Source organism: Roseibium sp. (assembly GCF_965216085.1).
GTDB lineage: Bacteria > Pseudomonadota > Alphaproteobacteria > Rhizobiales > Stappiaceae > Roseibium.
Window position 1 is genome coordinate 745,353 of the sequence record NZ_OZ244138.1, and the last position, 461,373, is coordinate 1,206,725.

At 54.8% G+C, this 461,373-nt stretch carries 408 protein-coding genes (2 of these 408 running past the window's edge); 227 read left to right on the plus strand and 181 right to left on the minus strand.

What is annotated here, in order from left to right; all coding sequences use genetic code 11:
- The 6 genes from ACOOFE_RS03505 to ACOOFE_RS03530 form a co-directional block, all read right to left on the minus strand.
- Positions 1 to 864: the 5' portion of a LacI family DNA-binding transcriptional regulator gene (locus tag ACOOFE_RS03505; RefSeq protein WP_420413667.1), read on the minus strand. It extends 123 nt beyond the left edge of the window; the window shows 864 of its 987 coding nt (coding positions 1-864); it begins with the start codon at positions 862 to 864; its stop codon lies beyond the left edge, outside the window.
- Between the two features lie 78 nt (positions 865 to 942).
- Entirely contained in the window at positions 943 to 1,869 is a 927-nt protein-coding gene (gene rbsK, locus ACOOFE_RS03510) for a ribokinase (RefSeq protein ID WP_420413668.1), read from the minus strand.
- A 95-nt stretch (positions 1,870 to 1,964) separates the two neighbouring features.
- Positions 1,965 to 2,963 carry an ABC transporter permease gene (locus tag ACOOFE_RS03515; RefSeq protein WP_420413669.1) on the minus strand — a complete coding sequence of 333 codons (999 nt, stop codon included), beginning with the start codon at positions 2,961 to 2,963 and terminating at the stop codon, positions 1,965 to 1,967.
- Positions 2,960 to 4,528, minus strand: coding sequence for a sugar ABC transporter ATP-binding protein (locus ACOOFE_RS03520; RefSeq protein ID WP_420413670.1), 1,569 nt, complete (start codon positions 4,526 to 4,528; stop codon positions 2,960 to 2,962). Before ACOOFE_RS03520 ends, ACOOFE_RS03515 begins: the two co-directional genes overlap by 4 nt.
- Before the next feature lie 87 nt (positions 4,529 to 4,615).
- Positions 4,616 to 5,536 carry a sugar ABC transporter substrate-binding protein gene (locus ACOOFE_RS03525; RefSeq protein WP_420413671.1) on the minus strand — a complete coding sequence of 307 codons (921 nt, stop codon included), beginning with the start codon at positions 5,534 to 5,536 and terminating at the stop codon, positions 4,616 to 4,618.
- Positions 5,537 to 5,874: 338 nt separating this feature from the next.
- Positions 5,875 to 6,771: a LysR substrate-binding domain-containing protein gene (locus tag ACOOFE_RS03530; RefSeq protein ID WP_420413672.1), complete on the minus strand. Its 897-nt coding sequence runs from the start codon at positions 6,769 to 6,771 to the stop codon at positions 5,875 to 5,877.
- An 85-nt stretch (positions 6,772 to 6,856) separates the two neighbouring features.
- Here ACOOFE_RS03530 and ACOOFE_RS03535 point away from each other — a divergent pair, with 85 nt between their 5' ends.
- The 3 genes from ACOOFE_RS03535 (at position 6,857) to ACOOFE_RS03545 (ending at position 9,695) form a co-directional block, all read left to right on the plus strand.
- The gene (locus ACOOFE_RS03535) at positions 6,857 to 7,585 is read left to right on the plus strand and encodes a TSUP family transporter (protein WP_420413673.1); all 729 of its coding nucleotides are present in this window, start codon (positions 6,857 to 6,859) and stop codon (positions 7,583 to 7,585) included.
- Positions 7,586 to 7,590: 5 nt separating this feature from the next.
- The gene (locus tag ACOOFE_RS03540) at positions 7,591 to 8,613 is read left to right on the plus strand and encodes a D-cysteine desulfhydrase family protein (protein ID WP_420413674.1); all 1,023 of its coding nucleotides are present in this window, start codon (positions 7,591 to 7,593) and stop codon (positions 8,611 to 8,613) included.
- Between the two features lie 122 nt (positions 8,614 to 8,735).
- Positions 8,736 to 9,695: a TAXI family TRAP transporter solute-binding subunit gene (locus ACOOFE_RS03545; protein WP_420413675.1), complete on the plus strand. Its 960-nt coding sequence runs from the start codon at positions 8,736 to 8,738 to the stop codon at positions 9,693 to 9,695.
- A 279-nt stretch (positions 9,696 to 9,974) separates the two neighbouring features.
- On the opposite strand, the gene ACOOFE_RS03550 is transcribed toward ACOOFE_RS03545, so the two are convergent.
- The 4 genes from ACOOFE_RS03550 to ACOOFE_RS03565 are packed head-to-tail and all read right to left on the minus strand — an operon-like array spanning position 9,975 to position 13,671.
- On the minus strand, positions 9,975 to 10,742 hold the full coding sequence (locus ACOOFE_RS03550) for an SDR family oxidoreductase (RefSeq protein WP_420413676.1): 768 nt from the start codon (positions 10,740 to 10,742) through the stop codon (positions 9,975 to 9,977).
- Between the two features lie 21 nt (positions 10,743 to 10,763).
- The gene (locus ACOOFE_RS03555; RefSeq protein ID WP_420413677.1) at positions 10,764 to 12,041 is read right to left on the minus strand and encodes a TRAP transporter large permease; all 1,278 of its coding nucleotides are present in this window, start codon (positions 12,039 to 12,041) and stop codon (positions 10,764 to 10,766) included.
- Between the two features lie 16 nt (positions 12,042 to 12,057).
- Complete coding sequence (locus ACOOFE_RS03560; protein WP_420413678.1) at positions 12,058 to 12,678, minus strand: TRAP transporter small permease; 621 nt, start codon at positions 12,676 to 12,678, stop codon at positions 12,058 to 12,060.
- Between the two features lie 24 nt (positions 12,679 to 12,702).
- Positions 12,703 to 13,671, minus strand: a complete 969-nt coding sequence (locus tag ACOOFE_RS03565) for a sialic acid TRAP transporter substrate-binding protein SiaP (RefSeq protein WP_420413679.1) — start codon at positions 13,669 to 13,671, stop codon at positions 12,703 to 12,705.
- 148 nt (positions 13,672 to 13,819) lie between these two features.
- Between ACOOFE_RS03565 and ACOOFE_RS03570 the strand changes: the two genes are divergently transcribed.
- Together ACOOFE_RS03570 and kduI are read left to right on the plus strand one after the other, a co-directional pair.
- Positions 13,820 to 14,626, plus strand: a complete 807-nt coding sequence (locus ACOOFE_RS03570) for a GntR family transcriptional regulator (protein ID WP_420413680.1) — start codon at positions 13,820 to 13,822, stop codon at positions 14,624 to 14,626.
- A 47-nt stretch (positions 14,627 to 14,673) separates the two neighbouring features.
- Positions 14,674 to 15,504, plus strand: coding sequence for a 5-dehydro-4-deoxy-D-glucuronate isomerase (gene kduI, locus ACOOFE_RS03575; RefSeq protein ID WP_420413681.1), 831 nt, complete (start codon positions 14,674 to 14,676; stop codon positions 15,502 to 15,504).
- Here kduI and ACOOFE_RS03580 read toward each other — a convergent pair.
- Positions 15,464 to 17,098, minus strand: coding sequence for an alpha/beta fold hydrolase (locus tag ACOOFE_RS03580; protein WP_420413682.1), 1,635 nt, complete (start codon positions 17,096 to 17,098; stop codon positions 15,464 to 15,466). The genes kduI and ACOOFE_RS03580 overlap by 41 nt on opposite strands.
- A gap of 137 nt (positions 17,099 to 17,235) precedes the next feature.
- Here ACOOFE_RS03580 and ACOOFE_RS03585 point away from each other — a divergent pair, with 137 nt between their 5' ends.
- The 9 genes from ACOOFE_RS03585 (at position 17,236) to ACOOFE_RS03625 (ending at position 27,786) form a co-directional block, all read left to right on the plus strand.
- On the plus strand, positions 17,236 to 18,051 hold the full coding sequence (locus tag ACOOFE_RS03585; protein ID WP_420413683.1) for a hypothetical protein: 816 nt from the start codon (positions 17,236 to 17,238) through the stop codon (positions 18,049 to 18,051).
- A 132-nt stretch (positions 18,052 to 18,183) separates the two neighbouring features.
- The gene (locus ACOOFE_RS03590; protein WP_420413684.1) at positions 18,184 to 19,644 is read left to right on the plus strand and encodes a VWA domain-containing protein; all 1,461 of its coding nucleotides are present in this window, start codon (positions 18,184 to 18,186) and stop codon (positions 19,642 to 19,644) included.
- A gap of 154 nt (positions 19,645 to 19,798) precedes the next feature.
- Positions 19,799 to 20,740, plus strand: coding sequence for a hypothetical protein (locus ACOOFE_RS03595; RefSeq protein WP_420413685.1), 942 nt, complete (start codon positions 19,799 to 19,801; stop codon positions 20,738 to 20,740).
- A 223-nt stretch (positions 20,741 to 20,963) separates the two neighbouring features.
- Positions 20,964 to 21,971, plus strand: a complete 1,008-nt coding sequence (locus ACOOFE_RS03600) for a BMP family protein (RefSeq protein WP_420413686.1) — start codon at positions 20,964 to 20,966, stop codon at positions 21,969 to 21,971.
- 103 nt (positions 21,972 to 22,074) lie between these two features.
- Complete coding sequence (locus ACOOFE_RS03605) at positions 22,075 to 23,622, plus strand: ABC transporter ATP-binding protein (RefSeq protein WP_420413687.1); 1,548 nt, start codon at positions 22,075 to 22,077, stop codon at positions 23,620 to 23,622.
- Complete coding sequence (locus ACOOFE_RS03610; RefSeq protein WP_420413688.1) at positions 23,619 to 24,701, plus strand: ABC transporter permease; 1,083 nt, start codon at positions 23,619 to 23,621, stop codon at positions 24,699 to 24,701. The genes ACOOFE_RS03605 and ACOOFE_RS03610 overlap by 4 nt, the downstream gene beginning before the upstream one ends.
- A complete protein-coding gene (locus ACOOFE_RS03615; protein WP_420413689.1) occupies positions 24,698 to 25,642 on the plus strand; it encodes an ABC transporter permease in 945 nt (314 codons plus the stop codon). The genes ACOOFE_RS03610 and ACOOFE_RS03615 overlap by 4 nt, the downstream gene beginning before the upstream one ends.
- A 13-nt stretch (positions 25,643 to 25,655) precedes the next feature.
- Positions 25,656 to 26,948, plus strand: coding sequence for an amidohydrolase family protein (locus ACOOFE_RS03620; RefSeq protein WP_420413690.1), 1,293 nt, complete (start codon positions 25,656 to 25,658; stop codon positions 26,946 to 26,948).
- Positions 26,949 to 27,060: 112 nt separating this feature from the next.
- Complete coding sequence (locus ACOOFE_RS03625) at positions 27,061 to 27,786, plus strand: uridine monophosphate kinase (RefSeq protein WP_420413691.1); 726 nt, start codon at positions 27,061 to 27,063, stop codon at positions 27,784 to 27,786.
- A gap of 34 nt (positions 27,787 to 27,820) precedes the next feature.
- Here the strand turns inward: ACOOFE_RS03625 and ACOOFE_RS03630 are convergent, their stop codons facing one another.
- Entirely contained in the window at positions 27,821 to 28,735 is a 915-nt protein-coding gene (locus ACOOFE_RS03630; protein WP_420413692.1) for a LysR substrate-binding domain-containing protein, read from the minus strand.
- Between the two features lie 120 nt (positions 28,736 to 28,855).
- Between ACOOFE_RS03630 and ACOOFE_RS03635 the strand changes: the two genes are divergently transcribed.
- The 9 genes from ACOOFE_RS03635 (at position 28,856) to ACOOFE_RS03675 (ending at position 36,792) form a co-directional block, all read left to right on the plus strand.
- Positions 28,856 to 29,887 carry an ABC transporter substrate-binding protein gene (locus ACOOFE_RS03635; protein WP_420413693.1) on the plus strand — a complete coding sequence of 344 codons (1,032 nt, stop codon included), beginning with the start codon at positions 28,856 to 28,858 and terminating at the stop codon, positions 29,885 to 29,887.
- Between the two features lie 60 nt (positions 29,888 to 29,947).
- Entirely contained in the window at positions 29,948 to 30,991 is a 1,044-nt protein-coding gene (locus ACOOFE_RS03640) for an ABC transporter ATP-binding protein (RefSeq protein ID WP_420413694.1), read from the plus strand.
- Positions 30,988 to 31,848 (plus strand): ABC transporter permease, encoded by an 861-nt coding sequence (locus ACOOFE_RS03645; RefSeq protein WP_247653811.1) that lies wholly within the window; start codon positions 30,988 to 30,990, stop codon positions 31,846 to 31,848. Before ACOOFE_RS03640 ends, ACOOFE_RS03645 begins: the two co-directional genes overlap by 4 nt.
- A 9-nt stretch (positions 31,849 to 31,857) precedes the next feature.
- Positions 31,858 to 32,652: an ABC transporter permease gene (locus ACOOFE_RS03650; RefSeq protein ID WP_420413695.1), complete on the plus strand. Its 795-nt coding sequence runs from the start codon at positions 31,858 to 31,860 to the stop codon at positions 32,650 to 32,652.
- Positions 32,653 to 32,655: 3 nt separating this feature from the next.
- Positions 32,656 to 33,744: an NAD(P)/FAD-dependent oxidoreductase gene (locus tag ACOOFE_RS03655; RefSeq protein WP_420413696.1), complete on the plus strand. Its 1,089-nt coding sequence runs from the start codon at positions 32,656 to 32,658 to the stop codon at positions 33,742 to 33,744.
- On the plus strand, positions 33,744 to 34,082 hold the full coding sequence (locus ACOOFE_RS03660) for a (2Fe-2S)-binding protein (RefSeq protein WP_420413697.1): 339 nt from the start codon (positions 33,744 to 33,746) through the stop codon (positions 34,080 to 34,082). The genes ACOOFE_RS03655 and ACOOFE_RS03660 overlap by 1 nt, the downstream gene beginning before the upstream one ends.
- Positions 34,072 to 35,454, plus strand: coding sequence for an FAD-dependent oxidoreductase (locus tag ACOOFE_RS03665; protein WP_420413698.1), 1,383 nt, complete (start codon positions 34,072 to 34,074; stop codon positions 35,452 to 35,454). The genes ACOOFE_RS03660 and ACOOFE_RS03665 overlap by 11 nt, the downstream gene beginning before the upstream one ends.
- 17 nt (positions 35,455 to 35,471) lie before the next feature.
- Positions 35,472 to 35,813 carry a RidA family protein gene (locus ACOOFE_RS03670; RefSeq protein ID WP_420413699.1) on the plus strand — a complete coding sequence of 114 codons (342 nt, stop codon included), beginning with the start codon at positions 35,472 to 35,474 and terminating at the stop codon, positions 35,811 to 35,813.
- A 76-nt stretch (positions 35,814 to 35,889) separates the two neighbouring features.
- On the plus strand, positions 35,890 to 36,792 hold the full coding sequence (locus tag ACOOFE_RS03675) for a heparin lyase I family protein (protein ID WP_420413700.1): 903 nt from the start codon (positions 35,890 to 35,892) through the stop codon (positions 36,790 to 36,792).
- A gap of 49 nt (positions 36,793 to 36,841) precedes the next feature.
- On the opposite strand, the gene bhcR is transcribed toward ACOOFE_RS03675, so the two are convergent.
- On the minus strand, positions 36,842 to 37,684 hold the full coding sequence (bhcR, locus tag ACOOFE_RS03680) for an HTH-type transcriptional regulator BhcR (protein ID WP_420413701.1): 843 nt from the start codon (positions 37,682 to 37,684) through the stop codon (positions 36,842 to 36,844).
- Positions 37,685 to 37,854: 170 nt separating this feature from the next.
- Between bhcR and bhcA the strand changes: the two genes are divergently transcribed.
- The 4 genes from bhcA to bhcD all read left to right on the plus strand — a co-directional run bounded on the left by bhcA (position 37,855) and on the right by bhcD (position 42,228).
- Entirely contained in the window at positions 37,855 to 39,045 is a 1,191-nt protein-coding gene (gene bhcA / locus ACOOFE_RS03685) for an L-aspartate--glyoxylate aminotransferase BhcA (protein ID WP_420413702.1), read from the plus strand.
- A gap of 41 nt (positions 39,046 to 39,086) precedes the next feature.
- A complete protein-coding gene (bhcB, locus tag ACOOFE_RS03690) occupies positions 39,087 to 40,013 on the plus strand; it encodes a beta-hydroxyaspartate dehydratase BhcB (protein WP_420415538.1) in 927 nt (308 codons plus the stop codon).
- 22 nt (positions 40,014 to 40,035) lie between these two features.
- Complete coding sequence (gene bhcC, locus ACOOFE_RS03695) at positions 40,036 to 41,199, plus strand: 3-hydroxy-D-aspartate aldolase BhcC (RefSeq protein ID WP_420413703.1); 1,164 nt, start codon at positions 40,036 to 40,038, stop codon at positions 41,197 to 41,199.
- Between the two features lie 63 nt (positions 41,200 to 41,262).
- Positions 41,263 to 42,228: an iminosuccinate reductase BhcD gene (gene bhcD / locus ACOOFE_RS03700; RefSeq protein ID WP_420413704.1), complete on the plus strand. Its 966-nt coding sequence runs from the start codon at positions 41,263 to 41,265 to the stop codon at positions 42,226 to 42,228.
- A 476-nt stretch (positions 42,229 to 42,704) separates the two neighbouring features.
- Here the strand turns inward: bhcD and ACOOFE_RS03705 are convergent, their stop codons facing one another.
- Positions 42,705 to 44,132, minus strand: coding sequence for a uracil-xanthine permease family protein (locus ACOOFE_RS03705; RefSeq protein WP_420413705.1), 1,428 nt, complete (start codon positions 44,130 to 44,132; stop codon positions 42,705 to 42,707).
- Between the two features lie 508 nt (positions 44,133 to 44,640).
- Between ACOOFE_RS03705 and uraH the strand changes: the two genes are divergently transcribed.
- Entirely contained in the window at positions 44,641 to 44,994 is a 354-nt protein-coding gene (uraH, locus tag ACOOFE_RS03710) for a hydroxyisourate hydrolase (protein WP_420413706.1), read from the plus strand.
- Between the two features lie 56 nt (positions 44,995 to 45,050).
- Here uraH and ACOOFE_RS03715 read toward each other — a convergent pair whose 3' ends face one another.
- Positions 45,051 to 45,959, minus strand: coding sequence for a LysR substrate-binding domain-containing protein (locus ACOOFE_RS03715; RefSeq protein ID WP_420413707.1), 909 nt, complete (start codon positions 45,957 to 45,959; stop codon positions 45,051 to 45,053).
- A gap of 200 nt (positions 45,960 to 46,159) precedes the next feature.
- Here ACOOFE_RS03715 and xdhA point away from each other — a divergent pair, with 200 nt between their 5' ends.
- From xdhA to guaD, 5 genes are all read left to right on the plus strand, one after another.
- The gene (gene xdhA / locus ACOOFE_RS03720) at positions 46,160 to 47,623 is read left to right on the plus strand and encodes a xanthine dehydrogenase small subunit (RefSeq protein ID WP_420413708.1); all 1,464 of its coding nucleotides are present in this window, start codon (positions 46,160 to 46,162) and stop codon (positions 47,621 to 47,623) included.
- 13 nt (positions 47,624 to 47,636) lie between these two features.
- Positions 47,637 to 49,979 (plus strand): xanthine dehydrogenase molybdopterin binding subunit, encoded by a 2,343-nt coding sequence (gene xdhB / locus ACOOFE_RS03725; RefSeq protein ID WP_420413709.1) that lies wholly within the window; start codon positions 47,637 to 47,639, stop codon positions 49,977 to 49,979.
- Between the two features lie 4 nt (positions 49,980 to 49,983).
- Complete coding sequence (xdhC, locus tag ACOOFE_RS03730) at positions 49,984 to 50,838, plus strand: xanthine dehydrogenase accessory protein XdhC (protein WP_420413710.1); 855 nt, start codon at positions 49,984 to 49,986, stop codon at positions 50,836 to 50,838.
- A gap of 65 nt (positions 50,839 to 50,903) precedes the next feature.
- A complete protein-coding gene (locus tag ACOOFE_RS03735) occupies positions 50,904 to 52,487 on the plus strand; it encodes a xanthine/uracil/vitamin C permease (protein ID WP_420413711.1) in 1,584 nt (527 codons plus the stop codon).
- A gap of 71 nt (positions 52,488 to 52,558) precedes the next feature.
- On the plus strand, positions 52,559 to 53,908 hold the full coding sequence (guaD, locus tag ACOOFE_RS03740; protein WP_420413712.1) for a guanine deaminase: 1,350 nt from the start codon (positions 52,559 to 52,561) through the stop codon (positions 53,906 to 53,908).
- Positions 53,909 to 53,928: 20 nt separating this feature from the next.
- Here guaD and ACOOFE_RS03745 read toward each other — a convergent pair whose 3' ends face one another.
- The 5 genes from ACOOFE_RS03745 to ACOOFE_RS03765 form a co-directional block, all read right to left on the minus strand.
- Positions 53,929 to 54,714 (minus strand): ABC transporter ATP-binding protein, encoded by a 786-nt coding sequence (locus ACOOFE_RS03745; RefSeq protein ID WP_420415539.1) that lies wholly within the window; start codon positions 54,712 to 54,714, stop codon positions 53,929 to 53,931.
- A complete protein-coding gene (locus ACOOFE_RS03750; RefSeq protein WP_420413713.1) occupies positions 54,705 to 55,613 on the minus strand; it encodes an ABC transporter ATP-binding protein in 909 nt (302 codons plus the stop codon). The genes ACOOFE_RS03745 and ACOOFE_RS03750 overlap by 10 nt, the downstream gene beginning before the upstream one ends.
- A 2-nt stretch (positions 55,614 to 55,615) precedes the next feature.
- The gene (locus ACOOFE_RS03755; protein WP_420413714.1) at positions 55,616 to 56,545 is read right to left on the minus strand and encodes an ABC transporter permease; all 930 of its coding nucleotides are present in this window, start codon (positions 56,543 to 56,545) and stop codon (positions 55,616 to 55,618) included.
- On the minus strand, positions 56,545 to 57,606 hold the full coding sequence (locus ACOOFE_RS03760) for an ABC transporter permease (RefSeq protein ID WP_420413715.1): 1,062 nt from the start codon (positions 57,604 to 57,606) through the stop codon (positions 56,545 to 56,547). The genes ACOOFE_RS03755 and ACOOFE_RS03760 overlap by 1 nt, the downstream gene beginning before the upstream one ends.
- Positions 57,607 to 57,801: 195 nt before the next feature.
- Complete coding sequence (locus ACOOFE_RS03765) at positions 57,802 to 59,403, minus strand: ABC transporter substrate-binding protein (protein ID WP_420413716.1); 1,602 nt, start codon at positions 59,401 to 59,403, stop codon at positions 57,802 to 57,804.
- Between the two features lie 221 nt (positions 59,404 to 59,624).
- On the opposite strand from ACOOFE_RS03765, the gene ACOOFE_RS03770 reads away from it, so the two are divergent.
- The gene (locus ACOOFE_RS03770) at positions 59,625 to 60,572 is read left to right on the plus strand and encodes a LysR family transcriptional regulator (RefSeq protein ID WP_420413717.1); all 948 of its coding nucleotides are present in this window, start codon (positions 59,625 to 59,627) and stop codon (positions 60,570 to 60,572) included.
- Here the strand turns inward: ACOOFE_RS03770 and ACOOFE_RS03775 are convergent.
- The 6 genes from ACOOFE_RS03775 to ACOOFE_RS03800 form a co-directional block, all read right to left on the minus strand.
- Positions 60,569 to 61,582, minus strand: coding sequence for a HupE/UreJ family protein (locus ACOOFE_RS03775; protein WP_420413718.1), 1,014 nt, complete (start codon positions 61,580 to 61,582; stop codon positions 60,569 to 60,571). The two genes, ACOOFE_RS03770 and ACOOFE_RS03775, sit on opposite strands and share 4 nt — an antisense overlap.
- Positions 61,575 to 62,453: a peptidyl-prolyl cis-trans isomerase gene (locus tag ACOOFE_RS03780; protein ID WP_420413719.1), complete on the minus strand. Its 879-nt coding sequence runs from the start codon at positions 62,451 to 62,453 to the stop codon at positions 61,575 to 61,577. Before ACOOFE_RS03780 ends, ACOOFE_RS03775 begins: the two co-directional genes overlap by 8 nt.
- Before the next feature lie 69 nt (positions 62,454 to 62,522).
- The gene (locus ACOOFE_RS03785; protein WP_420413720.1) at positions 62,523 to 63,131 is read right to left on the minus strand and encodes a hypothetical protein; all 609 of its coding nucleotides are present in this window, start codon (positions 63,129 to 63,131) and stop codon (positions 62,523 to 62,525) included.
- A 2-nt stretch (positions 63,132 to 63,133) separates the two neighbouring features.
- The gene (locus tag ACOOFE_RS03790; RefSeq protein WP_420413721.1) at positions 63,134 to 63,730 is read right to left on the minus strand and encodes a HupE/UreJ family protein; all 597 of its coding nucleotides are present in this window, start codon (positions 63,728 to 63,730) and stop codon (positions 63,134 to 63,136) included.
- A gap of 119 nt (positions 63,731 to 63,849) precedes the next feature.
- Positions 63,850 to 64,680 carry a hypothetical protein gene (locus tag ACOOFE_RS03795; protein WP_420413722.1) on the minus strand — a complete coding sequence of 277 codons (831 nt, stop codon included), beginning with the start codon at positions 64,678 to 64,680 and terminating at the stop codon, positions 63,850 to 63,852.
- A 118-nt stretch (positions 64,681 to 64,798) separates the two neighbouring features.
- Positions 64,799 to 66,082, minus strand: a complete 1,284-nt coding sequence (locus ACOOFE_RS03800) for an arginase family protein (protein ID WP_420413723.1) — start codon at positions 66,080 to 66,082, stop codon at positions 64,799 to 64,801.
- Between the two features lie 228 nt (positions 66,083 to 66,310).
- Between ACOOFE_RS03800 and ACOOFE_RS03805 the strand changes: the two genes are divergently transcribed.
- Positions 66,311 to 67,255 carry a helix-turn-helix domain-containing protein gene (locus ACOOFE_RS03805; RefSeq protein WP_420413724.1) on the plus strand — a complete coding sequence of 315 codons (945 nt, stop codon included), beginning with the start codon at positions 66,311 to 66,313 and terminating at the stop codon, positions 67,253 to 67,255.
- Positions 67,256 to 67,479: 224 nt separating this feature from the next.
- Complete coding sequence (locus tag ACOOFE_RS03810) at positions 67,480 to 67,827, plus strand: cupin domain-containing protein (protein ID WP_141185196.1); 348 nt, start codon at positions 67,480 to 67,482, stop codon at positions 67,825 to 67,827.
- A 77-nt stretch (positions 67,828 to 67,904) separates the two neighbouring features.
- On the opposite strand, the gene ACOOFE_RS03815 is transcribed toward ACOOFE_RS03810, so the two are convergent.
- The gene (locus ACOOFE_RS03815) at positions 67,905 to 68,636 is read right to left on the minus strand and encodes a FadR/GntR family transcriptional regulator (RefSeq protein ID WP_420413725.1); all 732 of its coding nucleotides are present in this window, start codon (positions 68,634 to 68,636) and stop codon (positions 67,905 to 67,907) included.
- Positions 68,612 to 69,328 (minus strand): ribonuclease activity regulator RraA, encoded by a 717-nt coding sequence (locus ACOOFE_RS03820; RefSeq protein ID WP_420413726.1) that lies wholly within the window; start codon positions 69,326 to 69,328, stop codon positions 68,612 to 68,614. Before ACOOFE_RS03820 ends, ACOOFE_RS03815 begins: the two co-directional genes overlap by 25 nt.
- A 613-nt stretch (positions 69,329 to 69,941) precedes the next feature.
- Between ACOOFE_RS03820 and ACOOFE_RS03825 the strand changes: the two genes are divergently transcribed.
- The 5 genes from ACOOFE_RS03825 (at position 69,942) to ACOOFE_RS03845 (ending at position 74,757) form a co-directional block, all read left to right on the plus strand.
- A complete protein-coding gene (locus ACOOFE_RS03825) occupies positions 69,942 to 70,688 on the plus strand; it encodes an SDR family NAD(P)-dependent oxidoreductase (protein ID WP_420413727.1) in 747 nt (248 codons plus the stop codon).
- A gap of 221 nt (positions 70,689 to 70,909) precedes the next feature.
- Positions 70,910 to 71,908, plus strand: coding sequence for a TRAP transporter substrate-binding protein (locus ACOOFE_RS03830; RefSeq protein ID WP_420413728.1), 999 nt, complete (start codon positions 70,910 to 70,912; stop codon positions 71,906 to 71,908).
- 61 nt (positions 71,909 to 71,969) lie between these two features.
- The gene (locus ACOOFE_RS03835; RefSeq protein WP_420413729.1) at positions 71,970 to 72,500 is read left to right on the plus strand and encodes a TRAP transporter small permease; all 531 of its coding nucleotides are present in this window, start codon (positions 71,970 to 71,972) and stop codon (positions 72,498 to 72,500) included.
- Positions 72,500 to 73,780: a TRAP transporter large permease gene (locus ACOOFE_RS03840; RefSeq protein WP_420413730.1), complete on the plus strand. Its 1,281-nt coding sequence runs from the start codon at positions 72,500 to 72,502 to the stop codon at positions 73,778 to 73,780. The genes ACOOFE_RS03835 and ACOOFE_RS03840 overlap by 1 nt, the downstream gene beginning before the upstream one ends.
- Positions 73,781 to 73,818: 38 nt before the next feature.
- Positions 73,819 to 74,757 (plus strand): sugar kinase, encoded by a 939-nt coding sequence (locus ACOOFE_RS03845; protein ID WP_420413731.1) that lies wholly within the window; start codon positions 73,819 to 73,821, stop codon positions 74,755 to 74,757.
- A 6-nt stretch (positions 74,758 to 74,763) separates the two neighbouring features.
- Here ACOOFE_RS03845 and ACOOFE_RS03850 read toward each other — a convergent pair whose 3' ends face one another.
- On the minus strand, positions 74,764 to 75,795 hold the full coding sequence (locus ACOOFE_RS03850) for a LacI family DNA-binding transcriptional regulator (RefSeq protein ID WP_420413732.1): 1,032 nt from the start codon (positions 75,793 to 75,795) through the stop codon (positions 74,764 to 74,766).
- Positions 75,796 to 75,998: 203 nt separating this feature from the next.
- Between ACOOFE_RS03850 and ACOOFE_RS03855 the strand changes: the two genes are divergently transcribed.
- The 5 genes from ACOOFE_RS03855 (at position 75,999) to ACOOFE_RS03875 (ending at position 81,901) form a co-directional block, all read left to right on the plus strand.
- Entirely contained in the window at positions 75,999 to 77,522 is a 1,524-nt protein-coding gene (locus ACOOFE_RS03855) for a sugar ABC transporter ATP-binding protein (protein WP_420413733.1), read from the plus strand.
- 2 nt (positions 77,523 to 77,524) lie between these two features.
- On the plus strand, positions 77,525 to 78,547 hold the full coding sequence (locus tag ACOOFE_RS03860) for an ABC transporter permease (RefSeq protein WP_420415540.1): 1,023 nt from the start codon (positions 77,525 to 77,527) through the stop codon (positions 78,545 to 78,547).
- A 97-nt stretch (positions 78,548 to 78,644) separates the two neighbouring features.
- The gene (locus ACOOFE_RS03865) at positions 78,645 to 79,601 is read left to right on the plus strand and encodes a substrate-binding domain-containing protein (RefSeq protein ID WP_420413734.1); all 957 of its coding nucleotides are present in this window, start codon (positions 78,645 to 78,647) and stop codon (positions 79,599 to 79,601) included.
- 77 nt (positions 79,602 to 79,678) lie between these two features.
- Positions 79,679 to 80,734, plus strand: a complete 1,056-nt coding sequence (locus tag ACOOFE_RS03870; protein WP_420413735.1) for a sugar phosphate isomerase/epimerase family protein — start codon at positions 79,679 to 79,681, stop codon at positions 80,732 to 80,734.
- Between the two features lie 9 nt (positions 80,735 to 80,743).
- Positions 80,744 to 81,901, plus strand: a complete 1,158-nt coding sequence (locus tag ACOOFE_RS03875) for a Gfo/Idh/MocA family protein (RefSeq protein WP_420413736.1) — start codon at positions 80,744 to 80,746, stop codon at positions 81,899 to 81,901.
- 79 nt (positions 81,902 to 81,980) lie between these two features.
- Here ACOOFE_RS03875 and ACOOFE_RS03880 read toward each other — a convergent pair whose 3' ends face one another.
- From ACOOFE_RS03880 to ACOOFE_RS03925, 10 genes are all read right to left on the minus strand, one after another.
- Positions 81,981 to 83,006 (minus strand): trans-3-hydroxy-L-proline dehydratase, encoded by a 1,026-nt coding sequence (locus tag ACOOFE_RS03880; protein WP_420413737.1) that lies wholly within the window; start codon positions 83,004 to 83,006, stop codon positions 81,981 to 81,983.
- A 10-nt stretch (positions 83,007 to 83,016) separates the two neighbouring features.
- Positions 83,017 to 84,120 (minus strand): cis-3-hydroxy-L-proline dehydratase, encoded by a 1,104-nt coding sequence (locus ACOOFE_RS03885; RefSeq protein ID WP_420413738.1) that lies wholly within the window; start codon positions 84,118 to 84,120, stop codon positions 83,017 to 83,019.
- 23 nt (positions 84,121 to 84,143) lie between these two features.
- Positions 84,144 to 85,394: an NAD(P)/FAD-dependent oxidoreductase gene (locus tag ACOOFE_RS03890; RefSeq protein WP_420413739.1), complete on the minus strand. Its 1,251-nt coding sequence runs from the start codon at positions 85,392 to 85,394 to the stop codon at positions 84,144 to 84,146.
- 58 nt (positions 85,395 to 85,452) lie between these two features.
- Positions 85,453 to 86,883, minus strand: coding sequence for an aldehyde dehydrogenase family protein (locus ACOOFE_RS03895; RefSeq protein WP_420413740.1), 1,431 nt, complete (start codon positions 86,881 to 86,883; stop codon positions 85,453 to 85,455).
- Between the two features lie 14 nt (positions 86,884 to 86,897).
- A complete protein-coding gene (locus ACOOFE_RS03900) occupies positions 86,898 to 87,830 on the minus strand; it encodes a proline racemase family protein (RefSeq protein WP_420413741.1) in 933 nt (310 codons plus the stop codon).
- Positions 87,821 to 88,780 (minus strand): dihydrodipicolinate synthase family protein, encoded by a 960-nt coding sequence (locus ACOOFE_RS03905; RefSeq protein ID WP_420413742.1) that lies wholly within the window; start codon positions 88,778 to 88,780, stop codon positions 87,821 to 87,823. The genes ACOOFE_RS03900 and ACOOFE_RS03905 overlap by 10 nt, the downstream gene beginning before the upstream one ends.
- Before the next feature lie 84 nt (positions 88,781 to 88,864).
- Complete coding sequence (locus tag ACOOFE_RS03910) at positions 88,865 to 89,587, minus strand: amino acid ABC transporter ATP-binding protein (protein WP_420413743.1); 723 nt, start codon at positions 89,585 to 89,587, stop codon at positions 88,865 to 88,867.
- Entirely contained in the window at positions 89,584 to 90,246 is a 663-nt protein-coding gene (locus ACOOFE_RS03915) for an amino acid ABC transporter permease (protein ID WP_420413744.1), read from the minus strand. The genes ACOOFE_RS03910 and ACOOFE_RS03915 overlap by 4 nt, the downstream gene beginning before the upstream one ends.
- A 10-nt stretch (positions 90,247 to 90,256) precedes the next feature.
- The gene (locus ACOOFE_RS03920) at positions 90,257 to 90,919 is read right to left on the minus strand and encodes an amino acid ABC transporter permease (RefSeq protein ID WP_420413745.1); all 663 of its coding nucleotides are present in this window, start codon (positions 90,917 to 90,919) and stop codon (positions 90,257 to 90,259) included.
- A gap of 150 nt (positions 90,920 to 91,069) precedes the next feature.
- Positions 91,070 to 91,870, minus strand: a complete 801-nt coding sequence (locus ACOOFE_RS03925) for a transporter substrate-binding domain-containing protein (RefSeq protein ID WP_420413746.1) — start codon at positions 91,868 to 91,870, stop codon at positions 91,070 to 91,072.
- A 152-nt stretch (positions 91,871 to 92,022) separates the two neighbouring features.
- Between ACOOFE_RS03925 and ACOOFE_RS03930 the strand changes: the two genes are divergently transcribed.
- The 13 genes from ACOOFE_RS03930 to ACOOFE_RS03990 all read left to right on the plus strand — a co-directional run bounded on the left by ACOOFE_RS03930 (position 92,023) and on the right by ACOOFE_RS03990 (position 103,955).
- Positions 92,023 to 92,682, plus strand: coding sequence for a GntR family transcriptional regulator (locus ACOOFE_RS03930; protein WP_420413747.1), 660 nt, complete (start codon positions 92,023 to 92,025; stop codon positions 92,680 to 92,682).
- Between the two features lie 500 nt (positions 92,683 to 93,182).
- A complete protein-coding gene (locus ACOOFE_RS03935; protein WP_420413748.1) occupies positions 93,183 to 93,839 on the plus strand; it encodes an RNA polymerase sigma factor in 657 nt (218 codons plus the stop codon).
- A 135-nt stretch (positions 93,840 to 93,974) separates the two neighbouring features.
- A complete protein-coding gene (locus ACOOFE_RS03940) occupies positions 93,975 to 95,150 on the plus strand; it encodes a flagellin (RefSeq protein WP_420413749.1) in 1,176 nt (391 codons plus the stop codon).
- 124 nt (positions 95,151 to 95,274) lie between these two features.
- Positions 95,275 to 96,999, plus strand: a complete 1,725-nt coding sequence (fliD, locus tag ACOOFE_RS03945) for a flagellar filament capping protein FliD (protein ID WP_420413750.1) — start codon at positions 95,275 to 95,277, stop codon at positions 96,997 to 96,999.
- A 17-nt stretch (positions 97,000 to 97,016) separates the two neighbouring features.
- On the plus strand, positions 97,017 to 97,466 hold the full coding sequence (fliS, locus tag ACOOFE_RS03950) for a flagellar export chaperone FliS (RefSeq protein WP_420413751.1): 450 nt from the start codon (positions 97,017 to 97,019) through the stop codon (positions 97,464 to 97,466).
- Positions 97,467 to 97,597: 131 nt separating this feature from the next.
- Positions 97,598 to 97,759: a hypothetical protein gene (locus tag ACOOFE_RS03955; protein WP_420413752.1), complete on the plus strand. Its 162-nt coding sequence runs from the start codon at positions 97,598 to 97,600 to the stop codon at positions 97,757 to 97,759.
- A gap of 403 nt (positions 97,760 to 98,162) precedes the next feature.
- Positions 98,163 to 98,831: a flagellar hook assembly protein FlgD gene (locus ACOOFE_RS03960; RefSeq protein WP_420413753.1), complete on the plus strand. Its 669-nt coding sequence runs from the start codon at positions 98,163 to 98,165 to the stop codon at positions 98,829 to 98,831.
- Positions 98,832 to 98,841: 10 nt separating this feature from the next.
- Entirely contained in the window at positions 98,842 to 100,104 is a 1,263-nt protein-coding gene (gene flgE / locus ACOOFE_RS03965; protein ID WP_420413754.1) for a flagellar hook protein FlgE, read from the plus strand.
- A 5-nt stretch (positions 100,105 to 100,109) separates the two neighbouring features.
- Positions 100,110 to 100,355 (plus strand): hypothetical protein, encoded by a 246-nt coding sequence (locus ACOOFE_RS03970; RefSeq protein ID WP_420413755.1) that lies wholly within the window; start codon positions 100,110 to 100,112, stop codon positions 100,353 to 100,355.
- A 3-nt stretch (positions 100,356 to 100,358) separates the two neighbouring features.
- Entirely contained in the window at positions 100,359 to 100,838 is a 480-nt protein-coding gene (flgN, locus tag ACOOFE_RS03975; RefSeq protein ID WP_420413756.1) for a flagellar export chaperone FlgN, read from the plus strand.
- A gap of 28 nt (positions 100,839 to 100,866) precedes the next feature.
- Positions 100,867 to 102,210 carry a flagellar hook-associated protein FlgK gene (gene flgK / locus ACOOFE_RS03980; RefSeq protein ID WP_420413757.1) on the plus strand — a complete coding sequence of 448 codons (1,344 nt, stop codon included), beginning with the start codon at positions 100,867 to 100,869 and terminating at the stop codon, positions 102,208 to 102,210.
- An 11-nt stretch (positions 102,211 to 102,221) separates the two neighbouring features.
- Complete coding sequence (locus ACOOFE_RS03985) at positions 102,222 to 103,112, plus strand: flagellin (RefSeq protein ID WP_420413758.1); 891 nt, start codon at positions 102,222 to 102,224, stop codon at positions 103,110 to 103,112.
- Between the two features lie 192 nt (positions 103,113 to 103,304).
- Entirely contained in the window at positions 103,305 to 103,955 is a 651-nt protein-coding gene (locus ACOOFE_RS03990) for a peroxiredoxin (protein ID WP_141185230.1), read from the plus strand.
- A gap of 108 nt (positions 103,956 to 104,063) precedes the next feature.
- Here ACOOFE_RS03990 and ACOOFE_RS03995 read toward each other — a convergent pair whose 3' ends face one another.
- Positions 104,064 to 104,585: a CBS domain-containing protein gene (locus ACOOFE_RS03995; RefSeq protein WP_141185231.1), complete on the minus strand. Its 522-nt coding sequence runs from the start codon at positions 104,583 to 104,585 to the stop codon at positions 104,064 to 104,066.
- 85 nt (positions 104,586 to 104,670) lie between these two features.
- Between ACOOFE_RS03995 and ACOOFE_RS04000 the strand changes: the two genes are divergently transcribed.
- On the plus strand, positions 104,671 to 104,847 hold the full coding sequence (locus ACOOFE_RS04000) for a hypothetical protein (RefSeq protein ID WP_420413759.1): 177 nt from the start codon (positions 104,671 to 104,673) through the stop codon (positions 104,845 to 104,847).
- A gap of 23 nt (positions 104,848 to 104,870) precedes the next feature.
- On the opposite strand, the gene nqrM is transcribed toward ACOOFE_RS04000, so the two are convergent.
- Entirely contained in the window at positions 104,871 to 105,101 is a 231-nt protein-coding gene (gene nqrM, locus ACOOFE_RS04005) for a (Na+)-NQR maturation NqrM (RefSeq protein ID WP_420413760.1), read from the minus strand.
- A gap of 23 nt (positions 105,102 to 105,124) precedes the next feature.
- Complete coding sequence (locus ACOOFE_RS04010) at positions 105,125 to 106,159, minus strand: FAD:protein FMN transferase (protein ID WP_420413761.1); 1,035 nt, start codon at positions 106,157 to 106,159, stop codon at positions 105,125 to 105,127.
- Between the two features lie 172 nt (positions 106,160 to 106,331).
- On the opposite strand from ACOOFE_RS04010, the gene ACOOFE_RS04015 reads away from it, so the two are divergent.
- The 15 genes from ACOOFE_RS04015 (at position 106,332) to ACOOFE_RS04085 (ending at position 128,187) form a co-directional block, all read left to right on the plus strand.
- A complete protein-coding gene (locus ACOOFE_RS04015; RefSeq protein ID WP_420413762.1) occupies positions 106,332 to 107,675 on the plus strand; it encodes a Na(+)-translocating NADH-quinone reductase subunit A in 1,344 nt (447 codons plus the stop codon).
- A 3-nt stretch (positions 107,676 to 107,678) separates the two neighbouring features.
- Complete coding sequence (locus ACOOFE_RS04020) at positions 107,679 to 108,878, plus strand: NADH:ubiquinone reductase (Na(+)-transporting) subunit B (RefSeq protein ID WP_141185234.1); 1,200 nt, start codon at positions 107,679 to 107,681, stop codon at positions 108,876 to 108,878.
- Positions 108,871 to 109,686, plus strand: a complete 816-nt coding sequence (locus ACOOFE_RS04025; protein WP_420413763.1) for a Na(+)-translocating NADH-quinone reductase subunit C — start codon at positions 108,871 to 108,873, stop codon at positions 109,684 to 109,686. The genes ACOOFE_RS04020 and ACOOFE_RS04025 overlap by 8 nt, the downstream gene beginning before the upstream one ends.
- The gene (locus ACOOFE_RS04030) at positions 109,686 to 110,339 is read left to right on the plus strand and encodes an NADH:ubiquinone reductase (Na(+)-transporting) subunit D (protein ID WP_141185236.1); all 654 of its coding nucleotides are present in this window, start codon (positions 109,686 to 109,688) and stop codon (positions 110,337 to 110,339) included. The genes ACOOFE_RS04025 and ACOOFE_RS04030 overlap by 1 nt, the downstream gene beginning before the upstream one ends.
- Complete coding sequence (gene nqrE, locus ACOOFE_RS04035) at positions 110,339 to 110,947, plus strand: NADH:ubiquinone reductase (Na(+)-transporting) subunit E (RefSeq protein WP_420413764.1); 609 nt, start codon at positions 110,339 to 110,341, stop codon at positions 110,945 to 110,947. Before ACOOFE_RS04030 ends, nqrE begins: the two co-directional genes overlap by 1 nt.
- A gap of 12 nt (positions 110,948 to 110,959) precedes the next feature.
- Positions 110,960 to 112,180, plus strand: a complete 1,221-nt coding sequence (gene nqrF, locus ACOOFE_RS04040; RefSeq protein ID WP_420413765.1) for an NADH:ubiquinone reductase (Na(+)-transporting) subunit F — start codon at positions 110,960 to 110,962, stop codon at positions 112,178 to 112,180.
- 392 nt (positions 112,181 to 112,572) lie between these two features.
- A complete protein-coding gene (locus ACOOFE_RS04045; RefSeq protein WP_420413766.1) occupies positions 112,573 to 115,677 on the plus strand; it encodes a S8 family serine peptidase in 3,105 nt (1,034 codons plus the stop codon).
- 135 nt (positions 115,678 to 115,812) lie between these two features.
- Complete coding sequence (locus tag ACOOFE_RS04050; RefSeq protein ID WP_420413767.1) at positions 115,813 to 116,295, plus strand: hypothetical protein; 483 nt, start codon at positions 115,813 to 115,815, stop codon at positions 116,293 to 116,295.
- Between the two features lie 102 nt (positions 116,296 to 116,397).
- Positions 116,398 to 117,876, plus strand: a complete 1,479-nt coding sequence (locus ACOOFE_RS04055; protein WP_420413768.1) for a PLP-dependent aminotransferase family protein — start codon at positions 116,398 to 116,400, stop codon at positions 117,874 to 117,876.
- Between the two features lie 137 nt (positions 117,877 to 118,013).
- Complete coding sequence (xsc, locus tag ACOOFE_RS04060; protein WP_420413769.1) at positions 118,014 to 119,783, plus strand: sulfoacetaldehyde acetyltransferase; 1,770 nt, start codon at positions 118,014 to 118,016, stop codon at positions 119,781 to 119,783.
- A 20-nt stretch (positions 119,784 to 119,803) separates the two neighbouring features.
- The gene (locus tag ACOOFE_RS04065; protein WP_420413770.1) at positions 119,804 to 120,961 is read left to right on the plus strand and encodes an acetate/propionate family kinase; all 1,158 of its coding nucleotides are present in this window, start codon (positions 119,804 to 119,806) and stop codon (positions 120,959 to 120,961) included.
- Positions 120,962 to 121,085: 124 nt separating this feature from the next.
- Positions 121,086 to 121,634: a helix-turn-helix domain-containing protein gene (locus tag ACOOFE_RS04070; RefSeq protein ID WP_420413771.1), complete on the plus strand. Its 549-nt coding sequence runs from the start codon at positions 121,086 to 121,088 to the stop codon at positions 121,632 to 121,634.
- A gap of 24 nt (positions 121,635 to 121,658) precedes the next feature.
- Positions 121,659 to 124,106, plus strand: a complete 2,448-nt coding sequence (locus ACOOFE_RS04075; RefSeq protein ID WP_420413772.1) for a GcvT family protein — start codon at positions 121,659 to 121,661, stop codon at positions 124,104 to 124,106.
- A gap of 54 nt (positions 124,107 to 124,160) precedes the next feature.
- Positions 124,161 to 126,602, plus strand: a complete 2,442-nt coding sequence (locus tag ACOOFE_RS04080; RefSeq protein ID WP_420413773.1) for a GcvT family protein — start codon at positions 124,161 to 124,163, stop codon at positions 126,600 to 126,602.
- Between the two features lie 31 nt (positions 126,603 to 126,633).
- On the plus strand, positions 126,634 to 128,187 hold the full coding sequence (locus tag ACOOFE_RS04085; RefSeq protein WP_420413774.1) for a trimethylamine methyltransferase family protein: 1,554 nt from the start codon (positions 126,634 to 126,636) through the stop codon (positions 128,185 to 128,187).
- A 138-nt stretch (positions 128,188 to 128,325) separates the two neighbouring features.
- Here ACOOFE_RS04085 and ACOOFE_RS04090 read toward each other — a convergent pair whose 3' ends face one another.
- The gene (locus ACOOFE_RS04090; RefSeq protein WP_420413775.1) at positions 128,326 to 129,708 is read right to left on the minus strand and encodes an aspartate aminotransferase family protein; all 1,383 of its coding nucleotides are present in this window, start codon (positions 129,706 to 129,708) and stop codon (positions 128,326 to 128,328) included.
- Between the two features lie 342 nt (positions 129,709 to 130,050).
- On the opposite strand from ACOOFE_RS04090, the gene ACOOFE_RS04095 reads away from it, so the two are divergent.
- The 3 genes from ACOOFE_RS04095 to ACOOFE_RS04105 all read left to right on the plus strand — a co-directional run bounded on the left by ACOOFE_RS04095 (position 130,051) and on the right by ACOOFE_RS04105 (position 133,189).
- A complete protein-coding gene (locus ACOOFE_RS04095) occupies positions 130,051 to 131,049 on the plus strand; it encodes an ABC transporter substrate-binding protein (RefSeq protein WP_420413776.1) in 999 nt (332 codons plus the stop codon).
- Between the two features lie 101 nt (positions 131,050 to 131,150).
- Entirely contained in the window at positions 131,151 to 131,927 is a 777-nt protein-coding gene (locus ACOOFE_RS04100; protein ID WP_247653858.1) for an ABC transporter ATP-binding protein, read from the plus strand.
- Positions 131,924 to 133,189 carry an ABC transporter permease gene (locus ACOOFE_RS04105; protein WP_420413777.1) on the plus strand — a complete coding sequence of 422 codons (1,266 nt, stop codon included), beginning with the start codon at positions 131,924 to 131,926 and terminating at the stop codon, positions 133,187 to 133,189. Before ACOOFE_RS04100 ends, ACOOFE_RS04105 begins: the two co-directional genes overlap by 4 nt.
- Before the next feature lie 30 nt (positions 133,190 to 133,219).
- Here the strand turns inward: ACOOFE_RS04105 and ACOOFE_RS04110 are convergent, their stop codons facing one another.
- The 8 genes from ACOOFE_RS04110 to ACOOFE_RS04145 form a co-directional block, all read right to left on the minus strand.
- Entirely contained in the window at positions 133,220 to 134,326 is a 1,107-nt protein-coding gene (locus ACOOFE_RS04110) for an isocitrate/isopropylmalate dehydrogenase family protein (RefSeq protein WP_420413778.1), read from the minus strand.
- A 9-nt stretch (positions 134,327 to 134,335) separates the two neighbouring features.
- Entirely contained in the window at positions 134,336 to 134,983 is a 648-nt protein-coding gene (gene otnC / locus ACOOFE_RS04115) for a 3-oxo-tetronate 4-phosphate decarboxylase (protein WP_420413779.1), read from the minus strand.
- Positions 134,980 to 136,212, minus strand: a complete 1,233-nt coding sequence (gene otnK, locus ACOOFE_RS04120) for a 3-oxo-tetronate kinase (protein ID WP_420413780.1) — start codon at positions 136,210 to 136,212, stop codon at positions 134,980 to 134,982. Before otnK ends, otnC begins: the two co-directional genes overlap by 4 nt.
- Positions 136,209 to 137,006: an N-acyl homoserine lactonase family protein gene (locus ACOOFE_RS04125; RefSeq protein WP_141185254.1), complete on the minus strand. Its 798-nt coding sequence runs from the start codon at positions 137,004 to 137,006 to the stop codon at positions 136,209 to 136,211. The genes otnK and ACOOFE_RS04125 overlap by 4 nt, the downstream gene beginning before the upstream one ends.
- Positions 137,003 to 137,293 (minus strand): putative quinol monooxygenase, encoded by a 291-nt coding sequence (locus ACOOFE_RS04130; protein ID WP_420413781.1) that lies wholly within the window; start codon positions 137,291 to 137,293, stop codon positions 137,003 to 137,005. Before ACOOFE_RS04130 ends, ACOOFE_RS04125 begins: the two co-directional genes overlap by 4 nt.
- Before the next feature lie 14 nt (positions 137,294 to 137,307).
- The gene (locus ACOOFE_RS04135; RefSeq protein WP_420413782.1) at positions 137,308 to 138,591 is read right to left on the minus strand and encodes a TRAP transporter large permease; all 1,284 of its coding nucleotides are present in this window, start codon (positions 138,589 to 138,591) and stop codon (positions 137,308 to 137,310) included.
- Entirely contained in the window at positions 138,588 to 139,118 is a 531-nt protein-coding gene (locus ACOOFE_RS04140; protein ID WP_420413783.1) for a TRAP transporter small permease, read from the minus strand. The genes ACOOFE_RS04135 and ACOOFE_RS04140 overlap by 4 nt, the downstream gene beginning before the upstream one ends.
- An 81-nt stretch (positions 139,119 to 139,199) precedes the next feature.
- The gene (locus tag ACOOFE_RS04145) at positions 139,200 to 140,213 is read right to left on the minus strand and encodes a TRAP transporter substrate-binding protein (RefSeq protein ID WP_141185258.1); all 1,014 of its coding nucleotides are present in this window, start codon (positions 140,211 to 140,213) and stop codon (positions 139,200 to 139,202) included.
- Positions 140,214 to 140,390: 177 nt separating this feature from the next.
- Between ACOOFE_RS04145 and ACOOFE_RS04150 the strand changes: the two genes are divergently transcribed.
- Positions 140,391 to 141,428 (plus strand): Gfo/Idh/MocA family protein, encoded by a 1,038-nt coding sequence (locus ACOOFE_RS04150; RefSeq protein ID WP_420413784.1) that lies wholly within the window; start codon positions 140,391 to 140,393, stop codon positions 141,426 to 141,428.
- Positions 141,421 to 142,095 carry a GntR family transcriptional regulator gene (locus tag ACOOFE_RS04155; protein ID WP_420413785.1) on the plus strand — a complete coding sequence of 225 codons (675 nt, stop codon included), beginning with the start codon at positions 141,421 to 141,423 and terminating at the stop codon, positions 142,093 to 142,095. Before ACOOFE_RS04150 ends, ACOOFE_RS04155 begins: the two co-directional genes overlap by 8 nt.
- Positions 142,096 to 142,097: 2 nt before the next feature.
- On the opposite strand, the gene ACOOFE_RS04160 is transcribed toward ACOOFE_RS04155, so the two are convergent.
- The 8 genes from ACOOFE_RS04160 to ACOOFE_RS04195 all read right to left on the minus strand — a co-directional run bounded on the left by ACOOFE_RS04160 (position 142,098) and on the right by ACOOFE_RS04195 (position 152,123).
- Positions 142,098 to 142,688 carry a hypothetical protein gene (locus ACOOFE_RS04160; RefSeq protein WP_420413786.1) on the minus strand — a complete coding sequence of 197 codons (591 nt, stop codon included), beginning with the start codon at positions 142,686 to 142,688 and terminating at the stop codon, positions 142,098 to 142,100.
- 164 nt (positions 142,689 to 142,852) lie between these two features.
- A complete protein-coding gene (locus ACOOFE_RS04165; RefSeq protein WP_420413787.1) occupies positions 142,853 to 144,019 on the minus strand; it encodes a hypothetical protein in 1,167 nt (388 codons plus the stop codon).
- A 122-nt stretch (positions 144,020 to 144,141) separates the two neighbouring features.
- Entirely contained in the window at positions 144,142 to 145,296 is a 1,155-nt protein-coding gene (locus ACOOFE_RS04170) for a lipid II:glycine glycyltransferase FemX (protein ID WP_420413788.1), read from the minus strand.
- Positions 145,296 to 146,528, minus strand: coding sequence for a hypothetical protein (locus tag ACOOFE_RS04175; RefSeq protein ID WP_420413789.1), 1,233 nt, complete (start codon positions 146,526 to 146,528; stop codon positions 145,296 to 145,298). Before ACOOFE_RS04175 ends, ACOOFE_RS04170 begins: the two co-directional genes overlap by 1 nt.
- Positions 146,529 to 146,742: 214 nt before the next feature.
- The gene (locus ACOOFE_RS04180; protein WP_420413790.1) at positions 146,743 to 147,858 is read right to left on the minus strand and encodes a GNAT family N-acetyltransferase; all 1,116 of its coding nucleotides are present in this window, start codon (positions 147,856 to 147,858) and stop codon (positions 146,743 to 146,745) included.
- Positions 147,859 to 147,870: 12 nt separating this feature from the next.
- Positions 147,871 to 149,058: a glycoside hydrolase family 5 protein gene (locus tag ACOOFE_RS04185; RefSeq protein ID WP_420413791.1), complete on the minus strand. Its 1,188-nt coding sequence runs from the start codon at positions 149,056 to 149,058 to the stop codon at positions 147,871 to 147,873.
- 5 nt (positions 149,059 to 149,063) lie between these two features.
- Entirely contained in the window at positions 149,064 to 149,897 is an 834-nt protein-coding gene (locus ACOOFE_RS04190) for a WecB/TagA/CpsF family glycosyltransferase (protein ID WP_420413792.1), read from the minus strand.
- Positions 149,898 to 149,990: 93 nt separating this feature from the next.
- On the minus strand, positions 149,991 to 152,123 hold the full coding sequence (locus tag ACOOFE_RS04195; RefSeq protein ID WP_420413793.1) for a GumC family protein: 2,133 nt from the start codon (positions 152,121 to 152,123) through the stop codon (positions 149,991 to 149,993).
- 185 nt (positions 152,124 to 152,308) lie between these two features.
- Here ACOOFE_RS04195 and ACOOFE_RS04200 point away from each other — a divergent pair, with 185 nt between their 5' ends.
- The 4 genes from ACOOFE_RS04200 to ACOOFE_RS04215 are packed head-to-tail and all read left to right on the plus strand — an operon-like array spanning position 152,309 to position 157,825.
- Positions 152,309 to 153,823, plus strand: coding sequence for a hypothetical protein (locus tag ACOOFE_RS04200; protein ID WP_420413794.1), 1,515 nt, complete (start codon positions 152,309 to 152,311; stop codon positions 153,821 to 153,823).
- Positions 153,824 to 153,825: 2 nt separating this feature from the next.
- Positions 153,826 to 155,172 carry a lipopolysaccharide biosynthesis protein gene (locus tag ACOOFE_RS04205; RefSeq protein ID WP_420413795.1) on the plus strand — a complete coding sequence of 449 codons (1,347 nt, stop codon included), beginning with the start codon at positions 153,826 to 153,828 and terminating at the stop codon, positions 155,170 to 155,172.
- Positions 155,173 to 155,174: 2 nt separating this feature from the next.
- A complete protein-coding gene (locus ACOOFE_RS04210; RefSeq protein WP_420413796.1) occupies positions 155,175 to 156,308 on the plus strand; it encodes a glycosyltransferase family 4 protein in 1,134 nt (377 codons plus the stop codon).
- Entirely contained in the window at positions 156,308 to 157,825 is a 1,518-nt protein-coding gene (locus tag ACOOFE_RS04215) for a glucosamine inositolphosphorylceramide transferase family protein (protein WP_420413797.1), read from the plus strand. Before ACOOFE_RS04210 ends, ACOOFE_RS04215 begins: the two co-directional genes overlap by 1 nt.
- Positions 157,826 to 157,841: 16 nt before the next feature.
- Here ACOOFE_RS04215 and ACOOFE_RS04220 read toward each other — a convergent pair whose 3' ends face one another.
- The 7 genes from ACOOFE_RS04220 to ACOOFE_RS04250 form a co-directional block, all read right to left on the minus strand.
- Positions 157,842 to 159,212 carry a diguanylate cyclase gene (locus tag ACOOFE_RS04220; protein ID WP_420413798.1) on the minus strand — a complete coding sequence of 457 codons (1,371 nt, stop codon included), beginning with the start codon at positions 159,210 to 159,212 and terminating at the stop codon, positions 157,842 to 157,844.
- A gap of 59 nt (positions 159,213 to 159,271) precedes the next feature.
- The gene (locus tag ACOOFE_RS04225) at positions 159,272 to 160,267 is read right to left on the minus strand and encodes an ABC transporter ATP-binding protein (protein ID WP_420413799.1); all 996 of its coding nucleotides are present in this window, start codon (positions 160,265 to 160,267) and stop codon (positions 159,272 to 159,274) included.
- Positions 160,264 to 161,292 carry a Gfo/Idh/MocA family protein gene (locus ACOOFE_RS04230; RefSeq protein ID WP_420413800.1) on the minus strand — a complete coding sequence of 343 codons (1,029 nt, stop codon included), beginning with the start codon at positions 161,290 to 161,292 and terminating at the stop codon, positions 160,264 to 160,266. Before ACOOFE_RS04230 ends, ACOOFE_RS04225 begins: the two co-directional genes overlap by 4 nt.
- Positions 161,289 to 162,128: a carbohydrate ABC transporter permease gene (locus tag ACOOFE_RS04235; protein WP_420413801.1), complete on the minus strand. Its 840-nt coding sequence runs from the start codon at positions 162,126 to 162,128 to the stop codon at positions 161,289 to 161,291. Before ACOOFE_RS04235 ends, ACOOFE_RS04230 begins: the two co-directional genes overlap by 4 nt.
- Positions 162,129 to 162,138: 10 nt before the next feature.
- Positions 162,139 to 163,053 carry a carbohydrate ABC transporter permease gene (locus ACOOFE_RS04240; protein ID WP_420413802.1) on the minus strand — a complete coding sequence of 305 codons (915 nt, stop codon included), beginning with the start codon at positions 163,051 to 163,053 and terminating at the stop codon, positions 162,139 to 162,141.
- Between the two features lie 65 nt (positions 163,054 to 163,118).
- Positions 163,119 to 164,372 carry an ABC transporter substrate-binding protein gene (locus ACOOFE_RS04245; RefSeq protein WP_420413803.1) on the minus strand — a complete coding sequence of 418 codons (1,254 nt, stop codon included), beginning with the start codon at positions 164,370 to 164,372 and terminating at the stop codon, positions 163,119 to 163,121.
- On the minus strand, positions 164,369 to 165,307 hold the full coding sequence (locus ACOOFE_RS04250) for an N-acetylmuramic acid 6-phosphate etherase (RefSeq protein ID WP_420413804.1): 939 nt from the start codon (positions 165,305 to 165,307) through the stop codon (positions 164,369 to 164,371). The genes ACOOFE_RS04245 and ACOOFE_RS04250 overlap by 4 nt, the downstream gene beginning before the upstream one ends.
- Positions 165,308 to 165,550: 243 nt before the next feature.
- On the opposite strand from ACOOFE_RS04250, the gene ACOOFE_RS04255 reads away from it, so the two are divergent.
- The 9 genes from ACOOFE_RS04255 to ACOOFE_RS04295 all read left to right on the plus strand — a co-directional run bounded on the left by ACOOFE_RS04255 (position 165,551) and on the right by ACOOFE_RS04295 (position 173,381).
- The gene (locus tag ACOOFE_RS04255; RefSeq protein ID WP_420413805.1) at positions 165,551 to 166,342 is read left to right on the plus strand and encodes a BadF/BadG/BcrA/BcrD ATPase family protein; all 792 of its coding nucleotides are present in this window, start codon (positions 165,551 to 165,553) and stop codon (positions 166,340 to 166,342) included.
- A complete protein-coding gene (locus tag ACOOFE_RS04260) occupies positions 166,336 to 167,088 on the plus strand; it encodes a GntR family transcriptional regulator (RefSeq protein ID WP_420413806.1) in 753 nt (250 codons plus the stop codon). Before ACOOFE_RS04255 ends, ACOOFE_RS04260 begins: the two co-directional genes overlap by 7 nt.
- A 13-nt stretch (positions 167,089 to 167,101) precedes the next feature.
- On the plus strand, positions 167,102 to 168,127 hold the full coding sequence (locus ACOOFE_RS04265; RefSeq protein ID WP_420413807.1) for an SIS domain-containing protein: 1,026 nt from the start codon (positions 167,102 to 167,104) through the stop codon (positions 168,125 to 168,127).
- On the plus strand, positions 168,124 to 169,260 hold the full coding sequence (nagA, locus tag ACOOFE_RS04270) for an N-acetylglucosamine-6-phosphate deacetylase (RefSeq protein WP_420413808.1): 1,137 nt from the start codon (positions 168,124 to 168,126) through the stop codon (positions 169,258 to 169,260). The genes ACOOFE_RS04265 and nagA overlap by 4 nt, the downstream gene beginning before the upstream one ends.
- 20 nt (positions 169,261 to 169,280) lie before the next feature.
- Positions 169,281 to 170,000 carry a copper homeostasis protein CutC gene (locus ACOOFE_RS04275; protein ID WP_420413809.1) on the plus strand — a complete coding sequence of 240 codons (720 nt, stop codon included), beginning with the start codon at positions 169,281 to 169,283 and terminating at the stop codon, positions 169,998 to 170,000.
- Between the two features lie 397 nt (positions 170,001 to 170,397).
- Positions 170,398 to 170,886 (plus strand): GNAT family N-acetyltransferase, encoded by a 489-nt coding sequence (locus tag ACOOFE_RS04280; RefSeq protein ID WP_420413810.1) that lies wholly within the window; start codon positions 170,398 to 170,400, stop codon positions 170,884 to 170,886.
- On the plus strand, positions 170,883 to 171,905 hold the full coding sequence (locus ACOOFE_RS04285) for a histone deacetylase family protein (protein WP_420413811.1): 1,023 nt from the start codon (positions 170,883 to 170,885) through the stop codon (positions 171,903 to 171,905). The genes ACOOFE_RS04280 and ACOOFE_RS04285 overlap by 4 nt, the downstream gene beginning before the upstream one ends.
- A complete protein-coding gene (locus ACOOFE_RS04290) occupies positions 171,902 to 173,002 on the plus strand; it encodes an NAD(P)/FAD-dependent oxidoreductase (RefSeq protein WP_420413812.1) in 1,101 nt (366 codons plus the stop codon). The genes ACOOFE_RS04285 and ACOOFE_RS04290 overlap by 4 nt, the downstream gene beginning before the upstream one ends.
- Positions 173,003 to 173,030: 28 nt before the next feature.
- The gene (locus ACOOFE_RS04295) at positions 173,031 to 173,381 is read left to right on the plus strand and encodes a RidA family protein (RefSeq protein ID WP_420413813.1); all 351 of its coding nucleotides are present in this window, start codon (positions 173,031 to 173,033) and stop codon (positions 173,379 to 173,381) included.
- Positions 173,382 to 173,498: 117 nt separating this feature from the next.
- On the opposite strand, the gene ACOOFE_RS04300 is transcribed toward ACOOFE_RS04295, so the two are convergent.
- The 6 genes from ACOOFE_RS04300 to ACOOFE_RS04325 form a co-directional block, all read right to left on the minus strand.
- Positions 173,499 to 175,454, minus strand: a complete 1,956-nt coding sequence (locus ACOOFE_RS04300) for a tripartite tricarboxylate transporter permease (protein ID WP_420413814.1) — start codon at positions 175,452 to 175,454, stop codon at positions 173,499 to 173,501.
- A gap of 87 nt (positions 175,455 to 175,541) precedes the next feature.
- Complete coding sequence (locus ACOOFE_RS04305) at positions 175,542 to 176,492, minus strand: tripartite tricarboxylate transporter substrate binding protein (protein WP_420413815.1); 951 nt, start codon at positions 176,490 to 176,492, stop codon at positions 175,542 to 175,544.
- 65 nt (positions 176,493 to 176,557) lie between these two features.
- Positions 176,558 to 177,571 (minus strand): Ldh family oxidoreductase, encoded by a 1,014-nt coding sequence (locus ACOOFE_RS04310; RefSeq protein ID WP_420413816.1) that lies wholly within the window; start codon positions 177,569 to 177,571, stop codon positions 176,558 to 176,560.
- Positions 177,564 to 178,493, minus strand: a complete 930-nt coding sequence (locus tag ACOOFE_RS04315; RefSeq protein ID WP_420413817.1) for a hydroxyacid dehydrogenase — start codon at positions 178,491 to 178,493, stop codon at positions 177,564 to 177,566. The genes ACOOFE_RS04310 and ACOOFE_RS04315 overlap by 8 nt, the downstream gene beginning before the upstream one ends.
- Positions 178,494 to 178,498: 5 nt before the next feature.
- Positions 178,499 to 179,680, minus strand: coding sequence for a UxaA family hydrolase (locus ACOOFE_RS04320; RefSeq protein WP_141185294.1), 1,182 nt, complete (start codon positions 179,678 to 179,680; stop codon positions 178,499 to 178,501).
- 11 nt (positions 179,681 to 179,691) lie between these two features.
- Positions 179,692 to 179,982 carry a UxaA family hydrolase gene (locus ACOOFE_RS04325; protein ID WP_420415541.1) on the minus strand — a complete coding sequence of 97 codons (291 nt, stop codon included), beginning with the start codon at positions 179,980 to 179,982 and terminating at the stop codon, positions 179,692 to 179,694.
- Between the two features lie 108 nt (positions 179,983 to 180,090).
- Between ACOOFE_RS04325 and ACOOFE_RS04330 the strand changes: the two genes are divergently transcribed.
- From ACOOFE_RS04330 to ACOOFE_RS04375, 10 genes are all read left to right on the plus strand, one after another.
- The gene (locus tag ACOOFE_RS04330) at positions 180,091 to 180,807 is read left to right on the plus strand and encodes a GntR family transcriptional regulator (protein WP_141185295.1); all 717 of its coding nucleotides are present in this window, start codon (positions 180,091 to 180,093) and stop codon (positions 180,805 to 180,807) included.
- Between the two features lie 77 nt (positions 180,808 to 180,884).
- A complete protein-coding gene (locus tag ACOOFE_RS04335) occupies positions 180,885 to 181,688 on the plus strand; it encodes a DeoR/GlpR family DNA-binding transcription regulator (protein ID WP_420413818.1) in 804 nt (267 codons plus the stop codon).
- A gap of 89 nt (positions 181,689 to 181,777) precedes the next feature.
- On the plus strand, positions 181,778 to 182,380 hold the full coding sequence (locus ACOOFE_RS04340; RefSeq protein ID WP_420413819.1) for a TRAP transporter small permease: 603 nt from the start codon (positions 181,778 to 181,780) through the stop codon (positions 182,378 to 182,380).
- Complete coding sequence (locus tag ACOOFE_RS04345) at positions 182,380 to 183,669, plus strand: TRAP transporter large permease (protein ID WP_420411133.1); 1,290 nt, start codon at positions 182,380 to 182,382, stop codon at positions 183,667 to 183,669. The genes ACOOFE_RS04340 and ACOOFE_RS04345 overlap by 1 nt, the downstream gene beginning before the upstream one ends.
- Before the next feature lie 25 nt (positions 183,670 to 183,694).
- Positions 183,695 to 184,753 (plus strand): TRAP transporter substrate-binding protein DctP, encoded by a 1,059-nt coding sequence (gene dctP, locus ACOOFE_RS04350; protein ID WP_420411134.1) that lies wholly within the window; start codon positions 183,695 to 183,697, stop codon positions 184,751 to 184,753.
- Positions 184,754 to 184,879: 126 nt separating this feature from the next.
- Positions 184,880 to 185,797, plus strand: a complete 918-nt coding sequence (locus ACOOFE_RS04355; RefSeq protein WP_420413820.1) for a PfkB family carbohydrate kinase — start codon at positions 184,880 to 184,882, stop codon at positions 185,795 to 185,797.
- Positions 185,794 to 186,825, plus strand: coding sequence for a tagatose 1,6-diphosphate aldolase (locus ACOOFE_RS04360; protein ID WP_420413821.1), 1,032 nt, complete (start codon positions 185,794 to 185,796; stop codon positions 186,823 to 186,825). Before ACOOFE_RS04355 ends, ACOOFE_RS04360 begins: the two co-directional genes overlap by 4 nt.
- A 2-nt stretch (positions 186,826 to 186,827) precedes the next feature.
- A complete protein-coding gene (locus ACOOFE_RS04365; RefSeq protein WP_420413822.1) occupies positions 186,828 to 188,210 on the plus strand; it encodes an L-fucose/L-arabinose isomerase family protein in 1,383 nt (460 codons plus the stop codon).
- 147 nt (positions 188,211 to 188,357) lie between these two features.
- Positions 188,358 to 189,359: an aldose epimerase family protein gene (locus ACOOFE_RS04370; protein WP_420413823.1), complete on the plus strand. Its 1,002-nt coding sequence runs from the start codon at positions 188,358 to 188,360 to the stop codon at positions 189,357 to 189,359.
- The gene (locus ACOOFE_RS04375) at positions 189,356 to 190,804 is read left to right on the plus strand and encodes an NAD-dependent succinate-semialdehyde dehydrogenase (protein ID WP_420413824.1); all 1,449 of its coding nucleotides are present in this window, start codon (positions 189,356 to 189,358) and stop codon (positions 190,802 to 190,804) included. The genes ACOOFE_RS04370 and ACOOFE_RS04375 overlap by 4 nt, the downstream gene beginning before the upstream one ends.
- Before the next feature lie 49 nt (positions 190,805 to 190,853).
- On the opposite strand, the gene ACOOFE_RS04380 is transcribed toward ACOOFE_RS04375, so the two are convergent.
- Both ACOOFE_RS04380 and ACOOFE_RS04385 read right to left on the minus strand, forming a co-directional pair.
- The gene (locus ACOOFE_RS04380) at positions 190,854 to 191,759 is read right to left on the minus strand and encodes a crotonase/enoyl-CoA hydratase family protein (RefSeq protein ID WP_420413825.1); all 906 of its coding nucleotides are present in this window, start codon (positions 191,757 to 191,759) and stop codon (positions 190,854 to 190,856) included.
- A gap of 118 nt (positions 191,760 to 191,877) precedes the next feature.
- Entirely contained in the window at positions 191,878 to 192,432 is a 555-nt protein-coding gene (locus ACOOFE_RS04385; protein ID WP_420415542.1) for a TetR family transcriptional regulator, read from the minus strand.
- 356 nt (positions 192,433 to 192,788) lie between these two features.
- Here ACOOFE_RS04385 and ACOOFE_RS04390 point away from each other — a divergent pair, with 356 nt between their 5' ends.
- The 20 genes from ACOOFE_RS04390 (at position 192,789) to ACOOFE_RS04485 (ending at position 217,651) form a co-directional block, all read left to right on the plus strand.
- On the plus strand, positions 192,789 to 194,582 hold the full coding sequence (locus ACOOFE_RS04390; RefSeq protein WP_420413826.1) for an FAD-dependent oxidoreductase: 1,794 nt from the start codon (positions 192,789 to 192,791) through the stop codon (positions 194,580 to 194,582).
- On the plus strand, positions 194,579 to 196,459 hold the full coding sequence (locus ACOOFE_RS04395) for a 2-oxoacid:acceptor oxidoreductase subunit alpha (protein ID WP_420413827.1): 1,881 nt from the start codon (positions 194,579 to 194,581) through the stop codon (positions 196,457 to 196,459). The genes ACOOFE_RS04390 and ACOOFE_RS04395 overlap by 4 nt, the downstream gene beginning before the upstream one ends.
- Positions 196,459 to 197,508 carry a 2-oxoacid:ferredoxin oxidoreductase subunit beta gene (locus ACOOFE_RS04400; RefSeq protein WP_420413828.1) on the plus strand — a complete coding sequence of 350 codons (1,050 nt, stop codon included), beginning with the start codon at positions 196,459 to 196,461 and terminating at the stop codon, positions 197,506 to 197,508. Before ACOOFE_RS04395 ends, ACOOFE_RS04400 begins: the two co-directional genes overlap by 1 nt.
- Positions 197,509 to 197,926: 418 nt before the next feature.
- On the plus strand, positions 197,927 to 198,943 hold the full coding sequence (locus ACOOFE_RS04405) for a substrate-binding domain-containing protein (protein WP_420413829.1): 1,017 nt from the start codon (positions 197,927 to 197,929) through the stop codon (positions 198,941 to 198,943).
- A gap of 107 nt (positions 198,944 to 199,050) precedes the next feature.
- Complete coding sequence (locus ACOOFE_RS04410; RefSeq protein ID WP_420413830.1) at positions 199,051 to 200,583, plus strand: sugar ABC transporter ATP-binding protein; 1,533 nt, start codon at positions 199,051 to 199,053, stop codon at positions 200,581 to 200,583.
- Between the two features lie 79 nt (positions 200,584 to 200,662).
- On the plus strand, positions 200,663 to 201,586 hold the full coding sequence (locus ACOOFE_RS04415) for an ABC transporter permease (protein WP_420415543.1): 924 nt from the start codon (positions 200,663 to 200,665) through the stop codon (positions 201,584 to 201,586).
- A gap of 28 nt (positions 201,587 to 201,614) precedes the next feature.
- Positions 201,615 to 202,595 (plus strand): sugar-binding transcriptional regulator, encoded by a 981-nt coding sequence (locus tag ACOOFE_RS04420; RefSeq protein WP_420413831.1) that lies wholly within the window; start codon positions 201,615 to 201,617, stop codon positions 202,593 to 202,595.
- Positions 202,585 to 203,580: an aldo/keto reductase gene (locus tag ACOOFE_RS04425; protein ID WP_420413832.1), complete on the plus strand. Its 996-nt coding sequence runs from the start codon at positions 202,585 to 202,587 to the stop codon at positions 203,578 to 203,580. The genes ACOOFE_RS04420 and ACOOFE_RS04425 overlap by 11 nt, the downstream gene beginning before the upstream one ends.
- Before the next feature lie 74 nt (positions 203,581 to 203,654).
- Positions 203,655 to 205,400, plus strand: coding sequence for a glycerol-3-phosphate dehydrogenase/oxidase (locus ACOOFE_RS04430; protein ID WP_420413833.1), 1,746 nt, complete (start codon positions 203,655 to 203,657; stop codon positions 205,398 to 205,400).
- Positions 205,373 to 206,215 carry a class I fructose-bisphosphate aldolase gene (locus ACOOFE_RS04435; RefSeq protein WP_420413834.1) on the plus strand — a complete coding sequence of 281 codons (843 nt, stop codon included), beginning with the start codon at positions 205,373 to 205,375 and terminating at the stop codon, positions 206,213 to 206,215. The genes ACOOFE_RS04430 and ACOOFE_RS04435 overlap by 28 nt, the downstream gene beginning before the upstream one ends.
- Positions 206,208 to 207,716, plus strand: coding sequence for an FGGY-family carbohydrate kinase (locus ACOOFE_RS04440; RefSeq protein WP_420413835.1), 1,509 nt, complete (start codon positions 206,208 to 206,210; stop codon positions 207,714 to 207,716). Before ACOOFE_RS04435 ends, ACOOFE_RS04440 begins: the two co-directional genes overlap by 8 nt.
- A 16-nt stretch (positions 207,717 to 207,732) precedes the next feature.
- The gene (locus tag ACOOFE_RS04445) at positions 207,733 to 208,743 is read left to right on the plus strand and encodes a zinc-binding alcohol dehydrogenase family protein (protein ID WP_420413836.1); all 1,011 of its coding nucleotides are present in this window, start codon (positions 207,733 to 207,735) and stop codon (positions 208,741 to 208,743) included.
- 433 nt (positions 208,744 to 209,176) lie between these two features.
- Positions 209,177 to 210,205, plus strand: a complete 1,029-nt coding sequence (locus ACOOFE_RS04450; protein ID WP_420413837.1) for a LacI family DNA-binding transcriptional regulator — start codon at positions 209,177 to 209,179, stop codon at positions 210,203 to 210,205.
- A gap of 201 nt (positions 210,206 to 210,406) precedes the next feature.
- Positions 210,407 to 211,729 (plus strand): ABC transporter substrate-binding protein, encoded by a 1,323-nt coding sequence (locus tag ACOOFE_RS04455; protein WP_420413838.1) that lies wholly within the window; start codon positions 210,407 to 210,409, stop codon positions 211,727 to 211,729.
- Between the two features lie 116 nt (positions 211,730 to 211,845).
- Positions 211,846 to 212,793 (plus strand): carbohydrate ABC transporter permease, encoded by a 948-nt coding sequence (locus ACOOFE_RS04460; RefSeq protein WP_141185320.1) that lies wholly within the window; start codon positions 211,846 to 211,848, stop codon positions 212,791 to 212,793.
- A complete protein-coding gene (locus tag ACOOFE_RS04465) occupies positions 212,790 to 213,728 on the plus strand; it encodes a carbohydrate ABC transporter permease (protein WP_420413839.1) in 939 nt (312 codons plus the stop codon). Before ACOOFE_RS04460 ends, ACOOFE_RS04465 begins: the two co-directional genes overlap by 4 nt.
- Positions 213,725 to 213,913: a hypothetical protein gene (locus ACOOFE_RS04470; RefSeq protein ID WP_420413840.1), complete on the plus strand. Its 189-nt coding sequence runs from the start codon at positions 213,725 to 213,727 to the stop codon at positions 213,911 to 213,913. Before ACOOFE_RS04465 ends, ACOOFE_RS04470 begins: the two co-directional genes overlap by 4 nt.
- A gap of 3 nt (positions 213,914 to 213,916) precedes the next feature.
- Positions 213,917 to 215,014, plus strand: coding sequence for an ABC transporter ATP-binding protein (locus tag ACOOFE_RS04475; protein ID WP_420413841.1), 1,098 nt, complete (start codon positions 213,917 to 213,919; stop codon positions 215,012 to 215,014).
- Positions 215,007 to 216,002 carry an ABC transporter ATP-binding protein gene (locus ACOOFE_RS04480; protein ID WP_420413842.1) on the plus strand — a complete coding sequence of 332 codons (996 nt, stop codon included), beginning with the start codon at positions 215,007 to 215,009 and terminating at the stop codon, positions 216,000 to 216,002. The genes ACOOFE_RS04475 and ACOOFE_RS04480 overlap by 8 nt, the downstream gene beginning before the upstream one ends.
- Positions 216,003 to 216,013: 11 nt before the next feature.
- Positions 216,014 to 217,651 carry a dihydroxyacetone kinase subunit DhaK gene (locus ACOOFE_RS04485; RefSeq protein ID WP_420413843.1) on the plus strand — a complete coding sequence of 546 codons (1,638 nt, stop codon included), beginning with the start codon at positions 216,014 to 216,016 and terminating at the stop codon, positions 217,649 to 217,651.
- A 74-nt stretch (positions 217,652 to 217,725) separates the two neighbouring features.
- Here the strand turns inward: ACOOFE_RS04485 and ACOOFE_RS04490 are convergent, their stop codons facing one another.
- The gene (locus ACOOFE_RS04490; RefSeq protein WP_420413844.1) at positions 217,726 to 218,520 is read right to left on the minus strand and encodes a GntR family transcriptional regulator; all 795 of its coding nucleotides are present in this window, start codon (positions 218,518 to 218,520) and stop codon (positions 217,726 to 217,728) included.
- Positions 218,521 to 218,738: 218 nt separating this feature from the next.
- Here ACOOFE_RS04490 and ACOOFE_RS04495 point away from each other — a divergent pair, with 218 nt between their 5' ends.
- Genes ACOOFE_RS04495 through ACOOFE_RS04530 form a run of 8 tightly spaced genes read left to right on the plus strand, consistent with a single transcriptional unit; the run spans position 218,739 to position 227,099 of the window.
- Positions 218,739 to 219,752 carry an ABC transporter permease gene (locus ACOOFE_RS04495; RefSeq protein ID WP_420413845.1) on the plus strand — a complete coding sequence of 338 codons (1,014 nt, stop codon included), beginning with the start codon at positions 218,739 to 218,741 and terminating at the stop codon, positions 219,750 to 219,752.
- Positions 219,752 to 221,233: a sugar ABC transporter ATP-binding protein gene (locus ACOOFE_RS04500; protein WP_420413846.1), complete on the plus strand. Its 1,482-nt coding sequence runs from the start codon at positions 219,752 to 219,754 to the stop codon at positions 221,231 to 221,233. Before ACOOFE_RS04495 ends, ACOOFE_RS04500 begins: the two co-directional genes overlap by 1 nt.
- A gap of 11 nt (positions 221,234 to 221,244) precedes the next feature.
- Positions 221,245 to 222,270 (plus strand): ABC transporter permease, encoded by a 1,026-nt coding sequence (locus tag ACOOFE_RS04505; protein ID WP_420413847.1) that lies wholly within the window; start codon positions 221,245 to 221,247, stop codon positions 222,268 to 222,270.
- A 2-nt stretch (positions 222,271 to 222,272) separates the two neighbouring features.
- A complete protein-coding gene (locus ACOOFE_RS04510; protein ID WP_141185330.1) occupies positions 222,273 to 223,259 on the plus strand; it encodes a substrate-binding domain-containing protein in 987 nt (328 codons plus the stop codon).
- A 51-nt stretch (positions 223,260 to 223,310) separates the two neighbouring features.
- Positions 223,311 to 224,033: an SDR family NAD(P)-dependent oxidoreductase gene (locus ACOOFE_RS04515; RefSeq protein ID WP_420413848.1), complete on the plus strand. Its 723-nt coding sequence runs from the start codon at positions 223,311 to 223,313 to the stop codon at positions 224,031 to 224,033.
- Between the two features lie 29 nt (positions 224,034 to 224,062).
- Positions 224,063 to 224,908, plus strand: coding sequence for an amidohydrolase family protein (locus ACOOFE_RS04520; RefSeq protein ID WP_420413849.1), 846 nt, complete (start codon positions 224,063 to 224,065; stop codon positions 224,906 to 224,908).
- Between the two features lie 47 nt (positions 224,909 to 224,955).
- The gene (gene uxuA, locus ACOOFE_RS04525) at positions 224,956 to 226,119 is read left to right on the plus strand and encodes a mannonate dehydratase (protein WP_420413850.1); all 1,164 of its coding nucleotides are present in this window, start codon (positions 224,956 to 224,958) and stop codon (positions 226,117 to 226,119) included.
- A complete protein-coding gene (locus tag ACOOFE_RS04530) occupies positions 226,119 to 227,099 on the plus strand; it encodes an aldo/keto reductase (protein WP_420415544.1) in 981 nt (326 codons plus the stop codon). Before uxuA ends, ACOOFE_RS04530 begins: the two co-directional genes overlap by 1 nt.
- A gap of 54 nt (positions 227,100 to 227,153) precedes the next feature.
- Here the strand turns inward: ACOOFE_RS04530 and ACOOFE_RS04535 are convergent, their stop codons facing one another.
- Positions 227,154 to 227,615, minus strand: coding sequence for an Lrp/AsnC family transcriptional regulator (locus tag ACOOFE_RS04535; protein WP_420413851.1), 462 nt, complete (start codon positions 227,613 to 227,615; stop codon positions 227,154 to 227,156).
- A gap of 129 nt (positions 227,616 to 227,744) precedes the next feature.
- Here ACOOFE_RS04535 and ACOOFE_RS04540 point away from each other — a divergent pair, with 129 nt between their 5' ends.
- Genes ACOOFE_RS04540 through lpdA (ACOOFE_RS04560) form a run of 5 tightly spaced genes read left to right on the plus strand, consistent with a single transcriptional unit; the run spans position 227,745 to position 233,728 of the window.
- Positions 227,745 to 228,815 (plus strand): Leu/Phe/Val dehydrogenase, encoded by a 1,071-nt coding sequence (locus ACOOFE_RS04540; protein WP_420413852.1) that lies wholly within the window; start codon positions 227,745 to 227,747, stop codon positions 228,813 to 228,815.
- On the plus strand, positions 228,812 to 230,047 hold the full coding sequence (locus tag ACOOFE_RS04545; protein ID WP_420413853.1) for a 3-methyl-2-oxobutanoate dehydrogenase (2-methylpropanoyl-transferring) subunit alpha: 1,236 nt from the start codon (positions 228,812 to 228,814) through the stop codon (positions 230,045 to 230,047). Before ACOOFE_RS04540 ends, ACOOFE_RS04545 begins: the two co-directional genes overlap by 4 nt.
- A 2-nt stretch (positions 230,048 to 230,049) precedes the next feature.
- On the plus strand, positions 230,050 to 231,063 hold the full coding sequence (locus ACOOFE_RS04550) for an alpha-ketoacid dehydrogenase subunit beta (RefSeq protein ID WP_420413854.1): 1,014 nt from the start codon (positions 230,050 to 230,052) through the stop codon (positions 231,061 to 231,063).
- A 4-nt stretch (positions 231,064 to 231,067) separates the two neighbouring features.
- Positions 231,068 to 232,369, plus strand: coding sequence for a dihydrolipoamide acetyltransferase family protein (locus tag ACOOFE_RS04555; RefSeq protein WP_420413855.1), 1,302 nt, complete (start codon positions 231,068 to 231,070; stop codon positions 232,367 to 232,369).
- Entirely contained in the window at positions 232,370 to 233,728 is a 1,359-nt protein-coding gene (gene lpdA, locus ACOOFE_RS04560; protein ID WP_420413856.1) for a dihydrolipoyl dehydrogenase, read from the plus strand.
- A gap of 94 nt (positions 233,729 to 233,822) precedes the next feature.
- Here the strand turns inward: lpdA (ACOOFE_RS04560) and dld are convergent, their stop codons facing one another.
- Both dld and ACOOFE_RS04570 read right to left on the minus strand, forming a co-directional pair.
- Entirely contained in the window at positions 233,823 to 235,529 is a 1,707-nt protein-coding gene (gene dld / locus ACOOFE_RS04565) for a D-lactate dehydrogenase (RefSeq protein WP_420413857.1), read from the minus strand.
- Positions 235,530 to 235,917: 388 nt separating this feature from the next.
- Complete coding sequence (locus ACOOFE_RS04570; protein ID WP_420413858.1) at positions 235,918 to 236,580, minus strand: lipoyl protein ligase domain-containing protein; 663 nt, start codon at positions 236,578 to 236,580, stop codon at positions 235,918 to 235,920.
- Positions 236,581 to 236,829: 249 nt separating this feature from the next.
- Between ACOOFE_RS04570 and ACOOFE_RS04575 the strand changes: the two genes are divergently transcribed.
- Positions 236,830 to 237,405, plus strand: coding sequence for a GNAT family N-acetyltransferase (locus ACOOFE_RS04575; RefSeq protein WP_420413859.1), 576 nt, complete (start codon positions 236,830 to 236,832; stop codon positions 237,403 to 237,405).
- Between the two features lie 265 nt (positions 237,406 to 237,670).
- Here ACOOFE_RS04575 and ACOOFE_RS04580 read toward each other — a convergent pair whose 3' ends face one another.
- The 8 genes from ACOOFE_RS04580 to ACOOFE_RS04615 all read right to left on the minus strand — a co-directional run bounded on the left by ACOOFE_RS04580 (position 237,671) and on the right by ACOOFE_RS04615 (position 246,386).
- Positions 237,671 to 239,173 (minus strand): mannitol dehydrogenase family protein, encoded by a 1,503-nt coding sequence (locus ACOOFE_RS04580; RefSeq protein WP_420413860.1) that lies wholly within the window; start codon positions 239,171 to 239,173, stop codon positions 237,671 to 237,673.
- Entirely contained in the window at positions 239,161 to 239,934 is a 774-nt protein-coding gene (locus tag ACOOFE_RS04585) for an L-iditol 2-dehydrogenase (RefSeq protein WP_420413861.1), read from the minus strand. The genes ACOOFE_RS04580 and ACOOFE_RS04585 overlap by 13 nt, the downstream gene beginning before the upstream one ends.
- The gene (locus tag ACOOFE_RS04590; protein WP_420413862.1) at positions 239,931 to 240,935 is read right to left on the minus strand and encodes an ABC transporter ATP-binding protein; all 1,005 of its coding nucleotides are present in this window, start codon (positions 240,933 to 240,935) and stop codon (positions 239,931 to 239,933) included. Before ACOOFE_RS04590 ends, ACOOFE_RS04585 begins: the two co-directional genes overlap by 4 nt.
- Before the next feature lie 11 nt (positions 240,936 to 240,946).
- On the minus strand, positions 240,947 to 241,777 hold the full coding sequence (locus tag ACOOFE_RS04595) for a carbohydrate ABC transporter permease (protein ID WP_420413863.1): 831 nt from the start codon (positions 241,775 to 241,777) through the stop codon (positions 240,947 to 240,949).
- Between the two features lie 13 nt (positions 241,778 to 241,790).
- Complete coding sequence (locus ACOOFE_RS04600) at positions 241,791 to 242,669, minus strand: carbohydrate ABC transporter permease (RefSeq protein ID WP_420413864.1); 879 nt, start codon at positions 242,667 to 242,669, stop codon at positions 241,791 to 241,793.
- A 116-nt stretch (positions 242,670 to 242,785) separates the two neighbouring features.
- The gene (locus ACOOFE_RS04605; protein ID WP_420413865.1) at positions 242,786 to 244,090 is read right to left on the minus strand and encodes an ABC transporter substrate-binding protein; all 1,305 of its coding nucleotides are present in this window, start codon (positions 244,088 to 244,090) and stop codon (positions 242,786 to 242,788) included.
- A gap of 93 nt (positions 244,091 to 244,183) precedes the next feature.
- The gene (locus tag ACOOFE_RS04610; protein ID WP_141185349.1) at positions 244,184 to 245,215 is read right to left on the minus strand and encodes a LacI family DNA-binding transcriptional regulator; all 1,032 of its coding nucleotides are present in this window, start codon (positions 245,213 to 245,215) and stop codon (positions 244,184 to 244,186) included.
- A gap of 244 nt (positions 245,216 to 245,459) precedes the next feature.
- Positions 245,460 to 246,386, minus strand: coding sequence for a LysR family transcriptional regulator (locus tag ACOOFE_RS04615; RefSeq protein WP_420413866.1), 927 nt, complete (start codon positions 246,384 to 246,386; stop codon positions 245,460 to 245,462).
- A gap of 195 nt (positions 246,387 to 246,581) precedes the next feature.
- Between ACOOFE_RS04615 and ACOOFE_RS04620 the strand changes: the two genes are divergently transcribed.
- Positions 246,582 to 248,258, plus strand: coding sequence for a GMC family oxidoreductase (locus ACOOFE_RS04620; protein ID WP_420413867.1), 1,677 nt, complete (start codon positions 246,582 to 246,584; stop codon positions 248,256 to 248,258).
- Between the two features lie 74 nt (positions 248,259 to 248,332).
- Here ACOOFE_RS04620 and ACOOFE_RS04625 read toward each other — a convergent pair whose 3' ends face one another.
- Genes ACOOFE_RS04625 through ACOOFE_RS04645 form a run of 5 tightly spaced genes read right to left on the minus strand, consistent with a single transcriptional unit; the run spans position 248,333 to position 253,120 of the window.
- The gene (locus tag ACOOFE_RS04625) at positions 248,333 to 249,802 is read right to left on the minus strand and encodes an aldehyde dehydrogenase (protein WP_420413868.1); all 1,470 of its coding nucleotides are present in this window, start codon (positions 249,800 to 249,802) and stop codon (positions 248,333 to 248,335) included.
- 9 nt (positions 249,803 to 249,811) lie between these two features.
- Positions 249,812 to 250,846, minus strand: a complete 1,035-nt coding sequence (locus ACOOFE_RS04630; protein WP_420413869.1) for an LLM class flavin-dependent oxidoreductase — start codon at positions 250,844 to 250,846, stop codon at positions 249,812 to 249,814.
- Between the two features lie 3 nt (positions 250,847 to 250,849).
- Entirely contained in the window at positions 250,850 to 251,773 is a 924-nt protein-coding gene (locus ACOOFE_RS04635; protein ID WP_420413870.1) for a flavin reductase family protein, read from the minus strand.
- A complete protein-coding gene (locus tag ACOOFE_RS04640) occupies positions 251,770 to 252,549 on the minus strand; it encodes an alpha/beta fold hydrolase (RefSeq protein WP_420413871.1) in 780 nt (259 codons plus the stop codon). Before ACOOFE_RS04640 ends, ACOOFE_RS04635 begins: the two co-directional genes overlap by 4 nt.
- On the minus strand, positions 252,521 to 253,120 hold the full coding sequence (locus ACOOFE_RS04645) for an amino acid synthesis family protein (RefSeq protein ID WP_420413872.1): 600 nt from the start codon (positions 253,118 to 253,120) through the stop codon (positions 252,521 to 252,523). Before ACOOFE_RS04645 ends, ACOOFE_RS04640 begins: the two co-directional genes overlap by 29 nt.
- A 118-nt stretch (positions 253,121 to 253,238) precedes the next feature.
- Here ACOOFE_RS04645 and ACOOFE_RS04650 point away from each other — a divergent pair, with 118 nt between their 5' ends.
- Positions 253,239 to 254,114, plus strand: coding sequence for a LysR family transcriptional regulator (locus tag ACOOFE_RS04650; protein ID WP_420413873.1), 876 nt, complete (start codon positions 253,239 to 253,241; stop codon positions 254,112 to 254,114).
- On the opposite strand, the gene ACOOFE_RS04655 is transcribed toward ACOOFE_RS04650, so the two are convergent.
- The 7 genes from ACOOFE_RS04655 to ACOOFE_RS04685 form a co-directional block, all read right to left on the minus strand.
- Positions 254,006 to 254,470, minus strand: a complete 465-nt coding sequence (locus ACOOFE_RS04655; protein ID WP_420413874.1) for a MerR family transcriptional regulator — start codon at positions 254,468 to 254,470, stop codon at positions 254,006 to 254,008. The genes ACOOFE_RS04650 and ACOOFE_RS04655 overlap by 109 nt on opposite strands.
- Before the next feature lie 100 nt (positions 254,471 to 254,570).
- Positions 254,571 to 255,335, minus strand: coding sequence for an SDR family NAD(P)-dependent oxidoreductase (locus tag ACOOFE_RS04660; RefSeq protein WP_420413875.1), 765 nt, complete (start codon positions 255,333 to 255,335; stop codon positions 254,571 to 254,573).
- A 201-nt stretch (positions 255,336 to 255,536) separates the two neighbouring features.
- Entirely contained in the window at positions 255,537 to 256,526 is a 990-nt protein-coding gene (gene doeB / locus ACOOFE_RS04665; protein ID WP_420413876.1) for a N(2)-acetyl-L-2,4-diaminobutanoate deacetylase DoeB, read from the minus strand.
- A gap of 3 nt (positions 256,527 to 256,529) precedes the next feature.
- Entirely contained in the window at positions 256,530 to 257,714 is a 1,185-nt protein-coding gene (gene doeA, locus ACOOFE_RS04670) for an ectoine hydrolase DoeA (RefSeq protein WP_420415545.1), read from the minus strand.
- A gap of 19 nt (positions 257,715 to 257,733) precedes the next feature.
- On the minus strand, positions 257,734 to 258,726 hold the full coding sequence (gene eutC, locus ACOOFE_RS04675) for an ectoine utilization protein EutC (protein WP_420413877.1): 993 nt from the start codon (positions 258,724 to 258,726) through the stop codon (positions 257,734 to 257,736).
- Positions 258,727 to 258,729: 3 nt separating this feature from the next.
- The gene (gene eutB / locus ACOOFE_RS04680) at positions 258,730 to 259,734 is read right to left on the minus strand and encodes a hydroxyectoine utilization dehydratase EutB (RefSeq protein WP_420413878.1); all 1,005 of its coding nucleotides are present in this window, start codon (positions 259,732 to 259,734) and stop codon (positions 258,730 to 258,732) included.
- A 140-nt stretch (positions 259,735 to 259,874) separates the two neighbouring features.
- The gene (locus tag ACOOFE_RS04685; RefSeq protein ID WP_420413879.1) at positions 259,875 to 261,263 is read right to left on the minus strand and encodes a PLP-dependent aminotransferase family protein; all 1,389 of its coding nucleotides are present in this window, start codon (positions 261,261 to 261,263) and stop codon (positions 259,875 to 259,877) included.
- Between the two features lie 63 nt (positions 261,264 to 261,326).
- Here ACOOFE_RS04685 and ACOOFE_RS04690 point away from each other — a divergent pair, with 63 nt between their 5' ends.
- From ACOOFE_RS04690 to ACOOFE_RS04700, 3 genes are all read left to right on the plus strand, one after another.
- Positions 261,327 to 261,848 carry an Lrp/AsnC family transcriptional regulator gene (locus ACOOFE_RS04690; protein ID WP_420413880.1) on the plus strand — a complete coding sequence of 174 codons (522 nt, stop codon included), beginning with the start codon at positions 261,327 to 261,329 and terminating at the stop codon, positions 261,846 to 261,848.
- A 90-nt stretch (positions 261,849 to 261,938) separates the two neighbouring features.
- Entirely contained in the window at positions 261,939 to 263,420 is a 1,482-nt protein-coding gene (locus ACOOFE_RS04695) for an NAD-dependent succinate-semialdehyde dehydrogenase (protein WP_420413881.1), read from the plus strand.
- A gap of 23 nt (positions 263,421 to 263,443) precedes the next feature.
- Positions 263,444 to 264,814: an aspartate aminotransferase family protein gene (locus tag ACOOFE_RS04700; protein ID WP_420413882.1), complete on the plus strand. Its 1,371-nt coding sequence runs from the start codon at positions 263,444 to 263,446 to the stop codon at positions 264,812 to 264,814.
- A gap of 99 nt (positions 264,815 to 264,913) precedes the next feature.
- On the opposite strand, the gene ACOOFE_RS04705 is transcribed toward ACOOFE_RS04700, so the two are convergent.
- The 3 genes from ACOOFE_RS04705 to ACOOFE_RS04715 form a co-directional block, all read right to left on the minus strand.
- The gene (locus tag ACOOFE_RS04705) at positions 264,914 to 266,158 is read right to left on the minus strand and encodes an NAD(P)/FAD-dependent oxidoreductase (protein WP_420413883.1); all 1,245 of its coding nucleotides are present in this window, start codon (positions 266,156 to 266,158) and stop codon (positions 264,914 to 264,916) included.
- 6 nt (positions 266,159 to 266,164) lie between these two features.
- Entirely contained in the window at positions 266,165 to 268,396 is a 2,232-nt protein-coding gene (locus ACOOFE_RS04710; RefSeq protein ID WP_420413884.1) for a TRAP transporter permease, read from the minus strand.
- A gap of 94 nt (positions 268,397 to 268,490) precedes the next feature.
- On the minus strand, positions 268,491 to 269,495 hold the full coding sequence (locus ACOOFE_RS04715; protein ID WP_420413885.1) for a TAXI family TRAP transporter solute-binding subunit: 1,005 nt from the start codon (positions 269,493 to 269,495) through the stop codon (positions 268,491 to 268,493).
- Between the two features lie 167 nt (positions 269,496 to 269,662).
- Here ACOOFE_RS04715 and ACOOFE_RS04720 point away from each other — a divergent pair, with 167 nt between their 5' ends.
- Complete coding sequence (locus ACOOFE_RS04720) at positions 269,663 to 270,604, plus strand: LysR family transcriptional regulator (protein WP_420413886.1); 942 nt, start codon at positions 269,663 to 269,665, stop codon at positions 270,602 to 270,604.
- Between the two features lie 42 nt (positions 270,605 to 270,646).
- Here the strand turns inward: ACOOFE_RS04720 and ACOOFE_RS04725 are convergent, their stop codons facing one another.
- A complete protein-coding gene (locus ACOOFE_RS04725; RefSeq protein WP_420413887.1) occupies positions 270,647 to 271,570 on the minus strand; it encodes a LysR family transcriptional regulator in 924 nt (307 codons plus the stop codon).
- A gap of 106 nt (positions 271,571 to 271,676) precedes the next feature.
- Between ACOOFE_RS04725 and ACOOFE_RS04730 the strand changes: the two genes are divergently transcribed.
- The 7 genes from ACOOFE_RS04730 (at position 271,677) to ACOOFE_RS04760 (ending at position 279,163) form a co-directional block, all read left to right on the plus strand.
- The gene (locus tag ACOOFE_RS04730) at positions 271,677 to 273,320 is read left to right on the plus strand and encodes an ABC transporter substrate-binding protein (protein ID WP_420413888.1); all 1,644 of its coding nucleotides are present in this window, start codon (positions 271,677 to 271,679) and stop codon (positions 273,318 to 273,320) included.
- A gap of 89 nt (positions 273,321 to 273,409) precedes the next feature.
- Complete coding sequence (locus ACOOFE_RS04735) at positions 273,410 to 274,390, plus strand: ABC transporter permease (protein WP_420413889.1); 981 nt, start codon at positions 273,410 to 273,412, stop codon at positions 274,388 to 274,390.
- Positions 274,391 to 274,393: 3 nt separating this feature from the next.
- Positions 274,394 to 275,524: a mandelate racemase/muconate lactonizing enzyme family protein gene (locus ACOOFE_RS04740; RefSeq protein WP_420413890.1), complete on the plus strand. Its 1,131-nt coding sequence runs from the start codon at positions 274,394 to 274,396 to the stop codon at positions 275,522 to 275,524.
- A complete protein-coding gene (locus ACOOFE_RS04745; protein ID WP_420413891.1) occupies positions 275,505 to 276,425 on the plus strand; it encodes an ABC transporter permease in 921 nt (306 codons plus the stop codon). Before ACOOFE_RS04740 ends, ACOOFE_RS04745 begins: the two co-directional genes overlap by 20 nt.
- 1 nt (position 276,426) lies before the next feature.
- Positions 276,427 to 277,458: an ABC transporter ATP-binding protein gene (locus tag ACOOFE_RS04750; RefSeq protein ID WP_420413892.1), complete on the plus strand. Its 1,032-nt coding sequence runs from the start codon at positions 276,427 to 276,429 to the stop codon at positions 277,456 to 277,458.
- Positions 277,431 to 278,429 carry an ABC transporter ATP-binding protein gene (locus tag ACOOFE_RS04755; protein ID WP_420413893.1) on the plus strand — a complete coding sequence of 333 codons (999 nt, stop codon included), beginning with the start codon at positions 277,431 to 277,433 and terminating at the stop codon, positions 278,427 to 278,429. Before ACOOFE_RS04750 ends, ACOOFE_RS04755 begins: the two co-directional genes overlap by 28 nt.
- A gap of 17 nt (positions 278,430 to 278,446) precedes the next feature.
- Positions 278,447 to 279,163 carry an aspartate/glutamate racemase family protein gene (locus tag ACOOFE_RS04760; protein ID WP_420413894.1) on the plus strand — a complete coding sequence of 239 codons (717 nt, stop codon included), beginning with the start codon at positions 278,447 to 278,449 and terminating at the stop codon, positions 279,161 to 279,163.
- A gap of 53 nt (positions 279,164 to 279,216) precedes the next feature.
- On the opposite strand, the gene phnE (ACOOFE_RS04765) is transcribed toward ACOOFE_RS04760, so the two are convergent.
- From phnE (ACOOFE_RS04765) to phnD, 4 genes are all read right to left on the minus strand, one after another.
- Positions 279,217 to 280,017 carry a phosphonate ABC transporter, permease protein PhnE gene (gene phnE / locus ACOOFE_RS04765; protein ID WP_420413895.1) on the minus strand — a complete coding sequence of 267 codons (801 nt, stop codon included), beginning with the start codon at positions 280,015 to 280,017 and terminating at the stop codon, positions 279,217 to 279,219.
- Entirely contained in the window at positions 280,014 to 280,808 is a 795-nt protein-coding gene (gene phnE, locus ACOOFE_RS04770) for a phosphonate ABC transporter, permease protein PhnE (RefSeq protein ID WP_420413896.1), read from the minus strand. Before phnE (ACOOFE_RS04770) ends, phnE (ACOOFE_RS04765) begins: the two co-directional genes overlap by 4 nt.
- Entirely contained in the window at positions 280,805 to 281,578 is a 774-nt protein-coding gene (gene phnC, locus ACOOFE_RS04775; protein WP_420413897.1) for a phosphonate ABC transporter ATP-binding protein, read from the minus strand. The genes phnE (ACOOFE_RS04770) and phnC overlap by 4 nt, the downstream gene beginning before the upstream one ends.
- A gap of 66 nt (positions 281,579 to 281,644) precedes the next feature.
- A complete protein-coding gene (gene phnD / locus ACOOFE_RS04780; protein WP_420413898.1) occupies positions 281,645 to 282,628 on the minus strand; it encodes a phosphate/phosphite/phosphonate ABC transporter substrate-binding protein in 984 nt (327 codons plus the stop codon).
- A gap of 253 nt (positions 282,629 to 282,881) precedes the next feature.
- Between phnD and ACOOFE_RS04785 the strand changes: the two genes are divergently transcribed.
- Together ACOOFE_RS04785 and ACOOFE_RS04790 are read left to right on the plus strand one after the other, a co-directional pair.
- Positions 282,882 to 283,604 (plus strand): response regulator transcription factor, encoded by a 723-nt coding sequence (locus ACOOFE_RS04785; protein WP_420413899.1) that lies wholly within the window; start codon positions 282,882 to 282,884, stop codon positions 283,602 to 283,604.
- Positions 283,594 to 286,113, plus strand: a complete 2,520-nt coding sequence (locus tag ACOOFE_RS04790; RefSeq protein ID WP_420413900.1) for an ATP-binding protein — start codon at positions 283,594 to 283,596, stop codon at positions 286,111 to 286,113. The genes ACOOFE_RS04785 and ACOOFE_RS04790 overlap by 11 nt, the downstream gene beginning before the upstream one ends.
- Positions 286,114 to 286,179: 66 nt before the next feature.
- Here ACOOFE_RS04790 and ACOOFE_RS04795 read toward each other — a convergent pair whose 3' ends face one another.
- The 5 genes from ACOOFE_RS04795 to ACOOFE_RS04815 all read right to left on the minus strand — a co-directional run bounded on the left by ACOOFE_RS04795 (position 286,180) and on the right by ACOOFE_RS04815 (position 293,037).
- Positions 286,180 to 289,305, minus strand: coding sequence for an efflux RND transporter permease subunit (locus ACOOFE_RS04795; RefSeq protein WP_420413901.1), 3,126 nt, complete (start codon positions 289,303 to 289,305; stop codon positions 286,180 to 286,182).
- Positions 289,302 to 290,438 carry an efflux RND transporter periplasmic adaptor subunit gene (locus ACOOFE_RS04800; protein ID WP_420413902.1) on the minus strand — a complete coding sequence of 379 codons (1,137 nt, stop codon included), beginning with the start codon at positions 290,436 to 290,438 and terminating at the stop codon, positions 289,302 to 289,304. Before ACOOFE_RS04800 ends, ACOOFE_RS04795 begins: the two co-directional genes overlap by 4 nt.
- A gap of 56 nt (positions 290,439 to 290,494) precedes the next feature.
- Entirely contained in the window at positions 290,495 to 290,953 is a 459-nt protein-coding gene (locus ACOOFE_RS04805) for a DUF2147 domain-containing protein (protein ID WP_420413903.1), read from the minus strand.
- Complete coding sequence (locus ACOOFE_RS04810; RefSeq protein ID WP_420413904.1) at positions 290,946 to 291,806, minus strand: ABC transporter six-transmembrane domain-containing protein; 861 nt, start codon at positions 291,804 to 291,806, stop codon at positions 290,946 to 290,948. Before ACOOFE_RS04810 ends, ACOOFE_RS04805 begins: the two co-directional genes overlap by 8 nt.
- Positions 291,807 to 292,074: 268 nt before the next feature.
- Positions 292,075 to 293,037, minus strand: coding sequence for a MurR/RpiR family transcriptional regulator (locus ACOOFE_RS04815; RefSeq protein ID WP_420413905.1), 963 nt, complete (start codon positions 293,035 to 293,037; stop codon positions 292,075 to 292,077).
- A gap of 159 nt (positions 293,038 to 293,196) precedes the next feature.
- Between ACOOFE_RS04815 and ACOOFE_RS04820 the strand changes: the two genes are divergently transcribed.
- The 6 genes from ACOOFE_RS04820 to ACOOFE_RS04845 all read left to right on the plus strand — a co-directional run bounded on the left by ACOOFE_RS04820 (position 293,197) and on the right by ACOOFE_RS04845 (position 299,130).
- Complete coding sequence (locus tag ACOOFE_RS04820) at positions 293,197 to 293,724, plus strand: TRAP transporter small permease (protein WP_420413906.1); 528 nt, start codon at positions 293,197 to 293,199, stop codon at positions 293,722 to 293,724.
- On the plus strand, positions 293,721 to 295,004 hold the full coding sequence (locus tag ACOOFE_RS04825) for a TRAP transporter large permease (protein WP_420413907.1): 1,284 nt from the start codon (positions 293,721 to 293,723) through the stop codon (positions 295,002 to 295,004). The genes ACOOFE_RS04820 and ACOOFE_RS04825 overlap by 4 nt, the downstream gene beginning before the upstream one ends.
- A gap of 30 nt (positions 295,005 to 295,034) precedes the next feature.
- On the plus strand, positions 295,035 to 296,075 hold the full coding sequence (locus ACOOFE_RS04830) for a DctP family TRAP transporter solute-binding subunit (protein ID WP_141185381.1): 1,041 nt from the start codon (positions 295,035 to 295,037) through the stop codon (positions 296,073 to 296,075).
- A gap of 89 nt (positions 296,076 to 296,164) precedes the next feature.
- The gene (locus ACOOFE_RS04835; protein ID WP_420413908.1) at positions 296,165 to 297,631 is read left to right on the plus strand and encodes a M81 family metallopeptidase; all 1,467 of its coding nucleotides are present in this window, start codon (positions 296,165 to 296,167) and stop codon (positions 297,629 to 297,631) included.
- Positions 297,628 to 298,683 (plus strand): D-TA family PLP-dependent enzyme, encoded by a 1,056-nt coding sequence (locus ACOOFE_RS04840; protein WP_420413909.1) that lies wholly within the window; start codon positions 297,628 to 297,630, stop codon positions 298,681 to 298,683. The genes ACOOFE_RS04835 and ACOOFE_RS04840 overlap by 4 nt, the downstream gene beginning before the upstream one ends.
- 48 nt (positions 298,684 to 298,731) lie before the next feature.
- Entirely contained in the window at positions 298,732 to 299,130 is a 399-nt protein-coding gene (locus tag ACOOFE_RS04845) for a RidA family protein (protein ID WP_420413910.1), read from the plus strand.
- A 46-nt stretch (positions 299,131 to 299,176) separates the two neighbouring features.
- Here ACOOFE_RS04845 and ACOOFE_RS04850 read toward each other — a convergent pair whose 3' ends face one another.
- Together ACOOFE_RS04850 and ACOOFE_RS04855 are read right to left on the minus strand one after the other, a co-directional pair.
- Positions 299,177 to 301,015 carry an ATP-binding protein gene (locus ACOOFE_RS04850; protein ID WP_420413911.1) on the minus strand — a complete coding sequence of 613 codons (1,839 nt, stop codon included), beginning with the start codon at positions 301,013 to 301,015 and terminating at the stop codon, positions 299,177 to 299,179.
- Positions 301,016 to 301,023: 8 nt separating this feature from the next.
- Positions 301,024 to 301,656 carry a response regulator gene (locus ACOOFE_RS04855; protein WP_420413912.1) on the minus strand — a complete coding sequence of 211 codons (633 nt, stop codon included), beginning with the start codon at positions 301,654 to 301,656 and terminating at the stop codon, positions 301,024 to 301,026.
- 380 nt (positions 301,657 to 302,036) lie between these two features.
- Here ACOOFE_RS04855 and ACOOFE_RS04860 point away from each other — a divergent pair, with 380 nt between their 5' ends.
- Entirely contained in the window at positions 302,037 to 302,792 is a 756-nt protein-coding gene (locus tag ACOOFE_RS04860; RefSeq protein WP_420413913.1) for a helix-turn-helix transcriptional regulator, read from the plus strand.
- Positions 302,793 to 303,228: 436 nt separating this feature from the next.
- Positions 303,229 to 309,126 (plus strand): cadherin domain-containing protein, encoded by a 5,898-nt coding sequence (locus ACOOFE_RS04865; protein WP_420413914.1) that lies wholly within the window; start codon positions 303,229 to 303,231, stop codon positions 309,124 to 309,126.
- Between the two features lie 117 nt (positions 309,127 to 309,243).
- Here the strand turns inward: ACOOFE_RS04865 and ACOOFE_RS04870 are convergent, their stop codons facing one another.
- The 8 genes from ACOOFE_RS04870 to glyA form a co-directional block, all read right to left on the minus strand.
- Entirely contained in the window at positions 309,244 to 310,659 is a 1,416-nt protein-coding gene (locus ACOOFE_RS04870; protein ID WP_420413915.1) for an L-serine ammonia-lyase, read from the minus strand.
- A 59-nt stretch (positions 310,660 to 310,718) separates the two neighbouring features.
- The gene (gene gcvP, locus ACOOFE_RS04875; RefSeq protein ID WP_420413916.1) at positions 310,719 to 313,574 is read right to left on the minus strand and encodes an aminomethyl-transferring glycine dehydrogenase; all 2,856 of its coding nucleotides are present in this window, start codon (positions 313,572 to 313,574) and stop codon (positions 310,719 to 310,721) included.
- A gap of 12 nt (positions 313,575 to 313,586) precedes the next feature.
- Positions 313,587 to 313,952 carry a glycine cleavage system protein GcvH gene (gene gcvH / locus ACOOFE_RS04880; protein ID WP_141185391.1) on the minus strand — a complete coding sequence of 122 codons (366 nt, stop codon included), beginning with the start codon at positions 313,950 to 313,952 and terminating at the stop codon, positions 313,587 to 313,589.
- Positions 313,953 to 313,968: 16 nt separating this feature from the next.
- Positions 313,969 to 315,066 (minus strand): glycine cleavage system aminomethyltransferase GcvT, encoded by a 1,098-nt coding sequence (gene gcvT, locus ACOOFE_RS04885; RefSeq protein ID WP_420413917.1) that lies wholly within the window; start codon positions 315,064 to 315,066, stop codon positions 313,969 to 313,971.
- A gap of 29 nt (positions 315,067 to 315,095) precedes the next feature.
- Complete coding sequence (locus ACOOFE_RS04890) at positions 315,096 to 315,509, minus strand: universal stress protein (protein ID WP_141185393.1); 414 nt, start codon at positions 315,507 to 315,509, stop codon at positions 315,096 to 315,098.
- Between the two features lie 64 nt (positions 315,510 to 315,573).
- A complete protein-coding gene (locus ACOOFE_RS04895) occupies positions 315,574 to 316,947 on the minus strand; it encodes an alanine/glycine:cation symporter family protein (protein ID WP_420413918.1) in 1,374 nt (457 codons plus the stop codon).
- Between the two features lie 233 nt (positions 316,948 to 317,180).
- The gene (lpdA, locus tag ACOOFE_RS04900) at positions 317,181 to 318,575 is read right to left on the minus strand and encodes a dihydrolipoyl dehydrogenase (RefSeq protein ID WP_420413919.1); all 1,395 of its coding nucleotides are present in this window, start codon (positions 318,573 to 318,575) and stop codon (positions 317,181 to 317,183) included.
- A gap of 9 nt (positions 318,576 to 318,584) precedes the next feature.
- Positions 318,585 to 319,844: a serine hydroxymethyltransferase gene (gene glyA / locus ACOOFE_RS04905; RefSeq protein ID WP_420413920.1), complete on the minus strand. Its 1,260-nt coding sequence runs from the start codon at positions 319,842 to 319,844 to the stop codon at positions 318,585 to 318,587.
- Between the two features lie 166 nt (positions 319,845 to 320,010).
- Here glyA and ACOOFE_RS04910 point away from each other — a divergent pair, with 166 nt between their 5' ends.
- Positions 320,011 to 320,613, plus strand: a complete 603-nt coding sequence (locus ACOOFE_RS04910) for a helix-turn-helix domain-containing protein (RefSeq protein WP_141185397.1) — start codon at positions 320,011 to 320,013, stop codon at positions 320,611 to 320,613.
- 92 nt (positions 320,614 to 320,705) lie between these two features.
- On the opposite strand, the gene ACOOFE_RS04915 is transcribed toward ACOOFE_RS04910, so the two are convergent.
- From ACOOFE_RS04915 to ACOOFE_RS04940, 6 genes are read right to left on the minus strand one after another with little or no spacing between them, the layout of a single operon-like run.
- Positions 320,706 to 321,737 carry an SIS domain-containing protein gene (locus ACOOFE_RS04915; protein WP_420413921.1) on the minus strand — a complete coding sequence of 344 codons (1,032 nt, stop codon included), beginning with the start codon at positions 321,735 to 321,737 and terminating at the stop codon, positions 320,706 to 320,708.
- A gap of 59 nt (positions 321,738 to 321,796) precedes the next feature.
- Positions 321,797 to 322,753 (minus strand): glucokinase, encoded by a 957-nt coding sequence (locus ACOOFE_RS04920; protein WP_420413922.1) that lies wholly within the window; start codon positions 322,751 to 322,753, stop codon positions 321,797 to 321,799.
- Positions 322,750 to 323,865, minus strand: a complete 1,116-nt coding sequence (locus ACOOFE_RS04925; protein ID WP_420413923.1) for an ABC transporter ATP-binding protein — start codon at positions 323,863 to 323,865, stop codon at positions 322,750 to 322,752. Before ACOOFE_RS04925 ends, ACOOFE_RS04920 begins: the two co-directional genes overlap by 4 nt.
- Positions 323,866 to 323,903: 38 nt before the next feature.
- On the minus strand, positions 323,904 to 324,743 hold the full coding sequence (locus ACOOFE_RS04930) for a carbohydrate ABC transporter permease (RefSeq protein ID WP_420413924.1): 840 nt from the start codon (positions 324,741 to 324,743) through the stop codon (positions 323,904 to 323,906).
- On the minus strand, positions 324,740 to 325,633 hold the full coding sequence (locus ACOOFE_RS04935) for a carbohydrate ABC transporter permease (protein WP_420413925.1): 894 nt from the start codon (positions 325,631 to 325,633) through the stop codon (positions 324,740 to 324,742). The genes ACOOFE_RS04930 and ACOOFE_RS04935 overlap by 4 nt, the downstream gene beginning before the upstream one ends.
- A 30-nt stretch (positions 325,634 to 325,663) precedes the next feature.
- Positions 325,664 to 326,908 (minus strand): extracellular solute-binding protein, encoded by a 1,245-nt coding sequence (locus ACOOFE_RS04940; RefSeq protein ID WP_420413926.1) that lies wholly within the window; start codon positions 326,906 to 326,908, stop codon positions 325,664 to 325,666.
- A 95-nt stretch (positions 326,909 to 327,003) separates the two neighbouring features.
- On the opposite strand from ACOOFE_RS04940, the gene ACOOFE_RS04945 reads away from it, so the two are divergent.
- From ACOOFE_RS04945 to ACOOFE_RS04955, 3 genes are all read left to right on the plus strand, one after another.
- The gene (locus ACOOFE_RS04945; RefSeq protein ID WP_420413927.1) at positions 327,004 to 328,230 is read left to right on the plus strand and encodes an ROK family transcriptional regulator; all 1,227 of its coding nucleotides are present in this window, start codon (positions 327,004 to 327,006) and stop codon (positions 328,228 to 328,230) included.
- A 187-nt stretch (positions 328,231 to 328,417) separates the two neighbouring features.
- Entirely contained in the window at positions 328,418 to 328,867 is a 450-nt protein-coding gene (locus tag ACOOFE_RS04950) for a MarR family winged helix-turn-helix transcriptional regulator (RefSeq protein WP_420413928.1), read from the plus strand.
- An 89-nt stretch (positions 328,868 to 328,956) separates the two neighbouring features.
- Complete coding sequence (locus ACOOFE_RS04955) at positions 328,957 to 332,169, plus strand: 2Fe-2S iron-sulfur cluster-binding protein (protein ID WP_420413929.1); 3,213 nt, start codon at positions 328,957 to 328,959, stop codon at positions 332,167 to 332,169.
- A gap of 89 nt (positions 332,170 to 332,258) precedes the next feature.
- Here the strand turns inward: ACOOFE_RS04955 and ACOOFE_RS04960 are convergent, their stop codons facing one another.
- The 4 genes from ACOOFE_RS04960 to ACOOFE_RS04975 all read right to left on the minus strand — a co-directional run bounded on the left by ACOOFE_RS04960 (position 332,259) and on the right by ACOOFE_RS04975 (position 336,981).
- Positions 332,259 to 333,563 carry a TRAP transporter large permease gene (locus ACOOFE_RS04960; RefSeq protein WP_420413930.1) on the minus strand — a complete coding sequence of 435 codons (1,305 nt, stop codon included), beginning with the start codon at positions 333,561 to 333,563 and terminating at the stop codon, positions 332,259 to 332,261.
- Positions 333,557 to 334,207 (minus strand): TRAP transporter small permease, encoded by a 651-nt coding sequence (locus ACOOFE_RS04965; protein WP_420413931.1) that lies wholly within the window; start codon positions 334,205 to 334,207, stop codon positions 333,557 to 333,559. Before ACOOFE_RS04965 ends, ACOOFE_RS04960 begins: the two co-directional genes overlap by 7 nt.
- Before the next feature lie 55 nt (positions 334,208 to 334,262).
- Positions 334,263 to 335,285: a TRAP transporter substrate-binding protein DctP gene (gene dctP, locus ACOOFE_RS04970; protein WP_420413932.1), complete on the minus strand. Its 1,023-nt coding sequence runs from the start codon at positions 335,283 to 335,285 to the stop codon at positions 334,263 to 334,265.
- Positions 335,286 to 335,664: 379 nt separating this feature from the next.
- Complete coding sequence (locus tag ACOOFE_RS04975; protein ID WP_420413933.1) at positions 335,665 to 336,981, minus strand: aspartate aminotransferase family protein; 1,317 nt, start codon at positions 336,979 to 336,981, stop codon at positions 335,665 to 335,667.
- Between the two features lie 135 nt (positions 336,982 to 337,116).
- Between ACOOFE_RS04975 and ACOOFE_RS04980 the strand changes: the two genes are divergently transcribed.
- Positions 337,117 to 337,686 carry a cupin domain-containing protein gene (locus tag ACOOFE_RS04980; RefSeq protein WP_420413934.1) on the plus strand — a complete coding sequence of 190 codons (570 nt, stop codon included), beginning with the start codon at positions 337,117 to 337,119 and terminating at the stop codon, positions 337,684 to 337,686.
- A 311-nt stretch (positions 337,687 to 337,997) separates the two neighbouring features.
- On the opposite strand, the gene ACOOFE_RS04985 is transcribed toward ACOOFE_RS04980, so the two are convergent.
- The 13 genes from ACOOFE_RS04985 to ACOOFE_RS05045 form a co-directional block, all read right to left on the minus strand.
- Positions 337,998 to 338,993 (minus strand): ABC transporter ATP-binding protein, encoded by a 996-nt coding sequence (locus ACOOFE_RS04985; protein WP_420413935.1) that lies wholly within the window; start codon positions 338,991 to 338,993, stop codon positions 337,998 to 338,000.
- Complete coding sequence (locus ACOOFE_RS04990) at positions 338,990 to 340,000, minus strand: ABC transporter ATP-binding protein (RefSeq protein ID WP_420413936.1); 1,011 nt, start codon at positions 339,998 to 340,000, stop codon at positions 338,990 to 338,992. The genes ACOOFE_RS04985 and ACOOFE_RS04990 overlap by 4 nt, the downstream gene beginning before the upstream one ends.
- A 4-nt stretch (positions 340,001 to 340,004) precedes the next feature.
- The gene (locus ACOOFE_RS04995) at positions 340,005 to 340,979 is read right to left on the minus strand and encodes an ABC transporter permease (protein ID WP_209010999.1); all 975 of its coding nucleotides are present in this window, start codon (positions 340,977 to 340,979) and stop codon (positions 340,005 to 340,007) included.
- Between the two features lie 14 nt (positions 340,980 to 340,993).
- A complete protein-coding gene (locus tag ACOOFE_RS05000) occupies positions 340,994 to 341,965 on the minus strand; it encodes an ABC transporter permease (RefSeq protein ID WP_141185413.1) in 972 nt (323 codons plus the stop codon).
- 220 nt (positions 341,966 to 342,185) lie between these two features.
- Positions 342,186 to 343,769, minus strand: coding sequence for an ABC transporter substrate-binding protein (locus tag ACOOFE_RS05005; RefSeq protein WP_420413937.1), 1,584 nt, complete (start codon positions 343,767 to 343,769; stop codon positions 342,186 to 342,188).
- A gap of 756 nt (positions 343,770 to 344,525) precedes the next feature.
- Positions 344,526 to 346,025 carry an aldehyde dehydrogenase (NADP(+)) gene (locus ACOOFE_RS05010; RefSeq protein WP_420413938.1) on the minus strand — a complete coding sequence of 500 codons (1,500 nt, stop codon included), beginning with the start codon at positions 346,023 to 346,025 and terminating at the stop codon, positions 344,526 to 344,528.
- Positions 346,026 to 346,058: 33 nt separating this feature from the next.
- Positions 346,059 to 346,688, minus strand: a complete 630-nt coding sequence (locus ACOOFE_RS05015; protein ID WP_420413939.1) for a glutathione S-transferase family protein — start codon at positions 346,686 to 346,688, stop codon at positions 346,059 to 346,061.
- Positions 346,689 to 346,726: 38 nt separating this feature from the next.
- Positions 346,727 to 347,080 carry an NIPSNAP family protein gene (locus ACOOFE_RS05020; RefSeq protein WP_420413940.1) on the minus strand — a complete coding sequence of 118 codons (354 nt, stop codon included), beginning with the start codon at positions 347,078 to 347,080 and terminating at the stop codon, positions 346,727 to 346,729.
- A gap of 36 nt (positions 347,081 to 347,116) precedes the next feature.
- Positions 347,117 to 348,841, minus strand: coding sequence for a thiamine pyrophosphate-binding protein (locus tag ACOOFE_RS05025; protein ID WP_420413941.1), 1,725 nt, complete (start codon positions 348,839 to 348,841; stop codon positions 347,117 to 347,119).
- A gap of 17 nt (positions 348,842 to 348,858) precedes the next feature.
- Complete coding sequence (locus ACOOFE_RS05030) at positions 348,859 to 349,644, minus strand: SDR family oxidoreductase (RefSeq protein ID WP_141185418.1); 786 nt, start codon at positions 349,642 to 349,644, stop codon at positions 348,859 to 348,861.
- Between the two features lie 22 nt (positions 349,645 to 349,666).
- Complete coding sequence (locus ACOOFE_RS05035; protein ID WP_420413942.1) at positions 349,667 to 351,346, minus strand: tripartite tricarboxylate transporter permease; 1,680 nt, start codon at positions 351,344 to 351,346, stop codon at positions 349,667 to 349,669.
- Between the two features lie 4 nt (positions 351,347 to 351,350).
- Positions 351,351 to 351,836: a tripartite tricarboxylate transporter TctB family protein gene (locus tag ACOOFE_RS05040; protein WP_420413943.1), complete on the minus strand. Its 486-nt coding sequence runs from the start codon at positions 351,834 to 351,836 to the stop codon at positions 351,351 to 351,353.
- Positions 351,837 to 351,951: 115 nt separating this feature from the next.
- Positions 351,952 to 352,935 carry a Bug family tripartite tricarboxylate transporter substrate binding protein gene (locus tag ACOOFE_RS05045; RefSeq protein ID WP_420413944.1) on the minus strand — a complete coding sequence of 328 codons (984 nt, stop codon included), beginning with the start codon at positions 352,933 to 352,935 and terminating at the stop codon, positions 351,952 to 351,954.
- 173 nt (positions 352,936 to 353,108) lie between these two features.
- Between ACOOFE_RS05045 and ACOOFE_RS05050 the strand changes: the two genes are divergently transcribed.
- From ACOOFE_RS05050 to ACOOFE_RS05120, 15 genes are all read left to right on the plus strand, one after another.
- Positions 353,109 to 354,062 carry a LysR family transcriptional regulator gene (locus ACOOFE_RS05050; RefSeq protein WP_420413945.1) on the plus strand — a complete coding sequence of 318 codons (954 nt, stop codon included), beginning with the start codon at positions 353,109 to 353,111 and terminating at the stop codon, positions 354,060 to 354,062.
- Positions 354,063 to 354,552: 490 nt separating this feature from the next.
- Positions 354,553 to 355,575 (plus strand): TRAP transporter substrate-binding protein, encoded by a 1,023-nt coding sequence (locus ACOOFE_RS05055; RefSeq protein WP_420413946.1) that lies wholly within the window; start codon positions 354,553 to 354,555, stop codon positions 355,573 to 355,575.
- Positions 355,576 to 355,635: 60 nt separating this feature from the next.
- The gene (locus tag ACOOFE_RS05060) at positions 355,636 to 356,139 is read left to right on the plus strand and encodes a TRAP transporter small permease (protein WP_420413947.1); all 504 of its coding nucleotides are present in this window, start codon (positions 355,636 to 355,638) and stop codon (positions 356,137 to 356,139) included.
- The gene (locus tag ACOOFE_RS05065; RefSeq protein ID WP_420413948.1) at positions 356,136 to 357,449 is read left to right on the plus strand and encodes a TRAP transporter large permease; all 1,314 of its coding nucleotides are present in this window, start codon (positions 356,136 to 356,138) and stop codon (positions 357,447 to 357,449) included. The genes ACOOFE_RS05060 and ACOOFE_RS05065 overlap by 4 nt, the downstream gene beginning before the upstream one ends.
- 91 nt (positions 357,450 to 357,540) lie before the next feature.
- Positions 357,541 to 358,017, plus strand: coding sequence for a MarR family winged helix-turn-helix transcriptional regulator (locus ACOOFE_RS05070; RefSeq protein ID WP_420413949.1), 477 nt, complete (start codon positions 357,541 to 357,543; stop codon positions 358,015 to 358,017).
- A gap of 76 nt (positions 358,018 to 358,093) precedes the next feature.
- Positions 358,094 to 360,259: a thiamine pyrophosphate-dependent enzyme gene (locus tag ACOOFE_RS05075; RefSeq protein WP_420413950.1), complete on the plus strand. Its 2,166-nt coding sequence runs from the start codon at positions 358,094 to 358,096 to the stop codon at positions 360,257 to 360,259.
- The gene (locus ACOOFE_RS05080; protein ID WP_420413951.1) at positions 360,256 to 361,797 is read left to right on the plus strand and encodes an indolepyruvate oxidoreductase subunit beta family protein; all 1,542 of its coding nucleotides are present in this window, start codon (positions 360,256 to 360,258) and stop codon (positions 361,795 to 361,797) included. The genes ACOOFE_RS05075 and ACOOFE_RS05080 overlap by 4 nt, the downstream gene beginning before the upstream one ends.
- A 30-nt stretch (positions 361,798 to 361,827) precedes the next feature.
- On the plus strand, positions 361,828 to 362,769 hold the full coding sequence (locus ACOOFE_RS05085) for a PDR/VanB family oxidoreductase (protein WP_420413952.1): 942 nt from the start codon (positions 361,828 to 361,830) through the stop codon (positions 362,767 to 362,769).
- Positions 362,770 to 362,780: 11 nt separating this feature from the next.
- Positions 362,781 to 364,127 carry an aromatic ring-hydroxylating dioxygenase subunit alpha gene (locus ACOOFE_RS05090; protein WP_420413953.1) on the plus strand — a complete coding sequence of 449 codons (1,347 nt, stop codon included), beginning with the start codon at positions 362,781 to 362,783 and terminating at the stop codon, positions 364,125 to 364,127.
- Positions 364,124 to 364,600 (plus strand): aromatic-ring-hydroxylating dioxygenase subunit beta, encoded by a 477-nt coding sequence (locus ACOOFE_RS05095; protein ID WP_420413954.1) that lies wholly within the window; start codon positions 364,124 to 364,126, stop codon positions 364,598 to 364,600. Before ACOOFE_RS05090 ends, ACOOFE_RS05095 begins: the two co-directional genes overlap by 4 nt.
- Positions 364,597 to 366,222, plus strand: a complete 1,626-nt coding sequence (locus tag ACOOFE_RS05100; protein WP_420413955.1) for an AMP-binding protein — start codon at positions 364,597 to 364,599, stop codon at positions 366,220 to 366,222. The genes ACOOFE_RS05095 and ACOOFE_RS05100 overlap by 4 nt, the downstream gene beginning before the upstream one ends.
- Entirely contained in the window at positions 366,219 to 367,394 is a 1,176-nt protein-coding gene (locus ACOOFE_RS05105) for a thiolase family protein (protein WP_420413956.1), read from the plus strand. Before ACOOFE_RS05100 ends, ACOOFE_RS05105 begins: the two co-directional genes overlap by 4 nt.
- Positions 367,391 to 368,644 (plus strand): SDR family NAD(P)-dependent oxidoreductase, encoded by a 1,254-nt coding sequence (locus ACOOFE_RS05110; RefSeq protein WP_420413957.1) that lies wholly within the window; start codon positions 367,391 to 367,393, stop codon positions 368,642 to 368,644. Before ACOOFE_RS05105 ends, ACOOFE_RS05110 begins: the two co-directional genes overlap by 4 nt.
- Positions 368,644 to 369,423 carry a cyclase family protein gene (locus ACOOFE_RS05115; protein WP_420413958.1) on the plus strand — a complete coding sequence of 260 codons (780 nt, stop codon included), beginning with the start codon at positions 368,644 to 368,646 and terminating at the stop codon, positions 369,421 to 369,423. Before ACOOFE_RS05110 ends, ACOOFE_RS05115 begins: the two co-directional genes overlap by 1 nt.
- Entirely contained in the window at positions 369,420 to 370,145 is a 726-nt protein-coding gene (locus tag ACOOFE_RS05120; protein ID WP_420413959.1) for an SDR family oxidoreductase, read from the plus strand. The genes ACOOFE_RS05115 and ACOOFE_RS05120 overlap by 4 nt, the downstream gene beginning before the upstream one ends.
- 48 nt (positions 370,146 to 370,193) lie before the next feature.
- On the opposite strand, the gene ACOOFE_RS05125 is transcribed toward ACOOFE_RS05120, so the two are convergent.
- The gene (locus tag ACOOFE_RS05125; protein WP_420413960.1) at positions 370,194 to 370,490 is read right to left on the minus strand and encodes a hypothetical protein; all 297 of its coding nucleotides are present in this window, start codon (positions 370,488 to 370,490) and stop codon (positions 370,194 to 370,196) included.
- 115 nt (positions 370,491 to 370,605) lie between these two features.
- Between ACOOFE_RS05125 and ACOOFE_RS05130 the strand changes: the two genes are divergently transcribed.
- Positions 370,606 to 371,508: a LysR family transcriptional regulator gene (locus ACOOFE_RS05130; RefSeq protein WP_420413961.1), complete on the plus strand. Its 903-nt coding sequence runs from the start codon at positions 370,606 to 370,608 to the stop codon at positions 371,506 to 371,508.
- Between the two features lie 113 nt (positions 371,509 to 371,621).
- On the opposite strand, the gene ACOOFE_RS05135 is transcribed toward ACOOFE_RS05130, so the two are convergent.
- The 6 genes from ACOOFE_RS05135 to ACOOFE_RS05160 form a co-directional block, all read right to left on the minus strand.
- Entirely contained in the window at positions 371,622 to 372,395 is a 774-nt protein-coding gene (locus ACOOFE_RS05135) for an inositol monophosphatase family protein (RefSeq protein WP_420413962.1), read from the minus strand.
- Between the two features lie 45 nt (positions 372,396 to 372,440).
- The gene (locus ACOOFE_RS05140; protein ID WP_420413963.1) at positions 372,441 to 374,888 is read right to left on the minus strand and encodes a GcvT family protein; all 2,448 of its coding nucleotides are present in this window, start codon (positions 374,886 to 374,888) and stop codon (positions 372,441 to 372,443) included.
- Positions 374,889 to 374,896: 8 nt separating this feature from the next.
- On the minus strand, positions 374,897 to 375,778 hold the full coding sequence (locus tag ACOOFE_RS05145) for a phosphotransferase (RefSeq protein ID WP_420413964.1): 882 nt from the start codon (positions 375,776 to 375,778) through the stop codon (positions 374,897 to 374,899).
- A gap of 3 nt (positions 375,779 to 375,781) precedes the next feature.
- Positions 375,782 to 377,776 carry an ABC transporter permease gene (locus tag ACOOFE_RS05150; RefSeq protein WP_420413965.1) on the minus strand — a complete coding sequence of 665 codons (1,995 nt, stop codon included), beginning with the start codon at positions 377,774 to 377,776 and terminating at the stop codon, positions 375,782 to 375,784.
- Positions 377,773 to 378,795 (minus strand): quaternary amine ABC transporter ATP-binding protein, encoded by a 1,023-nt coding sequence (locus ACOOFE_RS05155; RefSeq protein ID WP_420413966.1) that lies wholly within the window; start codon positions 378,793 to 378,795, stop codon positions 377,773 to 377,775. Before ACOOFE_RS05155 ends, ACOOFE_RS05150 begins: the two co-directional genes overlap by 4 nt.
- 106 nt (positions 378,796 to 378,901) lie before the next feature.
- Complete coding sequence (locus ACOOFE_RS05160) at positions 378,902 to 379,849, minus strand: ABC transporter substrate-binding protein (RefSeq protein WP_141185443.1); 948 nt, start codon at positions 379,847 to 379,849, stop codon at positions 378,902 to 378,904.
- Between the two features lie 223 nt (positions 379,850 to 380,072).
- Between ACOOFE_RS05160 and ACOOFE_RS05165 the strand changes: the two genes are divergently transcribed.
- Positions 380,073 to 380,852, plus strand: coding sequence for a DeoR/GlpR family DNA-binding transcription regulator (locus tag ACOOFE_RS05165; RefSeq protein WP_420413967.1), 780 nt, complete (start codon positions 380,073 to 380,075; stop codon positions 380,850 to 380,852).
- A gap of 378 nt (positions 380,853 to 381,230) precedes the next feature.
- On the opposite strand, the gene ACOOFE_RS05170 is transcribed toward ACOOFE_RS05165, so the two are convergent.
- The 4 genes from ACOOFE_RS05170 to ACOOFE_RS05185 are packed head-to-tail and all read right to left on the minus strand — an operon-like array spanning position 381,231 to position 386,146.
- Positions 381,231 to 382,277 carry a CaiB/BaiF CoA transferase family protein gene (locus ACOOFE_RS05170; protein ID WP_420413968.1) on the minus strand — a complete coding sequence of 349 codons (1,047 nt, stop codon included), beginning with the start codon at positions 382,275 to 382,277 and terminating at the stop codon, positions 381,231 to 381,233.
- Positions 382,274 to 382,606: a MaoC/PaaZ C-terminal domain-containing protein gene (locus ACOOFE_RS05175; protein ID WP_420413969.1), complete on the minus strand. Its 333-nt coding sequence runs from the start codon at positions 382,604 to 382,606 to the stop codon at positions 382,274 to 382,276. The genes ACOOFE_RS05170 and ACOOFE_RS05175 overlap by 4 nt, the downstream gene beginning before the upstream one ends.
- A gap of 3 nt (positions 382,607 to 382,609) precedes the next feature.
- Positions 382,610 to 384,592, minus strand: coding sequence for an acetyl/propionyl/methylcrotonyl-CoA carboxylase subunit alpha (locus tag ACOOFE_RS05180; protein WP_420413970.1), 1,983 nt, complete (start codon positions 384,590 to 384,592; stop codon positions 382,610 to 382,612).
- A gap of 9 nt (positions 384,593 to 384,601) precedes the next feature.
- Positions 384,602 to 386,146: an acyl-CoA carboxylase subunit beta gene (locus ACOOFE_RS05185; protein WP_420413971.1), complete on the minus strand. Its 1,545-nt coding sequence runs from the start codon at positions 386,144 to 386,146 to the stop codon at positions 384,602 to 384,604.
- Positions 386,147 to 386,233: 87 nt separating this feature from the next.
- Here ACOOFE_RS05185 and ACOOFE_RS05190 point away from each other — a divergent pair, with 87 nt between their 5' ends.
- From ACOOFE_RS05190 to ACOOFE_RS05200, 3 genes are read left to right on the plus strand one after another with little or no spacing between them, the layout of a single operon-like run.
- Positions 386,234 to 387,406 (plus strand): acyl-CoA dehydrogenase family protein, encoded by a 1,173-nt coding sequence (locus ACOOFE_RS05190; protein WP_420413972.1) that lies wholly within the window; start codon positions 386,234 to 386,236, stop codon positions 387,404 to 387,406.
- Between the two features lie 3 nt (positions 387,407 to 387,409).
- Positions 387,410 to 388,438, plus strand: a complete 1,029-nt coding sequence (locus ACOOFE_RS05195; RefSeq protein WP_420413973.1) for a zinc-dependent alcohol dehydrogenase family protein — start codon at positions 387,410 to 387,412, stop codon at positions 388,436 to 388,438.
- Positions 388,435 to 389,049, plus strand: a complete 615-nt coding sequence (locus tag ACOOFE_RS05200) for a TetR/AcrR family transcriptional regulator (RefSeq protein ID WP_420413974.1) — start codon at positions 388,435 to 388,437, stop codon at positions 389,047 to 389,049. Before ACOOFE_RS05195 ends, ACOOFE_RS05200 begins: the two co-directional genes overlap by 4 nt.
- A 125-nt stretch (positions 389,050 to 389,174) precedes the next feature.
- Here the strand turns inward: ACOOFE_RS05200 and ACOOFE_RS05205 are convergent, their stop codons facing one another.
- The 7 genes from ACOOFE_RS05205 to ACOOFE_RS05235 all read right to left on the minus strand — a co-directional run bounded on the left by ACOOFE_RS05205 (position 389,175) and on the right by ACOOFE_RS05235 (position 395,714).
- Positions 389,175 to 389,408 carry a hypothetical protein gene (locus tag ACOOFE_RS05205; protein ID WP_420413975.1) on the minus strand — a complete coding sequence of 78 codons (234 nt, stop codon included), beginning with the start codon at positions 389,406 to 389,408 and terminating at the stop codon, positions 389,175 to 389,177.
- Between the two features lie 183 nt (positions 389,409 to 389,591).
- Positions 389,592 to 390,590, minus strand: coding sequence for an aldo/keto reductase (locus ACOOFE_RS05210; RefSeq protein WP_420413976.1), 999 nt, complete (start codon positions 390,588 to 390,590; stop codon positions 389,592 to 389,594).
- 126 nt (positions 390,591 to 390,716) lie between these two features.
- Complete coding sequence (gene hydA / locus ACOOFE_RS05215; protein ID WP_420413977.1) at positions 390,717 to 392,123, minus strand: dihydropyrimidinase; 1,407 nt, start codon at positions 392,121 to 392,123, stop codon at positions 390,717 to 390,719.
- Positions 392,120 to 393,403, minus strand: a complete 1,284-nt coding sequence (locus ACOOFE_RS05220; RefSeq protein ID WP_420413978.1) for a cysteine desulfurase-like protein — start codon at positions 393,401 to 393,403, stop codon at positions 392,120 to 392,122. The genes hydA (ACOOFE_RS05215) and ACOOFE_RS05220 overlap by 4 nt, the downstream gene beginning before the upstream one ends.
- A 28-nt stretch (positions 393,404 to 393,431) precedes the next feature.
- Positions 393,432 to 394,169 carry an amino acid ABC transporter ATP-binding protein gene (locus tag ACOOFE_RS05225; protein ID WP_420413979.1) on the minus strand — a complete coding sequence of 246 codons (738 nt, stop codon included), beginning with the start codon at positions 394,167 to 394,169 and terminating at the stop codon, positions 393,432 to 393,434.
- Positions 394,169 to 394,840, minus strand: a complete 672-nt coding sequence (locus tag ACOOFE_RS05230; RefSeq protein ID WP_420413980.1) for an amino acid ABC transporter permease — start codon at positions 394,838 to 394,840, stop codon at positions 394,169 to 394,171. The genes ACOOFE_RS05225 and ACOOFE_RS05230 overlap by 1 nt, the downstream gene beginning before the upstream one ends.
- 79 nt (positions 394,841 to 394,919) lie before the next feature.
- Positions 394,920 to 395,714, minus strand: a complete 795-nt coding sequence (locus ACOOFE_RS05235) for an ABC transporter substrate-binding protein (protein ID WP_420413981.1) — start codon at positions 395,712 to 395,714, stop codon at positions 394,920 to 394,922.
- A gap of 180 nt (positions 395,715 to 395,894) precedes the next feature.
- On the opposite strand from ACOOFE_RS05235, the gene ACOOFE_RS05240 reads away from it, so the two are divergent.
- Positions 395,895 to 396,581, plus strand: a complete 687-nt coding sequence (locus ACOOFE_RS05240) for a FadR/GntR family transcriptional regulator (protein WP_420413982.1) — start codon at positions 395,895 to 395,897, stop codon at positions 396,579 to 396,581.
- A 40-nt stretch (positions 396,582 to 396,621) separates the two neighbouring features.
- On the opposite strand, the gene hydA (ACOOFE_RS05245) is transcribed toward ACOOFE_RS05240, so the two are convergent.
- Complete coding sequence (gene hydA, locus ACOOFE_RS05245; RefSeq protein ID WP_420413983.1) at positions 396,622 to 398,004, minus strand: dihydropyrimidinase; 1,383 nt, start codon at positions 398,002 to 398,004, stop codon at positions 396,622 to 396,624.
- A 92-nt stretch (positions 398,005 to 398,096) separates the two neighbouring features.
- On the opposite strand from hydA (ACOOFE_RS05245), the gene ACOOFE_RS05250 reads away from it, so the two are divergent.
- From ACOOFE_RS05250 to ACOOFE_RS05315, 14 genes are all read left to right on the plus strand, one after another.
- The gene (locus ACOOFE_RS05250; protein WP_420413984.1) at positions 398,097 to 398,753 is read left to right on the plus strand and encodes a GntR family transcriptional regulator; all 657 of its coding nucleotides are present in this window, start codon (positions 398,097 to 398,099) and stop codon (positions 398,751 to 398,753) included.
- 113 nt (positions 398,754 to 398,866) lie between these two features.
- A complete protein-coding gene (locus tag ACOOFE_RS05255; protein WP_420413985.1) occupies positions 398,867 to 399,268 on the plus strand; it encodes a VOC family protein in 402 nt (133 codons plus the stop codon).
- Positions 399,269 to 399,322: 54 nt separating this feature from the next.
- Positions 399,323 to 400,876 carry an ABC transporter substrate-binding protein gene (locus ACOOFE_RS05260; protein ID WP_420413986.1) on the plus strand — a complete coding sequence of 518 codons (1,554 nt, stop codon included), beginning with the start codon at positions 399,323 to 399,325 and terminating at the stop codon, positions 400,874 to 400,876.
- 66 nt (positions 400,877 to 400,942) lie between these two features.
- Entirely contained in the window at positions 400,943 to 401,908 is a 966-nt protein-coding gene (locus tag ACOOFE_RS05265; protein WP_395173000.1) for an ABC transporter permease, read from the plus strand.
- 1 nt (position 401,909) lies between these two features.
- The gene (locus tag ACOOFE_RS05270) at positions 401,910 to 402,785 is read left to right on the plus strand and encodes an ABC transporter permease (protein WP_420413987.1); all 876 of its coding nucleotides are present in this window, start codon (positions 401,910 to 401,912) and stop codon (positions 402,783 to 402,785) included.
- The gene (locus ACOOFE_RS05275; protein ID WP_420413988.1) at positions 402,785 to 403,774 is read left to right on the plus strand and encodes an ABC transporter ATP-binding protein; all 990 of its coding nucleotides are present in this window, start codon (positions 402,785 to 402,787) and stop codon (positions 403,772 to 403,774) included. The genes ACOOFE_RS05270 and ACOOFE_RS05275 overlap by 1 nt, the downstream gene beginning before the upstream one ends.
- A complete protein-coding gene (locus tag ACOOFE_RS05280; RefSeq protein WP_420413989.1) occupies positions 403,771 to 404,784 on the plus strand; it encodes an ABC transporter ATP-binding protein in 1,014 nt (337 codons plus the stop codon). Before ACOOFE_RS05275 ends, ACOOFE_RS05280 begins: the two co-directional genes overlap by 4 nt.
- Positions 404,781 to 406,217 (plus strand): ABC transporter substrate-binding protein, encoded by a 1,437-nt coding sequence (locus tag ACOOFE_RS05285; RefSeq protein WP_420413990.1) that lies wholly within the window; start codon positions 404,781 to 404,783, stop codon positions 406,215 to 406,217. The genes ACOOFE_RS05280 and ACOOFE_RS05285 overlap by 4 nt, the downstream gene beginning before the upstream one ends.
- Complete coding sequence (locus tag ACOOFE_RS05290) at positions 406,210 to 407,649, plus strand: amidohydrolase family protein (protein WP_420413991.1); 1,440 nt, start codon at positions 406,210 to 406,212, stop codon at positions 407,647 to 407,649. The genes ACOOFE_RS05285 and ACOOFE_RS05290 overlap by 8 nt, the downstream gene beginning before the upstream one ends.
- A complete protein-coding gene (locus ACOOFE_RS05295; protein WP_420413992.1) occupies positions 407,646 to 409,070 on the plus strand; it encodes an amidohydrolase family protein in 1,425 nt (474 codons plus the stop codon). The genes ACOOFE_RS05290 and ACOOFE_RS05295 overlap by 4 nt, the downstream gene beginning before the upstream one ends.
- Positions 409,067 to 409,726, plus strand: coding sequence for an aspartate/glutamate racemase family protein (locus ACOOFE_RS05300; protein WP_420413993.1), 660 nt, complete (start codon positions 409,067 to 409,069; stop codon positions 409,724 to 409,726). The genes ACOOFE_RS05295 and ACOOFE_RS05300 overlap by 4 nt, the downstream gene beginning before the upstream one ends.
- A gap of 17 nt (positions 409,727 to 409,743) precedes the next feature.
- Positions 409,744 to 410,667 carry a dihydrodipicolinate synthase family protein gene (locus ACOOFE_RS05305; protein WP_420413994.1) on the plus strand — a complete coding sequence of 308 codons (924 nt, stop codon included), beginning with the start codon at positions 409,744 to 409,746 and terminating at the stop codon, positions 410,665 to 410,667.
- Complete coding sequence (locus tag ACOOFE_RS05310; RefSeq protein WP_420413995.1) at positions 410,667 to 411,440, plus strand: SDR family oxidoreductase; 774 nt, start codon at positions 410,667 to 410,669, stop codon at positions 411,438 to 411,440. The genes ACOOFE_RS05305 and ACOOFE_RS05310 overlap by 1 nt, the downstream gene beginning before the upstream one ends.
- Before the next feature lie 222 nt (positions 411,441 to 411,662).
- Positions 411,663 to 412,859, plus strand: coding sequence for a hydantoinase/carbamoylase family amidase (locus tag ACOOFE_RS05315; RefSeq protein ID WP_420413996.1), 1,197 nt, complete (start codon positions 411,663 to 411,665; stop codon positions 412,857 to 412,859).
- Between the two features lie 242 nt (positions 412,860 to 413,101).
- On the opposite strand, the gene ACOOFE_RS05320 is transcribed toward ACOOFE_RS05315, so the two are convergent.
- Positions 413,102 to 413,899 (minus strand): TIGR03084 family metal-binding protein, encoded by a 798-nt coding sequence (locus ACOOFE_RS05320; RefSeq protein WP_420413997.1) that lies wholly within the window; start codon positions 413,897 to 413,899, stop codon positions 413,102 to 413,104.
- A gap of 184 nt (positions 413,900 to 414,083) precedes the next feature.
- Positions 414,084 to 414,857 (minus strand): IclR family transcriptional regulator, encoded by a 774-nt coding sequence (locus tag ACOOFE_RS05325; RefSeq protein ID WP_420413998.1) that lies wholly within the window; start codon positions 414,855 to 414,857, stop codon positions 414,084 to 414,086.
- 140 nt (positions 414,858 to 414,997) lie between these two features.
- On the opposite strand from ACOOFE_RS05325, the gene ACOOFE_RS05330 reads away from it, so the two are divergent.
- The 6 genes from ACOOFE_RS05330 to ACOOFE_RS05355 all read left to right on the plus strand — a co-directional run bounded on the left by ACOOFE_RS05330 (position 414,998) and on the right by ACOOFE_RS05355 (position 423,179).
- Positions 414,998 to 416,533 carry an ABC transporter substrate-binding protein gene (locus tag ACOOFE_RS05330; protein WP_420413999.1) on the plus strand — a complete coding sequence of 512 codons (1,536 nt, stop codon included), beginning with the start codon at positions 414,998 to 415,000 and terminating at the stop codon, positions 416,531 to 416,533.
- A gap of 124 nt (positions 416,534 to 416,657) precedes the next feature.
- Positions 416,658 to 417,575 (plus strand): ABC transporter permease, encoded by a 918-nt coding sequence (locus ACOOFE_RS05335; protein WP_420414000.1) that lies wholly within the window; start codon positions 416,658 to 416,660, stop codon positions 417,573 to 417,575.
- A 1-nt stretch (position 417,576) separates the two neighbouring features.
- Entirely contained in the window at positions 417,577 to 418,473 is an 897-nt protein-coding gene (locus tag ACOOFE_RS05340) for an ABC transporter permease (protein WP_420414001.1), read from the plus strand.
- Positions 418,474 to 418,500: 27 nt separating this feature from the next.
- A complete protein-coding gene (locus ACOOFE_RS05345; protein ID WP_420414002.1) occupies positions 418,501 to 420,153 on the plus strand; it encodes an ABC transporter ATP-binding protein in 1,653 nt (550 codons plus the stop codon).
- Positions 420,154 to 420,220: 67 nt separating this feature from the next.
- On the plus strand, positions 420,221 to 421,798 hold the full coding sequence (locus ACOOFE_RS05350; protein WP_420414003.1) for a gamma-glutamyltransferase: 1,578 nt from the start codon (positions 420,221 to 420,223) through the stop codon (positions 421,796 to 421,798).
- A gap of 4 nt (positions 421,799 to 421,802) precedes the next feature.
- The gene (locus ACOOFE_RS05355) at positions 421,803 to 423,179 is read left to right on the plus strand and encodes a M20 family metallopeptidase (RefSeq protein ID WP_420414004.1); all 1,377 of its coding nucleotides are present in this window, start codon (positions 421,803 to 421,805) and stop codon (positions 423,177 to 423,179) included.
- A 369-nt stretch (positions 423,180 to 423,548) separates the two neighbouring features.
- On the opposite strand, the gene ACOOFE_RS05360 is transcribed toward ACOOFE_RS05355, so the two are convergent.
- Positions 423,549 to 423,938, minus strand: coding sequence for a nuclear transport factor 2 family protein (locus ACOOFE_RS05360; RefSeq protein WP_420414005.1), 390 nt, complete (start codon positions 423,936 to 423,938; stop codon positions 423,549 to 423,551).
- 102 nt (positions 423,939 to 424,040) lie between these two features.
- On the minus strand, positions 424,041 to 424,493 hold the full coding sequence (locus ACOOFE_RS05365; RefSeq protein ID WP_168206319.1) for an ester cyclase: 453 nt from the start codon (positions 424,491 to 424,493) through the stop codon (positions 424,041 to 424,043).
- Positions 424,494 to 424,791: 298 nt separating this feature from the next.
- Between ACOOFE_RS05365 and ACOOFE_RS05370 the strand changes: the two genes are divergently transcribed.
- From ACOOFE_RS05370 to ACOOFE_RS05395, 6 genes are all read left to right on the plus strand, one after another.
- Positions 424,792 to 425,691 (plus strand): LysR family transcriptional regulator, encoded by a 900-nt coding sequence (locus ACOOFE_RS05370; protein ID WP_420414006.1) that lies wholly within the window; start codon positions 424,792 to 424,794, stop codon positions 425,689 to 425,691.
- A gap of 76 nt (positions 425,692 to 425,767) precedes the next feature.
- On the plus strand, positions 425,768 to 426,583 hold the full coding sequence (locus ACOOFE_RS05375) for a putative hydro-lyase (protein WP_420414007.1): 816 nt from the start codon (positions 425,768 to 425,770) through the stop codon (positions 426,581 to 426,583).
- A 24-nt stretch (positions 426,584 to 426,607) separates the two neighbouring features.
- Entirely contained in the window at positions 426,608 to 427,642 is a 1,035-nt protein-coding gene (locus tag ACOOFE_RS05380) for a TRAP transporter substrate-binding protein (protein WP_420414008.1), read from the plus strand.
- 21 nt (positions 427,643 to 427,663) lie between these two features.
- The gene (locus ACOOFE_RS05385; RefSeq protein ID WP_420414009.1) at positions 427,664 to 428,212 is read left to right on the plus strand and encodes a TRAP transporter small permease subunit; all 549 of its coding nucleotides are present in this window, start codon (positions 427,664 to 427,666) and stop codon (positions 428,210 to 428,212) included.
- A 38-nt stretch (positions 428,213 to 428,250) separates the two neighbouring features.
- Complete coding sequence (locus ACOOFE_RS05390) at positions 428,251 to 429,495, plus strand: TRAP transporter large permease (protein ID WP_420415546.1); 1,245 nt, start codon at positions 428,251 to 428,253, stop codon at positions 429,493 to 429,495.
- A gap of 3 nt (positions 429,496 to 429,498) precedes the next feature.
- Positions 429,499 to 430,152, plus strand: coding sequence for a DUF2848 domain-containing protein (locus ACOOFE_RS05395; protein ID WP_420414010.1), 654 nt, complete (start codon positions 429,499 to 429,501; stop codon positions 430,150 to 430,152).
- 349 nt (positions 430,153 to 430,501) lie between these two features.
- Here ACOOFE_RS05395 and ACOOFE_RS05400 read toward each other — a convergent pair whose 3' ends face one another.
- From ACOOFE_RS05400 to ACOOFE_RS05420, 5 genes are all read right to left on the minus strand, one after another.
- Positions 430,502 to 431,326, minus strand: coding sequence for a phosphodiesterase (locus ACOOFE_RS05400; protein ID WP_420414011.1), 825 nt, complete (start codon positions 431,324 to 431,326; stop codon positions 430,502 to 430,504).
- A 74-nt stretch (positions 431,327 to 431,400) separates the two neighbouring features.
- Positions 431,401 to 432,660 carry an extracellular solute-binding protein gene (locus ACOOFE_RS05405; RefSeq protein WP_420414012.1) on the minus strand — a complete coding sequence of 420 codons (1,260 nt, stop codon included), beginning with the start codon at positions 432,658 to 432,660 and terminating at the stop codon, positions 431,401 to 431,403.
- A gap of 128 nt (positions 432,661 to 432,788) precedes the next feature.
- Positions 432,789 to 433,724 (minus strand): carbohydrate ABC transporter permease, encoded by a 936-nt coding sequence (locus tag ACOOFE_RS05410; protein WP_420414013.1) that lies wholly within the window; start codon positions 433,722 to 433,724, stop codon positions 432,789 to 432,791.
- Entirely contained in the window at positions 433,721 to 434,641 is a 921-nt protein-coding gene (locus ACOOFE_RS05415; RefSeq protein WP_420414014.1) for a carbohydrate ABC transporter permease, read from the minus strand. Before ACOOFE_RS05415 ends, ACOOFE_RS05410 begins: the two co-directional genes overlap by 4 nt.
- Positions 434,641 to 435,795: an ABC transporter ATP-binding protein gene (locus tag ACOOFE_RS05420; RefSeq protein ID WP_420414015.1), complete on the minus strand. Its 1,155-nt coding sequence runs from the start codon at positions 435,793 to 435,795 to the stop codon at positions 434,641 to 434,643. Before ACOOFE_RS05420 ends, ACOOFE_RS05415 begins: the two co-directional genes overlap by 1 nt.
- Before the next feature lie 115 nt (positions 435,796 to 435,910).
- On the opposite strand from ACOOFE_RS05420, the gene ACOOFE_RS05425 reads away from it, so the two are divergent.
- Positions 435,911 to 436,801 carry a LysR substrate-binding domain-containing protein gene (locus ACOOFE_RS05425; protein WP_420414016.1) on the plus strand — a complete coding sequence of 297 codons (891 nt, stop codon included), beginning with the start codon at positions 435,911 to 435,913 and terminating at the stop codon, positions 436,799 to 436,801.
- A 174-nt stretch (positions 436,802 to 436,975) separates the two neighbouring features.
- Here ACOOFE_RS05425 and phnF read toward each other — a convergent pair whose 3' ends face one another.
- The gene (gene phnF / locus ACOOFE_RS05430) at positions 436,976 to 437,749 is read right to left on the minus strand and encodes a phosphonate metabolism transcriptional regulator PhnF (protein ID WP_420414017.1); all 774 of its coding nucleotides are present in this window, start codon (positions 437,747 to 437,749) and stop codon (positions 436,976 to 436,978) included.
- 25 nt (positions 437,750 to 437,774) lie between these two features.
- Positions 437,775 to 438,896, minus strand: coding sequence for an alpha-D-ribose 1-methylphosphonate 5-triphosphate diphosphatase (locus ACOOFE_RS05435; RefSeq protein WP_420414018.1), 1,122 nt, complete (start codon positions 438,894 to 438,896; stop codon positions 437,775 to 437,777).
- A 123-nt stretch (positions 438,897 to 439,019) separates the two neighbouring features.
- Between ACOOFE_RS05435 and ACOOFE_RS05440 the strand changes: the two genes are divergently transcribed.
- From ACOOFE_RS05440 to ACOOFE_RS05455, 4 genes are all read left to right on the plus strand, one after another.
- The gene (locus ACOOFE_RS05440) at positions 439,020 to 439,871 is read left to right on the plus strand and encodes a PhnD/SsuA/transferrin family substrate-binding protein (protein WP_420414019.1); all 852 of its coding nucleotides are present in this window, start codon (positions 439,020 to 439,022) and stop codon (positions 439,869 to 439,871) included.
- Between the two features lie 103 nt (positions 439,872 to 439,974).
- Positions 439,975 to 440,751, plus strand: a complete 777-nt coding sequence (locus ACOOFE_RS05445; RefSeq protein WP_420414020.1) for a phosphonate ABC transporter ATP-binding protein — start codon at positions 439,975 to 439,977, stop codon at positions 440,749 to 440,751.
- Positions 440,748 to 441,548, plus strand: a complete 801-nt coding sequence (gene phnE / locus ACOOFE_RS05450) for a phosphonate ABC transporter, permease protein PhnE (protein ID WP_420414021.1) — start codon at positions 440,748 to 440,750, stop codon at positions 441,546 to 441,548. Before ACOOFE_RS05445 ends, phnE (ACOOFE_RS05450) begins: the two co-directional genes overlap by 4 nt.
- A gap of 505 nt (positions 441,549 to 442,053) precedes the next feature.
- Positions 442,054 to 443,040: a UDP-glucuronic acid decarboxylase family protein gene (locus tag ACOOFE_RS05455; protein ID WP_420414022.1), complete on the plus strand. Its 987-nt coding sequence runs from the start codon at positions 442,054 to 442,056 to the stop codon at positions 443,038 to 443,040.
- A gap of 29 nt (positions 443,041 to 443,069) precedes the next feature.
- On the opposite strand, the gene ACOOFE_RS05460 is transcribed toward ACOOFE_RS05455, so the two are convergent.
- Entirely contained in the window at positions 443,070 to 444,335 is a 1,266-nt protein-coding gene (locus ACOOFE_RS05460; protein ID WP_420414023.1) for a lipopolysaccharide biosynthesis protein, read from the minus strand.
- Positions 444,336 to 444,667: 332 nt separating this feature from the next.
- Between ACOOFE_RS05460 and ACOOFE_RS05465 the strand changes: the two genes are divergently transcribed.
- The 7 genes from ACOOFE_RS05465 (at position 444,668) to ACOOFE_RS05495 (ending at position 452,300) form a co-directional block, all read left to right on the plus strand.
- Positions 444,668 to 445,747 (plus strand): NAD-dependent epimerase/dehydratase family protein, encoded by a 1,080-nt coding sequence (locus ACOOFE_RS05465; protein ID WP_420414024.1) that lies wholly within the window; start codon positions 444,668 to 444,670, stop codon positions 445,745 to 445,747.
- Entirely contained in the window at positions 445,744 to 446,550 is an 807-nt protein-coding gene (locus ACOOFE_RS05470) for a WecB/TagA/CpsF family glycosyltransferase (RefSeq protein ID WP_420414025.1), read from the plus strand. The genes ACOOFE_RS05465 and ACOOFE_RS05470 overlap by 4 nt, the downstream gene beginning before the upstream one ends.
- An 11-nt stretch (positions 446,551 to 446,561) precedes the next feature.
- Positions 446,562 to 448,094, plus strand: coding sequence for a GumC family protein (locus ACOOFE_RS05475; RefSeq protein ID WP_420414026.1), 1,533 nt, complete (start codon positions 446,562 to 446,564; stop codon positions 448,092 to 448,094).
- A 67-nt stretch (positions 448,095 to 448,161) separates the two neighbouring features.
- Complete coding sequence (locus ACOOFE_RS05480) at positions 448,162 to 449,493, plus strand: O-antigen ligase family protein (RefSeq protein ID WP_420414027.1); 1,332 nt, start codon at positions 448,162 to 448,164, stop codon at positions 449,491 to 449,493.
- Positions 449,490 to 450,722 (plus strand): glycosyltransferase family 4 protein, encoded by a 1,233-nt coding sequence (locus tag ACOOFE_RS05485; RefSeq protein WP_420414028.1) that lies wholly within the window; start codon positions 449,490 to 449,492, stop codon positions 450,720 to 450,722. The genes ACOOFE_RS05480 and ACOOFE_RS05485 overlap by 4 nt, the downstream gene beginning before the upstream one ends.
- The gene (locus ACOOFE_RS05490; RefSeq protein WP_420414029.1) at positions 450,701 to 451,624 is read left to right on the plus strand and encodes an ATP-grasp fold amidoligase family protein; all 924 of its coding nucleotides are present in this window, start codon (positions 450,701 to 450,703) and stop codon (positions 451,622 to 451,624) included. Before ACOOFE_RS05485 ends, ACOOFE_RS05490 begins: the two co-directional genes overlap by 22 nt.
- Positions 451,614 to 452,300, plus strand: a complete 687-nt coding sequence (locus tag ACOOFE_RS05495; RefSeq protein WP_420414030.1) for a sugar transferase — start codon at positions 451,614 to 451,616, stop codon at positions 452,298 to 452,300. Before ACOOFE_RS05490 ends, ACOOFE_RS05495 begins: the two co-directional genes overlap by 11 nt.
- A gap of 129 nt (positions 452,301 to 452,429) precedes the next feature.
- Here the strand turns inward: ACOOFE_RS05495 and leuD are convergent, their stop codons facing one another.
- The 5 genes from leuD to ACOOFE_RS05520 all read right to left on the minus strand — a co-directional run bounded on the left by leuD (position 452,430) and on the right by ACOOFE_RS05520 (position 457,506).
- Complete coding sequence (leuD, locus tag ACOOFE_RS05500) at positions 452,430 to 453,065, minus strand: 3-isopropylmalate dehydratase small subunit (RefSeq protein WP_420414031.1); 636 nt, start codon at positions 453,063 to 453,065, stop codon at positions 452,430 to 452,432.
- Between the two features lie 2 nt (positions 453,066 to 453,067).
- On the minus strand, positions 453,068 to 454,465 hold the full coding sequence (leuC, locus tag ACOOFE_RS05505) for a 3-isopropylmalate dehydratase large subunit (RefSeq protein WP_420414032.1): 1,398 nt from the start codon (positions 454,463 to 454,465) through the stop codon (positions 453,068 to 453,070).
- A gap of 16 nt (positions 454,466 to 454,481) precedes the next feature.
- A complete protein-coding gene (locus ACOOFE_RS05510; protein ID WP_420414033.1) occupies positions 454,482 to 454,928 on the minus strand; it encodes a tripartite tricarboxylate transporter TctB family protein in 447 nt (148 codons plus the stop codon).
- Positions 454,921 to 456,435: a tripartite tricarboxylate transporter permease gene (locus ACOOFE_RS05515; RefSeq protein WP_420414034.1), complete on the minus strand. Its 1,515-nt coding sequence runs from the start codon at positions 456,433 to 456,435 to the stop codon at positions 454,921 to 454,923. The genes ACOOFE_RS05510 and ACOOFE_RS05515 overlap by 8 nt, the downstream gene beginning before the upstream one ends.
- Before the next feature lie 72 nt (positions 456,436 to 456,507).
- On the minus strand, positions 456,508 to 457,506 hold the full coding sequence (locus ACOOFE_RS05520) for a tripartite tricarboxylate transporter substrate binding protein (RefSeq protein ID WP_420414035.1): 999 nt from the start codon (positions 457,504 to 457,506) through the stop codon (positions 456,508 to 456,510).
- A gap of 145 nt (positions 457,507 to 457,651) precedes the next feature.
- Between ACOOFE_RS05520 and ACOOFE_RS05525 the strand changes: the two genes are divergently transcribed.
- Positions 457,652 to 458,620: an alpha/beta fold hydrolase gene (locus ACOOFE_RS05525; protein ID WP_420414036.1), complete on the plus strand. Its 969-nt coding sequence runs from the start codon at positions 457,652 to 457,654 to the stop codon at positions 458,618 to 458,620.
- Here the strand turns inward: ACOOFE_RS05525 and ACOOFE_RS05530 are convergent.
- Positions 458,617 to 459,531, minus strand: a complete 915-nt coding sequence (locus tag ACOOFE_RS05530) for a LysR substrate-binding domain-containing protein (RefSeq protein WP_420414037.1) — start codon at positions 459,529 to 459,531, stop codon at positions 458,617 to 458,619. The genes ACOOFE_RS05525 and ACOOFE_RS05530 overlap by 4 nt on opposite strands.
- A gap of 634 nt (positions 459,532 to 460,165) precedes the next feature.
- On the opposite strand from ACOOFE_RS05530, the gene ACOOFE_RS05535 reads away from it, so the two are divergent.
- Together ACOOFE_RS05535 and ACOOFE_RS05540 are read left to right on the plus strand one after the other, a co-directional pair.
- Positions 460,166 to 461,257, plus strand: coding sequence for an extracellular solute-binding protein (locus ACOOFE_RS05535; protein ID WP_420414038.1), 1,092 nt, complete (start codon positions 460,166 to 460,168; stop codon positions 461,255 to 461,257).
- 16 nt (positions 461,258 to 461,273) lie between these two features.
- On the plus strand, positions 461,274 to 461,373 hold the 5' end (the start) of the coding sequence (locus ACOOFE_RS05540; RefSeq protein ID WP_420414039.1) for an ABC transporter permease. It continues 758 nt past the right edge of the window; 100 of the gene's 858 nt are visible here — the first part of the coding sequence; its start codon is at positions 461,274 to 461,276; its stop codon lies off the right edge, out of view.

Below are 461,373 nucleotides of genomic sequence, written 5' to 3' on the forward strand. Positions count from 1 at the left end.
GATGGTTGTCAGACGCGGGACGACCAGGGAGGCCAGCGAAATGTCATCGAAACCGGCAACGGACAGGTCGCCGGGAACCTCCAGCTTCAAGTCCCGTGCAGCCCGCAAGACCCCAATGGCCTGCTGGTCACTTGCTGCTGCGATCGCTGTTGGACACGGGCCCTGATCACAAGCTTCTGCCCAGACCTTCCGGCAAATTTCTTCACCAGAGTCATAATCAAATTGACCTTCATAGATGGTCAGATCAATTGGATCTTTCTCGGTAGATAGGGTTTCAATCCGGGAGACGAAACCTTCTCGCCGCCGCCGGGCAACTTCCATCGAATTAGGCCCGGCGATATAGGCGATCCGCCGGTGGCCGAGCTCGTAGAGATGATCGGCAATCTGCACCGAACCGTCATAATGATCGGTCGTCACCAGCGGGTGGTCGCCCATTCGACGGTCAAGCGAAACGATGGGAACTTCTGCCTCGTAAGGCAAACTGCTGTCTGATGTTGCCACCACAATGATACCGCAGACAGAACGGTCAAGAAGCGCAGAGATCTGCGTTTTCTCAGCCTCCGGATCATCATGGGAATTGGCCAGCATGACCGAGTGATTGCGGCTGGCCGCTTCCATTTCTATGTCTTTTGCAAGCTGGGCAAAAAAGGGGTTGGTAATGTCTGGAACGACTACGCCAATGACATCAATGCTGTTTGTCCGAAGGGCTCGGGCGGCCAGATTGGGTTTGTAGCCAAGCTCTTCCATTGCTGCTTGGACACGCAGTTTCAGGGGCTGTTTGACGGTTTCATTCTTTGCAAGGACACGGGAGACCGTACCGACCGACACATCGGCTTTGCGCGCGACATCCTTGATGGTCGGCATTGAAGATCCTCTTTCTATCCTACCGGTTTAAACCGGTCCCGGCGCCCAGTCTCAAGCATCTACAGTAGTTGCCAGATTCTACGCAAACTCAGAAATAGGCAATTGTTCCAATTCAGCGAAATTCGGCAAGGAACTGGAGGCACCCTTGCGAGTCGTCGCCAAGGCGGCTGCCCGCATGGCAAAGTGGATCGCGTCCGGAAATTTGTCTCCTTTGGCAAGAGCAGTAGCCAGAGCGCCATTGAAGCAATCGCCAGCGGCAACCGTATCAATTGCATTGACTTTTGGTGCTGGTAGCTGGCCGGTCTCACCCTCGAAACACCACGCGACACCGTTTTCACCCATCGTGATGATCACACCACGCAGGCCGTAGCTGCAAAGGCGCTGTGCACCGTTCTGCGCTTCTTCCAAAGATACGGGGACGTGACCCAAAAAGGCACCAGCTTCGCTGGCATTCGGCGTGAGAACGTCGAAAGCAGTCAGTATGGATTTCGACCAGGCCGGAGTTGGTGCCGGGGCCGGATCCATAATCACCAAGGCTCCTGCTTTCCGGGCAAGTTCGGCCGCCTTCAATGACGTTTCAAAGTTGATTTCATTTTGCAGTAGTACAACGCCGCCATCACTCAACTGATTTGCAAAAGCGTCCAAATCAGCCGGTGCCAATTGATCATTGGCACCGCCAGACAGGCGGATCATGTTATCGCCGCCCGGACCGACATCGATGAAGGCCATGCCAGTTGTGCAGTCTGGTTTTTCGATCAAATCAGATTTGACTTGATATACATCGAGCTGGTCTGCCGCTTCCCGGCCAAAACTGTCGCGCCCAACAGCGCCAATCAGCGTTGCGTTGGCGCCCAGTTTTGTTGCTGCGACGGCTTGGTTCGCCCCCTTGCCACCAAGTGTGTGAGCCGTTTCCCGAACCTTTACGGTTTCCCCGACCTTTGGCCAGCGGTCGAGATAGCTGAACAAATCGATGTTTATGCTTCCAACAACGGTGACCGGCTTCAAGATGGAGCTCCGTAAATCGTTAGAGTTTTTATATACCGCATGGTCTTGTTGATGCGGAAGTTGGTCTTTACGGGAACCGGGATTGGGTGCCGTTTTTATGTCGCTGCGTATTTAGCGCGGTAATGATCGAGGACCACCGCAAAAATAATGACCACTCCCGTGATCATCTGACGCATGAAATCGCTGAGACCGATCAAGATCAAGCCGTTTGCCAATACGCCGATGATAAAGGCGCCGAGAAGTGTGCCAATGACAGAACCGCGTCCGCCGCTGAGGCTGGTACCGCCGATGATGACAGCCGCAATAGCATTCAACTCAAAACCGATCCCGGCAATAGGGCTGGAGATATTGAGGCGCGCCATATAAACGATCGCGGCGATACCTGCAGTGAAGCCACAAATGGTGAAGGCGGCGATCTTGTAGCGCTGGACCGAATGGCCTGCGAGACGGACGGCTTCTTCATTGTTGCCGATGCCGTAAAGCAGGCGGCCGAAGACGGTGAAGTTCAAAACAAACCAGGCCACAAGAACCAGCACCAATGCCACCAAGAACACCACGGGAACGCCATAAATCATTGCCGAACCAAATTCCTCGAAGGCGAATGGGAAGGAATAGATCGTTTGCGCATCCGACACCTGAAGGGCAGCGCCCCGGGCAATGTTGAGCATTCCAAGCGTGATGATGAAGGAGGGCAGGGCCCAATAGGCACTGATGGCGCCATTGATGAAGCCGCACAAAACGCCAGTCAAAGTGGCCGCAACAATGGCTAGGGCGATGGCTTCAGCCGGTCCAAATCCCGGCAAAGTGATGGCCTTACCGGCGACAACAGCGGCAAAGGCCATGACCGAGCCAACCGAGAGGTCGATACCGCCAACCAGGATCACAAAGGTCATGCCGACAGCCAGAACCAGATTGATGGTGATCTGGGTCAGAATGTTGGTGATGTTGTTTGGCGTCAGGAAGTGCTCGGTGAAAAGCGAAAAGAACACAATGAGCGCCAGCAATGCGAGGCCGATCCCGGCATTCTGCAAAACGGTCCGTACCGAGAATTTAGCAGGAGCTTCAAAGGTTTCGTTTGCTGTCTGGAGTGTCATTGTGTGTTTCCTCCGGCCGGATCGGTTTGCCCGTAGGCCAGTTTCAGGATGTTTTCTTCGGAAAAGTCCGGCCGCTCGAGTGAGCCCTGGATCTGATGTTCGGCCAGCACAAGGATGCGGTCGGCCAGTGTCATCAACTCCGGCATTTCGGAAGACACAACCAAAAGGGCGACGCCATTGCGGGCCAGATCTTTCAAAATGGCGTAGATTTCGGCCTTGGCGCCGACATCGACACCCCGGGTCGGTTCGTCGAGCAGCAGGACTTTCGGATCGCGCGCCAGCCACTTGGCCAGAACCACCTTCTGCTGATTGCCGCCGGACAGGCTGGAGGCCGGATCTGAGGTTCTGCCGTATTTCAGTTTTAGTTTTCCTGCGGATTCCTTCGCCTGGCGCTTTTCCGCCGCGAACTTTAGCAAACCGGCCTGGGAGACTGATCTGATGTTGGCGAGCGAGATATTGGCCGAAATCGGCATGTCGAGGATAAGGCCTTCGTCTTTGCGATCCTCGGTGACAAATCCAATCCCGGACCCGATGGCATCGCGCGGACCTGAATAGCGGACGTCTTTGCCGTCCCTCTTGATGTTCCCAGAACGGAGCGGATCAATTCCAAATATCCCGCGCAAGATTTCCGTCCGGCCGGCACCTACCAATCCTGCAATACCTACGATCTCGCCATAACGCAGGTCGAATGAAACACCGTCTTCTGCCGGATTGGCCTGTGTGCAGATGTTGTGAACGCTCAGAGCTATCCCGCCGAAACCATGATCTTCGGTTTCATGGGCCATTTCACCGGCGAGCTGCCGCCCAACCATTCGTTGAACGATGCCATCCGGAGTGGTGTTTGAAATGAGATCTGTCGCGATTGTTTTGCCGTTCCGGAAAACAGTAACGCGGTCACAGATCTCAAACACCTCGTCCAGGTGATGTGAAACGAAGACCACCGTCACACCATCCGCCTTGATCTTGGCAACCAGATCAAACAAGCGTTTGGTTTCCCGTTCGGTCAGTGTTGCCGTCGGCTCATCGAGAATGAGAATGCGGCTCTTTGACTGGAGCGCCCGGGCGATTTCGACGAGTTGCCGATGAGCGATCCCCAAAGAGCTGACCGGAGCTTTAACGTCGATATCCGTCAGGCCAATTGCATCCAGCGCTTCCCGCGCCCGGCGGTTCAATTCCTGCCGATCTAGCAAGCCAAATCGAGTGCGCGGTAGATGTTCAATTGAAATGTTCTCCGCAATCGAGAGATGCTCCAGAAGATTGAACTCCTGATGCACAACCTGGACGCCATTGGCTTTGGCTTCATGCGGCGTTGACGGCCGGTAGGCAGAGCCTGCGAGCGAGATATCCCCTTCGTCAAAGGGAAAAACGCCAGACAGTATTTTGATCAGCGTAGACTTGCCGGCGCCGTTTTCGCCAACCAGTGCGTGGACTTCACCTTCTTCCAGGAAGAAGCTCACGCCATCAAGGGCTTTCACGCCGCCAAAATATTTCTTCAGTCCTTCAACGGACAAAAAGGGCTGGGAATGTGCTGGGCTTGGCGCCGCGGAGTGCGTCGCTGCTACCATGATGCGTCCAGTCGTTTAGCTGATGAAGAATGTCATTAGAGGTGCCCCCGCTTCTAAGCTGACCTAAGCGGGGGCAGATGGGGGCGGTTATTGAGCGGCCACCAATTCGATCGGGGTCTTGACCCAGCCTTTGAGTTCATCGCCGCCAGCGACAACTTCCAGCGCCAGATCAATGGAGTTCGCGGCCATATCGGTGCCGAACTGATCCACGGTTGCCAGCATGCGGCCGTCTTCGATCATTGGGCCGACAGCAGGAATGTTGTCGAAGCCGACAACCAGGATGTCTTTGCGGCCTGCGCTTTCAAGCGCCTTGACCACGCCGATCGCCATGGAGTCGTTTGCAGCCATCACACCCTGGATATCCGGATGAGCGGTTAGCATGTTCGAAAAGACTGTGTTGGCTTCTTCTGTTTCCCAGTGGGCTGTCCGGCTGTCGAGCAGGTCCAGCTTGTATTCAGCCACTGAATCTTCAAAGCCCATACGGCGTTGGTTGGCGTTGTCTGCGCCCGGGTTACCTTCAATGATGACGACTTTGCCGCCTTCACCCAGGGTCTTGCCAAGGGCATCGCCGGCCAATTTTGCGCCGCCGCGGTTGTCCGGGCCAACGAAGGCCAGCTCTACGCCTTGTTGTTTCTTAGCATCTTCGTCGAGAGCCACGTCGAAGTTCACGACAACGATCCCGGCTTTCATCGCCTTTTTCAACGGACGTACCATGGCGCGGGAATCAGCGGGTGCAACGACGATGGCGTCGACACCTTGCGTGATGAAGTTTTCGACCGCGTTGATCTGCGATTCAAAGTCGGTTTCGTTCTGCATGCCAACGGCCAGCAGTTCGTAGTCACCGCGCTTTTCCTGGTGTGCTTGCGCGCCAGCCATCATGTTCTGAAAGAACTCATTGGCCAATGATTTCATGATCAGACCGACTTTTGGTTTGTCGTCCGCCATGGCGGTTCCAGCAAGCAAAGCGAGACCGGTCGCTGCGGCTGCAGCGAGTTTAAAAAGTTTCATGTTTTCCTCCCAAAGAAGACTGCCGCCCTTCGATCCGGACTTGCAGATGAACAGGCCCGATATTGAAAGCACGTCACCTTTTGAGCGTCAATATGAAACGTTTCATTTTTTTGAATGCATTCATATTTGAGCCAAAAATTTCTATTAAAACTGGATGAAGTCGAAGTTGGTTCGGGAGTAAAATACGGCGTTAAAACAACCTTTTATGCCGGTTGCCTGTGTTCTATGTTGCTGAGCGAAAAGGCAAAAAATATTTCTGAAAATAATTTAAGGTGGAGCTACCGCGCTGGCGAAAATTGCTGGTGAAGCGCATTTCTCCGGAGCGAAAATGCATTGGCCTAATCAGCTAACTGCAATTCTTGGATCAGTTTTGCCAGTCCAGGGGCATTTTGGTTGGCCGAGGCGGTAACAGCACGGATTGGCCAGCGGAGTGTCGAGCGCAATGGAATGCGAACAACATCGACGCCGGCAGTTGCGTTGAGGGTTTCTTCATCCACGATGGCGCGGCCGGCGCCTTGGCTGACCATCCAGATAAGCGCAGACTGCGTGCGTGCCGCTGCGCGAGTCTCAAAGGATGCGCCAGCGTCGCTGAGCATTCGTTCCACAGCCTGTCGGAAGGGACTGTCGGCGGGGAGCATGACCAAAGGTGCCTTTGCAAGAACCTCTGGTGTGATTTCCTTAAGATCTGAAAGCGGATCATTTACTGGCAGGATTGCCACCGGTTTAAGGTCGTTCAAAACAGTTGTTTTCATGCTCGGCTCCCCCGGATCGGACGAAATGATCGCACAATCAGCCTTGCCTTCACGCAAAGCCGTGAGGGCGGCTTGTTCGCTCATGACATCGACATCGAACCTCAAGTCTGGGAAACGTGCCATCAACTTACCAGTGGCTACTGCAACCCTGGTATCGGCAATCGCGGGAACCGAGACGACGCGGATCAGGCCCCCTATTCCAGATGAAATCTGTTGCGCGGCATCCAACACACGTTGCAGACCCTGGTAATGCTGCTGCACCGCTTTGTGCAGGCTGTGGGCCGCTGCCGTTGGCTCAAACTTCTTTCCTGTTCGGTCAAACAACGCGAGGCCCATCTCCGTTTCGATGTCGGCTACCGCCCGGCTGATCGCCGGTTGAGTGATGTTAAGAGCCTCGGCAGCACGCCTTGTTGACTTCAGGCGGTAGGCCATTTGGAAAAGTTCGATTTGGCGGGCTGAAATGCGCATATCTAATGATAACAAAATTGCATCATTAGATACAGAAATATGATTTTTAAATAATCAATGTGTCCGGTACTTCTGACCTAGGTTAGAGGGACAAATTGTGATGCTGCTGGATGTGTCCACATTGCTGATTGCGGTCTTTGCCGGATCCGTGCTTCAGGCGGGTGTCGGCATCGGTTTCAGCATTGTCGTGGCGCCGGTGATGATGATCAGCTTAGGCGTGACGTCCGCTGTGCCACTTCTGCTTCTGCTGAACACATTGGTGTCGGCAGCAGCAATCGATCTGCGCAGCGGGCCGCAAGAAACGGGCACGATCACAAGATCTATTCTGAGCGCCTTTGTGGGTATTTGCGCCGGCCTGACTGTCTATTCCTTGTTTTCCGAAGGTGCGCTTTTGCTTACCACAGCCGCGTTTCTGTTCTTTGGACTTGTTGTGAATTTCGTTCAGGTGCCGCCAGTCTTGGGGCGGCATGGTGCCGTCGCATTCTCCGGTGTCTCTGGATTGGCGACGGTTTGGACGGCGACACCTGGCCCCTTGATCATTCTGGGTCTATTGACTAGCGGGCGCAGTGCGCAAGAAGCGCGAGTCCTAGTGCAGCCGGTGGCTTTTGCCGGTTATGGCGCTGCTTTTCTTCTGCACGGGGCCTTTAACGGTGCTTTGGTTTCCAACCCTTCCAGCATTGCGCCATTGGTTGTTGCGGCCATTGTTGGGGCACTGGCTGGCCGGGTCGCTGGAAAACATCTGCCGCAAAAACTAATCAAAACTGCAATCTGTGTGATTTCCGTGGCTGCCTGTGTGGCCCTGGTGCGCCAAGCCTATCTATTGGGGTGAAACCGGTGACTTCAAAAAAGACAATTGATCAGTATTTGGGCCAGTTTTCCCGGGCAAAGCTGATGACCGGCTCTACACCTTTAGAGCCGCTGAACCGCTTGTCTGAATTGCTGGATATTGATCTTTGGATCAAACGGGATGATCTGACCGGCCTTGGGATGGGTGGCAACAAAACGCGGCAGTTGGAATTCTATTTTGGCGAAGCGGTCGAGCAGAATGCCGACACCGTCTTGATAACCGGGGCCGTCCAGTCGAATTTTGTCCGCTCTGCCGCAGCTGCGGCCGCGCTGCTTGGAATGAAGTCCGTTCTGCAGCTTGAAGAGCGGGTCTCCGGAATGGGCGAGGCTTATTACCGCTCCGGAAATGTCCTGCTCGCAAAATTGCTTGGCGCCGAACACATGAGTTTTCCGGAAGGGGAAAACGAAGCCGGTGCGGACAATGCGTTGCATGAGAGAGCCGATCAGCTGAGGGCCGAAGGGCGCAGCCCCTACATCATTCATCTCGGCCTGGGCCACCCACCTTTGGGGGCGCTCGGATATGTGGCTGGTGCCGGTGAGCTGGCAGGCCAGCTGGATGACTTTGATGTTGCGGTTGTTCCGTCCGGTAGCGGATCTACGCACGGCGGGTTTTTGACCGGTCTTCGATTGGCTGGCGTTTCGGCAGATGTTTTCGGCATTTGCGTGCGGCGCGATCAGGACCAGCAAAGCCAGCGTATGCGTGTCGTTCTTGACAAATTGGCAGGGCTTTTAGGCTTGGAGCAAGGCCTGCCGGATGAGGACATCATTACTTGGGATGGAGCCCTTGCGCCAGGATATGGCCGTATAGGTGATTTCACACGAGATGCGCTGACAATGATGGCGCGCACCGAAGGGGTGTTTTTGGACCCCGTGTACACCGCCAAAACCTTTGCCGGACTTCTCGGTCTCCTCAAAGAGGGGCGAATAAAGCCTGGCCAGAAAGTTGTCATGGTTCACACCGGCGGTGTGCCCGCTTTGTTTGGGTACCAGGAGGAGCTGGACGTGGCATGACGTCTTAGACCTTTCCGCACAAAGGAAAGGTCCTTCGTCCGAGACCCAAGTCCGGCAGGTGACTGCCGGAACAACAAGAAAACGGGCCGGACACACTCAAAACCTTCCAGAAGGAGACGATGATGAGAACGAGATTACTCCCGGCCCTTGTTGCCGCGTTAACGCTGTCATCCGGTGTTGCCGCAGAAGAGTTTGTCACCATTGGAACCGGTGGTGTGACCGGCGTCTATTATCCGACCGGCGGTTCAATCTGCCGGCTTGTGAACAAGAACCGTAAGGATACGGGCGTCCGCTGCACCGTGGAATCGACTGGTGGGTCGGTTTACAACATCAATACGATCCGCGCCGGCGAGCTGGAGTTTGGTGTTGCCCAGTCTGATTGGCAATTCCACGCCTTCAACGGCACGTCAAAATTTAAAGAAGCGGGCCCGTTCAAGGACCTGCGGTCAGTGTTTTCTGTTCATGCAGAACCGTTCAACGTGATGGTACGCAAGGACGCCGGCATCGATAGTTTTGATGATTTGGCAGGCAAGCGGGTCAATGTCGGCAATCCAGGATCCGGCCAGCGCGGCACCATGGAAGTTCTGATGGACGCCAAAGGCTGGACAATGGACACGTTTTCAATGGCAGCGGAGCTTCGGTCCGCCGAACAGTCCAGCGCGCTGTGCGACAATCAGATTGATGCCTTTGTTATCACCGCTGGACACCCGTCAGGCAACCTCACAGAGGCTGCCACCACGTGTGATGCCAAACTGGTTCCGGTGACGGGCGCGGCTGTCGACAAGCTGGTGTCCGATAACTCCTACTACCGGTCCGCTACCATTCCTGGTGGCATGTACCGCGGAACGGATGGCGCTGTGGAGACTTTTGGGGTCGGCGCGACTTTGGTGACGTCTGCCAAAGTGTCTGATGAAGCCGTCTACGCGCTGGTCTCTGCAGTCTTCAATAACTTCGATGCGTTCCGCAAATTCCACCCAGCATTTGCCAACCTGAGCAAACAAGACATGGTCGAGGCCAGCTTGTCTGCGCCGCTGCATCCCGGCGCCGAGAAGTTTTACCGCGAGCAAGGTCTCATCGACTAAAAACTAAGAAGAGAAGGTCTGCCTTGGTTTGCTGGCAAAATGGGTTCAGTTGATCCCACTTCATTCAATTGGTTTTCGAAAATCCCTTTTGTGGCCGGATTGGATTGCAGCCCAATCCGGCTCGGGGGCATGGACTGGAATCTATTGAGTGAACTGACATCCGTTTTACCAGCAATTTCAGGCAGACCTTCCAGATTTCTTCCCTCAACTCCCGTCCGGTGAATTCAACGGTGATTTGCCGACCGAAATCACCAGGCGCTTCTTTTGACTGGATTACATCTAGCGCCCCATCCAGCCGCCATCGACGGTCAGGATTGTCCCATGGACGTAGTTGGAGGCCTCGGAAGCGAGAAAGACGACGGGGCCAGCCAAGTCCTCCGGATTGCCCCAGCGGCCGGCCGGAATGCGGTCCAGAATGGACTTGGAGCGGACAGGATCATCGCGCAGAGCCTGTGTGTTGTCTGTGGCGATATACCCAGGGGCAATCGCATTCACATTAACACCGTGCCCGGCCCATTCGTTTGCAAATGCTTTGGTCAGCTGTGCGATCCCGCCTTTGGACGCCGAATATCCTGGAACGGTAATCCCACCCTGAAAACTCAGGAGTGAGGCAGTGAAAATGATCTTGCCGCTGCCGCGCCCAACCATACCGCGGCCAATTTCTCGGGTCAGGCGGAACTGGGACGACAGATTGACTTCGATGACCTCGTCCCAATCGTCGTCCGAATGTTCTGCTGCTGGAGCGCGTTTGATGGTGCCGGAGTTGTTGACCAGAATGTCCACCCGATCAAAGTCAGAACGGATTTTATTGGCAAACTCCAAGACCTGATCTTTCTCGGAAAAGTCGCACTGGTAGCCGGTGAAGCTCCGCCCTAAGGCCTCAATGTCACTTTGAATAGCGCTGCCCTTCGGGTCCAGTGTTGCGCTGACGCCGATGATGTCGGCTCCGGCCATGGCAAGGGCATTTGCCATCGCCCGGCCAAGACCGCGTTTGCATCCGGAAACCAAGGCGATTTTTCCGGATAGATCAAATGTCATATCAGTCATTCAGAGTACCTGTTTTGGCCGTTACCGGTAAACCGCCGTCGGAAGCCACATGGAGAGTTCGGGAACAAAGGTCAGGGTGAGCAGCACCAGAACCAAAGGGATGAGGAAGGGCGCTGTTGCTGTAACGCAGCGCTCAAACGGAACATCGGAGACTTTGGAAAGAACATAGAGCACCAGCCCGACCGGGGGGGTCAAAAGCCCGATCATCAGGTTGAGGATCAGGATGATGCCGAAGTGGACCGGATCGACCCCCACCTGCATGGCGACCGGCAGCAGCACGGGCGTCAAGATGGTGATCGCTGCCAAAGTTTCCATGAAACAGCCGACAATCAGCACGATCAGCATGATGATCAAAAGAATGGCAATCTTGCCATCGACAAAGGCCAGCAAGTTTTGCGCAAACATCTGGGCGACCTGATTGGCCGTCAGGATCCAGGCGAAGATCGCCGAGGCGGCCACGATTAGCATGATCGACGCGGTGGTTTCGACTGTGTCCATTGAGACCCGGAGCAGCCGCTTGGCATCGAGCGTCCGGTAGACCACCAACCCCAGGAAGGCGGAATAAGCCACAGCCGCGATTGCCGCTTCGGTCGGGGTAAAGATACCGGTCAGTATGCCGCCGACAATGATCAGCGGGGTGAACAGCGGCAACAGGGCATTGCCGAGTGCTTTCAGGAAAGGCGCGACCTGGAAGCGCTCATCACGCGGGTAGTTTCTGATTTTTGCATAGAAGGCGACCATCACCATCAGAGCCATTGCCATGATGAGGCCGGGAATGAGCCCTGCCGCAAAAAGCTGGCCGATCGACGTATCGGAGATCACCCCGTAAACGACAAGCGGCAGGGAAGGCGGAATGATCGGCCCGATGGTCGAAGAGGCTGCTGTGACACCAACGGAAAAATCCGTGTCGTAGCCAGCCTCGCGCATGGCTTTGATCTCGATATTTCCAAGCCCGCCGGCATCGGCCACCGCCGCACCGGACATGCCAGCAAAGACAACACTGGCGCCGACATTCACGTGGCCGAGACCGCCATACATCCAGCCGACCGTTGCCCGGGCAAAAGCAAAGATGCGGGAGGTGATCCCAGCGGAATTCATCAGGTGCCCGGCCATGATGAAGAAGGGCACGGCGATCAACGGGAAAGAGTTGATGCCGTTGACCATGTTGTGCAGCACCACGACATCCGGCAGGCCAGACATCATGATGAACACCAGGGAGGCAACTCCGAGCGCTACGGCAACCGGCGCGCCGGCAATCAAAAGGGCAAATAAAACTACGAACAGCAGCACCAAAGCCATGTTCAGTCTCCTGTTCTTAGCGATCTATCGCGTCGTGAAGGGAATGTTCTTCTAACTCGCGCAGCACCTCTTCCGGCTGCTGCCGAATTTTACGGATCAGCCAGAGCGCGGAATACACTGCCATAATGGCCAGAGCCGCACAGACGGACCAATAAAGCAGGCTTTTCGGGATTTCGACCGATGCCATTTTGGTCCGTGTCTTTTGGGCGAGCAGAACTGCGAGATAGGCGAGATACCCGAAGAACAGCGTCGATAGCAGTTCCATCGCAACCGCGAGCCACTTGCCAGCCTTTGGACTCAAATAGCGGTAAAAGAATTCCAGGAAGATATGCGTCCCCTTGCGGGTCACGGAAATGCCGCCAAAGAAACCAACGACGATCAGCATGTAACGGGCGATTTCCTCCGTCCAGGCCAGGCTGTCATTGAGAACGTATCTGGTAAAAAACTGCAGGAACACGATGGCCGCCAGTGCCCAGATGGCGATTAGGCCGGGTAAGTCGGCAATGCCGAAATCCGAGATGTCCGTGCCGGTATCGGCGAACGTGATTTTCGGTGGGGGTGAAGCCGCTGCCCCATTTGAACCACTGTCAGGGAGCGCCTCGGCGGCGCCCCCATCCTGTTCATGAGTCATACTCATCTGCTTGTGTCCTGCACTGTTCTCTTAGAGAGCGCCAAGACGCTCGAAGTGCTCCATCGTATAGGGCACACCGTCACCGGTCAGCAGCGGACGGACCGCATCCTGGAACGGTTTTTGATCCACTTCGTTGACGGTAATGCCTTGTTCCGTGAACCAGGCGACAAGCTCTTGTTCTGACTGGTAAATCGTCCGGGAGGCTTTCATTGCGGCATCGTCCAGGATTTCGCGGACCGTAGCTTCATCATCGCCAAGTTGGGATAGGGCGTGGTCGGACGCAATCACCAGGAGGGAGTTCAGGATGTGGCCTGTCAAATTGATGTTGGACTGAACCTCATAGAACTTCTTGAACTTGATCGTTGGCAGCGGATTTTCCTGCGCATCGACCACGCCTTGCTGGAGCGCGAGATAAACTTCGGAAAACGCCATCGGTGTCGGGTTGGCATCCACCGCGTTCGGGAACATCAGCATTAGCGGGGAATTCGGTACGCGGATTTTCAACCCCTTCATATCAGCTGGTGTAAGGATCGGTTTGTTCGAAGTGACGTGTCTCTGTCCATAGTAAACTAGGCCCAATACATGGTTGCCGGTCGCCTCGTTGTAACCGGCTGACAGTTCTGAAAAGAGGTCACTCTCACGGTACTTCAGCCAGTGATCCCAGCCGCGCATGATGAAGGGATAATCTGAAATCGCGATCGGGCCGTAATACCGTTCCACGAAACTTGGGCCTGTGTAGATAATGTCTACGGCGCCAATGCCAAGGCCCTCGTTGATCTCGACTTCCTTGCCAAGGGATGAGGCCGGAAACACTTTGATTTCCACCCGGCCATCCGTGCGCTTGGCCACTTCCTCTGCTGCCCATTCGGCAACCTCGTGATAGGCCGAGCCGGTTTCATAAACATGCGCCCACTTCAGTTCGGCGGCGAGTGCTGTTCCGGTCGCGGCCAGAGCTGAAAAGCTGACGGCAAGCGCCGATGCAAAATTGCGTAATGACATTCCAAGATCCTCCCAAATCACCGGAAGCTGCAAAACCTATCTCACAGAATTCCGGCCGTTGATTTCAACTAGAATATCTAATATACAAGTTATCAGATTTGGCAAGCCCCTATGATTTGCGGCAGGAATCTGCTGTTTGGGCGTGTCCATGAAACGAAGTACACGAGGCGACATGACTGACGAAGGCCTGGAAGCGAAAGGAGAAGTGCGGCGAAAAAGGGCGCCCAATGCCCCGCCGACATCGCAAATCCGCTACCCGGCAGGTGGTGCCAAGACCCTTGCGCAGGTTCAATATCAAAGGATGCTGGACCGGATTACAACGATGGAGCTGCTGCCGGGGGCACCAATATCCGAACCGGAATTGGCGGCTGAAGCAGGAGTCAGCCGCACCCCAGTACGTGAGGCCATTCAAAGGCTAGCACGGGAAGGCCTGGTGGAGGTTGTTCCAAAATCAGGAACATTCGTTGCCAGAATTCCGGTCTCAGCGCTTCCTGAAGCTGTATTGGCTCGACGGGCACTTGAAGGAATGACTGCCCGCGCGGCGGCCAAACTTGCGACCCGCAGTCAGGTTCTGTCATTGCGCGTCATTCTTGAAGAGCACAAAGAGCTGGCGGCAACGGGCGACCGGGAACTTTTTCATAAATCGGATGAGCGGTTTCACGAACAGCTTGCCGGTGTTGGTCAGCTGCCGGGTCTGTGGCGCCTTGTGCAGCAAGTCAAGTTGCAGCTCGACCGGTTTCGCCGTCTTACTCTGCCCGAAGAAGGACGCCTGAAGCTGATCATCGATGAGCACACCGCGGTCGTAGATGCGATTGAGGCGGGGGACTCGGACTTGGCTGTGAAGGCAATCGAAACCCACTTGTCCGGCTTGCAATTGCACATCGAAACGGTGGTTGCCGCGCATCCGGATTACTTCATCTACGACTGTGACCCCTCAGAGCTTTTGAAAATATAACTCACCGCCGCTGCAAAGCGGTTTGATCACTGCTGGAGACTTCAAACATGGACGTTCGTCAGGTCTGCAGCCCTTTGGAAACCAAAGGGTTCGACACAAAACAATTGCGCGCAAATTTTCTGGTTGAGGACCTGTTTGCTCCCGGAAAGATCTCAATGGCCTACAGCCATCTGGACCGCACTATTGTTGGCGGTGTTGTGCCGCTTGCAGGCGCTCTTCAGCTTGAATCCAATAAACAAATTGGATCTGAGAATTTTCTGGACCGCCGGGAAATCGGCATCATCAACATTGGGGCCCCTGGCACGATCGAAGCTGATGGCACCAGTTATGAGTTGGCGCCGCGCGAGTGCCTCTATCTGCCGATGGGCACGGTTTCTGTCACCTTCGCCAGCGCAAATGCTGGTGCTCCGGCTGAGTTTTATTTCATCAGCACACCGGCGCACCACGCCTATCCGGCGATGAAAATCACCGAAGACGATGCGAACTGTTTGGAGCTCGGCACATCTTCTGATGCCAATGTCCGGATCTTGCGCCAGTATATTCATCCGGATGTCTGCAAAAGCTGCCAACTGGTCATGGGCATCACAACGATCCTGGATGGCAGCGTTTGGAACACCATGCCGTGCCACACCCACGACCGCCGGTCGGAAGTCTACCTCTATTTCGATATGACCGAGGAAACCCGTGTCTTCCATTTCATGGGAGAACCAACGGAAACCCGGCATCTGGTTATGAAGGAGAAACAGGCTGTGTTGTCGCCGGGCTGGTCGATCCATTCAGGTGCCGGCACTGGCCGTTACAGCTTCATCTGGTCGATGGCGGGCGATAATCAGGACTTCACCGACATGGATTTTGTCGCGATGAAAGATCTTCGGTAAGCGCATCAACAACAGGCTTCCAATGACTAAATGGGAGGGCGTGTCCAGCGCCTTCCACCCAGGTTGTTTGGGCTCCCAGCTTTTCAGCCAGAGATCTTATCCGATCAGGATGGATGGATACGTCTTTTGTGCCGTGGAGGAAGTGAACCGGGCACGCCGGTCTCTCAAGATTCTCGCTCCAGTTCGATGCGATAAACCGGCAGTCATTGATGAAGCTGTCGGACCCATTCTCAACGTGGAAATGATGACCGGTCCACATCAGGTCCAAAACTTCGTCATCTCGGCAGGCTGCAAGATCGGCCTCAGAACCGGTAAAGATCGTTTTAGGAAACCGGTCCCGGCCCTCCTTTTTCAGTTTTCGGTCGCCGAGCAGCGACAGATACCGCAACACTGGCACGGATGTGCGGGCAAGGATGGCAAAGATCCGGTGCTGCTGGGGCGCTGATGCAAAGTCGGAAAAACTGCGCATCGGCGGCTGAGCGGCGGTACAGACAATGGACACCAGCCTGTCTGACAAAGCCGGTGCGCCAGTCAATGCAAAGATCGACCCCGTGTCATACGTTAGGAGTGAAAACTGGCCGACGCCAAGATGATCGGCCAAAGCCAGAAGATCCTTCGCATAAAGGCCCGGATCATTCAAAAGCGCAGGATGACCACTGGATTGTCCATGCCACGGACGGGCTGGTGCGATCAGCCGGATGCCTGCAGCCTTGAATGCCTGATCGGCTCCTTGCGGAAGACGATTGCCTCCGAGACAGCCATGAAGAAAGATGATGGGATGGCCGGTGGGAGATCCCTGTTCATGGAAATCAAGCGTGCGGCCATCCTGAAGGATCAGGCTGCGCCGGCGGTCCAATTCCGGAGCCGTTTGAGCTGGCTGGCAAGACACTGCAACAGCGCGGGCCAGGTGGATCGCTTCCTGCAAGCCCTTGGCATGCAGTTTTTGTGTGATGGCTTTGATTTGCTGGCGGACGGTTTCCACCGACCGGTCTCTTGCATCGGCAACTTCAGTGGGGGCATATCCACTCATCAGCAATCCGAGAACTTCAGCTTCGGAAGGCGTCAGACCATAGAGTGCCTGTACAGCTTTTTCGGCGGTGCCGTGCCAGATTGCATCCAGTCCAACATACCGGACACGGCCATCTGGAGCTGGGGCATCCGGGATCAGGATCACCGGTTTGCCGCTATCGTCCTGGCGTAACCGGATTGCGGCAACATGGCGATCTGCATCAGATGGGATATTGTTGTGCCCATTCTCAAGTGCATCGCGATCAAGCCGGGCGGCCAGCTCGTCTCCATGCGTAATTCCGAGCAAATTCTGGGCAATTTCATTTGGGTCTTCGAACTTGCCGTTCGGCGTGACGAAAAAGACCGGTTTTTGCAGATCCTCATCCGGGGCAGTTGGCAACTGATCCAGAAGCTTTTCCGCTTCGATGACGTGTTTTTCGCATTCACGGCGCAACGCCTGGAGCTCAGCATCATAAGCGGTGCCGCCGCTCAACGTTTGTTCTGAAAGGGTGATCAGCCGATCGAAATTCTGGACATTCAAGGCAGTGGAATAAATGGAGCTAATTAAGTCCGAATACTGATTCATATGAGATTTTCACAACCAAAACGCGACGTCATGTGGGCGAAGGGCTCATATAACCAATATTGGGCATGCCAATCCAGACCATTCCGCCTATACGCAAAAATCCGGAGTTTTTTGAATTTAGAAGGTCTACCTTTTTGATGCGTTTTTTACTGCTTTTTTCAGCAACTTTTCTGTTCGTTCCTACGCTTGCCCTTGCGGAGTGCAATACGCCCATTGTGACCATGCGCGAGGGGCAGACATCGGATTACAAGGTTCCAAGTGACACAGAACTGGCTGACATGATGCAAAAGCATGGCAAGTCGTCCGGCAATGACCATGTGCTTGTGATCGATGAGAGCGATGGCGCTGGTTACTGGATGACCCGGGATCGGGTTGGGGAAGCAGTCTTTGTGGTTGGCGGAGACACACAAGGCTACCGGTATTCTGGTCCCGATCATTGCGCGCCAGACGATCTTCCCATCGATACCGGCGATTTGCCCGCCGAGGAGATCAAAGTATTTGAAGAGGTATCCTCCGGGCCGCAGCCGCGTAGCGGACTCTGGCAACTCAAGTCCGGAACTCCAGAGGTCGAAGTCTGCCCGCCCATGATGCAAGCGGCCTTCACGCAGTCGATGGCAAACAACATGGCGCAATTTGAAGCGCCGAGGCATCTGAAACTGAACGCGCCTTTTCATCCAAATCAATTGCCGATGACTGAAATCATGAATGTCTCCTGGCAATCCATTGGTGAAGGCAACTGGCAGACCGAAGCTATGAAGGAGGTGTTCTCCCAATTGCCGGTTGACGGTGGGCAAGGCTCAAAACTGGTCTGGCTGTTGAAAGTGTTGGGAGACAGCGAAATCGAACACACCGTCCGTATGAAGGTGGTTGTTCCGCAAGAAGCGGCTGCGGCATTGGGCGGCGATACCTGTTCTGTCAAAACCGTCAACCGTTGGGTCCGGGTCGGCAACTAGGCCGCATCCTCAACAAGGATGACTTGAAGATCTGGATCAAGTGCCCGGGAGCACACCACCGCCCGATAGCACGCTCCCGGGCACGGCAATATCGAGTTTTTGAACCCGCGGAAATTGCGGAGGAGATACCAAATGAATGTTTTAACAAGATGCCAGTTGATCGGCCTGCTCACGGCGCTGAGCTTTGCTTTTCCGGTTGCCGCGGCCGAAGCGCCCCGGACAACCTTGGTGCTGGATGCCTCAGGATCCATGTGGGGGCAAATTGACGGCACGCCAAAGATCTCCATCGCGCAGAATGTCATTAGTGACCTGGTTCGGAAATTGCCGGGTGAAATTGAACTGGGCCTGACCGTCTATGGCCACCGGCGGAAAGGCGATTGCGGCGACATTGAAAGCCTGATCCAACCCTCAAAAGATAGCCGTGAGGCCATCATTAAAGGCGTCAACCAAATCAAGCCGAAGGGCAAAACACCACTTTCAGCGGCCGTGCTGCAGGCCGCCAAAGAACTGCGCCATACGGAAGAAAAAGCAACGGTCGTTCTGGTGTCTGATGGGGAAGAGACCTGCAATCTCGATCCATGTGCGGTCGGCCGTGAACTGGAAGAAACCGGAATTGGTTTTACTGTGCACGTGGTCGGTTTCGATATTGTGGAGGCGAAAACCCGCGAACAACTGCAATGTTTGGCAAAGGAAACCGGCGGTAAATATCTGAATGCGGATAGTGCGGCAGGCTTAACTGAAGCCTTGACGCAAGTGACTGCGGCAGAACCTGTACCAGAGCCCACTCCAGAACCAGAACCTCAGACCGCAAGCATCAGCGGCCCGAGCCAAGCTGCCGCCGGATCCGCCATATCTGTTGCTTGGGAAGGGCCTGCTGATAGGGGTGATTACATTGCTATCTTGTTGAATGGTGACGGTGAGGTCTTTACCAGTCAAAAAGACGTCAAGGTGGGGAACCCGCTGGAGATAAAGGTGACGCCTGAAATCGGTCAACATGAACTGGTTTATGTTGATGCCGATGCCAGAACCATCATCGCCCGCGCTCCGTTTGAGGTCACAGAGGTTGCTGCTAGCCTGTCAGCCGCGGACGTGGCGACGGCCGGTGATACTCTTGAGGTAAGCTGGACCGGACCTGCAAACAACGGCGATTACGTCGACATTGCCGTCAAAGACGATGTACTTCCGCATTTCATCAATTATTTCGACGTTTCGGAAGGTCCAAGTGCCACGCTACGGATGCCGTCCAAACCTGGTGACTATGAGCTCCGCTACATCGCCAACACCGATCCACGGAAGATCCTGACCAAAACTCCGGTGACCGTTGAGGACGTATCCTTGTCGATGAAAGCGCCCAAAACAGCAGCGGCGGGAAGCACCATCAATGTTCTTTGGAACGGGACCAGCAATCCCAAGGATTACATTGCTTTTGCGCTCCCCGGAGAGCCTTTGCCGCATATTGTGACGATGGCAGAAACCGGCGAGGGTAATCCGCTCTCGATCCCTGTGCCAGACCAGCCGGGTGAATATGAACTGCGCTACTTTTTTGCTGCGCATGACAGGATCGTACAGACTTTGACGGTCACCGTTGAATAGGGATCCGTCCAAGTGGTGATCCGCATCACGTCCTGATTGCTTCTTGATAGGTATGAGGGCAGGGCTGCTTCGGCGGTGTCACCCCTCATGCCTTAAGCAATCAACGACAATCGATCTCAATCATTCCATTTCGATAGACAAGCGGAGTTTCCACTTGGATTTTGTTGCCTCTCTAATTTCAATGTTCGGACCAAGCGGTGCGCGTATCAGTCGCCTGATAACAGCGTCTCTATCCGTTCTTAAAAACGGATGGGCGGCGACAATCCCGTTTCTGCTGCTGTTCGTTTTGAAGGCTGTCCGGGCCTACCTTCTTTTGTATCTCCTATATCTCGGATTTGTGACGCAGGATTGGGATCAGGCGTTTCCGCTCATGCTGATTGCCATGATCTACCTTCCTTGCGAGATCATCATTCAAACCTTCCTTCAGGCGGTAATGTCACGGATGGCACGGGACACCTTGATGCTTGGCCGGATTAGCTGGCCCGGAGTGGCCTACACCATGGTGCGCAACATGTTCTCGCTGTTGTTCATTGGCGCGGTCGGAGCATTTGTTAGGAAGGCGTCGGACAGCAAAAGTGATGGAGTGTTTGGGTTCTTAATGGCGCTCATTTTGTTTGCGGTTGCAGAGGTTTGGGATCTGATTTCCAATTTCGGGATATCCGGGATCGTTGTTGAGAATGCATCCATCAAGACACTTGTTGCCCGTCTGAAATCGCTTCGTGATCATGTCCCCGAAACACTTGTTGGCGTGCTCGGGATCGATCTTCTGGGCGGTGTTACCTCTGCCGTTTTTGCAGGTGGAATATTCACCGCGCTTATCGGCGGCGGAGCCGCAGGATATTTTTTTGCCGACAACTTGCCTGTGATGTTCCAGGCGCAATTTGATGCCGTTTCGGTCAATCTCTTGCCATCCTTCGCGCTTTTGTCGCTGAGCTTTACCTTGGATGCCGTCATCAAGGCGGCCGTGATCTGCGCCAAGAGCTTCTATTTCACCATGCTCTATATCCTGGTCCTTCATCCCGATCAGCTTCCGGAAGGAACAGCAAAAGAGGCTGAGGGCATCCTTGCTGGTGCGGTGAGTAGCCCTGCAAGCTGATGTGCTTTCAGAGCTTATTGTTTTGCGCGCATAGGTTTTTTGCCGACAAAGTTCCGGGCGGCTTTGTCGGCTTTCCATTTCTATGCACAGCGAACGCTCATAAAACACGCTATAAATTTGCCCGTTTGTTCAAAATTTTTGCTGAATCTGGTCTTGCATAACTTGTGAGCACGCCGGATCTGTGGTCATCTTTATCCGTAAAATTACTTTACAGGGGTTCCAGATGTTCACTGTTAAACCGTTCTCAAAGGTCCGCAGGGGCCTGTTGGCGGCTGCCATGGCTGTTACAGCCGCCGCCACGTTTCCGCTTTCTTTTGCTGAGGCCGCAGATCCGATCAAGGTTGCTGCGATCTACACCGTTCCGGTCGAGCAGCAATGGGTGAGCCGCATCGACAAGGCGCTTAAAGCCGCCGCAGAGCGCGGTGACATCACCTACACCTTCTCTGAAAATGTCGCTAACACCGACTATGAGCGCGTCATGCGCGAATATGCCGAACAGGGCATGGACCTGGTCGTTGGTGAAGCCTTTGCGGTGGAGCGTGCCGCCCGCAAGGTGGCAGCTGAATACCCGGAAACAGCCTTCCTGATGGGCTCGTCCTTTGGTGCGGCCAAGCCGAATTTCTCCGTTTTTGACAACTGGATCCACGAACCGAGCTATCTCTCCGGCATGATTGCTGGCGCCACCACGAAGTCCAATGTCATTGGCATGGTCGGCGGTTATGCGATCCCGGAAGTGAACCGTCTGATGCATGCCTTCATGGATGGTGCCACTTCGGTCAATCCGGACGTCAAGTTCCTGGTGACCTTCATCAACTCCTGGTACGATCCGCCTAAGGCGAAAGAATCTGCCTTTGCGATGATCGATAAGGGTGCTGATATTCTCTACGCCGAGAGGTTTGGTGTATCTGATGCGGCTAAGGAAAAGGGCATTTTGGCCATTGGCAATGTGATCGACACCGCTGCTGATTATCCGGGTACTATCCTGTCGTCCGCTCTGTGGCACATGGAGCCGACAATCGACAAGGCGATTGCCGCTGTTGTGGCAGATGAATTTGAACCGGCAGACTATGGTCCTTACAGCTTCATGGGCTACGGCGGCGGCAGCTTCCTGGTTGATGAAGGCCTAGCATCAGCAGAGGCTGTTGCTGCGGCGAAAGCCAAGGAACAGGAAATTCTTGACGGGCTCTTCCGCGTCAATGTCAACGACAGCGAGCCGAAGTCGACCATGTAATCGGCGATTTCCGAATTTGCTGGCGGCTTACGAGCCGCCGGTTTTCCTAGCAAACGCCAGGTCCTTTGGCGCAGTTTGATCATCTGATTTTCCGGAGGTTGGCATGGCGCCGCCCGCAGCAGATGCACCCGTCCTTTTAAGGCTTGACGGCATCACCAAACGCTTTGGCGCTTTGACCGCCAACGGCGATGTTTCGCTTGATTTGAGACAAGGGGAAATTCTGGCCCTGCTTGGCGAAAACGGAGCCGGTAAAACCACTCTCATGAATATCCTCTTCGGTCACTATGTGGCGGATGAGGGAGGCGTTCTGGTCAAGTCTGAAGATGCTGATCTTGTTGAGCTGGAGCCCGGATCTCCGCACGCAGCGTTGGAAGCCGGCATCGGCATGGTTCACCAGCATTTCACGCTGGCGGAGAACCTCAGCGCCTTCGATAACATTCTGCTTGGCACCGAACCGTTGGCGGCGATCAAATCCGCCCGAGCGCCTGCTCGAAAGAAACTTGAAGACCTGATGCAACGATCCGGATTGACGGTCAATCTGGATACCCGTATTTCGCAACTTTCTGTCGGTGAAAAGCAACGGGTTGAAATCCTGAAAGCCCTTTACCGTGATGCGAGGGTTCTGGTTTTGGATGAGCCGACCGCGGTGCTCACGCCACAAGAATCTGACACCTTATTTGCAACACTGACCAAGCTGGCGAAGGATGGTCTCGGAATCATCTTCATCTCGCACAAGCTCGCGGAGGTCATGGCGTCTTCGCATCGGATCGCAGTTCTGCGCGGCGGCCGGAAAGTGGCAGATTTACCGACATCAGAATGTTCCCAGCGCCAGCTCGCTGAACTAATGGTCGGCCACGAGATTACCGAAACCGTGCGCGAGCCCGGAACGCCCGGCGCGCCACTGTTTGCCCTCAAAGAGGTTTCAGCCGGTCATGGTCGGGACGTGATTTCGAATGTTTCCCTGGAACTTCTGTCCGGCGAAATTCTTGGAATCGCCGGCGTATCGGGCAATGGCCAAACAACACTGGCGCGGGTGATTTCCGGTTTGGAAACCGTCGAGATGGGTACAGTCGTCCTCGATGGTGAGGACTTGGCTCAGGCCAGTCCGCGCACGGTGATCGACACGGGCCTTGCGCGTATCCCCGAAGATCGCCATCACGATGGTATCGTGGGCGCGATGACGGTCTCTGAAAACCTCGCCATTGAAGCAATCCGCAAACCTGAAAACCAGAGGTTCGGGATGCTGCGCTTTGCTGCCATGCGGGAGCGGGCAAAGGATCTGATCAAGGCCTATGACATCCGTTGTCAAAGTGAGGCCAGTCCTGCCCGGCTGCTCTCGGGTGGCAACATTCAGAAAATCGTTCTGGCACGAACGTTGGAAACTCAGCCGAAGGTCGTTCTGGCGGCGCAGCCGTCGCGCGGACTGGATGTCGGAGCGACCTCTGATGTCCATAAAAGGCTGCTGGCCGCGCGCGCGCGGGGGGCCGGTGTCATTCTCATTTCCGAAGACCTGGATGAACTCATGCGCCTGTCAGACCGGATTGCCGTGATCCACCGCGGACATTTGTCTGAAGCGGAACCAACCGAAACACTCGACCGAGGGAAACTGGGCCTGCGTATGGCCGGACATGATGGGGAAGAAGCTGCATGATCCGTTTTGAACCCAGAGGTCCGGTTGCCGTCTCCAAAGTCATTGGGGTGACGGTTGCAGCTGCCGTTGCTGCGCTCATTCTAGCAGCGATTCCTATGCTGTTCGCCGGCCTGTCCGTCTTCGAAGCTTATGGATTGATGGTCAAAGGCGCGTTTGGATCCGCCTTTGCTTTTACCGAAATGCTGACAAGGGCAACCCCCTTGATCCTCACCGGATTGGCCGCCGCTGTCGCATTCCGGGCAAAACTCTGGAACATCGGCGCAGAAGGCCAGCTTTATGCGGGTGCATTGGCAGCCGTTGCGGTCGGGACGGGTCTGATCTCCGGACCATCTTATGTGCTCATTCCCACGGTCATCCTTGCCGGGGCATTGACCGGCGGGCTGGTTATGCTCGGCCCGACGCTTCTGAAAACGCGGCTCGGAGTCGATGAGGTTGTCACCACGCTTTTGTTGAACTTCGTCATACTGCTCTTCGTCCAGATGATGCTGGAAGGCCCTATGAAAGATCCGATGGGCATGGGCTGGCCGCAATCCGAACCCATTCTGGATGAAGCGGCCTTGCCGAAGCTCATGGCCCGCATGCGCATTCACTGGGGTTTGGTGATCGCACTTGTTGCGTCGCTGGGCGTCTATTTCCTGCTGAAACGCACGGTCTGGGGTTTTGAAATCCGGGCCGTCGGCGAAAACGCGGCGGCTGCCCGCCATGCAGGCATTCCGGTGACGGCGACTTTCATTCGTGTAGGGCTGCTCTCCGGCGCACTAGCCGGTCTTGCCGGTGTCGGTGAAGTCGCAGGCCTCAAGGGCTATCTGACCGCAGACTTGTCGCCCGGCTTTGGATATTCCGGGATTGTCGTTGCCATGCTGGCAGGCCTATCGCCCATCGGCGTTGTCTTTGCTGCGCTGTTCATTGCCAGCATATTTGTCGGCGCCGACTCCATGTCCCGGGCAACCGGAGTGTCGAACTATCTTGCTGACCTGATTGTTGCGATGGCGCTGTTGTGTGTGCTTGTTTCAGGTCTGTTTTTGAGGTTCAAGATACGCTTTGTCGGCGCGCCGCATGCCAAGGAGGCCGCGAAATGATCGAGATCCTCGACATTCTCCTCTCTGCGAACTTTTGGGCAGCAGCACTCCGGATCGCGACGCCGCTGATCTTCGGCGTCATCGGGGCACTGATCTGCGAACGGGCCGGTGTTCTCAATCTCGGGATTGAAGGCATTTTCACTGCCGGGGCCATGGCCGGCTGGATGGCCGTCTGGCTTGGCGCTGGGCTCTGGGGCGGTGTTTTGGTCGCGGCGCTCGCGGGTGGTTTTTTTGGCTTGATCCACGCCATTTTGACCGTGCCGCTGGGTTTGTCGCAGCACGTTTCGGGGATCGGGGTGACGTTGTTTGCAACGTCTCTGAGCTATTTTATCTACCGCACGGCCTTACCGGACGTGTCCTCGCCGCCACGGATCGAAGCTTTCAAACCACTCGATATTCCGGTCTTGTCCGATTTGCCGTTCATTGGCCCGGCCTTGTTCCAACAGACGTCGCTGACGTTCCTGGCACTGATCCTGGTACTGGCAACAGCCTATGTGCTCTATCGCACACCATTGGGTCTTGCGATCCAGGCCGTTGGCGATAATCCGTCAGCGGTCGAATCCCAGGGGCTTTCCGTTTATGGTCTGCGGATCGGGGCTGTTGTCGTGGGATCCTCCATCATGGCGCTGGGTGGAGCGTTCCTGACCATGTCTGCTTTCGACGCCTTCTTCTTCGGCATGGTCAACGGCCGGGGCTGGATCTGCATCGCCTTGACGGTCTTTGCTTCCTGGCGGCCGGGCAAGGCCTTGCTCGGAGCATTGCTATTCGGTGCATTCGATGCTTTCCAGGTGCGATTGCAAACCGAAGTCGGCAGCTTCATCCCAGGACAAGTGTTCCTGATGATGCCGTACATACTCTCCATTCTGGCGCTGATCGTGGTGGCTCGCAAAGCCGACTATCCGCGCGCGCTTCTGGTTCCCTATTTCCGCGGCCAACGCTGACAGGTGTTTCTTCATGAGCTTTGACCTTCTCATCAAAAACGCAAATCTGCCTGATGGCAGAACCGGGGTGAATATTGCTTGTCAGGACGGTGTGATCGCCGCTGTTGAGGCGGGCATCACGGCAGATGCCGGCAAGGTGATTGATGCTGGCGGCAAACTGGTCTCACCGCCGTTTGTCGACAGTCATTTTCATATGGATGCCACCTTGTCACTTGGCTTGCCGCGCATGAACCAGAGCGGCACCCTGTTGGAAGGCATTGAGCTTTGGGGGGAGCTGAAGGAAATCCTGACTGTTGAGGCTGTGGTTGAGCGGGCGTTGAAGTATTGTGACCTCGCTGTCTCCCAAGGGCTACTCGCCATCCGTACCCACGTCGATGTTTGCGACGATAAACTGACTGGCGTTCAAGGCCTTTTGGAAGTCCGTGAGAAGGTCAAGGATTACATCGATCTGCAGCTTGTGGCTTTTCCGCAAGATGGCCTTTTCCGCTCACCGAACGCGGAAAAGAACCTTATAAAAGCGCTCGACATGGGCGTCGATATTGTCGGCGGCATCCCGCATTTTGAGCGCACCATGGACGATGGTGCCAAATCCGTCCGCCGTCTGTGCGAGATCGCAGCTGAACGCGGGCTCCTGGTCGATATGCACTGCGATGAGACCGATGATCCGATGTCGCGGCATATTGAGACCCTTGCCTACGAGACACAGCGTTTGGGATTGCAGGGACGGGTAGCCGGATCCCATCTGACGTCCATGCATTCCATGGACAATTATTATGTGTCCAAGCTTCTGCCGCTTATTGCAGAAGCGGAAGTTCATGCAATCGCCAATCCCCTGATCAATATCACACTACAAGGGCGCCATGACACCTATCCGAAACGGCGTGGTCAAACCCGCGTTCCGGAAATGCGGTCCTACGGTATCAATGTCGCCTTCGGCCATGACTGTGTGATGGATCCCTGGTATTCCATGGGGTCCGGTGACATGCTGGAGGTCGCCAGTATGGGGCTGCATGTGGCCCAGATGACCAGCCGGGACGCGATTCGCTACTGTTTTGAATGCGTTACCCGTCACCCGGCAAAAGCCATGGGTCTTGAGGGCTATGGTCTTGAAGTAGGCTGCAAGGCGGATTTCGTTTTGCTGCAGGCCCGGGACACCATCGAAGCCATCCGTCTGAAAGCGGCCCGTCTTGCCGTCGTTAAATCCGGAAAGGTGATTGCCACGGCCGAGCCCCGGCAAACGCAACTGGCAATCGAAGGCCGTCCCGCTGTGGTTGACCCCGCAGACTATGCTCCAAGGGAAAACTAAGACCTGCCGGTTAGATCCACCGCCAAATAGGGATGACAAATTTACCTGCCTTGACTCCAGGGGGGACATCCGATGCCATTGGTCAGTTTGATTCCAAAACCGAGGTGGCGCGATGAGACTGTTGGTTAAGGTGAGTGGTGAAGCACTGGCCGAAGGTTCCAGTGGTGTGTTTTCCGACGACGCGATTTCCCGTGTCACTGAATATCTGGTGTCTCTGGCGCGCAATGGCCATGAAGTGGTGGTCGTTGTTGGCGGTGGTAATATCTTTCGTGGCACCACGTCTTCCGATTGGAACATCGAGCGGGTAGAAGCCGACAATGTCGGCATGCTTGGCACCATCGCCAACGGCATATTGCTGCGTGCTAAGATCGAGGCGACTTCGGATGTTGAAGTCCGGCTGATGTCGGCTGTCGACATTCCGGCAATTGGTGAGAAGTACATCCGCCGTCGCGCCCTGCGCCATCTGGAACGCGGTCGCCTTGTGCTTTTGAGCGGCGGTATTGGTCAGCCCTATGTGACGACCGACTACCCGTCCGTTCAGCGGGCGGTCGAACTTGATTGCAACAGCGTGCTGTGTCTGAAAAACGGCATCGACGGGGTCTACGACAGCGATCCGAAACTCAACGCCGATGCTCGCAGGTACAAGACACTTTCAATTGAAACAGCGATCACCAATTCGCTTGGCTTCATGGACCGGTCTGCGCTTGTTTTGGCCAAACAGCACGATGTCCAAATCCACGTCATCGGGGTGGATTCTGGTACTTCGGTATTGGAGGCGGTGAACAGCGATACGGTCGGTACTCGCGTTTCCCGCGATGCCGAAAGCGCGTTTTACTGACGAATAGGTGTAGGCGCGATATTGGGAAACTTTGTCATTCCTGTGTGCTTTTATCGTCATAAGTTTCTAGGTGTTTGGCGACAATATCCATAAAGCTGCGGCTGATTTGTGAGACCGGTTTGTGTTTTGGGTAAAGCGCCTGATAGCTGTATTGGATCTTCGGTGAAAACGGCCGGACAATAACACGGTTCTGCTGTTCGAGATGCGCTGCTGTGATCGGATCTATCAGGCCGACCCCGGCGCCACTTGCCACCAGCTGGCCCACCGCGACCGAAAGCTGGGTTTCGACTTGAAGTTTGCGTTCAACATCGGCCGCATGAAAAACCGCATCGATTTTCTGGCGGATCGGATAACCGGCACCGAGCGAAATGAACGGCTCGTTTTCCATGTCAGAGGGTTTGAGGCTGTCTTTACCAGCCAGGGAATGGCCGATCGGCAAAATCGCCACCAGCGGTGCGGTCAAAAGAACTTCAGATGTGACGCCAGGGTGTTTGACACTGATCTCCGCAAATCCCAGATCGTATTGCTGGGTTGCGATGCAGTCCGCGACCTTTTGTGAGCTGCGGATCTGCAAGGCAACAGAAATATCCGGCCGCTCCTTACAAAAACTTCCAATTATCGATGGCAAGAACTCCAGAGCCATCGCCGGCATACCTGCGATATGAAGTGTGCCGCGCCGGTAGGTTCCAATCTCCCGGGCAGCCTCTGCGATCGTATCTAGACCAATAAATGAACGTTCCACTTCTTCGAAGAGCGCCTGTGCTTCAGGTGTCGGCGTGAGCCGGTTTTTTACGCGTGAAAACAAGGGGTAACCGACTTGGTGTTCTAGGTCGGATAGGAGCCGGCTGGCTGCGGGTTGGGTGATGTGGATCCGTTTGGCGGCCTCGGTCACGCTGCTGGTTTCGATCATTGCCCGGAAGGCTTCGAGTTGGCGGTGATTCAAGCGCATAGGATCGTCCAGATTTCTATATCATAACATTTGTGCATGATATTCTAAAAAATTGGAACTTGATATATGGAAGGCCGTTCGGCATCACAGGTCACGTCAATAAAGAAGAGGGGAACCCGCATGCGTGCCTTGCTGACCACTGCCGCTGCTGCGCTGGCCGTAACTGCCACATTTGCTCAAGCAGAAGAAAAAACCGTTTATCTCGCCGCCTATGGTGGATCCACTGAAGCCCTGTTCAAGGATGTCATCATCCCGCGCTGGCAGGAGAAGACTGGCGCGAAAGTTGTTTATGTGTCCGGTAACTCCACTGACACTTTGGCAAAACTCCGCGCGCAAGAAGGTGCGCAGGAAATTGACATCGCCTTCATCGATGACGGTCCGATGACCCAAGCCATCAATTTCGGCTATTGCGACACAGTCGATCCTGAGACCTTTAGTGAACTTTACGACGCAGCGCGCATGCCGGAAGGCAAAGCTGTAGGTGTCGGCATCGTCGCAACCGGCCTTGCCTACAACAAAGAGATGTTTGCGGAAAAAGGTTGGAATGCGCCGACATCCTGGGCGGATCTTGCCGATCCAAAATTTAAAGGAATGATCGCTATTCCGCCGATCACTAACGGTTATGGCCTGCTTGCCCTCATCATGGCTGCCAAGCTGAACGGTGGTGGTGAAACGAACATCGAGCCTGGTTTCAAGATGTTTGAAGACAAGATCGGTGACAATGTACTGGTTTATGAGCCGTCTTCCGGCAAGATGTCCGAGCTCTTCCAAAATGGAGAAATAGCGATGTCCGTTTGGGGCAGTGGCCGCTTAAAGTCACTCGCCGACACGGGTTTTCCGGGGGCTTTTGCCTACCCGGATGAAGGTGCTGTCAATCTCCTGATCGGGGCGTGCCCGGTCGTTGATTCCGATGTGCCGGAACTCGCGCAGGACTTCTTGAAGTTTATGGTTTCAGCGGAAATGCAGCGCTATTTTGCTGTCGAGAAAGGCTGGGGCCCGGTCAACCGGAACACTGAACTTTCCGACGAAGAAATTGGCGCATTGCCGGTCGGTCCTGGACGTGTCGATAAGCTTGTCACAATCGACTACACCGTCGTCAACAAAGAGCGCGGTGCCTGGACCCAGCAGTGGACCCGTCGTATCGAAAACTGATCGGCCTTCATTTTGGAGACGCGCGTTTGCGCGTCTTCGCACTTTTACCTGAGACGCCTTATGACTTTCCTCACCCTACAAAATCTCACAAAGTCCTTCGGGGATTTTCGTGCCGTTCGCGACATGACTCTATCCATCGAGCGGGGTGAGTTCATATCCCTTCTCGGGCCGTCCGGCTGCGGCAAGACGACAACTCTTCAGATGGTGGCAGGGCTTTTGCCACCGACATCTGGCACTATTCTTCTGGATGGCAAGGACATCACCAAGACACCGCCGAACAAGCGGGGATTGGGCATCGTGTTCCAAAGCTATGCCTTGTTTCCTCACATGACCGCCTTGGAAAATGTTGCCTTTGGCCTGGAAATGCGCGGTGTCGGTAAGGCAGAACGCTTGAAACGGGCGGAAAAGGCACTTGATCAGGTCAAGCTGTCTCATTTCATTCAAAGGTATCCGAAACAAATGTCCGGTGGGCAGCGGCAGCGGGTTGCTTTGGCCCGGGCGTTGGTCATTGAACCCCCAGTTCTGCTTCTCGATGAGCCGCTTTCCAATCTTGATGCGAAGCTTCGTGAAGAAATGCGGATCGAGCTGCGCCTTCTGCAGCAAGACATCGGTGTCACCACCATTCTCGTCACGCACGACCAGGAAGAAGCCTTGTCGATGTCCGACCGGATCGTTGTGATGCGAGACGGGGAGATGGCGCAGATCGCAGCACCGCTGGATCTTTATGAGCGGCCGACCAACACCTTTGTGTCCGACTTTGTTGGCAAAACCAATCTGATCACCGGCATCGCGTGCGGCGAGGATACGATTACGGTTGATGGTCAGGTGCTGTCTGCGCCTGGTCACGGGCATCCCAAAGGCGATGGCGTCACCTTGTCGATCCGCCCGGAAAAATTCGTGCTGTCAGCCGATGGCGACGGCCATGCGGCCACCATCCGCGCGGCCATTTTCATGGGGTCCAGCTGGCTCTATAGGGTCGACAGTCCTATGGGCGAATTGTTCGTCGCGCAGACCAACACTGGCGCACCGGGCTTTACCCGTGGTCAATCCGCACGTCTTAGCTGGCCTGCAGACGCCATGACCTTGTTTGCCGAGGCTGCATGATGACGACCTCGCGTTTGACTTCTTATCTAATGACCGGCCCTGGGGTGGTCTTTTTTGCGGCGCTGCTCGGTGTGCCGATGGTGCTGACATTCCTGCTCAGTCTACACGCTTACGATTTCACCGCAGGCGTTCTGCCGGGTTGGACGCTGGCCAATTACGCAGACGTTTTGGGAGATCCCTATTTTCACAAGATCTTCGCCCGAACCTTCGGCCTTGCGCTCCTGGTGACGATCATTTGCGTGCTGATCGGGGCTCCCGAAGCTTACGTTCTGTCCCGGTTGAGCAATCCTTGGCGGTCTATCTTTTTGCTCGTCGTTCTCGGACCTCTGCTGATTTCCGTTGTTGTGCGGACACTCGGGTGGGCGCTGTTTTTCGGCGGCAGCGGTGTGCTGACCATGGTGGCACAGGGCCTCGGGTTTTCAGACAAACCCGTCAGCCTGATGTTCACCTTTACCGGTATGACCATCGCACTGGTTCATGTTCTGGTGCCGTTTATGGTGATTTCTATTTGGGCGGCGTTGCAAAAGATCGATACCCAGAGTGAAGACGCAGCTCTAACACTAGGCGCATCTAAACTGACGGTTCTTTGGCGGATCACCTTGCCTCAGGCGATGCCCGGAATCTTGTCGGGCAGCATCATCGTCTTTGCCCTGACAGCGAGTGCCTTTGCGACGCCAGCGATTATCGGCGGGCGCCGGATGAAGGTGGTGGCAACGGCCGCCTACGACGAATATCTCAGCACCCTCAATTGGCCGCTCGGTGCGACAATCGCGGTTCTGCTGCTTCTTGCCAACATCGCGATCATCGTCAGCTACAACAAGCTGATTGAGCGTCGCTTTGCCAAAATCTTCGAATAGGAGCCTGCAATGCAGCGTCTTGGACCTGTTGCTCTGATTTTTCACGCCGTCTTTGTGGCCTTCATTCTCGCGCCATTGCTGATGGTGATCGCCGTCTCCTTCACTGACAAGGGATACCTGTCCCTGCCGACCGATGGCCTGTCTCTCCGGTGGTTCTATGCGATCCTGGAAAATCCGGATTTCATCACCGCTTTCTGGATGTCCTGCTGGCTGGCGCTTTTATCTGCCTCAATCGCCGTTGCGATTGCTGTTCCGGCTGCGCTTGCAATTGCCCGCCACCGCTTCCGGGGGCGGGATGTCATCGCAGCGTTTTTGCTGTCACCTCTGATGATCCCCCACCTGGTGCTTGGTGTCGCTTTCCTGCAGTTCTATTCCAAGATCGGAATGGGCGGTACGTTTGCCGGTCTGACTGCGGCCCACGTTATCCTGATCACGCCCTATGCCCTGCGCCTTGCCTTAGCATCGGCGACTGGACTTCCGCAGGATGCGGAAAATGCAGCGCTCACACTTGGCGCATCCAAATTCACCGTATTCCGGCGTGTGACCTTGCCGCTCATATTGCCCGGTGTTGCAGGTGGCTGGCTTCTGTCCTTCATCACCAGCTTCGATGAACTCACCATGAGTGTGTTTGTCGCCTCACCAGCGACCCAAACGTTACCCGTCCGGATGTATCACCACATCGCGCAAACCATTGATCCGTTGATTGCTTCGGTCTCTACCGTTCTGATTGTTCTGACTTTTGCCGTTATGCTGCTGCTCGACCGGCTCTATGGTCTCGACAAGATCTTCGTCGGAAAGGGGTAACCCATGACCACGCTGATTATTGGAGGCGGTGTGGTCGGGCTTTCCATAGCCTTCGGCCTGCTGCAACAGGGGAAGTCCGTCCTGGTTCTGGATGGCGGCGACAGCGATTTCCGGGCTTCGCGCGGAAATTTCGGCCTGGTCTGGGTTCAAGGCAAAGGCGTTGATTGTCCGTCCTATTCGACTTGGTCACGGCGGTCCGCCGGTCTCTGGCCTGGATATGCGGACGATTTGAAAGCTGCGTCCGGGATTGATGTGTCCTTGAGCCAGAAGGGCGGTGTCGACTATTTCACCGACGAAGAAGAACTCGCAGACAAAGTCTCAGCACTTGAAGGGTTGCGAACGGCGGTTGGCGGCGATTATCCATTCGAAGTTCTCGACCATACGGGATTGAAAAAGCTTGTACCGCAGATTGGTCCAAAAGTGGTTGGCGGGCTCTATTCGCCGATGGATGGCCACGTCAATCCGCTTCAGTTGCTCAAAGCCCTCACAATCGGCGTCAAGAGTCTCGGCGGTGACATCCGCACTGGGGCACAGGTGGTTGAGATAAAAGCTGCCGATCATGCGTTCACTGCGATCTTAGCAAGCGGAGACCATGTCGAAGGCGGAAGTATAGTCTTGTCCGCAGGCCTAGGTGCGGCCGATCTCGGTGAGAGCCTTGGTTTCAAGGCTCCGGTCCGGCCTCAACAAGGCCAGGTTTTAATCACCGAAAAACTGCCGTTTTTTCTTGAGTATCCGTCCGGCACCCTCCGCCAAGTCAATGAAGGTGGCGTCCAGGTTGGTGCTTCGAAGGCAGAGATTGGCCCGGATGACCGGGAAGATCTGGAGACACTCGCCGGGCTGGCCCGCCATGCTGTCGAGGTTTTTCCGCATCTTGCGAAAGCGAAGCTCGTCCGCAGCTGGGCGGCTTTGCGGGTCATGTCGCCCGATGGACTGCCGATCTATCAGCGGTCGGCCAAATATGAGGGTGCCCGGTTCGTGACTTGTCACAGCGGCATCACGCTGGCCGCAGCGCACGCGAGTCTGTTGCCGGACTGGGTTATGGGCACCAATCAGGCTCCAGATCTTTCAGACTTCAGCGAGGCACGGTTTTGATGTTCGTTTCTCTTGAGCCTGACGCGGCTGAGACCGTGGTGTTTGAATTCGATGGTCAGAAAATTTCTGCACCGCGCGGGATTAGCGTTGCTGCAGCTCTGCTTGCATCAGGCAGGTCGAGCCTACGCGCAACCCCGGTTTCCGGGGCACCGCGCGGTCCATTTTGCATGATGGGCGCCTGTTTTGATTGCCTTGTTCAGATAGACGGTGTCACCGTTCAGGCATGCATGACATCGGTCGCAGACGGCCTCGTTGTTCAGCAAGTGCCTCGGGCCATGTCAGAGACCCAATCTGATCACATGAATGAGGATGGGGGCTTTGTTGAACATGTCAAATAAGGTCTTCGATATCGCTGTCATAGGTGCCGGTCCTGCTGGCATGTCCGCAGCTTTGGAAGCGGAAAAACATGGCGCATCGGTTGTTCTGCTTGATGAGCAATTGCAGCCTGGCGGTCAGGTCTATCGCAATGTTCTAACCGCGACCCGCCGCCAGTTCACGATCCTTGGTTCTGACTATGCCAAAGGCGCTGCGCTTGCTAAACCGTTTTCAGAATCTACTGTGCTGCATCTTGCCGGGGTGTCCGTCTGGCAAGTTACACAAGGCGGGCATATTGGCTTCAGCAAGGATGGCAAGGCAGATCAAATCAGGGCCCGGCATATAATTGTTGCAACTGGTGCAACGGAACGACCGGTGCCGATACCAGGTTGGACGTTGCCAGGTGTGTTGACTGCGGGTGCTGCCCAGATCCTTTTGAAATCGGGAGGTTTTGCGGCTCCCTCTGCCGTTCTGATCGGAGCAGGACCCTTGCTTTATCTGGTTGCGGCACAAATGGCGGCAGCTGGCTGTCCGCCAAAGGCGCTGATTGAAACCCAGACGCAAAAGGACCTTCGGGCCGCTTTGGAGCATCTCGGCGGGGCACTTCGAGGTTGGCGTTATCTGTTGAAAGGCATTGGGCTGATCGCGCGATTGAAGCGGGCCGGTGTTCAAAGATATTCCGCTGCGACGGAGATTGAGATTTCTGGAAGTGACCGTGCCGAAGCTGTTTCCTTCAAAGCAAAGGGCGAGCACCACCGCATAGAAGCCGAAACGTTTCTTGTGCATCTCGGTGTCGTTCCAAACACTCAAGTCACGCGTTCTTTGCGCCTAGAACACCGGTACGATGATACGCAACGCTGCTTTAAGCCGATAAGCGATGCCTATGGTCACACGTCTTGCAATGCCATAAGTATAGCTGGTGATGGCGCTGGTATCGGCGGTGCAAATGTCGCAGCGTTGTCCGGCCGGATCGCCGCGCTTGGAGCCCTGCACAAGCTGGAAATGATCAGCCAGTCCACGCGCGACGAAGTGGCGAGGCCTCTTCTATTAAAGCGGGAAAAAGAGCTGGCCATCCGGTCGTTCTTGGACACGGCCTATGCGCCGCCGGTAGAGATCCTGCGTCCGGCTGATGGCACGATCATTTGCCGGTGTGAGGAGGTGACCGCCGGAGATATCCGGAGGTTTGCTGCGCTGGGTTGCAGAGGCCCGAACCAGGCGAAAGCCTTTGGCCGATCTGGCATGGGGCCGTGTCAGGGCCGGTTTTGCGGCTTGACGGTCACAGAAATCTTGGCCAAGGAAACGGGCCAGAGCCAAGATGAAACCGGCGCGTTTCGAATTCGGACACCATTGAAGCCGGTAACCCTTGGCGAACTGGCAGCTTATGAAGCTGAATGAATTTCCAAAGGATCAAAATGATTGAACGTCTACATTCATCCGCCCGCATGAGCAAAATCGTCAAACACAACGGCGTTGCCTACCTGTGCGGACAGGTTGGGATTGCAGGAGACAGCGTCGCGGATCAAACCCGTGAATGCCTCTCCCGGGTCGAGAAACTTTTAGAAGAAGCGGGATCGTCGAAATCACAAATTCTTCAGGCGATCGTTTGGCTTGCCGACATGTCGGACTTTGCTGAGATGAATGAGGTTTGGGATGCCTGGGTGCCGGAAGGTCATGCACCAGCACGTGCGTGCGGTGAGGCGAAACTCGCCCGGCCGGAACTTAAGGTGGAAATCATTATAACAGCCGCTGTTTGATTTTCTTGTGTCTTCTGCTGGCTGCTCTATCTTGTCGTTGAGGCCGTTGTCGCGGCGATAAACAGGGGGCGTCAGCATGTATCGGATAAGTAATCAATTATTGCCGGCGAACCTGACAAGGATTGCCGGTTTTATTGTCGCCTATGCGTTGATTGGTGGCACTGCTGCAGCTGCGCAGCAGGAGGTCGTTGTCGAAGGTGTTCCGGTTACGATCACCGAGCAGTCGATCAAATGCGATATCGACCCGGCTGACATTCCCAAAGATATTAGCACCAAAAGGCTTGTCGATTGCAACTCGGCCGAGGTGGTTGAAATTGATCTGCCGGATGAAAACATCAGTGCAATCAAATTTACGATTTCACCGGACGACAAGAAGATTTCTTCCGGTGTCCGGGCGGAGTTGCGGGATATGCATGTCGCCAAAAACGGAGATGAGACCTGGTACCGGTTTTCAACCCTTCTCCCAAGTGACTTTCCCGTAGAGGCCAAGCACCGTCTGGTGACGGCTCAATGGCATGAGCGGATGAGAGAAGGGCATGACAGCTTGCGGCCGCCGTTGTCACACCGGTTGTGGGACGGCCGGTTTGTGGTGACCTTGTGGAATGATGCCCGCATCAAGGAACTGGGAACCAAAAAGGGGGACGGAGAGATCGTCTACTCACTCCCTGAATTGGAGCGCGAAGTCTTCCACGAATATGCCTACAAAATTGTCTGGTCGCCGGAAGCGGATGGTGAATTGGTCGGGTGGAAACGGCAATGCCGGCCGTTGGACGTTGCTTGCACCGAAGGTGTCTGGGAGGAGATCATTCGCTATTCAGGCTCGACCGGGTATTCCGATGAAGAAGTGGACGGCTATTACTTCAAAATCGGCCTTTACACTGTCACCGATTTCGATGTTCCCTTCACCGCCTATCACAAGGGATATGGGAGTGGGTCCTCGGCTGAGGCCATCGGACTGACGGATCCGATTTTTCAGTGATCCCGGCATTGAGATTAAGTGAGGCGCTACTTCTGCGGCGCCTTGCCACTCAGTGCGCTGCCGGTTCTCCTCCCAGTGCTGATGTCAAATTGCCGGCCGCTGTCATGACCGACGTGGCAAGGCTGGAGATCTTGTCGACGGAAACCCGGCTTGTTGGACCCGAGACAGAGATGCCGGCGACGATTTCGCCGTAGTGATTGAACACTGGCGCTGCAATACAGCGCATACCGAGGTTTTTTTCCTCGCCGTCAATGGAATAACCACTTGCCCTTGCCTGGGCCAAATCTTCCTTCAACTGCTCCGCATCGCACAAGGTATGTTCTGTAAACCGCTGCCGGTCTGCGCTGACAATCAGACGGTCGCATTGCTCTTGATCCATAAAAGCAAGAAGAGCTTTGCCGATGCCGGATGCGTGCAGCGGGGATAGTGAGCCTGGTGGGAAAAAGGCTCGAATATTCGCGTGGGTTTCCACCTGGCTGACAAACAGGACCTGATCACCTTTTTGGATGCCGAGATTCGCTGTTTCTCCTGTTTCTTCCATCAAGGCTCGCAGAACCGGGCGGGCACGTTCAACCAAGCTGGTTCGCCGCAAAAAACGGGCGCCGACAATGAAGGCGGCTGGTCCGATTTGCCACAGCTGCTGAGCCTGATCGAATTCCACCAGCCCGCGGGTCTCCAGAGTGAATAGAATTCGGTAAAGCGTTGCCGTCGATTCTCCCATCTGTTCGGAGAGAGCAGACAAGGACACACCGGACTGGGTGCTTAAATGCTCAAAAACCGCCATCGCCCGGTCAAGCGATTTGATGGTGTTTTGGCTTGTCTTATCATCCCAGGCTCTTGGGCGCCCGCGGGCCTTTCGATCAGACTTCTTTTCAATGCCACGCTCTGTCATGAGACAGTCTCTTCAATTTGTGAAAAATTAATTCATCATATGAAAAACTTATCTATCTGACAAGATTGATATTTTACGACTTTCATCTTTTTAAAAAAGTTTTTTAAAAAAATTGCGGGCTCTTACATCTCTCCGGTACCGTCAGGTCAAAACCGTGAGAGGAAACGGCCATGAGCTTTCAAAACCCTGTTTTTATTCCAGGTCCGACCAATATGCCCGAGGCGCTTCGCAAAGCTTGCGATATGCCGACCCTGGACCACCGCTCTCCCTTGTTCGGAGAAATCCTTCAGCCAGCGCTGGCGGGTGTAAAGAAGATCCTGAAAACGGAATTGGCCGAGGTCTTCATCTTCCCGTCGACCGGTACCGGCGGCTGGGAAACGGTCATCACCAACACCTTGAGCCCGGGCGACAAGATCCTGGCAGCGCGCAACGGCATGTTCTCCCACCGTTGGATCGATCTGTGTCAGCGTCACGGTCTGGAAGTTGAAATTGTCGAGGCGCCATGGGGCACCGGCCTGCCGGCTGATAAATATGAAGAGATCCTGGCTGCCGACAAACACCACGAGATCAAGGCTGTTCTGGCGACGCACAACGAGACGGCGACCGGCGTAAAATCCGACATTGCTGCTGTTCGCCGGGCGCTCAACAATGCCAAACACCCTGCGTTGCTCTATGTTGATGGTGTCAGCTCGATCGCTTCTATGGATTTCCGGATGGACGAGTGGGGCGTTGATGCGGCAGTTACTGGCTCGCAGAAAGGCTTCATGCTGCCCGCCGGTCTCGCAATTGTCGGCCTCTCGCCTAAAGCCCAGACCGCTGTTGAGAAGGCGAAGCTGCCCCGGACCTTCTTCGACATCCGCGATATGCGGAAATCCTATGCGGTTAATGCGTATCCGTATACCCCGGCAGTTGGTCTCTTGAATGGCCTGAAACAGAGTTGCGATATGCTGCTCGACGAAGGTTTGGAGAACGTTTTTGCCCGCCACCACCGGATTGCTGAAGGCGTTCGCGCGGCTGTCCGCGCTTGGGGCTTGCAGCTTTGCGCCGGTTCGCGGGATGTCTATTCCGACACTGTCAGCGCCATCCGCACTCCCGAAGGTTTCAACGCCACCGATATTGTTACCCATGCAGCCGGGAAATATGGTGTCGCGTTTGGTGTTGGCCTTGGGGAGGTTGCGGGCAAAGTGTTTCGGGTCGGCCACCTTGGCAGTCTGACCGACGTTATGACCCTGTCCGGCCTTGCAACAGCTGAGATGGTCATGGCGGACCTCGGACTTTCCATCAAACTGGGCTCCGGCGTTGCCGCAGCACAAGATTACTACCGGACTGAGGAAGTTGTTTCCTCAAAGGAGGCCGCGTGAAAACCAACGCCCTAAACACCTATATTCCAACGCTGGAAGACATGTTGGTCGCGCATGAGCGGATCAAACCGCATGTTCACCGCTCCCCCGTTCTGACGTCGTCCTTCTTGAATGATCTGACCGGCGCTGAACTGTTCTTCAAATGCGAGAATTTTCAAAAAGCCGGTGCCTTCAAGGTTCGTGGTGCGTCCAACGCCGTCTTTGGCCTTGATGAGGAAACTGCAAAAGCGGGTGTCGCTACGCACAGTTCGGGCAATCATGCTCTGAGCTTGTCCTATGCGGCTGGCCGGCGGGGTATTCCGTGCCATGTGGTCATGCCGCGGACGGCGCCGCAGGCCAAGAAAGACGCCGTGCGTGGATATGGTGGCATCATCACGGAATGCGAACCGTCGACCTCCAGCCGCGAAGCGGTCTTTGCCGAAGTTGAAAAGAAAACCGGTGCAGAATTCGTTCACCCCTACAACGATCACCGGGTGATCGCTGGGCAGGGTACGTGTTCCAAGGAGTTGATGGAACAGACTGACGGTCTGGATGCAGTGATCGCGCCGATTGGCGGCGGCGGCATGGTATCGGGCACCTGCCTGACCCTGTCCAACCTGGCGCCGGAAGTGAAAATCTACGCAGCGGAACCGGAACAGGCGGATGATGCAGCTCGCAGTTTCTGCGCTGGCCACATCATTGCCGATGATGCGCCAAATACGGTGGCGGATGGCTTGAAAGTTCCGCTCAAGGATCTGACCTGGCACTTCGTGTCCAATCACGTCACGGATATTCTGACTGCTTCGGAACAGGAAATCATTGATGCGATGCGTCTGATCTGGGCGCGGATGAAGATCGTCATGGAACCGTCTTCCGCAGTCCCGTTGGCCACCATTTTAAAGAACAAAGACGTTTTCGCAGGTAAGCGCGTTGGGGTGATTATCACCGGCGGCAACGTTGATTTGAACAAACTTCCCTGGACCGTTTAAGTCCCTTTCGGAGATAACTCTTATGAACGCACACACTGGATTTGAAAAACTCGAAGTCGGTTACGATGTTCCGGCCCTCCCGGGCATGGATGCTGCTGACATTCAAACACCGTGCCTGGTGCTCGATCTTGACGCGCTGGAGCGCAACATCAAGAAGATGGGCGACTATGCCAAGGCACACGGCATGCGCCACCGGGTGCACGGCAAGATGCACAAGTCTGTCGACGTTGCCAAACTGCAGGAACGTCTTGGCGGTGCGGTTGGCGTTTGCTGCCAGAAAGTCAGTGAAGCCGAAGTCTTTGCCCGCGGTGGCATCAAGGACGTTCTCGTTTCCAATCAGGTACGCGACCCGGCCAAGATCAAACGCCTTGCACAGCTGCCGAACCTCGGCGCACGTACCATTGTCTGTGTCGATGACATCGATAACGTTGCCGAATTGTCTGCTGCTGCAACTGAAGCAGGTACAACGCTGGAAGTCTTCATCGAGATCGACTGCGGTGCAGGCCGCTGCGGTGTCACCAAGACAGCAGATGTTGTTGCGATCGCGAAGGCGGTTGACGCTGCCTCGAACCTGAAATTCACCGGCATTCAGGCTTACCAGGGTGCCATGCAGCACCTCGACACATATGAAGCGCGTAAAGAGAAACTCGATATCGCGATCGCGATGGTCAAGGACGCGGTTGAAGGCTTGAAGGCCGAAGGACTGGAGCCTGAGCTGGTATCAGGCGGCGGCACGGGGTCTTACTATTTTGAATCCAACTCTGGCGTTTACAACGAGCTGCAGTGCGGGTCCTATGCGTTCATGGATGCTGACTATGGTCGGATCCTCGATAAGGACGGCAACCGTATCGACCAGGGTGAGTGGGAAAACGCGTTTTTCATCCTGACCCAAGTGATGAGCCACGCAAAAGCGGACAAGGCGATCTGTGATGCCGGCTTGAAAGCCCAGTCCGTCGATAGCGGTCTGCCGTTCATCTATGGCCGCGACGACGTTGAATACGTCAAATGCTCTGACGAACATGGCGTCATCGCCGACCCTCAAGGCGTTCTGAAAGTCGGTGAGAAGCTGAAACTGGTTCCAGGCCACTGCGATCCGACCGCCAACGTTCACGATTGGTATGTCGGTGTGCGCGGCGGCAAAGTTGAAACCGTCTGGCCGGTGTCTGCCCGCGGCAAGGCTTACTGATCCACTGTCTAAACCGTTTTCAGGCTAGGCCCGGAAGGGCTTAGCCTTTTTCTGGAGAACCAAATGATCATCGTTCCTGAAAAGGAAATTGCTGGGCTGCTCGGCCGCGCAGAAGCCTTTGATGCGGTTGAGAGTGTTTTTGCCGCCATGTCCAGCGGGGCGGCCTATAACTTCCAGGTCATTCGCGAAGCCATCGGGCATGCCGATGCGCTTTATGGCTTTAAATCCGGTTTTGACCGTTCGTCCCTGGCGCTGGGCCTGAAATCCGGCGGCTATTGGCCGGGCAATGCGGACAAGGGTTTGACCAACCACCAGTCGACAGTGTTTTTGTTTGATGCGGACACCGGCAAGGCCAAAGCAGTAGTTGGCGGCAATCTGCTCACGGCTCTGCGGACGGCTGCCGCCTCTGCGGTCTCCATCAAACATCTGGCCCGCAAGGATGCCAAAGTTCTTGGTATGATCGGTGCTGGCCATCAGTCGGCGTTTCAGATGCGGGCAGCTGTTGAACAGCGCTCCTTTGAAAAGGTGATTGGCTGGAACCTGCACCCGGAAATGCTGTCCCGTCTTGAAGAGACCGCATCTGAGCTTGGTTTGCCGTTCGAAGCTGTGGAACTGGATCAATTGGGTGCGGAAGCAGATGTGATCATTTCCATCACGTCCAGTTTCGACCCTATCCTCAAAGCCGCTCAAGTGACCCCGGGAACGCATATTGCCTGCATGGGCACCGACACCAAGGGCAAGCAGGAAGTCGAAGCGGAGCTGGTCGCCAAGGCCACGGTCTTTACCGATGAGGTTGCCCAGTCCTCGACAATCGGCGAATGCCAGCATGCTGTTGCAAGCGGGCTGATATCCGAAAGCGATATCAACGAAATCGGGGCGGTCATTAACGGCACTCATGCCGGGCGGACTTCGGACGATGAAATCACCCTGTTCGATGGAACCGGCGTTGGTCTTCAGGACTTGGCTGTTGCTTCTGCGGTTGTCGACCTTGCGGTCGAAAAAGGCGTCGCGATCAACGTCGATTTCTAACGGCATTCTGCCGAAGCAAACCCCAAGAACCTTGCCTGGGGCCGGCGGAAACGCTGGCCCTTTTTTTTGCTTGTTTGTTTTTTGAAGGTACTTTTGGCAGCATTGCACTTGCTGACCCAGAAGCTGATGGATCAAGTGCTTGCCGCCCAGGACACCGGTCCGCGCCAATTGATCGGAATTGTATTGTGCCAGTTCGCAGGTCCGGCTCAGGGCCGGGACGGCGCCAAAGAGTTCCTCACAACAAAAACAACGCAGCCCGCCGCTTTCATGCGTCTTTTTCGTTCGTGCGCTGTTGTGATGAGCAGGCGTCTGAGGCTTGCGTTATGCCGCCCCGGCTTTGATCCGGGACCAAGGTGAATGATCAAGACGAATAGGGGCTTACACAGGGACAGGCCGGATTTGCTGACATAACGTGTGCCCAAAAGAAAAGGGCCGCGATAGCGGCCCTAATCCAATTCATTTATATGTATGGCTGCTTATTCCGCTGGCAGAGATCCTTTGCCATGGCCGGCCATACCGCCGGAGACTTCTTCCGTTGCTTCTTCGGACAGTTCATCCGGAAGGATCAGGTTGAGTATGATGGCGATCGCTGCAGCCGGCAGAAGTCCGGTCGTCAGCAGGATCCGGGCTGTATCCGGCATATGCTGAAGCGCGCCTGGGTCCAGTTTCAGGCCGAGGCCGATTGTCAGGGAAATCGCGAAGATCACCATGTTGCGGCGGTTCCAGTTGACATCCGAGAGCATTGAGACACCCGCAGCGACAACCATTCCGAACATGACGATGACACCGCCGCCAAGAACCTCAATCGGAACAGTGCGGATCAAGCCGCCGACCTTGGGAACAAGGCCGCAGATGATCAGGAAGATGGCCCCGCAAGTCACCACATGCCGGCTCATGACGCCGGTCATGGCGATCAAGCCGACGTTCTGGCTGAAGGATGTGTTCGGAAACGCGCCGAACAGACCTGCTACCGTACTACCCAGACCGTCAGCGTAGGTCGCACCGGAAATCTCCTCATCCGTTGCGTCGCGGCCTGCGCCGCCTTTTGTAATCCCGGTTACGTCGCCCACGGTTTCGATCGCCGAGACAAAGCCCATGAGACAGAAGCCGATGACCGCAGCTGCAGAGATTTCAAATCCGTACTTGAACGGCTGCGGCAGGGCAAATGCGCTGGCGTTGGACCAGGACGAGGCAATGGTGTCGAAGGTCAGCATCCCGGTCATCAGGGCATAGATGTAACCGGCAATCAGGCCCAGCAGGACTGCAGAGACTGACAGCATGCCTCTGGCATAGAACTTCAGCCCAAGTGTGACGAAGATGACGACCAGTGCCGCCGACCAGTTGAGCAAAGAGCCGTATTCCGGTGTGCCAATCGCAGGAACGCCGCCAGCGGAATACTGAATCCCGACTTTGACCAGCGACAGACCGATCATAGTAACGACCAATCCTGTGACAAGCGGCGGCAGGGCAAAGCGGATCTTGCCAATAAAAAGACCCAAAAATGCATGGAACATGCCGCCGATGATAACCCCGCCAAAGACTGCGGCGAGCCCGTCAACGCCTTTGCCGGCGACAAGCGGAATCATGATTGGCAGGAACGCAAAGGACGTGCCCTGAACAATCGGCAGCCCCGCGCCGACCGGGCCGAGCGTGATGGTTTGAAGCAGTGTTGCCACACCGGCAAACAGCATCGACATCTGAATCAGATAAAGAAGTTCCGGAAAGTCAGGTGAATTCGATCCGAAACCAAAACCGGCTGCGCCCGCGACAATAATTGCGGGTGTTACGTTAGATACGAACATGGCCAGGACGTGCTGAATTCCGAGTGGTATTGCCTTGGCTAATGGAGGTGTATAATTGGGATCGCGCAGCTGCTCTGGCGTTCCAATAGATGCGTTGCTCATATTCACTCCTCTGAGGGTCAATTGACCGTCCTTGCCTCGTTTGATGGGCAATGATCGGCCTGATGTGGCGGGCTTACCTGGTTTGGTTGAGCTGCCACATGATTGAATTCCGGCGCTCCCGGAGCCGGAAATCGGGATTTATTGGGCTTGGTGCCTTAACCCCGGAACTTGACAGAAACGGCTGTTTCTCTGCGATGGCTGGTCCGGTTTTTTTTGATCGTGGTGATGGGGATGTTGTTGTGTCAGCGTGAAGACTGAAGACAGGCATGCTGACGTGGCCAGTTGCTCTGTAATAGGCAGCTGGGACCTGAAGTCTCAGTCCGGAATTGGTCTCCGGGATCTCAGGCATTTTATTGATCCGTCTAACAATTGCTGTCAGCTTTTCTTATAAAGCAAAATAATCTACGTATTTTCCGGTAATTTCTGAAAGTGCTTTCGGATAACCGCAGGTGTCTTTCAAAGCACGCGGGCCGCATTATTTGCAAAACGGATTTTTCAGGAGCGCCAGATGGCTGGATACCTTACGACCCATGTTCTCGACACCGCCCAGGGCTGTCCGGGCAAGGGCATCAAAATCGACCTTTATATGATCACAGCAACAGAACGGGTTTTTATCCGCAGTCTGGTGACCAATGATGATGGGCGGACGGACAGTCATATCCTTCCGGCAGACGAGTTCAAGACCGGTACCTATGAACTCGAATTCCATGTCGGCGCCTATTTTGATGCTGCTGGTATTGATCTGCCGGAGCCAAAGTTTTTGGACGTAGTGCCACTGCGTTTTGGCATGTCGGAAGAGGCGCATTATCATGTGCCGCTGTTGGTTTCGCCGTTCAGTTACTCGACCTACCGCGGCAGCTAAGCGGTACTTGGGCTCTGACCGACTGATTGGTCAGAGCCGTGTTTTTTCATCATGGGTCAACTAGCACCGGGCCCGATGTCGGTATGTTTGATGATGAAGTCGACAAAATGCCGGATCTTCGGATCCTGCAGCCGCCGGTGCGGATAAAGACATCCGAAAATGGTAGGCGGCGGCGGTGTCTCGGTCAGAATTTCGACTAAGTCGCCATTGCGCAGATGTTCGGCAACATCAAACCGGGGTTTGTTGACGATCCCGTAACCATTGAGCGCCCAATCGGTCAGAACATCGCTGTGATCGGCATCGTATTTTCCGGATACCTGGAGTTTCTTCGGTCCGTCCGCTGTCTGTAAAACCCAAAAATATTCTGGCGAATGCGGATAACGCAGGAGCAGACAGTTGTGCTGCTCGCTCAACAGATCGTCGGGCGTCTGCGGTGTGCCATGTTTTTTGAGGTAGTCGGGCGCAGCACAGACCACGCGCGGACAGTCAGCGATTTTTCTCAGCTTGAGATTGGAGTCCTCCGGTGTGCCGATGAAAAAGGCGACATCCAGGCCATCAGATAGAATGTCGACTTTGCGGTCAGAGAGCCGCATGTGGACTTCCGTTGCCGGGAACTGTTCGACGAACCTTGGCACCAGTGGCGAGATAATGCGCCGGCCGGCACCCAGCGGTGCGGTGACTCGCAGAACCCCGCGCGGCATGTCGGAGAAACTCGCAACTGCCGCCTCCGCATCGTCGATGGACTGCAGCGCTTTGAGCGCGTGTTCGTAAAAAACTTTGCCGACTTCCGTTGGAGTCAAAGACCGGGTGGTCCGGTTGAACAGCCGTGCGCCAAGATGCTTTTCCAGCTCCTTGATGCGCTTGCTGGCGACAGCAGGTGTCATTCTAAGGTCACGGCCACCAGCAGTGATGCTGCCAAGTTCCACCACACGTGTGAATACACGCAGGCTTTCCAGATAGGCCATGATCAGTCTCCGTTGCTCGGTTTCTCATTGTTTTTGCACGTGTTTGGCATTTGTTCCCAATTGGGGACTAGCCGCTTTTTTGCAGAGTATCGCACGGGTATTTTCAATGATCTGTTGAAAGAATTTCCGGATTCGCCTGATTTTTCGCAAGACTGCGTAGAAGTACGGTCCTTAGTGAGATGAGAGCACTTGAGGACGTGATGAACCAGCGCAATGAAATTCGGTTTCTATTGAACGGCCGTGATGTGGCGGTCCGCGATGTTGAAGCTGATGCCACACTACTCGACTTTCTGAGATTGGAACGCCGCCTGACTGGAACGAAGGAAGGCTGCGCGGAAGGCGATTGCGGGGCGTGTACGGTTCTTGTTGGGCGGCTCCTTGACGGCCAGCTGATCTATGAAACCGTCAATGCCTGTATCCGGTTTGTGGCCTCGCTCGACGGCTGTCATGTGGTGACGATCGAACATCTGAAAGGGGAAGCAGGTCAGCTTCATCCGATCCAGCAGGCAATGGTCGATTTTCACGGCAGCCAATGCGGGTTCTGTACACCAGGGTTCATCATGTCGCTCTATGCGCTCTGGATGGGAAATCCGGAGCCAACGGAAACTCAAGTTGAAACGGCGATCCAGGGAAATCTCTGCCGCTGCACCGGTTACCAGCCAATCATTGCCGCGGCGATGGCAGCCAATCAATACGGAACGCCCGCCAAAGATTTTCTGAATGCCGAGCGAGACACAATTTCCCAGCGTTTGGCCGATCTCAATGACGGCCTGCGGGTGGTCTGTGGCCCTGAAGATAACCGAGCGATTGTCCCGGCGAGTGTTGCGGACCTTGCCGACGTACTGGCTGAGTGGCCGGAAGCGACAATTGTTGCTGGCTCGACGGATGTTGGCCTGTGGGTCACCAAATTCATGCGCCCAATTAGCCCGGCGGTTTTCATTGCGCATCTGGAAGAGCTGAAGTCGATCAACCTGACTGAGACTGCACTCGAGATCGGGGCAGGGGTCACGTACACCGAAGCCCAAGACAACATTCGCACAGCATTCCCCCATCTGGAGGCGTATTGGGACCGGATCGCCGGTCAACAGGTTCGCAATATGGGCACGATCGGCGGCAATATCGCCAATGGTTCGCCGATCGGCGACACGCCACCAGTGTTGATTGCACTTGAAGCAGAAATCACACTTCGTAAAGGCAAGACACAGCGGACGCTGCCACTGGAAGATTTCTTCATTGAATACGGCAAACAAGATCGGGCGCCGGGGGAATTTGTCGAAGCAATCACAATTCCGCGTCCGAAAGCCAATCAGCGTCATGACGCCTACAAGATTTCAAAACGCCGGGACGAGGATATTTCTTCGGTTGCCGCCGGTTTCAATGTAACGGTTGAAAACGGGATAGTCACCGCAGCCCGATTGGCATTTGGCGGCATGGCCGGAACACCGAAGAGAGCGGCGGCTGCCGAAGCGGTCTTGATCGGCCAACCCTGGAATGCAGCGACTTTTGCAGCCGCGGGCAAAGCGCTTGAGGTCGACTTCCAGCCGCTTTCGGATTGGCGGGCGTCCGCTCAGTACCGGATCACGGTTGCGCGCAACCTGCTGCAACGTTTCTTCCTTGCCCATGATGACCAGACCGCTGAGCCGGTTGATCTGCTGTCCGCCTGATGACGAGAAATCCATGAAACACGATAAAATCACAGAAGCAGCTCAGACCGTTAGCGGCGCCGTGCATACCAATCGCCGGCACGACAGTGCGGAAAAACATGTCACCGGTCAGGCAGAATATTGCGACGACATTGGTGAGCCACAAGGCACGCTACATGCTTACCTGGGTGTCTCGACCGTCGCCCATGGTCTTATCAAGTCGATGGATTTGGCAGCTGTTCTGGCTGCGCCAGGTGTAGTTGGTGTGTTGACCGCGGAAGATATTCCAGGCGTCAACGACATCAGCCCAACCGGCTTGAAAGATGAGCCGGTTTTCCCGACGGAAAAGACGGAGTTTCATGGTCAGCCACTGTTTGCGGTTGTCGCCGAAAGCCGCAATGCGGCCCGCCGCGCTGCTGAACTGGCCGCCATTGAATACGACGTGCTTCCGCACGCACTGGATCCTGTCGAAGCACAAGAAGCCGGTCATCCATTTGTCACCGCTCCGTTGAAACTGGAGCGCGGAGCGATCGATCCGGCATTTAAAGCGGCTGAAAACCGGATCTCGGGGCAGATGCAGATCGGTGGTCAGGATCACATGTATCTGGAGGGGCAGATTGCCTTTGCTCTGCCCGGCGAGGACGACGACGTCATCGTGCATTGTTCGACCCAGCATCCGAGTGAGGCCCAGCATATGGTGGCTCATGTGTTGGGTGTGCCGTCGAATGCTGTCACGGTCAATGTCCGGCGCATGGGCGGCGGGTTCGGCGGCAAAGAAAGCCAGATGAACCTCTTTGCCGCTGTGGCTGCGGTGGCTGCCAAGAAGTGGAACTGCCCAGTAAAAATCCGGCCTGACCGCGACCAGGACATGACCGCGACCGGCAAACGCCACGACTTCGTCGTTGATTATGACGTTGCCTTTGATGGTGACGGCCGCATCGAGGCTGTCGACGGTGTCTTTGCCGCGCGCTGTGGGTATTCTGCCGATCTGTCAGGTCCTGTCACCGACCGGGCTCTGTTTCACGCCGACAATGCCTACTATTATCCGCATGTCCGCCTGCGCAGCCGGCCGATGAAAACCAACACGGTTTCGAATACGGCGTTTCGCGGGTTCGGAGGTCCTCAGGGCGTGGTTGCCGCCGAACGCATGATCGAAGAGATTGCCTATGCGCTTGGCAAGGACCCTCTCGAAGTCCGCAAGGCGAATTTCTATGGTGATGCGTCTGACGGCCGCAACCTGACCCCCTATCATCAGGAGGTCGAAGACAACATCCTGCCGCGGCTGATTGCCGAACTTGAAGAGAATGCGGAATATCAAGCCAGGCGCGCCGCGATCATTGACTTCAACAAGACGTCTTCGATCATCAAAAAAGGCATTGCGCTGACGCCGGTGAAGTTCGGCATCTCCTTTACCGCGACCTGGTACAATCAGGCCGGTGCGCTGATCCATATCTACAACGACGGCTCCATCCACCTGAACCATGGTGGCACGGAGATGGGCCAGGGGCTGAATACCAAGATCACCCAAGTGGTGGCCGATGCTCTTCAGGTTGATTTTGAACGTATCAAGATCACCAAAACGACGACCGAGAAGGTGCCGAACACATCTGCGACAGCAGCGTCTTCCGGGACAGACCTGAACGGTATGGCGGCTCTGGATGCTGCCGAACAGCTGAAAGCCCGTCTGGTAGCCTTTGCGGCTGAACATTGGGGTGTCGAGCCGGATACGGTTTCCTTCCGCAACAATGCCGTCCAAGTCGGCCAAGAGATCGTGTCCTTCGATGATCTTGTGCGCAAGGCCTACATGGCGCGGGTGCATCTGTCTGCTGCCGGCTTCTACAAGACCCCGAAAATTCACTGGGACCGGGCAACTGGTAAAGGGCGTCCGTTCTATTACTACGCCTATGGCGCATCCTGCTCGGAAGTTTCCATTGATACGCTGACAGGCGAATACCGGGTCGAGCAGACGGACATTTTGCATGATGTCGGCCGGTCGCTGAACCCGATCCTCGACAAGGGGCAGATTGAAGGTGCGTTCATTCAAGGCATGGGTTGGCTGACCACTGAGGAACTGTGGTGGGACAAGGCAGGGCGTCTGCGCACCCATGCCCCGTCAACCTACAAGATCCCGCTGGCTTCCGACCGGCCGCGCACTTTCAACGTCAACCTGGCCGATTGGTCGGAAAACCGTGAACTGACCATCAAACGTTCGAAAGCCGTTGGTGAGCCGCCGTTTATGCTCGGCGTGTCCGTTCTGGAAGCCCTGTCGATGGCGGTTGCCAGTGTTGCCGATTACCGGGAATGCCCACGCTTGGACGCACCGGCGACCCCGGAACGTGTCTTGCTCGCCGTTGAGCGGTTGAAGTCGAAAGGATAGCATCATGACTGCGCTTTCTGCCCAGGCGGCCGCGTTTTTTGATGCAGAAAGCGCGATCATCCGCGTCGAACTGACAGCTGTTCGTGGTTCTTCGCCGCGCGAAGCAGGGACCGAGATGTTCGTTGCGCCAACCGTGCTTTGGGGCACAATCGGTGGCGGGCGGCTCGAGCAGATTGCCATCGAACGCGGCCGTGCCATGCTTGATGGCAACAAACTTGCCGAAACTCTTGATGTTCCTTTGGGACCGGAAATCGGCCAATGCTGCGGCGGGCATGTCAGCCTGCGCTTGACCCGCATGCACACTCAAGACCGCCGGGAAGCTTTGCAGCGGATCCGGGCAGAAGAAAACGATCAGCCGCATGTTTACATCATGGGTGCCGGGCATGTCGGGCGTGCCCTTGCCAATGTGCTGCAGCATGCGCCGGTGAAGTGCATTCTGGTCGATATGCGCCAGGAAGAATTGCAGAAGTGCGAAGCTGTGGTCGAGAAGCGGCTGCGGGCGCTTCCAGAAGTGGATGTGTTCAACGCACCGCCGAACAGCGCATTTATCGTGCTGACACATGACCATGGGCTCGACTTTTTGCTGACGTCCGCTGCCCTTGAACTCGGGACTGCCGCTTATGTCGGCATGATCGGATCCGACACCAAACGCGCCAAGTTGCGTTCCTGGTGCTGGACCCATTGTAACGGTCTGACCATTGACCTGCTGACCTGTCCCATCGGGGCAACTGCCAGCCGGGACAAAAGGCCGGAAATCATCGCTTCATTTGTCGCTGCTGAGGTGTTGACCGCTCTGACCGCGGATCAGCAGGTCTCAGTCAGCAGGGAGGAAGCTGCGCTGCTGGAAGCCGCGCAGTAAATCACAAGGCTCACTGCGCCTGAGGAGAGGTGAAGTGTGTCTTTTTGACGGAAAGGAGACCCGGTATGCGGGTTGGGAGCTTCGACTATAAATTGTTTTCAAGAGGCGATTTCAGCGCCTTTTGGGCCCTGTTCACCGACAACCTTGTCAATCTGATGGTGCTTGGTGGCATCTGTCAGTTTGTCTTCCAAATGCCTGCCGAGATCGTCTACGGACGCATCGTTCCGGGGGCAGCAGTAGCTATCCTGGCCGGTGTCGCGGTCTATGTGCTGCTGGCTCGGCGTGCTGCTGCCGAACATGGCCGCGACGTTACGGCGCTGCCTTACGGTATCTCCACACCGGTGATGTTCGTCTATCTCTTCGGCGTGATTGGGCCGATCTATTGGTCGACAAACGATCCGGTTCTTGCGTGGCAGGTGGGCATCGGTGCCGGTTTCCTTGGCGGTATTGTTGCAGCTCTTGGTGCCATCATTGGGCCATGGCTGAAGAAGGTCACGCCACGTGCCGGGATGCTCGGCACTTTGTGCGGCATTGCGCTTGTCTTCATCGGCACGGTTCCGCTGGCGACGGTCTTTGAAAACCCATTCATCGGTTTTGCCTCGATGATCATCATCCTATGGGGTCTGGTTGGCCGGTTCCGTTTGCCGTTCAATATTCCGGCAGGCCTGCTCGCGCTCATCATTGGTACTGCTGTCGCGCTGATGATTGGCCAGTCGTCGTTCAGCTTCGAAGGCGTGGGCTTTTATCCGCCGCTGCCATACTTTGGTGACCTGATCGCCGGTATCCAGCACCTCTTTGCACATCCGGAGCTGTTCCTGGTTCTGGTTCCGGTGCAGATCTACAACTTCATCGAAACAATGAACAACGTGGAAAGCGCGGAAGCTTCTGGTGATCACTACCCGGTTGCTGCCTGCCAGATCACCGATGGTGCCGGTACTATGATCGGTGCTCTATTCGGCTCGCCGTTCCCGACCACCGCTTACATCGGTCATCCCGCCTACAAGCGCATGGGTGCGCATTCCGGCTACATCATCGGTGTCGGGATTGTCATTCCGCTCGCAGCCCTGTTCGGCTTCCTGGCCTTTTTGAGCAATCTAATCCCGGTTGCCGCTGCTGCTCCGGTTCTGGTGTTTGTCGCGCTTAGCCTGATCACCAACACGGCTCACGCCGTTAAGGTTGAGCACATGGCGGCTGTCACTATCGCAATGATGCCGCATGTGTCGGCGTTCCTGGTCATCAAGTGGGGGTCTTTGATGGGGGCGCTCAATGCAACCGGTGCGCAGGAGGTTTTGCCGCTCGGCTCTCCAGAGTTGACCGCCGCGCTGTTGCAGCAAGGCGCGCATTATGCCGGTCATCTGGCGCTCAGCCAGGGCGCGATCCTTACCGGCCTGATTTGGGGCGCGATTGTCGCCAGTGTCATCGATGGCAAGTTCCGGATCGCTGCAGGATTTGCATTCGCCGCCTTTGTGATGTCGTCGGTTGGCGTGGTTCATTCTGCGACGCTGCATATGCCGGAATTCGGTGCCGTTAGCCTTGGATACCTGATCGCGGCTGCGTTCCTGGTCATCTATCCGATCTTCCACAAGGAAGAGGCGATTGTTCCGGAAACGGATGGTCTTGTGCAGCCGCAGGCCACTCCGGGCGAATAACAACTTAAATCCAAACACCCGACGGGGCGGCTTGGCCGCCCCGACAAAAACGAAAATAGGATGCTGTGACCATGCACTCTGACCGTTTGATGCTCCGTGGCCGCCTTCTGACCTTTAATTCAGAGCCTCAAAGCGCGGAGGACACGTCCTCCTATGATTACACCGAGGATGGGGCGCTCCTTGTTGAAAACGGGCATATCGTTGCCCGCGGCGAATTCAGCGATCTGATCGCAGATGCCACGGGTGTCGAAATTGTCGACCACCGGCCGCATCTTATAATGGCCGGGTTCATCGATACGCACATTCATTTTCCTCAAGTGCAGGTGATTGCGTCTTGGGGCGCGCAGCTTCTTGATTGGCTGAACACCTACACGTTTCCAGAGGAAACCCGCTTTGCCGATGAAGGTCACGCCGCGTCGATGGCCTGCCGGTTCTTCGATCTTCTGACCAATCACGGCACCACCACCTCGGTTGCCTATTGTTCGGTCCATAAGGGCTCGGCAAATGCTTATTTTGAAGAGGCCGAACAGCGCAATATGCGGGTGATCGGCGGCAAGGTTCTGATGGACCGCAACGCTCCGGACGGCCTGCGAGACACCCCAAAAAGCGGCTATGACGACACCAAGGAATTGATTGCCAAGTGGCACGGTAAAGGCCGGGCGAGCTATGCAATCACACCGCGGTTTGCAATCACGTCAACGCCGGAGCAAATGGAAATGGCGGGGGCTTTGGCCGCTGAGCATTCGGACTGTTTCGTGCAGACGCATTTGTCTGAAAACAAGAACGAGATTGCTTACACCCTGGAGCTTTATCCCTGGGCACGCGATTATCTCGATGTCTACCAGAACTATGGCCTTTTGAGTGATAAGATGCTGCTCGGCCACTCGATCCATCTGGAACCTCGGGAAATTGCCGTGATGGCTGAAACCGGCTCCCGGCCTGTGTTCTGTCCGACCTCAAACCTGTTCCTGGGCAGCGGCCTCTTCAACGAAGAGAAGATGCGTGAGAATGGGATTGTCAGTGCCATTGCGACTGATATTGGTGCCGGGACCAGCTACTCCATGCTGCAAACGCTGAACGAGGGATACAAGATCCTGCAGCTTCAGGACCAGAAGCTTCATCCGCTGCGTGCTTTCCACTGGATGACCCGCGGCAATGCGGTGGCGCTTGGTCTGGAAGACAAGATCGGCTCGCTCGATGTGGGAACAGAGGCTGATATTGTTGTTCTGAATTCCAGAGCGACCGATGCCATGGCGCTCAGGATGGAGCGGGCATCCACATTGTCCGAGGAGCTCTTTATCCTGCAAATGCTTGGCGACGACCGCTCAATTGAGGAGGTTTATGTCGCCGGACAAGCGCAGAAATCCGGGCGCCGCTGTGCTGATACGCGGCAACAGGAGAAGGTGCTTGAACTCGCTTAGATTAAGAGTTCGCCTGAAAGCTAGGCGAACTCCTTGAAATTCTGCAAGGCTTCGCGGCTGTAGCCATGCGAGGCAGTCCAGAGTTGGCGGGTGTACTCATGCGTGACATCACCGGAGCGCATTTGGTCTTCGGTGATTTCCTCGATGATTTCCCCCCGGTTCATCACTGCAATTTTGCTGCACAGGTGCCCGACCACTGCAAGATCATGGCTGACCATCAAATAGGTCAATCCATGTTTGCGGCGGAGATCTGATAGAAGGTTCAGGATTTCCGCCTGGACCGACACATCAAGCGCGCTGGTCGGCTCATCCAACAACAGAACCCTGGGTTCCAGGATCAGCGCCCGGGCAATGGCGACACGCTGGCGCTGGCCTCCGGAAAGTTGGTGTGGGTAGCGGAAACGGAATTCCGGCCCGAGGCCCACCTCGTTCAGGATGCGGATGATCCGCTCATCCCGATTGTCCAAACCATGAATGGCCAGCGGTTCGCTGAGCGTATCGTTCACAGTTTTGCGCGGGTGCAGAGAGCCATAGGGATCCTGAAATACCATCTGCATGTGTTTGCGCGAGGCAATGGAGCGTTTGTGCTCCAGCTGTGTGCCGTCAATCTTGATTGTGCCGCTCCAGTGCGGAACGATGCCGACCATGGCGCGTAGGATCGTTGATTTGCCGGAGCCGGATTCGCCGACGAGGCCGTAGCTCTCGCCTTCCGGCACATTGAGAGCTGCGTTTTTGACAGCGTGGATTTCGGCGCCTTTATGCCCGAACACGATGTCCAAATTCTGGATCTCGATCATCAGCGCAATACTCCATCGGCCTGGTTTTCGCCGGTCATCCAGGACGGGTCACGTTTCAGGACGGGTAGGTCATCGTGTTTGCCATCCAGTTGCGGCAGACAATTGAGAAGCCCTTTTGTATAGGGGTGTTGCGCCTTTTCGAGATGTTTGGCATCCAGACTTTCCATGATCCTGCCGCCATACATCACCAGAACCCGGTCGCAAAAGCTGGAGACCAGATGCAGGTCATGGCTGATCAGGACTAGACCCATACCGCGTTCGCGGACCATGTCATCCAGCAGTGCTAGAACCTGCATCTGAACCGTGACGTCGAGAGCAGATGTAGGTTCATCTGCAATCATCACCTGTGGGTTGGTGATCAGCATCATAGCGATCATGATGCGCTGGCCCATGCCGCCGGAAACCTGGTGCGGATAAAGATTGTAAACCTTATCCGGCTCTCGGATACGCACGGTTTCAAGCATGGCCAAGGCACGTTGCCGTGCTTCTGCCTTAGAAACGTTTTCGTGTTTGCGGCAGCTCTCTGCGATCTGGGCGCCAACGGTCATCACAGGATTTAGCGAATACTTCGGATCCTGCATGATCATAGAAATGCGCGAGCCGCGAATGGACCGCATGGTCTTTTCATTCGCCTTCATCAGATCCATACCGTCGAAGGTCATCTGGCTGGCATCGATCGAGCCGTTCCCAGCGGTCAGCCTGAGTAGCGCGCGGCCGGTCTGGGATTTGCCGGAACCGGATTCCCCGACAATTCCGAGCCGCTCCCGGCCAAGATCGAAACTAACACCCCGAACCGCGTGAACCGGGCCTTTGGGCGTTGAAAAACGGACGTGAAGATCGCGGACGGATATCAACGGTGACGTATTTTGTGCTTCAGGCGTCGGCATCGGATGGACAATCTCGTTCATGATCAATGCCCTCCCGAATTGCGCGGATCGAGCACATCTCTGAGGCCATCACCGAGCAGGTTAAACCCGAGAGAGACCACAAGGATAGCAATTCCGGGGATGGTCGGCACCCACCATTGATCCAAGAGATAATCGCGGCCGGTCGCGATCATCGCCCCCCATTCGGCAAGTGGTGGCTGTGCACCCAATCCGAGGAAGCCAAGGCCGGCAGCGGTCAGAATGATCCCGGCCATATCGAGCGTCAGGCGGACAATTGTCGAAGACAGGCACATGGGCATGATGTGAGAGAACAGGATGCGGATCCGTGAAGCCCCCATGATCTCGGCGGCCATGATGTATTCACTGCTGCGCAAAGTCAGGGTTTCCGCGCGCGCCAGACGTGCATAAGGTGACCATGTGGTGAGCGCGATGGCCAGGACAGCGTTCTCAAGACCCGGTCCGAGGACGGCGACAAAAGCGAGTGCTAGGATCAAGCGTGGGAAGGCTAGGAATATGTCAGTGATCCGCATCAAGACCTTGTCCACGACACCGCCGAGCAAGCCAGACGCTGTGCCAACGATCAGGCCGATCGGCATGACAATGATCGACACAAGGAAGATGATGTAAAGCGTCACTCGGGAGCCCCAGACAATTCGGGCAAAGACATCACGGCCAAGTTCATCCGTACCGAACCAGTGCTCTGCACTCGGTGGCTGCAGGCGGTTGGGCAGATCCTGTGCAACACCATCGCCACCGGCAATCCAGGGCGCGAACAGGGCGACCAGGCACAGAAAGGAAACGATGATGAGGCCGAGCATTGCAATCGGATTGGTCTTAAATGACAGCCAGCCGATATAGGCGCGCTGACACTTGGCCTGAAACGCGTTCTTGGGAAAATCCGCCAATAGCCAGGCGGTCAGTCCCGTATTTGTTTTGAGGGTTACATCTGACATTACTTCGCCCTCGGATCGACAATTCGGTAGAGTATGTCGGACATCATGTTGATGAACACGAAGGAAATTCCGACAACCAGTGTTCCGCCGATCACGGCGTTCATATCGGCATTAAACAGTGAATTGGTGATGTACTGTCCGATGCCGGGCCAGGCGAAGACGGTTTCGGTTAGAACAGATCCTTCTAGCAAACTGGCATAGGTGAGGCCGATAATGGTGATCAGCTGCACTAGAACATTCCGGAAGGCGTGGTGCCAGATCACGGCACCCTCGTTCAAGCCTTTGACACGCGCAGTCAGAACGTATTCCTGATTGAGCTGGTCGAGCATGAAAGATCGGGTCATGCGGGAGATGTAGGCAAGTGAATAAATCGCCAGCATAGAGGCGGGCAGGATGATGTGCGAAACGGCGTTGTGAAAGACGTCCCATTCGCCTGCGAGGGCTGAGTCAATCAGAATGACTCCGGTCACCGGATCCACGATGCCGTCGTAAAAGAAATCGATCCGGCCAGGACCTGCAACCCAATCCAGCTTGGCGTAGAAAATCAGAAGGGCGACCATGCCGAGCCAGAAAATCGGAATGGAGTGTCCCAAGAGACCGACAATGCGGACGATATGATCGATCAGTTTGCCTTGACGAACAGCCGCCAGAACGCCCGCCGGAATGCCGATGATGATGCCGACGATTGTCGCAATCGTGGCCAATTCCAATGTTGCCGGGAAGAAGCGCTTGATGTCTTCGATCACTGGCCGTGTGGTCATGACCGAATTACCGAAATCACCCTGTAGGATGTTGCCCAGAAAGATGAGATACTGTTGCCAGATGGGTTTATCGAGCCCCAGCTGGAGATACATGGCCTCATAGACTTCCTTGGAGGCCCGGTCACCTACGATGGCGACGACGGGGTCGTTTGGCATAATCCGTCCGATCACAAATGTGATCGCGGTCAATCCGATGAAGGTGAGGACCAGCATCATAAGCCCCCCACCGACTTTCTTCGCAATTGTCAGATAGGGGCTAAAATCCACCGCTGTACTTTGCGCTGTGGAACTGTCTGTCATTCAGGTGTCCTGCCGGTCGTTCGCCGCCCTGATTACAGTCATGGTTTTTAAAGTTGCCCCTAAAAGAGGCGCCTGGACGAAAACCGCGACTGCATCTCCAAACACCGCCCACACTGTTCAAAAGTGCGGGCGGCATCAAGGTGATAACCAAACCGCCGGGCGATCAACAAAGATCATCCGGCGGTTACATGTGTCTTAGTTTTTCGTCACGGTCCGGTAGTAGGCCTGATCGGATGTCACGCCGTTGATGAAACCATCAACATTGGCGCGCTGGCCGAAGGTGCCAATCGCCTGGAACATGATAGTGAACGGTGAGTCTTCGCGCACTTTCTGTTGCAGTTCCGCATAGATAGCCTCACGTTTTTCCGGATCGGATTCCGCAGCCGCTTGGTTGGTCAGCTCGGTCAGACCGGACGCGTCCCAAGCATTCCGCCAAGTCAGTTTGCCGGTTAGTTTGGCTTCAAAGCGGTTGTCCGGGTTGTGCGCAAAAGCGTCAGCGTTTGAGTGCGGATCGGAATAGTCCGGACCCCAGCGGGCAACGATCAACTCATGCTTGCGGGCACGGTATTTCGGCCACAAGGTCTTGCCGTCAGACAGGATGATTTCAGAATCGATCCCGACCTCTTTCAAGGCAGCCTGGACGTTCTGAGCCACTTCCTTGAACGGTGACTTGTTGAGCGTGTCGATGGTGATTTTTGTGCCCGGCTCGACACCGGCATCAGCCATCAGAGCTTTGGCCTTGTCGAGATTATAGCTGTACGGCGTTTCGAGCGAGGCGGCCCACATGCCGGATGGCCAGAAACTCTGGTGGATCTTGTACTGACCGTCCAAAATGGTGTCGGTCATGCCTTTGTAGTCAACGATGTAGTTCAGCGCTTCACGGACTTCCGGTTTGGACAGAACCGGATGGTCCATGTTGGTTGCCAGGTACATCAAGTACCCTTTTGGATACTGCTGTGCTGCAACGTCCGCATTGCCGTCCAAGCCCTTAAGTTGGTCGGATGTTAGCTCCATCGCTGCGTCGACATCGCCTTTTTCCAAGAGCAGGCGCTGTGCAGACGGTTCGGCGACGTGGCGGATGACAACCCGCTTCATTGCCGGTTCGCCATGACGGTAGTCGCTGAAAGCGTCCAGCATCACCAGTTCATTGGCTTTCCAGGTTTTCAGCTTGTAGGGGCCGGAGCCAGCTGAATGGTCTTTCAGCCAAGCGTATCCCATGTCGCCATCGACTTCGTGTTTCTGGACTTCCTTCATGTCCACGATTGACGCCACGCTGGACGACAAAAGGTTCAGAACAAGCGCAGGAGATAGGTCGGCCAGGATGTCAATTTTGACCGTTCCATCGTCAACGGCAGTCACTGCGCTGTCGACGTTGTCTGCGGTCCAGCCGATCTGCTTAATGATGAACGCCGGGGTCTTGTCCAGTTTCACAGCGCGTGACAGTGAATAGGCGACATCGTTCGCGGTGACCGGGTTCCCTGAGTGGAATGTCAAACCTGGACGCAGTTTGACAGTGATGGACTTGCCGTCTTCCGCGAACTCATAGGATTCAGCAATGCCGCCGACCAGTTTGGTCAGGTTGTCCGGCTCGAACATGAACAGGCGCTCGTAGAGGTTGGCAACGATACGGCTGCCGGTAAATTCAAAGCACTCTGCCGGATCGAGAGTAATGGCATCCGCGGTGTTACGGGCGATTACGAAAGTATCGGCCGGCGTTGCCGCCATTACCGGAAACGCAACAGATGTTGCCAGAAGAGCTGCCAGAGACATGCTCTTCAGTGTTGAAAATGTTTTCACGATCATTCCCCCTGTGGAACAACACAATATTTTGGATTGCCGGCAAACACCGGCATGGTCATTGCAGTTCTGCTTCATGAGGTGAGCAGTTGTTCTGCATTGAGATCACGGAGGAAGCTTAACGCGAGTGATTGAATTCAACCAACAGGCTTGTTATGCAAAAAATGCATAGTTTATTGCGGTGCTTATAATTTTGGCATTTTGGGACTGGAGCGCGTTTCGTGGATACCAACTGGCTGACCGATTTTCTGGTGTTGAGCAAATGCGGAAATTTCTCCCAGGCCGCCGCTGAGCGCAATATCACACAGTCGGCCTTCAGCCGGCGGATAAAGGCGCTGGAGACCTGGCTGGGCGCCGAGTTGTTTGATCGCAGCAGTTACCCGGTCAAGCTGACACCGGAGGGTCAAACCTTTCAAGATACCGCGCAAAACGTGTTGAAGGAGCTGGAGCTCAACCGTGTTGAATTTCAGCGCCGTAACCTGAATACGGCACCAGATATCCGGCTGGCGTCTGCGGCAACTCTGGCCATCAGCTTTGTCCCCGAATGGCTCCGTCAGATCAAAGCGGTTTGCGGAGATTTCTCGGTGTCGATCGACACCTATGACTTCTATGAAATGATTGAGATGCTGCGGGATCGCAAGGTGGACATGGTGCTGCTCTATTCTCAGCCATCGGTACCGGTATTTTTTGAGCACCATGAATTCGACTTCCTCAAATTGGGGGAAGACATTATGCATCTTTGTACTGCAGTTAATGAGCATGGCGAACCAGCTTTCGACCCGGACCGGCCACCCCGCAGTGGTCTGGAATACATCGGCTACGGTCAGGGCGGTTATTTCGCCAAAATCGAAGACTACCTCTTTTCGAATATTTCACCTCATGGACCGCTCTTTGTCTGTACGTCTCAAAGCGACACATGTGAGTTCATGAAACGCTTGGCGATCTTGGAAAAAAAGATGGCCTGGCTACCAGGATGCAGTGCGCATGACCGGATACAGTCCGGTGAGCTGGTTCTGGCCGGAAAAGGCCGCTATGACACCAAACTGGAGATCTGGGCCTATATCAAACGGGATGCAACCTCTCCGCTGGTGCAGAAAATCTGGTCGCACCTTAAACAAAATCCTTGTACAGACCATCTGGATGAATTCCGGCTCGGGGCGATTAGTTAGAGCCCAACAATCGCTACCGCGCGTTCCATGGTCCAATACATCGCTAAGGTTCCGATGAAATAGGTCGGCACGAGCTCGGCCCAACTTGGTAACCCGAACCGCAAATTTGCCAGCAGTTTCAACGCAACAAGAACCACGAAGACAAAGGCCAATTGGCCAAGTTCGACGCCAACGTTGAAAAACAGCAAGGCAATCGGGATTTCATTCGGTGGCAAACCGATTTCGGACAGTGCACCGGCAAACCCAAGGCCGTGCAAAAGGCCGAAGGCAAAGGCGACAATCCAGGGATACGCATAGGTGAGGCTTTTTCGCCCCTTGGAAGCGTGAACGATCTCTACACACAAGAAGACGATAGAAAGGGCGATTGATGCTTCTACAGGAGCGCTCGGCAGATTAACGAAACCAAATGTGGCCAGAGCCAGCGTGATACTGTGTGCGACAGTGAAGGCGGTGATGGTTTTGACCAGCCGCCAACCATCCCTGACAACGATCATCAGCGCGAGGACAAACAGTAGGTGATCAAGCCCTTCCAGGATGTGTTCAAAGCCCAGCTTTGTGTAGCGGCTGGCCGCCCGCAGCACAGACCCGGATCCGGCAAGATAATCCTCCAGTTCGATGATTATGGCATTGCCTTGCCGCGATACCAATTTAGTCAGCGGCGTCTGGTCAAGCCATTGGACGGTTAGGAGCGCCCCTTCGCGTTTCCAGGGGAGGATGAGCTGATCGTCGGCCGTGAGTGGTGTCGCGCAAGTGAACTTAAACCGGACTTGATAGGCACCTCTTTCACCGCGTGGCGGTCCGTCAAAGGCACATTGCTGCGGAAGAATTGGTGTCGTGATCAAGCTGGCAAGGCGCGGCGGGACCTTTGAAATCAGTTCGTAGGAGCCCGGCTCTCTTTCAATCAATTCTGCCTTGTCGACACCAAGGGTATGGGCGGCTGCAACTGCAGGCCACAAGAATCCAGCCAAAACAACAATTAGGATCAAGCAGCCAGAGCGGAATTTATCCATTGGTTTTGATGTCCGCCGGCTGGATTTCTATACGATAGTTCTGCCGCATTTTGTCGAGCGAAGCGTCTAGCAGTTCACGTGTTTTAGACGATAACCAATGGGTTGAAATCCAATCCTTGGCTGTTTCGAACTCTGGCGTACGTGGGAGATTTCGGTTGGCGACCCTCAAAAAATGCAAAGTACCATCGGGCGCCTCAATTGGCCCACGCCATGTGTTGTCTCCGACCGGTATAGAAAGAAGGTCCTTGGCCGTCTCAACACCAAACAGACCAACGAGGCGCCGTTGGTCAAGGTATCGCATGTGATAGCCAAGACGGGTATCTAAATCACCGAGTTCAGATGCGTCTTCCGCCTCGTTGAGCGATTGAAGAATGTCATCGGGAACCCTTTCAGGATGATTGAACATGACATGGTTCAGGTCGAGGCTCGGCGGGCTGGTGAATTCGGCAATGTTGGTTTCAAAGTGCGTGCGCAGATCCTCTTCCGTCGGTTCAGGCACATCACTGCCGATGAAAAAGCGCATGTTTTGAAGAAGTAGGGCGCGGATACGGGAGCTGTCGGTAAAGCCGCGGGCTTTTGCCTCGCGAACCAGGATTTCTTCCTCAATGTAGGTTTCGATTATCCGTTGTTGGTCGTCTTCAGTGAGCGGCCTTAGGCGCAGATCCTCTTCCTGTTTAAAGAGATATTTTTGAGCTTGTGCATCAACAACGATCAGCTCTTTTTCATCACTGCCGATAAATCCTTGAACTGCAAACAAGACTGACGCCAGAAGCAGAAAATGCAGAAGAGGTTCGCGGATGATGCGCTGGAAAATGGATTGTTGAGGAGGCTCGTTCATAGAGCTCGTTTCAGGAGGAGAGGAGCTGGTCATCTAGGTTCCTGCTGAGGCATTGGGGCATCCGCAAATTTGTTGTTTTGCATAAGAGCTGTCCAATCTCGATCAAAGGCTTGCAACAGATGGGGTCGGCGCAAAATAGATGGCGAGCATCATCGCTGAAATAGCGGCGACCCATGCTGCGGCAACCCGCAAGGCAATTGGGGTCCAGGGTCGTGATACTCTCTCCTTCACGATGATCACCAATCCGGAAATGTAGAGCAATAATAGGTTTGCACCTATGAAAGATCCGGCCATCGTAATGAGCCGGTCACGGAAAAGTCCGTCTTCCGGGACAGACATCGCGCCAACCACCAATCCTCCGAGAACAATACAGGCTACCACAGCTGGAAAAAATCGGCCGGCGGCCAAAGCAGCCAATGTGCTTGCCAGCGTCGCGACGGCAAAGGCCGCCATGTCTGGCAGGACGCCGCCTGTCCACAACAGCCCAGCACCGGTTGCCACAAAGAAGGCGATCAGCAGCCATCGCGCTGACTTCTTTGCCAATCCACCAGTAAGAAGGCCGAGCCCAAGCATCAACAGTGCTTGAGCTGGGGTCGAAACTGGGTGAAGAAGCCCGAGGTAAAAGCCCTCAATCCCGGGCACCGGGCTATGGGCACCAGCTGGGGTGGCGAGGCACAATATGGCCAGTATCCCAAGACTGGCGGCTCTCATTTTCAAACGGCGCCGACTAGGAACGCGACACCGGCGAGGGAAATCGCGCCGCCGGCGCCGCGCACCGCAACGCGCCCGGCTGGCCATTTGACCAAAAGCCCAAAGGCAATCCCGATCATGTGCAGTATGCCTGTTGCTATGACAAACCCGACGGCATAGGCAAAGATATTCGCGGTGGCTGGCAATTCAGTGCCATGAGCATAGCCGTGGAAGATCGCGAAAAGGCCAACGAGTACTGCGGACATCCAAATCGGTGCTTTCACCGCAAATGCGATCATGAGCCCGAGAACCACGGCGGAAAGCGCTATACCGGTTTCAACGGCCGGGACAGGCACACCCAGGATCCCAAGAACGGCGCCGAAGGCCATAACCATTGGAAAGACGACCGGAAGGATCCAGATTGACGGCGCCCCCAAAAAGGCTCCCCACAAGCCTACGGCAATCATGGCAGCGACATGATCCCAGCCGAGGATGGGATGTACAAATCCGCTGACAAAGCCGCCGCCGTATCCGCCGCCGGAATGGGCGAGTGCGGGTTCGGAAATGATGAAGGAAAAAACAACCAGAAGGGTCATGCAAATAAGGGATTTAGAACGCATAAGCGTCTCCATTTTATCTAATTGGATCAAGTGCTTATTCCTTTAGACATTACACGGAGACAATCGCTAATGAAACTCCCAATTGCTGTCGGATAGGAGAATTATTACGCCAGCTGTTCTCAGAAGAACACCGAAATACCGAATTTGAACTGTGCATCGGCGCCGCCTTCTGGATGAGCTGCCAAACCGTAACCACCAAAATTTGCATCAATCGCGGTTCCGCTCTCAAGCACGAATGTTTTGCCGACTGTTAAGCCAACCGGCACCTGCCACCTGTTTCCGGCTTTTGCACTCCAGTCGTAGGTGATTGAGTTGTTGTAGCCAAAATATGAGCCGCCGAGAAATTGTGTGTTGTAAAAAACGATTGGCTGGATGGTCGACAGGCTAAAGCTGTTTTGCCCCCAGTGGTGGCCAAAAATCCCGCCATAAGACAGATCTCCTGCGAATCCGAAAGCAACAGCCGCTAATCCAGCGCCCCAACCCGGGCCGCCCACAACACTATCTGTCCGGGATCGTAGGGAGACTTGTGGACCTACGCCAAACTTGATCGGCAATCCTTCGATTTGAGGGACAAAAAATCCTTGTAGGATGACGTCCGACAGTCCCCAGGTGTATCCGGTTCCGCCAATCTGGTTAGGACCAAGCTGGGGGACGGCGGCTCCATTGTGGACACCGGCGATCGGAATTATCCCCCGCGCAATAAAGTTGAAGCCGTACTCTGTCGGGATGGAATAGACTGGCTGAATTTGAAATCCATACCCGGTCTGTTCGTCCGCCGTTCCGAAAGAGATCGTGTTGTCCGTCATGACCGCTTTGACATCAGCCAGCGGATCTTGGGCATTCCGCACGGCCTGGCATTGCGCGTCACACTCTTCAGCTTGTGCCGGGTTCGTCGATAAAACAATCAACGTCAACACGACTGTCGCTGCATAGACCGCGTTTGTGATCATGTAACCTCATGAACCGATAGTTTCAAATCTTCCTGATGGCGTTAGAGTCAGATCCAGAAATCCAATTTCTGAGATGTTCCAGTGAGTTGAGTGAAGCTAGGCTCCACTCACAAGCCGCTTAATTCTCGGCACTGTTGTCCTTCAGCATGGCAGGATGAACATAGTTCGGATCCGTGATGCCCTGTTTGCGGGCCGCCAACGCTGCAAACATGTGACGTTGCAGTCGGCTGATGGTGTTGGCTGTATTGCGGCGGCGGTCGTCCAGAAGTGGTGAGTATTCTGTCCAATCCACCATGATCACTTCATTCTGCAGCATTAATCCGCGCAGCAGTTTCATCATTTGCAAGGAGGTGAAACCGCCGGTCTCGGGGTTGGATGTGCCAGGTACGACTGATGGGTCCATAACATCGACATCAATGGAAATGTAGATCCGGCGTCCCTTCAACTCTTCAAACAGTTCTTGTGCCGTTTCTTCAAAACCGTTTCGTTCGAACCGCGGCATGAAGTAATAATTTGTCTTGGTGTCCTGCATCCAGTTCATCCGTTCGACGCTTTCATAGGCACCGCGCAAGCCAACGTGAAAAATTTGGTCACCGTTAATCAGACCTTGTTCATGCGCCCAACGCAGCGCAGCACCGCCGTGTGTAAACATCCCCAATCGTCCATCGGGTGGAGCAAGATCGGTGTGTGCATCGAAGTGAACCACCGTGAAGCTCTTAGGTCCGAAATGACTATAGAGTGCCAGAAGCGAGGCGACCTGAGTGCCGTGCTCCCCGCCAATGACCATCGGCATGGCGCCGCCTTCAAGGATCTCTTTAAATACGAGTGCCTGATCAGCGAAATTCTGGACCATTAGGGAAGGATGCTGGTTGGCATTGCCGTAATCGACAATGTTCAACAGATCAAAGTATTGATTGTTGAACCACATGTCGTGACCCGTCTGTGCAAAGTCGTAGTTGTGGATCAGGCGCATATAGTTGGCTGCCCAACCCGTACCTGCAGAGGGGTTAAAAGACGAAGGCGCGCCGACAAGCGCAACGTCAACTTCGCCTGCAATGAGGTCTTCGGTTGTCATTGCATAGGGCAAGCCAAAATAAGTAGGAAAGGCGTGTTTTGTCGGCAGGACATGATAGCGCTGCAAGTCGATTGGGCCGGGTTCGCGCTTCGGGTTATCACCCATCATGTCCTTCCGCAGGTAGTACTTGTTCCACCCCTTATCGAGCAATTGGACGTTTGGATTGTTTGGGTCGCGCCAGGGCAATAGTGTTTCTGGCAGACCATCGATGAGGGTGTCATTTGACAGATCTGGCGCAGGGTTGTCTTGAGCATGTGCCACAAAACTGATGCCGGAGCACAGTGCGCAGGTGACGAGCCAAATCCTAATCCAAGGCAACTTTAACATCACTGTGTTCCGTCCATTCTCGCAAGATCTGTCTTAAGCTTTTTGATGTTGCCGAAGGCAGATCTGTAGCGCTATGCAGAAAGTGCCAAAGCTTTAAAATTGATCAGTGGTTCCAATTGGGTGAAATCCCGGTATGGTTCTGAAGGCGTTGCGATATTTTTAGGATGCAACGTGGTGCCAATGCGCCGCAGTCAGATGGATTTGCAGCTGGGAAGGAGGGACCCCGGTATGGCAATCGAGACATGTGTCTTAAGGGACAGCGAGGAGATCGAAGCTTTCTTTCTGGAAATGACCGGGATGAAACCTGGCTTCTTTCAATTGTCCGCGGGAGTTATCGACCTCAGTTTAGAAACCGTTGATCTTGGTGGGGTCACTTTAATCTGGACCCGCTCGAAAGGCCGGCAGCGTTGGAAGGATCATATGGCCGGCGATGGCCTGCACCTTGGGATCGCCGTTGAAAGTGATGGATCGATCCAGTTCAGGGGATCAGATGTCTCTAAAGCGGAGGTCGCAGTTTGGCACCCTGGCGTGGAGATGGATTTCGTCATGCAAGGCCCACTGATCTCGCTCGATATTGGCATTGAGAGTTGGCTGGTTGAAGAATTGGGGTGGTCAGTCAACAGGCTGCCTATCGCCGCAACAACAACCGAATCTCTTGAGAAATTGCTTCACTATTGCTCTGAATGCAGCCGAATCCTTGAAAGGCTAGACACAGCAAGTCCAGCTAAGCCATTCAAGACGGCGATGCGCGATCAGGTGTTGGATCTTCTTGAACCGATCCTTGTGCCTTGGACCAGTTCAGATGCTGCCTCTCAAACCAGCTCCATCTCCAAAGATTACCGGATAATAACCCGGGCAGAAGATTTGTTTCACGAACTTTCCGATCCGGCTCAGTTGGAAATTGGGATATTGTGCCGCGAGCTAGGTGTTTCTCGCCGGACCTTGTTCCGGGCTTTCCGGCAGACTTTGGGCGTTGGGCCGCGGCGCTATTTTGAACTGCGCCGACTTTATCAGCTAAGGTCGACACTCAAGGCCGCTTGTTCCGATGAAACGACGGTCACAGCAATCGCAAATGACAGTGGTTTTACCGAACTTGGGCGATTGGCAGGTCTCTACAAGCGGCACTTCGGTGAGACCCCTATTGAGACATTGAAAAGCAGCTACCCCCACTGACTTAAGCAGGTTTCGTTCGCGAAAAAATCTATTGGGCTTCTTTAGCGCCGCATGTTTTGGACATCGCGGAACGGCTAAGAGCGTAGCCGGGGATGCTGTTTCAAAGTGTCGGAAATTCCGACAATCCCTGTAGTCCGTGCACGGCTAAAATTCACTTTGATTGTTGCATTTGTAATTTACAAATTATACAAATATATTATCAAATATAACAAATGAGGCGATTGATGATTGTTCATGCTGACAAGCCGTCTGAGTGGATGGATTCCGGGCCGGGTGCCAAGCGGAGAATCCTTTGTGAAAGCAAGGACATCATGATGGTGGAATTTCGTTTTGAAGAAGGCGGCGAGGGCGCATTGCACAATCACCCGCATACACAGACAACCTATGTTGCATCCGGCCGGTTTCGTTTCACTGTCGATGGTGAGACAAAAGTGCTTCGTCCGGGAGATGCTATGGTGATCCCATCCAACGCGATGCATTCGTGTGTCTGTGAAGAAGCCGGCAATCTCTATGATGCCTTTTCACCGCGCCGGGATGACTTTCTTGCAGCACATGGCTGGCCGGTAAGCTGAGTTTTCCATACCTATCGTCCGGCTTGTCCGGACCGGCGCAGCCCTAACCTGCAGCCTTTTATTGGGAAAGGGCTTCGCTAGCCTTCGAAGATACGTTTGCGGGCATTTTCGACATGCGCCCGCATGGCTGTTCTGGCAGCGTCGCTGTCGCGGGCTTCAATTGCATCGAAAATGTCGTAATGCTCGCTTTGAACCAGACGCATGCGGTCCTGCGGCTTTGTCAGGGACAGGTTCCGGGTCAAATTCATTCCAGTCAGAATGTTTGATTTCATGGAGGATCTGGCAGCAGCAAAATATTGGTTGTCAGCCGCGTTGCAGACCGCGGCGTGGAAAACTTCATCGGCCGCAACGCCGAGTTCGCCTTCCGCAATACAGCGTTCCAGTTCGCTCAGCGCATCTTGCATGTCTTTCAGGTCGGCATCCGTGCGCCGTTCGGCGGCAAGATAAGCTGCTTCCCCCTCAATGGCAGCCCTGAACTCAAATGTCCGCTGAATGTCCGCGATGGAGCCGACCGGCGCAAAATCACGCACCGCTCCCTCTGGGCGTCGTTTGACATAGGATCCGGAACCCTGCCGTGAAACGACAACATCGTCTTCGCGCAGTTGCTTCAAGGCCTGACGCAGAACCGGACGGGAAACGCCGAGTTCCTCAGAAAGAACTTGTTCAGTGGGCAATTTACCGCCAACCGGGATGTCGCCATCCATGATCTTGGCAAGGATGTTTTCATACGCTTTGTCTGATAGCGTCCGGTCCCGCACTTGCCGCTCGGATGCCTGGGAGTTTTTTACCTGCCGTTTGCCTGCCGCCACGCTTTAAACCTGTCCATAGTCGACGGATCGGTCGGGGGATAGAGCCCGAATGTCGAAGCGCCTTGTTGCACCATCTCCATCACAAAGTCTTCAAAGACTGTCATCTCTGCAGCTTCGTTTGCAACTTTATTTGCCATATGTTGCGGTATACAAACAACTCCTTCGTTGTCTCCAACGATAATGTCGCCCGGAAAAATCGAAACACCACCACAGGCAATCGGGTCATTGACCGCAACTGCATGGTGCTTCGTCAGATTTGTCGGTGCGCTGGGCCGGGCGTGAAAACTCGGCATGTCGAGTTCCGCAATTTCAGGCGTATCACGAAAACCACCGTCAGTGACAATGCCACTACAGCCGCGGGCCTGCAGCCGAGCGGCTAAAATGCAACCCGCCGAGGCTGCAGACGCATCGCCCCTAGAATCAATCACAAAAACAGCGCCGGCCGGACACTCCTCAACACCCTTTCTTTGTGCGTTTGTGCGATCGGCAAACGAGTCGAGATGATCCAGATCCTCGCGCGCCGGAATGTATCTCAAAGTATAAGCCATGCCGACCATATTGGCGCCGGGACGCAACCGATGCAGGCCTTGCAGGAAAATGTTCCGCAAGCCGCGTTTGAACAGGACGGTGGTCAGCGTTGCCGTGCTGACGCCCATGAGCGTTTCCTGAGTTTGTTTGGTTAGACCGGACATCAAGCACGCTCCTCCATGCGCATTTTTAAATTGAGCGCCTTCTGATTTTTGTTCTCATTGGAATGATTAGTCAGTCGGAGTGAATTTGTCAAATATTTGTAAATCCCGCCTTGTTGAGTGAAAGGGTGCTATGAGATGGAGAATTTATCTACTGAAATTTTGTATATAAACAATAATTTAGAGTGTTTTTCATTCTCATTTTTGACTGCCGGATCGGTCTCGTTAGAGTAACGAATTACTGATTTTCGAACGTCGTGTTCAGCTTTGGAAAACTTATTTGTAATAATTTGTATTGATTTGTGTCGGTCAGGTGCTGTATCGAATTGGTTAGTTGGTCCGAGGTGTTGACTGCTATGGACATACGATTCCTGATCTGAAGGCTGCGAAGAAGTCAAAAAATCCGAACAAAATCTATACATATCAATGAAATAGAGTGTTTGAAATGCTTCATGATCATCGTAGCCGGTCATGGGGCATCAACCAAGCGGAAATGTTTCGGACGAGGTTTTGACGAGAATTTGTAAATCAGAAACTTTCAACCGCGGATCCATGACCTTTAGAGCGCCTTTGAAACCAAAAATAGTCACTCTCACGTGTTCAGGAGATAATGAGTATGAACCTCAACGGAAAAACAGCAATCGTGACTGGAGGCGGGCGCGATATTGGCCGGGCGTGTGTTCTGGCGCTTGCAGAGGCCGGCGCGAATGTTGCCGTAAATTATCACAGCAGTTCAGCAGGGGCTGATAGTGCAGTCGCTGAAATAATTGCTGCAGGCGGTAAGGCGTTTGCACTTCAAGGCGATATGACCCAAGAGGCGGATGTCCGGGCTTTGGTTGAAAAAACCGTCGCCGAATTTGGGGCGATTGATGTTGTTATTCCAGTCACGGGCGGATTGGTTGCACGCAAAACGATTTCAGAGATCACTCCAGAGCATTGGAAGACTGTCTTTGATCTCAATGTGATGACTGCGTTTTCCATCATTCAGGCCGCGCTGCCGCACATGAACACGGGAGGGGCTATAGTTAATATGGCATCGCAAGCTGCGCGCGATGGCGGTGGGCCTGGCGCGATGGCATACGCGGCCACTAAGGGGGCTGTTCTGACAATGACGCGCAGTATGGCGAAAGAGCTTGCGCCCAATATTCGTGTCAATGCGTTGTGCCCGGGTATGATCGATACCGACTTTCACAACACTTTTACCAAGCCTGAAGTTCGGCAGCATGTTGCTGGGATTACCCCGCTCAAGCGTGAAGGAACTTCCGAAGATGTGGCGAACCTTGCAGTTTATCTCGCGTCAGACAAAGCGGCATTCGTCACTGGTGCCTGCGTAGACATCAACGGCGGTCTTTTCTTCTCGTGAATACAGGGCGGGGCCACCAACTAGCCCCGCCTTTCTTGTTTAAGGCGACGGAGAAGGTTTGTTTCGGTGTTTTTACAAGTGTCGAAATCCTAGTCGCCGAAAATAATATCATAAAAACAATGCTTTATATCGGATAACAAAATTTATTTGTTCAATTAATTTTTTAACTTGTAAAAATTTGTAAATTGCATATCGTGAAGCTGGTCAAAAGGGAGGAACCAATGACCTTGTTTAAATCTATCAAGTCAGGCGCGCTGCTTGGGTCAGTAGCTGCCGCAGCCTTGGCCTTCGCTGCAGTCACCGCCGAAGCAAAAGAAATTCGCGGGTGGAACATTCACGTTGAGGACTACCCTGTTTCCCACGGCATGGAAGCGTTCATAAATGAAGTCTCGGAAAAGACCGGCGGTGAGATCACCGGTAAAGTCTTTCACAGCGGCGTGCTTGGCTCTCAGCCTGACGCGATCGAACAGACACGCCTTGGTGTGATTGACTTTGGCGTGTTCAGCCTTGGGCCGATGGGTCAGGTTGTGCCTGAAGCAAATGTTGTTTCATTGCCGTTCATTTTCAAAAGCGTCCCGCAGATGTATGAACTGATGGATGGCGAGCAAGGTGAAGCCCTGAGCAAGGGGCTGGAAGCTAAAGGCATTATCGCGCTTGGGTACTATGACGCCGGTGCACGCTCCTTTTATACGTCCGTCAAGCCGATCAATGATCCGGCGGATGTTGAGAGCCTGAAAATCCGTGTCATGAACAACGACCTATTTGTTGGCATGGTTGACTCCATGGGTGGCAACGCGACGCCAATGGCTTTTGCTGAAGTTTATCAGGCCATCAAAACCGGCGTTGTTGATGGTGCGGAAAACAATCCGCCGTCCTACGAATCCACGAACCACTTTGAAGTGGCCCAGTACTACTCTTTGACGCAGCATTTGATCATTCCTGAGTGCCTGTGCATGAGCAAACGCACATTTGATGCGCTGACGCCTGAGCAACAGAAAATCGTCAAGGAAGCTGGCCGCAATTCAACTGAACTGCAGCGTAAACTGTGGCAGGAGCGCGAAGCTGCGTCCATGAAAAAGGTTGAAGCTGGCGGTGTCACAGTTAATTCTGTCGAAGACAAAGCTGCATTCCAGGCCGCTATGGCTCCGGTTTACGAGCAGTTCCTGACCCAAAGCCCGGATCTGCGCGACCTGGTCGATATGTTCCGGAACGCAAACTAACATCACCGGCGGGCGGCACTCTTTTTGCGGGGTGCCGCCCGTATTTTATTCGGGGGAATAAATGGAACGCTCTGGAAGTATCGCGGACCAAATCGAAAAATGGTTGACCCAACTAAAACAAATCTGCGTGTTTTTTGGGTCCTTGGCTTTGGTTGTTCTCGTGGCAACATTTGGTTGGCTGGTCTTCGGGCGATATGTGCTTAATGCAACACCCACATGGGTGGAGCAGCTTGCACTCCTGCTGATCTGCTACATCACTTTTCTTGGGGCCGCTGTCGGCATTCATGAGCAATCCCATCTTGGCGTGACGCTGCTACGTGACGCGCTTCCTCCTAAGCTGAGGCAGATCTTGTTTCTCTTAACGGATCTTGTTCTCGCTCTCTTCGGAGCGGTGATGTTGACCGCAAGTCTCGAGTTGTTTGAGTTTGGCTGGTCCACACTTCTTCCGATGTTGAACATCCCGGAAAGCATTCGCACCGCTGCGGCTGTGATTTGCGGCGGGCTAATGGTTATCTTTGCTGGAGCACGCGTCTTCTTGAGAGGCTATAGCGCCCTCCGTGGCGAGATCCGCGAATTTGAAGAGGTGAAATAATGGGTCTCGCAATCTTGCTGGGTGTCTTCGGGGTGAGTGTCATTCTCGGAGTGCCGGTCGCCTTTGCCATGGGCATCTCTGCTGCCGCTGCCTTCTGGTATGAAGGCTTCCCCCTATTGATGACCTTTCAACGATCAATCTCAGGCATTTCAACGTTCTCACTGCTGGCGATTCCGTTCTTTGTCTTTGCCGGTGAGTTGATGCTTCATGGCGGTATCGCGGTCCGCCTGGTTCGCTTTGCATCCTCTCTGGTTGGCCACATCCGTGGCGGCCTGGCGTCTGTGAACATTTTTTCCAGCATGCTCTTTGGCGGCATTTCGGGATCTGCGATTGCTGATATTTCTGCACTGGGCTCGCTGCTTATCCCTGTCATGAAGGAAAAGGGGTATCGGCCCGACTACGCGGTCAATGTGACCGTGACATCGTCGATTGCCGGGATCGTCATTCCGCCGAGCCACAACATGATCATCTTTGTTGTGGCTGCTGGCGGAGGGATCTCGATTTCCAAGCTGTTCCTGGCAGGTGTGATCCCGGGCATCTTGATGTGTTTGTGTCTCGCTATTGCTGCCTATTTTGTTGCTCTGAAGCACAATTACGGAGCAGAACCTTTTCCGGGCTGGCGTGTTGTGGCCCACACAGCCATCAGTGCTATCCCGGGCTTGATCACCGCAGTGATTATCGTTGGAGGCGTGCTGTCCGGAATTTTCACGGTCACTGAGTCTGGCGCCTTTGGAGCGATCTACGCTTTGGCCCTGACAGCGATCGTGTATAGGACCCTTGGTTGGGAAGAATTCAAGATCTCGGTCACGTCGGCCATGCGCACAACTGCGATGGTGATGATCCTGATCGGTTTTGCCAGCTCATTTGCCTATCTGCTCGCGCTCTATCAAGTGCCGTCAAAGCTGAGTGATTTCCTGGTCGGCATATCGGATAACAAGATCGCTATCTTGTTGATGATCAACATCATGTTGCTGGTGCTTGGCATGATCATGGATATGGCAGCGCTGATCTTGATCTGTACACCGATCTTCCTGCCAATCGCCCGTGATCTTGGAATGGACCCGGTTCAATTTGGTATCATGATGCTGGTGAACCTTGGTCTGGGCCTCTGTACACCGCCGGTTGGTACCTGCCTGTTTGTCGGCTGCGCAGTTGGCAAGATTAAAATCGAAGAGGCTCTGAAATCGATCTGGCCGTTCTATCTCGCGCTTTTCGCTGCACTGATGCTAATCACCTATGTGCCGGCGTTCTCCTTGTTCCTGCCGTTCTTGTTTGAGTAACTGCAAATGATGGACCGCGTAACTTTTCGGAGAGCCCGATGACCCTCCGTTTTCTTGCAATTGGCGAGTGCATGATTGAACTGTCCCCGGAACAAGGAGCCTCCTACAAGCTGGGCTTTGCTGGAGACACGTTCAACACCGCCTGGTACGCTCGGCAGCTGACGGAGTTTGAAGCTCTAAAGGTGGAGTACTTCAGCGCCGTTGGTGATGATGACCTCTCCAGACAGATGGCTGATTTCATGTGTGCGGCCGGTATTGAGCCACATCTTGCCAAGGTGCAGGACGCTGGGCCAGGCCTTTACATGATCCAGTTGAAAGACGGAGAGCGGAGTTTTCAGTACTGGCGGTCGATATCCGCAGCGCGGCACCTTGCGGCCGATCTCGACCGGTTCCCTGCAATCGTGCCTGAGGATGTCGTCTATTTCTCCGGTATCACAGCGGCGATATTACCGGAACTGCGGCGGGTCGAACTGCTGGGGCGATTAGCGGAGCTTTCAAATGCCGGCGCTCAAGTTGTTTTTGACCCTAATCTGAGGCCGCATCTTTGGCCGGACGCCGAAACCATGACCCGTTGGACTATGACGGCCGCGGCGATTGCCGACATCGTTTTACCGTCTCATGAAGACGAGGCGACCCATTTCGGAGACGTAAGTTCCGACGCAACTGCACAGCGCTACATCGAAAACGGTGCGACCCTTGTTGTTGTTAAAAACGGTCCTGATCCAGTGGTGGTGCAAGCATCGGATGGTGACCGGTTTCAGTACCAGCCTGCTGTTTTAGATAAGGTTGTCGATACAACAGCGGCTGGCGATGCTTTTAACGCAGCCTTCCTTGCCGATTATCTGCAGCACAGCCGATTGCGGGATGCTGTGCGGGCTGGATGCGTTTTGGCGCGCCATGTTGTTAGCCACAAAGGCGCATTGATCCCGGTCTCACAATTGGGGTTGATCAACGACCGAGCACGCTTCAGTGCCTGAGGCCAATCACGATTTCCGGTGAAGACCGGAGCAGCTTTCGCGGACGACGAGGTCGCCATGCAGTAGGTGCGTTTGTGCAGGCAGAGATTTATTGGCGAGCTTGTCGAGCAAGATATTCATGGCGAGTTCGCCGATATGATGCCGGGGTTGACGGATTGTTGTCAGGCCTGGTGTGAAATTGTTTGCGAAGGGTATGTCGTCAAAACCCAAGACCGAAAAATCTTCCGGAACCCGGTAGCCGCGCAGTTGCAAAGCTGAAATTACGCCAATTGCGGTGTTGTCATTGAAGCAGAAAAATGCGGTCGGCAGATCATCCTTGATAAACAACCGTTCGGCCGCAGCGCGCCCGCTTTCGGCAGAACCGTCGCCTTCCATGCGCCAATCGCGCAAGGAGACAGCAGATTCCTGAAGCCCCTTTTGATAACCGGTATGGCGCAAGTCGCTACGGATGTCGGCTGGTCCACCGGAGATAAACACGATCCGGCGGTGACCAAGGGAAATCAGATACTCCGTCGCCATTTTTGCGCTGGCCACATCGTCGACCCCAACATAACTGATGTCGCGGCTCTCAATGGGCCGTTCTATCGCGACCACTGGCGGAAGGGCGGTGAGCGGTGTTTGAGGTTCGCCAGCTACCGGAATGTGCCCGGTGAGCAGGATCAAGCCGTCCGCCATGCCGGTTGACAGAAATCTCAGGTAATTCTGTTCCAGGCCGGTTGTGCCTTCCGTGTTGCCGATCAGAACGCCGTAGCCGCGGTCATTGGCCGCCTTTTCAAGGCCTGTCAGCAATCCAGCGAAATTCGGATCTGCGATGGCGGAGGCGAGGACAAGCACCATCTGCGAACGTTGCATGCGCAGGTTTTGCGCCATGGCATTGGCAGTGTAGCCGGTGCGGGCAATCGCAGCAGTGACCTTTTTTCGTGTGCTCTCAGCAACTTTCTCCGGGGAGCGCAACGCCCGGCTTACGGTCGCAATCGACACGCCTGCGAGTTTTGCAACATCTTCGATTGTCGCCGGCCGGTTGCCCGGTTCGTCCATTTTTTATCCCCGGTTATGCTGCGGTGCGCCTTATCATTAAGCCCATGAAATTGCACACCTCTCTACGCTGTATAGGATCTTAAAGGTCCATTGAAAAGGTTTACAAGCGAGAATGTAAAGGTTTACATTGATGATGAAAACGTTTACATATCCGTTATGACGCCGATGTGGTAGAGGATGTCGGGGTTTGGGAGGAGTTACAGATGCAGCAACATGCGTCTCAGTCGGAGACGGTGATCGAAGCCGTTAATATCAGCAAGTCCTTTGGGCCTGTGCCGGTTCTATTCAGCGTCAGCATGGATATCCGTCCGGGCGAGGTGCATGCCTTGATCGGTGAGAATGGCGCGGGCAAGTCGACCTTGATGAAAATCCTCTCAGGGTTTCATGATCCGACATCCGGGCACATCAAATTGGATGGAACAACGACAGATCTTCCGCCCAACGGTGCAGCTGAAAAGCTAGGCATTGTTCTCATCCACCAGGAACTCAATCTCGCTGAACAAATGACAGTTGAGGAGAATGTGTTTCTCGGCCGGGAAATGAAGGCGAAGGGTTTTCTTGACCGGGCCGGAATGCGGTCCGTCGTTCAAAAGTATCTGGATGATGTTGGACTGGACATCTCGCCAACGGACCGGATTTCAGATCTGACGATTGCACAGAAACAGATGGTTGAGATCGTCAAAGCGGTCAGCCGCAACGCGCGCATTCTCATCATGGATGAACCGACTGCTGTTTTGACGGAAGAAGAAACAGAAATTTTCTTCCGCCAGGTTCAAAAACTGAAAAAAAGCGGCGTCGGCATTGTTTTTGTTTCGCACAAGCTCAACGAAGTGAAAGCGATCGCGGATCGCGTAACAGTTCTCAGAGACGGCCAATGGATCGACACGCGTCCGGCAAATGAACTGACGCCGGACACCATGGCCCAAATGATGGTGGGACGTGAGCTTTCCGATCTTTATCCGCCGATGCAGGAAGCTGATGTTGATGCTGACTTGGTGCTCGAGGTGCAAAACCTGACCGCGCCGGGCATTGACAATGTTAGCTTCAAATTGCGCAGCGGCGAAATTCTCGGGTTTTCCGGCCTGATTGGTTCTGGCCGGACAGCCGTGTTCGAAGCAGTTTGTGGTTTGGCGCCAGTTGAGAGCGGCACGATCCGGCTTTTTGGTAAGGATGTTGGCCAACTGTCAGTTGCGGCGGCCCGCGACGCTGGACTTGCATACCTGACAAAAGACCGAAAAGAGAAGGGGCTGCTTCTGGACAAGAAAATGCAGCCGAATTTGACCCTTTTTGCGCTGCCTAAGTTTGTCAAAAATTTCGCGCTCGACCGGAAAGCGGAGGGAGCTGCTCTGGAACGGGCGATTCGGCGCTTTGATGTCAGGTCACGCGATCAGGACATCATCGTTGGTAAGCTTTCCGGGGGCAATCAGCAGAAGCTGCTCCTCGCCAAGATTATGGAGTGCGACCCGCGGATCGTCATCATCGATGAACCGACGCGGGGCATCGATGTCGGCACCAAGCAGCAGATCTACCATTTCATTGCGGCGCTCGCCGCAGAAGGGGTTTCCGTCGTCGTGATCTCCTCGGAAATGCCTGAAATCATAGGAATTTGCCATCGTGTCGTGGTGATGCGCGAAGGCCAGATCACTGGTGTTTTGACCGGCGATCACATCAACGAAAACGAAATCATGCGCTATGCCGCCGGGCTGAAACGGGAGGAAATCCATTGACCATGATGACCGCATCGGAAAACGCCGGCGTAAAACCGGCCAAGCGGTGGTCCGTAGACCTTAAAACTCTCGGACCTGCACTCGCGCTGCTGCTGCTTTGTATTATCGGTTTTCTGCTGAACCCGGCCTTTGTCAGCGAAGGCAATCTTGCCAATTTGCTCACACGATCTGCCTTTATTGGCATCATCGCGGTCGGAGCAACATTTGTGATCACTGCTGGTGGCATCGATCTGTCGGTCGGATCCATGGCGGCAGCGATTTCCGGTGTGATGATCATTGTCATGAACAATGCAGTCGACACTCTTGGAACCGGAATTCCGACCGTTCTTCTCGGCTGTGGGCTGGCAATCCTGCTCGGCATTGGCGCGGGTTGGATCAACGGCGCGCTGACAACCAAAGGCAAAATCGAAGCTTTTATCGTAACCCTCGGTACGATGGGGATTTACCGCTCACTCGTGACTTATTTCGCTGATGGCGGCACGTTGTCCTTGAATTTTGACATCCGCGGCACCTACCGGCCGGTCTATTATGACAGCTTCTTGGGACTGCCGATTCCGGTCTGGGTCTTCATCGGTGTTGCCATCTGCGGCTGGCTACTTCTGAACCGGACCGCTTTCGGTCGTTACTGCACGGCGATCGGATCGAACGAGGCTGTTGCCAAGTATTCCGCGATCAACGTCGACCGGGTCAAAACGCTCACCTACATCATTCAGGGCCTGTGTGTTTCCTTTGCCACGATAATCTATGTGCCCCGTCTCGGGTCAGCCTCGGCGTCGACCGGCGTGCTGTGGGAATTGGAAGCAATTGCGGCGGTGATCATTGGCGGAACGGTGCTGAAAGGCGGTTATGGCCGGATCGGCGGGACTATTCTGGGGGCTTTGATCCTGACCACCATCGGCAACATTTTGAACTTCACCGATATGATCTCGAACTATCTGAACGGCACCATGCAAGGTTTGATCATCATCGTGGCTGTTCTTTTGCAACGAAGCGACTGGAAACTGAGCAAGAGCAACAAAGAGTAGCTCGTTAATCCAAGGAATCGGGACCCGTCCCCAACTTGAACCGGCTCGCACCGGACGGGAGAGGTGCGTCTAATCGAAGGTATTGGAGGAGGAAACAATGCTGGTAAGAAAAACATTGGGAGCATTGGCTGTAACCGGATTGCTTGCATTTGCAGGCGCTGCAACAGCTGCAGATAAAATCAAGATTGGCGTCAGCTATCCGACGCCTACCCATGCCTGGGCAGCCGGCATGAACTGGCATGCGGAGCAGGCCGAAAAGCGGCTGGAAAAGCTCTATCCTGATGTGGATCTGATCCTAGTGAACTCACCGGATCCGGGCGCGCAGGCAAGTGCTCTGGAGGACCTGGTGTCTGTTCATCAGATTGACGCCTTGGTAGTGCTGCCGTTTGAATCTGAGCCGCTCACTGATCCAGTTTTGAACGTCAAGAAATCTGGTGCCTGGATCACCGTTGTTGACCGTGGTCTCAGCCAGCCGGGCATCGAGGATCTTTATGTCGCTGGTAACAATCCGGAACTCGGCCGGGTGTCTGCCCAATACATGAAGGGCCGTTTGAAGGATGGCGACAACATCGTTGTTCTGCGCGGCATTCCGACGGTGATCGACAATGAGCGCTTTGATGCTTTCATGACAGAGATCGAAGGCTCCGGCATCAATGTTCTTGATCACAAACATGCCAACTGGAACCGCGACGACGGCTTTGAAGTCATGCAGGACTTCCTGTCCCGCTTCCCGGACATTGATGCGGTCTGGGCTCAAGATGATGACATCGCAATTGGTGTTGTGGCTGCTCTGAAACAGGCTGGCCGGGATGGCAATGGCATGTTCGTCGTCGGCGGTGCCGGCATGAAGGAAATCATCAAGGGCATCATGGACGGCGATGAGCTGATCCCGGTTGATGTGCTGTATCCGCCGGCAATGATCGCAACTGCGATGGATGCAACGGTTGCTGCATTCAAGTCCAATGGTCCGGTTGCCGGCCGCTACATTCTCGGTGCGACCTTGATCACTCGTGAGAACGCAGAAAGCTACTACTTCCCAGAGTCACCGTTCTAAGACCTGGCACGAAAACCAGGGCCGGAGTTTGATCGAAAACACCGGCCCTCTTTGTCTTTAGATTTTGGGAGGCCATCATGAAAACAATTAAAGGGCCGGCGTTGTTTCTGGCTCAATTCGCAGGGGATGAAGCCCCGTTCAATTCCTGGGATTCCATCACCAAATGGGCAGCCGATTGTGGCTACAAAGGTGTCCAGGTTCCAAGCTGGGATGGCCGCCTTATCGATCTGGAGAAGGCTGCAAGCTCGATCGGTTACTGCGAGGAAATTGCGGGAACGGCCAAGGAAAATGGTGTCGAAGTCACTGAGCTTTCAACACATCTGCAAGGCCAGCTGGTTGCGGTTCATCCTGCGTATGATTCAGCCTTTGACGGTTTTGCAGCGCCGGAAGTCCGCGGCAATTCGGCTGCACGTCAAGCCTGGGCTGTGGAGCAGCTGAAACAGGCACTGACCGCCAGCCGGAACCTTGGCATCTCCGCCCATGCGACATTCTCCGGTGCTCTTGCCTGGCCTTACATTTATCCGTGGCCGCAACGTCCGGCTGGTCTTGTTGAAACCGCCTTTGATGAACTCGCCAAACGCTGGCGGCCGATCCTCGATTATGCCGACGATATGGGCGTCGACGTTTGTTACGAGATCCATCCCGGCGAAGATCTTCATGACGGCATTACGTATGAGATGTTCCTGGAGCGGGTTAATAATCACGCGCGGGCAAAGATGCTCTATGACCCGTCCCACTACGTTCTCCAGTGCCTCGACTATCTGGACAACATCGACATTTATAAAGACCGGATCGGCATGTTTCACGTCAAGGACGCTGAGTTCAACCCAACCGGCCGGCAAGGCGTTTACAGCGGCTATCAGCCGTGGGTAGACCGGGCAGGACGGTTCCGCTCGCTCGGTGACGGCCAAGTCGATTTCAGTGCGATCTTTTCAAAAATGGCCGCCAATAATTTCGACGGTTGGGCTGTGGTTGAATGGGAATGTTGCTTGAAACACCCCGAAGATGGTGCGCGGGAAGGGGCCCAGTTCGTTGCCGACCACATTATCCGCGTGACGGAAAAGGCTTTTGACGATTTCGCCGATGGCGGGACGGATGAAGCTGCCAACCGCAAGATGCTGGGTATTTCCTAGGAGAGATTGATGGCTATTGAAGGAAAAGAAAACACAGCCAACAGGCCGCTCCGCCTTGGCATGGTTGGCGGCGGCAAGGATGCCTTTATCGGGGCTGTTCACCGGATTGCGGCGCGGCTGGATGCGAGTTTTGAGCTTGTGGCTGGTGCATTATCATCAACACCGGAAAAGGCGCAGGAGTCGGGCCGCGCGCTCGGCCTCAACGATGACCGAATCTATGATTCCTATTCTGATATGGCCAAGCGGGAAGCGCGGCTGAAGGATGGAATTGATGCAGTGGCCATCGTCACGCCGAACCATGTGCATTATCCGGCTGCCCGCGAGTTCTTGAAGCGTGGCATTCATGTGATCTGCGATAAGCCGCTGACATCAACGCTTGCGGACGCCAATAAATTGGCGAAGGCTGTTGAGGCGTCGAGTGGATTGTTCTTCCTGACCCACAATTACACCGGCTATCCGATGGTTCGGCAGGCGCGGGAAATGGTCGCGAATGGAGACCTCGGCGAGATCCGCGTTGTTCAGGTCGAATATCCTCAGGACTGGCTGACAGTCGAACAACACAACAAACAGGCCGATTGGCGCACGGATCCAACCCGTTCGGGTGCGGGCGGATCAACAGGCGACATTGGTACGCACGCCTATAATCTTGCCTGTTTCATCACCGGTCAAACAGCGGAAAGTCTGGCTGCGGATCTTCAATCCTTTGTTCCGGGCCGTCAGGTTGATGACAACGGTCATGTGCTCTTACGCTTCGCCAGCGGTGCTAGAGGAATGCTCTGGTGTTCGCAAGTCGCGCCGGGCAATGAGAACAATCTCAAAATCCGGATCTATGGAGATAAGGGTGGGCTTGAGTGGCATCAGGAACATCCGAACCATCTTCATTTCACACCGTTCGGACAGCCGCAGCAACTGATCACTCGTGGAGGCGCAGGTATGCTGGAGAGCGTTGGTCCGACTACACGGATCCCGCCCGGTCATCCGGAAGGCTATCTGGAAGGATTTGCGAACATCTACAAAGAAGCGGCGGACGCCATCCGCGCACATCAAAGCGGCAAGGCGGTACAGACACTGGTTCCGGGTATAGCCGAAGGTGTCGCCGGTGTCCGGTTCGTTGATGCGTGTGTCCGTTCGTCTTCCAGGAATGCGGCTTGGGTCAAACTGACCTAAGTGCATAAAACGTCTCACCTGCCGCAGAGGTGCGCATCTTTCCGCAGCAGGTGAGATAAGTTGCAGGTTGGGTGGGGACTTAAGCGCCCCAGGTGTCACTCAGCTTGTAACCGGCTGGCCAAGGATCGCTGGGATCCAGCATGTGCTGGTGGGTTCCGGTGATCCAGCCCCGGCCGCTGATTTGTGGGACGATGCCTGGCCGCCCGCCGACTGATTGTTCAGCCAGGATTTTTCCGGTGAACCTGGAGCCGATGATTGAAATCGCTTCAAACTCTTGACCAACAGACATTTGGCCACGCGCAGCCATAAGCGCCATTCGGGCTGAAACCGCTGTTCCGCACGGAGAGCGGTCTACTTTTCCTGGTTGGATGGCGATCGCCGATCTACCGGTAAAGCCTCTTTCGGTCTTTTCAACCGGACCGCAAAACGCACAAAACGAAATGCTGTTCCAATCGGCGTTCTCAGGATGGGAGAAACCCAGCTGCTCGTTTGCTGCATTGGTGATACGAACACCAAGATGTGCGATTTCAGCGGCTTCGCTTTCGACGATTTCTAGTCCGAGTGCTTTTGCATCGACGACAACAAAGCTGTCTCCGCCATAGGCAGTGTCGACAGTCAACGTTCCAATACCTTCAACTTCCAGCTTTGCATCCAATTGATCCGCGAAACTGGCAACGTTCTGGACATGAATGCGCTCAGCTTTGCCGTTCCGGCAGTCTGCCTTTACCCGAACAAGCCCGCCGGGCGCTTCCAAAGTCAGCTCTGTGACCGGCTCGGTCATCGGAAGTATTCCGCTGTCCAGCAAGACCGTCGACACACAAATCGAATTGGAGCCTGACATCGGAGGTGTGTCCTCGGGCTCCATGATGATGAAAGCTGCATCTGCCGCTGGATTCTTTGGCGGCACCAGAAAATTGACATGCCGGAAGACGCCGCCACGCGGTTCGTTCAGAACGAAGTTCCGGAGTGTCTGGTCCTCGGCGATAAAACTGCGTTGATCCCATAAAGTCTTGCCTGGGGGCGGGGTGACACCTCCTACGATCACATCACCGACTTCTCCTTCGGCATGACAAGAGACAACATGGATGGTTTTGCTGCTGCGCATTGTCTTGTCCTCACGAATAGCTGGCGACGGGATCGCCAAGGGCGTCAAAGATCGGTGTGATGCCAAGGCCCGGCCGGTCTGACGCGGTCATCCGGCCGTTATCCCGTTTTGGCGCGCCTTCAGCGATATCGACTGTGCCATAGCTGTTGAAGTCTGTGGCGGAGAAGGTGAATTCGGACGGTGTTGACCGGGCCAGATGCGCAATGGTCGCTGTCGTGATGTCGCCACCCCAGGTGTCTTCAATAGTCATCGGAATACCATGAACAACGCAGAGATCGCGCATCAGTTTGGCCTTGGTCAAACCGCCAACCTTCGAAATCTTCAAATTGATACAATCCATGGCGTCATCGGCGAGGCCGCGGACCAGCATGTTCGGCCCGTCGATCACTTCATCCATGACAAACGGCAGCGCTGTGCGACGGCGGATGGAGATACTTTCTTCGTAGGTCAGGCAAGGCTGTTCGATATAGACATCCAGCGCCGACACTGCGCCCACAACCCGGGCTGCCTCATGGCGTGTCCAGCCTGTGTTGGCGTCGGCAACCAGAATGTCAGAGGGGCGTAAAACAGCCCGCGTGGCCTTGATACGCTCAATGTCATCATTGGCATCGCCGCCCACCTTCAACTGGAACTTGGTGTACCCTTCCGCCGCATAGCCTTCGATCTTGGCCGCCATGGTTTCAGGCGCTTCTTGGCTGATGGCGCGGTAAAGTACAACATCGTCCTGCGCGGCGCCGCCAAGAAGCGTATAGACGGGCTGGCCGGTTGCCTTGCCCAGAAGATCCCAGCAGGCGATGTCGACTGGGGCCTTGGCGTAGGGATGACCTCTTAGCGCTGCATCCATCACCCGGTTGATCTCGCCGATGTTGAGCGGATCTTTGCCAATCAGGTGCGGAGCAAGCTCCTGTATCCCGCTTCGCACACCCAGCGCATAGCTCGGCAGATAGGCCGATCCGAGCGGGCAGCATTCTGCATACCCTTTCAGCCCTTCATCGGTGATGATTTCCAGCACTGTGCTGTCAAATACTTCGACGAAATTGCTGTTGGACCAACTGTAGCGGCCCTCCTTCAAAGGAAGGTCCACCTGGTAGACATTGATGGCGGAGATTTTCATGGTGTCCCTCCAATTATTGAGGCTCAGAAGCGGTTGGGTGAATAAGCGGAAAGGTCGATCGGCGGCGGTGCGCTTTTGGCGATGGTCGCCACAATTTCAGCGGTGCCTGCCGCCTGTGTGAGACCCAGATGGCCATGGCCGAACGCATAAATGATACGAGGATCCTTGGAAGAGCGGCCGATGACCGGCAGGCTGTCCGGAAGAGACGGACGGAAGCCCATCCATTGTCTGCCGGTGTTTGCTCCTATGCCGGGCAAGAAGGATTTGGCTTTGTCAAAAAGGATTTGTGATCGGTTGTAGTTCGGTGGCAGCTTGAGCCCGCCCAGTTCAACCGCGCCGCCCACCCGGATGCCGTTGTTAATGCGGGTCACAACAAAGCCATGACCGGGAAAGGTCAGATGTGTCCGAAGACCGAAAGCCTCATCAGAAATCGTCGTGTTGTAGCCCCGCTCGGTTTCCAGCGGGAAATTGTCACCAACTGACTGCGCAAGGTGATGAGACCAGGCTCCGGTGCAGATGATCACCTGTTGGGCGAGATGATTTCCCGCCGAAGATATTATCTGGATCGCGGCCTCTTTCGCCTGAAGCGTGAGTACATTTCCGGTTTCGACAAGCCCGCCTCGGGATTTGAAAAGGTCCGTCAGATGCGCAAGCCAAGCAGCGGGATCACACGTATTGATCCAATCCGGTGTGTAGCCCGCATAGACGAACCGGTCATTGATACCCGGCTGGATTTCTGCAATTTCCGCAGCACTTTTCAGGAGCTTGAAATCCACGCCATGCTCCCGGCGGAGATCCCAGCCTGGAAGGCTGGAACGGAATTCCCGTTCGCTTTCATAGAGCTGTAGCTGCCCATCCCGCTGGATGAGATGTTCGGCTGACGTATCCTTGATCTGCCGCTCAAGTGCCTCTTGTGACAGTTTCATCAGGCTTGCTTGAGCGCCGAGGCTATTATGGTAACGGTCCGGAAGACTTGCCCGCCAAAACCGCAACAGCCACGGCAGGATCTGGAGCGCGTAGGCCGGCGGGATCGACAGTGGTCCGAGCGGATCAAGCAACCACTTCGGTGCCTTAAGCATAATACCGGGCGCAGCCAGCGGCATGATGTCGGCAAACGCAAAAGCGCCCGCGTTCATTTCAGAAGCCCGGGGATTGCCGTCTTGCCGGTCGAGGATTGTCACCTTCCGCCCTTCTGCCTGGAGCGCAAGAGCAGTGCAGGTTCCAACGATCCCTGCGCCGATCACAATCACGTCTTTGATATTTGGATCCGTCATGGAAAATCAGCCGCAATTTCCCGCCAGAGCAAAGTGTCTGGCGGGAACCGAATAGACTTTAGGGGAGGGTGTAGGCGGTTTTTACCGTGGTGTAGAATTCCGCGGCGTAGCGCCCTTGTTCCCGCGAGCCGAAACTGGAGCCTTTGGTGCCGCCAAAGGGGACGTGATAGTCGACACCAGCTGTTGGCAGATTGACCATCACCATTCCAGCCTGAGAGTTCCGCTTGAAATGATGGGCGTGTTTCAGCGATGTCGTGCAGATACCAGCGCTCAGACCAAACTCCGTGTCATTGGCAACGGCGAGCGCTTCATCGTAATCCTTTACGCGAACCACAGAGGCGACCGGACCGAAGACTTCTTCCCGGTTGATGCGCATATCGTTGCTGGTTTCGGTGATGAGGGCAGGCGCCATGAAGAAGCCTTTGGTTTGGAGATCAAGGCGCTGTCCACCCAGAACCTTGCCACCTTCACTGCCGGCAATATCCACATAGGAGAGATTTTGTTCCAGCTGCCGATTATCGATGACAGGGCCCATCTGGATGCCGGCTTCCAACGCATGCCCGACTTTCAGCGCGACCATCCGGTCGTAGAGTGTCGCGACGAACTGATCATGGATTTCCTCCGTCAAGATCAATCGGGAACTGGCGGTACAGCGTTGACCCGTTGAGAAGAACGCGCCGTTGAGACAGGCCTCCACGGCAATGTCGAGGTCAGCATCATCAAGGACCACCATCGGGTTCTTACCACCCATCTCCAGCTGAACTTTTTTCAGCTTTGCGCCACAGGCTGCTGCAATACCGCGGCCAGTCGGAACCGATCCTGTGAAGGAGATGGCATTGACCTTTTCATTGTCGATCATGCGCGGACCGAGTTCGGAACCACGTCCGAACACAAGATTGACCACACCGTCTGGAAGGCCTGACCTGGACACAATTTCGACAAGCGCATGAGCGCTGGCAGGAACCAGTTCGGCGGGCTTCAGGACAACTGCATTGCCGAAGCATATTGCCGGAGCCAGTTTCCAAGCTGGAATGGCAATCGGGAAGTTCCACGGCGTAATCAGACCGACAACTCCGACCGGTGACCGGGTAACATCCACCTCAATTCCAGGGCGGACAGAAGCAAGATGATCTCCCGACTGGCGCAAAGCTTCACCCGCAAAGAATTTGAAGATCTGTCCTGCGCGAGTAGCTTCTCCGATCCCCTCCGGCAGGGTTTTGCCTTCTTCTCTGGAAAGCAATCTTCCCAGTTCTTGTTTGCGCGCAAGGATCTCTGTGCCGATGAAATCCAGAACATCAAATCGTTGTTGTGGTGTCGAAGCTGCCCAGCCTGGAGCCGCTTCGTGCGCTGCATCAATGGCCTTATCAAGATCGGAAACGGTACCCTTGGCAGCAAAACCGATTGTATCTGTTGTGTCGGAGGGATTGATGTTCGGGATGCTTTCAGCGGTTGCGGCCCACGCTCCGCCGATGAAATTTTTATAGTCCATGATGTGGTCCAGATTTAAGGCCGGATGCCCAGACGATAGGGGTCGGCCAGATTGAAAATCAGATTTGCGTCAGACGTGACAAAGGCTTGTCCGGTGATGGTCGGGAGAACCCCCTTGCCTGTTCCGGGCTGGTATGAGGCCCGGTAAGTACTGCCGATGACGCTTTCCTGTATCCAGGTTTCTCCCGGCGCTAGAACGCCGTCTTCAGCGAGACAGGCGAGTTTGGCTGAACACCCGGTCCCGCACGGTGACCGGTCGTAAGCGCCGCCAGGGCAAAGAACGAAGTTCCGGCTGTTTGAAGATGGATCGACAGGCGGCCCAAAGAGTTCGATATGATCAATCCAGGCCCCATCCGCTCCGGTGATACCTGCGTCTTCAAGCGCTGCGCGGATGTCCTTTGTATAGGCGGTCAAATCCGGGACATTCGCCAAAGTCAGGTCGATCGGGCTCTCTTTAACCAGGAAAAACCAATTGCCGCCGTAAGCAACATCTCCAGTGACTTTCCCGTGCCCCGGAACATCAACAGAAACGTCTTTATGGAGGCGATAGCTTTCCACATTCGCAACAGCGACAGTGTTGGCATCAAGCAGGTCGACCTCGACGATGCCAACCGGGGTTTCTATGCGGTGTTGTCCGTGCGGCATTCTTCCAAGATGGGCGAGCGTAACAGCCAAACCTATCGTTGCGTGGCCGCACATGCCGAGGTTTTGTAGGTTGTTGAAGTAGATCACTGCTGCTGCGCAGTCTGGTTGGGACGGCGGTAAGAGCAAAGCACCAACAATCGCATCGTGCCCCCGTGGTTCCAGAACCACGGATGAGCAGAAATCAAGATGCTCTGCTTCCAGGCGCGCCGCTCGTTCGGCAAGCGAGCCGGGTCCAAGATCCGGTCCACCATCAACGACCAGCCGGGTTGGCTCTCCGGCTGTATGGCTGTCGATTACGCGCATTCTGCCAGGACTCCGCCCTGCCCGCACCAGTCGGCGTACCAGGTTTTGAAGAGGTCATATTGCGCTTCGATGTAACCGCGCTGGGCGTCCGTCAGGGCGTCCGTCTCATTGAAGTGCAGGCGGTATTCATCTTCACCGTTCAGAACCATCAGGTGTTTGTAGTAGAGCACAAGATCCGGCCCTTCATCGAAGCTGGAAAGGACGCCAAGCGCTTCTTCAAGTTCTTTTGCCCGGTTCCGAGCTTCCGCGTTTCCTTCGGCCGCCTTTTTGCAGAGAGCTACCAGATGAAGCACAGCGTCCGGCAGGGCATTGCCGATGCCTGTTATGGCGCCGGTTGCTCCGCAATTGACGAAGCCATGGTAGACTGCGGTGTCGACCCCGACCATCAAAGTAACATCAGCATCCTGAGACGTGATGTTTTCGGCTGCATAGCGCAGGTCATCGTGGCCGCCGAACTCCTTGAAACCAATTAGGTTTGGAAACTGCTTTCGCAGATCGAAGAAAAGATCTGCTCGGGTTGCAAAGCCATAATAGGGGCTGTTGTAGATGACAGCCGGAAGGTTCGGCGCTGCAGACAGAATGGCACTGAAGTGATTGCGCTGGGCTATCGCTGAAACACCGCGGGATAAAACTCTCGGGATCACCATCAAACCATGAGCACCCACCTTTGCGGCATGGGCGGCATGCGCGACAGCCGACCTGGTGTTAACTGCGCCCGTACCGACAATTGTCGGAACATCGGCTTTGACGAGGCGCTCGACGCCTTCCATGCGCTCTTCATCGGTCAAGAGCGGCCAATCGCCCATGGAGCCGCAATAAACAACAGCTGACATGCCTTTGGAAATCAGGTCCTGTCCCTTTTTTACCAACGCATCGAAGTCCGGTGTCCGGTCTGCTTTACACGGGGTCATCAGGGCCGGAATGGTGCCGGAAAAAATGTTTGAGGACATTGCCTTCTCCTTTTTGGGTCGAGCCGAACGGCCGCTGGAAATCCGAGCGTAAACCGTTGGCTTCGAAATTTAAATCAGCGCTGTTCAGCGCACATTAGACAGGAATTTTCGGGTGTGTTCGGATTGTGCATCCCCAAACACTTGTTCGGGCGGGCCTATCTCTTCCATGACGCCGTGGTGGAAGTAGGCGACGCGATCGGAGACATCGCGCGCAAACCCCATTTCATGGGTGACACAGATCATCGTCATGCCCTCTTCGGCAAGCAGCCGCATGGTGTCGAGCACCTCGCCAACCAGTTCGGGATCGAGCGCTGATGTCGCTTCGTCAAACAGCATATAGGCCGGTTCCATGGCGAGCGCCCTTGCGATTGCGAGGCGTTGCTGTTGGCCGCCGGACAGAGCACTTGGATAGACATTTAGCTTGTCTTCCAAGCCGACATGCTTGAGTCGTTGTTCGGCCATCGCATTGGCTTCCGCACGGGTTTTGCCTTTCACAATCTTCGGTGCAAGGGCGACATTTTCCAAGGCTGTCAAATGCGGGAAGCTGTTCCACTGCTGGAACACCATGCCGAGTTTCTGGCGCAGTTTGTTGATGTCTGTGCTCTTGTCATGAACGTTAGTGCCGTCCACGAGAACCGAGCCTTTTTGGATCGGCTCCAGTCCATTGATGCAATAGAGCAGAGTTGATTTGCCGGAGCCGGACGCGCCGATGACGGAGAGTACTTCGCCCTTGTCGACATCCAAGTCGATGCCTTTGAGGACTTGAAGCGCACCGAAGTATTTTTCTAGACCGCGTATCTCGATCATTGGGCCCACCTTTTTTCTAGTTGTGCGGCATAGCGCGAGATCGGAAAGGACAGCGCGAAATAGAACGCACCGGCGATTGCTAGGATCAGGAAGGGTTCCTGGGTCCGGGTAATCAGGATCTGGCTGGCTTTCAGAAGTTCGACATATCCAAGGACAGAGACCAAGGCGCTGTCCTTCATGACGCCGAGCGCAACACCGACCCAGGATGGAAAGACCGCACGGCCACCGATCGGCAGAACAACATGGCGCATGTCCTGCCAATAACTCAGGCCAAGCGAGCGGGCGGCGCGGCGCATCGGTTTGCCGACCGCCTCAATGCCGCCGCGGGCAACATTGGCGACCAGGGACGCCGTATAGATCGTCAGAACCACCACTCCGGAGCCAAACGGACCAAAATCCAGGCCGATAATGGGCGCGAAGTTGTAGAAAAGGACCAGCTGGATGATCAGTGGGATCGACCGGAAGATATCCAGAACCGGCGCCAGCGTCATGGCTCCCAGAAGTTTGCCTTCGTAGAGCAGCCAGCCAAAGAAGATTCCGAGAACCGTTCCAAGGGAAATTGATACGGCCGAGATCCAGAGTGTACGGAGCGCTGCCTCGCCCAGAAACCACAGGTCATTGATGGAAAAGCCACTGAAGAAGCTTATCGTCTCTTGCACGGTCATCTCCTCAGTAGCGGAACAGGCGCAGAGCAAGCAGGCGCGAGGCCGCAAGGATGACCTTGACGATCACGTAGTAGATGATCGCGGTCACGGCGAAGTATTCGAAGATGCGGAAGGTCCGGCTGGCGAAAAACTGTGTTTCACCGCTGAGTTCGCGGAAACCTACGAGCATGCCTAATGATGACATGAGCACAGCCCAGACCAGCTGGTTGGTCAGCGGGTGATAAACCACGCGAAACACCTGAGGAATGATGATCCGTGTGTAGGCTTGCCAGGGCGACATGCCAAGGCTGCGGGCGGCACGCAATTGGGTGTTCGGAATTGATTGGAAACCACCGCGGAAGTTTTCCGCCAGATATCCTGCGCAGTTGAAGCTAAGTCCGGCGAGCACGATGGTGAAGGGACTTAAATGCAGGCCGAAGGCACCAAGGCCAAAGCCGAAAAAGAACAGCTGGAACAGAGCCGGGGTGTTCCGTGCCAACTCGACCCAAGCGGTCGCGAACCAATATGCAGGTCCGCTCCAGTTCAGGCGGATGAGGGCGAGCCCTAGGCCAATGATGATGCCGATGACCATTGAAAGCGTTGCGACCTGTAAGGTCAGCAAACCTGCTTCCAAAAGGTTCGGCAAGCTTTTCATCACCGGGCGCCAATGGAAATTGTAGTCAAACATTCTCAGGATGCTCCACCAGATCTACCAGTCTGCGAACTGGGTGTCTGCGGAAAGAGGACCTGGGAAAACAGCATTGAGCCGTTTTCAAAGACCTCTTGAATAAAGGGACGCAGGGCATGCCTTTGGTGGGGTGGCATGCCCTGCATATCGTCAGTACATGACGCCCGGGATGCGGAGTTCCGGAGCTTCACCACCGACGTACTTGCCCCAAAGCTCATCGTAACGGCCGGAGCGGACCTGATGGGTGACAAACAGGTTGAGGAAGTTCAGCCAGGTCACATCTTCACGTTTTCCGACAACTGAAGTGTAATCTGTTGTCCAGGGCATGCGTGGGCCGGCCAGAACAGTGTCATACTGCTCCGTGATGGGCTTGACCGCTGTGTTGGTTGTGATGCCGATATCGGCTTTGCCCTGGGCCACTGCCAGAAACACTTCGTTTTCCGACTGATACCCCTGATAAAGGTGTTCCTCGCCCCAGTCTTTGGCGATTTTGAGCCATTCCTGCTCCGGGACGGTGCCGATCGCGCCAGCAACAGTTTTGCCGCGGATGTCCTCGAACGACTCAATGCCGCTTTCGGAGTTAACAACGCCCTGTGCGTAGTAGATCGCATATGGAATGGTGAACCCAACAGTCCGGGCGCGGGCCAGACTGTCTGAAGTTGCGCCGAAGACAACATCTGCGCGGCCGGTGACGATGACCGGGAGGCGCTCGGCCCACGTTACAGGGTAGATGGACGGCTCAACTTCCAGAGCGGCTGCGAGATCATTGCAGTATTCGACGTCAAAACCGGCGGGCTCATTGTTGGCGTCCCGGTAACCGATCGGCGGAAAGTCGAGGACTACGCCACAGCGAAGTTCACCGCGATCAACGACATCGTCCAGAGTGTCAGCCTTGGCTGGAAAAGTGGCAACGAGCGAAAGCGCTGCTGCAGCTGCGAATTTCCTAAACATGATTTTCCCCTCTTCTTTTCGAAGATTTTTGGTCAGCGGGGAATTGATAATCCAAATCGGATCCAATATTCAATATAAAATATTCAAAAAAATTCTCGCTGTACCAAAACAAGGCGTTCGCCTAAAAAGATCCCGAACGGAGAGGCGTTGGTATGAAACTGAAATCAATGGACATTTCTGCAACGGCATCGGCGTCATCGATTGTCTTCGATGCCTTGCGAACGGCCATTATCGAAGGTCAGCTGGAGGAGGGGGAACCCTTACGCCAGGATGAAATCGCGCGCCTTTTCAACACGAGCCGGATTCCGGTCCGGGAAGCTATTTCCCGACTTGAAGAACAGGGTCTGGTTAAAACGCAGCGCTACAAAGGAGCGGTCGTCGCTGGTCTGTCGCCTGAGGAAGTCGAAGAGATTTTTAACTTAAGGGCACTCGTGGAGCCGGAGATCATCAAGAATGCGGTGCCGAGGATGTCCAAGGAGCTGCTCTCCCAGGCCCGGGAGAAATGCTCTGATTTTTCGGCCTCAAAAGATCCGATGGAGTGGGGCAACCTCAACCGGGATTTTCACGAAACGCTCTATAGTGCGAGCGACCTGAAGTATTTTCTTGAAATTGCTGGCAATGCGATTGACCGGGTCGAGCGGCAAATCCGGGCTCAATTGGTGATGAGCAATGGTATGGAACGGGCCGGTCGCGAGCATTTTGGCATTCTTGAAGCTTGTGAGAAGGGGGAAGCGGAAAAGGCCGCCGACCTGACCCGGGCACACATTATGGGGGCAAAATCCTCCCTGCTGCAGTTTCTGCCAAAAAAGTAGCTTGCTGCGGCAAGCTCACGTCACCATAAGGCGCCGCCCGAATGCGGCAACGGGCTTCAATTGCCAATGCGCAAACGTTTCGAAGGGAGCATGTTTTGCTTGCTCCAAAGGGTGATATATCGGTTAGGTGAGTGCTGGTGAGAAATTGTGGCCGATATAATGTATGCACAACAGTTCCCGGCAAAAATAGGCTCTCCGGCAAATTCTGCCTGATCGAGTATTTTTCTAAGTAATCTCATTTTATCCGGACTTTTTGGCGGTGTTAACACTTGATTAACTATAAAATTAGCGCATCTTTTAAGTATAATTCATAGAAATATTACTAGTAGGCACATTTTTCCCACTTAAAGGCAAAATTTTCCCAAATTAAAGCAAAAAATTCCTAGTAAAAAATCTAAAAAAATTAATAAATCTCCGCCTGATCTGGAGTATTGGTACGTTATAGACTTGTACAACCAAGTTTGGGGCCAGGCAAAGGACCTGTGGGCGGGTGAGCAAATATGACAATCGCGGCAACAAGTTCACATCCGGAAATGGACTTGCCCGGCAATGAACGGGCGCCAAAACAGCCGACGCAAAGCGTGAATCTTGCGGATTTGGGAGACGATGCGCTTTTGGAGTTGATAGGCCAGCATCGGGAAGATGCGTTCCGGCTTTTAATCCAGCGGCATATTGATCGAGCCTACGCGGTTGCCTACCGGATTTTGCACAATGGTCCGGATGCAGAAGATGCGGTCCAGGATGCGTTTTTGAAAGTCTGGACGCAACGCGGAACCTGGCAAGCGGGGAAGGCCAAGTTCTCCACCTGGCTCTTCCGGGTCGTCACCAACCGCTGCATCGACCTCCTGCGCAAGAGCAAGGTGGATGTGACGGACGAGCTGCCGGAGCTGGAAGACGATGCATGCGACCAGTCTGAAGAATTGGAGCGGACGGAGGCAGCCGAAATTCTCGAGGGGGCAATGGGAAAGCTGCCGGATCAGCAACGCATTGCCATCGTCTTGTCGTATAATGAAAGCTTGAGCAATCCAGAAATTGCCGAGATCATGGAAACAACAGTTTCCGCAGTGGAGTCGCTTTTAAAGCGTGGGCGGCAGAAACTCCGGGATTTGCTTAAATCACACAGTGTCGAAATCTTGGCGTTGTTTACTTCTGGTTAACAATAAACCTGAAGTGAAGCGGAGAAACTCCGCCTGAATTCATGCAGTTGCTTCGTTGTAGGGACAAGGCACGGGAAACCCGCGCCGCCCGCGCCGCTTCTTTTGTGCGGCCCGCTTGACTGCAGGAGTTAGACTATGCCCGTTATTTCAACGAACACTGCCGCAAACACTGCGGTTCGTTACCTTAACATGAATTCGCTGGATCAATCCGATTCCCTGGCCAAGCTCGCCAGCGGTTCGCGGATCAACAAGGCCTCCGACGATGCGGCCGGTCTTGCGATCGCCACTAAGATCTCTTCGGATATTGCCGCGCTTGACCAGGCAGCGACCAACTCCTCCCACGGCATTTCCGTGCTGCGAACTGCAGACGGCGGCGCGGCCAACGTTGCCGACATTCTGGAGCGGATGAAGACCCTGGCCTCCCAATCGGCATCAGGCACCGTGACGGACACCGAGCGCGCCTATGTGCAGGCGGAATTCGATCAGTTGAAACAGGAAATTGACGGCATCTCCAAGAGCACCCGGTACAATGGTGTCAGCCTCCTGGACGGCAAGAGCGACTTCTCGGACGATAACACTTATACAGCTGCTACGGTGACCGGTGCGACTGCAACAGCTACTGGTTTGACAGCCAACACGAGTGGGACGATCCAGATAAATGGAGCGACAATAACACTCTCCACTACGGCAACGTCTATGACTGTTGCTGACATGGTTACGCAGATTAACGCAGGGCTGACTGCCGCTGGTAACACCAGTGTTGTTGCATCCAACAACTCCGGTACCCTTACGTTAACGTCTTCGGCCAAGGGTGCTGATGCGAGCATTACGATTGCTGCGGGAACGGGCACTCTCGGCTTAGGAACTGTGGGTCTAAGCGCTGGCACCACAAACGGCTCAACCACTGTAGCTGCTACCACCGGGGCCGATATCGTGGTTGGTTCATCCGCATCCGATACGATTAATCTTGTGCTGCCAACACTGGATACAACAACTCTCGGATTGTCATCGTTGAATGTGTCGAGTCAATCCGGTGCTAAGGCGGCTATCTCGGCTTTGGATACTGCGATCGACAAAGTCTCCAACGCCCGGGCCGACATGGGTGCCACCATGTCCCGCTTCGAGTTCCGCTCGTCCCAGATCGCAACCAGTGTTGAAAACCTGGATGCTGCCAAATCCGCGATCTCTGACGTCGATATCGCCAAGGAGCAAGCCAAGCTCGCCGCGTCCAAGGTTAAGGTTCAGGCGGCGGTCGCAGCTGCCAGCCAGGCCAACCAAATGCCGGAAAATCTGCTTCAGCTGATGCGGTAAATTTTTACCGGCATAGGCCGGACCGGGTGACTGTAGTGACTGCCCCCACCTAGCGCTGCGTCAGCCGGTCCGGCTCTTCATTTTCCTTTTTGGCAAATAGATCTCGGGTTTAGGGAGTGAGTTGATGAATGTCGGTGGAACCGCTTCAACGGCAAATACGGCGACCCAGTCTCCGGCAAAAACAACCCCACAATCCGTACCGCAACCTTCCAGCAAATCTGCAAACGGCAGCGATTCTGTCGATTGGAATGCGCTGGTCGAAGCCTCTGTTGCGCAAAAGAAGGCCCCTGCGGTCCGGCTGGACTTGAAAATCAAGGAAAACACGACAGAAATCAAAGCCTATCAAAAGATGCAAGGGCTGATGCAGAACCTTGCCTCTTCCTTGAAGTCTATCCGGGGCTCCGACAGTTCGTTGACCCGCAATGACGACATCTTTTCCAAGCGCCAAGCGTATTTGACAGGGCGCGGCGTTACAAACCCGCAGTCCAATGTCGTTGTCACAGCCACCAATGGGGCGGATGTGCGCACCTATGACCTGAAAATCCTGAAAGTGGCGACGGCGCAAAAGGTGGCCAGCCAGTCCTTTCCTGATTCCAAGACGGACCTCAATCTGGAAGGTTCGTTTTCGCTGAAGCTCGACGGCGCGGCCGGTGCCGCCACCACCATCGATATCAAAAAAGATATGTCTCTGGCTGAAATCGCCGAGGCGATCAATGCCAAGAAGGCCGGAACCGGTGTGTCCGCGGCGGTCGTCAAGGTGTCCGAGACCGAATCCAAGTTGATATTGAATGCGGACAAAACCGGCAAGAACATCCTCATGACGCCGGTTGCGGGCGCCAACATCGGCCAGTCTCTCGGCCTCGTCGCGCCGGGCGGCGGGTTTGCCAATCAGCTTCAAGCTGCCACCGATGCGCTTATTGAACTGGATGGTGTTCAGGCGAGCCGCGATTCAAACGTGATCGACGATCTGGTCAAGGGCGTCACTTTCTCGCTCTACAAGGAAACCGGGGCCGGCAATTCGGTATCGGTGGAAGTCGCGCAGTCGCTGAACGACATCAACACCGCGATCAAGGGACTTGTCGACAGCTACAACGCCTACCGCACGTTCGCGATTAGCCAGCAGCAAGTCGCCACAGGCGGTCAGGTGTCGGCCGATGCAGCTTTGTTTGGTGAAAGCATCCTGCGCAACGCTAACGCAGGGATTGCCGGTGCTTTATCGACCACGATCAACACCGAAAGCATGGCACTCCTGGGTTTGTCCTACGACCCCAACAACATGCTGCAGATCGACGCTACCAAGTTGAACGACGCCTTGATCAACCGGCTGCCGGATGTTGAAAAGATCCTGGGGTTCCAGGCCTCGTCCAGTTCCGCCGATGTTGGTTTGCTGACGCGGGGGGCGAACATGCCAGCCAGCCTGTCGCTGGATATCAAAACCGACGGCAATGGCAAAATTACTTCAGTTTTAGCAGACGGCAAGGCAGATCAGTTTGTGGTGAGCGGCCAGCGGATCGTCGGTGCGGAAGGCACGGCCTACGCAGGGATGACGCTTGTTTTTACCGGTAAGACAGACACGACGGCGAACCTGTCGTTTTCGTCCGGCATCGCAGAGCGGCTTTATCAAAGTGTTACGCAGTATTCGGATCCGCAAAACGGCCTGATCCAAAAGGTTGTGACCGAAATGACGGCCGAAAACGAAGGCCATACAAAGAGATACAATCGCATGATGAGCGATGTGAACCAATTCCGCACGCGCCTGATCAAGCTGTTTTCTGAATATCAAAAAGAGATTGTGCGCGCTGAGTCGGACCTGAACTATTTGAAAGCAATCTTGGGAATAAAGGACTGAGTGTTGTGAGTTATGCAATGAACCGCGCGATCGGGGCCTATCAAACCGCTGCAACCACCGTGGCGCCGCCTGCCGCTGTCACTCTTTTGCTGGATGAGGTGTTGAATGCCTTTGTCCTTGCGGCAGGCCACATGCGCAATAACGAGCACGAAGAGGCGTTTACCCGCGTTAACCGGGCGTCCGGAATTCTGCGCGGTCTGCGCCAGAATGTGGACCTGGAGTACGATCTGGAGATGGGACACCAGCTTGTCGACATGTACACGCGCAACATTTTTGCGATCAACATGGCTTATCCGGCTGCGGATGCGATCGAGCAATTTGCCGATCTTGCCGAAGGTCTGCTTGAGTTCCGCAACTCCTGGGCGGAGATGACGACTCTAGCGCCTCGGGGGCTGGAAACACTCAGAAACGATATTTTGACGGAAAGATCTGTTGTCGACGGACTGGCTTTGGTAGACACGGCTTAGTCAGGCCTGTAGCGTTCGCCTGAGTATTAGTTATCAGGTGGCGCATGGCCGGATCAAAATCTGAAATGTCGTTAGAGCAGTTCGATGAACTGCTAAAGCGGCATGGACCAGACATCGGGAAATGGCCGGAAATGGAACAAGAAAGCGCCAGGTATCTTCTCGATCATTCTCCCGCGGCAAAAGCGCTCTTCCAATTTGAACAGGGCATGGATGATCTGATTCGTTCCGGAGATACCCCCAAAGCGCCAGCGTCTTTGATTGATTCAATCATGGATAAGGCGAAAAAAAGCTAGCATAATCGTTTTCATGGAAGTTCGATTGCAGCTTCTTAATGTGTAGATTTCTTCTTTGCCCGGCCTGGGCGACTTCCTTGATGTGCATCAGATTTTAAATGACTTCGTTAAGGGAAGGCTGTGCCAGACCGCTTCACCTGATGTGAAGGCCGGAATATTTGGCCAATTTCTCTTGTTTTTTCATGATTTTCATCAGAAAGCCAATAGGAGGCGCCTTCATTATTTTTGGTAGGCAATATATTCCTTGGTAAATTCTTCTTATGGGAAAATATTTCCAAGGTAAAAAATTCCAAAAAACTTCGCCTGAACTTGGCTTCGTGTCCGTTTCAGAAATAACGGGCGATGTTTTGCCGTAAGGCGGTGTCTTCGTCCTCTTCCGTAGATCCTTCAAGGTGGGGCGAAAATGTCGGTTACTTCCATAACACAAACGCCGCAAGCTCAGGCGCAGGCTGGTGCCACGCCGATCAAAGGCTCGAAGCTGACAACATCTGATTTTCTTCAATTGATGGTGTTACAGCTGAAAAATCAGAACCCGACATCTCCATCTGACCCGAACCAGGTCATGAAACAGATGATGGATCTAGCGGGCTATGAAGCGCAGGTCGACACCGGCAAAAAACTGGATGCGATTACATCGTCGCTTAGTGCCCTGCTGTCCGGCAATGGTCTTGGGTACATTGGCCGTACGGTTGAGGCAGTTGGTGACACGACCGCTCTCCAAAGCGGACAGGCCAAATGGTCCTACGCGACAAATGGTAAGGCGCAATCGGTCAAACTGCAGGTGCTGGATGAAAAAGGCGCGGTGGTTTTTGAGACGGCCGGGAAGACAGATCCCGGCAAGCAAAGTTTCTCCTGGGATGGCAAGGACAAAGACGGAAAGCAATTGCCTGATGGCGGTAAATACACGCTCAAGGTCACAGCTCTAGACGGCAATGACAAGGCCGTTCCGACAGGCACCACGATTTTCGGCAAGGTCACTGGCATCGATGCCACGGGTGACAAATCTGTTCTTCAAATCGGCGGCATAAGCGTTCTGATGCAGAGCGTTCTGGCTGTCCTCGAATCTAAGTAAGGGGACGGCCATGAGCTTAATGGGTGCCATGAATTCAGCGATTTCAGCACTGGCTGCTCAAAGCCACGCTTTGTCCACGATCGCCAACAATCTCGCCAATTCAGATACGACAGCCTACAAATCTTCCAAAACCAGTTTCAACAACCTGGTGGCGGGAACCGGATCAAACACAAGCGGCGGGGTCGCTGCAACGACACGGTCGAACATCAGCCAGCAAGGTTTGGTCACTCAATCCACGCATACAACTCATTTGGGTATTGAGGGTAACGGCTTTTTTGTGGTCTCCGACAACGCTGACTCGCGTTCGCGCTATTACACGCGGAACGGTGAATTCAACGTCGACACTGGCGGTTATCTTGTCAACGGCGGTCACTACCTTCTCGGTTGGACAACAGATGCGTCTGGGAACCCGACTGGTGGAACAAGCGAGACGAACTTGCAGCCGATCAATCTGAACGCAATCCGCAGTTCGGTTGAGGCGACCAATAAAGTACACACTCAGGCGAATTTGCCATCCGAAGCGGCTGTTGGCACAAAATACCAAACCAGCTTTGAGGTTTATGATGCGCTGGGGACGACCAGCACAATAACCGCCACCTATGAAAAAACTGCCGCAAACGAGTGGAAGCTGACCTATGCCGATCCGGTGTCGCCGTCTACCAAGGCGAAGACTGGCACGGTGACATCTGCCGCAATCACGCTGAAGTTTAATTCTACGGATGGCACGCTTGCCAGCACCACACCAGCCAATCCGCAGCTGACCATCGGCAGCTGGACGACCGGCGCAGCCAACAGCACCATCGATATCAGTCTAGGAACGCCGGGCAAAAAAGATGGCATGACACAGCATGCATCAAAAAACCCGAACAAACCGGATATTGATGTTCAGGATATTCAGCAAAACGGCTTGGCATACGGCAACTTGAAAAACGTGCAGATTGCCAAGGATGGTCAGGTTGTCGCGTTCTTCGACAACGGTGAGCAACGGACCATCTATCAGATCCCGATTGCCAACTTCCGGAATATCAACGGGCTCACCGCAATGAGTAATGGCCTTTACGCGCGCTCAGCGGAAAGCGGCAATTCGACTTTGCATGTTCCAAGTCAAGGTGGTGCCGGGTCGATCAAGGGCGGTCACCTGGAGCGCAGCACGGTCGATACCAGTGCTGAATTCGCTGACATGCTGGCCGCGCAACAAGCCTATTCGTCTGCATCTCAGATCATGTCGACTTCTAACAAGATGTTCGACACGCTGCTGAATGCTGTGAGGTAACAGTTATGGAAGAGGACCTGGACGCCTGCCGCGCAGAACGCCACCGGCTCAAGATTGAGATGAACCGTCTCTCGTCCAGCCCCGACCAAACTGCAAGCCATCTTCAACTTTTGGTTTTGAAACAAGAGCTGGAAGCCCTGATTGGCCGCATGTCGGCCGCTCAGTTGGTCTTAAAAAACAAAATGGCCCGGACAACGGAAGCCAAAAGAGCAGCAGGAGCCTACGCTCAGGTTCCGCAAAAAAGCAGGTGAGTGATGCCCCAGAAAACACCAAGCAGAGTGCGCTTGCCGCAAACATATATCGCGGAAGTGGAAACAGCCATCTCAAACGCCATTGCTGTTGCCGAAGAACTGATCTCGGTCACGGAAGAGGAAACGCGGCGCCTGTCCAGCGGCCGGCCCGAAGCGATTGAGGAGCTTGTTGCCCGCAAGCAAAAACTGGCTTCGGATTTTGAAGAGTTTCTCCAGAAGTATAAGGCAGAGCGCAATCTGTTCATGCTCGCTTCGGATGAACGGTTTGAGGCGTTGCAGGTCAAAACCAATCACCTGACCAAAATCCTGATTGAGAACACGGATCATTTGAAACGCGCGATGACCGCAAATGAGCGCCGCATTGAAACCATCATGCGGGCGATCCGGGAACAGCAGACTTCGGTATCACCGTATGGCGCAAATGGGCTTCAGCGTCATCAAGGTCAGGCACCAGTTTCCATGCATACGGGCCACAAGGCGTAATTCTCAATAGGGATAAAGGATGTGAGCCATGACCTCCCTGAGTACGGCGCTACAGATTGCTTCCGGATCACTTGGTGCAACTCAGATAAAGCTGTCTGTAGCGGCGAACAACATTGCAAATGCGGACACTCAGGGATTTACGGCGAAACAAACCGGCCAGTCCGCACTTGTCACCTCCGGGTTCGGGTCGGGGGTGTCGGTCGAGCGGGTTCTGTCGAACGTCAGCAAGTTTCTACTCGATGATTTACTCTCGGCGACCACCGCGACTGTGGCCGCTGATACTCAAGCCAGCTACATGGATAGTCTTCAAAAGACACTTGGTGCGATAACGGGATCAAATGGTGAAAGCACGTCGCTTGCCAGCACGATCGCCAAGTTCGAGGAAGCACTAACGAAACTTGCAGGTACACCAGAAAGCGCCAGTCTTGCAAACAGCGCTGTTCAAGCTTTGCAGGATGTGACCCGGCAGCTTCAGAGGTTTTCGGTCAAAGTCGATGATCAAATCCAGCAGGCCGACAGCCAGATGGATCCCGGTGTCAAAGCCGCAAACCAGGCGATCGCGGAGATCCACCAGATCAATCAACAGATTAGGCAAGCTGGAGCGAGTGGCCAGCCGTCAGCGGAATACGAGGACAAACTCAACTCTGCACTAGGAAAACTCTCCGAGCAGCTTGGGATCAAGCCGTTTCGTGCAGATGATGGTTCCGTGAAGGTCTACTCCCTATCAGGGCAGGTTTTGGTCGACAATTCACCACATCCCTTAGCAACATCCAAGGATGCGAAGGGCCACACACGGATTTCGGTAAATGGGGCAGATATCACGGGTGCTCTCAACGGCGGGAAACTGGGAGGTCTTGTGGAAGTGCGGGATAAGATGCTCCCAGCTTATCAGGAAACCTTTCATGAGCTCGCTGGAAATCTAATTTCTGGATTGAATGCCGTGCGCCCGAATTTGCTGGTTGGCACAAATGCACGGGATATCGCGGTCAATTCCACCGTGTTGAACAACCCCAAATCTATGCTTGGAACGACTCAGCCGGCGAAGGTTGCCAATGCACTGCTTGATGTATTGCAAAAACCTACGTCCTTTGGCGCGGCTGGTAGTATCGCCGCGGGCAACAGAACCTTTTCCGGCTATGCCAACGAAATACTGTCAAAGGCGGTGAGTGAAACCAACGCCGAAAAGGCGATCCTGGCCTCTGCGCGGCTTGAGCTCGACACTGTGTCGGGAACGATTGCTTCCATGCATGGAGTCAACGTGAATGAGGAAACAGCCAATCTTGCGCAATTGAAGCAGCTTTATTCGGTATCCTCGACCATTCTGAAGATAATTCAGGAAATGTTTCAAGACCTAAGAGCTGCTGTGAATTGAGGAATTGTTGAATGCGTGTTGCAACCTTTCATCAAAGCACTCTGGTACTTCAGCACGCGATGGAGACTCAGGCGCGTCTGGCTTCGGTGCAAACACAGCAGGCAAGCGGTCTCAAGTCTGCGGACTATGCGGGGCTCGGAACGGATGCTGCTATCCTTGCCAATCTCGAAGTTTCGGTCTCCCGTTCAGAAGCCGTAATTGGTGCGGCGAAAGAAACGCAAAGCCGTGTAGATATGGTGCACGCCACGCTGGGCAAACTCTCCGATATCTTGACCAAAATGCGCGCCACAGTGAACGGCACCAAGACCGATAGCCAGATCAGTGCATTGCAGAGTGAGGCGGCGGCCCATCTGAAAGATGCCGCGCAACTGGTGAATTCTCAGTTCTCGGGCAGATATCTTTTTGCTGGCAGCCTTACCGAGGCACCGCCTGTCGATCTGATGGGCTATAAGGCAACGTCGCTCACAACCGCAGATACAAGTTATCATAAAGGCGATAGCTATGTTCAAACCGTCCGTTTGGGGCCGGGTAACTCCGTTGATTATGGCCTGACAGGGGATAGGCCGGGATTTGAGAAGACACTCCGGGCACTGTCTTACGTGGCATCGGCATCCCCGTTAACACTGGACAAACTCAAAGACGTGTCGGACTTATTGGTCAGTGCTCAAGACGATGTAATTGCGGATCAGAGCATCAACGGGGCAACGGCAAGCCGATTGAAAACGTTTATCGATAACGAAACGCAATATGCAGCGGAAGCAGGGAAACTTTCCCTCGAGTTGGCTTCTGTCGATGTTGCTGCGGCTGCTGTCCAGGCGGCAAGTTACAATGTTCAGCTGCAAGCCAGTTTTTCTGCGATCAAGACCCTGACCAGCCTCAATTTGCACGATTATTTGAGGTGATCGATTTACGGCCATCGAGCGATAGGCTGGCGAGTTAACACGCCGTTGTTTGCATTCCGTGTTTTTATACAATCTCTTCGTTGTGCTGCTGGTTTTTGACCTTAAATACGGTTTACAAACAAGGCGTGCCGGATTGAACTATCGTCCGCTCCACGTCTTTTGTTATTCGCCCCGGAAAAGGACACCTTTCTCATGTCACTTCGCATCAATGACACTGTTCCTAATTTTACTGCCGAAACCGATCAGGGCCAGATCACATTTCATGATTGGATCGGAGATAGCTGGGCCATCCTTTTCAGCCATCCGAAGGACTTTACACCGGTCTGCACCACCGAGTTTGGTGTTGTTGCACAGCTGGCTGACGAGTGGGAAAAGCGCGGTACCAAAGTGATCGGAGTATCGGTCGACAGCGCGGATGATCACAAGAAATGGAAAACTGACATCGAAAAAGTCGGCGGAGCGGCCGCGGGTTTTCCGATCATCGCAGATGAAGGCCTGGAAGTCTCCAAAGCCTTCGATATGTTGCCGGCTGAAGCCTATCTGCCGGATGGCCGTACACCGGCTGACAGTGCGACAGTCCGTTCAGTTTTCATCATCGGCCCAGACAAGCAGCTGAAGCTGTCGATGACCTACCCAATGACCGTTGGCCGGAATTTTGCTGAGGTTGTCCGGGCGCTTGATGGGCTGCAGACATCCGCAAAAGGCGTCGCTACCCCTGCAAACTGGCAGGTTGGTGAGGACGTAATTGTGCCGCCGGCTGTGAGCGATGAGGACGCAAAGGCAAAATTCGGCAGTTTCGATGCTGTTCTGCCATACTTGCGCAAAGTGAAAATGCCAGCCTAATCAAGTTTAGGAGGCGGTGGTCTATCAGCCGTTTCATCCAAAACTGTATTAAATTGCGGCACAGGGCAGGGCCCTGTGCCGTTTGCGTTCTGGGTTTCTGAAATAGGCCTAGCCGACGATCAGCTGTTTGAGCTGCAGAGATTCGTACTCCAGCTCATTTAGCCGGTAGTTCACCACATCGCCGATCGTAACGATCCCGACGATGTTGTCGTCGTCGAGAACCGGCATATGACGGAAACGGCCTTCTTTCATCTTACGAAGAACCGCAATCAAGGGATCGTTTGGACTGCAGACTTCCACTTTCCGGGTCATAATGTCTTCGACCTTCTGGGGAAGGGTCTGGCCGGGCGTTTCTGCAAGCCGGCGGACAATGTCGCGCTCCGACAAAATGCCTTGGAGCTTCCCGTCTGCATCTTTCACCAGAAGCGCACCAATCCCTTTTTCTTTGAGCATCACGACCGCCTCGTGAAGGGTGTTTTGCGGACGCAGCGCAAAAATATCTTTGCCCTTCGAATCGAGGATCTTTCCAACAGTCACAACCTCATGTGAAGTGTTAGATTGTTGGGACTGGCTGTGGGTCGTCTCGTGAATCTTGTCTTTTCGGCTTGGGGCCTGATAAGAGCTTGGCATGAAATATGGCTCCCTGCTGGTCTATCCACTTTCGAAGTGATGAACCAGCTTAACCGAAACTTGGCGGCTTAAGGAACTCTACAAATTGACCGATTTGGTATTGACGCCGCTCACGGCAACGATTCTCTTCGTTTTGGCCTGTTTTGCGGGGTACCAGTATCGCCGGGTCTGGGTCAAAGAGGGGCCGCGCTGGCAGCTTTGGCTGTTCGGCATCATCGCCGGCAGCTGCCTGGCGCTGGTCGCATTTATCCCGGTTCGGTAATAAAAGCTTCCGGTAAAACCCGGTCAGCCTTCCATTTCAGCCAGCTTTTTGCGGGCGTTCGGGCACGTCAACCGATCCCGCAGCGGGCTGTTCGGGTCGATTTCCTTGTTGCAGACCACACAATGGTCGGCTCCGGAAATCGCATTTAGCCCGCCGCAGCTGCCCTTGATCGTCTTGCCTGCAAAAATCACCCCAAGCGCCATGCCGAGCACGACGGTCAGAAGCAATCCAAAAGCCAGAACAAAAGTCAGCACGGTGTACGCCTTCTTGTTGGGTATTAGGCCTGCAGTTGGGTGAAGCGCTTGCTGGCTGCAGAAACAAACCCGTTATTTCCGGCCTCTGCCTTGCGATCAATAAACAAAACCGCGAGGTCGAGTTTATTTGCGATCTCAAGGCCGCGCTCTGTTCCAAGAACCAGCATTGCAGTTGACCACGCGTCTGCCAGCATTGTGTTTTCAGCCAAAACAGTCACAGACGCTGTTTTGTGAGTGATCGGTTTGCCGGTATGCGCATCAATAATGTGAGAGAATCGCTCGCCATCGCGTTCGAAATAGTTGCGGTAGTCACCGGACGTCGCCATGCCCATGTTGGAGACGCTGGCGACTTGGAATACCTTCTTGCTGATGGAATCTGGCGTCTCAATACCGATCTGCCAATCCATGCTGTCGGCATTGCGGCCTGCAACAAAAATGTCGCCGCCGATTTCAACCATGAAATCTGTCAGGCCGAAGTTCTTGGCAACTTCTGCCATCTGATCAACGCCATAACCTTTGCCGATGGACGGCAAATAGATTTGCGCATCCGGATGGCTCTTGCTCAGCTGCGTGCCGTTGACTTTGAGACCCTGAGTCTGACCGGCAACTTCTAGAGCTGCAGTCAATGCGCTGGAGTCAGCACTTGGACGCTGACCTGCATTTTGTGCGCCGAAGCCCCAGGCTTCGATGACTGGGCCAAGGGTAATGTCAAATTGACCGTTGCTGGCTTCATGAATCTCGCGGGAAGCCTGCACAACTTTGGCCAGGCCTTCGGAAACGTGCATTGGTGCCGTGGAATTATGCGCGTTAAAGCGCGACACTTCCGAGGAAGCATCCCAGTTCGACATTTGTGCGTTGACGGCCAAAAGGCTCTTTTCAAGAGCGCTCTTCAAAGCCGCCTTGTCGACGTTTCGATCATGATCGAGAGCGGTGACCGAATAATTGGTCCCCATGGTAGAGCCAGAAAGCTCGATTACATCCGCACCACCTTTGCAGGCAGCCAAGGTCAGCGACATCAGGATGAAGCTGCGCCGGGAGAATTTGATGTTAGTTGGCACGGTAACCTTCTCCGATTGATCTGAAGCGACAAGCGTCGCACTTCATGCGGCGCTTTTCATTGGTTTTTAGAGCCGATTCAACAAAAAAATGTACCCATGCGGCAAAATAGTGCTTTTTAAGGGCGCGAAAACGTAGCATATGGCGCTTTATCGAATTCTGGAGGCCGGATGCGTGCAAAGTTTTAAACTCAAAAAAGGTCTGGATCTACCTGTACAGGGAGCGCCAGTCCAAGAGATTGACGCTAAAGGGGAGATCCGAACCGCTGCGGTGCTTGCCGCGGACTATATTGGTTTGAAACCCCGCCTGGTTGTTCAAGAAGGTGATTCGGTCGGTGTTGGCGCCCCGGTGTTTTTCCACAAGGATACACCGGATGTGATGGTTACCTCTCCGGTCTCTGGTCGCGTGAAGGCGATTAACCGCGGTGCCCGTCGTGTTCTGATCAGCGTTGAGATCGAAGTAGATACATCTGCGGCCGAACCGGTCGATTTTTCAGGCGTAGGCGATGTGTCGACACCAGAAGGGCTTGTTGAACGTCTTTGTGCATCCGGATTGTGGACCTCATTCCAGACCCGTCCGTATTCGAAAGTTCCGGATCCAGCGACACGGCCTGCCGCACTTTTTGTAACTGCAATGGATACGGAGCCGTTATCGGCTGATGCAGCTGTCATCATCAATGACAGCAGTGCTGCTTTCGAAAAAGGCCTCGAAGCAATCAAATCCCTGAGTGCAGGAAAAACATATCTTTGCTGTGAGACCGGGGCAAACATCCCTGGCCTTTCAATGGACGGGATTGACGTTGCTGGGTTCTCCGGACCGCATCCTGCAGGTCTGGCTGGAACCCACATCCATTTCCTGGATGCGCCGAGCGCAGAAAAAACCGTTTGGGCAATTGGCTATCAGGACGTCATAGCGATTGGCCGCCTACTGGAAACCGGCCAGTATGATCCGGCTAGAGTCATCGCACTGTCCGGCCCAATGTGTTCCAAGCCGCGCCTCATCCGAACGGTTGCCGGTGCTTCTATGGCCGAACTGACCGACGGTGAAATCTCTAGTGATGCGCCTATTCGCCTCATTTCCGGCTCTATCCTGAGTGGCCGTCTGGGAGAAGGGCATAGTGCTTATCTTGGACGGTATGCCCGGCAGATGACCCTGATCGAAGAGGATCAGAAACAGAATATGCTCGGATGGATCCTACCAATGCCATCCAAGTATGCTGTTCAACCAGTTCTGGGCTCAGCCTTCTCCAAAAAACTATATGCGCTGACGTCGAACCTGAATGGCGGACGTCGTGCAATGGTGCCACTGGGTACGTTCGAAGAGCTTATGCCGCAGGATTTTCTGCCCACTCAGCTGTTGCGTGCATTGCTGGTAATGGATACGGATCAGGCCCAAGCGCTTGGCGCTTTGGAACTGGATGAAGAAGATCTGGGGCTGGTGGGCTTTGCTTGCCCTGCCAAATATGAATATGGCATGGCGCTTCGCGACTGCCTCACCAAAATCGAAAAGGAGGGCTAGACCTTGGGTCTGCGCAACTTCTTCGACCGCATCGAGCCTTATTTCGTCAAGGGCGGCAAATACGAGAAGTTTTTCCCCATCTACGAGATGGTGGAAAGCTTGGTCTACACACCGAAAACAGTGACGACAGCCGCGCCGCATGCGCGGTCTTACGTCGACATGAAACGGATCATGACCTACGTGGTCATCGCAACGTTCCCATGTATTTTGTTCGGGCTGTATAATGTCGGCTTTCAAGTCAACTTGGCGCTGACGGGCACAGAGCCGTCCGGCTGGCGGGCTTGGATAATCGAGGCGCTTGGCATCGGTTTCAATCCGGCAAATCCGTTCGCCAACTTCATGCATGGCCTGATGTACTTCCTGCCGATCTATCTAACAACTCTGGTCGTCGGAGGTATCTGGGAAGTTCTGTTTGCGACCGTGCGCGGTCACGAGGTGAACGAGGGCTTTCTCGTCACATCGATGCTGTATTCCTTGATCCTTCCAGCTTCCGCACCTTTGTGGCAGGTGGCTTTGGGAATCTCCTTCGGTGTTGTGATCGGCAAGGAAGTGTTCGGCGGAACCGGCAAGAACTTCCTCAATCCGGCGCTAGTCGGGCGGGCGTTCTTGTATTTTGCCTATCCGGCGCAAATGTCCGGCGATACCATCTGGACGCCGGTTGACGGTTTTTCCGGGGCAACGGCTCTTTCTGTCTCCGCTTCCGAGGGCTATCAACAGCTGGCAGCCAATGGCATGAGCTGGACGACGTCTTTCCTTGGCACGATTCAAGGCAGTATCGGTGAAACCTCCACCCTGGCCTGTTTGATCGGCCTGGCCTTCCTGCTGATTACAAAAATCGCAAACTGGCGCCTGATTGTTGGCTGTATGGCCGGAATGATGGCCTTCTCCACTTTGCTCAACATCATTGGCTCAGACAGCAATCCGATGTTTGCTATGCCGTGGTACTGGCACCTCGTGGTCGGTGGCTTTGCATTTGGCTTGGTCTTTATGGTCACCGAACCGGTGTCGGCCTCTCATACCAATCTCGGACGGTACATCTACGGTGCCTTGATCGGGGTTATGGTGGTGATGATCAGGGTCATCAATCCGGCTTTCCCGGAAGGAATGATGCTGGCAATTCTGTTCGGTAATGTTTTCGCACCACTTATCGATTATTTCGTGGTGCAGGCAAACATCAAACGCAGGGCGAAACGAAATGCCTGAAGACAGCGGACACAACAAAAACAAAGGCTTCCTGCGGCGTTTTCTAGACCTACCGACGGATTCAATTCCGAAGACGATTTTCGTCGCCGTTTCGGTCTGTCTGGTCGCGTCCATGATCGTGTCGGCCGCGGCGGTTTCGCTGCGCCCGCTGCAAGAAGTGAACAAACTGAAAGACAAGCAGATCAACATTCTGCAGGTTGCTGGTCTTTACGACCCGCAGGCCGATGTTGTTGAGGCTTTTTCGGTTTTTGAGCCGCAGGTGCTGGAACTGGAAACAGGCAAATTCACGGACCAGTTTGATGCTGCAACGTTCGATGACCGGGCAGCGGCTTCTGATCCTGCCTTGTCAGTGGCGTTGACGGATGACCCCGCATCGATCGGGCGCAAGTCCAAGTATGTGACGGTTTATCTGCTCCGCAAGGACGACGGCAGCCTCGACAAAGTGGTTTTGCCGATCCACGGCTATGGCCTTTGGTCAACGCTGTACGGTTTTATCTCGCTTGAAGCCAACGGCAACGACATCTATGGCCTGCAGTTCTATAGCCACGGTGAAACACCCGGTCTCGGCGCAGAAGTGGACAATCCGCGCTGGAAATCACTTTGGAAGGGCAAGAAGCTGGCGGATGATAGCGGCGAACTGCTCATCACCGTGGCAAAGACCGCACCTGCACAAGGCGAGGACTTTCATGTCGATGCCCTGGCTGGTGCTACGCTGACAACAGTCGGTGTCGACAACCTTGTCCGTTTCTGGATGGGTGAAGCTGGGTTTGCACCGTTCCTTGAAAACCTTAAAGCAGGAGAGATCTGATGGCGCAGACCAGAAGAAGCATGTTGATCGACCCGCTGGTCGACAACAATCCGATCACTCTTCAGGTTCTTGGGATTTGTTCTGCCCTTGCGGTGACTTCGTCCTTGCAAGTTGCCTTTGTGATGACCGTCGCAGTGACATTCGTGACGGCTTTCTCGTCAATGTTCATCTCCATTCTGAGAAACCATATTCCGGGTGCGATCCGGATTATCGTCCAGATGGTAATCATCGCATCGCTGGTGATCTTGGTGGACCAGGTGCTCAAGGCTTACCTCTTTGAAATCTCTAAAACGCTTTCGGTTTTTGTTGGCCTGATCATCACCAATTGCATCGTGATGGGCCGCGCGGAAGCGTTCGCGATGAAAAACCCGCCGCTTGACTCCTTTATCGATGGGATTGGCAACGGGCTCGGTTATGGCTTGATCCTGATGCTGGTCGGCGTCATCCGGGAATTGTTCGGCTCCGGCAGCCTCTTCGGTGTGACCATTCTGGAAACCGTGAACAATGGTGGCTGGTATGTGCCGAACGGGATGCTGCTGCTGCCGCCTTCGGCATTCTTCATCATTGGTTTGCTGATCTGGGCATTCCGCTCCTGGAAGCCGGAGCAGGTCGAAGAACCTGAGTACAAGATCCAAGTGGTGGATGCGCACTGATGGAACAGCTGATTTCCCTTGCCGTTAAGGCCATCTTTGTCGAGAACCTGGCGCTGTCGTTTTTCCTCGGCATGTGTACGTTCATCGCCGTGTCGAAGAAAATCTCAACGGCACTTGGCCTTGGTATTTCGGTCATGGTTGTTCAGGCGATCACCGTTCCTGCCAACAACCTCATTCTGACCTATCTCCTGGCCCCGGGCGCATTGGCTTGGGCTGGATTTAGCGATGTTGATCTGACCTTCTTGGGATTGATCTCCTATATCGGAGTGATTGCAGCCCTGGTTCAGATCCTGGAAATGGTGCTCGATAAGTACTTCCCTCCGCTTTACAACGCGCTCGGCGTGTTCCTGCCACTCATCACCGTGAACTGCGCCATTCTTGGTGGCTCACTTTTCATGGTGGAGCGGGACTACAACTTTCCGGAAGCCGTCACCTATGGCGTGTCCTCTGGCTTTGGTTGGGCGTTGGCGATCACAGCCATGGCCGGAGTTCGCGAAAAGCTGAAGTATTCCGACATTCCGGAAGGCCTTCAGGGTCTGGGCATCACCTTTATCACCGCAGGTCTGATGGCGTTGGCCTTCATGTCCTTCAGCGGCGTCAAACTGTAACGGGAGAGCCCTGTGGCCACATTAGGACTAGGCATACTGCTCTTTACCCTGATCGTGCTGGCGCTTGTCACGATCATTCTTGCAGCGCGCTCAAAGCTCGTGTCGACCGGCAACGTCAACATCTCCATCAACGGTGAGAAGACGATCTCTGTCCCGGCCGGCGGCAAGCTGTTGCAAACTCTGGCCGAACAAAAGTTGTTCGTTCCCTCTGCTTGCGGCGGTGGCGGCACTTGTGCCCAGTGCCGGGTGAAGGTGCATTCCGGCGGCGGATCTATCCTGCCGACCGAGGAAAGCCATATCACCAAGCGCGAAGCGGCCTGCGGCGACCGCTTGTCCTGCCAGGTCGCTGTCAAACAGGACATGGAGATCGAGGTTCCTGAAGAGGTCTTCGGCGTCAAGAAGTGGGAATGTACGGTTCGTTCCAATGAGAACGTTGCGACCTTCATTAAGGCGCTCGTTCTTGAATTGCCGGAAGGCGAGGACGTCAATTTCCGCGCTGGTGGATACATTCAGATTGAAGCGCCAGCGCACCATCTGAAATACACCGAATTTGATGTTGAAGACGAGTACCGGGAAGACTGGGACCGCTTCAACCTCTGGCAATATGAATCCAATGTCGATGAACCGGTTGAGCGGGCCTATTCCATGGCCAACTATCCGGAAGAAAAAGGCATGATTATGCTTAATGTCCGTGTGGCTTCGCCACCACCGGGATCGGCAGGCATTCCTCCGGGCAAGATGTCCAGCTACATCTTCAATCTGAAGCCGGGCGATAAAGTTACGATTTCCGGTCCGTTTGGCGAGTTCTTTGCGCGCGACACCGAAAAGGAAATGGTTTTCATTGGCGGTGGTGCCGGCATGGCGCCGATGCGCAGCCATATCTTTGACCAGCTCAAGCGGCTTCACTCCAAACGTAAGATCAGCTTCTGGTATGGCGCCCGCTCCAAACGCGAGATGTTCTTCGTTGAAGACTTTGACAGCCTCGCCGCCGAAAACGAGAACTTCGAGTGGCATGTGGCCCTGTCCGACGCGCTGCCGGAAGACGAGTGGGAAGGTTACACAGGGTTCATCCACAACGTGCTCTATCACGAGTATCTGAGGGATCATCCAGCGCCAGAAGACTGCGAATTCTACATGTGCGGACCGCCCATCATGAACCAGTCCGTCATCAATATGTTGCTTGAACTTGGGGTAGACCGCGAAGACATCATGCTGGACGACTTCGGCGGATAACACATCTTTCGCTCAATCAATGGCGACTTGAATTCTGGAGAGGGTTGGCTCATGGCTGACCCTCTTTTGTTTTTAGATAATGAACAATTGGTATGTTGATCTGTCGGGACTAATGGCGCTCACCTGGATGATTGCTGGTTGCGCGTAGAAAGATCATTCTAGGTCAAATTAAACCAAGGGTATGTAGCGGCGGTCGATGCATCTTGGTTACCCTACGTCATGTATGTTAAGTTTAGCGCTTGGCATCATAATTTGACGTAGATCAAAGCCAGTTAAACTTTAATATATTCATAATTTCATATCTAGTCGCGTGTTGATTTGCGTGGAGTCCGCGAAATCATCTGCGTCAAGTAAATCCAAAAGTGTCCGGACATTGTCTATGGGAGGGCAATATGGCTGATGTTTTTAGGTTTTTTAATCCCGCTACAGGGTCTCACTATTTTGCAGTTGGTGATGTTGAAAGGGCACAAATCGCTGCTGCCAATCCAACATGGTTGAATGAAGGGGCAGCATTTCAAGCGCTCACAACTCAAGCCACTGGAACCATACCGGTAGTTCGTCTCTTCAATGCAGATACGGGCAGGTATTTGTTCACCTCAAATGCCGAAGAAATTGCCATCGTTCAAACTCAAGGATTTACCATTCAAGATTCCGCGGTTTGGTACGTCAGTGCAACTGATGGCGGTGCAGAAGGGTATGGTACGGCTGTGGTTCGGATCTATGTCCCTGCTCTAAACAGTCATGTGTATTCTTCGAACCAGCAAGAAATTGATACGTTGATAAATACCCTTGGCGGGGTCAATGAAGGTGCGGCTTATTTCATAAGCTCTACTGGCGTTAATGACAGCATAAAAACTGATCCTGATTCCGGTATTAACTATGGCGATAGTGACGAAAAGGTCGGCACCACCACGATCGAACTGGCCATCGATTCTACTGAATTTGAAGGGATGACAGCCCAAAGTTCAGACCAAATAAATCTAACAGCGTTCAGAGCGGATTCCCGGTTTTCTGGCATTGATGGAACCGGTCAGACCGTCGTTGTGATCGACACTGGTATTGACCTCAACCATCCGGCATTCGGTCCGGATACGAATGGAGACGGGGTCTCAGACAGAATTGTCTATCATCAAGACTTTTCTCAAGATGGCGATGGAACAGTCAATGATGTCGATGGCCATGGTTCGCATGTGGCATCAATTGTTGCCAGTTCTGCGGGCGGTTATACAGGCATGGCTCCGAATGCCAACATCATTGCTTTGCAAGGCCTTGGTAACAATGGTGGTGGTAGTTTTGGCGATGTCGAGAAAGCCCTTCAATGGGTTGTCCGCAACGCTTCTGCTTACAACATAACTGCTGTGAATATGTCGCTGGGCGCGACAACGAACGTCAATGTTGAACAAGCTAATCCATATGGCCTAGCCGACGAATTAGTGGCATTAAACAACTTGGGTGTGATTACCGTTGTGGCCGCCGGAAATGACTATGCTCAGTTCCAGGTTGAGGGCACTTCTAATCTATCGGCGGATCCGAATTCACTTGCCGTTGGTGCAGTTTGGTCAGGGGATTTCGGCAAAGTCGGCCTGGACAACACAACGGCGGCTGACAGGATAACGAACTTCTCCCAGCGCAGCGACGACATTCCATCAGTCATGGCGCCGGGGGCGCTCATTACAGGAGCCGCACCAGGCGGTGGCACGGTTCAGTTGCAAGGGACGAGTATGGCCGCCCCTCACATTGCCGGCATTGCAGCGCTCGCTCAGCAACTCGCAAACCAAACGATCGGGCGTTCGTTAACACCTGCAGAATTTGAAACCCTGCTGCACCAATCTGGTGTCACCATCTTTGACGGAGATGACGAAGATAATAGTTTGGCCGCGACAAACACAAACTATCAACGTGTTGATGTTCTGGCATTAGGTGAAGCCATATTGGCTCTAAGTGGTGGCACCACCCCTACACCGACGCCAACTGATACGATCGCAGATAACACATCAACGACCGCAGGTCTGACCGTTGGTCAGGACTTTTCCTCTAGTATCGATTTTTCCGGCGATTCCGATTGGATCCGGGTTTCTCTAACCTCCGGTCAAAACTACACAGTAGATGTGCTAGGATCTCCGTCTTCTGCAGGAACGCTCTCCGACCCGACGTTGACACTTCGTGATAGTCTGGGGAATGTCATTACTTATAATGACGATGGTGGCACCGGGTACGAGTCACGGCTGGAATATACGCCCGTAAGCTCAGGCACATATTATCTGGATGTGGCTGCATACGGGAGCGCGACAGGCACTTATGTCGTCAGAACATCGTCCACCGGCGGCAGCACCGACATCGCAGGTGATACATCAACGACTGCTACGATAACAGCCGGCAGCACGGTCACTGGCACGCTTGACTTTGCGGTGGATCGCGATTGGTACCAAATTCAGCTCACCGCAGGTGGCATCTACCAGATTGATCTGAAAGGGGCGCCATCAGGTGCGGGCACGATTGCCGACCCATATGTCCGACTCTACAACTCTTCCGGTCAGCTTGTTGACTACAATGACGACGGTGGCACTGGGCTGGAATCCTTGTTGCAGTACACGCCAAGCACTACTGGCACTTACTACATTTCAGCAGGGTCTTTCCGCAACCAAGATCTCGGGACCTATTCACTGAGTGTCAGCCAAACAGGGCAGTCGACGCAGGACATTCCCGGAGATTCATCGACGACTTCGGTCATCACAGGGACGACAAGCGTCAATACCAGCACGCTTGAATCTGCCGGTGACACCGATTGGTTCCGGCTTGATGTAACGGCCGGTAGCTCTTACCAGATTGATCTGGAAGGAACTGGATCCAGTGCGTTGTCGGATCCATTGGTTCGAGTTGTGACCGCCGCAGGTACAGAACTGGCCCGGAACGATGACGGCGGGACTGGCTTGAACTCGCAACTCATCTATTCGCCAACCACGACCGGCACGGTCTATATCTCAGCTGAAGCCTACGGAAACTATTACAGTGGAGATTATCAGCTGACCGTGGTGCAAACGTCCGTTGGCGGTGCAGATATCCCTGATGATACCTCGACGACCCAAACGGTCACACTCAACTCCGCTATGCAAAGCGACTTGGGTTTTGTGGGAGATGAAGACTGGTTTGCCTGGGATATCGTCGCCGGAACATCCTATCAGGTCTCGCTTGCTGGTGTTGGGCCCAATGAACTGTCGGATCCTCTTCTCCGGATCTATGATTCCACCGGCACAAGCGTTCTGTTGTCAAACGATGACGGCGGCACAGGCCTTGACTCGCTGCTGAATGTTACTGCGACAAGCTCAGGACGGGTTTACATAGAAGCCGATTCCTACGGCGGCTTCTATACCGGCGACTACCAGTTGCTGGTGACAGTCACCGGTACAAGTGCTCTGTCCGGGGCCCGTCTCGCAGATGATGACGGAGTGCAAATTCTTGCCACAACCGAGGTTCTAGATCCATTTGCGGGGATGTAGAGCGCATCTGAGCTCCAGATCGGAGCTGAAGTTGGCGGAAGGGGCAAATATTTGCCCCTTTTTCCATCTGCGTCAGCAGCTTTGCGTTTCTTGATGGCATGCAGGCTGTTCAGCACGACAAGCAGGGCCGATTTTATGATCCGGATGACGTGTTTCGTTGGATGTTTGTTTTGGGCTTTTGGCAGCGCCGAGACTGCGTTTGGATTGGATTACTCAAAAATGGGATTGAGCCGCGGTGAGGTCATTAACATCGCAGGCCAAGTTAACAAAATGATTCCGGAAAAGGTGATCGCTTCACAGCAAGTGAACATGAAAAACAACAAGTATTCTGTTCGTTTTTCAGGCGGGAAGCTAAATTATCGTTTCTCGGTATTGGTGCCCAACCATTGTTACAAAAATGGCCGGGTGAGCCATTTTAAAAAGAAATCGGACACGGGAAGAGGTTCAAGCATTATTTTCAACGTTGAAATTCTTCATCAACCGGGTCTGTGTTCTCAATCCGTTAAAACCCTCAAATATTCTGGTTCTATCGCGATTGGAAATACCAAACCGGATCACGTTTATGTCCGGCTTTTGAACCGTCTTTCGGGAACTGAAACCGTCGAGCAAGTGTTCTAGACCGCGGCGCTGTATAAGTGTTGAAGCGGCCCTGGAAGGATGTTGAACCAAAAAAAGCTTGAAACGTTCGGGACGCCTGGTGTCAACTGATCAGACCAGTTGATGTCTATGATAGGTCCAGAAGTGGCGATCAAACCAGAGCAATTCCATTTAGATCCAAAATTCGAAGGTACCCTTCAGCAACAAATCCAGCATCTTGTCAGTCAAGGTGTATTGTCTGGCCGGTTCTTGCCAAATGAACGGATGCCGTCTAGCCGGAAGTTGGCCAGTTGGCTGGGCGTGAGCCGAATTACAGTAACACTGGCTTATGCGGAATTGGTCGCAAATGACTACCTGACCTCTCGGGGGCGATCTGGGTATTTTGTCTCTGATAGCGCCCCGCCGCCGCCTATGATTAATGTTGCGGATCGTGAGCAGCAAGAAGCCATCAGTTGGCAAGGAATGATCAGCTCCCGCTATTCCTATCGCACTAGTTTGGTGCGGCCATCAGACTGGCGCGACTATCCTTATCCCTTCATCTACGGCCAGCCGGATGCGCGCCTGTTTGATCACGACAACTGGCGGCGCTGTGCGCTGGAAGCGCTGGGCCGGAAAAATTTCGAAAGCATGACGGCTGATCCATATGAGCAGGATGATCCCAAGCTCATCGAATATATCGTCCGCAACATTCTCCCACGGCGGGGGATCTCCGCACAGCAGGATGAAATCCTGATTACGATGGGAGCTCAAAACGCGCTTTGGCTGTGCGCGCAGGTGTTGCTGACCAATGGCCGCGTCGCTGCGATCGAGAACCCGTGTTATCCTGGACTACGCGATATTCTGGATCAAACCAGCTGCCAAATCGCTCAGGTGAATGTTGACGAGAATGGCTTGCCGCCTGATGACATTCCGAAAGATACGCAAGTGGTGTTCACCACTGCCAGCCATCAGTGTCCGACCAACACCACGATGCCTTTGGACCGCCGCCGCGCCCTATTATCCCGGTCCGTGGACGAAGGATTCGTAATCGTGGAAGACGACTACGAGTTCGAAATGGCTTTTCAAAAAGCGCCGACACCGGCGCTGAAGTCGCTCGATCGTGCCGGCACTGTTATTTATGTTGGTTCGTTTTCCAAATCCCTCTTTCCAGGACTGCGGTTGGGATACATCGTTGCCGCAAAACCGCTGATCCGGGAAGCGCGCGCACTTAGAGCGCTGGTGTTGCGGCATCCACCTGGACATATCCAGCGCACGACAGCCTATTTTCTATCGCTCGGCTACCATGATGCCATGGTCAACAGGATGGGCCAGGCCTATCGCCGCAGACGGTCCGTCATGGATAAAGCCATCCGGGATTACGGTCTTCAAATCGCCAGCGGCGGCAATCATGGTGGATCGAGTTTTTGGATGCGGGCGCCAGAGCGGGTCAACACCAGTGAACTGGCCATAACACTTCGCCGAAGCGGCGTCGTGATCGATCAAGGCCGAGCCTTTTTTGACCGCTCTGATGACAATCATTGTTATTATCGGTTGGCATACTCCTCGATTCCGTCAGCACGAATCCCCGAAGGAATTGGCCGGATTGCAGAGGCTATGAGGTAAGCTTCGTATCAGGCGCCTAAACTGGCTATACCAAGCCCCTGAAACTGGCCCTAAGACCGGCGCTCGAAGCGCGGCATGAAATCACTTCAAGTTCATATCAGCCAGCCGTTAGGTCAAGGCGAGGGAGTGCGTTTCAAATGAAAATGACAACAGAGGAAGCTTTCGTAAAGGTCCTGCAAAGACACGGGATTGAGCATGCCTTCGGGATCATTGGATCCGCCTTCATGCCAATTTCTGACCTGTTCCCGAAAGCGGGCATCACCTTCTGGGATTGTGCTCATGAAGGCTCGGGCGGAATGATGGCTGACGGTTACACCCGTGCAACCGGCAAACTCAGCATGATGATTGCCCAAAACGGCCCAGGCATTACCAACTTCGTCACCGCTGTTAAGACGGCTTACTGGAATCATACGCCATTGCTTCTGGTCACACCGCAAGCTGCCAATAAAACTTTGGGGCAGGGCGGCTTCCAGGAAGTTGAGCAAATGGCCTTGTTCAAAGACATGGTCGCCTATCAGGAAGAAGTTCGGGATCCGTCGCGTGTTGCTGAGGTCTTGAACCGGGTGATCCTTCAAGCCAAACGTGCCAGTGCACCGGCACAGATCAATATGCCGCGCGATTTCTGGACGCAGGTGATCGATATCGATCTGCCCGCTATCGTTGATTTTGAACGCCCTTCCGGAGGAGACACGGCTATCCAGGAAGCGGCAGATCTATTGAGCAGTGCAAAGAACCCGGTGATCCTCAATGGTGCCGGTGTGGTTCTGGCGGATGCTATTGGAGACAGCATTGCGCTTGCCGAACGGCTCGATGCGCCGGTGTGCTGCGGTTATCAGCACAATGATGCGTTTCCAGGGTCGCACCGGTTGTTTGCAGGGCCTCTCGGTTACAATGGATCCAAAGCGGGGATGGAGCTGATTGCCAAAGCAGATGTGGTTTTGGCGCTAGGGACACGGCTCAATCCATTCTCTACATTGCCGGGATACGGCATGGATTACTGGCCGAAGGACGCAAAGATCATCCAGATCGACATCAATCCGGACAGGATCGGTCTGACCAAACCCGTGAGCGTCGGTATTGTCGGCGATGCCAAGAAAGTTGCGCAGTCCTTGCTTGCAAAGCTCTCTCCAGATGCCGGGGACAGTGGCCGCGAAGAGCGGAAACACGAGATTGCGCAGACAAAGTCCCGTTGGGCCCAACAATTGTCGTCCATGGATCATGAGGACGATGATCCGGGGACTTCTTGGAACGAGCGTGCACGGGCTGCGAAGCCGGACTGGCTCAGCCCGCGCAAAGCCTGGCGGGCGATCCAGGCAGCGCTTCCGCGCGAAGCGATCATCAGTTCAGACATTGGCAACAACTGTGCGATCGGCAATGCCTATCCGAGCTTTGAAGCCGGGCGGAAATATCTGGCGCCCGGTCTTTTTGGGCCGTGCGGTTACGGTCTTCCTGCGATTGTAGGCGCCAAGATCGGGTGTCCGGACACCCCGGTTGTTGGGTTTGCAGGGGATGGCGCATTTGGGATTGCGGTTACCGAGCTCACCGCCATCGGCCGTAGCGAATGGCCGGCGATCACAATGGTAGTTTTCCGCAATTATCAATGGGGAGCTGAAAAGCGGAACTCTACGCTCTGGTACGACGACAATTTCGTCGGGACCGAACTTGATGACAACGTCAGCTACGCGGCGATTGCAAAAGCGTGTGGTCTCCAGGGCGAAGTCGCCCGAACCATGGACGAGTTGACCGAAAAACTTGATGCTGCGGTCAAGGATCAGATGGAAAACGGCAAAACCACCCTTGTCGAAGTTCTGATCAACCAGGAGCTTGGCGAGCCCTTCCGCCGGGATGCCATGAAGAAACCGGTCGTGGTCGCCGGGATTGACCCGGCTGATATGCGCCCGCAATAAAAATGTAAGGTGATTGCTTGATGGGCGGCATATTGGTTCTCAATTCCGGATCGTCGTCCATCAAGTTCGCTGTTTTTGACGGACATCTCGAACAAATTCTGTCCGGCAGTGCTACCGAGATCGGTGGCGCTTCGGTTCTGAAGTTTACTTCCAAAGATAAGATCAGCAAGGAAACGTTGGTTTCTTTACCGAACCACTCTGCTGCGCTTAGCGCAATTCTGGAGGCGGTTCACAATGCGGGCATCGATGTCACGGATCTGGCGGGAGCAGGGCATCGTGTCGTGCATGGGGGGGCGTCCCTCCAAGCCTCCATCGGCGTGGATGCGGCGGTTATCAAGGAAATCCAGCGCTGCAGTGATCTGGCTCCCTTGCACAATCCTCACAATCTGGCAGCGATTGAGGCGCTTGGTGACTTGGCGCCAGATTTGTTGCAGGTCGCGTGTTTCGATACTGCTTTTCATGCCACCAATCCGGAAGTGGCCCAGCGTTACGCACTACCGGACAGTCCGGAGATGAAAAACTTCCGGCGGTACGGGTTTCACGGCATTTCCTATCAAGGGCTAGTGAACACATTGGCCGATCGCGCTCCAGACGGTGTGCCGGATCGGCTGCTTGCGCTCCACCTGGGCAACGGTGCCAGCCTTTGCGCCATCAAATCCGGCCAATCGGTCGCAACGACCATGGGATACTCGCCGCTAGAAGGCCTTACAATGGGAACGCGGTGCGGCAGCATCGATGGCAATTTGGTTTTGCGTCTGGCCGAGCAATTCGGGGTTGACGAGACATCTCAGATTTTGAACCGGAAAAGCGGACTGCTTGGGCTCGGCGGCATTTCGGATATGAGGGCCTTGCATGCATTCGGGACTGATGCCGCCCAGTTCGCCATCAATCACTTTTGTTATTGGGCGGTCCGTCATGCGGGATCGATGATTGCGGCGATGGGTGGTCTGGATGGGATCGCGTTTACCGGGGGGATCGGTGAGAATGATGCGCTGGTCCGGCAGAAAATTCTTTCAGGGTTGACTTGGCTCGATGCGGATTACGATCCTGAGGCCAATGATAACAATGCGTTTCGGATCGATGCCGCCGGTTCTTCAATCCCGATTTGGATCGTTGAAGCCGAAGAAGAAAAAACAATAGCGGCGGAAACGCAAAGACTGCTGAAGCAGTTCCACTAGGTTGAATTCCGGTTGCTCTCATTAGAAATGTCGTTTTTCGACAACGAATGTCGTGAAAATTTCTTTCCTTTTTTCATTTTTTGTGTGAAATTTTTTAAAGAAATTTCACGGAGCCGGAATTGGTATGGCTGATTTGGGTGCAGATTTACGCGCACTTCGAAAAACAAAAGGGATCACCCTGACCGAACTTGCAGAGCGCCTCGGCAAATCGGTCGGTTGGCTCAGCCAGATCGAGCGCGGCATTTCAAAACTGTCGAGCGAGGATATCGATCGCCTAGCCGATGTGTTTGACGTTGCCCCATCGCTCCTGGACGGCAGGGAAGGTCCGGACGTTCGTGAAAATGGAATAATCGTCCGGTCTTCCGATCGGCGCATGATTGGCGAGCGAGTGCCGGGACTGGTCGAAGAACTTCTTTCGCCCGATCTCACAGACAGTTTTGAAGTCATCCACTCTACATTTCTTCCAGGTTCAGAACGGGAAGATGCAATCAACAGACCGACCCAGGAGCTGGCCTTTTTGGTGTCTGGAAAACTGAAAATCTGGCTCGAAGATGAGCCATTTCTTATCCGCCAAGGCGACTCCTTTCGGATCCGAGGAGACAAGTATCGCTGGGCAAATCCTTTTGATGAACCAGCTGTCGCAGTCTGGATCATTTCACCTCCTGTTTATTAATCCCTGACTCAACCGGAGCCAGCCATGTCGGAATTTCCTAGCACAGCACGTGTCGTGATCATCGGGGGAGGGGCTGTCGGTGCCTCGGTTCTCTATCATCTTGGTCTGGCTGGATGGAACAATTGTGTTCTTTTGGAGAAGAACGAGCTGACAGCTGGAAGTACCTGGCATGCGGCCGGAAACATCCCGACATTCTCGTCCAGTTGGGCGGTCATGAATATGCAGCGGTATTCCACGGAGCTTTACCGGCGGCTGGGTGATGAGGTGGATTATCCGATCAACTACCATGTCACGGGATCTGTTCGGCTGGCGCACTCGAAAAACCGCATGATGGAATTTGAACGGGCCAACAGCATGGCCCGGCGGCAGGGCATTGACTCAGCCATGATGTCGCTCGCGGACCTTAAGGACGCTTACCCGTTCCTGGAGACACATGACTTGGAGGGTGCATTCTGGGATCCCACTGACGGCGATATGGATCCGGCCCAGCTTACTCAGGCGCTGGCAAAAGGTGCGCGCGCCATGGGTCAGAAGATCCTGCGCTTTACACCCGCGACTGGTGTCCGCCGGAAGAACGATGAATGGATCGTAGAGACTGAAAAGGGCGATATCCGATGCGAGTATGTTGTTAATGCCGCCGGATATTATGCGCAGCGTGTTGGTGAATGGTTCAAACCCTATGGTGGCCGCACCGTGCCAATGATGGTGATGAGCCATCAGTACCTCCTGACTGAACAGATGGATGAGCTGGCCGCCTGGACCAAGGAAAGTGGCAAAAAACTGCCGCTCCTTCGGGATGTGGATTCTTCTTATTATCTGCGCCAGGAAAACACCGGCCTGAATCTCGGTCCCTACGAACGCAACTGTAAAGCACATTGGATCACGCCCGATGATCCGATGCCGGATGATTTCAGCTTCCAGCTCTACCCAGACGATCTCGACCGCCTGGAATGGTACATAGAAGATGCCATGGCGCGGGTGCCGCTGCTTGGCCAGTCTGGTATTTCGAAGGTTATTAATGGCCCCATCCCATATGCCCCAGACGGTATCCCTCTATTGGGTCCAATGCCTGGTGTGAAGAACGCCTTTGAAGCCTGTGTCTTCACTTTCGGAATTGCCCAGGCGGGTGGTGCTGGCAAGATCCTCACCGAGTGGATCACCGAAGGGGAAACTGAGTGGGACTGTTGGGGACTCGATCCCCGGCGTTACACCGATTACACCGACCACGACTATTGTGTTGCCAAAGGAATGGAAATTTATGGCCATGAATACGCAATGCATTATCCGCATTACGAATGGCCTGAAGGGCGGGACAAAAAGCTTTCGCCTGTGCATGAGACCCTGAAAGCTTCTGGCGCCCAATTCGGCGCTTACAACGGTTGGGAGCGCGCTAACTGGTTCGCTAAAGAAGGTGACGATACCTCATTGGAGGGTGCCGAGACCTGGATGCGGAAGGGGCCTTGGTTCGAGCGGGTGCGCGAAGAAGCGCTTGCTGTTCGGGATGGTGTCGGCGTTCTTGACCTACCCGGATTTTCACGTTTCAAATTGTCAGGCTCGGGAGCTGCAGATTGGCTGCGCGGGCGCATCGCCGGTGGTTTGCCGAAGATCGGGCGCATGACGCTTGCCTATTTTCCGACCTCGAAGGGCCGGGTTCATACGGAAATGTCGATCGTTCGCTATGGTGAGGATGACTTCGTCTTGATCACCGCGGCTGTGGCGCAATGGCATGATTTTGAAATCCTTGCGATGCACATGCCGGATCATCTCAACCTCACAGACATCACCACTGAGCTGTCGACTCTCATTGTCACTGGGCCGAAATCACGGGAGCTTTTCGAAGCGATCGGAACCAGCGCCGATCTCACTCTGCCATGGTTGAGCATTCAAAAAGCGGACGTTGCCGGGATCGCCTGTGAGCTTTACCGGGTGAGTTTTGCCGGCGAACTTGGATGGGAAATCCATGCGCCGCTGGCCGATATTCCTGCGGTTTATGCTGCAGTGACGAAGGCGGGGGCGGCGCCGTTTGGAATGTATGCTCTCAACAGCCTTCGGATCGAAAAAGGATACCGGGCATGGAAGGGCGATCTCAGCACCGACTACACCTTGCTGGAATCCGGTCTGGATCGGTTCACCAAGCTGGACAAAGAAGAAGACTTCCCCGGAAAGACTGCCCTTCTCAATGAAAAGCAGCAAGGTTCGAAACAGCGCTTCGTAACACTCAAGGTGGACAGCGATGAGATCGACCCGCCGTATATGTCGAACATCTGGATGAATGGAAACATTGTGGGCGAGACCACGTCCGCGGCCTATGGTTTCCGGATTGATGCCTGTGTGGCGCTTGGCATGGTTCGGGAAGATTTGGCCCATCCAGATACCGCGCTTGAGATCGAGGTGTATGGTGAAAGAGTTTCGGCCACGGTCCAGCCGGACGCCCCACTCTGGGATCCTCAAAATCAAAGGCTCAGAGCCTAAATGCGCGCCGTCTAACCAAGACACTTTGATCAATTGCTATTTGAACGAGGTCCCATGGCCATTCCTTCAAAAGCCCGTGTTGTCATTATCGGTGGCGGTGTTATCGGGTGTTCCGTTGCCTACCATCTGGCAAAAAAGGGCTGGAGCGACATCCTTCTTTTAGAGCGTAAACAGCTCACCAGCGGCACGACATGGCATGCAGCTGGGCTGATAGCCCAGCTCCGGGCGACCCAGAACATGACCCGCCTTGCCAAATACAGCCAGGAGCTCTACGGCTCTCTGGAAGAGGAAACCGGTCTGTCGACAGGCTTCCGGCGATGCGGGTCGATCACTATGGCTCTGACGGATGAACGCCGGGAGGAAATCCTCCGTCAGGCCTCAATGGCGCGGGCTTTTGGCGTTGAAGTCGAGGAGATTTCGCTTTCAGAAGTCAATCAGCGCTATCCGCATGTCAGCACCGATGGAGCCACAGCGGCCGTCTATCTCCCGCTCGATGGGCAGGGCGATCCAGCCAACATCGCGCTGGCACTTGCCAAAGGCGCCCGGCAAAAAGGTGCAAAGGTTCTTGAGCGGGTCAAGGTTACAGGGATCGAAGTCAAAGACCGCCGTGCCACTGGTGTTGCCTGGGAACACGAGGGTGAAATTGGGTTTGTTGAGGCCGACATGGTCGTCAATTGTGGCGGCATGTGGGGCCACGAGGTAGGCCGCATGGCCGGGGTCAACGTCCCGCTTCATGCCTGCGAACATTTTTACATCGTCACCGAACAGATTGATGGGTTGGGACAACTACCGGTCCTGCGTGTCCCCGACGAGTGTGCCTACTACAAGGAAGATGCCGGCAAGATGCTGCTTGGGGCGTTCGAACCGAATGCCAAGCCATGGGGTATGAACGGTATTCCCGACCGGTTTGAATTCGATCAGCTGCCGGAAGATTTTGATCATTTCGAACCGATCCTGGCAGCTGCTGTCGAGCGCATGCCGATGCTGGCAGAGGCGGGCATTCACACGTTCTTCAATGGGCCGGAAAGCTTCACGCCGGATGACGCCTATCATCTGGGTCTGGCACCGGAACTGGAAAACTTCTGGGTCGCGGCAGGGTTCAATTCCATCGGCATTCAGTCCGCTGGAGGGGCCGGAATGGCGCTGGCTGCCTGGATGGATAGCGGCGAAAAACCGTTTGATCTCGGTGATGTCGACATTTCCCGCATGCAACCGTTCCAGGGGAACAAGACCTATTTGTTCGAACGGTCCAAGGAAACCTTGGGACTTCTGTACGCAGACCATTTTCCGTACCGTCAAAAAGCGACCGCACGTGGCATTCGCCGCTCCCCGCTTCACGCGCATCTTTTGGAGCAAGGTGCTGTGATGGGGGAACTCGCGGGATGGGAACGCGCCAACTGGTACGCCGATAAAAGCCAGGCCCCGGCCTATCAGTATTCGTGGAAACGTCAGAATTGGTTTGAAAACAGTGCGCGCGAGCACATGGCGATCCGCGAAAATGTAGGCCTCTACGACATGAGTTCGTTCGGCAAGATCCGCGTAGAAGGGCCGGACGCAGAGCGGTTTCTGAACCATGTTTGCGGCGCGGACATGAGTGTGCCGGCTGGCCGGATCGTTTATACGCAAATGCTGAACAGCAAAGGCGGCATCGAAGCGGATGTGACGGTCACACGGATCAGCGAAACCGCCTATCTGATGGTCACCCCCGCCGCGACCCGTTTGGCTGATCAGACCTGGATGCGCCGGCATGTAGGCGATCATCAGGTTGTCCTTACCGATGTGACCAGCGGTGAAGCCGTTCTGGCGGTTATGGGGCCAAAGTCCCGGGATCTGCTTGCTCGTGTTTCGCCGAATGATTTTTCCAATGAGGTCAATCCGTTCGGCACCGCTCAAGACATCGAAATTGGTATGGCGCTCGCCCGGGCACACCGGGTCAGCTATGTCGGGGAATTGGGCTGGGAAATCTATGTGCCGACCGAATTTGCTGCTCATGCGTTCGAAACTCTTTGGGAGGCAGGGCAGGACGCCGGGCTCAAACTCTGTGGCCTGCACGCCATGGACAGTTGCCGGATGGAAAAGGCCTTCCGGCACTTCGGCCATGACATCACTTGCGAAGATCATGTCATCGACGCCGGTCTTGGCTTTGCCGCCAAGACTGCCAAACCGGATTTCATTGGCCGCGATGCCGTTCTGAAACGCAAGGAAACTGGTCCCACAAGCAGATTAGTTCAGTTCCTGCTGAAGGATCCGGAACCCATGCTCTACCACGCAGAGCCGATCCTTCGTGACGGCAAAGTCTGCGGTTACTTGTCTTCTGGCGCTTTCGCACATGCGTTGGGTGCTGCTGCTGGCCTCGGCTACGTGCCGTGCGAAGGCGAGAGCGCGGCAGATGTTTTGGCGTCTACATACGAAATCGAAGTGGCCGGGCAGCGGATTGCTGCTCAGACGTCCCTCAAACCAATGTACGACCCGCGGTCAGAGCGGGTGAAAGCATAAAGCGCAAGTCGATCTTTAGGGAGGAGAGTCGATGGTTCAGGAAGAGATGACACCGGCCCCGCGCCGGTCCGGACGTTCCGGTGGACGGGCTGCGCGCAAGGCTTTGCGGGCAGCGCCTCTTGCCGATAACATCCGGCCAATCCGTCCCGGAATGAGTGGCGGTCGCTACAAGCCCATGACCGATGCCGGTGTGGAACGCATTCATCAGGCTGCACTCGAAGCGTTGGAAGTGATCGGCCTGTCGCAAGCCCCACAATCCGGCATCGATGCGATGACGGCAGCCGGTGCGGAACTTGGCGATGATGGCCGTCTGCGGTTTCCCCGGGCACTGGTCGAAGACATGCTGGCAAAGGCGGCGCGTAACATAACGCTGCACGGCAGGGATCCGAAATATGATCTGCACCTCAGCGGGTCGAACGTGCATTACGGCACCGGTGGCGCGGCCGTGCATTTGGTCGACCTGGAAACCAACACCTACCGGGAAACGACCGCGCAAGATCTTTATGACGCTGCCCGGATTGTGCAGAATTTGGACAATGTCCACTTCTTCCAGCGGGCTATGGTCTGCCGGGATGTGACCGACAATTTGGAAATGGACCTGAACACGCTTTATGCCTGCTGTTCCGGTACGCAAAAACATATCGGCACGTCTTTTTCAGACCCTTCTTATGTGGCGCCATGCTTTGAGTTGATCCACGAAATCGCAGGTGGGGAAGATGTTTGGCGAAATCGGCCATTCATCTCCAATTCCAACTGTTTTGTCGTGCCGCCAATGAAGTTTGCCGAGGAAAGCTGTGTTGCCATGGAGCACTGTATTCGCGGTGGCATGCCGGTTCTGCTGCTCAGCGCTGGTCAGGCAGGTGCCACGGCGCCGGCCCCGATTGCGTCTGCCATTGTTCAGGCTGTGGCTGAATGCTTGGCAGGCGTCGTCTATGTCAACAGCATCAAACCGGGGCATCCGGCAATCTTTGGTACCTGGCCGTTTGTAAGCGATCTGCGTACGGGTGCTATGTCCGGCGGGTCTGCTGAGCAAGCGCTTCTGACTGCTGGCTGTGCCCAAATGCACCGTTTCTACGACCTGCCTGGTGGTGCTGCGGGTGGTATTTCGGATTCCAAATTGCCGGACATGCAAGCCGGCTGGGAACAGGCCAACAACAATACGCTGGCCGGGCTCTCCGGGTTAAATATGGTCTATGAGGCAGTTGGCATGCACGCGTCTCTGCTAGGCTTTTGTCTGGAATCGCTGATCCTCGGCGACGATGTGCTCGGCCAGTCTTTAAGAACTGTGCGGGGCATTGATGTCACCGAGGACAGCACGTCAATCGAGGTCATGAAATCGGTCTGTCTGGAGGGGCCTGGCCACTATCTCGGCAGCGAGCAGACGCTGGCATTGATGCAGACAGAATATGTCTACCCGGCTCTTGGTAACCGCATGAGCCCAAAAGAGTGGGTAGAAGCGGATCGGCCAATCCTTCTGGAAAAGGCAATCGCGCGCAAGAACGAGATCCTAGCAACGGCCCCGAGCCAAATTGCAGAAGATCTTGATCGTGCAATCCGAGACCGTCTGAACATTTACTTCAACTAATAAATAGAACGGCAGCCTGATCACTCGGCTGCCGTTGGAAACATCGATCCTTCCCCTCGACTACCCCGGCCAATAGCCGGGGACTTTTTTGGTTCCGACACAATGTCGGGGCGGAGAGGAGTTAGCTCCGCTCTTGCCTCAGCCGAAAACCGCGGTCAAAGCTTCATCGATCGTATTTGTGATCTGATCAATGTCGTCAGCTGTCGCGATCAGGGCAGGCGCCAGGCACAAAGTGTTGTTTAACCCTGGCAATGCCCGGTTTGTCATGCCGATGATCACACCTTGTGCCATACAATGCCCGACGACAGCTTGAACTTTGGCTTCATCAGCCGGTTCCTTGCTTTGCCGGTCGGCGACCAGTTCTGCGCCGGCAAACAACCCGCGGCCACGGACATCGCCGACCACTGCATGTTTGGCTTTCAGGCCTTCCAGATTTTCCATAAGCCGTGCGCCCATGGCGAGGGTGTTGTCGAGCAGACCCTCGTCTTCGATGATACGCATGTTTTCAAGTGCCGCCGCAGGTCCAGCTGCACATCCGGCATAGGTCGAAATGTCCCGGAAGTAGCTGAGGGGATCGCCTGAATCATCTTTGAACATGTCAAAGACTTCTTCCGTTGTCACTGTGCAGGAGATTGCTGCATACCCGGACGCAACCCCTTTTGCCATGGTAACGAAATCCGGCTTGATGCCAAATTGCTGATAACCGAACCAAGTTCCTAGGCGGCCAACACCGCAAACCACTTCATCCAAATGGATCAGGATTTGGTGCCGTTTGCAGATCTCTTGGACGCGCTCCCAATAACCTTCCGGCGGAACTATGACACCGCCACCCGCTGTCATAGTTTCCAGACAGATCGCACCGATTGTGTCCGGTCCTTCGCGCAGGATAACTTCTTCAATCGCATCGGCTGCCCGTTCGCCGTAGGCTTCCGCACTGTCATATTGATTGCGGTATTCCAAACAATGCGGGACAGGAACAAATCCTGGCGTGAATGGGCCATAATGCGCTGAGCGCTCGTCTTGACCACCTGCAGACAAAGCTGTGATGGTCGTACCGTGATAGTCCCGGTCCCGATAAAGGATTTTCGATTTCTTCCCACCGTGATGCAGCTGAGAAATCTGCCGCACCATCTTGAAGACTTTTTCGTTCGCCTCTGATCCGGAGTTTGAATAAAACACGCGGCTCATGCCCGGCATTTTAGAGATCAACCGTTCGGCAAACAGAGCGCCAGGAACAGAGCCGAGCGTATTTGCAAAGAAGTTCATCGACACAAGTTGGTCACGCACAGCGTCGGCGATGCTTTCCCGGCCATATCCGACATTCACGGTCCACACACCGCCGGAGACGGCATCAAGGTGTTCTTTGCCGTTCGCATCCCAGACCTTAAGGCCCTTGCCCTCAACTATGATCCGGGGATCAACGGTTTCAAAGGCTTTGTGCTGAATTAAATGGTGCCAAACGTGTGCCTTATCGGCTGCAATGACATCGGAATTGTCGTTTTTTGCGAGAACAGCATCCACGGTAACACCTCCATGGTTTTGGTGGAAATCCATCTGGCCTTCGGCCTTAGCTTTGTATCTGGCCGGTCGCAAATTCCTTTGCAAACAAACCATCGCAATGCACAATCTTGCGTCACTGTGCATAGCCACCAACCACGCAATAGGGCCAGTGTGTTGCCAGGTATAAGTCCAGACTGTTTCCATTGCTTGCCAGCAGAAATCTCAGCTCATACGCTTTTTCACGGATAAACGGCAGCGGAAGAATTGCCGTGCTCAACAGAACAAGACCGTGGCAATTGCCGGGAATCCGATCTCGAAATTCTGGGATCTCCCGGCAGGGCAATTAACAGATGGAGTGGAACAATGGCGTTGAAATCGAAACTTGGTGGTGCTGTGGGGCTCTTGGCCTTGATGGGAATGTTTCAACCGGCATCAGCGGAAGAGCTGACGGTCGCTTACTTCCTCGAATGGCCGATGCCATTTCAATATGCCAAGGTGACTGGCAAGTATGATGAGGCTCTGGGTATGAAGGTCAATTGGGTGTCCTTCGATACCGGGACCGCTATGTCCGCTGCCATGGCTTCTGGAGATGTTCAGATTGCTGTCAGCCAGGGCGTGCCGCCATTCGTTGTCGCCACATCCGCGGGCCAAGATCTACAGATTGTCGATGTTGCTGTCAGTTACGCAGAAAATGACAATTGTGTCGTTGCTGAAAAGCTGGAAATCGACAAAGACAGCGCAGGTGAATTGGCCGGTAAGAAGGTGGGTGTTCCGATCGGAACGGCTGCGCATTACGGCTTCTTGAAGCAGATGGAGCATTTTGGCGTCGACATCAACACAATGGATATTGTTGATATGGCTCCGCCGGATGGGGCTGCTGCTTTTGCCCAAGGCAGCCTTGATTTGGTGTGTGGCTGGGGCGGCGCGCTGCGCCGAATGAAGGAGCACGGCAACGTCCTCCTGACCGGTAAGGAAAAGGAAGAACTTGGTATCCTGGTGTTCGATGTGACATCGGCTCCGGCTTCATTCGTTGCTGAAGAGAGCGAAACTCTGGCGAAGTTCCTTAAAGTCACCGCCGATGCCAACGCTATGTGGAACTCGGGCGATAACACGGCGGAAATGCTGCCTGTGATTGCAAAAGATGCTGGTATGTCGGAAGATGACACAGCAAGCACAATGGCAACTTTCGAGTTCCCCAATGTGGATGATCAGCTCAGCGGTAAATGGCTGGGTGGCGGGTCCCAGAATTTCATGAAGGGTGTTGCTGAGGTCTTCGTGAAAGCTGGAAGCATTCCTTCTGCCCGCGACTCTTATGAGGGCGCTGTTGACACGTCACCGCTTGGCGCAGCTTCGAAAATGTAAATTGCGATCTGGCTGACACGATGCAGCGGGCTTGGTCCGCTGCATCTCCAGGGTTGGGCTACCGGGAGTGTAACGTGCCGCTGATACTTGAGAATATTTCGATGCGCTTCGATCTGCCGAATGGCAGCTCCATTCAAGCGCTCAAAGACGTGTCCCTGACATTAAAAGATGGTGAACTGCTGTCAGTGCTAGGGCCTTCAGGCTGCGGCAAGACGACGTTGCTGAACATCCTAGCAGGGTTTTTAGCGCCGACAGAAGGCCAAGTGGTGCTGAATGGCGATGTGGTCACCGGCCCGGCTCCTGAGCGTGGCATGGTGTTCCAAAAAGGGGCTCTATTTGAATGGATGAATGTCCGGTCAAATGTTGATTTTGGGCCGCGCATGAAAGGCATGCCTAAAAAGCGGCGGGACGAAATCACCGACCACTTGTTGGAAATCGTCGGGCTGCAGGACTTTAAGGAAAAGGCAGTTTATGAACTCTCCGGAGGGATGCAGCAGCGTGTAGCGCTGGCCAGATGTCTTGCCAATGAACCCGATGTGATCCTGATGGACGAACCTCTCGGAGCGCTCGACGCTTTGACCCGGGAAAAGATGCAAGGACTGGTTCTGAAACTTTGGAAGGAAACCGGCAAAACCGTCATTCTTATCACTCACTCGGTTGAAGAAGCTTTGCTGCTTGGCGAAAGGCTTTTGGTGATGGCACCGCGCCCGGGGCGAATTCATAAGGAATATCAATTGCCTTTCGCCGATAGTGCGGTGAACGCGGATCTGCGAGCTGTGAAAAAGCAGAAAGGCTTTTCAGAAACGCGAGATGAGATCCTTAATATGATCTGGGAAATGGAAGAAGAGATCATGGGCCGGGCGGAGGCTGCCGAATGACCATTCTGCTCGCCTATATCGCGATCTTTATCGCCGCATTTCTCATTGTCCGGTTCATAACGGTCAGGCTCGTGCACCGGATCGACTTCACCAGTCTGAAGACAGTGACTTTCGGCGATGAAAGCGCCGTCAAAGCGAACCGCGTTGCTTCAGTCATTTCTGTGTTGGCGGTGTTCTTCATCTGGGCAGCCTTCACAGGGTCCAAGTTAACTCCGATCCATGTTCCAGGTCCTTTTCTCGGTACGACGGAGTTCACGTACACTGCTGAAAATGCATCTGGAGCGACAGACAGCGCAACAGTGACAGTTGTCGTTCACAAGTTGGACGAGAAGGTGGAGCTGCCTGAACCAGCTCCAAGCGGCGGTTTTGCCCAGAACGACGTCGATAGTGTTGCTGCCTGGCGCAGCGGTTTGATCAAGGTGAACCGCAATGACACCGGTTACAAAGAAGATGGCTTCAAGATTATCGCCATTGACGGACAGCCGATTTCTGTCGGTTCTCCGGTAGAAGTTACCGACGGCTCTGTCGCTCTAACAGCAAAGGGATCGTTGAATTTCACACCGAACAAAGGCATGCAGATGGAGCCGATCTGGCTGCCGTCACCTGAAGCTGTCTGGAACCGTTATGTCGAAATATTTGGCGAAGGATATCAGGGAATTACCCTAGTTGAACATCTTGGATGGTCGCTACTCCGCGTCTTTGCAGGTTTTGTGCTCGGCAGTCTGATTGGTATCCCGCTTGGCTATGCCATGGGGCTGTCCGGTTGGTTCCGTGGCTGGTTCGATCCGATCGTTGAATTCATGCGACCCGTTCCGCCGCTGGCTCTCATCCCATTGGTCATCATCTGGTTCGGTATTGGTGAGTCTGGCAAGATCATCTTGTTGTTCCTCGCCGCTCTTTGGATCATGACCATTGCCGCCCGCGCTGGTGTGTCGGGTGTCAACATATCCAAGGTCCATGCAGCCTATTCGCTTGGTGCCTCAAAACTGCAGATCCTTATGCATGTGATCGTGCCGAACTCGCTGCCCGAAATCTTTACCGGTGCGCGGGTTGCCATGGGTGTTTGCTGGGGAACGGTTGTTGCTGCCGAACTGGTGGCAGCAGAAAAGGGAGCCGGCAAGATGATTGTGGCGGCCAGCAAGTTTCAGCTGACCGACATTGTGATCATGGGCATTGTACTCATCGGTGTGATCGGTTTTGCCATTGATGTTCTGATGCGCCGCGCCGAGAGCTGGCTTGTTCCTTGGAAGGGGCGCAGCTGACAATCATCCTTCACAGTGAGCCGCGTTGTACTACTGCGCGGCCACTTGTGCGGTTTCGGAAATGACGGAAATCAGTGTTTTCGTGATTGCACGTGTTCCCATGTCACCGCCAAATTCCATCGGCCGCAGCATGTTGTTCTGAAAGCCTGTTTCGACCGCCGCGTTGATAAGGTCGGCCGCGTCCGATAGCGCTGGTTGGTCTTGAGTTTCAGCCAGATAATCCAACATCAAAGCACCGCTTAAGATCGCTGCGAGTGGATTGGCCTTATCCTGCCCCATGATATCCGGGGCGCTGCCGTGCGCTGGTTGAAATAATCCATTCTTGTCGCCGATTTCTGCGCAGGCAGCCATGCCCATCCCCCCGACGAGGCCTCCGGCGAGGTCCGACAAGATATCGCCGAACATGTTTTCCATCACCAGCACATCGAAGTCCCAGGGCTTGCGGACAAGATCCAAAGCTTGCGCGTCGACATAATTGTAACCCACTGCAACATCAGGATGGTTTTGCCGAACCTCATCGAAGATCTGACGGAAGAAGGCGAGGGAGGTGAAAACATTGGCCTTGTCGACACAAGTCAGTGTGCCGGCACTGCCCTTGTCCCGGCGTTTGCGGGCAAGGTTGAAGGCAAATTCATGCAGCTTTGTGGTCGTCTTGCGGGTAATACGCAGGACGTCTCGAACTTCGTCGTCATTGGCGAGCAAAGTGCGGTTGTGGGTGGCCGCGGAGTAAAACAGTCCTTCGGTCGACTCCCGCAAAATAATCAGGTCGATGTTGGCCGCGCGCGGATCGGCCAAGCGCTGCGGGGCATTCGGATAGGCTTTCACCGGGCGGACACCGGCATAAAGCTCGAACCTGTCGCGGAGGCGCAAGTGTGGTGATATTTCCGTGCCATCGGCATGGCGGATTGAGGGCAGTCCGATGGCTCCAAGAAAGATCGCATCGGCAACTTCGGCCCGCTCTTCACCACCAGGTTCTATATCGCGCTCGTTTTCCTTGTAATAGCCAGCACCAGCTTGGATTTCGTCGTACTGGGGGGGGAGCTGACCCGTCTTGGCAAGAGCAGCCTCAACAACAGCCATTGCAGCTTCGGCCACATCAACGCCGATCCCGTCACCTTTGATTAGGGCAATTCTCATGGCCGGTCCTTAAGTCCAATCTACATCAAAACGGTCTATAACCCGGGAAATCTGATCCGGGGTTAGGGATGCCACCGGCAATCGGTGCAGGAGCACGGCAAGACGGGCGTTGGCTTCCAGTTCTTCCATCGCAAAAACAGCAGCTTCCAAATCCTTACCCGCAACAACAGGACCGTGATTAGCCAGCAGCACTGCTGAGCGTGTTCCAGCCAACCCCCGGACAGCGTTGCCCATTTCTGGATCGCCGGGCACGAAAAACGGCAACAGTTTGACTTTGCCAAGTTGCATGATCCCATAGGCCGTCAATGGTGGAAGCACATTGTCCGGATCAATGCCGGGTAAGAGGGAGAGGGCAACCGAATGACAAGAATGAAGATGAACCACGGCTCCGGTTGCGGCTCGTGTTTGATAAAAAGCCGAATGAAGCGGCATCTCTTTGGTTGGTTTGTCGCCCGATAGAAGGGTGCCGTCTTCTGAGAGGTGGCTGATCCGTCCTGGATCGAGAAAACCCATAGATGAACCTGTTGGTGTCACCAGCAGACTGCCATCGCTGAGGCGCATGGAAACATTGCCTGTTGAACCATGGGTTAGGCCGCGGTCAAACATTGATTTTGCCATCTGTGTGATTTTTTCGCGGGCCTGGGTCGTCTCACTCATGCGGTCTTCTCCAGAATTTCCAGAGCTTCTGAGAAGAAGTCCGGACCACCAAAGTTTCCGGATTTCAGCGCGAGCGCGAGTGGTTGGCCGGAGACTTTCAGTGCCGGAACACCAGCCGCAATTTTGGGGCCGATTTCTAACGAATCTGCTTTTAGTCCGGAGACGACAGCACCGGAGGTTTCTCCTCCGGCAACCACAATGCGATGGACCCCGGCCTCTGACAAGGCAGCTGCCAGCTTGTGAAACAAGGTTTCAATCGCTGCCGCGCTTTCATCCCGCCCATGAATTCGTTGGGCTTCCTTCACGATCGTTGGGTCGGCTGATGTAAAAAGCAGGGGCGGTGTGTCTTGTTGCATTGTCCAATCGACAATTTCGGCAATTTCGACCTTACCGTTCATGATGTCACCAGCAGCCAGTTCGCGGAATGGCGCCTTGGTCTGGTACGTCGAGACTTGTTGTCGGGTTGCATTCGAACACGAACCGGAGAGCACCGCCGCTTTGCCGCTGCAGCCGTTCCAGCGACTGCGGTTTTGCGATGAGGCCAAGTTCTCGGCAAGGCCAAGCGCAATACCCGAGCCACCCGCGACAAGCTTTCGGTTTGCGGCTGCCTGTCCAATGGTAATGAGATCGGCGTCGCTGACTGCATCGACAATAAACATGGTTCTAGATTGGCTGCTGGTCGCAGTCAGGATTGCTGCCGCACCGCTATCGACTACGGATAAGGGGACATGACCGATCTGCCAGCTGGTTTGGCGGGTAAGGACGCGCCGGATGTCAGGATCGGTCATTGGCGTGAGCGGGTGATGCTGCATCCCGCTTTCGCTTAAAAGCTTGTCGTGGACAAAGAGATGCCCCTGATACACGGTCCGGCCATTTTCAGGAAATGCCGGGCAGACAAGCACCGACGTTTCGCCGAGCCGGTCGGCCAAGGCCTCTGCGACAGGACCAATGTTGCCGTCATCCGTGGAATCGAAGGTGGAACAGAACTTGAAAATGATCTGTTCGCAGCCTTGGTCGCTTAACCAGTCACAGGCTTCCAGGGATTGTTGAACAGCGTCGCGCGCCGGAATAGTTCGCGATTTCAAACTGATGACACCGGCACTGAAACCAGGATCCGCAGGGCGGTCCGGAATGCCAACATATTGAACGGTTGGCATGCCGCCTTCCGAAATCATCAGGGCAATATCAGAGGCGCCGGTAAAGTCGTCGGCAATGACACCCAGTTTCATACTCCGATCCCCTTCAATGGCCCATTGTCCAGCCGGACAATATGGTCCGGCCCATGAACCGGGAACAACTCCCGTACCAGTGGATCATGGCCTGGAACCACAAGATCAACGGAACTGGCGAGCGTTTGGATTGTTCTGAACCCGTCTAGCATTTCTTTCAGGTCAGCGACGATTGGGAACGGTTTTTCTTCCAAGAAATTCTCGTAAAAATGGGAGGCATCAGAAGCAAGACACAACCAGCCGGATGCGGTCATGACCTGAACGGCTTGCAGGCCTTTGCTGTGCCCGCCAATCCGGTGGACCAGAATACCTTCACGCACTTCCGAGCTGCCATTATGAAACACCAGGCGGCCGGAATAGAGCCGTTTGACCGCTTCGCACACATGCTCAGCCGTGAACGGGTGTTTCAGGGCGTCGTGACACATGCAAGGCCCAGTCGCATAAGTCATCTCGGCTTCTTGCAGATGAATGGTGGCATTGGGGAAATGCTTGAGCCCACCTGCATGGTCATAGTGAAGATGCGTGACGATGATGGTCGAAATGTTTTCAGTCGTAATGCCAAGTGGCGCCAGCGCTTCGGCCGGATTCATGAGGACGGGCCGGCCACGGTCCTTTCCTTCCTCATGGTCGTAACCTGTGTCGACAAGAAGAACCTCGTCCCCACGCCGTAGGACCCAGATGAAATAGTCCATTGGATGGGGAGCATCGTGATTGTCTTCAAAAATGAAGCTGTCTTTGCGCATGCGGGCATTTCTGTCCGCATACTTGACCGCATAGACTTCCCAGGGCGTCATTGGATCACCTGTGTAAAGGTCTGCACTGTCTTGTTTGCAACCATCGAAGCCACCTTGGCATCAAAGACCTTGAAGTGCCGAGTGAGAAGGTGTGCTCTGAAAGCCGCTTCATCGTCATAGAGCTCATAGAGGAAAACCTCGTGGAGTTTTGCCGGATTGCAACACACATCAAACTGCCGGCAGCCGGGTTCTTCCTTCAAGGATGCTTTTGCGTTGGCGGTCATGAGAGGCAGGAAGTCTTGGACGTGCTGTGCCTTGATCTCAAACATTACCGTAACTGCGAACATCGATTGCTCCCCTTTCATCGGAACAAATACACCATAGACATGGAGATGAACGGCAGATAGGTCACTGCCAGGAGAGCCGCGATCGCCGCGATGTAGAGCGAGGCCATATTGCGGGCAATCGATAAGACACCGACGCCAGAGATCCGTGAGGCGACGTAGAGCGTTGCTCCAACTGGAGGCGTGAACAGCCCGACGGCCACGTTACAAGTCATGATGACACCGAGATGCACCGGATCGACACCAAAGGCTTTGGCGGTCGGTAGGAACAGCGGTGCGGTCAACAAGATCGCAGGAACCGGATCCAGGACAAGTCCGAGAACCAAGAGCACGATGTTCACCAACAACAGGAACATCCAGGGGCTAGACGAGAAGTCCTGAACAAAGCCGACCAGGATCTGAGGCATTTGTTCCAATGTGATCAACCAGCCAAGAACAGTTGTCGCGCCAATCACAACCATAACCACGGCGCTGGTCACGAAAGAGTCGACCATCAGTCGGGGTAGATCACGCAGTTTAAAGTCCCGGTAGACCACCGTGGTGACAAACAGACCGTAGATCACAGCAAGCGCTGCGGCTTCGGTCGGCGTGACCCAGCCGGTAAAGATACCGCCGAGAATGAGCACCGGCATGAACAGCGCTGGGGCAGTACCGATGAAGGATGACACCAGTTCATTCAAGCTTGTTGTGCGTCCGCCAGGATCACATTTGGATGTCTTGCCAACGTAATAACAGACACCCATGAACATTGCGCCGAACAGGATGCCGGGGACCATGCCAGCCAGAAAGAGATCGGCGACAGAAACGCTGCCGACAAAACCGTAGATCAGCATGGGAATGGACGGCGGAATGATAATGCCGATGGTGCCGGCCGCTGCCACCAAACCGGCGGCAAAGGCAGTGTTGTAGCCCTCGCGGGACATGTTTTTGATCATAACGGAGCCGATGGCGGCGGAATCGGCGATGGCCGACCCGGAAATGCCGCCGAAAATCATCGAGGCGCCCACCACGACCATACCGAGGCCGCCAGCCATGAAGCCGAAGGCGGCTCGGGCAAAGCCAATGATGCGAAGGCCAACACCGCCGCGGCTCATCATCTCGCCGGCAACGATAAACAGCGGAATTGCCAGGAAGTGGTTTGGTTCAACACCGCCAATGAAATTCAGGAACAAGGCCTGAAGCGGATAGCCGAGATCAAAGACAAAAATTGGCAGCACGGCTGTCAATAGGATGGCCCAGACAAGCGGAATACCCAGGAAAACCGTGGCCAGGAAAACCGCGACAACAAACAGAAGGATCATGTGACTGCCTCCCCGCCATCAGAGTGGGCGGCATGGGGAACAACCGGATTGCGCAGGTCGTATGTCATGTTGAACAGATGGAAAATCAGGCTGATGGTCATACCGGCTGGCATGGAGGCATAGAGCAACCCAACGGGCCAATAGAGCACAGTGGTTTTCTGCGCCCAGGTATGAACGGAGATGTGGTAGCCGGTGTAGATCAGGCTGATCAAAAGGGCCGCAATGATCACATCAATCAGGATCGACAAGCTGCGCTGGACGGATGTCGGCAGCAGTTTCTCAACGATCTCTGTGACCCGCATGTGCGCTCCGCGCGCAATAGCTGCCGAACATCCGATAAAGGTGCTCCACAGCAGCAGGAAACTGGTGACCTCAAGAGACCAGGCAAGGTCGAAACCGGCAAAGCCCCTTAAGGACGCGTTGCAGAAAACAAGGGTGATGATCGCGATGCCGCCTAGCGCCAGGCAAAAGTCGACCAGATGGCTGAGCCAGCGAAGCGCAGCCGGATAGTGATCTCGATAGTCCAAGGAATTTCCCTTTTAGGAAAAGGACCGGAACCTCACGGGTTCTACGTTGAGGTTCCGGTTCAGTTTGCCCCTACGGATTGGTCAGTTCTGGGCTGGGAGTGCTTCCCGGATCGTCGCCGCGTCGGCCAGGATCTTGTCGACGGCTTCGGCGCCGTAAACATCCTTTGCTTTCGCGTAGACCGGCTGAACCGCTTCGCGGAACGGCCCAATCTCCGGAACGCTGACCGACGCACCGTCTTCCTGCATTTCGGTCAGCTGGCTATCAACCGAACTCTTGACGAGATTCCGGCTGAAGGCTGCCGATTCCGCCGCTGCTTTCCGGATAGCTAACTGATCATCTGCCGAAAATGACTGCCAGGTTTTCTCTGCGACGGTTAGCGGTAGCGGGCTGTAAACGTGACGGGTCAGAGTGATGTTCGGTGCGACTTCGTAAAAGCGCAGCGACTTGATGGTGTCGACCGGGTTTTCTTGACCGTTCACGATACCTTGCTGGATCGACAGATATACATCCGTGATCGGCATAACGACCGTCTGGAAACCGATGGCTTCCATGGACCAGCGGATCATGTCGTTCGGGAAAACGCGCATTTTCATGGATTCGGCGTCTTTTGGAGACGTCAGCGGTTCGTTGGTTGTGAAGCTACGGAATCCGGCTTCCCAAGTGGATAATACGCGGAAACCTTTGCTTGGGAGTTTTTCAAACTCACCCTGTAGCCAGGCTGACTTGTCGTAAAGCTCCCAGCCTTGCTCGTAGGTGTCGACGAGGAATGGCATTGCGGTCAGGTTGAGTGATGGCAGGTGGGTTGCATAACTGCCCGTGGCTGAAACGGTGAAGTCGATACCGCCGAGTTGCAGCATTTCGATGGCTTTAGGATCGTTGGCGAGCTGACCTGACGGGAAGATCTGCACTTCATAGCGGCCATCTGTGTATTCGGCGACTTTCTCAGCAAACAGTTCAGCAGCTGCCTGACGGGATCCACCTGGGTTGTCGGTGTGGCTGAACCGCAGTTTTTCAGCCGCGATCGCACTGCTCATGCCTACGGCGAGTATTGCTGCGCCAGCCAGCAAACGGCCAAGGGATTTCTTGTCAATCATTTCAAACTCCTCCCACGGCCCTCGAGCCGTATTGATTTGCACATTTCATTGCGTATACGTAATTCAATCCCTTGTCAACGGCGACTGGGTCGACTATCAAGAATCCGCAAGGGGTGAATGCAGCTGCCTCGCAGCGAAAACCGCGAACCAGGCGCTCAATTGGCGCAGGAGGGAAAAATGAAGAATCGCGCCGAGCCGCTAAGGGTCGCCTGTTTGGGAGCGGGGTATTTTGCCGGATTTCACTATGAGGCCTGGCGCAAGATCGACCGTACCCGCCTGGTTGGCGCGTGCGATCAGGACCGGGATAAGGCAGTGGCCACGGGCCTGGCCGCGTTTACAGATTTGGCGTCCATGCTGACCATGGCGCGGCCAGAGCTCCTGGATATCATCACACCGCCGCAAACTCACTATGAAGCAATCAAGCTTGCCATCGACCATGGCGTGAACACGATCATCTGTCAGAAGCCGTTTTGCTTGTCTTTGGATGAAGCACAAGCGGCAACCCGGCTCGCTGAAGATGCCGGCGTTACATTGGTCGTCCATGAGAACTTCCGGTTCCAGCCGTGGTACCGGACGATCAAACACGCGCTAGACACCAATTTGATCGGTGATGTGCTTCAACTGACGTTCCGCTTGAGAACTGGCGATGGGCAGGGACCTCATGCCTATCTTGACCGGCAACCCTACTTCCAGGAGATGCCAAAACTTCTGATCCACGAAACCGGGGTCCACTGGATTGATACTTTCCTATTCCTTCTTGGCGAGCCGTCTGCCGTCTATGCAGATTTGCGCAAGATGAACCCGATCATCAAAGGAGAGGACGCCGGTTATTTTGTCTTCGACTACGACAACGGAGTCCGTGCGCTCTTTGATGGCAACCGTTTGCTTGATCACGCAGCTGAAAATTGCCGGACAACCTTGGGCGAAGCGCTGATCGAAGGAACTGAAGGGACACTCACTTTGACCGGAGACGGCTCGGTAAAGCTGCGGCGTTTTGGCGACCAGACTGAAAAAGACCTTCTGGCAGCCAAAAAATGGCCAGGATTTGGCGGTGATTGTGTGAAAAATCTGATTGCGCACGTTGTTGATGGGATTTTGGACGGAAAACCTCTCGAGAATCAGGCAAGAGAGTATTTAAGGGTCATTGCCATCGAACAGGCAATTTACGACTCCGACCGACAGGAGCGGAAAATCCGGGACTTCGCCCATGCTTGAAACCCCAAAACAAAAAACCATCACAACGCAGGCAATGGAAAAAATCCGGCAGCTGATTTTTGATGGCGAATTGGCGGCGGGGTCCGATCATCTTGAAAGCGAACTTGCCGGACGTTTGGGGATGTCCCGCACACCGGTCCGGGAAGCGACACTTATGCTGGCGCAACAAGGGTTGTTGGAGGTGCGCCCGCGCAAAGGCGTACGGATCGTCACCTTGTCGCTCAAGGATATGGAAGAAATCTATGCAGTCCTAACAGAGCTGGAGAGCTTGGCCGCCGAAGAAGCCGCCAGGCGCGGCTACAAGGACGTGGATCTGAGCGACCTTAAAAAAGCAATTGAAGCCATGGAGAAAGCGCTGGCCGACGAGGACCGGGAAGCCTGGGCCCTGGCCGATGACGCATTTCATACGGAATTGGTCCGCCTTGGCGGCAATTCGCGAATTCAGACCATCGTTGCGATGATGGCCAACCAGGTGCGCCGGGCGCGTGCCATGACGCTCTACATCCGGCCGCTGCCGCTCAAATCCAATGAGGATCACAGAGCTGTTTTTGATGCGATCCGAAAGGGTGATGCCAGTTTGGCGCGTGAGCGGCACCACAGCCACCGTCAGCACGCCCGGGAAGTGCTGATCGAACTATTGAAAAAACACAAACTGTTTCAGCTCTAGCCTCAGCCTGTTGCACGGGTTGCTGTGGGTCGAATTCTTGCACACAAGTGCTCAAACGTTGCCAGCAGATGGAATGTGCTCCAACACATAATGCCGAAAAATTTGGCGCTGTCTTCCAGGTAGACGATTCCCGCATCAACGCTGTGAAAAAACTGATCGACAAACATTGAGAGCCCGAGTGCGGCAGCGCCTAAGACCAAGATCCACCATCTTTGAGCGAAGATAAAACGCCAACTGACGGCAACATAAAGGGCAGCTAGAACAAGGTAGATAACCATTACCAATTCTTGCGGAACACCTAGTTTTGGCATGACTTTTTCATGAACCAGAAACATGTCATCGAGCCCTATCCAGCCGGACAGGCAACCAGCACTTATCGCAAAGCGCGTGAAGCGATCAGCACCGGAAACCAGCCAAAAGGCCAGTCCAACGACGAGGCAGACGGCAGCTGTTCCGATCCAAAAAACCAAACCGATGTTTGATATGAAACCATAATAGACATGGCAGCATTCGGGAGCCATTTCAGCAGCTGCTAGGGGATCGAGGAACATCCATTTCGTTTCGGCAAACGGCTGCAAAAACACGGCGGCCAAGAGCAGAACTGGAAACGCAAACATAATGAAAATCGCAGCACGGATCACTGTTCCTTCGGACACCGTAAACCTGCGGACGGTGTTGCGTTCAGCAATGATTTTGTCAGCGTCTGGTTTTGTCGTAATCATTTCAAATATGCCTTTCCTGGCACGAGGCTAAGCCGTCATGCCCAAGCTGCACAATTAATCCCGGTTTTCTGTCTTGCCGAAAACCACATCAACAAAGTGCTCACAACACCTGCAGCCAAATATCCAATTGCAACAGCTGTTAGCCCTACACTTTGATGTGTGGCGATCAACACGGCGATGGAAACGAAAAGAGCCAACACGAGTATCTGGAGGACGCGGTTCTGATTGCGCTTCATACCAAGAACTGCCGGGGCGGGACCAAACAAAGCCCGGATCGGCAAAGTTGCCATGATGATCATCAGAATCTCGTGGCCTTGCCTGAACTGTTCTCCAAACAATCCCAGCAGGAATGGACCGGCGAGTGCCACAGCGGTCCAGGCGGCAAGGGCGTAGACAAACGCCACCCTGCTGGATAGGCGGATGAGGCCTTGTGCTTCGCTGTCATTTTCGATTGCATTGGCTGCAAAGACCTTGGGCATGAGCAGGGAATAGAGCGCTTTCATGCCGAAACCTGCGAGCTGGCGTATACGAAAACAAATGTGCAGCAGTGCGATTTCAAACGATGCGAACAGCAGGCTCGCCAGCAAGATCTGAATCTCGATGAAATAGTCCCAAAGCAGCGTGATCAGTGCCCAGCTGGGCGCGATTTGCCACCATTTTTTCTTTTCTTTTTTGAAAGACGCTGGATCAACTGGGCCTGAGCCAGAGTGCCGCCGTAAGCTCAGCCACAAAAGACTAGCTGTGACCCAGAAAATGCAGGTTGCCGCAAGCAGAAATGTCCAGGTTTCGATGTCCGGAACGAAACCAGCAAACAAGACTGTCACCAGTATCACCAGCAAGGGGCGCAAGAGCATATCCGGCAATTGTCCGGCAAAAGGATGCTGTAGGCCGATCAAAATGCTGCTGTTGAAATAGATGAGCGCCATCGCCACGGCAGACGGAACGGCAAAGGTGGAAATCAGTCCGTATTTGTGAAGTTGACTGTCAGGCCAAATGGAAAACAACAGGATTGCCGATCCCGCAACGAGCAGGCCAGTCCCAAAAATCAGTTTCTGCCCATAGCCGATATAAGCTCGAAGCATTGCCGGATTGTCTTGTGAAGCATATTCGGCGGCAAGCATCGAGCCGATGGCGTGAAAACCGCACGGCAGCAGCACAGACAAAACACTGGCGATTGCCAGATAGACGGCGTAATTCGCCATTATATCCGCACCAAATTGGCGGGTGATCAAAAGCGTTGTCGCAAATATGCATAATGAACCTAGGATCCGCGCCCCGGTCAGGAACGCCATCCCAGAAAACAAACGGCTATTGAATACACTCCTCACGCTTGCCTCGAAGTGCTCGACACCTGAGCTGGCTTTGTCCGATTACGGTAGTCGTGAAGGATCCGGGCGAACTCTCCCTTCTTGCGCCGTGTAAAATAGAGCGCGTGCCCCAGTGCGCGCGCTTTGAGAGTGGCGCCAAAATGATAGTATCTTGGCGTTACCGATATTTGGCCGCGCTTGCCAACAAAGCCGCGTTTGAATTGATGCAAATGGCAATCCTTGTCGGCGCCGCCAAGGTCATACCAACGCACTTGTGGCGCAGCGACCAAGTGTTTTGAAATCTCCCAATGCATGACATAACCGGCCTTGAGAGGCAGAGCTTTGTTGTTGGTGGCTCCGTATAAATAAACCGCACGTTCGCCGCTTGCGTCGACAACGCCGCCTGCAATCGGTTCTCCGTTCTGTTCAACGATCAGGATCAATGGTCTCAACGCAGGTTCTTTGGCGCCCATCAATGCCTGCAACGTATTGATCGCCGACGTGTCGTGAAACGCCTTTCGATCCATCATGGCGTTATAGAGCTGCATGAAGGTCTTGAAGCCATCTTCGCCCTCTACGAAGCGTGCCGACAGTTCATTCTTTTCCGCCTTTTTAAGGTTGTAGCGCCACTTCTGCGACAGGCTTTCGCGCAAGTCCTTGAGCGACAGATCCATATTCACAAAATATCGGTCGGGTGATGCCAGCTCTTCACCAAGATGAAACCCGCATTGCTCCAATGCCTGCGTTTCAAAGCCTGATATTTCCGGATCGGCTCGCGGGAAAAAGCTCAGAAAATACCCTCCATCGAGCGCGTAGATTTGTTTGAGGGCGTCAATTGTTTGTTGAAGGTTCTTTGGATCGTCCGGCAGGCCTTTTCGGCGCCAAAGCGGGCCCCATTTGACGACTGCTATCCCGCCGCCGACGACCGGAAATCGCATTTTCAGAATTACCGCGGCGCTGACCAGTTGACCATTTTTGTAGAACGCAACGCGATCGAGTTGATGAGGGGCCCAGCGGAGGGCGTTGAAACATTCTGTCTGTTCGTGAAGCACATCGCGAAATTGAATAGCGATTTCATCCCACTCTGTTGGTGGAACAAACCTGGGCTCAAGACCGTCTAAATCATTGCTGATATCTGCCGTCGCATGCGGGGATCGTTGGAGTGCCGGCATCACAGGCACTCCTTGCGCATCACGACCCGAAAGAAGGCTGGTTGCGTGAACCGGAGCCGTGTTATGCCACCGATCAGAGGCAAGCTGTCACAGAGTGTGAAAAGACCTGGTAATCGGTCATTTTGGACAAACCCAACGTCAATATCTGTGTGCTTGAAGTAGGAATAGGCCTTACGGGCGGCAACCAATGCCTGCCAGAAGGAGAGTTTTCCTGTTTGCCAAGCTTTTTTGATGGAAGCCAGTTCGCCAGCCAGCCAACCGTAGGAAATTCCAACAGTCCCTTCTAGATAGGAAGTGGGGGAATTACGGCCCTCTGTCAAGTCGATCAAGCAGTCTCCAAGGCCAAGATTGCATTCCTCAGGCACAGCGTGATTGCCCGCAATACGCGGGTTTAGTTCAAGAAAATTCACATTGCCTGTCTCAGGCTCAACAAGATATTGAGCACATCCAATCCCAGTGTAGTTCAAGTTCTTGACGAGTGCTTTGGTGTGCTGCTTCAGCGCCGGGCATGGCGCAACCGTCTTGCCTTCGATTGCCAATCCAGATCCGTCAGGCTGATCTGTCCGGGTGATTTTCGCGTGAAGATAGCGATAGATTTCGCCGTCTTGGGCTGCGAAATAGATGTTTTCCCGCAATCCTGGCGAATGCCGTTGAACTAAAAGCCGGTAGTCACAATCGATCCAAATGGGATCGAGTCCCTTCAGGGCCTCCAAGTGGTCAACCGTGATGGCTTTTTGACCGTTCAACAATTTGCCGGTTTGAAGCGGGCGGATAACCAGAGGAAAGCCGATTTCCGCCGCAGAACCATAAAAATGCGTTTTACCTGACGTTTTGGCAAAGGGGGCTACCGGAATCGATAACTCCTTTGCTTCGGCAAGCAGGCTCTGTTTGTCGAGGCAGCGAAGAACAAGTTCACCATCTATTGAGCCCAATCTCAGGGGACGCGGTAACGTCAATCTGCCGTCTGCAAAAGCACGGATGACCGACTCCGCAACCGGATAGATGTCCGAAATATCAGGCCGGGATGCCAAGAGATGGTTCAGCTCTTTTTGAAAAACGTCTACTTCTAAGGAGTAGGAACTATGCCGCCAGACCGTATCAACATACCTGGAAACTTCTGCTCCGCGATCAAAACCATCCAGCCCGCAAACAATGTTATACCCACGCTGCTTCAGGCTGCGTGCGAGTATAAAAGTTGGCCGATAATTTCCCAACAGCAATGCTGCTTTCACGGAAGTTCCCCCAAGGTGATGAGTAAGTCTTTGGGTTTAAGCGCTTTCTTCTGTAAACGGAGTAAAAATCCGGGCTAATATCCATAAAATGAGTGATATGGTTACCCAACGGTATGTTTGTTTTGCCACTACGATTTGGGAGTTTCCATTTCACTATATTGGCGATGTTCACAATGCGATTACTCGACCGTCGCATTCTAAATCCAGACCGTGTTTAGTTAAACTTCGGCATCAGTTTCTTGAGAACACCGCGAATTGAACCTCGCGATTGATATGCGGAAAAGGCCAGCCGGCCGACCAACCCGGACGTCGAGGTCACATTGGTGAGAGGAATTCTATCGGCCCGAAACGATTGCTTGTAATCTTCATCACCAATGGTGAAGTCGAAGATCGTTCGGCCTCGTTCCGTCTCATCGCGAATTTTTTCACACAAGCCGATCAAGCCAAGAGAATATCGTTGATATTCATCGTTGTTCGAAAACCCACCGAGTAGGAACAAAAAGCGATCTTTGTGGCGCAATCCAAAATCGACCGACATGATCTGATCTTCAAATTTCCCAACGAATGTTGATGCAGTTCCCTGTTGGCTGCCCAGAACTGCAACATTTCGGTAAAACTCAAAATACTCTGGCCGCGAAAACAGGTCGCCCTCATAACGGGCGGCCCTCAACTCACGCATGAGATTGAACGCTTCGTCGATATCCTTTTCTTCGGTGAGTTCATGGAAGCTCAGTGTGCCGCAATCTTTTTCAAAGCCGTTCCGTTTGCGCCGCAACCCTTTGCGCATATTTTTAGAGACAGTTGTATTCATCCAATAGTCGTAATCTTGACCAATTATGGACTCGTAGGAGCTGCTGATGTTGGGAGTCTTCTCAGCATTCAAAAAAAGCCGTGCGGCATCAAAAACCCAGGGCGGCTGCTTGCGGAACAAAATTAAATCAAAAGGTTGGATGACTTTCAGGAGATCGTTTGAAAAACTGGGCGTTTTTACCAGCATTTCGAGGTTTTCGTCTGAGCCAATGACCGCATTGTAATCAGCGACACCGAGGTCAGCGGGCTGGATGATTTTTATGCCAAAATGACTTTCCCGTACAAGCGGGATTACAACGTCCGGAACTTGAGAGCCATGAAGATAAATCGTGACGATGATCGGCGTTGCGCCTGCTCCTGGCACGATCGTTCTGTAAAACTGCTCGAGCCACAATGGGCCTTGAAACGCCGTTGCGTTGGAGCGGTCAAACAGCTCTGAAAAGTGATCAGATGAAAAGTCGTAAGCCTCGCTTGTCTCGATCCGGTAATCGGAGACGTCGATGGCAGCTTGGCGGTTCATGAAACATGCACCCTATTGATTTTGGGGAATGGAGGCGTCTTTGGATTTCAAAAGCACTTTTAACGCTTCTTTGTCAGGTTCATGCGTCCTTGGATCCACTATTCCAAATCCGTCAGAATAATCCCAGTGCGTCCAGCCGATGCACCGTTCTTCCACTGCATTCACAACTGTACCCAGCCAGAACAAGCGGTCGGTTCGTGGAGCGTCGTAAGAAAGTACGCCGAATTCATTCACTACCACCGGACGGCCATGTTTTTGCGACCACCTTTGAACGGTGTTGAATGCGTTCTCGATGTCTTTGACGGTCCAGGGTTCCTGGAAAATCTGACGCACTTCTTCTACCGCATGAAAATGACCCTCTTCGGTCAATCGGGCAATCAGCTCGTCAATCCGTGGGTCATTGTCGCGGGATGGGAAAGGAACACCGACGGAAAGCCGGACAGGATCTGAAGGCGGATGCCATTCTGCGCCCTGATGGGTGAAGATGAACGGGTCGTAGAAATGGACTGCATAAATGACATTCGGGTCGTCTAAGGGATGAAAATCGGCAAGACTTTCATGTCGCATAGGCCCGGATGGCCCAACAACAAACGTATGACGAGGCAGCCATTGCCGCATCTTGTGAGCTAGTCTTTCTGCGTGGCTGTACCAAATTTCTGGTGTCAGGTCCGGTTCATTCAAAACTTCGACAGCGACGAATTCTGGGTTGGTATCCTGAAGAGCTTTTGCCAGAAAGCGCCAACTCTCCTCCAAGCGCCGGTAGCCCGCTTCCGTGTTAGTTCTGAGAAGCCGGTTGAAATCTCCATCCGGGTGGAAATCGATTGTCACTGCGTATCCGAACCCAGTCAGCTTTTCGATCACAGACAGGAACCATCTCGTGTACTCCGCCAAGTCCGCCGATCCAAAGTCCGCCCTGTTAAAGGCTGAGTGGAAAATCGGTAAACGGATATGGGTGAAACCCTGGCCAAAAAGCTCGCGCACGGTCGCAAAGTTGGGACGATATTCGATGTGGTCGGTATCCCAATTCGACAGGTTTACGCCCCGGGCCATTTTTGCCAGGAGCGGCGCATTTGCAAACGCCGGAAAGGTCTCCGCTGTGAAACAGTGATTGGCTGCTTGGCTGAAAGCTGGAGAAGAATTTGCCGCGATTGCCAGAAGGCCCGCACACAAACTGCGCTTGATCGGAAGAAGGAACCGCATACTGGTCAATCTTCAAGAAATTTAAAAAGCGCCTTGTGGTTTGTCTGGAGATATCTCGGCCCCAGTCGGCGCGGCTCAAGAATTGTTCTGTAGAGCCACTCCAAACCGAGTGCTTGCATCCACTTTGGGGCTCTTGAGCGCTTTAATGACAAGAAGTCAAATAGTCCGCCGGAAGTCTTAATGACACCGACATTTGTCAATTTGTTGAGGTTCCGCGATACAAATTGCTGTTCTCTGGGAACACCCATTCCAACCCACAAAAAGTCAGGTGCCAGTTTGTTGATCTCTGCGACAATTTTGTCTTCTTCATTTGCAGAGAAATAGCCATTCCGGCGGCCAGCGATCTCTAGATCCGGATAAAGCTCCACGGTCCGATTCACTGCAGCCTCATTGGACTCTTCATCGCTTCCGAGCAAATAGAACGATGCGCCGATTTTCTGAGCGATCTCGGCAACGTCGTGATAAAGATCTGTTGTTGCGACCCGCTCAACGTTCGGCAGCTTATGTTTGAATTTTGATAGCCAGACCATTGGCATTCCGTCGGCCAGAATTTGGTCGGCATGCAAGAACTCATCAAGCACAGCGCTGTCTTCACTGCACATCACGACAACCTGACCATTTGCCGAAGTCGAATAAAACGGTTTTGCAGGCTGACCCCGTTTGGCGAGAGCCTGGGCAATAAGTGTTTCGGCGGCCGTAGTGCGGTCGGTCCATGTAATCGGTAGTCCGCCAAGGGATTTTACCGGCAGATAAGAACGCGCCAGTTCAGCCAGGTGTTTTGCGTCTTCAGAACGTTCCTGGACACCCCGTGTCTGTTTTGATGTTTGCTGACCGTTCATGTGTTCCAGTGAGGCTCCCGAATATTTACATGCCTAGGAATACCAGTAGGGGATTAATGTTCGGCAAACACGTATGGTTTACGCGGGCAGACACTAAAGTAACATCCGGTGAATTTTGTTATGTGCCTTTGAGGAAAGCTCGCCTAACAAAGCCTTAGTTTGCGGGCTTTCAGGCTCTTGAGCAGATTCCAACAGTACGAAATAGTCAGCAAATTCCACTAATTTTTGCATTTGGCCTTGGTTTTTCACCGGTGGGGCATCAACAATCATACAAGATTCTCGACCGGAGTTGCTTACCGAAAAGCCCTCAACGATCTCCCAGATCGACCGGCGGTTTCCAAAGTGTTTCGCAGTGATCTCAGTTGGATTGACGATCGATATCTGCTGACTTTTTGGGAAGCCCAAAGCATCCAGATCCGACCGATTCATATCACTCAGTGCATTGTTGGCCGTTAGCAAAAGGATAGGAACCGAGCGCTGTCCTGCGAGCGCAGTGAGGCCGAGCGCAAGGTCAGATTGCCCCGGGTGTGTAACTGGTGAGCTCAACACAATGACCGACCCGTGCCGAAGCATCTGATTGAGATCGCGCCGCAACGGCCCGTCTTCAAGTTGTTGAGCCATATCCATCGGATCAAGTGCTTCCTGATCGTCATACCGTTCAGCATTGTTGTGGTCTGAACTCTGGTGTGGCTCGGCCCGAGCATAGTCTGCATCTACATCCACAAAACCGATCTTCTGGATAGTCGCGTGTAGTTTCCGCGCCGATTTTTTTTGACCTGTTACGTGAGAAACTGCCGTTGTATGCTCTGCGGATCTCTTTGACCCGAATGGCAAAGCCGGTTTTCTCGAGAGTATTATTGGCGTAGCAAAAAACGTTTCTCGGGCTACGGCATACGCAACTGCAATAAACCCTGATAGCAAGCCGAAAACGATTGCTGCGAGGATAGTACCTGGTTTGCTTTTCTTCAAAGGTGGCAGAGCTGGGGACGCAATTCTGGCCTGTTCGGTTTCAAGTCCACTTTGTTCTTCCGTGGCTTTGAATCTGGCAAGGAATTCTTCGTAAAGTCGGCGGTTTGCTGCCGCTTCACGTTCCAAACCAGCCAGCTGCACCATGGCGCGCTCAGTTTCCAGCGCCGCTTGCTTTCGCAGCGTTAGTTCCTGTGTTAGGGCCTCCAGTGCGGAGGTACTACTATCCAAACGTTCCTTTTGGATGGCCAGGAGGCGCCTGCGTTCTTCTGCAATTTGCCGGTCGATGCCAGATAATTTGCTGCGTTCGGAGGTCACACGCGGGTGCCGGTCACCATATACCCGGCTGAACTCAGAAAGGGTTTGCAAAACCTGGCCGCGTTCACGGCGAAGTTCTACGAGCTGCGCGGCATCTGACTGCTCTGCTGCCGGAAGGACGCCAGACCCGGTGCGGATTTTTTCATGTCGTGCCCGGGCAGCTTCGGTTTGTGCTTTGGCAGCAACAATTTGTTCGTTCAGCGTGATCAGTTCACGTTGCAAAAGTGTACTGTCTTCAGTGACGTCAATGATGCCGTTCTCTGCTTTGAAAAGAGCAACCGCTTTTTCTGACGTCTCGAGATTTCCTTGGAGCACATTCAAGCGTTCCAGCAGCGACGACGCCGCGGTCTCAGTCGCTGACACCCGAGATTGCGTTTGACTGTCAACAAAAGCTTGCGCAACAGCATTTGCGTAAAGTGCGGATTTATCAGCGCTGTTCGAGGAAAAGGAAATCTCAACAATAAAGGTTGCGCCGACACGATCGACTTCCAGCTTGCGTTTGAAAGCCGCCAGCAGTTTCCGGTCATCCGATCCTGCTGAGCCGGCGAACAAGGGATCTTCTTTGACATTCAGGTCATCAAGCACCGGCTGCAGGAAGCCGTCTGAATGAACAATCTGAACGATACTCTCCAGGAATGCTGCGTCAGATCCAATTCCAGGCAGAACGTTTTCCGTCAACGTGACCCTGCGCTCCCTTGGATCAACCAGAACCAAAGCTGTAGCGCGGTACGGGAACGGATAGAGAGAAAACAGCACCAGAAAGACGAGCGTCAAAACTATCGTGACGATCGAAATCCGGACGAGATTGCGGCGGGCAAATGCCAAGAGTTCGGAAAAATCCACCAAACCCTGATCGAAAGGTCCGTAAAACCGATTGTCTTCGCGGGAGAAATCACCTTCCGAGGTATTTTTGTACCAGGCTCTACCTGGAATGGCGGTCATGTCAACGCGCTCTAGTCCCATCGAAAAGCACTCAAATTTATACGATTGTTAAAACGCCTAGGGGCGTAAGTTGTTGGTGGCGATGGTCAAAAAGTTAGCACTAATTCAATAACTATCCGTTAAACATACCAGGCTTCGGTGTGTATTGGTTCCTATCAGGTGCGTCCTCAAAGCTTGTCGTTTGTATGAGAGTTGCCGGTAAAAATCATTCTGTTCAGATGTCATTGCGGTTCCGAACCTGGAACCGCGACACCTTTGATGCATTGGGTGCATTGGCGGGTGGCTTTTTGCTCATTGGCATCTCTGTTGTTGGGCATTTGCTGTCCCCGTTGATAGCGATCCCATTGGCGGCGTTGCTCAGCGCATTCGTGGCAAATTACGCGCCGCGCACTGCCGTGATTAGCGTTATTGTCGCGCTTTTGTTTCAGAATTTGTTTGTTTCGCTGGTTTCACAACACCTCAGTGGGCCGGATGAATTCAAGATCATCCGGGGCTACAATTTCATTATTCTGGTCATGGTTTGGGTGACGATTGCGGCAGGATATTTAACCCGGCTACGTGGGGCAAACAGATCAATCGATAAGCTGATAAACGTTACGTCTTGCGTTATGGGGATCGTATTTTTCTATTTTTTGTTCGGATTCATTCAAAACCCGACACCAGCAGTTATTTATTTGCGGAACATTGTTTCGCCGATCATGCTTTTTCAAATAACAATTTTGGTCTTTTGCCGATTTGAGTTCCGGATTTCAGCAGCACTGTTCTTCATCTCTCTTATTTTTATCTTGTTGGGATACCTTGAGTTAACGTCGCGTGCAGATTGGCTCAATCTCACCGGTGGCAATAACTACTGGGAATTGGATATGCGCGGCGAGCGTCTTTCTCTGGAGTGGGACCGGGAAGCGCGTGAGTCGGGGCGAGTTACGACCAGTTATCTGGATGCTTTTAAAGTTGATTTCTTTAATACTCCGCTCCTGGATGGGCTGGATTTGCGGATCACCCGTCTTATGGGACCGAATATGCATGCGATCAGTTATTCCTATGCGGTCGCGTTTCTGTTGATTTTTACACTGTTCCGGGGCGCGCCTATAAGTGCTGCGCTGCTCTTTCCATTGCTGGTCTTTGCCAACGCGAAAGGGGCGCTCATACTTCTGGTCTTGGTGGGGGTAGGCTGGTGCGCATTTAGACTTTTTGGTGCACGATTGAGTTTTTGGGCAATGGGGTTGCTCCTAACGGTCTACACTTTGGCCGGTATCGTAGTCGGCCTTCAAATCGGTGATTTCCATGTTCTGGGCTTTATGGGCGGCCTGCATAATTTCCTGAGTTTCCCTTTCGGGCATGGTATAGGTGTCGGCGGAAACCTTGCGACGGATTTTACCAAACTCGATTGGCCTGCTTATCAAGCGCTGGGGCGAACGCCGGTTGCTATTGAGAGCGCTGTTGGTGTTTTGCTGTATCAGATGGGGCCGGGTGCGTTTATTCTATTGGGACTTTACGTCTGGATTGCGTGGCAAACGCTTCGAGTTGCATCTTATACTGGCAATTCACTTCACATTGCTGCGAGTTTTGCTCTGTTAACTGTACTTGTGAACGGAATCTTTCAAGAAGAAGCTCTATTTTCACCGCTTGCGCTCGGTCTCTTGATCACTCTCAACGGCATGGCGCTTGGCCAGGCTATCCGAAAAGGCTTCATTCCATAGGCATGAAAAACGTGTTTGCCTCTTTTACCGCTTTCGCCCGACGGGCCGAAGTGATGGGTGTCATTACGTCCATCGTAATAAAAGCCGTATCGATACTTTCTGCATTTTTGCTGTTCACCTTGAGCGCACGGGTCTTAGGGGAGGAGCAATTCGGGCAATTCGCCCTGTTCTTTAGTGCCGCATCCATGGTGTCGGTTGCTGCTGTCTTCGGCCAGGAAATGCTGATCGTACGGGTCTGGAACGAACACATTGCGGCTGGCCGTTTGGATCTTGTTAAAGGCGGAATTGTTTTCGGCCTGGCTGTCTCAGCAGCTGGTGGGGCGCTGGGCGCTGCGGTCATGGGGCTGATTATCTATTTCTATCATACTTTTGTCGCTGCACTCAGCGCCAGTCTGTTCGTGGCGATCGCCGTTTTTCTACTTTTTCTTTCCAGTCTTGCCCGATCAGTTGTCAGTATTTTGATGGGCGACGGGCAACGGGAAATGACAGCCTTTTTGCCGGCTAACCTTGGTCTTGGTGTCTGCCTTGCCCTGAGCTTGAGCCTTTCGGTTACCTGGGTTGTCAATCTGCTGACGCTTGGAATGTTGTTGGCTGTGGCTTTTCAGGTCTTCTATTTGCTGCGCGTCTTGCGAAGAACTCAGCCAGATATCTTCAAAAGCTCCTGCTCTTATACGCCGGAGACTTGGTTTCCGTCGTCGCTCCGGCTTTGGGGGGCTAGTATGCTGGAGGTGTCGAACCAGTATCTCGATGTCATCCTGGTAGGGTATCTTCTAGATCCGATTGCAGCCGGCGCTTATTTCGTAACAACGCGGCTTGCAAATGGATTTGCTTCGGTTGCCGACGCATTCAACACATTTGCTATGCGCCAGTTTCCTGAGCTCTATTACAAGCGCGACAGCGTAGGCCTTGTGCGTTTGCTGCAAACGCTCGCGCTCTTGACTGGATTGGCCGTAGTTTCCGGCCTGATTGTGGTTGGCTTTGCTGGGGATTGGCTCTTGCTGATATTCGGCGAAGAATACATGGGCTACTACCACGTTCTGCTGATCTTGTGTTTGGGGACCTCAGCGCTGGCAGCGACTGGACCTGCCGCACCGGTGTTGATGTTGACGGGGCACGAAGGCGCGTATCTTCGTATTGTTACAATCAGCGTTTTGGTGCGAGCGGTCGGATTTATATTTGTTGTGCCGTTTTTCGGGATTGTCGGCGCAGCGTTGACTACGGCAGTATCGCTTCTTGTGATGGCTGTGTTGGTCAGCATCAAAGCGCAAGTATCGACCGGTTATAATGTGACGGCGACACGTGTATTAACTGACTGGTATTCCGGTCGCATGAAGGTCAGAGAATCGTGAGAATGAAGAGGCGCCGCATCGTTTTCGTCCAGACACAGGGGGAAAATGCGGGTGCACAGGAAGTTTCCCGGCTTCTTGGCGAGCAATTGACGAACCGCGGCCATGAGGTTCGTCACGTCTTTTTTTATCGGAAGTCTGCGGATTTCACAGCGCCGCCGAACACTTTCATAATATGTGACAAGCGGCCGTCCAAAGCTGAGATTTTCTCTTTCCTGACTGGCCTTTACAAATGCATCAAGGAGTTCGAGCCGGACTGCGTGTTCTGCTTTCAGCACTTTGGCAATGTACTGGGAGCACCTGTTGCCCGCCTGGCTGGATGTCCGGTGGTCGTTGCAAATCAGGTGACGGCGCCGAGCCTGATCAACCCGGTATTGACAGCTCTCGACAAGGTATTCGGAGTTATCGGGCTGTATGACAGCATTACCGTGAATTCGAACTTCCTTCTTGATGCGTACACCCAGCGGCCAAAACGCTATGTCGAAAAGCTCATGCTAATTCCTCAAGGGTTTGAGACCAAGATGTCGGACGTTGACAAGGCGACCGCCCGTCATGAACTTGGGCTGCCCGAAGGTGTGGCGCTGCTCGGATGTTCGGCGCGGCTAAATCCGGCAAAACAATTGGACAAGGTGATAGCAATCCTGCCAAATAAACCGGATTGGCACTTTGCAATTGCCGGCCAGGGGCCGGATTTTGATCGTTTGATGGATTTGGCCGCAAAACACGGTGTGACTTCTCAAGTCCACTTTCTGGGTGAATTCTCTCCGGATCGCATTGGTGTTTTTCTCGCGAGCCTGGATGTGTTTGTGTTTCCGTCCGCTGCCGAAAGTTTTGGATTGGCGGCCATAGAAGCGGCACAAGCCGGTGTGCCGGTTGTTGCAAACACTCTGCCTGTTTTGCAAGAAGTGCTTCAGGCAAGCGGAGCGCCTTGTGCCCTGTTTGCAGATGTTTCAAACACTGCTGAATTCTCTAATGCGATTGAAACGGTCCTGACTGACCAGAACCTTGCCAATTCCCTTCGTGATCGAAGCGATGATTTGAAGAAGCGGTATTCACTCGAGGCTATGGTGGACGCCTATGAGAACCTTGCAGTCGGAAGTGACACTTCGTTTTCCGCAAACGAGGTATTGGCGTCCTGATGCGGGTTGAAATTGTCATTGAAAAAGACCGGGTACGTGGCTGGCTTTTGCATCTGGTCGAGGTCCTGAAAAAGTCTCGGTGCGCAGATGTTGTGTTTCGGTTTGTCGATCCCGAACCGCCGGTTTCCAACCCGTTGAAAACGCTCTTGGCGTTTGAAAAGGTCTTGATGCGCTCCCACCGGCCCTGCGGATCGGAGGTGATCGACGCTGATCGTTTGCCACAGGCGCGAGCCGGGGAGGCCCAGGCAGACTGGACGTTCAACCTGACGTCCAAATCCCTTTCAGCTTCCTCCGGTCAAACGTTCGATATCAGATTTGAAGGTGAGGCCGGAGAGGAGGCGTTGTTTGCAGCATTGCTAACAAAAGGAACGCCCACCATTGAGATCGTTGAACTGAGTTCCGGCCAAGTTGCAGCGCATGGGACGGCCTCTTTGGAGGCAGCTGTTGGAACAGGCGGGGCGATGGAGGCCGTCTATTCGCGTGTGGCAATCTTGATTAACCGGGTTATAGCGGGCGCGCGTGAACACGGAACACCCATTAAAACGGTCATTCTCCCTCCGATATCATTAAAACAAGTTACGGCCCGGATGCTTCGGGAGAGCGTGGTTATGGCCATCCGTACGATCTACGGGATGTGTTTTCATGCATCGCATTGGCGCATTGGCTGGCGCTTTGGTGCGGCAGAAAGTGTTGCTGCAAATCAGGATTTAGGCGGTGCACCTTGGAAGGTTTTAGCCAGTCCACATGATCATTTCTATGCCGACCCTTTCTTATTCGAAAAAGACGGCCGGCATTTTTTGTTTTTAGAAGATCTGCCGCAAAAGACCCAAAAGGGTGTCATTTCCATGGTTGAAATGTCGGCGGATGGGCCAGTATCGGACGTTCAGACGGTTCTGGAGGAACCGTGGCATCTCTCCTATCCATTTGTGTTTGAACGGGACGGCAGCATCTGGATGATCCCTGAGAGTTCCACGAACCATGAAGTGGTTCTTTACCGGGCAGCGGAGTTCCCGCTGAGATGGGAGCGGCACACTGTTTTGCTTGCTGATGTCGAAGCGGCGGACGCTACGATCGTTGAGCATGATGGGCGGCTTTGGATGTTCGCGGTTACCCGCAATGGTACGGGCGGCTATTCTGACACGTTGAGCATTTATTATGCCGATGAGCTTACGGGACCCTGGCACTCGCATGAAGGCAATCCGGTAATCGTCAACGACCGTACAGCCAGACCAGCCGGAGAGTTCTACCATCAAGATGGCAAACTCTGGAGGCCGGTGCAGGATTGCAGAAACGGCTATGGCGCTGCTCTTGCTCTTGCGACAGTTGATGAACTGACCCCGTCAACTTTCAAACAAACCGTCCATAAAACTCTGACACCAGGTGCTGTTTGGCCTGGGCGCAAGCTGCATACTTTGAACAAGGCTGGAGACTTGGAAGTCATTGATGGATGTACGTATCATCCGAGATCTCGAACTGCAGCATATCTGAAGGACCTTTTTGTGAAGCCCCCTTCGTAACCCATTTGCGATGTGTCTAGTAGAGGCTGGAGGTTTCCATACAATAGCGGTTTCGGCCATCTTGCTTGGCTCGGTAAAGTGCCTTATCCGCTCGGGCAACGAGATCATCAATCGATTCACTGCCGTTGGACATTGCAATACCCTGGCTTAGGGTCACCTGGATGGTATGATCCTCGTGTTGTACTTCCAAGACCTCAACGGATTGACGCACACGCTCCGCAATATCGGCGGTCGCCGTAAGGTCGGTGTCGCTGAGAACAATCATGAATTCTTCGCCGCCATAGCGGCCGACGTGATCGTAGTCGCGTAAAGCGTTTTTAATCCGAGTGGCGACTAAATGCAGGACTGCGTCACCCGCGATATGCCCATGGTCGTCGTTGACAGACTTGAAGTGATCAATATCGGCCATGATGACCGTGACCGGTTTGTTGTTTCTTTTGGCTTTGCTAAGGTCGTTTTCCAGCAGCTCGAATATCGCTCCCCGATTTAAAACACCAGTGAGTGCATCGTGCATCGACTGTTCTTTTAATTGTTGATGCGCCTCAGAAAGGAGGGTGTTTAGGTCGAACAGCTGCTGATAGAGCAGGCTCTTTTCGATTAAAACTGAGACTTGACCGGCAATCTGCAGAAAAATGTCATGATGGACATTATCGTAGGTGTTTTTCTCGCGGCTAGAAAAAAATAGAAACCCGATAGGTTTGCCATTGGCAATGAGCGGGCAGGTTAAGCTGGAGCGAATGCCTTCTGCAACTATTGTTCGTGTGGCTTTTGAACCTGGGTTTTGGGCCAAATACTCTTCAAGGTCATTGATGATCCGCGGCTTCCCAGTCGCAATAATCTGTTCCAGGCTGCTGCCCGTCATCTTCGCTGAATAGTTTTTGTTGATCCGCGTGTCCAAGTAATCTGCTCTTGCCCAATAGGCACACAGCGACTGGCCATTGTCTTCCAAAAGAGCGCAGCCGATCCGGTCATAAGGAATGAGCGAGCGAAAGGTTTTGTATATTCTGTCGAGAACGTTTTCTGCAAACAGTTCGCTGCCAATTTCCTCCGACAATTCTTGAAGTTTTCGAAATTCGCTGAACCTTACTTCGAGCCACTGGCCGAGCTCCGCCAACTCGTGACCGAATGCATCAATCGGATTTGCAACACTGTTTGGTGCGGTCACCTTGTCGAATTGCCCAGCCCGCATTTGGCGCACAGCAGAACCGTAGGTCTCCAGGCGTTGTAGATCAGTTTCCCCAATGGGCGCGGGAGCACCTGTTTTCATCATCGGCCCTTTCGTACGGACTGTACTCGCTCTGTGCCACTTAGGTGAGCTGGCTGAAGCGTAGGGGGAATGGCTAAATTTTAAGTAAAAGCCGCTGAATAATAAAATGAATTCAATCAAAAGTAGTATAAAAATGACCCTACGTCAATTTGGGGCTGATTGCCAGCTTCGCCGCACTGTTAAACAGAGCGGCGACCTTCGGTATCAAAGTAACGGGCCTTTTCGGCTGTAAAACCCAAAGAGACCTCCTGCCCTTCTGGAATGTCATGCTGGCCAAAAAACCGTGCCGTGATTTGTTTCTCACCGGTCTTAGCAATCACATTGGTGTCGCCGCCGAGATGTTCCACATGCTGAACGATCGCTTTGATTGGCCCGTCAGTTGCAACAACAAGGTCTTCAGGCCGAACTCCAAGTGTGCGGGTATCTCCCGGTGTTATAGCGTCTGCGGGCAAGAAATTCATGGATGGTGAACCGAGGAACCCGGCGACAAACTGATTTACGGGATCGTTGTAGAGTTCCATCGGGCTACCAATCTGTTCGACGCGGCCGTCACGTAGAACGACGATCTTGTCAGCCAATGTCATAGCTTCTGTCTGGTCGTGGGTCACATAGACGATCGATGTGCCAAGCTGGCGATGCAGGTTGGCAATTTCCAGTCGAGTGTTCATTCGGAGCGCGGCATCAAGGTTCGACAGTGGCTCATCAAACAGGAAAAGTTTGGGCTGCCGAACAATCGCCCGCCCAATGGCAACCCGCTGGCGCTGGCCGCCGGAAAGCTCTGATGGGTACCGGTCGAGATACTCTTCCAGATTGAGCATCCGGCTGGCCTCGGCAACCCGGTTATTGATCTCTGTTTTGCTGTGCCCTTCTTGTTTCAAAGCGAGAGACATGTTCCCACGCACGTTCAAGTGCGGATAAAGAGCGTAGCTCTGGAACACCATGGCAATGCCGCGCTTGGACGGCGGGGTATTGTTGACGATGTCGCCACCAATCCGTACCTCTCCTGAGGTCGCATCTTCAAGACCCGCAATGATCCGAAGCAAAGTGGATTTGCCGCAGCCGGACGGGCCGACGAAGACGACAAATTCTCCCTCTTCGACCTCAATGTTGATGTCCTTTAGAACCTCAACTGCGCCGAACGACTTGTGCACATTAGTGAGAGAAAGAGCGGTCATTGCGCTGGTCCTAAGGTAATCGGTTGGCCGGTGCGGATGCTTTCATCGGCCGCAAGGCAGATTGCAAGAGACTGAACGGCGTCCTGCATGTGACGGGTCAGATCGATGTTCTCGGCGATCGCCCGAACCATATAGGCTTGTTCTGCATCGCAGAGTTCCTGATGGCCAGGTTCATCGGGCATGTCGATGGTCTCATCGCCTTCTGGCCGATGTACAAGGATACTGCCGACTTTGGTGTGTCCGTCGATATCCGCAGACGCACCTTTGTTGCCGTCAGTGATGGAAACAGACCCGTTCGGCGAGACGATGTCTTTCACGAAGAAGGCTGTTTCCGACATCATCGGACCCCAGCCGGCTTCGTACCATCCGACGGAACCATCGTCGAAAACCACCTGAAACTGGCCATAGTTGTACATGTCCTCGGCGATCTCATCAGAAAGACGCACCCCCATGCCATTAACACGGACTGGCTTTCCATCTGTGATCTGACACATGACATCAACATAATGCACTCCACAGTCGACAATTGGACTTGTGGTTCGCATCAGGGATTTGTGCGTTTCCCATTCCGGGCCGGAAGACTGTTGATTGAGGTTGAGGCGGAAGACGAAGGGACCGCCAAGATCGCGAGCCTCGGTGATCAGACGAACCCAGGATGGATGGTGACGAAGGATGTAACCGATCACCAGTTTTCTGTTGGTCTCTATAGCCTTTGCAACCACCCGTTCAGCATCTTCGACAGTTGTTGCCAGCGGTTTTTCAACGAAAACATGGGCGCCGGCCCCCATCGCAGCACAAGCATAATCCGCGTGGCTTTCGGAGTAAGTCGCGACGACAACAAGATCTGGTTTGAGCGCCAATCCATCGTCAAAATGGTTTAAGAGGGGGTAGGTTCTCAATTCATCAGGTAAGTCTACCGGAGAGCGGTTGACCAAACCAACGATCTCTACACCGGAGTGTTTGTGAAGGGCCAGAGCATGGGACACGCCCATGTTGCCAAGCCCGGCAATAACAGCACGGATCATTTGACAGCTCCTGATGTGAGGCCGCGGATCAGCTGGCGAGAGAAGATCACGTAAAGGACCAAGACCGGCAATATTGCCATGGACAGCGCCGAGAGCACTGCGTTCCAGTCGGTGACGAATTGGCCGATGAAGACCTGACTGCCGAGCGTCAGCGTCTTAGTTTCTTCAGCCGGTGCTAGGATCAGCGGGAACCAAAGGTCGTTCCAGATCGGGATCATGTTGAAAACCGCGACGGTTGCCAAAGCCGGGCGGACCAGCGGCAAGACCAACCGCAAGAAGATTGTATATTCGCTCAGGCCATCGACCCTTGCGGCATTTTTCAGGTCATCTGACACCTGACGCATGAACTCTGTCAGGATGAAGACAGCCAGTGGCAAACCTTGAGCGGTGTAGACAAGGATTAGTGCCCAGAGCGAATTCACGAGACCTGTTGTGACCATCATTTCCAAGATCGCGACGGTGCCGATCCTGATCGGCACCATGATGCCGAGCGCCATGTAAAGTCCGAGCAACATGTTCCCGCGAAACCGGTATTCGCTCAATGCAAAGGCCGCCATCGAGCCAAACAACAGAATGAAGAAGAGGGATGCAACCGTGACGATCATGGAGTTCTGGAAATACAGGAAGAAATCTCCCTGCTTCATCACAGTCTGATAACCGATCATCGAAAAGCTGTCCGCACTTGGAAATGCGAGCGGTTCGCGGAATATGAACTTCCGGCTCTTGAAGCTGTTGATCAGGATGACGAATACAGGGAACAGCGCGATCAGCGTATAGACGATCAACGCGCCGTGCATTGCCAAAGTGTTGATGGGATTGGTGCGGGCCTGGCTCATTCTTTCGACCTCACAATTGGTACCGGCGGAGCCGGGTTTGAATGCCGAAAAGGTAGACGCTCACGCCAGCTAGAATAATCACGAACATGGCACTGGCAACGGCGGCACCCATGTGCGTATCACCCAATTGAAGCTGGAAACCGTAGAACGTGCGATAGAAGAAGGTCCCGAGAATATCGGTGGAGAAATTGGGCCCGGCCAGAGCGCCTTGGGAAGCATAAATCAGGTCAAAAGCGTTGAAATTGCCGACAAAAGTCAGGATGGAGATGATCCCGATCGAAGGCAAAATCAAAGGGAGCTTAATCTTCCAGAAGGCTGCCATGCCGGTAATTCCATCGATCTCTCCGGCTTCCAGGATCTCTTCCGGGATCGACAAGAGCGCGGCATAAATCAGCATCATCGGGATACCGATGAACTGCCAAACGGAAATCAGTGACAAGGTTGTCAGCGCGTATTCTTCTTTACCGAGCCAAGGTGTAAACAGGAATTTCAATCCGACGGCGTCTAGCATCGACGGTGCGATCCCCCAAATCGGCGAAAGAATAAGTTTCCAGGCAAATCCGACGATGACGAAGGACAAAATAGTCGGAATGAAAATGGCAGACCGGTAAAGAGCCGCGAAGCGGAGCTTTGGATGAGATAGCATCGCTGCAAGCGCAATCCCAATCGGGTTTTGGACGAGCATATGGATGACAAAGAACCAGATATTGTTACCCAGAGCATTCCAGAACTGGTCAGACCAGACCGGGTCGCCAAAGAGCGTCATGAAGTTTTGTAGGCCGACAAAAATCCGCTCCTGGTCAATGCGGCTATAGAGGGCCAGACGCAGGGTATTAAACAGCGGGAAAATCATGATCGTCGAATAAACAAGCACTGCAGGTGCCAGAAAAACGACAATATGCCAGCGAATGCGGGGGCGGTTCATGCGGCCTCCGATGCCAATCCGGGTAGCTCAATGGCTACCCGGAGGTACGTTTCTAGGTGTGTTGCTTATTTGTGTGGTGCGTACCAGCTGGACAGGCCTTCCTGAAGTTTGGCGCCCAGTGCTTCCGGAGTTTCTGTGCCTTTGATCGCCGCCACACTTGCGCCCCAGGTGTCGTTTTCCAGGTTTGGCGTGCCGCGGGACAAGATCTGGTAGGTCGAGCGGATCGTGGATTCGCACTCACCACGCCAGCTCGCGAACTCCTTGGCAAGTGGATCTTCCAGCTCTACCGGTGTTTTTGACAGCGGGAAGAAGCCTGGGAGTGCATTGCCGAAGATTGACGCAAACTCGGGGCTTGCGACCCAAGCCAGGAAGGTTTTTGCAGCCTCTGCATTCGGGCTGGCAGCGTTCATTCCGATGCCGATATCCGTATGGTCAGAGATGTAGCAAGTATCTCCGGCGTTTTTGACCGGCGCTTTGAAGGCGCCCATTTCAAAGTCGACTTGCGCATTGAAGCCGGCGATTTCCCAGCTGCCGGCCGGATAGACCGCTGCGCGACCGAGCATGAACAGGTTTTGGCTGTCTGGGTAGGTCTGGGCTTCGTAACCGTCACCCAGATATGGCGCCCACTTTGCCAGTGTAGCGTAAGGGGCGACCCAGGCCTCGTCCGTCAGTTTCTGTTCGCCCTTGATCAAGGCTTGGCGGCCTTCTTCGCCTTTCCAATAGTTAGGACCGATGTTGTTGTAGCCCATGGTGGCCGCTTCCCATTGGTCGCTGGTGCCCATGGCCATCGGAATGTAACTGCCGTCGTCCTTGATTTTGGCGAGCGCTGCGAAGAACTCATCTTCGGTTTTTGGGGCTTCTAGGCCAAGTTCTTTGAAGGCGTCTTTGTTGTAGATGAACCCATGAATGACTGAGGCCATCGGAACACAGAAGGAAGCGGATCCATCATCCGTTTGCCAGGCAGACTTCGCAACATCGGAGAAATTCGACATGGCTTGCATGTCGTTGAGATCCGCCAGGTGACCGTCTTCAAAGAGTGCAAGGGAGGCATCAAACGGGCGGCAGGTGATCAGGTCGCCAGCACTGCCAGCCGCTAGTTTAGAATTGAGGGCAGCATTGTATTCTGTTGGTGCCGTTGGCGAAAAAACAATCTTGATACCCGGATTGTCTTTCTCAAAGGCAGGAATGATCTTGTCTTGCCAGAGTGTCAGATCGTCCGTCCGCCAGCTTTCAATTGTCAGTGTGACATCTTCAGCGATCGCAGCTGTGCTAACCAGCGCTGTTGATGCAAGGGCAATACCTAACGTTTTCAGTTTCATGAGCGTGTCCCCTCTGTTCGATGATGTGTTGTTTCCCATCGGGTCTTTGCCCGAATTTTTTCTAGCGCTGGGCGTAGGTGCCCACCGCTATCTCCTAAAAGGTCAGATGCCTCTGTGATGCTTTGCGCGCCTGCGGCAAGCAGGCAGGCGTATTTGACATTGCCGTTTGATTTTTCGATGGCTGCAGATGCTGCATCTAGCGTTGCACCTGTGATCGTTGTGACAATGCGGCGTGCACGTTCGCGCAGTTTGATGTTGTCCGCCCGCAGGTTCACCATCATTCCGTCGTATATGTGCCCCAACTCCAGGGCCATGAGTGTCGACAATGTGTTAAGTGCTATTTTTTGGGCGGTGCCAGCGCCCATGCGGGTCGAGCCGGAAACGATTTCGGGCGCTGTCGGCAGGTAAATCGCGTGAGTGCTCATCTCGAACAATAGCGCATCCGCATTGTTGGCAATGGCAATCAAGGTCGATTTGGCGGCGACTGCAAGGCGCGCAGCTTCGAGCGTGTAGGGCGTTGATCCACTTGCCGACACCACAAGGACCGTATCTTCTTCCGATAGGTTTGCGAGATTAGCTTCCAGGTCTGCAGTTGCGTCTTCGGTATCTCCTGGCATGTAAGCCGAAGTTGGAATGCCTCCTGCCATCATGATGCGAATTTGATCGGCAGGGATCCCGAACGTGCCGCCAAGCTCCATTGCATCTGCTGCGGCCATCAACCCTGAAGAACCGGCGGCAATGTAATAAAGCGAACCGCCGGCGCGGATTGTTCGGGCCATGGCCATAGCTGCTGTGGTGATTGCAGCTTTGGCATTTTCCACGGATTGAGCGGCTGAAATTTGTCCTTGAATAAGAATGGACGCCACGTCTGCTGCGGGCTGGGAATCGATCCCGGCAGCCAAATGATGCAGCTTTTCTGTGGTGGCCTTCGGCACGCGATCCTCCTTCAATCAACAGAACAATACCTTTTTAATACCATTTGTCCAGACCTTAATTTTGATTCAGGGAATTTTGCGGTTTGAGGGCGGTGAGGCGCGGTTGGTCTTGTTTTTTTAATTGATTTTGCTGAAAGGTATTATATAGGTATTGTTATGTTTGAACCTGCGCATAGCTGTATTCTCGCTGTAGATGGCGGCGGCACTCGGTGCCGTCTGGCGTTGGTGTCAGGAGCTGGCAACATGCGGGTGGAGGTCGGGGCGGCGAACGTGACGACCGATATTGAGGCGGCTGTTCACGAGATCAATTTGGGACTTTCGAGCTTGTCTGGAAAGGCTGGCCTTGCTTTGGAAGATCTCGGCAAAATGCCGGCCTACCTTGGATTGGCAGGGTTTCATGCCGAAAAAAATCTGGCGCGTCTCAAGGAAGGGCTGCCGCTTCGTTTCATGAAAGTCGAAGATGATCGCCCTGCTGCGCTACAGGGTGCTCTCGGTGCGAGGAACGGGGCGCTGATTCACAGCGGGACCGGGTCGTTTTTCGGAGTTCAAGTAGGCGGTAAAAAGAAATTCTCTGGCGGTTGGGGGGCAATCCTGGGTGATTGTGGTTCAGCGGCCTGGTTTGGCAAAAGTGCCTTGGCTTTGGTTCTTGATGCAGAAGATGGACTTCTGGAAAAGACCGCTCTTACTCAAACGTTGCTTGTCCGTTTTAAAAGACCTTCCGGAATATTGGAGTTCGCAAACGACGCGAGGCCTGCAGATTTTGGCGAGTTGGCGCCGATTATCCTTGATGTTCCCAATGACCCTGTCACGCAAATTCTCCTCCAGAGAGCGGCAAGTCACTTTGAGCGAAATCTGCGTGCAATTGGCTGGTCGGCGGATTTGCCTGTGTGTTTGACCGGCGGATTAGCGCCGCAATTGGCGCCGTATCTCACAGCAGATGTTCAAAGCAGCTTATCGGCCGCCACCGGAACGCCGCTTGATGGAGCTGTTTCTCTAGCCCGAATGTTTGCAGAGGAGGTGCAGGTCTCATGCTAAGTGATTTCCTTGTCCCTGACCAATGGTTTACGCAAAGCGCAGGCCCAAGATACGTGCAGCTCCGCCAGCGACTGGAAGAGGCGATTGAAACAGGTCTTCTTCCGGCAAATAGTTCTTTGCCGCCTGAACGCGAAATTGCCGATATTACGGGATTTTCCAGAGTTACGGTCCGAAAGGCCATCCAGGAGATGGTCAAGGATGGCGCGATCGAGCAGCGCCAGGGGTCAGGGTCTTTTGTCCGGGAGGCGCCACCGCGGGTGGAGCAGTCCCTGTCGCACCTCACATCCTTCACCGAGGACATGGCCAATCGCGGCATGGAAACGAGTTCCCGGTGGTTGGAGCGCGGAGTGTTCATGCCTACCCAGGATGAAATCAGGACGCTGTCCCTTTCGCATGAAGACCAGGTGGCGCGCATCTATCGATTGCGCGAAGCCGGCGGTCAACCTATGGCACTAGAACGTGCTGCTTTGCCGCTTGATATCCTTCCCAACCCGCTTGAGGTTGCGACCTCTCTCTACGAGGTGCTCGCAAAACACGGTCACCGGCCGGTCCGAGCAACACAGAAGATTGCGGCAATCAATCTGGAGCCAGTCGAAGCGCATTTGCTCGGTGTTCCTGAAGGGACTGCAGGCCTGAAGATCCAGCGGATTTCTTATCTTGAAAGCGGACGTGTCGCTGAATTTACCCAATCCATCTATCGCGGAGATGCTTATGACTTTGTCGCAGAGCTCCGGTTGTCTGACTAGTGAGGCCTTTCCGATGGCGCAGGCCACCAAGATGAAACAGGAAATCGCTGAGATACCGGTCGCTGTAGAGCGGTTGCTGAGCGCAGGGGAAGCGGACATCAAAGCCATTTCCTCTGAAGTGCGTGGCAGCGATATTCGCTGCCTTTTGTCGGTGGCGCGCGGTTCTTCCGATCATGCCTGCACGTATTTGAAATACGCTGCGGAACTACTCCTTGGTTTGCCAATGGCTTCCGTCGGTCCGTCGCTTTTTTCGGTCTATGGCGCCAATTTGCGCGCGAAGGGCATGCTTTGCTTTTCGGTGTCTCAATCTGGCAAAAGCCCCGACATCACCCGGATGACGCAATCGCTGACGGATAGTGGTGCGACGACGCTCGCAATCACGAACAATCCAGGCTCACCACTGGCGAATGCCTCTACAGCGACAGTTCCGATCCATGCTGGTCCGGAACTGTCGGTCGCTGCAACCAAGACCTTTGTAACCTCGCTTGTTGCTGGGCTCTGGTTGCTTGCTGAGTTGAAGTCTGATGCCGGGCTCATCACTGCGATCAGAAATCTCCCCAGAGATCTGGAAAAAGCTGTGACATGCGACTGGTCGGAAGCGGCGCCGAGCAAGGATGTTGGGTCTCTGTTTACACTGGGGCGCGGACCATCCTGGGCCGTGTCCAATGAAGCTGCGTTGAAGTTCAAGGAAACGTGCCAGCTTCACGCCGAAAGCTATTCCTCGGCTGAAGTGCTGCACGGGCCGGTTTCAATTGTCTCAAAAGATTTTCCGGTGATCGCCTTTGCCGCCGCCGATGCAGCCGAGCAAGCCGTGGTGGATGTCGCTGATAAACTGTCTCAAATGGGCGCTCGGGTTTTTGTGACCAGTTCAAATGCACAAAAGGCAGATGTTCTCCCGGTAATTCGCACGGATCATTGGCTGACGGATCCGATTGCGTCCATCGTGTCGTTTTATGGATTGGTGGAACATGTAGCCGGACTGCAAGGCATCAATCCGGATGCCCCAAGGCATTTGAACAAAGTCACGGAAACCGTATGACCGAGACTATTCTTGTAAAAGCGGCTGCGATCTTTGACGGCGACACACTGCACACCGGCGCTGGTTTATTATTTGGCCCAAACGGGTTGGAGCGTATCAGCCCCGTTAAAAGTGTCGCTGATAATACGCGGATCATCGACTTCGGCGAGGATTGCATCAGCCCTGGCTTTGTTGATCTTCAGGTCAATGGTGGTGGTGGCATCATGCTCAACGATACGCCCAGTGTTGAGACGGTGCGCCGGATCGCTGAGGCGCATTGGTCTTTGGGCACGCGCCATTTCTTGCCGACACTGATCACCGACACGCCTGAAACGACGGAAGCTGTTATCGCGGCAGTTATCGAAGCTGTAGGAGAAGCGGTGCCGGGAGTTGCTGGCCTTCATTTGGAAGGCCCGCATTTGTCTGTTGCCAGGAAAGGCGCTCACGACGCGGCCTACATCCGGCCGATGGAGGATGGCGATCTTGAAACTTTGCTTCAGGCTGCAAAGCAGCTTCCTGCGCTGCTCGTCACGATTGCCCCGGAGAACGTTTCCCTGGATCAAGTGAAAGCGCTGTCTGAGGCTGGTGTTTTGGTGTCAATCGGGCATTCGGATGCCGATTTCGACACCGTTATGGCCTATGCGGAAGCGGGCGCGCGCTGCGTCACGCATTTGTTCAACGCCATGAGCCAGATGGGAAACCGCGAACCCGGTGTCGTCGGCGCGGCTTTGGCGTCAGGTAACCTCTCAGCCGGGCTGATCGCAGATGGCATTCATGTTCATCCCGATATGATCCGGATCGCCTGGGCTTCCAAACAGGAGCCGGGCAGAATTTTTCTGGTGAGTGATGCCATGGCCGTGGCTGGAACTGCTACAAACTCCTTTGAACTCGATGGCCGGAAAATATTGCGGGCAGGGGGGAAATTGACCCTTGAGAACGGCACTTTGGCGGGCGCTGATCTTGATTTGCTGACTGCCGTCCGCATGCTCGTTGAGCAGGTTGGTATTCCCTTGGCAGATGCTTTGAACGCCGCCACCAAAACGCCGTTCGACCTCATATCGAAGGCGCCGTTTCAAGTTGTTGGAAGGCCGACGGATAACTTCATCCGCATCTCAAAGGATCTCAAGACCGCCGTTCCGCTTACCCTGGATTGACCGCTGGCCGGGAGCCAAAGATGCTGCTTGAAGTCTGCGTTGATACGATTGAGGGCGTCTGGAATGCAGTTCGAGGTGGGGCAGGGCGGATTGAACTCTGTTCTGCGTTGTCGGAAGGTGGCCTGACGCCTTCGGGTGGCCTCATGTCCGCTGCTGCGGACCTTCCAGTTCCTGTCTATGTCATGATCCGTCCGCGTGCGGGGTTTTTCCATTTCTCAGAAGAGGAAGAAAAGATCATGGCGCGAGACATCGAAATGGCATTGTCTCTCGGCCTTGCTGGTGTTGTCTTGGGCGCGCAACGCCATGATGGAAGTCTTGATAGGGACATGCTTGAGCGGTTGTCTTCCAAAGCGACAGGAATGGGGCGCACCTTGCACAGGGTTATTGATACAGTCCCGGATCCGATTGCGGACCTGGAAGTGGCAATCGGCCTTGGTTTTGAGCGAGTTCTGACATCGGGCGCAGAGCTAGCGGCAGAGCAAGGCTTGCCTTTGATCCGGAAACTTGTTGAAGCCGCCTCTGGTCGGATCAGCATTATGCCGGGTTCCGGGGTGACACCCGAAAATGCCGGAAAAATCATTCAGGCAACGGGTGTTCGAGAACTCCATACCTCTTGTTCAGTGGTGGTTGCTGATAGTGATGAAGAATTGAGTTTTGCACCGGCTGGCGGTCTCAAACAGACTTCTGAACAGCGCGTAAAAGAGATGGTCCAAGCAATGAACAAAGTTCAAAAATCTTAAAAACAGCCGCCGGATAACAGACGTGGAAGATAGGGCGTTCCAGATCGCCTACTTTCGAAAAATTCCAAAAATCAAGTATTTAATAAAGTGTGACCAGAATTAGACACATGTCAATTCTTGCCGTGTAGATCCATGTGCTAACTCAATATGAGTTGAATTACGTCTTGGATAAACCTGACCTTGACGTGCCCAGCATTTATCAGGACAGAGTTCTGGCCAGGCGCCGAGGCCACCGTTCCTGACCTTACTGACCCGGCCAGGAAAGGAAGCCTTGGATGTTTTCCAGGTTGGGGGATGGCGAACCAAATATACGAAAACAAAAGCAATCGGTTGCGCCGGTGCGGAATGCACGCATTATGCTTAGTTTGAAAAACAAAGAAGAATCGATGTTTCCAACATGAACCGTATAGTCATCCGCAAAGCAACAGCCATTGATGCCGGCCGCCTGAATGAGGCGCTAGCGCAACTCTCGGCCGACCTGGGTGAAACCCATCAAGCAGATGCAGACGATCTTGTGCGGCACGGATTTGGGGAGACGCCAGCTTTCTTTCCCTTGTTGGCAGAACAGGGTGAAAGCCAAGCATTGGTTGGCGTCCTGATTGCCTCACCAGTGTTTTCCACCAGCCTTGGCGGCGCTGGGCTTTATGTATCTGATCTTTGGGTCTCGGATCACGCTCGCGGACAGGGATTGGGGCAGCGGTTGTTACAAGCCGCGCTTGCGGAGGCGCCAAGCGATTGGACCATCCGGTTTTTAAAACTCGCTGTTCACAACCACAACACCGATGCGCGCCGGTTTTATGAGCGTCTTGGGTTCAAAGACTTGCCAGATGAAACAGTGCTTGCCCTCAAAGGAGATGCGCTGGAAAACTTGAGGAACCATTTATGAAAGCCATCTTTGATGACCGCCAGTGGAAGCATGATCCCAAGCATTTTATGGCCAACGGCACCCAAAAGGCCAATCCGGAGCAGCCGCGGCGGATTGAAGTTCTGCAGAACGGGGCGAAAGAGGCCGGATGCATGTTCCTGGCGCCAGCAGATCACGGTCTTGGTCCAATCGCAGCTCTGCATTCCCCGGAATATCTCGTTTTTCTGAAAACCATTCACGAGCGTTGGAGCCGCATCGAAAACGCGTCTGATGAAGTCATCCCGAATGTCCATCCGGATCGGCGCACGGCGAGCTACCCGCGGTCTGCGGTCGGACAAGCAGGTTACCATCAAGCAGATACAGCCTGCCCGATTGCGGCGGGGACCTGGGACGCAGCCTATTGGTCAGCGCAGAGCACGATCGAAGGGGCTGATCTGATGCTGGCAGGGGAACAATCCGCCTATGTGCTTTCCCGTCCGCCTGGCCATCACGCCTTTGCCGATCTTGCTGGCGGATTTTGCTTTTTAAACAATTCCGGTATTGCCGCCGAACACTTGCTCAAGGCTGGTAAACGCCCGGCGATTCTCGATATCGATGTCCATCACGGCAATGGCACCCAAGGTATCTTTTATGAGCGCGGGGATGTCTTGACCATCTCCATTCATGCCGATCCAAGCCGCTTTTATCCGTTTTTCTGGGGCCATAACCATGAACGTGGTGAAGGTCACGGCCGCGGCGCCAATCTCAATCTTCCACTGGAGAGAGGGACGGGAGATGATCAATATCTGAAAACGCTTGATACGGCCTTTGATCGAATTCAAGCGTTTGGAACGGACATAGTTGTTGTCGCGCTTGGGCTGGACGCCTATGAAAAGGATCCCTTGAAAGGTTTGGCCATCACCACGCCTGGATTTGCTCGGATCGGTGCGGCCATTGCTGGCCTTGGCCTGCCCGTACTCTTTGTCCAGGAAGGTGGGTATTTGTCTGAAGAACTCGGCCAGAATCTCACCAGTGTTCTCACAGGATTACAAAACGTATGACCATCCGGTCTGATTTTCTCATTATCGGGGGCGGTATTGCCGGGGCAGGTGCTGCGGCCCGGCTGGCGCCAGATGCTTCTGTTACTTTGCTGGAGATGGAAGATGCTCCGGGGCGACACGCAACCGGCCGTTCGGCCGCCATTTTCATTCGCAATTACGGCAATGCCACCTTGCGTGCATTGAACGCGACATCAGAACCAGTGTTGGATTGTCCAGATGGTCTTTCCGATCAGAGCCTCTTGTCGGCACGCGGTGAGATGCTGGTGGCAACCGAAGACGAGCTGGACGCGTTCTATACTTACCTTGAGGGCGCGGAAGGGATGGAGGTTTTAAGCGCCGACGAGGCGGTGGGGCTGTTTCCGCTTCTGCGCAAAGAAAAAATAGCGGCCGTGGCCATAGAGCGGGCGGCCAAGGACATTGATGTTGACCGTCTGCTGCAAGGATTTTTGCGTCTTGCAAAGCAGCACGGTGCCAAGATTGAAACATGTGCACCCGCGGAAACGATCCAACGGCGAGACGGCCTTTGGTGCGTGACGACGCCAGCAGAGACGTATGAGGCTCCAATCCTCATCAACGCGGCTGGCGCTTGGGCAGATGTTGTTGCAGAACGGGCCGGCGTCACAAAAGTCGGCCTACAGCCGATGCGCCGCTCCGCAGCCATCGTACCGCCACCGGACGGGCTCGATGTCACGTCCTGGCCGTTGGTCGCCAGCGCTGCGGAGACCTGGTACGCCAAGCCAGATGCGGGCAAGTTTATGGTGTCGCCAGCGGATGAAGACCCTGTTGAGCCGCATGATGCCTGGGCCGATGACATGGTACTGGCCGAGGGGCTGCATCGTTTTGAACAGATGATGAATATGGAAGTCGCCCGTGTTGAACACAGCTGGGCGGGCCTGCGCAGCTTTGTGAAAGACCGGACCCCTGCTGTGGGTTTTGCATCCGATGCGGACGGATTTTTCTGGCTTGCCGGGCAAGGTGGCTATGGTGTTCAGACAGCTCCTGCCTTATCTCAGCTTGTGGCGGATCTTTGCCTTCACCGGAAATCGGACTTGCCACTTGACGTGGTGCAGGCTCTCGATCCCTCCCGCCTTATTTAGTCTTCATTCTCATATTTAGGAAAACACGATGTCAGATATCAAACGGCTTGAAGTCGGCCCACGTATGAGCCAGGCAGTTGTCCATGGCGGTCTTGTTTGGTTGGCCGGACAGGTTGGCACTCCAGGTGACAGTGTTGCGGATCAGACCAAAGTGATCCTGCAAAAAATCGAAAAACTTCTTGCCGATGCAGACAGCGACAAGTCCCGCATTTTGCAAGCGACGATCTGGCTTGCCAGCATGGATGACTTTGCCGAGATGAACGAAGTGTGGGACGCTTGGGTTGATCCTGCCAATCCTCCGGCCCGCGCATGCGGCGAAAGCAAATTGGCGACGCCGGATTACACCGTAGAAATCATCGTTGTTGCAGCCGGACGCTAACACTTCTGCCATCGATCAGGCCAGGTGTCCCGTCAAAGAACGGAGAGGCATCTGGCCGCGGGATCTCGCAGACTACGGCAGCATGTCTGCCGTAGTCTTTTATTTGTGCGCGGGAATTCACGGCAGTGGAACGCCCAGAACCTCGTTGAAGAGCAGGGTGAAACAGAAGATGATCGCCGCAACACCGGTCACAAGCATCACCCATCCCTTTGCCGAATAGGCCTCATGTTGAGCAGGTAGGATCAACGCCAATCCCATCAGGATTGCCGAGATTTGGAAGCCGAGAATTGGGAACAAGGCGACGGCCCCCAGCATCAAGACTGGCACGGCGGCCATCCGTAGCCACGACCCTTCCACAGCAACTTCGGTGACATGGCGAGTGATGAAGAGCTTGATCACGGCTAAGGCGGTCAAGGCAAACATGGCAATGGCGATCGTTCTGGGAAAGACTGCCGCTTCCTGATTGAGGCTTGCCGATTGGGAGATCGCGATCAGGGCAATGCCGCCGAAAACGACAAGGCTGGCAAGATCGCGCAACACCGCATTTCTCGGTGCCGGATCCCGGTCCAGAACTGGTTCGCCGCTCGACTTGATAACCAGTTTCTTGATTTGCGGCCAGAAGGGGTAAAGGAAACTGAGCACCGTCAGGGCGATGATCACCATTGACAGCGGTCGGCCAAAGAACTGGCCCCACAGATCGCCGATGGCATCCCCTATGGTCCAGCTTTGCACAAAACCCTGTTCGGCAATACGCCCAAGGATCAGCCCCAGCACAATTGGAGACGCAGAGAAGCCGCGTTTAGATGCCAGCCAGCCGATCACACCAAGCACGATCATGATGACAATGTCGGAAACGCTGTTGCGGATGGCGAAGGTGCCAATGACGGTCATGAAGGCAACGGCCGGCACAAGCGCCGCCTTGGGCGCCTGAACGATTGCCCGGTAGGCGAACCGCCCGATTAACAGGCCAACCGGCAGCATTAAAACAGTGGCAAGCAGGAGCCCGAAAATGAAGGTGTAGACGATGTCCGCCCCTTCAGAGAACAGGCTCGGTCCGGTGCGCACGCCTTGCACCAGCAGTGCGCCCAGAATGACTGCATCCGGCGGCGTGCCGGGAATACCAAGGACCAGTGTCGGGATAAAGCCGCCACCAACGGTGGCGTTATTGGCCGATTCCGTTGCGATTATGCCGCCCGGATTGCCTTCGCCGAATTTCTCTTCGCCTTTGTTGCTGCGGCGCGCTTCCGAGTAGGCAACCAGGCCAGCGATGGAGCCACCAGCGCCCGGAAGGGCTCCGACCATCGTGCCGATGACGGAACTGCGAATGAGGTTGAACTTGTTGCGGGCCAGCGCCAAGAACGCCTCCGGCAAGCGGAAGCCGCGAGTGTCCTCAGGTTCCTGCAAATGCTTGTTCCGGGTTGCAACGAGATCGATCAGCACCGGAATGCAGTAAAGCCCAATCAATGCGGATACAGTTTCAATGCCACCTAGAAGGGTGCTGGATCCGAAAGTGAAGCGCACTTCTGCGCTGGTCTCAGAAATGCCGATCATGGCGATCAGCAGGCCAAAACAGGCACCTATGACACCTTTCAGAAAGTCCCCTGTTGAAAGGGCTGCGATCAGCGACAAGCCGAATATCGCCAGCCAGAAATATTCAACCGGACCGAAGGCGAGGGCAGCCTCAGCCAATGGCGGGGCAAAAATCAGCAACGCCAAAGCCCCCACAAGACCTCCGGCTACGGAGGCCAGGCAGGCAATCGAAACCGCGAGATCACCGTCCCCCCGTTTTGCCATGGGGTAACCGTCGAAAGTTGTCGCGATCGCGGAAGGTGTTCCGGGCGTATTCAACAAGATGGCCGCGTATGCGCCGCCATAAATGGCCCCGGTGTAGATGGCCCCCATCAAGATTAGCGCGCTGTCAGGCGCCATGGTGAACGTCAACGGCACCAGAACCGCAACGGCCATGGTGGCGGTCAGGCCCGGTATCGAACCGATAATCGTTCCTGCTGCGACCCCCAGAAGGGCAAGCAACAGGTTCAATGGCGAAAGGGCGTTTAACCAGAAATCGAGCAAAAGTATCTCCCTGGGCGGCGGTTCAGGGGCGGTAGGAACAAAACAAAGGGCGGGAGCGCGCAAAATCGCACGCTCCCAAGTCCAGATTTATTCGATGATACCCGCAGCTTTGGCTGCGCCAATGTAGCCTTCAGCCTTTTCGGTGAGGAAAGCATTCATGCTGTCGCCATAGCCAACATCCAGAAGGGCAAAACCGCCATCAAGCATCTGCTTCTGGAAATCGGGGTCGGCGTTGATCGCCGCAATTGCATCTGAAACCTGCTTGCGGGTTTCTTCTGAGGCAGAGTTTGGAACTGCGACGCCGCGATAGGCACCGGACACAAGATCAAAGCCCAGCTCGCGGAATGTCGGCACATCCGGGAAGGCTGGATGCCGCTCTTCCATGGCAACAGCCAACATACGGACCTTGTCGCCCTGCTTTGCGCCGACGGTTGTGTAACCCCATTCGGCTTTCACCTGATTGCCCAACAGTGCGGCAACGGCAGCGCCGGTCCCCTTGAAAGCAACATAGGTGGTTTCGATCCCGGCAAGTGCATCAAACTGGACTTGCGCCAAATGGTTCGCTGTTCCCTTGCCCGAGCCGGAGAAGATAACCTGCTTCGGGTTGGCCTTTGCGTGGTCAATGAGGTCCTGCAGGCTCTTGAAGTCGCTGTCGGCTTTTACGACGATTGCGTCCGGCGTGTAGTGGAACATGTAAACAGCTGTGACGTCTTCAGTCTTGAAGCCGACGTCGCCCTGTTGCGGTTTGATGACAATGTGCGGCAAGTTAATGCCCATGATCACCGAACCGTCGCCCGCCATGGAGTTCAACTGCGACCAGCCAACGGCACCGCCGCCGCCCGGCTTGTAGGAGACAACAAGCTGCTGACCATAGAGTTTTTCAAAAAAAGGTTGCTGAAACCGGGCGGTAATATCGGATTCACCACCGGGACCAAATGGAATGACGTAATCGACACTTCCTGCCGGAAAATCTTCGGCTACAGCTATACTGGCCACGGCCGAAAGGGCGGCCGCAATGATGCTGGTTCTGAACTTCATGAATTTCCTCCTCAAAAAATTGGCCTTCTTTTTCCAGACACGGGTGCCACCCCGTGGCCAACGGTTCAGGCTGAACCGGTTTTTTTGATCTCCTCCAACAAATGAGCCGGAACGGCGACGCCCCGGTTACGCGCCTCCTCACGCGCATTGAAGCGGCGGTTGCCAGGAAGGCGTGTGCCGTCCTGGGCCTCAATTTCACCAATCAGCACCTCCACGCGATCAGCGAAATTGTTTCCAGAAACCAGGTCCGGGGCAAAAGTGATTATGGTTTGCCCAACACCGGGAGGCGCGCCGTCAGCGTCGAAAAAGGACGTTGCTTCAAAGGAGTGATTGGCCCCGATCAAAGTGGCTGCCAGGATCTCAACGATGAGTGCCAATGCGGCACCTTTAGCGTCTCCGGCCGGGATCATTGTGCCGGCGAGCGCGGCCTTCGGGTCCGTCGTCGGTTGACCGTCTTTATCCAGTGCCCAGCCTTCCGGGATAGGCCTACCGGCTTTTGAGGCTGCCATCACTTTACCGCGGGCAACCTTTGACAGGGACAGATCGATCACCAAAGGCGCGGTGTCTTTGCGGGGGGCGGCAAAAGCGATTGGATTGGTGCCGAAAAGCGGCGCATGCCCGCCCCAGGGCGCCATCGCCTGCGGTGCATTGGCCACCATTAGCGCAACCAAACCTTGCTCGGCCAAGCGTTCCACATGCGCGCCCAATTGGCCACAGTGGTGTGAGCGCCGGATACCTGCGCCCGCAATGCCGGTTTTGGGAGTTAATTCTGTGAGCGTGTCGATTGCCAAGTCAATGGCTGGAAAAGCAAAGCCATTGCCCGCATCAACGCCGGCATAGGCTGCTGCGCGATGGACGATTTCTGGTGTTGCTCTGCCATTCACCTTGCCTGACCGGGCTTGCGCCGCATAACTGGCCACTCTGGAAAAACCATGGCCGGCCTGACCGTCGATTTCCGCGGCGATCAGAGCGCGGGCCACGGATAGTGCATTACCGGAACTGGTGCCGTTGTTTTCGAGCACGGCCTGGACCATGTCCTCGGCGGCCTGGCGCGGCATATGGACGACATCATCAGCCATGATTGAGTACCCGTTTGACATTTTCGACTGTCACGGAAGACACGCGGACGTTGCCTTCTTTGGTCACACCGGCAATGTGCGGTGTCAGAATAAGATTTGGAACATCCTTGAAGCGGGAGGCGGCATCTTCCGTCAAAGGTTCGCTCTCGAAGACATCCAAGGCCGCACCGCCCAAGGCCTCAGAGCGCAACGCCTCAGCAACGGCTGTTTCATCGACGACACCGCCTCGGGCCGTGTTGATCAGGACAGCACCTGCCGGCATTTTTGCAATGGCTGCCGCATCAATCAGGTTCCGGGTACTGTCGGTAAGCGGCACATGAAGCGACAGCACATCAGATTGCTGAAGCAATTCGTCTCCACTTTCACAGCGCTGAATACCGGACCAGACCGGATCGTCGGCAGCCACAAAGGGATCATAAGCCGCAATTGTCATTCCCAGGGCTTGCGCACGCACAGCAACGGCCCGGGCAATGCCGCCAAAACCCCAAAGTCCTAGGCAGCGGCCGGAGACTTCTCCGCCGATCAGCGCATTGCGCGGCCAATCACCAGCCTGCATTTCAGCTGCGGAATGATAGGCGCCACGTACCAGAACAAGAGCGGCGGTAATGACATACTCTGCGACTGACAATGTGTTGGCGCCCGTCGCGGGGCAAACGGCGACCTGACGGCTGGCGCAAGTGTCGAGATCAATATTGTCGAGACCGACACCCAATCGGCCAACCACCTGGAGATTTGGGGCTGCGTCTAGAAGCTCCTGGTTCACCTGTGTCCGGTTGCGGACAATCAGGGCATCTGCATCGGCAAGTTCTCCCAAAAGCGCGCCCCGGTCATCGACCAGACCAGGTGCGTAAAGCACCTGGTCTTCGTTAGAAAAACCAGAAAGCGCTGTTTCGTCCATGAATTCTGAAACAACGATTTTCATAGGCCTCACGCGCTTCTGTAGAGTTTAGTCATTGAGAACTCGCGGTGACCGAGGGCTTCGGCAGCGGTGTTGCGGCCGTTGGCGGTGCGGCGGATCATCTCGATCAGCGCATCGCCCGCTTCATCAATGGTCATCTCGCGGCGCAGGATGCCGGAGACATCCACATCCACATGTTCACTCATGGTGCGCACCGTGCGCGGGTTGGCGGTGATCTTGATCACCGGCACAATCGGATTGCCAACCACATTGCCCTGGCCGGTCGGGAAGGTGTGAATGACAGCCCCGCCAGCCGCCATCAGCGTCACACACTCGGCGGCTGCAGACGAGGAATCCATGAAGTAGAGACCATTGCCGGAGTTCGGCGCTTCGGCCGGCTCCAGAATATCGATGTACTGCGACGTGCGGCCGATCTTTTCCAGATTGCCGAGCGCCTTTTCTTCGATGGTGGTCAGACCGCCCTCAATGTTGCCTTTGGTCGGCTGACTGTCGGAAAGGTCGTCCGTCTGGTGGGCAAAGATGACGTCGTCCGAATAGGCTTTCCACATCTTGTACCAGCGTTCACCGACTTCTTCGTTGATGGCCCGTTTCTGACAGATGTGTTCGGCGCCAGTGATCTCGGACGTTTCACCAAAGAAACCCGTGATTCCTTCAGGCAAGAGCTTGTCATACATATTGCCGACGGTCGGACAGGAGCCAAGACCGGTTGTCGTGTCGCTCTCGCCGCATTTGGTCGAGACCCATAGATCGGAGATCGAGCATTCCTCGCGTTGGTATTCCGACGCCATATGGACGAAGTCCTTCGCAGCCCAGGACGCCTGACGGATCGTCTCGAAGTCGCCTTTCTGCTCGATGGAAAACTCAGCGACCGGCTTGCCGGTTTTGCGGATGCCGTCGGCGATGCGTTTGGTCCAACCCGGCTCGATGCCGATGACGACGACAGCGGCGACATTCGGATTGGCGCCGGTGCCGATGATGGTGCGGAAGTGCAGCTCCAGATCTTCCCCGAACTGCAGCCGGCCATAGGCATGCGGAATGGCGAGCGTGCCCTTGACGTTGTTGGCAACGGCTTCACAAGCCGCGTTGGAGATATCATCGACGGGCAGGATGAGAACGTGATTGCGCACGCCGACGCGGCCGTTTTCCCGCCGGTAGGCCTTCACCGTGATATTCGAATATTTGGACGACATGAAACGGCTCCTTACCAGCGCTTGGTTTTGCAATTGTGGGTGTGAACGTGGCCGCCCTTTTCGATATCGGCGATGATCTTGCCGATGTCCTCGCCGTATTTGATCGCCGTGTCGCCGTCCTTCAGGTCCTTCAGCGCGATCTTATGGCCGATCGGCACATCCGCGCCGGCCGTCAACCGGAACGTGGAATTGTCATGGGTGACGCAGCACAGCATATCCGTGCCGGCAATCAAGCCTTCCACAACAACAACACCGACATTGTCGGCATGCTCGTGGACAAGCAAATGCGGTATCTCTGACATCATTTAGCTCCTCAAGAGACTGGAAACATGAAGGGCATGTATAATAAGTCTTATATAAGAGTCAATGTAGATGTTTCGTCAAGCTCCAGCCCATGTTAACTTGCGCGCATGACTGAAAAGCGCGCGCAGCCAAAACTCTATCAAACCGTGTTTGACGCCATCATCGAGCGTATTGTATCCGGCGATTATGGTCCTGGTTCGATGCTGCCGAGCGAATTTGATCTTGCGGCTGAACTTGGGGTCAGCCAGGGAACGGCGCGCAAGGCTCTAATCGAGCTGGAGCGAAAAGGCGTCATCGAACGCCGGCAAGGTAAAGGATCATTTGTCACCCAACGGACGCCGGAAAGTTCCCTCTTCCACTTCTTCCGCCTGCGCGATGCGGATGGCCAGCAGGTTGTTCCGGAGCTGTCGGCAGAAACCGTACGTCGGCGGAAATCGACTGCAGCCGAACAAAGGCAGCTTTTTGGAAACCCGGCTCAGGTTTTTGAAATTGAACGCACCAGGGGTTGGCACGGTAAGCCGCTGTGTCAAGAAGTGAGTGTCGTGCCAGTGGATTTGTTTCCTGGATTGGCAGAGCGGGCGCCTTTGCCCAATACCCTTTATGTGCTGTTTCAGCAGGCCTATGCCTGCGCTGTTATCGCAGCAGAAGATGATCTCAAAGCTGGGCTGCTTGGCGCGAAGCTGGCTGAGGTGTTTCATCTGCCTGCTGAAACGCCGGTTCTTTTTGGGCAGCGGCGCAGCTACGATTTGCTTGATCGTGTCGTAGAACTTCGTGCCAGCGTCTATCTGACCACGAATGCCAGTTATGCCGTCCGCATGGACTAGAAGGCGTCGCAAAGTTTTTCGTACAAGTTTTCGTTTTTTTCGTATTCTCTCTTTTAACGACGTTTTTGGGGAGAGTAATGAAGAAGGCGACCAATTCGCAGACGCGCCAGTCGGAGATCTTGCAGCATCTGAAGCATGTGGGCAGCGCCACGGTTGATGAGCTGGCGGAGCTCTTCCGCGCAACGCCACAAACGATCCGCAAAGACCTGACAACACTCTCTGAAGCCAATCAGATTTCCCGTTTTCACGGCGGTGCGGCGCTGCTGGCAGGGACCGTATACACTGGTTTCGAGGCGCGGCGCGAAATAGCGCGGGCGGAAAAGGAAAGCATCGGCAAGAGCCTGGCATCCCGGATCCCGGACAATTGCTCAATTATCCTAAACGCAGGGACGACGACGGAAGCGGTGATCCCGCATCTTGAGCACCACTATGGGCTGAAGGTCGTTACAGATTCTGTGCATCTGGCAGACAAATTGCGGCATTTCACCGGGCTTGAGGTGATGATCCCTGCTGGTGTCATTCGAGGGGCGGACGGTGTTGTTCTTGGTGAAAGCGCCGTGGAATTTATTCGCCAGTTCCGGGCAGATTTTGCTCTGGTGGGCACTGCTGCAATCGCCGCGGACGGGGCGTTGCTTGATTATGATCTTCGGGAAGCCTCGGTCACACGCGCCATCATCGCAGCTGCACGTCATGTGTTTCTGGCGGCCGATTGCCGGAAGTTCGGCCATGGTGCACCGGTGTGTTTCGGCCACTTGGAGCAAATCGATACCCTGATTACGGATGCAGGCGCCGGCAAACCATTCCTTGAAGCTTGCGCGAAGAATGGCGTTGAAGTGGTGATCGCGGATCAGAGAGAGGAGACCGACGCCGAATTAGCTTGACAAAATTTTCGTTTTGATTTGTAAAACGAAAATAACGAAAAAAGATATGATCCGATAAGGCGATGTTAAATGCGCTTTGGGAGGAGCGGATGCAATCAAAACCTGGATACCTATTGGCCGTTCTGGCGCCGCTTTCCATTATGAATTCGCATTTGTTGCGGATTGGTCGTGGGGTTGGGGTTGTTGCGGTTGCTTTGATGGTGGTTGCGATCCTGATCCAGGTTGTGTTCCGCTATGGCTTCAACAATGCGCTGCCCTGGCCCGATGAGGCGGCGCGGTTCTGCATGTTGTGGATGACCGGCCTGATGGCGCCGACGGCGCTGCGGCGCGGCGGGTTTGTTGCCATCGACACCTTGGTGATCATGCTGCCCAGGCAGCTGGCGAGCGCCTTGTCCCTGGTGCTGTTGTTTGTCTCGCTCGCCGTTTTGCTGGTGGCCGTTCAGATCGGCTATGCGGAAGTCACTGGGTTTGGCGGCAAATTTGCCACCGCCTCGCTCTATGTGCCCAGCAATTTGAGCTTGAGCGAGTGGATGCGGGTGCCGCGCAGTTGGATGATGCTGTCGCTGCTGGTTGGCGTGGTGCTTTTGATCCTGGTGAATGTGGAACTGATCTTACGTTCTCTGATCGGCTTGTTCGGCGGTGAAGACCAGCTGCCCCGCATTCCCGATGCAGATATGGCGGGGGCAGACTGATGCTGATCTGGTTCCTGCCTGTCTTTCTTGTGTTCCTGATGATCGGCCTGCCGGTGTTCTTCGGCCTTCTGGCCGCCCCTGGCCTGCTTTTGTGGCTGAACGGTCAGGAGCGCGACATCACGCTTTTGTACCGCAATGTCTACAACGGCATGGATAGTTTCCCCTTAATGGCGATCCCGTTCTTCATGCTGGCCGGGGAGTTGATGAACAAGGGCGGCATTACGATGCGCCTGGTGGAGTTCTCTCAGGCGCTTATGGGGCACCTGCGCGGCGGCCTTGCCCATGTCAACATCCTGTCGTCGATGCTGTTTGCCGGTCTCTCCGGTTCGGCGGTTGCCGACACGTCTGCGCTCGGCTCCATGCTGATCCCGGCGATGGAAAAACAGGGCTACACCCGCCGCTTTGCCGCCGCCATCACCGCGGCCTCCTCCGTCATTGGCCCGATCATTCCGCCGTCCGGCATCATGATCATCTATGCCTATGTCATGGGGGAGAGTGTTGCCGCGCTGTTCCTGGCCGGCATTGTGCCCGGTGTCATGGTCGGTGTTGGCCTGATGCTGATGGTCAAGGTCATGGCCGACAAATACGACTTTCCGGTTGCCTCTAGAAAGTCGACCTGGAGCGAGCGCGGCCAGGCGTCCCTAAAAGCCTTCTTTCCGCTGATGACCCCGGTGATCATTTTGGGCGGCATTCTGGCCGGCGTCTTCACCCCGACGGAAGCGGCGGCCGTCGCCGTGGCCTATGCGCTGGTGATCGGCCTGTTTGTGCTTCGAACCTTGAAGCCCCATGAGATCCCGGGCGTCTTGAACCGGGCTGGCATCACCTCGGCCGTGGTTCTGCTCCTGGTTGGCGCGGCGATGGCCTTCAAGACCGTGGTCAGCTTGAGCCACGCACCGGAGATCATGGCCGACTTCGTGCTCAGCCTGACCGACAATCCGCTGATCCTGTTGTTCCTGATCAACCTGCTTTTGTTTGTGGTCGGCATGTTTTTGGACGCCGGACCGGCGATCATCATCTTGGGGCCGATCCTGGGGCCGATCTTCACCTCCATGGGGGTCGATTCCATCCACTTTGCCATCATCATGAGCGTCAACCTGACCATCGGTCTGGCGACGCCGCCGATGGGGCTGGTTCTGTTTGTTGCGGCCTCTGTCTCCAAAGAGCGGGTGGAGACAATTGCCAAGGCCATTCTGCCGTTTCTGGCGGTGGAGATCGCGGTGATCTTTTTGATCACCTACATTCCGGCACTGTCCATGACGATCCCGCGTCTGACCGGATTTGCCAACTGATCTGAGCTCAAAAGGGAGGAACCTCATGCTCAAATCTGCCCTGAAATCCCTAACGGTCGCGGCAATGCTCGCCGGCTCCGCCTTGAGTGCGGCGGCCGCCGACTACACGCTGCGCGCCACCGCCAACTCCAATGAAAACGATGAAGACTACGACGGTCTTGTGGTGTTCAAGAACTTCGTGGAAGCAGCCTCCAACGGCGCCATCGAAGTGGAGCTCTACATCGGCACGCAGCTGTGCTCGAACGGTGCGGAGTGCCTGCAAGGGGTCGCGGGCGGCGCGATCGACATCTACATCTCCACCTCCGGCGGGGCGTCCGGCATCTTCCCGTATGTCCAGGTGCTCGACCTGCCCTACATGATGAGCGATGACCGCATTGCCGAGCATGTTTTGAGCGGGGACTTCACCCGCACCATGCGCACCATGGCGCTGGAAGATTCAGACAACACCATCCGCCTGATGACCATCGGCAACACCGGTGGCTGGCGCAACTTTGCCAACACCAAGCGCCGCGTGGCCGCCCCGGCTGACATGGAAGGCCTCAAGATCCGCACGGTTGTCGCCGACCTGCCGCAGGAACTGGTGAAAGCCCTGGGCGCATCGCCAACCCCGATCCCGTGGCCGGAGCTGTTCACCTCCTTCCAGACCGGCGTTGTGGAAGGCTCCAAGAACGGCATCACCGACATCATGGGCATGAAGTTCCCGGATGCAGGCCTGCAGTATGTCACCCTCGACGGCCATGCCTACATGGGTGCGCTGTGGTGGATGGGCAACGAGAAGTTCCTGTCCTTGCCGGAAGACATGCGCCGGGTGGTTGTCGACGGCTTTTATGCCCTGCAGCAGGCAACCTTTGCTTCGCCGAAACGCAAGTCGATCAAGGCCTATGAAGACTTTGTCGCCGGCGGCGGCGATCTTTATGTGCCGACCCCGGCTGAAAAAGCGGCGTTCAAGGAAGCGGCAACCCCGGTCTATGCCTGGTTCAAGGAAAACGTCGGCCGCGGCGGCGAAATCTTCGGCGCCCTCGAAGAAGCCGTCAAAGCCGCAGAAACAGACATCAACGCAGCAAGAAATGCCGACCTGAACTAGAAACTCAACAACAGGACCCCAGGGCAGATCTGTCTACCCTGGGGCCGCAAACACCCCTTACCTCGACATGTTTGTCTTGAATTTCAATCCATGGGAGGCCCCCGCTTCCGGTCTTGGACCGTGCGTGTGCTTCCCAGTGGCCTCTATGGTGTTGTCATGACCCGTGTCCTGTGCATCGGCTCCGCTGTGGTCGATTTCACGTTCACCTTCGACCAGTTGCCGGATCGGGCAGAAAAATATGTGGCACGCTCCGCTGAAGTGGTCGGCGGTGGCATTGCCGCAAATGCTGCCATTGCCGTGGCCCGATTGGGCGGAACGGCCTTGCTCGGCGCGCAACTCGGGGACGATACCATTGGCGAAACGATCCTTTCCGGGCTCCGCGCGGAAAACGTTGATGTTTCGCTCGTCAATCGGGCCGCAGGTGGCCGTTCGTCCTATTCCTCTGTTTACATCGACGCGCAAGGCGAGCGCCAGATCGTCAATTTCCGCGGCGAGGGCCTCTATCTGGACGGCAACACCTTTGCAAGCGCTGCAGATCTTGATGCGGTTTTGGTCGACACCCGGTTGCCGGAAGCCGCGCTTGCCGGTTTGCAACTGGCGCGATCACGCGGCATTCCGGGAATTTTGGATGGTGAAGCGCCGGTCGATCCCCGGCTGATCGCGGCGTCCAGCCATGTGGCCTTTTCCCGCCAGGGACTTGAAGCCGTGATGCCGGGGCGTGATCCGGATGAGGCTTTGAGAGAGATTGCCGCGCGTCACAGCAACTGGGTTTGCATGACAGACGGTGCGAACGGCGTTCGTCACAAGACGCCCAGCGGCATCGCGCATACTCCCGCTTTTCAAGTGACAGCTATCGATACCTTGGGCGCCGGCGATGTCTGGCATGGCGCCTTTGCGCTCGCGCTTGGTGAAAATCAGACCGTTGAAGATGCGGTCCGCTTTGCCAGTGCTGCAGCAGCGCTCAAATGTACCCGGCCCGGTGGCCGGAATGGAACCCCTGATCGCGCTGCGGTCACCCAATTTCTAAAGGAGAACTCCCAATGACGCTTTCCCCAGGAAAACAGTGGAGTATGCGCCGGATGGCCGATGCCAACGGTATTTTCAAAATGACCGCTGTCGATCAGCGTCCGCCGATAAAGGGCCCGATTGCGGCACACTTGGGTGTCGAAGCTGCGCCGTGGGAGGAGGTCGCCCGGTTCAAGGCGTTGCTGGTTGAAACCCTGCAAGACAAGTCGACAGCTATGCTGCTCGATCCGCACTACGCCATTCCAAAAGCGATCGACACCTTGTCTCCGGCAAAGGGACTGATCGTCACATTAGAAGACAGCCTGTTCACGGAAACACCGGACGGGCGGTTGAGCTCGAATATCGACGACTGGTCGGTTGAAAAAATCAAACGCATGGGCGGCGATGCGGTCAAAGTGCTGGCCTGGTACCGGCCTGATGCTGGTGAAAGTGTTTGTACGGCGCAGCAGGATTACGTCAAAAAGATTGGTGAGGATTGCGCCCGTTATGACATTCCGTTCCTGTTTGAACTGCTTGTCTATCCGCTCGCGGCCGATGCGCATCAGACCACGGACTACATCGAAATGAAGGGCAAGAAGGCGGACGATGTTCTGGCCTCTGTCGAAGAATTCGCCAAGCCGGATTATGGTGTTGACGTTTTCAAACTGGAAAGCCCGGTCAATGCCAAGGACGCGGACGGGTCTGCGGAAGTCCAGGCTGTGTTTGATGAAATGGGCCGTCTGGCCGGACGTCCTTGGGTGATGCTGTCGGCAGGGGCCGGCAAAGCCGAATTCCGCAATGTGTTGGACCACGCGTTTGCGGCCGGTGCCTCCGGGTTCCTGGCTGGCCGGGCAATCTGGCTTGAGGCGTTTCAGGCTTATCCGGATTGGGACAAAATCCGTTCGGCGCTTGAAACCGATGCCAGCGCTTATCTCGCCGACATCTCCGCTCTCGCTGATGCCAAAGCAGCTCCTTGGTCCAGCCATTCTTGTTATGGTCCGGAGGGTGCCGCATTCCAGCCGGCCGATGCAAGTTTCCGGCATGGCTATGCGGGTTTTGGAGAGTAACTATGAAACTTGGTTTGCTGCCCCTTGGGCGTCCAACCTTTGATGTGCCGTTTGCGGAGAGCAAACTGGCGGCCATGTTGTCAGCCGTTGACGCTTGCGGATATGAGGTGGTTGGGGCGCGGACGCTGTTGTTCGATGAAGCTGCCACCCTTGCTGCGATCGAGAACCTGAAACAAGAGAATGTCGATCAGGTTCTGATCCTGCAGGTGACCTTCACGGATGCGAGCATGGCTGTTGCGGCTGCAAATGCGTTTACTCAGCCACTGTCCATTTGGGCAGTGCCGGAGCCGCGCGAAGGTGGCCGCTTGCGGTTGAATGCCTTTTGCGGCCTCAATCTGGCAGCTCATGCGCTCGGGCTGAATGACCGGGCCTTCTCCTGGCTTTATGCGGATCCGGATGGGAGCATCGCTCCTGATCTTGCCGCTTTGCTGTCCGGGGAACGTCCGGCTGGGAAGCTTGATGCGGGCGCTGTGCCGAGCACGGACGCCAAAGGTGAAGCCGTGGCTGCGGCCTTGAAAGGCCGGCGGATCGCCCGGATCGGTGAACACCCGGAAGGATTTGACACCTGTGCCTACGATCCTAAGAGGATCGATCAGCTGGCCGGTGTTGAAGTCGAGGCGCTGGAACTGGAAACCCTGTTCGATACAGCCCGGCAGGCAGAGGCTGCCGATGTCGCGGTGCTGCGCCAAAAGCTCGACAGCCAAGTGCCCAATGCGGACGATGTCGACAAAGATCAGCTCGACCGGTCCTTACGCCTGAAATTGGGCCTTGATAGCATCCGTAATTCTGGGGCGTTCGATGCGTTTGCGATCCGGTGCTGGCCGGAAACCTTCACAGTATATGGCGGCGCGGTTTGTGGACCTGCAGCGATGATGGGTGAAGCAAAAGTGCCCTGCGCCTGCGAAGCAGATGTTTATGGCGCCTTGACGCAGCTGCTTTTGATGGAAGCAGCACAAGCGCCGGTTTTTCTGACGGATCTCGTGGACGTTGATTGTGAAGACGGCACCGCTGTGGTCTGGCACTGTGGCCAGGCGCCGCTGTCGATGTGTGATCCGGCGGTTAAAGCGACCGCAACCGTTCACACAAATCGCAAGCAGCCGTTGCTCTATCAGTTTCCGCTGAAACCGGGGGAGGTGACCTTGGTCCGGGTCAGCCAATCCTTCAACGAGCCGAAGCTGGTGCTGTCATATGGCGAAATGCTTGCCCGCCCAGCAGCTTATACAGGAACTTCGGGTGTTATGCGGTTTGACCGGCCAGCATCAGATGTATTGGCGGACCTGATTGCGTCTGGATTGGAGCACCATATGGCTCTTGCTTATGGCGACCACCGGCAAACGCTCCGGGCCGCGGCAGGGGCGCTTGATTTGCCCCTTCTTGAGATTTGACAACAAAACCACCGCTGCGGGCTGGCCTGTCTGGAGAGGATAGGCCAGGAGCCCATCCGCAATCTCAGTTTTCTCAATGGTTGCCGAAAATCTGCGTTCGCGGAGCCGGCCCCAATGATCTGGGCAGCTTTATTGAAAGGTTAGGAAATGGACGTGTTTGGCGAGATGCCTGACGGGATACCCGTCAAGCGCATTTCACTTGAAGGTGGCGGTCTGACTGCTTCGTTCCTAACCTACGGCACGGTTCTTCAAGATCTGCGGCTTGAAGGCCATGCCGCACCGTTGGTGTTGGGGTTTGAGACGTTTGATCCCTATCTGACAAAGTCGCCTTATTTCGGCGCGACAGCTGGCCGGTATGCCAACCGGATCCGTGATGGCCATCTTGAGATCGACGGCAAAACCTACCAATTGGACCAGAATTTTCTGGGCAAACATGCGCTACATGGCGGTGCGGTCAGCATGGGTAAGCGCATGTGGCGCCTGGAGGAGAGCTCAAAGAGTGCCGCCGTATTCGCTATTGATCTTGCAGATGGCGAGATGGGTTTTCCGGGAAATCTCAAAGCCGAAGCCCGGTTTTCGCTCCTGAAGGGCGGGGTGCTGGATATCGTTTATTCAGCAACGACTGATGCTCCAACGTTGTGCAATCTGGCCCATCACAGCTACTTCAATCTTGGCAGTGACACGGTTCTTGAACATCAGCTGCAAATTAAAGCTGACCATTATTTGCCGGTCAATGAAGAGTTGATCCCGACAGGAGAGATTGCTCCGGTAGAAGGAACACCCTTCGACTTCCGCAAGTTGGCGCCAGTTGCACAAGGCGGAGCTTCTGGAACCTTCGATCACAATTTCTGTATCAGCCCTGATCACCTGGAACTGCGTGATGTTGCGGTCCTTCGTAATCCGTCCTCTGGGGTAACCATGCGATGCAGAACCACTGAGCCGGGTCTTCAAATCTATGACGGCGCCCGGATTGATATCGATGAGCCGGGTCTTGGCGGCATGAAAATGGGCGCGCATGCAGGTATCGCCCTGGAGCCGCAAATTTGGCCGGATGCGCCGCATCACCCTGACTTTCCATCTGCCTTGCTGCGCCCCGGCGAAACGTACCGGCAGCATAGCCAATATATTTTCGAACTGGATAGACCATGAGCGACTACAAGACTTACCTCTGCGAAGACAACCTGATTGGTGGCGCCTGGACCGGTGCAGATGACGGCGCCAGGATCGCGGTGACCAATCCAGCAACCGGCGATGTCATTGGACATATCCCCAAATGCGGCCGGGTCGAAACGGACCGTGCTATCGCGGCGGCTGCGAAAGCCTTCGACAGCTTTGGGCGGAGCGATCTGAGCCAACGGGTGAAGCTGCTGCAAGATCTGCACGATGCACTGATGGACAATCAAGAATCACTGGCGCAGTTGTTGACTGCGGAACAGGGGAAGCCGCTGTTTGAATCGCGCGGCGAGATCGCCATCGGAGCGGCATATATCCGCTGGTTCGCGGAAGAAATCCGGCGCGCCAAAGGGGAAATCGTTCCGGCACCCGGTGGTGACCGCAGATTGTTCGTCACGCGCCATCCGGTTGGTGTTGTCGCGGCCATCACACCGTGGAACTTCCCGTCGTCCATGCTGGCGCGCAAGCTCGGTCCGGCTCTGGCAGCCGGCTGTACGGTTGTTGCCAAACCTGCGACCAATACACCGTTTTCCGGGCTTGCCTGGGGCAAACTTGCCGAAGAGGTCGGCTATCCGGCCGGTGTTTTGAATATCGTAACGGGTGGAGCGCGGGATATTGGCGGCGCGATAATGGACAGCCCGCTGGTGCGTAAAGTGACCTTTACCGGATCAACCGAGGTGGGGCGGACACTCATCCGGCAATCCGCCGACACCGTCAAAAAAGTATCCATGGAGCTTGGCGGCAATGCACCGTTTATCGTGTTCGACGATGCGGACATTGATGCGGCCATCGAAGGTGCCATGATCGCCAAGTACCGCAACATGGGCCAGACCTGTGTGTGTACCAACCGGTTCTACGTCCAGGCCGGTGTGCATGATGCGTTTGTCGAAAAACTGCGGGCCGCAACCGCGGATCTCAAAGTGGGGGCGGGCATGGAACCGTCAACAATGCAGGGGCCATTGATCGACGATGCCGCAGTCACAAAGGTTGAAGAACTGATCGCTGATGCTGTTGGTAAAGGCGGGCAGGTGGTTGAAGGCGGCGGGCGTCATGCGCTTGGCGGCACGTATTTTCAGCCAACCGTCGTCACCGGAGCAACAGCCGATATGGCTTTTGCAACGGAAGAAATATTTGGTCCGCTTTCTGCGGTTTTTAAGTTCGAAACCGAAGAAGAGGCCATCTCGGCGGCCAACGCAACGGAGTTTGGGCTTGCTGCCTATGCCTACACCAAAGACCTGGCCCGTATCTTCCGCCTGAACGAGGGGCTGCAATACGGGCTGATCGGTATCAACGCTGGCTTGATTACCACCGTTGAAGCGCCTTTCGGCGGTTTGAAACAAAGCGGAATGGGCAAAGAGGGCGGAACTCAGGGGCTCGATGATTACCTGGAGAGCAAATACATGTGTGTCGCAGGTCTTTGACCCGCGGCACCGCGTGTTGTCTGGTCAAATGATCTAACAGTCCGACCTACTAGTTGGGATCTGATCTGCTTTCCATGTCGCGGATCAGATCCCGGGCTTCATCACCTTCCGGGATTGGGCGGCCACTGTCACGCCATTCAATCGCCGCTTTAAAACCCTCAGTCTGGGCGTACCGGCGGAACCACATGCCTTCCGGATTGTGCCGGGTGATCCCGTCAAAGACGGTGGCGGACATTTGCGCCTGTTCCAGGCCCATGGTCAGCATAATCTGATTGACGACCAGCTTGTGCATGGCGAGGTGACTTGCCGGTACTCCAGAAATACGCTTGGCGAGTTTCAACGTTGTCTCGTCGAGATCTTCTGCCGGACATGACATATTCGCCAAACCCCAATCGGCGGCGGTTTTACCCGTTATCATATCGCCAGTGAACATCAGTTGTTTGGCCCGGGCGGGCCCCAGCCGGTAGGTCCACATGGCTGTCGTTGGGCAACCCCAAACCCGGGTCGGCATATATCCGATACGGGCATCGTCGGCCATAACCAGCAAGTCACAGCACAGGGCAATGTCGCTTCCTCCGGCAACGGCAGCACCGTGAACCTTTGCGATTGTTGGTTTCCGGGACCGCCACAAGGCCATAAAGTCCTCTGTGTTGCGTTTCATGACAGCGTAGTCGACCATCGGGTCCCAAGGGTTGCTTTCCTGCTGGCAAGGATGATCTGCATCATTTTCGGCATAAAACGTCAGGTCATAGCCACCGCAAAACCCCTTTCCCGCTCCTTCAACGATGATGGCGTGAATATCTTTGCTGTCTTCGGCCCATTCAACGGCCGCCCGAATTTCACGGGGCGTGTCGTCTTTAATGGCGTTGAAGCGCTCCGGCCGGTTCAACAGCAACCGGGCAATGCGCGGTTCGTCGTCCAAAGGGTCAATCCGAAGCGTTGAGTATTCCGGCATGGTGTCCTCCATCGGCATCAGCAGATGGGGTCACAATCGCAAGATTGTTAAAAACAGTCAATGCTGACTGTTTTAATTACATTGATTGACGGATGGCCGCCGCTGGGTTGGGAGCTGCTTATTTGGTCTCAGACTTCAGCAGATTTCTGACGGTTTCGATCCAGTCTTCAATCAACCGGTTCCGCAAGCGCGGGTCGTTGCGAAGTAAGGTTGATACCGCCAGCCCACGCACGAATTCGATGGTCAAGAAGATGACTTTTTGGCCGCAGGGTTGGTCCGGAAGTTCGCCGAAGAGTTTCGCCAGCACCCTGTCGTGATCCTCGACGGCGTCCTTCTCGGCGGCGCGCAATGCTTTTCTGAGTGTTGGGTCCGACCTTGATGCCACCCAAAGTTCAAGCTCAGCGCCGAATGAGGGATGGGCATAGGCATTGGCCAAGATCCAAATGGGTTTTGCGATCGGGTCGGTAAGATGTTCAAGTTTTGCCGCCTCGGTCCAGACCGCCTGCTCGTTCAAAGTGACCAACTCATTGACGGTCTTCGACAACAAGTCAGCGTGGGTCGGAAAATGGTGGAGCAATGCGCCTCGGCTGACCGCGGCCTGTTTTTGAACCTCCAGCGTTGTTGTCTTTGAAAGACCGTGTTCGATCAGGACCCCGACAGCGGCTTTTAGGATGCGGGCACGTGTTGCATCGCTTTTAGTTTTTTGGGCGGTTTTCCGCGGCGGGGTGTATGTCTCACTGGAGGGTTCGATGTCTCTGACCTTTCATGCGTCCCGCTAAAAAGATGCGGGATTCCGTATCAGTCGGATCATACGACCGGACAATTGGTGAGCGGAAGGGATGAGAGGAACATTTCCCACCGCACTGCGCTGACTGATTCAGCTTTTCATATGTCAGCCTTGGGTTTCCCGAGACCTCAAAAGTCAGAAAATTTACCTGAAAAAGCAATGCCATCTTTACAGAGGCGTTTGCAAGGCGTTTAAATTTCTCTGAGCCAGCTACGTTGGACCTGATGGGAGGGGAACTGGACGTGCAAGCCACCGATACGACGAACCCGGAATACTTCCACAAAGTCGTCGACTGCCAATATGCCTGCCCGGCGCATACGCCCGTGCCAGCCTATATCCGCCTAATAGCCCAGCAAAAGTACACAGACGCCTATCTGATCAATTGGGAAAGCAATGTCTTTCCTGGTGTGCTGGGCCGTACCTGTGACCGGCCTTGTGAACCTGCATGCCGGCGCGGCCGCGTTGAAGAAGAGCCAGTTGCGATCTGCCGTTTGAAGCGGGTGGCGGCGGACTTCAAAGACGAAGTTGCCAGTATGCTTCCAAAAGCAGGTCCGCCCAATGGCAAAAAGATCGCGCTGATTGGCGGGGGACCTGCGTCGCTAACTGTGGCCCGCGATCTGGCACCGCTTGGCTACGAACTGCATCTCTACGATGAACAGGCCAAAGGCGGCGGCTTCATGCGCAGCCAGATCCCGTCATTCCGATTGCCGGAAAGCGTGCTCGACGAAGAGATCGGCTATGTTCTCGATATGGGCATCAAGACCGTTTTCAACACCTATGTTGACAGCATGGCGGAGATGCTGACCAAGGGATATGACGCGATCTTCGTTGGGTCCGGAGCGCCGCGTGGGCGTGATCTGCCCAAGCTGCCCGGCCGCAAAGAAGCTGATGCAAATATCCATATCGGGATCAACTGGCTGGCCAATGTCGCTTTTGAACACACCAAGCAAATTGGCAAGCGCGTCATTGTGCTCGGTGGCGGGAACACCGCCATGGACTGTTGCCGGACGTCGCGCCGGCTGGGCGGGGAAGACGTGAAGGTCATCGTCCGCAGCCCGTTTGCGGATATGAAAGCATCGCCTTGGGAGAAAGAAGACGCCGTTCACGAAGGTATTCCGATCATTGACAATCACGTTCCGCGTGAGTTTGTAATCGAAGATGGCAAGCTTGTCGGGATGACGTTCGACAAGGTTGAAGCGGTCTACAGTGATGATGGAAAACGCGAGCTGGTGCCGACTGGTGAGGAGCCGGAGTTTTTCCCTTGCGATGATGTGCTGATTGCGATTGGCCAGGAAAACGCATTCCCCTGGATCGAAAAGGAAACGGGCATCCGGTTCACCAGCTGGGGAACACCGATCATCAACGATGACGAGACGTTCCAATCCACCCGCAAGGAAGTGTTTTTTGGCGGGGATTCGGCCTTTGGTCCCTCGAACATCATCACGGCCGTTGCGCACGGTCATAAAGCGGCGGTGTCTATCGACCTTTACTGCCAAGGAAAGGATCTGTCCAAACGGCCGCCGCCGAATGTCACCTTGGTGGGTCAGAAGATGGGTATCCACGAATGGAGTTATGACTCCATTCCCATCACTGACGAACGTAAGACTGTCCCTCTAGAAGACTTGGCAAAATCCTTGAGCGACCGGATGGTTGAGGTCGAATTGGGCTTTGATCCTGAAACCGCCTTTATCGAGGCCGAGCGTTGCTTGAACTGTGATGCGCAGACGGTCTTTACGGATGTGAATTGCATCGAGTGCGATGCGTGCACGGATGTATGCCCGACAAGCTGCATAACCTTCACGCAAAACGCACCGGAAGGGGAACTACGGAACAAGCTTCTGGTTCCAGCCGAGAACACAGATCAGGACCTGTTTGTCTCAGGCACGCTGCCTACAGGGCGAGTGCTGGTCAAAGATGAGGATGTTTGCCTGCACTGCGGTTTGTGCGCGGAACGCTGCCCCACGGCGGCCTGGGACATGCAGATGTTCTTCTACAACATGGCAAAAGCGGCGCCCAACCTGGTGGACTTCAAATGAAACAGATCAAAGGCGTCAACGATTTTGTGGTGAAATTTGCTAATGTGAATGGCACCGGATCTGCCTCCGCCAACCATATGTTTGCAAAAGCGATTTTCCGGATGGGTATTCCGGTGAGCCCGCGCAACATCTTTCCGTCCAACATTCAAGGCTTGCCGACCTGGTACGAAGTCCGGGTCAGCTCCAAAGGATATCTCGGCCGGCGCGGCGGTGTAGACCTGATGCTCTGCGTGAACCCGCAAACGATGGAAGACGATGTCGCCAGCGTCGAGCCCGGTGGGTACTTCGTCTACGATTCCACCCGGCCATTGGCTCCGCATCTTAAGCGGGACGACATCAGCTATTTCGGTATTCCGCTGACGGCCATGTGCATGCGCGAATTCGAAGTTGCGCGGTTGCAGCAGCTCTTAAAGAACGTGGTCTATGTCGGCGCACTTGCGGCACTGCTGGATGTCGATTTTAAGATCTTAAAGGATCTGCTGCATGACCAGTTCAAGGGCAAGGAAAAGCTTGTCTCCCCGAACGTACATGCGCTTGAGATGGGCTATCAGTTTGCCCAGGAGAATTTCAACTGTCCGTTGCCGATCCGGCTGGAACGGGGTGTCAGTGATGCACCGCATATCCGTGAAAGCCAGCATATTTTGATGAACGGCAATACGGCGGCTGCCCTTGGTGCCATCTATGGCGGGGCCACCGTCGCGGCTTGGTATCCGATCACTCCGTCGACATCCGTGGTCGACGCCTTTGCCAAATACGCCGAACGCATGCGGATCGATGCCGGGACCGGCAAACGGAATTTTGCGATCCTGCAGGCGGAAGATGAACTGGCGGCCATGGGGATCGTCGTTGGCGCCAGCTGGAATGGCGCACGGGCCTTTACCGCAACCTCCGGCCCCGGCCTGTCCTTGATGAGCGAATTTCTGGGCCTGGCTTATTTTGCGGAAGTGCCGGTTGTGTTGATCGACGTTCAAAGATCTGGGCCATCGACCGGCATGCCGACGCGAAGCCAGCAATCGGACATTCTTGCTGCTGCCTATGCCAGCCATGGCGACACGAAACACATTCTTCTGTTCCCGGCGACGCCGCAGGAATGTTTCGAAATGACAGTTCAGGCCTTTGATCTGGCCGAGCAGCTGCAAACCCCGGTCATTGTCATGTCAGACCTTGATCTTGGCATGAACGACTGGATGTCGCCGCCGCTAGAATGGGACGACAGCTACGAGATGAAGCGCGGTAAAGTTCTGGATGCCGCTGCTTTGGACGAGGCGGAGGTCTGGGGCCGTTATCTTGATGTCGATGGCGATGGTATTTGTTACCGCACGCTGCCAGGGACGCATCCGGACAAGGGCGCCTTCTTCACCCGGGGTTCGTCAAAGAATGACATGGCGGTCTATTCCGAAAAAGGCGAAGACTATGTCAAGAACGTGGATAGGCTGGTCCGCAAGTTCGAGACTGCCAAAACCTATGTTCCTGCGCCCAAGGTTCACGATCCAATTCCGGTGAAGAAACCGAAGACCAAAAAGAAACTTGGTGCACTGTTCTTCGGTACTTCGGCGTCACCGTCCTATGAAGCGGTCGAAATTCTTGCGAGTGAAGGCTACCCAATTGATGTGATGCGCATCCGGGCCTTCCCGTTTCACAAAGACCTCGATGCGTTCGTGCATGAGCACGACATCGTTTTTGTGATCGAACAAAACCGCGATGGACAAATGCGCCAGCTGATCATGAACGAGTGCCATATCGCACCAGACAAATTGACATCGGTTCTCAACTACTCCGGGACACCGATTACGGCCCGTACGATTGCCGGCCAAATCCGAAAAGCGCTGAATGTCGCCAGCGCCGACGTTGTCAAGCTGCATCCGGAGACCGTTTGATGTCTTATTACAAGCCGAAATTCCAACACCCGAAACTGCCTAAAAATGAGCTGGGCTATACGGTTGCCGATTATGATGGAGCGGTCTCAACGCTTTGCGCGGGATGTGGACATGACAGTATTTCCGCTGCCGTCCGGAACGCCTGTTATCTCTCGGCCATTCCCCCGCACCGCATCGCGAAACTGTCCGGTATTGGCTGTTCGTCGAAGATGCCCACCTATTTTTTGGGGCGCAGTCACGGATTTAATTCCGTGCATGGACGCATGCCGTCTGTTGCCACGGGGGCGAGCGTTGCCAATCGCGACCTGATCTATCTTGGTGTTTCAGGGGATGGTGATACGGCGTCCATCGGGATGGGCCAATTCGTTCACCTGATCCGGCGCAATGTGAACATGACCTATATCGTGGCCAACAACGGCTGTTACGGATTGACTAAGGGGCAGACCAGTGCCACCTCCGATCTAGGATCAATCGGCAAATACGGCGGCGAAAACCCATTTGAAGGAATTGACCTGGCCAGTCTCGCAGTGTTGCAGGGTGCCAGTTTTGTGGGGCGCAGTTTTTCCGGTGACAAGGAGCAGCTGGAGCCGTTGATCCGCGCAGCAATGGCCCATAGAGGCTTTGCTTTTATTGACGTGGTGTCGCCATGTGTGACCTTTGCCAACAATGTCGGGTCGACAAAAAGTTATGCAGCCACCCGTGAGAACCTGGATGCGATGCCGGTCGATTTTGTGCCCATGCGCGAGGAGATCCGAACCCAATACAAGGAAGGATCAAGTCAGACAGTGACACTGCATGACGGGTCGAACATCCAATTGCACAAGGCCAGCAGCAAATACAAAGCCGACAGCCGGGACGACGCGCTGATGGCGCTTCAGGAAGCCAATCGCAATGGGAAAGTCCTGACCGGGCTATTCTACCTCGACCCGAACGCGCAGGACCTCAATCACACTCTGGCACTTGCCGACAAACCGTTGAACAGTTTGAGCACGGATGAGCTTTGCCCCGGTAGCCGCGTTCTCAATAGTATCAATGAAGGGCTCCGGTAACCGGCAATCCGCCGGAAACAGGCCGCTACTTTATCGCCGAAATTTGAGAAGGGGGAGGAAACTGCCCCTTTCTTTTTGCCGACTTGAAAGAGCAGAAAGTCCGTAGGTCCTTTTCGAACTGCGCTTATGGTTTGACCGACAATTGTAAATACTGACCGATATCCGTTCGAATTCCCCTAATACTACAAATGGGTAGATTTCTCTGATCGCCTTTAGGTCAAGCGCGAGATTGCGCTTGTTCCTGAAATAAATTTCATAAAAAGAAATAAATACCAATTCCTGTTGACCATCGTTTGATGTGCCCCTTATCAATCCCTTGTCCGGGATAAAAACCGGTTCATGAAATTTCTTGCAAAGCTGCTTTGGGTTTGAAAAGCTGTTCTGCAAGATGAGGAGGAGTTGCTCTAGGGAGGAAACTATGGGCGCTTTGAAATTGAAGGCTGTGCTGGTGTCCGCAGCGTTGTCGACGGCCGTACTGTCTGCAACACCAGCGACGGCAAACGGGCTGAAATGCGAACCGGGTGAAACCTACATTATGAATGTCATGGTGTCGGGCCATCCATACTGGGTGCCTGTCTATCAGGGGTTCAAACAGGCGGCTGAAGCCTTTGGCTGCGAGACTGTCTTTTCAGGTACACCGGACTACGACATCACCAAGCAGATTGCATCCTTTGAACAGGATATGGTGAAACAGCCGGCCGGAATTCTGGTTCATCCAATGCAATCTGATCCGTTCATCGAGCCGATCAACCGGGCGATCGACAGTGGAACGCAAATAGTCACATTTGCGGCTGACTCTCCGAAATCCAACCGCACGGCCTACATTACGTCCGACAATCTTGCTGAAGCCAAGTTCGCTGCCGAGGAAATCGTCAAGCAGATCGGCGACAGTGCGGAATACGCTGTATTGGAAAACCCGGGCCAGTCCAATCACGATCTTCGGGTGACTGCGCTGATTTCCTATATGGAAGACAACTACCCGAACATGAAATTGGTCGGCCGTCAGGCGACGAACCAGGACAGCAACGCGGCTTACCGTGCGACCGGTTCGATCCTTCAGGCGAACCCGAACCTCGGTGCTTTGTGGATCCCTGAAGCTGGGTCTGCGGAAGGGGCTGTGGCTGCGGTTCTGGAAGCGGAAGCCAAAGTCCTGATCATGCATGCTGATGTGACACCGACCACGTTGGAACACATCAAGGCCGGTAACATCCATATGGCCTTGAACCCGAACCAGGGCATGCAGGGTTTCATGGGCTTTATGGCAACATTCCTAGCCTCGCACTCTGATGTGTTCGATCCCTTCAACGACTACAAGGTCTCCGGCTACAATCCGGTTCAGATCCCCTATGTCGATAATGGGTTCGCTGTCATTACCAAGGACAATGCCGACAGTTTTGACCTGAACACATACATGGAAGGCCGCGATCCGAGCTGATCCTGGTCCGGGGCTTAGTGCCCCCAAACTCCTGGGTTGTCTGTCGACGTGAAACGGATAGACAACCCACTTTCCAAAAAACCTTCGTTTAGCAGAGTGTTTCAGTCATGCGCGATGACGTGATCCTGAAAATCTCAAACTTAAGCAAATCGTTCGGACCGATCCGTGCACTCAAAGGTGTCGACTTCCAACTCCGCAAGGGGGAGATCCACGCGATTGCCGGTGAAAACGGTGCCGGGAAATCCACGCTGATGAATGTGATTGACGGCATCCTGCAACCCGATGATGGCGACATCTTCCTTGATGGCATGCGTGTGAAAATCGGATCGCCTACCGTGGCGCAGAAGCTGGGCATTGGTTTCGTTCATCAAGAGATCGCGCTCTGTCCGGATGTCTCGGTTGCTGAAAACATTTTCATGGCAACCACCAATGTCAGCCGTTCGTTCCTGATGGATTATGCTGCGCTTGAAAAGAAAGCTGCTACCGTTCTTGGTCAGCTGAGCGACATCAACCCAGCAACCCTTGTGCGCAACCTGTCGATCTCCCATCAGCAGCTGGTTGAGATCGCAAAAGCGCTGACACTGGACTGCCGGATCCTGATCCTGGATGAGCCGACCGCCGCACTGACGGAAAAAGAAGCTCAGATCCTGTTTAAGATCATGCGGCGGCTTGCAGACCAGGGCATTTCCATCATCTACATTTCGCATCGCATGGTCGAAATCTTCGACAACTGCGACCGGGTTTCCGTCTATCGGGACGGCAATTACATCACCACGCAGAATGTTGCCGATATCCAGCCGAGTGACGTGGTCAATGCAATGGTCGGCCGGGTTATTGATGACCTTTATCCGAAAAAACAGACGGATACCGAAAAGACCGGCGAGATCATCCTCGATGTTCGGCACCTAAATGAACGGACGCGGTTCCAGGATGTGTCCTTTCAACTTGAAAAGGGCGAAATCCTCGGTGTTGCCGGCCTGATCGGCGCCGGGCGCAGCGAGATCGTCAAGGGCATCTGTAAGCTGGAGGGGGAGGTCACGGGTGAAGTCGTCCTCAACGGCAAGACACTCGACCTGACCTGCTATCGCGACAGCATATCTGAAGGAATTGTCTATCTTTCCGAAGACCGGAAAGGTGATGGCGTCTTTCTGGATATGTCGATCGCCTCCAACATTTCCGCGCTTAAGCCGGAACAGGTGGCGAGTGGATTTGTATTGATCCAGAAACACAAAGAAGAAGAACAGGCCCAGGACCTGGGTGATCGGCTCAATTTGAAATGCGGAACGCTGTCTGATCCCGTTTCTTCGCTATCTGGCGGCAACCAGCAAAAGGTTGCGATTGCCAAAATGCTGTCGGTCAACCCGAAGCTCATTTTCCTGGATGAGCCGACCCGCGGTGTCGATGTCGGGGCCAAGGCTGAGATCCACCGTATCTTGCGCAATCTGGCGCGCAGCGGTGTCGGCATCGTGGTGATCTCGTCAGAGCTGCCCGAACTGATCGGCGTATGCGACCGGGTTCTGGTTGTCCGGGAAGGACGGATCAGCGGTGAGGTTACCGGCGATCAAATGACAGAAGAAAACATCATGCACCTCGCATCGGTCGGCGATGCCGAGGCAACGATACACAAAGGGTGGGAATAAAATGGAAGACGCAGTCTCCCTGACCGACACACCGGATACTAAGAAGGCGGAAGCCTCGTTCATCCGCCGTATTCTGCGCATGCGCGAAACCGGCCTGATCGCGATCATCCTGTTGTTGTTTATCGTGATGTCCTTTGCCTCACCCTACTTCCTGACTTGGGTGAACATGCGGGCGATGGTCATGGCATTCGCCGTGGAAGGCATAGTCGTCGTCGGCATGACCATTCTGTTGATCTCTGGCGGGATCGATTTGTCAGTGGGGTCTGTCACGGCGCTGGCCATGGTGATTGCGGGCTGGCTGTTCTTGAACGGCGTTGACCCTTGGGTGGCCTCGGCGATCTCAATTGCGGCCTGTACTGCAATCGGCGCATTCATGGGCTTTTTCACCACGCGGATTGGGCTGCATCACTTTATTGTCTCCCTAGGTGTGATGGTGATCGCCCGGGGGGCCTGTCTGTTGGGAACGGGCGGCCGTCCGCTGGGCCTTTACACCTTGCCGCCGGAGTTCAAATTCATCGGCCAAGGTTCGATTGGTCCAATCCCGGTTGTCATCATTCTGTTCATCGGCGTTGTTGTGGCCTTCGATTTCATGCTGCGCCGGACCACCATGTTCCGGAAGGTGTTTTATACCGGCAGCAACGAGAAGGCCGCTGCCTACTCCGGGATCCGCACCAAGAAAGTGGTGTTCCTGACAACGACTTTGTGTTCGGCGCTGTGCGGCTTTGCCGGGATCATCTACATGGCGCGTTTTGGATCAGCCCAGCCGACTTTCGGCATCGGCATGGAACTGAACGTCATTGCGGCAGCTGTCATTGGCGGCGCTAGCCTCTCGGGCGGATCGGGCACGATTTTTGGTGCGATCCTGGGCGCTGTCCTTCTCTCGGTGGTCTCCAGTTCACTCGCGCTTCTGGATGTCTCGGTCTACTGGCAGGACATCATTCGCGGATCGATCCTGCTCGCAGCGGTATCCATCGACCATTACCTTGTCAAAAAACGCGCCTGATACGGCCTTGAAGAAAAAGGGTTTCCTGATGGCAGACAAGAAAAACGACATAGAACTGATGCGTCAGATGCACACTGTTTTGGTGTTGCATTTCCTGGAAGGCAGGAAACAATCTGAAATTGCTGAAACGCTCAACTTGTCGACATCCAAGGTCAACCGGCTGATCACGCAAGGCCGGAAGATGGGCATGGTGAAGATCGATATCGAAAATCCGTTCCAGCGGCTAACCGATCTTGAAGCGCTTCTTGAAGAGCAAGTTCCTTTGACGCGGGCGCTTGTGACGTCAGCGGTTCCCGGCAGCCCGGACACGACCCTGAAACAGGTTGGGCTCGCTGCGGCCAATCATCTCATCGAAACCATTCGGGACGGGGATGTGATCGCAATTTCGGGCGGCAAGGCGGTGAGCGCCGTTGTCCAGAACATTGAAACCGACCGCAAGTTTGACGTTACTGTCGTTCCGCTAACGGGCGGGGTCCAGGGAAAGTTCTACACGGACGTCAATCATCTGGCGACGCAATTGGCTGACCGGCTTGGCGGCGAGGCCATCCTTGTTCATGCACCCCTCTTCGCCGAGAGCCGGGAACAGCGGGACATGCTGATGGATGTCGCGTCGATCAAACAGGCTTTCGAAACGGCCCGGCAGGCGAACGTCGCGCTAGTTGGAGTTGGCTCAATCCAGACACCTGGCTCCAGTTATTACGATCTGCATCCTATGCCGGAAAGTGATCGAAAGATGCTGGTGGGGACCGGGATCACGGCCGAATTCCTCGCGCATCTGATGCGTCCGGACGGAACCGTTGCCGACTACGCTTTGAACTCACGGCTTGTTGCATTGAAGCCGGAGGAATTGCGGCAATGCAAACGGGTGATCGGGGTGGCATCAGGCGCTGAGAAGGTGATGCCGATCCGGGCAATCCTGAACGGCCATCACATGGATTCACTTATTTTGGACGAAGACACTGCCAGCGAAGTTCTGGCGGCAACGGAAGGTGCTCAAAATGTTGCATGACATGCTGACACGCAAAATTGGCCACTCGGGTATTGAGGCTTCGGCAGTTGGCCTGGGGACATGGGCCATCGGTGGCTGGATGTGGGGTGGCACAGACGAAAGCCGCTCGGTAGATGCCATCCGCGCTTCGATCGACGAAGGGGTGAGCTTGATCGACACTGCGCCCGCCTATGGTCAGGGACTGGCAGAAGAAATCGTCGGTAAGGCTTTGGTGGGACGCCGCGACAAGGTGGTTCTGGCGACGAAATGCGGCTTGGTCTGGCATACCCAGAAAGGCAATCATTTCTTCGACTATGACGGCAAGCCGGTTCACCGGTATCTCGGAAAAGACGCCATCGTCTATGAAGTCGAACAAAGCTTAATGCGGCTTGGGACCGATTACATTGACCACTACATCACGCATTGGCAAGATCCGACCACCCCGGTTGATGAGACGATGGAAGCCCTTGAGTTGCTCAAGGCTCAGGGAAAAATCCGCTCCATCGGGGCCAGCAACACATCGGTCGATAATCTGAATGCCTATATCCAGGCCGGTCAGCTTGATGCCGTTCAAGAAGAATACAGCATGGTGAAGAGGGATATTGAAACGACCCACGTTCCTACTTGCCTGGAGAACGACGTTTCGGTCTTGAGTTACTCTTCGTTGGCGCTTGGGCTTTTGACCGGAAAAATCGGCCCGGAACGCACTTTCAGTGGGGACGATCAGCGGAAAGACAATCCGCGTTTTTCAATTGAGAATCGTCAGAAGGTGGCTCTCTTGATGGAAACCATCTCGCCGATTGCTGGGGCGCATGGGGCCAGCAAGGCTCAAGTCGTGATTGCCTGGACCCTGCAGCAACCCGGAATCACTTTTTCACTATGCGGAGCACGCGATCCCGGCCAGGCAGTAGAAAACGCCAAAGCCGGTAAGCTTCGTTTGTCTCAATCAGATCTGGATGCCATCAGCGCCGCAGCGCAAACGCATTTGACCCAACTCGCCGCCTGATTCAACCACACCAGGTGCACAACAAAATCTAGCAGTAAGGAACGCCGGAACTCTTTTCGGCGAACGGGAGATCTATGTCCGATCAACGGCAAGAAAACTGGGGCAGCCTGCGCAGCGACAGCGCGTTCGATGTCATAGTGGTCGGTGGCGGCATCAATGGTATCGGCGTTTACAGAGAACTGGCGCTCCAGGGACTGCGCGTTATTCTCGTTGAGCGGAATGATTTTTGTTCCGGCTGCAGCGCTGCCCCCTCGCGTATGATCCATGGTGGATTGCGGTATCTTGAAAACGGCGAGTTTGACTTGGTCCGGGAGTCTCTGCGCGAACGGGATGCTTTGCTCAAAAATGCACCGCATTTGGTTCACCCGCTTCCGACGGTCATTCCTATCAAATCAATGTTTTCAGGGCTGTTGAATTCTGCAGCAAGTTTTTTTGGTTTATCCGGTCAACCGTCAAGCCGCGGCGCCTTACCGATCAAACTTGGCCTGATGCTTTATGATTGGGTGACACGCTCGCGCCGCTTGCTGCCCAAACATACATTTCAGGGCAAAAAAGCAACGCGTGCCCGATGGCCGAAGTTGATGCCGGATCTGAGATTTTCGGCGGTCTATCACGATGCCTGGATCAGCCATCCGGAACGTCTTGGTATTGAGTTGATTTCTGATGTGCAGAAACAGGCGCCGAACTGTGTGGCCTTAAACTATGCAGAGGTTGGCGCTCGGCAGAGCGGTGGATTTGATGTCAAAAACCTCCGGACCGGTGAAACAGCGAACGTATCGGCACGTCTCGTCGTCAACGCAACCGGGGCCTGGCTGGATGAAACGATCAGACAGATCAGCGGCGAGACGGACCGGGAGCGGCTGGTGTCAGGTACCAAGGGCTCTCATCTCATTCTCGACAATGATGACCTGGCAGACGCTCTCGACGGCCACATGGTCTACTTTGAAAATGCCGACGGCCGGGTCTGTATCGTGTTTCCTTATCTCGGGAAGGTGCTGGCCGGCTCCACCGATATCCGGGTGAAATCCGCAGCCAGGGTTCGCTGTGAAGATGATGAACGAGATTACATCTTAGAATCCTTGCGGCTTGTCTTTCCGGACCTTGATGTCCGGGCAGACCAAATTGTCTTCAGCTATGCGGGCATCCGCCCGCTTCCTAAAAGCGATCATGATTATACGGGCCGGATTTCCCGGGGGCATTTTACCAAACGTCTTGTAGGGCCGGTTCCTCAATTGTGCATGGTTGGGGGCAAGTGGACGACATTCCGGGCCTTTGCCGAGCAGGCCACGGACGAAGTTTTGGCGGAACTTGGACGTCCAAGGCAGACAAACACGCTTGGTCTTCCAATTGGCGGCGGACAGACTTTTCCGAAGGATACCAATCGGTTTGAGACAAACCTGATAAATGAATTTGCTGTCCGGTTCGACCAGGCACGGCATCTGGTTCGGACTTACGGTGCGGCGGCGGTCAAACTTCAGAAATTCTGCTTTTCTCAGGGAAATGACCAGCCGATCGCCGGATGTGCCCTGACAGAGAATGAAGTGATTTACCTGATCCGAAATGAGTTTGTCGAAACCGTCTCTGATCTTGTTCTGCGCCGCACATCCCTGGCAATCGACGGCAGCGTTTCTCTGGACATCATCGATCAGCTGACAGACCTGCTACGTCAGGAGCGAAACCTTTCCTCACAGGAAGCCGAACGGCAACGTTCGGACCTCATTGAAGAACTTGGCGATTATCACGGCGTTTCCGAAAAAACGCTGGAATCCCGCAATCAAAATTGGAGTGAAGAATGCGAGTTAGCACGAAAGCCCGCATGAACCGGATGTTCACGCATGGCGGTTGCCTGGATGTGGCGATTGATCATGGGGTGTGCAACGAACCGAGTTTCATGGTTGGTCTGGAAGATATGGCCGGAGTTGTCGATACTTTGGTCGATGCGAAACCCGATGCCATTCAGATGGCATATGGTCAGGCCGACCTTCTGCAAAGCCGCCCGGAAAAAGACAAGCCGGCCTTGGTCATGCGGATCGATATGGGCAACCCTTACAACGACCAGCGCCACCGGGTGATGTGGTCGATGTTGCAAAACTCGGACGAGCCGATCATCGGTGCGATTGAAATGGACGCGGCCTGTGTTGTGGTGAACTTGTTCATGCTGCCGGATGAACCCGAACTGTTCCGTCAGTGTGTCGACAACATTTCCCGCGTGCGGGCTGCCTGTCACAAATACGGCATGCCGCTGATGATCGAGCCCTTGGTCATGCTGCCGAATGAGGTGCGTGGTGGATATCAGGTTGACGGTAATGCGGAAAAGATTGTCACACTGGTCCGATTGGCAAATGAAATGGGAGCAGACATTATTAAGGCGGATCCCACCGAAAACCCTGAAGATTTTCATCGTGTGATCGAAGCTGCCCGGGTGCCCGTACTGGTGCGGGGAGGCGGCAAAGAGGATCTGAGAACGGTCCTCAACAAGTCGGCCGCACTGATGCAACAGGGGGCCAAGGGCATGGTCTACGGCCGGAACATCTATCAGCACGACAATCCGCGGGCGGTAGTTTCGGCTCTTATGGCCATGATCCATCATGGTGCAGATGGTGACGAAGCCTGGGATATCTACAGCCGTGGTTGATGAGAACACATATGTGCTGGGCCTTGATGCGGGAAACACCGTTATCAAGGCTGTGCTCTTCGACCTTCATGGCCGGCAAATTGCCATGCACGCTCTGGACGGACAGTCCAGCACTCCGCAGCCGGGGCATGTGGAACGTGATCTGAACGAACTTTGGGACAATGCGCAGCAAGCCATTAAGGGCTGCATTGAAAACGCAAACATCAAACCATCTCAGATCGCCGCGATTGGCTGTGCGGGGCACGGCAATGGCCTTTATCTGCTGGATCGGCAAGACGAGCCACTTGTCGGGATTCAGTCTTTAGATACGAGAGCTGCGGGCCATGCTGAAGAGCTGAGGACGGCCAATGGCGCAGCGCTCCATGCCCTATGTCTTCAAGAACCCTGGCCATCCCAAACACCCGTGCTGCTTGCCTGGATCAAAGCCAACCGTCCGGATCTTTATCAAAAGGCCGGAACGTTGCTTTTATGCAAGGATTTCATGACGTTCAAGCTGACCGGCGAGCGTGTGAGCGATATCTCGGACATGTCCGGCTGCGGTCTGACACGGATGCCGGAATGCGTCTACGACGAGGACTTGCTATCCCTCTATGGCCTTTCAGATGCGCGTCAGTTGTTGCCCCGCCTTATCCGGCCAACGGATGTTGCCGGGCGGATTTCAGAAGTCGCGGCTGAATTGACAGGACTTGTGGCCGGCACGCCCGTGATCGGTGGTTACTTCGATGTCGTTGCAAGTGCTATCGGCTCCGGCGTGGTCAATCCCGGTGAGGCATCGATCATTGCAGGGACTTGGAGCATCAATCAGGTGTTTTCCGATGCGCCGGTTGTCGACCGGTCGATGTTCATGGCTTCCGGTTTTGCGCCGGGCCGGTTTGTGAACATTGAAGCAAGCGCAACGTCGGCAGCCAATTTGGAATGGTATGTGCGCGAGTTCATCGAACGCGGCGAACATCACGATGACCCCTTCGGCTATTGCAACGACCGCATAGCCGAAACTACACCGGCGGCTGATGATCCGTATTTTCATCCATTTCTTTATGGATCAGGGCAAGGAGCGGACTACAGGGCCGGGTTTTACGGACTTGCTGGATGGCATAGCGAAGGGCATTTGCTCAGGGCGTTGTTTGAAGGGGTCCTGTTTGAACACCGGCGGCACATAGAGGTGCTTCAGTCTACCGGTGTTCAGTTTGACACGGCGACTTTATCTGGGGGCGGTGCACGCAGCCCGGTGTGGCCGCAGATGTTTGCAGACTGCCTTGGAGTTCCGATCGCGGTTGCTGATGCGCGTGAAACCGGGGCACTGGGTGCCGCGATCGGTGCCGGTGTCGGAAGCGGGCTGTTTGCGTCTTATGAAGAAGCGGTTTCAGCAATGACTGATATCCGCAGAACCTACCAGCCGGACTCGGCCATGAAGGCGTTTTACGACCGGCGTTACCAAACTTACCTGAACCTGACGGAGGCCATGAAGGCCTTTTGGAGCACTTGGGCTTCTTCCAACTGATCAAGGCGTTTGAGACATGAAAGCTGTTGGTTTTTTCAACTCCCTGCCAATTGAACATCCGGAGAGTTTGCTGGATGTCGACCTCCCGGATCCAGTTCCAGGCGAAAACGATTTGCTTGTCGAAATCGAAGCGATATCGATCAATCCGGCCGATGCAAAACGCAGGATCCGAACGGCCGTGGATGCGCCTCACGAAACGGCATTTGTGCTTGGATACGACGCTGTCGGAAGGGTCCGCGCCTGCGGGAGCGGTACGGCCGGTTTTAAAGACGGCGACCGCGTCTGGTATGCAGGCGACGCGTCGCGGCCTGGATCTTATGCTGAGCTACAATGTGTAGACCATCGGATCGCGGCACATGCACCAAAGGGAATATCAGCGGAAGCCGCAGCATCCTTGCCTCTTGTTTCCTTGACCGCCTGGGAAATGATATTTTCCCGTTTGCAAGTGCCGTCGGACGAACAGCCTTTTTCCCTTTTGATCATTGGCGGGGCAGGTGGGGTCGGGTCAATTACAACGCAACTTGCCCGCAAACTCACCAGTGCGACGGTGATTGCCACGGCCTCCCGTCCGGAAACGGCTGATTGGTGCCGGCAAATGGGGGCGCATGAGATCGTGGATCATCGTGACCTGATTGCAAGCGCGCGCGGGGCCAGTTTTGAATACGTGGACTACATTGCTCAATACGCAGACACGTCACAGCATTGGGACGCGATGTGTGAGCTGATCGCTCCCCAGGGGCGTATTGGGACGATCGTTGAAACACCTGACAAACTCGACATTTCTGCTCTTCAAGGCAAGTCCGCAGCCTTGATGTGGGAGCTCATGTTTACCCGCTCACTCTATGGCACGCCTGACATGAGCCGGCAGGGCCTGATCCTCACGCGGATGGCGCGTCTGGTGGAAGATGGTGTCATTTCCACCTTGGAAACACGTGTTTTGAACGGGTTGTCGGCGGCCACATTAAGTGAGGCGCACAGGATCATCGAAAAGGGCGCGATGATTGGAAAGCTGGTGGTCAAATACTGACTTTGAAACGGCAAAGGGCCGCGCAATATCGGGGCCAAAATCGACATCTGACATGAACCTTCTGAACGAGGTTGATAAGGACACGACCCTAGCTCCCGGAGCAGATGGCGAGCCAGATAGTAGCGCCGACATTTATTTGCAATACCCATTGCAGATGTAAGAATAATGTAGACGTAGCGTTTTTCATGTTCTGCGCATTAGAGGCTGATTGTTCCACAATACGTATTAGTCAATTTGTGGTTTCGAATAGCTTGCCAGCTCCTTTTTGATCCCTTTCCTGACCACTGACTTCGATGAGGCCAAAGTGTGGATCGGAAAGCCTCTTGATAATTGTTTGATATTTAAGGAAAAATAATGAGGGCTTCGAATCGTTGATCATTTTGATTTACGCATGTCAGAATGCTGCCCGTTTTTGCCGGTTCAAGGGGATCGAATGGTACGGCCAACAGTACATGATATTGCACGCGAAGCCGGCGTGAGTTTGTCGACTGTCGATCGGGTTTTAAATGGCCGGACCGATGTCCGCCCCAAGAACGCAGAGCGGGTAAAAGCTGCCGTTCAAAAACTTGGTTATGTGCGTGATACCAACGCTGCCAATCTGGCTAAGCAAAAGAGATACCGGTTCTTGTTTATCCTGCCGGAAGGGCCGAACCATTTCATTGAAACGATCGATGCAGCGGTAGATGGCCTTATCGGATCACCGCTTGCGGACCGGACGGACATTCAAAAGCTCTTCGTCAATGTCGGCGATCCGCATGCCGTTGCAGCACGGCTGAGTTTCTTGAAGCCGGAAGAACTGGACGGAGTGGCCCTGATGGTGCCGGAAACTCCGCAAGTGCGTGATGCGATCACGCACCTTAAGGAGGCGGGCGCCCGGGTTGTTGCTTTGGTGTCGGACCTCCCCAATTCTCAGTGTGATCACTTCGTTGGTATAGATAACTTCTCGGCTGGCCGCACTGCTGGAGCCTTGCTTGGGCGCTTCCTTCGAAATGAAACCGGCAAGATCCTGGTGGTGACCAATTCAATGACGTCTCGGGACAGCATTGAGCGGCGGTTTGGCTTGGACGAAGTTTTGATGCGCGATTTCCCGCAGATTCATGCGCTTCCAACAATAGAGTTCTATGACGATCCTCAAAGGATCCAGCAAACCCTCAAGGCTGCCTTTACATCTTATCAGGACATCGTCGGGGTCTATTCGATGGGATCTGGCAACGCTGTCATGCTTGAGGCGTTGCGCGGCTGTGTCGATGACAACCGCCTGGTCATTGTTGCGCATGATCTGACCGCGGTCACCCGCCAGGCGCTGCTTGACGGTGAAGTTGACGCTGTTATCACGCAAAATGTTGGCCATCTTGTGCGCAGCGCCCTTCGGGTATTGCGGGCAAAGTGCGACGGTGCCGAAATTCTGGAAGCCCAAGAGCAAATCCGCGTTGAAATCACAATGCGTGAAAACCTCTATTAAAATCATTGCCTTAATCTGAACTGTCCTGCGTTTTTCGGTGTTGGAGAGGCGGTGTATCTGCTCGTTTTGACTCAAAAAGAAAGACGTATGTCAGTTTTGTTCTTGACTTGACAGACGTATGTCAAATAGCTTCGTGACGCACTTGGAGGAGTGCCTCTGCCCGGCGAGCGCCGATGCACTGTCTTTTTGGGAGGATGATCCATGAAATCTGCAAAACTTCTCGCTGCGTCTGCCCTTGTTGCGGCAAGCAGCTCTTTTGTTGCGCCGGCACAGGCCGCCGATTTGACGCTTTGCTGGGCGTCCTGGGATCCGGCAAATGCGCTGATTGAATTGTCAAAAGATTTTGAGAAAAAATCCGGCCACAACATGAGCTTCGAGTTTGTGCCCTGGCCGAATTTCGCCGATCGGATGCTCAATGAGCTCAACTCCGGCGGCAAACTGTGTGACTTGATGATCGGTGACAGCCAGTGGATTGGTCTGGGTGCCGAAGCGGGCCACTATGTGAAGTTGAATGACTTCTTTAATGCCGAAGGCATTTCAATGGACGACTTCATTCCGGCAACGGTGACCGGTTATGCCGAATGGCCAAAGGGGACGCCGAACTATTGGGCGCTTCCGGCGTTTGGAGACGTGGTCGGCTGGACCTACCGGAAGGACTGGTTCGAGCGGCCGGAACTCAAGGCCGAGTTCAGCGCCAAATATGAGCGGGAGCTGACTGTTCCCAAAACGCTGGAAGAACTTAAGGACATCGCCGAGTTTTTTCAGGGGCGCGAAATTGACGGCAACAAGGTTTATGGCGCCGCGATCTACACCGAGCGCGGTTCTGAAGGGATCACCATGGGCGTTACGAATGCCCTCTATAATTATGGGTTCAAATACGGAAATCCGGAAAACCCATATGAACTCGCGGGGTTTGTGAACTCACCAGAAGCGGCGTCCGGGCTGGAGTTCTACAAGACCCTCTATGACTGCTGTACCGCACCGGGATCGTCTGACTGGTACATGTCTGAAAACATTGATGCCTACAAATCCGGTCAGGTTGCGCTGCAAATGAACTTTGCCTTCATTTGGCCGGGCGTCCATGCCGATCCGAATGTTGGCGGAGACAGGTCCGGCTATTTCCCAAATCCTGCAGGACCGGGCGGGCATTTTGCACAGCTTGGCGGGCAGGGTATTTCGGTTGTGTCGTACTCCGAAGATCAAGAGGCCGCGCTGGAGTATATCAAGTGGTTTGCGCAACCTGAGATCCAAAAACAATGGTGGGAACTGGGTGGATACTCTGCGCTGCGGGCTGTGGTAGAAGATCCCTCGTTTGCGACCAGCCAACCCTATGCTCAGACATTCCTCGATTCCATGGCAATCGTGAAAGATTTCTGGGCGGAGCCGGCCTATGCGTCCCTGCTGCTCGCCATGCAGGACCGGGTCCACAACTATGTAGTTGCCGGTCAAGGCACCGCCCAGGAAGCGCTCGACGGCTTGGTCAAAGATTGGGTCGAAGTCTTCGAAGACGAAGGCAAGCTCTAAGCGCATAAGTCGCAGCCGCTCAGGTTCCAGAGCGGCTTTGCATAAAGGTGCGCGGGGCTGATTGCCTAACCTGAAGTCCCGCGCCTCCATCACAAGAATTCTTGGAAAGGCGTCTCATGACTGAGACAACGATGGACCGCGTTGCCAAGGCAACGCCTCCAACACTCGCGCGCCAAGTAAGAGGGATCTCTGACCGCACGATCGCCTGGCTCTTTGTTGCTCCCACCATTTTCCTTTTGCTGGCGGTGAACATCTTTCCGCTCATTTGGACCATCCGGCTGAGCTTCACGAACTTCCGGGCGAACCGGCCGAATGCTGATGTCAAATGGGTGGGGCTGCGCAACTACGAGCGCATCCTGACTGACAGCGATGTCTGGATGACCATGCAGGCCACCGCGCACTTCCTGTTTTGGACGCTGTTCTTTCAGGTTTTGATCGGTTTTGCCTTGGCCTGGCTGATCAATCGGAAATTCAAGGGAAATGATCTTTGGACGACAATCATCGTATTGCCGATGATGCTGTCGCCAGCTGTTGTTGGCAATTTCTGGACCTTGCTCTATCAGCCGCAGATTGGTCTCTTCAATAACATTGTGGCGTTCTTTACAGGTGCGGACCCAACCACCTTTTCCATGATCGGCGACGTCAATCTGGCGCCCTGGGCGCTCGTGATCGTCGACACCTGGATGTGGACGCCGTTCGTGATGTTGATCTGCCTTGCTGGCCTTAGATCGATCCCAGACACCATTTATGAAGCGGCAGAATGTGATCGCGCGTCCCCGTGGCGGCAGTTCTGGACGATCACGGTCCCGATGGCGCTTCCGTTCCTCATGCTGGCAGTTCTGTTCCGCGGCATTGAGAACTTCAAGATGTTCGATTTGGTGGTTCAGCTCACCGGAGGGGGGCCCGGCAACACCACAACGCTCACGTCAATCGACCTGAAGCGGGAAGCCTTCGAAAAATGGCGGACAGGGTATTCTTCCGCCTATGCCGTGATCCTCTTTGTCACTGTATTTGGCCTGGCCTCGATCTACGTGAAAGCCCTCAACAAGGTGAAAGAAAGATGAGCAGCTATTCTGTCACGGAGCCGTCCAACCGGCAGAAATGGATCGCGGGATCACTCGTTATCGGCTATGCCCTGGTCACCATGCTGCCGTTGTTGTGGATCGTTGCAACAGGCTTCAAGTCCTCTGCCGATGCGATCGCCTATCCACCGAAAGTGGTTTTTGAGCCGTCTCTGGAAGGCTACGTCAATCTCTTCACAACCCAGACCCGTCAGACCCAGGAGTTTCTGGACGCCAACCCCCCGACCAATTGGGTCGAAGAAATCGTCCATGGCAAAGGCATGGTGATTGCCGGGCCGTCTCGTTATGGCGAACGGTTTGCGAACTCGGTCATCATCGGTTTTGGCTCGACGTTCCTTTCGGTCTTCCTTGGCACACTTGCTGCCTATGCTTTTTCGCGCTTCCGGGTGCCGCTCAAGGATGACCTTCTGTTTTTCATCCTCTCCACACGAATGATGCCGCCAATAGCTGTCGCAATTCCGATTTTTCTGATGTTCCGGTCACTTGGATTGAGCGACACGCATGCGGGAATGATCCTGCTTTATACGGCTGTGAATCTGTCTCTCTCCGTTTGGTTGCTGAAGGGGTTCATCGACGAAATACCGCGCGAATATGAAGAGGCAGCGCTCATCGATGGGTACACCAGGTTTCAGGCCTTCTACAAAGTGGTTCTGCCACAGGCGGCAACGGGCATCGCATCAACCGCCATTTTCTGCCTGATCTTTGCCTGGAACGAATATGCCTTTGCGGTGTTGCTGACATCAGGCACGGCACAGACGGCCCCGCCCTTCATTCCAACCATCATTGGTGTCGGTGGACAGGATTGGCCGGCAGTGGCTGCCGGGGCAACAATCTTCCTGCTGCCGGTCATGGTGTTCACCATCCTTCTGCGCAAACACCTTCTGCGCGGCATCACATTTGGAGCAGTTCGCAAATGACCGAGTTCATTAGAGATTTGCAGCGGCTGCGCCGTGGCCCGTGGGAGCTGATCGCCTCACTTCTCATCGCAATCGGAGTTGTCATGCTGATGCAGCCGCATGTGATGTGGGCCTTCACCTACTCCTTCATCGTAACGCTGGTGGGCACCGTCATGTTCATCGTCGTCAGCCATTTTCCGGAGTGACCGATGGCAGAAATCGTAATTCAAAATCTGCGCAAAGAGTTCGGATCGTTTACAGCCGTGCAGTCCTCGTCCTTCAAGATTGAAGATGGTGAATTCTTCATGCTGCTGGGGCCGTCTGGCTGCGGCAAGACGACAACCCTTCGGATGATCGCTGGGTTGGAGCTTCCGACATCAGGCGAGATCTACATCGGCGGCGAAGAGGTGGGGCAAAAACCTGCTAGCCAGCGTGACATTGCTTTTGTGTTTCAGATGTTTGCGCTCTATCCGCACCTGAATGTGCGCAAGAACATCAGCTACCCATTAGTCAGCCAGGGTATGCCGCGGGCGCAGGTGAACGAGAAAGTCGCGGAAGTCGCCAAGACATTGGGGATCGAAAACATCCTCAACCGGCCTGTCGGCGGGTTGTCTGGCGGCGATCGCCAGAGGGTCGCGCTCGGGCGTGCGATCGTGCGAAATCCGAAGTGTTTCCTCATGGATGAGCCGCTTGGGGCGCTCGATGCCGAATTCCGCGAATATATGTCGGAGGAGCTGCGTGCGCTTCACGACCGGATGGGCGCGACAACCGTCTATGTGACGCATGATCAACTGGAAGCGATGCAGATGGGCGACAAAATCGTCGTGATGAATCATGGCGTTGTTGAGCAGTTCGGTACGCCGCAGGACATCTACGACAAGCCGGCCACCATGTTTGTCGCAGAGTTCATTGGGTCTCCGTCGATGACTTTCCTGAAGTTCCACGGCAGTCTTGATTTCGGCGCAACCGAAGTTGAGATGCACCACGAGAAACTCAGTATCCCGGCGCTGCGCGAACCCTTTGACGGTGACATTGTCTATGGCGTGCGGCCCGAGCACATTTCCTTCTCAGATACAGGCGGATACCGGGGCGAGGTCACTGCAACTGAGTATCTCGGAACGACCCAGATTGTCACTCTGAACACCCACAATGGTGAGGTCAAAGCCCGCATCGCGTCCAGTCAACCGGCCCGAGCCGGTGACAGGGTAGGCCTCGAGTTTAACGGCGCCACTGTGACGCTGTTCGACAATCAATCCGGACGGGCAATCCGCTCCGACTTAAACGAAGGAGTGCTGTCCCATGGCTGATGTCTCTCTTCGCAATATCTCAAAGACCTTCGGCTCCACTTCCGCGGTCGATGATGTGAGTTTGACGGTTCCAGACGGTGCTTTTGTGGTTCTTCTGGGACCAACGGGCGCTGGAAAGACGACGACCTTGCGGCTGATCGCTGGGCTGGAAAAGCCTGACAACGGCGACATTCTTATCGGCGGGCGTTCTGTCATTGGGGATACGCCGGCTCAGCGCAACGTCGCGATGGTGTTTCAGCAGTACTCTTTGTACCCGCACATGAGTGTTCGGGATAACCTAGCGTTCCCGCTGCGGTCTCCAATGCTCAAGACCCCTGAGGACGAGGTTGCCCGCAAAGTGTCTGAAGTCGCGGAAGTTCTGCGGATTGCTCATAAACTTGACAACAAGGCTACCGCGCTTTCGGGCGGGGAAATGCAACGGGTCTCCATTGGGCGCGCGCTTGTGCGGGATCCATCGATCTATTTGATGGACGAACCGCTCAGTTCCCTTGATGCCAAACTTCGGGCGGACTTGCGCATTGAACTAAAACGCGTTCATGCAAGCCTTGGGGCCACGTTTCTTTATGTGACACACGACCAGATTGAAGCGATGACGATGGCGACACATGTCGGCGTTCTGGATGAAGGGCGTTTGGTGCAAGTCGGCAGCCCACGCGAAATTTACGATAATCCGGTGAACTTATACGTTGCCGGACGGCTTGGATTGCCGCGCATCAATGCGCTGCCTGCAGACATCTTTTCTGGTGCTCCACTTGGTGCCAAGACCATTGCACTTCGGCCAGAACATATCCGTCAAGGAGAGGGCAAGCAGTCACAGGTCACACGCATTGAGCGCCTTGGTGACCAAACCCGATTACACCTATCTCTGGAGGGCCACGAAATCGTGACACTGACAGATGTCCATACCGGCCTGGAACCCGGCGATACCCTTGCTATTCAACCCAACAATGCTCTGTATTTTGACGCAGCGGGCGCGCGAGTCGCCTGAGGAGACCAGTCATGAAACAATTTATCAATACAAAAGAAACGCTGGTCACCGAAGCCATCGATGGCTCGCTTCGGACAGGTGGCGGGCGGTTGGCCAGGCTCGACGGCTACCCGCATATCAAAGTGGTCGTGCGCACCGACTGGGATAAATCCAAAGTTGCGCTGGTGTCTGGTGGCGGTTCCGGCCACGAGCCGAGCCATGCGGGTTTTGTCGGACAGGGGATGCTGACGGCCGCTGTCTGCGGCGAAGTGTTTGCTTCACCATCGGTCGATGCGGTTCTCGCTGGTATTCTGGCCGTAACTGGTAAAGCCGGCTGCCTGGTTATTGTGAAGAATTATACCGGTGATCGATTGAATTTTGGCCTTGCAGTAGAACGGGCGCGCGCATTCGGCCTCAAGGTCAACATGGTCATCGTCGATGATGACATTGCGTTGCCGGACCTGCCGCAATCCCGCGGTGTTGCAGGGACTCTCTTTGTGCACAAAATCGCTGGAGCCTTGGCCGACCAAGGCGCCAGCTTGCAGGCGGTTACCGACGCTGCTGAACGCGTGATTGATGGTGCTGTGTCAATTGGCATGTCCCTAGATACCTGTACAGTCCCGGGGTCACCGAAGGAAGACCGGATCGAACCCGGCAAGGCAGAGCTGGGGCTTGGCATTCATGGCGAAGCCGGTGTTGAACAAGTTGGATTTTCCAACGCTAAAACCGCTATGGCGATGGTTGTTGACCGGCTAGAGGCTTCGCTTCCCCCTGGCCCTCATGTCGCCCTTTTGAACAATCTGGGTGGTACAACTCCGCTCGAAATGGCTGTCTTGGCTGAAGAGTTGACCCATTCGCGGATCGGACCGCAAATCCGTTGGCTGATTGGTCCGGCGCCATTGATGACGTCCCTGGATATGCATGGCTTTTCGGTTTCTTTGTTGCCGGTGAGCCAGACGGAAGAAGCTCTCTTGCAGGCTCCTGTGGCACCATGGGCTTGGCCCGGGTGTCTGGCCCTCGGCGCGGTTTCGGTTCTCCCGCTTCCAGATGGGCTCTCACCGATCCAGCCGCTGCCATCACAGGACGAAAGGACGCAAGATTTCATTGAACGGTGTTGCAACATCCTGATTGCCGCTGAGACGGATCTTAATGCTCTGGACGCAAAGTCGGGGGATGGAGATACTGGGACAACATTGGCGGCGGCTGCCCGTTCCTTGATCGAAGCACTTCCCAGGCTTCCTTTGGCTGACACTACGCAGCTTTACAGGGCGATCGGCTTGGAATTGAGCCAGGTCATGGGGGGGTCGTCTGGCGTGCTTCTGGCGATCTTTTTCGCTGCTGCCGGAGACGCGTCTTCCAGTGGTCAGAATTCAATCGGGGCTTTGAAAGCGGGGCTTGAAAGGGTCATGCAGGTGGGCGGCGCTGGTCCGGGCGACCGGACAATGATCGATGCGCTCCTGCCGGCCTTGGACGCGCTTGATAATGGCTTGGAGGCGGCGGCTTCGGCCGCACGCCAGGGGGCGGATGCAACCTCCCGGATCACTCGGGCCAGGGCGGGGCGAGCCAGTTATGTCTCGGAGAGCAGTCTGTCCGGCTACAATGATCCCGGAGCTGAAGCCGTTGCGCTGTTGTTTGAGCAAATTCTCACCAGGCACGCGCTTTCTGCTTAAGGGGGGGCATGTCATAGATTGGCCAGCTGCCCGCACCAGTGCTGCTGGCCACAACAGATTTGTTTGATGCGCGCCTAAGGCGACAGCAATTTGGCATGTTCTGCGATCATATCGGCCGCATCTTCTGAAAACAGTTCTGGCCGGCTCTCGCACAGGGTCTGGAGTGTTATGAAAATCCGGGCAAGATGGATCTCCATCGCCGCGACTGCTGCCGCCGGATCGTTGTTTTTCAATCCCTCATAAATCGCCGTGTGTTCGTCCAAGACGACCTTCATATGATCGGGTAGGGGGAACGCTAGTCTGCGCACTCGATCTAGTTGACCCTTGGCGACATGAATGGTTTTCCAGACCCGTTTTGAGGCTGCGATTGAACTGATAATCCGGTGAAACTCCTCATCCGCTTGATAAAAAGCGGCTTCATCCATGTCTGATGCGCAGCGCTTCTGCTGGTACATGTTGACGTCAAGCTCGCGAAGAAATTCGGCGTCCATCTTTAGTGCGGCAACCCGGGTTGTTTCCAATTCCAAGGCCCGCCGGACGAATTGCCCTTCGAAAACTGTTGCTAGATCGATCTTCGATACGAACGTGCCCATGTTGGGCACGATGGTAACAAAGCCTTCGTCGGCAAGCTTTAAAAGTGCCTCGCGCAGAGGAGTGCGTGACACCGACATGGCTTCGCCGATGGCCTTTTCCGAAATTGGGCTGCCGGGGCTGAGTTCCATCTCGATGATCAAGCTGCGGATCAGGCTGTACATTTGCTGCGCGCGTGGCTGGCTGTCGTCAATCCCGGCCAGGATCCGGTCTGGAACTACAAAGGGTTCCTGCAGCAATGCGTTGTTTTCAGTATCTTTTTTTCTGGGCCTCGGCACGCTGTGCTCCTGCGAGTTGTCCAATACCTTCGAATTAACACCACCTTGAATACCGAAATATCGGTTTTTTGTCGAGGTTAAGTCCGTGCCTCAACTGGATCAAAAACAAGCACTTGCAAAAACCAATATATCGGTATATGAATTACGAAGTATTGGAACGAACCGGCCGTCGCGCCTCCCAAAACGGGTGCCACTTCGGTTCTGTGGGAGGACGAAAAATGGCGATAGCCGCCGCGACAAAACCGCGCGAGCGCATGAATTTGGCTTTTGCCGCCAACCGTCAGTTCTGGCTGTTGATGATCAACCTGGTCGTGATTGGCCTAATCGGGTATTTCCGGCCGGAGGCCTTTTTGAGCTGGACCAACTTCAAGGCTATCCTGACCTTGATGTCCTATGATCTCCTGCTCGCTGTAGCGATGACCGTGGTTCTCATCGTGCGCGGGCTGGACCTGTCGGTCGGTTCGGTTCTTGCCTTAACATCTGTTGTCCTGGCCATGTTGCTGAAGGACGGAACCCCGGTCTATCTGGCTCTGATCTTAAGCCTCGGTGTTGCGCTCTTGTGCGGGGCCATCAATAGCGTCCTGATCGTCAAGGTCGGCTTGCTGCCTTTCCTCGTCACCCTCGCGATGATGACAGCAGCGCGCGGGGTCGCAACGGTTCTGACGACCGGGCAATATGTCTCTTTCCCGTATGCTGCCCGCTGGTTTTCCAAGTTTGCCCGCGAAGAAATCCGGATCCCCATTGGGGACATGGTCTATGGCTTCCCGAATATGCTGTTGATCACTCTTGCGGTGACAGGTTTGTTTGGCCTCTTGCTCTGGCGTTGGGCGCCTATGCGAGGCTTTTTTTACCTCGGTGAAAGCCCGGAAGCGGCCAAACTCTCCGGTTTAAAAGTCGACCGGATCGCGATCTCTGCCTATGTGCTCGCAGCCGCTTTTGTCTGGGTTGCCGCAGTACTCATGACTTCGGCAAACAAGATCGGCTACGCAAACTATGGGATCGGCGCTGAATTACGCGCTCTCGCGGCAGCCGTCATCGGCGGCGCCAGCTTATCTGGCGGGGCTGGATCTGTTCTTGGAACCTTTCTTGGCGTTCTACTGCTTGCGCTCATCGGCAACGGATTTGTCTTGCTAAACGGTGACCCCAACTGGCAGCAGGCGACTGTTGGTGCCGTTCTTATCCTGGCTGTTGCGATCGATGCTATCCGTCGGGCCCGCGGAGGAGATGCCTGATGCTCTTCGCGCAAGAAATCACCAAAAGTTTTCACGGCAACACCGTGTTGCACGGTGTCGATTTTGAGCTGGCGCCAGGCGAAATCCACGCCTTGATCGGGGAAAATGGTGCGGGCAAATCCACCCTCGTCAACATAATCTCCGGCAACCTGCGGTATGACACGGGCAAAGTGCTTTTGGATGGAGACGAGCACGCGTTTGGCCATCCGCTGGAAGCCATGCGTGCCGGAATCGCCGTGGTTCACCAGGAGCTCAGCCTGGTGCCGAATGCTACGGTTGCGGAAAACATGTTTCTGCGCCGAGAAATCACCAATCGGTTTGGTCTGAATGACTGGCCTGCAATGACCCGGGCAGCACAAGAAATCTTCGACCGGATGGGTGTCGATATCGACCCGAATGCGCTCGCCGGTTCGCTCTCAACCGGGATGCAGCAGCTGGTCGAGGTCGCCAAGGCCGTCTCCCTGGATGCCAAATACATCTTTATGGACGAGCCGACCTCTTCTTTGTCGGAGAAGGAAATCCAGGAACTTTTCCAAGTGGTCCGGGACCTGCGGGACAAAGGGCTGGGGATTGTGTTTATTTCTCACAAGCTGTCCGAGCTCTTCGAGATTTCGGACCGGATCACCGTTTTGCGTGACGGTCGTTTCATCGGAACGCGTCCAGTCGCGGAAACCGATACCAGTGAAATCATTGCCATGATGGTCGGCCGTCATCTGACCGACCTTTATCCGCCCAAGGCCAGTGCACCAGGTGAAGTGATGTTCCGTTGCAGTGGTCTTTCGGCCTTCGGCACCGTTGCCGACGTCTCCTTTGAAGTGCGGCGCGGTGAAATCCTCGGTGTTGCTGGGCTTGTCGGTTCAGGCCGAACCGAGGCCATGCTGGCGCTTATCAACGCAACACCCAGAACCGCTGGCTCATTTGAATTGGAGGGGGCTGGGGTCGATATCTCAGATCCTGCCGATGCCATGAAAAAGGGAATTGTTTATGTCTCGGAAGATCGCAAAGGTTCTGGGCTCTTCCTAACATATTCGATTGAACAGAACATCGCCGCAGCATCCGTGATGCGAAAGTCCGGGCCGATGGCCATGGTCAACAGCGGCGCCATGGCGGAGGCAGCAAACACCTACATTGGCCGCATGGACATCCGCCCCGCCCGGCCATCAGTGGCGGTGATCGACCTGTCAGGCGGTAACCAGCAAAAAGTTCTGCTGTCCAAAGCTCTGGAAGCGGAACCAAAGTTGCTCATCGTTGACGAGCCGACCCGCGGCGTCGATGTCGGTGCGAAATCCCTTATTCACCAGCGCCTAAGGGATCTCGCTGAGGCCGGGGCCGCCGTGATCATGGTGTCCTCCGAAATGCCTGAGGTCCTTGGCATGTCGGACCGCGTCCTGGTTTTTCGCAGCGGGCGGGTCTCCGCACTCCTTGACAACAGCAAGACTGAGCTTGGCCAGGAAGAGGTCATGGCTGCGGCCATTGAATAGGGCATTCAATAATGAATCAGAAAACCAAAAAGATACGCCCTGAACAGGTCCAGTACATTGGCCTGATCCTGGTGACACTCGCTATTGCCGTTGGCTTCCAGATGGTGTTCGGCAACGTGCTGACTGGCGCAAATTTGCGGGTTCTGGCGATGAATATGGTGTTCGAAGGCATCATGGCTATCGGCATGACCTTTGTGATCATCATGGGCGGCATTGATCTATCTGTTGCATCAGTCTTTGCATTTGCCGAAATCTTGGTAGCAAAGCTGATGGTGGAGGCCGGACTGCCAGTGTTTCTTGCAGTCTCACTGACGGTTCTGGCCTCCATGCTGATTGGCGCGATCAACGGCACGCTGATTGTACTGCTGCGAGTTCATCCGCTTATTATCACATTGGGCATGCTGCTCACGCTGCGCGGTGTTAATCTGGCCATTACCGATGGAAAATCGGTCTCAGGTTTTTCCGACAGTTTCCTCTATCTCGGTCAGGGCCAGATCCTTGGTGTCGATGTTCCGATTTGGTTTTTTGCCATTGCGGCGTTGGTGCTTGGCTTGTTGCTTGCCCACCACCGGTACTTCCGCCAGCTCTATTTCATTGGCGGTTCTGAGCGTTCAGCCCGGTTTTCCGGCGTCAACACAGACCGGGTAAAAATCTCTATCTACGTCCTGTGCTCGACCTTGGCTGGATGTGCCGGGATCATGGCCGCTGCCCGCTATGGTGCGGCGCACTGGGGCCATGGAAACCTCGCCGAATTGAAAGCCATTGCAGCTGTTGCTGTTGGTGGCACTGACATCATGGGCGGATCGGGAACCATGTTCGGCACCGTGCTTGGCGTCATTTTTCTGGCTGTTGTGCACAACGTCTTCGTCACCTCAGCCATCAACCCATTTTGGTATGACGTCGTCAATGGCGCCATGCTTCTGCTGGCGGTCCTCTTGAGCCGCATGATCGCTCTCAAAAACCGGCGGGACTTGCTTGGTGCAAGGCAAATGAAACTGGACCAGACCCCTAAAAAATTGATCGTGGAGGAGAGTTGAGGATGAACCTCATCAAAGGACTGGCTGTTGCCGCTCTAACCTTGAGCGCAACATTTACCACCCCCGCCTTGGCGGAAGACAAAGAACACTACGGCATGGTGGTTTTCTTGAAGGGCTCTGAGTTCTTCAATTGGGCCTATGCCGGCTTCAAGGATGCTGCTGCAACTGTTGGTGCAACAACAGAGTTGCAAGGCCCGGCCGACTGGGATGCATCGGCAGAAGCCCGTGCGGTGGAACAGCTTGTCGCCAAAGGAGTCAAAGGCATTGCAGTGACTGCCGGTGACGCGGACACGCTGACGGGTGCCATCGATGCCGCCATGGAAGCAGGTGTCCCAACACTAACGTTTGACAGTGACAGCCCGGAATCGAACCGCCTCCTGTTCGTCGGCACCAACAACTACAACGCAGGTTACGCTGCCGGCAAAGCAATTGGTGAGATCTATGGCGACAAAGCCCGTGTTGGCGTGTCCTTGATCCCCGGCCTCGATTCCATCAACCACCGCCTGCGCGGCTTTAAAGAGGGCATGGCTTCCGTCGCACCCGGCGCAAAGGTTGTTGCGGAAGTCAATGATGAAGGCGACCTGCAAAAAGCTGAGACCGTGAACACGGCGATGCTGCAGGCCAATCCGGAAATCAATGTCATTTTCTGTGCACATGGCAACCCTGCGACCGGCGCGCAAGCGGCAACCCGCAACGTCGGCCGGGACCGTGGTGAAAATCAGGTTGGCGTATTGGCTTGGTCCATTGATGCGCCGATCCTGATGGGTATCGACGATGGCGAGTACCTCGCGACTGTTGCTCAAAACCCATACATGATGGGTGTGCAATCTTTCTGGCAGCTTTGGTCGGCTGCGCATCCGACACAGTTCGACAGCATGACAAACCCGGGCATGGGGCAGGTTCCCACAGCCGACATCGATACCGGTGTGGCCATCCTTGTTCAGGGCGATATGGCGATCCGTTCGCTCTTGAACCCGCCATCGCTGTAATCTTGCGCACCGGGGCAGTGATGCCCCGGTCCCTCTTGGAAAGCTTTCGAAATGAACCTTGATGGAAAAACGGCGCTGGTAACAGGTGCAGCTGGAGCTCTTGGAGCTGCCATCTGTGAGCGCCTTGCGGCTGACGGTGCAAATATCATCGCGCTCGACATCGACCAAACACACCTAGAAAAGCTCGCAGAGACAACGGGCGCAACACTGATATGTACAGACCTGGGTGATCCGCGTTCGCTCGAAACCGTTATTGGGGAGCTTGCTCCAGTCGATATTCTGGTGAACAACGCTGGCGTCTTGTCCAATGACAAACTTGAAAAACAATCTCTGACAGATTGGCACCGGATTCACCGGATCAATCTGGACGCTGCTTTTCTGTTATCCCAAAACGCTCTGCCAAAAATGGTCAGCCGCGGTTGGGGGCGTGTGATCAACATGTCGTCCTGGGCGTCCAAATGTGGCGGCCTGACTGCTGGAACCGCCTACACCACGTCAAAAGCAGCTTTGACCGGTTTAACTTTTTCTGTTGCCAGGGAGTATGCGGGCAAAGGTGTGACTGCCAATGCAATTGCTCCGGCCTATGTAATGTCTCCAATGGTGTCGGAACAGCTGTGCGAAGACCAGCGCCAGCATCTCTTGTCTGAAATTCCTGTTGGCCGGTTTTGCTCTCCTGAAGAGGTGGCGCATACGGTCGCGTTTCTTGCGTCGCCCATGGCTGGATTTATTACCGGCGAAGTGATCGATATGAATGGCGGCTTGCAGTTCGACTGACCCCCGCATTTTCTAAGAGCCTGAAACCAATGTTTGCGATAGACAGCCACCATCATATCTGGGACCCGTCACGGGGGGATTTTACCTGGATGGGCGCAGAACATGAACCGATCAACAAGGTGTTTTCCGCCGAAGATCTGGCGCCACTTCTTACCAGCGCGCAAGTCTCCCACACCATCCTTGTCCAGACATGGTCCAGCCTTGAAGAAACCGAAATGTTTCTCGATCTTGCCGGCAAAACCGACTTCATTGCCGGTGTCGTTGGCTGGATTGATCTCACCAAGGATGCGGTGGCACAACTTGACCGTCTTAAGCAGCATCCCGCAGCAAAATACCTGAAGGGCATTCGCCATCAGGTGCATGACGAAGCTGATTCGAATTGGCTTCTGAGGACCGATGTCCAGGCATCGTTACTGGAAATTACCAGGCACGGACTTGTTTATGATTTGCTGATCCGTCCGCGTGAACTGGCCGCGTCTGCCGCTTGTGTCGAAAGGCAACCGGACCTGAAGTTTGTCATCGATCACATCGCCAAGCCACGCATTGCCGATGGCTGGGATGCTGATTGGGAAGAGGGTATTGCCCGTCTTGCGGTCTTTAAAGATCGTGTCTGGATCAAACTCTCTGGTCTGGTAACGGAAGCTGACTGGGCCAACTGGTCAGCAGACGACATTGTGCCCTACATCAACCACGTCATAGATCTGTTTGGCGCTGACCGGGTGATGACAGGTTCGGACTGGCCGGTTTGCACATTGGCGGCTGACTATGGCAGCACGCTTGATTTGGTGCGGTCAGCGATTGCTGGTCGCCCGGCTGGTGAGCAGGAGCAGATCCTGCGGACCTCGGCCATAGAAGCCTACAGAATAAAAACCTGACGCCAACACCACTCTGTCTGTCCTACTCACCAATATTGGAAAACCTGATGATTGAAACTTGGCGCTGGTTCGGACCAGAAGATCCGGTTCCCCTGTCCCATATCCGGCAAGCTGGCGTTGAAGGCATCGTCACCGCCCTACACCAATATATTCCGGGACAGGTTTGGACGGTTGAGGATATCCAAAAGCGGAAAGACTTGATTGAGCGCGCAGGATTGGCTTGGTCCGTTTGTGAATCCATTCCCGTACCGGATGCAATCAAACGCGAAGGCATTGCTGCCCGCGCAGAAATCAGCGCCTGGAAGGACACGCTTGCGCGGCTTGGCCGCCAGGGCATTGAAACCGTCTGTTACAATTTCATGCCAGTCGTCGACTGGACCCGGACAGATCTGATGTTCGGACTTCCAGGCGGTGGATATGCGTTGCGTTACGATCACACGGATTTTGCGGCCTATGACATCGGCATACTGAAACGATCCGACGCGGTGAGGGATTACTCTGCCGAAGTGATAGTTGCGGCCCGAGCGCGGCTCGGCCGTATGGGCGAAGATGACAAGATCCGGCTGGAACAGAACATCATTGCTGGTCTTCCAGGTGGTGCAAAAACGCAAACGCGGCAGACGATTGCAAAAGCGATTCAGAGTTTTGCCGGCTTGAGCGAAGACGGCATCCGAGCCAACCTGGCCGCCTTCTTGAAAGAAGTTGTTCCGGTCGCCCAGGACGTTGGTGTAAAACTTGCCATTCACCCCGATGATCCGCCGTTTTCCCTGTTCGGGCTGCCGCGGGTGGTTTCCACACAGGCCGATGCCCGCGCCATTCTGGCTGCTGTCGATGCCCCGGAAAACGGGCTGACCTTCTGCACCGGCTCTTATGGCGCCCGGGCTGATAACACCTTGCCGGAGATGGCGCGGGAGTTCGCGGACCGAATTAACTTTGCCCATTTACGCATGGTGCGCCTTGAAGGTGGACACAGTTTCCATGAAGCGGAGCATTTGCACCGGTTGGACGAATTGCTTGAAGTGATAAAACACATTCGCGCTGGGGAAGAAAAGACTGACCAGGCCATCCCGATGCGTCCGGATCATGGACATTTAATCGGAACTGACATTGGGCGCGCTGCCAACCCTGGTTATTCCTACATTGGCCGGCTGAAAGGCCTCGCCGAGCTGCGCGGCCTGATCGCAGCATCCTCCCAGCAGAAAGTCGCGTGATGAAGAAAAGAGCGCTTGGTGAGACTGGCCTGGAACTAACCGAACTCAGCTTTGGGGCTGGCGCTATCGGAAATCTTTACCGGCCTGTCACTCAGGAAACGGCCATGCTGGCCATGGTGGCGGCCTGGGACGCCGGGGTCCGATATTTCGACACCGCGCCCTTCTATGGGCATGGGCTGTCGGAACGGCGGGTTGGTGATTTTCTGCGAGACAAAGACGGTTGGGTTCTATCCAGCAAAGTGGGGAAGCTGTTGCGTCCGGTTGCCGAGGCCGATGTTCCCGATCATGGTTTTGTTGACCCGCTGCCTTTCACGGTCGACTTCGACTACACCTACGATGGCATCATGAAATCATACGAGATGTCGCTCGCCCGGCTTGGCCTCAACCGGATCGACATTCTCTACGTTCATGATTTGGAGCCGCGCGGCTTTGATGAGGCGACCTATAAAAAACACCTGACAGACTTTTTCGGGGGCGGTCATCTGGCTCTCACCGAATTGAAATCCAGCGGTGCAATCAAAGCCTTTGGCCTTGGGGTCAATGAAGTTCAGGCGTGTCTGAACATACTGGTTCAGGCCGATCTCGACGTTATTCTGTTGGCGGGGCGCTTTTCGCTTTTAGATCGTCGTGGGGCAAAGGTACTCCTGCCGCTATGTGAACAGCGTGGCGTTTCAATTGTCGCCGGCGGGGTGTTTAACTCCGGTATTCTCGCAACGGGGCCAATTGACGGCGCTTACTTTGACTATGCTCCAGCGCCGCGCGACATCTGCGAGAAGGTCGCGCACATCCAAAAATACCTGGAGGCGAAAGGGCATCAGCTGCCTCAGGCCGCATTGCAGTTCCCTTTAACTTCTCCAGTGATCAAATCGGTTCTCATCGGCTCTGCCAAGGCTGGCAGCGTGAAGGCAAATGCTGAGTTGATGAACACATTGATTGATCCGGATGATTTCGAAGCGGTCAATCCTTACACGATCTGGTAGGGTGATTTATCAGGTGGCTGGGTGTCGTAGGTCCAAAGGGCCATTTGCAGGCTTTTAGGGAATACGTGTGCGATCAACGAACTTGCGCAGAGCAAAACGTGACCGGACCACCCGCAGCCCTGGAAGGCGCATGAGCTTGGTTTGGAGAAAACTCTCAAACTCCTCCAGGCTTTCGACCCAGATTTCCAGCAGAAAATCCTGAGCGCCAGTCATAAGTGTGCCGGTTACGACCTCTTCAAAGAGGGCCACCTGGCTCTGAAAATTTAAGACTTCATCGGCATCTTGCCGTTCAAGTTCGACGGAAACGTAGGCTGTAATGCCAAACCCGGCCGCCTTCCGATCGATCCGGGCGCGGTAACCGGAAATCACACCGCTGTCTTCCAAGTGTCTGAGACGGCGCTTACAGGGCGTTGGAGAGAGCCCAACCCGATCGGCTAACTGCACGATCGAAATGCGACCATCGTCACAGACTGCGCGAAGAATCTTCCGATCGATGTCATCGATAGTGACTTCCACTCAATTTCTCCAATTAGTGAGCGATATCAGCTAATAATCATAATTCTGAAGCTAAGAAAACGATTTTTCGTCTAACGAACCTGACTACGCTAAAGCGGGACGTAGTTTTCTACTGTTGGCGAGGAAATCATGCAGCTTAAGATCACCCAAGAAACGCCGCCGGCGGGCTTTGAGCGCCTGCTTTTTGTTGAGGAATCGGACAGCGGGCTGCAGGCGTTTATCTGCGTCCATTCTACCGTACTTGGCCCGGCGGCGGGTGGCTGCCGCATGTGGAAATATGGTTCCTTGGATCAAGCCCGCACCGATGTCTTGCGCCTTGCCTCGGGCATGACCAGCAAGAATGCCATGGCGGGCTTAGGACTTGGGGGCGGCAAGTCGGTGATCGTTGGCGACGCAAAGACGGAGAAGTCTGAAGCTCTGTTCCGAGCGTTTGGCCAGGCTGTAGAATCCCTGAAAGGGACTTACTACACCGCGGAAGATGTCGGGATTTCGCCGGAAGATATGGCGATGGTAGCAGCCGAAACCGACTATGCCGTTGGCCTGGAATGCGGTCAGCATGGCAGTGGTGACCCGTCGCCTTTTACTGCGGAAGGTGTGTTCCAGTGTCTGAAGGTTGGCGCAGAAAGCGTCTTTGGGACGTCTGACCTTACCGGGCGCCGGGTTCTGGTTCAGGGTCTTGGCCATGTCGGTATGTCGCTGGCGGAAAAGCTTCATGAAGCTGGCGCGCAGCTGATCGTCGCTGACATCAACGAAGCTGCGTTGAAGCGTGCGGCAAAAGACCTTGGTGCTGAGGTCTGTGCCGTCGATGCTGTGTTTGACGCGCAAATGGACATTTTTGCGCCTTGCGCTCTTGGCGGTGTGCTGACTGAGGAAAGTGCTGCGCGATTGAAGGCCAAGCTCGTCTGTGGAGCGGCCAACAATCAGCTCGCCACTCCGGGTGTGGCTGAAACACTGCGTGCACGCGACATACGTTATTTGCCGGATTACGTCGTCAATGCTGGTGGTATCATCAGTGTTGCTAGGGAGATCCACAAAACTGGTGAAGACTATCGGGATGACCGTTTGAAATTGCTGGCCGGGCGGATCCGCGAGATTTTGGATCTGAGCGACCAAAGCGGCAAGACTACAACACGTGTTGCCGATGAACTGGTCGCAAAGATTCTAGCCGACGCCCGCAGCCTTCAGAAAGGTGCTGCATGACCCAGGATACTGCTCCTCTATCGTTGAATGTGCCGGAGCCGGGCTGCCGGCCCGGCGACACACCGGATTTTTCCGATTTCGAAATTCCCAGGGCCGGTGCGGTTGGCCGCCCCCCGGTAGACGTCGATCCGGATGAAATCCGGGACATGGCCTTTTCCATCGTTCGGGTCTTGAACAAGGAAGGCAAGGCGGTCGGCGAATGGGCTGGAGCGCTCAGCGTTGAGGAGCTGCGCTTAGGTCTGCGCCACATGTTGTTGCTGCGCACTTTTGATGCGCGCTTGCAGAACGCGCAGCGCCAAGGCAAGACCAGTTTCTATATGCAGCATTTGGGTGAAGAGGCCGTGTCTTGTGCCTTTGCCCGGGCGTTGGAGCCGGGAGATATGAATTTCCCGACCTATCGTCAGGCCGGTCTTTTATTTGCCGTCGATTATCCAATGCTGACGATGATGAACCAGATCTATTCGAATGCAAAAGATCCTCTGGCAGGTCGCCAGCTGCCGATCATGTATTCGTCCAAGGAACATGGGTTCTTCTCGATTTCCGGTAATCTGGGCACCCAATTTGTGCAATCCGTCGGCTGGGCGATGGCTTCAGCGATCTCCGGGGACACAAAGATCGCGACCGGCTGGATCGGCGATGGCTCGACCGCGGAAAGTGATTTTCATGCGGCCATGGTTTTTGCCTCAACCTATAAGGCGCCAGTCGTTCTGAATATCGTCAACAACCAGTGGGCCATCTCAACGTTTCAAGGGATTGCTCGGGGCGGCGTTGGCACGTTCGCCGCTCGTGGCCATGGGTTTGGCATTGCCTCCATCCGGGTTGATGGTAACGATTACCTCGCCGTTCACGCTGTCGCCAAATGGGCGGCAGAACGTGCGCGCAAAGGCTTCGGCCCGACGTTGATCGAACATGTGACCTACCGTGCTGGGGGGCACTCGACCTCTGATGATCCATCTGCCTACCGGGCGAAAAGCGAGGCGGCCGCCTGGCCGCTCGGCGATCCGATCGAACGTTTGAAAAACCACCTGATCACCATCGGTGAATGGAGCGAGGAACGGCACAGCCAGACCGAAGCGGAAATCCTCGACACAGTGATTACCGTGCAGAAAGAAGCTGAATCCGTTGGCACGCTGGCGGGTGGAGAAGCGCCGTCACCACGCGACATGTTTGAAGGAGTTTATGAAACCATGCCGCCGCACTTGGTCCGGCAACGGCAGGAAGCGGGGTTCTGATCATGGCTCAGATGACAATGATCGAGGCGATCCGTGAAGCCCATGATGTGGCGATGGGGGCCGACAAGCGGGTTGTGGTCTACGGCGAGGATGTCGGTTTCTTCGGTGGTGTGTTCCGCTGTACGGCTGGCCTTCAGGAAAAATACGGCAAGTCCCGCTGCTTTGATGCGCCCATCAACGAAAGCGGCATCGTCGGAACGGCCATCGGCATGGCGGCCTATGGCCTGAAGCCGGTGATCGAAATTCAGTTTGCCGATTACGTCTATCCGGCATTTGACCAGATAGCGTCTGAGGCAGCTCGGTTGCGCCACCGCTCAAATGGCGATTTTACTTGCCCGCTCGTGATCCGCATGCCGACCGGTGGTGGCATCTTTGGTGGACAAACCCACAGCCAGAGCCCGGAGGCGCTCTTTACCCATGTTTCGGGTTTGAAGGTGGTGCTCCCATCCAATCCCCGCGATGCGAAGGGCCTGCTGCTGGCCTCCATTGCAGATCCGGACCCGGTGATTTTCCTGGAACCGAAACGGCTCTACAACGGCCCATTTGATGGCCATCATGACAAGCCGATTGTCAGCTGGAAGAACCATGCGCTGGGTGACGTCCCGGATGGCGATGAGATTGTCCCGCTCGGCAAGGCGCATACGTTCCGGGAAGGCTCGGATGTCACCGTTCTGGCCTATGGCACGATGGTCTATGTCGCCGAAGCCGCCGCAGAAGAAACAGGTGTTGACGCGGAAATCATCGATCTGCGCACCTTGTTGCCGCTGGATCTGGAGGCGATCACGGAATCGGTCAAAAAGACCGGCCGCTGTGTGATCGTTCATGAAGCGACCCGCACCTCCGGGTTTGGGGCTGAGCTCATGAGCCTTGTTCAGGAAAGTTGTTTTTATCATCTCGAAGCCCCCATGATCCGTGTCACCGGCTGGGATACGCCTTATCCGCACGCGCAGGAGTGGGAGTACTTCCCAGGCCCAGGCCGCGTGGGTGAGGCCCTTCGCAAAGTCATGGAGGATTAAGCCCATGGGTGTTTTTGCAATTCGGCTGCCGGATGTAGGCGAAGGCATTGCCGAAGCAGAACTGATTGAGTGGCATGTCCAGCCAGGTGATTTGGTTCGCGAAGACGATGTTCTGGCCGAGGTCATGACCGACAAGGCGACCGTCGAAGTGCCGTCATCGGTTGATGGCAAGGTGCTAGAACATGGTGGTGACGTCGGTCAGATGATGGCCATCGGCTCCATTCTGGTTCGCATTGAAGTCCAGGGTGAAGGCAATGAGGCCGAAGGAAGCAACGAAGTTCCTGCAGCTGCCGCTGCTAAAGAGCCAAGCCCGGCTCCTGTTGCCGCACCAAAACCAGATCCAAAACGTGAAGCGTCTGTCTCAGCGGCTCCTGCAGCGGTTTCCAAACCAGCTCAAGCTGTACCCGCTTCCGCGCCGGTTCCGCGGGCAAGCGGAACCAAACCTTTGGCAGCCCCTTCTGTGCGGGCCCGCGCCCGCGAAGAAGGCGTGGACCTGCGTCAGGTTCCGGGCACCGGTCCGGCCGGCCGGATCAGCCATTCGGACCTCGATAACTGGATCGCTTCTGGCGGTATTCAGCAGGGCGGGGTGACCCGCGGCCAGAACACGGGCATTGAGGAAGTGCGTGTCATCGGCATGCGGCGCAAGATCGCCGAAAAGATGGCGCTTTCCAAAAAGCATATTCCGCACATCACCATTGTCGAAGAAGTCGAAATGTCGGCTTTGGAAGACCTGCGGGCGGTGCTCAATACCAAATACAAGGGTGAACGCGCCAAACTGACGCTTCTCCCATTCCTGATGCGGGCGATTGTTGAAGCCGTGCGGGAACAACCGGGACTGAATGCGCGCTACGATGACGAAGCTGGCATCATCTACCGCCATGGCGGTGTGCATGTCGGCATCGCGACCCAGACGCCTCAGGGCTTGAATGTCCCGGTCGTGCATCACGCGGAAGCCGGAAGCCTTTGGGACAACGCGGAGACCGTCTCTCGGCTTGCAGAAGCTGCGCGGGACGGTTCGATCAAACGGGAAGAGCTGAACGGTGGCACGATCACCATCACTTCACTCGGATCGCTGGGTGCTATTGCAACGACGCCGATCATCAATCACCCGGAAGTGGCGATCGTCGGCGTCAACAAGATGCAGATCCGCCCGATCTGGGACGGACAGCAATTCCAGCCGCGCAAGATGATGAACATCTCCTGCAGCTTCGACCACCGGGTCATTGATGGTTGGGATGCAGCTGTCTTTGTCCAGAAACTGAAAACCCTGCTGGAAACCCCGGCCATGCTGTTTGTCGAGGGCTAAATGTCAGATTTGAATTGCAAACTTCTTATCATCGGCGCTGGCCCCGGCGGTTACATTTGTGCGATCCGGGCAGGGCAGCTCGGCATCGACACCATTGTTGTCGATGAAGGCAAACCCGGTGGAACCTGCCTCAATGTTGGCTGTATTCCCTCAAAAGCGATGATCCACGCGGCGGATGAATTCTACAAGATGGCCCATGCCGGTTCCGGGCCTCTTGGGATTTCTACCGGAAGCCCGACCATCGACCTGAAGCAGACGGTCGCCTGGAAAGACGGTATCGTGGAACGCCTGAACACAGGTGTTGCGGGCTTGATGAAAAAGGCCAAGGCGCGGTTCGTTTCCGGCCGGGCCCGTTTCCTTGATGGCAAAACCGTTGAAGTGACCGACAACGACGGCACTAAGACAATCCGCGCCGAATATATCGTCGTTGCGTCCGGTTCTGCTCCGGTCGAGCTGCCGTTCCTGCCGTTTGGCGGTTCAATACTATCGTCGACCGATGCGCTCAACTTGACTGAAGTGCCGGACAGCCTGGCTGTCGTTGGTGGCGGCTATATCGGACTTGAGCTGGGTACTGTCTTTGCCAAACTCGGCGCCAAGGTCACAGTGGTTGAAGCAGAAGATCGTATCCTTCCGCTTTACGACAAGGCATTGACGGCTCCAGTCGCAAAGCGGCTGAAAGATCTCGGCGTCACTGTGATGACCGGGACAAAGGCGCAGGGCTATGCGGATGGAACGCTGAGCACTGACAAGGGTGATATTGCCGCTGAAAAAGTGCTGGTCACGGTCGGCCGGCGTCCGCGCACCGTCGGGATTGGGATTGAAGAGCTGGCTCTCACCCAGGACGGGCCGTTTGTAAAGATCGACAAGTTCTGCCAGACCTCCATGCGTGGTATCTACGCGATTGGCGATGTGACCGGCGAACCGATGCTGGCCCACCGGGCGATGGCTCAGGGTGAAATGGTTGCCGAGCGTATTGCCGGACATTCCGTGGAGTGGGACAAGCGGGCCATTCCGGCTGTTTGTTTCACTGATCCGGAAGTCGTGACCTGTGGCGCGCTGCCAGGCGAGCTTGAAGGCACCAAGTCTGCCGACTTCCCGTTTATGGCCAATGGCCGTGCCATGACAACGGAACGCGAGGACGGATTCATCCGCGTTGTCTGGCGGGAGGCGGATCATGCCGTCGTTGGCATCCAAGCTGTTGGAGCGGGTATCTCGGAAATGTCTGCTGCGTTTTCGCTGGCAATTGAGATGGGCGCCTGCCTGGAAGACATCGCGTCGACCATTCATGCCCACCCGACCCAGTCGGAAGGCCTGCAGGAAGCCTGTTTGCGCGCGCTGGGACACGCTCTTCATATCTAGGCTGTGCCGAAAAGAAGTAACAAGGCCGGAGCGGAAAGAAACCTCGCTCCGGCCTTTTGTTTTGGCAACGGTTGAATACCCTACACGCAGTTTTCTAATGGTAGCATTTGCGCCGGGACATCTTGCCGATGCCTGGATTCAGTGTGTTGGTCGGATCGCAGGTTTTATAGAATTCCGCCAAGCCTGGCTTGGCGGCATATAGGTGTCCAACGTTGTGTTCTGCCGGGTATTCGGCGCCGCGTTCATCTAGGATCTTGAGCATCTTTTCCTTCAGAGCTTTCGGATCCTGGCCCTTCTTGACGATGTAGTCCTGATGCAGGACGTGGCAGAAGAAGTGACCGTAGTAGAGCTTGTGCACCAAGCCGTCTTCGATCTCGCCGGGGAGCTGTTCGAACCAGTCCCTGTCGTCGCGGCGAAGGGCAATGTCGAGGGCCAGAATGTCTTCAACCTCGTTTGAGTGGACCGCCTGATAACGCACCGCTGCTCCTGCGGCGGCAAACCGGTGAAGGCCGGCTATTTTGCCTTCGCGCTGCGAACAGATAAACCAGTCTCCTTTTTCTTGCCCGAAGAACTTGCTCAGAAAATCTTCGGCTTCCTGCACGCCGCCATCGCGCATTTTCAGGATCAAGTGATGTTCATAGTGCGCGCGGAAATCTTCCATGCGTTTCGGCAGGATGTTGGGCCACAACTTGGTGAGCACCTGCATGAAGCGGTCGGTCAGGTTGGCCGGAAAAAATGGGATCTTGGAAAGCCGCGCGTCGGCCCAGCCCTTCAGAGCAAAGATCCCTGGCAACCAGTCTGTGCCGAGTTTGTCGATTAGGACAAGAGTATCCTTCCCGTAACGCTTTGAGATGTCATAGATCTCGGCATGCATGTATTCCCCGGAGACGGGTAGATGCTCGAACTCTGCCAGAATGTGCCGGCGTAGGCGTGTCAGAACCTGGGTGTCGTTGGTGCCGATGTAAAAGACTTTCTCAGTATCCGGCTTTGGATAAGTGTCCAAACGGGCTGCAAACACTGCAAGTTTGCCGGCACAGCCGGAGGCCTCATGGAGGCGCCGTTTGTCGGCATTAAAGCGGGCCGGGCTGGGTTCATCAATCTCGCGCACCCGCCGATGATAATCCGTGTCGGAGGCCTTGAGATTGGTGTCGTCGACGTCCTTGTCGGAATAATCTCCGTTTTCAAGCCGGGTCAGGATCGTTTCCGGATCTTGCCCAAGGGAAATGCCCAAGTGATTGACCAACTCTAGGCGGCCGTCTTCGCGGATCTGGGCGTAAAGTGACAGTTCGGTATAAGACGGTCCGCGCTCTACCAGCGAGCCGCCGGAGTTGTTGCAGACCCCGCCGATGATTGACGCGCCGATGCAGGATGATCCGATGACCGAATGCGGTTCACGGTCATAAGGCGCCATCAGTTTTTCAAGGGAAAACAACGTTGCACCTGGAAAACTGATGATCTGCCGCCCGTCCTTGAGAACCTGGATTTTATCCATGCGTTTGGTGCTGAGCACAACGGCGTCCCGGTCGTAATCCCCGTTTGGTGTTGAGCCTTCAGTCAAGCCGGTGTTGGCGGCCTGCATGATGACGATCTTGTCGGCCTCAACACAGGCCTTCAGCACCTGCCATTGTTCCAGCAGGGTCCCAGGTTGAACCACGGCAAGTGCTGTGCCTTCTCCAGAGCGAAACCCCTTGCAGAACCGTTCCATCGACCTTGGATTGGTGATCACATGCCGGTTGCCAACGATGCCCTTCAGCTTTCCGAGGAGTTGATCGGCAGTATTGGGGGACACGGGCGTTTGCATTGGCAATCTCCAGATTCCTGGTCAATTCAGACCCTTGTCTCAATCCGGCCCTGTCGGGCTCCGGCAATCGGCACCAAAAGTATGATAATCCCGGCGGGTTCATATTGGTATAATTTATTTACCAATTTAAATGGCGTTGCGCAAGTTATGAATATGCGCCTTTGTCAGGCGCATTGTGGTTTTCAGTTATTGGAGAGTTCGGGCGTGAGAAAACCGGCGCTTTCTCAGCTCTTTAGTCTGTTTTCAGGATGAGGGTAGGGTGCAGTTGTACTGCCTGTTAAAAACTACAGACGAACGGTCCCGTGTGTTCGGCATCTGACGATCGTCTTAGACGGTCAAGGTAGCGCCCATTTCGCAGAGGCTGGTTTTTGAGAACGCGCTGACCCTTCTAGGCTTGCGCATTGAAAGCCTTTGTTAGCCTGGCGATGAACGCCGGTTTCGTATCATCCTCCGGCAGGCAGGTATGCGCCTTAAGGTCAATCGTCCGCTCTTCGCCGAGCAGGTTTAAAAAGCGGTTGATGGCATCAATGGCGTCAATTGAGACTGGTTCAATCAGCATGATGGCATGGGCCATAATGGCGCTTCGGGTCCGGTCGGCTTTTCCCCGCCGTATGCGCATTGCGGTGCCGGCGAATTTAAGGCCGTTCAGCTGAACATTGTATTCTCCGTCACAAAAGGCCCCGGGTTTCCAGCCTCTGCTTGCCCCCGGGCCAAGAGCCTGCTCGATCGGAGTGCAAAGCCTATTATATTCTTCTTTCAGATCGACGGGTTTTCCCGGCTCAGTCGCATAAACATGGGTGACATTTAAGATACCGGCACCTTGCGGCGTGACATCGCCGCCGGTGCTGCGCAAGTTCACCGGCCAACCTTCTGCCGCCAGACTATGAGAGGTCTCGCCGAACCGAGGCTTAGTGCTCAGGCTCTTCGGAGAAACGAGACACCTGGGGCTTTCCCAAAACCACAAATGCCGGTTATCCGGATTGCGGCTTACGTCTTCAAGAAGCTCCAACTCACGTGCCAGAGCCTCGGCTGCATCCAGAAAGTCTACCAAATGCGGTCTCCATGATGCCTGCTGTTCTTGCAGAAGAGGATCTAACCAGTCAGCCAAGAAAACACAACGAAAGCAAGTTGTGCATCGGATATTGCGTTACACTTTCATCAGCTGTTTCGGCCGTGCCTCTGACCGATCCTAAAACGAGTTTGCCTCTTACAGCTAGACTATGCTGCGCTGCGATATTACTCTCTTTGCGGGAGGACACTTTCGTTGCTGGTAACCGGCGTAACAAAGAGGTCCAAACTCATGATTTATAGAACAATTCTTTCTCAGACTGGAATCCGGCGATTGTGGAAGTCCGACCAGTTAAAGTTGGTTGATCACTTTCTGCGGCTCGACAAGCATACACGGCATCTTAGATTTGGCGGCACAGTAAGCGACAGTTTTCTAAAGCAGTATGCCGAGACGATTTTAACGACCGACTATGTGAATTTTGGCGCTTTTCCTGATGGTGAATTGCGGGGCGTAGCGGAATTGCGCGGGCTTTTAGATAGTTGGCCTCGGAGCGCGGAAATTGCTCTTGTGGTGGAGCCTGCCTGGCAGGACCGAGGCATAGGCGAAGCGATGTTCAACCGTCTGCTTGCTGCCGCCCAGAAGCGTGGCATTAAGAAGCTCAATATGCTTTGCCTGCACGAGAACACTCGAATGCGGAATTTGGCCCGGAAGCACGATGCACATCTGACAATCGAAAGTGGCAATATCGAAGCAACGCTCGGTATGGCGTGGCCGACGCCGATCTCAATATTCGATGAAGTCTTCAATGATCCGCGCGGCTATTTGCCCGCCCCCTTTCGGACATCTAGCCGGCAAAAAGGGCAGTAGTCCGAACAACCTGAAGGGAATGACCCAGCGGCTCAGTTGTTTCGAAATGTCTCATGCAACACGAAGCCCTGCTATCACTTCAGGGCCGTTCTATCATTCACGGGTCAAGAACACCGGGAAGGATGTGTCCGTTGTTATATGGAGGTCAATCGCACGCCGATGAGCACCCGAAACAAACTTTCGCAACCCTGTTCGTAGCTTGGTTATAGGAACAACAGACTCGCATCGCGAAATTGGTGTCACCTGAACTGAGATAACTGAGTACTCAAGATTGTGCTCTAAGTTGAGCTTTCTCACCGGTGTAGGCCCTTAGCGCTGCTTCGCACCCGTGTGCCCAAATCATTTCCAGCCAGTGGTCAAATGCATCTGCGAAGGGACGGGCGGCAGCAATATCGCCATAGATGCTGTTGTCTGTCAGCCAGGTTTGTGGCCGCGTGCGCGCTTTTTCCGCAATATCAGTCAGTTCTGACCAATTTGGGTCGTTCGGTTCAATCGTGGACCCATCTTCGCGAGTCCCTGCGCACATCCGTGCCCAGAGAGCTTCTACCAAAGCAAGGCCTTCTACGGGTATTCCGGACGCAAGTGCATCTCGAATTATGGGTAAAATAAAGCCCGCATGCCGCGACGACCCATCGAACGCAACGCGCCGGGTCGTGTCGACAATCGCGGGATTTTTGAATCGATCTTCGATCAGATCAACATATTGTGCTGCCGTCATGCCTGGAACATCTGCCACATGTGGCACGATTTCGTCAGTCAGAACCGTCCTGAATAACTCGGAGATCAGTGGATGAGCTAGGCAGTCGGCGACTGTATCCAGCGCAAGAATTTCTCCAGGTCCTGCAAGGATCTGATGACCAGCGTTCAGAAGGCGAAGCTTCATCATCTCATATACGTGGACGTCATCAGTAAATGTCGCCCCTACCTTCTCCCATAATGGGCGACCTGCACAAAAATCATCCTCAATAACCCACTGCCGGAAGGACTCGTGGGTTACCGGAGCTTGGTCGTCGATGCCGATGTCTTGTGCAAGAGCGATCTCGCGAGGGCCAGTTGCCGGGACAATGCAGTCGACCATCGAATTGGGAAAACTGCAGTTGGTATTGATCCAGTCTCCGAGTTCCGGATCTGATAAGTGTGCAAGGCTCACAACCGTTTGGCGTAGAACATGGCCATTTGCCAGAAGGTTGTCGCAGCTCATGCCGGTGAATGGCCCAATTCCGAGGTCACGGCGAATTTTGAGTGCCGCAACAATGGCGCCGAATGCGGTGCGCGGCGCATCAGGGTGATGTGCATCATGCACAATGTCCGGGTGCTCGGCGTCGAGTTCTTTTGTCACCGGATCAATGTAATATCCGCCTTCGGTCACAGTCAGTGCCACGATCCTGACAGCGGGATCTGCCATCTGTGTGATGAGGCTCCGGTTATCTGGTTCGATCGGCAGGTAATCGATCATTGAACCAACGACTTCGGCAGTGGCGTGAGAAGGTTTCAACTCGATAAGTGTTGTCAGGCAGTCCTGACTAAGAAGCTTGTCGCGCATGGCAGCATCATATGAGCGGACACCGGCGCCGATAATGGCCCAATCAAGAGCCTGATTTTCTTGCATAAGTCGGTGCAGATACCAAGCTTGATGCGCCCTATGGAAATTGCCGACACCTATATGGACAATGCCAGGTGTCAGATTGGACCGGTCATAGGTTGGCCGGGCAATGCTTGCTGGAATCCTGTCAAGATTGGCATCATATAGTGGGATCAGCTCATCCATTGGCCGCCATCCACATTGTAGGTTTGTGCCAGGATGTAATTGGCTTCGTCGCTGGCGAGAAATACCGCCATTCCTGTCAAATCTTCTGCGGTCCCCATGCGCCCAAACGGAACGGATTCGCCGACTTCTCTTTTCTTCTGTCCTGGCGCTTTGTTCTCATATTTTGCAAAAAACGCATCAACACCATCCCAATGTTCGCCGTCAACGACGCCAGGGGCGATCGCGTTCACATTGATGCCATGGTCAATGAGGTTGAGAGCCGCGGATTGAGTGAGGCTGATGATAGCTGCTTTGCTTGCACAGTAGACGGCAACAAGAGGTTCGCCGCGGCGGCCGGCCTGGCTGGCCATGTTGATGATCTTGCCACCACCGCCTCTGTCGATCATGTGGCGAGCGACCGCTTGCATTGTGAAGAGTGTGCCGCTGACATTGATGTCGAAGACCCGTTGGTAGTCGGCTCTTTCAATTTCGACGATCGGAGCTGCGGTAAAGATTGCCGCATTGTTGATGAGGATGTCGATTTTTCCAAACGCAGAAACGGTCTCGGTTACAGCACGATCAATGCTTTCCTGGTCTGTGACATCCACTTTTACAGCGATGGCAGCTTCGCCCAAGTCACTTGCGGACTGTTGCGCGCGTTGAAAATCAATGTCAGCGATCGCCACCCGGGCGCCTTCCGCAATGTAGGCTTTTGCGAAGGCCAGACCGATACCGCGTGCAGCACCGGTAATCAGTGCTGTTTTTCCTTCTAAACGCTTCATGGAAGCCTCAGGCCTTTTTCATCGAACTTATGAATGACATCTGCGCGCGGTGTCATGTGGATGCGGTCGCCGTGACGAAAGCCGACTTCCCCATCGGCCCGAACGGTAATGGTGTCGGCAAGGCCTGTGTTGTGCACATGGAAGAACGTGTCGGAACCCAAGTGTTCTGAGACGCTGACCACCCCGGACCACAAGCCTTCGATTTCCGAAACTGCAATGTGTTCTGGGCGGACCCCAATCGCGTGAGCGTTATGCTTGGCGGCTTCCGGTCCTTCGATGAAGTTCATCTTCGGGGAGCCGATGAAACCGGCGACGAACTGGTTGCGCGGGGTCTTATAAAGCTCAAGTGGAGACCCAACTTGCTCTATGTTGCCGGCACGCAGAACCACGATCTTGTCCGCCATGGTCATCGCTTCGACCTGATCGTGGGTGACATAAATCATTGTCGTTTTAAGGCGCTCGTGAAGCTCGGAAATCTCCAGACGCATGCCGACCCGCAAGGCAGCGTCGAGATTTGATAATGGCTCATCGAACAGAAACGCTGAGGGTTCGCGGACAATGGCCCTTCCAATGGCAACGCGTTGTCGTTGACCGCCAGACAGCTGTCCCGGTCGGCGGTCCAGATAGTCTGTCAGGTTCAGAACGGCAGCTGCCTGTTCCACCCGGCGATCCTGTTCGGCCTTGTCGAGCTTGGCCATGCGCAACGGAAAGGCGATGTTTTTGCGCACCGACATATGCGGATAAAGCGCGTAAGACTGGAAGACCATCGCAAGGCCGCGTTTGGCCGGCGGAACGCTGGTTGCGTCTTGACCGTCGATAAAGATCGTGCCGGATGTGATGTCTTCCAGACCAGCGATCAATCTAAGCAGTGTTGACTTGCCGCATCCGGATGGGCCGACAAAGACAGTGAATTCGCCATCTTCGATTTCCAGATCAAGCGACGGAATAACTTCCACATCGCCGAACCTCTTTGTCACCTGCTTGAGTGAGATTTGTCCCATGAGAGCGTTTCCTACTTAACCGCGCCGAACGTGAGGCCGCGAACGAGTTGCTTCTGACTGAACCAGCCAAGGATGAGGATCGGCGCAATGGCCATGGTCGAGGCCGCGCTGAGCTTGGCGTAGAAGAGGCCTTCAGGGCTTGAGTAGCTTGCGATAAAGGCTGTTAGCGGTGCCGCATCGGCCGCCGTCAGGTTGAGCGTCCAGAAGGCTTCGTTCCACGCCAGAATTATATTGAGCAGCACTGTTGAAGCGATGCCGGGGATCGCCATTGGTGTCAGGATGTAGAGGATCTCTTCCTTCAGGCTCGCACCGTCCATTCGGGCCGCTTCAAGTATTTCGCCTGGAATTTCCTTGAAGTACGTGTAGAGCATCCAGACGATGATCGGCAGGTTGATCAACATCAGCACGACTGTCAGTCCGATGCGCGTATCGAGCAGTCCCAGTTTGATAAACAAGAGATAGATTGGATAAAGCACACCAACGGCTGGCAGCATCTTGGTGGACAGCATCCAAAGTAGGATATCTTTGGTGCGCTTGGACGGCACAAAAGCCATCGACCAGGCTGCGGGGACGGCAACGATGATCCCCAATAGTGTCGAACCTCCGGCGATGATTACAGAGTTCCACAAGAACCGCATGTAATCCGACCGTTCCTGAACGATCGCATAGTTTTCCAGTGTCCAGTCAAAGAAGAAAAACAGCGGGGGATCATTGATCGCCTGAGCTTCGGTTTTGAAGCTGGTCAGGATGGTCCAAAGAATTGGGAAGAAGATCAACAAACCGATGATCCATGCACCGAGTGTGTTGATGATTTTGCGCTGGTTGGTGACTGCACGAGCCATGATCCGTCTCCCCTCAAGCGTCCAGGTTCTTGCCGACAATCCGCATCAGGAATACGGCAACGATGTTGGCGAGAATGATGGCGTAGACACCGCCGGCTGACCCGAGGCCAATGTTCTGACTTTCCAGAACCCGCTGGAAAATCAAATAGGTCAGCGTTTTGGTGCCAAATGCACCGGCAGTGGTGACGAAGATTTCGGCAAAGATCGATAACAAGAAGATCGTTTGGATCAGCACCACAATGGTGATGGCCCGTGCCAGGTGCGGCAGGATGATAAATCCAAAGCGGGCGAGCGGCGGTGCACCATCCATTTCCGCAGCTTCCAGCTGTTCGCTGTCGAGTGATTGGATGGCGGTTAAGAGGATGAGCGTTGCAAATGGCAGCCATTGCCAGGAAACAATGAGGATAATGGAGGGTAGGGACGCCTGACTAAGCCACAATATGGGTTCGGCGCCAAAGAACCGCCAAATATGCGCTAAGAGACCGTTCACGGGGTCCATGAACATGTTCTTCCAGACCAGCGCCGATACAGTCGGCATGACAAAGAACGGCGCAATTACAAGGATGCGGACAATCCCTTGGCCCCACATCGGCTGATCAAGGAGAAGGGCCAGCAGAACGCCCAAAACAATCGTAATGACCAATACCCCTCCGACGATTATGAGGGTGGCGTAGATGCTGGGCCAAAAAGAGCTGGACGATATAAACCGCGTATAGTTGGTAAAGCCGACCCAATCGAGACCGTTGGCCATCGAGTCTCCTCTAAGCGGCAAGTACTTTTTGAATGAAAAGAAAAGGGTCAAAGTCAATGGAACCAGCATCCATCCTAGGAGCAGGATTACAGCGGGTGCCATCATAAGTCTGGCTGCAGATCGTGAGTGCTGGGTGGCCATGAATACGCCTCCTCTGTTGACGGCAACGCCGCCTCAGATGCCAATTCGATTGTTTTGGGTGCAATCAGACTAGAGGACCAGAGGGCAGGAGTCCCGCCCTCTGGGAGCAGTGAAGCTCAGCGGTATCCCGCCGCTTCCATTGCATCATTGGTCAGGGCTTGAGCCTTTGCCAAAGCATCTTCAACACTCTGTTGACCTGCGTATACAGCTGAGAATTCCTGGCTGACTTCTGTCGCAATGCCTGCAAACTCCGGAATTGCTACGAACTGGATGCCAACATAAGGAACCGGTTTGACGGTTGGATTGGCAGGATCCGCTGCGTTGATGGAATCGAGGGTCATTTTTGCAAATGGGACGGCCTGATACTCCGGCGTCTCATAGAGAGAGGTGCGTGCGCCAGGAGGCACGTTGGCCCAGCCTTCTTCTGCCGCGACCAATTCAATGTAGTCCTTGGATGTGGCCCATTCGATGAACTGCTTGGCAGCAGCTTCCTTTTGAGTTCCCGCAGGAACGGCCAGTGCCCATGCCCAAAGCCAGTTGGAGCGCTTGCCAAGGCCTGTATCGGGCGCCAGCGCAAAACCGACGCTATCTGCAACCGTAGAGTCCTTCGGGTTGGTTACGAAAGATGCTGCAACGGTGGCGTCAATCCACATGCCGCATTTGCCCTGCTGAAACAGAGACAGGTTTTCGTTGAAGCCGTTGGTTGCGTATCCTGGAGGGCCGGATTCCTTCATCATGCCGACAAAGAAGTTGAGCGCGTTTGCCCACTCCGGCTGATCAAACTGGGCGTTCCAGTTTTCGTCAAACCAACGGGCACCGAAGGAATTTCCGGTCACAGTAATAAAGGCGCCGCCTTCACCCCAACCGGCCTTGCCCCGCAGGCAGATGCCGTTGATGTCGTTATCACGGTCGGTCATCGCCTTCGCAGCTTCGCGAATGAACTCCCAAGTCGGTGCTTCCGGCATTTCCAACCCGGCATTTGCCATGAGGTCGGTTCGGTACATGACCATCGAGCTTTCACCGTAAAATGGAGCGGCAAAAAGTGTTCCATCGTGGCTTAGACCACTGCGCATAGCGGGCAGAATATCGTCAACATCATATTCAGCTGAAAGGTCGTTCAGAGGAACTAGCCAGCCGTTGGCACCCCAAATTGGAGTTTCGTACATACCAATGGTCATGATGTCGAAAGCACCGCCTTTGGTGCTGATGTCGGTCGTAACGCGCTGGCGCAGGACGTTTTCTTCCAGCGTGACCCACTCGACGGTATGGCCTGTCTTGGCTGTGAAGTCGTCGGTGTAGCCCTGCATGCGGATCATGTCGCCGTTGTTCACCGTGGCGATGGTCAAAGTTTCTGCCGCAGCTCCTCCTACTGCGAGCAAAGACAGCGCTGTGGCTGCGGTCAGTGTGGTCTTCAATAGCATTTATTCCTCCCTGGACTGGGCGCTATACCCACAGCCAGTGAACGCGAAAAGTTTTCTCGCGTCAAGAAAATTTTTACGCGCGTAAAATTTGAATTAAGCAGAGTCGCGCATAATCAAGCGGGCCGGAAATCGGATTTCCTCCCGTTGCTCAAACCGGCCTCCATTTTCGATCAATCGGAACAAGGTGTTAACGACATGTTCCGACACCGCCGCATAATCATGCGAAGCTGTTGTTAACGACGGGCAAGTGAAGCGTGAAAAAGGATGGCCATCATGCGATGCGACGCGAAGGTCACAGTCTTCACCCCGTCCGACCTTTACACCCAATTCATAGCAGGCAGACAAAAATCCAATGGCCAGGCGGTCATTGCTACATAAGACCGTGTTGACTGGAAGGGCTCTGTTTTCGAGGAGTTCGAGTCCTCCCTGGCGCCCGATTTCCTCAAAACCCCAACCTTGCCCTTCGATGCGAATGACATGGGGCTCCAGTTGCAGGCGCTGCATCATGCTCAGATAAGCCTCACGCCTTTTGTTCGCGTTCGGGTTTGCCGGATAGCGCATCTCGAAGAAACATGGCGGTTCGCCGGTTCGGCTTAAATACTCGACCGTTTGTGACACAAAACTGTAGTTATCCGAGCCAACAAAGGCCTCTCCCATGCCTTCAATATTGCTGTCGAACAATACCGTTGGGACTTCCTTGCAGAAGGCTTCGATCGCGGATTTGTCAGACTGCCGCCCAAGCGGAGCGAGCAAAACGCCTGCTGGCTTTAACGAACGCAGGCTGTTTAGAATGTCGTTTTCCCGCTCCTGCTCGCCATGTGAACCGAAGAGGGTCGGGGCGAACCCTGCGTCAATACAACGCCGCTCGATCACTCGGACGATCTCGGCAAAAAACGGGTCCGCCAAATAGGGAACAACGATGCCGATATTCTTCGTCATCCGCCTATTTTGGTTCATCGCATAGATGTTTGGGCGGTAGTCGAACCGCTCTAAAGCTGCCTCGATCCGCTCGCGCGTTGATGTACGGACGCTTTCGGGATCATTGAAGTATTTTGAAATGGTCGGCCGGGAGATGCCGCTGACGGCTGCAAACTCCTCCATATTCTTCACCTTCCGGTCGCCCATTTATTTGCCTCTTCGTATTCAACTTCATGTTTGGACCCAATGCACCTTTCGAAGCGCGCTAGGGAATTCAGAATATTTACGCGCGAAAATATAAAAATTCCAATTTTTGTTGTTTTGGAAACTGATCAAGTTTTCAGGAAGCCGGAAAAGTACCGGTCATTTTAGCGTTGATGTGCTTGTCTGGCTCACAGCCGCTGAAAGCCTTGGCTGTCTGCAACGAACGTATTTGGGGCGAATTCTAGGTCTAAGCGGTCTCTAGTTGCCAGATATCGCGCAATAGAGTGATCACGGCGTCAATTGCCGGCAGTTTCTTGTGGGTGTCTAACGTCACAAAACTCAAACTGGCTGGAACGGAAACTGTGTCCGATACCGCGATCCCGAACGCTTGCTGCTGATGGAGGGCAATCGACTCGCGGCAAAGGCTGAGACCAACACCAGCACGGACCATTTCCAGCATGGAAGCTTCCTGATCCACCAAAGCAACGATGTTTTGGTGGCATCCAGCTTCCTCAAAAATCCCGCTTAGCAGTCGGCGATGAACCGACGCGTCAGGGGTTCCGATCCACGGCAGTTCGGCAAGGTCCGGCCAGGACTTTCCTTCCAGGCGTCCTTGCCAGCCGGACGGGGCGATGACGTGGTAGCTGAAATCGGCGAGCTTCATAAAATGCAGGTCCGGTTCGCTTTCCGTGACTTCATCCTGACCGGGCTTTGGCCCGCTGAGGTAATAACCAGCATCTATTTGGTTGCGCTGGAGACGGGTAAGAATCTCCCCACTCACGCCATGTTTCAACTCGGTCTCGATATTCGGAAAGTTTTCGCGGACCTGAATGAGCAACTGGCCCAGGCGGATAAATTCCGGATCAACGATTGTTCCGAGCCTGAGCTTGCCGCTGATTTGATTGGTGCGCTGTTCCGCGCTGCGCCGGAAATCGTCCAATGCATCAAGCACCCTTTCGGCTTTTGCCAAAAGGGCGGATCCATCCGGTGTCAGCCTCAATCCCTTGGCGGTGCGCGAAAACAGCAACACGCCGGCGTCTTCGCTGAGACGTTTTATTTGATGGCTGATGGCGGGTTGACTGAGGTTCAACACCTCGGCTGCCTGAGAAACACTCCCTTCACGCGCGACTGTGATGAAAGCTAACAGCGTGTTTATGTTAGAAAATCGTTCCATATTCAAAATTCTAATATTGCTCTGTTCAATTCGTCATTAGATTTTTTGCGCGGCATCAGTATGGAATTGAAAATGAGTGTTCTGGGAGGAACCTCCTCACGGTGACATGACAAGCTACCTCGGAATGTAAATCCGGCTGTGCCAAAAGTCCTTCCTGCCGCAAGTGCTAAATACTAATAAAGTCAAGGGGCGCCTATGCCATCTGTAGACGGGTCTGATCAGGGTTTCGATTACATCGTCATTGGCGGCGGTTCAGCAGGATGCCTTTTGGCCAACCGCCTGAGTAGGAACCCTGAAAACCGGGTGCTTCTGCTGGAGGCAGGCAAGGCTGATACCTATCCCTGGATCCACATTCCGGTTGGATATTTGTATTGCATCGGCAATCCGCGGACCGATTGGCTGTTCCAAACCGAGCCTGACAAGGGCCTTAATGGCCGCAGCTTGCGGTATCCGCGCGGCAAAACCCTCGGTGGTTGTTCGTCAATCAACGGCATGATCTACATGCGCGGTCAGGCACAGGATTATAACAACTGGGCCAATCTGACCGGCGATGACGATTGGAACTGGGACAACTGCCTAACAGATTTCATGGCGCATGAAGATCATCACGCGCTCGACAACGGGGCGGATCCGGCGACCGGCGGCAACAGCCGTTTTTCTGACATGCACGGTCATGGCGGAGAATGGCGGGTCGAAAAACAACGGCTGCGTTGGGATGTTCTGGACAGTTTCGCCGAAGCTGCTGTGGAGGCGGGCATAGAAAAGACCGACGACTTCAACACGGGAGACAATGCTGGCGTTGGCTATTTTGATGTGAATCAGCGTTCGGGCTGGAGATGGAACACTTCGAAGGCCTTCCTCAAACCAGCCAAGCAGCGGCCAAACCTGACCGTTTGGACCGAAGCTCAAGTTGAGCGTCTGACTTTAGCTAAAAACGGAGACGGGCAGCTTGCCTGCTCCGGCGCGATCGTCAACCGCAAGGGGCAGTCCACCCCGGTGACGGCCGCCAAGGAAGTTGTGCTATCTGCCGGTGCCATTGGGTCTCCGCAGATCCTGCAGCTGTCCGGCATCGGCCCGGCCGATCTCTTGAAGTCCCATGGTATTGATGTGGTTCTGGATGCGCCGGCGGTTGGTGGGAACTTGCAAGACCACTTGCAGATCCGGGCCGTGTTCAAGGTCAAAGGGACACGCACACTCAACACGCTGGCCAACTCCCTGTTTGGGAAAGCAACGATCGGCCTGGAATACGCCTTCAAGCGGTCAGGGCCTATGAGCATGTCACCAAGCCAGCTCGGCGCTTTTTCGAGATCTGATCCCGATCGCCCGTATGCCAATCTCGAATATCACGTGCAGCCGCTCAGCCTGGAAGCATTCGGGGAAGACCTGCACGACTTCCCAGCCATCACGGTAAGTGTTTGCAATCTGAACCCGACAAGCCGCGGGCATGTTCAAATCCGCTCCGGCGATTTCCGGGATGCTCCGAAGATCTTGCCGAACTATCTTGCGACGGAAGAGGACCGCAAAGTCGCTGCCGATAGCCTGCGCCAAGTGCGTGAAATCATGGCGAAGCCGGCGATGAAACAATACGCTCCGGTAGAATACAAACCTGGTATCCAGTACCAGAGCGATGACGAACTGGCTAAACTGGCAGGAGATATCGCCAACACGATTTTCCATCCAGTCGGCACTGTCAAAATGGGCCGCGAGGACGATGCCTCAGCGGTTCTTGACCCTCATCTCCGTTTCAAGGGCGTGTCCGGGCTACGCGTTGTGGATGCGAGCATCATGCCGGAAATCACCAGCGGGAACACCAATGCCCCGACGCTGATGATCGCCGAAAAAGCAGCAAAATGGATTTTGGCCGGAGTCTAAGCGAAGGCTCACTGGAGTAAAGGCCGTTGACTTCGGCCAATGTAATGTATTGCTGGTTCAGCCTTTGCAATACCTCATCGCATCACGAATGGATTGGCCATTGGTTCCCTGGAAATGTTGATCCAGACGGTCTTCGTGCGGGTGTAATCCAGAACAGCCTCAACACCGGCTTCCCGTCCATAACCGGACTGGTTGAAGCCGCCAAACGGGGCCATGGGAGATATGGCGCGGTAGGTGTTGATCCAGCAGATGCCAGCCCGCAACCTTTCTGAAACCCGATGGGCGCGTGCAACGTCCCGGGTAAAGACCCCGGATGCCAACCCGTAGGGCGTATCGTTTGCCAGGGCAATGGCTTCTTCTTCTGTGTCGAAGGGCAGCAAAGACATGACAGGGCCGAACATTTCCACCTTAAGAGTTTCAATATCTGAAGATGGACATTCCACCAGCGTTGGAGCCATGTAGTTTCCTGGCCGCGACAGGGACGCCCCACCAAAACGGATTCTGGCTCCCTGCGCCTTGGCCGTTTCCAGTGTTGCGGTAATTTTGTTGATCTGCGCCTTTGTGCAAAGCGGCCCGACATGGGTCGCCGCATCCAGCGGATCACCAACAGCGATTGTGGCCGCTTTTTCAGAAATACGCTCAATCAGATCTTCAAAGACACTTCTTTGAACGAGGGCGCGTGATCCGGCTACACAGCTTTGACCCGAGGCTCCAAAGTTGCCGGCTATCAATCCATTTGCGGCACCGTTGAGGTCTGCGTCGTCGAACACCAGGACCGGAGATTTTCCGCCCAATTCCAAACTCGTTACCGCAAAATTCTCCGCCGAGTTGCGGACAACATGGCGGGCCGTTTCCGGGCCGCCGGTAAAGGCAATCCTGTCCACATCAGGGTGCCGGGTCAAAGGAATGGCACAGTTCACAGCATCGCCTGTGACGACAGAAACAACACCTGGAGGAAATCCAGCTTCCTCAATGAGTTTTGCAAATTCGAGCATTGGGACCGGCGCAATTTCAGACGCCTTGAGGACAACAGTGCAGCCCGCGGCAAGTGCCGGACCCAGCTTCGTCGCAGTCAGGAACATCTGCGCATTCCATGGAACCACCGCTGCGACAACGCCGATCGGTTCCCGGCGAGTGTGGACATGCATATCTGGTTTGTCGATCGGCAAAACGGCGCCTTCGATCTTATCCGCCAGTCCTGCGTAATAACGGTAGTAGTCGGCGACGTATTTTGTCTGGCTGAGGGTTTCGGCGAGTAATTTGCCGCTGTCCGTGGTTTCCAGCCGGCCAAGATCTTCGGCCTTTTCTTCGATCAATTCGGACAGCCGGTAAAGCAACTTGCCACGCTGGGTTTGGCTCAAATCCCGCCAGTTGGGGTCGCTCAGGGCCCGGCGGGCAGCGCCAATTGCCTCTTCAACATCTGACAGCGCTGCACACGCAAAGGATGCCCAGTTTTCACCGGTGGCAGGGTTCTGGCTGTGCATCACCTGGCCATCTGCGCCCTCGCGCCAGCGGCCATCAATATAGAGCTGATAGTGCTGCATTCTTCCCCCTCAGCCGAATGCCGGCATCACGTCATCGATAAATCTGTTCAAAGACGCTGTTTTGCGTTCATGGCTCATGCCGCTGTCAATCCAGAATGAAAACTCGTCGTATCCAAGATCTTCATAGCGCTTGAGGCGGTCAATGACGTCTTGCGCCGTTCCGATCGTCAGGTCACGGGCCATGTTTTCTGGCGCCATCATTTTGTTGGCTGCCATTTCTTCTTCAGAAAGTTCAGCAATCAGGCCCTTTGATACAGCCCGTTTGTTTTGGAACCAGGCTCCAAAATAACAATAAAAACGGGAAAGTTCCTGTGCCGCCAGTGCTGCATCATCGCCATCCGAAGCTACATATGTGTGATGAAGCAGCATGACCTTGGGCCTTGGGCCGTCGTAGGTGGCGCAAGCGTCGTTGAAGCGATCCATCAGGCTTTCAATTTCCTCCATCCCCTGCCAAAGCGGCGTGACCTGGATGTTGAAACCTTGGTGAACGCCGAATTGGTGGCTGTTCGGGTCTCGGGCTGCGATCCAGATTGGCGGGCCGTTTTCCTGTAAGGGCTTGGGAGCTGACGTTGTGGCGGGAAAGTTGTAGAAACCGCCATGATGCTCACAGTCTCCTTGCCACAGAGGTCTCAGCAAGGGGGCCGTTTCGCGCATGCGCTGGCCGGCTTCCCAGGCTTCCAGTCCGGGCATCAGACGCTCATATTCATAGGAGTATGCGCCCCTGGCGACGCCAAGTTCGATCCGGCCGCCGGTCATCAAATCGGCTGCGGCCGCTTCGCCAGCTAATTTTATCGGATGCCAGAAAGGTGCAATCACAGTACCGGTTCCCAGTCGCACATTTTTTGTGTGATGCGCGAGGTCGACAAGCGTCAGGAACGGGTTGGGCGCAATTGTGAATTCCATACCATGGTGTTCACCGGTCCAAATAGCCCGCATACCACCGTCATCGGCGAGTTTGCATAGGGACAGAAACTCCTCGTAGAGTTTTTCATGGGGTTGGTCGGGCGTGAGCCGTTCCATATGGGCAAAAAGAGAAAACTCCATGGATTAAATCCCCTCTGTCAATGCGTGGATCTCTCCTGAGACCGTGTCACCGAGATAACAATTGAGGTTTCCGGTCCTGCATTCTTGGGCGTAGCGAGATAACAAGCTGGCAAGCGGCGGACTGGTGAATTTCAGACCGGGAAAGTCTTTTGGAGCAACCGAAGTCAATTTGGTGTCAGCTGCTACACTGGTTGCTTCCGCAAGGAGGTACGCGAAATGCGTATCCTCACCGGGATCATCGAAAACTGAATAGACAGGGCCAAAACTGGCTGTCACGCCCTGTTGTCTTAACGTGGCTGTAAGGGATTTCCGGAGAGCTGTTCTTTCAGGAACCGCGCATTCGGGCAGCTGGTAACCGTCGGCGGTCTTTTCCAGCAAAACGTTGCCTTGATGACGAACCAGTGCTCCTACGACATTCATTTTTGCGGATGGATCACGTGCGTTACGTTCGCGCGTCAGGCTGAAGAACTGACCTTCCGAATACCCAAGGCCTGCTCCAGCCGTTTGCTCGAATGCAGTTACTTCGCCGATCAGGATGACATGGTCACCGGCGGGAATGGCGTTGTGGGTTTGGCACGAGAATCTTGCAATTGCCCCTCGCGGGGCAGGGATGCCATGGGCATCCAGCAGATGATCAGTCTTGGCAAATCTATCACCTTTGAAACCAGCAAAGGTATTTGCAACATCGGTTTGGCTTTCTTCCAGGACGCTAACGCAAAAGCGGTCGCAGGAAGTAAAGGCCTCATAGCTTGATAGGAATTTTCCCGGGCAGACCAGCAATAGCGGTGGGTCCAAGGATACGGATGTAAAGGAGTTTGCCGTGAAACCAACCGGCTTTCCGCTTTTGTCCCGTGCTGTAACCACCGTAACACCGGTCATGAAACGGCCAAAGGCAGTCCGTAACTCGCGGGGATCGATAGGCTTCATGTCGTGCACTCCCTCACAAAATCCAGCAGAGCTTTGTTGACTTGGTCCGGATGCGTCATCGGCATCATATGCGCGGCATCCGCAATCACTTGGGCCTTTCCTCGGGGCGCCAATCGAGCCATCGTTTCGGACATTTCCGGCGTCGAATTCGGCTCAAGTCCGCCAGTCATAAATACGGCTGGGCAGGACAGCCCTTGGAGCAGGTCATCCGATGGTCCGTCCTCCTCGGCAAAGACTTGATAGGCAGCGCTGTACCCTTGCAAATCTGTGGTCTTTAGCCAGTATTCGCAGGCTTTGCGTGCGTCTGACTGATCAGATCCAAACCAGCGCGCCAGCGTGGGCTCATAGTCTTGAAAACCCGAGTTGCTAAGCGCCTTGCTCCGTTGTTGGACGGCTCTTTTTGCCTCAGTTGTGCGCCGGTAGATCGCGTTTAAAGCCACAACACCGCAAACCAGATCCGGAGTGCGGGCTGCCAGATCGAGAGCAATCATGGCGCCCATAGAGTGTCCGATGATCACGGCCGGGCCATCCAAAACCCTAGCAATGCGTGCGGTGAATTCGGCGAGGTATGCTGGACCATCAAGAGGAACGCTTTCACCATGACCGGGCATATCTACTGCAACCATCTGAAACTCCCCGCAGAGCCCGTCAATCTGCGCATTCCAGGCTTCCGCGCGCAGTCCGACACCATGGATTAGCAACACCTCAAGACCTTCTCCCTGGCGGATGCTGGCGATACCTGCGCATTTAGACCGCGGCCGGGTTGTCCACGTCACGTCCCATCTCCTTCAGATCCTGATACCGGTCGCCAATGCGATGAAAGGGTCGGCCAGACGTTGCTCCGCCCAGGACGACAACCACTTCGTCAGCGCGCGGAGCATCTGGGATAGAAAACTGAATTGTCAGATAGTGAGATCGTCGCCCGGCGTCGTTTTTATCCATAAGCGGAATCATGATTGGCGCATCGGCCGGTCCTCGGGTGTTGGTAAAGGCAAGATAGGACTTTGCGCCAACGGCTTCTCGGTAATGATTACCGAAGCGCAAGGTATGGATCAGACCGGAGGCGTGCTCGATTTCCCCATCAAGACCGACAACCGCCGCCTTGCCATAAGCTTCAATGGCGTCGCCGCTGCCGCCAAGCTTGATCATGCGCTCTGTCAGCAACTCACCTAGAACGGGGCCGAAAGCCAGAATTTCCGATTTTAGATCTTCAACAAACCGGCCAGCCCAAGGGTTTTTCACAACGGCTGCAGCCGCAAACAGATGCCATGGGTGCTCGGTCTTCTTAAAACCCTCAATGAAGATCTCTTCTTCGAACGTGACTATTTTCCGGACTTCGGGCTGCATCCATCTTCTCCGTTTGGTTCCTATCAGCGTCGGCCCGAAGTATTCGCTCGCTTGACAATCCGCACAAACGAATGATTTTGACACTTATGTATTAGTCAAACTAATGGGTAACTTGCGTATGGCTTCAGCTTTACCGCCGCTAAACTGGTTCCGCGCATTTGAGGCCGCGGCCAGGCATTTGAGCTTCACCGCCGCAGCGGAAGAAATCGGCATGACACAATCCGCTGTCAGCCAGCAGATCAAATCGCTGGAACTTCGATTGGGGGTGCCGTTATTCGAGCGCAAACCGCGCGGGCTTGCCTTGACCGACAATGGCCGGCGTTTGCTGCCCCAAGTTGATGCTGCGCTCGATCAGCTAACTGAGGCCACCCGGTCGTTTCTACCGGAGAAGCCGGAAAAACTATTGACGATCTCTCTTTCAATCAGTGTGCTTCAATGGGTCATTGCACCTGTTCTGCCTGCCTTCCAGGCCGAACATCCTGATATATCGCTTAGGTTCATGGGCGCAGTCTGGCCTGATGAATTCAGGCGGTCTCTTGCAGATATTGTCATCAGTTTTGGCTCACGCAAACAGGCCGGCCCAAAGGCTGTTTTGCTCGGCAGCAACAAACTGATCGCGCTGAAGCCGGTAAGCCTCAGCGGCGAGATGGGAGATTATCCGTTGATTGAAGCTGTCGGAGTTTCCGGAGGTTGGGAGGCGTGGAGTGCTGCTGCGAAGATCAAATGCCCCAAACCTTCGATCTTTGTCGATTCATATGGCACTGCGCTTGAATTGGCAGTCAAAGGAAACGGGGCGTGTCTAGTCAATGAAATGCTCGCCCGCCATCCGCTTAAGAGCAACCTGGCAGAACCCATTCACCCAATCCTGCTGAGCGCGAACGAAGGTTATTTCTTATCGATCAACCGTGAAACAGCGGAAGCCGGTATCTTCTTCGATTGGATCAGCAGGATTGCGTCGGAAAACCCTGTTCGGTTCGAGCCATCCGGCGTCTGATCCTTCAAAAGCTCTGCCTTTAAAACAGACAGACGATCAAGGACGGCATTCCGGCGGGTCTCGAGATCGGCCCTCAGCCGGTCGATGTGTTCGAGCTTTTCTGTCAGTTTGGCGATTCCACCTTCACAAGGCCCGGCTCCCTCATCTGATAGACAGGCACTCATGGCGCGAATTTCACGGGTGGAAAATCCCGTCGCAATAAAGTCGCGAATGCGCCCGGCACGGCGTAAATCAGCTTCGCCATAAGTGCGATACCCGTTTTCAGACCTGCGCACATCCAGCAAGCCGGTCTTCTCATAATGGCGTAACATACGTTGGGTAATCCCAAGCCGTTCGGCAGCTTCCTTGGCCTGCATCCCATTCCCTTTCCAACTAACTTTGGCATATATGTTTAGGGCCAGATCGAAGATCAATAACGTTGGGCGGAAACGGTTTTCCGCCCCTATTGCCCAAGTATTAGGTTCGAAGCGACCAGCCGCCATCCACTGTCAGGACTTGTCCGGTCAGCCACTCGTTTTTCGAACTGCCCAGCCGGAGTACCCAGGGGACAATATCAGCGGGAACGCCGCGCCGACCGAGAGGAACTTGAGCTTCTTCTTGCTTCTCGATCTGCTGAGCCATCTCGTCCGGCAATCCCATCATGCCGGTCAGAGCGCCACTTTTAACCGGGCCTGGCGCAATCGCATTCACCCGGATGCCATCGCCGGCAAACTCGATAGCCCAGGAACGGGTCAAATGTTCCAGAGCGGCTTTTGTGGCTGCATAATGCGCCACCATCGGAACCGCGTTCCGCGATACAGCAGTTCCAATGTTGACAATCGACCCCTTGGTCGCCCGTAACGCCTGATGGCCTTCTTTCACCAGCAGAGAAGGGGCAACGATATTGATCGCCGACATCCTGGAGATAAGGTCGGCGTCATAGGCCGTAACCGGTAATGGCTGACCGGCACCTGAGTTGTTGACGATCAGATCCAGCCGCCCCCAACGGTCGAGTGCGTTGCCAACAATGCGCGCAGCGCTGCCGGGATCTGAACTGTCTGCCTTTAATGTAACGATTGCCTTATCCGCTGCCGCCACATTGGCCAGCTTCTTCTCATCGCGACCGGTGACAAGGACTTTAGCGCCCCGTTTTGCCAGAGCGAGCGCAGTGGCTTTGCCTATGCCAGAGCTGCCTCCGGTGATGATTGCAACCTTGTCCTGCCAAGTGGTTTCCCGTGTCATCCTGAGTTTAATCCTATCTTCGAATGCGGCACATTTTGATGTGCGCATAGGCTTAGAGGATTGACACTAGTGTCAGGGTCAAGCGGCAAAGATCACGAAGGTAATTGGGTGTTTTTCGCTTTTGAGTTCCTTGTCAGCGGCTATTGTTGTGGGGGTAGCATTTGCACCAGGGGGTTCTAAAACTCGCTGATTGCTCTGCGATCAAACAACGTCCGCGACAACTGCGAGGCAGTCTCCGGATTTGATCAGTCCCGGAAAATGGCGGGCCATCAGGATGCCGGATCGTTTGGCATGGTATTCAACCGGGGCAACACCTGTGCGGTCCGTTGCCCAAACTCTGGCGACCACATCACCGGCAGCCACGTCATCACCGAGATCCAAAACCGGTTCAATCATGCCATTGCCTTCGCAGAAGACAAAACAGTCGCTATCGGGCATGTCGAGTGAGATAGTCGGGCTGTGCTCAAGGTCTCCCTGCATGATACCGGCGTGCCGCAGAACGTTTCGGATGCCCTTCTTTGCTATTGCGATTGACCGGGCGGTCGAAGTGCCGCCGCCACCAAGTTCGGTCGTCACGAAAACCTTGCCCTTTTCTTCAACCGCAGTGTCATACATGCCGACATTGTCAATCTCGAGCATGATCGCTGTGTAGGGCGCATTGAAGGCGTTGACAGCGGCAACACAGGCTTCCTGCTGGGCCTTATCCTCGAGCACGTGAGCAGAGGCAAAGGGCACAAAATCCAGCGTCTTACCGCCAGAATGAAAATCGAGAACGATGTCGGCCAAGGGGATCAGAACCGTCTCGAAATAGTGGGCGATCTTCTCTGTCACTGAGCCATCTGGTCTGCCGGGAAAAGACCGGTTCAAATTACCTTTGTCGATCGGGGAGGTTCGCGTTCCTGCTTCGAACGCCGGGTAGTTGAAGGCCGGTACAATGATGACCTGGCCTGTGATGTCTTCTGGAGACAAGGAAATGGACAAATCTTGCAGGGCGACCGGGCCTTCATATTCATCGCCGTGATTGCCGCCGGTCAACAAAGCCGTCGGGCCGTTGCCGTTCCGGATCACCGTGATGGGGATCATGACTGAGCCCCAGGCGGAATCATCGCGGCTATAGGGCAGGCGCAGATACCCATGATGGACCCCGTCTTCGTCAAACGGGATCGTTGGAACAATCGGATTTTTGGTCATGGGTCAGGCTTTCACAAACAATTTGCGCGGAACATTTGCAAGGCATTCGGGTTCACCGTCCCGGATGACAATGCTTTCCGTGATCTCAAATCCCCAGTCTTCCATCCAAAGGCCGGTCATGAAATGAAACGTCATGTTTTCCTGCAAGACCGTGCGGTCGCCATTGCGCAAAGACATGGTGCGTTCGCCCCAATCGGGTGGATATGACAGTCCGATCGGATACCCCGTCCGATTGTCCTTTGTGATGCCGTGTTTTTTTAGGATTGCGAAAAAGGCATGTGCAATGTCTTCACACAGGTTCCCGGCCCTTGCTGCCTCCAGCCCCGCTTCAAGTCCTTCTAATACAGCCTGCTCGGCATCCAGGAATTTCTGGTCCGGTTTCCCTAGAAAAAGAGTGCGCGACAATGGGCAATGATAGCGATTGTGGACACCGGCGACTTCGAAGAACGTCCCTTCGCCGGCAAGCATTGGCTGATCGTCCCATGTCAGGTGTGGTGCAGCAGCATCACTTCCCGACGGTACAAGAGGAACGATGGCTGGATAGTCGCCACCTGCATCCAAGTCGGCATCATATTTAAGTCCCGCATCATAGATTTCCGCGACCAGGTCGCATTTGCGCAGACCAACCTCGGCCTTTTCTAGGATACGGGCATGAATGTTCTCGACCTTTTTACCGGCAATCCGGAGATATTCGAGTTCCCGTTCGGATTTGACAGCGCGTTGCCAATTCACAAGACCATTGGCATCGTGAAAGCGGGCATTTGGAAGGTTCCTTTGCAGGGATGCAAAGGCGGCCGCGGAGAAATAGTAATTGTCCATCTCCACGCCAATGTTGGATTTGCTCCAATCAAAGTCTTCAATCCTGGTCGAAAGGTAATCCATCGGATGACAATCCGTCGATTGCACATAGTGATCCGGATATCCGATAATTCGGTCCGGATGCATGAAGCAGGTCCGAAGCGCTCCGTTTGCATCCTGCCCGCGCCCGAACCAGATCGGTTCGCCGTCCAGACCGACCAGCACAGCCTGATGCACGTAGAATGACCAGCCGTCATAGCCAGTCAGCCAGTTCATATTGGAAGGATCTGAAACGATGAGCAAATCCAGGCCAGCGGCTTGCATCGCTTCCCGGGTCTTTCTGACCCGCTGATGATATTCGTCTCTGGAAAAGCGGAGAGTAAGCTCAATCACAGGCGCAATCCCTTGCTTATGTTTCGATGGTTATGCCGGCATTTGCGGCCTGTGCCCGGGCTCGGGCAAATGTTGCAATTGCGGTATCCTGAACGCCGGTTCCGGTCAGATCACAGATCGTGATGGCCGCATCCGAGGTCCGGCCGGCCGCCTTTCCCGATACAATCGCGCCCAGATCATCAAACTGCGTGCCTTTGGTCACGGCGCCGGCTGCTAGAGCCGCGCGTAATTCTCCCATCAACTCGGTTTGCGACTGACGATCCGGAACATAAAGATCTGCCTTGGCCAAACACTCAGGCGCGAGTTCACTCTTGTGAGATTGGTCCGAGCCCATTGCAGTGACGTGCTGTCCAGGCTGTAACCATTCCGCGCTTATGAGGGGGGCGGTGCTGGGGGTCGTCGTCACAATCACATCGGTTTGAGAGACTGCTGCCGGCAGATCGGAAGCCGGCAACACCTCGATACCGAGCTGTTTCGTCATCTGGCTTGCCGCATTTGATGCCTTTTCCGGGTCGCGCGCCCAGATCAAAGCTTTTCTGATTGGCCGGACTAGGCACAAAGCCTGGAGTTGCAACCTGGCTTGGGTTCCAGCCCCGACAATGCAGGCACTGGAGGCTTCTTCCGGTGCCAAGTGTCTCGCCGCAACAGCTCCCGCTGCAGCTGTGCGGATATCTGTCAGATAACCGTTGTCCAGCAGCAATGCCTCGACCATTCCGGTTTTCGCCGAAAACAGGATCATCAATCCAGACGTGCTCGGCAAACCAATCTTGGGATTGTCGAAAAAACCCGGCGACACTTTAATTGCAAAGCTGTCGATCCCCGGGACATAAGCTGTCTTTACATCAACCTCACCGTTGAACTGAGCAATGTCCATCGACAAGATCGGCGGCATGACGACACCGCCGGAGGCTAAAGCGGCAAATCCCCGCGCAACCTTGTCAATTGCGGTCAGGTCAAGCTGAACCGCTTTTCGCAATTCATCTTCCGTTAGAATGGAAATGTCGGGCATGGTTTACTCGTCCTCTTCAGCCGCGAGATCGACATCTTCGCCGGAGGTGATGCGGTGATGCAGCTTCATGTCGATGTTTCTGCCAGACAGAACCGCGACAATTGAGGCATCTAATCGCACTTTCCCGCTGATCAGGGCTGCAATGCCAACAGCTGCAGCACCTTCAATGATCTGTTTTTCCTGCCAATACGCATGACGTATTCCAGCGGCGATTTCGGCTTCGCTTACCAAAACCACCTCATCGACCAGATCCTGGGTCATCTGAAATGTGAACCGGTTATCCAATCCGATGCCCCCGCCAAGGGAGTCGGCAAGGCTGGGTTCTTCGGTGACCTGAACGGGACAACCTGCTTTTAACGATGCAATCATAGCCGGGCCTCTTTCCATGGAGATCCCGATCACCTTGACCGACGGTTTCGTTGCTTTCATTGCCGCGGCAACACCTGAAATCAGCCCGCCGCCCGAAAGCGGAACCAGCACGGTTCCAACATCGGGAACATCTTCAAGAATTTCGAGACCAAGTGTGCCCTGTCCGCATATGACATCCCGATGATCGAAAGGCGGCAGGAGTACAAGCCCCCTTTCAGCGACCAGCCGGTCCGCCTCGATCTGCGCTTCATCCTGCGAGTTGCCGGTAATCAGGATTTCGGCACCCAGGTCCCGGATTGCCGCAACCTTATTTTCCGGCACTAGGCGAGACATGCATATTGTGCAGGAAACGCCAGCCTGTTTGGCCGCAAATGCGAGTGCCCGGCCGTGGTTTCCGGTTGAAACGCCGACGATACCACGGCGGCGCGCTTCGTGATCCAATTTCGCAACAGCATTCGTTGCGCCCCGGAGTTTGAAACTGCCGGTGTCCTGCAGGTGTTCCAGCTTGAGATGAACAGGTACGCCTGCATGTGCACCGAGTTTGGCAGACGGCACCACCGGCGTGTGCCGAACGGCGGTTGAAATCGCCGAACGGGCGGCAACAAAATCCGCCACCTGAAACCGACAGCTTGCGCTCACTGGTCCCCCCTCAGCACAACTATCGATGTCCAACAAACATTATCCATTTCCAGCTCCTCAGAGATCGTTTGTGGAGACTGAAGAAAGGACAATTACAGGTCAATAAATATATTAAATCATGACAATTTTGTCGACGGATGCTAAAAGATGTCCGTGTAAGGTCCTGGCGGGTTTTGGCAGATCGCAGCCAGTTGCTCCAAGCCAAAAATGAACTGGTCCTCACCGGTGTTGCCAAGGCAAATCCGAATGCCTGGCTCAACCTTTATCCCTGGAAGCGTGAACGCCGATCCGGGGGCAACAACCACACCGCGCTGCCGCGCCGCTTCAATAAAAACCTCCTCTGACCAACCATCCGGCAGGGGCATCCATATGTGAAGACCATTCGGGCTGCTGTTGAACGGCACGGAGGATAATGCGTCCTGAGCAAGCGCATTCCTTCGCGCCAAAGCAGATTTCTGCCAGTCAATAAGCTGGTCCGCCGTGCCATCCTCAATCCATTTAGCCGCGATTTCTGCAACGAGCGGTGTTGCCATCCAATCGATCGCCAAATGCCGGTTTGCCGCTACCGGAGCCAGGTGTTCAGGCACGACCAGATACCCTTGCCGAAGTCCCGGCATAAGGCACTTGGTGAAGCTTGTGAAATAGAAAGTCCGCTCAGGAGCCAGGGCCGCGACAGGTGGAAGGCGTCTTGGCTGGAGCGGGCCCCAGGCATCGTTCTCAATGATCAAAAGATCATGAACTCGGGCAATGGAAACAAGATGCCTCCGGCGCTCCAGACCCATGACATGGGCCATTGGATTCAAACCATTCGGCAATAGAAACAGTATCTTAATTTCTTTGTTACGGCAGGCAAGCTCCAGGGCTTCTGGGATGATACCTTCCTGGTCCGTTGCCAGCCCCTGTACGTCAAAATCCATGTATCGGGACAAACGGATTAGCGGGTGATGACAAACCCCATCCGTCACGACGATCGCGCTGCCATCGATCACACTCATAAACGCTGTTGTCATGGCGGAACTGCTTCCGTTTGTAAGCACAACCCGATCGGGCGAGCAGACAACACCGCATTGCTCCAGCCATGAGGCCGCGGCCGTTTGATACGGGCGCAAAGCGTTGGCTGGCCGGAAGGAAAAGACTGCTGATGGCGGAAGCGTTTCGGACAGATTCACCAATGCATTGTGCATCTTGTCCAGATGAATATGCCCGCTCACCGGCTTGAGGTTGGAGAAGTCCACCAAAGACTCGCCAAGGCCCGTCGACAGATACGGAGCATCCGTCTCAACAGGCTTTGAATTCACATAAGTTCCGCGACCAACCTGACCGGATATCATCCCTCGCCGTATTAGGAGATCATAGGCCCGGCTGACTGTCTGCACGCTGATGTTCAGTTGATAAGCGAGTTCTCTGTGCGGGGGCAGTTTCTCACCGACGTTTAGTTCACCGTTTTTAATTGCAGTTGCAATCAGGTCCGCAAGCGAGCGATAGGCAGGCCTTTGAATGGGCTGTGGGAAGCTTTTCCATATTGTCATGATTTGATATTGGAGCTAATCATAACAATTGACAAGGCATATCATCACAGCCATGGTCGCGCCATGATTGGGCTGAAACTTGACGACCGCGACCTGAAGATCCTGTCCCTTTTGTCACAAGAGGGACGGCTTTCCAAAGCGGACCTTGCCAAACGTGTGAACCTGTCTCCCACCCCTCTGTGGGAGCGCCTAAAGCGTTTGGAAAACGCAGGTATTATCCGCGGCTACAATGCTGATATCTCGCTGAAAGGCGTAGCCCCGCACATCGAAGTCTTTGTTACCGTCGAGCTTGAGAACCATAAGGCAGAGAGTTTCCAGGCTTTTGAACGTTCCATGGACCGGCACGAAGAGATCGTGGCTTGCTGGGCCGTAGGTGGCGGATTTGATTATGTTCTTCAAGTTATCACCCGGGACATCGACAGCTATCAGCGGCTTATCGATACCCTGCTGGAGGGGAAGGTAGGTTTCGCAAGATACTATACCTACGTTGTGACGAAGCCGGTCAAACTCCGCGGAGCTCCTCCATTGAATTTCCTCCTCGGTCGGGATCTGCCAGATGGATCTGCTGGCGACGGCACCGAATAAGAATGTAACGTCTTCGCCGACGTCTTTCTTTAGTCGTTTCTTCCATGAAACTCCTCTTACGATCCGGTCAAGCAAAAGGAGGCCGGATCAATGGCAATGCCCATTCATCAGGAAACGACGACATTTCATCTCAACGACAAACGATTGTTCCGCACATTTGCCTATATCGATGGCAAGTGGACCGCAAATGATAAAAGGCACACGCTTCCGGTCACCGACCCGGCAACGGGGGACTGGATTGGTGACGTCGCAAGCCTGAATTCTGCCGAAAGTTCTGCCGCTGTTGACGCTGCACACAGAAGTTTTGACGGCTGGGCCGGATTGTTGCCGCAACAAAGGGCAGCCATCTTGCGGCGATGGTTTGAACTGATCGCCGAGCATCGTGAGGATCTTGCGCAGATCATGACGCTCGAGCAAGGCAAACCCATCTCAGAATCTCGAGGTGAGGTGGATTACGGTGCTTCATTCGTCGAGTTTTATTCCGAAGAAGCCAAACGGCCGAATGTTGAGGGGGTAACGTCCCATCTTGCCGACGCAGAGGTGGAAGTCTGGCTGGAACCGGTCGGAGTGGCTGCTTTGATCACGCCGTGGAATTTTCCCAGTGCCATGGTAACGCGTAAAGCTGCGGCGGCTCTTGCTGCTGGCTGCACCGTGGTTGTGCACCCATCCGGCGAAACGCCATTTTCGTGTTTGGCATTGGCGGAACTCGCCGAACGTGCCGGCATGCCGGCCGGTGTCTTCAATGTGGTGACTGGTGAACCGGTAACCGTTGTTCAGCCGTTGATGGACGACCCGCGCGTCCGGGCAGTCTCTTTCACTGGTTCGACGGAAATCGGCAAGCTGCTATATCGCCAAAGCGCAAACACCATCAAGCGCATGGTGTTGGAACTCGGCGGGCATGCGCCCTTTCTTGTCTTTGCGGATTGCGATTTGGATCTGGCAGTTGATGAAGCTGTGAAAGCCAAATTCGCGACTTCCGGTCAGGATTGCCTCGGCGCGAACCGGTTTTTGGTTGAGCGGCCGGTTTATCAGGAATTTTGTGAACGCTTTGCTGCCCGCACTTGCGAGCTAGTGGTCGGACCAGGTTACAGCGATCCTGACATTGGCCCGTTGATGAACCGAAAGGCAGTCGACAAGCAGAAGAGCCATGTCGCCGATGCCCTGGCAGCCGGTGCGACGCTCCTGTGTGGCGGCAAACAACATGCTGCCGGACCTTTGTTTTACGAACCTACGGTCCTCTGCGACGTTCCAGAGACCGCTAAGATCATGCACGAGGAGACATTCGGCCCTGTGGCCGCAATCGCGCCGTTTGACACGGAAGAAGATGTCATGCGCCGGGCAAACGATACCGAATATGGCCTAGTGGCTTATGTGCATACTCGCGATCCACGCCGGATTTACCGGGCCAGCCGTTGTCTCCGGTTCGGCATGGTTGCCATTAACAGAACCAAGGTGACCGGTGCGCCAATCCCCTTTGGCGGCATGAAACAGTCAGGCCTTGGCCGCGAAGGGGCCCGCATGGGCATGGCTGACTTCATGGATGTTAAATACGTCTGCCGTGATTGGGCCTGACCAAATAAAAAAGAGGAAACGATATGCTTCGAAACGACAAGCTCGATCAGTGGGATCGGGAAAACTTCTTTCATCCGTCAACCCATCTTGGCCAGCACGCCCGCGGCGAAGCACCCAGCCGGATCGTTGAGACCGGGTCTGGTGTCTATATTGAGGACCGGGACGGCAACAAACTTCTGGATGCTTTTGCTGGTCTATACTGTGTCAACGTTGGTTATGGCCGTCAGGAAATTGCGGAAGCCATCGCAGAACAGGCCAAGAAACTTGCCTATTACCATGCCTATGTTGGGCACGGCACAGAAGCCTCCATCACCCTGTCAAAAATGATCCTCGACCGGGCACCGGCCAACATGTCCAAGGTGTATTTCGGCCTCGGCGGTTCTGATGCGAACGAAACCAACATCAAATTGGTCTGGTACTACAACAACATCCTCGGCCGTCCGGAGAAGAAAAAGATCATCTCCCGCTGGCGTGGTTACCACGGTTCCGGATTGATGACTGGGTCCTTGACCGGCCTAGAGCTGTTCCACAAGAAGTTTGACTTGCCGTTCGGCAACGTCCTGCATACGGAAGCCCCATACTATTTCCGCTGTCCGGATATCTCTATGAGCGAAGCCGATTTTGTGGCGCATTGCGCTGCTGAATTGGAAGCCCTGATTGAACGTGAAGGCGCAGATACGATCGCGGCGTTTATCGGTGAACCGGCCATGGGGACAGGTGGTCTTGTTCCTCCGCCTGCCGGGTACTGGGCTGCCATTCAGCCGATCCTGAAAAAGCACGATATCCTGCTGATCGCCGACGAAGTTGTCACCGGTTTCGGGCGTCTTGGGTCGATGTTCGGATCGGACCACTACGGCCTTGAAGCAGACATCATCACAATCGCCAAAGGTTTGACCTCAGCATATGCGCCGCTTTCCGGATCGATCATTTCCAACAGGGTCTGGGAGGTCCTGATGGAAGGCACAGACGAAACCGGTCCGATCGGTCATGGCTGGACCTACTCCGCCCATCCGATTGGGGCGGCTGCCGCCATTGCCAATCTCGAGCTGGTTGACAGCATGGGGCTGGTCTCCAATGCCGGAGAAACCGGCGCCTATCTGAAGCTGGCGCTGCAGGATGCCATTGGAGATTATCCGAATGTCGGCGAGGTTCGCGGCGAAGGGCTGTTGATTGCGGCCGAATTTGTTGAAGACCGGAACACACGGACCTTCTTCGACCCGGCCCGCAAAATTGGACCGGCACTGGCGGCCGCGTTGCTTAAGAACGGTGTTATCGCGCGTGCGATGCCGCAAGGCGATATCCTCGGGTTTGCACCACCGCTTTGCGTAACCAAAGACGAGGCTGATACGATTGTTGACGGCGTCAGAAAAGCGGTCACAGAGGTCCTTGGCTGAGCTTGAGTTAGGGATCCGGTTTTTCCGGATCCCTTAGTGCCGCCTTGAAGTGCGAAATCGCTGGGTCGCAGCTGTACAAAGTGTTCAAGATGAGGAGGTTCAAGACATGTTGAACCGTTCTGCCGAGTACGCAGCCAGTTGGAAGTTTGGAGTTCGGCCTGTAATCAGGTCAGCGAGCAGCTCTCCGGTCTTTGGGGCCATCATCAAACCATAGTGGCTGTGGCCGAAGCCGGCATAGAGCCCCTTCAATCTTTCAAATTCGCCGATCATTGGCAGACTGTCGGGAAACGACGGACGGCTCCCCATCCAGTGCCGGGGTTCTCGAATTTCGAGGTCAGGAAAGGCAGCTTTTGCCTGATTTTGCATGCGCTGGGCCTTCCGCATGTCTTTTGGTGCCTCGACGTGGGCAAACTCCGCCTGACCGGCCACGCGTAAACCACCTTCCATGGTGCTCGCAACGATTTTGGCGTCTGTGTCCATTACAGAATTCTGAAGTTCAATCCCGGCAAAAGGAAACTCAATATGATAGCCGCGCTCGGCCACAAGAGGCACGGAAATACCCAAAGGTTTTAACAGATCCGCCGACCAGGCCCCCATTGCAACAATGATGCATGGTGCCGTCAGCTTGGTTTCCATGCAGTCGATTTCCCAGCCGCTTTCCCTTTTTCTGATTCCGGTAACCGCGCATTGCAGAATGTCGACGCCCAGTCTTTCTGCCTTACCCGCAAGCGTTGTCATGATCCGGCCCGGCGACTGGGCGCGGGCCTGACCGTGAATTAGCACCGCGGCCTTGAATTCGGGGGAGAGGGCCGGTTCGATCTTTTGCAAACTGCTTTGTCCAACCAGCTCAAGGGCCGCTCCTTTCTCCTGCCGGATCCGATAATCCAAGGATTTTAGCCGGTCTGGATTGTCGTCTCGGAAGGCATGGACGTAGGCGCAGTCTTGTATCAGATGCTCTTGTCCTGTCCCTTTCAGATGGCGGCGGTAGAGATCTATCGATGGCGCGCATAAGGGTTCCATGGCGTCAGAAATTTGCCGGGTGCGGACTTCGGAACTGTTGCGCAAGAATTGCAGGCCCCAAGGCAGCATCCGCAGCCAGAAGCCCATGCGAACGCTGAGCGGACGGTGTTTGCCGAACATTAGTGCTGGCATTTTCTTCCAGATGCCTGGCTGCGACTGGGGGACAAATGACCAAGGCGAAATGACGCCTGCATTGCCAAAGGAGGCTTCTTGGCCTGGAGCGCCGCGATCAATCAATCGAACCGAAATGCCGCGTTCAGCCAAGGATAAGGCGGTGCACAGACCAATCGCGCCTGCGCCAAGAATTGTTACGCTTTGGGTCATGACTGTTCAGATAGCTTCTGCCCGTAAGAGGCGCGACTGAACGATCTGGCTCAGAACGGCCGGGCTGGCAATTGCAAGCGCAATCAGATCCGCCTGGATTGAGGGCGCAATGAAGACCAGGCCGGAAAGCGCGAGCAGAACCCGGAAGATCATTCCCATGGGAACGAGCCAATACCCCACCACCGCCGCCGACAGGGCGATGACGCCTGCGATACAACTTGCAGCGGTATAGGTGAACTCGAGGAAATCGAAGCCGGTCGAAGAGACAAACAGTAAGACTGGTGCATAGACAAATGCCATCGGGGCAACGACCTTGCCAAGACCAAGTGAAAAGGCCGAAATGCCGGTTCTGAACGGGTTGGAATTGGCAATGGCTGCAGCTGCATAGGCGGATGTGCAAACCGGTGGTGTAATCTCTGCAACGACACCGTAGTAGAGCACAAACATATGGCTTGCGATCGGAGGAATTCCGAGCTGAGCCAAGGCAGGTTGGGCGACCGAAACCAGCATGATGTAAAGCGCAGTTGTCGGAACACCCGCGCCCATCAAAATGCAAGCAATCGCGATAAAGACAAGGCTGATAAAGAGGGTCAGATCTTCAACACTGAACAGCTCGAAATTGCCGATGCTGAACAATCCATGCAGGTCGCCGCCCAAATTGGCGGCCGCCTGTGTCACCATGAAGCCGATACGGAAACCAACACCGGTGGTGTTGATGACACCAATCACGATGCCGACTGCAGCCGCTGCAGCCCCGACTGCGAGAGCGTATTTTACTCCCGTTTCCATCGTATCGGCCATTTCGCTCACAGTTGTGCGGCGCTGAGGGTTGAACGTTGCCAAGGCCGCACCGGCGATGAGCAGCGCAGACATTGGTAGATCAAATCCGCCGCCTGCATATTTCCAAACAACAAAAGCGATAAATGCTGCCGGATAGACCAGCGTGAGTGGCGACTTCACACGCGCCATTCCAGCGATCAAGGTGAGGGATATGCCGCAAAAAGCGGACATATAAGGCGTGTAGCCGGAAAAGAGCACTGTCAGCAGGCCCACTAGCGGCACCATGTTGGCCCAGCCATCGCGCCAGACTTGCCCCAGTTTCGGCAGCAAGTCGGCTGACATACCTTTTAGGCCCAAGCGGCGGGCCATCAAATGCACAACGGCAAATACCCCGGTGTAATGCAGAAGTGCCGGGAAAATCGCGGCAACGACGATGGTGGTGTAGGGCACCTCCAGGAATTCCGCCATGATGAAGGCGGCTGCACCCATAATTGGCGGTGTGATTTGTCCTCCAGCGGATGCCGCGGCTTCAACCCCGCCCGCAAAGTGACCTGGATAACCAAGCCGTTTCATGTTGGGGATGGTCAAGGCTCCGGTGGAGACGGTATTGGCAACCGAAGATCCGGAGATCGTGCCGAAAAAGGCCGAGGAGACAACTGAGACCTTTGCGGGTCCGCCAGTATAACGACCCGCCAGGATCGTGGCATTGTCGATGAAGAGCTGGCCCAGTCCGGTGCGCTGAGCGATGACACCGAACAGGACAAAATGAAAGACGATGGTTGAGACGACCCACAGGGTCACGCCAAAGATACCTTCCTGCGGGAAATACATTGACGACACAAAGGTGCGAAATTTCACGCCGGGATGCTGAAGAATTCCCGGAAAGATCGGGCCGAACAATGCGTAGGAAATGAAGACGCAGATGATGAGCGGCAGAACCCAGCCCAAGGTGCGCCGGGCGATGTCGAGGACCAGAGCAATCAGGATGCAGCCGAAGATCAGGTCATAGGTGTTGGGGTTGCCCATCCGGAACGTTTGTTCCTCGATCCCCAAGGCGGGAATGCCGTGCCATGCAAATCCGAGATAGAGAGAGGCGGCAATGCCCAGAACCATCAGGATGATATCGAGAAACGGGACGCCGCCAAGATGCAGGGCGCCGGTGTTCAAGTCGAAAGATGTCTTGGTTTTGATATGCGGAAACAGCGCATAAATCAGGATAAACAGGCCCGACAGGTGCCAACCCATATGCCAATAGTCGGGCGGCAGGCCGAATCCCGCCGTTAAGTAGTGGTAGGTAGCAAAAACGAGCGCGACATACCTCAGAACCTTGGCGAAATGAGCAGAAACCTGGCGAGTGGCCGCGCCTTCATCATATTTCTTCTCGATCGCTGCCAGTTCATCGGCCGAAAGCTCCTCCACCACTGGATTGCGGAGACCGGCCTGAGACGCATCGCTCATTGCTCAAAATCCTAAAAATCGTCAGTTCTCTTTGAAAAGGGGCGGTACGACAGGGGACGCACCGCCCAGTGTAGCAGGCTGCATGCGGCGTTGATTATTCCATCATGCCTGCTTCTTTGTAGAATTTCTTAGCGCCGTCGTGGAGTGGAACACCAAGAGCAGCAACACCATCGAGTGCAGTGTCGAGCGTAATTTGTTTGCCCTTGGCGTGGCCATTATCCAGCAGTTTGCGGGTGTTGTCGTTCCAAAGTGCTTTGGTGATGGCGTAGACGAAATCTTCGGAGAGATCCGACGAGACGACCAGCAAGGCTGAAACGGCAGGTGTCTTGGCGTCGTAGTCAACACCCTCATAGGCCCCAGCCGGGATCATTGATGGGATGTAGGCCGGGACTGCCTGATTGATCTTCGCCATGTCTTCATCGGTAAAGCTGTGCAGATCCATGCCTTTGGTTGTCGCCAGTTGAACCATTGCAGAGACCGGCCAGCCTGCGGCGTAAAAATAGGCGTCCAGCTGACCGTCGGCCAAGCGCTCTGCGGACTGGCTGTTGTTCAATTCGGCTTCATCGATATTGTCCCGGTTAACGCCCCAAAGACCGAGCATCGCCTCAACGGCGACTTGAGTTCCCGAACCTGCCTGGGCAATACCTACGCGTTTGCCTCTCAGATCACCCAAATCGTTGATCTTGGTGCCCTTGGCCAGGACCAGGTGAAGGTCTTCCGGATAAAGATTGGCAACAACCCGTAGCTTTGGATGCGGTTTGCCTTCAAACTTGCCTTCGCCCAGATACATATCCCGGGTTGAATAAGCGCCCGCCAGACCAGCTTCCAATTCACCATTTTGAACTGCGGCATTGTTGAAGACCGAAGCGGTTGTCGATTGAGCAATAGCGATGAGGCCAGGCACACCGCACTGGCCGCCTTTGTCGCAAGGGCGGGAGCCGGGAGGTGCGGAAATGCCGTTGGCAATCGTGCCGCCAATCGGAAAGTAAGTCCCGCCTGCACTGCCAGTGCCGATGCGGAAAAATTTCGGATCTTCGGCAAGCGCGGTACCTGCCGTTAGTGACGCCGCGATGGCTGCGACGGCCAAGCGATAAAACATGATTTTCAGTCCCTCTGGTTTCGTCCAGGATCGTCGCGCCCCGGATCGATAAGAACGTAGAGTGATGCAGGTTTAAGATAAAAACAAATTTTAATATTTTTGATGTTTCAAAATTTTGTTTATGTATTAGAGGGTGGCGTTGGCCTGTGAACTCGTGGGAGGTGTTCGTGAATTTGTCTCAGATGACAGCCTTTCGAGCTGTGATGAATTCGGCGTCCTTATCAGAAGCTGCTGAAAAGCTTGGTAGAACACAGCCTGCGATCAGTGCTGCAATCCGCTCGCTTGAGGAGACCCTCGGACTAAAACTTTTTGAACGCCGCGGCCGTCAATTGGTGCCGGTTCCGGAAGCCCAGTACCTTATGGCGGAGGCTAGTGAAATCCTGGACAGGGTTTCGAGTGTTGCAGGAACTATGAAAAGCCTGAAAGCTGGCCAGAGCGGCAGTCTGAATGTCGCCTGCATGCCCGGTCCGTCTACTTTTTTGATGCCGAGGTACATCAGCCGGGCTGTTGGTGCCAATCCCGATGTTCACATCGTATTTTCCAGCCGGTCTTCGCCGCAAATTCGAGAACTGGGGGCCACACAAGGCTTGGATTTCGGCTTTGCCGATCTGATCGGCCGCGAGCCGTCAACAGTAACCTTCCGGCAGGAAACGATTTCGGCAAACTGTTTCTGTGCCATGCCGGAAGACCATCCATTGACGGAAAAAGACGCCATTTCTTGGAAGGATTTGGATCACGTGCCGCTCGGGCTGCTTCAAAGCTCTCACATAGTCCGGCAGAAAACCGTGCAGACAATGATAGCCGCTGGCATAACGCCAAACGTCGTGTTGGACAGTCAGTTTTTCCTGCCCATCATGCAGTTCATCAGTGTCGGGCGTTGCCTATCGATCGTGGATCCCCTGACGATGGCCACAGAACAGGAAATCAATTCCTCCGTGGGACGTGTCGTCTTCCGAAAGCTGTCGGAAGCCTTCCGCTATGACTACTCGATCATAACGCCAATTTATCGTCCGCTGTCCCAACTTGCCCGCCGGATCAAAGAAGGCTGGCAGCAAGAAGTTATGGAACTGCTCACGCGCATTGAGGCGGACCCGGTGTATTGCCCATAGATTTTGAGCGTTTAAGAGAATTGTTATGTCACATCATCAAGGCTAGCTGATTTGGAGCCTATCGGTGAGCCGGCCATATTGCTTGGGAAAGTGGTCATGTAGCTCGTCCTGGAACAAGTGCGCGAGCTGCGTGATGGACGTTGCATTCGACAACATGCAGGAAAAGATCGAGAAATAGACGTCTGGTTCGTATCTCCGGATCTGAAGTCGGTGGGAAAACGCATCGGCAACAAATGGATCGACGATACTGATACCCATCCCGGCGGCAACACAAGCGCAAGCGGTTGCGGTCACCGGTGTCTCAATACGAACGTGCGGTGTTGCACGGTCTTTCATGAAACTGGCTTCAACACGCTGAAGGGATCCGTCCAGGTTCGTCAGCGAGATGAAATCCTGCAGGTGCAAATCTTTGGCCTCAATAACCTCCTTTTCCGCAAGTGGATGACCTATTGGAAGAATACAAACGCCTTTCGCATCAACCAGGTGGCGCAGATCGATTTCAGGTGTGCTGGGAGGGTTCACCGCTATGGCAACATCAATCTTTCTAAGCAGCAGTTGCTCCGTCGACTGCATGGAAGTTCGTGTGTGCAGCGAAATCTGGACGTCGGGTCGTTCTTCCAAAAAACCGGACACGAATTCTTGTACTGCTCCGATAGATAAAGCTGGCAGAACACCGATCGACACATGTCCACTCGTCTTGTCGGCGAGTTTATGCGCAAACCGTTCCAGTTCAGAGATGCCGCTGAACATACGGTCAACCTCAGCGTAAATGAGCCGGGCTTCTGGAGTTGGCACCAGCCGCCCTCCCTCCCGGGTAAATACGGGGATTGGAACGGAGGCCTCGAATGCAGAAATCAGCTTGCTAACTGCAGGTTGAGTTATCAGCATTCTGTCAGCTGCTTTGCTAACAGTGCCGGCCTCCATAAGCGCCTTAAAGGCTTCTATTGATCTGAAATTCAAAGACATACCAGACTATAACTTTTTGGAATATATAAGTCACTATTTCGACTTTGATATTTTGAAATCCCTTGATGTACTTAGTTAAATGAATATTCCATTTGGGGAGGGTGCGATGAGGGATACAGTTTCCCGCAGACAGTTTTTGAAAGCCGGAGCCGCTTTTGGTGCGGTGGCGGCATCAGTCGGATCAAGCTTGCCAGCTTGGGCATCTAAGTCAGGGCAACCGGTTGAAAGCCGCACGCTGATTACGTCTACAGCAAAGTTCGATCCTGTGCGCCCGGAAGCAGCCCGGCTGATCGCCAAAGCTTGCCAATCGATCGGTTTTAACCTTCAGGCGAACCCAATTGACTACAATCAGGGTATCCAGAAAGTCATCATGGAGCATGACTTTGAGGCCTTCTTGGTGCGGCTGTCCGGAGCCGCAATCCGGATCGACCCGAATGTTTTCATCTATCAGCTGCACCACTCCAGTCAGCACAAGTCCGGCGGTTACAATTGGTCCGGATACAAGAACGCCCGAGTTGATGAATTGGCGGCAGCCCAGCAAGCGGAGATGAATGCGGAAAAGCGCAAAGAGCTGGTCTATGAAGCGCAGCAGCTGATCTACGATGATCAGCCGAACCATATCCTGGTCAATCCGCAAATGACCAACGCCTATCGGGAAGACCGGATCGGAAATCTGGTGCCGCAAATGGGCGAGGGCATCGGGTCATTTTGGACCGATATCAATATGACGGTGTTGGATGGTGACGGATATGTGCGAACCGGCGCAACATCGCCGCTCAAAAGCATGAACCCAATCGCAGTGAAGGACAACAACGAGTTCCTGGAACTGCGGATGATCTATGATCGTTTGTTCCGTGTTGGTCCTGACGGCAAGGTTTGGCCATGGGCGGCCGAAGGCTACACCATTGTGGATCCAACAACGATTGACGTCTCCATGCGTTCCGGCATGAAGTTCCATGACGGCGTAGATGTGACAGCGGAGGACGTTAAATTCTCCTTCGATTATTGTACGGAATACGGCGCGCCATTCTTTGCAGCTTCCTTGAAAAAAGTGGACCGTATCGAGGTCACCGGAACGCATAGTTTCCGGGTTCATCTGGCAGAGCCATATGCGCCACTCTTTGTGTCCCTATTTGCATCGCTCTTTATCTTGCCGAAGCACATCTGGAGGAAAATTCCGCAAGAGGTCGATGTCGAAGATCCGTTGAACTATGCCAACGAACATCCGATTGGTTCCGGTCCGTTCAAGTTCGACTACTGGGACCGCGGAAAGGAGCTGAAGGTGTCGGCCAACGCCGAACACTTTAATCCGCCGAAATGTGCCGGGATCATTCGCGTCGTTTACGGCAGCCATGACGCAATGGCGGCAGCGATCGAAAAAGGCGAATGCGACCGGACCCGTTACATCCTCAAGCCGAGCTTGATGGAAGACCTAAACAGTGTCCGCGGCGTTGTTGGTAAGGGATATCCGAGCCATGGCATGTACTGCATGAGCTACAACACCACCATCGCACCATTTGACGATCCGGCTTTTCGCGCTGCCATGCGCCATGTGATGCCGATTGAATTGATCCGGGATGTTGTCCTCGGTGGCCATGCATCGACCGGTGGGTCCGTCATCGCACCAGCCAACAAGTTCTGGCACAATTCTGCGGTGGTTGGTGGCGGTCAGAATGTCAAGAAGGCCAAAGATATGCTCGCCGCAGCCGGGTACACCTGGAAAGACGGCAAGCTTCATTATCCGGGCTAAAGGCCCCCTTTCTCCCCTCCGATAACGTGAATCCGGGGCCGTAAATGCGGCCCCGGATGAATAACACTTTTGATTGAATTGGCACGGCGATGAAAGAATATCTCGCAAAGCGGTTGCTTTACTCGTTTGTGACCCTGTTTGCAGTTGCAACGATCCTGTTTTTGATGTTCCGCATCATGCCTGGGGATCCAACAGCACAGGTCATTTCCCCGGCACTTGATGAGGCTGCACGGGCGCGCATGCGCGAGGCTTTCGGCCTCGATTTGCCGATGTGGAAGCAATATCTGATCTATCTAAAGAACCTTGTGACGCTGGAGTGGGGACGATCCTTCACCACCTCAGAAAAGGTTTTCGACATTCTGGTCTACCGTCTCTGGAACACGTTGCTTTTGATGAGCGCGGGTATGGTTCTGACGTTTGCGCTGGGCATTACGCTCGGCATGGTCATGGCTTGGCGCCGCAACGGGGCGTTGGACTTCGGCGGAACCTTGGTAGCATTGGTTTTTCAGTCGGCGCCACCGTTCATTACCGGTCTGCTCCTGTTGATGGCACTTAGCTACAAACTCGACCTCTTTCCAACAGGCGGTATGAGCAGTCCAGGCGTGCGGTTCGACACTTTTTGGGGTTTTGTGTTCTCAGGCGATTTCCTGCATCACCTGGTGCTGCCGACGATCACCATCACCGCCTATTTCCTTGCAACGCCGATGCTGATCATGCGGGATTCCATGCTGGAAATCCTGGGGTCAGATTTCATTGAATACGCCAAGGCCAAGGGACTGTCTCCGGCTCGGGTCATGGTGCGTCACGCGGCCCGAAATGCGCTTCTTGCAGTGGTGACCGTGTCATCGATCTTGCTGGGATTTGCCATTGGCGGGCAGGTGATTGTGGAATCTGTGTTCTCCTGGCCGGGCATGGGACTGCTCATGGTCGAGGCGGCCGCGTCTCATGATTACCCCGTCGCTCAAGGGGCGTTCCTGATGCTCGCTGCTCTGGTTGTTTTCCTGAACATCCTTGCGGATTTGTCTTATGCCTGGCTTGACCCGCGCATCAAAGTTGGCCGGGGAGCTTGATCCATGAAAATAGTATCTTTGACGGCCAATCTGATCGAGCAGCCTTTCGCGGTGCCATACAAGTTGTCGGAACGCTATGGCACGATGACCCATACACGGGCCGTGATCGTCCGGATTGAAACCGATACCGGGATCATTGGTCTCGGTGAAGCCAACCCGATGCCGCCATTTACCGAGGAAAATCCCTTCGGTGTGATGGAGGTTTTGCAACGGTACATCTGGCCTGCGATCCGGGGAGAGGATCCGCGCAACATCAATACGCTCAATGAGCGGTTGGACCTGATCCTTAAGGGCAATCTGACGGCGAAGGGTGCCATCGACATGGCGCTCCACGATATTGCCGGGAAATCGGCCGGGATTCCGGTGCACCAGCTGCTTGGGGGCGCGCGCACCGATCAGCTGAAAGTCCTGTGGCCGCTCAGCAGCGGAACCCCGGACGAAGATCGTGCCGTGATAGATACCAAAATGGCCGAAGGCTTCGGTTCCTTCATGCTGAAAATGGGAACACTGAGCATCGATGAGGAGATTGCCCGCCTTGAAGCGCTTTACGGGCATTATCAGACTCCACCAGATATCACCGTTGACGCCAATCAAGGCTGGAGCCGATCCCAAGCGCTCGACTTTTCGATGAAGGCTGCCGGTTTTCCATTGGTCCTGATAGAGCAACCGCTTAAAGCAGAAGATGTGTCCGGTATGGCGCAAGTGCGTCAGGCTGCCCGCCAGCCGGTGTCGGCCGATGAAGGGGTTCAGTCGATCCAGCATGCTCTGGAATTCTTGAACCGGGAGGCTGCGGATGTGTTGTCGATCAAGGTTTCGAAAAACGGCGGGATAGCTGCTGGCAGAAAGATCGCGGAACTCGCCCATCACTTCGGTGCGCAGTGCCTGATGAACTCGATGCTGGAATTCGGCATCACGCAGGCGGCCAGTTTGCAGCTCGGCGTGACCCTGCCGAACCTTCTGGATACCGGGCATGCCTATATGTCAACGCTTCGCCTTGCTGGCGATGTGACCGACTTTTCCGACTTTGTAAAAGATGGCACCGCTCATCTTCCGGATGGACCCGGCCTCGGCATCACTTTGAACCCACAAAAACTGGAAGACTACACGGTGCGCCATGAGCAATTCGCAGACTGAGACTTCCGTCCGCGCCACAGGCGGACCATCCCGGATTTTGGCAGCATTCAAAACCCACTGGGACATCATCCGGGCCAGCAAATCCGGCACCTTCGGGGCTATGGTTATTCTGTTTTTCTCGATCGTCGCGATCCTGGCACCAGTGCTGGCACCGCATGATCCCTGGGAAAACCTGATGAGCGAGACGACAGGCGGTTTCGCCATGTTGTTGCCACCCAATGCGGAATTTCCGCTCGGAACGACGACACTCGGTTATGACATCCTTTCGCAGCTGATCATTGCCATGCAAAACACGATGATCATCGGTCTGATCTCTGGCGTGATCTCCATCGTCATCGGCGCCAATATCGGACTGTTTGCCGGGTACTATGGCGGCCGCACAGACGAAATCCTGATGCGGTTCACCGACATTATCTACGGTATGCCGTTCCTGCCATTCATCATTGTCCTGATCTCGTTGTTCGGGCGGTCGAAATGGTTTGTCATCCTGGCGATTGTCTTGATCATCTGGCGGACCTCAGCGCGTGTCATCCGGGCACAAACGCTGACGATCAAGCAGCGCCAGTTCATTCAGGCCGCCCGGGCGCGGGGATGCTCCAGTCTGCGGATCATCTACCGCCACATCGTACCCAACATCATGCCGCTGTTGATGCTTTATACGTCCTTCAACATCGCCTGGTCGGTGATCACGGAAGCCGGGGCCAGCTTTCTCGGCTTCGGCGATCCAGATCAGCTGACTTGGGGCAGCATGCTCTATGAACTCTGGATCTCCGGAAAATCCCGGGTTGCCTGGTGGTGGTTCCTGTTCCCGTCGCTCTGCATCGTTCTCCTTGTCAGTTCGCTGGTGTTCGTCAGCCGCGCCTATGAGGAATATGCCAACCCACGGCTGAAGGGGCGTTGAGATGACTGAAAAACCGCTTCTTGAGATTGAGAACCTGAAGGTTCACTACCAGACGTCAAAAGGCCCGGTCCGTGCGGTCGACGGTGTGAACCTGACGATCATGGAAAACCAGGTGCTTGGTATCGCCGGCGAAAGCGGCTGCGGCAAGACCACACTCATTAAGGCATTGATGCGGCTGCACCCGCCGGGAACCAAGATCACAGCTGACAAGTTGTCCTTCCGCGGTCGCGATTTACTGTCCATGCGTGACAAACAATTCCGCAAGGACATCGCCTGGAACGAAATTGCCCTGGTCCCGCAAAGTGCCATGGCTTCGCTCAATCCGGTCTACCGGGTCGGTGATCAGATGGTTGAGGCCATCCGGACACACTCCAACCAGTCCAAAGCTGAAGCCTGGGAACGGGCGGAGGCGATGTTCGATCTGGTTGGCCTTCAGCCAGGGCTATTGCGGAATTTTCCGCACGAGTTCTCTGGCGGCATGCGCCAGCGGGCAATGATCGCCACGTCTTTGGTGCTGGATCCCGGGCTTGTCATCATGGATGAACCGACCACAGGTCTTGATGTGCTGGTCCAGGAGCGGATCTTGCGCAAACTGCGGGAAATCCGGGAACTGGTAAAGTCTTCGATCCTGTTAATCACGCACGACATCTCGGTGATTGCAGAGATGAGCGACAGGATCGCCATCATGTACGCCGGCCGGGTGGCTGAGCAGGGACCGTCGGTAGTTATGTTCGAGGAAGCGCGGCATCCTTATACGCTTGGCTTGCAGAATGCCTTTCCGTCCATCAAGGCGCCGGGCAAAGAGTTGATCTCCATTCCGGGATCACCACCCAATTTGATGGGGCAGATAGATTATTGCCTGTTTTCCGCCCGCTGTCCGTTTGCGACGGAAGTCTGCCGTGCCGAGAAATCCGATGAAATCATCCTTGACCATAGTCACCACGTGACCTGTCACCACAACGATCAATACGAAACCATCCGTACCGGCGCAGCGAGGGGGGAAACATGGCAGTCCTTGAAGTCCGCGGTCTAACCAAACACTTTCCGATCCACGCCGGCTTCCTGGCCAAAACCTTTTCCGGGGCTAAGGACAAGATGATCAAGGCTGTCGACGGTGTCAGCTTTGAAGTTGGCGAGGGCGAAATTCTCGGTGTTGCCGGTGAAAGCGGCTGCGGCAAGTCCACGACCTGTCTTCTCTTGTCGAAACTTCATAAACCATCCGGTGGGGAGATCCTGTTTAAGGGGCGCAATATCGCTGACCTGGATGCAGACGGATTGCGGCAATACCGCAAAGACGTGCAGATGATCTTCCAGGATCCCTATGAATCCCTCAATCCGCGGTTCACCATCTTCGATACGGTGGCTGAAGGGCCACGGGCACTGAAGTTATGGCCAGAAGAGGAAATTCAAACCCGGGTTATGGACATGCTGGCCGATGTCGGTTTGCGGCCGGAAGAATATGCTCAGAGATATCCGCATCAGATGAGCGGCGGGGAGCGGCAGCGGGCCGGAATTGCCTGCGCGCTGGTGATGAAGCCGGAACTGGTGATCGCCGATGAGCCGCTTTCCATGCTGGATGTGTCGATCCGCGCCGGGATTATGGATCTTTTGAAACGGCTTTCGACTGAGATGAAGTTCTCCTGCATCTATGTCAGCCACGACCTGTCGATCTTATCGAACGTCTCCCAGCGTTTGATGATCATGTATCTGGGACAGGTAATGGAAATTGGTCCGACAGATGAAGTGATCGCCAATCCGCAACATCCCTATGCACGCGCATTGATCAATGCGGTTGCCGTACCCGATCCCCGTTACCGGCGGCCTATTCCAGACATCCGGGGCGAAGTTGCTCAGCCAATTGATCCGCCACCGGGATGCCGGTTCGCCGGACGCTGTCCGGCAGTCATTGACGCTTGCGGTCAGGACCCGGCACCCCGTTTTGTCGACTTTGGTTTGGGCCACAGATCTGCTTGCCACTTGGTAGCAGCCGGGGCCGGTTCTTAGAAATGGAGAGGCTTGGAATGCCTTGGCAGAAAACGTCTGACTACATCGGCATCATTATGCTCGATACGATTTTTCCGCGAATACAGGGAGATGCGGGAAACCCAGGAAGTTATGAATGTCCGACCAAGATCAAGATTGTTGATGGTGCTGGCAGCCCTGAAATCGTCAGGGATGGGCAGCCGCCCAAGGTCCTTCTAGACCGGTTCTTTGCAGCAGCCCGCCAGCATGAAGAAGAAGGTGCTGTTGGTCTTGTGACGACCTGCGGCTTCCTGGTGAATATCCAGCGGGAACTGGCCCAGAGTGTTCAGATCCCGGTGGTGTCCTCATCACTCGTTTTGTTTCCCCTGATCGCAGCTATGACCGGCGGCCGGCCGGTTGGAATTATGACAGCATCTGTTCCAAGCCTTGGGCCGCATGGCATGGCCGCTGCGGGATTTCAGCCGGACCAGGCCAGGGTCATCGGGTTTGAAGATGTGGAAGTTTTCACATCTGCCATCTTGAGTGACAAATCTGTGCAACCCGATGTGCTCGACAGTGAGACGATTGAAAGGGAGGCGGAAAACAAGGCGCGGGAACTTGTTTCTCAGAACCCGGATATCGGCGCGATCATTTTGGAGTGCGGAAACTTATCGCCCTACACGGATGCGATCCGAAAGGCGTCCGGAAGGCCTGTCTACTCCATTTTGGATGCCGCACGCTTTCTTTGGCAGGACAGGCGTAGCCGGAATAACTAAGTGTTTGATCAAAAAGTAGCTGAAGGGGCGTATGGCCGCCCCTTCTATTTCGCTTAAAGGATCTTGCTGCGCAGTTTGGATGAAATCATTTCACCCAGGATCACCAGGGCCAGAATGGTCAAGAGCACCATGGAGACTTCCGGCCAATTGAAGGTGTCGATAGCCCCTTGCAAGATCACACCGATCCCGCCTGCGCCAACAAGCCCGAGAACCGTGGATTCGCGCAGGTTGATGTCCCAGCGCAAGATGGCGATGGCAAAGAATGCCGGTGCGACTTGCGGAACAATGCCGTAAAGCACCACCTTGAACCTTGATGCACCGCAGGCTTCTAGTGCCTCGATTGGCTTGGGATCGATCTCTTCGATCGCCTCACCCAGCAATTTGCCGAGAAAGCCGATGGAGCGGAACATGATCGCGACGATACCGGCGATGATGCCCGGGCCAAAGATTGCCACGAACAACAGCGCCCATATGATCGTGTTCACAGAGCGGGAGGACACGAGAATGAAGCGACCGACCCAGAGCGCTAAGCGATTGGGTGTGGTGTTCTGCGCGGCGATGTAAGCAACCGGCAGGGAGACAACAACGGCGATAGCTGTTGCAAGCGTTGCAATGTTGATTGTTTGCCAGATGGCTTCCAGGATTGACGGCAGGTTTTTCGGATCCGGCGGGATCATCCGATTAAAGAGATCCAGCATCTGTTCCGGAGCATCCCAGACCCAGGCCCAGATGACATCAATGCTGCTGAGGGCCCAAGAAATGGTTAGGGCAGCCAGCGCAAATGCTACGTATCGCTGGAACCTTTGCTTGGGCGAATACAGTGCCCAACTGTCGAGAGTGGTCTGACTGGTCATGAGATTCGCTTTCTGATCACACCGCTGAAGGCTTCGGAGATCAGAATCACCCCGACGATCACCATGGTGATGGCGAGCGCAAAGTCATAGTCGTAACGGCCGAAGGCGTTCGCCAGAGTGGCGCCGATCCCGCCCGCGCCGACAATTCCGACCACGGCCGAGGCCCTGAGGTTACTGTCCAGCTGATAGATGCTGAGGCCAACGAGCCGGGGCATGATCTGTGGAAACACCGCATAGGCAATTGTCGACAGGAACGGTGCGCCAGCCGATTTCATCGCTTCCACCTGACCGAAGTCGATCTCCTCGATTTTTTCCGCCAGGAGCTTAGCGACAAAACCGATGGAATAGACAACGAGCGTCAGGACACCGGCGAGCGGGCCAAAACCAACGGCTTTCACAAAGATGATGGCGACAATCACCGGATGAAAACTGCGGGCGATGATGATGAGCCCACGGCCAAGCAGATAGATCGGTTTGATCGAGATGTTTTTGGCGGCCATGAAGGCCAGCGGAATGGACAGCAGGATGCCGCCGACACTTGCCAGAATAGCGATTTTCAGGCTTTCCAAAAATCCGTCGATCAACAGGCCGGAGCGTTCAAAGCTGGGCGGAAAGGCGCCGCCAAAGATCCGGCCGGCGCGTTCCATGCCTTCTGCCACGCGTTGCCAATTGATTGGCAGGGTCACCAGCGTCACGCTGAGATATCCAAAAACCGCGATATAGAGCCCGTAGCGCAGCAGCTTGTTTTCTATGAATGGCGGCTTTTGCCAGTAGTCTTGAACTGTGCTCATGCCGCCGCACCCATGCTGGGCCGTTCGTCAGCTGGCGTGCCAGAATAGATGGCATCCATTTCTTCGGTTCCAAGGGACGCAGGCAGATCGTCGAAGATGATTTTGCCGTAGCGCATTCCGACGATCCGGTCGCTGTATTCCTTGGCTTCACCAACATTGTGGATGTTGATGATCACCGGCAGGTTCAATTCGCTCGCCAAATCGCGCAACAATCCCATGATCTGTTCAGAGGTCTTTGGGTCGAGGGACGCGGTTGGCTCATCAGCCAGGAGAATTTCCGGGCGCTGCATCAACGCGCGCACAACACCGACACGCTGACGTTCGCCGCCGGAGAGTTCATCGGCACGTTTGTTGGCGTATTGGGCAATTCCGACCCGCTCCATCAATTCAAAGGCGCGGCGGATGTCGTCCTTTGGATAATTGCGGGTGAGAGCCGCCCAAGTGGAGATATATCCCAATCGGCCGGACTGTACGTTTTCCATGACAGTCAGGCGATCAACCAGATTGAAGCTCTGGAACACCATGCCGATCCGGCGGCGGGCGGTCCGTAACTCCCGCTTACCGAGGGTGGTGAATTCCGTGCCATTAAGCACGATGGAGCCCGAGGTCGGTTCCACAAGCCGGTTGATACAGCGCAGCAGTGTGCTTTTGCCTGCGCCGGAAGAGCCGATGACGGAAACAACCTGTTCGCCTTCCACCTTCAGGTGCAAGTCTTTCAGGACCGGCGCAGCATCGCCGTAGCTCTTAATGAGGTGATTGATTTCTAACATGATATCCGCCGAAACAAAGATGCCGCTCCAGCACAGGGCTGAAGCGGCAGACAAGTGGTCGAAAGCTTATTTTCCGGCCAGGCCCTGAGGTGTGTATTCAACACCGTTGGAGGCCTGAATTTGGCGGATAACAGCCCATTGTTTCTTGTAAGTGATCGGAATGAACCGGCTCACGCCTTCAAATTCCTCACCAAGCGCGGTGCCGGCAAAGTCGAAGGAGAAGAAGGCGTCTTTGATGTTCTGAGCCAGTTCCGGATCCAGATCGTGGGCCAGCGTGTAGGATGTGGTCGGGAACGGATCACTTTCCCAAACTAGGCGCACGTCTTTGGTATCGTAAAGACCGCGGGCGGCCATGCGCTCAACCACTTCAGAGGCGACCGGAGCCGCGTCATAGTCACCGGCGACAACACCCAGCAGGGACTGGTCATGAGAGCCGGAATAAACGACTTCATAGTCCTTGTCCGGGGTCACGCCTTGGGCCGGGAAGAGGGCGCGCGGCGCCTGGTTGCCGGAGTTGGAGGTCGGGGAGGTATGCGCTACACGCTTGCCGGCCAGATCAGCAACAGTCTTGATGTCGGAATCTGCCTGAGTGAACACCTGCAGCTTATAGCCGAACTTACCGCCTTCCGCGCCCATGATAGCGAACGGCACAGCGCCAGCGAGGTTCACGGCAAACGGGGTCGGACCAGTGGAGAAACCAGCAATGTGAAGGCGGCCAGAACGCATGGCTTCAACTTCGGCAGAGTTCGACTGAACCGCGAAGAACTGTACGTCCTTACCGGTTTCCTTTTCGAGATGCTGGATGAAAGGCTCCCAGATGTCTTCATAAACGGCCGGATCTTCAACCGGGGTGTAAGCAAAGACAAGGGTGTCCGGGTCGCTCAGCTTGGACGGATCAGTCGGTGCATCGGCAACCATGTCACCGTTTGCATCGCAATAGAGAACATCCAGTGCGCCACGGTTTTTGCAGTCATCGGCGGCGAGGGCCGGAACGCTGGCGGCGGACAGAAGAAATGCCGCTGCGGCGGTCCGGATCAAATGAGTTTGCATAATTTCCTCCCAAGGTGTTTTACCACCGCGTTTGGGCACGTCCCAGGCGGTGTTTGGATTACGCAAACAAGACCCTATTGCTGCAGGGCCTTTTCGTGACAGCGGCGAAGTATTAACAAAAGCAACCAATCAAAGCCTTTATGTTAACAGTGTTACAAGGTGAGATGGGTCCGGCAACAATTGTAATAAACCAGAGGTTTTTGACGCGGGGGCCTGTGCTAATCTGGCAATAAATAAATCTCTGGGAGTGAGAATGAGCGGTTCTGAACACCGTCCTGCAATTGCGATCGTCGATGACGATCAAGACATGAGCGAAACCCTCTCTGTATTGCTATCTGAAGGTGGTTTTTCGCCAGTTGTCTGTTCACGAATCGCGGATTTTCTAGCATTGGGAGACCCGCCGCCGATTGATCTTGCACTGATAGATCTTCGTTTGCGCGGCGAATCCGGTCTGGAACTCGCCATCCATATTCGTGAACGTTATCCCTTGCCCATTGTCATGCTGACCGGGGTAGGCGATGAAATTGACAAAATCATCGGCCTTGAGACCGGCGCTGACGATTATGTCACAAAGCCCTTCAACCCGCGCGAACTGGTGGCCCGCATTCGTGCCGTATTACGCCGCTCAGGCACTGGGCCGGGCCGAGTTACAGCCGCGTCTGACATCTCAATCAAGTTTGGCGACAAACATGTCGATTTGAAACAGCGGCAGCTTATTGACCATAACGGCGATGAAATACCGCTGACCAACGGTGAGTACAGGCTCCTGGAGTATTTCTTGAAGAACCCGGACCGCGTGATCACACGTCCGGAGTTGCTGCAAGAACTGGGGACCGACATGGAGCGCTATGTTGACCGGACCATCGATGTTCTAATTCTGCGCCTGCGCCGGAAAATTGAAGCTGTGCCCTCCAAACCCGTTCATCTGCAAACCCGCCGTTCGCAAGGGTATGTCTTTCAGCTCAATGGCCAGTAGCCCAGTGGCCGCCCCGATCTTCCGCCAAAGTGTTCAGCTGCGTCTGTCGACGGCGATCGCGATCCTGTTTTTGGTGATCCTGTCGATTTCAGCGATTGCGCTGACAACCTTGCGCAATGCAGAGGGCTGGCTGGACATAGTTCACCGCGACACATTGGCGGAGGTTTCGCGGGCTTTGGAGCTTTCCAGCGGAGCGGCTGACCTCGCAACGTCTGCACCCTTTCTGATTACCGTCCAAATCCCGGGGCTGATGGATGCGGAGGTTAAATCTATCCTGGAGACTATTTCTGGAATTGAGAAGATTGCTGGTGACGATCCGGCACTGTCCATTCCTCTTTCACGCATGCGAGTCGCAATCCTGGATATGAACCGGGCTGCCACTCCCAAAAGTGCTCTGGAAACGGAAGTCGCGCGGATCGACCGGGATCTGGTGCGCTTGCAGAACCGCTTCAAGCGCCGCGCCAGCATGACCCAAACCACCTTGAACGAACGGCTTTATTGGGCACAGCTGCAGCAATTAACAGCCGAGGCGATTGGCGCGGCGCGGGCGCAGGAAATGATATCGGTCGGTGAATTTGGCCGCCGTTTCCAAAAGATCCTCGCAGGTCTTCCGGAGCCGTTGAATGTGGCTATGGAATCCGGTTTAAGGGAGCTGAAAAGTGTTCTTGAATACGGACCAGACCATCTTTTTGTGATCAAACATCGGGCCTTAACGTCCTCGCTTGATGCGGAAAATGCGTTGTTTCGGATCCGGCGGGCATCCAATCAACTGACTGCCTATGCGGATAAGAAGGTGGAAGAGGCCGAAGACCGGCTGACCCTGGCTCAGACGCAAACGACGCGGAACCTCGTCATTGCCCAAAGGGTGGTGCTTGGGCTGGCGTTGCTCAGTTCCCTGATTGCGATCGGTTCTGCATTGTTTGTCTCCCGGTATGTCGCAGCAAATCTGCGCCGGATTGCAGAGGCTATGCGGCGGCTCGCGGCGGGCGATTTGCACACGCAATTACAGCCCAACACAAAACAAGACGATGAGATTGGCCAGTTGTTCGACGCCTTTAATGTGTTTCGTGCCAACGCCCGCAAACTGGAGCGGCATACCAATCTGATCAATCGCCAAAATGCGTTGTTTGCAAACGTATTTCGTAACATCAACGATGGCGTAGCTATCCTGTCTGCCGATGGGAACATCGAAGCCGAAAACGAGAACGTTCGCGCCTTGTTGCGTTTGCCTGAGGCAAAGCCTGGTGGCAAAGACCTTTTGGTAGACGTAATTGAGGCGTCAGATTTCCGTCGCCAGGCGACCGAAGCCAGCGTTGTTGGTCTTGAGGAGTACATTGACGGAGCGGGACATGTTATCGAAATCCGGCAATCAAAATTACCGGACGGAGGGTCCGTCTGGCTGTTTTCCGAAACAACAGAGCGCAGAAAGATTGATGAACGCTTGGAAGAAATCCGCCGCGTTGAATCTCTTGGCAAACTGACAGGAGAAGTTGCCCACGACTTTGGCAATATCCTGTCGACCATTTCCGGTAACATCCATCTTTTGGAAACGACAGGCAAAGGCCGGGCGCCCGAACATCTTCGCAGGATTTCTGCGGCCGTTGACCTTGGCGTTACCCTAACCGAACGGCTGCTTGCGTTTGCGAGGAAACAACACTTAGAACCCGAGGTGGTCGAAATCGGCACCCTGGTTGAAGGGATGAGCGATCTTTTGGATGTTGCCCTGTCCGACGGCACCAGCCTGTCCCTGGACATTCGCGATTCCTCATTGAGTGCAAGGGTCGACCCGGGGCAGCTTGAGAGTGCTATCTTGAACCTTTGCATCAACGCGGGACAAGCAATTTCCGATGAAGGCTCTGTTCGAATTTCGGTGTTTGGAGACAACACCGATTTCATCGTTCTGGAAATCACCGACACAGGTTGCGGCATGCCTCCGGACATTTTGCATCGCGCATCAGAACCATTCTTCAGCAAGCGCTCTGATGGTGCAGGCACCGGTCTTGGTTTGTCTATGGTGCACGGTTTTGTTCACCAGTCCGGCGGGACAATGGAGATTGAAAGCATAGTTGGCCGGGGAACAACAGTCAGGCTACGCTTCCCGATCCTTAAAGAACGTGCCGATGAAATAGGCTGCTTTCATGCGGATGGTTTGGCCTTGATTGTCGACGACGACATGGTTTCGGCGGAGAACACGCAAAAAGTTCTGAAGGATTTAGGCTTTGCCACTGAAACAGCACTGACGTTTTCTGATGGTTTCAGAGCTGTTACAGAGCTGGAAAACATCCGCCTTGTTGTCACAGACCTTTATCTTGATCATGATAAAAGCGGATGGGACTTGGTCCGTGAGGTTTTAGGGGCGGATGAAAACAGTCATGCGATTCTCATGTCCAGCAAACTGCCAGAAGCTGCTGACCTGGATGAGGAGTTGCTGCCGCGTTTTGATATGGTCGCAAAACCCATCACGCCGGATGCTTTAAGAGAAGTCCTGAAACGATGGCACCTCATCTAGGCCGTCTACGCGTCTTACGCTAGGCTGTCGTTGATGTCCAAGCGTTTGTGCTCGGCTATCTCATACTCATGATGCTTGCTGGACGGATTTGGGAGTATCCGAAAAAATCAAGCGCCTGATGTCATTCGCAATAGCCAGTAGCACTGGGATCAGGATCAAGGTGATCAGTGTTGCGAAGATTTCGCCGTAGGCGAGTGACACCGCTGCGGGGATAAGATACCGGGCCTGTTCGGAAGTTTCGCTCATCAATGGAATGAGGCCGGCAACTGTGGTGGCGGTTGTCAAGAAAATCGCCTGAAACCGGGCGATGCCGCTGTTTAATACAGCGTCTTCATGCGCCACGCCTTCTTCACGTGACTGAACGTAGTGAGTCATCATCACCAGTGAGTCGTTCACCACCACGCCGGTTAGCGCAAGTGCTCCAAAAAAAGACAGCAACGAGAATGGCAGGTCCATGACTGTATGGCCGATGACCGCGCCAACAAATCCGAACGGCACAACCGACATGATGATCAGCGGTTTCAAATAAGATTTTAGAGGGATGGCCATCAGAATATAGATCAGCAGACAGGCGATCAGAAACGCGCGCAGCAACCCGCCTCTCATCTCGCCGATTTCCTCCAGCTCGCCGCCCGCATCGATTATAAGACCGGGGTATTTGGCTTCCAGGTTTCGCGAGAACTCACCAAAGATGGCTTCGGCAACCTCTTCTGGAGCGACGATTTCTCGATTGATATTGGCCATTACTGTTGTGATCAGAGCACCATTTCGTCGCTGAATCCGTTCTGGAACATAACTGGCCTCGATGTCGGCAACAGCGGAGAGCTGGATCCAAGTTCCCTTGCTGCTTTTGAGTTGAAGATCCATCAGGTCTTCAATCCGGTCCCGCGCACTCAGCGTATTTCGAACCACAACGCGCACTTCTGCATCTCCGCGCTGAATTCGTTGGGCTTCGCCGCCGCCAAAGGCGTAGCCGATCTGGCTGGCCAGCAATTCGGATGTAAACCCCAATGATCTGGCTTCGGGCTTGAGGCGGAGGCGCAACTCAGGCTGTCCGGTGAGGATGGTGTCCCTTGTGTTGGAGACACCGTCAAATCGATCCAGTTTCTCTCTGACGTCCCGGCTTGCCAGTTCCAAAAGCTGAAGATCCTTTGCGATTAGCCGGATCTGGAAGCCGCCTCCAAAATCTTCAAAGGCGGTAAAGGTTATCTCCGATAGCCCTTCCAACGGCCCAATGCGGGATTTCCAGGCTTCAAGAATGTCTGTTGTGGTCAGGTTGGGCCGTTCCGCAGATGGCGTCAGTTCCATATAGAGTTCTGCAGTTGTTGCGCCTGTGACAAACGCAAAGACGTGTGCGACTGGGCTGGCTCCTGCAGGCGTTTTCAAATCCGGATCCTGGTCAACTGAAAACGCCGCCTTTTCTATAACCGAGACGTTTTTCTTCGTAAGGTGAGCCGGGGCACGTTGATCCATTTGAAGTGCCACCGAAACTACCTGGCCCGGAACATTCGGAAAAAACACAGACTTGATCTGCCCCTTTGCCATCAGTCCAAAAACCAGGCTGGCAACAGCAATAAAGGCAATCAAAACTGCATATCTGTTGGCCAGCGCCCAACGCAGTGACGGTGCATAAATCCGGTCACGAAAAGCTCTCAGCCCGGATTGAGCGATGCCTTGCAGACTTCCCCAACCCCGAGAAAACATTCCCGGATCTTTCGTCTCCTTGGTGTTGAGGTGCGCCAAATGCGCCGGCAAAATCAGCTTGCTTTCTATCAGCGAAAACAACAGTGCCAGAATAACAACACCTGCAAAGCCAGCCAGCACCTTTCCAAGCGGGTTTTGAATAAGAAGCAATGGAAAGAACGCTGCGACCGTTGTCAGGACACCAAAGACAGTGGCAACGGAAACCTTTGCAACACCGATCTCAGTGCCCTTTATCGGATCGGCGAACTTCCGGCGCTGCTCGTGAACACTTTCACCGACTACAACCGCATCATCGACCAAAATACCGAGCACGATGATGAACCCGAATGTCGTGATGTCATTAAGCGAATAATCGATCCAGCTGCTGGTGGATACGGCAAATGCGCCTGCCAGCGAGATGGGAATTCCCATTGCAACCCAGAACGCCAATTTTACGTTCAAGAAAAGAGACAGCATGAGCATCACTAGGATCAGACCCTGGACAGCGCTGCTTGAGAGGAGCTGCAAGCGATCTGAAATGTAGTCGCGTGAATTGCCCCAAATTGAAATTGTCACGCCCTGCGGCAGCCGTTTCGAGATGTTCGCGACGACTTGTTCGGCTGCATCTGACACCTGCAAGAGGTTGTCTTTGCGACCAACCAGAACCTCCATGCCAACCGATGGTTTTTGATTGAAACGGGTTTCGATCGGGACTTCCTCGAAACCGTCGGTGATGGTTGCGATCTCACCAAGTCCTGTCGACGTGCCATCCGGCCAGGTTACAATCGCAATGTCTTCAAAATCACGGATGGAGTAGGCCTGACTATCGGCGCGCAGTGTAATGTCTCCACCTTCAGTGCGCAGCGTTCCGCCTTGAAAAAACAAAGACGATTGCTGAATGCGTTCCATCACATCCGAAATGGTCAAATTCAAACGTTGCAGAGTCCCAGGTGCGAACTCGATTGCGATCTCTTGGGTTTGAAGACCCCAATTGTCGATCCGGGATATTTCCGGGTCCGCAAGCAGGTCGGCCCGCAAATCCCGAGCGATGGTTTGAAGCGTTTTCAGATCGGTTTCGCCATACACCTGCACGTAAAGTGCTGGCAGATCGAAATTGTTTGTTTCGATAACCGGGCGCCTTGCATCCTTGGGCAGGTCGTAGATGCTGTCGACCTTGAGACGGACATTGTCGAGCAGCTTCTGCAGCTTTGATCCGTTGGTTTTTTGAATTGAAACCACGGAGAGACCAGGTTGGGTTTCGGATCGGACCGATTTGACGCCTTCCAATCCCTCGACAGCCTTTTCGATCTTACGTGTAATCTGCTCGTCAACTTGGGCGGTGTGTGCGTTGGGAAAGGATGTGGCGACAGTAACGGTATCAGCCGGAATTTTTGGAAACCCTTCAATACGAACCGTCAGTAGGGATGACACACCAACAAAGAGGATGAAGATCGTCAGGAGGTTTGCCGCGACAGGGTTTCGGATGAACCAATTCGTGAGCCAGATCATTCGCCAGCCTCCCGCTTTACAGGCTCGACTTTTTGTCCGGGCAGGTAGGCACTCATTGGCAAGGCGACAACACGGAATTCTTCATGTTTCCGCAAGAAATCGGGCACTCTAACCACAATTGCGCCATTGTCGCGGAACAGCGGCCTTGCCTCGAACCGTTGAAGCCGTTCTGTGTCGTCGAGAAACCAGACAAACCCATTTTGGGTGAGCGCACTTTCAGGAATGCGGAGTGTTTGTTCAAGGGCCCGGCCGGGCAAACTGACCCGGACAAAGGCGCCAGGCAGGATGCCGGTTTCGTTTGCCCGCTCGACCTCGAGAAAAAGTTGGTATTTGCGCGACTGCGGGTCGAGAAAACCACCGCCCTGACGCACCTTGGCGGTTCCAATTTTTTGATCGGTATCGCTGTAGACTGTGACGCCCAGAGATTGCCAATTCCGGTTCAGCAAAGACCATTCCCGTGCACCGACGGACACCTGGATGTCTAGCAGACTATCGTCCAAAACACTGAAAAGGACATCGCCTTCATTGACGGTCGCACCAGGGCTAACGTTTCGTTTAGTTACAATAGCGGGAAAGGGTGCGCGTAGAAGCGTTGAGCTCAGATCGTAGTCTGCTGCCGCAACCCGCGCTTCAGCAGCGCTTACAGTACGCTCGGCGACCCGAACTTCAGGTATGTGAACCGCCATTTCGGGCGGCTGCCGGTCGGGGTTAACCGCGCGCCAGTCTTTCAATGCAATCGTGTGTTTGTTCTTCTTCTTGCGGAGTTCAAACTGGGTATTTTCAAGAACCGAACGCGCATCTGACAAGTTGGCTACATATGGCGCGTCTTCCAATTGAAGGAGAACATCGCCTTTGGAAACGCGGGATCCGGCCAAAGCGACTGGGGCTGCATCACTCACAACTCCGGAAACGCGGGAGCGCAAGTCGACTTGCCAACGCGGTGTTACTTCTGCAAACACATTGACCGAGCCGGCATGTGCGCCGATTTGCGCAGCGATCACCGTAACCTGGCGCAAAGGCGGTTGAGCCGCCGCAGTCTCAACGTCAGCGGTGTCTTCCAGTACGGTCAACACACCCAAGACCCCGGCCAATGCGAGACAAGCAAGGCCAATCCAAAGAGCTTTTCTTATCATCAAGTATCTCCGCGAGACGCGAAACCATCAAAAAGGCAATGGTCTGCTCTCGCCGCCTATTCTGGAAATGAGCAGGGTTCTTCAAGTGTCTGGATTTTTTGCCATACCATGTCAGTGGCCAGCCATTGATTTCCCGCCCAGGCGCGCAGCTTCATGGTTTCGTCAAAAGTCGTTACCGAGAGATTGAAGACTTCTTCCGTGGATGGATCGAGAACCTTGCCATTGATCCACGTTTGTCTTGCGGGATCCCAGACGAGGTCCCAAAGGAGGGGTAAACCGCACAACGCGTTTTTATGCTGGGCTAGGGTCGTATCTGTTACAGCGCCTGGCAGACCGGCGATTATGCCGCAGAGTGTTTTGCTTCCTGCTTTGCAGGGCCCTGTCGCAACGACAATCCCGCGGTCATCAGTGAGCCAGAGCGCTTCCGGCGGTTCCTCGGCCATTAGAGGTGAAGAGGCAAAGCATGATGCGAGCATTCCACCGGCATATGCCAGGGTCGTAAAGATATTAGCCAAGAGACAGATCTCCACTTGAGTTGATACGCCGGGTGATTTCATTGAGGCGAGACCAGCTTTGCAGCGCGATCGGCAGCATCAAGGCTGCTTCGACATACTCCCAAGAGTAGCTTGCAATGGAAAAGATCCGCCCGGCGGTGATGCCAGGCAGGCCGGCGGCTTGATAAAGGTTGAAAGCGATAAATCCGATCTGAAGCAGAAAGATCCCGCCGTAGACCAGGGCTTCTGTGTCGGAGATTGTAACTTCATGCCGGCGCAAGGCACGCAGATGCTGATAAACGCCCAGAAGCTTGCCTTGTGCGAGCACGTCCACCTGTTGTTCGCGTTGCTCGTTGAGGCGGCTGTTCACGTTGTAGAACCGCTTGTGGAAGCAGCCATAAACCAGAAGCATACCGGCAACCACCAGGATCGATGACAAGCCCAGAGCAAGGTCGAAATAGGTGAGGACCGCCAGGCTGACACCTATCTGAATGAAGGCGGTTATCAATTGCGGGGCTTCTTGCTCTAGAAAGTCGACAAGCTCCCGGGACATGTCGATGCGGGCATTTCGTTTTGAGACCTGCAGAGCGGCAGTGCGCCGATGCAATTCAGCGCCAAGATGCAACCGGATCGTTCCATAGGCGCGCGTATCGTAAATCCGCCGTCCGACGGCGATCACACCCAGACCGCCCAGGGTTGCGACCATCCAGCCGAGTTCTGTCACTTTGCCTGCAAGAAGGCCGTCGATAGACCAGCCGATTAACAACGGGATCAATGCAATCAGGATGTTTTCCGCAATAACGATTGTCCAGGTGAGCGCGATACGTGCGCGGAAGGTTTGCAAGATGTAGGTGAGATCTATCGGGATCTGCATGGTCAATTGTCTCTGCAACAGTTGTCCGCAAGTTTTGGGGATGCCCGCCCTCTGCCCATTTTGGGGAAAGGATTGAATAAGAGCGAACGTTCGTTCATTATATAAGTAAGGTAAGTCCAAACCGCAATAGCGGGGCGTAAGATCAAAAGCTAAAAAGCCTATTAGTTCGCTTATCCGGCTTTTGAGTAAGTGGAGTTAAATGGAGTGTCTGGTCGCCTCTGCGGTGCGATTCATGCAGAACGAATATTGAGATCTGCGGGCTTGCGCATCAATCTCCAAGCGGTTGAGGTCCGGTGCGGCCGTGATAGGCTGTAAGAGATGCTCGAATACGCCTGAGATTTTCTTTAGTTGTCTCAGCCGCTTCCTGCGCCACAGATGTTGCCAGTGCATCGATGACAACCAGATGCACATAGCGCGAGGCTGTTGGTTTGAAGATGGCCCGGTCTTCTGGAACGTCGATCAGGATCGGGATCTTTGCAGCGGTGGCCAGCCTTGTGTCCGGTTTGGTAATGCAAATTGTTGTCGCCCCATATCCATTGGCGATTTCCGCCGCACCGACGATCGCGTCAGCTTCGCCGCTTGCAGAGACCAAAAACAGGGTGTCTCCCGGGCCAAGCGTTGCCGCGCGCATTTGTAGAAGATAACTGTCGCTAACGTGAAACGATGGGATTCCGAGGCGGAAAAACCGATTGGCCGCCTCTTGTGTGATCATCGAGGAGCCGCCGCCGATGCCTGCAAAGAGGATTTGCTTGGTTTCCAGAATGGCATCCTTGGCTACATCAAGCGTGCTCGTTTGCATTTGTTTGCGGAGCGTGCCGACAGACGCATAAAGAGCGCCAATGACCTGATCAATTGCTGTGTCTGTATCCGGGAGATTCGGAATGGCGCTGGCGCTCATGTATTGCGCGCTCACAGCCAAGTTCTGCACCAGTCGCAGTTTGAAATCCTTGAAACCTGAACATCCTAAGCTACGGCAGAACCGGATGACGGTCGGTTTGCTGACCTCGCAATGATCTGCCAAGTCACCAATCGTCATTCCGCTGATCGCATCCAGGTGGTTCTTGACGTAGGTTGCGACCCTTTGCTCCTGAGCTGCAAATTTCCCATCCAGATTGTTCAGCGCTGAAATCACGTCAAACACGCCTGGGCCGCCTTTTTGAGGCGGCTGCATTGGGCTGTTGGTCGCGTCTTGTGTTTGAGTTTCGATCGTCGAGTCAGGTTCATAAGTCATGAAACTAAGTTACATATCCATGTCAAAATAATCAAGATTCTCTCCCTTATTAGGTGTGATCTAATAAATTTTGTAACTAAATTTCATTTTGGCGTTGCGTAAGATAAAATATGCGGGCATATATGTAACCGAGTTACGGATCGCGTTTCTGGGAGGAATATGTTGGTTCAGGATTGGGCGGCCACCGCAAGTGAGCGGGTTAATAAAGTCGTGGAGTTCGTGGTCGCGGGCTTGATGCTCGCGCTCGTACTGGACGTCTGGCTGGGTGTTGTGGATCGTTATTACTTCCGCTGGCAATTGCCCTGGCCGGAAACGCTGGCCCGATATCTGATGATCTGGGCGGCCATGCTGGCTGTCTCCTCCGGCATTGCGCGGCGGGATCACATTGGTCTGACTGCTTTTGTTATGGTCTTTCCCTTATCTGTCCGCCGACTTGTTCTGATCGCGGTTGATGTGTTGTCGCTGGCGCTTTTTCTCTATGTCGCCTGGTACGGGATTGCTTTTGCTCAAAGTGGTGCGCCGCGTCACGCCATGATCTTTGGTATGAGTTTGGCGCCGTTTTATGCGGCTATCCCTGTGTCGGCAGCCTTGTGTTCGGTGCAGCTCGTTCTAGTTCTCCTGCGCGATCTTGGTGGTCATCTGGATAAGCCGGTCTTCTCCGAACCAGTCATGGAGGAGGGCAAATGATCGTTGCTGTAGCATTTGTCGTTCTGATCCTCTTTGGTATGCCCATCGGGTTTGCCATCGGTCTCGCAGGCGTGGTTGGCCTGATCGACATGGGTGGCGGGTCTTTCCTCGCGATCGGGCCCAGCAAGATCTTTAATGGGCTCAACATCTTCCCGTTCCTTGCAATGCCGTTCTTCATTCTGGCCGGGGAAATCATGAATGGAACGGGCATCACCACCCGGCTGGTAAGCCTCGCTCAAGTGCTGGTGGGCCGGTTCCGTGGTGGGCTTGCCCACACCAACATGCTGGCGTCTGTCTTCTTTGCAGGTCTAACCGGATCTGCCACGGCCGATGCGGCCGCCTTTGGCCGCACTCTCGTGCCGGCCATGGTGAAAGAAGGCTACAAACGCGATTATGCCTGTGCTGTTACAGCGGCTGGGTCGATCATTGGGCCTACCATCCCGCCGTCTGGTTTGATGGTGGTTTATGGCTCGCTGATGGGGGTCTCGATCGCCGGACTTTTTGCAGCCGGTATTCTTCCAGGGCTTGTCATCTGCGCAGTTTGCATGGGCGTCATCGTCATTGGCGGCAAACGGGAGAACCTGCCCAAAGCCGTTCGCGGGGCAAGCCTCAAGGAAGTCTGGCAAACGTTTGTGTCCTCGCTGGCAGCGCTGGCCATGCCAGTGATCATTCTGGGCGGAATCCTTGGCGGCATCGTTACACCAACAGAAGCCGCCTCCATCGCCGTTGCCTATGCGCTCTTCATTGGTGCGGTGGTCTATCGCACGCTGACCTTCAAGAGCTTCTATTCCATGCTGGTGCGCACAGCACGGATCACCGGAGTGATCTTCGTCATCATTGCCTTTGCCGGAGTGCTTGGGTGGTGGATGAGTTTTGAACGCATTCCGCAGCTGATGGCCGAGACTGTCTTGGCCCTTTCTGACAACCGCTATGCTGTCATAGCTATCATCATCGGTCTTTTGCTGGTGGTCGGCATGGTGATGGACATCACCGCGATCCTGATCATTCTTGCGCCGGTCCTCGTGCCCTTGACCGAACAAGTTGGTCTCGAGCCGATCCATGCCGGCATCATTTTTGTACTGGCGCTCAACATCTCATTGATGACGCCGCCGGTGGGCGCCTGCCTCTTCGTGCTTTCGTCGGTGACCGGCGAGCAGCTGGAACGCATTTCCTTGAAGCTTATGCCGTTCCTTCTCGCCGAAGTCGCCATTCTCTTCATCTTCGCTTTCTGGGAGGACGCAGCGTTGCTCCTGCCCAGGCTCCTTGGCTTTGCCAGCTAACCAAAAATAAACACCAGAGAGGGAAATGACATGAAACGGACTGCTTTGATCGCGGCGCTTGCCGCAACTCTAACCGCGAGCACAGCTTTTGCGGACGGCGGTGTGATCCGCTTTGGTCATGATAACAAGACCGACCCATTTGAAAATCCAGCCCATGCCTGTACTGCTGTGTTCGATAATCTCGTCACGTCCGGCACGAACGGCAGTGTGTCTGTAGAGGTCTTCGGCTCGAACCAGCTCGGTTCTGCGGCAGAACATGTTCAGCAGGTGCGTGATGGTCTGCTTCAAGCAACTCTGACGTCAACTGGGGCGCTCGCCAGCTATTATCCGCGCATCGATGTTTTGAACCTGCCGTTTGCTTTTAATGGCAACGCGGCCACCTATGAAGTTTTCGACGGTGAATTCGGCAAGGCGTTGGCTGCTGATATCGAAGCGGAACTCGGCGATGTTGTTGTGCTCGGGTTCCCGGATACTGGCGGGTTCTTTGCCGTGACAAACTCGCAGCGCGAAATCGCAAATCTTGCCGATTTTGACGGCATCCGCATTCGCACCATGACCTTGCCATCGCATCAGACGATTGTGAAAGCGCTTGGCGCGGAAGCCTATCCGCTGTCTTGGGGTGAAGTTTACTCCGGTCTGCAAACTGGCGTGATTGATGGCCAGATGAACCCGGTGCCGATCATCTCCTTTGCCAATTTTGCGGAAGTTCAGGAATACCTGACACTCACCAACCACCTGTTCTCACCTTACACGTTCCTGATGAACCGTGCGTTCTACGAGGGCCTGTCCGATAGCGAAAAGGCGAATGTGCGGACGGCGGCTGAAAACTGCGTAGCCGCCAGCCGTGGCCTGTCCCGCATCATTGAAGCCTCTGACCGCGGTCTCGCCGGTCTTGCCGATGCCATCAAGGTCACAGCCTTGAGCGACGAGCAACGTGCAGAAATGGCCGCAGCTACCCAGCCGGCGTTTGAAACACACGTGGCAGAGAACCTCGACCCGAAAGCCAATGAGCTTCTGGCGAAGTTCCGTGATGCGGTCGGCAAAGCGAATGCGGCCTCATATTTGAACTGATCCGCACGGCCGGATGGCTGTCTCAAGATCCGCTGGAGGCCATTTGCTTGGCCTTCGGCTCATAACAATAACCCGGACAGGACCCTTCAATGCGGATCTTCTGTGCATCGCTCGCCACAGAGACGAATACCTTTTCGCCCTTGCGGACAGATTTTGCTGACTTCAAGCAGAGTTTTTACGCGCCTCCTGGCGCACATCCAGAGACACCGACCTTGTGTAGCGGCGTGTTTCCCGCTCTCCGCCGAGCGTCCCAGGATCAGGATTTCGACTTGATTGAAGGCACGGCTACATGGGCGGAACCGGGCGGACTGTTGAATGCTGAAACCTGGACATACTTGCGTGATGAAATCCTCGACCAAGTGCGAGCTGCCCTACCGCTGGATGCTGTGGTCCTCGGACTTCACGGCGCGATGATTGCAGATGGCTGCTCGGATTGCGAAGGTGTTCTTCTGGAAGCTGTTCGGGATATTGTCGGTTCAGAAACGATTGTCGGTGTCACCTTTGATCCGCATAGCCACCTCAGCCAAAAGCGGGTCGATAACGCCGATATCATCACTGTTTTCAAGGAATTTCCTCATACGGATTTTGCCGAAACAGGAGAGGCCTGTGTTGATCTGGTTTTGCGCGCTTTGCGAGGCGAGATCACACCTGTGGTTAGTGCGTTCGATGTCCGGATGATGGACATATTGCCGACAAGTCAGACCCCGATGCGTGGTTTTGTTGACCGCATGAAAGCAATGGAAGAAGACGGCACGGTCCTTTCTGTGTCGGCTATCCATGGTTTTATGGCTGGCGACTCTCCGGATCTGGGTGCCAAAATCGTCGTGGTCACTGACAATGATAAAGACAAGGGTGAAGCGATCGCCAAATGCCTCGGTGAGGAGTTGTTTTCCTTTCGCGGACAGACCAAACCGGTTTTTTTGAATGCCGCAGATGCCTTGAGGCGTGCAAACAGTGCGAGGAGCGGACCGGTTGTGGTTGCCGACGTATGGGACAACCCAGGCGGTGGAGTTGCAGGCGACTCTACTTTGCTACTGCAAGAAGCGATAAAACAAAATCTGCAATCGGCTGCTTTTGGCACGATCTGGGATCCGATGGCTGTTCGCCTTTGTCATGCAGCAGGAGAGGGCGCAACACTCAACCTGCGTTTTGGCGGCAAGACCTCTGCGACAGCAGGCGATCCGATCGATGCGCATGTGACCGTCTTGCGAAATCAACGCGATGCGGTGCAGAGCTTCGGCACATCGGTTGTTCCACTAGGGGATTGTTCTGTCATCCAGCTCGGCGGCATTGAAGTGGTTCTAAATTCCAACCGGAGCCAGGCGTTTTCGCCCGACCTGTTCACCAATCTTGGGATCGACATTACGTCGAAGAAGGTAGTTGTCGTGAAGTCGACAAACCACTTCTATGGAGCCTTCGCCGATATTGCCGCTGAAGTTCTTTATGCGTCGGTCGACGGCCCTTATCCGAACAACCCGAGAACGACCCCTTACACCCGTCTAAAGCGGCCTGTTTGGCCGATTGTTGCCAATCCTTTTGAAGTTGCGGAGTCATGATGTTTCCAGACGTTCAAACGCCTGCTGTCCTCGTTGATCTTGATATCGCCGAGGCCAATATCGACAGCTATCAGGCTTATTGTTCTGAACATGGCTTTGCGCTTAGGCCGCACATCAAGACCCACAAGCTGCCCTTTCTCGCCAAACGCCAGATTGAAGCGGGCGCAATCGGCATCACGTGCCAGAAAGTCAGTGAAGCGGAGGCCATGATCGCCGAAGGCGGCATTGAAGATGTGCTGATCACGTTCAACATCTTGGGCACTGAAAAACTCGGCCGATTGCGGACTCTTGCGAAAAAGGTCCGCTTGAGCGTCGTGGCCGACAACACTCAAACCGTCGACGGGCTTTCAGAGGCGTTTCAGGATGCGGTGGAACCACTCAATGTCCTCGTTGAGTGCGATACGGGTGCTCGGCGCTGCGGTGTGATGCGTCCGGAAGATGCTGCCATGCTCGCACTCTACATCTCAAACAAACCTAGTTTGAGCTTTGGCGGTTTGATGACCTATCCGCCTGTTGGACAGGAGGCAGACGTTCAGGACTGGCTCTCCAGCGCGAAAGATTTGATCGAAGCTGCCGGACATTCCGTTCCTGTGATTTCCAACGGTGGGTCGCCCGGTATGTGGCAGGCGCAAAAAGTGCCGGTGGCGACCGAATACCGGATCGGTACTTATGTTTACAATGACCGCTCCCTGCAAGACCGTGGTGTCTGTGACTGGGACGATTGCGCGTTGACGGTACTTGCCACAGTGGTTTCAGTGCCGGCATCGGACCGGGCTGTGATTGACGCAGGTACCAAAGTCCTGACCTCCGATTTACTGGGCTTGAAAGGGCATGGTCATGTTCTCGGCCGTCCTGACATAACAGTTGACGCCCTATCTGAAGAACATGGTGTCTTGAGGGCCGATGCGATCGATCTTGAAGTCGGTGACAAGATCCGGATCGTTCCCAATCATGTCTGTGTCGTCAGCAACATGGTCGATGAAGTTCAACTCATTCGCGGGGACAAAGTTCTGGGAACATCTCCCGTTTCTGCCCGCGGCAAAGTGCTGTGATCCAACAGACCGACTACAAAAAGTCTTCCAAAACAAAGGACGCTTGATATGAGCCAAGCAACACTTGAACGCTTCGGCGATGGTAAAACCGGCGCCGGTGGGCAGCCACTCCCATTTGCAACAGCCGTCCGGGCCGGCGATTTTGTCTTTATTTCTGGGCAGGTCGCCATGAAGGAAAACGGTGAAATCGAACCGGGCGGTGTGGAGAGCCAGACGAAACGAACCATGGAAAACGTCATCGCCGCACTGGCACTGGCGGATTGCACTTTGGACGATGTTGTGAAGATTGGTGTGTGGTTGGACGATACGCGTGATTTTTGGACCTTCAACAAAGTCTATGCGGGTTATTTTCCAAATGGCGGCCCAGCCCGGTCTACGGTTCGTTCCCAATTGATGGTCGACGCCAAGGTTGAAATCGACGCGGTCGCCTACAAGCCAGTTACATAAGCTCGAAGATGCCCTCACAAAAGCGGGCGTTTTTATGAAAAATTCTCTAGTTCCGGCTTGTGACCCTGAGAGTTGTTCCTGAGGCAGGGCTTGATATGACATCAAGATGCGCACCGACCAGTTCGGTGCGCTGCCGCATAGATTTCAGCCCGAGCCCATCACTCTGCACAGTTGAATCAAACCCGATGCCATTGTCCTTTATTTCAAGGCAGTATTTTTTCTTCTCTTGAGCGAGGCGGATGTCAATTGCGGTCGCCTTGCCATGCCTGACGGCGTTTTGCAGTGCCTCTTGAAAGATGCGGTAAAGGTGTCCCTGGACAGTTGGGGCAAAAGTGATGCTGTCATCGACATCAACAGATACTGTCAGCCCGGATCGATGACGTATGATATCCGCATGACTGCGGATCGCAGCTGCAAGTCCTTTCTTTTCGATCATAGCCGGTGAAAGGTCATGAGCGATCCTGCGGGTATCCGAAATGGCGGCATCAACATGCCCGACCACTTCGGAAAAGCCGCTTTCGGCGGATGTTCCGCGGTGTTGGCCTTGCAGCATTTGCAAGTTCAGTTTGATCGTTGAAAGCCATTGACCAACACCATCATGAATGTCGTAAGCCACACGACGCCGTTCATGTTCCTGCGCGCGCAGAACCTCACTCTGGGCTTCAGCCAGTCGCGCTTTGGCCTCAAACAGAGGTTGGATACCTGCCCAGGTGAGGGAAAGCAGAAATATCGGAACGGTCACCGCACCAAAACCGGAACCGGTGGTCCGCAGCGCCCAGTCTTCTAACCCGAGCAAGGACATCGTGGTTGAGATCCAGATGACGGCAGCGCCGACTATGACCGGATAAGCTCTGCTGTCTCTGTGCAGGGCCCCGCGGATTGCCCAGATACTGATCTGTAAAAACGTCAAGGCAGAAAGCATAGACCAGATCAACGTGTCGGCACGGGAGATCGGGAATAGAAAGTCAGCTGTTCCGTCTGGGATGAACGGAAGCGCCAATATGGCGACTTGCAGCATGCGTGTGTACCAACGGATACGAACTCTCAAATGTATTGCAGAGAATTCGATGACCGGAACGAGTACATAAGAGGACAGGTTTAAAACGAAGAACGGGAATAGGGCCGGTGGGAATTTCCACTCCAAGTACGCGGCAGCCGATGAGTTCAAGAGACACACCGGTAGTAGAACTACGAAAGCAATCAGTAGCCAATGAAGCCCTGTGTCTTTGCGAGCAACCAACCAAACACCGAAAGTAATAAAAAATGCGAGCACAAGCACGAAGACCGACAGGCTGTTGTAGAGAATGAAAAACGCCGTTCGGGCATTGGACTTCTTGAGTGCGTCTACCTCTTCGATGATTTCAATTGGCCCGGATAGGAAAGTGTTTTCCAGCCCGTTGCGGGTGGATCGAATGGCAAGAACATTCTCTCCCTGCAGGTTCAGCAAGTTTGGCGGAAAGGCAAACGTGCGTGGCAACGGCATATTGTTGTCGCTGACCAACCCGGCATATGGCGGGTCGAGCATAGCCACCCGGGCGAACTCCACGCCGTTAAGATAAAAAATGTTGCCCCCCTGCAGAACACCAATATGAAGTGCAGGACTGGAAATATCTGCCAAGGCCGATCCGTCGAAAGTGACCCTTTGCCAGAAAATGCGGTCATCAAGTCCGGCCCCACGTTCTGCCCATCCTCCGGACAAGAGGATCGGGTATTCAGCCCACCCGCTGTCGTCGTAAGTTGGACCAGCATAGTCTTTGCTATCGCCAATTGTGAAACGAAACGGGATCTCGGCCAGGTTCAAACCTTTGGCTTGCACTCCAAGTGGCCAAATGAACAGCAGAAGAAGAATGCCCAATAGGAGAATGCGTCCGTGATGCGGTGTCATGGACCGGCTCACGTCGACAAAAGGCGCAATTTGAAAGCCGCAGCAACAGCTTCCGTCACGCGTTGGACACCCATCTTCCGGCAAGCATTCGCAAAGTGAAACCGGACCGTCCGTTCGGTGATGTCCAGATCAATGGCGATCATCTTCGCCGTTTGGCCACGGGCTGCGCCTGCGAGGCATTCCCGCTCCCGATCAGTCAGGGGTGTCTCCTCAGACATGGCCTCGACCAGAGTTCGGCACAGATATTGGTCCCCCCGCGCGACTGTCAGGATTGCTTCTATCAGTTCATCAAAAGCAGCTTCCTTAACCACATAGCCGTTCATGCCAAGAGCCAGCAACTCGCGAGCGAAAGACGGCTCAAGATGCATGGTCAATGCGAGAGTTTTCGTGTCTTGAGCCAGTCGATCGATCTGTTCCAGGATCCCGGCAGGTCCGGGGCCGGGCATAGATATATCTATGATGGCGACATCCGGCTTTTTGTCTGAGACCAGCCGGATCAGGCTATCGCCATCAGCGCATGTGCCATCCACGAATAACCGTTCGTCTCCCGACAGCAGGCGTGAAAGACCATCCAGAAACATTTGATGGTCATCCGCCATGACGACACGAATTTTGTCTTGCGCCAGGTTCACTGCCCCCATCTTTCAGCAATCCGTTCATTCTTGGACTGATACTAGCGATTTGTTTTAGGAATTGAACCTGTCTAGACGGACAGTTTTCTCTTCAAAGGGCCAAAAGAATGTTCATGTCGCGTACAGCGGTTTGCGACGTGAGAAACTGGTTTCAGCCGCTAAATCTAGGTCGAAAGAACGGTCGGGCCGGCAATCGTCGCCCTAGTATTTCGCGAGTTTGTTGAGGTTTATTACTGGGGGGGTAAGTGAATGTCCTTAGCTTCGGATTTCTTTTAAAGATTTCAATATGGTTCCCTTGCGGTGAGTTTGTTTTTTTGTAAATTTGTTTTGCAACCTGCCGTGTTGCATTGCAAATAATGAGTGCCTGATTTTCTTGTTGGGATTTATTGATGGATGCAAGTTTTATTCAATCTGCCGTTTCGCAATTTGAGAGTTGCCGGACCGCTGATGTTTTGATTGATCTCTTTGTCGATCAGATAAAGGTCTTTGGATCGATCGGTTTTGTTGCAGCGGATTATTCGATTGATGACCGTTCTGACCTCCTTCTTTATACCTCAATGCCAGACATATTTTCGCCCCTCGACGAAGAGACACCCTGGTGGTCGGATGATCCGGTCGTCGCGCGTTTGGCGTCTGGTGAAATCAGGCCATTTGACGTGGAAGACGCTTGGTCCAATCCATTGCCGTCGGCCGCACCACGGTGGGAAATCCTGCGGCAAATGAGATTGAACCGTGGATGGGTGTTTCCGACCTCAAAGCCGGGATTTATTGGCGGCGTTCATGTCATTGCCGATCCGGATGATTACCATCGCCTTCCGGACAACAAAGAAATCGTCCATCAGCTGGCGCTGTATTTCCACGCTTACTTGACCGAGATGGACCCCAGTCCTGATACTCGGGGAATTGTCCGCAATACTTTGAAACATCGAGCAAATTCTGACCGGAGGTCAAAGCTTTCGCCGCGGGAAGTCGATTGCCTGCGATGGTGTGCATTTGGAAAAACGGCCAATGAAATTGCCACGATAGAGGGCATCAGTGTCCACACGGTCCGGCAATATCTCAAATCTGGAACCAACAAGCTGAACGCGCGTTCGCAAGCACAAGCTGTTGCGCGCGCGTTGAAATATGGCCTTTTCCGCATCTAATTGCTGCGGGTGCCTCCCTAATTTTAGGGTAATTAATTTTCGTTAACCGAATTTGTGGGAATTGCGTTCAATCCCGAGTTTGGGCCTTTTTAAGAAAAACAATAATGTCATATAAGTAAATCAGGTCGGCATTGTTATGGTTTTTCTTGAGTTGGTGGCTTGTTGCTGCAGGCTGCTTGATGCAGTTTTTTTGTTTTTTTTATCAAAGCTTCCGAAAGTTCGGTTGTTTCTGATTTCATTTAAGCCAGCCAATCCGGCACCCGGCTGTGTGCACCAATCACAGTTTAAGGTAATCAATCTAAGCGAGCTGGTGAGAAGCGAGGGGGCCGGTACTGGTGATCACCCCCGGACTGTGAACCTGTCGATACGAACAGCTATTCCGAATTTCTACAAGTCCATAGGGTTGCCCCAGGATGTCCGAGCGGGGATTTCATAGATGGCACTTACCCAAAATATCTTCTTTTCATCGCAAGCAACGGCACTTGAAGATCTGCCGAATGTTGCGCCTGTAGATATCAGTGCGATCAATGACATCTTCACCTTGTCATTCCAGGAAAGTGGCAGCTTTGAAAGCTTCCTAGCTTCTGCCAATTTCGATTTCTCCTTCTCCACCGGTCTTCAGCTCAATTTGCACGACAGCTCATTGGGTAATCTCCAAATCGATTATCCGATGCTGCTCGATATTGATCTACCGGATCGGGTCACGGAAGGCGAAAGCTTCGAGATTTCGTTTCTTCAGGACCAGCTACAGGTTATTGACGAGGATACAGCCGCACAGACAGGACACTCGCCAGCAACGATTACTGCGGAGTCCCTCAATTTCGACGGCTTCAGTATCGATCTGTTTTTCCGTTCGGAGCGGTCCGGACTATCGGAAATATCGCTGCTGAACACGTCCTTCGGCTCTGCATTCACTTTGGACAACAATCTCGTCTTTGACCCGCTCAATATCGAGGTGCCAATTCTTGAGCTGCCAGCAGGTGATACCTCGATCAGCCCTATAGACGGTGTCGATTTCAACTTCGCAACACCCTCGGGCGTTGAAGCCGATGCGACGCTCGAAATTGCATCTGCCAACAGCTTTGAACCTCTTGAGCTTCAGCTCATCGAGACCCTGGCCGACGTCACAATCAATCCACTCGAGCTTCTAAGTCTGATCCCGAGTTTGAGCCCGTTGGGACCGCTCAGCGAGACTTTTGAGTTTTCGGAAGTTGATATTCTCGGCCATCAGGTTGAGGCCGCCCTTGAGGCTGTGGTGTTCGCGCCTTTCATTTCTGGCGGCTTTGGCGTTGTACAGAATGTTTCCTTCACGCCAAATAGCCTGGTCGATGTTGAGGTGTTTTTTGAAGGGCAGCAGGTCGACAGCGGGTTTTTGTCAACGGACTTTAACTTGACCGCTCCCTTGCTCGCAGGTGACGCGAACCTGATTGATGGCACGCTGGATGGTGAGCTGCGCTTTGATCTTGGAGGCGAAGTCGCGCTCGATTTCCAGATCGCTCCAGTCGGGACAATTGGCTTTGAGGCGCTTGCTGCCGCCGGCTCCATTACTGTGGATGGTGAAGAAAGTTCTGCTTCGGTAGGTCCGGTTTTCGAGAACTCTGTCACGGGTGCTTCAGGCACAGGTTCGTTCAATATCTTTGCGCCAGTCACCGTTGATCTGCCCGACGACTTTTTCCCGGAAGTCGTTGTTCCTTTTTCAATTGCGCTTGATGGTGAAATCCCGGTCAATGCGCAACCGCGCTTGTTGGACGGTGCAGGAAACGACCTGACTTTTTCCGATCCGCTTGCAGTATTTGAAGGCGCCTTCAACCCGTTAGCCTTTGGGCAAATCCAGGTCGTTGACGATGATACTGTGGGCGAGCTTCTGGTTCGGTTCTCGGTAGATAACGGCACATTGTCTGCTGATCCGACAGCCAATGTTGCTGTGACAGGCAGTGGCAGCAATCAGCTCACGCTACGGGGAACAGCAGAGAACCTGTCTGCGTTTCTGGCAACCTCTACAAGGGTGTTTTTTGCGCCGGACATTCAGGGCAATGCCGCGGAGCTTCAGATCCTCACCGACGACCTTTCCGGCAATACGACCTACGTGACGGCGCGGCTGCAAATCGAGCCCGAAGATGGCGGAAACCTTTCCGGCCAAAATCCGATTCTTGGCGGTCCCGGGGGCGACGTCCTTGAAGGGACGACTGTTGAGCAAAACGACGGGAGCCGGGTCGATCAACCGGACAGCATCCATGGCGGCGGCGGTAATGATACAATCCGCGGCGACATTGCAAATGGCGGAGAGGCGGACACCCTGTTCGGTGGTTCCGGGGATGACACCATCTACGGAAATGGCGGTAGTGATTTCATTGACGGTGGATCAGGTAATGACCGGCTAGACGGTGACGACGCCACGCTCATCGGTGGACCAGGCGACGATGTCATTACAGGCGACAATGCAACACAGCGAGGCGGCGCGGGAAATGACACCCTAACCGGCAGTGGCCTTCTCGACGGTGGTGACGGTAATGATACGTTCCGGGGCACGGGGCGTTTGGTCGGTGGTTCAGGCGATGACAATCTAACCGCCACAGGTGCATCAATCTCGCTTGAGGGCGGTGACGGCGACGACAAGCTCGACGGATCAGCGGACGCGGAAATCTTGGATGGTGACGATGGGGCTGACACCATTACGAGCGGTGGTGGTGCGGATACGATTACAGCGGGGCAGGGTGATGATACCGTCACGATGTCGCTGGTGGAGGGTATCTCTGCAGATGGCGGTGCCGGCACGGATCATCTCATCCTGAATGCGCTAAATTCGGTGCCTGGCGCGCCTGTAACCTATCTGATTGATCTCGCAAGCGGTGCCCTGAGTGACAGCAGTGGAGCGTCAGCTCAGGCACTGAACTTCGAGAATCTGGACTTCAATACCGACGGTTCGGCCGATATCTCCGGTAATGCTGAAGACAATGAAATCTCCGTTGATCAGGTGGGAAGCGCTGTCAGTACCGTGTCAGTTGCCGGTGGCGAAGGTAACGACACGATCTCGGTAACGAGTGTCTTTGCAACAACGACCCTGGACGGCGAAGCTGGCGATGATGTTCTGGAAGGGGGGCGCAGCGCCGACATTCTGATTGGTGGTGCTGGTGCGGACACCCTCATCGGCAACTTGGGTGAAGATGAAATCTTCGCAGATCTTGACGATCTGTTCCTCGATGGCGGCAGTGGTGTTGCAGACGTATTGAATATGAGCGGAGCCGCAAATACCGGTGTCCTGTTCATTGATTTGGTAAGCGCACACCAGGTTCTGACCTTCGGGACCAATGCCATCACTATTGCCAATTTTGAAAACGTTGTTGGCCGTGATGGTGGGAGTGATGTTTTAGTTACGGCACAGCGGGCGGAAGGGCTAGGCGGCGATGATATCATCGCTCAAGCAGAAATCGCGACCGGTGGCGCTGGTTTAGACACTTACATTTTTGAACCAACTTCTCGGAATCTGGTCGTCGATCTCTCCAACGGTAGCAATCAGCTCGTTAGTGGTGTGTCGGTTCAGTTGACCGGATTTGAACGGGTCATCACCTCCAGCGGCAATGACAGGATTACGGCGTCTGATGCTGCCAACATCCTCATTGGAGGGGCTGGCAATGACACATTTCTGGCTCTCGAAAGCACCGATGATGTTCAGGGCGGCGACGGCACCGATACCGCCGATTATTCTGGATCGGCTTTTGGTGTCACGCTTGACCTGACAACAGGCAGAGCCGTTTTTGAAAATGGCGACGAAGCCACCGCATCTGGCCTGGAAAGAGTGATTGGGTCAGATGGTCGGCGCGATGTTCTTGTGGCTGGCGATGGTGATCAGAAGCTGGAAGGGCTTGGTGGAGACGATCAGATTACATCTGGCGGCGGCAATGATGATGTTGAAGCCGGTGATGGTGATGATCGTGTCGATTTGTGTTCTGGCGATGACACCGCGGACCTTGGTGCCGGAAACGACTACGCTGAAACCGGAGATGGTCGGGACAACGTTGAGGGCGGCGATGGCAACGATGTCATCATTGCCGCAGGCAATTCGGCTGACCCCAACACTGTGCTCGATGATTTTCTTACCGGCGGCGAAGGGGATGACTACATCAGCGGCGGTGATGGGGACGACATACTGCGCGGCGAGGCCGGCAACGATATTCTTCTGGCCGGTGCCGGGTTTGATGAGGTTGTAGGTGGAGCAGGGCAGGACACCTTTGTCATTTCCTCGAGCGGCGGAAACGACTTCACCGATTTCAATGCGCTTGAGGACTGGATCTACATCGAAGGTTTCTCATATTCCGACGTTACAATCGTAGAGGATTTTCAAGGCTTTGCGGAGATCAGGCTGCCAAATGGAAAGCGGGTCTTCACCCAGTCCCAGGTCGCGGATGTAACCATCGACCGGTTTTTGCTCGAAAAGCCGGCTGTTCCAGCTCAGCCGGCTGGAAACTCCGCGCCGACGTCTATTTCAATATCAACAAATTCCATCGACGAGAATTCTCCAGTTGCGACTGTTATTGGCCAGATCACGGTCACTGACCCGGACAATGGAGATACGCATACTGTTAGTCTCGTCGATGATGCAGGCGGGCTATTCTCGCTGGAAAACAGCAATCTGGTCGTCAATGGTCCGCTCGACTATGAGACTGCAGTGAGCCATGAAATCACACTGCGCGCTGTTGATGCCGGGGGGCTGAGTGTTGATGAAACTCTGACAATTTCAGTGAACGATCTTCCAGACACCAACGGCGGTCAGACCGGAGGCGGGAACGGTGGGCAAACCGGAGGAGGAAATGGGGGCTCAGCACCAGGTGGTTCAGGGCCTTTCGGACCGCCGTCCAAACCTGTTGCAATTGAAGATCAACCGCCGGGGTCCGGACCCATACAGACACCATCCGGGGTGCCGATTTTAGAGCGAAACTACAACAATCAGGGAACCGAAACAGCAAGTGTCTTCTTGTTGGGAGACAATGAACAAGATGGTCTTGTTGCGATTTTGCCAGGTGGTGTTGGCGTTCAAAGCCGTGGTCCAGATACGCCAGAGATGAATACGCAAGCGCTGGAGTATCTGCTTGGCATATTGGGCGGAACTCCGGAACAGAATGAAGCTGCAGAGACGGCTGCAAACACCTGGATCAACAGTTTGCCTGACGATACCGAATATCAAGTGCGGTCTCTGGAGTTGACGGCAGACCAAGCCGCGTCCGGGCCAATTGTGATTGACGGTGGCGACACGAGTACCACTCGCGAAGCCTTTGTGATCGACGTCAGCGGGTTGCCATCAGGTACAGAGCTGCAAATCAATGATGTTGAATTCATTCAGATCATTGGCGATGTGAGAATGACGGGTGGTGCCGGTAGCAATATTGCGGTTGGTGATGAGGGGGCGCAATACATTGTCCTGGGCGCAGACGACGATGAACTGCATGGCGGTGGTGGCGATGACACCATTGGATCTGAAGGCGGGGACGACAAGCTCTTCGGCGATGCCGGCAATGACTTTGTCTTTGGCGGGGAGGGCAATGACTTCGTCTCTGGCGGAGCGGGGGACGACCGCCTATCCGGCGACGCTGGCAATGATCAGATAGAGGGCGGAACGGGCCGCGACATTGCCAAGCTGGAGGGCGCGAGTTTTGTTGGCGTGGATATTTCTGGTCCGCGTTCAAACACCGTGGTTGTCACCGGCGACGATACTGATCACCTGAGCGGTGTCGAACTTCTGATGATCGGAAATGAAATCAGGTTGTTGCAGGAAAATGCGCCAACTGGTTTTGATGAAGCAGTCTATTTGGCTCTCAACAGCGATGTCGCGGAAGCCGTGCAGTCAGGGAGCATTGCCAGCGGGCTCGAACATTATCAAAACCACGGCGCCCAAGAAGGGCGTTTGTTTGGAAATGATATCGATGAGGCGTGGTACTTAGAAGAAAACGCCGACGTTGCCGCCGCAGTTGCTGCCGGATTGGTGGCTTCGGGGTCAATCCATTTTGCGGCCCATGGCCGAACTGAAGGCCGGGATCCAAATCCGTTGTTTGATGCTTCTTACTACCTGACTCAAAATGCGGATGTAATGGTCGCCCTCGATGCTGGCGGGTTTGCCTCTGCTTATGATCATTTCAGTTTCTATGGGGCTGCTGAAGGCCGGTCCGCGAGCCAGTATTTTGATGAAGCCGATTATTTGGCTGCCAACACGGATGTCGCTGCTGCTGTCCAGTCCGGTGACTTCAGCTCAGCGTATGAGCACTTCATCCTCTTGGGTGCTCTGGAAGGCCGGAGCGGTTACGCCGTTGACGGCGTGAGTGCTGAGACCTTGTTCTTGTGAACATGAACAGCAGGAGAAGTTATCGGTGGTGATTTACCGTCACTGAAGGTCACATGTGTCGATCATTGGTTCGAAATATCTGCATAGCATTGTTTTGAAGGTAACAAGAACCTTTGGTCAGCACTCTGGCAGATTAACAGCAAGTCCGCCCAGTGAGGTTTCCTTGTATTTCTCCCGCATGTCCTGACCAGTTTGGCGCATGGTCTCAATGCAGTTGTCCAGGGGCATGAAGTGTGAACCGTCACCGTGAAGGGCAAGCGAAGCTGCTGAAACAGCTTTGATTGCACCCATGCCATTCCGCTCAATACAGGGCACCTGCACAAGACCTTTGACCGGGTCACAGGTCATTCCCAAATGATGCTCTAGGGCGATTTCGGCGGCATTTTCGATCTGCGCGTTACTGCCGCCGAGCGCGGCGCATAGGCCGGCCGCAGCCATGGCGGACGCTGAACCGACTTCCGCCTGACAACCACATTCGGCGCCGGAAATTGAAGCGTTGTGCTTGATCAGGCCACCGATGGCTGCAGCAGTCAGCAGGAATGTATCGATGCCCTCGCGCGTGACATCGACGCAGTGATCTCGGTAATAGCGGATTACCGCTGGAACAACACCCGCCGCACCATTGGTGGGCGATGTCACAACCTGACCGCCGGCGGCGTTTTCTTCGTTGACTGCCATTGCATAAACAGACAGCCAATCGTTGATGGTATGTGGCTGTTTGGAGTTGGCGCCACATTGATCCAAGAGGCGTTGATGGATCGCTCTTGCACGGCGTTTAACACTCAGGCCGCCGGGCAACGTACCTTCCTGCTCGAGACCGCGATCGATACACGCGTTCATGACGGTCCAAATAGCGTCCAGCCGGTTGGTCAAAGTCTCTGGGCCAAGGGCGGTTTCTTCGTTGATCCGTTTCATCTCGGCGATGGACAGGTTCGAAGCTTCCCCCATTTCAAGCATTTCGGAAGCAGAGCCGAATGGATAGGGATAACCTACGGCTTCTTGTTCTTGATGCAGGTCTGCATCCGGTGCTTTCTCGGAGGCGATGAGTTCTGCTTCGGTCATCACGAACCCGCCACCGATTGAGTAATACGTCTCGGTCAGCAGAACTTCGCCAGACGCATCCAGCGCTGTAAGTTTCATGCCATTCGCATGATGTGGCAGGGCCGGGCCGTAATCGAAAGTAAGATCTGCTTCAGGACTGAAGGCAACGTCACCACATTCTGGCAACGTGAGTTTTTCGGAGTTCTGCAGATCACCTAATTGTTGTTCTGCCAGGTCAGCATTGACAGCATCTGGACGGAAGCCCAGGAGACCGAGCATGACTGCTCGATCCGTCGCATGGCCTTTGCCGGTGAAAGCCAGCGATCCGTGCAGCGACGCTCTTATCCGGGCAACCGACCGTGGATCGAAGCGCCCGCCTTCTCCCTTCTTTAGCTTGTCGAGAAAATCAACAGCTGCGGTCATCGGCCCCATCGTATGTGAGGATGAAGGGCCGATCCCGATTTTGAAGATGTCGAAGACACTTAGGAACATTGTTCTTGATCCGATGTGGAGCGCGGCGCCAAATGAAAGGTGCCGCGCTCAGATGCTGATTATTCAGCTGCTTCCGCGTAGTCCGACATTGGCGGGCAGGTGCAGACCAAGTTCCGGTCGCCGTAGGCGTTGTCGACGCGGTTGACTGGTGACCAGTATTTGTCGACATCAAACGATCCTGCAGGATAACACGCCTGTTTTCGGCTATAGGGGCGATCCCATTCACCGACGAGGTCGGCCACCGTGTGGGGCGCCCGCTTCAGAGGATTGTTTTCCGGATCGATCTTGCCATCGATGATGTCCTGTGCTTCTGCGCGGATGGATAGCATTGCCTCACAGAACCGGTCGAGTTCGGCCTTTGGTTCTGACTCGGTCGGCTCGACCATCAATGTCCCGGCAACCGGCCATGACATGGTCGGGGCATGGAAACCGCTGTCCATCAAGCGTTTAGCAATGTCTTCAACCGTGACACCGGCACTGTCCGCGAGAGGTCTGGTGTCTAGGATACATTCATGAGCCACACGTCCTGTTTCGGACTTGTAGAGAATGTCGTAGCCCTGCTCCAGACGTGCCGCGATGTAGTTGGCGTTCAGGATTGCCACCTTGGTTGCCTGAGTCAGACCCTGACCACCCATCAACAAGATGTAGGCCCAGCTGACCGGCAGGATAGATGGTGACCCGAAAGGTGCCGCAGAGACGGGGCCTACCGAGCTGCCATATTCCGGGTGACCGGGGAGATAGGCTTCCAGATGGGATTTGACACCGATCGGCCCCATGCCAGGACCTCCACCGCCATGCGGAATGCAGAACGTCTTGTGCAGGTTCAAGTGGCTGACATCGCCGCCGATGTCGCCCGGTTTTACCAGGCCGACCATGGCGTTCATGTTGGCGCCGTCGATGTAAACCTGACCGCCATGATCATGGGTAATCTGGCAGACTTCCTGAACGGTTTCCTCAAACACACCGTGTGTCGAAGGATAGGTGATCATGCAGCCGGCAAGATCCGCAGAGTGTTTCTCTGCCTTTTCCCGGAAGTCAGCCAGATCAATGTTGCCGTTCTCGTCCGCCTTGACCGGCACGACCTTGTATCCAACCATTTGAGCGGAGGCCGGGTTGGTGCCGTGTGCTGACGTCGGAATCAGGCAGATGTTACGGTGCGCTTCGCCACGTGCATTGTGGTAGTTGCGAATGGTCAGGAGACCCGCATATTCGCCCTGCGCGCCTGAATTTGGCTGCTGGCTGATGGCGTCATAACCAGTGATGTCACACAGCTTTTCGTTCAGGTCTGCGATCATCTCATGATAACCAGCAGCTTGATCCTCTGGGACGAACGGATGCATGTCCGAGAATTCGGGCCATGTGACCGGGATCATCTCGATTGTGGCATTGAGTTTCATCGTACAGGAGCCGAGCGGGATCATTGCACGGTCAAGTGCCAGATCACGGTCGGCAAGACGCCGCATGTAGCGGGTGATTTCCGCTTCTGCCCGGTTCAAGTGGAATATCGGGTGCGTGAGGTATTCGCTTTCGCGCAGAGCATGTTGCGGCAACCGGTATTCCCGGTTTGCTTCACTGTCATCCTGCATGGTGCCGCCGAACGCACGCCAAACGGCTTCGATTGTTTCCGGGCGGGTCTGCTCGTCGAGTGAAATGCCGACTTTGTTGTCGCCAACTTTACGCAGGTTGATGCCGTTGTCGACGGCAGCGTTGAGGATCACGCCTTGCAATGCGCCAACTTCAACGGTGATTGTGTCGAAGAAGACATCCGGTTTGACTTCGAAACCGAGAGCTTCAAGGCCTTTTGCCAGGCGGGAGGTTTTGCGGTGTACGGATTGAGCGATCGCCTTGATGCCGTCTGGGCCATGATAAACCGCGTACATGGACGCGATGACTGCCAGAAGCGCCTGCGCTGTACAGACGTTGGAATTGGCTTTCTCGCGGCGGATGTGTTGCTCGCGGGTCTGCAGGGAAAGGCGGTAGGCCTTCTTGCCGCGACTGTCGATAGAGACACCAATGATACGGCCTGGCATGCTGCGTTTGAACGCATCCTTGCAAGACATGTAAGCAGCGTGAGGACCACCAAAGCCCATTGGAACGCCAAAGCGCTGTGTGGACCCAACCGCGATGTCGGCACCCATTTCACCTGGTGATTTCAAAAGCGCTAAGGCAAGGGGGTCGGCAGCGACGATGGCAAGAGCTTTGTTTTCGTGCAGTTGCTCAATAATCGCTGTGAAATCGCGAACATGACCGTAAGTTCCCGGATACTGGAAGATGGCTCCGAACACTGTTGCCGGATCCAGCTCATCGGGGTTACCAACCTGGACTTCGATGCCCAAAGGCTCTGCACGGGTTTTTATGACCGCAATGTTCTGCGGATGACAGTTTTCATCAATGAAAAACGTGTTGGATTTCGACTTTGCAGAGCGTTTGGCCATTGTCATGGCTTCTGCGGCAGCCGTTGATTCATCCAGAAGAGAAGCGTTGGCAATGTCGAGACCGGTAAGGTCAGACACCATGGTCTGGAAGTTCAAAAGAGCTTCGAGGCGGCCTTGGGAGATTTCCGGCTGATAAGGCGTGTAGGCTGTGTACCACGCCGGATTTTCCAGAATGTTGCGCAAAATCGGGGCAGGTGTCGTTGTGCCGTAATAGCCTTGACCGATGAGTGACGTCAGCACCTTGTTCTTGCCAGCAACTTCTTTCATGTGGAAGAGGGCATCACGTTCCGAAAGGCCAGGTCCCCCCCAATCCAGCGGCTGTTTCTGGCGTATGGACGGTGGCACTGTCGCATCGATAAGATCGTCGAGAGAGGCAAAGCCGACGACCTTCAGCATTTCCTCCATTTCGGCGGGAGAAGGGCCGATGTGCCTGCGGTTGGCAAAGTCGTAAGCTTGATACGTGGTGAGTTCAAAAGGCATCCCTGCAATCCTTTAACCGATGAAGGCCTTGTAAGCGTCGAGATCCATAAGATCATTGAGTTGAGAGGTGTCCGACAGCTTTATTTTATACAGCCAGCCGTCTCCTTCAGGACTTTCATTTAGTGTTGCCGGAGATTCGGCAAGTGCTTCGTTCGCCTCGACGATCTCTCCATCGACCGGGGCATAGATTTCAGAAGCCGCTTTGACGGATTCAACTACACCGATTTCATCGCTCTTGGCGAATGTGTCGCCAGCTTCTTTTTGTTCGACATAGACAATTTCGCCGAGCTGTTCGGCAGCATGGGCCGTGATGCCCAAGGTGGCAGTGTCGCCCTCAACGGTCATCCACTCGTGTTCTTCTGAGTAATAGGTGGTCACGCTGATTTCTCCCGATTTAACGTTTGTAGTTTTGCTGCACGAAGGGCAGCGAGACAATCTCGGCAGGTTGCGCTTTCCCGCGGATCATCAAATTGATCTCTGTTCCCGGCTCACTGCAAGCTGTTGCAACGTAACCCATGGCGACCGGGCTGCCTGCAGTCGGTCCAAAGCCACCTGAAGTGATGACGCCGACATTGTTGCCATCCACGCTTTGAATTTCAACGCCATGCCGAGCGGGCGCACGGCCTTTGGGCTTGATGCCGACTAGTTTTCTAGAAGTGCCTTCGGCAATTTCTTTTTGAATGCGCTCAGCGCCCGGAAATCCGCCTTCTTCACGCCGGCGCTTCTGAATTGCCCAGACCAATGATGCTTCGATTGGTGATGTGTCGTTGTCGATGTCGTTTCCGTAAAGACAAAGACCAGCCTCCAACCGCAAGGAATCGCGTGCACCCAATCCGGCCGGTTCACAATTCTCATCGGCCAGAAAGGCGCGTGAAACCTCAACCGCCTTATCTTCGGGGATAGAAATTTCGTAACCGTCTTCCCCGGTGTAGCCAAGGCGTGAAATCCGGCACTCAACACCTGAAATCTCACCAACCATTGTTTCCATGAACTTCAGGTCGCGCGCAGCTGGGCACAGAGAACCGACAACATCCTCCGCTTTGGGGCCCTGAACGGCAACAAGTGCGCGATCGAAAATCTCCTCGACTTCGACACCGTCGAGGTGTTTCGCCATATGCGGAATGTCCTGATGACGCATGGAGGCATTGACGACCACAAAGAAATGATCGCCCGCATTCGAGACGATCAGATCGTCCATGATGCCGCCATCTTCGTTGGTGAAGAAGCCGTATCGGGCCTTGCCCTCTTTGAGAGTGGAATAGGCTTGCGGGCAGATCTTTTCCAGTTTTTCGCCGATGTTTTCGCCTCTGAGGATTACCTGGCCCATATGGCTGACATCGAACAAGGCCGCTTTTTCACGGCACTGTTTGTGTTCTCCCATAATGCCCATGGGATATTGAACCGGCATCTCCCAACCAGCAAAATCAACCATCTTGCCGCCGAGTTCGACGTGAAGGTCATAGAGCGGAGTGCGTTTCGGTGTGTCAGCCATCTGCAGGCCCTTTCTTGTTCTAAAGACTATCAGTCACGCACGACGGAGACTGTGCAATGCGCATTGCGTACTATCCGGGCCAGGTTCGGTCCTATCTCGTAGTTCGGGAAGTCGCCCTTCGCTGAAGCCATGATAATGTGGTCGTAGCCATCTTTATGGGCGAGTTTGAGAATTTCACGATATACGCTGCCTTCCTCAATATGGATCGGAATGTCCTCTGCGCCGTTAGCCGCAAGAATTTCACTCACTTTGCCACGAACGAAGTCTTTTGCTCCAGATCCATAGTTGGCGGGCAAGTTGGGCAGCTGGATGATTTCGGGAATGACCGAAACCGCATGCAATTCAGCGCCGTAAAATCGAGCCTGTTCCAAAGCAAATGGAATGGCCTTTTTCCAAGACCGGTCGTCGGTATGGTCAATCGGCAATAGAATTTTAGTGGTCATGTCTTGTCTCCACAAATCGGCTTAAGGTGTGGGGAGAACCAAGTTGCGGCCCTCCCCAAGTCTCTTATTCCGCCGGCTTTGAACTGGTTTCCTCACTTGCGCCATCGGAAGCGAAGAACTCTTTCGTCAGCTTGAAAACAATCGGGCTGAGCAAGGCAAGAGCAATCAGGTTCGGGATCGCCATCATCGCATTCAGCGTATCAGCCAACAGCCAGATGAAGCCAAGATCCGCAGTCGCGCCGAAGTAAATCATTGCGATCCACAGGACACGGTATGGCATCAGTGCACGGTGTCCGAAGAAGAACCCAACACATTTTTCGCCGTAGAAGGACCAGCCCAGGATGGTGGTGAAGGCAAAGATCGACAGAGAGATCGCGATCAAAGAGCCGCCAATTCCAGGGAGGGAGGTTTCGAAGGCGAGCGATGTGAGAGCAGCGCCTGATTCACCGCTGGTCCAGGCACCGGAGGCGATGATTGCAAGGCCTGTGATCGAACATACGATAATCGTATCGATGAATGTGCCGAGCATGGCGACCAGACCCTGGTTGACCGGACCTTTGGTCGATGCTGCAGCGTGAGCGATAGGTGCGGAACCGAGACCGGCTTCGTTGGAGAACACACCGCGTGCAACACCAAAACGGATGGCTGCCCAAACTGCAGCTCCGGCAAATCCGCCTTGTGCAGCAGACGGCGTGAAAGCATGCGTGAAGACAAGACCAATCGTGTCAGCGATCGCACCGATGTTGATGAGAAGAACCAGGAAGCCTGCGACAATGTAAGCGACCGCCATAAACGGAACCAGCTTACCAGCAACAGCGCCGATCCGTGAGATGCCACCCAAAATGACTGCTGCTGTCAAAACCATCAATATCACGCCGGTTACCGACGTGTTGACGCCAAAATTGGCTTCGAGAACGTCAGCGACACCATTGGCCTGAACACCGTTGCCAATACCAAAGGCTGCGATTGCACCAAACAGGGCGAATGCCCAGGCAAGCCAATGCCAGTGGGACGCAAGGCCGTTTTTGATGTAGTACATCGGGCCGCCGACGTAGTTGCCGAGCTCATCAACCTCACGGTATTTCACTGCACAAACAGCTTCGGCGTATTTGGTGGCCATACCCACAAGCGCGGTCATCCACATCCAGAAAAGAGCACCCGGTCCACCTAAGAAAATCGCGGTCGCAACACCTGCGATGTTACCGGTGCCGATCGTAGCCGAAAGGGATGTCATCAGGGCGTTGAACGGGCTGATCTGACCTTCACCCTGGCTGGAACGCCCTTGAAACAACAGGCTGAAACCCTTGCCCAAACGCATGATTGGCATGAACTTCAAGCCAACCTGCAGGAAAAACCCGACACCCAGAATAAGAACCAGCATCACCGGTCCCCATACAATGCCATTGATGGCTCCTACGATATTATTCAACGCTTCCATGGATTTCCTCCCAATGCGTTTTTGTTCGAGTTCTGCTGCCTAGCGGCAAGGCACATATGAGCAGAGCCCGGTTTCAAAAAACGTAGTGCGATGGGTGTGTCAGTAAGGCTCGAGTTGTCTCTCATGGAGCACACAAGGCGCATTCTTTTTTGAATGCATTCTTTTTGCAGCGGCTCGTGAGCCGATGTTTTCGCGCGAGTGTGAGCGACACCAATTGGCATCCGTAACACTCCTTAAGCGTGTATTGCGCGGCCGAGCACGTCAAGGCAGGCTTCCTTAACTGCTTCGCCGAGGGCTGGATGGGCATGGCAGGTTCGGCTGATGTCTTCGACACTCGCGCCCTTGGTCAGTGCCAGAACCAGTTCTGCAATCAGGTCTCCACCATGGGCACCGCATATGTGAGCGCCCAGTAGTTTTCCCTCTGGTGTCGCTAGAATTTTAACCGCGCCGTCGGTTTCGCCACTGGAACGGGCGCGGCTGTTTGCCATGAAACTGAACTTGCCACTGATGTACTCTGTACCGGCTGTTTTTAGGTCGTCTTCAGTCGCTCCGACTGAAGCAACTTCAGGGTCGGTGTAAACCACGGCAGGAACGGCGTTGTAGTCAATGTGGCTGGGCTGACCCGCCAGCATCTCAACACAGGCCACGCCATCTTCTTCGGCCTTATGGGCAAGCATTGGACCGGGGACGCAATCGCCGATGGCGTAGATGCCTGGAACGGAAGTCATGAACCGGTCATCGACAGAGATGAAGCCGCGGTCGTTTCGTTCGATGCCGAGCGCTTCCGCGCCAAGGCCTCGTGTCACTGGCCGACGCCCGACGGCTATGAGCACTTTGTCAGCTTCAAGGACTTCGGTTGTGTCCTTGCCGATCCGTTCAAGGTTCAGGACAAGACCAGTTGGTGTTTGTTCAATTCCGGTCAACTTGCGGCCAAGCTGAAATTTGAGACCTCTTTTAGTCAGTGCCCGTTGCGCCAATTTGGCAATGTCGCTGTCCAATCCGGGAAGAATGCGGTCGAGGTATTCCACAACGGTCACCTTCGCCCCAAGCCGGGACCAGACTTGCCCGAGTTCGAGGCCGATCACGCCAGCCCCAATGACAACAAGATGATCCGGCACTTCAGAAAGCGTGAGCGCACCGGTGCTGCTCAAAATGTTAGTCTCGTCAAAGTCGATGCCTGGAAGCGGTGTCGGCTCAGATCCGGTCGCGATGAGGATGTTCTTTGCGGTTAGTACTGTTGCGCCGGCACCGTTTTTCACCAAAACCTGACCCGGTGTAGGAATGGAGGCCCAGCCCTCAATCGATTCCACGCCGTTTTTCTTAAAAAGAAAGGATATGCCTTTGGTCAGGTCTCCAACGATTTTATCTTTCCGGCCCATCATTGCGGCGATGTCCAGGCTTGCTTCGCCTGTGCTGATGCCATGGACCGCAAGATGTTTCAGCTCCGCAAATTTGGCAGAAGAGGTCAGCAGCGCTTTGGAGGGAATGCAGCCAACGTTCAGGCAGGTTCCACCAAGTGAACCACGGCCTTCCACGCAAGCGACCTTCAATCCGAGCTGAGCTGCCCGGATAGCGGCCACGTAGCCTCCAGGACCGCCGCCGATGACAACGAGATCAAAGTTGCTCATCTTCTCGCCTTAAAGACCGTAGATCGGGAATTGTTTGCAGATTTCTGCGACCTGTTTGCGGGTCTCGGCTTCGATATGAGCATCGCCATCCGGGTTGGCGGCAAGCGCATCCAGAACGTCGCTGATTAGATGGCCGATCTTGCGGAACTCTTCCGGACCAAACCCACGGGAGCAACCGGCGGACGTGCCGAGCCGGATACCGCTGGTAACAGTTGGTTTTTCCGGATCGTTTGGAACGCCGTTCTTGTTGCAGGTGAAACCGGCGCGCTCCAACGCGGCTTCAGCCGCATTCCCTTTGACACCTTTTGGTCGAAGGTCGACCAGCATCAGGTGATTTTCCGTGCCGCCGGATACTATAGCGCATCCACGGGCGATCATGACCTCTGACAGAGCCCGAGCACTTTCGACTACCCGTGTTGTGTATTCCTTGAATTCCGGTGTCAAAGCTTCGCCGAATGCGACAGCCTTGGCCGCAATAACATGCATGAGCGGTCCGCCTTGAAGACCCGGAAACACGGCGGAGTTGATCTTCTTTGCGATCGCCTCATCATTAGTCAGGATGATGCCGCCGCGCGGCCCGCGCAGAGTCTTATGAGTGGTGGATGTCACGACATGGGCATGCGGCATCGGGGAAGGGTGGAGACCAGTGGCTACGAGCCCGGCGATGTGTGCCATGTCTACCAGCAGCCAAGCTCCGACCTCATCCGAGATTTCACGGAATTTTTTGAAATCGATCACCCGCGAATAGGCTGATGCACCGGCAATGATCATCTGCGGCTTTTCTGCCTTTGCGAGTTCGGCGACCTGTTCGTAGTCGATCAGGCCTTCCGGTGTCAGGCCATATTGGACGGGCCGGAACCACTTGCCTGATTGTGCGGGTTTTGCGCCGTGGGTGAGATGACCGCCGGCATCGAGTGACATACCCAAAATGGTGTCGCCTGGTTTCAGCAAAGCCAACTTGACTGCGCCATTTGCCTGGGCGCCGGAATGCGGTTGAACGTTTGCAAAGCCGGCGCCGAAGAGTGTTTTCAACCGGGCAATGGCTTCAGCTTCAACTTCATCGACAAACTCACAGCCGCCGTAGTACCGGCGGCCTGGGTAGCCCTCGGCATATTTGTTGGTCAGGACGGAGCCCTGCGCTTGAAGCACGGCCTTGGAGACGATGTTTTCAGACGCAATCAATTCGATCTGATCGGCCTGACGGGTGGCTTCCCGATCAATCGACTTGGCAATAACCGGATCTGCGACGTCTAGATTTGTCTGAAACATGTCTGTCCTCCAACGTGTTTCCCAAAAAGGGGATGAGTTCCCTTTTGTCTCCTGAAGTTTCCAATAGGGGAATTATCCTCAAAATGCAACAAAAGTTTAGTTTGGCGGAAATTTGACGGTGTTTCGGGAGTGTGCGAAATACGCTGGAGGACCTAAGAGGCGGAAGATGGAACCGGTTTCGCAAAGCAAGGATGACGAGGTCATCGACGCACAAGATCACGATCATCTGGGCAAGATGATCCGGGAAGCGCGCGCCCAAAAAGGGTGGACACTCGAAGAGGCGGGCAAGGCGGCGGGCATTGGCCGGTCAACTCTGTCCAAGATCGAAAACAACCAGACGCGGCCGAGTTTTGATATCGTGCGCCGGCTGACCAAAGCGCTGGATCTCAAAACGCCGCAATTGTTTGTCCAAAGTGGACCGAACGATATCTCGGGCCGACGTGACGTGACCCTGGCGGGGCAGGGGGAAAAGCAGGAAACACCAACCTATAGCCACGAGTTGCTCTGCACAGAGCTGACCAGCAAGCGCATGCTTCCTTACATCGCCACGGTCAAGGCCCGGGATGTCTCAGAGTATGAGGCTTGGGTCCGGCACCGGGGCGAAGAGTTTATGTATGTGATCAGCGGAGAACTCACATTCTTCACCGAACATTACCGTCCACTCGAGCTGAAAGCCGGTGACTCAGTCTATTACGACAGTGGTATGGGACATGGCTGTGTTTCCACAAGCAAAGAAGATGCAAAGATTCTTTGGGTCTCGCTAGAATAGCGGTAGATAGCCGCAGCTCCCTTTAATTCAAACTGTCGCGGATCGTCAAAGGCTTTTGAGTGCCGTCGGCTCAGAGCAGACGCTCAGTCTCTCTAGACGGTTTCCGTTACCTTGAGCAGACCTTCAGGAGCATCTGGGTTTTCGCCGAGGAGACAGGAAAGGGTTTCGACAAAACTATAAAAAGCCACTGCCTGGAGTATGGGCAAAACCGGCTCAGTTACACCATCAGGCAAATTCAGCGGTAGATTTCCATGATGGCCATTGACCGAGAATACGCTCGCTCCGTTTTTGACCAATCGGGTTTCCGCGACATGGGCAGAGGCCGAAGCCGCCATGCCGCTGTCAAAAGACAATACGGCAAGTTTTCTGTCTGCAATAACGATTGGTCCATGCAGGAGTTCCGCCGCCGAATAGGCCTCGGCATGGATCCGGCAGGTTTCCTTCAACTTGAGCGCAGCTTCAGCGGCAACTGCCAAGCTTGTACCGCGACCCAAACAATAGATGGAATTGGCGCGAGCGACCGGTGCTACAGCATGAGACCAGTTGCTCTCCAGCGCCAATCGGGTCAGATCCGGAAGGGAACCCAAGCTCATTTTCAGATCAACATCGTTTGTGTAGCCGGCGACCAGGCAGAGCGAAGCAACCAGCATTCCAACAAAAGATTTGGTTGCGGCAACGGCCCTTTCTGGTCCGGCCAAGACCGGGAGGACAGTTCTAGAGGTGGCGCCAAGTGGGCTTTGTGTTTCGTTGAGAATGGCGACGGTATCGGCGCCGCCCTTTGCTGCAGCCTTTTGCAATGCAACCAGATCAGGACTTCCGCCCGATTGAGAAAAAGCGAGGGAGACAAATCCATCTAGCTTGAGTTTTGTATCGTGGATTGACGCAACAGACGGACCGATCGAGGCGACAGGGCGGCCGGTTGCAGTTTCCATCATGTACTTAAAAAAAGTAGCGGCGTGATCCGACGTTCCGCGTGCGCATGTGACGAACCCATGGAGGTTTATGGTTCGCCAGCGGGCGCCGGTTTGCCAATACTGTTCCAGTCCTTCCGTCAGCTGGCGCTCGATCATTGCGGGAATTTCAGCGATTTCCGTCGCCATCTGAGTTGATTGATCGCTGGGCATGAGCGGTTTTCCAATCTAAGAAATTGAAGCAGACGAAAGTCTGGAGACGGTTGCAGCGATTAACGCATTTGCGCAGCGCAACCGCTTAACGCGGCGAAGTCATCGTCGAGCAGGTGAACAGGAATTTCCGAGACGAGCTTCGACTGACGCCCCTTGGCACAAAAAGCGGTCTTAAAATCCGGGCCGTCCAGAAATTGAGATAGCGCGCGGGTGACACCACCTGTGAGAAAAATTCCACCCCGGGCGAGAAAGATAAGAGCAAGGTCTCCAACAACCCGTCCAAGAAGGGTCACCCACTGGCGTGCAGTGGCTACACAATTCGGATCGGTTTCTTCTCCTGCGCGCTGGGCGATCTCGGCAGAAGTATATGGTGCAGCGGCCGTTCCAGAACGCAAGCACTGCCATTCATAAATCTCCCGCAGTCCGTTGCCGGATAGGGCACGTTCCACTGACGCCCGGCCCCGGCCTCTGGCTAGGTAGGACCAGAGATCAAGCTCAGTTGAGGACGTCGCTGGCAGGGTGCTGTGACCGCATTCCCCTGCGCCAACGATGAGGCCGTTCGCCTTGAAATAGAGGGGCGCTGCGTTGAAGCCGGTTCCCGCACCAACCACAAGTCTTGAGGCCTTGTCTGGCGCCGCAGCCTTAGGGCTTAGGACCGGTTTGATCCGTTCCGGTTCGATTTTGCCGAGAGAATGGGCAAGGGCTTCAAAGTCATTGATAAAACGGATTTCAGCACTGCCGAGGACACGCCCAATGCTGCTGGAATTCAGTGTCCAGGGGTGGTTTGTCATTTCAACGGAAGGCCCCTCGATGGGCGCGGCAACAGCAATAACCGCCTGAGAGCAGCCTTTCTGACCAATTTCACGGAGATAGGATGCGATCGCAGCTTCGGGTGTTGGGAATTCAGAATTGGCGTACCGGACAATGCTATCCCTGCGCACCTCATTGTTTTCCACCAAAGCCAAACGCGCGTTTGTGCCGCCGATATCCGCTGCAAGGCCGATAGAGTTCATCATAGTCTGTTTCCGGAGGATGAATCGAAATATGAGATTTTGGAAAGGTCGAACGTAATCGGAACCAAATCTCCGGGTTTTGGCCGTGCATCGGCAGACAGCCGGGCAATAGCTTCAGTGCCGCCAAGATTGGTCACGGCATAGGTGTCAGCCCCCGCTGGTTCAACAACTTCGAGCAGGCAGTCCGCGGTTTGAAGGTTTGGCCGTTCATTCGGCGATTTATCGGATATGGCTTCCGGGCGGAGACCGATAATGAGATCGCTTGTTTCAGACGGTAGGAGGTCGGGAGGGGTCTCCTTGTCGATAAGAATGATATCAGGGCCTTGTTCCGCCTTAATTTCCAAACGGATGTGATCACACAACCGGTGAGCCGTTCCGCGCATGAGGTTCATTGCCGGCGACCCCATAAAATCCGCTACGAATGTGTTGACCGGCTGGTTATAGATTTCGTGCGGGGTTCCAATCTGCTGAACAATCCCATCCTTAAGTACGACAATGCGGGTTGCCAGTGTCATCGCTTCGATCTGATCGTGAGTGACGTAGACTATCGACGCGTTTGTCTGCTGATGAATTCTTTTGATTTCTGTGCGCATAGTCACGCGCAACTTTGCGTCCAAATTGGATAAGGGTTCATCGAATAAAAACAGTTTTGGATCACGGACTAGAGCGCGGCCCATGGCCACACGTTGCCGCTGGCCACCTGATAACTCAGCAGGTCGGCGTTGCAGTAAATGTCCGATCTTCAGGAGCTCGGAGACTTCTGTAACTTTCTGCTTCTTTATCGCGTCAGGGACTTTTCGAACTTCCAAACCGAAGCCGATATTCCGCTCAACACTCATGTTGGGGAAGAGCGCATAGGATTGGAAAACCAAGGCGATATCCCGTTTTGATGGCTCGACATAAGTACAGTCGGTACCAGCAATGTGAATTGCCCCAGACGACGTCTCGGTCAAACCGGAAATGCAACTCAGCAATGTCGACTTTCCGCATCCCGATGGTCCGACAAGGACGAGAAACTCTCCTTGTTTCATCGAAATATTGATGTCTTTTAGCACATCAACGTCGCCGTACTTCTTCGCGAGCTTGTCGATCTTTAAGATCTGATCCAAAGCCATGTTCTGAATTGCGTCCTTCAACGCTGTCTTGTCAGGCGTCAGCCCTTTACGGATCCGGCGACGAGGCCGGAGACGATAAATTTCTGGAAGCAGATCGCGAGGAGCGCCGGAGGAAGTGTCGCTAAAACCCCTACCGATGCGATCACGCCGTAATCCGTGACCCGGCCGGCGGAGAAATCTGCGATAGCAACAGGAAGCGTCTTGGCGCTTTGATCGTTGGTGAAAATGAGGGCATAGAAAAACTCATCCCAGGCGACCAGGAACGACAACATCGCTGTTGCGGCTATGGCTGGAAGTGCTAGAGGCAAAACAACGTGCCGGACGGTATAGGCCGTGCTTGCGCCTTCCATGAACGCAGCCAATTCGACTTCAACCGGCAGTACGTCAATGTTTGCCTTCATCAGCCAGGTAGCGAATGGCAACAACATGGCTGTGTAAACGATGACGAGTGTAGCGGTATGGTTCAACATTCCGAATTTGCTGAAGGTCGAATAGAGCGGCAGAATGTAAGTGATTGGCGGCATCATGATTGTTGCCAGGAACGCAAACAGAAGCACCATCGATGCGTTTCGCCGCGAAAAAGCATAAGCCGCGGGAATAGAAAGGATCACTGCGGCAAACGTGGCTCCGCCTGCGGTCAACAATGAATTCCGGAGTGCGTAGAGAAACCGTTCACCGCTGCCGCCGTCGATATCCAGCAATGCCGCGTACCGGCTAATGTCAAATTCTGTGGGGATCCAGCGCAAGGGAACTTCAGTCAAGTCGGTTGGAGCGCTAACGCTCATGACCACAAGCCATAAAAGCGGTGCAACTGTGAAGCTGGCGAGCATGACTGCAGAGACGTAAATCGCAGCTGTCTGGGGAGCAGTACGTTTCATCCTGCAGCCCCTTGTCCTTGGCGCTTTGCCCGTGTGTAGTATAAGAGAATGAGAACGGCGCTTAAGCCTGCTAGCAACACGGCATAAGACGCACCGCTGCCGCTTCTGAGGTAATTGAAGTACTCTTGGTAGATGTAAAAACTTGCGGTTTTAGTTGAATCTGCCGGACCGCCGCCGGTCATCACATAAACAATGTCGAAGACTCGGAATGCCTCAATGGTCCGTAAAACCATTACGACCAGTAACGGGCCTGATATCCAGGGCAGCGTGATCGTCCAAAACCGTTTCCACGGGCTGGCGCCTTCAACCGCGGCAGCTTTTTCAAGGTCGCCTGGAACAGTTTGCAAGGCTGCCAACGCGACATAGGCAACAAGTGGGAAGTTCTTCCAGACATCGGCCAAGATCACCATGTTAAGCGCGGTCGCTGGATTGCCGATCCAGCTTTGGTAATCACTGATGAGCCCCAGTTGAAAGAGCAAGGAATTCAGGGCGCCATAGTCCGGATGATATATCAGCCGCCAGGCGACCGCGTTGACTATTGTCGGCACAGCCCAAGGGAGAATAATCAGAGCTCTTAGAAGGAGTTGTCCGCGGAATTTCTGATTGAGCAATACTGCGGCTGCGACGCCGAGCACACCTTCCAGTCCCACCGATACGATCGTGAAGTAGAGGGTGCGTAGCAACGCGTCCTGAAAATCAGGGTCTGTGAGTGCGAAGATATAATTCTCAAGCCCGATGAAGTGCACCGGTGTTGGTAGAGCCGAAATCCGCGTGTCTGTGAAACTCAGCCAAACCGTGTTTGCGAGAGGCAAAAGGGTGATTGTTCCAAGAACCGCTACGGCCGGCGCCAGAAGGATCCATTTTTCTCGTTTCTGGCGTCGGCCGTGCATAGCGTGTCTCCTTGAAAACAGCGGTCAGAATTAGCGGATGCGCTTCACGCGATCTGCCGCCGCTTTCAGAGCATCATCAACACTGGCTTGATCCAGCAGGACCTGATGAATGTTCTTCTGAAGGATGTCGGAGACTTCGGTGTAGGAGGGAACAAGCGGGCGCGGATACATGACCGCAATGCTTTGTTCTGCAGCAGCAATCAGGTCTTCTTGACCTTCCAGCACCTTGGGTTCGCTGTAGGACGCTTTCCAGATCGGCAGGCTTAACTTTGCATAGTCATCCTGGATGTCTTTCTGAGTCAGGAAGGAAATAAATGCCCAAGCCTCTTCAACATGCGGGCTGTTAGACGGGATGCCGAGGCCCATCGATCCGTTCACGCTGGACGCAGAGGACTTTCCGTCGACGCCGGGGGCTGGAGCGACTTTAACCTTGCCGGCAACCTTACTTTCCGCCGGATCATTCGCCATGGCGTTCATGTAGGTCCAGTTCAAGGCGAACGCTGCTTCTCCGTTTGAGAATACCCGACGGACGTCTTCTTCAAAGTATTCACGTGATGCCGGGTTGGTCAGACCTTCATCCAAGGTCATCTTCATGAATTCAACCGCGTCCCGCGCTCCACCTGCAGTGAAAGCAGGCTCGCCCTCGGAGAAAAACGCTCCGTCATTTGCCGCGGTTAAGGTTGTGAAGTCGCAAATCATGGCCTCTGATTGGGACCAGCTCCAGACGAGCGGATACTCAACCACGCCTTTGGCCTTGAGGGTTTTTGCCTGGTTTGCCAGTTCCGACCACGTCTTAGGCGGTGCGGAGATTCCGGCTTTTTCAAGCATCTCTGAATTGTAAAACAGGTATTTCGTGTCGAGGATCCATGGCATGCCATAGCGTTTTCCGCCGTACTCAACGGTGGTCCAGGCGCCGTCGAAAATCTGCCCGGTCAAATCAGCCGGAATGCGGTCTGTGACATCTGTTAGGAAACCGCGGGACGCGAATTCCGCAGGCCAAATCACATCGTAAAGCACGACATCATAGCCGTTGTCTCCAGCGCCGGCCGCGGCGACAATCTTGTCGTGGAGCGCTTCATAAGGCACAAATTCCAAGTCGACTTTGATGCCCGGATTTGTTGTTTCAAATTTCTCGGTCATCGATTTGATGTCCGCCTCGCTGTAGGCGGCCTGGCTCATGAACAAAGCGTTCAGAGTTGTATCGGCGAAAGCCGACGATGACAGTGACAAGGCTGTCAGAACACTCCCGACAAACAGTTTTCCAATCGTCTTCATTTTGCCCTCCGGTTTTTATCTGGCGAGCGGCATCCTATGTGGATTTTTTATTTTGTCAAATTGATATAAAAAATAAAATGTGGTTTGCGAGAAGGATGAACGATACATCTTTTTCGTCGGTGGCCTTTCGGACCAGCGGTACAAACCTCAAGCGCGCAAAGCTGCACAACCATCGGGTCGTCCTTGAAATCATCCGGACACGCGGCCCTGTTAGCCGCACCGAAATCTCTGAAATTACATCGCTTTCCCGCCAGACCGTACAAAACATTGTGGCGGATATGGAAAGCCGTGGTGTAGTGACAATGCAGGCGAGCAAAGCCGTCGGCCGGGGTCATCCGGGTATGAAGGTGCAGCTGAAAGCAGATCATGCGTTCAGCCTTGGGTTCCACGTCAACCGGCTCTCTGTTGTTGCGATCGCTTGTGATCTTTTCGGGCAAATTGTCTGGCAGCGGTCTGCCGTCTTGCCATCGGGGCCGGCATCAGCAACGGCTGCCAACAACCTCGTTGTGCAGCTGACAAATCAGTTCCGGAAGGACAAACCAGATCTTTGTGAAAAAGTATTTGGGGTCGGATTGGCGGCTCCTGGCCCATTTCTTTCTGAGGAGGAGATCTCGGAGGGATTTGATGCCACGGTTTTTTCAGAGTTCGGAGCTCCAGATAATCTCGCCAAATTGCAGACCACATTGGGCCTTCCGGTTGTCATTCAAAATGATGCCTCTGCTGCAGCTCTCGGAGAACACGTTTATGGCCTCGGACAAAGCTTCAGCAGTTTCGCCTTTGTGCAGTTCGGCATGGGACTTGGCTCAGGATTGATTCTCAACGGTGCTTTGTATTCAGGCGCAACCAAAAATGCGGGCGAGGTTGGGCATATCTGCGTCGATCCGGCCGGTCCGAATTGCACCTGTGGGCGTCGAGGCTGTCTCGAAAAATACCTCTCGATAAATGCCTTATGCGAACGGTTGGGGCTTGAGCCGACAGATCATACGTCTGTTGCTAAGATCGAGGCACTTTTCGAACAACGGGATCCAGTAATTCTCGATTGGATGTCAGAAGTTGCTCCGCATCTTTGGAAATTGATCGATGTGATTGATATGATGTTGGATCCGGAAGCAATCATCATTGGGGGGATAATCGCCCCGGCATTTCTCCGGGAATTGCTATCCAAAGCCTCACCTCTGCCAGAGCGTCCTTTCGGCACGGGACAAAAGGTTGAACGGATCATGATCGGTGAGGCCGGGGTAACAGCAGTCGCACTGGGGGCAACCGCGACTGCGGTGGACGCGCTCTACGCACCACAGATTTCTCATTTGTTTCTCGCCTAGTCTTCGGACTGAGTTGGCAGCGCCCAATTTGGGTACTTAAGGATCTTAGCTCCGCGGGTGCATGGTTTTGGTTTTCTCTGGAGTACACTCAGCCTTGATCAAATGGATAGTTAACATTAGTAATTAACATTGTTAATTATATAGCTTGCGGCACATCTCTCTGGTTCGAGCTAAGGAAGAGGCAGGCATGTCAGGCGAATACACACTGCACAAACGTATCGGCTTCAAAGTCACCCGTTTGGCGCGGATCATGGAAACCCGTCTGGAATCGCAATTGTCTGAACACGGAGTGACACGGTTGATGTGGTGCGCCCTTCGCGGGATTGGGATGGAAAACGTTACCACTCCCTCCCAATTGGCGGATTACATCTGCATTACCCGGCCGGCCATCTCACGGCTGCTCAATACCATGGAAGAACGTGGATTGGTTCGGCGCACCGGGATCGACGATGACAAGCGTTTCACTGAAGTGGATTTAACCGAATTGGGGACGGAGAAAATGAAACTCTGCCACGTTCTGGTGCGTGAGTTGAACGATCACTTCTCGAGCAAAGTGGATCAGGACAGCTACGAGCTGTTCATGACAGTGATCGACCAAATGACTGAGGGCGAGAACATCCAGCTGATGCGGCTTTGAAAGCGATATCTTGGGGAGGAAACAGATTTGACAAACGACGTCGTAAAACCAGGTTGCAGACAGCATCTTAAGTGCGCGTGGCAGCGCGGATGAAGTTGTTTTCTGATCGAAACCGGGCGCCTCATCTGGGACCGTTCCCACTGGAGCGTTTGGCGAGAATTTCAGAACTCGCTGACCTATCTGCATTGCGGGATTTCGAGGGCATGAGCTTCCAGAAGAAGGCACGGCCCGAGAGCATCATCAACGCAATGAGTGAAGCACAAGCAATGCTCGACGCTCTGCGAGACGGTGTCATCAACGAGACCCAGGCGGAGGTGCCCGGTGATTTGTTGGAGCGCCAGAACCATCTGAAAGCCTTTGGGTATTTCGCCGATGCCTCGATGATGGCAACCTGCGCCCTCCGGCCGGAGATGTTGCTCGATCATCCGTTGCGAAATCCGGACATTGGTGTTCTGGCCGACAAGTTGAAAACAACGCAGACGAAGTCGCTCGCGTCCGGGATCGATATGATCATGGCGGACTTGCGGGATGCAATGGAAGCCCCCGCGCCGGATATCAGCAATCACAGTCATGCATTGATAATCGCGGTACAAACGCCTCGTGAGGTCCGTTCAGGTGAACCCGGTGAAACATGGTTGAAAGGAGCGGGCAAACACAGATCTGCCTTACGGGCTGCGGAAGTTGCAGTTGTGCTAGCGCAGTACTTGCGCCTGCTCGGCTACTCGGCTTGTGCACACAGTCACTCCACCAGCGATGTTGATCTGAACCGGCTTGCCGTTGCTTCGGGTCTTGCAGTTTTTCAACGGGGTGCTGTGATCGCGCCCTACATCGGGACTGAGTTTTCTCTTGCCGCCGTCACGACCGACTTTCAGATTGCAGAAGACGCACCTCTAGCCGGCCTGGACCGGCAATCTACTTTGCGTACGCACGGTCCGGCCTGGCATTTTGGCTATCGCACAGCGAAGAGCGGGCGGACACTCGATCCCTTCCAAAAGCGCCGGTATGTCGATGGCGCCTATCCGTTCGAAAAACTCAAAAGGGTCGATACGCCAACAACCTTCATTGACGAAGCACGAGTTCCGCGAGTTCCCAAACGGGCGGATATGTTTGCCAGGGCTCTGTTCGGCGACATGGGCAAGAAGAACCAAGTGGGGGCGACCGGCGGTCAGTATGTACGCAAGTCAGCCCCGTCGATGGCCCAAAGACGGGCGCTCGGTGCCTTCGTCCTTCTCCAGGATGGCGAGCATAACTCCGCGCTTGCGGGTCAACACACAAATGCACAGGAGAATGCTGAAAACCTGAAGGCTATGTCGTATTTCCTGGGTGTGGATGCGGTTGGATTGTCCCGTTGCCCGGACTGGGCCTGGTACTCCCATGACGCGGCTGGTGCAAAGATTGATCCACCTCATGACCAGGCCATATCCATGGTGATCGATCAGGGGTTCGACACGATGGAAGGTGCGACCGGAGACGATTGGATTGCGGTATCCCAATCCATGCGGGCCTATTTGAGATTTTCCGTTCTTGGCAGCATCGTCGCCAAGCAGATCCGGAACCTTGGGTATCCGGCGCGCGCCCATACGGTCATGGACGGTGAAGTTCTACAGCCGCCGCTCTTGCTGCTGTCCGGTCTTGGCGAAGTCAGTCGTATTGGTGAGGTTATTCTCAATCCCTACTTAGGACCCCGTTTGAAGTCCGGTGCCGTTACCACCACGATGCCACTTGCGCACGACAAGCCGATTTCGTTCGGATTGCAGAACTTTTGCGAGAATTGCAACAAGTGTGCCCGTGAATGCCCGTCCGGCGCGATTACCGCGGGGCCGAAGCTGATGTTCAACGGCTATGAGATCTGGAAGTCAGACAGCCAAAAGTGCACAACCTACCGGGTTACCAACCAGGGTGGCGCCATGTGCGGACGCTGTATGAAAACATGTCCGTGGAACCTTGAAGGCATTTTTTCGGAGGCGCCATTTCGTTGGGTCGCCATGAATGTACCGCAGGCGGCACCATATCTGGCGAAGCTGGACGACATTGCTGGAAACGGAGAACAAAACTTCGTCAAGAAATGGTGGTGGGACTTGGAGCATGCGCCTGATGGCGCTTATCGCGCGGCGAAAAAAGTCAACGTTCGGCAACTGCAAAAGGACCTGGACCTCAGATACGAGGATCAAACACTTGCGGTTTATCCGGCTAACTTGGCACCACACCCCTGGCCATTTCCGTTTCCTATGGAGCGGGAGAAGGGGATCGAAGCTTATCAAGCACTGATAACCGCAGAACAATACAAGGCGCGATTGGAGCGAAACGAAATACAGGGCCTTGCTCACGAGTATAGGATTTCGGGTGATGCGCCGGTCATTTGTGTCGAGGTGACGGGTGTCGAAGTCATGACCGATGGCGTGACCAAATATGAGTTCTCATCGCTTGATGGCACTCCCTTGCCAAGGTGGGATGCCGGTGCCCATATCGATATCGTTGTGGCCCCCGAGTTTCTGCGCCAATATTCCTTGTGCAGCGATCCCGCCGATCTGAGCAAGTATCAAATCGGAGTTTTGAAAGAAGAGGCTGGTCGCGGTGGATCAAGGCTATTGCATCGGATCTTCACCAAGGGACGGAAGATTTTCATCTCTCGTCCAATCAACCATTTTCCTTTGCAGGAGACAGCGAAAAAATCCTATCTCATGGGGGGCGGGATCGGCATTACGCCAATGATCGCGATGGCAAACCGGCTCCATTCGATCGGCGGGGAGTTTGAAGTTCATTACTGCTGCAGCCGTAGGGCAGATGCGGGTTTTTTAAACGATCTTGCAACGGTTCCGTGGGCTGAGCGCGTGCAATTGCATTTCAGCGATGAAGGCACCCGCGCCGATCTGGCGGAAATCCTGAAAGATTATGCGCCCGGCGCTCATGTTTATTCGTGCGGCCCGGCACGCTTCATGTCGTCCGTAATGGAGGCTGCGGAGCATGCGGGTTTTCAGGAAACGGAACGCCATGTTGAATACTTCAATGTCCCAGACACGCCGGAATATGAAAACCATGCCTTCACGTTGAAACTGGCGCGAAGCGGCCGGGAAATAAAAGTGCCTGCAGATCGAACCGCGGCGGAGGTGCTGGGAGAAAACGGAATTCAAATCGACATTAAGTGCTCAGACGGGATTTGCGGTATTTGCAAATGCGGCCTGGTGTCTGGCGACGTTGAGCATCGTGACTTTGTGCTGTCAAAGAGCCAGCGTGAAAATACAGTCATCTTGTGCCAATCCCGCGCGGCCAAACCGGATGATGTAATCGTGGTGGATCTTTAGCCTCTCCGATCTGTTGCCACGAGGCGCCTTTACAAACGCCCCGCCGGAGCGGACAGCTCCGGCGGGGTTTGCTTGCCATCAACAGATCCCTATTGAATGCCCATAAGCATTTTCGGGAGGAAAAGGGACAGTTCCGGCAAGAAAGTCACCAGCATCACCATCGGCAGGTGGCCGAGACAGAGGAATTTGAGGGTGATGCCGATATATTTGTCGAGCGTGATCTTGCTAACACCGGCCGCCATATAAAGCATCGGGGCGCAAGGCGGAGAGACGTTACCGAGACCCAAATTGGTGCCCACAATTGCTGCAAAATGGATTGGGTGGATACCAAGCTCATTGGCAACGGGCAACAAAACAACCGCGGCAAGTACGCTGCCTGAGATGTCATCGACGATCATACCCATCAGCAAGAGCACCAGATTGATCAGCAAGAGCAGCAAGATGCGGTTTTCTGATAGATCAAGCAGCAGGTCAGCAATCTGGCCGGGCACCTGCTGCAGCACCATGGATCGGCTCATCATGAACAGAAAAAACAGCACAGTGATGATCGAGCCGGTTGTGATTGCGGCCCATTTGGTCGCCTTCCAGAAGTCCTTGAAGGACAGGCTGCGGTAAATCAGGAAACCAACCACCGTGGCATAGACCAGCGCAATGGCAGCTGCTTCTGTCGGTGTTGCTATGCCGCCGTAGATGGTGCCCAAGATGATCAGGGGCATCAAAAGCGCCCAGAACGCCTTTTTTCCAGATCGGCCAACACCGGATATGGCTTGGCCTAAGGGAAGTTTTTCTTCCACCTGAATGTCGTTGTTGTTGCGCAAGAAGAAAAAGTTAAGCGCTATGTAAAGGAGCGCCAGCATGATCCCCGGGATGATTGTTGATAGAAATGCCGCCCCAACTGACAGGCCACCGGTCACGGCAAAAACGATCATTGGGATTGATGGCGGGATCATCAGCGCCAGTACCGATGAGCAGGCAACCAAGGCTGTTGCATGGCCGACCGGATAACCTTCCCGAACCATTCGCGGGATCATGATCTGGCCGATGGCTGCAATCGCCGCTGACGACGATCCGGAGATCGCGCCAAACAGGGCGCAAGTGACGATGGTCACCGCGCCGAGACCTCCCTTGATCCTGCCGACGATGGAATTGACGAAATCCAGCAGCCTGTTCGATATGCCACTTTCCGCCATAATTGTGCCTGCGAGCACAAACAGGGGAAGTGCTAGAAGGGCGAAGCTGGTGGTGGTCTGATAAGCGTAGGGGATGAGGAACGAGATATTGCTGCCGGTGCCAATACCGAAAACCAAGGCGCCAATACCAAATGCAAAAGCTATGGGCATTTCAGCCAAAAGCAGAACAACAATAATCAGAAGTGCGATGGCAAAGATCAGCATTGAACCGTCTCCCCTTCTTTCATCATTTGCAGGGCGACGTACTGGTTCACGCCTTGCATGACCAAAGCCAGGATTGTTCCTGTAAAACCGATCACCAGTGAAAAGGACCAAAGCCCCTTGGGCCAGCGCAGATAGGAGCTGAGGCGGCCCTTCTCAATCTCGAAAAACGCATATTTTATAGCGAAGTAACCAAACACCACGCACGCAATGATGCTGAAGACCGTCATGATCAGTCTGATGCTCTGGATGATGGCCGGGTTTGTCACGATCAGCGTCAAGATACCGCCGTGAATATGCTCGCCCTGCCGGGTGACATAAGCCATGGCTGGAAAATAGACCCAGGCACCGAACAACAACGCCATCTCCTCAATGCCGACAAAGGGGGAGTTGAAGCCGTAACGCAGGATCACCTGGGCAAACATCAAAACGGCCAGAGCAATTGAGAAAGCGGCCAGCCCGTTCGACAGGATGGAAGCATAGACCTTTTCGAATTTCAGAAAGGCAGCGTAGCGCTCCGAAACCGGGCCGTCCGGTACGGCAGTTACATGTTCAGGTGGTTCGGGGGTGGTTAATTCCGGGTCATAAATAAAGGATGCGCCCGGTTCGACCGGATCACGCGGGTGCTGTTTTGACGTTCTATCCATTTCGTCCTCCCTGAAATGAAAAGGGCCCGCACAATCGCGGGCCCATGGCTTTTTGTTATTCCAGACCAGCGGCCTTTTTCAGTTTGGTCATGATCTCCGGGCCGACGACTTCCTCCATCGCGGGCCATTCGGTTTCATGGACAACAGAAGCTGCAGCTGCGATTTGCGCGTCACTCAATTCAATGACTTCGATGCCGGCATCGCGGGCTTTTTGCAGAAATTCATTGCTCTTGCTTTCCGCTTCATCCCAGGACCACAGAACGGTGTCGTCGGCTGCTTTTTGCAGAGCCGTACGGTCTTCCTCGGCAAGTCCGTCCCACCAATCCTTGTTCACCAGCCAGAAGGCGGTTTCAAAGTAATCATTGGTCAGGATGTTTGTTTCCAGCACATCACGCAGATTGTAAGTCTCGACCGCAGTCGAAAAGGCGCGGGCATCAACAGTTCCCAGTTGCAACGCGGTGTAGACCTCGGCAAGCGGGATCGGCACGGCCCCAAAACCGAGGTTGTTGAAGCGGTCAACAGCAATGGAGACCGGCGGTACGCGGATTTTCAAGTTTCCGCCGTCGCCCGGTAGATCCAGCGGTTTGGCACCAACGCCCTTTCTGATCACGACCGATCCGAAATCGGTGGGAATGATGCCAATGGCATGCACATCCATGTCGTGCAGAATGTCGTTGTAGATATCGAGCATGTCGCCGCCTGGACCATAGACCTTGCGGGCGTCTTCCCAATTGGACACAACGTAACCAAGCCAGGACAGGTCGAGCCGCTGGTCAAACTCCGAAGCCCCCCAGGTCATGGACATGGGAACGACACCTTGCATGGACTGTTCAAAAAGCGAGGTCCAGTCGCCCAGATCGCCGCCTGGATGATAGGCAATGCGGAAATTGGAATCCTTACCTAAGGTATCCTGGAATTTCTCCGACATCGCATGGAAGATGTGATCGGTTGTCATGGCGTGAGCGAGAATGAACCGCTCTTTTGCATCTGCTGGGGTTGGCGCATAAACGGCGGCTGCTGCAATAAACGCCGCACCACCCAATGCGCTAAAGGCACGTCTGCTGAGTTTGTCTATCATTTCGGGTTTCCTCCTCGGATTTTTTGTCCCGCCGGCGCCCTGCCGCAGGACTTTGCTTCGCTGAAGTCAGCAAAGGTCGCGGGCCGCATGCACACGTGCACGCAGCTACAATTCTCTCGTCCACCCGCTTTTGAGTTGGGTGTTGGTATGTCTGCTGATGGGCTAAAAATCTGGTTTGGCGGGAGCCGCCCCAACAATCGTTATGTGATCATCTGGCTCTTGGCGCTTGTCCGCGAATTGAGCGAGGGACAGTCAGTTCTAGAAGAGAGAGCTTCGTTCTTGTTCTTTAGCTCTTGTCGTTTTGGTCAAACCGGCGCAATAGCGCCGGTTTCAAGCCAGGTGCCGAAGTTAGCCCAAGCCGGGCAGTCGGCCTATGAACTCAATCCAAGTCCCCTAAGATGTCGGCAAGACCGTCAAACAGGGTGTCGATTTCAGTTTCGCTGATGATCAGTGGCGGTGAAAGAGCGATGATGTCGCCGGTAACGCGGACCATAAAGCCAGCGTTCCAAGCCTTTTTCATAGCGTCCATACCCCGGGCACCCGGAGCGCCATCACGCGGAGCGAGTTCTATTGCGCCGACAAGGCCAAGATTGCGGATGTCAACGATGTTCGGCAGACCGGCCAAGTCATGGATCCGCTTCTCCCATTGAGGTGCAAGCTTGGCTGCCCGCGCAAACAGGTCGTTTTTCTCATATGATTCCAGTGCCGCCAGCGCAGCTGCACAAGCCATCGGGCTGGCGGAATAGGTGTAGCCGTGGAACAACTCGATCGGGCTGTCAGAGTTTTCCATCGCGCTTTCGTAGATGTTGTTCTGCACGATTACGGCGCCCATTGGGATGATCCCATTGGTCAGTCCCTTGGCAGTCGTGATGATGTCCGGCGTGACCTCGAAATATTCTGCTGCTGTGGCTGCGCCTAGCCGGCCGAAGGCGGTGATGACTTCATCGAAGATGAGCAAAATACCGTGTTTGTCGCAGATTTCCCGCAGAGCCTTGAGGTAACCAACGGGGGGCAGCAAGACCCCGGTTGATCCGGCCATCGGCTCGACGATGACTGCCGCAATGGTCGAGGGGTCGTGCAGACCTACAATTCGCTCCAGATCAAAAGCAAACTCGGCTCCGTGTTGTGGGCAGCCTTTGGAAAAAGCATTGCGCTTTAGATCATGTGTATCGCGCAGATGGTCCACTCCGGTCAGAAGTGTACCAAAGTGTCTGCGATTGGAAACAATACCGCCGACTGAAATGCCCCCAAACCCGGTGCCATGATATCCGCGTTCACGGCCAATCAAACGGGTCCGCGAACCGTCTCCACGCATACGGTGATAGTGCAGGGCGATCTTGAGTGCGGTATCGACAGATTCAGAACCGGAGTTTGTAAAGAACACATGATCCATGCCTTCCGGCATGAGACTGGCGAGTTGTGAAGAAAGCTCAAAAGCTTTGGGGTGCGAAAACTGGAAACTCGGCGCATAGTCGAGTTCAAGCGCTTGTTCCTGAATGGCTTTGGTGACGAATGGATCCTTGTGACCGGCGTTAACACACCAAAGTCCGGCAGTTGCATCCATCACCTTATGTCCTTCGGTGCTGGTATAATACATGCCTTCTGCGGACTTGATCAGCCGTGGATTATTTTGAAAATCACGGTTGGCCGTGAACGGCATCCAGAACGATTCCATGGTGTTGGTTCTCTGCAGCATTGTGGCTCCTCCATCAAAATGTGCAGCTGTTCGATGCCCAATAGTTCCACACGCTTTGGTGGTTCGTCACTCCAGATTCTTGAGAAAGTTTAACGTATTGAAAAACAATACACCCTTGCTTAAAGTGCTTTCGATATGAAGCAGAAAAGCGAAAAATCTGATTTTGAGACCGCCAAACGTTTGCGAGTGATCCGAACCGCAAAAGGGCTTAGTCAGCGCAAGCTGGCCAAACTGTCAGGCGTTGGAAGCGGTACTATCTCGTTGATCGAGTCGGGTGCAACACAGCCTTCTGTGGCGCTCTTGAAAAAGATCCTTGGGGGGATCGATGTTAATCTGGGATTTTTCTTCTCCTTCGAAATTAGGGATGAAGAGAAGGTCTTCTTTACAAAGAAAGATCACCGCAACCTTGGGACGGCTGGGGTTGCCTACCGCCTGATTGCGAGTGAGCGCCAAAACCGTAAGATCCAGATGCTGCTGGAGGAATACAAGCCGGGCACGGATTCTGGTCGGGCATCCCTCTCTCATGAAGGTGAAGAGTGCGGCGTTGTGATCTCAGGCCATTTGAAAGTCACAGTCGATGGCCGCTCGCAAATTCTTGGGCCTGGGGATGCGTATTATTTTGATAGTCGGCTGCCGCACCGGTTTCAGAACACCGAAAGCGAGCCGTGTAAAGTGGTTAGCGCCTGCACGCCGTCAACATTCTAAGATGATTGCGGAGGAGCCTCTTTGGAGGACACATTCCGCTTTAAATCACATGCAGAGCAATTTTGGCTTGTGGGGGCTATGAGGCCGAAGAGGAGCGTAGTCGTAGGAAGTACACTGCCAAAGAGGCTCTGCACCAAACGCGCGATCGCAGCCATTTTGTTAGTCACAAAGCCTTCGTGTCGCGACCGCACATTTCGCATGTGATTGATGCTGGCGCCCCGACTAGTGGACCATCATTCCGGCGGAAATGTACGCAAGTGAGCAGTTTGTGATACCCCACTTTACCAATCAGGTTTTTATGCCACCGCTCCTTATGCGGTGCAGAGGTGGCAGGCGACACGTGCCTTTTCAGGGCCGAACTCCCTGACTGCGGGGCGTTCTTGACGGCAACCGTCTTCCACCAACGAACATCTTGGGTGAAAGCTGCAACCGCTCGGCTTGTTGATCGGATCTGGGATTTCGCCTGAGACGATATCGGCGGTCCGGCCAAAAGCATCAATATGCGGTGCGGCATCCATGAGCATTCGAGTGTAGGGATGGCGCGGATTTTCGAACAACGTATCCCGGTCTGCTACTTCGACCAGGCGGCCAAGATAGAGAACACCAATTTCATCGGCCATGTACCGGATTACGGATAGATCATGACTGATGAAAAGGTAGGTGAGACCGAGTTCCCGTTGCAGGTTCTTCATCAGATTGAGGACCTGGCTTTGCACGGAAACGTCGAGCGCTGAAGTCGGTTCATCGCAAACGATGAACTCAGGGTTCGACGCCAAAGCTCGTGCGATCGCAATGCGTTGCCGCTGACCACCGGAGAATTCATGCGGAAACTTTTCGCCGTCTGATTTCGCCAGCCCAACTTGGTCGAGCAATTCTTCGACCCGTTTGCCAATGTCGCCAGCTGGCATCAGTTCGAACGCCCGGATGGGCTCGCCAATAATATGTTTAACCCTCCAGCGCGGATTCAAAGACGCGTAAGGGCTCTGGAAAATCATCTGAATGCGGCGGCGCATTGCCAATTTGTGCTTTTGATCCTTGATAGCGAAGAAATCTTCGCCGTCGATCAGAACCTGGCCGCTGGTTGGCTTCTGAAGCCCGACGATCATCCGCCCAATGGTCGATTTTCCAGACCCACTCTCGCCGACAAGCGCAAAGGTCTTGCCTTTGGGGATGTCAAAGTCCACGGAATCGACTGCCGTGAGAAGCCGCTTGGATTCCATTGCCAGCAACCGGTTGAGCCAGGGTTTGGACACATCAAATATTGCGCCCAGGCTTCGTGCGCTGATCAAAGGTGTCTCACCGGTCATTCGGACGCTCCGGATGTCTCTTTTTTGATTGTTTGATAGGCCGGATCATAGAGCCAGCAAGCCACCTCGGTGCCCTCGACAGGTTCCAGAATGGGTATGTCCTTGAAACAGGCAGAGATTGCTTTGTCACAGCGTGCATTGAAGGCACACCCCCTCGGAATGGCCCGAAGGTTTGGCATGGCACCGGGAATTTGGCTCAGGGTGTGCATCGTGCCTGTTGTGGACGGCGTCGATGCCATCAATCCCACAGTATAGGGATGCGACGGAGAGCTCAGTACATTGCGTGTCGGGCCAATCTCGGCAATCCGGCCGGCATAGAGCACGGCGACCCGGTCGGTTGTTTCGGCAATCACGCCCATATCATGGGTAATCAGAATAACGGCAGTTCCCCGTTCCCGGCATAGGCGTTTCAAAAGCGCCATGATCTGAGCCTGGACTGAGACATCGAGGGCGGTTGTTGGTTCGTCCGCGATGATCAATTCTGGTTCTGCAGCAAGTGCTAAAGAGATCACCACGCGCTGACGCATACCACCGGAAAACTGATGCGGATAGGCATCGATCCGGGCTGCCGCAGCTGGAATACCAACCTCTTCAAGCAATGCAATCGCTTTTGCCCGGGCTTCATTTTGGGAGAGCGGAAGATGGGTGCGGATGGTCTGGATCAGTTGCTGGCCGACCGTCATCAACGGATTGAGGCTGGTCAGCGGATCCTGGAAGACCATGGCGATCTTCTTGCCGCGTATACGGCGCATGCGGTCTTCAGGCAGATTGTCGATGCGTTCGCCGTCTAAGTGGATGGTGCCACCGCTGATCCGGCCCGGCCGGTCTATGAGGCCGATAATAGCCGACCCGCACATGGATTTACCCGCGCCGCTTTCGCCTACAAGGCCGAGAATTTCGCCGGCGCGGACCTCGAAACCAACCCGGTCCACAGGCCGCAGCACACCATTCCTGGTCGGGAACTCGACGATGAGATCGGAGACTTTGAGAAGTGGAGTATCTGACACGTGTCTATCGCAGTTTTGGGTTCAGAACGTCACGCAACCAGTCGCCGAAGAGGTTCACGGAGAGCGCAAGAGCAAGAAGGGTGAGGGATGGGAACAGCAAGATCCACCATTCACCGGACAGGATGTATTGCCGGCCGACGTTGATCAGAGTTCCAAGAGACGGTTCTGTTTTTGGAGCCCCGACGCCTAGGAAACTCAGGGTCGCTTCGGCGATGATGGCGAGAGCCAGGCTGATGGTGGCAATCACAAGGATCGGACCTGTCACATTCGGCAGAATGTGGCGCAGCATGATGCTCCAACGCGTAAGGCCGATGAGGTGGCCTGCTTGCACATATTCCTTCTGCCGCTCCACCATAGTGGCGCCACGCACGGTGCGGGCGAATTGGACCCACTCTGACAGGCCAATTGAGATGATCAGGACCCAGATTGCCATCTCATCTCGCAGATCTGGCGGGATCAGGCCTTTGCCGATGCCATAGAGCAGCATGGCTACCATGATGGACGGGAAGGTCATTTGAATGTCCGCAATCCGCATGATGACGCCATCAATCCAGCCGCCGACATAGCCGGATACAAGTCCGAGGACCACGCCGAGGGTCATTGCGAAAAGAACCGCGACCACACCAACAAACAGTGAAATACGCAAACCAAATAGGATCGTGGAAAACACATCCCGTCCCTGGTCATCTGTCCCCAAGAGGAAATAATCGCCGGTGAACTCGTTTGCCGCCATTGGCTTAGTGAAGCCGTTCATCAAGTTAAGGCTTGATGGATCGAAAGGGGTATAGGGCGACAGAATTGGAGAGAAAACCGCGCCGAGGACAAGTGTAAGAAACACTATCGATGAGACGATGATAACGGGCGAAGATTTGTATGAATGCCAAATGTCGGAATCCATCCAGCGCTGCCATCTGGATACGGCAACAGCTTCGGTGAATTCCGGGCGGGCTGAGGCGCCCTTTGGGGTCTGGATTTCCATGATGCCTCTTGACCTCAGTTGTTGCTGACACTGAGACGCGGGTCGATGGTGAAGTAGAGCAAGTCGACGATCAGATTAATGGTCACAAAAATCACGGCGACCAGCAGCAGGTAAGCCGACATGACCGGGATATCGACGAAACTGACTGCGTTGATGAAGAGCAGGCCAACGCCGGGCCACTGGAAGACGCTTTCGGTGATGATCGCAAACGCGACAATCGAACCGAATTGAAGGCCGGTGACGGTAATCACCGGGACGAGCGTATTTTTCATGGCGTGGCCGAAATTGACGGTTTTTTGGCTAAGGCCGCGGGCCCGGGCAAAACGGATGTAATCGGTCCTCAGCACTTCAAGCATTTCAGATCGTACAAGGCGCATGATCAGGGTCATCTGATAGAGACCAAGCGTCACCGCTGGCAGGATCATCGACTTAAAGCCATCAACAGTCAGAATTGCAAGCTCAACGCCGAACAGACTGCGTGTGTCGCCACGTCCAAAGGATGGAAGCCAGCCTAAGTTGACAGCAAAAAGCCAGATCAGGAAGACACCGATTAAAAAGGTTGGAAGCGAAACCCCGATCAGCGAGGCCGTCATGATGAAGTTAGCGACATACCCATCTCGTCGGATGGCCGTATAGACCCCTAGCATGAAGCCGAGTGATATCGCTATGACACCTGATAGAAAGGCCAATTCGAGCGTGGCGGGCAGACGCTCCAGGATCACCTCTCCGACTGGCAGGCCAACGCGGTAGGAAACACCGAAATCGCCAGACATGGCGCGTTGGAAGTAGCGGACATATTGAACGATGATCGGATCATTCAGTCCGAGCCGCTCCTCAAGCTCCGCGCGGTCGGCAGCTGTTGCTTCCTGACCGAGCATGTTCTCCACGGGGTCGCCCATGAATTTGAACATGGCAAATGAAACAAAACCGACGGCCATCAGGACTAGAAGTGCCTGGCCGAGGCGGCGAATGATGAATGCGAGCATTTTTCAAGCCAATCGAGAGACTGTGGCGTCCGCGACAGTCTGCTAAGTCTTCCGATAAGGACGTGCTTATACTTGCGTTATGCGCAGAGTCTACCGTTTTTCCAATGTTTCAACAGTGTTGCTGGCGGATAAAACCGTAAAACTCATTTGGCTGACAAGCTTAAAACATCGCCACCGTACCGGATGAACTTTACCCGGTACGGTGGCGAAAGCGTGAGACTTAGTTAAAAGTCAGGAACTTAAAGTGCGGCTGATCTTCTGGCTGTACTGCGAAGTTGACCTTGTCAGCCATGCCCCAGTTCAGGACCTGGTTGTGGATCGGCAGGTACAGGTTTTCAGACTTCACCGTATCCCAGATTTCAGCAATCGTGGCGTTCCGGACTTCCTGATCCGTTTCAGATGCGAGGCTTGCAATTTTCGCATCCAGTTCCGGATTGGAATAGCCGGTTGCGTTCCAGGAGCCGAGCTTGTCGGTCGTGGTGTGTGCCAGGAAGTTGAAGATGTACTCGGAATCGAAGGTCGGTACGCCCCAGCCGAGCATGTAGAAGTCGGTGGTTTTGTTCTGGATCAGCGGGAAATGCTGCGCCTTCGGCTTTGCGTCCAGGTTAACCTTGACACCGATCTGGCCGAGCATGCCGACAGCAGCCTGACAAATGCCTTCGTCGTTGACATAACGATCGTTCGGGCAGTTCAGCGTGATACCGAATCCGTCACCATAACCGGCCTCTTCCATCAACGCCTTTGCTTTCGGAACGTCATACTCCGGATATGCGTCCAGCGCTTCGGTCCAGCCGTTGACGAACGGAGGCATGATCACACCGGTCGGCGCGGACTGATCGCGCATGACGATTTTCTGGATAGCCTGGCGGTTCAGCGCAATGTTCATCGCTTCGCGAACGCGGTTGTCGGCGAGCGGGTTTTTGCCGTCGACTGTGTCGCTTGTGAGATCATCCGCGCCCTGGTTCATGCCGAAGAAGATCGTCCGGTTCTGAGCTGCGGTGTTGAGCTTCAGACCATCGGTCTTTTCCACGATTGGCAAATCTTGAACCGGGACGTCCTGAATCAGATCTACTTCGCCGGACAGAAGCGCAGACACGCGTGTGGCGCCTTCCTGAATCGGGGTGTAGATGATTTCAGTGACTTCCAGCGGAAACTCGCCTTTACCCCAGTAGTTCGGGTTCTGCTTCAGAACTGTCTTGGAATCCTGCTTGCGGCTTTCCAGAGTAAATGCACCGGTTCCGTTCACTGCGCGAACGCACGGGTTGTCGCCGCCATTGGCGATGTCTTGCGGTGCTTCACATCCGTTATCGGTTGCCCAGCCAGAATCCATGATGAACAGGTTCGTCATGTTGTTCGGCAGCAGTGGGTTCGGGCCGTTTGTTTCGAAATGGACCGTGTAGTCGTCGACCTTGCGAACGTCCTTGATGGAGTTCAGCAGCTCTTTCATTGCCGAAGTCGGCATCATTGCCCGCTTGAAGGAGAAGACAACGTCATCAGCGGTGAAGTCTTCGCCGCCATGGAATTTCACGCCTTCGCGGAGTTTGAATTCCCAAACTGTCGGGTCTTCAGTCGGCTCCCAGCTGGTTGCGAGCGCCGGAATGATCTTTGCTTCCATGTCACGCTGCAGAAGCGGCTCATACATCTGGTGCGCCAAAGCGTGGGTCGGGCCCTCGTTCTGCGCATGCGGGTCCAGCGTCAGCGAGTCGCCTGCGCGTGCCCAACGGAGCGTTTCAGCATTTGCCGCGCTAAGACCGGCACAAATGGCCAGACTTGCAGCGGTTAGTTTAAGGACGGATTTTTTCATACTGTTCCCCTTCGGTTGTGACTGGGGCCGTTTGTCGGCGTGATCTTATAGTGATCCCCAGCTAGCCTTTATGGACATTTTCGCAGACTTGATTGCTGATTGAATTCAGTCAGCAAAGAGCCATGCGGCATCCTGACCGGTAAAAGAGCGTTATGGCTGTTTGGAGTCAAGGGTATGTCGTTCTACGGATAGTGTTCGAATAAAATGTTCGCAAAAGCGCTATTCTTGAGAAAGATATTCCGCCTCAATGTGGCTGAGTTGCTTGCAGACTCTCGCAAATGAAGGTTGCCGGTCACTTGGATCGATTGCTGTAACCCATTTTGCGATAAGACAATTTAATAATGACTAGCCAAAAGCTCTTCAGCGAATTCGGAAATGCTCTGTTGATTTTCAGCAAAAAAATTCCGGTACGGTCCTTGTTGTTCGTCAGGACAGTTCAATAACGCCCATTGGTTAGAAAGCCAGTCGACTTACAGGATCTGACTTATGGGCTCTTTAGTCAGTGGATCTTGCGCATTGAAGTTTTGTGGCGGCGAGCCAATGGCCCTTGGATACGTGCCGGATGCCATGTCATATGGCACCCGTGTCCAGGTCAATATTGGTTGGGCTGTCTTTTATGTGGCCCATTGTCGTCGGTCCGCTTTTTTGGTCCGGGAGGTGGTGGTAGGAAATGAGTAGTGGTGAGTGAAAAAGTTAGCCAATTCACCCGGTCACCGGGCTACATGCCCCAAACCACGCACCATTTTGGTGTTATTGTTACACCAAATCCATCGGCAGCAACGCATTTGGCATGTTCTGATAGCAGACCGGGCGGAGGAAACGCCGGATCGATAAGGTGCCTACTGAGGTGGCGCCAAAGTTCGTTGAGGCCGGATAGGGGCCTCCGTGGACCATCGAATCTGCGACTTCAACGCCCGTTGGGAAGCCGTTGACCAAAAGGCGTCCAGCCTTGCGCTCGAGAACAGGCACGATCGATTGCGCAGCATCGGTGTCTTCCGCATCAAGAAGAAGCGTACAGGTTAACTGCCCCTCAAGTGATTTGGCGATGGCAAGACGCTCAGCCTCGTTACGCACGGTTACAATCAAACCTAGTGGTCCAAAGACTTCGTGCATTAGCGCCTTGTTGGCGAGAAGTCTGCTTGCCGTTGTGCGCAACAGTACGGGCTGGGCGTTGCGGCCTTCACAATCTGCACGGAACACGCTGGTTGCGACTTCGCTCATGGTAGCGGTTCCGCTATGAAACGCACTTGCAATACCGTCCGTCAGCATGGCTTGCGGTCCAATTTTGGCAAGGTTCTCAGCAGCCGTTGCTACAAAAGTTTCCGCTTCCAGTCCTTCCTTAAGGATGAAGATGCCGGGGTTGGTGCAGAACTGGCCGGCACCCATCGTGAGCGACCCTGCCCAACCGGCAGCAATCTCGGCCCCTCGGTTTTGCAATGCATGATCCAGCAAAAAGACCGGATTAATGGATCCCAGTTCACCAAAGAACGGAATGGGTTCCGGTCTGCTGGCGCACAGATCAAAAAGAGCGCGGCCTCCACCAAGCGAGCCAGTAAAACCGACGGCCTTGATCAGCGGATGCTGGACAAGGGCCGTGCCGACCGCCCGGTTGCCGCCCTGGATCTGACTAAATACGCCCGGGTGCACATCGCATTCTTGGATGGCGGCCAAGACAGCCTGAGCAACGATGTCACTGACACCGGGATGGGCAGAGTGGCCTTTGACCACAACTGGACAGCCTGCGGCCAGGGCCGCTGCCGTATCTCCGCCCGCTGTCGAGAAGGCAAGCGGGAAATTCGACGCGCCAAAAACGGCGACCGGGCCGATTGGTCTTTGAACCATTTTCAGGTCAGGACGCGGCAATGGCTGACGGTCTGGCAGGGCTTCATCATGGCGGCGATCCAAGTAATCTCCAGCTGCGATGTGATTGGCAAACAACCGTTGCTGCCCGACGGTCCGGCCCCGTTCGCCAATAAGTCGGGCTTCCGGCAACCCCGTTTCCCTTGTGCCGATTGCCGTTATGTCGTCACCGCGAGCATCGATATGGTCGGCGATTGCGTTCAAGAGTTTTGCCCGGCTTTCGCGGGAACTGTAGCCAAAGCTCCAGAAGGCGTCTTCCGCAGCTTCCACCGCGGCGTTCACATGTTCAGGGTTACCGATCGAAAATCGGTCAACGTTTCCTGATACCGGTACGTTTTCAAACGTGTCGTCGCCTGCAACCCATTCACCTGCAACAAGGTGTTTTCCAATAAACATCAAACTGACTTTGTCCTGTTTGGGCTTTCGCCGTTAACCTGCAGGGATCTCGCCCATGACTTTCGGCACGTGGTAGCCCTTTTGGACCGCAGGGCATTCTAGAAGGCGTTTGTACCAAGCCTGGACATTTGGGAAGTCGGCTAAGTTGATCTGCTGCCACTCATAGCGAGAAATCCACGGCCAACAGGCCATATCGGCGATAGAGTAGTCGTCGACAATGTAGTCGCGGCCTTCCAGGCGCTTGTCTAGAACTCCATATAGCCGCCGGACTTCCGTGCGAAAACGTTCTTCGGCGTATTCGGCTTTTCCGGGATTGAAATGAAGGTAATGATGCGCCTGGCCCAGCATCGGCCCAAGACCGCCCATTTGCCACATCAGCCACTCGATGGTGCGTGTCCGTTGTTCGCCATCGGCTGCGAGAAACTTGCCATATTTGTCTGCCAGGTAAATCATGATGGCCCCGGATTCCATAAGCTTTAGACTGTTGTCTTGGTCAACAATCGCCGGGATCTTGTTGTTCGGACTGATTTCCAGAAATTCTGGTGTTTTCTGGTCACCCTGGCCGATGTTGATTGGATGGGCGTTGTAGTCGATGCCCAGTTCTTCAAGAAGAATGGAGACTTTCCGGCCGTTCGGTGTGGTCCAGGTGTAGAGATCGATCACGAGTATACTCCGCGTGTCTGATTTGAGTGTTGTTCGGGTCAGCCGTTGTTTGTAGCCATGTCCAGTGCCGGATCGTCCTGAGCCCACGGACTGAAAGGGGCAGGGATCAGGATCTTGTTTTCCTGACTGATCTGAAACTTCCGGGTCTTGACCGCGTATTCTTTCCAGCGCGGATCGGCCGTCAGTTTTGCGCGGCGCTCCGACCGCTCCGCCAGATCCTTGTAAGCCCACATGTGGATGATCTGGTGCAGCTGGCCGATATCGGTTGAGAAGTAACCAACCATCCGCCCCAGGATCGGCCGCTGAATGGCAAGGCCTTCTTCTTCGTAGAGCTTGAGATACTCAGGTACGGCACCGATGTTGAGCGTATAGGTGCGTTGTTCGACAATCATTTGGTTTTCATCCTTCTTCCCGAAACTTCGGGGCGGTCAATGAGCCAGCGCCGCTTCGCCTTGTCTACGGGCATCGCTCAAAGACTGGCTTGGTGTCAGTGCTTCCGGATCGACGACGATCTCGATCAGATATCCGCCCTTGGACGCCCGCGCCCGACCCAGTGCGGCGGGAAAAGCCTGGGTGTCTGTAATCCGTTCCCCGCCAATTCCAAATGCTTTTGCGTAGGTGACGAAGTCCGGGTTGACCAACTCGGTCGCGATCACATGCCCGGGATGGTTGCGTTCTTGGTGCATCCGAATTGTTCCGAACATACCGTTGTTGACGACGATGTAGATGACGTCAGCGCCAAATTGTCTGGCGGTTGCCAGTTCCTGGCCTGCCATCATGAAACATCCGTCGCCAGCGATGCTTATGACTTCCCGGGAAGGGGCGATGAGCTTTGCCGCAATCGCTGCGGGTTGGCTGTAGCCCATCGAGCCGCTGGTTGGGGCGAGTTGAGTGCGGTAGCCAGTATGCTGATGGAAGCGATGGACCCAGACGGTGTAGTTGCCTGCGCCATTGGCAACGATGGTGTTGGCCGGCATCGTTTCCGTGAGATGTCTGATAACATCAGCCATGTTGACATTGCCTGGAACCGAGGTGGGTTCGATAAAACTGCGGTAGTCGACGTTTTGTTCACGGCGCCAGTCTTGCCATCTGCTCGCGCAGTCTGACGGTTTCAAGTTAAGCGCTGCATCAAGAAACGCCTCCGGCGAAGAGACGATCGAGAGTTCCGGAGCATAAACCTGACCAAGTTCTTCCGCACCAGGATGGATGTGAACCAGCTTCATTTGTGGGGTAGGAATATCCAGTAAAGTGTAACCTTGCGTGGTCATTTCACCAAATCGGGGGCCGATGGCGATCATCAGATCAACGTCCTCCATGACCCGCTTGCGCAATTTGGGTGAAGGTGCAATGCCTATAACCCCGACATAGTTCTCATGGCTATTGTCGAAATAATCCTGACACCGGAAGGATGTGGCGACGGGAAGGCCAAACCTTTCAGACAATGCTACCGCCTTGTCGCAGCAGGCCTTGTTCCAGCCAGGGCCACCAACAACCAGCAACGGTTTTTGGGCGGCGTGGAGCATCTTCTCCAGATCGGCCATCGCAGACGGCTGAGGGGCGGCCACAGGAAGAGGCGTTGGTTTTAGGTCAACAGTTGCGACCTCCTCGGTCAGCATGTCTTCTGGCAAGGCAAGGACAACGGGCCCAGGCCGACCGGAAAGCGCCACCTTCCAAGCACGGGACAGATACTCGGGAATGCGCCGTGCATCATCAATCTGGGTAACCCATTTGGCCATCTCGCCAAACATGCGCCGGTAGTCCATTTCCTGGAAGGCTTCACGGTCCATCATCTCCCGTCCGACCTGTCCGATAAGAACAATCATCGGTGTGGAATCCTGATAAGCGGTGTGAACTCCGTTGGAGGCGTTTGTTGCGCCCGGACCGCGGGTTACAGCGACAATGCCGGGTTTGCCGGTCATCTTGCCATAGGCGTCCGCCATATTTGCAGCACCAGACTCGTGCCGGCAGGTGATGACTTCCACGTCGTTCTGATGTGCGTACAAACCTTCCAGCAGGCCCAGAAAACTCTCGCCTGGAACACAAAAGATCTTGTCCGCACCCAACAAGGCGAGCTGGTCGGCAAGTATGCGTCCTCCGCTGCGCAGAGGCATCGCAGCGTCGGCAAGCGTTTTGTTTTCCAGTGCTTTGGACATGTCGTCCCCCAGTTCCGTTAGATGCTTTTGATCATGCCGCCGTCGACGCGGGTCATTTGTCCGGTCACATACCCGGCCGGGTCGCTCAATAAGAACGCTGCAACGCTGGCAAACTCCTCCGGCCGGCCATAGCGTTTTGCCGGCAGGGAAGCTGCGATTTCGGTGCGAACTTGATCCAAGGTCTTGCCTTCACGATCGGCGCGTGCTGTGTCCAGCTGACCAACACGGTCGGTATCAATCTTGCCTGGAAGGATCATGTTGACTGTAATTCCGTCGCCAGCGACCTCAGCCGACAAGGTCTTGCAAAAACCGGCCATTGCACCTCGAATTGTGTTGGAGACGGCCAGATTGGGGATAGGCTGGATGACGCCGGACGAACCGATTGCAAGAATACGGCCCCACTTGCGTTCCTTCATCGAGGATACAGCTGCTTCGGTGATCTGAAACAGGCTGAACAGAAGCATTTGAGCAGACCGTTGCCAGATGTCACCGGACACTCCGAGAGATGGAGACGGCGGAGGTCCACCAGCATTGTTCAACAGGATATCAGGTTTGATTTCATTGCTGACCCTAGCGCAGAAACTGTTGACTGCATCAGAGTCCGAGAAGTCAACTGCGATGGGGGAAGCGGAAACGCCGTACTTTTCCGACAGCTCGGCAGCTAGGGCCTGCAACTTGTCTGCGCTGCGGGCCGTTAGTATGACGTTGGCACCTTCTTCAGCCAGCTTCTCGGCAATGGCGCGGCCGAGCCCTTGGGAAGCCCCAAGAACCAGTGCGGTCTTGCCGCGGATACCCAAATCCATGAGGTTGTACTCCTGATAGAATTTAACTTGTCTGATTGATCTGTTCGGCCTCAGGCGCCTTGCCGCCGTTTTTGAGCCGGTAGGCCACCATCACCGCCCCGGTCAGAGCCATCACGATGGCAACGGAGGGACGAACGATGCCAGGCATCATGAACACTGGGATGGATTGAACAATCAGCAGGGCAGGCACGAAGAACCGGGCCCATACCGCTGTTTTCATGTGCTTTTGGTAGTAAGGGAAAAGAAGAGAGAAACACCCGAGAAGCAGGAAGAACAGTGACCATGGCCGGCTGATGAACACCATGATGTCATCTGACCGTGCAAACACTTGGCTCAGCCTTGCTTCTGCGATGCCACCCAGCACGACCCCCAGTACCATCAGCACAATCGGGAACCCAAGAGCGCGAATGACAAAGCCGATGATGCCAAAGATGAACAGCGTCCACATATCGTAGGTGATGTTGTTCAGGGCAAAGATGCCGACCGAGCAATAGAACAGGATCACGGCGGTCAGCATGTATATCTTCACCTTGGTCACGAGCACAAAAGCTCTGAGCGTGAAGGACTGCATAAACAGCATCATGAAGTTGGCGACGAAGAATGCCAGGAAGATCGAATAGGCAATCTGTGGCTCGTCAGTGATAAACGATGGGCTCGGGATCACATCGTGGATCAGTAGGGCGCCGAGCATGATTGCTGTCATGATGTCGCCCGGCAACCCTAGCGCCATCATAACGATCAACGCTCCGCCGGCCGTTGCATTGTTCGCAGATTCCGGCGCAATGATCCCGTCGATTGCACCCGAACCAAATTTGTCGGAATCTTTGCTGGTCTTCTTGGCCTGATCATAAGCGAGGATATTGGAGATCGTGCTGCCCGCTGCGGGCAGCACGCCGACAAATACGCCGATCAGAGAGGAGCGGACGATATTCCCCCAGCGCCTGATGACCTCACGTGCAGATCCCAAGTAATCGATATGAACGGCATGGGCTTCGTTGCCACCGAGGCGTTGATGCGCTTTTTCGGATGTCCGGACATCACCAAGCAGCCGGCTGAAGGCAAATAGGCCAACAAGAACCGGCAGGAAGGCAAACCCCTGAGCCGCTGCGTCCACCCCGAAGGTGAAGCGTGGCAAACCAAAGACAACGTCACTGCCGACGGTTGAAATAAGTAACCCCAAGAGTGCTGCCATCAATCCCTTGAGGATCTGGTCACCGGCCATACTGGCAGTCACGGTCAGGGCGAAAAGGATCAGCGAAAAGTAATCGACGGGTTGAAACTCAAGTCCGATGAGCGCCAATTGCGGGGCGACGATCATCAAGACGATTGATGCAATGACACCGCCGAAGAATGATGCCCACACCCCGATACCCAGTGCCAGACCTGGTTTGCCGCCTCGCGCCATCGGGTAACCGTCAAAGGTTGTTGCGACCGATGAGGGTGTTCCGGGAATTCCGGTTAATATGCCGGACATCAGGCCACCCGACAGCCCGCCAACATAAACGGCGATCATGGTTGCCAGACCTTCGGCCGGTGTCATGGAAAAGGTGAACGGCAACACCAGCACGACGGCCATGGCGATGGTAAAGCCGGGAATGGCACCGGCAACCAGGCCGGCCATCGTGCCGACCATCATCAAGATCATTGTCTTGATTGTGAAGAGTTCTGGCGCTGCTGTCGCCAGATTTTCAAAGAGACCCATGGCGTTAGTAAACCCTCAGAATTTCGCCTTCCGGCAGCAATACGCCGAGCAATTGAGTGAAGATCGCCCACATGCCGACCACGAAAAACAGCGAGATGGCAGCGTGAAGGGCAAGTTGTTTGGGCTTCCAGCCGCCGAGCACATTCAATGTGAGGAACACATAGACGAGGCCGCCCAGCAACATGCCGGCAACCGGCATTGAAACCAGGAATAATAAGAAGAGTGAAAAGCAGATGATCGGATTACGATTATGATCCCACAAACCGCGCAGGCTTGGTTTTTCCTCAGTTTTCGTGTCCACGACGACCCGCTGTGACTGGACCAGAAGCAAAGCTGAGAGCAGGGTCAGGGGCACCAGAATGATGCGGGGCCACAATGCTGGAGACATCTGCCCGAACATAGCTTCGGGCAGATTCATGGATGCAATGAACATCACGGCGCAAAGCAGCAGAAAGAAGACCGCAACGAGGGTGTCTCGGTTGAAAGCCATACCGGGTATCCAGGATGATTGGGACCAGGAGCCGAAGGACCACGACCTTGATATTGACGTGGCCCACCGACATTTCAGGAAAAGACTTGTTGGTGTTGTTTCAAGTCCAACCTAGTTACTGAAAACGGCCAACTTTGAGAGCTTTTGCAGCATCCAGGAACTCGGTTTCGGTTCCCTTCCACCAATTGGCGTATTCATCCGCACCGAGATAGACCACAGATGTACCCTTGGCCGCCTGCGCGTCGACAAACTCCTTGTCTTCGGTCGGCTTCTTGAAAACATTGGCCCAGTACTCGACGATCTCTGGCGGTGTGCCCTTCGGCAGCATGACACCGCGTGTCAGCGAGTAGGTCATGTCGACGCCAAGTTCTTTTAAGGTCGGAACATCCGGGATCAGTTGATTGCGCTCATCGGCTGCAATAGCAAATGCCTTCAGTTTCCCATCGCCGCGCTGGGTCCGGGCCGCGGCCATGTTGATGCCGCCGAGATCAATGGACCCGTTGAGAAGGCCTGTAATTCGGCCGGCTGTTCCGCCTTGGAACGGCACATACTGAAAATCAGTTCCTGTCTTGGCGCCAAGCATGATCCAGAGGAAATGGCTTGTTGCACCCATAGAGACGCCTGTTGGTATCTCGCCTGGTTTTGCCTTGGCCGCAGCCAGCATTCCCTCGAGATCTTCGTATTCAACATGCCCGCCAGCGCCGATGATTTCGGGCGTATCTGTCAACATGGCGACAGGTTCAAATCCATCCCAACTGAAGTCAGTCACTCCATTGATGTAATTCACGACCAGATGCTGGTGAATTGCAAAAAGGGTACACCCGTCCGGTTTGGCGGCATGGGCTTCCTTGGCGCCCTTTGCTCCGCCCTGTCCTGGAACAGTCACGACCTTCACCTTGACCGGCGCATCAGATGCTTCGATGGCTTTTTCAAAAATGCCGAAGATCACACTTGTGCCCCCGCCAGCGCCCCATGGCACCACCAGCTTCGCTGTCGAGCAAGGCAGTTCAACAGCCTGTGCAGTTCCAGATGTCCCGAGCACAACAGCCGCCATCATCGCGGCTCCACCCAAGAGTGTACGAACGAGCTTCCTATTCATTGACGTCCTCCCAAAAGTCGTCAGCCAACGCGCTATAGGCGGAAATCGATATTATCGATCTTTTTTGATAATTTTCTACTTTATGGCCGTTAGCTAATTTTTATCAGTTTAATTGCGCTCGCCGGATAAACAATATAGAGATAGAGAACACTTTGTTGCATGAGGGAAACAATATGGATCCGGAACTGCTGACCGATATGGCGGTCTTTGCGGCGGTCGTGGAGCAAAACGGCTTCACCACAGCTGCTGAAACGCTCAATATGTCGAAATCAAATGTCAGTCGCAGAATTTCAGCGCTCGAAGAAAGGCTAAACCTCAAGCTGATCCATCGAACCACTCGGAAAATTGGTGTTACGGAAAGTGGCCGGCTCTACTACGAGTACTGTGCCCGGCTTGTTGCTGAAGGTCGTGCTGCCGATGCCGCAATGATGGCTATGACATCGTCACCAAGCGGGCTGCTGAACATCAGCCTGCCAGAAACCCTGGGTCGCTCGTTTATTCTACCGCTGCTTCCCAAGTTTTTGGAAAATCACCCCAACATTCGACTCAATGTCACCTTCTGCAACAGAAAAGTCGACCTGATTGAAGAACGTTGCGACGTAGCTGTTCGAAAGGGCGCGATCGAAGACGATACCTTGTGTGCTGTCCCATTGGGCGCATCGAGTCAGTATCTGTTTGCAGCTCCGGCCTACCTAAAAACCAGCGATGTTATCCAAAATCCTTCTGATCTAGAACAGCATGCCTTTATCGCTAGTCGGACAGGCTTCGGGCCTATGAAGGTAGATTTGCGCGAAATGAGTGAGGTGGTTTCAGTTACGCTGCTTCCGCGTATCGGAGTTCGCGACCATGAGGCGGTTTTGAGTCTTGCTCTTGCCGGCATGGGGGTTGCGCTCTTGCCAGCTTGGTTGGCACGTGAACATGTTGTGTCTGGAGAGTTGGAGGAGGTTCTGCCGAAATGGCGAGGTCCTTCGGTCGACTTCAATGCGGTATTTCATCCTCATCGCGGAATGGCACCCAGCTTGCGGGTCTTCATTGATTTTCTAAAGGTTCAATTTAAAGCGCATAGGCCATTGGAAGATGGAGTAATGATCGCCTCGCGCCCGCCGCGCTTAACAGTCGTAAACTAGCTGGCATGCCTGTGTGACCAGGATATTTAGTCGGCTGGAATGAGAATGAACGCTGATAGAGAGAAAGAGGTCGGGGGCGATACTGGGATTTGCCCAGAGTAATCTAAGGGCCCCAGGCTTTCATTTTCTGCTGCTGTTCGAATTGGGCGTGCAACAGCTTCCTGTTCCTCGCATGTTTGCACTTTGGATTGAAGAGCATCTCGACGAAGGCGAGCATCTCTCGTGGCGAAATTTTACGACTTTTGAGGGTATTCTATCGCACCTTTTCCCGTTTGAAATCGTCACTGATTTTGCTCGCGCCGACTATTGGCTCGTTACCTGAAAAACAAAAAAGAGGAGGTCTGCTTATGTCGCAGGTTCGTATATGGACAAATAATATGAAAAATCATATAACTTTTCAATTCGCATCACAAGCAAGGTCAATCAGATAGAAAAATGCGAGTGAACTGCCGGAAGGGGACCGGTACAGCGACCGACAATTGGAGGAATCATGAACAAGTTTGCGAAATTGCTGACGACCGCTGCATTATGCTTCGGCGCCACGGCCGGTGTGGCGGTGGCAGAAACCAAGCTGACCATTTCGACCTGGCTGCCGCCAAAACATTCAATCAACACCGGAATGTTCGAAGGGTTGATCGACATGATGGAAGAGGCCACCGGGGGTGAAGTTACCGGTGAGCTGAAGCACGGTCTGGCGCCGCCGCCGGCTCAGATGGATTTGATCATGGATGGCGCTGCCGATATTGCCATCATCTTCCACGGCTATCAGCCGGGGCGTTTTGTCGGCACCAAACTGATCGAACTGCCAGGATATGAAGGGAACGCTGAAGCGGCGTCTGTCGCCTATTGGCGTGTGCACGAAGCGCATTTGGCTAAGCTGGGTGAACACCGCGGTGTCAAGGTGATTTCACTGAATACCCATGGGCCTGGCCAGATGCACTCAAATGCCGAAGTGACCGAGCTGGCGCAGCTGAACGGCATGAAAATGCGCATTGGCGGCGGCGTCGCCGGCGATGTCGGCGCAGCTCTTGGTGTAAAGGGCATTCGCGTCCCTGGTCCGAAGGTCTACGAAACTCTTGCCTCCAATGCAGCCGATGGCGTTGCGATTTCGATCGAAAGCCGGGTCGGTTTCAAACTCACCGAAGTGGCTAAAAACGTCTATCAGATGCCCGGTGGCTTTTATCGTGGGTCCTTCGCGGTGATCATGAGTCAGGAAGCGTTTGACGCGCTGCCGGAAGACGCGCAAAAGGCGCTGGACGAAAAGGTCTTTGGGGAACCGGCAAGCCGGATGATGGGCAAGGTCTGGGATGACGCGGACGCCAAGGGTGTTGCCGCCACTCAGGCTGCCGAAGACAACGCGATCCATGTCGCCAATGAGGCCGATCAGGCGGCATTCGCCAAGATCGCCGAAGAGGTGACTGCAAAGGTTTTGGCCGAATTGGAAACTGCGGGCGTCGACGCTCAGGCAGCTCACGATATGGTCAAATCTGAGATGGCCAAGTCCGGCTCGTAAATGTTCATCGGGGCGGCCATTTACTGAGTGGCCGTCCCGTTGCATCCCAAAGGCTTTTCGATGCTCAGTCTATCCAATCTCTTCCGAGCAGCGGCGATGCTGCCGGTCTTCGTGGCTGCCTGTTCTCTATTTTTCCTGATGGTTTTGACCTTCTGTGACGTAATCCTGCGATCCGTCTTCAATGCGCCAATTGAAGCGGCGACGGAGCTGACCCGGATGTCCATGGCAATCACCGTTTTTGCCGTCATGCCTGTGGTTTCCGGTGCTGGGAAGCATATTTACGTCGACCTCTTGGACGGTTTCTTTTACCGCCTGCGCCTGAACCGTGTGCGTGACGCGCTGATCTGCCTTGGGTGCGGAGCTATGCTGTGGTGGCCAGCCAGCCGTGTCGTGGTTTTGGCTGAGCGTGCACGGTCCTACGGGGATATGACTGAGTATCTAAGTATCCCAGTATTCTACATGACCTGGTTCATCGCAATCATGACATACGCGACAATGGTGGTCCTTATTCTGCGTGGACTGGCCATCATTTTTGCCCCTCAGTTCCTGGAGAGCGAAAAATGATCGAAGGACTGATCGGGTTCGCCTGCGTGCTCGTGCTCGTTCTTGTGCGTGTTCCCATAGCCTTTGCGATGGGCTTTGTTGGAATGATCGGCTATATGCTCGAAAACAGCTATCGCGGCTCGATTTCAATGGTGTCGCGTTTGATCATCGATACCAGCCAGGATTATGGCCTGTCGGTCGTGCCCTTGTTCATCTTGATGGGCTTGTTCGTGAACAAGGGCGGCATCAGCAAGGAGCTGTATGCCGCCGCCAACGCCTTCATGGGGCACCTCAAAGGTGGGCTGGCTATGGCGACGATCGTGGCCTGCGGCGGCTTCGCCGCGATTTCCGGTTCATCACTTGCAACCGCGGCGACCATGGCGAAAGTCGCCATGCCCGAGATGCGCCGCTTCAATTACAGCGACCAACTATCGACCGCGTCGATTGCAGCCGGCGGCACGCTTGGGATCCTGATCCCGCCCTCGGTGATCTTGGTAATTTATGGAATTCTGACAGAAACCTCGATCGGGAAACTGTTCATTGCAGGCGTGATCCCGGGCCTAATGGGCATTCTGTTTTATCTCGCAGCGGTGAAGTATTCCGTAATGCGCCGTCCGGAGGCGGGTCCTGCAGGGCCGCGCACCAACTGGGACGGGCGGCTTTCCGCACTTAAAGGCGTTTGGGCGGTTTTGCTTCTGTTCTTTCTGGTGATCGGGGGCTTGTATGGTGTGCTGGATTTCTGGCCGCTGAACCTGACGTTCTCGCCGACCGAGGCGGCTGGAATGGGCGCTATGGGAGCGTTTCTAATCGCGCTGGCGCGGGGTCGGCTCACCATGAGCGATACGTTCGAGGTTTTGAGAGAAACAGCGATTACATCAGCGTCTCTGTTTGCGGTGCTGATCGGCGCGCACATCTTTTCTAATTTCGTCAACATCGCCGGTCTGCCCGAGGCTCTGTTGGAGCTGGTTACCAGCAACAACTTGAGTCCGTGGATGGTGATGGCTGTGATTTTGATGATCTACATCGCCTTGGGGTGTGTGTTTGAATCCCTATCGATGCTCTTGCTTACGGTTCCGATCTTCTTTCCGCTCGTAACGTCTCTGGGTTTTGATCCGGTGTGGTTCGGCGTCATCGTGGTTGTTGTGACAGAGATCAGTCTGATCACGCCGCCGGTGGGGTTGAACGTATTCGTTTTGAGGGCTGTGGTCGGCAATGTAAGCACCGGAACTATTTTTAGAGGAGTAACGCCATTTTGGATGATGGATATCCTGCGGTTGGCCTTGCTCCTGGGGTTTCCCGCGCTGGCCTTGTACTTGCCGTCGCAGATGTGAGAACCCCATGCAATTTATGCTGCGGTATCAAATCACGAAGCAGTTTATTTGAAGATGAGGCTGGTCTGATGTCATTCCATACGGAAACGCAATGAAATCATCGAGCCCGAATGGCAGAGAAGGTGGATCAGAGTATAACAAGCTCTGGAACATGGCGTCCTATCTCATCAACCGCATTTCACATCGGTACAACAAGAATGTGCACGGTGAGCTGAAGGCGATTGGTCTGACGACTTTGAATGTCCGGATCGTTGCGTGCCTGAAAACATTCGAGCAGCTGACGATCAACGAACTCTGTGTTCACGCAATCGCCGAACAGCCAACGATGAGCCGGGCCCTCGATCGTCTGGAGCAGGAGGGGCTGGTGTCTCGCGTGATCCGGGATGATGACGGCCGTTCTCGCGTGGTACAGCTCACACCAAAAGGTGCGGCCATGTATGTCGATATCATGCCGGTTTTAAGGGGCGCCAATGAGGACTTGTTAGCCGCTTTGGACCCGGATGAGCGCGCCCAGTTCATGAGTTTGCTGACCCGGGTTCTGAAGCAAATTCGAGAAAACCCAATTTGAATTGAGCGGGCGAATGTTCTTGCAAAGGTTGCGTGAAACACGTTATATGAAAAATCATATAAAATGATTGAGACCCATGGCTGAAAGATCCTTCAAAACAGAGGTGCAGCACCTGAGGAAAGGCGAAGGCGAGGAATTCGCCGGTGAGGGCATCCTTGCCATCACCAAGGCCCTTCTTGAGAACGGTGTCGGATATGTTGGCGGCTACCAAGGTTCGCCGATCAGCCATCTCATGGATGTGCTCTCAGATGCTCAGGACGTTCTGGAGGAGCTCGGCGTTCATTTTGAATCCAGTGCATCCGAGGCGACTGCGGCAGCTATGCTGGCCGCATCAGTTCATTATCCGATCCGCGGTGCGGTTACCTTCAAGTCCACTGTTGGCACCAATGTCGCCTCCGATGCACTGGCCAACCTGGCGTCCGGCGGCGTCACAGGCGGGGCGTTGGTTATAGTCGGGGAAGACTACGGCGAGGGGTCTTCTATTATGCAGGAGCGCAGCCACGCTTTTGCGATGAAGAGCCAGATCTGGTTACTCGATCCACGTCCCAACTTACCGTCCATCGTGAAATCGGTGGGCGATGGTTTCCGGCTGTCCGAACAATCCAATACACCTGTGATGCTGCAAGTGCGGATACGCTCTTGTCATCTGCGCGGCTCTTTCACTGCAGCCGATAACGTTGCCCCTGCAATGACCGTTGGGGACGCACTGGAAGCACCCAGCCGTGATGTGAACCGGATTGTCCTGCCGCCTGCTTCCTTCCTGCACGAACAGGAAAAAATCGAAAAACGCATCCCGGCGGCCAAGAAGTTTATTGCCGACGAGAAACTCAATGAACTGTTTGGAGATGCTACCGGAAAGGTTGGCATTATCCTTCAGGGCGGCATGTACAATGGCGTCATCCGGGCGCTTCAGCGTTTGGGTCTTGCGGGGATGAGCGGTCAGACGGACATTCCGCTTTATGTATTGAACGTGGTCTATCCGCTGGTCGAAGACGAGGTGCTGGCGTTTGCAGAGGGCAAAGACGCGGTTCTGATCGTTGAAGAGGGCTATCCTGATTTCTTAGAGCAGAACATTCGCGCGATCTTGCACAAGGCTGGCAAGACAGTGCAGGTCGATGGAAAGGGCGACGCCCGCTTTCCGGCTGCCGGAGAATTGACCGGCGCCATTATGTATGACGCCATCTCGGGATTCCTGCGCGACCATGGTCGTGATCTGCTGCCCGCCATCGGACGGGCGCCGAACCGGCCGCCCGCGTTGCGCGACGACCGGCTTGACCGGAATGTACCGGCGCGTCCGCCAGGCTTCTGCGTCGGGTGTCCCGAGCGCCCGATTTTCGCGGCGACCAAATTGGTGCAGGACGACCTTGGCGAGCATCAGATCGCCAGCGATATCGGCTGCCACCTGTTTTCCATCAATGCGCCCTTCAATATCGGCGGCACGACGATGGGCTACGGGCTTGGGCCAGCCTCAAACTCGGCCTTTAACGTGAAGGGGGCGAGCAAGCGCTCGATCGCTTTTATCGGTGACGGCGGCTTCTGGCACAACGGGTTGACCAGCTCGATCGGCAACGCGGTTTACAATGACAATGACGGTGTGATCGTGATTGTCGATAACTTCTATACGTCGGCAACTGGCGGACAGGATCTGTTGTCGTCGCGGGCCAACAGCAATAACCGCAACACCCAGAACCCGATCAGCAAGGCGGTTGAAGGCATTGGAGCAAAATGGGTTCGGCAGATTGACCGCACCTATGACGTCGGCCTGATGCGCGATACGTTGCACGAGGCGCTGACCACCAGGGAAACCGGCCCCAAAGTCATTATTGCCTCCTCGGAGTGTATGTTGAACCGGCAGCGCCGCGAAAAGCCGGCCAAGAGGAAGGCCTTAGACGAGGGTAAGCGTATGCTGCGCACCCGGTTTGGTGTGGATGAGGATGTGTGTACCGGCGATCATTCGTGCATACGCCTGTCGGGCTGCCCGTCGCTGTCCGTAAAAGACCTGGATGATCCCTTGCGTGATGATCCGGTGGCCGCGATTGATGCCAATTGCGTGGGCTGTGGCAACTGTGGCGAAGTTGCTGATGCTGCGGTGTTGTGCCCGTCCTTCTACCAGGCCGATCTTGTCCAGAACCCTAGCCGGTTCGACATTTTTTTTAGCCGTATGCGTCAAGCCGTCATCGGCTTTTTGCAAAGCCGCCGCCAGGCGCGCAGGCTCAGCTTTTCCAGTGAGGCGTCGTCATGAACGTTTCGGAAAGGCTCGAAAACAATCTGGTGCAGGCAGATACGTCCTCATCCATTCTCAAGCTCGCCATTCACGCCGTTGGCGGGCAGGGCGGCGGCGTTTTGTCCAACTGGGTGGCCGACCTCGCAGAACTTGGCGGTTATGATGCGCAGGTCACTTCCGTTGCCGGTGTCGCGCAGCGCACCGGGGCCACGATTTATTATGTAGAGATGGCTCCAAAATCGGGCGCCAAGGCCGTTTTTGCACTCTCGCCCACGCCCGGAGACGTCGATGTGCTGATCGCGTCGGAATTGATGGAGGCCGGACGCGCTCTGCAACGCGGCTTTGTCACGCCCGATCGAACCACGATGATTGCCTCCAGCCACCGCATCCTTGCCGTGTCGGAGAAACAAACACCGGGTGACGGGCGTGGCGACAGCGCCGAAGTCCGCGGCAGCCTCGTGTCAGGAGCGAAGGACCTGATTTGTTTCGACATGGAGAAGCTGGCCCTTGAGAATGGTAGCGTGATTTCCTCGAGCTTGTTTGGTGGGTTGGCGCGCAGCAAGGCGCTGCCCTTCCCGGCGGAACTCTACGAAGAAGTCATCCGCAATTCGGGAAAGGGTGTTGAGGCCAGCTTGCGGTCATTCCGGGCTGCGCTCAATTTCGACGAGGCAGCACCGGTCACCCGCCCGGAAAAGGCCATGCCGAAGGCTGAGGGGCCTCGTCAGCTTCTGTCTGAGTGGGCGGGCTTGGAGCGCCGCGTCGCAGACCTGCCAGAAACCGTGCAAGCCATGGCGCATGCAGGCCTGCGCAAGGTGGTCGACTATCAGGACCTAGCCTATGGTGCTGAGTATTTGGATCATCTCGAAACTGTGTTGGCAGCTGACAGCGCTGAACTGAATCATGCTCTGACCGAATCTGCCGCGAAATATATTGCCAATGCCATGTGCTATGACGACATCATCCGTGTGGCCGATCTGAAAACGCGTGGTACGCGCAGTACCCGTTTGCGTCAGGAGCAGCAGATCCCGGAAGGCGGGATCGTGCAGGTAACCGAGTATTTCCATCCACGCACAGAAGAGCTGATCTCGATCTTGCCGGCCGGGGTCGGGCGCCAGGCTGACGGCAGCCCTTGGATGCAAAAGATACTTGGGAGGGTGGCTGGCAACGGCAAACGCTTGCGGACCGATAAATTGGGCGGCTTTCTGATGTTGTGGCTGGCGGCAGGCCTACGGCCAATGCGCCGCCGCTTGCTGCGCCACGCCACCGAAGCCACGCATCTCGGCCGATTGATGGATACCGCACTAACCGCCGCTAAGACCGACTGCGCGCTTGGTGTTGAAGTCTTCAAATGCCAGCGTCTGATCAAAGGGTACTCGGACACCCATGCTCGAGGGCATTCAAAATTCGACAAAGTGCTCTCCGGACTTGCCTCTTTGTCCGGGCGGACCGACGCAGCAGACTGGCTGCGCCGGTTGCGCGAAGCGGCCCTGCAGGACGAAAACGGCGAGGCGCTTGAGGGTGCCTTGAAAACCATCCAATCTTTCACTGACACCTGAAGCCATCTGCTGAGACGGAAAGCGATCCTGATGCCTGAACTGAAGATCCAACAAATCGACACGGTGACAGACCGGATCAAACTGTTCACGCTGGTGGCTGCAGACGGTAGTGATTTGGCCGCTTATGATGCCGGGGCACATATCGATTTTGATCTCGGCAGCGCCGGCACAAGGTCTTACTCACTAGTGGATTTTGAAACCCGCGCGACTCCTGTTGCTGCCTATCACGTGGCCGTACAAAGAGAAGACGACGGCGACGGCGGCTCGAAGGCGATGCATGCCCTTTCCGTGGGTGATACGGTATCGGTCACGCCTCCCAAGAACGATTTCCATCTACATGTCGGCACCGCTCCGGCACTACTGATTGCAGGTGGGATTGGTGTGACGCCAATCATATCCTTTGCCGCTGAACTGAAATCCCGCGGAGCCCAATTCGCCTTTCATTATGCTGCCCGCGATGCAAGTAACTGCGCGTTTCAAACAGAACTGGAATCGCAATTCGGCGATGCGCTGACGCTGTGGTTCGACGATCAGAAGATGATCGAACTGGATCGGCTCATTGGGGAGGCTCGTCCGGATACCAATATCTATTGCTGCGGCCCCAAGGGCATGATCGAAGCGGTGCGGGAGCGGGCCGAAGCTGCTGGCTTTGCCAAGGAGCAAATCCACTTCGAACTCTTTGCGTCACCCGCCAGCCATGACGGTGATCAGCCATTCGAGGTGGAAATATCCGATGGGCGGGTCTTCTCCGTTCCTGCCGACAAGACCATTGTTGAAGTGCTCGAAGAAAACGGGGTGGACGTCATGTACGACTGCGCGCGCGGCGATTGCGGCATCTGCCAGACAGATGTGGTCAGTGGGACGCCTGACCACCGCGATGTTGTTTTGTCCGATGCCGAACGTGCTTCAGGAGAAATTATGCAAATCTGTGTCAGCCGGGCCAAGTCCGCGCGGCTGGTGCTGGATATCTAGGGAGAGGGATGATGGGCAAATACGCCGATAATCCGGCAGCCGTCGCTGCGCTGGTGGAGGAGCACCAGGTTCATCGCGATACATACATCGACAAAGAGATCTTCGATCTGGAGATGAAGCATCTGTTTCGCAACACGTGGGTGTATGTCGGCCATGACAGTCAGACGCCGAAAAAGGGCGACTACATCACTACGCAAATCGGCGATCAGCCGGTGATCATGGTGCGTCACTCCGACGGTGAGATCTATGTTTTGTTCAACCGCTGTCCACACAAGGGCACAAAGATCGCCATCGACCGGTCAGGAAATACCGGCAAATTCTTCCGCTGCCCGTACCATGCCTGGAGTTTCAAGACGAATGGTTGTCTGCTCGCGATCCCGTTGAAGAAAGGCTATGCCGATACTGGGTTTGACGATAGCGAGGCCAAACAGGGGATGGCGCCCGTCGGCGCGGTCAAAAACTACCGCGGTTTTGTCTTTGCCCGGATCGCCAAGGAGGGCATCAGTTTCGAAGACTATTTCGGCGACGCCATGAGTTCCGTTGACAATATGGTTGACCGGGCGCCTGAACAGCGGCTCGAAGTGGCCGGGCCTCCCCTGCGCTACTATCACAAGTGCAATTGGAAGATGCTGGTCGACAACCAGACCGACACTTGCCACCCGATGGTTGCTCATGAAAGTTCCGCTGGCACGGCTGTCCGTCTGTTCGACGAAGCCAATTGGCCGGAAGACAAACCCAAGCCAATGGCGATGGAAATCATCGCGCCCTTCATGAGCCCCTATGAATTTTTCGAAGAGATGGGCATCCGCACATGGCCGAATGGGCACGGGCACACCGGTGTGCACCACTCCATTCACTCCGACTATTCGCAAACATCGGAATACTGGAACGCGCTGGTCGAGGCCCATGGCGAAGAAAAGGCCAAGGCGGTTCTGGATGAGAACCGGCACAACACCGTTTATTTTCCAAACATTATGATCAAGGGGCCGGTCCAGCAATTGCGGAATTTCATTCCGCTCGGCCCCAACGAGACATTGGTGGAAAGCCATGTGTTCCGTCTTGTTGGTGCACCGGACTATTTGTTGGAACGCACGTCCATGTACAACCGCCTGATCAATGCGCCGACGTCCATTGTTGGTCATGATGATCTGGAGATGTACGAGCGGGCGCAGGAAGGTCTCCATGCGGACGGCATGGAGTGGATCAATATCCAGCGGCTATATCCCGGTGAAGAGAATTTCGACGAAGTCGCCGTGGAGAACGGCACGACGGAGCGCCAGATGCGCAATCAGATGCATGCGTGGAAGAAGTTCATCACCCTGTCGATGGAACAGGCCGCACCGGAGGCCGCAGAATGACTGTAACGCGCGAGGACATCATTGATTTCATCTATGAAGAGGTCCGGATGCTAGATGAGGGCCGGTTTTCCGAATGGCTGGAATTGTGGCTGCCGGAGGGGATCTACTGGATGCCGCTGGATTACAAACAGACGGATCCGACCCTCACGTCTCTGCTCTATGAAGACGACTTCATGCGCAAGCTGCGGGTTGAACGGCTGAACGGCGAGCGGACATTCAGCCAGAAGCCGAAGAGCCGCTGCAGTCATGTCATTCAGCGCCCGTTCGTCGACAAGTTTGACGCAGACGCAGGTGAGTATGAAACCAATACGTCGATGCATTATGTGGAGACGCGGCTAGACGAGCAGTTCTTGCTGGCGCTGACCGCGACGCACGAGCTGAAACTGGTCGACGGCAAGCTACGGATCGCGAACAAGCGGGTTGAGCTGCTGAATTCCGATGCCGCTTTTGGAAACATTCAGCTGCTGCCATGATCCCGCAAGACACACAGACCGTGTATGAGGTGTTCGCCTCTGCCTGCCAAAAATATGGTACCCGCCCGATGCTGAATGTGCTGCCGGAGACGGCAGCAATTTATGGCATCGAGGCTGGCGAAATCTCTTATGCTCAAGCCATGGACCGTGTCGAAACCTGGGTAGGTGCCTTTTCCGAGGCCGGATTTGGCAAGGGCATGCGTGTTGCCTTGTTGCTCGAAAACCGGCCGGATTTTTTTCTGATCTGGCTGGCGCTCAACAAGATTGGTGCCTCGGTGGTGCCGATCAATCCGGATCTCAGGGCGGCTGAACTGGAGTATCTGATCGGGCATGCCGAACCGGCGCTGATCATTACCGTCCAGGCGCGCGTTGGCGAGTTGCAGGCAGCAGCCGATACTGCAAGTGTTGATGTTCAAGCAATTGCGATTGGCGTTGCTGTACCGGCCCCGCGGGCTGATGCTGTTGTGGCGGCGTCTGCAGGCCGGGACTTCGACCGGGAAACGGCGGTTCTTTACACATCCGGGACAACCGGAAATCCAAAGGGTTGCGTGCTGGCCAACAGCTATTTCCTCGAGGTTGGGCGGTGGTACTCCACGCTGGACGGCATCGTGTCGCTGACCGAAGACGGTGAGCGTATGATTACCCCGCTGCCGATTTTCCACATGAACGCCATGGCTTATTCCTTCATGGCGATGATCAGCCTGGGAGGGTGTCTGACCGCGCTCGACCGCTTCCATCCGCGCAGCTGGTGGCAGAATGTTCGCGATAGCAACGCGACCTGTCTTCACTACCTTGGCGTCATGCCGTCCATGCTCATGACGGCCGCGCCATCGCCGGCTGACTGGGACCATTCTGTGCGCTTCGGCTTTGGGGCAGGGGTCGATCCGCAATTGCATGCTGCGTTTGAGGAGCGGTTTGGCTTTCCGCTGACAGAAGCCTGGGCGATGACGGAAACAGGCGCCGGTGCTGTTATCTCAAACCACACCGATGACCGGGTGATTGGCAAGGCCGCACTTGGCCGTGCGCCGGACTTCCTGGATATTCTTCTGGCCGATGACGACGGCAATCCAGTGCCCGAAGGGCAACCGGGCGAGCTTCTCGTGCGCCGCAAGGGCGGTGCTCCACGCCTTGGGTTTTTCAGTGAATACTACAAGAACCCTGAAGCGACTGAAGAGACCTGGGAAAACGGCTGGTTTCACACCGGCGATATTGTGCGGCAAGGCGAGGATGGTTATTTCTTCTTTGTTGATCGCAAGAAGAACGTGATCCGCCGTTCCGGCGAGAACATTGCCGCTGTTGAAGTCGAATCCATTCTGATGCGCCATCCGGAGATCTCAGCTGCTGCGGTGGCGCCGGTGCCTGACCCCATTCGCGGCGACGAAGTGTTTGCCTGCCTGAAAGTTGCCAATCCCGGGGAAGACAAAGCGCAGGAGATCGTGACATGGGCGTTGGGCCAGATGGCCTATTACAAGGTGCCGGGCTACATTGCGTTTGTTGAAAAACTGCCGCTCACTGCGACCCAAAAGATCCAGCGCGCTGAATTGAAAACCATGGCGGCGGCCTTGCTTGATGATATTGGGACCTACAATACGACCAAACTGAAAAAGCGGCAGGTGGCATGAGCCGTAAAAGACAGTCATACGACGGTGTTGCGCTGGTGGCTCCGGTTTCGGTTCCCTATCAGAGGTACTCCATCGAAACCGCCCACTGGTGGATCGCGCGGGCGCTTAAAGGGGCGCTTGATGCTGCGGGGGTGAAGCCTCGTGACCTGGACGGGTTCTCTGTTGCCAGCTTCACATTGTTTCCCGATACCGCAGTTGGTCTCACTCAACATCTGGGCCTCTGCCCGCGCTGGCTGGACCACATCCCGATGGGCGGTGCATCGGGAGTGGTTGCTTTGCGTCGCGCAGCGCGTGCGGTTCAGACCGGTGATGCAGATATCGTGGCGTGTGTTTCCGGCGATACAAACCACATCGACAGCTTCCGCAACATGCTGTCCAGCTTTTCCCGCTTTTCCATGGATGCCAGCTATCCGTATGGCTATGGCGGTCCGAATGCGAACTTCGCTCTTTTGACCGACCGGTACATGCAGGAATATGGCGCGACGCGCGAAGATTTTGGCAAAATCTGTGTCGCCCAAAGGGCCAATGCGCTGAAGAACCCGGGCGCGGTGATGAAAAAGCCTTTGACGCTGGAGCAGTATCTCGGCGCCCGGCCAATCGCCGATCCGATCGCGCTGTTTGACTGCGTCATGCCTTGTGCCGGCTCAGAAGCGTTTCTGGTGATGACAGTCGAAGAAGCCGAAAAACGGGGTCTACGCTACGCCACGATTGGCGGGGCTATTGAACGCCACAACGCCCATGCCGAAGATGCGATCCAGCTGCGCGGTGGCTGGACCTTGGATATTGAAGAGCTTTACCAGCAGGCAGGTTGCTCACCAGAAGACATCGATCTCCTGCAAACCTATGACGATTATCCCGTGATCTCGATGATGCAGATCGAGGATCTGGGGTTTTGTGGTAAGGGGGAGGCCCCGCAGTTCGTGCAAAGTCACGACCTGACGATCGAAGGCAATTTTCCGCACAACACCTCGGGGGGGCAGCTTTCAGGCGGCCAGGCGGGCGCCGCAGGCGGTTTCATCGGGCTGGTTGAGTCTATCCGCCAGGTGACCGGACAAGCTGGCGGAACGCAGGTGGCGAATGCAAAAACGGCGATGGTGTCAGGCTTTGGAATGATCAATTATGACCGTGGTGTCTGTACCAGCGCGGCGATCTTGAAAGGAGCGGGGACGTGACAACACCTTTGGCTCCGCCTCCGAAAAAGAACCCGCAAAAGCGCACGGTCAGCCCGACGAGCCCGCCCGGCGGCCGCAGCCGGGCCTCGCTCGGTTTGAGTGCTGCCGCGGCCGAAGGACGGTTTATGCTCCAGGTCTGTGGTGACTGCGGCGCCGTGCAGTATCCCGCGCGGGACGCTTGCTGTTCTTGTCTGTCGGTTGATCTGCAATGGAAAGATGTTCCGCCCACTGGCGAGCTTCTGGCAGAGACAACGGTCCGCACCTCGACCAATCTTTATTTCCGGGAACGGGCTCCCTGGCGCACCGGATCGGTCAAGCTGGATGTAGGACCGACGGTTGTTTGCCATGTGCACGGCGATGTCGAACCGCGCTCGCGTGTGGTGCTGTGGAACCGGCTCGACCGCTCGGGTCAGGGGGTGATCCTGGCTGTGCCGGAAGAGGCCACCCCAAACATGGAGGACGACCCCCAATTGCGTGCCATCACCTCCGACCCGAAACACCGCCGTGTCTTGATCACAGACGGGCGGAACGCAAATGCCCCGGCTTTAGCAAAAGCGTTGGCAGAAGCTCAGGCCTCGATGATTTTCATTGGCGAGGCTGAAAACTGGCGGCCCAACCCGAACCGCTCTGTCCTCGAGGCGATCCCCGGCGTTGAGATCCTGCCGCTGGATGTGACTGACACCGCATCTGTCCGGGAACTTGCCGGCGAGATTGGCGGCAAAACCGATATCTTGATCAACAATGCCCGATTTATCCGCCCGGGCGGCGTGATGACGCGCGGTGACACTGCGTTTGCCCATGAGGAAATCGAAGTGAACTACATGGGCCTGATGCGTCTGGCGCAGGCCTTTGGCCCGAGCATGTGCGCGCGGACTGCCGACGGCGTGAATGCGTCAGTCGCCTGGGTCAACATCCTGTCGGCGGCTTCCCTAGTCAATGTCGCCGAGTTCGGCAGCTTTTCAGCTTCCAATGCCGCCGCGTTATCGCTCAGTCAGTGCCTACGCGCCGAGTTCCGCCCGAGTGGACTGCGGCTGATGAATGTCTTTGTCGGGCCTACGGAAGATGACTGGCATCAACCGCTGCCGCCGCCCAAGGTGTTGCCGAATGCGATTGCAAGGTCCGTGGTGCAAGGACTGCGTGATGGGCTGGAAGATGTCTATTGCGGGGACGTTGCGAAAGACATGATTGAGCGCTTCCGCGCCGGACCGAAAATTCTTGAGCGCGAAATGACCAGCGGAGAAGGCAACTGATGAGCGTCCTGAAACAGCTCGCGGGAGCGATTGCCGGCGGAACCATTGAAGTGGTTGACCTAACCCATACGCTGGACCCTGATTTTCCGGTCATCATTCTGCCGCCGGAATTTGGCCAATGCGCGCGTTTCCGGATGGAGGAAGTCAGCGCCTATGATCATCGCGGTCCTGCGTGGAAATGGCACAACATCTCCATGTCCGAGCATACCGGCACGCATTTTGATGCGCCCTCGCACTGGATCTCCGGGCGCGACGTGCCCAATGGCGCGGTCGATGAGATCCCGGTTGACCAGTTTACCGGTCCGGTCGTTGTCATCGATTGTTCTAAAGGTGCCTCTGCCGATGAGGATTTTGAGCTGACGCCAGAGGTCATCCAGGCCTGGGAAGCTGTGCATGGGCCGGTGCCCGAAGACAGCTGGGTGCTGATGCGCACCGACTGGTCTAAACGAAGCGGTCAAGACTACCTGAACATGCGCGATGATGGTCCGCATTCTCCCGGTCCGACGCCGGAGGGTATCCGATATTTGGTTGAAACCCGGAAGATACGTGGATTTGGCACCGAAACCGTCGGCACCGACGCAGGGCAGGGCATGCATTATACGCCGCCATATCCTGCGCACTACACGCTTCACGGTGCCGGTAAGTACGGTCTGCAGTGCCTGTGCAATCTCGATCTCTTGCCGCCGACAGGCGCCTTTTTGTTGGCCGCGCCCTTGAAGATCAAGAATGGCACCGGCAGTCCACTGCGCGTAATGGCTCTGGTGGAGAAAAGCTCATGACGGACTACACAGCAGTTATCACGGGCGGCAGTAAAGGCATCGGGCTCGACCTTGCGGAGCGGATGTTGGACCAGGGATACACGGTCATTTCTATCGCCCGGGGGAAGTCGCCGGATGCTCCGAGCGAACTGATCCAGATGTCCGCGGATCTTCTGGACGCTGAGGCAGTGGCCGAAACCGCCCGCGAAATTGCGGACGCTCATGAGGTTACACATTTTGTCCAGAACGCGGGTGTGATCTGGCCGAACCTTCTGGAAGAAGCCAAACCGGCGGACATCACAGGGCTGACCCAATTGCAGCTGGGCTCAGCGCTGACCCTGTTGCAGGCGTTTTTGCCGGCGATGAAGGCGCGCAGCTTTGGCCGCGTGCTGTTCAATGGCTCGCGTGCGGCCCTTGGCGTGCCGACACGAACAGCCTATTCTGCAGCCAAGGCTGGCATGATTGGTATGGCCCGCACCTGGGCATTGGAACTGGCTCCGCACGGGATTACCGTGAACGTGGTCGCGCCGGGACCTGTGCTTACGGACAACTTCTGGGGCATTGTCCCAAAAGGCTCAGAGCGGGAAGCCGAGCTTGCCCAAAAAATGCCAGTTGGACGCCTTGGTACGGTACGAGACGTCTCAAACGCGTTCCTATACTTCGCAGACCCGGAAAATGGCTTTGTTACCGGACAGACCCTTTTTGTCTGTGGTGGAGCAAGTGTTGGCACCCTTTCGCTGTAGTCCGCTATAGGAGAAGGTGCTGTGGGGACACGGTATCTTCACTGGTCCTTATGAGCCGGTGGAAAAGACTTCGGTTCCAAACCCGCTGTTAAAATCGCTGGCCAGTGCCTGAATGCCTTGAGCAAAAGTCTTGAAGAACGGCTGCGACTGGAGAGCCTTTAGAGTCTCTTCAGAGTCCCAGCGGCCGATGTGGACCCGGCGCCCCTCCGGCATGATGAAGACCTGATAGTGGAAGTGACCCTTCAATCTGCTGTCTGCTTCGATAGCGTTCAGAAAATCAGCGATCAGCTGCTGCCAGGTTTCTTCATTTCCAGTGTAAGTGTATTCAACCAATACGTTTTTCATGAGAGATCTCCGTTTTGTGTGTGCCTGAACCATAGGTAAGGCAGAACGAGATATTGTTGAAATTTATTATTTGTATAATCTGATATTGATTGAGATGATATTTTGAGGGCGTTTCGTGGACTACAATCTGTTTCCGGTGTTTGTTGAAATCATGCGCCACCGCAACATTTCCAAAGCGGCTGCCGTTCTCGGCCTGACCCAACCAGCTGCTTCTAATGCACTGGCGCGGTTACGGCATCAGTTCGGTGACCAGCTCTTTATTCGGGCCAGTCGCGGCGTGGTGCCAACCAAATTTGCAACAGATATCGGTCCTGAGATTGAGCAGCATGTTGAACGGCTGAAGGAGTTAACTCAAACGCAAAGCAAACGTCCTGTTGATCTGAAGCAGGTGGTGCGGAACTTTAAGATCGTTGCTCACGACATGGAAGAGTGTCTGATCCTTCCGCTTGTGATTTCAGGTTTTGCTGAGGAAGCACCGAATGTGCGGATCGAGATCAGGCCCTTCAATCGGGTCACTCTGGCAGATGAGCTTGTGGCCGGTCGGGTGGACATTGTCATGGCGTATCTGCGCGACCCTTATAAGAACCTGATCAGCCGGGAACTTTATTTTCAGGATTTCGTTTGTGTGTGTCGAGGTGGTCATTCGGCCGCTGGGCAGCGATTGACCCTGCAGGAATTTGTGAAGCTGCAGCACATGATTGTGTCACCAGAAAAAGGCGGTTTTTCTGGACTTGTTGACGACAAGCTAGCTGAGAAAGGCTTGACCAGGAATGTTCAGGTAAGCGCACCGCATTTTCTTTCGGCCTGCCAGTATGTAGCCGGGACTGATTTTCTACTCACTTTGCCGCGCCAAGTCGCTCTGATGGGGGCGCAGGCATTCGGCCTGCAGGTCTTTGAATTGCCATTCGAGCTGGATGGATTTTCCACGTCGATCCATTGGCACCGGCGTTTGGACAAGGACCCTGAGCATATTGCCTTGCGTGATCTGTTGCAGGAAATTGTTAAAACCAGCCTTTAGGTTAAACTCTCACAATGTTGATAGTGAGAGCGTTTGACTTTTCGATATTGTAATTCTGTTATCAGGGCCAATGATTAACTTGTGTCGGGATACTGCCAATATGATGCCAGAACCTAGCCTGAAATTGTTTTTAGAATTTCCACATGAAGCACTCGATTAGCAGCAGATACGACAGTGCCGCCGGAGCTCAGCGTAAGCGGGTTCCCTTGCCAATCGGTCATGACACCGCCTGCCGCCTCGACAACTGCTGAAACAGCCAAAAAATCATAAGGTTGAAGGTCATAATCGATCACGGCGTCGACATGTCCGGCAGCCAGAAGTGCATGGGGATAGCAGTCGTAGGCAAACCGGCGTGTCTGGCCAACCTGCAGAAGACGGTTGAACACCAAAGGATGGTCCCGGTAGATTTTCTCGCCCTCATTGATGTAGAGGATCGCGTCTGCCAAAGCCCGCTTTTGGGACGTTCGTATCGGCTGGCCGTTCAACGTGGCGCCAATTCCCTTGAGACCTAAAAAAGTCTCGTTCAAGGCGGGCATGCAGATGGCTCCGAATTCCGGTGTGCCATTCACCATGTGCGCAAGCAAAAACCCGAAGAGCGGATGCCCGGAGAGGAAGGACCGGGTGCCGTCGATCGGATCGATGACCCACAGGCGGTCATCTTTTCCATCCTCCCGCCCATGCTCTTCGCCCAGAATACCGTGATCTGGAAAATGCTGTTTGATGTACCGGCGGATTTCGGTTTCCACCGCCTTGTCCGCTTGGGTAACCGGGCTTTCGTCGGCCTTGAATTCAACACCAAGCGCGCCCCGGAAATAGTGCATTGCGGTTTTAGACGCCAAATTGCAGATGTTTTCAGCATGGTCGGCAATCGCGTGTGCGGCCGTCATCGCATTTCCCTCCTTCAAACCTGCCGTTAGGACTGGAATGCCGGCTTAGGCTTTCACACGTTCCATTTTCGGATCGTAAAGCGGGTGAAGCGTGACGTCGCACGGCACACGCTCCGTTGCGACTTCAAGCTCATATTCTCCGGAGGTTACATATTCGGCATCAACACCATGCTGGCAACGCACATAGCCATACCCGATGGATTTGCCGACCGTGTAACCGAACCCACCGGAAGTCAGCCAGCCAACACGCTCGCCATTGCGATAGATCGTTTCACGTCCGAGCAGCACAACTGACGGGTCGACAGTAAAACACGCCAGCATTTTCTTGACGCCGTCCGCTTTTTGTTTTTCGGCCGCCGCCCGGCCTTTGAAATCCACGTCCTTGCGCAGCTTGACGGCCCAGCCCAGGCCCGCTTCAAACGGCGTGTGATCCGGTCCAATATCAGAGCCCCAGGCCCGGTAGCCTTTTTCCAGACGCAGGGATTCAATTGCCCGGTAGCCTGCATTCACCAGACCGAGATCCTGACCGGCTTCCATGAGCGCCTTGTAAACCGTCTGGGCATATTCGACGGGAAGATGCAGTTCCCAGCCGAGTTCACCAACGTAAGTCACCCGAAGCGCCTGGACAGGACAACCGGCAATGCCGATGGTGCGGATGGTGCCGAATTTGAAGCCATCGTTGGAAATATCATCGCGTGTCACCTTTTCCAGGATCGCGCGTGCCTTGGGGCCCATCAGCGACAGAACTGCATTTGATGAGGTGATGTCGAACAGCTGGCAGTGCATGCCTTGCGGGATATTGCGGCTAATCCAATCAAAGTCGTGGGTAGCAAAGCCAGTTCCGGTGACGATATAAAACTCGTCCTCGGCCACACGGGCGACGGTCAGGTCACACTCGATGCCGCCATGGTCATTTAACATCTGCGTATAGACGAGCGATCCGGCGGGCTTGTCGACATCATTGGCGCAGATCCAGTTGAGTGCTGCCGCTGCATCGGGACCTTTCAAGGCGAATTTGGCGAAGGACGTCTGATCGAACACAACAGCTGCTTCCCGGGCCGCTCTATGTTCACGCCCCACCGCTTCGAACCAGTTTTGCCGGCCAAAACTGTAGTCATCCTTGGCTGTTTCTCCCTTGGCTTCGTCCGCAAACCAGTTCGGACGTTCCCACCCTAGTTTTTCGCCGAAACATGCCCCTTGTGAAGCCAGAAGGTCGTATAGCGGAGACTTGCGGCACGGCCGGCCGGAATTGTTTTCCTCATGAGGCCAAGCCATCGTGTAGTGCTTGCCATAAGCTTCAACGGTGCGTGTGCGCACCCAGTCTGTGTCGAAATGCGGCCGACCAAAGCGACGGATATCGGCAGACCACAGGTCGAATGGCGGTTCGCCCTTGTGTACCCACTCGGCAAGCGCCATACCTGCGCCACCGCCAGCAGCAATGCCGAAAGCGTTGAAGCCTGCACCGACAAAGAAATTGCTCAGTTCCGGTGCTTCTCCGACAATGAAATTGCCGTCGGGAGTGAAACTCTCCGGTCCGTTGGTCAACATCTTGATGCCAGCGGTTTCCAGCGCGGGAACCCGGCCCAGAGAAAGCTCCATCAATTGCTCGAAATGGTCGAAGTTGCTGTCGAGCAAGGTGTAGTGGAAGCCTTGCGGAATGCCGCCGACCGCCCATGGAATGGGATTGGGTTCATAACCGCCCATCACCAGGCCACCGACCTCTTCCTTATAGTAGGTCAACCGGTCCGGATCGCGCAGCGTCGGCAACGTCGAGGTGATGCCCTCGATGGGTTCAGTGACCATAAACTGGTGTTCCATTGGTACCAGAGGCACGTTCACGCCGAACCGCTTGGCAAAATCCCGTGTCCATTGGCCAGCGCAGCAGATGACTTTTTCGCATTCGATGCGGCCATGTACCGTGACAACAGCCCGGATTTTGCCGTTTTCGATTTCGATATCCGTGACCTTGGTGTCCTCGAATATCTGCGCGCCGGCCATTCGGGCACCCTTGGCCAGCGCCTGGGTAATGTCAGATGGATTGGCCTGGCCATCGGTCGGCAAAAAGGCGGCGCCGACGACATCCGAAATGTCCATGAGTGGCCACAGGTCCTGAGCTTCCTTGGGCGTCAGCAATTCCATTGGCAGGCCGAAGCTGTGGGCCGTGGTGGCCTGGCGTTTGACCTCCGTCCAGCGTTCTTCGTTACAAGCCAGGCGCAGGCCACCATTCATCTTCCAGCCGGTGCCAAGCCCGGTTTCCTCTTCAATCTTGTTATAGAGGTCGACGGAGTACCCAAGCAGCTGCGTGATATTGGCATTGGACCGCAATTGCCCGACCAGGCCGGCAGCGTGAAAAGTCGTGCCGGATGTCAGCTTTTTTCGTTCCAGAAGAACCGTGTCGGACCAGCCCAATTTGGCAAGATGATAGGCGGTTGAGCAGCCGATAATGCCGCCGCCAATGATCACAGCCTTGGCGGTTTTAGGAAGGTTGGTCATGTCAGTCCTCAACTTAACTGGAAGTCATGAAACGCCGAGCGGAACCGCCCGAGGTTCTCGGCCGTATAAGCCGCATAATCAAAGTCGATTTCGGAGGTGATTTCCGAAACCATGCTCCACATGGTTTCCCGCAACAGAGATGCGCATTTCATGGCGCTATAGCGATGGCGCAATTCGTCCGTGACGGGCGTTTCGAAATAGGTCTCCAGCATCCAGTCTTCCTGAGACGGTGCGAGACCGTTGTTTGAGGCTAGGCCGCCAAGGTCAAACAGCGGACTGTTGAAACCGGCATAGTCGAAGTCGATCAGCCACAAACGCTGGCCATCATCCAAGAAATTGCCGCACAACAGATCATTGTGGCCAAACACTATGTCAAACGGACCGGCAGCTTGTTCCAGCTGTTCTGAGGCCTCGATGAGATCGGGTAAAAGCTTCAGATGTGCTGAGCCACGATCTTTCATAGTCGCGCCGTAGTCGCGAATGACGTGAAACACCCAGAACACGAGCGCCGGTCCACGCAAGTTTTTCGCGACATCGCGATGGCAGGTTTTGACGAGATCAAGCACCTTCGGCAAGACATCGGGGTCGCGGATATCGGCCTCCGATAGTGTCTTGCTTTCGATATATTCCAACACCACCAGATTGTCGGCCGTATGCACCACGGCTGGCGACAGGCCTGCTGCATGTGCCGCCCTTGAGGCAGCCAGCTCGTTGAACCGCATGACCTGATGCAACGGGATGTCATCTCCAACGCGGACGACATATTTCGTCTCGCCATCTTCTACGAGGTAATTCACGTTGGTGATCCCGCCGGTCAGCGGCTCGGCGCTGATCTTGCCTTGCCAGATCGGCAAAGCCTGAATGCGGGACAGCAAATCGGTTTGGCTCATTAGTCAGGTCTCCAATCCGAAACGAACGCGGGCGCCGCGGGCGCTGGCTTTCAAAATACGGTCGGCAATGATGGCGATAAATGCGATTGCAAGGCCAGCAACAAGGCCGCGCCCGGTGTCCGCCTTTGTCAGGGCGATATAAACCTCCTGGCCTAGGTCGCGGGTACCGACCAGCGCGGTGATGACCAGCATGGACAGCGCCAGCATGATGGTTTGGTTCAGCCCCAACAGGATTTCAGGCAGGGCCATCGGCAACCGGATATGGCGCAACAGCTGGAAACGCGTGCAGCCGGACACCTGGCCTGCTTCGATCAGATCCTTGCTTACACCGCGGACCCCATGAGCTGCATAGCGCACAGCCGGTGCCAGAGCATAAAGAACGATGGCGATCATCGCGGTGAAGTCACCGACGCGGAACAACATGACGACCGGGATCAGATACACAAAGCTCGGCAGAGTCTGCAGCGTGTCGATCATCAGATTGATGACCTGCCCCGCCCGTTTGTTCAAAGCGGCCAAGATACCGAGCGGGACGCCGATCAGTGTCGCCAGAATAACCGATGCCCCGCACAGATAGACCGTGACCATCGCCTTGGTCCAAAGTCCGGTAACCGCGATAAAGACCGACATGACGGCGCACATAAGCGCCAGGTTCCGTCCGCCGGCACGCCATCCCAAAAATGTGATGAGCGTGATCGCCAAGGGCCACGGAATGCCCAGAAGAACTTTCTTGATTGGCAGCATGAACCAGGTCAAGAAGAACACTTTTATGGCTTCGAAAACATCAAAGTAGTTTACATTCAGATACTTGACCGTGTCGTTCCAAAACGCTCCGGTTGTGATGGTCTGCGCGTCCGGGTATTTTAGTAGAAGCGGTGAAAACTGCCCCAAAACCCAGGTGACAAGCAGCAATCCGACGACCAGTACCGTACGGCGGTGCCGTGCGATCCAAGTACCTGATACTGGCTTGTGAACTTGCCCCATCCGCTCAGCGAAGGCTTGGCTAAGCCGGTCAACGGAGATGGCCAGGACCACGATGGCAATGCCGGCTTCAAACCCGGCACCAATATCCAGACGCCGCAGCGCTGCCAGCACATCGAAGCCGAGACCTCCTGCACCGATCATCGAGGCGATGATCACCATGTTCAGCGTCAGCATGATCACCTGGTTAACGCCCACCATCAGGGTCTGCGACGCCGAAGGCACCAGAACGCGCCACATGAGCTGGTGGTCGGTTGCGCCGGCCATGCGGCCAAAATCAACAATTTCCGGATCAACGGACCGGAGCGCCAAGGTGGTCACGCGTACCATTGGCGGAGTGGCGTAAATGATGGTTGCGACCAAAGCCGAGACTGGCCCGAAGCCAAACATGAAGAGGATCGGTACCAGATACGCGAAAATCGGCATCGTCTGCATCAAATCCAGAATTGGGGACAAGATCCGTTCGCCTGTTGGGTGGCGATAGGTCCAGATCCCCAGAAGCAATCCGCCGCCCGCTCCGATTGGAACCGCGATCATAACCGACGCCAATGTCACCATCGCGCTGTCCCATTGGCCAAAGACCGCCAAATAGACGAAGCACGCCCCAACCAAAGCCGCCAGGCCCCAGTCCCGGCAATATTGCCCGAGCGCGATGACCACCGCTGTCACGACAATCCAGCTTATGGCAGGCAAAAGGGTATAGGCATCCGCGCCTTGTCCGATGACAAACCCATCTGCCAGCAAGGCCAAAGCAAAGTGATAAGGCTGTTCGATGAGCCAGGCGATGCTACGTGTCAGATCGGTGAACGAAACCGGTCCGATGGCCGCATCTTCGACCAGCCATTTCATCGCAGCGGAGATATGTTTCTTTAAGGGGATGACCCAAGCCGATGGAAACTTGACCAGCCACCTTGCATCCAGTGCCTTGGCAAGATCCCGGCCATTGTAGCCGATGACGATGGTGGCCAGAAGCACACCCCACATCGCATACATATGCCTGTTGGCCCAACTGGTCATTTGGGTTGGCCTCGGCCGAACAAAGTGCTGGCGACAGCCGCGCGGTCAATCGAACCAACAATTTGCCCAGACGTATCTTCTACCGGGACAGGTTTGTCCGCTGCAATGATGCGCTCGGCCACGTCGGAGATTTTATCGGAGATCGTGACCGGAACTCCCTCGCCGAAGCCTCCGGACTGAAACAGCCCTCCGACCGTCAGAACTTTAGACCGCGGAATGTGGCGCGTGAATTCGGCCACATAGTCGGTTGCCGGGTTCATGACCAGATCTTCTGGCGTAGCAACCTGAATGATTTCGCCGTCCTTCATGATCGCAATGCGGTCTGCAAGACGCACCGCTTCATCAAAGTCGTGGGTAATAAAGACGATTGTTTTGTGCAACCGGGCTTGCAGGCGCAAAAACTCGTCCTGCATTTCGCGCCGGATCAACGGATCCAGGGCAGAAAAAGGTTCGTCCAAAAACCACAAGTCAGGTTCGGTCACCAGGGATCGTGCGATGCCAACCCTCTGCTGCTGTCCGCCCGACAGCTCTCGTGGATAATTGTCTTCCCGGCCTTTGAGGCCAACCAAGTCGACAACATCCTGAGCCATGGCTTCCGCTTCTGACTTTGGCACCGCCTGAATCATGAGGGGAAACATGACATTCTGCAGTACGGTCAGATGCGGAAGCAGAGCAAAGTGCTGAAAGACCATCCCCATCTTGTGGCGGCGGATCTCGATCAACTCCTGATCGCTAGCACGAAGCAGATCAACATCGTCAAAAAGAACCTCACCACCAGTTGGCTCGATCAAACGCGACAAACAGCGGACCAGCGTTGATTTTCCGGACCCCGAGAGGCCCATGATTACAAAAATCTCGCCTTCGGCAATATCAATGCTGGCGTTCCGGACCGCGCCGATCAGTCCCGCGCGCCGGATATCTTCCGCATCCGGCGCGTTGCTTTGAGCCAGAAAGGAATTGGCGTCCGCTCCGTAGAGCTTCCAGACATTCCGGCAGGACAATTTGATCCGAGACGGCATACATGCGCTCCGCAGTCACGCCTTGGCTGGCACGTGACGGTGAAAAAAAGTCGATGGGGCAAGTTATCAGGGCCAATCGGGGAACAGACGGCCCTGTTTTATTGATTTATTTTGATATCCAGCCAGACCAGCGGTCCTTGTTGGCCGTCATCCAATCTGCAACCACGGTGTCGATGTCGACTTTTTCCAGATCAGCCTTGCTCACCATGGCGCTCATTTCGTCATTTGTGATCTTATAGGCGTCAATGATGTTGTAGGCGCCAGGCCATTTTTCCTGAAGACCGGACCAGGCAGCTTTCCAGATCGGCCCACGTGGCTTGCCGCAATCATATGCCAGTTCCGGATTCACACCGACAGACGGATCAGAATAACATTCGGCAGAGTAGGGCGGGAACTCAACAAATTCGCCGTCATATTTCGCCGGAGCCCAATGGGGCACATAGACCCAGAGCATGATCGGATCTTTGCGTTGATAAGCCGATTCCAATTCGGCAAACAGCGCGGCATCTGTTCCAGCATGAACAACTTCAAAATCCAGTTGAAGCGCCTCAACACGCTCTTCGTCAAAGCCGCCCCAGGTCACGGGCCCGCCGACGTAGCGGCCATTGGGAGCAGTTTCAGCTGTTGAGAATTCCTCGGCGCAGTCTTTCAAAGCTTCCCAATTCGGCAGCCCAGGGCAGAGGTCTTTCATGTAAGAAGGGTACCACCACTCTTCGATCGCCATCAGGCCGGTTTCTCCGACGTTGACAACCTTGCCGGTACCGGTTGCTTCATCAAGGGCTTCACGGCCGGTGGTTTCCCAGATCTCCATTGCCAAATGCAGATCGCCGTTTTTCAAGCCCGCGAATTGAGCAATGTAATCTGCCTGGACATATTCGACGTTGTATCCTGCTTCCGTCAGGATGCTGCCCATGATTTTCGTGTTGATCAATTGGCCGGACCAATCGTGCAAGGTCAGCTTGATTGGATCAGATGATTCCACCGCCCCAGCCGCGGAAACAGACGTCATTAGTGCCAGAGCGACTGCACTTAATTTCGTAGCTTGAACCCTCATACCACCCTCCCAAATGTGGTTTTTTGTATTGAATTATGGCATTCAATTCGAAAATCATGTCCTGCTTTTCCGTTCAAATCAAGAAAAACCACAAAAAACCATACAAATAATGTAAGAATGGTCTAAACCCTGGACCGGAAGCGTTGAGAATGTTGCTTTATGTGGTGTTCGTGCTACAGGACGGGCGCTTCAAAACGAAATTATAATCTGAGCTCTTAAGCGCATGAACATAAAGACCAAAAATCAGCGGGAAGAGGAAATCCTGCGGGAGCTTTACAAGGCTGGCGGTTCCTGCCGCGTCAGTTTTCTGGCCAAGGAACTCGGTGTAACGCTGGAGACAATCCGGAGAAATCTGAAGACGCTGGAAGACCGTCAAATCGTCCGCAAGGTTCATGGCGGCGTGCATTTGGTCGAAGACATTCTGGAGCCGACCTTCGAAAGCCGGCTGGATAAGAAAGTTCATGCCAAAGAGGTGTTGGCCAAAGCTGTTGCGGAAACCATCAGCGATGGCGATTCCGTGTTTCTCGATATTGGATCAACAACGGCCTATGTCGCGATGGCTCTGCAAAACCACTCCAACCTGTTTGTCGTGACCAATTCCGTCTTTGTGGCAAGCACGTTGTCGACGCGGAACAACAACCGGGTTTTCATGGCTGGTGGCGAGTTGCGGCCCCATGACGGCGGCGCCTTTGGCGTGGAAGCGCAGGATCTCATCCGGCGCCTCAATGTCCGGTTCGCGATATTCTCAGTTGGCGCGATCAATGCGGATACCGGCTTTATGTTGCATGACCTGCAGGAAGCCAATCTTGCCAACATTGCAATGGAAAATGCCCAGGTCCGGATCATCGTTGCAGACGGTGAAAAACTGGGAAAACGGGCACCTGTCGCGCTACAGAACACCAGCCGAATTGATTTACTTATCACCGACCGGGATCCGCCAAAAGGTATCCGGACTATGTTGGAAGAGAACGAGATCGATCTGATCGTGGCTGACGGAGGATAGCGATGCAGATGTACGCCCTGTCATTTGAATTTTGCAATTCGCCGATGCTGGTACTCGAACGGTAGAGTATTCGGTCTTCTGACATCGTTGAAAACGGCAAGCCGCATCTGCCTTATTCAATTTCCAACCCAAATTTCGGCGAACGGCCGAATTTCAACAACCTTTCTCTAAGAGTCGCTCGGGAGAAAAACGGGGTTGCTCAGACTATGTTTGCGATTGGTTTGGCTTAGTTGAGCCTCCTATGGAACTAGGTTGCCTATTCCAAACACAGAGCATTAGAGCCGCATTACGTTTAAACCGGATCGGCCAGTCGAGACGACATTAAGAGAGAGTTGGGCGACGAATTAAACGCAGAAAAACGGCCCCTGATTGACTGTGTTACTCATCTTTACTGGCCGGTATGAATCGGGGCGCGGTAGCAACGGTTATTCCGCCGTCTTTTTGCTGGATCATTTTCCGATCCTTCATATGACCAGTTTTTCCGGCATCTTCTATTGGGATTACCCATGAAAGGCAGGCGTCGGGTGTTTCCACGGCTGTTTGCAAGGCGGTCTCGTCCATTTGCATTACCGCAGCCGCTATTTTTTGGCTCATTGCAGGCCAATTCTCCCGGTTCATCTGATCTGCAAAGATGGGATCGTCCAAATTTAGGGCTTTGCGCAGGGCGGAGTAAAACTTCGGTTCGATTGCCCCGACGGCAATGTAGTTTCCGCTTTGGGTTTGATAACAGCGATAGAACGGCGCAGCGCCGTCCAGCAAGTTGCCGCTCCGTTGAGGGGCCCAGGCACCAGCATTTCTCCAGCCGTAGTTCATGGCCATCAACAGCGCCGTGCCATCAGCCATGGCGGCATCAATCACAGACCCTTTTCCAGTCGAACGAGCAGCAATTACAGCCGCGAGAATACCAAACGCGCCCAGCATGCCTCCGCCACCAAAGTCCCCTACCAGCGAAAGTGGGGGAGGCGGCGGCTCGTCCTTTGGACCGATCGCATGAAGGGCGCCAGTCTGCGCGATATAGTTGATGTCGTGCCCTGGATGCAGGGCGAGCGGGCCTGTCTGTCCGTAGCCGGTGATCCTGCAATAGACCAAAACCGGATTGATCTTGTGACATTCCTTGGGTCCAAGTCCCAGTCGCTCCATAACGCCGGGACGATGCCCCTCAAGAAGCACATCCGTCCCTTCGAGTTTCTTCAAGACCTCGGTACGGCCTTCATCCGATTTCAGGTCGAGTGGGATTCTCCGGGCCCGGCCGCGGAGCAGAATTTCGCTGTCTCCCACATCGACACCGTTTGGTTGACCTCCGGGGCGCGTGATCCTGATGACCTCCGCGCCATGATCGGCCAGCATCATGGCGCAAAACGGCACCGGGCCAATGGCGTCAAATTCCAGAACTTTCAGCCCGGCCAGTGGTTTGAGACCGGTCATGCAGCGGTTCTCCTTCGCACGCGGGCGGCGCGTTTTCTGGAGTTGGATAAAAAACCATTCTGACGTCTCGCTTCATGCAGTAAATTCACGATCCCGGCTTCCGGCGGTGAGCCGCTCTCTCTGCAGCTCTCCACCGTAGTCCGGATACGCAAAGTGTCTCCTTGAAACACCGGCGCCGGGAAGGTCACGTTAGACATGCCCAGATAGGCAAAAGTTGTACCGAGCGTGGTTTCATTGACCGACATTCTGATCATCGTCCCAAGGGTCATAAGGGATTTTGCCAGTGGCTTTTCAAATGCGGCGAATTCTTCGAACCAAAGTCCCGCCATCGGTCAGTTCTCAGCGTTAGTCAGTTTGAGTTGAACGAGCAGAGCCCCCGTTTCAACAGTGTTCCCCGTTTCCGTTTGGATGCCTGTGACTTTTCCGGCGGCTCTAGCTTTGAGTTCCAAAAGGAGTTTCATGGATTCCATCACTGCCAGTGTGTCGCCTTCAGCCACGTCTGCTCCTAGTTCGGTGCGCAACTCAACCACCAAACCTGGCATCGGTGCCGTAATTTGATTGGGAGCTTCTGAATGGTTGTCCTGTTCCGCAGTGTCGTAGTCACCGAGGGACACGATCTGGTGAGCGGCATCGAAATCCTGACCCCAAAGATGGATTGTATTTTCTTCAATCAATGCGCCAATTGTCTGTTTGATGCCATCTTCCGTAACTGTAAGCCTGTGAGCCTCATTCCATTCCGCCTGCATCGTTTTTGTGCTGCCATTGCTGGTAATCACAAACCCTTCGGAGGTATTGGCAATTCGCACGCGATGTTCCGGATCTTTGGGATCAAGATAGGTGGTTTGAGCAGGGTGCCCCGCCTTCTGGAGCAAGCGGAAACCTCCAGCACCCTGCCAGGGCGAAGCTTGAGGTTTTGGCCGGATGTGCCATGCAAGGGCGGCAAAGGCCAGACTGTCAACTGGAGCGGGCTGCCAGCCTTCTGGCCACTCTTGTGCCAGGAAACTGGTGGAGGCGCGGCCGATCGCAAAACGTTCGCGAAGGAGAGCGTCGCGAAGAAAGGTTCGCGTGGTGGTCACACCTGCAACTTCGAGCCGCTCAAGACCTTTGGCAAGTTTTTTACGTGCCGTATTTCGATCCCGGCCGTGGGAAATCAGTTTCGCGATCAGTGAATCGTAATGTGCCCCGATGACGGATCCGGCTTGAATGCCGCTGTCAATGCGCAGCTCTGAAGCACCCGACCAGTGCAAGGCTTTCCCCGTATCAGGACGAAACCCTTTGCGTGCATCCTCTGCTGTCAGCCGCGCCTCTATGGCATGACCGGTGCAGGTTATCTGATCTTGCGAGAGTGAAAGTTTTTCGCCAGCAGCGACGCGAAGCTGAAGGTCCACCAGATCAACACCGCAGATCTCCTCGGTTACGGTATGTTCGACCTGCAGCCTTGTATTCATCTCCAGGAAGTAGAACCCTTCGGTTTCCGCCTCCATAACAAACTCTACTGTACCGGTACTATCATAGCCGATCTTGCGCCCAAGACCGACCGCGGCTGAATAAAGTGCTGCACGCGTTTCCTGGCGCAGATTTGGAGCGGGTGCTTCTTCCAGTATTTTTTGGTGGTTACGCTGCACTGAACAGTCGCGTTCGAAAAGATGTAGCATCGAGCCGTGCGTGTCGCCCAGGAGCTGCACTTCGATATGGCGCGGATTTGCAATTAGCTTTTCAATCAGCAATCGCCCATCGCCGAAGGAACGGGTAGCCTCTGTGCGGGCAGCTCTGATAGCGGCTTCCAGATCAATGGGATCAAAGACGGCACGCATGCCCTTGCCACCACCGCCTGCGTTGGCCTTTACCATAACCGGGAAGCCGATTTCATGTGCGGCGGCTACAAGCGCAGCATCGCTCTGATCTTCGCCCGAATAACCAGGTATGCAGGGAACTCCGGCCTCGAGCGCGATTTTCTTAGCTTCGATCTTGGATCCCATAGATCTGATCGCATCGATATGTGGGCCGACCCAAGTGATACCCAGCTCGGTACAGCCATGAACCAGGTCCGCTTGCTCGGACAGAAAACCATAGCCGGGATGAATTGCCTCGGCGCCGGTCACGCGGGCTGCATCCAAAATGCGGTCTGTTCGCAGATAACTCTCAGCTGCAGGGGCAGGGCCGATGTGGACAGCGTGATCCGCCATTTGGACATGCAATGCAGCTGCATCAGCGTCCGAATAAACGGCGATCGTACGCAGTCCCATTTTGCGCGCGGTGCGCATGATGCGGCAAGCGATTTCGCCGCGATTGGCAATGAGAAGGCTGTCAAACATGTCCCGTCCTCACATTCTGTAGACCGGGCGCGGACCGGTGTCCTGTTCTTCCCCCGCCGCCAAGGCAATGCAGAGACCCAGAACATCGCGGGTCTGGTTGGGTTCGATGATGCCGTCATCCCACAGCCTGGCGGTCGCATAATAAGGGTCGGACTGTTCTTCGAACTGGGCGCGGGTGCGGGAGTCCAGCTCCTGGATTTCCTCTTCGGTTGCAGGCGATTTGATGCTGGCACGGCGCAGGTCGGTTACGACTGTTGCCGCGACATCGGGGCTCATTGTCGCGATGCGTGCGTTCGGCCAGGAGAACAGAAAACGAGGCCGGAATCCCCGGCCGCACATGCCGTAATTTCCGGCACCATAGGATCCTCCAACCAGTATGGTGTATTTCGGAACCCGTGCATTCGATACGGCATAGACCAGTTTGGCCGAATGCTTGGCAATGCCTCCGCGTTCAGCTTCGGTTCCGACCATGAAACCGGTAATGTTTTGTAGAAAAACCAGCGGGATCTGACGCTGGTCACAGAGTTCTATGAAATGTGCACCCTTGACCGAGCATTCAGAAAACAGCGCGCCGTCATTTGCCAGGATGCCCACTGGGTAACCGTGAATTTGGGCAAAACCCGTGATCAGGCTTTTGCCGTAATCAGGCTTGAACTCTGAGAATTCTGAGCCGTCCACCAGAGTCTTGATCAACGCCCGCATGTCGATCGGATGTTTTAGATCTACAGGCGCATGATCCTGGGTTTCACCATGCAGGGCCAATGGAGGTTTGCCGACTTGCTTGGGAGATGAGACCTTGCGGTTGTCACCCAGGTTGGCAATGATCTCACGCAGTTTTTGAAGTGCAGATTCCTCATCCGGCGCAATATGATCGCTGACACCGGAAACCTGTGTGTGCATCTCGGCACCGCCTAATGTTTCGCCGTCAACAATCTCATTGATGGCTGCTTTAACGATCGGAGGGCCACCCAGGTGAATTCGGCCGGTCCCTTTGACCATAATGACCTGATCTGACAGGGCGGGAATATAGGCACCGCCCGCTGTGCAGCCGCCGAAAACCACCGAGATTTGCGGGATACCAGCAGCTGACATTTGGCACTGACGCCAGAAACCGCCACCGAAATGATCCTTATCGGGAAAAACACGGTCCTGCTCAGGTAGAAAGGCTCCGCCACAATCCACCAGGTAGATGCAGGGCAGCCGGTGCTGTTCAGCAATCTCCTGAGCACGTGAATGCTTGCGCACTGTTTCGGCAAAGAAGGATCCACCCTTGGTGGTCGCATCATTGGCGATGAGCATGCAAGGACGATCATGGATCATGCCGATACCTGTGACGATCCCGGCGCTGGGCACCTCACCACCATAGAGTCCATGTGCTGCCAGGGGGGACAATTCCAAGAACGCTGTTTGGGGATCGACGATCATTTCGATGCGCTCCCGTACAAACAATTTCCCGCGTTCGGCATGGCGGGCGCGAAACTTCTCTCCGCCCCCTTGAGACGCGCCTCGGAGTTTTTTCCGCAATTCATCGACCAAATCCGTGATCGCAGCCATCGCCGACTTCCTCGTTTCAATTTTCGAGATTGATTTTCTACCTAACGACCGTTAGAAATTCTGTCAACAAACAAAGGAGCAGCCAAGGTGACCACACCCGGATTTGATGCCACCACATCCAGCAGTTTCTTCTTTGATGAAGAGCATCACATGCTCCGCGCCCAAGTGCGGCGCTTTGTTGAAGAGGAAATCAAGCCTCATGCAGATGTGTGGGAGGAGGAAGGTGCCACACCGCGAGAGTTGCTCAGAAAAATGGGTGCCTTGGGTTTTTTTGGCGTCACCTATCCGCACCAGTTCGGCGGTTCAGACATGGACGAACGCGCAACCGTAGTCCTGGCCGAGGAGCTTGGGCGTTGCACTTATGCCGGAGTAGCAATTACAGCGCTTGTGCATACGGATATGGCGTCCGTACATATTTTCAATGCCGGCACTGATGCGCAGAAACAGAAATACCTCCCCCGTGTGATTTCCGGTGAAATCATTACAGCGGTGGGAATTACCGAGCCTGATGCGGGGTCGGACGTAAAAGGCATACGAACGAATGCCCGACGTGAAGGAGACCACTACGTTTTGAATGGTGCGAAGACATTCATCACAAACGGAGTGCATGGCGATGTCTTCTGCATTGCTGCCAAAACGGATCCGCAGGGGGCTCCAAGCCAGAGCGTGACCATGTTTATCGTCGAAAAGGGCATGGAAGGCTTTTCTGTGTCGCGCTCACTCAAGAAACACGGCTGGAACAGCTCGGACACCGCCGAGCTTTCTTTCGTTGATGTCCGGGTGCCTCAAGAAAACGTGCTTGGGCAGGAGGGGCGCGGGTTTTACGAGATCATGAAGAATTTCCAGAACGAGCGGTTGGTTCTTGGCGCCATGGCCATGGGGGAAGCGCAGGCCGCCTTGGAACTGACGGTGCAATACACGAAAGACCGCAAGGCATTTGGAGAACCGCTTTGGGCAAAACAAATGATCCGGACCCGTCTGGCCGAATTGGCCTCCAAAGTTGAGGCTGGACGGCACATGATTTATGCGACAGCGGCACGGTCCGCCATGGGCGAAAGCCTGGTGCGGGAGGTGTCCATGATCAAATCCTATTGTGGAGAGTTGGTGAATGAAGTCATGTACGCCTGTGTTCAATTCCATGGCGGCATGGGTTTCATGCGGGAAAGTACAATAGAGCGCATGGCGCGCGATGCTCGGGTTCAGGCCATTGGCGGAGGAGCCACTGAAGTGATGCTGGAAGAAGTCGCGAAGCGGATGTGATTGATGCAAAGCTGGAGTTTTAAAGAGGGTTTTGGCCTCGACAATCTGGTGAAGACCGACGAGGTGATGCCTGAAGTCGGCCCGCGGGACGTGTTGCTTGAAATGCATGCGGCGTCTCTGAATTACCGGGATCTGGTCGTGATGCAAGGTGGGCACGGCCGCACCGTCGCTCCGCCACTTGTTCCTTTATCCGACGGGGTGGGCAAAATTATTGCTACCGGTCGACAGGTTGCGGACTTTGCTGTGGGCGACCGTGTTTGTCCGGCATTTTATCAGCACTGGTACGGTGGGGCTCCACCTGCCAATCTTGATAAAGGTCGGCTTGGTGGCCCGCTTGACGGTGTATTGGCAACACACCGGGTGTTTGCAGCGGAGACATTGGTGCGGATCCCAGAATATCTCAGTGATGCCGAAGCTACCGCGTTGCCCTGCGCAGGCGTGACTGCTTGGAGCGCATTAAATGAGCCCACGTCGCTGCGGTCTGGGGAAACGGTCCTTGTTCAGGGAACGGGAGGCGTTGCACTGATGGCACTGCAACTTGCAAAGGCCATGGGCGCACGGGTGATCATGACCACCTCAACACCTGCGAAGGCGAAGCAGTTGCGTGAACTTGGGGCAGATGATGTTATCGACCGCTCCAAGGTCTCCAATTGGCACCACCTTGTGCAGGAGATGACAGAAGGTAGGGGAGTTGACCGTGTTCTGGAACTTGGAGGCGCGACCACACTGAATACATCGGTTAAATCTGTGAAGACAGGCGGCACAGTTCTGTTGATCGGTAATGTGACAGGAAATGTCGCCGAGCTCTTTCTGCCGTTGCTGCTATCGCGTCGCATTACCTTGCATGCTGTCTCCGTCGGTTCACAGGAAACTTTCCGGTCTCTTTGCAAGGTATTGCAGTTTCATCGGATCAGACCGGTCATCGGCAAGCTGTTTGATTTTGATGATGCGCTATTGGCCTTTGGCGCTCTTGAGTCAGGTGAAGTTTTCGGGAAGGTATGTGTTTCCTGCCAGCCGGACAGAAACAAGTGACCGGAACTCCGCAACAGCGCCCAAGAACGAAAGCTGCAATAGCGCGTCAGGAGATCCTGGCCATTGCCGCACGCAAGATGCGCCAGAATGGTTATGCGGACATGTCATTGCGGGACTTGGCAGCAGAAGCGGGCATGAAAGCCGGGAGCCTTTATTATCATTTTCCGTCAAAGGATGCCCTCGCAACAGAGGTTATGCGTCTTGGTGTTGAGGTGGTTCAGCGGGCCGTACGCGATGCTTTGCAGCATCAGCCTGATGCCTCACCGCGCGACCGCCTTGTCACGGCGATGCGTGTCCACCTTGAAACCCTGCTGTCGGCGATCGATTTTTCATCAGCGCACATCCGTTGTTATCCCTTCGTCCCGGAAAAGGTCCGCGCCGAGTTGACCGCCGTGCGCAGGGGATATGATCAGGACTGGACCATTATCATCGGTGCCTACCTGGGCGGTTCGGCAGATGAAATTGAGGTACGCCATATGCGCTATACTCTGTTAGGGGCGCTCAATTGGTCGCTTGAATGGTACGATCCGGAGCGTGACAGTGTTGATAAGTATGTCGCTTCACTCGCAAAATTGCTGCCGGAAAAACAGGGTTTGGGTCATGATGTCTGAACCCGCCTTTGATCCTGGATGTTTTTTCAGGTGACGGCGCCAATAAACTGTCAAACAGTTGGCTAATGAGAGCGTCGTACCTTTATAGGTAACCTGGTTGTTGGCAGACTTGGCGCGGCTTGGCGTCAAAGCGACGCGAATTTCACTTTCACACCACGCTGGCGGAAATACGCCTGTAAAAGCTTTCGGCCGGAACGGTTGTTCTGAACGAGCTGCGTCGGATCTATGATGGCTTCTTTCAAACCTTCATTCTTCATCGCCGACTTGAGAGCCTCAATATGTATATCGATGTCTTCGTTGTCGGCTTGCAGGGATTCATAAACGCGGTTTATTGCTTCTGCTACGGTCAGTTCGCTCACTACTGCAGTCCTAATGTTGTTTGGCAAGCGAGTATCACACACTCGGGTTTTATGCCAAACGGATTGTACAAGCGTGTCGAGCCCAGTAATGGCTCGCGTATGCAAGCACAGCGCTCGGCAGTATGAGCTGCCTATGTGCTTGCTTTTGCGTTAGTCAAGCGCGTTGCCAATGTCTCGCTCATTTCAGCAATATCGTTCTGGGCCAATCCATTGTGCGTCTGAATACCGGTCACCATGAGCCCAACCGACAGGTAGAACGGTCTCCAAACGATCAAGATCCGCTTCTTTAAGGCTCAGGGATGCTCCGGAAATGCACTCGCGCAAGTGGTTCACCGACCGTGTGCCTGGGATCGGGATCACATGTGGACCACGGGACAGCAGCCAAGCATTTGCAAGCCCTGCAGCTGTTGTGCCCATTTCTGCCGCGAGGTTCCGGAACCCCTCCAATATATTCAGGTTCTCGGTCAGATTCGGTTCCATGAAACGTGGATTGTCTGCAAGGAAGGGCAGGCTCGGGATGCGCTCCCGAGGGATTGGATGATCAGTTAGCAGCGAGCGCCCGACAGGTGAAAAGGCCACCAGGGCCACTCCGAGTTCAGCACAAGCTTGAACCAGTCCAAGATCAGGAAATCGTGTCGATAAGGAATACTCCGATTGCACGGCGGTTATCGGAAAAGCTTTCATTGCGCGCCGGAGAGTAGAAGGGGCCACTTCTGACAGGCCAATCGCACGGGCCTTGCCCTTTTTGACCAGCCGGCCAAGGTTCGCTGCGGTTTCTTCCGGTGTGAAACGTGGATCCCGGCGATGGGCATAAAAGAGGTCCACACACTCCACGCCGAGACGTTTCAACGACTTATCCAGTTCGGCTTCCAGGTGTTCTGCCGAATTGTCAAAACTTCGGTTGCCGTCCGGGTCGCGGGTGATGCTGGCTTTTGTTGCGATGATGAATTCGCGCCGTGCGCCCGGATTGGCTTTCAGATAGGTGCCGATGGCGTTTTCTGACTTCCCCATCCCATAGACATTTGCCGTGTCCAAGTGGGTAACACCGAGATCACGGCAGGCATCGAGGACTGCGTGGCTCTCTGTCTCGTTCGTTGGGCCGTACATGTCGGAGAAAGACATAGCGCCAAACCCGATTGCACCTATCTCCGGGCCGTTGACGCCAAGTTTGCGTTTTTCCAATTTCCTTCTCCCTACCGAAACAACCGATGTAGTCCTTCATAATCTAACGGCTTGTCCGCCAAATGATATGAGGCAAGGTCATGCGGTTTGAGACTTATCAAAACATCCTAAGGATGGGCGCATTTTTCACAGCTGGCCACGACCGCGCGAAAGATACTTACCGTATCCCTTGTCCATCATAAGCTTGCCCTTCTCCATTGCGAGTTTGCCACGCAAAAGGCTACGTACCGGCCAGCCGGTGATCTCCATACCTTCATAGGGTGTATAATCCGCACCATGTTTAAGGTCGTCATTCGTTATGATGCGTTTCAGGTCTGGATCCCAGAGGGTTAGGTCGGCGTCCGATCCAATCGCAATCGTGCCCTTTTGCGGATACATCCCGTAGAGTTTTGCGTGGTTGGTCGACGTCAGTGCAACGAACCGGTTGAGATCAATCCGGCCCGATTTTACGCCTTCGGAAAACAGGATCGGGAGCCGCGTTGCTACACCTGGAATACCGTTCGGGATCCAGCGGAATGACTGTTGTCCATTTTCATTCATCTTGCCTGCCGGGTCATCGAACCGGAAGGGGCAGTGATCGGACGAAAACAGATCGAACACACCGGTTTCCAGACCGGTCCAGCACGCCTCCTGACTCTGTTTGTCACGCGGGGGTGGGGAACAAACGTATTTTGCGCCCTCAAAGTCGTCCAGGTCGAGATCATCGGCCGTCAGCACCAGATATTGCGGGCAAGTCTCACCGGCGATTTTCTGGCCGCGTGTCCGTGCCCTTGAGATTTCCTCCATGGCTTGCTGGTTCGAGACATGAACGATGACGATGGGCACATCGACGATTTCCGCGAGGGAGAGGGCGCGATGGGTGGCTTCACGCTCGGCCGCAATCGGCCTGGAGGTGGCATGATGATAAGGTGCCGTATGCCCGTCGGCCTCACGCCTGCCAATCAGGTATCGGATTGCATCTTCGTTTTCACAATGAACAAGAACGATCTGGCCGGACCGTTTGGCTGCATCAAGGGTTGTCAGGATTTCATCATCTCTCAACCGGAGCCCCTCATAGGTCATGAAGACCTTGATGGATGTATAGCCTTCTTCGGCAAGTGCCGGCATCTCCTGACCCAGAACCTGAGGGGTCGGGTCGGAGACGATGATGTGAAAGCTGACGTCCGTATAACAGTTGCCATCGGCCAAGTCGTGATAGGAGCTGAGGGCTTGCCGGAGCGAAATACCTTTCTCTTGCAAGCAAAACGGCATGACAGTGGTGTTGCCGCCGAGCAAGGCAGATCTGGTTCCGCTCTCAAAGTCGTCGGCCATGACGATGCCGTCGCCGGACGGTTGGGAGATATGGACGTGACTGTCGATCCCCCCAGGCATGACCAATAGCCCGGTGGCATCGATCTCGGTTTCACTTCTTGGCAAATCCGCCCCGATGGCCGCGATCACCCCACCGTTGATCCCGATATCGGCTTTATACGTGTCAGCAGCCGTAACGATAGTGCCACCCCGGACGATCGTGTCGAACGTGAATTCTTTCATGCTGACACCTTCTGATCAGCCGGAGTTGTCGCTCCTGCGTTTAAAACAGCGTCGAGGGCATCCGTCAGCCGATCAATTTCGTCAAGCGTGTTGTAATGGACCATGGAGACACGAACGACTCCGCCGGATTTTGAAAGGTCAAGCTCTTCGATCAGGCGCCGGGAATGAAAATCGCCATGCCGGATCGCAACCTTCGCGTGGTCTATTTCCCGGCAAATGGCCTCGGAAGACCAACCTTCAACCGTAAATGCAATTGTCGGGATGCGAGTGCCGCGATCAATGGTCTCTTGCCCGATAATCTTTATCTCTGACCGGCCGCGCGCCCAGTTCAGGAGCCTTTCTGTGAGTACGTCTTCGTGGGCTGCCACGGCCGCCATCGCGGCTTCTATCTTCGCTCGCGGCGTGCTGTTTTCACGTGCATCGCATTTTTCGCCCAGTTCCTGCAGATAGGAAACGATGCCGGTCAGCGAGTAGGCAAGCTCATAATTTGGGTTGCCGGCCTCGAGTTTGCCAGGAACTTTCTCTTTGCCATAAAAGTAGTGGTAGAGCGTGTCGAGCTCCAACAGGAGATCGTATTTGCCATACATCACCGCGGTATGGGGGCCGTAAGTCTTGTAGAGGCTGAAGATGTAGTAGTCGGCATCAAATGCCTGCACATCTATAGCCCGGTGCGGCGCATAGGCGACGGCGTCGACACAGAGCCTAGCTTCCCGCTCATGAACGAAATCAGCGATTTCGCGCACCGGATTGATTTCGCCCAATATGTTTGAAACATGATGAACCGCAACGAGACGGGTGCGGGGCCCCATTAGTTTTTCAAGGTCTTCCAGACGAAGCGTGAGGCTGACTGGATCGACTTCCCAAACCTTGATGACAACGCCAAACTCCTCCAGCCGGCGCCATGGGCCGATATTGGATTCGTGATCTACGTTGGTGACAATCACCTCGTCTCCTGGGGCGAGTTGCCGGCGCATGGCTTCGGCAAGGTTTTGCACCAAAACAGTGGTGGAATGGCCGAAGACGATTTCTTCCGGGTGTGCGGCGTTGACGAGCAACTGTCCGGCTTTGCGGGCATCCATAAGTGCAGCCGCAGCGGCTTGGGATCGCTCGTAACTCCCACCAATTTGGACGTTTTTTTGAAATAGGAACTCGTTTATCCGGTCGACCGCCGGTTTCAGGATCTGCGATCCGCCGGCGTTGTCAAAAAAGACCCAATCCGAACGTAGCGCGGGAAACTGTTCCCGCACCCAGGCAATGTCCAGTGGTTGGTTGGTATGCATCTGTGGCTCCAGCATGAGGCTGCTTCTATCAGTGGTTCAAGACTGCGCTCAGAAAGTCGCGCGTCCTTTCTTCTTTTGGGGCGTCAAAAATCTGTTCAGGTGTTCCCGCTTCAACAATCTGGCCACCGTTCATGAAAATCACCCGGTCCGCGACCTGGCGGGCAAATCCCATTTCATGTGTCACCACAATCATGGTGACACCGGTGCCTGCCAAGGTGCGCATGACATCCAGCACTTCACCGACCATTTCCGGGTCCAGGGCAGAGGTTGGTTCATCAAACAGCAAAACCCGCGGCTCCATGGCGAGCGCGCGGGCAATCGCCACACGCTGCTGCTGGCCACCGGACAATTGACCGGGGAACTTGTCTGCCTGCTCGGAAATCCCGACACGCTTGAGAAGGTCCAATGCCTTGGCTTCTGCGTTCTTGGACGAGGACTTGCGGACCCGCATCGGCGCCAGCATGACGTTTTTCAAGACACTCATATGCGGGAAAAGATTGAAGGACTGGAAGACCATGCCGACTTCCGCCCGGACCTGGTCAAGGTTTGGACCTGGCTGGACCGGTATTCCATCCACGCGTATCGTGCCGCCCTCCGCATAGGTCTCCAAAAGGTTGATGCAGCGAATTAGTGTAGACTTGCCCGAACCCGAGGGGCCGATAACACAGACAACCTCGCCCTCGGTGATGTTCAGGTCGATGTCGGTCAGCGCAGCGAAATCGCCATAGAACTTCGCAACGTTCTCAATTTCGATGATGTTTCGCATCAGGCGCCCCTCTGATTGAGCCGGTTTTCAAAGCGCGACACGAGGGCGACAAGCGGCCACAAGAACGCCAAGTAAATGATAGCTGCGCCGATCAATGGCGTAGGATTTGCCGCAAGTGCCTGTGCTTGGGTGGCTTGTTTCAAAAGATCCGGCATGGCGACCACGGATGCCAACGCTGTATCTTTCATCACGTTGATGCAATTGTTGGTCAGCGGAGGAATGACAATCTTGATTGCTTGAGGCAAAACGACGTCAACCATCATGTCCTTGTAAGAAAGACCAAGCGCCCGCGAGGCTTCGAATTGGCCCTTTGGAATGGCCTGAATCCCAGCCCTGAAGATTTCTGCAGTGTATGCGCCGGAGACAAGGGTCAGTGCGACGACGGCAGACAGGAACGGCGACAAGCGGATCCCGATGAACGGCAAGGCGTAATAAACAATGATCAGAAGCACCAGTAGCGGGATGGACCGAAAGATGTCGATGTAGATCATGACCGGCAGACGCAGTGCTGCGGGTGCATACATGCGCACAAGAGCCAGGCCCAAACCGAGAACCAGGCCGGATACAATGCTGGTTATTCCAATTTGAAGTGTCACGATGAGGCCGCTTATGAGAAGCGGAAATGTTCGAACGAGCACGGGAACATTAAAGAACGTCTCGAAGAGATCCATGAGTTTTCCGAGATAAGATTCAAGAACACTTGATGTCAGGTTTGGGCGGCCCGTCTCGCGCCGCCCATCTTCGAAGCGCTTAGAGTTTCGGCATTTCCAGGATTGAGACAGTCGACGTGGTTTCTTCAGGCTGGGCGCCAAACCACTTCTCATGAAGGCCGGAGATGAAGTTTTCTTTTTTGAGCTCGGTCAAAACGTCATTGACCTGGGTTGCGAGCTCTGCGTCCTTTGCGAACATCATGGAATACTGTTCACCGGTGGTGATCCGCTCCACAACGGCGAGGTTAGGTTTGTCCTTAGTGTAGTAGAGCAGGGCCGGAATATCGCTGACGTAGCCGTCAATTCGGCCTGCGGTCAGGTCCAGCATTGCGGGTGCAAGGCCCTCATAACGGCGAATTTCGCCAAATCCGTATTTGTCCGAGTTTTCCGTCGCCCAGATATCTCCGGTGGACCCTGTGTCGACACCGATAACCTTGCCGTTCATGTCGTCGACAGACTTGAGACCACTGCTTGCCGCTACGGTCAGCGATTGATCGCTATCGTAGTAAGGCTGTGCGAAAGAGACTGATTCCAAACGTTTCTTGGTGATGGTGATCGACGAAACCGCCATGTCGATCCGTCCGGACTGAACAGCTGAGAAAAGCCCGTTAAAGGGAATGTTTTCAAATGCAATTGTCTTGCCGAGCCGATTAGCGACCTCTGTCGCGAGATCGACTTCAAAACCAACCGTTTTTCCGGTTTCGTCCTGAAATTCCCACGGCACGTTTCCAATGTTTGCGCCAACGGTCAGATCTGCTGCGGACGCGGTGGTGATGGATGCGACTGCGGCAAGCCCGGCAACTGCAGCGGCCTTAAACAAAGAGTGAAATGACATTTGATTTCCCCTGGAAGGTGTTTATTGGTCTAACTGGTCTGACCAGTTAGACCAATAAACAAGTCGATCCCTTTCAACGCAAGCCCAAAAATGATGCTGAATGCGCAATGGGCAGCTAAAAGACGACAAAGACGGCTTGGAAACCGCTAAAGTCCGGTCAGAGACAAAACGAAAGCACTTATGTTTACACGTACGCCCGTTCCGCAGAGCATTGCCCGCAAGCTTCAGGAAATGATCCTGAGCGGAGATTTAAAAAGCGGAGAGAAGATTCCATCTCAGCGGGAATTGTCGGAAAAATTCGGCATCAGCCGCGCGTCGTTGCGGGAAGCCTTGCTTACGCTTGAAACGATCGGATTGATCAAAACTGAAGCTGGCCGTGGCACCTTTGTTGTCGGGGCCGGTGCTAGCAGAGCCATGTCCGAGTGGAAGTTTTCCGGCAAGCATTCCCTTCGAGAGGTTTTTGAAACCAGGCTGGTCTTGGAAGGCGAGGTGGCGGGCTATGCCGCCGGCCACCTCTCAGGCGATGACTTGAAACACCTTTTGGATCTCACCAATAGAATGGAACAAGCCTGGTCGGACCGTGATTTCTTGAGCAATGTGGATGCCGATCTCGAATTTCACGATCTCATCGCCCGCAAGTGTCAAAATCGAATGATTGCCCGGCTTTATGATCAAGTTCGCGAACTTGTCACCGAAACGCAGCGTCAGCCGATCCCTATTACTGATCCGGCCCGAATGCGCGCGTCCTTGTCAGAACATAGGGCAATCGTCGAGGCGCTCGGATCCGGAGATGCCGAAGCGTCGCGTGCCGCAATGCGCCAGCATGTCGTTAATACGGCCTGTTGTGCGGGATTTGATATTGGCTAAGTGCAGATCCGTGTCGCCAGGCCTGCCATTCTCTCTGTCGTCAATCTTGGGAAGCCATATCCAGATGCCGGCCGCTGCCAGGTGAAGATAGAATCGCACCGTTCTGCACGACTGTTTCGCCACGTCTTAAGACTGTCTCCGGATAACCCTTGAGGACTTCGCCGGCAAAGGGGTTGTAGCCAACGTTGTCATGCAGCGCGTCGGGGAGTTTGTGTGTCCGTTCCGGATCCCAAATAACAAGATCTGCGTCTTTGCCGATGCCAAACGAGCCTTTAGTTTTGAGACCGAAGACTCTCGCGGGCGCTGCCGCAGTGAGTTCGACATACCTGGCCAAGCCACCACGGTCGTTTGAGACCATGGCGTCGAACAAGAGAGGCAAACGAAGCTCTAATCCTGGCTGGCCGTTTGCGATCTTGGGGAAAGGTGCATCCGGCCCGTGCCGGAACTTTCCACTTTCATCCATCCGGTAAGGAGCGTGATCTGAGGTCACGAGCTCGAGGTCTTGGCCAAGTGCGGCCCACAGGGCGTCCTGATCTTCCTTCTGTCTTTGCGGCGGGCTGCAGAGGAATTTTGCGCTGTCCGGTCGATCAAGAATCTCTTCCGTTTGAAAGAGGTAATGCGTGCAGGTTTCGGCGTGAATTTTGGCGCCGCGTGCTTTTGCCTTGCGGACGACTTCGACACCTTCTTTTGTTGAGATGTGGAAAATCATCACCCGCGCGCCGGTGAATTCCGAAAACCGGCACATGCGCTCGATCGCCTCGATCTCCGCTAGTCGCGGGTGGGACTGGGCGTGGTATCGCGGCGCGGTTTTGCCCTCCGCCAGAAGGGTGGCTGTGGCATCGCGGATCATGGCGTCGTTTTCCGCATGCACACACACCAGCGCGCCCGCATCCCTTGCCGTGCGCAAAGTGGTCAGGATTTCGCTATCCTGAAGGCGGACCTTGTCATAGGTGGTGAAGATCTTGATAGACCGATGCCCATCAGCGATGGCTGTTTTCAGATCATCAACATTGTCGCCGGACGTGTCCGCAACAATCATATGAAAGGCGTAATCCGTCATCGCGCCAGCAGCGGCAAGTTTGCTGTAGTCTACCAGGACATCGCGAATGCGCATGCCCGGGTGTTGCGCGGCAAAGGACACTGTAGTTGTTGTGCCGCCATGGAGTGCCGACCGGGTTGCTGTTTCGAACGTGTCGGCATTCATCACGCCGGCTCCGGACATTTGTTCGATATGGCAGTGGGTATCCACGCCGCCAGGCAGGACAATGCGCCCCCGGGCGTCGATTTCCGTGTTTCCTTTGGGTAAGTTGAGGCCGGTTGCTGCAATGCGCCCATTCACAATGGCAATATCGCCCTCGGCGTGCCCTAGTGGATCTCCAAGAACGCCATTGCGGATCACTGTGTCGTAAACGGGTGGGGTCATGCATCGCTCCTCTTTGCAAAATCAGAATACGCTTGGTATACCAAAGATGCAAACACGACCTGTAAAAGGCGCTATTTAGGTGTAGGAAACTCATGCCGTTACAGCAGGCAGCAGAGCCAAATTTAACAGAGCATACCTTGGAACGGCTTCGCAAGATGATCCTTTGTGGTGATCTCGCGGCTGGTACGCCTTTGCAAGAGCGCGCCTTTGCGGAGCGTCTCGGTGTGTCGCGTACACCACTTCGGGAAGCGATAACCCGATTGATCACGGAAGGTCTTGTCACTCGGAGCGCGCGGGGAACGCCGACAGTTTCCCGGATTTCAGTCTCGGAAATCGTCGAGATATTGCACGTGCGGCGTTTGTTGGAATGCGAGGCGGCGCGGCAAGCTGCCAGCGTCAACTCGGCCCCCGAGGATTGGCTGAACTTCAAGGCTACGATCGAGAAATTCCTTGTAAATGATCGGCCGGACGCCGTCACTCATGCCGATTTTGATTTTAATTTACACATGCATATTGCCAAAACCGCCGGATCTAAACTGCTCGCCGAAATGATACAGGGCCTTAAACTCAAGACGCGCATTTTCGATCAAGGGGAAATCCCGTCGCGTTTTGAGCCTGGAGCCCGTGAGCACCTTGAAATCATAGACGCGATTCTTGCCCGCGACCCGGATGCGGCTGAAGCTGCCATGCGTCGGCATATCGAAAATGCCCGCGAAGCGATCCTGGCACACATTCATCGGCTCTCCTGACTAAATTTTAGTCAAACCTATCTATTAACCCGCGCAAGTCTCTTGCGCGGGTTTTTGCTGCATTGACACCTGGAGTTCCATTGGTATACCAATGGTGTTCGAGAGGATTTTTCATGTCGATTACCCTTGAGATGCCGGCCGCGCCGGAGCTTCAAATCACGTTCTTGTATTTCCATGATGTGCCGCGCGCTCAGGAGTTCTATGAGCGTGTGCTGGGCGCAAGGCTTGCCATCGATCAAGGCTGGTCAAAGATTTATCAACTGGCCGGCGCAGCGCATGTTGGTCTGGTCGATCAATCACGCGGTGCCAAGCGGGCAAGCGTCGACAAGCCGGTGCAGATCTGCCTCCGGGTTCCCGATGTTGATGCTTGGCATGATTGGGTGCGGGCCCAAAAGGTTGCAGCGTTGACTGAGTCGCGCGACAGCGCCGAGCTCGGGATCCGAGCGTTCGTTTTTGATGATCCGGAAGGCTATCAGATTGAGATTCAGTCCGTCCTCAAAAGGGCGGCTGCATAACCAGAAGGGCGGTCAACGCCTGTCACCCTACCAGAACCCAAAGGGGACAAAGATATGTCTACAATTAATACTGCGCTTCGGGCGTTGGCGGCGTCCGTGTGTCTAGCGGCTCTTACAGTTGGGGCGGCCTCGGCCGAAAAGAGCCTGACAATTGGCTTGACCTCGGATGCGACGCACATGGATCCGCAGGCCGGGGAGGAGCTGTCCTCCAACATCATGTTTTATCATATTTACGACCCACTCGTCCGTCGCACGCCGGATTTGACCTTTGAGCCCGGCCTGGCCGAAAGCTGGGAGCTGATTGACGACACGACCTGGCATTTCAAGTTGCGCAGCGGCGTCAAGTTCCATGATGGCGACGGGCTGAAAGCCTCTGATGTCGTCTACACACTTAATCGCCTCAAGGAATCTTTGATGGTTAATCTTGCGGCTAATATCGAGAGCTTTAAGGCGATTGACGATCGCACGGTCGAGATCAAGACGCCTGCGCCTTATGCGGCGCTGCCCAATGATCTTGCGGCGATTTTGATCCTGTCCGAAGACCATGTGAACAAGGTCGGCAATGATGGTCTTGAACAGAACCCGATGGGAACCGGGCCTTACAAACTCGTAGATTGGGTCCGTGAGGACAAGGTCGAGCTCGAGGCCTTTGACGATTACTACATGGGTGAAGCTGAGATCGAGAATGTAACGTTCCGCCCGATAACCAATCCGGCGACCCGGACTGCGGCTCTGCTGACCGGTGAAGTCGATATTGTTCAGGACCTCGCCGTCCGCGATGTTGAGCGCGTCAAGGGCGAAGACGGTTTTGAGGTGGTCACGCGTCCCTCTCTCCTGAACCTCGTCCTTGCGCTCGACATGCGGGAAAACAGCCCGACCATTGACGGTGAAAACCCGATGACAGATCGCCGGGTTCGTGAGGCCATGGCCCGTGCTATCGATGTCACCGCCTTGCAACGTGCGATCATGGGCGGCCTGTCCACGCCTTCCGAACAGTATGTTCCATCCAGTCATGTGGGGTTTGTCGATGGCCTGAACTTCCGCGAAATATACCCCTATGACCTTGAAAAAGCGAAAGCATTGATGGCCGATGCTGGTGTTGATGGCTTTACCCTGACACTGGACGCAACCAACAACCGTTATGTCAACGACGCTCAGATCGCCCAGGCACTTGCGGGCATGCTTGCCAAAATCGGTGTCAATGTTGAGCTCAATGTGATGCCGAAGTCCAACTTCTGGGGCTACATCCGCGTTCCAACTGAAAATTCCAGCTTCATCATGTCCGGCTGGGACGTACCTTCCGGAGATGCGGGCTCCATGTACGGCGCGCTTTTCTACAGCCGGGACAAGCGCGAGGGCTATGGTCAGGTCAATCGCGGCAGCTACTCCAATGCAGAAGTGGATGCTCTGATCGACAAGGCAGACAGCACGGCCAAGGTTGAAGAGCGGGACGCGCATCTTCAACAGGCTACCAAGATCCTCATGCGCGAAATCCCGATGATCCCGGTTCACTACGAACAAGACATTTACGGTGCGCGCGACGGGGTCGAGTTCACCCCGCGCACGGACAAATTCCTGTGGGCCTACGACATGGATGTTGCCCAATAAAACGCAGCTGCGGGGTGCTTGTTGCATCCCGCATCTTCTTGAGGGGAATTGGGGAGGTCCGCCAACGTGCTGGGCTATATCATCAAGCGGCTCATTCAGATGCTGATAGTGCTCTGGGCCGTGTCTATCATCGTGTTTTTGATGATGAGTTTCACCGGTGATCCGGTGTTCATGGTTGTGCCTATTGACGCGACCGATGCCGAGATCGAACAGGCCCGCCGCATTCTCGGGCTCGATCGCTCGCTGCCGGAACAGTATCTTATTTTTGTGCAGAACATGCTCCAGGGAGACTTTGGCCGCTCCTACGTATTTCGCGAACCGGCTCTCGACCTGATCCTGGAACGCTTACCCGCGACCCTCGAATTGGTGCTCGTTGCCATGGCGATGTCGGCGCTTGTCGCAATCCCTCTGGGGGTTTATGCCGGGGCGAATCCGGGCCGGTTTTCTAGCCGATCGATCATGTCTGGGTCGCTGCTCGGGATTTCCTTGCCGAGCTTCTGGGTCGGCATGATGCTGATCTTCCTGTTTGCGGTAAAGTGGCGGATTTTCCCGTCTTCCGGGCGCGGTGACACTGAAGCGTTCCTTGGTGTGCAATGGTCCATTCTGACTGCCGATGGGTGGAGCCATGTGATCTTACCGTCTCTGACGCTGTCTCTTGCGACCATGGCAATGCTGTTGCGCATCACTCGCGCCGGCATGATGGAAGTGACACGTCAGGACTACATGAAATTCGCAAGGGCCAAGGGTGTCTCCCGGCGTGGTGTTCTCTATGGCCACGGTCTGCGCAATGCCTTGATCCCGGTGGTGACGATATTCGGGATTCAGCTGGGCGATCTGATTGCCTTTGCCACCATCACGGAGACCATTTTTGCCTGGCCGGGTCTCGGCAAACTCCTGATCGATTCCATCTACCGTGCGGATCGCCCGGTAATCGTTGTCTACCTGATGCTGGTGGCGGTGATCTTCGTGGTGATCAATCTCATTGTCGACATCGTCTACACGCTGATCGACCCGCGCATCACGGTGAAATGACATGATGACCGCGTTTTTCTCCTCCGAGTTTTTTTCAAATTACCGCCGCAACGCATCGGCAATCGCTGGAAGCCTGATCCTTGTCTGCTTCGTTGTCATTGTCCTGTTCGGACCGTTTCTGGTGGCGCAGAACTCTTATGATATCGCAGCTCTGGATCTGATGGACAGTTACAAACCCCCGGCCTGGTTGCCGGGCGGAGATCCGCGTTTCCTGCTCGGCACGGATGGCCAGGGAAGGGACGTTCTGGCGGCGATCTTCTACGGCACACGCATCTCCGTGATGATCGGTGTCACCGCGATGGTGTGTTCCTTGATGCTCGGGACGCTGGTTGGCCTGTTGGCCGGCTATTTCGGTGGACGCGTGGATGCATTCATGATGCGGGTGGCCGACATACAGCTGTCCTTTCCGTCCATGCTGATCGCCTTGTTCCTGATGTCCGCATTCGGCACCGGCATCGACAAGGTCCTGATCGCCCTGACGGCGGTTGGCTGGGTTGTCTATGCACGGACTGTCCGTGGGCAAACCCTCTCGGAAGTTGGCCGCGAGTACGTGCAAGCCGCCCGGGTGTCCGGACTGCGCGACGGCAAAATCATTGGCCGTCATATTCTCCCAAACGTCACGACGCCTTTGATTGTTGTTGCCACCGTTCAGGTTGGCACATTCATCCTGATTGAAGCGAGCCTGTCGTTTCTGGGGGTCGGCGTACCCATTACACAGCCGTCCCTCGGTCTTCTGATCAAAAACGGTTTTGATGTGCTGTTTTCAGGGCTCTGGTGGGTTTCCGTATTCCCTGGCTTGTTCATCATGGCTCTGGTGTTCGGCATCAATCTGTTCGGCGACTTTCTGCGCGACGAACTCAATCCGAGGCTGAAGTGATGGAACACACGCAAGAACCACTTCTTAAGGTCGCGGATCTGCGGACGCACTTCCACACCTTTGCCGGAACGGTAAAGGCCGTTGACGGCGTTTCGTTCCAGATCGGCAAGGGCGAAATCATGGGTCTCGTTGGCGAATCTGGAGGCGGCAAATCCGTGGTCGGGTTTTCCATACTCGGTCTGATTGATCCGCCTGGCCGGATCGAAAGCGGGCAGATCGCGTTTGACGGCGAAAATCTGGCGGGGGCTTCTGAAGACCGGCTACGTCAGATCCGCGGCAAAGAGATCGCCATGATCTTCCAGGATCCGATGACGTCGCTCAATCCGCTGCACACCATCGGCCGGCAGATGGATGAAATGTTGCGCCTTCATACGAACTTGGACAAAGCCGCGCGCCGCAAGCGCTGCATTCAGATGCTCGAAGATGTGGGGATCAGTCAGGCAGCAGACCGCCTGTCGTCCTACCCGCATCAGTTTTCAGGGGGCATGCGCCAGCGGGTGGTGATCGCGATTGCCATGCTCGCCGAACCGCGTCTGATCGTTGCCGACGAGCCGACGACTGCGCTGGATGTCACCATACAGGCCCAGATCCTGAAGCTGATCAAGCGACAGGTGCGCGAGCATGGGGCGTCGATGATCCTTGTGACCCACGATCTGGCCGTTGTTGCCGAAATGGCGGACCACATCACGGTGCTCTATTGCGGGAAGGTCGTTGAACGCGGCCCGACCCGCGCGGTCATCGATACACCCCGGCACCCATATACAGCAGGCCTGATTGCGTCGATCCCGGATCCATCGGATCGCAAGCACCGGCTGGACCAGATCCCGGGAGCCGTTCCCGACATTCGCAAACTGCCGAGAGGCTGCAATTTTCAGGACCGGTGCCCTCGGGCACAGGCGCGCTGTGCAGAGATCGAGCCGGTTTTGGCAGAGCAGGACAAGGACCGGTTAACCGCCTGTCATTTTCCAGTCGAAGGAGAACCGGCATGACGGCGATGTTGCAGGTCAAAGGCCTTGAGCAGCGGTTCGATATTGGCGGCGGACTTCTGGACCGATTGAAATTTGAGAAAGGCCGGCTGCGCGCACCCAAGCGGGTGGTTCATGCGGTCAATGGTGTGTCTTTTGAAGTGAAGGAAGGCGAGGTACTTGCTCTTGTCGGGGAGTCCGGGTGTGGCAAGTCAACGGTCGCAAAGACCATCGCCCGCATTCACACGCCGACAGCCGGAACTGTCAGCATTGAAGGCGAAGACATCCAGCACCTATCGCCAAAGGAGTTGCTGCCGGTCCGCTCGAAAATGCAGATGATCTTTCAAGATCCCTATGCGTCCTTGAACCCGCGGCAGAAGGTGCGCGACATCGTGGCAGAACCGCTGGCCGAACAAACCGGCAGCTGGGCCCAAGCGCATGCACGAACGGAAGAGCTGTTGGCGCGGGTGGGGCTCAACACCGAGCATGCGGGACGCTATCCTCACCAATTCTCCGGCGGTCAGCGCCAGCGGATTGGTATTGCCCGGGCTCTGTCGGTTAATCCGAAGCTGATAATTGCGGATGAACCCGTCTCTGCGCTTGATGTGTCCATCCAGGCGCAGATCCTCAACTTGATGATGGATCTCCGGGATGAATTTGGCCTGGCCTATCTGTTCATCAGTCACGACCTGAGTGTCGTCCATCACATCGCCGACAGGGTCGCGGTGATGTATTTGGGATTCATTGTCGAAACAGCACCCCGCGACCGCATTTTTTCAGCTCCCCGTCATCCCTATACGCGCGCGCTCCTGTCGGCGGCACCATCCCTGGATCCCGCCAAAAAGTCGACCCAGTTGGATCTGAAAGGGGAAGTGCCGTCCGCTCTGTCTTTGCCGTCCGGATGCTGCTTTAGGACGCGCTGTCCGTTTGCCTGGGAGCGGTGTGCTGTCGAACGCCCGGTGTTGAAAGAAAATGGTGCCGGGCAGCAGATCGCCTGTCATCTGATTGATGAGCCTGCGCGGGACGTAGCATGAGCGTGACAATTCTCCAGGCCCGGACACCCTTGGGTGATCCGCACGATTGTACCGATGCGGCAGATGAACTCAGCGTGCTTGGCGCAATTTACGACACCTTGGTGCGGCGTGAGGGAGCAAAGTTCGTACCCGGCCTTGCCGAGTGCTGGCAAGTGTCCGGCGGCGGGCGCATCTGGCGGTTTTTCCTTCGCAGCGGTGTGACCTTCCACGATGGAACGGAATTTGACGCCGCCGCTGTTCAGGCCTCACTTGAACGGATGGCGCGGGAGGACAAGGGCTACACGCTCGGCTCACCAGCCGTTTGGCGCCAATATCTTGAAGGGGCGGTGTATGCGGCGTCTGGTCTTGCTCTGACCGTCACACTTGCCGAGCCCATGGCCGACTTCTGTGATGTCTTGGTTCAAGCGTTTATTGTTGCCCCAAGTGCATTTGAGGCATTGGATGCAGGGGACCGAAGCGCTCATTGTGGCTCGGGACCATTCCGGCTTGCGGGGCGCTCGGAAGACACGCTGGTGCTGGAGGCATCTGACGTGCGCCACTGGCCCAAGCCGAAAAACACATCCCTCCGCATCGCCCGCGAGCCCGACGCGGACAAGCGTTTGGCGGCTGTCGCGGCGGGCGAGGCACTGATGGCCGCAGCCATCCCCCCTCATGCAGAAAGGCACGGTGTTGCGCTTCACACCTACCGGGCACCGGTCGCGATCATCTATCTCTTGAATGCTGAAAAGGGACCCTTGCGCGATCCGAGAGTGCGCAAGGCACTGAGCCTTGCGGTTGACCGGGACGCTGTCGTTCAGGGCGTTCTTGCAGGAGCGGGCGAACCGCTCCATGGGTTTGTCAGTCCCGCGCACTTTGGAACGGATGCCGCACAGCGTGTGCCGCACGATCCGGACACTGCCCGGCAATTGCTCTGCGATGCCGGATACAAAGATGGACTGGAGCTTGCCGTAGATTGTCCGACGCGTCTGCCGGACGAGGCGCAAATCCTGACAGACGTGTTGGCCGAACAGCTCGCCAATGTCGGGATTCGGTTGTCCGTTCATATCCACGAAGATCGTGAGGCTTATGCCCACATGGTCCGGCGCAAGGAAATCCGGGATCTATGTGTGTTCGACTCCAGTCCGATGTCCACATTCCGGGTGCTCTACGAGAAGATCGACAGCCGGATTGCCGGGGCTTGGTGGCAAGGATACCGGAACACTGCTGTTGAAGCTTTGATCGACCGGGGACGAGAGACCGACAATTCTGCGGAACGCGAGACGATTTACCGGGAGGCGTTCCGTCTTCTTCAACAAGACCCGGCGTGGCTGACACTCTACAATCCACTGCGTGCCGTTGCATTTTCCAGAGATATCAAGGGGTTTTCCATGCCGGTTGATGGTGTACCTGACTTGCGCGCACTTCCCCGTTTGACAGGAGCCGCGCATGGCTGACCTCTTAATCCTTGGTGGCACCGTAATCCCAGTCGCCCCAGAGCGCCGGATCATTGATAACGGCGCCATTGCCATTGAGGACGGCAAGATCCTCAAAGTCGGTACGCATGATGAGGTTACCGCAGAACACGATGCTCCCCGCCGGATCGACGCAACAGGAAAGGCTATCATTCCCGGTTTGATTGACGTGCATGCCCATGCCGGACATGCGCTTATCAAGACCATGTCGATGCATGACGGCGATGCCTGGGAAGCGCTCTGCGGTGAGGTTTATACGACCGGATCAACACCGGACTACTGGAATGCCGAAGCGCGCCTTGCCGAACTGGAACGCATCCGTTTTGGGGTAACCTGCGGTGTGTCGCTTCTCGGGGGCGGCGATACGATCATGCGGACCGATACGCCGGAGTATGGTGATGCCCATATGGAAGGCGTGCGCGCGCTCGGCGGACGCACGGTCATGGCTGTCGGCCCAACCCGTGCGCCACACCCGTTGGGGTATTCCGATGGCGGTAAAGACTCGCATCCGGTGGATTTTGATACGCAGCTTGGAACCAGCCTCGACCTGCTGTCGCGATGGCACGGCGCAGACAACAGGCGTCTCAATGTCGCGCTGCTTTATCCGGTACTGCGGGACGAACACGAAAACACAATGCCAGTTGATGTTTATGTGGCAGCCTGCAAACAATCGCAGCGCGTGGCACAGGCTGCACGGGAAGCCGATGTCGTATTTACTCAGGACGGGCATCAGGGCGGGTCCATCCGAAGGGCTCAGAAACTCGGGCTTTTGGGTGAGAATGCGCTGCTGTCCCATGCAATCAACCTCCATGACGACGAGGTTTTTCTATGTGCGGATACCGGAACAAAAATCGCCCATAATCCATCGGCCGTTGCCTCCATCATGGGCCGATGTCCGGCAATCGAATTGATGGATCAAGGTGTGACCGTCGCGCTGGGCTCTGACGCAACCGCACCAGACCGGTCCTCGGACATGTTCCGCCACATGCAACAGGCGATGCACTATCATCGCCGCCATTTCCGCGACCCAAGTGTGCTTCCACCGGGCCGGGCGCTAGAAATGGCGACGATAGAAGGCGCGCAGGCTCTTGGCCTGGAAGACCGGATCGGATCGCTTGAATCGGGCAAGGATGCCGATATCGTGTTGGTGGATATGCGCCGTCCGCACCTTTACCCGCCGAATATGCCGGTACATCGGCTGGTCTGTTTTGCAAACGGGAACGATGTCGACACAGTGTTGGTGCAGGGCGAAGTTGTTCTTGAGGGGGGAAAGTCCACCAAGGCTTGCGAGGAGGCGATCTTGCGGGATGCTGCCCTTGAGGCCGAGCGTATGATCGAACGGACAAACAGCAAATCCGCGCTGACTGTCCCGAAGGGCTTTTGGTCCTCACAACGCTACGGAGCAGGCGTATGAGCGTGACGGTTATCCGCAAGGCCTCTTGGGTGGTTCGGTGGGAGGGCGGCAAGCATGTCTACGGGCGGGACCTGGACATCGCCTTTGACAACAGCGGGATCCTGCATGTGGGGCCCGCGTGGCAAAGCACTGCGGATCATGAAATGGATGGACGCAACCGGCTGATCATGCCGGGACTGGTCAATATTCATTGCCATTCCGGAGACGAGCCGCTTGCCAAGGGGCTTTTCGATGATGCCGGAACACCGCAGCTTTGGGGCAATGCCCTTTATGAATTCTCGACCCTGATCGACTCAGATGCCGATGCGAAGGCCGCTTGTCAGACCTTGATGCTGTCGGAACTTCTCGCCTCGGGCGTGACCTCCTGTCTCGACATAGCGGGTGATCACCCGTGTTGGCTTGGCATAGCCGCGGAAAGCGGTCTCAGGGTTTGGCTTGCTCCCGGTTTCCGCCAGGCTCGCTGGCGGCTAACAGAAGAAAAGGCGCTGGACTATGAGTGGGATGAGGCCGCAGGAGAAACAGCGCGCGATAAAGCCATGTCGGTTCTCGACCGAGTGACAGAGGACGGAAGCGGCCGGTTGACCGGCGTGGTGGCACCTTCCCAGATTGATACGTGCCATCCAGAATTTCTGGCTCGCGCTCTGGATGAAGCCAGATCCCGCAAATTGCGGCTGACGGTTCACGCTGCCCAAACGATGGCGGAGGTCACGGAACTCTATTGCCGCCATGGCAAGGGACCCGTTCCCTTGCTGCAAGAAATCGGTGTTCTTGGTCCGGATGTGATCCTGGGGCATGGTATCTGTCTGGATCATCATCCCCTGACCCGTGCGCGGACGGCAAAGGACCTTGAAACGCTGGCCGCAACAGGGACAAATATTGCTCATTGCCCCGTGACTTTCGCACGCTCCGGACAGGGTATGGAAAGTCTCGGCCGGTACTTGAGAGCAGGGGTTAATGTCGGGATCGGAACCGACACCATTCCGTTCAACATGCTCGAGGAAATGCGCGAGGCCATAATGCAGTCGCGGTGCCGGTCCGGCGATTTCGCGGACATCAATACGGCCGAGGTGTTCCATGCAGCAACTGTTCGCGGTGCACAGGCGCTTGGTCGCAGTGATCTTGGCCGGTTGTTCCCCGGAGCCGCGGCTGATGTTGTTTCGATCGACCTGACGGCCCCATCCATGCGGCCGGTGCACGATCCCTTGCGCAGCCTGATTTATGCAGGGGCTGAACGGGCAGTTCGGGATGTCTGGGTTGCCGGCCGGCATGTGCTGGACAATGGTAAGCCCATAGGGCTCGATACCGCTGGCGCGTTGGCCGAGATTGAGGCGGCGCAGGCGCGGGCGATCAGGGTCGCGGAGAATACAAAAGGGCGCAGTTTTGACGCAATCGCGCCCCGCTGCCTGGAGATGCCAGCATGACCATCTATATGATCAATCCCAACAGTTCAGAACACGTCACGGACGGGATTGATGATGCCATTGCTCCAATGCGTCAGATATCACCGGTTCCGATTTCATGCCTCACCCTTAAGGAGGGTCCTGCGGGGATTGAAACGCAGGCGCATGTCGATGGCGTTGTTGGTCCCCTCCTGAAGCTTGCCGGCGGCTTGCAAGAAGATGCCTCTGCTTTTGTGGTTGCCTGTTTCTCAGACCCCGGTCTGGCGGCGCTTCGGGAGGCGCAGACCGTACCGGTTCTCGGCATTGCGGAAAGCGCCTATCTTCAGGCCATGATGCTCGGTCAACGCTTTGGCATCCTGTCTTTGGGGCGGGCTTCCATTCAACGGCATATCCGTTATCTCGGGGCTCTTGGCATTCGGGACCGGCTCGCCGCAGATCTGCCGCTCGGGCTCGGTGTTCTGGATCTCGCGGATGCGGACAGGACCGTCGCCCGATTGGCAGAGGTTGGCGAAACGCTGAGAGATCAATTTGGCGCCGATGTCCTCATCACTGGATGTGCGGGGATGGCGCAATATCGAACACTGCTTGAAGAAAAGACAGGTTTGCCGGTTGTCGATCCGTGCCAGGCAGCAACAGCTGCCGCGATCGGTCAACTGGCGCTGAGAGCCTGCGGATAACAAAGGGAGAATCGGGTATGACCCGACTGACGGAAGAGGCGCAGGGCGTCTACGTGATCGCTGTGACGCCGTTCAACGATAATGGGGCTCTCGATATGGAGAGTGTCGACCGGATGGTGGATTTCTATCTGGAAGCCGGTGCGACCGGTTTGACGGCGCTGGGCATGATGGGAGAAGCACCCAAGCTGACAACAGCAGAGTCCCTTGAGGTTGTTGAAAGGATCCTTGCCCGTTTGAACGGGCGTATCCCACTGGTCGTGGGCGTTTCGGCACCGGGGTTCGCTCAGATGGCGGAACTCAGCAAAGCGTCAATGGATGCTGGCGCAGGAGGAGTGATGATTGCACCGCCCGGCAACCTCAAGACCGATGCCCAGATCGTCACATATTACACTCAGGCAGCGGAATTTATTGGCGATGTGCCGTTTGTCTTGCAGGATTTCCCGTTGGCAACGGGGGTGCATATTCCGGTAAGCGCCATTGCCAGGATCGTTGAAGACGTCCCGACCTGTGTGTGTCTCAAACATGAGGACTGGCCGGGCCTTGAAAAGATCTCTGCACTGCGGGCAGAGGGGGCGCTGGCCCGGCGGATCTCCATCCTGTGTGGCAATGGTGGTTTGTTCCTGCCGGAGGAAATGGATCGCGGCGCTGATGGGGCTATGACCGGCTTTTGTTATCCGGAAATGATGCGGGACGTTGTGCGCTATACGCACGCCGGAGACGCTGCGCGGGCGCGCAACCTTTTCAACGCATATTTGCCGCTGGCCCGATACGAGCAGCAACCAGGTCTTGGCCTGGCCGTGCGGAAATACGTGCTTGCCAAGCGGGGTGTGATCGGTAGCGCTGCCTTGCGGCGGCCAGGTGCCGGGCTCACCAAAGCGGCGCAGGCCGAAGTCGATGCGCTCTTGGCGCGTCAAGAAGAAAGACTGAAGGAATTGAACTGATGGATCTTGGGATCAAAGGAAAACGGGCGCTTGTTCTTGGTGCAAGCCGTGGTTTGGGGGGCGCTATTGCCAAGAGCCTTGCGGCTGAAGGCGTCGATGTAATCGCCGCGGCCCGGAATGCGGATGCGATCACAGAGTGGGCAAAGACGACAGATGGTTCTGTCACGGCTCAAAAGCTGGACGTGTCGAATGCCGCTGAAGTCGATGCGGTGCTGGACAGCCTGCTGGAAGCTGGAAACATTGATATTCTGGTGAATAACGCTGGTGGCCCACCTCCGGGACGCAGCACGGATCCGGCGCGCGCCGACTGGATGGCACATTTCGAAACCATGGTCGCCAACCTGATCCATATTGCCAACCGGTGTCTGCCGGGCATGGAAAAGGCCGGCTGGGGCCGGATCGTAACGATCTCCTCGTCCGGTGTTGAGCAGCCGATCCCGAACCTGGCTCTGTCCAATGGCCTTCGGTCGGCCCTTGTCGGCTGGTCCAAGACACTGTCCACCGAAGTCGCGTCGAACGGGATCACCGTTAATGTCGCAATGCCCGGGCGCATTCATACGACCCGTGTCGATGAATTAGATGCAGCGGCGGCCAAACGTCTTGGCAAGAGCGTTGAGGACGTTGCAAGACAGTCGGCAGCCGCCATACCGGCGGGGCGTTATGGGCGGCCGGATGAATTTGCCGATGTCGTCACCTTCCTCTGCTCAGAGCGTGCGTCCTATGTGACGGGCAGCAAGATCAGGATTGACGGCGGCAGCATTCGCGGGATTTAAGTTCCTTTCCCTCCGATTTGATGCCACCACAACTGATGAAGTTCTGAGCAAAACATGTCATGGACTACAGACGAGTGAGACAGAACTGTCTGGTTGTCGGGCTTGCTTTCGGATGAGGTCACTGAACGGTTAGCCGATCAGTTGCAGCCTCAAAAAAACGAAGAAGCCTTAATCGCGGAATGTCGATTAAATTTGAAGTTTTATGAGTTTGGAAAGGTCAAAATGCAGGTTCTGCCAGACAGGTTTTTAGAAGATCTTCATACTTTGCGCTCGTTCGGCGCGAGTGGCGTCGGCAAGGGCGTGGTGCGTCCGGCGTTTTCTGAACCGGATGTTGCTGCCCGCACTTGGCTGATCAAACAGTTGGAGGCGGCCGGCCTTGCTCCGCATGTAGATCCTGCCGGCAACGTTTTTGGGCTGGCAGATGGTCCGTCCATTCTCTTGGGGTCTCACAGCGATACCCAACCCGAAGGCGGGTGGCTGGACGGGGCCTTGGGTGTCATCGCCGCGTTGGAGGTCGCGCGTGCTGCGAAAGAGGCGGGCGGTCCGCCCGTGTCCGTTGTGAACTTTCAGGACGAAGAGGGCCGCTTTGGGGCACTCACAGGGTCCAGTATTTATTCAGGCAAGACCACGCTTGCCGAGGCTGACGAATTCACGGACTTGAACGGGCTTTCTTTCCGCGATGCGCGGTCTTTGATGGCAGATCTTGAAGAAAGTTTCGTGTCCCACACCCGGTTTTCAGGTTTCATTGAATTGCATATCGAACAGGGCAGCACACTGGACGAGGCGGGCGAGGCAATTGGCGTTGTCACGGATATCGTCGGGTCCCGGCAGTTGCAGGTGACCCTGACCGGTCAGCAAAACCATGCCGGCACCACGCTGATGCACCAGCGACAGGATGCATTCCAAGCGCTGTCGGCGTTCAACACGGCTCTAAACGACCGCCTCAGAAACATCGTAACACCCCGTACAGTCTGGACGATCGGCCGAATTCATTTGCAGCCCAATGCCCCCTCTATTGTACCCGGTGAGGTGGTGTTCGACGTGCAGTGGCGCGATGTTGATGATGATCGGCTCGCCCGGATGGAAACGCTCATTCGTGATCTGGTTGCCGAGATTGCCGTTGGTCATGCGATGACGGCCGAGATCGTGCCGATCAAGGCGCTGCTGCCGGTGCCGATGGATGCGACCTTGCGCGCGGCCTTGTGTGCCGGAGCGGAGATGCTGGCCCCAGGTAAATGGCGAGAAATGCCGTCAGGTGCTTTGCATGATGCTTCAAACATGGCGCGGTTGATGCCGTCAGCGATGTTGTTTGTTCCGTCGATCAACGGGATCAGTCACGATTTTGCCGAGGACACGAACGAAGCTGACTTGATTATGGGCTTGCGCGTGTTGGCAGATGCCGTCAGCCGATTAAACTGAAAAGGTTATGAATTCTGAGCTCCCGCTGCTCAAACGCCCATGCTTTCCAGTAATCTTGACGCCGGACAGCACACCGCTTGAGGCCGCCCTAACCCATTGGGAACAAAGTGTTGCCGCAGAAACAACAGCCAAAGCTTCGATAGTCGACATAGCAGACCCGTAGTGCGGCCAGTCGTTGAAAACACAGCGAATGTCTTTTACTCGCTCGAGATTACCCCTGGTCGTTTAGCCAGTGAAATCCTCTATTTGTCTGACCGTTTTCGAAGGCCCGCTTTTGGCGGGTCAACTGGTGGTCCGGCAAAGCACTGGGCGATTGACATCCATTTTGCGGCGTTGCTGCCGGTAAACTTCAAGTTTGTGTCAGCGATGTTTCTAGTCTGAGTGACAACTTGGCAAAACTCTTCTGCTTGTCCTGTGATCCTCTCCTCTTCAGATGGATCGCCGAAGGTCCATAGCGCACCAGAAGGTGCGACCAATTCCAGCAAGGGTTTGGGCTGTGGAACTGCCATACCGCGATTTTTGAAGGTCCAATCGTAAGTGTTTACGCCGATGACGACGATGTTCTTGATGCTGTCAGAACTCACGCGGTCGACACCAAGAGCGTCATAGATGGCTTGGGCATGGGCCCACGTTTCCATGTGGCGCGCGGAAATGGAAGATCGCGCGCTCATGCTTGGACCGGCCCATTCGACACGCAGAGACGGATCTACATCGGAAAAATGGCGCGCCGTTTCTTGAGAGAACTCTGACCAAAGATCCAAGAGGGAATGACCGGAAGCTCCGTTTAGTTCCTGCGCCTCGAATTCTGTGAAACGTCCCGCCGATACAGCTTTGAGAGCCACATTTATCCAGGACCGAAAGGATTCAGGATCGGCTAGAGAGAGATAGGCAGCGTAGTTCCAGACATGCAGATGCCGGAGAATGTTGTTGAAGGTCCAGTTCTTGAAGCCGGTGGAGGTTTCGAAGTCGTCTTCGCTCAGCGGGCGCAAGAGCGCTTCGAGGGTTTGGCATTCGTCGCTAAAGTCTTGTGCCTGTTGCATCTCGTGTTCCGGAAATTTTTTTCGGGGGGTCAATGTCCTAAATGCTTACGCCAGTTGGCCGCCAGCGCTCGCATATTTATTCAAGACCTGTCTATCAATCGCACCAAGAATCTCTTTTCGCCCTGCACCCGACGTCTCTGTTTGTCAAACGGCTGGCGAGAGCAGATATCAGCGGAGAAGCAGGTCACCCCAAATGACCTGGCTGGAGCGAGGCTACTGTTTCCATCAGGGTTGGGACCAGCTTTGTTTCAATCAGTTTTTCATCATGGGTAAAAGACGAGACAGAGCATTGGACTGCCGCCAGTGGTTGACCGTCGCTGGCAAGGATCGGAGCTGCAAAACCTATCTCGTTCATGATGAGTTCGTTGCATGATCGCGAATAACCTTTCACGGCTGCCGTTTCGACAATCTGCTCAATAACGTTCCGATCCATGGTTGTCTTGGGTGTGAATTGCTTGAGCGGCCAAGTTTGGATCGCCTCTTCACGGTAAGGCTTTGGGTAGACCGACAAAATAGCGCGTCCGCTTGAGGTGTTCAGGGCAGGCACGCGGCGTCCGATAATTGTGGCGGCAAAATTTGTCCGGCGGCTTGGCAGGCGGACGACGTAAATGATGTCTGTGCCGTCCAGAACGGACATATTGACGGTGCCATTGAGGATCTTGGACAGATCAATCAACTTGGGCATAGCCAATTGTGTCAGCCGGTCGGACCATAAATAGGCATTGGCGAGTTCAAGTGTCTTGATCGTTGGCCGATACCGTTTGGTGATCTCGTCCTTTTTCAGATAGCCAAGTTTTGTCAATGTGTTGGAAAAACGCTGAACGGCGCTTTTGTCCAGTTCAGTCTTCTGGCTGAGCTCGGCAAGACCCAGTTCCGGATGGTCTTCATCAAAGGCTTCCAGGATCCTGAATCCCTTTTCTAATGAAGCCACGAACAATGTGTCCTGCTTGGATTTCATACGTCTCTCCCTCAGCGCATGGAAATGCGCATCCTCTGATCAAGGATGACCTTGACAAGATCGTATTTTTATACTAAATATTATTATATGATATGCAAGTGCTTATTATAATAATTTGCACTTTAAATTTGGGAGGAAACATGTCGGTTCAGATCATTAAGCGCGGTGCCGTGCAAGCGGCGCTGCTCTCGTCTCTTTCAATGATGTCTTTTTCCGCACCTGCTTTGGCCGGTAAGTCGGATGACACGCTTCGTGTGGCTTTCACGAAGGAAGTCGAAAACGTCGACAGTTACTTCAACTCGGCCCGTGAAGGTGTGATCCTTCAGCGAACCGTGTGGGATGGGCTAGTCTATCGGGATCCGGCAACCAATGAGTATGTCGGCAACCTTGCGACTGACTGGAAGTGGGTTGACGATGTCACTTTGGAGTTCAAGCTGCGTGAGGGCGTAAAGTTCCACAATGGCGAGGAGTTCGATGCCGACGACGTTGTTTACACAGTCAACTTTGTTGCGGACAAGGACAACGGCGTTAAAACCCAGCGTAATGTCAACTGGATGAAGAGTGCTGAAAAGCTAGACAAGTACACCGTCCAAATTCACCTAAAAGAACCGTTTCCGGCAGCTATTGAGTTTCTCGCCGGTCCGGTGTCCATGTATCCGAATGAGTACTATGCGGAAGTTGGCCCTGCAGGAATGGGGCTGAAGCCGGTGGGGACAGGGCCCTACAAAGTCACTTCTGTTGAACCGGGCACTCATTACCAGCTCGAAAAATATGACGGCTATCACGACTCCCCAAAAGGGCAGCCAAAGATCGGTAAACTGGATATTCGTACCATCCCGGATGTGAATACGCAGATTGCTGAGCTCTTCAATGGTGAGCTTGATTTCATCTGGCAAGTCCCGGCCGATCAGGCGGGCAAACTGGCTGGAATGGACAAGTTGACCGTCGCCAACGAGAGCACCATGCGGATTGGTTATCTGTCACTGGATGCGGCAGGTCGCACCGGCGCGGACAACCCCTTCACAAAGTTGAAGGTCCGTCAGGCTGTTGCCCATGCAATTGATCGCAAGACGATCGTTCAGGCGCTTTTGCGCGGCAAGTCCAAGGTCGTCAATACAGCCTGTTTTCCATCGCAATTCGGGTGCGAGCAGGAAGTGACATCTTACGACTATGATCCGGAAAAAGCGAAGGCTCTGCTGGCCGAGGCAGGTTATCCGGATGGCTTCACGACAGACTTTTATGCCTATCGGAACCGCGATTATGCAGAAGCGCTGGCCAACTTCCTGAATGAGGTCGGGATCAAGACCAACTTCCACATGCTGAAATACTCGGCTCTTCGTGAGTTGCGTATGTCTTCTGGGACGCCGATCACATTCCAGACCTGGGGGTCTTACTCGATCAATGACACTTCAGCGATCACCAGCCAGTTCTTCAAGCATGGCTCTCTTGATGATGCGCGTGATGATGAAGTGCGCGACTGGCTGGAAGTCGCGGATACGTCTACCGATCCGGAAGAGCGGAAAGCCTATTACAGCAAAGCTCTGCAGAAAATCGCAGATGAAGCCTATTGGACGCCGCTGTTCTCCTACAACACCAACTACGTGTTCTCTAAGGACGTAGCTTTCCAGCCAACACCGGACGAAATCGTGCGCTTCGCCACGATGAGCTGGAACTAGGCCCCCGTTCCGATTGGCCGCCCGTCAGCGGCGGCCAGTCTCTTCACCTTCATCAAATATGGCGTGGGCTGGTTTTCTCAGTCCGCATCCTTCCCGATAGTTTGACCATTCGAAAGGGCAACCGATGCTCGCTTTTATTTTGAAGCGGCTGGGATTGGCTGCGCTCGTGGCGTTGACAGTGTCCGCCATCAGTTTCAGTCTTCTCTACATTGCCGGAGATCCGGCATCTGCGATTGCAGGGGAATCCGCGACAGATGCTGATATCGAAGCCATTCGCGAGTATTACGGTTTTGACCGCCCTTTGATCGTTCAATATCTGGAGTGGCTGATAAATGCGCTTCAGGGCAACTTCGGTGAAAGCTACTATTTCGAATTGCCAGTTTCCCAACTGATTGCCGACAGGCTGTCCATCACCATGATGCTTGGTGTATGCGGGATCAGTTTTGCGTTGCTGTTCGCCGTTCCGCTTGGAGTTGTCGCGGCTCTTCGGCCAAACTCGTTCATCGATCGGTTTTCACTGTTTTTATCGGTGATGGGGCAAGCAATGCCGAGTTTCTGGTTCGGCCTTATCCTAATCGTGATCTTCTCGATCAATTTGGGCTGGTTACCCGCATCTGGAGCTTCCTCATGGCGGCATTTCATCCTGCCGACAATTGTGCTCGGCTACTATGCAATGCCAGCGATCATGCGCCTTACCCGCACAGGTATGCTCGAAGTTTTGTCGGCCGATTATGTCCGGACGGCACGGGCGAAAGGTTTGAGCCAGCGAAAGATTTTATTCAAGCACGCTCTACGGAATGCGATCATCCCGGTCGTGTCTCTGGCGGCGGTTCAGATGGGCTTCATGCTTGGTGGATCCATCGTGGTGGAATCCATTTTTGCCCTTCATGGCGCCGGGTATCTCGCTTGGGAATCCATTTCACGGAATGATCTGCCCACGATACAGGCGCTGATCCTGATTTTCTCCATGTTCTACATCGTCTTCACGTTGCTTGCTGACATCGTGAATGCCTGGCTAGACCCGCGCATGAGGGTTCACTGATATGAGTTCGCTTGCTACTTCTGCTCCGGCACAACAAAAAGCTCCAAGTCCGCGTGAAGCAATGTTCCTCCGGGCGAAGGTTCATAAAGGATTGCTGTTCGGGTTCGGCGTTGTGTTGCTCCTTGTGTTGATTGCACTGGCAGCTCCATTGCTCGCCCCGCATGATCCCTATCATCAGGACCTGTTAAGCCGCATGCAGCCACCGGTGTTTCTTGGTGGCACTTGGGAGCATCCGCTCGGAACCGACCATCTTGGCAGGGATTACCTCTCCAGGCTGATCTACGGCGCTCAGGTATCCTTGCTGATCGGGTTTGTCGCGGCACTGATTTCGGGTGTTATCGGAACTGCAATGGGGGTGGCCGCAGGTTACTTTGGTGGCCGGGTCGACCTTGCTGTCACCTTTCTCATCAATGTTCGACTGGCCATGCCGGTTGTTCTAGTGGCGCTCGCCGTTGTCGCTTTGTTTGGTGGATCCCTGTTTGTTGTGATCACTGTTCTTGGTCTGCTTTTATGGGACAGGTTTGCCGTGGTTCTGCGTGGTGCCACCATGCAAGTACGGTCAATGGAATATGTGGCTGCAGGTGAGATCCTCGGTACCCCGCTGATCCGTCTGCTGTTCAAGGACATTCTCCCTAACATTGCCAACCATCTGATCGTGATCGCCACACTTGAAATGGCCCATGCAATCATTTTGGAAGCCGCGCTTTCCTTCCTCGGGCTCGGTGTACAGCCGCCGATCCCGTCCTGGGGACTGATGATTTCCGAAGGCAAGGAAATGCTTCTGTTTGAACCGTGGCTGATTGCGATCCCGGGCATTGCGCTTTTCTTGCTGGTCCTGGCGATCAACATGCTGGGGGATGGTTTGCGGGATGTAACGGCTCCTGAAGGCCGCAATTGATTTGAACCGGTAATGTGAGGACACAAAATGACTGATCAAAATGCGCCGGTTCTGTCGATTTCCAATCTGTCGATCGCTTTGCCTGTTGGAGGTGACCGCCCCCACGCGGTGGAGGACCTCAGTCTGGAAATCCATCCGCGGGAAATCGTCTGCATTGTCGGGGAATCCGGCTCTGGCAAATCTGTAACCTCCTTTGCAACGATGGGGCTCTTGCCGAAAATCCTCAAACCGACATCGGGTGAGATCCGGTTTGATGGACGGGACTTGTTGTCAGTTGGAGAGCGTGAGCGCAGCGCGCTGCGCGGCGACAAGATGGCCATGATCTTTCAGGAGCCGATGACGGCCTTGAACCCGTGCTACACGGTCGGCGATCAGATCGAGGAGGTCTTCGCTGCCCATCGGAAAATGAAAAAGGCGGACCAGCGCGCGCGAACGATCGAGCTGCTCAAGGAAGTGCATTTGCCGGAGCCCGAGCGGCTCTACGGGTGCTATCCGCATCAGTTGTCAGGAGGGCAGCGTCAGCGGGTCATGATTGCCATGGCTCTGGCACTCGATCCCAAACTGCTAATTGCGGACGAGCCAACGACGGCTCTGGATGTGACCACTCAGGCTCAGATATTGCACCTGATCAAGGAGCTGAAAGCCAACCACAACGCTGGGATCATGTTTGTTACCCACGACTTCGATGTGGTTGCTGAAATTGCTGACCGGGTCGTTGTGATGAAACACGGTCGCATTGTTGAGCAAGGGTTCGCGGATGAGGTTCTGAACAGGCCGCAGCACCCATATACGAAGAGCCTGATCAACGCTGTTCCGCGAAAAGGAGATCAGGCCCCGGCCGATCTTGATGAGAAACCCAACGCAATGATTGTGGAAGGTTTGGAAAAGACCTTCCATAGCAAAGCCAATTTCTTCAAGTCCGGACGTACGGTGCACGCCGTGAAAGACGCGTCCTTTGTAGTGCGCAAAGGGGAAACGATTGGCATCGTTGGTGAATCGGGATCGGGAAAAACAACCCTGGTCCGTTGTCTGATCCGTCTGCTGGACCCTGATACCGGGCAAATTCAGATTGGGGATTACAACTTCGCAGAGCTTACCAGAACCGCGCTGCGTCCCCATCGAAAAGACATGCAGATCGTGTTTCAGGACCCATATGGGTCGCTTAATCCACGACGTACGATCGGGGATTTGCTGATCGAGGGGCCGTGCAATTTTGGTGTGAGCCGGAAGGAAGCTCTCGAACGTGCAAAACGATTGCTGAAGATCGTTCGGATGGATGAGGATGCGCTGAACCGGTATCCGGCCCAGTTTTCCGGCGGACAACGTCAACGTATCTGCATTGCGAGAGCTTTGGCGGTCGAGCCGAAAATCTTGATCGCCGATGAGGCTGTGTCCGCCCTTGATGTGTCGGTTCAAAAGGAAGTCTTGAACCTGTTGCGCGACATTCGCGATGAGTTTGGCCTGACAATATTGTTCATCACGCATGACCTCCGCGTTGCTGCTCAGATTTGTGACAACATTCTCGTAATGAAAAATGGAGAGATCGTTGAACGCGGGTCAGTAGATGCCGTGTTTGGCAATCCTCAACACGACTACACAAAAACACTGCTAGCCGCACAGCCGGGACAAAACTGGACTGTTCCGACATTCTCCGACACCGAGTTGGAGCTTTCAGTTTGAGTGTTTTCCTTTCAGGTAGACCCCGAACGCAAGAGGGGGGTAAACGCATTTTTAGAAGGCTTGTTTTGTGACGCATAGTTTTTCCCGAAGCCAAACGGTTCGAAAACCAGTTGTTTCGACCCAAAAAGGTGTGGTGGCCGCACAACATGTCCGAGCCGCAGAGATTGGTGCAGATGTGCTCGCAAATGGTGGCAACGCTGTTGATGCGGCAGTTGCGGTCTCGTTCGCTATGGGTGTTCTCGAGCCCTGGATGAGTGGTCCGACCGGCGGCGGAGCCATGATGATTTGGCTGGAAAAAGAGCAAAAGGCGCATGCCATCTGGTTTGGAATGAAGTCTCCAAAGGCGCTAAAGCCGAGCGATTATCCTTTAAGTGGGGAGGGGCAATCCAGTGATCTCTTCCCGTGGAAAGCTGTTGTTGATGACCGTAATGTTCAAGGTGCAGCTGCCATTGCCGTTCCTGGAACAGTCGCAGGTGCTGGTCTTGCCCATCAGCACTTTGGCAGCATGGCTTGGAAAGATTTGCTTCAGCCGGCCGTTGAGGTCGCCCGGGACGGGCTTCATGTGGATTGGTATGCGGCATTGATGATTGCGTCTGCCTGCCGTGCATTGGCAAAAGATCCAGATGCTGCAGCCCAGTTTTTGGAAGATGGGCAGTGGCCGACAATTGCAGGATGGACGGCTCTTTCCGAAAAGCGGATTGATCAAACCCTGACCGCTGACACTTTGGCCCATTTGGCTGAAGCAGGTGCGCGGGACTTCTACCACGGAGATATCGCCTTGGCGCTCGCTAAGGATGTTCAGGCGAAGGGAGGCAGTTTGTCTGTGGAGGACCTGGGCGCCTATCAAGCCGTTCTGCAAACACCAAAATCCATAAGATATCGGGATGCCCGTTGGCATGTAACGCCTGGGTTTACCGCGGGACCGACCCTGGAAAGAACTTGCGAGCTGCTTCAAACTGCATTTGTCCCGCATGGTGTGGAGCCGGATGGAACCGTGATGAGTGCCTATGCGAAGTCGATCCAGACGGCAAACGCGGAACGAATGGCCACCATGGGAGATCAGGAGGATCCAAATGCCCCCTCCTGTACAACACATTTTTCGATTGTTGACCGTGACGGCAATATGGTTGCGATGACGCAGACCCTGTTGTCGCTGTTCGGCTCGAGGGTTGTCTCCCCTTCAACGGGTCTGCTCATGAACAATGGCATCATGTGGTTTGATCCGGAGCCCGGCCGCCCGAATTCGCTCGGTCCGGACAAGACATGTCTGATGAATGTCTGTCCGCTTATCGGGGAGGCTGGTGACCGTCGGTTCGCCGTTGGTGCATCTGGCGGCCGGAAGATTATGCCGGCTGTTGCCCAACTCTCTAGTTATTTGAGTGATTATGGAATGAGCCTTGAAGAGGCGTTCCATCATCCGAGAATTGATGTTTCGGGCGGTGATGTTGTCGTTGCAGATGAAAAGCTGCCGGTTTCCGTTCTGGACGAACTGAAATCACAACACACAGTCGTCACGACGCCACGAACAGTGTTCCCCTATGCCTTCGCTTGTCCCGCAGGTGTCCTGCGCGAGAACGGGCTTAACATGGGCTGCACAGAAATCATGTCTCCTTGGGGAGATGCTGTCATTGAAGGAAAGGCTTAAATCTATGGCATCACGCGCGAATACCATTGCTCGGGCCGAGGCCTACTTTGATCAAGGCAGCTTTCAGGAAGATTTGGCGCGGCTGGTTGCCATAGAAACCGAAAGTCAAAACCCGGATCAGTTGCCGGAACTCTATCGATACCTGACGGAAGAGATGAAGCCTCTTTTGGAAGGAATGGGGTTCACGACCAGTTTGATCGACAATACGGATGATCGCGGCGGCCCTCTGTTGTTTGCCGAGCGGATTGAGGATCCGTCCTTTGAAACGATTTTGACCTATGGCCATGGGGATGTGATCCGTGCCCAAACCGAGCAATGGCGCGAAGGCTTGCACCCGTTTCGTCTGGTTGAAGAGGGCGAGCGGCTCTACGGCCGGGGTACGGCTGACAACAAGTGCCAGCATCTGATCAATCTGAAAGCGCTTTCGTGTTTGCTGGAAGAGCGCGGTTCGCTTGGGTTCAACGTCAAGGTGATCATTGAGACCTCTGAAGAAACGGGCTCCGTTGGATTGTCCGAATGTTTCAGAGCACACAGTGACAAGCTCAAGGCCGATGTGCTGATTGCGTCTGATGGACCCCGGCTTCAGCCGGACTGGCCAACGATGTTTATGGGCTCGCGCGGCGGTGTAAATTTTGATCTGAAAGTGAACCTGCGCGACGGCGCCAATCATTCCGGCAACTGGGGGGGGTTGCTGGCTGATCCGGCCATGATCCTATCCCACGCGATTGCCTCCATCTGTGATGTGAAAGGGCAGATCCAAATCGAGGAATGGCGCCCGGACAGTCTGACGCCAAAAATTCAAGAAGCCTTGAAGGGGCTGCCGATTGGAGACGGTGGGCCTGAAATAAGCGCTAATTGGGGAGAAGAGGGGCTTTCGGCACCTGAACGGGCGTTTGGCTGGAATTCCTTTGCAGTTCTGGCCATGAAAAGTGGTGTTCCCGAGGCTCCGGTGAACGCCATATCGGGTCATGCATCGGCGCACTGTCAGCTGCGTTATGTCGTTGGGACGGAGTCGGACGACATTCTGCCAGCACTTCGGCGGCATCTCGACAAACACGGGTTTTCCATGGTTGAGATCGTCCCGGCTGATCGTGTGTTTTTTCAGGCTACCCGGCTAGATCCAGATCATCCATGGGTGGATTTTGTAAGGGACTCTTTGACGGAGACCAGTGGTAAAAATCCGCACGTTTTGCCAAACCTTGCAGGGTCCCTTCCGAACGACAGCTTCACCGATATTTTGGGCCTCCCAACCATATGGGTTCCGCATTCATATGGAGGGTGTTCCCAGCACGCGCCGAATGAACATATTCTGAAATCGGTCTCACGCGATGCGTTGCGCCTGATGGCAGGGCTATTCTGGGATATCTCGGAACGGCGCTAACCAATTGATGGCGTTGAGCCACCCTGCCGGGTCCTTGGATCGGCAGGGTGAAATCATAATCCCGACTTTTGCGCTGTTGGTTTTAAGTCAAACCAACGAGGCGATGTGTTCTTCACTCAACATTCTGGATACGGGGCGGAGGCGATTAGTACAAAAGATAGGTGCGGTTGGCCAATTGCAGACTTTTTCCGGTCCAAATTGATTTGGAATGAATGTTTTCCTTGATCTTACCTATTGTCGGTTCTGCTCAAGCTCTGTCTGAACATCGGATACATGATCCGAATTGACGGGGGCATTGAGCCCCGGCAACTCCAAATGGCAGTATTTGTTCCCAGATATTTCTCGAGAGAATAGTTGGCTCGGCCACAGCTATTTCGACAAGGTCGCTGCTGCGGTGTCATGATACTCATGTAGTTCCACAATGCAGCCGTCCTTCACGGTCCAGAACAAAGCCAGTTCGGTCTCACGCGAAACGCCTGTGTGGCGGCTGGTGATCGTGAGGCTTATTTGGGTTGCGGCCCGTTCGCCAGAAACGATGATATCTGTGAGACGGTACTCATCGATATTCCAGTCTGCTTGTATTCTGCTGATTGTCTCCCAGAAAGCGTTCTTGCCGCTGCAGTCGGCGCAATAAGGTCCGGTTTCCGCATTGGCGTGAATGCAATAACGAACGTCATCATGCAATAAGGCGGAAATGGTATCTGCATCCCCGCTGTTATAAGACAGAATTGCTTTGCGAACGATTTCTTCTGTTGTCATGGGTATTTCCTCAAAATCCTAGAATTATGAAACAACTATCTTGCCGACGCATGGTTCGCGTCGGGTAATCTTCGCAATCATCTTTGTCCAGTTGAGTTGCCGTCATTGTTTATCGTTTAGACAGCGCTCAAAGGTTCCGGCCTCCAGTGAGCCGAGCTGCTGAAACAGACTTAGGAAGTCAAAATGGTTGAAAGCTTCGAGAATTTGATTGTCTGAGAAACGGCCATAGACAGTACCTGTCATTTTGATGCGCTCACCCGTCTTTCGCGACGTGCCCTGAAACAAACAAAGTGCGCACAGCCATTCATTTGAAGTCATGCTGTGCGTGACTTCAATTTTCACGTCCTTAACAAGATTAAGCAGTGCCTTTTGAAATACTTTGAAATCATCTGGGCCGAGCATCTCGTGCTCGCGGAATTCGTTCTCGCCGACCTTCGTTTGCGTGCCTAATCCGACGGCGCGGCCATCTTGGAGGAACATTTCGTCGATGGCTGATTGGTCTTCTTCACTCCAGACGCGTTGGAACCAAGTCTCAAGAATTTCTAGATTTGTCATAATAAAAGATCCTATCTGTAATAAATGACGTAGTTTGCCATGAATGGTTGAAAATTTGAAAATGCATGCAATTCTAGTTTGCCGGATGCTCGGAAGAGCATCGGTTCTTTTTCCGGTTCGCATGTTTTTCGAGTTTCTTCTTCCTTCTAGGGGCAAGTTCATGGCGACGTCGAAGTCTGCCCGATTATGGAAATAGAGCAGATGATCAAACCGGTTGACGGTCAAGACGTGTTGGTACCGTCTGTCTGCAGCTGTGTTCGGCTATGCACTCTGATCAGTTCTATGCGCATACTGAAGAATGACTAGAATCAGTATTGAGCAACTGAAGACATTCCTCGAAGTTGTGCGTTTGGGTGGGATGCGAAAAGCGGCCGTGTCATTAAATCTGACCCAGCCCACTGTAACAGCCAGGATCAAGACCCTAGAAGACGCGCTTGCTTGCGAATTGCTGGAACGGAGCCCAGGCGGTCTAAAGCTGACCAAACGGGGTGAGCTTTTATTAGCTCATGCCGAGAAAATCGAACGTTTGACGGAACTGGTCGACCGGGATGTTGTCGATCCTGCTGGCGTGGAGCGCCGGCTGCGGCTTGGTATTGCCGAGACGATTGCCCAATCCTGGCTACCAGATTTCGTCGCCCAACTGCATCGCAAATATCCAAAGCTGGAGATTGATCTGAACGTCGATATCTCTTCCAATTTGCGCAGCGGCATTCTCAATCGGGAGTTTGACCTGGCAATCCTGTTGGGGCCTGTCTCTGAGTACACGGTCGAAAACATCGAATTGCCCGGCTTTGATTTGGCTTGGTACGCGGCCGCAAATGCGACGGTAGACACAGATCCTCTTCATCATTTGTCTCGCCCGGTGCTCACCTATGCGCGCAACACCCGCCCATACCGTGAACTAAAGGACTTGCTGTTTGAGCATGTCGGTCCTGACGTGTCGCTGTTTCCCTCTTCGTCTCTGTCGGCGTGTTTCCGTCTGGTGGAAGCGGATCTCGGTGTGGCCGCATTGCCGCGTGCCCTTGGTCAGCCCTTAGTGCAAGAGGACCGGGTCCGTGAATTTGACCCGGGATTTGCGCCCAGTCCTTTGCGTTTTTCTGCGTCGTTTCTCGGAGAACCGCGCAGCCATATCGTCGAGACTGCTGCGCAAGTGGCATACGAAGTAGCGGTACACTATTTGAGTGATAAAAAAACCTGATCACTTTTGAACAAAAAAATCAATTTGATTTTATATCCTCCACTTGAGACGTTGCGTCCAACTATTGGGGGATACAGTGGCTGTAAGTTATCAGAACCTGAAAACACAAACGCTCGACGATGTTCGCGCTGCCATTCGTGCAGGGACCTATGCGTCCCACACCGCAGGATTGGGCCAGGGGCGCTTACAGGCCAACCTTGCAATTCTTCCCGAAGCCTATGCTCTCGACTTTATGCGGTACTGCCAGAGAAACCCAAAGCCGTGCCCCTTGGTCGGCGTATCCGACACGGGCAGCCCATTCATATCCACTCTTGGCAAACGGTTAGATGTTCGGGCGGATGTTCCTGCTTATAATATCTATCGGGATGGCAAGCTGGCAGGCTCGGCCACCGACATATCCGAAATCTGGCAGGACGATCTCGTTGCCTTTGCGATCGGATGTTCGTTCACATTCGAAAACGCCTTGCAGCGCGCGGGAATTGATGTTTGGCACATCACCAACAACACGACTGTGCCGATGTACCGTTCCAATCTTCAAACGATCCCAGCCGGCCCGTTTGCCGGTGAGATGGTCGTTTCAATGCGGGCAATTCCCAATGACCGGCTAGGTGAAGCGAACGCGATCTCAGATCGGTTTCCTTACGCGCACGGCGCACCGGTTTCCTGGGGCGATCCCTCGAAGATCGGTATTACCGATATTGAAAGACCTGATTGGGGTGACCCGGCCCCGGTTCCGGAAGGATTTACGCCGGTTTTCTGGGCGTGTGGCGTGACGCCGCAAGTTGCGATCGAAAACGCGCGTTTGCCGATTTGCATCACCCACAAACCCGGGCACATGTTGATCACCGATGTGGCCGAGGACGCAGAAGTCCCGGTCTTGAAGCAAGACTGAATGACCCTCAGCAAGGAGACTACCATGAACCGCATGCTTACGTTTCTCGCCGCAACCACGATCCTGGCGACGCCAGCCATAGCCGAAGAGCTTTCGGTTGTCGGCAGTTGGTCGGGCCTGCCGCTTCACAAGCAATATGAGGCTCCTTTCTGGAGCGAGACACTTCCGGAAGCTTCCGGCGGTAAAATCAATGTGTCGCTGACAACCCACAACCAGATGAATCTGGGTGTCGCCGACGTGTTTCGTTTGCTTGGTGATGGGGTCTACGATGTCGGTATGACCGTTGCCGACTACGCGGTTGCCGACGCACCAGAGCTGGAAGGCCTTGATGTGCCTCTTCTGGCGCTGAATGCCGACGACGCCCGCGCGATGGTCGATGCGGCGCGCCCGATGGTGGCAGATATCTACCGCGACCGTTTCAACAGCCATGTTCTGGCAATTGCTCCTTATCCGCCGCAGGTGGTTTTCTGTAACGCTGAAGTCGCCAGCTTGGCCGACCTTGAAGGGCTCAAGATCCGGGCCTCCGGCCGCATGACAGCGAAGTTTTTGGAAGCGCTGGGCGCCGAAGGCGTCAATGTCTCATTCTCTGAAGTTCCAGGCGCCCTTCAAAAGGGTGTCGTCGATTGCGCGGTAACGGGAGCAGGCTCCGGGTATTCGGCCGGCTGGTGGGAAGTCTCCACGCATCTCATGCCGATCCCGCTTGGCGGCTGGGACAGTGTCGTGACTGCTGTCAATTTGGACAAGTGGAACGGTCTGGATGCGGACACACAGGCACTCATCAGCGAGCAGGTCAAGACCAATTTTGAAGCTCCAGCCTGGGCAAGCGCCCAAGATGCGCTGGTCAATGACATTGCCTGCCTGACCGGCAAAGGCGAATGCCCCATTGGGGAAGCGCGCAATATGATCTTGGTCGATGTGTCAGATGCTGATTTCGCTAAGGCACGGGATGTTCTAGTGAGCGAAGTTCTGCCGGATTGGGCAAGCCGTGCCGGTGGCGATTGGGCCGACCGCTGGAACGCTTCGGTGGGTAAAACCGTCGGCGTTACAATCGCAAACTAATCGTTAGAACCAGAGGGCCCCATGGAAGAAAATGTTCTGAACCACCTTCGGCGATGGAACCGTCGGATTGCAATCCTAACAGGATTGGGTCTGCTGGTCTGCGCCGGCGTGGTGCTCATCGACGTTGTGCTTCGACAATTTGGGGCCTCTTTTGGCGGCACAGACGAAATCTCAGGCTATGTGATGGCCATTGCCACCTCTTGGGGGATGGCCTTCACATTGCTTGAACTCGGGCACGTGCGGATCGACATCCTGCGTTCACGCACCCATGGGATGGCACGGGCAATCTTTGATCTGTTCTCCCTTGCGGTTCTTGCCGGAACAGTGACCTTGATTGCCTGGCGATGCTGGCCTGTTCTTGCCCGTTCGCTTGCAAACTCTTCCCGCGCCAACACCCCCCTTGAAACACCATTGGCCTGGGTGCAAGCGCCGTGGTTCGCCGGGTGGGTCTGGTTTGCCGTGGTTGCATGGTTCACCGTCGTCCTGGCGGGGATCCTGATCTTCAAACGAAAGCTTGATAAGAGCGAACAGGCCATCGGTGCCTATGCTGAAGTGGAGCAGGCTCAGTGATTGTTTATCTTTCAGCCGGTCTGCTTGGTCTGTTGGCCATGTCGATCCCTGTCGGGATCGTGCTCTTTCTGCTCGGCTTCGGCATTGATGTTTTCTTCAGCCCGTTTCCGCTCATTCGCGGCTTGGGCAATCAGGTCTGGTCGACCTCCAACAATGCCACACTGATCGCAATCCCGTTCTTTGTTTTGCTGGGTGAAATCCTGGTGCGGTCCGGTATTGCCGCGCGCACCTATGCAGCTCTCGACCGATGGGTGAGCTGGCTGCCGGGCGGATTGGTCCATGCAAACATCGCAACGGCCACCATGTTCTCCGCAACGTCCGGATCCTCCGTTGCAACAGCGGCCACTGTCGCAACCGTTGCCATGCCCCAAGCGGAGAAACTGGGATACGACCCCAAGCTGTTTTCCGGCGCGATTGCCGCCGGCGGCACATTGGGCATCATGATCCCACCTTCGATTAACTTGATCGTCTACGGGTTTTTAACCCAGACTTCGATCCCGCAGCTTTTTCTAGCGGGCCTGATACCCGGGATCGGACTTGCCATCGGCTTCATGCTGATCACCGCAGTCATCTGCCTGATGCAGCCGTCACTCGGTGGGGAGCGGCGGGTGTTCGGTCTTACCGACATGCTCGGCTCGCTGGTGCAATTGGTACCGATCTTTCTTCTGTTCACCGCCATTATCGGCAGTATCTATCAAGGCTGGGCAACGCCCACCGAGGCGGCAGCCGTCGGAGTTGCCGGCGCGATCGCGATCGCTGCTCTGTTCGGCGGGATCAGCTACAGGATGTTCGCAGAAAGCATCATTGGCACAGTCAAGATCACGTCCATGATCATGTTGGTTGTCATCGGCGCATCGTTCCTGAATTTCACATTGGCGTCCGCAGGTCTGGGCCGGGAGTTGCAAGGCTTTCTCGACGGGTTGGGTCTGTCGCCCATGGGCACCATTTTCGTTGTGGTGCTGATCTACATCGTATTGGGGTTCTTCATCGAAACCCTTTCTCTGATGGTCGTGACCATTCCGATCATCGTGCCGCTTGTGGTGGCACAGGGCTTTGATCCGATCTGGTTCGGGATCCTGATGATCGTGCTCATCGAAATGGCTCTGATCACACCCCCTGTCGGTCTCAATCTCTATGTTGTTCAAGGGGCCCGGCGCTCTGGAAAAATGAGCGAAGTCATGCTTGGCGCCGTTCCATACGTGATCGCGATGTTGTTGATGGTGGCAGCACTGATTGCATTCCCCGGCATAGCGCTGTTTTTGCCATCAATCCTTGGAGGATAAGACGTGCAGTTTTTTCACGGCGACACGCCCCTCGATTGCCCTGTCGAGCAGGTAATCGTTGCGGGGTGGACCGGGCGGGACAAGGACGCCGTCGACCATCATATTCAGGAACTTGCCGAGCTCGGCATTGCTCCGCCATCACAGACGCCTCTGTTTTACCGGGTGTCGGAAAACTGTCTCGTTCAGACGTCGCATATTCAGGTACTGGGAAAGGCAACGTCAGGCGAGGCTGAGCCGCTACTTTTGCAGAGTGACGGCGAAGTATGGCTCGGCTTGGCCTCCGATCACACCGACCGGGAGCTGGAAGCCATCTCGGTTGCCGCTTCCAAACAAGCTTGTCCCAAGCCGGTATCCAATCAGCTGTGGAGGTTTAAGGACGTCGCGGATCATCTGGATGATTTGATTTTACGCTGTCAGATCGAAGAGGGTGGGGAGTGGGGGCTTTATCAGGAAGGACCGCTTGCGAGAATCCTGCCGCTCAGCAGTTTGATCGAAAAATCAGAGTTCTCCAATAACAGCGCAATGCTGTGCGGTACGTTGTCGGCGATTGGTTCGATCCGACCAGCAAGGTCCTATCGTATGGAACTCTTTGACCCTCGCCTGAGGCGGACCATTCGATTGGAATACAAGGTCGAGGAACTGCCGATTATAGTGTGAGAAACCTTTTGTTATGTTCGTGTCTTTGCTTATGAAGGTAAGCGGACTTGGACCAAGTAAACGAACATTAATGTATTTATCGGTTTTCGTTTGAGTCTGAACGTTATCAGGTTGCGTTTCCAACAAGTTATATCTCGGCGAAATTCGCGTTGCCTGTAGTGCCGATATCCAAGAAAAACTGCAACAATGCGTGGACGATGTTACCTGGCTTCGTTGTGAAAACTAGTTGCGATGTCAATGAAATGAATGTGCTGTTTTGCGGAGCTTTTTCTAGGTCAACTTGAACGTATATCGGACACTCCGGAGAACCAGGAGTGTCCATCTGATACTGCCCAGAAGCACTCGTGTGTTAACGCACCATGGTGAGGCGATCCCAGTCCGCGTAATCGGGTGATCCCTCACGGCGAACGGTGCCCTCATATCCATATTCAATCATGTGGATCATGGTCGAGGTTTCCTCAGCGAGGACGACTGCATAACTTTCCGGCAAGTCCGACCCAGCGAGATTGCCCTTGTTGGCGAAATCCGGCCATCCGGCATGGTTGGTGCCGCGCGGTGCACTAAAGGGAACACCGTGCAGGGAACCGGCCAGAGGCAGATGGCAATGCCCATGAAAGATGTGCCGGATCTTGGCCGCATGCCGGGAGACGACTTGGCCAAATCCGTCCGCATCCTGCAGCATGATCTGGTCCATGGGTGCAATGCCAATTGGCACCGGGTTGTGGTGCATGAACAAAAAAACCGGGGCCGTGGCGTTAGTGAGCTCCCGATCAAGCCAGTCTTGCCGTTTGGAGCAGAAGAAACCGGCATGGGTATCCGGTCCCCAGGTATCCAACAGAATTGCCGTTCCTTCACTCAGCGGAACAACCGTTTGAACAAAGCCGCTCTCGTCCGCGCCTTCCGGAAAAACAGACAGGAAAACGTCCCGCTCGTCGTGATTGCCAATGCATAAATGAATAGGGAGCGGGCATTCAGCGATTTCTGCTTTCAGGCGCAGATAATCGTCTTTGTCGCCCCAATCAGAGAGATCACCGGTAATAAAAATGACTTCGGCGTCGGGATGATGGGTTATGGCGTGACGAAGGGCTTTTCGGAAATTCTCATTCGGATCCCGTCCGGCAATCGTGTCCCCCGGTTTGGTCAAATGAATGTCCGTCAGTTGTAGAAGTTTCATAGCTTCCTCCTTGGATTATTTTTGTGATGAAAAACGCCGCCCGGTAGACCGGGCGGCGCAAGAAGGAAGGTAAATCAGTTGGACGGCAGAAGATCTGAGACTTCTTCGTCCAGCTGCTCTTGGAGTTCGGCCATGTCGTCGAATTCGCCGGTTACGATGCCTTCGATCCCGTCGTAGATGACCTGAGTGATCGCCAAGCCATTGTCACCCGGGTAAGCCTGCCAGTCGCGCAGCAGTGGCAACTGGCGAACGGCGGTCTCTTTGTTCGGGTTCTGTTGGTAGAAATCCGCCAGGATGACTTCGTTGGCAGCCTTGTTCGGCGGCATGTAGCCCGTTGTACGGGCTACGTCGGCAGCACCTTCACCGGAGGTGATGAACTTGAGCCATTCCCAGGCAGCGTTCAGGACCTTCGGATCTTCAGAAGAAGATACAAGCATGGCCGCGTTGCCGCCAGCTGGCAGGCCTTTAGGGCCAGATGCTTCGATGCCCGGATACTCGTTGGTCTTCAGCTCAAAATCGCCTTTGGCACGCTCAACAGCACCCAAAGCAGAGGTCGACCAGAACATCATGCCGATTTCGTCAGCGGAGAAGGAGGCAAGGGCCGCTTTCCACTCAATGTTCTGCATGTCGCAGCCGCGGAAGATGCCTTTCATGGTTTCCAGAGACTTCAGACCTTCGTTGGAAGAAATCTGGAACGCATTGCCTTCCATTGTGGCTTTGTCCTGCGACCACATCAGAGCCTGCAGGAACCAGTTGCCGGTGATGTTCCAGCCCCAGAACATCGGGTTTTTAACGCCTGCGTCATGGAGCTTGCCGCAAACTTCAACGACTTCGTCCCAGGACTTCGGCAGGTCGGCAACAGATGTGATGCCGGCTTTCGCCATGACATCCATGTTGTAGTAACCGACTGGCAGGGAGACAGAAAACGGCAGGCCGTAGATGTCGTCGTTGAACGAGCCGAGCTTCAGCATGGCATCGTGGTAGCCGTCTTTTTCGAACGTCTCTTCCTTCAGGATGAAGGGCTCGAGCGACTTGGCAATTCCCTTTTCAACCAGGATCGCCTGACGGTTCAGACCCTGCATGGTTACGTCAGGGAGCGTGCCGGCAACCGCTTCACGCAGGATGGTGTTGGTGCCGTCTTCGTAAGATTCGTATGTCGCCCGGATCTTCACTTCGATGTTCGGAAACTGCTCGTTGAACTTCGGCAGGATTTTTTCGTACGTCACATCAAAAAGATGGGAATACGGGTATGCGAATTCGATCGTTACTTTTTCGTCTGCATGTGCAGCGGAGGCTGCCAGCAGTAGCGCTATTGCGGTGAGGGTCTTTTTCATGGAACTCTCCGTCTGTTGCCGTGGGAGTGGCTGGTCGCCAAACTCGTCCGCTCCCGGTTGATCCCCTCGCGGGATTTCGGTGATGGGGCTGCCCTTGGGCGGCCCCGCATGTTTTTGAGCTCTTCGGTCTATTTCATCCCGCTGAGCGTGATGCCTTCGATGAAACGGCGCTGAGCGATCAGGAAGGCCACGATCAGCGGCGCCACGATGATCGTCGCGGTCGCCATCATCGGGCCGAAGTTGTCGCCATCCGCATCGCCCTTGAATTCGCGCAAGCCAAGCGGTGGGGTGAACAGTGATCTGTCGCCGGTGATGACGATCCGTGGCCAGAAGTAATCGTTCCAATGCGCAACGACCGAGAAGATCGCAAAGGCCAAGAGGGCAGGGATCGCGGTCGGCAACATGACGTTCCAGATGATCGAAAACTCGTTCATGCCGTCCATCCGCGCCGCGTCTATGAGGTCATCCGGGACGGTCATGAAGAACTGGCGCATCAGGAAAATGCCGAACACGGAGATGGTCCACGGAATGATCAGCGCGGCATAGGTGTTGGTCAGCCCGACCTTGGCCAGCATGATGTAGAGCGGCAGCGCGATGGCATGGACCGGAATAAGCAGGCAGAACAGAACCAGTCCGAAGACAGCTTCGCGCCCCCAGAACCTGAGTTTTGCCAGCGCATAGGCGCAGGGCAGCGCGACAAGAACCTGAATAAAGAAGATGGACGCCGTAACAATCACGCCGTTGAGGAGGTACCGGATGAGCGGCGCTTTCTCAAAAGCTGTGGTGTAGTTGTAGATGATCGGTGTCACCATGCAATCGGCGACATCCTTGCCGAGCTTGATGCAATAGTCGTCGCGGAATGCTTCCTGCGCGCCGAAGAAACCGCCGATGTTCTGCATGATTTCAGCCGGGCTTTTGAAGCTGTAACTGACCATCACGTAAAACGGCAGCAGCACGATCAGGCTGCCAAGGATCAGGACCATGTGTTTCAGGGTTTCCACCGCTGAAAACCGGAAGGCTGGCAGGCTGACGGTACTGGTCGAGGAAAGAGTTATGTCGCTCATGTGTAATGAACCCTTCTCTCCACCAGCCAGCGCTGGACGAGCGTGAGAAACATGACAAATCCCAGGAAGACAACGGTTATGGCGGCGCCAATTCCCATGAGGTTTTGCTGAATGGCTTTTTCGTAGATGGCAAACATCATGACGTAGACCGATTTCGACGGTCCGCCGCCTTGCGGGTAAAACGCCTCGACCGTGTCGAAGACCTGAAACGAGCGGATAAACGAAATGGTGACGACGAAGACCGTGGTCGGGCCAAGCATTGGCCAGGTGACAAGCCGGAACCGGTCCCAGGCCGACTTTGCGCCATCCATTTCGGCCGCTTGGTAAAGCTCACGCGGCACAGAGGTCAGACCCGCGAGGTAGAGCACCATATTGAAGCCAAAGCCTTGCCAGACCCCGATGAAGGCGACCGTCCAGATGGCATAGTCGCGGTCGGTCAGCCAGAGCGGGAAGCCGCGTTCACACCCGTGTGCGTACCAGCCCCAGACTTCCAGAAAAGTGCCGCAACCGCGCTCCAATGTGGAATTGACGATCCCGATGGTCGGGTGAAAGGCGAACTCCCAAACGATGGCCATCGCAATCAACGCAGCCATCACGGGCAAGAAGTAGATTGTCTTGTAAAGATCGCCGAAGCGCTTGGTCGAATTTATGAGCAGCGCGGCGCCGAGGCCCAGTCCAACTGAAAGTGGAACAACCACAAAGACATACCGGAATGTCGCTCCAAACATCTTTTCGTAGGTGGAACGGGTGAAGATCTTCTCGTAATTCTCAAGTCCGACAAATTCAGCGCCGGAATTGCCCAGGCTGTAATTCGTGAAACTCATGATGGATGCGATGCCAATCGGCAAAAGCAAAATGACAAACATCAGGAAAAGGGCAGGGCCGACAAACCAATAGTGCGCCTTGGAGCGGGGCATTACGCCACCTCCGCAACGGTGGTTTCGGCCTTGTCGGTAAGATCGACCCGTTTTCCCTTCGGGTCGAATGCCATGGCGACACCGTGATGCCGCTTGAAGGCAACGTCTTGACCAATGGACACGGCAACACCATCTACGGGCGCTGAGCGGACCACGAGACGATGCGCACCGTCATGAAGGCTGATGTGCAGGTAGATATCAGCGCCGAGGTTTTCCTTGTGAACCACCCGGCCTTTCAAAGCCTCAGGATCCGTGTCGTCACAGAGGTTCAAATGTTCCGGGCGCAGTCCGATCGTAATTTTGTCTGAAGAGGTGGCTGCGACCCGCGTCAAGACAACATCGCCGCAGCGTGCATGTCCATTGCTGTCCAGATGCCCGGGCAAGAGGTTGATCTTCGGCGCTCCAACAAACTCCGCAACCCGGATGTCCTGCGGATTGTTGTAAATCTCGTCCGGCGTGCCGAGCTGCAGGATGTTGCCATCCATCATCACAGCCATCCGATCTGACATCGTCAGAGCTTCGGCCTGGTCATGCGTGACGTAAACGAAGGTCGTTGCAAGAGACCGATGGAGTTCGGCCAGTTCTGAGCGCATATGAATGCGTAGCGCCGCGTCCAGGTTCGACAGCGGTTCGTCCATCAGGAATCCGGCCGGTTTGCGGACCATTGCACGGCCTAGGGCTGCACGCTGCCTTTGACCGCCTGAGAGTTGGCCGGGTTTGCGATCAAGGAGATGATCGATCTGCAAAATTTTCGCCAACTCGAGAACCTGCGCCCAAAGCGCCTTGTACTTGGATTTTGCGAGCAGCGGGCCGGCAAAAGGAAGCCGTTCGGCAAAGGATAAATCCCGGAGACGCAAGGGCGTCATCATGTTCTGGCCAACAGTCAAATGCGGATAGAGCGCATAGGACTGGAAGACCATCGCGAGGTTCCTGTCAGCGGGGCGCACCTGATTGACTTTCCGATCGTCGATCAGAACGTCACCAGAACTTGGTGCCTCCAGTCCTGCCAGAATCCGGAGCAAGGTCGACTTCCCGCATCCAGATGGCCCGACAAGTGTCAGGAATTCTCCCGGCGCGATGTCGAGATTGATCCCTTCAAGAACTGACGTGTCGCCGAAGCTCTTTTCGATCGCTTTTAAGGAAATGGCCGCCATATGATCGCCCCTCTAGTTGCCATCACCGTAGCGAGCGTGATTGAACCATCTGTGACGTAATATTAGCGTTGCTAATGGGCGCTATCGTGTTTCATGCATACAACATGGAACTGTCATGAACGCCTCGCCCAGTCCCTACCAAATCAAGGCTTTTACTTATGTTGCGCGGGAACGCAGTTTTTCCCGCGCTGCGCGCGCACTCAACGTGACGCAGTCGTCTGTAACCCAGCATGTGGCCAAATTGGAAAACCTGATGGGGACCCAACTGTTTATTCGGCGCCGCGACGGACTGGAGCTGACACGTGCGGGCATAGAGCTGTTTTCAATCACTGACCGATTGGCGACGCTGGACCAGTTGGTCACTGAAAAAGTGAACGACTACAGCGCTCTAACGGACGGCAGTATTCGACTGATTGCCAACGCACCCCGGCCTGCCATGCCTATTATTGCCCGGTATGGAGAGCTCTATCCCAAGGTTCAGATCGATTTCACGCTCTATGACTGGACCACGGCCATGACGTTGTTGAACGAGCGGCAGGTGGATATGGCGATTGTTACCGAACCTCAGGAAAACCCGGCGCTCGTGACCCATGAGCTCCGGCGATCCAAATACATGGTACATATGCGGGCCGACCACCGGCTGGCGAAAAAGCCAGTGCTTTCGCTTGTCGATCTTCAAACCGAAACACTTGTTTTGCCCGAGGACGGATCGTTGACACAGCGGGTAGCAAACCGAAAGATCAAAAAGCACGATCTGACCTTCCAGCGCATTTTGAAAACCACGACCTTTCCGATGGTCAAGGAAGCGCTGCTGCATGGTCTTGGGGTCGGATTACTTCTGGAAAACAGCCTGTATCCGTCAGAGGAACTGGTGGCGATCCCGGTCCACGAAATGCCGGAAGAGTACCGGGATTGTGTCGTCATCCCGCGAGATAAAAAAGACCTGCGGCTCATCAAAAGCTTTTTGGGTGTCTGTATTGATGCGGTGGATTGCGCAACGAACTAGCTAACTTCGCTTGTTTATAGAAAGTTGCTTCATGACTTTCTTAACCAATGCAAGCAATGTCAGCTTCCCGCCCCAATCAGTGCTCTAAAACATCAGCTTGATCAGCGAGTGTATGATCCGTGTGAAGAAGAGCTGCTGTCATAAGATCAAAGGAAACAGATTTTCATGTTGCCTTTAAAGACCGGGGACTGCGCCGGGAAACACGATTTCGACGCTTGAGAGTGGCCAGCACCCAGCGTTGTACTCGATTGGTGTGCCGGTTGGATCGCAATTGATCGCCATCACTTCCAAAACAGGCGTGCGCGGACTGAGGTTCAGTCCATTTGCTTGCCGCGCCGTTGCAAATCCGCCTGCAATTCGTGTTTCGGCGCGTTCGTAGCGCGTAACACCGTGCGCTTTGTAGACCTCTGTAACCGACCCAGTTTCGTTGTAGACCGCTTCGAAGTCCGGAAACTTCGCTGCCGGGAACTCCTTGGCTGTCAGATAAATCGGCTCGCCATCCAGAATGCGGCGTCTGAGCAGTTTGATAACTTGGCTTCCGGTCGGAAGATCAAGGGCAACTCCGCCTTCAAACGAAACATCGCCGCGTGTGAGATTCAATGTCTCAGTGGTCACCCGATCGCGGGCGACCTTGAAACCGTCGGCGAACCTCATGTTGCTTTCAACTTCATAGCGTTCAGGTCTTTGGCGGACAAAGACGCCAACACCTTTTCTGGCGTGAAGGTGACCTTCCTGCTGCAATTTGGAAAGTGCCCGGCGGATGGTGATCCGGCTGACCTGAAAGACTTCGGCGAGATGAACTTCTCCGGGAAGCTTGATGCCAGGCGCCAGCTCGCCATTTTCATACGCGAACTGAAGACGGTCACATATCTGCAGCCAGATGGCTTTTTCGCCTTTGGCTCGATAGGGTTCGCGCGCGAGAGTTCGAAATAGTTCCAGATCGGTCACATCACACCCGGTGGTTTGGATCACCTCATTTGAAGGTATATTTCACCTGACCGTTGGCAATCACCATCCGGATGCTGCGGGTCTTTTTGTCCACGAGAATGCAATCCGCCCGCATCCCTTCGGCTATCTCGCCACGATCTGCCAGTTTTGCCGCCGCGGCTGCGTTTTTGGAGATGAGGTTCCATGCCTTTTCCAGCGGAAGAACACCGTCATCAACCAGTTTAAACGCAGCGATCAATGGAGCTGGGTAATAGTAGTCCGATGCCAGAACGGTGCAGTGGCCGGACGCCACACTTTCGCTTGCATCGATGGCGTTGTTCTGGGAGCCGCCGCGTACGATGTTGGGGGCGCCCAAGACTACGTGCTCGCCTTCGTCGGCCGCGCTTTTGGCGGTTGCGATGGTCATAGGGAACTCGGACACGGAGACGCCCAAGCGGCGATGTTCCGTGCGGGTTTCCGGGGTTAACTCGTCATGTGCGAAGACGGAGCAGCCCGCATCCCGCGCTCCTGCGCAGATGGCTTCGATCGCAGCTGGCACCTCGTTGCGCCGTTCCCAAACCTGCTCGATCAGGGTCTTGCACTGGTCTTCTGAAAGGCCGGATCTCCCGGCCATCCGGCTGATCTTCGATGAAGTTTTCGGCAGGTCGAGATAGGCGGTCGTGTGATCGTTGAGTGACAGAACGGACTTGGGGTCGTCCTGAACCCAGTCAATCATGTCTTGGACATGGTTCAGTGCAAACGTCTCCCACCGGATGTTCAGATGCATGTCTGAGGCAAACGTTGCCCGCAGGGCTTTCAGGTGCATTCGGAAATTGGCGGCAGCCTCATAGCTGCGCAAGCCCGGTTCCCAGGAAACAGTCAGCCCATGATAAGCGGTGGTAATGCCATTGGAGATCAATTGCCGGTCAACATCCGCCAGCGCAATTGGAAGCGGGAAGTCGACACTCGGCCGCGGTTGTATTGATCGCTCAAAAGCATCTCCGTGTACATCTATGATACCCGGGAGGATATAGCAGTCCGCTGCGTCAACTGTTCCGCTAAATCTTTTTGATGAATCAACGAAAACGCCTGAGTGAATGTTAACCGGCTCACGAATGAAATCATCATTTTTCAGAGCGTCGCCGCCAAGAATACTTATGGAAGTCAATTTCGGGCCCTCGAATATTTTAAGAATGGTGCGGCTGCGTCATGAAACCGTTATCGACGGAGATCTATAGGGAGGCTGTATGACACTCCTGTGTACACAGGAATAGCCATTGGAGAATTCAACATGCTTCGTTCTGCCATTGCTGCAGCTGCAATGATTTTCGCGCTCCCTGTTGCCGCTGAACCTGTTCGGTTTGCGGTCACCGACATCGAAGGCCTGGAAGCCCTGCAGCAGGAATTTTCTGCCTTTGAAAAGGCTCTGGAAGACACAACAGGTTTGGACATCGAACTGTTTCCGGTCAGCTCCCGGACGTCTGCCGTTGAGTCCATAAACCAGAAAAAGGTCGATCTGGTTCTGACCGGTCCGGCAGAATATGTCGTAATGAAGGAACTGACCAACGCAGAAATCGTTGTCGCTTGGCAGCGCCCGAACTACTTCGCCCAGATCGTGGTGATGGCAGAAGGTGAGATTGACGGGCCGCAGGACCTCAAAGGCAAGACCGTGACCTTCGGCAGCGTCGGGTCGACCTCCCAGCATCTTGGCCCAGCGCAGGTTCTGGCAGATTTCGGTCTTGCCTACGGCACTGACTACACACCGCAGATCATTTCCCGAAACGTGGCCATCGAAGCCTTGATCCGCGGCGATGTGCAGGCCGTTGGCATGAATGACAGCCACCTGCGCCGCATTCGCGATGCGTTTCCTGGCGAAGCCTTCAAGGTCATTGCCCGGGGCCGTGATCTTCCGAACGACATCCTGGTCGCTCGCCCAGACATGGATCGGGATGCACTTGAAAAAATCAAGGCGGCATTTCTGGAAAACAGCGGAGCTCTCATGGCTGCTGTTCTGAAGGGCGAAGACAACCAAAAATACGGTGGTGGCTTCTTCCTGACCGGCGTGAACGATGAGAACTACAACTACGTTCGCGACATGTATCAGACCATTGGTGTCGACACCTCTTCAGTCGTTGGTGACTAACCACGTCTGGAAACACCGGGAGCGCGGGTGATCGCGCTCCTTTCCGGGGCTGTCGCTGTGTCTTGCCCCGGAAACTGACACCAAAAATCCTGAGGACAGCGCGGTGCTTCACACGCCTCTCGCCGATACCAAAGATGTTGCAATTGCAACGTCGGCACTTAAGAAACAGTACAAGAATGGCCACGCTCCGGTCTTGAAGGGCGTCAACTTGACCATTCGCCACGGCGAGCGGGTCGCGTTGATTGGCTCAAACGGCAGCGGCAAATCAACTTTGTTAAAGTGCCTTATCGGGCTGCATGCTGTGAATGAGGGATCGGTCCAAACATTGGGTGAAACCTTTGGCTCCATGCCGACCGCTGAGCAGCGCTCGCAATTGCGCAAGCAGACCGGTTTTGTGTTCCAAAAACACTGTCTGGTGAAACGGCACTCGGTTCTGAGCAACGTTGTCCACGGCATGCTGGGTTTGCCCGGCAGTTGGCGTGCGTTCACTCAGGCAACGGCCCCCACGAGTTGGCGCGCGAAGGCCATGTCTGCCCTTGAAGATGTAAATCTGGTCGACAGGGCGCGAAGCCGGGCTGATGCGTTGTCTGGTGGGCAGCAGCAGCGCGTTGCAATTGCACGCGCCATCGTGCGTGGGCCGCGGCTAATCATTGCCGATGAACCGGCGGCAAGCCTAGATCCGGTGTCTGGTACAGAGGTCATGCGTCTGTTTTCTGAACTTGCCCAGGCGCATGGGATTACTTTGCTCTTCACCAGCCATGACATGGAACACGCTGCTGCTTATTCCGATCGGATCGTGGCTCTGAAGAATGGGCAGATCCTGTTTGACAAGGTCTCGCGCGAGGTTTCTGACCAAGACTTTCGGGACACATTCCAATGAGTGGCGTGCCCCAGGACCCCCGGTCCCGTTTTTCGGGAATGTCATCGATCAATTTCGTGCTGGTCCTTGTTGTTGCCGCGATTGTTCTAAGTTCCATCAACTCTGTTGCGCCATCCGTTGGCCAATTGGCGGATGGGTTGCCGAGTATGGTCAATCTGCTTGACCGCATGTGGCCGCCCAACACGGAAGCCAGTTTCCTGACGCGGGTGGGAATGCGCCTCGTCGAGACATTTCAAATAGCCTTGGCGGGTGCCGCGATCGGGATCGCTCTCAGTCTTCCGATTGGGTGGCTGGCTGCGAAAAAAGTGTCTCCCATCGGTCCGGCATCCTGGCTGGTAAAAGCTATTATCTCTCTTCTTCGGACCATCCCGGATCTGGTTTGGGCGCTTCTGTTTGTGGTGACAGTCGGGCTTGGCGCCGTTGCCGGCACCATGACGATCGTTGTCGACACAATTGGGTTTTGCGGGCGTTTTTTTGCGGAAGCCATGGAAGACGCCGACAAGGAACCGCAGGAAGCGCTCGCAGCGATCGGTGCCAACAAGGTGTCTATCCTCATGGGTGGAATATTGCCGGATGCCGCACCATCAATGATCAACACAGCCCTGTTTGCGTTGGAAAAAGCTGTCCGGTCGTCCGTTGTTCTCGGTCTAGTTGGTGCTGGCGGGATCGGTCAGGAATTGAAGGCGGCCTTCGATCTCTTCCAGTACAAAAATGCGTCCGCGATTATCCTGGTGATCTTTGTCATCGTGCTTGTGATGGAGTTCATCACCGACTGGCTACGAAGTAAATTGCAGTAGAGGTGCTATGGCACAGGCTGTGCCTTGACCCCACAAATGTCCAAAATCGAGTTAAGCCGCGGGCAGCCAGTGCTAGCTTAAACTCTTGGGGCAGTTCAGCATTTGTGTGTGTTACAACGATGCTAGTTCGAGGGCTCCCGATTCGAAATCACAGAAGATCATCACTGTCTCATCGAGGTAGCTTGGGTCTATGAGTGCGCTTTTAAAAAAGAGCGCCTATTCAGAATGAAGATTTACCGATTGCTTCATTTCAACCGTCGCAGAGAACGATGCGGCTCGAAATTCTGCAACACATGAGACAGCGATGGTCAACAGATTCAGTTTGAGGCTCCAACCGGTTTTTTTACCTGACAGTTTGATATTTGTGGGTTGGCGGACCTGCCCCTGATCGACTGTTTTTTGGAAAACTCAACAGCATTAACCATAGGAATTGAAACCGGTTTTCATGGGCGGACAATGCACCTAGTGTGCGGTTAACTAATTATTAATCATACACGTACGGCTGATGGCGCGACTTTACGAAAGCAGGAAAAGGATCCTGGTGACCGGCGGAGCTGGTTTTCTGGGGTCACACTTGATTGACCGTCTCATCGCTGAAGGGCATGAAGTCCTGTGCGTCGATAATCTGTTTACTGGAACCAAGCGCAACATCGATCATCTGCACCAGCATCCCAGGTTCGATTTCATGCGCCACGACATCTGCTTCCCGCTCTATGTCGAAGTCGACGAAATCTACAATCTGGCCTGCCCGGCATCGCCAATTCACTATCAGCACGACCCTGTTCAAACGACCAAAACCTCGGTACTCGGGGCGATCAACATGCTGGGTCTTGCAAAACGCTTGAAGGTCCCGGTTCTTCAGGCATCCACCAGTGAAGTCTACGGGGATCCTGCGGTCCATCCGCAAACGGAAGACTATTGGGGCAATGTTAATCCCATTGGTCCCCGCTCATGTTATGACGAAGGCAAACGGTGCGCCGAAACCCTGTTCTTTGATTACCACCGGGAACACGGCATTCAGATCAAGATTGCGCGGATCTTCAACACCTATGGCCCGCGGATGCATCCGAACGATGGCCGGGTCGTCACCAACTTTATTGGTCAGGCGCTTCGAAACGAACCGATCACTTTGTTTGGTGACGGCAACCAGACCCGGTCCTTCTGCTTCGTAGACGACCTTATTTCCGGCCTGATTGCGCTGATGAACTCGGACTACACGGTGAAGGGCCCGATCAATCTTGGCAATCCGGATGAGTTTACCATGCGCGAACTTGCCAGCCGGATTATCGAAATCTCGGGGTCTTGTTCCACGTTCACCAAACGGCCCTTGCCGATTGACGATCCGCGCCAGCGCCGTCCGGACATCATGGCAGCCGAACAGATGCTGGGCTGGGCACCGAAAATCCCGCTCAATGAAGGCTTGATCCCGACCATTTCTTACATGCGGGAAACACTGGGTGTCACAGCAGAACAGTTTCTCGCAGAAGCTTAATCGATAGTTTTGTTTTGCACGACTTCTGGTCAGAGTGACCGGGTGGTCCGGATGAAGAACCACAGCCGTGCACACGTCCCGGCTATCACACCGAAGAGCATGCTGTAGCCGCCGCCTAGAGCACCATGTTCCAACATCAGCGGATAAGCCGACGCCAAGGTCACAGCCAAGTTAAACAGGGTGGCCGCAAAATTCTTCCGGGGAACGCCAAGCGCCCTGAGGCCGAAGCTTTGCGCCAGTGTAAACCCGCGTAGTAGAACCACAAAGGCGAGCACGGCAAGCAGATGCCCCTGCCCGAAGAGCTGGGGTTTGTTAAAGAGCCAGGCGAGCGCCGTATCTCCAGCTAAAAAGACGACGAGCCAGTAGAGTGCGAGAGTACCGGTCACCGCAAGGGTTGTGCGATGAACAATCCCAAGCAGTTCAGACAAGTGCCCATCTGCCCAGGCTTTGGCGGTTCGTGGTTCAAGAATATTGCTCAAACCTAAGAGCAGGGGATTGGCGGCGGTAACAACTATCGAACAAGCGGCAAACAGACCTGCAGCCGCCACGCCTGAGAGAGCTGTGAGGATCCACAAGATCAGTGAGCCACTGAGTACTGCGATTTGCTGGGTGCCGAGTATCCATTTGCCAAAGCTCCAATTCTTGGCAAGTTGTGGAGACACATCGCGCCAATCGATTGAAAAGAAGCGCCATTTTGCGACAAGCCAAACCATGCCGGGCACGGCACTTGCCAAGCCCATGATCGCAAGTGCCTTTGTTGCGGTCAGGGAAGCGGTGACGGCAAGCACCGTCAGACCTGCGATCTGCAGCACTGTGACGCCCGCGTCGAGCAGGAAGGCCGTACCGAGCTGAAAATGTGCAAAACACATTTTGCGGGCAAAGTTTTGCAACAGCACAAATCCGACGACCAGAGCCAATGTGGAAAGAAATCCGGATTGACCGGCATAACCGATGGCTGGAGCCACAAAAGCAGCTGCCACCAGTATGCCTGCGGAAATCGCACTTAGTACAAAGGACAGCGCAAGGATGCTGCCTGCAAACCGCCGTTGGTCAGCAGCGCTCTCTCGGCGGCCAAGCACGGCATAGGGCGACATCAGTAGCGATTCCTGCACCGTCACCATCAGGATAACGATTGAGAAACCGATCGCATAAAGACCAAGTTCTTCCAGACCGGCAATCCGGCCAATGAGGATAGTCACCGCAAAACGGGTTCCACTGACCACGGCCTGATCGGCCAGTGCGGCAAAGGACTGAAAAACGTGAGCACCGGATAACCCGTTTAATGCTGTCCGCATGTGTTCGCCGCCGTTCTTGAACCGGAAATGATGACCGCTGCATAGCTTGAATAACCGCCGCATGTCGATGCATTGCGCAGTAATAGCAGGTTATTCAGACACCGATTTGCGCTTTTGGGCAGTTTTCTGAAGGCAAACGCCAACGATGATTCCAGACATCTAGGAAAGCGGAGCAGTAAACCTAGACCTAAACTGAACCGGTTTGCCGTCCGAGTTAACCTTAATAATGAATTTAAGGTCTGATCATCGGCGTTAACCAAGATCCAAAGGTAAAAAAATCGTAAATTGAGCAGTGTTGACGATGCCCGATATTAACTCTGCCGATGGATCTGATGAAACCTGACATTGTTCTCATAACTGGTTCTGCTGGCTTGATCGGCTCTGAAACGGCGCGGTTTTTCGGCGAGCGGGGCTATTCGATCGTTGGAATCGACAATGATTTCCGCGCCCGCTTTTTCGGCGAGGACGCGTCTACGGCCTGGAACCGGCAACAGCTTCAGGCACAGCTAACCGACTACCGGCATTGTGACATTGACATCCGGCAAACGGATGCGATTGAAGCGCTCTTCGCCGAACTGAGCGGCAGAATTGCGCTGGTGGTGCACACCGCCGCCCAGCCGTCCCATGACTGGGCCGCGAAAGATCCGCAAACTGATTTCACGGTCAATGCCAACGGGACGCTGAACCTTCTGGAGGCGTGCCGCAAACACTGCCCGGAAGCGCCGTTCATTTTCACCTCGACGAACAAGGTCTATGGCGATCGGCCCAATCAGTTACCGCTGATCGAACAGTCCAAGCGCTGGGAGCTCGATCCAAACCATGCCTATGCGGCTCTCGGCATTGATGAAACAATGTCGATCGACAGCTGCCTGCACAGCTTGTTCGGCGCCTCAAAGGTCGCAGCTGACGTGCTGGTCCAGGAGTATGGCCGCTACTTCGGCATGAAGACCGCGTGTTTCCGTGGCGGCTGCCTGACCGGCCCAGCGCACAGCGGGACCGCGCTGCACGGGTTTCTTGCCTATCTGATCAAGTGCTGCGCGACCGGCCGCCCCTACACCGTCCTTGGCTATGAGGGCAAACAGGTCCGAGACAACATTCACAGCGCTGATCTGGTTTCGGCCTTCTGGCATTTCTTTCAAGATCCCAAGTCCGCCGCGGTTTACAACATCGGCGGTGGACGGGACTGCAATTGCTCGATGCTGGAGGCCATCGAGCTGTGCGAGCAGATCACCGGCGTCAAACTCGACTGGAGTTACGATCCGCAAAACCGGACCGGCGATCACATCTGGTGGATTTCCGACACCAGCCGTTTCCGCAAGGACTTTCCTGGATGGTCAGCGGAACGGTCGATCGCCGATATTCTTGAAGAAATCTATGCTGCCAACCGGCTGAAATGGCGGGATGCTGGATGATGTTGCACAAGGGCAAATTCAACGTTCTTGGCGTCTCGGTCGATGCGCTTGACTATGCCTATGCGGTAGATTCCGTTCTGGCCGCGGCAAAGGAAAGCCGCCCATTCAAGGTAACTGCGCTTGCGGTCCACGGCGTCATGACCGGCGTTATGGATCCAGTGCACAGATGGCGTCTCAACGGTTTTGATCTGGTGACCCCTGATGGCCAACCCGTCCGCTGGGCGCTCAATCTTCTTCACCGAACCAAATTGGCAAAACGGGTCTATGGACCAGACCTCACGCTGCATGTGTGTGAAGCCGCCGCGAAAGATGGCATACCGGTCTATTTTTACGGCAGCCGGTCTGAAGTGCTGGAAGCGCTGACCTCAAGACTGCAGGCCAAGTTTCCCGAACTCAAAATCGCTGGCAGCGCACCGTCGCAATTCCGCCAGGTTTCATCTGATGAAAAGGAGCAAATCGCTCAGAAAATCCGCGAGAGCGGTGCCGGGATCGTCTTTGTCGGTCTTGGCTGCCCGCGCCAGGAAGTATTTGTCCATGAGTTTGCCGAGGCCATTGGCAAACCCCTGCTCGCCGTCGGGGCCGCCTTTGATTTTCACGCGGGTCTGAAACAGCAGGCGCCGCGCTGGATGCAGGACCGTGGCCTGGAGTGGTTCTTCCGGCTGATGCAAGAGCCGGGGCGTTTGTGGCGGCGGTATCTCGGGCTGAATTCCTATTTTCTGATCCTGCTCTTCCTGCAGACGATTGGATTGCGACGGTTCTCCGATGGTGGCTCGAAGCCGGTGGCGCAGGTTGGCTATGCCTGAAAGGTGCGCAGATGACAGCTAATCCGCATCGTGGGCCTGAAAGCAGAGCCAGGGCGATCCCGCTGGAACCCTCTTTGGCGCACACCGGTTTCGGATTGCGCGAATTGTTTCGTGTCTTTTGGAAAGGCACGCCGCTCATCCTTTTGTGTGCCGGTTTGGCTGTTGTGCTGGCCATCCTCTATGTCTGGATCACCCCGCCGCTCTACAGTGCAACAGCGGAGCTGCTGATCGACCCAAGGCAGAAAGGCACATTTGAAAACGAAGTGTCCCCGACCGGACTGGGCCGGTCAGCCGCAGGTGCAGATACACTGCTTCTCGACAGCCAAATCGCGGTCATGGAATCCCAAGCGGTGATCGGCCGGTTGATCCGGGAGGAAAACCTTACCGAAGATCCGGAATTCGTCAGCTCGGACCGGGCATCGATTGCTGGCGTGATCAAGACGGCACTGAAAGGTGCCATCTATGGCCCGAGACTGCAGCATTGGAACTCAATCAGTGGCTTTGATCGCGCCAATACCACACTCCGCAAGCAACTGCGCATTGAGCGGGAGCGCAACACATATGTGATTGCCATCACGATGCTTTCGGAAAGTTCGGAAAAAGCTGCGCTGCTCGCCAATAAGATTGCGGATATCTATATCGAGGAATCCAATAGCGCAGCTGCCGATACCACACTGGAAGCGGCCCAAAGTTTGCGATCCCGCCTGGATGAGCTCTCGCGCAATGCCCGTGTAGCAGCCCGTCAGGTGGAAGATTACCGCCGCGCCAACGACCTGATTGGCACTCAAAACGTCCTAGTCGTCGAACAGCAGCTGCGGGATCTCAACGAGCAGCTCACTCAGTCTCAGGGACGGGAAAAAGAAGCGCTTGCGACCCTCAATCAGGTCAAGGCGGCCGGTGCTTTGGGCGTTGCGGAACTTGGTCCCATTGCTGGCGTGCCGCAATCGCAGGTCTTGAGTCAATTGCAAACCAACTATGCAAATGTTGAGTCGACGGCTGCAGCGTTGTCGGTGTCCTTGATGGCGAACCACCCGCGCCTGATTGAACTCAGCGAGCGCAAAAAGGCCCTTCAAGGGTCTATCTCAGCTGAATATCAACGGATTGTCGCTCGACTCCAGGTTGAATACGAGGCGGCTCTAGAAAACACGCAGGCCTTGACGGCTGAAGTCGGCCGGCTACAGGCCCAGATGGCACTCTCCAACGAGAACTCGGTCGAACTGCAGGAATTGCAGCGCGAGGCAGATGCCAGCCAGGCGGTTTATCAGTCCTTCCTGACGCGCTCCAAGGAAGCGAGCGAGCAGATCGGCATTCCCAACAGCACCGCGCGAAAAATCTCGGAAGCCTATCCGGCCACACGGCCCAGCTTTCCAGCTGTCAAACTATTGCTGCCGGCCGCCGCTGTTCTTGGCCTCTTAATCGGTGTGATCATCGTATGGGTGCGATATCTCCTGAAATCCGGAGAACCTCCACGCGCGCCTCTGCCCCGCCAGCCCATTCCCGACACGCACATACCAGTACGAACCTACAGGAGGCGCCAGCAATGAGCTGGTGTCTTGCTGTTTCTCCGGTAACCCGCTGCATTTGCGATCCGGCAGGTCCGAAAGGACTGACATGACGGCGCTTTTGAGCCATAAAGCCGGTCTGAGCCCTGCCTTTGAGCGGTTTGTTTGCGCCTTTGCCGCTATTATTCCGGCGGTCGTGATCGCTTATTCGCTGATTGTTGACCCGCTGATCAACCTTCAGCCCGTCGCAGAAGCAGGGTCTGGCGGAGCGCTTGATAGTGAGGAGAAATCGACACTCCTGGCTCAATTGCTGATCCCGCTTTTATTTGTTGCAATGGCATTTTTGGCCACCCTTCATCCCCCGCGTCGCTGGCAAAGCGTTCTGCCGGTGCTCGCCCCACTAATGGCGTTTCTGGGATTTGCGATCATCTCGTCTGCCTGGTCAGCGATGCCTATGCGGTCGTTGATGCTGGCAATCTACCAAAGCCTGCTCTGCGCGCTTTTGTTCTTTTCGGTTTGCATGTCAGACAATCCCAAACGGATCTTCCGCAATATCTTCTGGGTTTTTGCCGTGGCGATGGCCGTCAATTTGTTATTTGTCATTCTGCGTCCAGCAGGGGCTATCGGGCATCAGGGCATTTACCCATATAAAAATTCGCTCGGTGCTGCGGCCGGCTGTGCATTGATCCTTGCGCTCGCACATATCCCCGGACAGCGCATGTTTCTGCGGTTCTGTGCATTCATTACGCTGGTCGTTGCGGTTGTTGTTCTTGTTGCCAGTGAATCCAAAACGTCGATCGCACTCGCCTTGGCTGCTCCGGCCGCAGCAATGCTGGTTCTGGTCTTGTCCCGAAGGCTTCACGCCGGGGCCATGACGGTGTTGGCCGGCGGACTGATAGCATTCCTTTCATCAGCTGTCATTGCCGCGCAAATCTGGCCATTCCGGCCGGATGACATCCTGGTTTGGGCCTTCGGCGATCCGACCTTTACCGGGCGCACGCACATTTGGTCATTTATCGCGAGCCATATCTCCGAAGCGCCACTGACCGGTCACGGCTACAGGGGGTTCTGGGGCGTCGGCGAGCTTTCGCCGAAGCTGCATTCGGAAATCGAGTTCATCCGCGAAACCGGCAGCAGTCACAATGGCTTTTTCGACGTTACGCTGGATACCGGCGTAATCGGCCTTGCCCTGTTGGCCGTGTTTGTTCTCTCAACACTTAAGGCTAGCGCTCGTGCTGCAGACGAAAGTGGAACAGCCTTTCTGTTCCTCTCAATCGCGTTTTTTGTGATCGGCCGGAACATGATGGAATCGGTCATCCTGTGGTCGAGCTTCTTCGACAACCTTCTGTTTGTCCTGTCCGGTCTGTCTGCGGCCTATCTCGGTGCGGAATTGCGGGCGGCGCGCCGAAGCGGCGTTGCGCAATACATGGGAGCGCGATGACGATGTTCCGCGTCCTGATGATCCATAACCGTTACAAGACGCCCGGCGGCGAAGACATCTCCACCCGCGCCGAAGTCGAACTGATGCGCGCCCACGGCCACGACGTCGATCTTTGGGAAACCAGCAACGAGCAGATCTCCGGAACAGGAAATGCGGCTCTTGCCCTCAACGCGATTTGGTCGAAATCGGCAACCAGAGAGTTACGCCGCCGGTTGGCTGCAAAGACATACGACTTGGTGCACGTCCAGAATTCCTTTCCGTTGCTGTCGCCTGCAATCCTTGTTGAAGCTGCGAAACAGGGGTTGGCAACCGTGCAGCATTTGCGGAATTATCGGCACCTTTGCGCCAACGCGAGCCTTTTCAGAGAAGGCCGGATTTGCCATGACTGTGCGCAAGCCAATTGGCCCTGGCGTGGCATTTTGCACAAGTGCTACCGGGACAGCCGGGCGGCGAGTGCTGTTCCTGCCGTTTCGGTGGCGGTTCACAGGCTGATTGGCACCTATGCAAAATACGTAGACGCCTACATTGCGAATTCCGATTACGTAAGGTCAGTTCATATCGCCGGCGGATTTCCTGCAGACCGGATCCGCCGCCGGTATTCGGCCTTTACTCCGGGTCGGCAGGTGCCATTCGGCGAAAGGCGGCGCGAAATCCTGTGTGCTTCCCGCTTGTCAGAGGAAAAAGGGATCGACCACCTGATTAGGACTTGGCAGCTTCAACCACGCAATGGAAAGCTTGCCATTGCCGGTTCAGGGCCTATGGAAGCTGATCTGCGCCATCTCGCCGAAAAAGATCCGAGCATTGTCTTTCTCGGACAACTGAGCACTGAGGATTTGATCGACCGGATTGCGCACAGCCGGGCTGTCATCAATTGCTGTTTGTGGGAAGAGCCGTTCGGAAACACCCCTGTGGAAGGGTTCGCCTGTGGTGTTCCGGCCATCGTTTCAAACGGCGGTGGATTGGCAGAAAGCGTTACCCATGAGGAGAACGGCCTGATTGTCGCGCCTGGAAACATAAACCAACTCGACCTCGCAATAGCCCGACTTCTAGATGATGATAGCTTGGCTGCCGATCTCGGAAACAGAGCGTTGATTACGCACCGGGAACAGTTTCACCCGAACATCATCGCTGCGCAGACCGAACAGATCTACGATCAGGCCTTGCGCCATCGGCAAGACAAACCGTTGCGACAAGGGGGACAGCACAAATGTCAAGACACCACCTTGTGAAGTCTCATCCAATGCTGGGGTATTTCTTCCGGCCATGGATTATTTCCAATCTTTATGAAGGCCTGTGTTTCCTGCTAAAGCATCGCAGGTGGCCGAATTTCAAAAAGACCGGCTACATTAATGACCTGGTGTTCCGCATCCGGGCAATGGAGTCCGATTACGTGTTCCGTTCGTTCACCTCGGACAAGGAATTCTCCAAGATTTTCATTCGCGGTGTCACCGGCGAAGATGTGTGTGTTCCGACGCTGGCTGTGCTTCATACGGCCGAGGATGTTGACCAATTTGCTTTTCCGGACAACTGCGTGATCAAGCCGACGCATATGTCGAACGAGTTTGTGTTCCACACATCCGGACCTGTGCCAGATGAAGCGCGGGAGCGGATGCGGCGGTGGTTCAAAATGAACTTTGCCGACATGACCGGGGAAAATAATTATAAGCGTCTGCAGCCCAAAATCATCGTGGAGCCGTGGCTAGAGCTCAACGGCCAATTTGCCCATGATTTCCGGTTTCACATGTACAACGGAAACGTTGCTTGGATCGGACTTCGCGTGCGGGTCTCGACAGACAAAGAGATCAGCTATCAATTAACGCCGGACTGGCACTTGAAGGACGGCCCGGGCATTGAGACGGAGGCTGCTTCTATCGATATCGCTGCACTTCGTCCCAAGCAGATCGCCCGGATGATCGACATTGCTGAGCAGATCGCACGTTTCGCCGATTATGTCCGTGTCGATTTTTTCACGGATGGCGAGGATCAGCTCTTCGTCGGTGAAATTAGTCATATTTATGCTGGTGCCCGCAAAGTCTTTAAACACGTGGCGTCAGAACAGATTGAGAGCAGACCGGTCCGTCCAGGTGAGCACGACACCCAATCCACAACGGTGACGCCCAATGAGTGTTGATCAGGAGACCGAACCGGATTTCTCCGTCGTTACGGGGTGGGAAGATTATCCCGGATTTTCCGAACGAGCAGCGCGCTGCGTGGCGTCACCCTTCAAGAGGCTTATTGACATTATCGGCAGCGCGGCTGGGCTGATTACCCTAGTGCCGGGCTTGATCCTGATTGGACTTGCGATCCGTTTTCAGGACGGCGGACCGATCTTCTTCCGGCAGGAACGTACTGGGCTACATGGGAAATCATTCCGGATCTGGAAATTCAGAACGATGCAGCACCAGACGGCACAGCAGCCCTTTGAACAGACAAAAGGCAATTATGATCCGCGTGTGACATCGCTCGGCCGGTGGCTGCGGGCCTGGAGCCTGGATGAATTGCCTCAGCTGATCAATGTCTTGACCGGTGACATGTCGCTGGTGGGGCCTCGGCCACATCCGGTGGAGTTGGATGCTGTTCTCGCACCTCGGTTTTCGTCCTTTGCACTGCGCTACACAGTCCGGCCCGGAATAACCGGAATTGCGCAGATAAAAGGCGCCCGCGGTCCTATAACGGATTTGTCCGATATGCAGCGGCGGTTGGATTTCGATCTGCGTTATATCCGCAACTGGTCGGTCGGTGGCGATGTTTTGATCGCGCTGGCAACGCTCCGTTCTCTCCGGTCAGACAGAAGCATTTCAAATTAAGTGGTCGATGCTTCAAATGAATATCGAAGAGTGAAGAATAATGGTGGGAGTGTGGCTCGCTCCCCCAACACTTTATGGATGGGATTCCGGGAATTGCCAGACAAAGAAAAAGGTGATTCCAAAAAGCTCCTACATTCCGTTCATTGGCATGGTTCTTTTTGCTATCCACGGCAAGAGTTCAAAATACTTCTTTTCAAAGTCTATAATGGTTTCAGCGTCGTCCAATGTGAGCTGGATGTGGTCTGCGCCGGTGAGCAGTAATTTCTTGCGCGCTGTCGCGATTTCGAAACCAAAAATCTGCCCACTTGCCGTTTGAATGGTTTGGTCAGGGAGATTGATTGTCATTTCGGCGGTTGCCGAAGTTGCGGTGGCTCTTAGGAGGTGCTCGACTTCAGTTTCTGGCAGCGTTATCGCGAGCAGGCCGTTTTTTTCGCAGTTGCCGAAGAAAATCCCGGCAATGCTCGGCGCGATGATGACCCGGAAACCCAATTGCATCAGTCCCCAGACTGCATATTCACGGGAGGAACCGCAGCCGAAGTTTTTACCTGCAATCAGGATCTTGGCCTGGTCATAAGGAGGCTGGTTCAAGATGAACTCAGGACGTTGAGTGCCGCTCTCATCAAAGCGCAGCTCATGAAAGGCGCCTTCGGCCAAGCCCGCGCGGTCAATACGTTTCAGAAACTGCTTTGGCATGATCACATCGGTGTCGATGTTGGGCGCGGGCAGGGGGGCTGCAATAGCTTTTAGCGTGGTGAAGGACTCCATTTTCAGGTCTCGATGTCCAGATTTCGAACATCGGTCAGATGACCGGTCACGGCGGCTGCGGCGACCATCTGCGGGCTCATCAAATGGGTGCGGGCACCGCGACCCTGACGGCCCTCAAAGTTACGGTTGGTGGACGAGGCACAGCGCTCACCGTCTCCTGCAACATCGTCGTTCATAGCCAGACACATGGAACAGCCGGATCCGCGCCACTCAAATCCGGCCTCTAGGAAAACCTTGTCGAGATTTTCCGCTTCGGCCTGGGCACGTACCGCCTTTGATCCTGGCACCACAATGGCGGTGACATGACCGGCGATCTTCCGGCCCCTTAGGATCTTTGCGGCAAGGCGCAAGTCTTCTATGCGGCTGTTGGTGCAGGACCCGATAAAGGCGCGATCGATGCGGATGTCTTCCAGACTCATCCCGGGTTTGAGGGCCATATAGTCCAGCGCGCGGGCGTCGGACGGCTTGTCAGGTTGAGGGACCTTGCCGGTGACGGCGCTGGCCTGGTCCGGACTGGTTCCCCAGGTGACCATGGGCGCAATGGTGTTTGCCGCGATTGCTACGTCCTTGTCGAAGATGGCGTCCGGGTCAGACGCCAACAGGCGCCAGCTTGCCTCGGCAGTCTCCCAATCTTTTGCATCTGGTGCGCGCGGTTTTCCGCGAAGATACTCGATAACTTTGTCATCCGGGGCCATCAGAGCTGCCCGGGCACCGGCTTCAACGGCCATGTTGCAGATGGTCATGCGGGCTTCAACACTGAGTGCTGCAATCGTCGATCCGGCAAATTCGATGGCATAACCGCTGGCGCCGGCCGCTCCGATCTTCTGGATAACCGTCATGATGATGTCTTTTGCCGTGCAGCCGAACGGCAGATCGCCATCAACGGTCACCCGCATGTTCTTCAGCTTTTTGTAGACAAGGGTCTGTGTGGCGAGCACATGTTCAATCTCAGAGGTGCCGATGCCGAAGCCCAAAGCACCAAATGCGCCGTAAGTCGTCGTATGGCTATCGCCGCAGGCCACCACCATTCCCGGCCAGACATAACCATTTTCCGGCACAACGATGTGTTCAATGCCTTGGCGGGGATCGAACAGATCGACCAGCTCAATACCGTGCCGCTGGCAGTTGTCCAGCTGAGTTTTGATCTGAAGCCGCCCACCTTCATCCTCGATCTCATCAACCGAAACTATTGGCCGCGTTGGATTGACATGATCGACCAGCGCCAGATGCGCCTTTGGGTTCCAGACCTTCCGGCCAGCTTCGTGCAAACCGGCAAAAGCCTGCGGGCTGGTGTATTCGTTCATGATGTGAAAATCGACGTAAAGAAGGATCGTTTCTTCATCGATCCGCTTCACAAGATGGCTCTCACATAACTTGTCGTACAAAGTCTTCGCAGACATTTTCTCTCCAATAGGATTAGGGCAGGGGCACCAGCAGCAGCTGGCCAAAGACGAAGTCGACCACAAGAACCAAAGCTGCCAGGGAAGACGCTTGCAGAACACGTGTCTTGAGCGGTTTGGGCTCCTGAGAGGCGATCAGCCATGCAAGGCCGGCGCCGAGCAGGGAGGTTGGCACAAACCCAAGAACCGGCAACAGCAAAGCCCATCCCAGAAGAACGGCCAATAGGAGGAGCGGGCGAAGGAGCGTTCCGCTGCCATAACCGGCTGCTTCCTTTCCGCGAAGATGCTGGATCAGTTGCGCAGCAGAGGCGAGGACGATGACGCCACTGGCGAAACGGGGAAAGATCGCCCCGAAATCCGTCATCCCCTGCGCTTCATAAAGGCCATAGACGCCAGCGGCTGCGAAAAACGCCAGCGGGAGAATGCTTCGTAAATGGCTGTGGGACCGGGTTGTCTCAGACATTGTCGGCCTCCTTCGGAAGGGCTGCGCGCAATTTTTCCTGCCGTTCGGACCAAAACGGCGCGGCCAGCGTGATCAGAGTGAAGAGCAGGATCGCCATGCTGATCGGCCGGCCGAAGAACTCGCCCAGAACATCGCCGGAAGCAGTGCCGATCAGATAGCCCTGCACAAAACCTTGTTCGGCAATTGGGCCAAGGATCAGGCCAAGAACGATCGGTGAGGGTTCAAAGCCGTAGCGCAGAGCAAGCCAGCCGAAGGCACCGAGCAGAACCATCATCACAACATGTGTCGGATTTGATTCAACGGCGAAAGATCCAATGACAATCAACAACGCAATTGCGGGTGCCAGAACGCTCTTTGGGATGTTGGAAATCATCTTGTAGGCGGAGCGTCCGATCAAAAGTCCAACAGGGATCATCAGGATCGTTGCGAGGATCAGGCCGAAGACAAAGGTGAAGACAATGTCTGCCTGTTCGCTGAATAGGCGCGGACCAGTACGGACACCCTGAACCATCAAAGCACCGAGGATGATGGCATCTGGTGGTGTGCCGGGAATTCCCAGAACCAGTGTCGGCACAAAGCCGCCGCCAACCGTTGCGGAATTCGCCGATTCCGATGCGATAACCCCGTCAGCGGTCCCTTTGCCAAACTGTGCCTTGTTCTTCGACGTTCTGCGGGCCTCTGAATAGGCGACCAGCCCCGCAACCGCACCACCCGCGGCCGGAAGAATGCCGACCAAAGTGCCTATGACAGACGAGCGGATCAGGTTCACCTTGCTCGCCCAAAGCGTCGCGAGCGCTTCGGTGATGCGAGAACCGCCAGAGGCGTCTGCCCGTTCAATGTGCGGATCGCGGGTGCCAACCATGTTGAGCAGGACAGGTACGCAATAAAGGCCAATCAACGCGGGGATGATATGAATGCCGCCAAGGAGCGCGGGTTCGCCGAAAGTGTAGCGGACATCACCGCCCACAACCGCCGAGCCAATGGTCGACAGCAGCAACCCTGCGGCGCCGCCGATCAGACCTTTCAAGGTTGCACCTTTGGAAAGGACAGCGATCAGCGACAGGCCAAAGATGGCAAGCCAGAAGTATTCCACCGGACCAAATTTCAGTGCAATGACGGCAAGCGGTGGCGCCACTAGAAGCAAAACGATTGCGCCGATCAGGCCGCCGGTGGCCGACGCAAAACAGGAGATCGTGACAGCAAGATCGCCTTTGCCTTTCTTGGCCATCGGGAACCCATCAAGGGCCGTTGCAATGGCCGCAGGCGTGCCGGGTGTATTCACCAAAATCGCCGCATAAGCGCCGCCGTAGATAGCGCCGGTATAGACTGCACCCAGTGCGATCAATGCCGATGCCGGGTCCATGGTGAACGTGAAAGGCACAAGTACTGCCACGGCCATCGTGGCCGATAAACCGGGCAGAGCACCAACGATAGTGCCCAGAAAGACACCCGCAAGGGCGAGGCAGATATTGAATGGTGTGATGGAGCTCAAGAATGCGTCTAACAAACGCTTGTCCTCCTGAAAGGGGATGGTTGCCGGCAGCCAATAGTTTGCTGCCGGCACTGTGGGAGGACGGGGTTACTGAGATTTCAACTGCGCGATCGCCGGCTGATACTCTTTCTTCTTCTGCTCAACGAAGGCCGGAACATCGCCGACAGGTATGTCGATGACAGAGTAGCCGGCATCATTCATGCGTTTTTGAAAGTCCGGGTTCGCGTTGATTTGCGCGATGATGCCGGAGAGACATTCCCGGATTCCATCAGGGGTTCCGGCTGGCACAGCCACACCCCGGAAAGCCCCGCCAACATGATCCACACCGAGTTCTTTGAATGTCGGGACATCCGGTAGAGCCGGGTGGCGTTCGTTGGTGGCGACAGCCAGGATGCGGACCTGATCGCCTGCCTTGACGCCCTGTGTCGTATAGCTCATCGCCGCCTTGATCTGACCACCCAGAAGCGCGGTTATTGCTGGTGCCGACCCGCGGAATGGAATGTATGTGGTTGCCGCGCCAGTTAAATCCTTGATGATCTGTGTCGCCAGATGATTGGCCGAGTTGGTGCCCGAGCCGCCCATGGTAATCCGTCCAGGATCGGCTTTGGCCTCTTCGATCAGATCATTCAAGGTCTCAAAGGGACTGTCCGCTTTCACCAAAATCGCGTCCGGTGTGTAGTGAAAGAAATAGACATTGTTGATGTCATCGGTTTGGTAACCGACATCTTTCATCGCTGGCTGCAGCACTGTGTGCGGGACGATTGTACCCATCAAGGTGTGGCCATCTCCGTCAAACCGGTTGAGCTGTGCCCAGGCAGTTGCCCCGCCTGCGCCCGGCCGGTTGTGAATGACCAATGGCTGGCCCGTAATTGCCTCGAAATACTCTTGTTGCATACGCGCAGTGACGTCGGATTCGCCACCCGGTTTGTAACCAACGACATAGGTTACCGGTTTGGAAATACAGGTTTCACCATCCGTTGCCAGAGCACTTGAAGGCTGCAGAAAGGTTGTGGCCGCAAAGGCCAAGGCGGCTACGGTTCCAGAGCGTGCAATCTTGTAGAAACTGATATGCTGGTTCGGCGTCATCTCGTCCTCCCGTTGATCTGAGCCGAACCTTAGTCAGGGAACCCTGTGAGAATTAAGCGCGAAATATTATATAATAATAAGGAGTAATAAGTCTGTGATTTGCGGCTACGGTTATGGAAAATCATGAGTTGGAGACATCGTATCAATGACCACTCCCGGCAGCCAGGATTTGGAATTTTCCAAAACCGAACCATTTTTCGATGGGTTTGAAGAACGCCTGATCGACGTTCCTGAGGGAAAAATATTCTGCCGGACAAAAGGAAGCGGCACACCGCTGCTGTTGCTTCATGGCTATCCGCAGACTTCCGCCATGTGGCACCGGATTGCACCGAAACTGGCTCAAACTTACACCGTCATCTGCGCCGACCTCAGGGGGTATGGACGCTCGTACAAGCCGGTCACCACGCCCGACCATGCGCCGTATTCCAAGCGCGCGATGGCCAGTGATATGGCGCATCTGATGACCAACTTGGGACACGACCGGTTTCTGGTCGGGTCGCATGACCGGGGAGCAAGGGTTGCCCACCGGTTGGCGTTGGATCACGAAAAGCGCGTCCTTGGACTTGCTACATTGGACATTGCACCAACGCGGGAAATGTACCGGGACGGAGACAGCGCCTTTGCCCAAACTTATTGGCATTGGTATTGGCTCACGCAATCAGCTCCGTTTCCGGAAAATCTGATCGGCAGCAATTCGGAGTTCTATTGGTTGAAAAAATGCGGATCTGGATCTGCTGGGCTCAGCCCTTTCAGCTGGCAGGCTTTGGAAGAATACCTTAGATTCTTCCGTGATCCCGCGGTGATCCACGGCTCTTGCGAGGACTACCGGGCGGCCAGGACAATCGACATTGAGCACGATGATGAGGACGGACAGCGGAAGCTTTCTATCCCTTTGCTGGCACTGTGGGGGAAACACGGCGCGATCGAAAAACACTTTGACTGCCTGGCCCTTTGGGCTGAACGGGCGGCGCATGTCCAAGGCCGGGCGCTTCCGGGCGGGCATTATTTGGCCGAGGAAGTGCCGGAGCTTGTGCTTGCGGAGTTTCAGTCCTTCTTTCAATCCGTGCTGAGCGAGGAAAGACACGAGAAAACCTGGGCCGCTAGAGCCATTTAGACGGCCTTAGCAAGAGTATTGCCAACCGACTTCGCTTCATCGCGGACCATTTGGAGAAACGTTTTCAGGGTCGGGCTGGTGTCATTTTCACGCCAGGCGACCCCAAAATCGAGCTTGGACCTTGCACCTGAAAACGGCCGGAAGACGATGTTTTCATGTGTGTCCAGGCTGACCCATTGCGGAACAAGCCCAATACCCAGTTCTTGAGAGACAAGCTTTAGAAGCGTTGATTTTTCGATCACTTCCAGGCTGATGTTTGGCCGGGTGTCCGCCTCTGCAAAGCTCTCCTTGACCATCGCATGAAGCAGCGGGCGGGCATGTGCCGGATAGCCGATTAGAGGTTCCACTGCGATTTGAGCCACGTTGATCTCGTTTTCTTTGGCGAGTGGATGGTTTTTCGGCAAGGCGACCAGAACTTTTTCTTCAAACAGGACTTCCCAGGTGACGCCCTCAATCGCGACCGGAGGCCGGAAGAATGCAACATCGACCCGGTGGCGCAGCAGTTCCCGCACCTGTTCGGTCGAGGCGTTCACCTCGGTCAACGGCAGATGCAGACTTGGAAATTGTTTGTGCATGCGCTTCAGGATCGGCGGTAGAAACCAGACCAAAGCGGCGTCGATCCCACCAATCCTGAGCCGTTCCAGCGCGCTGGTTGCCGCGCAGCGGGCAGATTCCACACCTTGATCGAGCCGGTCCAAAACAGTGCGCACTTCATCGAGAAACACTGAGCCGGCCTGGGTCAGGCTAACGTGCCGGGTTGTGCGGAAAAACAGCGGAAAACCGAGTTCCTGCTCAAGATTGCGGACTTGTGCTGACAAGGCTGTTTGGGCGAGGCCAATACGTTCCGCCGCGCGGCGGAAATGCAGCTCTTCGGCAACGGCGACAAAACACTTGAGCTGGCGGAGTTCCATAAGGGCAAATCACCTCACAACGAATTCGTATTCAGAATAGAGGAGCTTTTCGCTATCCGTGAAATATTATGACTTTACAGGTGATAATGCACTGATTTTTATCGCCTTTGGTGTCCGTTTTAGCGTTCGAAATCAACGCTGTTTCAATCCGCAATAATCGTGGTCAGTACGTGCAAAGTGGCACTCTGCCAGGCGACGTTACTATACCGTGTTTAGGTGAGCTTGCATTCCAATTGGATATCGAAGCGAATTCCCAGAAATCCTTACTCGGCGGTCATCACGTTCGACGTGGTCTATAAGTTCAAGGGGGCGGATCGAGCTAAACAATCTATGTTGCTGCTGCTTGTGAGCAGGTCTCTCGAAATGCATTTATGAATTGAAATATTCCGGAGATTAGCCTCACAGACTCTTCTTAGAAAGTCTTTGAATGCATCCGATCTCGGGTGAATTCCACTGTTGGCTCATTTTGCAGCAATGTGCATCAGACGTGCATAAATTTTCATCTAAATCGTAACGCTTGCATTTATTTGCAAGAAAAATTCGATTCAATGCAGTGTTAATGCACGCGATATCGCTGGAGTTTGCCTCGCATAATTCAATAAGGCCGCAGCGGCCGAAATTCAGAGGTAGAACAGTGACTTTCAAACTGACCCGACGCGGCATCCTGCAGGCCGGCGCAGCATCTGCTGCAACACTTGCCATGCCCTCCATCGTAACAGCTGGTAGCAAGAGCAACTTCGCTGGCAAGGAAATCCGGCTTCTGACTTGGTCCGACAACACAGGCCTTGCCATCCTGGAAAACATTGCAAAGCCGTTTGAGGAAATGACCGGTGCCAAGGTCATTGCCGACCGGACCGGTTCTACGTCTGAGATGGTTGCAAAACTCCGCGCTTCCGGCGGTAAGGCGCAGTATGACGTCATCACTCTGGCCGGCGTCGGCGCTGTTGAGCTGGCAGGCGATGGCCTCTTGGCGAAACCTGATCTCAATATGCTGCCGAACCTTCATAAGGTTGATCCGCGCTTCCGGACCGGCGCCGATGGTCACGGTATTGGATACCTGTTGTGGACAGGTGGTCTTATCTACAACACGAAGACCTTCAAGGAGCCGCCGAAGTCCTACGCTGAAATGTGGGATGCTGCGCATGAGGGCCGTTTGTTCCTGCCGCCTGCAACATGGACGGACGCCTTGGATACGATCTTTGCCACAGGTAAGATGATCGGCGGCAATGGGACGAATTCCGAAGCGGCCTTTGCCAAACTTGCCGAGCTGCGCAACAACATTCTGACCTTCGGCGAAAACCCGGGTCAAATCTCCGAACTCTTCCGGTCCGACGCTCTGGATATCGGCGGCGTTTATGCTCCAGCCTTCTTTGCCAAAGAACTGGCCAATCCGGCTGAATCCAACATGGGCGCGACCTATGATCTGGAAGAAGGTTTCTTTGCAGATTTGATGTACACCATCGTGCCGAAGGCCAAACCAGGTGACGATGATGTTGTTCACGCGTTCATCGATTACACGCTGGATGACAAGGTACAGGGTGTGATGGCCGAAGCGGTCCTCAACGGTCCGATCAACCAGCAGGCGATCATGAGCGATGCTGCCAAGGCGAGCCCGTTCATTGTGAAGCCAGAGCAGCTGACCGAGAAAGCGGTTGTCCACGACAAAGCCTTCATCGCTGAAGTGCGCGAGAAATGGATCGCCACCTACCAGCAAACACTTTCGTAATCGGCTGATTTCGACCGTGTCGACGGAAATTCTTCCAAAAAAGCAGGCGCTCCTTTTTGCAGCGCCTGCATTCATAGCCATTCTCCCATTTCTGGGGGCGTGCTTTTACATTCTGC

Coding starts and splice junctions, on each gene's coding strand:
- ACOOFE_RS03515 (WP_420413669.1), bottom strand. CDS start 2,963: ATGACACTCCAGACAGCAAACGAAACCTTTGAAGCTCCTGCTAAATTC.
- ACOOFE_RS03520 (WP_420413670.1), bottom strand. CDS start 4,528: ATGGTAGCAGCGACGCACTCCGCGGCGCCAAGCCCAGCACATTCCCAG.
- ACOOFE_RS03525 (WP_420413671.1), bottom strand. CDS start 5,536: ATGAAACTTTTTAAACTCGCTGCAGCCGCAGCGACCGGTCTCGCTTTG.
- ACOOFE_RS03535 (WP_420413673.1), top strand. CDS start 6,857: ATGCTGCTGGATGTGTCCACATTGCTGATTGCGGTCTTTGCCGGATCC.
- ACOOFE_RS03545 (WP_420413675.1), top strand. CDS start 8,736: ATGAGAACGAGATTACTCCCGGCCCTTGTTGCCGCGTTAACGCTGTCA.
- ACOOFE_RS03550 (WP_420413676.1), bottom strand. CDS start 10,742: ATGACTGATATGACATTTGATCTATCCGGAAAAATCGCCTTGGTTTCC.
- ACOOFE_RS03555 (WP_420413677.1), bottom strand. CDS start 12,041: ATGGCTTTGGTGCTGCTGTTCGTAGTTTTATTTGCCCTTTTGATTGCC.
- ACOOFE_RS03560 (WP_420413678.1), bottom strand. CDS start 12,678: ATGAGTATGACTCATGAACAGGATGGGGGCGCCGCCGAGGCGCTCCCT.
- ACOOFE_RS03565 (WP_420413679.1), bottom strand. CDS start 13,671: ATGTCATTACGCAATTTTGCATCGGCGCTTGCCGTCAGCTTTTCAGCT.
- ACOOFE_RS03570 (WP_420413680.1), top strand. CDS start 13,820: ATGAAACGAAGTACACGAGGCGACATGACTGACGAAGGCCTGGAAGCG.
- kduI (WP_420413681.1), top strand. CDS start 14,674: ATGGACGTTCGTCAGGTCTGCAGCCCTTTGGAAACCAAAGGGTTCGAC.
- ACOOFE_RS03580 (WP_420413682.1), bottom strand. CDS start 17,098: ATGAATCAGTATTCGGACTTAATTAGCTCCATTTATTCCACTGCCTTG.
- ACOOFE_RS03585 (WP_420413683.1), top strand. CDS start 17,236: ATGCGTTTTTTACTGCTTTTTTCAGCAACTTTTCTGTTCGTTCCTACG.
- ACOOFE_RS03590 (WP_420413684.1), top strand. CDS start 18,184: ATGAATGTTTTAACAAGATGCCAGTTGATCGGCCTGCTCACGGCGCTG.
- ACOOFE_RS03600 (WP_420413686.1), top strand. CDS start 20,964: ATGTTCACTGTTAAACCGTTCTCAAAGGTCCGCAGGGGCCTGTTGGCG.
- ACOOFE_RS03605 (WP_420413687.1), top strand. CDS start 22,075: ATGGCGCCGCCCGCAGCAGATGCACCCGTCCTTTTAAGGCTTGACGGC.
- ACOOFE_RS03610 (WP_420413688.1), top strand. CDS start 23,619: ATGATCCGTTTTGAACCCAGAGGTCCGGTTGCCGTCTCCAAAGTCATT.
- ACOOFE_RS03615 (WP_420413689.1), top strand. CDS start 24,698: ATGATCGAGATCCTCGACATTCTCCTCTCTGCGAACTTTTGGGCAGCA.
- ACOOFE_RS03620 (WP_420413690.1), top strand. CDS start 25,656: ATGAGCTTTGACCTTCTCATCAAAAACGCAAATCTGCCTGATGGCAGA.
- ACOOFE_RS03625 (WP_420413691.1), top strand. CDS start 27,061: ATGAGACTGTTGGTTAAGGTGAGTGGTGAAGCACTGGCCGAAGGTTCC.
- ACOOFE_RS03630 (WP_420413692.1), bottom strand. CDS start 28,735: ATGCGCTTGAATCACCGCCAACTCGAAGCCTTCCGGGCAATGATCGAA.
- ACOOFE_RS03635 (WP_420413693.1), top strand. CDS start 28,856: ATGCGTGCCTTGCTGACCACTGCCGCTGCTGCGCTGGCCGTAACTGCC.
- ACOOFE_RS03640 (WP_420413694.1), top strand. CDS start 29,948: ATGACTTTCCTCACCCTACAAAATCTCACAAAGTCCTTCGGGGATTTT.
- ACOOFE_RS03645 (WP_247653811.1), top strand. CDS start 30,988: ATGATGACGACCTCGCGTTTGACTTCTTATCTAATGACCGGCCCTGGG.
- ACOOFE_RS03650 (WP_420413695.1), top strand. CDS start 31,858: ATGCAGCGTCTTGGACCTGTTGCTCTGATTTTTCACGCCGTCTTTGTG.
- ACOOFE_RS03655 (WP_420413696.1), top strand. CDS start 32,656: ATGACCACGCTGATTATTGGAGGCGGTGTGGTCGGGCTTTCCATAGCC.
- ACOOFE_RS03660 (WP_420413697.1), top strand. CDS start 33,744: ATGTTCGTTTCTCTTGAGCCTGACGCGGCTGAGACCGTGGTGTTTGAA.
- ACOOFE_RS03665 (WP_420413698.1), top strand. CDS start 34,072: ATGTCAAATAAGGTCTTCGATATCGCTGTCATAGGTGCCGGTCCTGCT.
- ACOOFE_RS03670 (WP_420413699.1), top strand. CDS start 35,472: ATGATTGAACGTCTACATTCATCCGCCCGCATGAGCAAAATCGTCAAA.
- ACOOFE_RS03675 (WP_420413700.1), top strand. CDS start 35,890: ATGTATCGGATAAGTAATCAATTATTGCCGGCGAACCTGACAAGGATT.
- bhcR (WP_420413701.1), bottom strand. CDS start 37,684: ATGACAGAGCGTGGCATTGAAAAGAAGTCTGATCGAAAGGCCCGCGGG.
- bhcA (WP_420413702.1), top strand. CDS start 37,855: ATGAGCTTTCAAAACCCTGTTTTTATTCCAGGTCCGACCAATATGCCC.
- bhcB (WP_420415538.1), top strand. CDS start 39,087: ATGTTGGTCGCGCATGAGCGGATCAAACCGCATGTTCACCGCTCCCCC.
- bhcC (WP_420413703.1), top strand. CDS start 40,036: ATGAACGCACACACTGGATTTGAAAAACTCGAAGTCGGTTACGATGTT.
- bhcD (WP_420413704.1), top strand. CDS start 41,263: ATGATCATCGTTCCTGAAAAGGAAATTGCTGGGCTGCTCGGCCGCGCA.
- ACOOFE_RS03705 (WP_420413705.1), bottom strand. CDS start 44,132: ATGAGCAACGCATCTATTGGAACGCCAGAGCAGCTGCGCGATCCCAAT.
- uraH (WP_420413706.1), top strand. CDS start 44,641: ATGGCTGGATACCTTACGACCCATGTTCTCGACACCGCCCAGGGCTGT.
- ACOOFE_RS03715 (WP_420413707.1), bottom strand. CDS start 45,959: ATGGCCTATCTGGAAAGCCTGCGTGTATTCACACGTGTGGTGGAACTT.
- xdhA (WP_420413708.1), top strand. CDS start 46,160: ATGAACCAGCGCAATGAAATTCGGTTTCTATTGAACGGCCGTGATGTG.
- xdhB (WP_420413709.1), top strand. CDS start 47,637: ATGAAACACGATAAAATCACAGAAGCAGCTCAGACCGTTAGCGGCGCC.
- xdhC (WP_420413710.1), top strand. CDS start 49,984: ATGACTGCGCTTTCTGCCCAGGCGGCCGCGTTTTTTGATGCAGAAAGC.
- ACOOFE_RS03735 (WP_420413711.1), top strand. CDS start 50,904: ATGCGGGTTGGGAGCTTCGACTATAAATTGTTTTCAAGAGGCGATTTC.
- guaD (WP_420413712.1), top strand. CDS start 52,559: ATGCACTCTGACCGTTTGATGCTCCGTGGCCGCCTTCTGACCTTTAAT.
- ACOOFE_RS03750 (WP_420413713.1), bottom strand. CDS start 55,613: ATGAACGAGATTGTCCATCCGATGCCGACGCCTGAAGCACAAAATACG.
- ACOOFE_RS03755 (WP_420413714.1), bottom strand. CDS start 56,545: ATGTCAGATGTAACCCTCAAAACAAATACGGGACTGACCGCCTGGCTA.
- ACOOFE_RS03760 (WP_420413715.1), bottom strand. CDS start 57,606: ATGACAGACAGTTCCACAGCGCAAAGTACAGCGGTGGATTTTAGCCCC.
- ACOOFE_RS03775 (WP_420413718.1), bottom strand. CDS start 61,582: ATGGATAAATTCCGCTCTGGCTGCTTGATCCTAATTGTTGTTTTGGCT.
- ACOOFE_RS03780 (WP_420413719.1), bottom strand. CDS start 62,453: ATGACCAGCTCCTCTCCTCCTGAAACGAGCTCTATGAACGAGCCTCCT.
- ACOOFE_RS03785 (WP_420413720.1), bottom strand. CDS start 63,131: ATGAGAGCCGCCAGTCTTGGGATACTGGCCATATTGTGCCTCGCCACC.
- ACOOFE_RS03790 (WP_420413721.1), bottom strand. CDS start 63,730: ATGCGTTCTAAATCCCTTATTTGCATGACCCTTCTGGTTGTTTTTTCC.
- ACOOFE_RS03795 (WP_420413722.1), bottom strand. CDS start 64,680: ATGATCACAAACGCGGTCTATGCAGCGACAGTCGTGTTGACGTTGATT.
- ACOOFE_RS03800 (WP_420413723.1), bottom strand. CDS start 66,082: ATGTTAAAGTTGCCTTGGATTAGGATTTGGCTCGTCACCTGCGCACTG.
- ACOOFE_RS03805 (WP_420413724.1), top strand. CDS start 66,311: ATGGCAATCGAGACATGTGTCTTAAGGGACAGCGAGGAGATCGAAGCT.
- ACOOFE_RS03810 (WP_141185196.1), top strand. CDS start 67,480: ATGATTGTTCATGCTGACAAGCCGTCTGAGTGGATGGATTCCGGGCCG.
- ACOOFE_RS03820 (WP_420413726.1), bottom strand. CDS start 69,328: ATGTCCGGTCTAACCAAACAAACTCAGGAAACGCTCATGGGCGTCAGC.
- ACOOFE_RS03825 (WP_420413727.1), top strand. CDS start 69,942: ATGAACCTCAACGGAAAAACAGCAATCGTGACTGGAGGCGGGCGCGAT.
- ACOOFE_RS03830 (WP_420413728.1), top strand. CDS start 70,910: ATGACCTTGTTTAAATCTATCAAGTCAGGCGCGCTGCTTGGGTCAGTA.
- ACOOFE_RS03835 (WP_420413729.1), top strand. CDS start 71,970: ATGGAACGCTCTGGAAGTATCGCGGACCAAATCGAAAAATGGTTGACC.
- ACOOFE_RS03840 (WP_420413730.1), top strand. CDS start 72,500: ATGGGTCTCGCAATCTTGCTGGGTGTCTTCGGGGTGAGTGTCATTCTC.
- ACOOFE_RS03845 (WP_420413731.1), top strand. CDS start 73,819: ATGACCCTCCGTTTTCTTGCAATTGGCGAGTGCATGATTGAACTGTCC.
- ACOOFE_RS03850 (WP_420413732.1), bottom strand. CDS start 75,795: ATGGACGAACCGGGCAACCGGCCGGCGACAATCGAAGATGTTGCAAAA.
- ACOOFE_RS03855 (WP_420413733.1), top strand. CDS start 75,999: ATGCAGCAACATGCGTCTCAGTCGGAGACGGTGATCGAAGCCGTTAAT.
- ACOOFE_RS03860 (WP_420415540.1), top strand. CDS start 77,525: ATGATGACCGCATCGGAAAACGCCGGCGTAAAACCGGCCAAGCGGTGG.
- ACOOFE_RS03865 (WP_420413734.1), top strand. CDS start 78,645: ATGCTGGTAAGAAAAACATTGGGAGCATTGGCTGTAACCGGATTGCTT.
- ACOOFE_RS03870 (WP_420413735.1), top strand. CDS start 79,679: ATGAAAACAATTAAAGGGCCGGCGTTGTTTCTGGCTCAATTCGCAGGG.
- ACOOFE_RS03875 (WP_420413736.1), top strand. CDS start 80,744: ATGGCTATTGAAGGAAAAGAAAACACAGCCAACAGGCCGCTCCGCCTT.
- ACOOFE_RS03880 (WP_420413737.1), bottom strand. CDS start 83,006: ATGCGCAGCAGCAAAACCATCCATGTTGTCTCTTGTCATGCCGAAGGA.
- ACOOFE_RS03885 (WP_420413738.1), bottom strand. CDS start 84,120: ATGAAAATCTCCGCCATCAATGTCTACCAGGTGGACCTTCCTTTGAAG.
- ACOOFE_RS03890 (WP_420413739.1), bottom strand. CDS start 85,394: ATGACGGATCCAAATATCAAAGACGTGATTGTGATCGGCGCAGGGATC.
- ACOOFE_RS03895 (WP_420413740.1), bottom strand. CDS start 86,883: ATGGACTATAAAAATTTCATCGGCGGAGCGTGGGCCGCAACCGCTGAA.
- ACOOFE_RS03900 (WP_420413741.1), bottom strand. CDS start 87,830: ATGCGCGTAATCGACAGCCATACAGCCGGAGAGCCAACCCGGCTGGTC.
- ACOOFE_RS03905 (WP_420413742.1), bottom strand. CDS start 88,780: ATGTCCTCAAACATTTTTTCCGGCACCATTCCGGCCCTGATGACCCCG.
- ACOOFE_RS03910 (WP_420413743.1), bottom strand. CDS start 89,587: ATGATCGAGATACGCGGTCTAGAAAAATACTTCGGTGCGCTTCAAGTC.
- ACOOFE_RS03920 (WP_420413745.1), bottom strand. CDS start 90,919: ATGTTTGACTACAATTTCCATTGGCGCCCGGTGATGAAAAGCTTGCCG.
- ACOOFE_RS03925 (WP_420413746.1), bottom strand. CDS start 91,870: ATGTTTAGGAAATTCGCAGCTGCAGCAGCGCTTTCGCTCGTTGCCACT.
- ACOOFE_RS03930 (WP_420413747.1), top strand. CDS start 92,023: ATGAAACTGAAATCAATGGACATTTCTGCAACGGCATCGGCGTCATCG.
- ACOOFE_RS03935 (WP_420413748.1), top strand. CDS start 93,183: ATGACAATCGCGGCAACAAGTTCACATCCGGAAATGGACTTGCCCGGC.
- ACOOFE_RS03940 (WP_420413749.1), top strand. CDS start 93,975: ATGCCCGTTATTTCAACGAACACTGCCGCAAACACTGCGGTTCGTTAC.
- fliD (WP_420413750.1), top strand. CDS start 95,275: ATGAATGTCGGTGGAACCGCTTCAACGGCAAATACGGCGACCCAGTCT.
- fliS (WP_420413751.1), top strand. CDS start 97,017: ATGAACCGCGCGATCGGGGCCTATCAAACCGCTGCAACCACCGTGGCG.
- ACOOFE_RS03955 (WP_420413752.1), top strand. CDS start 97,598: ATGGAACAAGAAAGCGCCAGGTATCTTCTCGATCATTCTCCCGCGGCA.
- ACOOFE_RS03960 (WP_420413753.1), top strand. CDS start 98,163: ATGTCGGTTACTTCCATAACACAAACGCCGCAAGCTCAGGCGCAGGCT.
- flgE (WP_420413754.1), top strand. CDS start 98,842: ATGAGCTTAATGGGTGCCATGAATTCAGCGATTTCAGCACTGGCTGCT.
- ACOOFE_RS03970 (WP_420413755.1), top strand. CDS start 100,110: ATGGAAGAGGACCTGGACGCCTGCCGCGCAGAACGCCACCGGCTCAAG.
- flgN (WP_420413756.1), top strand. CDS start 100,359: ATGCCCCAGAAAACACCAAGCAGAGTGCGCTTGCCGCAAACATATATC.
- flgK (WP_420413757.1), top strand. CDS start 100,867: ATGACCTCCCTGAGTACGGCGCTACAGATTGCTTCCGGATCACTTGGT.
- ACOOFE_RS03985 (WP_420413758.1), top strand. CDS start 102,222: ATGCGTGTTGCAACCTTTCATCAAAGCACTCTGGTACTTCAGCACGCG.
- ACOOFE_RS03990 (WP_141185230.1), top strand. CDS start 103,305: ATGTCACTTCGCATCAATGACACTGTTCCTAATTTTACTGCCGAAACC.
- ACOOFE_RS03995 (WP_141185231.1), bottom strand. CDS start 104,585: ATGCCAAGCTCTTATCAGGCCCCAAGCCGAAAAGACAAGATTCACGAG.
- ACOOFE_RS04025 (WP_420413763.1), top strand. CDS start 108,871: ATGCCTGAAGACAGCGGACACAACAAAAACAAAGGCTTCCTGCGGCGT.
- ACOOFE_RS04030 (WP_141185236.1), top strand. CDS start 109,686: ATGGCGCAGACCAGAAGAAGCATGTTGATCGACCCGCTGGTCGACAAC.
- nqrE (WP_420413764.1), top strand. CDS start 110,339: ATGGAACAGCTGATTTCCCTTGCCGTTAAGGCCATCTTTGTCGAGAAC.
- ACOOFE_RS04045 (WP_420413766.1), top strand. CDS start 112,573: ATGGCTGATGTTTTTAGGTTTTTTAATCCCGCTACAGGGTCTCACTAT.
- ACOOFE_RS04050 (WP_420413767.1), top strand. CDS start 115,813: ATGATCCGGATGACGTGTTTCGTTGGATGTTTGTTTTGGGCTTTTGGC.
- ACOOFE_RS04055 (WP_420413768.1), top strand. CDS start 116,398: ATGTCTATGATAGGTCCAGAAGTGGCGATCAAACCAGAGCAATTCCAT.
- xsc (WP_420413769.1), top strand. CDS start 118,014: ATGAAAATGACAACAGAGGAAGCTTTCGTAAAGGTCCTGCAAAGACAC.
- ACOOFE_RS04065 (WP_420413770.1), top strand. CDS start 119,804: ATGGGCGGCATATTGGTTCTCAATTCCGGATCGTCGTCCATCAAGTTC.
- ACOOFE_RS04070 (WP_420413771.1), top strand. CDS start 121,086: ATGGCTGATTTGGGTGCAGATTTACGCGCACTTCGAAAAACAAAAGGG.
- ACOOFE_RS04075 (WP_420413772.1), top strand. CDS start 121,659: ATGTCGGAATTTCCTAGCACAGCACGTGTCGTGATCATCGGGGGAGGG.
- ACOOFE_RS04080 (WP_420413773.1), top strand. CDS start 124,161: ATGGCCATTCCTTCAAAAGCCCGTGTTGTCATTATCGGTGGCGGTGTT.
- ACOOFE_RS04085 (WP_420413774.1), top strand. CDS start 126,634: ATGGTTCAGGAAGAGATGACACCGGCCCCGCGCCGGTCCGGACGTTCC.
- ACOOFE_RS04095 (WP_420413776.1), top strand. CDS start 130,051: ATGGCGTTGAAATCGAAACTTGGTGGTGCTGTGGGGCTCTTGGCCTTG.
- ACOOFE_RS04100 (WP_247653858.1), top strand. CDS start 131,151: ATGCGCTTCGATCTGCCGAATGGCAGCTCCATTCAAGCGCTCAAAGAC.
- ACOOFE_RS04105 (WP_420413777.1), top strand. CDS start 131,924: ATGACCATTCTGCTCGCCTATATCGCGATCTTTATCGCCGCATTTCTC.
- ACOOFE_RS04110 (WP_420413778.1), bottom strand. CDS start 134,326: ATGAGAATTGCCCTAATCAAAGGTGACGGGATCGGCGTTGATGTGGCC.
- otnC (WP_420413779.1), bottom strand. CDS start 134,983: ATGAGTGAGACGACCCAGGCCCGCGAAAAAATCACACAGATGGCAAAA.
- otnK (WP_420413780.1), bottom strand. CDS start 136,212: ATGAAACTGGGTGTCATTGCCGACGACTTTACCGGCGCCTCTGATATT.
- ACOOFE_RS04125 (WP_141185254.1), bottom strand. CDS start 137,006: ATGACGCCCTGGGAAGTCTATGCGGTCAAGTATGCGGACAGAAATGCC.
- ACOOFE_RS04130 (WP_420413781.1), bottom strand. CDS start 137,293: ATGTTCGCAGTTACGGTAATGTTTGAGATCAAGGCACAGCACGTCCAA.
- ACOOFE_RS04135 (WP_420413782.1), bottom strand. CDS start 138,591: ATGATCCTTCTGTTTGTTGTCGCGGTTTTCCTGGCCACGGTTTTCCTG.
- ACOOFE_RS04145 (WP_141185258.1), bottom strand. CDS start 140,213: ATGATTGACAAGAAATCCCTTGGCCGTTTGCTGGCTGGCGCAGCAATA.
- ACOOFE_RS04150 (WP_420413784.1), top strand. CDS start 140,391: ATGAAGAATCGCGCCGAGCCGCTAAGGGTCGCCTGTTTGGGAGCGGGG.
- ACOOFE_RS04155 (WP_420413785.1), top strand. CDS start 141,421: ATGCTTGAAACCCCAAAACAAAAAACCATCACAACGCAGGCAATGGAA.
- ACOOFE_RS04165 (WP_420413787.1), bottom strand. CDS start 144,019: ATGGCGAATTACGCCGTCTATCTGGCAATCGCCAGTGTTTTGTCTGTG.
- ACOOFE_RS04170 (WP_420413788.1), bottom strand. CDS start 145,296: ATGCCGGCACTCCAACGATCCCCGCATGCGACGGCAGATATCAGCAAT.
- ACOOFE_RS04180 (WP_420413790.1), bottom strand. CDS start 147,858: ATGAACCGCCAAGCTGCCATCGACGTCTCCGATTACCGGATCGAGACA.
- ACOOFE_RS04185 (WP_420413791.1), bottom strand. CDS start 149,058: ATGCGGTTCCTTCTTCCGATCAAGCGCAGTTTGTGTGCGGGCCTTCTG.
- ACOOFE_RS04190 (WP_420413792.1), bottom strand. CDS start 149,897: ATGAACGGTCAGCAAACATCAAAACAGACACGGGGTGTCCAGGAACGT.
- ACOOFE_RS04195 (WP_420413793.1), bottom strand. CDS start 152,123: ATGACCGCCATTCCAGGTAGAGCCTGGTACAAAAATACCTCGGAAGGT.
- ACOOFE_RS04200 (WP_420413794.1), top strand. CDS start 152,309: ATGAGAGTTGCCGGTAAAAATCATTCTGTTCAGATGTCATTGCGGTTC.
- ACOOFE_RS04205 (WP_420413795.1), top strand. CDS start 153,826: ATGAAAAACGTGTTTGCCTCTTTTACCGCTTTCGCCCGACGGGCCGAA.
- ACOOFE_RS04210 (WP_420413796.1), top strand. CDS start 155,175: ATGAAGAGGCGCCGCATCGTTTTCGTCCAGACACAGGGGGAAAATGCG.
- ACOOFE_RS04215 (WP_420413797.1), top strand. CDS start 156,308: ATGCGGGTTGAAATTGTCATTGAAAAAGACCGGGTACGTGGCTGGCTT.
- ACOOFE_RS04225 (WP_420413799.1), bottom strand. CDS start 160,267: ATGACCGCTCTTTCTCTCACTAATGTGCACAAGTCGTTCGGCGCAGTT.
- ACOOFE_RS04230 (WP_420413800.1), bottom strand. CDS start 161,292: ATGATCCGTGCTGTTATTGCCGGGCTTGGCAACATGGGCGTGTCCCAT.
- ACOOFE_RS04235 (WP_420413801.1), bottom strand. CDS start 162,128: ATGAGCCAGGCCCGCACCAATCCCATCAACACTTTGGCAATGCACGGC.
- ACOOFE_RS04240 (WP_420413802.1), bottom strand. CDS start 163,053: ATGAACCGCCCCCGCATTCGCTGGCATATTGTCGTTTTTCTGGCACCT.
- ACOOFE_RS04245 (WP_420413803.1), bottom strand. CDS start 164,372: ATGAAACTGAAAACGTTAGGTATTGCCCTTGCATCAACAGCGCTGGTT.
- ACOOFE_RS04255 (WP_420413805.1), top strand. CDS start 165,551: ATGCGGGTGGAGGTCGGGGCGGCGAACGTGACGACCGATATTGAGGCG.
- ACOOFE_RS04260 (WP_420413806.1), top strand. CDS start 166,336: ATGCTAAGTGATTTCCTTGTCCCTGACCAATGGTTTACGCAAAGCGCA.
- ACOOFE_RS04265 (WP_420413807.1), top strand. CDS start 167,102: ATGGCGCAGGCCACCAAGATGAAACAGGAAATCGCTGAGATACCGGTC.
- nagA (WP_420413808.1), top strand. CDS start 168,124: ATGACCGAGACTATTCTTGTAAAAGCGGCTGCGATCTTTGACGGCGAC.
- ACOOFE_RS04275 (WP_420413809.1), top strand. CDS start 169,281: ATGCTGCTTGAAGTCTGCGTTGATACGATTGAGGGCGTCTGGAATGCA.
- ACOOFE_RS04280 (WP_420413810.1), top strand. CDS start 170,398: ATGAACCGTATAGTCATCCGCAAAGCAACAGCCATTGATGCCGGCCGC.
- ACOOFE_RS04285 (WP_420413811.1), top strand. CDS start 170,883: ATGAAAGCCATCTTTGATGACCGCCAGTGGAAGCATGATCCCAAGCAT.
- ACOOFE_RS04290 (WP_420413812.1), top strand. CDS start 171,902: ATGACCATCCGGTCTGATTTTCTCATTATCGGGGGCGGTATTGCCGGG.
- ACOOFE_RS04295 (WP_420413813.1), top strand. CDS start 173,031: ATGTCAGATATCAAACGGCTTGAAGTCGGCCCACGTATGAGCCAGGCA.
- ACOOFE_RS04305 (WP_420413815.1), bottom strand. CDS start 176,492: ATGAAGTTCAGAACCAGCATCATTGCGGCCGCCCTTTCGGCCGTGGCC.
- ACOOFE_RS04310 (WP_420413816.1), bottom strand. CDS start 177,571: ATGGCTGATGATGTCGTCCATATGCCGCGCCAGGCCGCCGAGGACATG.
- ACOOFE_RS04315 (WP_420413817.1), bottom strand. CDS start 178,493: ATGAAAATCGTTGTTTCAGAATTCATGGACGAAACAGCGCTTTCTGGT.
- ACOOFE_RS04320 (WP_141185294.1), bottom strand. CDS start 179,680: ATGTCGTCCAAATATTCGAATATCACGGTGAAGGCCTACCGGCGGGAA.
- ACOOFE_RS04325 (WP_420415541.1), bottom strand. CDS start 179,982: ATGTCAGAGATACCGCATTTGCTTGTCCACGAGCATGCCGACAATGTC.
- ACOOFE_RS04330 (WP_141185295.1), top strand. CDS start 180,091: ATGACTGAAAAGCGCGCGCAGCCAAAACTCTATCAAACCGTGTTTGAC.
- ACOOFE_RS04335 (WP_420413818.1), top strand. CDS start 180,885: ATGAAGAAGGCGACCAATTCGCAGACGCGCCAGTCGGAGATCTTGCAG.
- ACOOFE_RS04340 (WP_420413819.1), top strand. CDS start 181,778: ATGCAATCAAAACCTGGATACCTATTGGCCGTTCTGGCGCCGCTTTCC.
- ACOOFE_RS04345 (WP_420411133.1), top strand. CDS start 182,380: ATGCTGATCTGGTTCCTGCCTGTCTTTCTTGTGTTCCTGATGATCGGC.
- dctP (WP_420411134.1), top strand. CDS start 183,695: ATGCTCAAATCTGCCCTGAAATCCCTAACGGTCGCGGCAATGCTCGCC.
- ACOOFE_RS04360 (WP_420413821.1), top strand. CDS start 185,794: ATGACGCTTTCCCCAGGAAAACAGTGGAGTATGCGCCGGATGGCCGAT.
- ACOOFE_RS04365 (WP_420413822.1), top strand. CDS start 186,828: ATGAAACTTGGTTTGCTGCCCCTTGGGCGTCCAACCTTTGATGTGCCG.
- ACOOFE_RS04370 (WP_420413823.1), top strand. CDS start 188,358: ATGGACGTGTTTGGCGAGATGCCTGACGGGATACCCGTCAAGCGCATT.
- ACOOFE_RS04375 (WP_420413824.1), top strand. CDS start 189,356: ATGAGCGACTACAAGACTTACCTCTGCGAAGACAACCTGATTGGTGGC.
- ACOOFE_RS04380 (WP_420413825.1), bottom strand. CDS start 191,759: ATGCCGGAATACTCAACGCTTCGGATTGACCCTTTGGACGACGAACCG.
- ACOOFE_RS04395 (WP_420413827.1), top strand. CDS start 194,579: ATGAAACAGATCAAAGGCGTCAACGATTTTGTGGTGAAATTTGCTAAT.
- ACOOFE_RS04400 (WP_420413828.1), top strand. CDS start 196,459: ATGTCTTATTACAAGCCGAAATTCCAACACCCGAAACTGCCTAAAAAT.
- ACOOFE_RS04405 (WP_420413829.1), top strand. CDS start 197,927: ATGGGCGCTTTGAAATTGAAGGCTGTGCTGGTGTCCGCAGCGTTGTCG.
- ACOOFE_RS04410 (WP_420413830.1), top strand. CDS start 199,051: ATGCGCGATGACGTGATCCTGAAAATCTCAAACTTAAGCAAATCGTTC.
- ACOOFE_RS04415 (WP_420415543.1), top strand. CDS start 200,663: ATGCGCGAAACCGGCCTGATCGCGATCATCCTGTTGTTGTTTATCGTG.
- ACOOFE_RS04420 (WP_420413831.1), top strand. CDS start 201,615: ATGGCAGACAAGAAAAACGACATAGAACTGATGCGTCAGATGCACACT.
- ACOOFE_RS04425 (WP_420413832.1), top strand. CDS start 202,585: ATGTTGCATGACATGCTGACACGCAAAATTGGCCACTCGGGTATTGAG.
- ACOOFE_RS04430 (WP_420413833.1), top strand. CDS start 203,655: ATGTCCGATCAACGGCAAGAAAACTGGGGCAGCCTGCGCAGCGACAGC.
- ACOOFE_RS04435 (WP_420413834.1), top strand. CDS start 205,373: ATGCGAGTTAGCACGAAAGCCCGCATGAACCGGATGTTCACGCATGGC.
- ACOOFE_RS04445 (WP_420413836.1), top strand. CDS start 207,733: ATGAAAGCTGTTGGTTTTTTCAACTCCCTGCCAATTGAACATCCGGAG.
- ACOOFE_RS04450 (WP_420413837.1), top strand. CDS start 209,177: ATGGTACGGCCAACAGTACATGATATTGCACGCGAAGCCGGCGTGAGT.
- ACOOFE_RS04455 (WP_420413838.1), top strand. CDS start 210,407: ATGAAATCTGCAAAACTTCTCGCTGCGTCTGCCCTTGTTGCGGCAAGC.
- ACOOFE_RS04460 (WP_141185320.1), top strand. CDS start 211,846: ATGACTGAGACAACGATGGACCGCGTTGCCAAGGCAACGCCTCCAACA.
- ACOOFE_RS04465 (WP_420413839.1), top strand. CDS start 212,790: ATGAGCAGCTATTCTGTCACGGAGCCGTCCAACCGGCAGAAATGGATC.
- ACOOFE_RS04470 (WP_420413840.1), top strand. CDS start 213,725: ATGACCGAGTTCATTAGAGATTTGCAGCGGCTGCGCCGTGGCCCGTGG.
- ACOOFE_RS04475 (WP_420413841.1), top strand. CDS start 213,917: ATGGCAGAAATCGTAATTCAAAATCTGCGCAAAGAGTTCGGATCGTTT.
- ACOOFE_RS04480 (WP_420413842.1), top strand. CDS start 215,007: ATGGCTGATGTCTCTCTTCGCAATATCTCAAAGACCTTCGGCTCCACT.
- ACOOFE_RS04485 (WP_420413843.1), top strand. CDS start 216,014: ATGAAACAATTTATCAATACAAAAGAAACGCTGGTCACCGAAGCCATC.
- ACOOFE_RS04495 (WP_420413845.1), top strand. CDS start 218,739: ATGGCGATAGCCGCCGCGACAAAACCGCGCGAGCGCATGAATTTGGCT.
- ACOOFE_RS04500 (WP_420413846.1), top strand. CDS start 219,752: ATGCTCTTCGCGCAAGAAATCACCAAAAGTTTTCACGGCAACACCGTG.
- ACOOFE_RS04505 (WP_420413847.1), top strand. CDS start 221,245: ATGAATCAGAAAACCAAAAAGATACGCCCTGAACAGGTCCAGTACATT.
- ACOOFE_RS04510 (WP_141185330.1), top strand. CDS start 222,273: ATGAACCTCATCAAAGGACTGGCTGTTGCCGCTCTAACCTTGAGCGCA.
- ACOOFE_RS04515 (WP_420413848.1), top strand. CDS start 223,311: ATGAACCTTGATGGAAAAACGGCGCTGGTAACAGGTGCAGCTGGAGCT.
- ACOOFE_RS04520 (WP_420413849.1), top strand. CDS start 224,063: ATGTTTGCGATAGACAGCCACCATCATATCTGGGACCCGTCACGGGGG.
- uxuA (WP_420413850.1), top strand. CDS start 224,956: ATGATTGAAACTTGGCGCTGGTTCGGACCAGAAGATCCGGTTCCCCTG.
- ACOOFE_RS04530 (WP_420415544.1), top strand. CDS start 226,119: ATGAAGAAAAGAGCGCTTGGTGAGACTGGCCTGGAACTAACCGAACTC.
- ACOOFE_RS04540 (WP_420413852.1), top strand. CDS start 227,745: ATGCAGCTTAAGATCACCCAAGAAACGCCGCCGGCGGGCTTTGAGCGC.
- ACOOFE_RS04545 (WP_420413853.1), top strand. CDS start 228,812: ATGACCCAGGATACTGCTCCTCTATCGTTGAATGTGCCGGAGCCGGGC.
- ACOOFE_RS04550 (WP_420413854.1), top strand. CDS start 230,050: ATGGCTCAGATGACAATGATCGAGGCGATCCGTGAAGCCCATGATGTG.
- ACOOFE_RS04555 (WP_420413855.1), top strand. CDS start 231,068: ATGGGTGTTTTTGCAATTCGGCTGCCGGATGTAGGCGAAGGCATTGCC.
- lpdA (WP_420413856.1), top strand. CDS start 232,370: ATGTCAGATTTGAATTGCAAACTTCTTATCATCGGCGCTGGCCCCGGC.
- dld (WP_420413857.1), bottom strand. CDS start 235,529: ATGCAAACGCCCGTGTCCCCCAATACTGCCGATCAACTCCTCGGAAAG.
- ACOOFE_RS04575 (WP_420413859.1), top strand. CDS start 236,830: ATGATTTATAGAACAATTCTTTCTCAGACTGGAATCCGGCGATTGTGG.
- ACOOFE_RS04580 (WP_420413860.1), bottom strand. CDS start 239,173: ATGGATGAGCTGATCCCACTATATGATGCCAATCTTGACAGGATTCCA.
- ACOOFE_RS04585 (WP_420413861.1), bottom strand. CDS start 239,934: ATGAAGCGTTTAGAAGGAAAAACAGCACTGATTACCGGTGCTGCACGC.
- ACOOFE_RS04590 (WP_420413862.1), bottom strand. CDS start 240,935: ATGGGACAAATCTCACTCAAGCAGGTGACAAAGAGGTTCGGCGATGTG.
- ACOOFE_RS04595 (WP_420413863.1), bottom strand. CDS start 241,777: ATGGCTCGTGCAGTCACCAACCAGCGCAAAATCATCAACACACTCGGT.
- ACOOFE_RS04600 (WP_420413864.1), bottom strand. CDS start 242,669: ATGGCCACCCAGCACTCACGATCTGCAGCCAGACTTATGATGGCACCC.
- ACOOFE_RS04605 (WP_420413865.1), bottom strand. CDS start 244,090: ATGCTATTGAAGACCACACTGACCGCAGCCACAGCGCTGTCTTTGCTC.
- ACOOFE_RS04610 (WP_141185349.1), bottom strand. CDS start 245,215: ATGGGCGACCGGAAGGTGAAGAATATGGAGGAGTTTGCAGCCGTCAGC.
- ACOOFE_RS04615 (WP_420413866.1), bottom strand. CDS start 246,386: ATGGAACGATTTTCTAACATAAACACGCTGTTAGCTTTCATCACAGTC.
- ACOOFE_RS04620 (WP_420413867.1), top strand. CDS start 246,582: ATGCCATCTGTAGACGGGTCTGATCAGGGTTTCGATTACATCGTCATT.
- ACOOFE_RS04625 (WP_420413868.1), bottom strand. CDS start 249,802: ATGCAGCACTATCAGCTCTATATTGATGGCCGCTGGCGCGAGGGCGCA.
- ACOOFE_RS04630 (WP_420413869.1), bottom strand. CDS start 250,846: ATGGAGTTTTCTCTTTTTGCCCATATGGAACGGCTCACGCCCGACCAA.
- ACOOFE_RS04635 (WP_420413870.1), bottom strand. CDS start 251,773: ATGAAGCCTATCGATCCCCGCGAGTTACGGACTGCCTTTGGCCGTTTC.
- ACOOFE_RS04645 (WP_420413872.1), bottom strand. CDS start 253,120: ATGCAGCCCGAAGTCCGGAAAATAGTCACGTTCGAAGAAGAGATCTTC.
- ACOOFE_RS04650 (WP_420413873.1), top strand. CDS start 253,239: ATGGCTTCAGCTTTACCGCCGCTAAACTGGTTCCGCGCATTTGAGGCC.
- ACOOFE_RS04655 (WP_420413874.1), bottom strand. CDS start 254,470: ATGCAGGCCAAGGAAGCTGCCGAACGGCTTGGGATTACCCAACGTATG.
- ACOOFE_RS04660 (WP_420413875.1), bottom strand. CDS start 255,335: ATGACACGGGAAACCACTTGGCAGGACAAGGTTGCAATCATCACCGGA.
- doeB (WP_420413876.1), bottom strand. CDS start 256,526: ATGACCAAAAATCCGATTGTTCCAACGATCCCGTTTGACGAAGACGGG.
- eutC (WP_420413877.1), bottom strand. CDS start 258,726: ATGCCCGACATTTCCATTCTAACGGAAGATGAATTGCGAAAAGCGGTT.
- ACOOFE_RS04685 (WP_420413879.1), bottom strand. CDS start 261,263: ATGACAATATGGAAAAGCTTCCCACAGCCCATTCAAAGGCCTGCCTAT.
- ACOOFE_RS04690 (WP_420413880.1), top strand. CDS start 261,327: ATGATTGGGCTGAAACTTGACGACCGCGACCTGAAGATCCTGTCCCTT.
- ACOOFE_RS04695 (WP_420413881.1), top strand. CDS start 261,939: ATGGCAATGCCCATTCATCAGGAAACGACGACATTTCATCTCAACGAC.
- ACOOFE_RS04700 (WP_420413882.1), top strand. CDS start 263,444: ATGCTTCGAAACGACAAGCTCGATCAGTGGGATCGGGAAAACTTCTTT.
- ACOOFE_RS04705 (WP_420413883.1), bottom strand. CDS start 266,158: ATGACCCAAAGCGTAACAATTCTTGGCGCAGGCGCGATTGGTCTGTGC.
- ACOOFE_RS04710 (WP_420413884.1), bottom strand. CDS start 268,396: ATGAGCGATGCGTCTCAGGCCGGTCTCCGCAATCCAGTGGTGGAGGAG.
- ACOOFE_RS04715 (WP_420413885.1), bottom strand. CDS start 269,495: ATGTTTTATCGCTTGGCCGTCGCAGCCATCGCGGCGTCACTAACGGCA.
- ACOOFE_RS04725 (WP_420413887.1), bottom strand. CDS start 271,570: ATGTCTTTGAATTTCAGATCAATAGAAGCCTTTAAGGCGCTTATGGAG.
- ACOOFE_RS04730 (WP_420413888.1), top strand. CDS start 271,677: ATGAGGGATACAGTTTCCCGCAGACAGTTTTTGAAAGCCGGAGCCGCT.
- ACOOFE_RS04735 (WP_420413889.1), top strand. CDS start 273,410: ATGAAAGAATATCTCGCAAAGCGGTTGCTTTACTCGTTTGTGACCCTG.
- ACOOFE_RS04740 (WP_420413890.1), top strand. CDS start 274,394: ATGAAAATAGTATCTTTGACGGCCAATCTGATCGAGCAGCCTTTCGCG.
- ACOOFE_RS04745 (WP_420413891.1), top strand. CDS start 275,505: ATGAGCAATTCGCAGACTGAGACTTCCGTCCGCGCCACAGGCGGACCA.
- ACOOFE_RS04750 (WP_420413892.1), top strand. CDS start 276,427: ATGACTGAAAAACCGCTTCTTGAGATTGAGAACCTGAAGGTTCACTAC.
- ACOOFE_RS04755 (WP_420413893.1), top strand. CDS start 277,431: ATGGCAGTCCTTGAAGTCCGCGGTCTAACCAAACACTTTCCGATCCAC.
- ACOOFE_RS04760 (WP_420413894.1), top strand. CDS start 278,447: ATGCCTTGGCAGAAAACGTCTGACTACATCGGCATCATTATGCTCGAT.
- phnE (WP_420413895.1), bottom strand. CDS start 280,017: ATGACCAGTCAGACCACTCTCGACAGTTGGGCACTGTATTCGCCCAAG.
- phnE (WP_420413896.1), bottom strand. CDS start 280,808: ATGAGCACAGTTCAAGACTACTGGCAAAAGCCGCCATTCATAGAAAAC.
- phnC (WP_420413897.1), bottom strand. CDS start 281,578: ATGTTAGAAATCAATCACCTCATTAAGAGCTACGGCGATGCTGCGCCG.
- phnD (WP_420413898.1), bottom strand. CDS start 282,628: ATGCAAACTCATTTGATCCGGACCGCCGCAGCGGCATTTCTTCTGTCC.
- ACOOFE_RS04785 (WP_420413899.1), top strand. CDS start 282,882: ATGAGCGGTTCTGAACACCGTCCTGCAATTGCGATCGTCGATGACGAT.
- ACOOFE_RS04790 (WP_420413900.1), top strand. CDS start 283,594: ATGGCCAGTAGCCCAGTGGCCGCCCCGATCTTCCGCCAAAGTGTTCAG.
- ACOOFE_RS04795 (WP_420413901.1), bottom strand. CDS start 289,305: ATGATCTGGCTCACGAATTGGTTCATCCGAAACCCTGTCGCGGCAAAC.
- ACOOFE_RS04800 (WP_420413902.1), bottom strand. CDS start 290,438: ATGATAAGAAAAGCTCTTTGGATTGGCCTTGCTTGTCTCGCATTGGCC.
- ACOOFE_RS04810 (WP_420413904.1), bottom strand. CDS start 291,806: ATGCAGATCCCGATAGATCTCACCTACATCTTGCAAACCTTCCGCGCA.
- ACOOFE_RS04815 (WP_420413905.1), bottom strand. CDS start 293,037: ATGACTTATGAACCTGACTCGACGATCGAAACTCAAACACAAGACGCG.
- ACOOFE_RS04820 (WP_420413906.1), top strand. CDS start 293,197: ATGTTGGTTCAGGATTGGGCGGCCACCGCAAGTGAGCGGGTTAATAAA.
- ACOOFE_RS04825 (WP_420413907.1), top strand. CDS start 293,721: ATGATCGTTGCTGTAGCATTTGTCGTTCTGATCCTCTTTGGTATGCCC.
- ACOOFE_RS04830 (WP_141185381.1), top strand. CDS start 295,035: ATGAAACGGACTGCTTTGATCGCGGCGCTTGCCGCAACTCTAACCGCG.
- ACOOFE_RS04835 (WP_420413908.1), top strand. CDS start 296,165: ATGCGGATCTTCTGTGCATCGCTCGCCACAGAGACGAATACCTTTTCG.
- ACOOFE_RS04840 (WP_420413909.1), top strand. CDS start 297,628: ATGATGTTTCCAGACGTTCAAACGCCTGCTGTCCTCGTTGATCTTGAT.
- ACOOFE_RS04845 (WP_420413910.1), top strand. CDS start 298,732: ATGAGCCAAGCAACACTTGAACGCTTCGGCGATGGTAAAACCGGCGCC.
- ACOOFE_RS04850 (WP_420413911.1), bottom strand. CDS start 301,015: ATGACACCGCATCACGGACGCATTCTCCTATTGGGCATTCTTCTTCTG.
- ACOOFE_RS04855 (WP_420413912.1), bottom strand. CDS start 301,656: ATGGGGGCAGTGAACCTGGCGCAAGACAAAATTCGTGTCGTCATGGCG.
- ACOOFE_RS04860 (WP_420413913.1), top strand. CDS start 302,037: ATGGATGCAAGTTTTATTCAATCTGCCGTTTCGCAATTTGAGAGTTGC.
- ACOOFE_RS04865 (WP_420413914.1), top strand. CDS start 303,229: ATGGCACTTACCCAAAATATCTTCTTTTCATCGCAAGCAACGGCACTT.
- ACOOFE_RS04870 (WP_420413915.1), bottom strand. CDS start 310,659: ATGTTCCTAAGTGTCTTCGACATCTTCAAAATCGGGATCGGCCCTTCA.
- gcvP (WP_420413916.1), bottom strand. CDS start 313,574: ATGCCTTTTGAACTCACCACGTATCAAGCTTACGACTTTGCCAACCGC.
- gcvT (WP_420413917.1), bottom strand. CDS start 315,066: ATGGCTGACACACCGAAACGCACTCCGCTCTATGACCTTCACGTCGAA.
- ACOOFE_RS04890 (WP_141185393.1), bottom strand. CDS start 315,509: ATGACCACTAAAATTCTATTGCCGATTGACCATACCGACGACCGGTCT.
- ACOOFE_RS04895 (WP_420413918.1), bottom strand. CDS start 316,947: ATGGAAGCGTTGAATAATATCGTAGGAGCCATCAATGGCATTGTATGG.
- lpdA (WP_420413919.1), bottom strand. CDS start 318,575: ATGAGCAACTTTGATCTCGTTGTCATCGGCGGCGGTCCTGGAGGCTAC.
- glyA (WP_420413920.1), bottom strand. CDS start 319,844: ATGTTTCAGACAAATCTAGACGTCGCAGATCCGGTTATTGCCAAGTCG.
- ACOOFE_RS04910 (WP_141185397.1), top strand. CDS start 320,011: ATGGAACCGGTTTCGCAAAGCAAGGATGACGAGGTCATCGACGCACAA.
- ACOOFE_RS04915 (WP_420413921.1), bottom strand. CDS start 321,737: ATGCCCAGCGATCAATCAACTCAGATGGCGACGGAAATCGCTGAAATT.
- ACOOFE_RS04920 (WP_420413922.1), bottom strand. CDS start 322,753: ATGATGAACTCTATCGGCCTTGCAGCGGATATCGGCGGCACAAACGCG.
- ACOOFE_RS04925 (WP_420413923.1), bottom strand. CDS start 323,865: ATGGCTTTGGATCAGATCTTAAAGATCGACAAGCTCGCGAAGAAGTAC.
- ACOOFE_RS04930 (WP_420413924.1), bottom strand. CDS start 324,743: ATGAAACGTACTGCTCCCCAGACAGCTGCGATTTACGTCTCTGCAGTC.
- ACOOFE_RS04935 (WP_420413925.1), bottom strand. CDS start 325,633: ATGCACGGCCGACGCCAGAAACGAGAAAAATGGATCCTTCTGGCGCCG.
- ACOOFE_RS04940 (WP_420413926.1), bottom strand. CDS start 326,908: ATGAAGACGATTGGAAAACTGTTTGTCGGGAGTGTTCTGACAGCCTTG.
- ACOOFE_RS04945 (WP_420413927.1), top strand. CDS start 327,004: ATGAACGATACATCTTTTTCGTCGGTGGCCTTTCGGACCAGCGGTACA.
- ACOOFE_RS04950 (WP_420413928.1), top strand. CDS start 328,418: ATGTCAGGCGAATACACACTGCACAAACGTATCGGCTTCAAAGTCACC.
- ACOOFE_RS04955 (WP_420413929.1), top strand. CDS start 328,957: ATGAAGTTGTTTTCTGATCGAAACCGGGCGCCTCATCTGGGACCGTTC.
- ACOOFE_RS04960 (WP_420413930.1), bottom strand. CDS start 333,563: ATGCTGATCTTTGCCATCGCACTTCTGATTATTGTTGTTCTGCTTTTG.
- ACOOFE_RS04965 (WP_420413931.1), bottom strand. CDS start 334,207: ATGGATAGAACGTCAAAACAGCACCCGCGTGATCCGGTCGAACCGGGC.
- dctP (WP_420413932.1), bottom strand. CDS start 335,285: ATGATAGACAAACTCAGCAGACGTGCCTTTAGCGCATTGGGTGGTGCG.
- ACOOFE_RS04975 (WP_420413933.1), bottom strand. CDS start 336,981: ATGCTGCAGAGAACCAACACCATGGAATCGTTCTGGATGCCGTTCACG.
- ACOOFE_RS04980 (WP_420413934.1), top strand. CDS start 337,117: ATGAAGCAGAAAAGCGAAAAATCTGATTTTGAGACCGCCAAACGTTTG.
- ACOOFE_RS04985 (WP_420413935.1), bottom strand. CDS start 338,993: ATGACCGGTGAGACACCTTTGATCAGCGCACGAAGCCTGGGCGCAATA.
- ACOOFE_RS04995 (WP_209010999.1), bottom strand. CDS start 340,979: ATGGAAATCCAGACCCCAAAGGGCGCCTCAGCCCGCCCGGAATTCACC.
- ACOOFE_RS05000 (WP_141185413.1), bottom strand. CDS start 341,965: ATGCTCGCATTCATCATTCGCCGCCTCGGCCAGGCACTTCTAGTCCTG.
- ACOOFE_RS05005 (WP_420413937.1), bottom strand. CDS start 343,769: ATGAAAAAATCCGTCCTTAAACTAACCGCTGCAAGTCTGGCCATTTGT.
- ACOOFE_RS05010 (WP_420413938.1), bottom strand. CDS start 346,025: ATGTTTATTGGAAAACACCTTGTTGCAGGTGAATGGGTTGCAGGCGAC.
- ACOOFE_RS05020 (WP_420413940.1), bottom strand. CDS start 347,080: ATGATTGTCGAACAACGCACCTATACGCTCAACATCGGTGCCGTACCT.
- ACOOFE_RS05025 (WP_420413941.1), bottom strand. CDS start 348,841: ATGTCCAAAGCACTGGAAAACAAAACGCTTGCCGACGCTGCGATGCCT.
- ACOOFE_RS05030 (WP_141185418.1), bottom strand. CDS start 349,644: ATGGATTTGGGTATCCGCGGCAAGACCGCACTGGTTCTTGGGGCTTCC.
- ACOOFE_RS05035 (WP_420413942.1), bottom strand. CDS start 351,346: ATGGGTCTCTTTGAAAATCTGGCGACAGCAGCGCCAGAACTCTTCACA.
- ACOOFE_RS05040 (WP_420413943.1), bottom strand. CDS start 351,836: ATGGCTTTCAACCGAGACACCCTCGTTGCGGTCTTCTTTCTGCTGCTT.
- ACOOFE_RS05045 (WP_420413944.1), bottom strand. CDS start 352,935: ATGAATAGGAAGCTCGTTCGTACACTCTTGGGTGGAGCCGCGATGATG.
- ACOOFE_RS05050 (WP_420413945.1), top strand. CDS start 353,109: ATGGATCCGGAACTGCTGACCGATATGGCGGTCTTTGCGGCGGTCGTG.
- ACOOFE_RS05055 (WP_420413946.1), top strand. CDS start 354,553: ATGAACAAGTTTGCGAAATTGCTGACGACCGCTGCATTATGCTTCGGC.
- ACOOFE_RS05060 (WP_420413947.1), top strand. CDS start 355,636: ATGCTCAGTCTATCCAATCTCTTCCGAGCAGCGGCGATGCTGCCGGTC.
- ACOOFE_RS05065 (WP_420413948.1), top strand. CDS start 356,136: ATGATCGAAGGACTGATCGGGTTCGCCTGCGTGCTCGTGCTCGTTCTT.
- ACOOFE_RS05070 (WP_420413949.1), top strand. CDS start 357,541: ATGAAATCATCGAGCCCGAATGGCAGAGAAGGTGGATCAGAGTATAAC.
- ACOOFE_RS05075 (WP_420413950.1), top strand. CDS start 358,094: ATGGCTGAAAGATCCTTCAAAACAGAGGTGCAGCACCTGAGGAAAGGC.
- ACOOFE_RS05080 (WP_420413951.1), top strand. CDS start 360,256: ATGAACGTTTCGGAAAGGCTCGAAAACAATCTGGTGCAGGCAGATACG.
- ACOOFE_RS05085 (WP_420413952.1), top strand. CDS start 361,828: ATGCCTGAACTGAAGATCCAACAAATCGACACGGTGACAGACCGGATC.
- ACOOFE_RS05090 (WP_420413953.1), top strand. CDS start 362,781: ATGGGCAAATACGCCGATAATCCGGCAGCCGTCGCTGCGCTGGTGGAG.
- ACOOFE_RS05095 (WP_420413954.1), top strand. CDS start 364,124: ATGACTGTAACGCGCGAGGACATCATTGATTTCATCTATGAAGAGGTC.
- ACOOFE_RS05100 (WP_420413955.1), top strand. CDS start 364,597: ATGATCCCGCAAGACACACAGACCGTGTATGAGGTGTTCGCCTCTGCC.
- ACOOFE_RS05105 (WP_420413956.1), top strand. CDS start 366,219: ATGAGCCGTAAAAGACAGTCATACGACGGTGTTGCGCTGGTGGCTCCG.
- ACOOFE_RS05115 (WP_420413958.1), top strand. CDS start 368,644: ATGAGCGTCCTGAAACAGCTCGCGGGAGCGATTGCCGGCGGAACCATT.
- ACOOFE_RS05120 (WP_420413959.1), top strand. CDS start 369,420: ATGACGGACTACACAGCAGTTATCACGGGCGGCAGTAAAGGCATCGGG.
- ACOOFE_RS05125 (WP_420413960.1), bottom strand. CDS start 370,490: ATGAAAAACGTATTGGTTGAATACACTTACACTGGAAATGAAGAAACC.
- ACOOFE_RS05135 (WP_420413962.1), bottom strand. CDS start 372,395: ATGACGGCCGCACACGCGATTGCCGACCATGCTGAAAACATCTGCAAT.
- ACOOFE_RS05140 (WP_420413963.1), bottom strand. CDS start 374,888: ATGACCAACCTTCCTAAAACCGCCAAGGCTGTGATCATTGGCGGCGGC.
- ACOOFE_RS05145 (WP_420413964.1), bottom strand. CDS start 375,778: ATGAGCCAAACCGATTTGCTGTCCCGCATTCAGGCTTTGCCGATCTGG.
- ACOOFE_RS05150 (WP_420413965.1), bottom strand. CDS start 377,776: ATGACCAGTTGGGCCAACAGGCATATGTATGCGATGTGGGGTGTGCTT.
- ACOOFE_RS05155 (WP_420413966.1), bottom strand. CDS start 378,795: ATGCCGTCTCGGATCAAATTGTCCTGCCGGAATGTCTGGAAGCTCTAC.
- ACOOFE_RS05160 (WP_141185443.1), bottom strand. CDS start 379,849: ATGAGGGTTCAAGCTACGAAATTAAGTGCAGTCGCTCTGGCACTAATG.
- ACOOFE_RS05165 (WP_420413967.1), top strand. CDS start 380,073: ATGAACATAAAGACCAAAAATCAGCGGGAAGAGGAAATCCTGCGGGAG.
- ACOOFE_RS05170 (WP_420413968.1), bottom strand. CDS start 382,277: ATGACCGGTCTCAAACCACTGGCCGGGCTGAAAGTTCTGGAATTTGAC.
- ACOOFE_RS05175 (WP_420413969.1), bottom strand. CDS start 382,606: ATGGCGGGACTTTGGTTCGAAGAATTCGCCGCATTTGAAAAGCCACTG.
- ACOOFE_RS05180 (WP_420413970.1), bottom strand. CDS start 384,592: ATGTTTGACAGCCTTCTCATTGCCAATCGCGGCGAAATCGCTTGCCGC.
- ACOOFE_RS05185 (WP_420413971.1), bottom strand. CDS start 386,146: ATGGCTGCGATCACGGATTTGGTCGATGAATTGCGGAAAAAACTCCGA.
- ACOOFE_RS05195 (WP_420413973.1), top strand. CDS start 387,410: ATGCAAAGCTGGAGTTTTAAAGAGGGTTTTGGCCTCGACAATCTGGTG.
- hydA (WP_420413977.1), bottom strand. CDS start 392,123: ATGAAAGAATTCACGTTCGACACGATCGTCCGGGGTGGCACTATCGTT.
- ACOOFE_RS05220 (WP_420413978.1), bottom strand. CDS start 393,403: ATGCATACCAACCAACCACTGGACATTGCCTGGGTGCGGGAACAGTTT.
- ACOOFE_RS05225 (WP_420413979.1), bottom strand. CDS start 394,169: ATGCGAAACATCATCGAAATTGAGAACGTTGCGAAGTTCTATGGCGAT.
- ACOOFE_RS05230 (WP_420413980.1), bottom strand. CDS start 394,840: ATGGATCTCTTCGAGACGTTCTTTAATGTTCCCGTGCTCGTTCGAACA.
- ACOOFE_RS05235 (WP_420413981.1), bottom strand. CDS start 395,714: ATGTCATTTCACTCTTTGTTTAAGGCCGCTGCAGTTGCCGGGCTTGCC.
- ACOOFE_RS05240 (WP_420413982.1), top strand. CDS start 395,895: ATGTTTACACGTACGCCCGTTCCGCAGAGCATTGCCCGCAAGCTTCAG.
- hydA (WP_420413983.1), bottom strand. CDS start 398,004: ATGACCCCACCCGTTTACGACACAGTGATCCGCAATGGCGTTCTTGGA.
- ACOOFE_RS05250 (WP_420413984.1), top strand. CDS start 398,097: ATGCCGTTACAGCAGGCAGCAGAGCCAAATTTAACAGAGCATACCTTG.
- ACOOFE_RS05255 (WP_420413985.1), top strand. CDS start 398,867: ATGTCGATTACCCTTGAGATGCCGGCCGCGCCGGAGCTTCAAATCACG.
- ACOOFE_RS05260 (WP_420413986.1), top strand. CDS start 399,323: ATGTCTACAATTAATACTGCGCTTCGGGCGTTGGCGGCGTCCGTGTGT.
- ACOOFE_RS05270 (WP_420413987.1), top strand. CDS start 401,910: ATGATGACCGCGTTTTTCTCCTCCGAGTTTTTTTCAAATTACCGCCGC.
- ACOOFE_RS05275 (WP_420413988.1), top strand. CDS start 402,785: ATGGAACACACGCAAGAACCACTTCTTAAGGTCGCGGATCTGCGGACG.
- ACOOFE_RS05280 (WP_420413989.1), top strand. CDS start 403,771: ATGACGGCGATGTTGCAGGTCAAAGGCCTTGAGCAGCGGTTCGATATT.
- ACOOFE_RS05285 (WP_420413990.1), top strand. CDS start 404,781: ATGAGCGTGACAATTCTCCAGGCCCGGACACCCTTGGGTGATCCGCAC.
- ACOOFE_RS05290 (WP_420413991.1), top strand. CDS start 406,210: ATGGCTGACCTCTTAATCCTTGGTGGCACCGTAATCCCAGTCGCCCCA.
- ACOOFE_RS05295 (WP_420413992.1), top strand. CDS start 407,646: ATGAGCGTGACGGTTATCCGCAAGGCCTCTTGGGTGGTTCGGTGGGAG.
- ACOOFE_RS05300 (WP_420413993.1), top strand. CDS start 409,067: ATGACCATCTATATGATCAATCCCAACAGTTCAGAACACGTCACGGAC.
- ACOOFE_RS05305 (WP_420413994.1), top strand. CDS start 409,744: ATGACCCGACTGACGGAAGAGGCGCAGGGCGTCTACGTGATCGCTGTG.
- ACOOFE_RS05310 (WP_420413995.1), top strand. CDS start 410,667: ATGGATCTTGGGATCAAAGGAAAACGGGCGCTTGTTCTTGGTGCAAGC.
- ACOOFE_RS05315 (WP_420413996.1), top strand. CDS start 411,663: ATGCAGGTTCTGCCAGACAGGTTTTTAGAAGATCTTCATACTTTGCGC.
- ACOOFE_RS05320 (WP_420413997.1), bottom strand. CDS start 413,899: ATGCAACAGGCACAAGACTTTAGCGACGAATGCCAAACCCTCGAAGCG.
- ACOOFE_RS05325 (WP_420413998.1), bottom strand. CDS start 414,857: ATGAAATCCAAGCAGGACACATTGTTCGTGGCTTCATTAGAAAAGGGA.
- ACOOFE_RS05330 (WP_420413999.1), top strand. CDS start 414,998: ATGTCGGTTCAGATCATTAAGCGCGGTGCCGTGCAAGCGGCGCTGCTC.
- ACOOFE_RS05335 (WP_420414000.1), top strand. CDS start 416,658: ATGCTCGCTTTTATTTTGAAGCGGCTGGGATTGGCTGCGCTCGTGGCG.
- ACOOFE_RS05340 (WP_420414001.1), top strand. CDS start 417,577: ATGAGTTCGCTTGCTACTTCTGCTCCGGCACAACAAAAAGCTCCAAGT.
- ACOOFE_RS05345 (WP_420414002.1), top strand. CDS start 418,501: ATGACTGATCAAAATGCGCCGGTTCTGTCGATTTCCAATCTGTCGATC.
- ACOOFE_RS05355 (WP_420414004.1), top strand. CDS start 421,803: ATGGCATCACGCGCGAATACCATTGCTCGGGCCGAGGCCTACTTTGAT.
- ACOOFE_RS05360 (WP_420414005.1), bottom strand. CDS start 423,938: ATGACAACAGAAGAAATCGTTCGCAAAGCAATTCTGTCTTATAACAGC.
- ACOOFE_RS05365 (WP_168206319.1), bottom strand. CDS start 424,493: ATGACAAATCTAGAAATTCTTGAGACTTGGTTCCAACGCGTCTGGAGT.
- ACOOFE_RS05370 (WP_420414006.1), top strand. CDS start 424,792: ATGACTAGAATCAGTATTGAGCAACTGAAGACATTCCTCGAAGTTGTG.
- ACOOFE_RS05380 (WP_420414008.1), top strand. CDS start 426,608: ATGAACCGCATGCTTACGTTTCTCGCCGCAACCACGATCCTGGCGACG.
- ACOOFE_RS05385 (WP_420414009.1), top strand. CDS start 427,664: ATGGAAGAAAATGTTCTGAACCACCTTCGGCGATGGAACCGTCGGATT.
- ACOOFE_RS05390 (WP_420415546.1), top strand. CDS start 428,251: ATGTCGATCCCTGTCGGGATCGTGCTCTTTCTGCTCGGCTTCGGCATT.
- ACOOFE_RS05400 (WP_420414011.1), bottom strand. CDS start 431,326: ATGAAACTTCTACAACTGACGGACATTCATTTGACCAAACCGGGGGAC.
- ACOOFE_RS05405 (WP_420414012.1), bottom strand. CDS start 432,660: ATGAAAAAGACCCTCACCGCAATAGCGCTACTGCTGGCAGCCTCCGCT.
- ACOOFE_RS05410 (WP_420414013.1), bottom strand. CDS start 433,724: ATGAGCGACATAACTCTTTCCTCGACCAGTACCGTCAGCCTGCCAGCC.
- ACOOFE_RS05415 (WP_420414014.1), bottom strand. CDS start 434,641: ATGCCCCGCTCCAAGGCGCACTATTGGTTTGTCGGCCCTGCCCTTTTC.
- ACOOFE_RS05420 (WP_420414015.1), bottom strand. CDS start 435,795: ATGGCGGCCATTTCCTTAAAAGCGATCGAAAAGAGCTTCGGCGACACG.
- ACOOFE_RS05425 (WP_420414016.1), top strand. CDS start 435,911: ATGAACGCCTCGCCCAGTCCCTACCAAATCAAGGCTTTTACTTATGTT.
- ACOOFE_RS05440 (WP_420414019.1), top strand. CDS start 439,020: ATGCTTCGTTCTGCCATTGCTGCAGCTGCAATGATTTTCGCGCTCCCT.
- phnE (WP_420414021.1), top strand. CDS start 440,748: ATGAGTGGCGTGCCCCAGGACCCCCGGTCCCGTTTTTCGGGAATGTCA.
- ACOOFE_RS05455 (WP_420414022.1), top strand. CDS start 442,054: ATGGCGCGACTTTACGAAAGCAGGAAAAGGATCCTGGTGACCGGCGGA.
- ACOOFE_RS05460 (WP_420414023.1), bottom strand. CDS start 444,335: ATGCGGACAGCATTAAACGGGTTATCCGGTGCTCACGTTTTTCAGTCC.
- ACOOFE_RS05465 (WP_420414024.1), top strand. CDS start 444,668: ATGAAACCTGACATTGTTCTCATAACTGGTTCTGCTGGCTTGATCGGC.
- ACOOFE_RS05470 (WP_420414025.1), top strand. CDS start 445,744: ATGATGTTGCACAAGGGCAAATTCAACGTTCTTGGCGTCTCGGTCGAT.
- ACOOFE_RS05475 (WP_420414026.1), top strand. CDS start 446,562: ATGACAGCTAATCCGCATCGTGGGCCTGAAAGCAGAGCCAGGGCGATC.
- ACOOFE_RS05480 (WP_420414027.1), top strand. CDS start 448,162: ATGACGGCGCTTTTGAGCCATAAAGCCGGTCTGAGCCCTGCCTTTGAG.
- ACOOFE_RS05485 (WP_420414028.1), top strand. CDS start 449,490: ATGACGATGTTCCGCGTCCTGATGATCCATAACCGTTACAAGACGCCC.
- ACOOFE_RS05490 (WP_420414029.1), top strand. CDS start 450,701: ATGTCAAGACACCACCTTGTGAAGTCTCATCCAATGCTGGGGTATTTC.
- ACOOFE_RS05495 (WP_420414030.1), top strand. CDS start 451,614: ATGAGTGTTGATCAGGAGACCGAACCGGATTTCTCCGTCGTTACGGGG.
- leuD (WP_420414031.1), bottom strand. CDS start 453,065: ATGGAGTCCTTCACCACGCTAAAAGCTATTGCAGCCCCCCTGCCCGCG.
- leuC (WP_420414032.1), bottom strand. CDS start 454,465: ATGTCTGCGAAGACTTTGTACGACAAGTTATGTGAGAGCCATCTTGTG.
- ACOOFE_RS05510 (WP_420414033.1), bottom strand. CDS start 454,928: ATGTCTGAGACAACCCGGTCCCACAGCCATTTACGAAGCATTCTCCCG.
- ACOOFE_RS05520 (WP_420414035.1), bottom strand. CDS start 457,506: ATGACGCCGAACCAGCATATCAGTTTCTACAAGATTGCACGCTCTGGA.
- ACOOFE_RS05525 (WP_420414036.1), top strand. CDS start 457,652: ATGACCACTCCCGGCAGCCAGGATTTGGAATTTTCCAAAACCGAACCA.
- ACOOFE_RS05530 (WP_420414037.1), bottom strand. CDS start 459,531: ATGGAACTCCGCCAGCTCAAGTGTTTTGTCGCCGTTGCCGAAGAGCTG.